General features: G+C 70.8%; 451 protein-coding genes, 2 pseudogenes and 3 riboswitches (2 of these 456 cut by a window edge). Of the genes and pseudogenes, 258 read left to right on the top strand and 195 right to left on the bottom strand.

Going from position 1 to position 450,592, the window contains the following annotated elements:
• Window positions 1-389 carry the 5' portion of an LLM class F420-dependent oxidoreductase gene (locus LOZ83_RS15925; protein ID WP_236791410.1) on the bottom strand. The gene continues 487 nt to the left of window position 1, outside the view, so only the first 389 of its 876 coding nucleotides appear in the window; its start codon is at window positions 387-389; its stop codon lies beyond the left edge, outside the window.
• Between the two features lie 139 nt (window positions 390-528).
• On the bottom strand, window positions 529-1,488 hold the full coding sequence (locus tag LOZ83_RS15920; protein WP_236791409.1) for an alpha/beta hydrolase: 960 nt from the start codon (window positions 1,486-1,488) through the stop codon (window positions 529-531).
• 107 nt (window positions 1,489-1,595) lie between these two features.
• Here LOZ83_RS15920 and LOZ83_RS15915 point away from each other — a divergent pair, with 107 nt between their 5' ends.
• The gene (locus tag LOZ83_RS15915) at window positions 1,596-2,642 is read left to right on the top strand and encodes a helix-turn-helix domain-containing protein (RefSeq protein WP_236791407.1); all 1,047 of its coding nucleotides are present in this window, start codon (window positions 1,596-1,598) and stop codon (window positions 2,640-2,642) included.
• 15 nt (window positions 2,643-2,657) lie between these two features.
• On the opposite strand, the pseudogene LOZ83_RS15910 reads toward LOZ83_RS15915, so the two are convergent.
• A pseudogene (locus tag LOZ83_RS15910) lies at window positions 2,658-3,473 on the bottom strand (family 16 glycosylhydrolase); the annotation flags it as partial.
• Between the two features lie 345 nt (window positions 3,474-3,818).
• Here LOZ83_RS15910 and LOZ83_RS15905 point away from each other — a divergent pair.
• From LOZ83_RS15905 to LOZ83_RS15890, 4 genes are all read left to right on the top strand, one after another.
• Window positions 3,819-4,577 (top strand): sulfite exporter TauE/SafE family protein, encoded by a 759-nt coding sequence (locus tag LOZ83_RS15905; protein WP_236791403.1) that lies wholly within the window; start codon window positions 3,819-3,821, stop codon window positions 4,575-4,577.
• A 93-nt stretch (window positions 4,578-4,670) separates the two neighbouring features.
• Window positions 4,671-6,929: a xanthine dehydrogenase family protein molybdopterin-binding subunit gene (locus LOZ83_RS15900; protein ID WP_236791402.1), complete on the top strand. Its 2,259-nt coding sequence runs from the start codon at window positions 4,671-4,673 to the stop codon at window positions 6,927-6,929.
• The gene (locus LOZ83_RS15895; RefSeq protein WP_236791401.1) at window positions 6,926-7,396 is read left to right on the top strand and encodes a (2Fe-2S)-binding protein; all 471 of its coding nucleotides are present in this window, start codon (window positions 6,926-6,928) and stop codon (window positions 7,394-7,396) included. Before LOZ83_RS15900 ends, LOZ83_RS15895 begins: the two co-directional genes overlap by 4 nt.
• Window positions 7,393-8,205 carry a xanthine dehydrogenase family protein subunit M gene (locus LOZ83_RS15890; protein WP_236791400.1) on the top strand — a complete coding sequence of 271 codons (813 nt, stop codon included), beginning with the start codon at window positions 7,393-7,395 and terminating at the stop codon, window positions 8,203-8,205. The genes LOZ83_RS15895 and LOZ83_RS15890 overlap by 4 nt, the downstream gene beginning before the upstream one ends.
• A gap of 8 nt (window positions 8,206-8,213) precedes the next feature.
• Here LOZ83_RS15890 and LOZ83_RS15885 read toward each other — a convergent pair whose 3' ends face one another.
• Both LOZ83_RS15885 and LOZ83_RS15880 read right to left on the bottom strand, forming a co-directional pair.
• A complete protein-coding gene (locus LOZ83_RS15885) occupies window positions 8,214-8,372 on the bottom strand; it encodes a hypothetical protein (RefSeq protein ID WP_236791399.1) in 159 nt (52 codons plus the stop codon).
• A 223-nt stretch (window positions 8,373-8,595) separates the two neighbouring features.
• On the bottom strand, window positions 8,596-9,153 hold the full coding sequence (locus LOZ83_RS15880) for a YceI family protein (RefSeq protein ID WP_236791397.1): 558 nt from the start codon (window positions 9,151-9,153) through the stop codon (window positions 8,596-8,598).
• A gap of 87 nt (window positions 9,154-9,240) precedes the next feature.
• On the opposite strand from LOZ83_RS15880, the gene LOZ83_RS15875 reads away from it, so the two are divergent.
• Window positions 9,241-9,699, top strand: coding sequence for a MarR family winged helix-turn-helix transcriptional regulator (locus LOZ83_RS15875; RefSeq protein WP_236791396.1), 459 nt, complete (start codon window positions 9,241-9,243; stop codon window positions 9,697-9,699).
• Between the two features lie 59 nt (window positions 9,700-9,758).
• Window positions 9,759-10,172 (top strand): hypothetical protein, encoded by a 414-nt coding sequence (locus LOZ83_RS15870; protein ID WP_236791395.1) that lies wholly within the window; start codon window positions 9,759-9,761, stop codon window positions 10,170-10,172.
• On the opposite strand, the gene LOZ83_RS15865 is transcribed toward LOZ83_RS15870, so the two are convergent.
• The gene (locus LOZ83_RS15865; RefSeq protein WP_236791394.1) at window positions 10,165-10,992 is read right to left on the bottom strand and encodes an oxygenase MpaB family protein; all 828 of its coding nucleotides are present in this window, start codon (window positions 10,990-10,992) and stop codon (window positions 10,165-10,167) included. The genes LOZ83_RS15870 and LOZ83_RS15865 overlap by 8 nt on opposite strands.
• The gene (locus tag LOZ83_RS15860) at window positions 10,989-11,336 is read right to left on the bottom strand and encodes a helix-turn-helix transcriptional regulator (RefSeq protein ID WP_236791392.1); all 348 of its coding nucleotides are present in this window, start codon (window positions 11,334-11,336) and stop codon (window positions 10,989-10,991) included. The genes LOZ83_RS15865 and LOZ83_RS15860 overlap by 4 nt, the downstream gene beginning before the upstream one ends.
• Window positions 11,337-11,373: 37 nt before the next feature.
• On the opposite strand from LOZ83_RS15860, the gene LOZ83_RS15855 reads away from it, so the two are divergent.
• A complete protein-coding gene (locus tag LOZ83_RS15855) occupies window positions 11,374-12,297 on the top strand; it encodes a cation diffusion facilitator family transporter (protein WP_236791390.1) in 924 nt (307 codons plus the stop codon).
• On the opposite strand, the gene LOZ83_RS15850 is transcribed toward LOZ83_RS15855, so the two are convergent.
• From LOZ83_RS15850 to LOZ83_RS15810, 9 genes are all read right to left on the bottom strand, one after another.
• A complete protein-coding gene (locus LOZ83_RS15850) occupies window positions 12,298-12,918 on the bottom strand; it encodes an L-threonylcarbamoyladenylate synthase (RefSeq protein ID WP_236791388.1) in 621 nt (206 codons plus the stop codon).
• 9 nt (window positions 12,919-12,927) lie between these two features.
• Window positions 12,928-13,299 carry a GntR family transcriptional regulator gene (locus LOZ83_RS15845; protein ID WP_236791386.1) on the bottom strand — a complete coding sequence of 124 codons (372 nt, stop codon included), beginning with the start codon at window positions 13,297-13,299 and terminating at the stop codon, window positions 12,928-12,930.
• Window positions 13,296-14,009, bottom strand: coding sequence for a hypothetical protein (locus tag LOZ83_RS15840; RefSeq protein WP_236791380.1), 714 nt, complete (start codon window positions 14,007-14,009; stop codon window positions 13,296-13,298). Before LOZ83_RS15840 ends, LOZ83_RS15845 begins: the two co-directional genes overlap by 4 nt.
• Window positions 14,010-14,182: 173 nt before the next feature.
• Window positions 14,183-16,408, bottom strand: a complete 2,226-nt coding sequence (locus LOZ83_RS15835) for a tetratricopeptide repeat protein (protein ID WP_236791379.1) — start codon at window positions 16,406-16,408, stop codon at window positions 14,183-14,185.
• Between the two features lie 44 nt (window positions 16,409-16,452).
• A complete protein-coding gene (locus LOZ83_RS15830) occupies window positions 16,453-17,022 on the bottom strand; it encodes a histidine phosphatase family protein (RefSeq protein WP_236791377.1) in 570 nt (189 codons plus the stop codon).
• Window positions 17,022-17,420 carry a VOC family protein gene (locus LOZ83_RS15825; protein WP_236791374.1) on the bottom strand — a complete coding sequence of 133 codons (399 nt, stop codon included), beginning with the start codon at window positions 17,418-17,420 and terminating at the stop codon, window positions 17,022-17,024. The genes LOZ83_RS15830 and LOZ83_RS15825 overlap by 1 nt, the downstream gene beginning before the upstream one ends.
• Before the next feature lie 26 nt (window positions 17,421-17,446).
• Window positions 17,447-18,184: a phosphosulfolactate synthase gene (locus tag LOZ83_RS15820; RefSeq protein WP_236791372.1), complete on the bottom strand. Its 738-nt coding sequence runs from the start codon at window positions 18,182-18,184 to the stop codon at window positions 17,447-17,449.
• Complete coding sequence (locus LOZ83_RS15815; RefSeq protein WP_236791370.1) at window positions 18,181-19,335, bottom strand: acyltransferase; 1,155 nt, start codon at window positions 19,333-19,335, stop codon at window positions 18,181-18,183. Before LOZ83_RS15815 ends, LOZ83_RS15820 begins: the two co-directional genes overlap by 4 nt.
• Window positions 19,332-20,819, bottom strand: a complete 1,488-nt coding sequence (locus tag LOZ83_RS15810) for a class I adenylate-forming enzyme family protein (protein WP_236791368.1) — start codon at window positions 20,817-20,819, stop codon at window positions 19,332-19,334. The genes LOZ83_RS15815 and LOZ83_RS15810 overlap by 4 nt, the downstream gene beginning before the upstream one ends.
• Window positions 20,820-21,082: 263 nt before the next feature.
• Here LOZ83_RS15810 and LOZ83_RS15805 point away from each other — a divergent pair, with 263 nt between their 5' ends.
• Complete coding sequence (locus LOZ83_RS15805) at window positions 21,083-21,931, top strand: PHB depolymerase family esterase (RefSeq protein WP_236791366.1); 849 nt, start codon at window positions 21,083-21,085, stop codon at window positions 21,929-21,931.
• Between the two features lie 124 nt (window positions 21,932-22,055).
• On the opposite strand, the gene LOZ83_RS15800 is transcribed toward LOZ83_RS15805, so the two are convergent.
• Window positions 22,056-23,000, bottom strand: coding sequence for a ribose-phosphate pyrophosphokinase (locus tag LOZ83_RS15800; protein WP_236791364.1), 945 nt, complete (start codon window positions 22,998-23,000; stop codon window positions 22,056-22,058).
• A 43-nt stretch (window positions 23,001-23,043) separates the two neighbouring features.
• Here LOZ83_RS15800 and LOZ83_RS15795 point away from each other — a divergent pair, with 43 nt between their 5' ends.
• From LOZ83_RS15795 to LOZ83_RS15785, 3 genes are all read left to right on the top strand, one after another.
• On the top strand, window positions 23,044-23,817 hold the full coding sequence (locus LOZ83_RS15795; RefSeq protein WP_236791362.1) for a rhomboid family intramembrane serine protease: 774 nt from the start codon (window positions 23,044-23,046) through the stop codon (window positions 23,815-23,817).
• A 56-nt stretch (window positions 23,818-23,873) separates the two neighbouring features.
• Window positions 23,874-24,539 (top strand): FadR/GntR family transcriptional regulator, encoded by a 666-nt coding sequence (locus LOZ83_RS15790; protein ID WP_236791360.1) that lies wholly within the window; start codon window positions 23,874-23,876, stop codon window positions 24,537-24,539.
• Window positions 24,540-24,830: 291 nt separating this feature from the next.
• Complete coding sequence (locus LOZ83_RS15785; protein ID WP_236791358.1) at window positions 24,831-25,751, top strand: dihydrodipicolinate synthase family protein; 921 nt, start codon at window positions 24,831-24,833, stop codon at window positions 25,749-25,751.
• Window positions 25,752-25,766: 15 nt separating this feature from the next.
• Here LOZ83_RS15785 and LOZ83_RS15780 read toward each other — a convergent pair whose 3' ends face one another.
• The 4 genes from LOZ83_RS15780 to LOZ83_RS15765 all read right to left on the bottom strand — a co-directional run bounded on the left by LOZ83_RS15780 (window position 25,767) and on the right by LOZ83_RS15765 (window position 29,960).
• Entirely contained in the window at window positions 25,767-26,138 is a 372-nt protein-coding gene (locus LOZ83_RS15780) for a group 1 truncated hemoglobin (RefSeq protein WP_236791356.1), read from the bottom strand.
• A complete protein-coding gene (locus tag LOZ83_RS15775) occupies window positions 26,135-26,767 on the bottom strand; it encodes a DivIVA domain-containing protein (RefSeq protein ID WP_236791354.1) in 633 nt (210 codons plus the stop codon). Before LOZ83_RS15775 ends, LOZ83_RS15780 begins: the two co-directional genes overlap by 4 nt.
• An 11-nt stretch (window positions 26,768-26,778) precedes the next feature.
• A complete protein-coding gene (locus tag LOZ83_RS15770) occupies window positions 26,779-27,927 on the bottom strand; it encodes a globin domain-containing protein (protein ID WP_236791352.1) in 1,149 nt (382 codons plus the stop codon).
• Between the two features lie 254 nt (window positions 27,928-28,181).
• Window positions 28,182-29,960, bottom strand: coding sequence for a gamma-glutamyltransferase family protein (locus LOZ83_RS15765; protein WP_236791350.1), 1,779 nt, complete (start codon window positions 29,958-29,960; stop codon window positions 28,182-28,184).
• A 71-nt stretch (window positions 29,961-30,031) separates the two neighbouring features.
• On the opposite strand from LOZ83_RS15765, the gene LOZ83_RS15760 reads away from it, so the two are divergent.
• The 5 genes from LOZ83_RS15760 (at window position 30,032) to LOZ83_RS15740 (ending at window position 35,794) form a co-directional block, all read left to right on the top strand.
• A complete protein-coding gene (locus LOZ83_RS15760; protein ID WP_236791348.1) occupies window positions 30,032-30,919 on the top strand; it encodes a LysR family transcriptional regulator in 888 nt (295 codons plus the stop codon).
• A 229-nt stretch (window positions 30,920-31,148) separates the two neighbouring features.
• Window positions 31,149-32,270, top strand: coding sequence for a sugar ABC transporter substrate-binding protein (locus LOZ83_RS15755; protein ID WP_236791346.1), 1,122 nt, complete (start codon window positions 31,149-31,151; stop codon window positions 32,268-32,270).
• Between the two features lie 82 nt (window positions 32,271-32,352).
• A complete protein-coding gene (locus LOZ83_RS15750) occupies window positions 32,353-33,126 on the top strand; it encodes an ATP-binding cassette domain-containing protein (protein ID WP_236791344.1) in 774 nt (257 codons plus the stop codon).
• Window positions 33,127-33,140: 14 nt separating this feature from the next.
• Complete coding sequence (locus tag LOZ83_RS15745) at window positions 33,141-34,568, top strand: sugar ABC transporter permease (protein ID WP_236791342.1); 1,428 nt, start codon at window positions 33,141-33,143, stop codon at window positions 34,566-34,568.
• Between the two features lie 47 nt (window positions 34,569-34,615).
• A complete protein-coding gene (locus tag LOZ83_RS15740) occupies window positions 34,616-35,794 on the top strand; it encodes an ROK family transcriptional regulator (protein ID WP_236791334.1) in 1,179 nt (392 codons plus the stop codon).
• Window positions 35,795-35,947: 153 nt separating this feature from the next.
• Here the strand turns inward: LOZ83_RS15740 and LOZ83_RS15735 are convergent, their stop codons facing one another.
• The 3 genes from LOZ83_RS15735 to LOZ83_RS15725 all read right to left on the bottom strand — a co-directional run bounded on the left by LOZ83_RS15735 (window position 35,948) and on the right by LOZ83_RS15725 (window position 38,264).
• On the bottom strand, window positions 35,948-36,481 hold the full coding sequence (locus LOZ83_RS15735; RefSeq protein WP_236791332.1) for a hypothetical protein: 534 nt from the start codon (window positions 36,479-36,481) through the stop codon (window positions 35,948-35,950).
• A gap of 121 nt (window positions 36,482-36,602) precedes the next feature.
• Window positions 36,603-37,043 (bottom strand): hypothetical protein, encoded by a 441-nt coding sequence (locus tag LOZ83_RS15730; RefSeq protein WP_236791331.1) that lies wholly within the window; start codon window positions 37,041-37,043, stop codon window positions 36,603-36,605.
• 63 nt (window positions 37,044-37,106) lie between these two features.
• Window positions 37,107-38,264 carry a S1C family serine protease gene (locus LOZ83_RS15725; RefSeq protein ID WP_236791330.1) on the bottom strand — a complete coding sequence of 386 codons (1,158 nt, stop codon included), beginning with the start codon at window positions 38,262-38,264 and terminating at the stop codon, window positions 37,107-37,109.
• 259 nt (window positions 38,265-38,523) lie between these two features.
• Here LOZ83_RS15725 and LOZ83_RS15720 point away from each other — a divergent pair, with 259 nt between their 5' ends.
• Window positions 38,524-39,870 carry a ferric reductase-like transmembrane domain-containing protein gene (locus LOZ83_RS15720; RefSeq protein WP_236791329.1) on the top strand — a complete coding sequence of 449 codons (1,347 nt, stop codon included), beginning with the start codon at window positions 38,524-38,526 and terminating at the stop codon, window positions 39,868-39,870.
• Window positions 39,871-39,889: 19 nt separating this feature from the next.
• Here the strand turns inward: LOZ83_RS15720 and LOZ83_RS15715 are convergent, their stop codons facing one another.
• The gene (locus tag LOZ83_RS15715) at window positions 39,890-40,975 is read right to left on the bottom strand and encodes an FAD-dependent monooxygenase (protein ID WP_236791328.1); all 1,086 of its coding nucleotides are present in this window, start codon (window positions 40,973-40,975) and stop codon (window positions 39,890-39,892) included.
• A gap of 75 nt (window positions 40,976-41,050) precedes the next feature.
• Between LOZ83_RS15715 and LOZ83_RS15710 the strand changes: the two genes are divergently transcribed.
• Both LOZ83_RS15710 and LOZ83_RS15705 read left to right on the top strand, forming a co-directional pair.
• Complete coding sequence (locus tag LOZ83_RS15710) at window positions 41,051-41,668, top strand: TetR/AcrR family transcriptional regulator (RefSeq protein ID WP_236791327.1); 618 nt, start codon at window positions 41,051-41,053, stop codon at window positions 41,666-41,668.
• Window positions 41,665-41,994 (top strand): YnfA family protein, encoded by a 330-nt coding sequence (locus LOZ83_RS15705; RefSeq protein WP_236791326.1) that lies wholly within the window; start codon window positions 41,665-41,667, stop codon window positions 41,992-41,994. The genes LOZ83_RS15710 and LOZ83_RS15705 overlap by 4 nt, the downstream gene beginning before the upstream one ends.
• Here LOZ83_RS15705 and LOZ83_RS15700 read toward each other — a convergent pair.
• From LOZ83_RS15700 to LOZ83_RS15660, 9 genes are all read right to left on the bottom strand, one after another.
• Window positions 41,991-43,223: a styrene monooxygenase/indole monooxygenase family protein gene (locus tag LOZ83_RS15700; protein WP_236791325.1), complete on the bottom strand. Its 1,233-nt coding sequence runs from the start codon at window positions 43,221-43,223 to the stop codon at window positions 41,991-41,993. The two genes, LOZ83_RS15705 and LOZ83_RS15700, sit on opposite strands and share 4 nt — an antisense overlap.
• A gap of 30 nt (window positions 43,224-43,253) precedes the next feature.
• Complete coding sequence (locus LOZ83_RS15695) at window positions 43,254-44,501, bottom strand: styrene monooxygenase/indole monooxygenase family protein (RefSeq protein ID WP_236791324.1); 1,248 nt, start codon at window positions 44,499-44,501, stop codon at window positions 43,254-43,256.
• Window positions 44,494-45,108 carry an ATP/GTP-binding protein gene (locus LOZ83_RS15690; RefSeq protein WP_236791323.1) on the bottom strand — a complete coding sequence of 205 codons (615 nt, stop codon included), beginning with the start codon at window positions 45,106-45,108 and terminating at the stop codon, window positions 44,494-44,496. The genes LOZ83_RS15695 and LOZ83_RS15690 overlap by 8 nt, the downstream gene beginning before the upstream one ends.
• The gene (locus LOZ83_RS15685) at window positions 45,083-45,463 is read right to left on the bottom strand and encodes a DUF742 domain-containing protein (protein WP_236791322.1); all 381 of its coding nucleotides are present in this window, start codon (window positions 45,461-45,463) and stop codon (window positions 45,083-45,085) included. Before LOZ83_RS15685 ends, LOZ83_RS15690 begins: the two co-directional genes overlap by 26 nt.
• A 33-nt stretch (window positions 45,464-45,496) precedes the next feature.
• Entirely contained in the window at window positions 45,497-45,934 is a 438-nt protein-coding gene (locus LOZ83_RS15680; protein ID WP_236791321.1) for a roadblock/LC7 domain-containing protein, read from the bottom strand.
• Complete coding sequence (locus LOZ83_RS15675; RefSeq protein ID WP_236791320.1) at window positions 45,934-47,166, bottom strand: sensor histidine kinase KdpD; 1,233 nt, start codon at window positions 47,164-47,166, stop codon at window positions 45,934-45,936. Before LOZ83_RS15675 ends, LOZ83_RS15680 begins: the two co-directional genes overlap by 1 nt.
• A gap of 147 nt (window positions 47,167-47,313) precedes the next feature.
• Window positions 47,314-48,099, bottom strand: coding sequence for a collagen binding domain-containing protein (locus LOZ83_RS15670; RefSeq protein WP_236791319.1), 786 nt, complete (start codon window positions 48,097-48,099; stop codon window positions 47,314-47,316).
• Window positions 48,096-50,561: an MFS transporter gene (locus tag LOZ83_RS15665; RefSeq protein WP_236792099.1), complete on the bottom strand. Its 2,466-nt coding sequence runs from the start codon at window positions 50,559-50,561 to the stop codon at window positions 48,096-48,098. Before LOZ83_RS15665 ends, LOZ83_RS15670 begins: the two co-directional genes overlap by 4 nt.
• 263 nt (window positions 50,562-50,824) lie before the next feature.
• On the bottom strand, window positions 50,825-51,256 hold the full coding sequence (locus LOZ83_RS15660; protein ID WP_236791318.1) for a MarR family winged helix-turn-helix transcriptional regulator: 432 nt from the start codon (window positions 51,254-51,256) through the stop codon (window positions 50,825-50,827).
• 69 nt (window positions 51,257-51,325) lie between these two features.
• Here LOZ83_RS15660 and LOZ83_RS15655 point away from each other — a divergent pair, with 69 nt between their 5' ends.
• Together LOZ83_RS15655 and LOZ83_RS15650 are read left to right on the top strand one after the other, a co-directional pair.
• The gene (locus LOZ83_RS15655) at window positions 51,326-52,195 is read left to right on the top strand and encodes an amidohydrolase family protein (protein WP_236792098.1); all 870 of its coding nucleotides are present in this window, start codon (window positions 51,326-51,328) and stop codon (window positions 52,193-52,195) included.
• Entirely contained in the window at window positions 52,192-53,679 is a 1,488-nt protein-coding gene (locus LOZ83_RS15650) for an AMP-binding protein (RefSeq protein WP_236791317.1), read from the top strand. Before LOZ83_RS15655 ends, LOZ83_RS15650 begins: the two co-directional genes overlap by 4 nt.
• Here LOZ83_RS15650 and LOZ83_RS15645 read toward each other — a convergent pair.
• On the bottom strand, window positions 53,676-54,299 hold the full coding sequence (locus LOZ83_RS15645; protein WP_236791316.1) for an alpha/beta hydrolase: 624 nt from the start codon (window positions 54,297-54,299) through the stop codon (window positions 53,676-53,678). The genes LOZ83_RS15650 and LOZ83_RS15645 overlap by 4 nt on opposite strands.
• 146 nt (window positions 54,300-54,445) lie before the next feature.
• Between LOZ83_RS15645 and LOZ83_RS15640 the strand changes: the two genes are divergently transcribed.
• Window positions 54,446-55,723 (top strand): isocitrate lyase/phosphoenolpyruvate mutase family protein, encoded by a 1,278-nt coding sequence (locus LOZ83_RS15640; protein ID WP_236791315.1) that lies wholly within the window; start codon window positions 54,446-54,448, stop codon window positions 55,721-55,723.
• A gap of 121 nt (window positions 55,724-55,844) precedes the next feature.
• Window positions 55,845-55,994: a hypothetical protein gene (locus LOZ83_RS40745; RefSeq protein ID WP_374202676.1), complete on the top strand. Its 150-nt coding sequence runs from the start codon at window positions 55,845-55,847 to the stop codon at window positions 55,992-55,994.
• On the opposite strand, the gene LOZ83_RS15635 is transcribed toward LOZ83_RS40745, so the two are convergent.
• Window positions 55,963-56,751 carry a DUF1932 domain-containing protein gene (locus LOZ83_RS15635; RefSeq protein ID WP_236791314.1) on the bottom strand — a complete coding sequence of 263 codons (789 nt, stop codon included), beginning with the start codon at window positions 56,749-56,751 and terminating at the stop codon, window positions 55,963-55,965. The genes LOZ83_RS40745 and LOZ83_RS15635 overlap by 32 nt on opposite strands.
• Before the next feature lie 105 nt (window positions 56,752-56,856).
• Here LOZ83_RS15635 and LOZ83_RS15630 point away from each other — a divergent pair, with 105 nt between their 5' ends.
• Both LOZ83_RS15630 and LOZ83_RS15625 read left to right on the top strand, forming a co-directional pair.
• On the top strand, window positions 56,857-57,123 hold the full coding sequence (locus LOZ83_RS15630) for an HPr family phosphocarrier protein (protein ID WP_236791313.1): 267 nt from the start codon (window positions 56,857-56,859) through the stop codon (window positions 57,121-57,123).
• Window positions 57,124-57,176: 53 nt separating this feature from the next.
• Complete coding sequence (locus LOZ83_RS15625) at window positions 57,177-57,650, top strand: VOC family protein (protein WP_236791312.1); 474 nt, start codon at window positions 57,177-57,179, stop codon at window positions 57,648-57,650.
• A 203-nt stretch (window positions 57,651-57,853) separates the two neighbouring features.
• On the opposite strand, the gene LOZ83_RS15620 is transcribed toward LOZ83_RS15625, so the two are convergent.
• Window positions 57,854-58,594, bottom strand: coding sequence for an IclR family transcriptional regulator (locus tag LOZ83_RS15620; protein WP_236791311.1), 741 nt, complete (start codon window positions 58,592-58,594; stop codon window positions 57,854-57,856).
• A gap of 93 nt (window positions 58,595-58,687) precedes the next feature.
• Here LOZ83_RS15620 and LOZ83_RS15615 point away from each other — a divergent pair, with 93 nt between their 5' ends.
• Window positions 58,688-59,599: a sugar kinase gene (locus LOZ83_RS15615; RefSeq protein WP_236791310.1), complete on the top strand. Its 912-nt coding sequence runs from the start codon at window positions 58,688-58,690 to the stop codon at window positions 59,597-59,599.
• 56 nt (window positions 59,600-59,655) lie between these two features.
• Window positions 59,656-60,126 (top strand): GyrI-like domain-containing protein, encoded by a 471-nt coding sequence (locus LOZ83_RS15610; protein ID WP_236791309.1) that lies wholly within the window; start codon window positions 59,656-59,658, stop codon window positions 60,124-60,126.
• 1 nt (window position 60,127) lies between these two features.
• On the opposite strand, the gene LOZ83_RS15605 is transcribed toward LOZ83_RS15610, so the two are convergent.
• Window positions 60,128-61,351: an amidohydrolase gene (locus LOZ83_RS15605; RefSeq protein WP_236791308.1), complete on the bottom strand. Its 1,224-nt coding sequence runs from the start codon at window positions 61,349-61,351 to the stop codon at window positions 60,128-60,130.
• A 179-nt stretch (window positions 61,352-61,530) separates the two neighbouring features.
• Complete coding sequence (locus tag LOZ83_RS15600; protein ID WP_236791307.1) at window positions 61,531-61,692, bottom strand: hypothetical protein; 162 nt, start codon at window positions 61,690-61,692, stop codon at window positions 61,531-61,533.
• Between the two features lie 212 nt (window positions 61,693-61,904).
• Between LOZ83_RS15600 and LOZ83_RS15595 the strand changes: the two genes are divergently transcribed.
• The 6 genes from LOZ83_RS15595 (at window position 61,905) to LOZ83_RS15570 (ending at window position 68,851) form a co-directional block, all read left to right on the top strand.
• Window positions 61,905-62,111 carry a hypothetical protein gene (locus LOZ83_RS15595; RefSeq protein ID WP_236791306.1) on the top strand — a complete coding sequence of 69 codons (207 nt, stop codon included), beginning with the start codon at window positions 61,905-61,907 and terminating at the stop codon, window positions 62,109-62,111.
• An 88-nt stretch (window positions 62,112-62,199) separates the two neighbouring features.
• Window positions 62,200-62,685 carry a glutathione peroxidase gene (locus tag LOZ83_RS15590; protein ID WP_236791305.1) on the top strand — a complete coding sequence of 162 codons (486 nt, stop codon included), beginning with the start codon at window positions 62,200-62,202 and terminating at the stop codon, window positions 62,683-62,685.
• Between the two features lie 118 nt (window positions 62,686-62,803).
• A complete protein-coding gene (locus LOZ83_RS15585; protein WP_236791304.1) occupies window positions 62,804-63,088 on the top strand; it encodes a hypothetical protein in 285 nt (94 codons plus the stop codon).
• 6 nt (window positions 63,089-63,094) lie between these two features.
• Entirely contained in the window at window positions 63,095-63,460 is a 366-nt protein-coding gene (locus tag LOZ83_RS15580) for a hypothetical protein (RefSeq protein WP_236791303.1), read from the top strand.
• A gap of 33 nt (window positions 63,461-63,493) precedes the next feature.
• On the top strand, window positions 63,494-67,975 hold the full coding sequence (locus LOZ83_RS15575) for a protein kinase (protein ID WP_236791302.1): 4,482 nt from the start codon (window positions 63,494-63,496) through the stop codon (window positions 67,973-67,975).
• A gap of 75 nt (window positions 67,976-68,050) precedes the next feature.
• Window positions 68,051-68,851 carry a hypothetical protein gene (locus LOZ83_RS15570; protein ID WP_236791301.1) on the top strand — a complete coding sequence of 267 codons (801 nt, stop codon included), beginning with the start codon at window positions 68,051-68,053 and terminating at the stop codon, window positions 68,849-68,851.
• Here the strand turns inward: LOZ83_RS15570 and LOZ83_RS15565 are convergent.
• The 3 genes from LOZ83_RS15565 to LOZ83_RS15555 form a co-directional block, all read right to left on the bottom strand.
• Window positions 68,846-69,256 carry a hypothetical protein gene (locus LOZ83_RS15565; protein WP_236791300.1) on the bottom strand — a complete coding sequence of 137 codons (411 nt, stop codon included), beginning with the start codon at window positions 69,254-69,256 and terminating at the stop codon, window positions 68,846-68,848. The genes LOZ83_RS15570 and LOZ83_RS15565 overlap by 6 nt on opposite strands.
• Before the next feature lie 62 nt (window positions 69,257-69,318).
• Window positions 69,319-69,918, bottom strand: a complete 600-nt coding sequence (locus LOZ83_RS15560) for a DUF1707 domain-containing protein (protein ID WP_236791299.1) — start codon at window positions 69,916-69,918, stop codon at window positions 69,319-69,321.
• Window positions 69,919-69,959: 41 nt separating this feature from the next.
• Complete coding sequence (locus LOZ83_RS15555; RefSeq protein ID WP_236791298.1) at window positions 69,960-70,499, bottom strand: MarR family winged helix-turn-helix transcriptional regulator; 540 nt, start codon at window positions 70,497-70,499, stop codon at window positions 69,960-69,962.
• 107 nt (window positions 70,500-70,606) lie between these two features.
• Between LOZ83_RS15555 and LOZ83_RS15550 the strand changes: the two genes are divergently transcribed.
• From LOZ83_RS15550 to LOZ83_RS15540, 3 genes are all read left to right on the top strand, one after another.
• The gene (locus LOZ83_RS15550; protein WP_236792097.1) at window positions 70,607-71,569 is read left to right on the top strand and encodes an MBL fold metallo-hydrolase; all 963 of its coding nucleotides are present in this window, start codon (window positions 70,607-70,609) and stop codon (window positions 71,567-71,569) included.
• Entirely contained in the window at window positions 71,566-73,152 is a 1,587-nt protein-coding gene (locus LOZ83_RS15545) for an FAD-dependent monooxygenase (protein WP_236791297.1), read from the top strand. The genes LOZ83_RS15550 and LOZ83_RS15545 overlap by 4 nt, the downstream gene beginning before the upstream one ends.
• Before the next feature lie 249 nt (window positions 73,153-73,401).
• The gene (locus LOZ83_RS15540; RefSeq protein ID WP_236791296.1) at window positions 73,402-75,252 is read left to right on the top strand and encodes a Na+/H+ antiporter; all 1,851 of its coding nucleotides are present in this window, start codon (window positions 73,402-73,404) and stop codon (window positions 75,250-75,252) included.
• 125 nt (window positions 75,253-75,377) lie between these two features.
• Here the strand turns inward: LOZ83_RS15540 and LOZ83_RS15535 are convergent, their stop codons facing one another.
• Window positions 75,378-76,166, bottom strand: a complete 789-nt coding sequence (locus LOZ83_RS15535) for a metalloregulator ArsR/SmtB family transcription factor (protein ID WP_236792096.1) — start codon at window positions 76,164-76,166, stop codon at window positions 75,378-75,380.
• Between the two features lie 119 nt (window positions 76,167-76,285).
• Here LOZ83_RS15535 and LOZ83_RS15530 point away from each other — a divergent pair, with 119 nt between their 5' ends.
• The 8 genes from LOZ83_RS15530 to LOZ83_RS15495 all read left to right on the top strand — a co-directional run bounded on the left by LOZ83_RS15530 (window position 76,286) and on the right by LOZ83_RS15495 (window position 85,690).
• Window positions 76,286-76,672, top strand: coding sequence for a hypothetical protein (locus tag LOZ83_RS15530; protein ID WP_236791295.1), 387 nt, complete (start codon window positions 76,286-76,288; stop codon window positions 76,670-76,672).
• Window positions 76,669-77,004 (top strand): AarF/UbiB family protein, encoded by a 336-nt coding sequence (locus LOZ83_RS15525; RefSeq protein ID WP_236791294.1) that lies wholly within the window; start codon window positions 76,669-76,671, stop codon window positions 77,002-77,004. The genes LOZ83_RS15530 and LOZ83_RS15525 overlap by 4 nt, the downstream gene beginning before the upstream one ends.
• Window positions 77,005-77,017: 13 nt before the next feature.
• Window positions 77,018-78,124 carry an AarF/UbiB family protein gene (locus LOZ83_RS15520; RefSeq protein ID WP_236791293.1) on the top strand — a complete coding sequence of 369 codons (1,107 nt, stop codon included), beginning with the start codon at window positions 77,018-77,020 and terminating at the stop codon, window positions 78,122-78,124.
• A 25-nt stretch (window positions 78,125-78,149) separates the two neighbouring features.
• On the top strand, window positions 78,150-79,967 hold the full coding sequence (locus LOZ83_RS15515) for an intein-containing Rv2578c family radical SAM protein (protein WP_236791292.1): 1,818 nt from the start codon (window positions 78,150-78,152) through the stop codon (window positions 79,965-79,967).
• A gap of 272 nt (window positions 79,968-80,239) precedes the next feature.
• On the top strand, window positions 80,240-82,012 hold the full coding sequence (aspS, locus tag LOZ83_RS15510; RefSeq protein ID WP_236791291.1) for an aspartate--tRNA ligase: 1,773 nt from the start codon (window positions 80,240-80,242) through the stop codon (window positions 82,010-82,012).
• Between the two features lie 181 nt (window positions 82,013-82,193).
• Window positions 82,194-83,354 (top strand): phosphotransferase, encoded by a 1,161-nt coding sequence (locus tag LOZ83_RS15505; protein ID WP_236791290.1) that lies wholly within the window; start codon window positions 82,194-82,196, stop codon window positions 83,352-83,354.
• 101 nt (window positions 83,355-83,455) lie between these two features.
• Complete coding sequence (locus LOZ83_RS15500; RefSeq protein ID WP_236791289.1) at window positions 83,456-84,292, top strand: SGNH/GDSL hydrolase family protein; 837 nt, start codon at window positions 83,456-83,458, stop codon at window positions 84,290-84,292.
• 33 nt (window positions 84,293-84,325) lie between these two features.
• Window positions 84,326-85,690 (top strand): replication-associated recombination protein A, encoded by a 1,365-nt coding sequence (locus LOZ83_RS15495; RefSeq protein WP_236791288.1) that lies wholly within the window; start codon window positions 84,326-84,328, stop codon window positions 85,688-85,690.
• Between the two features lie 4 nt (window positions 85,691-85,694).
• Here LOZ83_RS15495 and LOZ83_RS15490 read toward each other — a convergent pair whose 3' ends face one another.
• Both LOZ83_RS15490 and LOZ83_RS15485 read right to left on the bottom strand, forming a co-directional pair.
• Entirely contained in the window at window positions 85,695-86,711 is a 1,017-nt protein-coding gene (locus LOZ83_RS15490) for an S-adenosylmethionine:tRNA ribosyltransferase-isomerase (protein WP_236791287.1), read from the bottom strand.
• Window positions 86,708-87,385 carry an SDR family oxidoreductase gene (locus tag LOZ83_RS15485; protein ID WP_236791286.1) on the bottom strand — a complete coding sequence of 226 codons (678 nt, stop codon included), beginning with the start codon at window positions 87,383-87,385 and terminating at the stop codon, window positions 86,708-86,710. Before LOZ83_RS15485 ends, LOZ83_RS15490 begins: the two co-directional genes overlap by 4 nt.
• A 72-nt stretch (window positions 87,386-87,457) precedes the next feature.
• Between LOZ83_RS15485 and LOZ83_RS15480 the strand changes: the two genes are divergently transcribed.
• The 9 genes from LOZ83_RS15480 (at window position 87,458) to LOZ83_RS15440 (ending at window position 96,255) form a co-directional block, all read left to right on the top strand.
• Window positions 87,458-88,321 carry an NAD(P)-dependent oxidoreductase gene (locus LOZ83_RS15480; protein WP_236791285.1) on the top strand — a complete coding sequence of 288 codons (864 nt, stop codon included), beginning with the start codon at window positions 87,458-87,460 and terminating at the stop codon, window positions 88,319-88,321.
• Window positions 88,322-88,378: 57 nt separating this feature from the next.
• Complete coding sequence (locus LOZ83_RS15475) at window positions 88,379-88,789, top strand: DUF948 domain-containing protein (protein WP_236791284.1); 411 nt, start codon at window positions 88,379-88,381, stop codon at window positions 88,787-88,789.
• Window positions 88,786-89,097, top strand: coding sequence for a hypothetical protein (locus tag LOZ83_RS15470; protein WP_236791283.1), 312 nt, complete (start codon window positions 88,786-88,788; stop codon window positions 89,095-89,097). The genes LOZ83_RS15475 and LOZ83_RS15470 overlap by 4 nt, the downstream gene beginning before the upstream one ends.
• A 62-nt stretch (window positions 89,098-89,159) precedes the next feature.
• Complete coding sequence (alaS, locus tag LOZ83_RS15465; protein WP_236791282.1) at window positions 89,160-91,820, top strand: alanine--tRNA ligase; 2,661 nt, start codon at window positions 89,160-89,162, stop codon at window positions 91,818-91,820.
• Window positions 91,817-92,308, top strand: coding sequence for a Holliday junction resolvase RuvX (ruvX, locus tag LOZ83_RS15460; RefSeq protein ID WP_236791281.1), 492 nt, complete (start codon window positions 91,817-91,819; stop codon window positions 92,306-92,308). The genes alaS and ruvX overlap by 4 nt, the downstream gene beginning before the upstream one ends.
• Window positions 92,305-93,843, top strand: a complete 1,539-nt coding sequence (mltG, locus tag LOZ83_RS15455) for an endolytic transglycosylase MltG (RefSeq protein WP_236791280.1) — start codon at window positions 92,305-92,307, stop codon at window positions 93,841-93,843. The genes ruvX and mltG overlap by 4 nt, the downstream gene beginning before the upstream one ends.
• Window positions 93,844-93,850: 7 nt before the next feature.
• Entirely contained in the window at window positions 93,851-94,681 is an 831-nt protein-coding gene (locus tag LOZ83_RS15450) for a shikimate dehydrogenase (protein ID WP_236792095.1), read from the top strand.
• Window positions 94,682-94,716: 35 nt separating this feature from the next.
• On the top strand, window positions 94,717-95,289 hold the full coding sequence (locus LOZ83_RS15445) for a GrpB family protein (protein WP_236791279.1): 573 nt from the start codon (window positions 94,717-94,719) through the stop codon (window positions 95,287-95,289).
• A gap of 18 nt (window positions 95,290-95,307) precedes the next feature.
• A complete protein-coding gene (locus LOZ83_RS15440) occupies window positions 95,308-96,255 on the top strand; it encodes a D-2-hydroxyacid dehydrogenase family protein (RefSeq protein WP_236791278.1) in 948 nt (315 codons plus the stop codon).
• On the opposite strand, the gene LOZ83_RS15435 is transcribed toward LOZ83_RS15440, so the two are convergent.
• The 4 genes from LOZ83_RS15435 to LOZ83_RS15420 form a co-directional block, all read right to left on the bottom strand.
• Window positions 96,248-97,042, bottom strand: coding sequence for a trypsin-like serine protease (locus tag LOZ83_RS15435; RefSeq protein WP_236791277.1), 795 nt, complete (start codon window positions 97,040-97,042; stop codon window positions 96,248-96,250). The genes LOZ83_RS15440 and LOZ83_RS15435 overlap by 8 nt on opposite strands.
• Window positions 97,043-97,171: 129 nt before the next feature.
• Complete coding sequence (locus LOZ83_RS15430; RefSeq protein WP_236791276.1) at window positions 97,172-97,987, bottom strand: serine hydrolase; 816 nt, start codon at window positions 97,985-97,987, stop codon at window positions 97,172-97,174.
• A 60-nt stretch (window positions 97,988-98,047) separates the two neighbouring features.
• The gene (locus LOZ83_RS15425) at window positions 98,048-99,271 is read right to left on the bottom strand and encodes a PTS transporter subunit EIIC (protein ID WP_236791275.1); all 1,224 of its coding nucleotides are present in this window, start codon (window positions 99,269-99,271) and stop codon (window positions 98,048-98,050) included.
• Window positions 99,268-100,035: a GntR family transcriptional regulator gene (locus LOZ83_RS15420; protein WP_236791274.1), complete on the bottom strand. Its 768-nt coding sequence runs from the start codon at window positions 100,033-100,035 to the stop codon at window positions 99,268-99,270. The genes LOZ83_RS15425 and LOZ83_RS15420 overlap by 4 nt, the downstream gene beginning before the upstream one ends.
• Window positions 100,036-100,203: 168 nt before the next feature.
• On the opposite strand from LOZ83_RS15420, the gene LOZ83_RS15415 reads away from it, so the two are divergent.
• Entirely contained in the window at window positions 100,204-100,440 is a 237-nt protein-coding gene (locus tag LOZ83_RS15415) for a glucose PTS transporter subunit EIIB (protein WP_236791273.1), read from the top strand.
• Window positions 100,437-100,901, top strand: a complete 465-nt coding sequence (locus tag LOZ83_RS15410; protein ID WP_308190220.1) for a PTS glucose transporter subunit IIA — start codon at window positions 100,437-100,439, stop codon at window positions 100,899-100,901. The genes LOZ83_RS15415 and LOZ83_RS15410 overlap by 4 nt, the downstream gene beginning before the upstream one ends.
• Window positions 100,902-100,964: 63 nt before the next feature.
• Here the strand turns inward: LOZ83_RS15410 and LOZ83_RS15405 are convergent, their stop codons facing one another.
• Window positions 100,965-101,414: a ubiquinol-cytochrome c reductase iron-sulfur subunit gene (locus LOZ83_RS15405; protein WP_236791272.1), complete on the bottom strand. Its 450-nt coding sequence runs from the start codon at window positions 101,412-101,414 to the stop codon at window positions 100,965-100,967.
• A gap of 103 nt (window positions 101,415-101,517) precedes the next feature.
• Here LOZ83_RS15405 and LOZ83_RS15400 point away from each other — a divergent pair, with 103 nt between their 5' ends.
• The 12 genes from LOZ83_RS15400 to LOZ83_RS15350 all read left to right on the top strand — a co-directional run bounded on the left by LOZ83_RS15400 (window position 101,518) and on the right by LOZ83_RS15350 (window position 110,750).
• The gene (locus LOZ83_RS15400; RefSeq protein ID WP_236791271.1) at window positions 101,518-101,910 is read left to right on the top strand and encodes a hypothetical protein; all 393 of its coding nucleotides are present in this window, start codon (window positions 101,518-101,520) and stop codon (window positions 101,908-101,910) included.
• Window positions 101,907-102,419, top strand: coding sequence for a sigma-70 family RNA polymerase sigma factor (locus LOZ83_RS15395; RefSeq protein ID WP_236791270.1), 513 nt, complete (start codon window positions 101,907-101,909; stop codon window positions 102,417-102,419). Before LOZ83_RS15400 ends, LOZ83_RS15395 begins: the two co-directional genes overlap by 4 nt.
• A complete protein-coding gene (locus LOZ83_RS15390) occupies window positions 102,416-103,051 on the top strand; it encodes an anti-sigma factor (RefSeq protein WP_236791269.1) in 636 nt (211 codons plus the stop codon). Before LOZ83_RS15395 ends, LOZ83_RS15390 begins: the two co-directional genes overlap by 4 nt.
• A gap of 206 nt (window positions 103,052-103,257) precedes the next feature.
• Complete coding sequence (locus LOZ83_RS15385; protein ID WP_236791268.1) at window positions 103,258-103,851, top strand: A24 family peptidase; 594 nt, start codon at window positions 103,258-103,260, stop codon at window positions 103,849-103,851.
• Window positions 103,852-104,050: 199 nt separating this feature from the next.
• The gene (locus LOZ83_RS39800) at window positions 104,051-104,176 is read left to right on the top strand and encodes a hypothetical protein (protein ID WP_255823895.1); all 126 of its coding nucleotides are present in this window, start codon (window positions 104,051-104,053) and stop codon (window positions 104,174-104,176) included.
• Window positions 104,177-104,195: 19 nt separating this feature from the next.
• The gene (locus LOZ83_RS15380; protein WP_236791267.1) at window positions 104,196-104,339 is read left to right on the top strand and encodes a hypothetical protein; all 144 of its coding nucleotides are present in this window, start codon (window positions 104,196-104,198) and stop codon (window positions 104,337-104,339) included.
• A gap of 221 nt (window positions 104,340-104,560) precedes the next feature.
• Window positions 104,561-105,748 carry a chorismate synthase gene (gene aroC, locus LOZ83_RS15375; protein WP_236791266.1) on the top strand — a complete coding sequence of 396 codons (1,188 nt, stop codon included), beginning with the start codon at window positions 104,561-104,563 and terminating at the stop codon, window positions 105,746-105,748.
• Window positions 105,745-106,269, top strand: a complete 525-nt coding sequence (locus LOZ83_RS15370; protein WP_236791265.1) for a shikimate kinase — start codon at window positions 105,745-105,747, stop codon at window positions 106,267-106,269. The genes aroC and LOZ83_RS15370 overlap by 4 nt, the downstream gene beginning before the upstream one ends.
• Window positions 106,266-107,375, top strand: coding sequence for a 3-dehydroquinate synthase (aroB, locus tag LOZ83_RS15365; protein ID WP_236791264.1), 1,110 nt, complete (start codon window positions 106,266-106,268; stop codon window positions 107,373-107,375). Before LOZ83_RS15370 ends, aroB begins: the two co-directional genes overlap by 4 nt.
• Window positions 107,372-107,803: a type II 3-dehydroquinate dehydratase gene (gene aroQ / locus LOZ83_RS15360; protein ID WP_236791263.1), complete on the top strand. Its 432-nt coding sequence runs from the start codon at window positions 107,372-107,374 to the stop codon at window positions 107,801-107,803. Before aroB ends, aroQ begins: the two co-directional genes overlap by 4 nt.
• A gap of 483 nt (window positions 107,804-108,286) precedes the next feature.
• Complete coding sequence (locus tag LOZ83_RS15355) at window positions 108,287-109,207, top strand: GNAT family N-acetyltransferase (protein ID WP_236791262.1); 921 nt, start codon at window positions 108,287-108,289, stop codon at window positions 109,205-109,207.
• A gap of 43 nt (window positions 109,208-109,250) precedes the next feature.
• Window positions 109,251-110,750 (top strand): beta-xylosidase, encoded by a 1,500-nt coding sequence (locus LOZ83_RS15350; protein ID WP_236791261.1) that lies wholly within the window; start codon window positions 109,251-109,253, stop codon window positions 110,748-110,750.
• Between the two features lie 3 nt (window positions 110,751-110,753).
• On the opposite strand, the gene LOZ83_RS15345 is transcribed toward LOZ83_RS15350, so the two are convergent.
• The gene (locus LOZ83_RS15345) at window positions 110,754-111,215 is read right to left on the bottom strand and encodes a B-4DMT family transporter (RefSeq protein ID WP_236791260.1); all 462 of its coding nucleotides are present in this window, start codon (window positions 111,213-111,215) and stop codon (window positions 110,754-110,756) included.
• A gap of 38 nt (window positions 111,216-111,253) precedes the next feature.
• Here LOZ83_RS15345 and LOZ83_RS15340 point away from each other — a divergent pair, with 38 nt between their 5' ends.
• The 3 genes from LOZ83_RS15340 to nusB are packed head-to-tail and all read left to right on the top strand — an operon-like array spanning window position 111,254 to window position 113,388.
• Window positions 111,254-112,336: a Xaa-Pro peptidase family protein gene (locus LOZ83_RS15340; protein WP_236791259.1), complete on the top strand. Its 1,083-nt coding sequence runs from the start codon at window positions 111,254-111,256 to the stop codon at window positions 112,334-112,336.
• Between the two features lie 42 nt (window positions 112,337-112,378).
• Window positions 112,379-112,942, top strand: coding sequence for an elongation factor P (efp, locus tag LOZ83_RS15335; RefSeq protein WP_236791258.1), 564 nt, complete (start codon window positions 112,379-112,381; stop codon window positions 112,940-112,942).
• Entirely contained in the window at window positions 112,939-113,388 is a 450-nt protein-coding gene (gene nusB, locus LOZ83_RS15330; RefSeq protein WP_236791257.1) for a transcription antitermination factor NusB, read from the top strand. Before efp ends, nusB begins: the two co-directional genes overlap by 4 nt.
• A 147-nt stretch (window positions 113,389-113,535) precedes the next feature.
• Here nusB and LOZ83_RS15325 read toward each other — a convergent pair whose 3' ends face one another.
• Window positions 113,536-114,024 carry a transcriptional regulator gene (locus LOZ83_RS15325; RefSeq protein ID WP_020422358.1) on the bottom strand — a complete coding sequence of 163 codons (489 nt, stop codon included), beginning with the start codon at window positions 114,022-114,024 and terminating at the stop codon, window positions 113,536-113,538.
• Between the two features lie 243 nt (window positions 114,025-114,267).
• Between LOZ83_RS15325 and pyrR the strand changes: the two genes are divergently transcribed.
• From pyrR to LOZ83_RS15255, 14 genes are all read left to right on the top strand, one after another.
• Window positions 114,268-114,858 (top strand): bifunctional pyr operon transcriptional regulator/uracil phosphoribosyltransferase PyrR, encoded by a 591-nt coding sequence (gene pyrR / locus LOZ83_RS15320; RefSeq protein ID WP_236791256.1) that lies wholly within the window; start codon window positions 114,268-114,270, stop codon window positions 114,856-114,858.
• Entirely contained in the window at window positions 114,855-115,784 is a 930-nt protein-coding gene (locus tag LOZ83_RS15315; RefSeq protein WP_236791255.1) for an aspartate carbamoyltransferase catalytic subunit, read from the top strand. Before pyrR ends, LOZ83_RS15315 begins: the two co-directional genes overlap by 4 nt.
• Window positions 115,781-117,073 carry a dihydroorotase gene (locus tag LOZ83_RS15310; RefSeq protein WP_236791254.1) on the top strand — a complete coding sequence of 431 codons (1,293 nt, stop codon included), beginning with the start codon at window positions 115,781-115,783 and terminating at the stop codon, window positions 117,071-117,073. Before LOZ83_RS15315 ends, LOZ83_RS15310 begins: the two co-directional genes overlap by 4 nt.
• Window positions 117,073-117,573 (top strand): transporter, encoded by a 501-nt coding sequence (locus LOZ83_RS15305; RefSeq protein WP_236791253.1) that lies wholly within the window; start codon window positions 117,073-117,075, stop codon window positions 117,571-117,573. Before LOZ83_RS15310 ends, LOZ83_RS15305 begins: the two co-directional genes overlap by 1 nt.
• Window positions 117,570-118,685: a glutamine-hydrolyzing carbamoyl-phosphate synthase small subunit gene (gene carA, locus LOZ83_RS15300; RefSeq protein WP_236791252.1), complete on the top strand. Its 1,116-nt coding sequence runs from the start codon at window positions 117,570-117,572 to the stop codon at window positions 118,683-118,685. The genes LOZ83_RS15305 and carA overlap by 4 nt, the downstream gene beginning before the upstream one ends.
• Window positions 118,685-122,014, top strand: coding sequence for a carbamoyl-phosphate synthase large subunit (gene carB / locus LOZ83_RS15295; protein ID WP_236791251.1), 3,330 nt, complete (start codon window positions 118,685-118,687; stop codon window positions 122,012-122,014). The genes carA and carB overlap by 1 nt, the downstream gene beginning before the upstream one ends.
• Window positions 122,011-122,871, top strand: a complete 861-nt coding sequence (gene pyrF / locus LOZ83_RS15290) for an orotidine-5'-phosphate decarboxylase (RefSeq protein ID WP_236791250.1) — start codon at window positions 122,011-122,013, stop codon at window positions 122,869-122,871. Before carB ends, pyrF begins: the two co-directional genes overlap by 4 nt.
• A gap of 179 nt (window positions 122,872-123,050) precedes the next feature.
• On the top strand, window positions 123,051-123,368 hold the full coding sequence (gene mihF / locus LOZ83_RS15285; protein WP_236791249.1) for an integration host factor, actinobacterial type: 318 nt from the start codon (window positions 123,051-123,053) through the stop codon (window positions 123,366-123,368).
• Window positions 123,365-124,009: a guanylate kinase gene (gene gmk, locus LOZ83_RS15280; protein ID WP_236791248.1), complete on the top strand. Its 645-nt coding sequence runs from the start codon at window positions 123,365-123,367 to the stop codon at window positions 124,007-124,009. Before mihF ends, gmk begins: the two co-directional genes overlap by 4 nt.
• Window positions 124,010-124,049: 40 nt before the next feature.
• Window positions 124,050-124,322: a DNA-directed RNA polymerase subunit omega gene (rpoZ, locus tag LOZ83_RS15275; RefSeq protein ID WP_236791247.1), complete on the top strand. Its 273-nt coding sequence runs from the start codon at window positions 124,050-124,052 to the stop codon at window positions 124,320-124,322.
• Window positions 124,315-125,538, top strand: coding sequence for a bifunctional phosphopantothenoylcysteine decarboxylase/phosphopantothenate--cysteine ligase CoaBC (coaBC, locus tag LOZ83_RS15270; protein ID WP_236791246.1), 1,224 nt, complete (start codon window positions 124,315-124,317; stop codon window positions 125,536-125,538). Before rpoZ ends, coaBC begins: the two co-directional genes overlap by 8 nt.
• Before the next feature lie 59 nt (window positions 125,539-125,597).
• The gene (gene metK, locus LOZ83_RS15265; protein ID WP_236792093.1) at window positions 125,598-126,800 is read left to right on the top strand and encodes a methionine adenosyltransferase; all 1,203 of its coding nucleotides are present in this window, start codon (window positions 125,598-125,600) and stop codon (window positions 126,798-126,800) included.
• The gene (locus LOZ83_RS15260; protein ID WP_374202667.1) at window positions 126,793-128,847 is read left to right on the top strand and encodes a primosomal protein N'; all 2,055 of its coding nucleotides are present in this window, start codon (window positions 126,793-126,795) and stop codon (window positions 128,845-128,847) included. The genes metK and LOZ83_RS15260 overlap by 8 nt, the downstream gene beginning before the upstream one ends.
• Before the next feature lie 23 nt (window positions 128,848-128,870).
• Entirely contained in the window at window positions 128,871-129,038 is a 168-nt protein-coding gene (locus LOZ83_RS15255) for a hypothetical protein (protein ID WP_236791245.1), read from the top strand.
• 275 nt (window positions 129,039-129,313) lie between these two features.
• On the opposite strand, the gene LOZ83_RS39795 is transcribed toward LOZ83_RS15255, so the two are convergent.
• Together LOZ83_RS39795 and LOZ83_RS15250 are read right to left on the bottom strand one after the other, a co-directional pair.
• Entirely contained in the window at window positions 129,314-129,439 is a 126-nt protein-coding gene (locus LOZ83_RS39795) for a hypothetical protein (RefSeq protein WP_255823894.1), read from the bottom strand.
• Between the two features lie 32 nt (window positions 129,440-129,471).
• Window positions 129,472-130,314: a helix-turn-helix transcriptional regulator gene (locus tag LOZ83_RS15250; protein WP_236791244.1), complete on the bottom strand. Its 843-nt coding sequence runs from the start codon at window positions 130,312-130,314 to the stop codon at window positions 129,472-129,474.
• Window positions 130,315-130,442: 128 nt separating this feature from the next.
• Between LOZ83_RS15250 and fmt the strand changes: the two genes are divergently transcribed.
• The 9 genes from fmt to LOZ83_RS15205 are packed head-to-tail and all read left to right on the top strand — an operon-like array spanning window position 130,443 to window position 137,726.
• Window positions 130,443-131,369 carry a methionyl-tRNA formyltransferase gene (gene fmt / locus LOZ83_RS15245; RefSeq protein WP_236791243.1) on the top strand — a complete coding sequence of 309 codons (927 nt, stop codon included), beginning with the start codon at window positions 130,443-130,445 and terminating at the stop codon, window positions 131,367-131,369.
• Window positions 131,370-131,418: 49 nt separating this feature from the next.
• On the top strand, window positions 131,419-132,840 hold the full coding sequence (locus tag LOZ83_RS15240; RefSeq protein ID WP_236791242.1) for an RsmB/NOP family class I SAM-dependent RNA methyltransferase: 1,422 nt from the start codon (window positions 131,419-131,421) through the stop codon (window positions 132,838-132,840).
• Window positions 132,837-133,331 (top strand): flavoprotein, encoded by a 495-nt coding sequence (locus LOZ83_RS15235; RefSeq protein ID WP_236791241.1) that lies wholly within the window; start codon window positions 132,837-132,839, stop codon window positions 133,329-133,331. Before LOZ83_RS15240 ends, LOZ83_RS15235 begins: the two co-directional genes overlap by 4 nt.
• Before the next feature lie 19 nt (window positions 133,332-133,350).
• Window positions 133,351-134,046, top strand: coding sequence for a ribulose-phosphate 3-epimerase (gene rpe, locus LOZ83_RS15230; protein ID WP_236791240.1), 696 nt, complete (start codon window positions 133,351-133,353; stop codon window positions 134,044-134,046).
• A gap of 15 nt (window positions 134,047-134,061) precedes the next feature.
• A complete protein-coding gene (locus LOZ83_RS15225) occupies window positions 134,062-134,694 on the top strand; it encodes a riboflavin synthase (protein WP_236791239.1) in 633 nt (210 codons plus the stop codon).
• A 35-nt stretch (window positions 134,695-134,729) separates the two neighbouring features.
• The gene (locus LOZ83_RS15220) at window positions 134,730-136,001 is read left to right on the top strand and encodes a bifunctional 3,4-dihydroxy-2-butanone-4-phosphate synthase/GTP cyclohydrolase II (RefSeq protein WP_308190241.1); all 1,272 of its coding nucleotides are present in this window, start codon (window positions 134,730-134,732) and stop codon (window positions 135,999-136,001) included.
• Window positions 135,998-136,504: a 6,7-dimethyl-8-ribityllumazine synthase gene (gene ribH, locus LOZ83_RS15215; protein WP_236791238.1), complete on the top strand. Its 507-nt coding sequence runs from the start codon at window positions 135,998-136,000 to the stop codon at window positions 136,502-136,504. Before LOZ83_RS15220 ends, ribH begins: the two co-directional genes overlap by 4 nt.
• Window positions 136,505-136,509: 5 nt before the next feature.
• Window positions 136,510-136,962 (top strand): PH domain-containing protein, encoded by a 453-nt coding sequence (locus LOZ83_RS15210; protein ID WP_236792090.1) that lies wholly within the window; start codon window positions 136,510-136,512, stop codon window positions 136,960-136,962.
• Window positions 136,959-137,726 (top strand): SDR family NAD(P)-dependent oxidoreductase, encoded by a 768-nt coding sequence (locus LOZ83_RS15205; protein WP_236791237.1) that lies wholly within the window; start codon window positions 136,959-136,961, stop codon window positions 137,724-137,726. The genes LOZ83_RS15210 and LOZ83_RS15205 overlap by 4 nt, the downstream gene beginning before the upstream one ends.
• Here the strand turns inward: LOZ83_RS15205 and LOZ83_RS15200 are convergent.
• Window positions 137,723-138,496 carry an exodeoxyribonuclease III gene (locus LOZ83_RS15200; protein ID WP_236791236.1) on the bottom strand — a complete coding sequence of 258 codons (774 nt, stop codon included), beginning with the start codon at window positions 138,494-138,496 and terminating at the stop codon, window positions 137,723-137,725. The genes LOZ83_RS15205 and LOZ83_RS15200 overlap by 4 nt on opposite strands.
• Before the next feature lie 72 nt (window positions 138,497-138,568).
• Between LOZ83_RS15200 and uvrC the strand changes: the two genes are divergently transcribed.
• From uvrC to LOZ83_RS15175, 5 genes are all read left to right on the top strand, one after another.
• Window positions 138,569-140,506, top strand: coding sequence for an excinuclease ABC subunit UvrC (gene uvrC / locus LOZ83_RS15195; protein ID WP_236791235.1), 1,938 nt, complete (start codon window positions 138,569-138,571; stop codon window positions 140,504-140,506).
• A complete protein-coding gene (gene rapZ, locus LOZ83_RS15190) occupies window positions 140,503-141,402 on the top strand; it encodes an RNase adapter RapZ (RefSeq protein WP_236791234.1) in 900 nt (299 codons plus the stop codon). Before uvrC ends, rapZ begins: the two co-directional genes overlap by 4 nt.
• 14 nt (window positions 141,403-141,416) lie before the next feature.
• The gene (gene yvcK / locus LOZ83_RS15185; RefSeq protein WP_236792089.1) at window positions 141,417-142,424 is read left to right on the top strand and encodes a uridine diphosphate-N-acetylglucosamine-binding protein YvcK; all 1,008 of its coding nucleotides are present in this window, start codon (window positions 141,417-141,419) and stop codon (window positions 142,422-142,424) included.
• Window positions 142,415-143,407 carry a DNA-binding protein WhiA gene (gene whiA, locus LOZ83_RS15180; RefSeq protein WP_236791233.1) on the top strand — a complete coding sequence of 331 codons (993 nt, stop codon included), beginning with the start codon at window positions 142,415-142,417 and terminating at the stop codon, window positions 143,405-143,407. The genes yvcK and whiA overlap by 10 nt, the downstream gene beginning before the upstream one ends.
• Before the next feature lie 171 nt (window positions 143,408-143,578).
• On the top strand, window positions 143,579-144,595 hold the full coding sequence (locus LOZ83_RS15175) for a glucosyl-3-phosphoglycerate synthase (protein ID WP_236791232.1): 1,017 nt from the start codon (window positions 143,579-143,581) through the stop codon (window positions 144,593-144,595).
• 193 nt (window positions 144,596-144,788) lie between these two features.
• Here the strand turns inward: LOZ83_RS15175 and LOZ83_RS15170 are convergent, their stop codons facing one another.
• Together LOZ83_RS15170 and LOZ83_RS15165 are read right to left on the bottom strand one after the other, a co-directional pair.
• Complete coding sequence (locus LOZ83_RS15170) at window positions 144,789-145,496, bottom strand: 2OG-Fe(II) oxygenase (protein WP_236791231.1); 708 nt, start codon at window positions 145,494-145,496, stop codon at window positions 144,789-144,791.
• A gap of 43 nt (window positions 145,497-145,539) precedes the next feature.
• Window positions 145,540-145,977 carry a PPOX class F420-dependent oxidoreductase gene (locus tag LOZ83_RS15165; RefSeq protein ID WP_236791230.1) on the bottom strand — a complete coding sequence of 146 codons (438 nt, stop codon included), beginning with the start codon at window positions 145,975-145,977 and terminating at the stop codon, window positions 145,540-145,542.
• A 35-nt stretch (window positions 145,978-146,012) separates the two neighbouring features.
• On the opposite strand from LOZ83_RS15165, the gene LOZ83_RS15160 reads away from it, so the two are divergent.
• Genes LOZ83_RS15160 through LOZ83_RS15145 form a run of 4 tightly spaced genes read left to right on the top strand, consistent with a single transcriptional unit; the run spans window position 146,013 to window position 154,036 of the window.
• On the top strand, window positions 146,013-147,476 hold the full coding sequence (locus LOZ83_RS15160) for a hypothetical protein (RefSeq protein ID WP_236791229.1): 1,464 nt from the start codon (window positions 146,013-146,015) through the stop codon (window positions 147,474-147,476).
• A complete protein-coding gene (locus LOZ83_RS15155) occupies window positions 147,473-148,264 on the top strand; it encodes a hypothetical protein (RefSeq protein ID WP_236791228.1) in 792 nt (263 codons plus the stop codon). The genes LOZ83_RS15160 and LOZ83_RS15155 overlap by 4 nt, the downstream gene beginning before the upstream one ends.
• Before the next feature lie 8 nt (window positions 148,265-148,272).
• Entirely contained in the window at window positions 148,273-152,700 is a 4,428-nt protein-coding gene (locus tag LOZ83_RS15150) for a hypothetical protein (RefSeq protein WP_236791227.1), read from the top strand.
• A gap of 49 nt (window positions 152,701-152,749) precedes the next feature.
• Window positions 152,750-154,036 (top strand): S8 family serine peptidase, encoded by a 1,287-nt coding sequence (locus LOZ83_RS15145; protein ID WP_236791226.1) that lies wholly within the window; start codon window positions 152,750-152,752, stop codon window positions 154,034-154,036.
• Window positions 154,037-154,041: 5 nt separating this feature from the next.
• Here LOZ83_RS15145 and LOZ83_RS15140 read toward each other — a convergent pair whose 3' ends face one another.
• Window positions 154,042-154,686 carry a LysE family translocator gene (locus LOZ83_RS15140; protein WP_236791225.1) on the bottom strand — a complete coding sequence of 215 codons (645 nt, stop codon included), beginning with the start codon at window positions 154,684-154,686 and terminating at the stop codon, window positions 154,042-154,044.
• 72 nt (window positions 154,687-154,758) lie between these two features.
• Here LOZ83_RS15140 and LOZ83_RS15135 point away from each other — a divergent pair, with 72 nt between their 5' ends.
• From LOZ83_RS15135 to LOZ83_RS15110, 6 genes are all read left to right on the top strand, one after another.
• Window positions 154,759-155,925 (top strand): winged helix DNA-binding domain-containing protein, encoded by a 1,167-nt coding sequence (locus LOZ83_RS15135; protein ID WP_236791224.1) that lies wholly within the window; start codon window positions 154,759-154,761, stop codon window positions 155,923-155,925.
• 142 nt (window positions 155,926-156,067) lie between these two features.
• Window positions 156,068-157,072 carry a type I glyceraldehyde-3-phosphate dehydrogenase gene (gene gap, locus LOZ83_RS15130; protein WP_236791223.1) on the top strand — a complete coding sequence of 335 codons (1,005 nt, stop codon included), beginning with the start codon at window positions 156,068-156,070 and terminating at the stop codon, window positions 157,070-157,072.
• Window positions 157,073-157,076: 4 nt separating this feature from the next.
• Complete coding sequence (pgk, locus tag LOZ83_RS15125) at window positions 157,077-158,276, top strand: phosphoglycerate kinase (RefSeq protein WP_236791222.1); 1,200 nt, start codon at window positions 157,077-157,079, stop codon at window positions 158,274-158,276.
• A complete protein-coding gene (gene tpiA, locus LOZ83_RS15120; RefSeq protein ID WP_236791221.1) occupies window positions 158,276-159,064 on the top strand; it encodes a triose-phosphate isomerase in 789 nt (262 codons plus the stop codon). The genes pgk and tpiA overlap by 1 nt, the downstream gene beginning before the upstream one ends.
• 126 nt (window positions 159,065-159,190) lie before the next feature.
• Window positions 159,191-159,421: a preprotein translocase subunit SecG gene (secG, locus tag LOZ83_RS15115; protein WP_236791220.1), complete on the top strand. Its 231-nt coding sequence runs from the start codon at window positions 159,191-159,193 to the stop codon at window positions 159,419-159,421.
• A 52-nt stretch (window positions 159,422-159,473) separates the two neighbouring features.
• On the top strand, window positions 159,474-159,815 hold the full coding sequence (locus LOZ83_RS15110; RefSeq protein WP_236791219.1) for an RNA polymerase-binding protein RbpA: 342 nt from the start codon (window positions 159,474-159,476) through the stop codon (window positions 159,813-159,815).
• 52 nt (window positions 159,816-159,867) lie between these two features.
• On the opposite strand, the gene LOZ83_RS15105 is transcribed toward LOZ83_RS15110, so the two are convergent.
• The 7 genes from LOZ83_RS15105 to tkt form a co-directional block, all read right to left on the bottom strand.
• Window positions 159,868-161,046, bottom strand: coding sequence for a histidine kinase (locus LOZ83_RS15105; RefSeq protein WP_236791218.1), 1,179 nt, complete (start codon window positions 161,044-161,046; stop codon window positions 159,868-159,870).
• Window positions 161,047-161,250: 204 nt separating this feature from the next.
• A complete protein-coding gene (gene pgl, locus LOZ83_RS15100; protein ID WP_236791217.1) occupies window positions 161,251-162,030 on the bottom strand; it encodes a 6-phosphogluconolactonase in 780 nt (259 codons plus the stop codon).
• A gap of 100 nt (window positions 162,031-162,130) precedes the next feature.
• Entirely contained in the window at window positions 162,131-163,126 is a 996-nt protein-coding gene (gene opcA / locus LOZ83_RS15095) for a glucose-6-phosphate dehydrogenase assembly protein OpcA (RefSeq protein WP_236791216.1), read from the bottom strand.
• Window positions 163,123-164,652 carry a glucose-6-phosphate dehydrogenase gene (zwf, locus tag LOZ83_RS15090; protein WP_236791215.1) on the bottom strand — a complete coding sequence of 510 codons (1,530 nt, stop codon included), beginning with the start codon at window positions 164,650-164,652 and terminating at the stop codon, window positions 163,123-163,125. Before zwf ends, opcA begins: the two co-directional genes overlap by 4 nt.
• On the bottom strand, window positions 164,649-166,268 hold the full coding sequence (locus LOZ83_RS15085) for a glucose-6-phosphate isomerase (protein WP_236791214.1): 1,620 nt from the start codon (window positions 166,266-166,268) through the stop codon (window positions 164,649-164,651). Before LOZ83_RS15085 ends, zwf begins: the two co-directional genes overlap by 4 nt.
• 1 nt (window position 166,269) lies before the next feature.
• Window positions 166,270-167,379 carry a transaldolase gene (gene tal, locus LOZ83_RS15080; RefSeq protein WP_236791213.1) on the bottom strand — a complete coding sequence of 370 codons (1,110 nt, stop codon included), beginning with the start codon at window positions 167,377-167,379 and terminating at the stop codon, window positions 166,270-166,272.
• A gap of 23 nt (window positions 167,380-167,402) precedes the next feature.
• The gene (tkt, locus tag LOZ83_RS15075) at window positions 167,403-169,505 is read right to left on the bottom strand and encodes a transketolase (protein WP_236791212.1); all 2,103 of its coding nucleotides are present in this window, start codon (window positions 169,503-169,505) and stop codon (window positions 167,403-167,405) included.
• A 289-nt stretch (window positions 169,506-169,794) separates the two neighbouring features.
• Here tkt and LOZ83_RS15070 point away from each other — a divergent pair, with 289 nt between their 5' ends.
• The 5 genes from LOZ83_RS15070 to LOZ83_RS15050 all read left to right on the top strand — a co-directional run bounded on the left by LOZ83_RS15070 (window position 169,795) and on the right by LOZ83_RS15050 (window position 175,929).
• On the top strand, window positions 169,795-170,775 hold the full coding sequence (locus tag LOZ83_RS15070) for a heme o synthase (RefSeq protein ID WP_236791211.1): 981 nt from the start codon (window positions 169,795-169,797) through the stop codon (window positions 170,773-170,775).
• 163 nt (window positions 170,776-170,938) lie between these two features.
• A complete protein-coding gene (locus tag LOZ83_RS15065; RefSeq protein WP_236791210.1) occupies window positions 170,939-173,239 on the top strand; it encodes an ATP-binding domain-containing protein in 2,301 nt (766 codons plus the stop codon).
• 31 nt (window positions 173,240-173,270) lie between these two features.
• Window positions 173,271-173,855 (top strand): FKBP-type peptidyl-prolyl cis-trans isomerase, encoded by a 585-nt coding sequence (locus LOZ83_RS15060; RefSeq protein WP_236791209.1) that lies wholly within the window; start codon window positions 173,271-173,273, stop codon window positions 173,853-173,855.
• Window position 173,856: 1 nt separating this feature from the next.
• A complete protein-coding gene (locus tag LOZ83_RS15055; RefSeq protein WP_236791208.1) occupies window positions 173,857-174,618 on the top strand; it encodes an SDR family oxidoreductase in 762 nt (253 codons plus the stop codon).
• Between the two features lie 45 nt (window positions 174,619-174,663).
• Window positions 174,664-175,929, top strand: a complete 1,266-nt coding sequence (locus LOZ83_RS15050) for a wax ester/triacylglycerol synthase domain-containing protein (protein ID WP_236791207.1) — start codon at window positions 174,664-174,666, stop codon at window positions 175,927-175,929.
• On the opposite strand, the gene LOZ83_RS15045 is transcribed toward LOZ83_RS15050, so the two are convergent.
• Window positions 175,926-177,140 carry a CdaR family transcriptional regulator gene (locus tag LOZ83_RS15045; RefSeq protein WP_236791206.1) on the bottom strand — a complete coding sequence of 405 codons (1,215 nt, stop codon included), beginning with the start codon at window positions 177,138-177,140 and terminating at the stop codon, window positions 175,926-175,928. The two genes, LOZ83_RS15050 and LOZ83_RS15045, sit on opposite strands and share 4 nt — an antisense overlap.
• Before the next feature lie 133 nt (window positions 177,141-177,273).
• Between LOZ83_RS15045 and hpnC the strand changes: the two genes are divergently transcribed.
• Genes hpnC through hpnH form a run of 7 tightly spaced genes read left to right on the top strand, consistent with a single transcriptional unit; the run spans window position 177,274 to window position 185,833 of the window.
• Window positions 177,274-178,164: a squalene synthase HpnC gene (gene hpnC, locus LOZ83_RS15040; RefSeq protein ID WP_236791205.1), complete on the top strand. Its 891-nt coding sequence runs from the start codon at window positions 177,274-177,276 to the stop codon at window positions 178,162-178,164.
• Window positions 178,161-179,018: a squalene/phytoene synthase family protein gene (locus LOZ83_RS15035; RefSeq protein WP_236791204.1), complete on the top strand. Its 858-nt coding sequence runs from the start codon at window positions 178,161-178,163 to the stop codon at window positions 179,016-179,018. Before hpnC ends, LOZ83_RS15035 begins: the two co-directional genes overlap by 4 nt.
• Complete coding sequence (gene hpnE, locus LOZ83_RS15030; protein WP_236791203.1) at window positions 179,015-180,376, top strand: hydroxysqualene dehydroxylase HpnE; 1,362 nt, start codon at window positions 179,015-179,017, stop codon at window positions 180,374-180,376. Before LOZ83_RS15035 ends, hpnE begins: the two co-directional genes overlap by 4 nt.
• The gene (locus tag LOZ83_RS15025) at window positions 180,376-181,386 is read left to right on the top strand and encodes a polyprenyl synthetase family protein (RefSeq protein WP_236791202.1); all 1,011 of its coding nucleotides are present in this window, start codon (window positions 180,376-180,378) and stop codon (window positions 181,384-181,386) included. The genes hpnE and LOZ83_RS15025 overlap by 1 nt, the downstream gene beginning before the upstream one ends.
• Window positions 181,386-183,359, top strand: coding sequence for a squalene--hopene cyclase (gene shc / locus LOZ83_RS15020; RefSeq protein ID WP_236791201.1), 1,974 nt, complete (start codon window positions 181,386-181,388; stop codon window positions 183,357-183,359). The genes LOZ83_RS15025 and shc overlap by 1 nt, the downstream gene beginning before the upstream one ends.
• Window positions 183,356-184,825, top strand: coding sequence for a 4-hydroxy-3-methylbut-2-enyl diphosphate reductase (gene ispH, locus LOZ83_RS15015; protein WP_236791200.1), 1,470 nt, complete (start codon window positions 183,356-183,358; stop codon window positions 184,823-184,825). The genes shc and ispH overlap by 4 nt, the downstream gene beginning before the upstream one ends.
• Window positions 184,826-184,828: 3 nt before the next feature.
• Window positions 184,829-185,833, top strand: coding sequence for an adenosyl-hopene transferase HpnH (gene hpnH, locus LOZ83_RS15010; protein ID WP_236791199.1), 1,005 nt, complete (start codon window positions 184,829-184,831; stop codon window positions 185,831-185,833).
• Between the two features lie 51 nt (window positions 185,834-185,884).
• Here hpnH and LOZ83_RS15005 read toward each other — a convergent pair whose 3' ends face one another.
• Entirely contained in the window at window positions 185,885-186,856 is a 972-nt protein-coding gene (locus tag LOZ83_RS15005; RefSeq protein ID WP_236791198.1) for a quinone oxidoreductase, read from the bottom strand.
• Window positions 186,857-186,896: 40 nt separating this feature from the next.
• On the opposite strand from LOZ83_RS15005, the gene LOZ83_RS15000 reads away from it, so the two are divergent.
• Together LOZ83_RS15000 and LOZ83_RS14995 are read left to right on the top strand one after the other, a co-directional pair.
• A complete protein-coding gene (locus LOZ83_RS15000) occupies window positions 186,897-187,220 on the top strand; it encodes a hypothetical protein (RefSeq protein ID WP_236791197.1) in 324 nt (107 codons plus the stop codon).
• Window positions 187,221-187,240: 20 nt separating this feature from the next.
• A complete protein-coding gene (locus tag LOZ83_RS14995; RefSeq protein WP_236791196.1) occupies window positions 187,241-188,113 on the top strand; it encodes a cyclase family protein in 873 nt (290 codons plus the stop codon).
• Between the two features lie 222 nt (window positions 188,114-188,335).
• Here LOZ83_RS14995 and LOZ83_RS14990 read toward each other — a convergent pair whose 3' ends face one another.
• The 6 genes from LOZ83_RS14990 to mptB all read right to left on the bottom strand — a co-directional run bounded on the left by LOZ83_RS14990 (window position 188,336) and on the right by mptB (window position 194,329).
• Window positions 188,336-188,746, bottom strand: coding sequence for a hypothetical protein (locus LOZ83_RS14990; RefSeq protein ID WP_236791195.1), 411 nt, complete (start codon window positions 188,744-188,746; stop codon window positions 188,336-188,338).
• Window positions 188,747-188,776: 30 nt separating this feature from the next.
• The gene (locus LOZ83_RS14985) at window positions 188,777-189,712 is read right to left on the bottom strand and encodes an acyl-CoA desaturase (RefSeq protein WP_236791194.1); all 936 of its coding nucleotides are present in this window, start codon (window positions 189,710-189,712) and stop codon (window positions 188,777-188,779) included.
• Window positions 189,713-189,848: 136 nt separating this feature from the next.
• Window positions 189,849-190,823, bottom strand: coding sequence for a heme A synthase (locus LOZ83_RS14980; protein ID WP_236791193.1), 975 nt, complete (start codon window positions 190,821-190,823; stop codon window positions 189,849-189,851).
• Window positions 190,824-190,871: 48 nt separating this feature from the next.
• Window positions 190,872-191,657: an ABC transporter permease gene (locus LOZ83_RS14975; RefSeq protein ID WP_236791192.1), complete on the bottom strand. Its 786-nt coding sequence runs from the start codon at window positions 191,655-191,657 to the stop codon at window positions 190,872-190,874.
• A complete protein-coding gene (locus tag LOZ83_RS14970) occupies window positions 191,654-192,580 on the bottom strand; it encodes an ABC transporter ATP-binding protein (RefSeq protein ID WP_236791191.1) in 927 nt (308 codons plus the stop codon). The genes LOZ83_RS14975 and LOZ83_RS14970 overlap by 4 nt, the downstream gene beginning before the upstream one ends.
• 138 nt (window positions 192,581-192,718) lie before the next feature.
• Entirely contained in the window at window positions 192,719-194,329 is a 1,611-nt protein-coding gene (mptB, locus tag LOZ83_RS14965) for a polyprenol phosphomannose-dependent alpha 1,6 mannosyltransferase MptB (RefSeq protein ID WP_374202666.1), read from the bottom strand.
• Between the two features lie 163 nt (window positions 194,330-194,492).
• Between mptB and LOZ83_RS14960 the strand changes: the two genes are divergently transcribed.
• The 8 genes from LOZ83_RS14960 to LOZ83_RS14925 all read left to right on the top strand — a co-directional run bounded on the left by LOZ83_RS14960 (window position 194,493) and on the right by LOZ83_RS14925 (window position 201,455).
• On the top strand, window positions 194,493-195,197 hold the full coding sequence (locus LOZ83_RS14960; RefSeq protein ID WP_236792087.1) for a metalloregulator ArsR/SmtB family transcription factor: 705 nt from the start codon (window positions 194,493-194,495) through the stop codon (window positions 195,195-195,197).
• Window positions 195,194-196,642, top strand: coding sequence for a Fe-S cluster assembly protein SufB (gene sufB, locus LOZ83_RS14955; RefSeq protein ID WP_236791190.1), 1,449 nt, complete (start codon window positions 195,194-195,196; stop codon window positions 196,640-196,642). The genes LOZ83_RS14960 and sufB overlap by 4 nt, the downstream gene beginning before the upstream one ends.
• 1 nt (window position 196,643) lies before the next feature.
• Window positions 196,644-197,807 carry a Fe-S cluster assembly protein SufD gene (gene sufD, locus LOZ83_RS14950; protein WP_236791189.1) on the top strand — a complete coding sequence of 388 codons (1,164 nt, stop codon included), beginning with the start codon at window positions 196,644-196,646 and terminating at the stop codon, window positions 197,805-197,807.
• 32 nt (window positions 197,808-197,839) lie between these two features.
• Entirely contained in the window at window positions 197,840-198,598 is a 759-nt protein-coding gene (sufC, locus tag LOZ83_RS14945; protein WP_236791188.1) for a Fe-S cluster assembly ATPase SufC, read from the top strand.
• 43 nt (window positions 198,599-198,641) lie between these two features.
• Complete coding sequence (locus tag LOZ83_RS14940) at window positions 198,642-199,934, top strand: cysteine desulfurase (protein ID WP_236791187.1); 1,293 nt, start codon at window positions 198,642-198,644, stop codon at window positions 199,932-199,934.
• A complete protein-coding gene (sufU, locus tag LOZ83_RS14935) occupies window positions 199,931-200,374 on the top strand; it encodes a Fe-S cluster assembly sulfur transfer protein SufU (protein ID WP_236791186.1) in 444 nt (147 codons plus the stop codon). Before LOZ83_RS14940 ends, sufU begins: the two co-directional genes overlap by 4 nt.
• Window positions 200,371-200,760, top strand: coding sequence for a metal-sulfur cluster assembly factor (locus LOZ83_RS14930; RefSeq protein WP_236791185.1), 390 nt, complete (start codon window positions 200,371-200,373; stop codon window positions 200,758-200,760). Before sufU ends, LOZ83_RS14930 begins: the two co-directional genes overlap by 4 nt.
• A gap of 170 nt (window positions 200,761-200,930) precedes the next feature.
• Window positions 200,931-201,455 carry a snapalysin family zinc-dependent metalloprotease gene (locus tag LOZ83_RS14925; protein WP_236791184.1) on the top strand — a complete coding sequence of 175 codons (525 nt, stop codon included), beginning with the start codon at window positions 200,931-200,933 and terminating at the stop codon, window positions 201,453-201,455.
• Window positions 201,456-201,517: 62 nt separating this feature from the next.
• On the opposite strand, the gene LOZ83_RS14920 is transcribed toward LOZ83_RS14925, so the two are convergent.
• Genes LOZ83_RS14920 through LOZ83_RS14910 form a run of 3 tightly spaced genes read right to left on the bottom strand, consistent with a single transcriptional unit; the run spans window position 201,518 to window position 203,986 of the window.
• A complete protein-coding gene (locus LOZ83_RS14920) occupies window positions 201,518-201,931 on the bottom strand; it encodes a PIN domain nuclease (protein ID WP_236791183.1) in 414 nt (137 codons plus the stop codon).
• The gene (locus LOZ83_RS14915) at window positions 201,922-202,116 is read right to left on the bottom strand and encodes a type II toxin-antitoxin system VapB family antitoxin (protein ID WP_236791182.1); all 195 of its coding nucleotides are present in this window, start codon (window positions 202,114-202,116) and stop codon (window positions 201,922-201,924) included. Before LOZ83_RS14915 ends, LOZ83_RS14920 begins: the two co-directional genes overlap by 10 nt.
• A 46-nt stretch (window positions 202,117-202,162) precedes the next feature.
• Window positions 202,163-203,986 (bottom strand): EAL domain-containing protein, encoded by a 1,824-nt coding sequence (locus tag LOZ83_RS14910; RefSeq protein WP_236791181.1) that lies wholly within the window; start codon window positions 203,984-203,986, stop codon window positions 202,163-202,165.
• Window positions 203,987-204,125: 139 nt separating this feature from the next.
• Between LOZ83_RS14910 and LOZ83_RS14905 the strand changes: the two genes are divergently transcribed.
• From LOZ83_RS14905 to LOZ83_RS14895, 4 genes and pseudogenes are all read left to right on the top strand, one after another.
• On the top strand, window positions 204,126-205,682 hold the full coding sequence (locus tag LOZ83_RS14905) for a deoxyguanosinetriphosphate triphosphohydrolase family protein (protein WP_236791180.1): 1,557 nt from the start codon (window positions 204,126-204,128) through the stop codon (window positions 205,680-205,682).
• A 159-nt stretch (window positions 205,683-205,841) separates the two neighbouring features.
• Window positions 205,842-206,390, top strand: a pseudogene (locus tag LOZ83_RS40740) (ATP-binding cassette domain-containing protein); the annotation flags it as partial.
• Window positions 206,391-206,465: 75 nt separating this feature from the next.
• Window positions 206,466-207,440 carry an ABC-F family ATP-binding cassette domain-containing protein gene (locus LOZ83_RS40735; RefSeq protein WP_374202675.1) on the top strand — a complete coding sequence of 325 codons (975 nt, stop codon included), beginning with the start codon at window positions 206,466-206,468 and terminating at the stop codon, window positions 207,438-207,440.
• Between the two features lie 249 nt (window positions 207,441-207,689).
• Entirely contained in the window at window positions 207,690-207,899 is a 210-nt protein-coding gene (locus LOZ83_RS14895) for a helix-turn-helix domain-containing protein (protein WP_005437638.1), read from the top strand.
• Here LOZ83_RS14895 and LOZ83_RS14890 read toward each other — a convergent pair.
• A complete protein-coding gene (locus tag LOZ83_RS14890; protein WP_236791178.1) occupies window positions 207,877-209,172 on the bottom strand; it encodes a glycosyltransferase 87 family protein in 1,296 nt (431 codons plus the stop codon). The genes LOZ83_RS14895 and LOZ83_RS14890 overlap by 23 nt on opposite strands.
• 122 nt (window positions 209,173-209,294) lie before the next feature.
• Between LOZ83_RS14890 and LOZ83_RS14885 the strand changes: the two genes are divergently transcribed.
• On the top strand, window positions 209,295-211,160 hold the full coding sequence (locus LOZ83_RS14885; RefSeq protein ID WP_236791177.1) for an ABC transporter ATP-binding protein: 1,866 nt from the start codon (window positions 209,295-209,297) through the stop codon (window positions 211,158-211,160).
• Here the strand turns inward: LOZ83_RS14885 and LOZ83_RS14880 are convergent.
• Entirely contained in the window at window positions 211,157-211,858 is a 702-nt protein-coding gene (locus tag LOZ83_RS14880) for a sugar isomerase domain-containing protein (protein WP_236791176.1), read from the bottom strand. The two genes, LOZ83_RS14885 and LOZ83_RS14880, sit on opposite strands and share 4 nt — an antisense overlap.
• Before the next feature lie 18 nt (window positions 211,859-211,876).
• Between LOZ83_RS14880 and LOZ83_RS14875 the strand changes: the two genes are divergently transcribed.
• From LOZ83_RS14875 to LOZ83_RS14865, 3 genes are all read left to right on the top strand, one after another.
• Complete coding sequence (locus LOZ83_RS14875) at window positions 211,877-212,566, top strand: alpha/beta hydrolase (RefSeq protein WP_236791175.1); 690 nt, start codon at window positions 211,877-211,879, stop codon at window positions 212,564-212,566.
• Window positions 212,567-212,666: 100 nt separating this feature from the next.
• Entirely contained in the window at window positions 212,667-213,857 is a 1,191-nt protein-coding gene (locus LOZ83_RS14870) for an LCP family protein (RefSeq protein WP_236791174.1), read from the top strand.
• A 47-nt stretch (window positions 213,858-213,904) separates the two neighbouring features.
• Window positions 213,905-214,441 (top strand): GNAT family N-acetyltransferase, encoded by a 537-nt coding sequence (locus tag LOZ83_RS14865; RefSeq protein WP_236791173.1) that lies wholly within the window; start codon window positions 213,905-213,907, stop codon window positions 214,439-214,441.
• 207 nt (window positions 214,442-214,648) lie between these two features.
• Here the strand turns inward: LOZ83_RS14865 and LOZ83_RS14860 are convergent, their stop codons facing one another.
• The 3 genes from LOZ83_RS14860 to LOZ83_RS14850 form a co-directional block, all read right to left on the bottom strand.
• Entirely contained in the window at window positions 214,649-216,496 is a 1,848-nt protein-coding gene (locus tag LOZ83_RS14860) for a diguanylate cyclase domain-containing protein (RefSeq protein WP_236791172.1), read from the bottom strand.
• Between the two features lie 228 nt (window positions 216,497-216,724).
• Window positions 216,725-218,149 carry a cytochrome P450 gene (locus LOZ83_RS14855; RefSeq protein ID WP_236791171.1) on the bottom strand — a complete coding sequence of 475 codons (1,425 nt, stop codon included), beginning with the start codon at window positions 218,147-218,149 and terminating at the stop codon, window positions 216,725-216,727.
• A gap of 70 nt (window positions 218,150-218,219) precedes the next feature.
• Window positions 218,220-219,038 carry an enoyl-CoA hydratase-related protein gene (locus tag LOZ83_RS14850; protein ID WP_236791170.1) on the bottom strand — a complete coding sequence of 273 codons (819 nt, stop codon included), beginning with the start codon at window positions 219,036-219,038 and terminating at the stop codon, window positions 218,220-218,222.
• Between the two features lie 94 nt (window positions 219,039-219,132).
• Here LOZ83_RS14850 and LOZ83_RS14845 point away from each other — a divergent pair, with 94 nt between their 5' ends.
• The 8 genes from LOZ83_RS14845 (at window position 219,133) to LOZ83_RS14810 (ending at window position 228,251) form a co-directional block, all read left to right on the top strand.
• Window positions 219,133-219,915, top strand: a complete 783-nt coding sequence (locus LOZ83_RS14845; RefSeq protein WP_236792086.1) for a TIGR03084 family metal-binding protein — start codon at window positions 219,133-219,135, stop codon at window positions 219,913-219,915.
• The gene (locus tag LOZ83_RS14840; RefSeq protein ID WP_236791169.1) at window positions 219,912-221,597 is read left to right on the top strand and encodes an acyclic terpene utilization AtuA family protein; all 1,686 of its coding nucleotides are present in this window, start codon (window positions 219,912-219,914) and stop codon (window positions 221,595-221,597) included. Before LOZ83_RS14845 ends, LOZ83_RS14840 begins: the two co-directional genes overlap by 4 nt.
• The gene (locus tag LOZ83_RS14835; RefSeq protein WP_236791168.1) at window positions 221,594-222,715 is read left to right on the top strand and encodes an acyl-CoA dehydrogenase family protein; all 1,122 of its coding nucleotides are present in this window, start codon (window positions 221,594-221,596) and stop codon (window positions 222,713-222,715) included. The genes LOZ83_RS14840 and LOZ83_RS14835 overlap by 4 nt, the downstream gene beginning before the upstream one ends.
• Window positions 222,712-224,310 carry an acyl-CoA carboxylase subunit beta gene (locus LOZ83_RS14830; protein WP_236791167.1) on the top strand — a complete coding sequence of 533 codons (1,599 nt, stop codon included), beginning with the start codon at window positions 222,712-222,714 and terminating at the stop codon, window positions 224,308-224,310. Before LOZ83_RS14835 ends, LOZ83_RS14830 begins: the two co-directional genes overlap by 4 nt.
• A gap of 5 nt (window positions 224,311-224,315) precedes the next feature.
• Window positions 224,316-226,181, top strand: coding sequence for a biotin carboxylase N-terminal domain-containing protein (locus LOZ83_RS14825; protein WP_236791166.1), 1,866 nt, complete (start codon window positions 224,316-224,318; stop codon window positions 226,179-226,181).
• Entirely contained in the window at window positions 226,178-227,335 is a 1,158-nt protein-coding gene (locus tag LOZ83_RS14820; RefSeq protein ID WP_236791165.1) for an acyl-CoA dehydrogenase family protein, read from the top strand. The genes LOZ83_RS14825 and LOZ83_RS14820 overlap by 4 nt, the downstream gene beginning before the upstream one ends.
• Window positions 227,335-227,955: a TetR/AcrR family transcriptional regulator gene (locus LOZ83_RS14815; protein ID WP_236791164.1), complete on the top strand. Its 621-nt coding sequence runs from the start codon at window positions 227,335-227,337 to the stop codon at window positions 227,953-227,955. Before LOZ83_RS14820 ends, LOZ83_RS14815 begins: the two co-directional genes overlap by 1 nt.
• Before the next feature lie 95 nt (window positions 227,956-228,050).
• Window positions 228,051-228,251, top strand: coding sequence for a hypothetical protein (locus tag LOZ83_RS14810; protein WP_236792085.1), 201 nt, complete (start codon window positions 228,051-228,053; stop codon window positions 228,249-228,251).
• 3 nt (window positions 228,252-228,254) lie between these two features.
• On the opposite strand, the gene LOZ83_RS40410 is transcribed toward LOZ83_RS14810, so the two are convergent.
• The 3 genes from LOZ83_RS40410 to LOZ83_RS14795 form a co-directional block, all read right to left on the bottom strand.
• Entirely contained in the window at window positions 228,255-229,202 is a 948-nt protein-coding gene (locus LOZ83_RS40410; RefSeq protein ID WP_236791163.1) for an isopenicillin N synthase family oxygenase, read from the bottom strand.
• Between the two features lie 10 nt (window positions 229,203-229,212).
• Complete coding sequence (locus LOZ83_RS14800) at window positions 229,213-229,665, bottom strand: nucleoside deaminase (RefSeq protein WP_236791162.1); 453 nt, start codon at window positions 229,663-229,665, stop codon at window positions 229,213-229,215.
• A 252-nt stretch (window positions 229,666-229,917) separates the two neighbouring features.
• On the bottom strand, window positions 229,918-230,529 hold the full coding sequence (locus LOZ83_RS14795) for a TetR/AcrR family transcriptional regulator (RefSeq protein WP_236791161.1): 612 nt from the start codon (window positions 230,527-230,529) through the stop codon (window positions 229,918-229,920).
• Window positions 230,530-230,627: 98 nt separating this feature from the next.
• Between LOZ83_RS14795 and LOZ83_RS14790 the strand changes: the two genes are divergently transcribed.
• From LOZ83_RS14790 to LOZ83_RS14780, 3 genes are read left to right on the top strand one after another with little or no spacing between them, the layout of a single operon-like run.
• The gene (locus LOZ83_RS14790) at window positions 230,628-231,380 is read left to right on the top strand and encodes an SDR family oxidoreductase (protein WP_236791160.1); all 753 of its coding nucleotides are present in this window, start codon (window positions 230,628-230,630) and stop codon (window positions 231,378-231,380) included.
• Entirely contained in the window at window positions 231,377-232,144 is a 768-nt protein-coding gene (locus tag LOZ83_RS14785) for an SDR family oxidoreductase (protein ID WP_308190216.1), read from the top strand. Before LOZ83_RS14790 ends, LOZ83_RS14785 begins: the two co-directional genes overlap by 4 nt.
• Window positions 232,145-232,196: 52 nt before the next feature.
• Complete coding sequence (locus tag LOZ83_RS14780; RefSeq protein ID WP_236791159.1) at window positions 232,197-232,772, top strand: TetR/AcrR family transcriptional regulator; 576 nt, start codon at window positions 232,197-232,199, stop codon at window positions 232,770-232,772.
• Window positions 232,773-232,862: 90 nt separating this feature from the next.
• Here LOZ83_RS14780 and LOZ83_RS14775 read toward each other — a convergent pair whose 3' ends face one another.
• The 7 genes from LOZ83_RS14775 to LOZ83_RS14745 form a co-directional block, all read right to left on the bottom strand.
• A complete protein-coding gene (locus LOZ83_RS14775; RefSeq protein ID WP_236791158.1) occupies window positions 232,863-233,960 on the bottom strand; it encodes an acyl-CoA dehydrogenase family protein in 1,098 nt (365 codons plus the stop codon).
• Window positions 233,957-235,138 (bottom strand): acyl-CoA dehydrogenase family protein, encoded by a 1,182-nt coding sequence (locus LOZ83_RS14770; RefSeq protein ID WP_236791157.1) that lies wholly within the window; start codon window positions 235,136-235,138, stop codon window positions 233,957-233,959. The genes LOZ83_RS14775 and LOZ83_RS14770 overlap by 4 nt, the downstream gene beginning before the upstream one ends.
• Window positions 235,139-235,198: 60 nt before the next feature.
• Window positions 235,199-236,416, bottom strand: a complete 1,218-nt coding sequence (locus tag LOZ83_RS14765; protein WP_236791156.1) for an acyl-CoA dehydrogenase family protein — start codon at window positions 236,414-236,416, stop codon at window positions 235,199-235,201.
• Between the two features lie 2 nt (window positions 236,417-236,418).
• Entirely contained in the window at window positions 236,419-237,438 is a 1,020-nt protein-coding gene (locus LOZ83_RS14760) for a phosphotransferase family protein (protein ID WP_236791155.1), read from the bottom strand.
• 130 nt (window positions 237,439-237,568) lie between these two features.
• Window positions 237,569-238,021, bottom strand: coding sequence for a MaoC family dehydratase (locus tag LOZ83_RS14755; protein WP_236791154.1), 453 nt, complete (start codon window positions 238,019-238,021; stop codon window positions 237,569-237,571).
• 2 nt (window positions 238,022-238,023) lie between these two features.
• Complete coding sequence (fabG, locus tag LOZ83_RS14750) at window positions 238,024-238,785, bottom strand: 3-oxoacyl-ACP reductase FabG (RefSeq protein ID WP_236791153.1); 762 nt, start codon at window positions 238,783-238,785, stop codon at window positions 238,024-238,026.
• Between the two features lie 86 nt (window positions 238,786-238,871).
• On the bottom strand, window positions 238,872-239,486 hold the full coding sequence (locus tag LOZ83_RS14745) for a DUF998 domain-containing protein (protein ID WP_236791152.1): 615 nt from the start codon (window positions 239,484-239,486) through the stop codon (window positions 238,872-238,874).
• A gap of 114 nt (window positions 239,487-239,600) precedes the next feature.
• On the opposite strand from LOZ83_RS14745, the gene LOZ83_RS14740 reads away from it, so the two are divergent.
• Window positions 239,601-240,578 carry an aldo/keto reductase gene (locus tag LOZ83_RS14740; RefSeq protein WP_236791151.1) on the top strand — a complete coding sequence of 326 codons (978 nt, stop codon included), beginning with the start codon at window positions 239,601-239,603 and terminating at the stop codon, window positions 240,576-240,578.
• Window positions 240,579-240,581: 3 nt separating this feature from the next.
• On the opposite strand, the gene LOZ83_RS14735 is transcribed toward LOZ83_RS14740, so the two are convergent.
• Window positions 240,582-241,025 carry a MarR family winged helix-turn-helix transcriptional regulator gene (locus LOZ83_RS14735; RefSeq protein WP_236791150.1) on the bottom strand — a complete coding sequence of 148 codons (444 nt, stop codon included), beginning with the start codon at window positions 241,023-241,025 and terminating at the stop codon, window positions 240,582-240,584.
• A 48-nt stretch (window positions 241,026-241,073) separates the two neighbouring features.
• On the opposite strand from LOZ83_RS14735, the gene LOZ83_RS14730 reads away from it, so the two are divergent.
• On the top strand, window positions 241,074-241,466 hold the full coding sequence (locus tag LOZ83_RS14730; protein WP_374202663.1) for a DUF5313 family protein: 393 nt from the start codon (window positions 241,074-241,076) through the stop codon (window positions 241,464-241,466).
• A 125-nt stretch (window positions 241,467-241,591) separates the two neighbouring features.
• On the top strand, window positions 241,592-242,971 hold the full coding sequence (locus LOZ83_RS14725; protein WP_236791149.1) for a DUF4389 domain-containing protein: 1,380 nt from the start codon (window positions 241,592-241,594) through the stop codon (window positions 242,969-242,971).
• A 24-nt stretch (window positions 242,972-242,995) separates the two neighbouring features.
• Here the strand turns inward: LOZ83_RS14725 and LOZ83_RS14720 are convergent, their stop codons facing one another.
• Complete coding sequence (locus LOZ83_RS14720) at window positions 242,996-243,415, bottom strand: MarR family winged helix-turn-helix transcriptional regulator (RefSeq protein ID WP_236791148.1); 420 nt, start codon at window positions 243,413-243,415, stop codon at window positions 242,996-242,998.
• Window positions 243,416-243,490: 75 nt separating this feature from the next.
• Between LOZ83_RS14720 and LOZ83_RS14715 the strand changes: the two genes are divergently transcribed.
• A complete protein-coding gene (locus LOZ83_RS14715; RefSeq protein WP_236791147.1) occupies window positions 243,491-244,102 on the top strand; it encodes a maleylpyruvate isomerase family mycothiol-dependent enzyme in 612 nt (203 codons plus the stop codon).
• A gap of 36 nt (window positions 244,103-244,138) precedes the next feature.
• On the opposite strand, the gene LOZ83_RS14710 is transcribed toward LOZ83_RS14715, so the two are convergent.
• Window positions 244,139-244,723 (bottom strand): hypothetical protein, encoded by a 585-nt coding sequence (locus LOZ83_RS14710; RefSeq protein WP_236791146.1) that lies wholly within the window; start codon window positions 244,721-244,723, stop codon window positions 244,139-244,141.
• A gap of 183 nt (window positions 244,724-244,906) precedes the next feature.
• Between LOZ83_RS14710 and LOZ83_RS14705 the strand changes: the two genes are divergently transcribed.
• Window positions 244,907-245,497 carry a hypothetical protein gene (locus tag LOZ83_RS14705; RefSeq protein WP_236791145.1) on the top strand — a complete coding sequence of 197 codons (591 nt, stop codon included), beginning with the start codon at window positions 244,907-244,909 and terminating at the stop codon, window positions 245,495-245,497.
• On the opposite strand, the gene LOZ83_RS14700 is transcribed toward LOZ83_RS14705, so the two are convergent.
• A complete protein-coding gene (locus tag LOZ83_RS14700) occupies window positions 245,494-246,147 on the bottom strand; it encodes a response regulator transcription factor (RefSeq protein WP_236791144.1) in 654 nt (217 codons plus the stop codon). The two genes, LOZ83_RS14705 and LOZ83_RS14700, sit on opposite strands and share 4 nt — an antisense overlap.
• 92 nt (window positions 246,148-246,239) lie before the next feature.
• On the bottom strand, window positions 246,240-247,238 hold the full coding sequence (locus LOZ83_RS14695) for a zinc-binding alcohol dehydrogenase family protein (RefSeq protein ID WP_236792082.1): 999 nt from the start codon (window positions 247,236-247,238) through the stop codon (window positions 246,240-246,242).
• Between the two features lie 177 nt (window positions 247,239-247,415).
• Between LOZ83_RS14695 and LOZ83_RS14690 the strand changes: the two genes are divergently transcribed.
• Window positions 247,416-248,351 (top strand): nitroreductase family protein, encoded by a 936-nt coding sequence (locus LOZ83_RS14690; RefSeq protein WP_236791143.1) that lies wholly within the window; start codon window positions 247,416-247,418, stop codon window positions 248,349-248,351.
• Window positions 248,352-248,357: 6 nt separating this feature from the next.
• On the opposite strand, the gene LOZ83_RS14685 is transcribed toward LOZ83_RS14690, so the two are convergent.
• Window positions 248,358-250,091, bottom strand: coding sequence for a GAF domain-containing protein (locus LOZ83_RS14685; RefSeq protein WP_236791142.1), 1,734 nt, complete (start codon window positions 250,089-250,091; stop codon window positions 248,358-248,360).
• A 268-nt stretch (window positions 250,092-250,359) separates the two neighbouring features.
• Between LOZ83_RS14685 and LOZ83_RS14680 the strand changes: the two genes are divergently transcribed.
• The 3 genes from LOZ83_RS14680 (at window position 250,360) to LOZ83_RS14670 (ending at window position 253,919) form a co-directional block, all read left to right on the top strand.
• Window positions 250,360-251,019, top strand: coding sequence for a GAF and ANTAR domain-containing protein (locus LOZ83_RS14680; RefSeq protein ID WP_236791141.1), 660 nt, complete (start codon window positions 250,360-250,362; stop codon window positions 251,017-251,019).
• Window positions 251,020-251,301: 282 nt separating this feature from the next.
• Window positions 251,302-253,116, top strand: a complete 1,815-nt coding sequence (locus tag LOZ83_RS14675; protein WP_236791140.1) for a glycosyltransferase — start codon at window positions 251,302-251,304, stop codon at window positions 253,114-253,116.
• Window positions 253,117-253,127: 11 nt separating this feature from the next.
• Window positions 253,128-253,919: a TylF/MycF/NovP-related O-methyltransferase gene (locus LOZ83_RS14670; RefSeq protein WP_236791139.1), complete on the top strand. Its 792-nt coding sequence runs from the start codon at window positions 253,128-253,130 to the stop codon at window positions 253,917-253,919.
• 114 nt (window positions 253,920-254,033) lie between these two features.
• Here the strand turns inward: LOZ83_RS14670 and LOZ83_RS14665 are convergent, their stop codons facing one another.
• From LOZ83_RS14665 to LOZ83_RS14640, 6 genes are all read right to left on the bottom strand, one after another.
• The gene (locus LOZ83_RS14665; protein ID WP_236791138.1) at window positions 254,034-254,963 is read right to left on the bottom strand and encodes a DUF3048 domain-containing protein; all 930 of its coding nucleotides are present in this window, start codon (window positions 254,961-254,963) and stop codon (window positions 254,034-254,036) included.
• A gap of 45 nt (window positions 254,964-255,008) precedes the next feature.
• On the bottom strand, window positions 255,009-255,389 hold the full coding sequence (locus tag LOZ83_RS14660) for a hypothetical protein (RefSeq protein ID WP_236791137.1): 381 nt from the start codon (window positions 255,387-255,389) through the stop codon (window positions 255,009-255,011).
• A 149-nt stretch (window positions 255,390-255,538) separates the two neighbouring features.
• Window positions 255,539-256,528: a hypothetical protein gene (locus tag LOZ83_RS14655; protein WP_236791136.1), complete on the bottom strand. Its 990-nt coding sequence runs from the start codon at window positions 256,526-256,528 to the stop codon at window positions 255,539-255,541.
• 10 nt (window positions 256,529-256,538) lie between these two features.
• A complete protein-coding gene (locus tag LOZ83_RS14650) occupies window positions 256,539-257,660 on the bottom strand; it encodes a tetratricopeptide repeat protein (protein WP_236791135.1) in 1,122 nt (373 codons plus the stop codon).
• A complete protein-coding gene (locus tag LOZ83_RS14645) occupies window positions 257,657-258,940 on the bottom strand; it encodes a serine/threonine-protein kinase (protein ID WP_255824022.1) in 1,284 nt (427 codons plus the stop codon). The genes LOZ83_RS14650 and LOZ83_RS14645 overlap by 4 nt, the downstream gene beginning before the upstream one ends.
• Before the next feature lie 552 nt (window positions 258,941-259,492).
• Entirely contained in the window at window positions 259,493-259,864 is a 372-nt protein-coding gene (locus LOZ83_RS14640; protein WP_236791133.1) for a VOC family protein, read from the bottom strand.
• Between the two features lie 59 nt (window positions 259,865-259,923).
• Between LOZ83_RS14640 and LOZ83_RS14635 the strand changes: the two genes are divergently transcribed.
• Window positions 259,924-260,529, top strand: coding sequence for a winged helix-turn-helix transcriptional regulator (locus LOZ83_RS14635; RefSeq protein ID WP_236791132.1), 606 nt, complete (start codon window positions 259,924-259,926; stop codon window positions 260,527-260,529).
• On the opposite strand, the gene LOZ83_RS14630 is transcribed toward LOZ83_RS14635, so the two are convergent.
• The 4 genes from LOZ83_RS14630 to LOZ83_RS14615 form a co-directional block, all read right to left on the bottom strand.
• Window positions 260,483-261,130, bottom strand: a complete 648-nt coding sequence (locus LOZ83_RS14630; protein WP_236791130.1) for an FMN reductase — start codon at window positions 261,128-261,130, stop codon at window positions 260,483-260,485. The two genes, LOZ83_RS14635 and LOZ83_RS14630, sit on opposite strands and share 47 nt — an antisense overlap.
• Window positions 261,131-261,142: 12 nt before the next feature.
• On the bottom strand, window positions 261,143-262,222 hold the full coding sequence (locus LOZ83_RS14625) for an LLM class flavin-dependent oxidoreductase (RefSeq protein ID WP_236791129.1): 1,080 nt from the start codon (window positions 262,220-262,222) through the stop codon (window positions 261,143-261,145).
• Window positions 262,223-262,908: 686 nt separating this feature from the next.
• Window positions 262,909-265,122 (bottom strand): cation-translocating P-type ATPase, encoded by a 2,214-nt coding sequence (locus LOZ83_RS14620; protein ID WP_236791128.1) that lies wholly within the window; start codon window positions 265,120-265,122, stop codon window positions 262,909-262,911.
• 3 nt (window positions 265,123-265,125) lie between these two features.
• Complete coding sequence (locus tag LOZ83_RS14615) at window positions 265,126-266,064, bottom strand: hypothetical protein (RefSeq protein ID WP_236791126.1); 939 nt, start codon at window positions 266,062-266,064, stop codon at window positions 265,126-265,128.
• Window positions 266,065-266,173: 109 nt separating this feature from the next.
• Between LOZ83_RS14615 and LOZ83_RS14610 the strand changes: the two genes are divergently transcribed.
• From LOZ83_RS14610 to LOZ83_RS14600, 3 genes are all read left to right on the top strand, one after another.
• Window positions 266,174-267,040 (top strand): SAM-dependent methyltransferase, encoded by an 867-nt coding sequence (locus LOZ83_RS14610; protein WP_236791124.1) that lies wholly within the window; start codon window positions 266,174-266,176, stop codon window positions 267,038-267,040.
• A gap of 51 nt (window positions 267,041-267,091) precedes the next feature.
• Window positions 267,092-267,454 (top strand): RNA-binding S4 domain-containing protein, encoded by a 363-nt coding sequence (locus LOZ83_RS14605; protein WP_236791123.1) that lies wholly within the window; start codon window positions 267,092-267,094, stop codon window positions 267,452-267,454.
• Between the two features lie 75 nt (window positions 267,455-267,529).
• The gene (locus LOZ83_RS14600) at window positions 267,530-268,273 is read left to right on the top strand and encodes a three-helix bundle dimerization domain-containing protein (protein WP_236791121.1); all 744 of its coding nucleotides are present in this window, start codon (window positions 267,530-267,532) and stop codon (window positions 268,271-268,273) included.
• Here the strand turns inward: LOZ83_RS14600 and LOZ83_RS14595 are convergent, their stop codons facing one another.
• Both LOZ83_RS14595 and LOZ83_RS14590 read right to left on the bottom strand, forming a co-directional pair.
• Window positions 268,274-269,260: an aldehyde reductase gene (locus tag LOZ83_RS14595; protein ID WP_236791120.1), complete on the bottom strand. Its 987-nt coding sequence runs from the start codon at window positions 269,258-269,260 to the stop codon at window positions 268,274-268,276.
• Window positions 269,261-269,279: 19 nt separating this feature from the next.
• Entirely contained in the window at window positions 269,280-269,714 is a 435-nt protein-coding gene (locus LOZ83_RS14590; RefSeq protein WP_236791119.1) for a MerR family transcriptional regulator, read from the bottom strand.
• A 60-nt stretch (window positions 269,715-269,774) separates the two neighbouring features.
• Between LOZ83_RS14590 and LOZ83_RS14585 the strand changes: the two genes are divergently transcribed.
• On the top strand, window positions 269,775-270,551 hold the full coding sequence (locus LOZ83_RS14585; protein ID WP_236791117.1) for a lipase: 777 nt from the start codon (window positions 269,775-269,777) through the stop codon (window positions 270,549-270,551).
• Here LOZ83_RS14585 and LOZ83_RS14580 read toward each other — a convergent pair.
• Genes LOZ83_RS14580 through LOZ83_RS14570 form a run of 3 tightly spaced genes read right to left on the bottom strand, consistent with a single transcriptional unit; the run spans window position 270,541 to window position 273,406 of the window.
• On the bottom strand, window positions 270,541-271,380 hold the full coding sequence (locus LOZ83_RS14580; protein WP_236791116.1) for an ABC transporter permease: 840 nt from the start codon (window positions 271,378-271,380) through the stop codon (window positions 270,541-270,543). The two genes, LOZ83_RS14585 and LOZ83_RS14580, sit on opposite strands and share 11 nt — an antisense overlap.
• Window positions 271,377-272,288 (bottom strand): ABC transporter ATP-binding protein, encoded by a 912-nt coding sequence (locus LOZ83_RS14575; protein WP_236791115.1) that lies wholly within the window; start codon window positions 272,286-272,288, stop codon window positions 271,377-271,379. The genes LOZ83_RS14580 and LOZ83_RS14575 overlap by 4 nt, the downstream gene beginning before the upstream one ends.
• Window positions 272,285-273,406, bottom strand: coding sequence for a hypothetical protein (locus tag LOZ83_RS14570; protein ID WP_236791113.1), 1,122 nt, complete (start codon window positions 273,404-273,406; stop codon window positions 272,285-272,287). The genes LOZ83_RS14575 and LOZ83_RS14570 overlap by 4 nt, the downstream gene beginning before the upstream one ends.
• 121 nt (window positions 273,407-273,527) lie before the next feature.
• Between LOZ83_RS14570 and LOZ83_RS14565 the strand changes: the two genes are divergently transcribed.
• Window positions 273,528-274,547 (top strand): ester cyclase, encoded by a 1,020-nt coding sequence (locus tag LOZ83_RS14565; RefSeq protein ID WP_236791112.1) that lies wholly within the window; start codon window positions 273,528-273,530, stop codon window positions 274,545-274,547.
• Here LOZ83_RS14565 and LOZ83_RS14560 read toward each other — a convergent pair.
• Window positions 274,540-276,057 (bottom strand): MFS transporter, encoded by a 1,518-nt coding sequence (locus tag LOZ83_RS14560; protein WP_236791111.1) that lies wholly within the window; start codon window positions 276,055-276,057, stop codon window positions 274,540-274,542. The two genes, LOZ83_RS14565 and LOZ83_RS14560, sit on opposite strands and share 8 nt — an antisense overlap.
• Before the next feature lie 87 nt (window positions 276,058-276,144).
• Here LOZ83_RS14560 and LOZ83_RS14555 point away from each other — a divergent pair, with 87 nt between their 5' ends.
• Entirely contained in the window at window positions 276,145-276,741 is a 597-nt protein-coding gene (locus tag LOZ83_RS14555; RefSeq protein WP_236791110.1) for a TetR/AcrR family transcriptional regulator, read from the top strand.
• A 124-nt stretch (window positions 276,742-276,865) separates the two neighbouring features.
• Here the strand turns inward: LOZ83_RS14555 and LOZ83_RS14550 are convergent, their stop codons facing one another.
• Genes LOZ83_RS14550 through LOZ83_RS14520 form a run of 7 tightly spaced genes read right to left on the bottom strand, consistent with a single transcriptional unit; the run spans window position 276,866 to window position 284,601 of the window.
• A complete protein-coding gene (locus LOZ83_RS14550) occupies window positions 276,866-277,888 on the bottom strand; it encodes an Lrp/AsnC family transcriptional regulator (protein ID WP_236791109.1) in 1,023 nt (340 codons plus the stop codon).
• Complete coding sequence (locus LOZ83_RS14545) at window positions 277,885-278,736, bottom strand: alpha/beta fold hydrolase (RefSeq protein WP_236791108.1); 852 nt, start codon at window positions 278,734-278,736, stop codon at window positions 277,885-277,887. The genes LOZ83_RS14550 and LOZ83_RS14545 overlap by 4 nt, the downstream gene beginning before the upstream one ends.
• A 14-nt stretch (window positions 278,737-278,750) precedes the next feature.
• Entirely contained in the window at window positions 278,751-279,914 is a 1,164-nt protein-coding gene (locus LOZ83_RS14540) for a Xaa-Pro peptidase family protein (protein WP_236791106.1), read from the bottom strand.
• A complete protein-coding gene (locus tag LOZ83_RS14535; RefSeq protein ID WP_236791104.1) occupies window positions 279,911-280,807 on the bottom strand; it encodes an ABC transporter permease in 897 nt (298 codons plus the stop codon). Before LOZ83_RS14535 ends, LOZ83_RS14540 begins: the two co-directional genes overlap by 4 nt.
• The gene (locus LOZ83_RS14530; RefSeq protein WP_236791102.1) at window positions 280,804-281,772 is read right to left on the bottom strand and encodes an ABC transporter permease; all 969 of its coding nucleotides are present in this window, start codon (window positions 281,770-281,772) and stop codon (window positions 280,804-280,806) included. The genes LOZ83_RS14535 and LOZ83_RS14530 overlap by 4 nt, the downstream gene beginning before the upstream one ends.
• A gap of 13 nt (window positions 281,773-281,785) precedes the next feature.
• Window positions 281,786-283,393, bottom strand: coding sequence for an ABC transporter substrate-binding protein (locus tag LOZ83_RS14525; RefSeq protein WP_236791101.1), 1,608 nt, complete (start codon window positions 283,391-283,393; stop codon window positions 281,786-281,788).
• The gene (locus LOZ83_RS14520; protein ID WP_236791099.1) at window positions 283,393-284,601 is read right to left on the bottom strand and encodes a dipeptidase; all 1,209 of its coding nucleotides are present in this window, start codon (window positions 284,599-284,601) and stop codon (window positions 283,393-283,395) included. Before LOZ83_RS14520 ends, LOZ83_RS14525 begins: the two co-directional genes overlap by 1 nt.
• A 141-nt stretch (window positions 284,602-284,742) precedes the next feature.
• Here LOZ83_RS14520 and LOZ83_RS14515 point away from each other — a divergent pair, with 141 nt between their 5' ends.
• From LOZ83_RS14515 to LOZ83_RS14505, 3 genes are all read left to right on the top strand, one after another.
• Window positions 284,743-285,726 carry an ABC transporter ATP-binding protein gene (locus tag LOZ83_RS14515; RefSeq protein ID WP_236791097.1) on the top strand — a complete coding sequence of 328 codons (984 nt, stop codon included), beginning with the start codon at window positions 284,743-284,745 and terminating at the stop codon, window positions 285,724-285,726.
• Complete coding sequence (locus LOZ83_RS14510) at window positions 285,710-286,720, top strand: dipeptide ABC transporter ATP-binding protein (RefSeq protein ID WP_308190215.1); 1,011 nt, start codon at window positions 285,710-285,712, stop codon at window positions 286,718-286,720. The genes LOZ83_RS14515 and LOZ83_RS14510 overlap by 17 nt, the downstream gene beginning before the upstream one ends.
• Window positions 286,721-286,822: 102 nt before the next feature.
• Entirely contained in the window at window positions 286,823-287,692 is an 870-nt protein-coding gene (locus LOZ83_RS14505) for a trypsin-like serine protease (RefSeq protein WP_236791096.1), read from the top strand.
• Here the strand turns inward: LOZ83_RS14505 and LOZ83_RS14500 are convergent.
• Window positions 287,682-288,797, bottom strand: coding sequence for a mandelate racemase/muconate lactonizing enzyme family protein (locus tag LOZ83_RS14500; RefSeq protein WP_236791094.1), 1,116 nt, complete (start codon window positions 288,795-288,797; stop codon window positions 287,682-287,684). The two genes, LOZ83_RS14505 and LOZ83_RS14500, sit on opposite strands and share 11 nt — an antisense overlap.
• A gap of 138 nt (window positions 288,798-288,935) precedes the next feature.
• On the opposite strand from LOZ83_RS14500, the gene LOZ83_RS14495 reads away from it, so the two are divergent.
• Together LOZ83_RS14495 and LOZ83_RS14490 are read left to right on the top strand one after the other, a co-directional pair.
• Complete coding sequence (locus LOZ83_RS14495; protein ID WP_236791093.1) at window positions 288,936-289,862, top strand: 5-dehydro-4-deoxyglucarate dehydratase; 927 nt, start codon at window positions 288,936-288,938, stop codon at window positions 289,860-289,862.
• A gap of 32 nt (window positions 289,863-289,894) precedes the next feature.
• Window positions 289,895-291,283 carry a sugar porter family MFS transporter gene (locus tag LOZ83_RS14490; protein ID WP_236791092.1) on the top strand — a complete coding sequence of 463 codons (1,389 nt, stop codon included), beginning with the start codon at window positions 289,895-289,897 and terminating at the stop codon, window positions 291,281-291,283.
• A 12-nt stretch (window positions 291,284-291,295) separates the two neighbouring features.
• Here LOZ83_RS14490 and LOZ83_RS14485 read toward each other — a convergent pair whose 3' ends face one another.
• Complete coding sequence (locus LOZ83_RS14485; RefSeq protein ID WP_236791090.1) at window positions 291,296-291,544, bottom strand: SHOCT domain-containing protein; 249 nt, start codon at window positions 291,542-291,544, stop codon at window positions 291,296-291,298.
• A gap of 16 nt (window positions 291,545-291,560) precedes the next feature.
• Entirely contained in the window at window positions 291,561-292,169 is a 609-nt protein-coding gene (locus LOZ83_RS14480; protein ID WP_236791089.1) for a class I SAM-dependent methyltransferase, read from the bottom strand.
• A 112-nt stretch (window positions 292,170-292,281) separates the two neighbouring features.
• On the opposite strand from LOZ83_RS14480, the gene LOZ83_RS14475 reads away from it, so the two are divergent.
• On the top strand, window positions 292,282-292,635 hold the full coding sequence (locus LOZ83_RS14475; RefSeq protein WP_236791088.1) for a spore germination protein GerW family protein: 354 nt from the start codon (window positions 292,282-292,284) through the stop codon (window positions 292,633-292,635).
• 121 nt (window positions 292,636-292,756) lie between these two features.
• Here the strand turns inward: LOZ83_RS14475 and LOZ83_RS14470 are convergent, their stop codons facing one another.
• The 3 genes from LOZ83_RS14470 to LOZ83_RS14460 all read right to left on the bottom strand — a co-directional run bounded on the left by LOZ83_RS14470 (window position 292,757) and on the right by LOZ83_RS14460 (window position 295,039).
• Window positions 292,757-293,383, bottom strand: coding sequence for a VOC family protein (locus LOZ83_RS14470; RefSeq protein ID WP_236791087.1), 627 nt, complete (start codon window positions 293,381-293,383; stop codon window positions 292,757-292,759).
• Window positions 293,384-293,386: 3 nt separating this feature from the next.
• Entirely contained in the window at window positions 293,387-293,803 is a 417-nt protein-coding gene (locus LOZ83_RS14465) for a DUF6542 domain-containing protein (protein WP_236791086.1), read from the bottom strand.
• Window positions 293,804-294,208: 405 nt separating this feature from the next.
• Window positions 294,209-295,039 (bottom strand): helix-turn-helix transcriptional regulator, encoded by an 831-nt coding sequence (locus LOZ83_RS14460; RefSeq protein ID WP_236791085.1) that lies wholly within the window; start codon window positions 295,037-295,039, stop codon window positions 294,209-294,211.
• An 86-nt stretch (window positions 295,040-295,125) separates the two neighbouring features.
• Between LOZ83_RS14460 and LOZ83_RS14455 the strand changes: the two genes are divergently transcribed.
• Entirely contained in the window at window positions 295,126-295,875 is a 750-nt protein-coding gene (locus tag LOZ83_RS14455) for an SDR family NAD(P)-dependent oxidoreductase (RefSeq protein ID WP_236791084.1), read from the top strand.
• 4 nt (window positions 295,876-295,879) lie between these two features.
• On the opposite strand, the gene LOZ83_RS14450 is transcribed toward LOZ83_RS14455, so the two are convergent.
• The gene (locus LOZ83_RS14450; protein WP_236791082.1) at window positions 295,880-296,506 is read right to left on the bottom strand and encodes a TetR/AcrR family transcriptional regulator; all 627 of its coding nucleotides are present in this window, start codon (window positions 296,504-296,506) and stop codon (window positions 295,880-295,882) included.
• 80 nt (window positions 296,507-296,586) lie between these two features.
• On the opposite strand from LOZ83_RS14450, the gene LOZ83_RS14445 reads away from it, so the two are divergent.
• Entirely contained in the window at window positions 296,587-297,387 is an 801-nt protein-coding gene (locus LOZ83_RS14445) for an alpha/beta fold hydrolase (protein ID WP_236791081.1), read from the top strand.
• Complete coding sequence (locus LOZ83_RS14440; RefSeq protein WP_236791080.1) at window positions 297,384-297,833, top strand: YdeI/OmpD-associated family protein; 450 nt, start codon at window positions 297,384-297,386, stop codon at window positions 297,831-297,833. Before LOZ83_RS14445 ends, LOZ83_RS14440 begins: the two co-directional genes overlap by 4 nt.
• Before the next feature lie 12 nt (window positions 297,834-297,845).
• On the opposite strand, the gene LOZ83_RS14435 is transcribed toward LOZ83_RS14440, so the two are convergent.
• Genes LOZ83_RS14435 through LOZ83_RS14420 form a run of 4 tightly spaced genes read right to left on the bottom strand, consistent with a single transcriptional unit; the run spans window position 297,846 to window position 300,745 of the window.
• Complete coding sequence (locus LOZ83_RS14435; RefSeq protein ID WP_236791079.1) at window positions 297,846-298,604, bottom strand: SDR family NAD(P)-dependent oxidoreductase; 759 nt, start codon at window positions 298,602-298,604, stop codon at window positions 297,846-297,848.
• An 11-nt stretch (window positions 298,605-298,615) separates the two neighbouring features.
• Complete coding sequence (locus LOZ83_RS14430; RefSeq protein WP_236791077.1) at window positions 298,616-299,563, bottom strand: 3-keto-5-aminohexanoate cleavage protein; 948 nt, start codon at window positions 299,561-299,563, stop codon at window positions 298,616-298,618.
• 60 nt (window positions 299,564-299,623) lie between these two features.
• Entirely contained in the window at window positions 299,624-300,145 is a 522-nt protein-coding gene (locus tag LOZ83_RS14425; protein ID WP_236791075.1) for a pyridoxamine 5'-phosphate oxidase family protein, read from the bottom strand.
• A gap of 30 nt (window positions 300,146-300,175) precedes the next feature.
• Window positions 300,176-300,745: a TetR/AcrR family transcriptional regulator gene (locus LOZ83_RS14420; RefSeq protein ID WP_236791073.1), complete on the bottom strand. Its 570-nt coding sequence runs from the start codon at window positions 300,743-300,745 to the stop codon at window positions 300,176-300,178.
• Window positions 300,746-300,839: 94 nt separating this feature from the next.
• Between LOZ83_RS14420 and LOZ83_RS14415 the strand changes: the two genes are divergently transcribed.
• Window positions 300,840-301,763: an NmrA/HSCARG family protein gene (locus LOZ83_RS14415; protein WP_236791071.1), complete on the top strand. Its 924-nt coding sequence runs from the start codon at window positions 300,840-300,842 to the stop codon at window positions 301,761-301,763.
• Between the two features lie 12 nt (window positions 301,764-301,775).
• On the opposite strand, the gene LOZ83_RS14410 is transcribed toward LOZ83_RS14415, so the two are convergent.
• On the bottom strand, window positions 301,776-302,936 hold the full coding sequence (locus LOZ83_RS14410; RefSeq protein WP_236791070.1) for a YbfB/YjiJ family MFS transporter: 1,161 nt from the start codon (window positions 302,934-302,936) through the stop codon (window positions 301,776-301,778).
• Window positions 302,937-303,072: 136 nt separating this feature from the next.
• On the opposite strand from LOZ83_RS14410, the gene LOZ83_RS14405 reads away from it, so the two are divergent.
• The gene (locus LOZ83_RS14405) at window positions 303,073-304,011 is read left to right on the top strand and encodes a LysR family transcriptional regulator (RefSeq protein ID WP_236791069.1); all 939 of its coding nucleotides are present in this window, start codon (window positions 303,073-303,075) and stop codon (window positions 304,009-304,011) included.
• Here the strand turns inward: LOZ83_RS14405 and LOZ83_RS14400 are convergent, their stop codons facing one another.
• The 6 genes from LOZ83_RS14400 to LOZ83_RS14375 form a co-directional block, all read right to left on the bottom strand.
• Window positions 304,012-305,691, bottom strand: a complete 1,680-nt coding sequence (locus tag LOZ83_RS14400; RefSeq protein WP_236791068.1) for a class I adenylate-forming enzyme family protein — start codon at window positions 305,689-305,691, stop codon at window positions 304,012-304,014. It lies immediately after the preceding gene.
• Window positions 305,688-306,164 (bottom strand): type II toxin-antitoxin system RatA family toxin, encoded by a 477-nt coding sequence (locus LOZ83_RS14395; protein ID WP_236791067.1) that lies wholly within the window; start codon window positions 306,162-306,164, stop codon window positions 305,688-305,690. Before LOZ83_RS14395 ends, LOZ83_RS14400 begins: the two co-directional genes overlap by 4 nt.
• The gene (locus tag LOZ83_RS14390) at window positions 306,161-307,405 is read right to left on the bottom strand and encodes an aspartate aminotransferase family protein (RefSeq protein ID WP_236791066.1); all 1,245 of its coding nucleotides are present in this window, start codon (window positions 307,403-307,405) and stop codon (window positions 306,161-306,163) included. The genes LOZ83_RS14395 and LOZ83_RS14390 overlap by 4 nt, the downstream gene beginning before the upstream one ends.
• Window positions 307,402-308,430 carry an SDR family oxidoreductase gene (locus LOZ83_RS14385; protein ID WP_236791065.1) on the bottom strand — a complete coding sequence of 343 codons (1,029 nt, stop codon included), beginning with the start codon at window positions 308,428-308,430 and terminating at the stop codon, window positions 307,402-307,404. Before LOZ83_RS14385 ends, LOZ83_RS14390 begins: the two co-directional genes overlap by 4 nt.
• A 25-nt stretch (window positions 308,431-308,455) precedes the next feature.
• A complete protein-coding gene (locus LOZ83_RS14380) occupies window positions 308,456-309,577 on the bottom strand; it encodes an acyl-CoA dehydrogenase family protein (protein WP_236791064.1) in 1,122 nt (373 codons plus the stop codon).
• Window positions 309,578-309,672: 95 nt separating this feature from the next.
• Window positions 309,673-310,290 carry a class I SAM-dependent methyltransferase gene (locus LOZ83_RS14375; RefSeq protein ID WP_236791063.1) on the bottom strand — a complete coding sequence of 206 codons (618 nt, stop codon included), beginning with the start codon at window positions 310,288-310,290 and terminating at the stop codon, window positions 309,673-309,675.
• Between the two features lie 82 nt (window positions 310,291-310,372).
• On the opposite strand from LOZ83_RS14375, the gene LOZ83_RS14370 reads away from it, so the two are divergent.
• The 3 genes from LOZ83_RS14370 to LOZ83_RS14360 are packed head-to-tail and all read left to right on the top strand — an operon-like array spanning window position 310,373 to window position 313,550.
• Entirely contained in the window at window positions 310,373-311,536 is a 1,164-nt protein-coding gene (locus LOZ83_RS14370) for a CoA transferase (protein WP_236791061.1), read from the top strand.
• Window positions 311,533-312,897, top strand: coding sequence for an amidohydrolase family protein (locus LOZ83_RS14365; RefSeq protein WP_236791060.1), 1,365 nt, complete (start codon window positions 311,533-311,535; stop codon window positions 312,895-312,897). The genes LOZ83_RS14370 and LOZ83_RS14365 overlap by 4 nt, the downstream gene beginning before the upstream one ends.
• A gap of 17 nt (window positions 312,898-312,914) precedes the next feature.
• On the top strand, window positions 312,915-313,550 hold the full coding sequence (locus LOZ83_RS14360) for a methyltransferase domain-containing protein (protein ID WP_236791058.1): 636 nt from the start codon (window positions 312,915-312,917) through the stop codon (window positions 313,548-313,550).
• A gap of 1 nt (window position 313,551) precedes the next feature.
• Here LOZ83_RS14360 and LOZ83_RS40405 read toward each other — a convergent pair whose 3' ends face one another.
• A complete protein-coding gene (locus tag LOZ83_RS40405) occupies window positions 313,552-314,583 on the bottom strand; it encodes a GAF and ANTAR domain-containing protein (RefSeq protein ID WP_236791057.1) in 1,032 nt (343 codons plus the stop codon).
• A 220-nt stretch (window positions 314,584-314,803) separates the two neighbouring features.
• On the opposite strand from LOZ83_RS40405, the gene LOZ83_RS14350 reads away from it, so the two are divergent.
• Both LOZ83_RS14350 and LOZ83_RS14345 read left to right on the top strand, forming a co-directional pair.
• Complete coding sequence (locus tag LOZ83_RS14350; RefSeq protein WP_236791056.1) at window positions 314,804-315,151, top strand: anti-sigma factor antagonist; 348 nt, start codon at window positions 314,804-314,806, stop codon at window positions 315,149-315,151.
• Between the two features lie 64 nt (window positions 315,152-315,215).
• Window positions 315,216-315,548, top strand: coding sequence for a plasmid stabilization protein (locus LOZ83_RS14345; RefSeq protein WP_236791055.1), 333 nt, complete (start codon window positions 315,216-315,218; stop codon window positions 315,546-315,548).
• Window positions 315,549-315,553: 5 nt separating this feature from the next.
• On the opposite strand, the gene LOZ83_RS14340 is transcribed toward LOZ83_RS14345, so the two are convergent.
• Together LOZ83_RS14340 and LOZ83_RS14335 are read right to left on the bottom strand one after the other, a co-directional pair.
• Complete coding sequence (locus tag LOZ83_RS14340) at window positions 315,554-316,231, bottom strand: YoaK family protein (RefSeq protein ID WP_236791054.1); 678 nt, start codon at window positions 316,229-316,231, stop codon at window positions 315,554-315,556.
• A gap of 5 nt (window positions 316,232-316,236) precedes the next feature.
• The gene (locus LOZ83_RS14335) at window positions 316,237-316,866 is read right to left on the bottom strand and encodes a hypothetical protein (RefSeq protein ID WP_236791053.1); all 630 of its coding nucleotides are present in this window, start codon (window positions 316,864-316,866) and stop codon (window positions 316,237-316,239) included.
• Window positions 316,867-316,927: 61 nt separating this feature from the next.
• Here LOZ83_RS14335 and LOZ83_RS14330 point away from each other — a divergent pair, with 61 nt between their 5' ends.
• The 6 genes from LOZ83_RS14330 (at window position 316,928) to LOZ83_RS14305 (ending at window position 322,891) form a co-directional block, all read left to right on the top strand.
• A complete protein-coding gene (locus LOZ83_RS14330; protein WP_236791052.1) occupies window positions 316,928-317,557 on the top strand; it encodes a hypothetical protein in 630 nt (209 codons plus the stop codon).
• Between the two features lie 2 nt (window positions 317,558-317,559).
• Window positions 317,560-318,030: a hypothetical protein gene (locus tag LOZ83_RS14325; RefSeq protein WP_236791051.1), complete on the top strand. Its 471-nt coding sequence runs from the start codon at window positions 317,560-317,562 to the stop codon at window positions 318,028-318,030.
• 98 nt (window positions 318,031-318,128) lie between these two features.
• On the top strand, window positions 318,129-319,232 hold the full coding sequence (locus tag LOZ83_RS14320) for a serine/threonine-protein kinase (protein WP_236791050.1): 1,104 nt from the start codon (window positions 318,129-318,131) through the stop codon (window positions 319,230-319,232).
• 79 nt (window positions 319,233-319,311) lie between these two features.
• The gene (locus tag LOZ83_RS14315) at window positions 319,312-320,118 is read left to right on the top strand and encodes a hypothetical protein (protein WP_236791048.1); all 807 of its coding nucleotides are present in this window, start codon (window positions 319,312-319,314) and stop codon (window positions 320,116-320,118) included.
• A complete protein-coding gene (locus LOZ83_RS14310) occupies window positions 320,115-321,263 on the top strand; it encodes a hypothetical protein (RefSeq protein WP_236791047.1) in 1,149 nt (382 codons plus the stop codon). Before LOZ83_RS14315 ends, LOZ83_RS14310 begins: the two co-directional genes overlap by 4 nt.
• A complete protein-coding gene (locus LOZ83_RS14305) occupies window positions 321,260-322,891 on the top strand; it encodes a VWA domain-containing protein (protein ID WP_236791046.1) in 1,632 nt (543 codons plus the stop codon). Before LOZ83_RS14310 ends, LOZ83_RS14305 begins: the two co-directional genes overlap by 4 nt.
• A 56-nt stretch (window positions 322,892-322,947) precedes the next feature.
• Here LOZ83_RS14305 and LOZ83_RS14300 read toward each other — a convergent pair whose 3' ends face one another.
• Window positions 322,948-323,529 carry a PadR family transcriptional regulator gene (locus LOZ83_RS14300; protein ID WP_236791042.1) on the bottom strand — a complete coding sequence of 194 codons (582 nt, stop codon included), beginning with the start codon at window positions 323,527-323,529 and terminating at the stop codon, window positions 322,948-322,950.
• 71 nt (window positions 323,530-323,600) lie between these two features.
• On the opposite strand from LOZ83_RS14300, the gene LOZ83_RS14295 reads away from it, so the two are divergent.
• The 9 genes from LOZ83_RS14295 (at window position 323,601) to LOZ83_RS14255 (ending at window position 333,439) form a co-directional block, all read left to right on the top strand.
• Complete coding sequence (locus tag LOZ83_RS14295; protein WP_236791041.1) at window positions 323,601-324,590, top strand: ABC transporter substrate-binding protein; 990 nt, start codon at window positions 323,601-323,603, stop codon at window positions 324,588-324,590.
• Between the two features lie 5 nt (window positions 324,591-324,595).
• Window positions 324,596-325,300 carry a class II aldolase/adducin family protein gene (locus LOZ83_RS14290; protein WP_236791040.1) on the top strand — a complete coding sequence of 235 codons (705 nt, stop codon included), beginning with the start codon at window positions 324,596-324,598 and terminating at the stop codon, window positions 325,298-325,300.
• Between the two features lie 69 nt (window positions 325,301-325,369).
• On the top strand, window positions 325,370-326,206 hold the full coding sequence (locus LOZ83_RS14285; protein ID WP_236791039.1) for an NAD(P)-dependent oxidoreductase: 837 nt from the start codon (window positions 325,370-325,372) through the stop codon (window positions 326,204-326,206).
• 76 nt (window positions 326,207-326,282) lie between these two features.
• Entirely contained in the window at window positions 326,283-326,903 is a 621-nt protein-coding gene (locus LOZ83_RS14280) for a cupin domain-containing protein (RefSeq protein ID WP_236791038.1), read from the top strand.
• Between the two features lie 110 nt (window positions 326,904-327,013).
• Window positions 327,014-328,120, top strand: a complete 1,107-nt coding sequence (locus LOZ83_RS14275; protein ID WP_236791037.1) for an ABC transporter substrate-binding protein — start codon at window positions 327,014-327,016, stop codon at window positions 328,118-328,120.
• Window positions 328,121-328,145: 25 nt separating this feature from the next.
• Window positions 328,146-329,273 carry an ABC transporter substrate-binding protein gene (locus LOZ83_RS14270; RefSeq protein ID WP_236791035.1) on the top strand — a complete coding sequence of 376 codons (1,128 nt, stop codon included), beginning with the start codon at window positions 328,146-328,148 and terminating at the stop codon, window positions 329,271-329,273.
• An 11-nt stretch (window positions 329,274-329,284) separates the two neighbouring features.
• Window positions 329,285-331,042 (top strand): iron ABC transporter permease, encoded by a 1,758-nt coding sequence (locus LOZ83_RS14265; RefSeq protein WP_236791033.1) that lies wholly within the window; start codon window positions 329,285-329,287, stop codon window positions 331,040-331,042.
• Between the two features lie 14 nt (window positions 331,043-331,056).
• On the top strand, window positions 331,057-332,181 hold the full coding sequence (locus tag LOZ83_RS14260; protein ID WP_236791032.1) for an ABC transporter ATP-binding protein: 1,125 nt from the start codon (window positions 331,057-331,059) through the stop codon (window positions 332,179-332,181).
• A gap of 1 nt (window position 332,182) precedes the next feature.
• Window positions 332,183-333,439 carry an MFS transporter gene (locus LOZ83_RS14255; RefSeq protein WP_236791030.1) on the top strand — a complete coding sequence of 419 codons (1,257 nt, stop codon included), beginning with the start codon at window positions 332,183-332,185 and terminating at the stop codon, window positions 333,437-333,439.
• Here LOZ83_RS14255 and LOZ83_RS14250 read toward each other — a convergent pair.
• From LOZ83_RS14250 to LOZ83_RS14220, 7 genes are all read right to left on the bottom strand, one after another.
• The gene (locus tag LOZ83_RS14250) at window positions 333,376-334,335 is read right to left on the bottom strand and encodes an AAA family ATPase (protein ID WP_236791028.1); all 960 of its coding nucleotides are present in this window, start codon (window positions 334,333-334,335) and stop codon (window positions 333,376-333,378) included. The two genes, LOZ83_RS14255 and LOZ83_RS14250, sit on opposite strands and share 64 nt — an antisense overlap.
• Window positions 334,332-335,399 (bottom strand): cupin domain-containing protein, encoded by a 1,068-nt coding sequence (locus tag LOZ83_RS14245; RefSeq protein ID WP_236791027.1) that lies wholly within the window; start codon window positions 335,397-335,399, stop codon window positions 334,332-334,334. Before LOZ83_RS14245 ends, LOZ83_RS14250 begins: the two co-directional genes overlap by 4 nt.
• Before the next feature lie 12 nt (window positions 335,400-335,411).
• The gene (locus LOZ83_RS14240; protein ID WP_236791025.1) at window positions 335,412-336,404 is read right to left on the bottom strand and encodes a cupin domain-containing protein; all 993 of its coding nucleotides are present in this window, start codon (window positions 336,402-336,404) and stop codon (window positions 335,412-335,414) included.
• A 50-nt stretch (window positions 336,405-336,454) separates the two neighbouring features.
• The gene (locus tag LOZ83_RS14235; protein WP_236791023.1) at window positions 336,455-337,417 is read right to left on the bottom strand and encodes an ABC transporter substrate-binding protein; all 963 of its coding nucleotides are present in this window, start codon (window positions 337,415-337,417) and stop codon (window positions 336,455-336,457) included.
• Window positions 337,418-337,445: 28 nt separating this feature from the next.
• Window positions 337,446-338,273, bottom strand: a complete 828-nt coding sequence (locus LOZ83_RS14230; RefSeq protein ID WP_236791021.1) for an ABC transporter permease — start codon at window positions 338,271-338,273, stop codon at window positions 337,446-337,448.
• Window positions 338,274-339,089, bottom strand: coding sequence for an ABC transporter ATP-binding protein (locus tag LOZ83_RS14225; protein WP_236791020.1), 816 nt, complete (start codon window positions 339,087-339,089; stop codon window positions 338,274-338,276).
• Window positions 339,090-339,217: 128 nt separating this feature from the next.
• Window positions 339,218-339,976, bottom strand: coding sequence for a 2,3-diphosphoglycerate-dependent phosphoglycerate mutase (locus LOZ83_RS14220; protein ID WP_236791018.1), 759 nt, complete (start codon window positions 339,974-339,976; stop codon window positions 339,218-339,220).
• Window positions 339,977-340,102: 126 nt separating this feature from the next.
• On the opposite strand from LOZ83_RS14220, the gene LOZ83_RS14215 reads away from it, so the two are divergent.
• The 6 genes from LOZ83_RS14215 (at window position 340,103) to LOZ83_RS14190 (ending at window position 345,169) form a co-directional block, all read left to right on the top strand.
• Entirely contained in the window at window positions 340,103-340,417 is a 315-nt protein-coding gene (locus LOZ83_RS14215) for a 2Fe-2S iron-sulfur cluster-binding protein (protein WP_236792080.1), read from the top strand.
• On the top strand, window positions 340,414-341,646 hold the full coding sequence (locus LOZ83_RS14210; RefSeq protein ID WP_236791016.1) for an FAD-dependent oxidoreductase: 1,233 nt from the start codon (window positions 340,414-340,416) through the stop codon (window positions 341,644-341,646). Before LOZ83_RS14215 ends, LOZ83_RS14210 begins: the two co-directional genes overlap by 4 nt.
• A 69-nt stretch (window positions 341,647-341,715) precedes the next feature.
• Entirely contained in the window at window positions 341,716-343,002 is a 1,287-nt protein-coding gene (locus LOZ83_RS14205) for an aromatic ring-hydroxylating dioxygenase subunit alpha (protein ID WP_236791015.1), read from the top strand.
• A complete protein-coding gene (locus tag LOZ83_RS14200) occupies window positions 342,999-343,496 on the top strand; it encodes a hypothetical protein (protein ID WP_236791014.1) in 498 nt (165 codons plus the stop codon). Before LOZ83_RS14205 ends, LOZ83_RS14200 begins: the two co-directional genes overlap by 4 nt.
• Window positions 343,497-343,505: 9 nt before the next feature.
• Window positions 343,506-344,327 (top strand): 3-methyl-2-oxobutanoate hydroxymethyltransferase, encoded by an 822-nt coding sequence (locus LOZ83_RS14195; protein WP_236791013.1) that lies wholly within the window; start codon window positions 343,506-343,508, stop codon window positions 344,325-344,327.
• Window positions 344,324-345,169, top strand: a complete 846-nt coding sequence (locus tag LOZ83_RS14190; RefSeq protein WP_236791012.1) for an alpha/beta fold hydrolase — start codon at window positions 344,324-344,326, stop codon at window positions 345,167-345,169. The genes LOZ83_RS14195 and LOZ83_RS14190 overlap by 4 nt, the downstream gene beginning before the upstream one ends.
• A gap of 5 nt (window positions 345,170-345,174) precedes the next feature.
• On the opposite strand, the gene LOZ83_RS14185 is transcribed toward LOZ83_RS14190, so the two are convergent.
• Both LOZ83_RS14185 and LOZ83_RS14180 read right to left on the bottom strand, forming a co-directional pair.
• On the bottom strand, window positions 345,175-345,627 hold the full coding sequence (locus tag LOZ83_RS14185) for an RpiB/LacA/LacB family sugar-phosphate isomerase (RefSeq protein ID WP_236791010.1): 453 nt from the start codon (window positions 345,625-345,627) through the stop codon (window positions 345,175-345,177).
• An 11-nt stretch (window positions 345,628-345,638) separates the two neighbouring features.
• The gene (locus LOZ83_RS14180) at window positions 345,639-346,562 is read right to left on the bottom strand and encodes a hypothetical protein (RefSeq protein WP_236791008.1); all 924 of its coding nucleotides are present in this window, start codon (window positions 346,560-346,562) and stop codon (window positions 345,639-345,641) included.
• Between the two features lie 46 nt (window positions 346,563-346,608).
• On the opposite strand from LOZ83_RS14180, the gene LOZ83_RS14175 reads away from it, so the two are divergent.
• From LOZ83_RS14175 to LOZ83_RS14165, 3 genes are read left to right on the top strand one after another with little or no spacing between them, the layout of a single operon-like run.
• Complete coding sequence (locus LOZ83_RS14175; RefSeq protein WP_236791006.1) at window positions 346,609-347,715, top strand: zinc-binding dehydrogenase; 1,107 nt, start codon at window positions 346,609-346,611, stop codon at window positions 347,713-347,715.
• 1 nt (window position 347,716) lies between these two features.
• A complete protein-coding gene (locus tag LOZ83_RS14170) occupies window positions 347,717-348,397 on the top strand; it encodes a 4-carboxy-4-hydroxy-2-oxoadipate aldolase/oxaloacetate decarboxylase (protein WP_236791004.1) in 681 nt (226 codons plus the stop codon).
• Window positions 348,394-349,392, top strand: a complete 999-nt coding sequence (locus LOZ83_RS14165) for an amidohydrolase family protein (RefSeq protein ID WP_236791002.1) — start codon at window positions 348,394-348,396, stop codon at window positions 349,390-349,392. The genes LOZ83_RS14170 and LOZ83_RS14165 overlap by 4 nt, the downstream gene beginning before the upstream one ends.
• Before the next feature lies 1 nt (window position 349,393).
• Here LOZ83_RS14165 and LOZ83_RS14160 read toward each other — a convergent pair whose 3' ends face one another.
• A complete protein-coding gene (locus LOZ83_RS14160) occupies window positions 349,394-350,164 on the bottom strand; it encodes a FadR/GntR family transcriptional regulator (RefSeq protein ID WP_236791001.1) in 771 nt (256 codons plus the stop codon).
• A gap of 145 nt (window positions 350,165-350,309) precedes the next feature.
• Here LOZ83_RS14160 and LOZ83_RS14155 point away from each other — a divergent pair, with 145 nt between their 5' ends.
• The 12 genes from LOZ83_RS14155 (at window position 350,310) to metE (ending at window position 361,477) form a co-directional block, all read left to right on the top strand.
• Window positions 350,310-350,930 carry a TetR/AcrR family transcriptional regulator gene (locus LOZ83_RS14155; protein ID WP_236791000.1) on the top strand — a complete coding sequence of 207 codons (621 nt, stop codon included), beginning with the start codon at window positions 350,310-350,312 and terminating at the stop codon, window positions 350,928-350,930.
• A 4-nt stretch (window positions 350,931-350,934) separates the two neighbouring features.
• Window positions 350,935-351,735, top strand: a complete 801-nt coding sequence (locus LOZ83_RS14150) for a maleylpyruvate isomerase family mycothiol-dependent enzyme (protein WP_236790999.1) — start codon at window positions 350,935-350,937, stop codon at window positions 351,733-351,735.
• Window positions 351,736-351,771: 36 nt separating this feature from the next.
• Entirely contained in the window at window positions 351,772-352,266 is a 495-nt protein-coding gene (locus tag LOZ83_RS14145; RefSeq protein WP_236790998.1) for a hypothetical protein, read from the top strand.
• 251 nt (window positions 352,267-352,517) lie between these two features.
• Window positions 352,518-353,033: a TlpA disulfide reductase family protein gene (locus tag LOZ83_RS14140; RefSeq protein ID WP_236790997.1), complete on the top strand. Its 516-nt coding sequence runs from the start codon at window positions 352,518-352,520 to the stop codon at window positions 353,031-353,033.
• 50 nt (window positions 353,034-353,083) lie between these two features.
• Window positions 353,084-353,677: a helix-turn-helix domain-containing protein gene (locus LOZ83_RS14130; protein WP_308190240.1), complete on the top strand. Its 594-nt coding sequence runs from the start codon at window positions 353,084-353,086 to the stop codon at window positions 353,675-353,677.
• A gap of 63 nt (window positions 353,678-353,740) precedes the next feature.
• Complete coding sequence (locus LOZ83_RS14125) at window positions 353,741-355,171, top strand: MDR family MFS transporter (RefSeq protein ID WP_236790995.1); 1,431 nt, start codon at window positions 353,741-353,743, stop codon at window positions 355,169-355,171.
• Between the two features lie 90 nt (window positions 355,172-355,261).
• Complete coding sequence (locus tag LOZ83_RS14120; protein ID WP_236790994.1) at window positions 355,262-356,395, top strand: hypothetical protein; 1,134 nt, start codon at window positions 355,262-355,264, stop codon at window positions 356,393-356,395.
• 289 nt (window positions 356,396-356,684) lie between these two features.
• Window positions 356,685-356,885, top strand: a complete 201-nt coding sequence (locus LOZ83_RS14115) for a hypothetical protein (RefSeq protein ID WP_236790993.1) — start codon at window positions 356,685-356,687, stop codon at window positions 356,883-356,885.
• Between the two features lie 34 nt (window positions 356,886-356,919).
• A riboswitch (adenosylcobalamin (AdoCbl) riboswitch) is annotated at window positions 356,920-357,007 on the top strand.
• Window positions 357,008-357,055: 48 nt separating this feature from the next.
• Window positions 357,056-357,265 carry a CbtB-domain containing protein gene (locus tag LOZ83_RS14110; RefSeq protein WP_236790992.1) on the top strand — a complete coding sequence of 70 codons (210 nt, stop codon included), beginning with the start codon at window positions 357,056-357,058 and terminating at the stop codon, window positions 357,263-357,265.
• 20 nt (window positions 357,266-357,285) lie between these two features.
• Window positions 357,286-358,125: a CbtA family protein gene (locus LOZ83_RS14105; RefSeq protein ID WP_236790991.1), complete on the top strand. Its 840-nt coding sequence runs from the start codon at window positions 357,286-357,288 to the stop codon at window positions 358,123-358,125.
• Window positions 358,122-358,856 carry a (2Fe-2S)-binding protein gene (locus tag LOZ83_RS14100; RefSeq protein ID WP_236790990.1) on the top strand — a complete coding sequence of 245 codons (735 nt, stop codon included), beginning with the start codon at window positions 358,122-358,124 and terminating at the stop codon, window positions 358,854-358,856. The genes LOZ83_RS14105 and LOZ83_RS14100 overlap by 4 nt, the downstream gene beginning before the upstream one ends.
• Window positions 358,857-358,876: 20 nt before the next feature.
• Window positions 358,877-359,091, top strand: a riboswitch (cobalamin riboswitch).
• A 124-nt stretch (window positions 359,092-359,215) separates the two neighbouring features.
• Entirely contained in the window at window positions 359,216-361,477 is a 2,262-nt protein-coding gene (metE, locus tag LOZ83_RS14095) for a 5-methyltetrahydropteroyltriglutamate--homocysteine S-methyltransferase (protein WP_236790988.1), read from the top strand.
• A gap of 43 nt (window positions 361,478-361,520) precedes the next feature.
• Here the strand turns inward: metE and LOZ83_RS14090 are convergent, their stop codons facing one another.
• The 3 genes from LOZ83_RS14090 to LOZ83_RS14080 all read right to left on the bottom strand — a co-directional run bounded on the left by LOZ83_RS14090 (window position 361,521) and on the right by LOZ83_RS14080 (window position 366,228).
• On the bottom strand, window positions 361,521-362,543 hold the full coding sequence (locus tag LOZ83_RS14090; protein WP_308190214.1) for a ribonucleotide-diphosphate reductase subunit beta: 1,023 nt from the start codon (window positions 362,541-362,543) through the stop codon (window positions 361,521-361,523).
• Window positions 362,540-365,260 carry a ribonucleoside-diphosphate reductase subunit alpha gene (locus tag LOZ83_RS14085; protein WP_236790987.1) on the bottom strand — a complete coding sequence of 907 codons (2,721 nt, stop codon included), beginning with the start codon at window positions 365,258-365,260 and terminating at the stop codon, window positions 362,540-362,542. Before LOZ83_RS14085 ends, LOZ83_RS14090 begins: the two co-directional genes overlap by 4 nt.
• Window positions 365,261-365,342: 82 nt before the next feature.
• Window positions 365,343-365,556: riboswitch (cobalamin riboswitch) on the bottom strand.
• Between the two features lie 57 nt (window positions 365,557-365,613).
• Window positions 365,614-366,228 (bottom strand): TetR/AcrR family transcriptional regulator, encoded by a 615-nt coding sequence (locus LOZ83_RS14080; protein WP_236790986.1) that lies wholly within the window; start codon window positions 366,226-366,228, stop codon window positions 365,614-365,616.
• Between the two features lie 176 nt (window positions 366,229-366,404).
• Here LOZ83_RS14080 and LOZ83_RS14075 point away from each other — a divergent pair, with 176 nt between their 5' ends.
• Complete coding sequence (locus tag LOZ83_RS14075; protein WP_236790984.1) at window positions 366,405-367,256, top strand: sterol desaturase family protein; 852 nt, start codon at window positions 366,405-366,407, stop codon at window positions 367,254-367,256.
• Here LOZ83_RS14075 and LOZ83_RS14070 read toward each other — a convergent pair.
• The 3 genes from LOZ83_RS14070 to LOZ83_RS14060 all read right to left on the bottom strand — a co-directional run bounded on the left by LOZ83_RS14070 (window position 367,250) and on the right by LOZ83_RS14060 (window position 370,418).
• Complete coding sequence (locus tag LOZ83_RS14070) at window positions 367,250-368,872, bottom strand: thiamine pyrophosphate-binding protein (protein WP_236792078.1); 1,623 nt, start codon at window positions 368,870-368,872, stop codon at window positions 367,250-367,252. The two genes, LOZ83_RS14075 and LOZ83_RS14070, sit on opposite strands and share 7 nt — an antisense overlap.
• A 2-nt stretch (window positions 368,873-368,874) precedes the next feature.
• The gene (locus tag LOZ83_RS14065; RefSeq protein WP_236790982.1) at window positions 368,875-369,648 is read right to left on the bottom strand and encodes a cyclase family protein; all 774 of its coding nucleotides are present in this window, start codon (window positions 369,646-369,648) and stop codon (window positions 368,875-368,877) included.
• Between the two features lie 86 nt (window positions 369,649-369,734).
• Window positions 369,735-370,418, bottom strand: coding sequence for a DUF899 family protein (locus LOZ83_RS14060; protein ID WP_236790981.1), 684 nt, complete (start codon window positions 370,416-370,418; stop codon window positions 369,735-369,737).
• Between the two features lie 280 nt (window positions 370,419-370,698).
• On the opposite strand from LOZ83_RS14060, the gene LOZ83_RS14055 reads away from it, so the two are divergent.
• The 13 genes from LOZ83_RS14055 (at window position 370,699) to LOZ83_RS13995 (ending at window position 381,667) form a co-directional block, all read left to right on the top strand.
• The gene (locus LOZ83_RS14055; protein WP_236790979.1) at window positions 370,699-371,454 is read left to right on the top strand and encodes an ABC transporter ATP-binding protein; all 756 of its coding nucleotides are present in this window, start codon (window positions 370,699-370,701) and stop codon (window positions 371,452-371,454) included.
• A complete protein-coding gene (locus LOZ83_RS14050; RefSeq protein ID WP_236790978.1) occupies window positions 371,441-372,151 on the top strand; it encodes an ABC transporter ATP-binding protein in 711 nt (236 codons plus the stop codon). Before LOZ83_RS14055 ends, LOZ83_RS14050 begins: the two co-directional genes overlap by 14 nt.
• Window positions 372,152-372,155: 4 nt before the next feature.
• Window positions 372,156-373,037: a branched-chain amino acid ABC transporter permease gene (locus LOZ83_RS14045; RefSeq protein ID WP_236790976.1), complete on the top strand. Its 882-nt coding sequence runs from the start codon at window positions 372,156-372,158 to the stop codon at window positions 373,035-373,037.
• A complete protein-coding gene (locus LOZ83_RS14040) occupies window positions 373,037-374,056 on the top strand; it encodes a branched-chain amino acid ABC transporter permease (RefSeq protein ID WP_236790975.1) in 1,020 nt (339 codons plus the stop codon). The genes LOZ83_RS14045 and LOZ83_RS14040 overlap by 1 nt, the downstream gene beginning before the upstream one ends.
• Complete coding sequence (locus LOZ83_RS14035; protein ID WP_236790974.1) at window positions 374,053-375,291, top strand: ABC transporter substrate-binding protein; 1,239 nt, start codon at window positions 374,053-374,055, stop codon at window positions 375,289-375,291. Before LOZ83_RS14040 ends, LOZ83_RS14035 begins: the two co-directional genes overlap by 4 nt.
• Before the next feature lie 74 nt (window positions 375,292-375,365).
• Window positions 375,366-376,574 carry a cytochrome P450 gene (locus tag LOZ83_RS14030; protein ID WP_236790973.1) on the top strand — a complete coding sequence of 403 codons (1,209 nt, stop codon included), beginning with the start codon at window positions 375,366-375,368 and terminating at the stop codon, window positions 376,572-376,574.
• A 111-nt stretch (window positions 376,575-376,685) separates the two neighbouring features.
• Window positions 376,686-377,168 (top strand): hypothetical protein, encoded by a 483-nt coding sequence (locus LOZ83_RS14025; RefSeq protein WP_236790971.1) that lies wholly within the window; start codon window positions 376,686-376,688, stop codon window positions 377,166-377,168.
• 4 nt (window positions 377,169-377,172) lie between these two features.
• Window positions 377,173-378,303, top strand: coding sequence for a PPE domain-containing protein (locus LOZ83_RS14020; protein ID WP_236790970.1), 1,131 nt, complete (start codon window positions 377,173-377,175; stop codon window positions 378,301-378,303).
• A gap of 15 nt (window positions 378,304-378,318) precedes the next feature.
• Window positions 378,319-379,131, top strand: coding sequence for an ESX secretion-associated protein EspG (locus tag LOZ83_RS14015; RefSeq protein ID WP_236790969.1), 813 nt, complete (start codon window positions 378,319-378,321; stop codon window positions 379,129-379,131).
• Window positions 379,128-379,883: a transglycosylase SLT domain-containing protein gene (locus LOZ83_RS14010; RefSeq protein ID WP_236790968.1), complete on the top strand. Its 756-nt coding sequence runs from the start codon at window positions 379,128-379,130 to the stop codon at window positions 379,881-379,883. Before LOZ83_RS14015 ends, LOZ83_RS14010 begins: the two co-directional genes overlap by 4 nt.
• A 13-nt stretch (window positions 379,884-379,896) precedes the next feature.
• Complete coding sequence (locus LOZ83_RS14005; protein ID WP_236790967.1) at window positions 379,897-380,967, top strand: CHAP domain-containing protein; 1,071 nt, start codon at window positions 379,897-379,899, stop codon at window positions 380,965-380,967.
• Window positions 380,964-381,257, top strand: a complete 294-nt coding sequence (locus LOZ83_RS14000) for a YbaB/EbfC family nucleoid-associated protein (protein ID WP_236790966.1) — start codon at window positions 380,964-380,966, stop codon at window positions 381,255-381,257. The genes LOZ83_RS14005 and LOZ83_RS14000 overlap by 4 nt, the downstream gene beginning before the upstream one ends.
• Window positions 381,257-381,667, top strand: coding sequence for a hypothetical protein (locus LOZ83_RS13995; protein WP_236790965.1), 411 nt, complete (start codon window positions 381,257-381,259; stop codon window positions 381,665-381,667). The genes LOZ83_RS14000 and LOZ83_RS13995 overlap by 1 nt, the downstream gene beginning before the upstream one ends.
• Before the next feature lie 13 nt (window positions 381,668-381,680).
• Here LOZ83_RS13995 and LOZ83_RS13990 read toward each other — a convergent pair whose 3' ends face one another.
• Both LOZ83_RS13990 and LOZ83_RS13985 read right to left on the bottom strand, forming a co-directional pair.
• Complete coding sequence (locus LOZ83_RS13990; protein WP_236790964.1) at window positions 381,681-382,214, bottom strand: hypothetical protein; 534 nt, start codon at window positions 382,212-382,214, stop codon at window positions 381,681-381,683.
• Window positions 382,215-382,283: 69 nt separating this feature from the next.
• Complete coding sequence (locus LOZ83_RS13985) at window positions 382,284-382,742, bottom strand: PPOX class F420-dependent oxidoreductase (protein WP_236790963.1); 459 nt, start codon at window positions 382,740-382,742, stop codon at window positions 382,284-382,286.
• A gap of 88 nt (window positions 382,743-382,830) precedes the next feature.
• Here LOZ83_RS13985 and LOZ83_RS13980 point away from each other — a divergent pair, with 88 nt between their 5' ends.
• The 3 genes from LOZ83_RS13980 (at window position 382,831) to LOZ83_RS13970 (ending at window position 385,681) form a co-directional block, all read left to right on the top strand.
• Complete coding sequence (locus tag LOZ83_RS13980) at window positions 382,831-383,820, top strand: RNA polymerase subunit sigma-70 (protein WP_236790962.1); 990 nt, start codon at window positions 382,831-382,833, stop codon at window positions 383,818-383,820.
• 84 nt (window positions 383,821-383,904) lie between these two features.
• Complete coding sequence (locus tag LOZ83_RS13975; protein ID WP_236790961.1) at window positions 383,905-385,395, top strand: aldehyde dehydrogenase family protein; 1,491 nt, start codon at window positions 383,905-383,907, stop codon at window positions 385,393-385,395.
• A gap of 85 nt (window positions 385,396-385,480) precedes the next feature.
• On the top strand, window positions 385,481-385,681 hold the full coding sequence (locus LOZ83_RS13970; RefSeq protein WP_236790960.1) for a hypothetical protein: 201 nt from the start codon (window positions 385,481-385,483) through the stop codon (window positions 385,679-385,681).
• 5 nt (window positions 385,682-385,686) lie between these two features.
• Here LOZ83_RS13970 and LOZ83_RS13965 read toward each other — a convergent pair whose 3' ends face one another.
• The gene (locus LOZ83_RS13965; protein ID WP_236790959.1) at window positions 385,687-388,182 is read right to left on the bottom strand and encodes a LuxR C-terminal-related transcriptional regulator; all 2,496 of its coding nucleotides are present in this window, start codon (window positions 388,180-388,182) and stop codon (window positions 385,687-385,689) included.
• A 215-nt stretch (window positions 388,183-388,397) separates the two neighbouring features.
• On the opposite strand from LOZ83_RS13965, the gene LOZ83_RS13960 reads away from it, so the two are divergent.
• Window positions 388,398-389,573: an IniB N-terminal domain-containing protein gene (locus LOZ83_RS13960; RefSeq protein WP_236790958.1), complete on the top strand. Its 1,176-nt coding sequence runs from the start codon at window positions 388,398-388,400 to the stop codon at window positions 389,571-389,573.
• A gap of 136 nt (window positions 389,574-389,709) precedes the next feature.
• Window positions 389,710-390,255, top strand: a complete 546-nt coding sequence (locus LOZ83_RS13955; protein ID WP_236790957.1) for a hypothetical protein — start codon at window positions 389,710-389,712, stop codon at window positions 390,253-390,255.
• Window positions 390,256-390,276: 21 nt separating this feature from the next.
• Here LOZ83_RS13955 and LOZ83_RS13950 read toward each other — a convergent pair whose 3' ends face one another.
• Complete coding sequence (locus LOZ83_RS13950) at window positions 390,277-390,513, bottom strand: hypothetical protein (RefSeq protein ID WP_236790956.1); 237 nt, start codon at window positions 390,511-390,513, stop codon at window positions 390,277-390,279.
• Window positions 390,514-390,801: 288 nt separating this feature from the next.
• On the opposite strand from LOZ83_RS13950, the gene LOZ83_RS13945 reads away from it, so the two are divergent.
• Window positions 390,802-394,224, top strand: coding sequence for a phosphodiester glycosidase family protein (locus LOZ83_RS13945; RefSeq protein WP_236790955.1), 3,423 nt, complete (start codon window positions 390,802-390,804; stop codon window positions 394,222-394,224).
• On the opposite strand, the gene LOZ83_RS13940 is transcribed toward LOZ83_RS13945, so the two are convergent.
• From LOZ83_RS13940 to LOZ83_RS13895, 10 genes are all read right to left on the bottom strand, one after another.
• Complete coding sequence (locus LOZ83_RS13940; protein WP_236790954.1) at window positions 394,219-394,440, bottom strand: 4-oxalocrotonate tautomerase family protein; 222 nt, start codon at window positions 394,438-394,440, stop codon at window positions 394,219-394,221. The two genes, LOZ83_RS13945 and LOZ83_RS13940, sit on opposite strands and share 6 nt — an antisense overlap.
• A 24-nt stretch (window positions 394,441-394,464) precedes the next feature.
• A complete protein-coding gene (locus LOZ83_RS13935; RefSeq protein WP_236790953.1) occupies window positions 394,465-395,229 on the bottom strand; it encodes an SDR family oxidoreductase in 765 nt (254 codons plus the stop codon).
• Window positions 395,230-395,307: 78 nt separating this feature from the next.
• A complete protein-coding gene (locus LOZ83_RS13930; RefSeq protein WP_236790952.1) occupies window positions 395,308-397,404 on the bottom strand; it encodes a hypothetical protein in 2,097 nt (698 codons plus the stop codon).
• A gap of 5 nt (window positions 397,405-397,409) precedes the next feature.
• Entirely contained in the window at window positions 397,410-399,485 is a 2,076-nt protein-coding gene (locus tag LOZ83_RS13925; protein WP_236790951.1) for a hypothetical protein, read from the bottom strand.
• A gap of 27 nt (window positions 399,486-399,512) precedes the next feature.
• Window positions 399,513-400,748, bottom strand: coding sequence for a hemopexin repeat-containing protein (locus LOZ83_RS13920; protein WP_236790950.1), 1,236 nt, complete (start codon window positions 400,746-400,748; stop codon window positions 399,513-399,515).
• Between the two features lie 5 nt (window positions 400,749-400,753).
• Window positions 400,754-401,413 carry a hypothetical protein gene (locus LOZ83_RS13915; RefSeq protein WP_236790949.1) on the bottom strand — a complete coding sequence of 220 codons (660 nt, stop codon included), beginning with the start codon at window positions 401,411-401,413 and terminating at the stop codon, window positions 400,754-400,756.
• A gap of 2 nt (window positions 401,414-401,415) precedes the next feature.
• Complete coding sequence (locus LOZ83_RS13910) at window positions 401,416-402,192, bottom strand: hypothetical protein (RefSeq protein ID WP_236790948.1); 777 nt, start codon at window positions 402,190-402,192, stop codon at window positions 401,416-401,418.
• A 98-nt stretch (window positions 402,193-402,290) separates the two neighbouring features.
• Entirely contained in the window at window positions 402,291-402,767 is a 477-nt protein-coding gene (locus LOZ83_RS13905; protein WP_236790947.1) for a hypothetical protein, read from the bottom strand.
• Between the two features lie 17 nt (window positions 402,768-402,784).
• On the bottom strand, window positions 402,785-403,339 hold the full coding sequence (locus LOZ83_RS13900) for an RNA polymerase sigma factor (RefSeq protein WP_236790946.1): 555 nt from the start codon (window positions 403,337-403,339) through the stop codon (window positions 402,785-402,787).
• 7 nt (window positions 403,340-403,346) lie between these two features.
• Window positions 403,347-404,501 carry a S8/S53 family peptidase gene (locus LOZ83_RS13895; protein WP_236790945.1) on the bottom strand — a complete coding sequence of 385 codons (1,155 nt, stop codon included), beginning with the start codon at window positions 404,499-404,501 and terminating at the stop codon, window positions 403,347-403,349.
• 79 nt (window positions 404,502-404,580) lie between these two features.
• Here LOZ83_RS13895 and LOZ83_RS40400 point away from each other — a divergent pair, with 79 nt between their 5' ends.
• Window positions 404,581-407,205, top strand: coding sequence for a CHAT domain-containing tetratricopeptide repeat protein (locus tag LOZ83_RS40400; protein ID WP_236790944.1), 2,625 nt, complete (start codon window positions 404,581-404,583; stop codon window positions 407,203-407,205).
• An 11-nt stretch (window positions 407,206-407,216) separates the two neighbouring features.
• On the opposite strand, the gene LOZ83_RS13885 is transcribed toward LOZ83_RS40400, so the two are convergent.
• Window positions 407,217-407,831 carry a dihydrofolate reductase family protein gene (locus tag LOZ83_RS13885; protein WP_236790943.1) on the bottom strand — a complete coding sequence of 205 codons (615 nt, stop codon included), beginning with the start codon at window positions 407,829-407,831 and terminating at the stop codon, window positions 407,217-407,219.
• Window positions 407,832-407,957: 126 nt separating this feature from the next.
• Between LOZ83_RS13885 and LOZ83_RS13880 the strand changes: the two genes are divergently transcribed.
• Window positions 407,958-408,281 (top strand): CU044_2847 family protein, encoded by a 324-nt coding sequence (locus LOZ83_RS13880; protein WP_236790942.1) that lies wholly within the window; start codon window positions 407,958-407,960, stop codon window positions 408,279-408,281.
• On the opposite strand, the gene LOZ83_RS13875 is transcribed toward LOZ83_RS13880, so the two are convergent.
• The 3 genes from LOZ83_RS13875 to LOZ83_RS13865 are packed head-to-tail and all read right to left on the bottom strand — an operon-like array spanning window position 408,282 to window position 411,594.
• Window positions 408,282-409,445 carry a hypothetical protein gene (locus LOZ83_RS13875; protein ID WP_236790941.1) on the bottom strand — a complete coding sequence of 388 codons (1,164 nt, stop codon included), beginning with the start codon at window positions 409,443-409,445 and terminating at the stop codon, window positions 408,282-408,284.
• Between the two features lie 19 nt (window positions 409,446-409,464).
• The gene (locus LOZ83_RS13870; RefSeq protein WP_236790940.1) at window positions 409,465-410,982 is read right to left on the bottom strand and encodes a trypsin-like peptidase domain-containing protein; all 1,518 of its coding nucleotides are present in this window, start codon (window positions 410,980-410,982) and stop codon (window positions 409,465-409,467) included.
• 9 nt (window positions 410,983-410,991) lie between these two features.
• Window positions 410,992-411,594 (bottom strand): hypothetical protein, encoded by a 603-nt coding sequence (locus LOZ83_RS13865; protein WP_236790939.1) that lies wholly within the window; start codon window positions 411,592-411,594, stop codon window positions 410,992-410,994.
• 128 nt (window positions 411,595-411,722) lie between these two features.
• Here LOZ83_RS13865 and LOZ83_RS13860 point away from each other — a divergent pair, with 128 nt between their 5' ends.
• Window positions 411,723-412,829, top strand: coding sequence for a pyridoxal phosphate-dependent aminotransferase (locus LOZ83_RS13860; RefSeq protein WP_236790938.1), 1,107 nt, complete (start codon window positions 411,723-411,725; stop codon window positions 412,827-412,829).
• Here LOZ83_RS13860 and LOZ83_RS13855 read toward each other — a convergent pair.
• Complete coding sequence (locus tag LOZ83_RS13855; protein ID WP_236790937.1) at window positions 412,826-413,545, bottom strand: GntR family transcriptional regulator; 720 nt, start codon at window positions 413,543-413,545, stop codon at window positions 412,826-412,828. The genes LOZ83_RS13860 and LOZ83_RS13855 overlap by 4 nt on opposite strands.
• Before the next feature lie 160 nt (window positions 413,546-413,705).
• Between LOZ83_RS13855 and LOZ83_RS13850 the strand changes: the two genes are divergently transcribed.
• The 4 genes from LOZ83_RS13850 to LOZ83_RS13835 are packed head-to-tail and all read left to right on the top strand — an operon-like array spanning window position 413,706 to window position 419,382.
• On the top strand, window positions 413,706-415,769 hold the full coding sequence (locus tag LOZ83_RS13850; protein ID WP_236790936.1) for a hydantoinase/oxoprolinase family protein: 2,064 nt from the start codon (window positions 413,706-413,708) through the stop codon (window positions 415,767-415,769).
• Window positions 415,766-417,481 (top strand): hydantoinase B/oxoprolinase family protein, encoded by a 1,716-nt coding sequence (locus LOZ83_RS13845; protein WP_236790935.1) that lies wholly within the window; start codon window positions 415,766-415,768, stop codon window positions 417,479-417,481. Before LOZ83_RS13850 ends, LOZ83_RS13845 begins: the two co-directional genes overlap by 4 nt.
• Before the next feature lie 30 nt (window positions 417,482-417,511).
• Window positions 417,512-418,843 carry an MFS transporter gene (locus tag LOZ83_RS13840; protein ID WP_236790934.1) on the top strand — a complete coding sequence of 444 codons (1,332 nt, stop codon included), beginning with the start codon at window positions 417,512-417,514 and terminating at the stop codon, window positions 418,841-418,843.
• Window positions 418,840-419,382, top strand: coding sequence for a cysteine hydrolase family protein (locus LOZ83_RS13835; protein WP_236790933.1), 543 nt, complete (start codon window positions 418,840-418,842; stop codon window positions 419,380-419,382). The genes LOZ83_RS13840 and LOZ83_RS13835 overlap by 4 nt, the downstream gene beginning before the upstream one ends.
• Window positions 419,383-419,386: 4 nt before the next feature.
• On the opposite strand, the gene LOZ83_RS13830 is transcribed toward LOZ83_RS13835, so the two are convergent.
• A complete protein-coding gene (locus LOZ83_RS13830) occupies window positions 419,387-422,848 on the bottom strand; it encodes an indolepyruvate ferredoxin oxidoreductase family protein (protein WP_236790932.1) in 3,462 nt (1,153 codons plus the stop codon).
• A 36-nt stretch (window positions 422,849-422,884) separates the two neighbouring features.
• Complete coding sequence (locus LOZ83_RS13825) at window positions 422,885-423,964, bottom strand: Glu/Leu/Phe/Val dehydrogenase dimerization domain-containing protein (RefSeq protein ID WP_308190213.1); 1,080 nt, start codon at window positions 423,962-423,964, stop codon at window positions 422,885-422,887.
• 157 nt (window positions 423,965-424,121) lie between these two features.
• Here LOZ83_RS13825 and LOZ83_RS13820 point away from each other — a divergent pair, with 157 nt between their 5' ends.
• Window positions 424,122-424,625 (top strand): Lrp/AsnC family transcriptional regulator, encoded by a 504-nt coding sequence (locus tag LOZ83_RS13820; protein ID WP_236790931.1) that lies wholly within the window; start codon window positions 424,122-424,124, stop codon window positions 424,623-424,625.
• Window positions 424,626-424,629: 4 nt separating this feature from the next.
• Here LOZ83_RS13820 and LOZ83_RS13815 read toward each other — a convergent pair whose 3' ends face one another.
• The 5 genes from LOZ83_RS13815 to LOZ83_RS13795 all read right to left on the bottom strand — a co-directional run bounded on the left by LOZ83_RS13815 (window position 424,630) and on the right by LOZ83_RS13795 (window position 431,233).
• Window positions 424,630-426,042, bottom strand: a complete 1,413-nt coding sequence (locus LOZ83_RS13815) for a DUF2252 domain-containing protein (RefSeq protein WP_236790930.1) — start codon at window positions 426,040-426,042, stop codon at window positions 424,630-424,632.
• Window positions 426,039-428,702 (bottom strand): HAD-IC family P-type ATPase, encoded by a 2,664-nt coding sequence (locus tag LOZ83_RS13810; RefSeq protein ID WP_236790929.1) that lies wholly within the window; start codon window positions 428,700-428,702, stop codon window positions 426,039-426,041. The genes LOZ83_RS13815 and LOZ83_RS13810 overlap by 4 nt, the downstream gene beginning before the upstream one ends.
• A 21-nt stretch (window positions 428,703-428,723) precedes the next feature.
• Window positions 428,724-429,683, bottom strand: coding sequence for a polyphosphate kinase 2 family protein (locus tag LOZ83_RS13805; protein WP_236790928.1), 960 nt, complete (start codon window positions 429,681-429,683; stop codon window positions 428,724-428,726).
• A 41-nt stretch (window positions 429,684-429,724) separates the two neighbouring features.
• Entirely contained in the window at window positions 429,725-430,078 is a 354-nt protein-coding gene (locus LOZ83_RS13800; RefSeq protein WP_236790927.1) for a carboxymuconolactone decarboxylase family protein, read from the bottom strand.
• A 66-nt stretch (window positions 430,079-430,144) separates the two neighbouring features.
• A complete protein-coding gene (locus tag LOZ83_RS13795; protein ID WP_236790926.1) occupies window positions 430,145-431,233 on the bottom strand; it encodes an AI-2E family transporter in 1,089 nt (362 codons plus the stop codon).
• 178 nt (window positions 431,234-431,411) lie between these two features.
• On the opposite strand from LOZ83_RS13795, the gene LOZ83_RS13790 reads away from it, so the two are divergent.
• From LOZ83_RS13790 to LOZ83_RS13775, 4 genes are read left to right on the top strand one after another with little or no spacing between them, the layout of a single operon-like run.
• Window positions 431,412-431,807 (top strand): hypothetical protein, encoded by a 396-nt coding sequence (locus tag LOZ83_RS13790; protein ID WP_236790925.1) that lies wholly within the window; start codon window positions 431,412-431,414, stop codon window positions 431,805-431,807.
• A complete protein-coding gene (locus LOZ83_RS13785; RefSeq protein ID WP_236790924.1) occupies window positions 431,804-432,283 on the top strand; it encodes a DUF308 domain-containing protein in 480 nt (159 codons plus the stop codon). The genes LOZ83_RS13790 and LOZ83_RS13785 overlap by 4 nt, the downstream gene beginning before the upstream one ends.
• A complete protein-coding gene (locus LOZ83_RS13780; protein ID WP_236790923.1) occupies window positions 432,280-433,134 on the top strand; it encodes a YhjD/YihY/BrkB family envelope integrity protein in 855 nt (284 codons plus the stop codon). The genes LOZ83_RS13785 and LOZ83_RS13780 overlap by 4 nt, the downstream gene beginning before the upstream one ends.
• The gene (locus tag LOZ83_RS13775; protein ID WP_236790922.1) at window positions 433,131-433,370 is read left to right on the top strand and encodes a LapA family protein; all 240 of its coding nucleotides are present in this window, start codon (window positions 433,131-433,133) and stop codon (window positions 433,368-433,370) included. Before LOZ83_RS13780 ends, LOZ83_RS13775 begins: the two co-directional genes overlap by 4 nt.
• A 5-nt stretch (window positions 433,371-433,375) precedes the next feature.
• Here the strand turns inward: LOZ83_RS13775 and LOZ83_RS13770 are convergent, their stop codons facing one another.
• The 4 genes from LOZ83_RS13770 to LOZ83_RS13755 form a co-directional block, all read right to left on the bottom strand.
• A complete protein-coding gene (locus tag LOZ83_RS13770; RefSeq protein ID WP_236790921.1) occupies window positions 433,376-435,199 on the bottom strand; it encodes a glycoside hydrolase family 15 protein in 1,824 nt (607 codons plus the stop codon).
• A gap of 127 nt (window positions 435,200-435,326) precedes the next feature.
• Window positions 435,327-435,902, bottom strand: coding sequence for a potassium channel family protein (locus tag LOZ83_RS13765; protein WP_236790920.1), 576 nt, complete (start codon window positions 435,900-435,902; stop codon window positions 435,327-435,329).
• Between the two features lie 12 nt (window positions 435,903-435,914).
• On the bottom strand, window positions 435,915-436,328 hold the full coding sequence (locus tag LOZ83_RS13760; protein ID WP_236790919.1) for an SHOCT domain-containing protein: 414 nt from the start codon (window positions 436,326-436,328) through the stop codon (window positions 435,915-435,917).
• Between the two features lie 27 nt (window positions 436,329-436,355).
• Complete coding sequence (locus LOZ83_RS13755; RefSeq protein WP_236790918.1) at window positions 436,356-436,790, bottom strand: archease; 435 nt, start codon at window positions 436,788-436,790, stop codon at window positions 436,356-436,358.
• Window positions 436,791-436,905: 115 nt separating this feature from the next.
• On the opposite strand from LOZ83_RS13755, the gene LOZ83_RS13750 reads away from it, so the two are divergent.
• On the top strand, window positions 436,906-437,490 hold the full coding sequence (locus tag LOZ83_RS13750; RefSeq protein ID WP_236790917.1) for an HdeD family acid-resistance protein: 585 nt from the start codon (window positions 436,906-436,908) through the stop codon (window positions 437,488-437,490).
• A gap of 9 nt (window positions 437,491-437,499) precedes the next feature.
• Here the strand turns inward: LOZ83_RS13750 and LOZ83_RS40395 are convergent, their stop codons facing one another.
• Together LOZ83_RS40395 and LOZ83_RS13740 are read right to left on the bottom strand one after the other, a co-directional pair.
• Window positions 437,500-440,052 (bottom strand): LuxR C-terminal-related transcriptional regulator, encoded by a 2,553-nt coding sequence (locus tag LOZ83_RS40395; protein WP_236790916.1) that lies wholly within the window; start codon window positions 440,050-440,052, stop codon window positions 437,500-437,502.
• Window positions 440,053-440,170: 118 nt separating this feature from the next.
• Window positions 440,171-442,765: a LuxR C-terminal-related transcriptional regulator gene (locus tag LOZ83_RS13740; protein ID WP_236790915.1), complete on the bottom strand. Its 2,595-nt coding sequence runs from the start codon at window positions 442,763-442,765 to the stop codon at window positions 440,171-440,173.
• 179 nt (window positions 442,766-442,944) lie between these two features.
• Here LOZ83_RS13740 and LOZ83_RS13735 point away from each other — a divergent pair, with 179 nt between their 5' ends.
• Together LOZ83_RS13735 and LOZ83_RS13730 are read left to right on the top strand one after the other, a co-directional pair.
• Window positions 442,945-443,178: a hypothetical protein gene (locus LOZ83_RS13735; RefSeq protein WP_236790914.1), complete on the top strand. Its 234-nt coding sequence runs from the start codon at window positions 442,945-442,947 to the stop codon at window positions 443,176-443,178.
• A 16-nt stretch (window positions 443,179-443,194) separates the two neighbouring features.
• On the top strand, window positions 443,195-444,541 hold the full coding sequence (locus LOZ83_RS13730; RefSeq protein WP_236790913.1) for a hypothetical protein: 1,347 nt from the start codon (window positions 443,195-443,197) through the stop codon (window positions 444,539-444,541).
• On the opposite strand, the gene LOZ83_RS13725 is transcribed toward LOZ83_RS13730, so the two are convergent.
• Genes LOZ83_RS13725 through LOZ83_RS13715 form a run of 3 tightly spaced genes read right to left on the bottom strand, consistent with a single transcriptional unit; the run spans window position 444,488 to window position 445,954 of the window.
• A complete protein-coding gene (locus tag LOZ83_RS13725; RefSeq protein WP_236790912.1) occupies window positions 444,488-444,964 on the bottom strand; it encodes a hypothetical protein in 477 nt (158 codons plus the stop codon). The genes LOZ83_RS13730 and LOZ83_RS13725 overlap by 54 nt on opposite strands.
• On the bottom strand, window positions 444,964-445,524 hold the full coding sequence (locus LOZ83_RS13720; RefSeq protein WP_236790911.1) for an RDD family protein: 561 nt from the start codon (window positions 445,522-445,524) through the stop codon (window positions 444,964-444,966). The genes LOZ83_RS13725 and LOZ83_RS13720 overlap by 1 nt, the downstream gene beginning before the upstream one ends.
• A complete protein-coding gene (locus tag LOZ83_RS13715; protein ID WP_236790910.1) occupies window positions 445,505-445,954 on the bottom strand; it encodes a hypothetical protein in 450 nt (149 codons plus the stop codon). Before LOZ83_RS13715 ends, LOZ83_RS13720 begins: the two co-directional genes overlap by 20 nt.
• Window positions 445,955-446,079: 125 nt before the next feature.
• Here LOZ83_RS13715 and LOZ83_RS13710 point away from each other — a divergent pair, with 125 nt between their 5' ends.
• A complete protein-coding gene (locus LOZ83_RS13710) occupies window positions 446,080-447,438 on the top strand; it encodes a diacylglycerol kinase family protein (protein WP_236790909.1) in 1,359 nt (452 codons plus the stop codon).
• A gap of 7 nt (window positions 447,439-447,445) precedes the next feature.
• Here the strand turns inward: LOZ83_RS13710 and LOZ83_RS13705 are convergent, their stop codons facing one another.
• On the bottom strand, window positions 447,446-447,952 hold the full coding sequence (locus tag LOZ83_RS13705; RefSeq protein WP_236790908.1) for a DUF1269 domain-containing protein: 507 nt from the start codon (window positions 447,950-447,952) through the stop codon (window positions 447,446-447,448).
• A gap of 116 nt (window positions 447,953-448,068) precedes the next feature.
• On the opposite strand from LOZ83_RS13705, the gene LOZ83_RS13700 reads away from it, so the two are divergent.
• The 3 genes from LOZ83_RS13700 (at window position 448,069) to LOZ83_RS13690 (ending at window position 449,548) form a co-directional block, all read left to right on the top strand.
• A complete protein-coding gene (locus tag LOZ83_RS13700) occupies window positions 448,069-448,482 on the top strand; it encodes a hypothetical protein (RefSeq protein WP_236790907.1) in 414 nt (137 codons plus the stop codon).
• A 170-nt stretch (window positions 448,483-448,652) separates the two neighbouring features.
• Entirely contained in the window at window positions 448,653-449,036 is a 384-nt protein-coding gene (locus tag LOZ83_RS13695; RefSeq protein WP_236792076.1) for a hypothetical protein, read from the top strand.
• The gene (locus LOZ83_RS13690; protein WP_236790906.1) at window positions 449,033-449,548 is read left to right on the top strand and encodes a hypothetical protein; all 516 of its coding nucleotides are present in this window, start codon (window positions 449,033-449,035) and stop codon (window positions 449,546-449,548) included. The genes LOZ83_RS13695 and LOZ83_RS13690 overlap by 4 nt, the downstream gene beginning before the upstream one ends.
• A 203-nt stretch (window positions 449,549-449,751) precedes the next feature.
• Here LOZ83_RS13690 and LOZ83_RS13685 read toward each other — a convergent pair whose 3' ends face one another.
• Window positions 449,752-450,288, bottom strand: a complete 537-nt coding sequence (locus tag LOZ83_RS13685) for a hypothetical protein (protein ID WP_236790905.1) — start codon at window positions 450,286-450,288, stop codon at window positions 449,752-449,754.
• A 146-nt stretch (window positions 450,289-450,434) separates the two neighbouring features.
• On the opposite strand from LOZ83_RS13685, the gene LOZ83_RS13680 reads away from it, so the two are divergent.
• Window positions 450,435-450,592: the 5' portion of a protein kinase gene (locus LOZ83_RS13680; protein WP_236790904.1), read on the top strand. It continues 2,056 nt past the right edge of the window; the window shows 158 of its 2,214 coding nt (coding positions 1-158); the start codon lies at window positions 450,435-450,437; its stop codon lies beyond the right edge, outside the window.

Genomic DNA, 450,592 nt, shown 5'->3' with positions numbered 1-450,592 from the left:
ACACCGTGGTCGGTCAGCTCGTCGGTGTTCCAGCCGAAGCCGACGCCGAGCGTCACCCGGCCGCCGGAGAGGTGGTCCAGTGACGCGATGGTCTTGGCGAGGGTGATCGGGTCGTGCTCGACGGGCAGCGCGACGGCGGTCGAGAGCCGGATCCGTTCGGTGACCGACGCGGCGGTCGCGAGCGCGACCCACGGGTCGAGGGTGCGCAGGTACCGGTCGTCGGGCAGGGTGGCGTCGCCGGTCTGCGGATGCGCTGCCTCGCGCTTGACCGGGATGTGCGTGTGCTCGGGCACGCTGAACGAGTGGAACCCCGCGTCCTCGGCGGCTTTGGCGGCTACGGCCGGCGAGATCCCGCGATCACTGGTGAACAGCACGATGCCATGGCGCATACCTCAGATTAGAACACGTTCTATCGGTGGCGCGCCAGCCCCTCGCCCGCGCGCTCGAAGCGGCGGGCGGGGGCTGAGGTGCGACGTGGCAAAGATGGTCCTCAATAGACAGAGCACTTCGGACTATCCATTGTGGAACTTACTTGGTGTCCACCCGAAGCCCTCGGCGCAGGCCGTCGAGCTCGTCGGCCAGCATCCGCTTCGACACCGCGGCGGCCTCGACCAGCGAAGAACCGTGGAAGGTCCCGGGATAGTGGTGCAGTTCGGTGTTCACCCCGGCCTGCATCAGCCGCTGCGCGTAGGCGATGCCTTCGTCGCGCAGCGGGTCGAACTGGGAGGTCACCACGAATGTGGGCGGCAGTCCCGAGAGGTCCTCGGCCCGGGCGGGAGCGGCGTACGGCGAGACGTCCGGGCCGCCCGGCTCGGTGCCGAGATAGCTGGTCCAGCTGAAGATCGCGTTGGGCCGGTTCCAGATCGGAGTGTCGACGTAGGCACGCATCGAAGGCGTGTCCAGCCGGTCGTCCAGCTCCGGAATGCCGAGGTACTGGAACGAAAGCGCGGGGCCACCGCGGTCACGGGCCAGCAGGGCCACGGCCGCGGCGAGGCCACCGCCGGCGCTGTCACCCGCGACGCCGAGGCGCGCCGGGTCGATACCGAGTTCAGCCGCCTTCGCCGCGACCCAGGTCAGCGCCGCGTAGCAGTCTTCGACCGGTGCGGGGAACGGATGCTCCGGGGCCAGGCGGTAGTCCACCGAGACGATCACCACCCCGAGCTGGTCGACCAGCCTGAGCAGCCCGGTGTGGAACGTGTCCAGATCGCCGACGATGAAGCCGCCGCCGTGAATGTAGAGGAGTCCGGGTACCACGCCGTCACGATTCGCTGGTGCGTAGACGCGGACCGGCACGTCGGGTGCGCCCGAGGGACCGGGCACGGTCGTATCACGGATATCGAGCGGGTTCACCGGTTCGTAGGCCGGGGCGACGTTCTTCACGTCCTCCATCGACGCGCGCGCCGCGAGGACCGAGTCGCGGTCGGAGAAGGTCATCTTCGGCAGCATGTCCAGCCAGGGCACGAGTTCGGGATCGATCGCGTAGGTCATAGCTTTGATCATGGGCGCTTCGCCGGTTCGGCGGCCACCGCCAGCCGCCGGGGATCGGGGGTCGGCATGCCGCCATCTGGCGGCCCGTTCTGCGTATCGTTGCGGCTATGAAGGGCCTGCTACTGAGGCTGTCCGGACTCGACGCCGATGCCGAGAACGCGGTTCGGGTGATCGGGTTCTTCGACAGCCTGATCACCGGCCGGGTCAGCCTGGACACCTTGGTGCGCAGCACAGCCCAGCTCGCCGGGTGCCCCGTGGGTCTGGCCGCACCCGTCCGCGGGCTGGCCCTGCGTGCGGAGCCCGACGGCGCTCTCGGCGCGTCCAGTCCCATCCCCGCCGGCGCGGCCACGCGTGAACTCGAGGGCGGGATGATCGCGTGGGTCGCTCGTGCCGGCGAGCCGCCGCCGCTGGACGACATGCTGCTGGAACGGTTCGCGATCGCCACCGCCATCCTGCTCGAACACAGCGACGTCCCGCTGCCCGAACTCGGCGATCCGGCCCTGGTCGAACTCGTTCTCTCCGAGGGGGTCGGCACCGCCGAGCGTTCGCGGGCCCTGCACCTGCTCGGGCTCGACGCCGCCGCCCGACTTCGCGTGCTCGCGGTGACCGGCCCCGGCGAGTTCGACGGCCGCGCCGCCATGCTCGGTTCGGTGCGGGCGGTGTTGAGCGCCGGCGACCTGCCCGGCGCGGTGCCGGCCGGCACCCGGCTGGCCGTCGGCCCCCGGCTTCCCGCCATCGAGGCGGACCGGTCGTGGCGCGCCGCCGGGGTGGCCCTGCGGTTCACCGCGGACAGCGAACCGGTGGTGTGGTGGGAGCGGCTGGGCGGTCTCGCGGCGATGGCCGACCGGCTCGGACCGGACGAGCTGTCCGAGATCGCCGACGTCGGAGCGCTGGACCGGCTGGCGGCCGGGCCGCACGGCGAGGGCACGATCGCGGTCCTCGCCGCGCTGTGCGCGACCGGGTCCGCGCGCAAGGCGGCCGCCGCCCTGCATCGTCACCACAGCACCCTGCCCGCCCGGCTCGCCCACGCCGAGTCGGCACTCGGTTTCGAGGTCGATTCACCGAGCGGCCGGTTCCGCCTGCACCTGGCGCTGATGCTGCGCAGGCTGCGCGACAACACCGATCCAGCGTCCAACGCCCCGACGGCGCACTGACGCGGCGGCTCAGGCCGTCACGTGCACGTAGTCGATCACCAGCTGCTGCGGGAACTGGGTGCCGCCGTCCGGGCCGCCCGGCCAGTCACCGCCCACCGCGAGGTTGAGGATGATGAAGAACGGGTGGTCGAACACCCAGCGGTTACCGTTCAGGTCGGCGGGAGTCCTTGTCTGGTAAAGGTTTCCGTCGACATACCACTTGATGCTGTCGGGCGCCCAGTCGACCGCGTAGGTGTGGAAGTCGTCGGAGAAGTTCGGGCCGCTGTAGGGGGCGCCGATACCGCCCGCACCCGAGTAGCCGGGGCCGTGGATGGTGCCGTGCACGGTCGTCGGCTCCTTGCCGATGTTCTCCATGAAGTCGATCTCGCCGCAGTTCGGCCAGCCATTGCTGCCGATGTCCTCGCCCAGCGCCCAGAACGCCGGCCACATGCCCTGCCCGCGCGGGAGTTTCATGCGGGCCTCGAAGTGGCCGTAGGTCTGGGTGAACTTGCCCGCGGTGTTGAGCCGGGCCGAGGTGTAGGTGCAGGGGCCGTACCAGCAGTCGTGCCCGCCCTCTTGGCGCGCGGTGATCACCAGGTTGCCATTGCCGTCGAGCGCGGCGTTCTGGTTGCCCGGGGTGTACCACTCCAGCTCGTGGTTGTTGACGTTGTCGCCGGTCTCGTTCGTCCACTTGGATCCGTCGACGGCGGCGCCGGCCGGGCCGTCGAAGTCGTCGCTGAACACCGTGGCGGCGCTGGCGTTGCCGGGCGCCACGAGCACGGCGGCCACGGCGAGCGCGGGCACGCCCAGCCGCAGCAGACGGGACAGGCGGGTAGTGGTCTTCATCGACATCACTGCCTCTCGTTCCGCTTGTTTGTTGTGCGCGGAAACAAAAGTATGGAGCCAGTGGTCCAGACCTTCAACAGACTTAGGTAGGTATTTTCCCACAATCGTTGCTTTCGGGAGCGCCGTGTGTCATGCGCGGCAACGCGCGAGTGTCGAACTCGCCGTCGCCAGTGTCCGACTCGCTGTCCCGAGCGTCGGACTCGCGCCCCGGCCCCAGCCCCGGCGAGTCCGACGCTCAGGACGGTGAGTCCGACGGCCGGGGCGCCGAGTTCGACGGGCAGGGGTGGCGTGGGCCACTGTGGGGCCGCCTGTCGGGGGCGCTGCCAGGGCCGGTGCTGATAATCGATCAACGTGACCCTGACCCTGCCGGCGCTGGCGTTCCTGTTCGTCGCCGGCGTCGGGGCGGGGCTCACCGGGTCGATCGCCGGGCTCGCGTCCCTCGTGTCCTATCCCGCGCTCCTCGCCGTCGGGCTGCCGCCGCTGACGGCGAACATCACCAACACCATCGCGCTCCTCGGCACGACCGCCGGCGCGGCGGCCGGCTCGCGGCCGGAACTGGACGGGCAGTGGAGCCGGCTCAAGGTGCTGTGCGCGATCACCGCGGCCGGCGGCGCGCTCGGTGCCGCGCTCCTGCTGTACACCCCGCCCGGCGTTTTCACCATCGTCGTCCCGTTTCTGATCGCAGGTGCGTCGATTCTCCTGTTCCTCGGTCCGCATTTGCGGAAAAGCGCGGGACCGGCACACGGAATCGGCCCGGCTTCGGGCGTCGCCGCATTCGGAGTGGCGATCTACGGCGGTTATTTCGGCGCCGCCGCCGGGGTTCTGATGCTGGCGCTGCTCTCGACGGTCTGGGCGCAATCGCTGGCCCGGTCCAACGCCGCCAAGAACATCGCGACGGGCGCCGCCAATTTCATCGCCGCCGTCGTGTTCGCCTTCACCGGCAAGGCTTACTGGCCCGCGGTTGTCGCGCTGTGCCTGGGATCCGTGCTCGGCTCGTGGATCGGGCCGTCGATCGTGCGCCGGGTGCCCGCCACCCCGCTGCGGATCGTGATCGGGCTCGCCGGGCTCGGTCTCGCGGGCACACTTGCCTATCAGGCCTTTGCCGTGTGACGAGTATTCCGCCCCGGCCGGGACAAAAGTCGCCGGGGGTATGTTGGGTCCGGCGGCATGATCTTCCCGGTACCCACCATTGGAGGCCCAGAGTTGAGCATCGTCGGTACCAGGGTGGTCCGGATCGAGGACCAGAAGCTGATCACCACCGGCGGCACGTATGTCGACGATCTCCGCGAACCCGCGCTCACCGGCGCCGTGCACGCGATGTTCGTGCGCAGCCCCATCGCGCACGCCCGCATCGCCTCGATCGACACCGCCGAGGCACTCGCCGCGCCCGGGGTGGTCGGCGTGTACACCGCCGCGGACCTCGACCTGGCGCCGCGCAAGGCGGGACCGGTCGTCGAGCCGTGGCTCGCCGCCGACGTCGTGCGGTACGTCGGCGAGCCGGTCGCGCTCGTGCTGACCGAGCACCGCTACCAGCTCGCCGACGCGGCCGAGCTGGTCGACGTCGACTACGACCCGGTCGACGTGGTCGCGAGCATCGACGCCGCGCTGTCGGACGAGACGCTGCTGTACCCCGGCAAGGGCACGAATGTCATGCAGGTCAACGGAACCGCCGAGTTTCCCGCCGACAGCTTCGACGGCTGCGAGGTCGTGGTCACGCAGACGATCGTGAACCAGCGCGTCGCGCCCGCGCCGCTCGAAGTCCGCGGCGCCGCGTGCGCGTGGGGCGAGGACGGCCGGCTGACCGCCTGGCTGTCCACCCAGAACGCACAGCTGGCCCGCGGCGCGGTCGCCAAGGGACTGGGGGTCGGCGAAGAGCAGGTCCGCGTGATCACACCGGACGTCGGCGGCGGTTTCGGCGCGAAGATCGGCTCCGACCCCGAACCGGTCGTGCTCGGCTGGGCGGCGAAGCGCGCGGGGCGGCCGGTGCGCTGGACGGAGACCCGCAGCGAGAACCTCACCAGCATGACGCACGGCCGCGCGCAGCAGAACACGGTGACCATCGGCGGCCGCCGCGACGGCACCGTCGAGGTCTTCCGGCTCGACGTGGTGCAGGACGCGGGCGCGTACCCGCGGGCGCTGTTCCTTCCCACCCTCACCGAGCTGATGGCCTCGGGCGTCTACCACTTCCCGAAGATCGAGACGCGCAGCCGCGGGCTCGTCACCAACACCACGCCGATCGCGGCCTACCGCGGCGCGGGCCGGCCCGAGGCGACCGCCGCGATCGAGCGCGCGATGGACCTCTACGCCACCGAGATCGGGCTGGACCCGGCGGAGTTCCGCAAGGTCAACTTCATCCGGCCCGAGGAGTTCCCGTACAAGACGAAATCGGGCGCGAACTACGACAGCGGCGAGTACGCCCAGGCGCTGGACAAGGTGCTCGACGCCGCGGACTACGCCGGCTTGCGCGCCGAGCAGAAACGCCGTCGCGAGGCGGGTGACCCGGTGGCGCTCGGCCTCGGTATCGCCAGCTACGTCGAGATCACCGGCGGTGACAGCGGTGGTGAGAGCGGCCGCGTGGACATCAACCCGGACGGCACCGTCACCGCGTACACCGGCAGCTCGCCGCACGGCCAAGGGCTCGATACGTCGCTCGCGATGCTGCTGTCGGATCAGCTCGGCATCCCGATGGACCGGATCACCATCAAACACGGCGACACCGACGAGGTGCCCAAGGCGATCGGCACGTTCGGCTCGCGTTCCCTGCAGCTGGGCGGTTCCGCGGTGCGCCAGGCCGCGGAGCAGGTGATCGCGAGCGCCCGCGAGATCGCCGCGGACCTGCTCGAAGCCTCGCCCGAGGACCTCGAGCTGAACGCCGGCGAGGGCGCCTGGCAGGTGAAGGGCGCGCCCGCGAGCGGCAGCATCGACTGGGTGCGGGTGGCGGCGCGAGCCGGGGAAGGCGCGCTGTCGGCGGACGTGTGGTTCGGCGAGGGCACCCCGACGTTCCCGTTCGGGGCGCATCTGGCGGTGGTCGAAGTGGACACCGAGACCGGGAAGGTCGTGGTGCGGCGGATCATCGCCGCGGACGACGCCGGGCCGGTGATCAACCCGCTGGTGTTCCGCGGGCAGCGGCACGGCGGGCTCGGCCAGGGGATCGCGCAGGCGCTGCTGGAGATCATGGCTTACGATCCGGACGGCAACCCGACCACGGCCACGCTGGCCGACTACTCGTTCATCACCGCGACCGAGCTGCCCGATTTCGAGCTGGTCGACTCGGCCACGCCGACGACGCGGAATCCCTTGGGTGTCAAGGGAATCGGCGAGGCGGCGACGATCGGCTCGACGCCCGCGGTGCACAACGCGGTGGTCGACGCGCTGGCGCATCTCGGGGTGCGCCACCTGGACATGCCCACCACCCCGCAGCGGGTGTGGGAGGCGATCTCTGTGAAAGGTGAAGCGAAGTGAAGGTCTCCATCGAGGTCAACGGCAACGCGGTGACCGAGGAGGTCGAAGACCGCACGCTGCTGGTGCACTACCTGCGCGAGAACGCCGGGCTGACCGGCACCAACATCGGCTGTGACACCACGTCCTGCGGCGCCTGCACGGTGCTGCTGGACGGCGAGTCGGTGAAATCGTGCACGGTGCTGGCCGCGCAGGCGGACGGGCACAAGGTCACCACGGTCGAAGGGCTGCGCGGCGAGGACGGCGACCTGCACCCGGTGCAGCGGGCGTTCCGTGAGCAGCACGGGCTGCAGTGCGGGTTCTGCACGCCGGGCATGATCATGGCGTCGGTGTCTTTGCTGGCGCACAATCCCAAGCCAACCCGGGACGAGGTGCGTGAGGGCCTGGAAGGGAACCTGTGCCGCTGCACGGGTTACCACAACATCGTCAGCGCCGTGATCGACGCTTCGGGACAGGAGGTCGGCCAGTGATCCCGGCCGCGTTCAGCTACCGCCGTGTGTCCACTGTGGATGAAGCGCTGAGTGTCCTCGGCGAGCACGGTGACGACGCGAAGGTGCTCGCCGGCGGGCATTCGCTGCTGCCGCTGATGAAGCTCCGCTTCGCCACGCCCGAGATCGTCGTCGACGTCGCGCCGATCGACGAGCTGCGGTACGTGCGCGTCGACGGCGACGCGGTCGCGATCGGCGCCCTGTCGCGTTACCACGATCTGCACCACGACGAGGTCCTGCGGGAGCACGCGCCGCTGCTGGCGCAGGTGGCCGGTGCGATCGGGGACCAGCAGGTGCGCCACCGCGGCACCATCGGCGGTTCGCTCGCACACGCCGACGCGGCGGCCGACCTGCCGGCGGCGCTGCTCGCGTCCGGCGGCACGCTGGTGGTGCGTGGGCCCGGCGGGCAGCGGGAGATCGCGGCAGGGGAGTTCTTCCTCGGCCCGTTCACCACGCCGCTGGAACCGGACGAGCTGATCACGGAGGTCCGGGTGCCGGTGGCGACCGGGATCGGCTGGGGTTTCGAGAAGTTCAACCGGCGCTCGATCGACTGGGCCATCGTGGGTGTCGCGGTGCAGGGACAGGCGGTGGGCCTGATCAACATGGGCGGCACCCCGGTCCGCGCGACAGCCACCGAGGAGGCGCTCGCCGCGGGCGCGTCCATCGCCGACGCGGCGGCACTGGCCGCCGAAGGCGCCAGCCCGCTCAGCGAACCGCACGCGAGCGCCGAGTACCGCGCGCACCTGGCGCGGGTGCTGACCGCCCGCGCGCTCACCGCGGCGGCCGCCTGAGGCCGGCGCTACCGGCAGGTGGCCGGGTGGTCCGTGTCGTGCCGGAACCAGAGCGCCGGCACGGTCCGGCCGTCGGGCAGTAGGTGGGTGTCCGGCCCGGTCGTGGCGATGAACCCGCTGGAGGTCAGCGCGCCGCTGCTGGCCGTGTTCGTCGTCTCGACGCACACGGCGCCCGCGACCCGACCGCTGGCGCGGTCGATAGCGACCAGAAACCGGAGGCTGGCGCAAGATCGGCGCCGACCTCGGTCAGCGTGCCAGGTGCGCAGCGTGGCCACCGCCGGGCGATGACGTCGCTGGCCCCAGCGGTGGCGATGACCATGTCGCTTCGCCCTCACATCAACGGGCAGCCTCAGCGCATTTCCTGCCGACCGGCACCGCATCCCTGGTGGCTCAGGCGTTCTTGATCGCCGAGACCTCGAACTCCAGGGTCACCTTGTCGCTCACCAGTACGCCGCCGGTTTCGAGGGTGGCGTTCCAGGTGATGCCGAAGTCCTTGCGGTTGATCACCGTCGAGCCCTCGAAGCCGACGCGCGTGTTGCCGAACGGGTCCTGCGCCGTGCCCTCGTAGCTGAACGGGATCGTGAGGTTCTTGGTCACGCCCTTGATCGTCAGGTCGCCGGTCACGTCGAACGAGTCGTCGCCGGTCTGCTCGATCCCCGTCGTGGCGAAGGTGATCTCCGGGTACTCGTCCATCTGCAGGAAGTCGTTGCTGCGCAGGTGACCGTCACGGTCGGCGTTGCGGGTGTCGATGCTGTGCGTCTTGATCGTCACCGTCGCGCCGGACTTCTCCGGGCTGTCCCCGTCGACCTGCACGCTGCCCTCGAACTCGTTGAACGAGCCGCGCACCTTGGTCACCATCGCGTGCCGGGCGACGAACCCGATCCGGGTGTGCGCCGGGTCCAGGGTGTAGGTGCCGGTCAGGTCGCTGTACTTCGCCGGAGCTGTCATCAGGGTTCCTCCTAGGTTGGCTCTTACATGCCGTCAAGCGTAGCCAACTAAGGTGACGTGTCAACTATTCCGGCTATACTCGATGGCGTGACTCGATGGCTGACCGACCGCGAACAGCGCGCCTGGCGCGGCTACATCTCCATGCAGGCCCAGCTGAGCGCTCAGCTGTCCAAGCAGCTGCAGGCGGAATCGGACCTCTCGCATTCGGACTTCGCGGTGCTCGTGCAGCTCACCGACGTGCCCGACGGGCGGGTCCGGGTGTTCGAGCTGGCCGGCGCGCTGCAGTGGGAGAAGAGCCGCCTGTCCCACCACCTGGCGCGGATGCAGAAGCGCGATCTGGTGGCGCGCGAGGAGTGCCCGTCGGACGCGCGCGGGGCGTTCATCGTGCTCACGCCGGCCGGCCGGGCCGCGATCGAGGAGGCCGCGCCACGCCATGTGGAGACCGTGCGGCGCCTCGTGTTCGACGTGCTGACCCCCGCGCAGGTCGAGGCGCTGACCGCGATTTCCGAGCAGGTACTGGCAAAGCTCGCCGGCGAGGCCGCTTGACGTTTGCCCGCGGGCGGAGTGGGTAGCCGTGCCGATGGCATGACGACGAGGAGCCGGCCATGACGCTCGAACGACCCTGCGGTGAGCACATCGTGTGGAGACGGGTGACCGGTTTCGCCGAGCTGCGCCGGCTGCGCGACGCCGTCTGCGACCTGCTGTTCGACTGCGCCGCCGACACCGTCGCGAGCCTGCTGCGGTTCCTCGACGACGTGTGCGCCCCGGGCTTTCCCGTCGAAGTGTGCCTGGTGCGGGGGAGCGACCCGCACTACTTCCGCGTCGACGTCGACGGCGCGGACCTGGCGGCACCCGGTCGTCCCGGCTTCATGGACGGCAACGAGGCCGGCTGGGGCGTTCTCCACCGCGAGGACGGCATGAGCGTGTGGGCGTACGTGACGATCCCGGTGCCGGGCCGGGCGGTCGCCCCGTGGTCGCGGCTCGGAGTTTCCCTGCCGCCCAACCCGATGCTCAACTGAGGCCCTTGCGCCGCCGGTACCACACGTTCAGCCGCGCCACCGCACGCATGTGCACGGTCCGCAGTGGCGGCGGGACCAGCGTCGCGAACAGCCGTACCGCGCGGCGAAATCGCCGGAAACGCCGTTCCTGCAAGGGAGTCCAGTCGAGCCCGAGCCGTTCGCGCAACCGCGGCGGCAGGGTGGCGGCGATCAGGAACAGCTGCAGCCGGGCCTGCCGTTCGCGCAGCCACGGCCACGTGGAGTCCGGCAGCCAGCGGACCGGTTTGGGTACCGTGTGGATGGTCCGCAGCAGCGTGTCGATCGTCCTGTTCGGACCGAAACTATCGACCATCTTGTCGTAGTAGCAACGGAAAGCGGGCCAGTCGGGCGGCAGGTGCTGGTCCTCGACGCCGAGCATCAGGCCGACCTCGCGCATCTGCGCGTAGTACTGGTCGAGCTCGTCCGGGCGCATCCCGCGGCCGAACAGTTCTTGCGCGTCCACCGCGACCTGAACGAGCGTCGCGTGCACCCAGGCGTAGGCGCGCGGGTCGAGCGCGGAGTAGCGGCGGCCGTCCTCGCCCACACCGGTGAACCGGCGGTGCAGCTCCCACAGGCGGCGCGCCTCGAACTTCGCGCCGTCGGGCCCGCCGTAGACGTAGATCGAGAGCGACGCGCCCGTGCGCATCAGCCGGGTCCACGGATCCTCGGTGTAATCGGAGTGATCCCGCACCCCGGCGGCCACCACGGGATGCGCGACCTGCAGCACGAGCACCTGCCCGGCGAGCACGACCGCCCGGAAATCGCCGAAGTACCGCCACGCCGGCGTGCCGCGCGTGATCACCCTTCCATCTTGGCACTGTCCGGCCGGCCGCTGAGGTGGTGGGGGATGCCGTGCACGGTGTGCCCGGCGAACTCCAGCGCCTGCGCGACCAGTTCGGTCAGGTGGTCGCTGCTGATCCGGTAGAGCATCCGGCGGCCGTCGCGCCGCGCGCGGACCAGGCCGGCGAAGCGCAACCGGGCCAGGTGCTGGGAGACCGACGAACGGGACGCGCTGACCTGGGCGGTCAGCGTGCTCACGTCCTGCTCCTCGACGAGCAGCCGGAGCAGGTGCAGGCGGGTCGGGTCGGCCAGGTGTCCGAGCACCTCCGCCGCGACCGTCAGTCTTTCGTCGTCATGTGCGCGCATCCTTGCATAATGTGCCTGAGCAGTACATTCTGGCAACATGCACGGGCACGGTCATGGTCATTCGAGCGCGGAACGGGTCGACGAGGCACTGGAGACCAGCAGGCGTGGACTGCGGACGCTGGGCGGCTCGTTCGCCGTGCTGTCCGCGACCGCGGTGGCGCAGCTGGCGCTCGTGCTCGTCACCGGTTCGGTCGCGTTGCTGGGCGACACGATCCACAACTTCGCCGACGCGCTGACGGCCGTGCCCATCGGGTTCGCGTTCGTGCTGGGCCGCCGGGCCGCGACGCGGCGTTACACCTACGGGATGGGGCGGGCGGAGGACCTCGCGGGCGTCGCGGTCGTGCTGGTCGTCTTCGGCTCCGCGGTGTTCGCCGGGTACGAGGCGGTGCTGCGACTCATCGCGCCGCGCCCGGTGGGGCATCTGTGGGTCGTGGCGCTGGCCGGCGTCCTCGGCTTCATCGGCAACGAACTGGTGGCGCGGTGGCGGATCCGGGTCGGCCGGCGGATCGGCTCGGCGGCACTCGTCGCGGACGGCGTGCACGCCCGCACCGACGGCTTCACGTCACTGGCGGTGGTGCTCGGCGCGGGCGGCGTCGCGCTCGGCTTTCCCGCCGCCGACCCGATCATCGGCCTGGTCATCGCGGGCGCCATCCTGTTCGCGCTGCGTGACGCGGCCCGCGAGGTGTTCCGGCGGCTGATGGACGCGGTCGACCCGGCGTCGGTCGACCTGGCCGAGCACGCGGCGGCGCGGGTGCCGGGGGTGGTCGGCGCCGGGTCCGTGCGGATGCGGTGGATCGGGCACAGCCTGCGCGCGGAGCTCTCGGTGACGGTCGACGCGGGGCTCACGGTGACCGACGCCCACCGCATCGCGCACGAGGTGGAGCACCAGCTGGTCCACACCATCCCGCGGCTGACCGCGGCGATCGTGCACACCGAACCCGCCCTCGTGCCCCATCCCTGACTATTCGAACCGGGACGGGTCACCGGCACCGCGGCGGACGATCTCCGGTTCGTCCTCGGAGAAGTCGACCACGGTCGTCGGTTCGGTGCCGCAGTCGCCGGAGTCGATCACCGCGTCCAGCACGTGGTCCAGCTCGTCCTTGATCTCCCAGCCCTGGGTGAGCGGCTCCTCGCGGTCCGGCAGCAGCAGCGTGCTCGACAACATCGGCTCGCCGAGGTCCGCCAGCAGCGCCTGCGCGACGACGTGGTCGGGGATACGCACGCCGACGGTCTTCTTCTTCGGGTGCAGCAGCCGGCGCGGCACTTCCTTCGTGGCGGGCAGGATGAACGTGTAGCTGCCCGGGGTGGACGCCTTGATCGCGCGGAACACGGCGTTGTTCACGTGCACGAACTGGCCCAGCTGCGCGAAATCCCGGCACACCAGGGTGAAATGGTGCCGGTCGTCGAGGTGGCGGATCGCGCGGATTCGGTCGATGCCGTCCTTGTTGCCGAGCTGGCAGCCGAGCGCGAAGCACGAGTCGGTCGGGTAGGCGATCAGCCCGCCTTCCCGGACGATCCCGACGACCTGGTCGATCGAGCGCCGTTGCGGGTTGTCCGGATGCACATCGAAGTACTTCGCCATGCCGGGAGCTTAGGGTGAGCCGTAGATCTCCCGCACGACGGCCACGGCCGTGTCCTCGCCGGCGCCGAGTTCCTTGGCGGCCGTGACGAACTCCGCCGCCGCGGCGCGCAGCAGGGCCTCCGGATCGCGCCGCGCGGCGGAATCGGCGACGACGGTGCCACGCGCGCGGGCGGTGGTGACCCAGCCCGCCGTCTCCAGTTCCCGGTACACGCGGGCGATCGTGCCCGAGGCGAGCCCGAGATCGCGCGCGAGCTGGCGGATCGGCGGCAGGCGATCGCCCGGGGCGAGCGAGCCCCGGGCGATCAGCCGGATGATCTGGTCCTGCACCTGGCGCCACGGGGCGAGCCCGCTCCCGGCGTCGACGACGACCCGGAGCGTCATCTCGCCTCGGCCGCGACGCGCGGGTTCGGGCTCACCACCGCGATGCAGGCGGCGACACTGAGCACGAACAGCAGCATCGATGGCACGTCACCGATGCGCACCGTCGCGCCGGGCACGATGATCGCGAGCCCGGTGGCGACCCGCGCGCTGCGCGCCCGCAGCACGAGATCGACCGCGGCGTCCCCGGCAGCGGGCCGGCGCAGCGCGATCGCGACGACCGCCGCGACGATGGCCGCGCAGCCGATCGTGATGCCGAGCTGTGCCCACTCCCGCGCGAGAATGGTCCGGACCACACCGCCCGCGACGGAGAGCGCCAGCAACACCAGCGCCCAGGCGGGTACCAGATCGGTGACAACGCGGTGGGAGAGCATGGCTTCCCGTCGCCTGCGCGCCGGTGGGCGCCACGCCAGCAGTTCGCCGAGCAGGCCGCCCAGGAACACGGTCCACACGATGACCGCCGTGTCCGTGCCCTTGCCGACGCCGGCCGCCTCGCCCAGTAGTGGGATGACGAAGAACAGCCACGGATACCAGAACCTGCGGCGCTTCAGGTAAAGCACGGCTTCGTCGACGTCCACTTCGGACGGTTCGGTGACGCCCCAGCGGCGGAGCAGCCGTCGCCCGTGCTTGGCGTTCGGCCACAGCACGACGAGGACGACCAGTCCGAACAGGCCGGTGAGCACGGCTACGGCCAGCACGTTGTCGAGCGGCATCGCGGCCACCTCCTTGTATCAAGTCTATGATACAAGGAGGGCGGGCGGCAAGTGGGCGCGGCTCGTATGTCTACTTCGGACGGTCGGGACGGTAGGACTCCCTGTCGCGAACGTCGGACTCGGCGTCGTGAGTGTCGGACTCGCTGTCGTGAGTGTCGGACTCGCGGGTCGGGTCAGTCGCGGGATTCCAGGTTTTCCAGGGCCTGTTTGGCGAGTTCGTCGCCGCGGTCGGCGGCCCGCTGGTACCAGGCGCGGCCCTCGTCGAGGTTGCCGCGCCGCCAGTGCAGCGCGCCGAGGTTCACCTCCGCCTGCAGGTGCCCGGCCCGCAACGCGCGGTAGTACCAGTTTTCCGCCTCGTCGAACTCGCCGCGCTCCTGCAGCGCGGCGCCGAGGTTCAGCATCGCCTCGGGCAGGCCGTGCGTCGCGGACAGCCGGTACCAGTCCTCGGCGTCGCCGGCGCGGCCCCGCTGTTCCAGCAGCACCGCCAGCCCGAACTCCGCCACCTTCCCGTTCTCCCCGGTCGCGGCCCGCCGGAACCAGCTCTCGGCCGCGTCGAGATCGCCCTGGTTCCACAGGTTCCGCGCGAGATCGAGCGCGGTCTCGCCGTCCCCGATCTCCGCGGCCAGCCTCCGCAGCGCGTCGACGTCCGGCCGGTGCGGCTCCTGCTCGCCGGTCTGCGACAGCAGCCCCATCAACCGCACCGCGGCCGGGTCCCCCGAGAGCGCGACCCGGCGCAGCAGGTCGGCGCCGCGCTTGCGGTCACCGTGCAGCAGCTCCAGCACGGCCTCCTTGCGCAGCCCGTTCGGATCGCCCGCCGCCGCGGCGTGCTGGTACGCCGCCCGCGCCTCGTCGATCCGGCCCGTCTGCGCGAAGAGACCACCGAGATTGGTCATGCCCGTGGTGTCCCCGGCCTCGGCCGCGCGCTGGTACCACAGCTGCGCCGTCGTGACGTCCCGCAGCCCTTCCGCCATTGTGCCCAGGTTGGACATCGCCCAGCTGTTGCCGGCCTCCGCCGCCCGCAGGAACCACTGCTGCGCGCTCACCTCGTCGCCGCTCACCTGCGCGGCCCAGCCCAGGTTGAACAGCGCGAACTGGTCGCCCGAGCGCGCGAGCTGCGTCCACAGCGTGGTGGCGTCGGCCATCCGCTCGAACCGGACGGCGGCGCGCGCGATCCGGAACCGCTGGTCGGCGGTGAGCAGGTTCGTGCTCAGCAGGCCCTGCCACACCGCCTCCGGCACCTCGCCCGAGGCGGAGTCGACGAGATAACCGAATGCCAGGTAGCGGTTCGACCCGGCCGGGATGAGGCACGGGCTCGCGCCGCGCACGGGCTGCACGGCCCAGCCCAGCGCGCTCGCCAGGTCCGTCTCGCCGGTCGCGGCGCGGAAGCGGTCGGACAGGTAGCTGTTGTGCAGCGAGACCAGCCAGTCCAGCGGCACCGGGTCCAGGTATCCGGCGCGCCGTAGATCGACGGCCGCGCTGACCAGCGCCGCCCCGGCCTCGTTCTCCCCGGAGTGCCAGCGCTGCAGCGCGTCCGGGCCCGCGGCGATGTGCTCGGCCAGCCCGGCGTCCTCGACGATCGCGCCCGCGATCCGCGGATCGTTGCGGTACCGGTGCGCCGCCGCGGTTTCGGTGCGATCCAGCCGCCGGTCCAGCTGGATCGGCGAGATCCGGGTGAGCACGCGCCGACCCTGCCCGCCGGCGCCGTCGGAGTCGATGCCGAGGTCCGCGCGGGCGCGGGTGCGCAGGGTCGCGAGCACGACACTGTCCGAGCGCATGGCCGGGTTCAACGCCTTGAGCAGGTTGTCGTCGAGGCTGTCGGTGGTCAGGTAGCGCTCGAGATCGTCCAGCCACAGCACGGTTTTCGGCGGCGGGTTGCGCGCCACCTCGCGCAGCGCCGTCTCGTCCTCCGGCGCTACCACGGCTTCCCAGCCGAGCCGGGAAGCGTTGCGCAGCAAGGCCTCGTACGCGGTGCGCGTCTTACCGGCGGCCGCGTCGCCCTGGACCAGGACCAGGCCGCCACGGGTGAGCGCGCGGTCGAGCGCCGCGTCCGCGGTGCGCGGCACGTACGGGGGCATCGGCGCGCCACCGGGCAGGGGCCACGCGGGGCGCACGCCGAGCCGGATCGGGTCGAGGTCGGTGATCCGCAGGGCGGGCACTGCGCAGGCGGCGGCAGGTGCCGATCGCGCCGGCGCCTGCGGTTCGGTGCGTGATTCCCGCCGTGGCCGGAACGCGAGCAGTACGAGCAGCACGGTCGCGGCGGCGGCCAGCACCTCCAGCGGCCAGCCCAGCGCGCCGGGCAGCATGCCCTGGCTCGTGAGCACCCCGGCCACGACGGCGACCGCGGCCGCCACCGCCGCGCCTGTCAGGCTTCCCGCTTTGCTTCCCGTCTCGAACGACATCGCGGGTTACCTTTCCATAACCCGCCCGGCGACAGGATGACTGTTCAGCAACAGCCCTGGCGGTCCAGTGTGGTCACCGTCGCATTGCCGACCTCGACCCGCGGTACGGGCTCGCGCAGCCGCGGGTCGGCGCTGGTGGTGGCCACCCGGACCGGCCCGCCGTGCGCGACCAGGATCAGCTCGCCGTCCCGCTTCGCGTACTCGTCGAGCGTGGCGTGGATACGTTCGTAGAGATCGGTGATGCTCTCGCCGCCGCGGGGCCGGCGCCACGGCTCACGCCACAGCCGGTCGATCTCGTCCTGCACGACGCCGCCGTCGAGCGGATCGGCGAACCGCTTTCCTTCCAGGAAACCGAGATTCTGTTCGCGCAGCCGCGGATCCTCCCGCACGGGCAGGCCGAGCGCGGCGGCGATGACCTCCGCCGTCTGCCGGGCGCGGGGCAGGTCACTGCTGAAGATCGCGCCGGCGGCGCGTTCGGCGAGCGCGGCCGCGGCGCGTGCGGCCTGGTCGAGCCCGCGCGGGGTGAGGGCACCCGCCTCGGGGGACTGGCCCTGCACACGGCCGGCGAGGTTCCACTCGCTTTCGCCGTGCCGCACCAGATGCAGCAGCCCCATCAGTACTGCAGCCGCGGGTCGTCGTAGTTCTTGAACTCGATGACGTTGTTCGACGGGTCGGCGAGCGCGATCGTGCGGTGCTGCTCGGCGGTGCCCTCGAAGCGCACGGTGGGCCCGGCGAGCGTGCGCAGTTTGCGGTGCTCCACCAGCCGCACCAGCCGGTCGAAGTCCTCGGCGCGGGCGAAGCTCACCCCGAAATGCCGCGGGTACATCACGGCCTCGGCCGGGACGTCGTCGGACAGGTGGCAGACCAGCTGGTCACCGAAGAAGTCGAAGGTGACGCGGTCGGCGTAGCGGCGGGCCATCTTCGCACCGAGCCCGAAGACGTAGAACTCGACCGCCTCGTCGAGATCCCGGGCCGGGACCGCGAAGTGAGCGGCGTCGTGCATGTCGCGCATGGATGTTACTCCTTTGTGGACAGTAGTCAGGCGAAGGAAACGGTCTGGGACAAGGTCATCTGCAGCAGGGTGTCGCCGCGCAGCCCGCGGCGCAGGGTCTCCACGCCGACCAGGTCCGCCGCGGCGATGTTGCCGAGGTTGACGTCCGGCCCGATCGCGCGGATCAGCTCGACCTGCAAATCCTTGGTGGGCGCCTCGAACAGCAACTGCGCCGCATCGACCCGGTCGAGCACGGCCTCCAGCACGTCGTCGCGCAGGTGCCCGTCCGGGCGGGCCATCCCGCTGCGGCCGCTTTCGCGGGTCTCGGTGATCACCAGCTCGGCGCCGGCGTCGAGATCTTCCTGGATCGCGCCGGCCCAGTCGGCGGGGGTGAGCATCGCCGAACGTTCGGCGTCCTTGTAGCCGACCTCCGCGAGCACCGGCCGGTACCGCGACATCTGCTTCACGTACTCGGCCTTGCCCGGCTGGTCGAGCGGGATCGTGCCGTTGGACACCTCGATGTGCGTGGCGCCGGTGCGCTGCACGAGCGTGAGGTAGTCGTCGAGCCGGCCCTGCACGAGGTACCACTCGAACAGCGTGCCGCCGAAGTAGAAGCCGATCCCGGCCTCGCGCAGCACGGCGATCTTGCGGTCGAGGTCGCGGGTCACCAGCGCGGTGCCCCAGCCGAACTTGACCACCGTGACGTACTCGCCGTGGCTGGCGATCACGTCGGTGAACAGTCCGGTCGGCAGGCCCGGGTCGATCATCATGGTGGTCCGGCTCATCGGGCTCCTCCTGTGTTGGCGAGCGCGAGGTCTTCGCGCGGGGGTGCGGGAAGGGGCCGGGCGCGCCGCGACCACGCCCGGCCGGTGAGCGCGAGGCTCACCGGGGTGCGCCGGATGGCCGCGGTGACCAGCCCGGACACGAGATAGGTCAGTGGCAGGACCACGACCACGAGGACGAGCACCACGGTGTCCGGCACGGCCTGCACGGCGTCGACGAGGCCGATGGCGGTGGCGCCGAGTACAACGCCTTGCAGGACAAGGGGATGCAGCAGGTAGACGCCGAACGAAGCGTCCGAAGTGGCCAGCACGACCTTCTCGCCGACCCGGCCGCGCTCCTGCCAGATCAGGCCCAGTGCGAGGAAGGTCCACGCGATGGCGGCGCTCTCCAGGACCACCATCGGCTGGAACACCATGCTCGCCTGCAGCGGCGGCTGGCCGGAACCCCACAGCTGCACGAGGTAGACCACGATCGCTAGCGCCACGACGCTCGCCGCGCCACCGAACACCAGCCGCAGGTGCTGCCGCGTCCAGGCGACGAGCGCGTCCTTGTGCCAGGCCGCGATCGCCCCGGCCAGGACGTAGCCGGTGTAGCTGGGCAGCAGCGCGTCCGGCGCGTGCAGCCAGCCCGCCAGGGGGCCGAGGTCCCACGCGTGCTGCACGGCGTAGGCGAACGCCAGCTGGAACAATGCCGCGAGCGCCAAGAGCGCCCCGTGCCAGCGTTCGGTCGCCCGCAGCAGCATCCGGATCAGCGGGAACACCAGGTAGATCTGCATCGACACGAGCAGGAAGTAGAGGTGGTAGCGCGCGGTGCCGGTGAGCAGCTGCTGCACGAACGCCTCGCCGAAGTACGGGGCGCCGTTGGCGAAGAAATAGAGCACCGTCCACACCAGATACGGCACCACGACGAACAGGTACCGCCGCTGCCAGAACTTCGGCCAGCGCACCTTCTTGCGGCCGGTGCTGTAGGTCAGCACGAACGCGGTGAGCAGGAAGAACACCTCGCGGCTGACGTGGAAGACCATGCCGAGCGCGCCGTCCAGCACGGTCGGCGCCACCGGGGCGAGCGCCAGCACGTGGGTGCCGATGACCAGCCCGACCGTCAGGACCCGGACCAGATCGACGTAGTACAGATGTTCGCCGCGTTTCGTCACTGGCTGCCCGCCAGCTCGGACCGCAGGGCCCGGCGCAGCACCTTGCCCGTCGGGCCGACCGGCAGCGCGTCGGTGACCTCGACCACCGTCGGCCGCTTGTACCGGGTCAGTCTCTGCTCGCACCAGGCGAGCAGCGCGGTCTCGAGCTCCTCGCGGTCGGCGCGGTGGGTGGTGACGAACGCGACCGGGACCTGCCCGAGCCGCTCGTGCGGCGCGCCGACGACGGCGACCGCCACCACGCCGGGGTGCGCGAGCAGGACGTTCTCCACCTCCTGCGGGTAGATCTTTTCGCCACCGCGGTTGATCACGTCGTCAACGCGGCCGGCCAGCCGCAGGAACCCGGCCTCGTCGCGGATGCCGACGTCACCGGTGCGCAGCCAGCCGTCCGCGGCGCGTGCGGGGCGGGTCCGCTCGGGTCCGTGGGCGTCGAGCTCGAGGTACTCGGCGACGATCTCGGGCCCCCGCAACAGGACTTCACCTTCCTCGCCGGGCGCGGTCTCGCGGCCGTCCGGGCCGGCGACGATCAGGTCCACCTCGACCGGCAGGCCCACCGAACCGGTCCGGCGCGCGCTCGGGTCAAGGGGGTTCGCGGTGATCTGGCCGGCGGCCTCGGACATGCCATAGGTCTCCAGCACGCCCAGCCCGGTGCGCTCGGTGAAGGCCCGCGCGGTCGCGGGCGGCAGCGGCGCCGAGGCCGAGCGCGCGAACCGGATCCGGTCCACGACATGCGCGGGCGGCGCCGGGAGCCGGGCGAGCGAGGCGAGGATCGCGGGGACGGCGTTGAGCCAGGTGGGGGAGTGCCGCTCGACCCGCGCCCAGTACTCGCCGGCCTCGAACCGGCGGTCGACGACCAGCTCGGCCCCGCTCGCGACTGTCGCCAGCAGGCCCATGACCTGTGCGTTGACGTGGAACAGCGGCAGCGGGGTGTAGCCGCGCTCGCCGGGGCCGAACCCGTGGTGCCGGGCGACCCGCCGCGCGGCGTGCATCAGCTGCCCTTCGCTGAGCGGGATCCCCTTGGGTCGCCCGGTCGTGCCGGAGCTGGTCAGCAGCACGGCGGGCCGCAGCGCCGCGTCGTCGCTGGGGCGGTGAGCCGTGGTGGCCGACCAGATCCGCCGCGGGCCCGCGAGATCCACCAGCACGGTGTCCCGTTCCGGGGCGATGACCGGGTCGTCCTGGTCGGTGGCGAGCACGTCGATCCGCAGCCGGGCCAGCACGTCGGTCAGCTCGGACTCCGTCAGCCGGGGGTCGACCGGCGCCGCGGTCACCCCCGCGGACAGGCAGCCGAGGTAGGCCGCGGTGAACGTCAGCGGGTCGGCGATGACCAGGCCCACCCGGCTGCCGGGCGGGATCTCGTGACGCCACCGCTCGGCGTGCTCGGCGACGGCGCGCCAGGTCAGTGCCCGTTCGTCGGCACCGGAGAGGAACGCCGGCGCCCCGGGGCGCTCGTGCGCCCGGGTGGACAGAAACCGGGACACAATCGCCATAGAACCCTCCACGCGCTTTTCGCCGAACTCGTACCGAGTCTGGACAGCATTCCTATGCGGGCGCTGGCAGCCTGATGAGAGACACCTGAGAAGACTTCAGTCGTTCACATCGGCTTTCCGGACCCGCCAGGCACAATGTCCGCATGAACTTGTGGGGCCACCGGCACATTTCGCGAGCAACTGGACAAATAAGACGGTCGCTCGCGGTGGCCGGTGCCGTAATCACATTAGCGGCTTGCTCCGCGCCAGCCGTCAACGAGTCCGTGGTCCCGCAGGGACATTCGACGCCGGCCTCGCGAGCAGCGACGACAGGCACCACGACGGTGCAGCGGCAGCTGACCGTGGACGGGATGAAGCGGACGTACCTCGCAGTCGGGCCTTCCGTGCGGCACAAGGGACTTCCGCTGCTGATCGTGATGCACGGCCGGGGCATCAGCGCGCAGCTGGAGTCCGTCCGCACCGGGTTCCTGCCCTATGCCGAGCGCGGGCAGGCGAACATCGTCTATCCACTGGGGATCGCCGAGTCCTGGAATGCCGGACACGGTTGTTGCGGGGCGGCGGTCAAAGAGGGTGTGCACGACACGCAGTTCCTGACCGACGTGGCCGCGGACGCGTCCCGGTATTTCGAAAGCGACGTTCGCCGGATTTATCTCGTCGGTTACAGCAATGGGGCGAAATTGTCCTTCGAGGAGGTTTGCGCGCATCCTGGCACTTTCGCCGGGCTCGCGACCTATGGGGCGGTTCCGCTCGCGGCCTGTGCCGGTGGCAAACCGCTCTCGGCGCTGATGGCCAGTGGCACCAACGATCCGGTGGTGCGCAGCGAGCACTTCTCGCCGACCGCGACGATCGCGCTGGATCAGGCGGTGACCGGGTGGCAGGCCCGGAACGGCTGCCACGGCCCGGGAAAGGTGACGCATATCGGGCCGGCGACGCTCACGTCGTGGACCGGCTGCCGGGGCGGCACCGAACTGTCCTCGGCCGTCTACTCAGGACTGACGCATTTCTGGCCCACCGCCATCCGCCCCACCGCCCCCTACACGACCTACGTCGGCGAGGACGCCGCCGCCGCGACGATCATGTGGAACTTCCTGAGCCGCCAGCACCTCACCTAGCGCGTGTTGGCCCGCCACGTCGCCGTGTTGGCCCCCTGCGTCGCCGTGTTGGCCCGCTGCGTCGGTGAGTTGGCGCCGTGCGCGGCAAACACGCCGACCGGAGCGGCAAACACGCCGGTGGTCGTCACTGCGCGTCGAAGAGGGCGCTGACGGACTCGCCGTTGTGGATCCGGCGCATCGCCTCCGCCATTGCGGGCGCGATCGAGAGCACGGTGAGCTTCGGCGCGTCCGGCTCCGGGTGCACCGGGACCGTGTTCGTGCAGACGATCTCCAGCACGTCCGGCTGGTCGCCGATGCGCTTGAGCGCGCCGCCCGCGAACAGCCCGTGCGTGCAGGCGACCCGGATCGAGTTCACGCCCAGCTCCCGCAGCCGCGCCAGCAGCTCCAGCACCGTGCTGCCCCGGGCGATCTCGTCGTCGAGCACGATCACGTCCCGGCCCGCCACGTCGCCGATGATCGAGGAGATCTCCACCCTGTCATCGGCGAACCGTTCCTTCGCCCCGGCCGCGACCGGCACCCCCAGCAGCCGTGCGAAATGCGCGGCGGGCTTGGCGTTGCCGAGGTCGGGGGAGACGACCGTGGTGTTGCTGAGGTCGTAGCGGCGGAAGTGCCCGGCGAGCTCCCGCAGCGCGTGCAGATGGTCGACCGGCACGCTGAAGAACCCGTGCACCTGCGGCGAATGCAGCGTCATCGTCAGCACCCGGTTCGCGCCCGCGGTCACCAGCAGGTCCGCGACGAGGCGGCCGCCGATGGAGATCCGCGGCGCGTCCTTCTTGTCCGAACGGGCATACGCGTAGTGCGGCATGACCACGGTGGTGCGGGCCGCGGACGCGCCGCGCGCGGCGTCTAGCATCAGCAGCAGCTCGACCAGGTTCTCCTGCACCGGTGTGACGAGCGGCTGGATGAGGAACACGTCGCGCTCGCGGCAGTTGGCCTGCAACTGCACCTCGAGGCAGTCGTTCGCGAAGCGGGTCACGCGCACCGGTTCGAGTTCGACGCCGAGCTGGGCACAGATCTCCGCCGCGAGTTCCGGGTGGGCACTGCCGCTGAAGACGGCGATCTCGCGCACGCCCGGAATGCTACCGCTGGTCCGGGTGCGGTATCAGTTGAGCGTGATTCCCATTCACGACGTCAACCCGCTGCGCCGCACGCCGTGGCTCACCTACGCGCTCGTCGTGGCGAACGTCGTGGTGTTCCTGCTGATGCCGTCCGCGGCGCACACCTTGACCGGCAACCCGAACCTGGCGCAGCTGTGCGATCTGCAGGCGTTCGTCGAGCGGTGGGGTGCCGTGCCGCGCGAGCTGCTGACCAACACCGCGCCGGCGCTCGTGCCGACGGGCCGCGCGGTGGTGGGCCCGCAGGGCACCGGCTGTCTGCTCGCCCCGCCCGGCTACGGCAAGACGCCGGTGCTGTCGGTGTTCACGTCGATGTTCCTGCACTCGAGCTGGACGCACCTGATCGGCAACATGCTGTTCCTCGCGATCTTCGGCAACAACATCGAGGATCGTTTGGGGCGCCTGCGTTTCCTGCTGTTCTACCTGGTGTGCGGGTACGCGGCGGCCTACGGCTTCGCGCTCACCGACCCGTCGTCGACGCAGCCGCTGGTTGGAGCGTCCGGCGCGATCGCCGGGGTGCTCGGCGCGTACATCGTGGTCTATCCGCGGGCCCGGGTGTGGGGGCTCATCCCGGTGCTGTTCTTCTTGCCGCTGCGGGTACCGGCGTGGCTGATGCTCGGCATGTGGTTCATCCTGCAGGCCTTCTACGCGTTCGGTTACGGCACGGCCGAGGCGGGTGCGGTCGCCTACGCCGCACACGTCGCCGGGTTCGTCGTCGGCGCCCTGCTGGGCTTCACCCTGCGGCGGCGGCCACGTCGCGGACCTTCGTAGGACGTTGGACGTCGTATGATGTGCCGGTACGCTCACACGTCGAAGCGAGGGCAAGGGTGCGGGTTACACGAGGTCAGGAGCTGGTCGGGGAGATCATCGAGCTGATCGACCGGCGGCAGCTGCGGGCGGGTGACCCGTTGCCGACCGAGCCGCGGCTGATGGAGGAGTTCGGCGTCGCCCGGAACTCGGTGCGGGAGGCGCTGCGGACCTTGCAGGCGCTGGGCATCGTGGAGATCCGGCACGGGTACGGCACGTTCGTCGGGGAGGCGAGCATGGCCGCGCTCAGCCCGTCGCTGCTGTTCCGGACGCGCGCCCGGTCGCGGGACGACTTGCGTGGGCTCAGCGATCTGCTCGAGGTTCGGCAGGTCCTGGAGACCGCGCTGACCCGCAAGGCCGTGGGGAACGGGAAACTCCTGCAGGCGCTGGGGGAATGCGTGGACAAGATGGCCGACCCCGAGACGGCGCCCGCCGCCGACCGGCGGTTCCACGAGCTGATCGGCGAGGCCGCCGGGAACGAGCTGGCGCTGGAGCTGATCCGCCTGTTCTGGGACGTCTACCAGCAGACCGAGTCGCTGATCGGCACCCCGGCCTCGCCGCCGGCCAGCCTGATGGACAAGCACCAGCGCATCCTGGAAGCCATCGCAGCCGGCAACGGCGAACTGGTCGGCGAAGCGGTGAGCGAGCACTTCGACGAGATCCGCAAGCGCATCGCCGCCCGCTGAAGCCGGGGGCGCGGCCGCCCGGATGCTCGGACGGTGGTGCCCGGGCGCTGGTGCTCGCCAAGCCCGGCCGCCGGTGCTCGGGCACGGGTGCTCGCTAAGGCCTGGGCCCGGTTCACTGCAGTGTCGCCGCGCGCCCGGGCGCCTGCCCGGCCGCTGGTGCTCGCCAAGACGGGGCCGGGCGCCATCGCCCGACGCGGTGCGAGCGCGAGTTGACCGCCTGTGCGACCGCGGCCTACCCAAAGGACATAGGACGTCCAACGTCCTATGTCATCCGTCGAGATCGGAGCTGGTATGCCTGCCCCCGTGCTGGACCGCGGTGTCGTGCCGCCCGTGTGCACGCCGCTCACGCCGGGGCGCGAGCTCGATGTGCCATCGCTGGAGCGGTTGACCGGGTTCCTGCTCGACGCGGGCGTGCACGGCCTGTTCGTCACCGGCTCGACGGGTGAAGTCGCCTATCTGACCGACGACGTCCGTTACCGCGCGCTGGAGGTCGTCTCGGGCGTCGCCGCCGGGCAGGTGCCGGTGCTGGCCGGCATCATCGACACCACGACGCCGCGCGTGATCGCGCATGCCCGCGCGGCGCAAACCCATGGGGCGCAAGCACTTGTGGCGACCGTCCCGTTCTACGCGCCGACCTCACCCGTCGAGTTCCCGGCGCATTTCCGCGCGATCCGGGCCGCGGCCGACATTCCGCTGATCGGGTACGACATCCCCGGCTCGGTACACACCAAGCTCCCGGCGGAGGTCGTCGCGGAGCTGGCCGCCGACGGCACGCTCGACGGCATCAAGGACTCCAGCGGAGACCTCGACGGATTCCGCCGCGTGCTGGAACTCGCCGACACCCCAGGCTTTCGCGTGTTCACCGGCTCCGAGACGATGGCCGATGTCGCGATGTTCCTCGGTTCGCACGGCCTCGTCCCGGGCCTCGCCAACGTCGACCCGCACGGCTACGTCCGGCTCTACGAGGCCGCCCGCCGCGGCGACTGGGTGGCGGCGGCCACCGAGCAGCGCCGCCTGCGTGAGCTGTTCCGGATGATCACCGTCGGCGGCACCCGGATCGGCCCGTCCGCCTCCGCCATCGGCGCCCTCAAGTATTCGTTGGTGGCACGGGGAATTCTCGCCAGCGGCACGACGAGCCTGCCGATGGCGCCGCTCGACGACGCAGAGCAGGCCGGCGTGCGCGACCATCTCGCGCGCGCCGGCCTGCTCTGACGGACCCCTGGACCGCTAACCCCGCGGCACCGCGGGGGACACGATGTCGCCGGCCAGTGGGGCGACCGCGGCGATGATCTGGTCCACGAGTTCCTTCGGCACCCCGGCTTCCAGCAGCGAGACGGTCAGCAGCGTGGCCACCCGGTCGAACTGCGGCTGCCCGATCCCGCGACCCCGGTGCGCCTCCCGCATGTTCAGCCCCGTGTACTGGTCTGGACCACCCAGGGCACCGGCGAAGAACTCGACCTGCTTGCCCTTCAACCGGTTCATGTTGGCACCGGCGAAGAACGGCGCCAGCTCGGCGTCCGCGAGGACCCGGGTGTAGAAGTCCTCGACGACCGCGCTGAGGGCCTCCTGGCCGCCGATCCGGTCGTAGATACTGGTCACGGGCGTCTCCGATCTCGTTGCGTGAAGTGCTCGGGCAGCTGCGCGAGCTTGTCGACTTCCTGGGCGAACGCGTCCGACGCCGCGTGCAGCTGGACCTGTACCGCGTGGCAGAACGCGCGCAGCCACGCCAGCCTGCGTTCCATCTCCTCGACTTCCGCGGTATGCCGCTCGTCGGGCGAGGCGTGCTGCGCTCGCGCCACCTCCTGCGCCGCGATCTCGGCCCGCTGCTCGGCGTCCGACAGCAGCGCGACCGCCTGCCGGCGGGCATCGCCGGTCAGCCGGCGGCACTGCGCCTCCGCCTGCGCGATGTACGCCTCGGCCTGCAACTGCGCCTCGGACAACAGGTTCACGGCTTCCACGTTCACCGTTCTGGGCAGCAGCACCGGGTCCACGTTCTCGCCGTGGCTGCGGTACCAGTCACGCAGCCGGTCGACCTCCGCGCGCAGCCGGGCGTTCTCCGCTTCGCCCGCGGCGATCTCCTCGGCGAGCCGGTGCTGGAACAGTTCGACCTCGTCGGGGTCGACCCCGCGACGGCCCAGCGGGGTCCTGCTGAACGTGATGCTGCGGATCCGCTCCGGGGTGAGCACCCGCCGGACCGCCGAATGTCGGTCACCTGCCTGCAAAGTCATGCTGGGAGTCCCTATCCCCTCTTCAGGAGGCCGATCCCGGCCTCCGTCGGATCCTGGTAGCCGGTGAAGTCCTCGCAATGGACGCGCTCGGCGTCCACACCGGCCGCATGGAACAGTTCCTGGGTCCCCGCCACCATTGCCGGCGAACCGCACACGTAGATCTCCCGACCCGGCCACGGCCCGTAGCGCGCGGCGATTTCCCCGGCCAGGCCCCGGACTCCGGGGAACCGCGGGTCGTCGGACACGACCGGGGTCACGCGCAGGCTCGGCAGCGCCCGGTCGAGCGCCTGCAGCGCGGGCGAGTCGTAGAAGTCCCGCGCCGTGCGCGCGCCGAGGAACAGCTGTGCGTTGCGCGGCACGGGTTCCTGGGCGATCTGGCTGAGCAGCGCCTTCATCGGCGCGAATCCGGTGCCGCCCGAGACCAGCACGACGTCGTTGCCGTGGTCGAGCGTGAGCCGCGAGCCGACCGGGGCGCCGAGCCGTAGCACGTCGCCCGCGGTCACCGCCTGCACCAGTGCCGAACTGACCGCACCGCCGTCGACCATCCGGACGTGCAGTTCGAGGAGGTGGTCGTCGCGCGGTGGCGTGGCGGGGGAGTAGTACCGCCAGACTCGGGGCCGCAGCTCGGTTTCCACCGCGATGCTCTGTCCCGGCAGCCATTTCAGCGGCTGGTCGGTACGCAAGGTCAGCACGGCGATGTCGAGGGTGCGCCGTTCGTGCCGCAGCACCTCGGCGTTCCACCACGGCGGCGAGCTCTGCTCGTCTTCGCCGGCGGCGGCCGTCATCACGTCGGCGACCAGTTTGTAGGCGGCGCCCCAGTCCGCGGCCAGGTCCGGTGTCCAGTCGTCGTGCAGGAAATGCTCCAGCGTGGCGAGTAGTGCCTGCCCGACCGCCGGGTAATGCTCGGCGGTGACCGCGAACTTGCGGTGGTCACGGCCCAGTTGCTGCAGGAACGGGACGGCGCTGTCGAGGTCGTCGACGTTCGACACCACCGTGCCCAGTGCGCGGACGAGCTTGTCCCGCTGGGCCGACATGCCCGCCGGAAACATCTCCCGCAGCTGGGGGTGGGTCAGGAACAGCGTCGAATAGAAGAACAACGGCACTCCGCCACCGAAATCCGTGACTTTGTGCCAACTGGTGCGCAGCCGAGCGGTATCCACCGTCGTACTTGTTTCCCTTCTAGGGCCCCTCGGTTCGGCTCGGTCGCGCAGAAGCGTAAGGGGTCGGCAATTTGCATTCAAGGGTTTGCCGGGTTCCGGCAACAAGTTTCGACACCGGTTGCCGGTGCCGCCAGAAGGTAACGGGGAACCTACTTCTCAGTATTTTCAACGATGGCGCGGACGGCATGTATCGGAAATCACACAAAAAACAGTGGGCCGGCTATACCGGCCCACTGTCGCGAATGGACTGTCGCTTATCGCCCGGCGGCATATCCCTGCATTCCGCGCGGGTTGGCCGCAGCCGAGAGCACTCCGGTCTCCGGGTCGCGTGCCACGGCGCACAAACGCCCTTCGGACCACGGTTCCCCGACGGTCACGTCGTGCCCGCGGGCCTTCAACGCGGCGATGACGTCGTCGCCGATCCGCGACTCCACGCTGACGGCGCCGGGGGTCATCGCGCGCGGATAGAACGAGCCCGGAAAACTCTCGGTGTGCCAGTTCGGCGCGTCGATCGCGCCCTGCAGGTCCAGACCATTCCGCACTTTTTCGCGCAGTGTGACAGCCAGGAAGAAATGGGTGCTCCACTGGTCCTGCTGGTCGCCGCCGGGCGTGCCGAAAGCCATCACCGGCACACCGTCGCGCAACGCCAGCGAGGGGCTGAGCGTGGTGCGCGGACGCTTGCCCGGCGCGAGCGAGTTCGGCAGGCCGGGGTCGAGCCACGCCATCTGCAGCCGGGTGCCGAGCGGGAAGCCCAGACCGGGGATGGCCGGGTTCGAATGCAGCCAGCCGCCACTCGGCGTCGCCGCGATCATGTTGCCCCACCGGTCGACCACGTCGACGTGGCAGGTGTCGCCGCGGGTGGCGCCGTTCTTCGCGACCGTCGGCTCGCCCGCGCCCGCCGGAGTCGCGATCGTGTCGCCGGCGATGACGCGCTCGGCATGCTTGCTCAGCCGGGGTTCCCGGCCGTCGGGGCGGCCGGGACGCAGTTCGCGCGACGCGTGCTCGCCGATGAGCGCGCGGCGAGAATCGTTGTACCCAGCGGAAAGCAGGGTCTCCAGTGAGACGTCCGCGCTGTCGCCGTACCACGCTTCGCGGTCGGCCATCACGAGTTTCGTGCCCTCGATGAGCGTGTGGTAGTAGTCCGGTGTCGCGTAGTCGAGTTCGCCGGGCAGCAGGGCGAGTTGTTGCAGGAACGCCGGACCTTGGCTCCACAGCCCGGGTTTCGCGATGGTCCAGCCGTTCCGGGTGTACGTCGCCGGGTCCTCATAGGACGCTTCGAACGAGGCGAGATCCTGCCCGGTCAGGGTTCCGGCGTGGCGCTCGCCGGAAGTGTCCATTGTGGCCTGTGCCGCGTGTGCCGCGATCGCCTCGGCGATGAAGCCCTCGCGCCAGACCTTCCGGGCGGCGTCGATCCGCGCCTCCCGGCTCGGGCCGGTGGCTTCCGCGAGCAGGCGGCGCCACGTCGCGGCCAGCGCGGTGTTCTTGAGCAGCGCACCCGGCGCGGGCGACTTTCCGTCGCGCAGGTAGATCTCCGCCGAACTGGTCCACTCGGTCTCGAACAGCTCGCGCACCGTCTCGACCGTGGCACCGATGCGCTCGACCGCGGGATGGCCGTTCTCGGCGTAGCCGATGGCGTACTTCAGGACCTCGTCGAGGGATTTCGTGCCGTGGTCGCGCAGCAGGAGCAGCCACGCGTCGAACGCGCCGGGCACCGCGGCGGCCAGCGGCCCGGTGCCGGGCACGAGAGCCAGCCCGAGCGAGGTGTAGTGCTCGATCGTGGCCCCGGCCGGGGCCGGTCCCTGTCCACAAAGGACCTTCGGCGCGGCACCGGCGGGCGCGATGATCATCGGCACTTCGCCGGCCGGCCCGTTGAGATGCGGCTCCACCACGTGCAGCACGAACGCGGCGGCGACGGCCGCGTCATAAGCGTTCCCGTCGTCTTCGAGCACGGCCATCGCGGCGGCCGAAGCGAGCCAGTGGGTGGACGACACCATGCCGAAGGTGCCCTGCAAGGTGGGCCGCGTCTGGAACATCCTCGCAGTGTCCCGCGCGGCCCGGGCCGGCGTCCAAGACATGTGGGACACCATTCCGATAGCGTCAGGCTATGGAACGCCGGCAGCTGGAGTACTTCGTCGCGGTTGTCGAGCACGGCGGATTCACCCATGCGGCCCAGGCGTTGCGGGTGGCCCAGCCGTCTTTGTCCCGCGCGATCGCGAAGCTCGAACGGGAGCTGGGCGTCGCGCTCTTCCACCGGGTGGGCCGCAACGCCGTGCTGTCCAGCGCGGGGGAGCAACTGGCCGACCGGGCCCGGCTGGTGTTGCGGGATCTCGAGGCCCTGCGGGCCGCGGCGCGGGCGGCCGGCGACGGGCCGGTCGGCCGGGTCGACGTCGCGGCGACCTCGTCCTCGGCACTCGAACCGGTGATCAGCATCATCGCCGAACTGAGTGAAAAACATCCGGGCGTGCTGGTCAGTACCTCGCCCGCGCTGTCGGCGGCCGAAGTGGTGGCGATGGTCGTGCAGGGCCGGTGCGAGGTCGGCGTGTGCGGCAGCGCCGAGCGCCCGGCCGGGCAAGGGCTCATCGCGCATCACCTGCGGGACGAGGAATTCCTCGTCGTCGCGCCGCCCGGCACCGAGATCGGCACGGGCGACACCGTCACCCGGGAAGACCTGAAGGGCATGCGGTTCGTCGTGCCGACACCGGCGACCGCCGTGCGCGCCCTGTTCGACCGGCTCGCGGAGACGGTCGACGACGTGACCATCGCGGCCGAGGTGGGGGACCGCGGCGTGGTGCTGCCCATGGTGTTGCGCGGGATCGGCGCCGGGCTGATGCCGGACGGCTGGAGCGAGCTGGCCCGCCGGGCGGGCGCCCGGGTGTACCGCTTCGCACCGCCCGAGCGGCTTCCGCAGTGGCTGGTGCACCGGTCGGGGCCGATCACCGCGGCGACGCGGGCCTTCGTCGACACGACCCTGTCCCGGCCGCGCCTCGGGTAGGCCTCGGACGTGTTACGAGGATGTGAACAGGTCTCGCGTATCAGACTCGGGGCGAGGAAGCTGAGGCGGACGAACGGGTAGGTGTCACGCATACGGGTTGTTACCAGAACGTGAACTGCCCCAAGAGGCTGAATCGGTCCGGAAACCTACCGTTAGGCCATCCGGGGAAGTATGTTGTCGTACACAACATTCAAATGTTGCCGACCACAACATTTCCCTAGGGGACGCAATGAAGCGGAGTAAGACTCTCGCCCTCCTGGCCGCCGGCACCGGCGTGGCCCTGGCCCTGACGGCCTGTGGCGCCAACAGTTCGGGCGGTTCGAGCAGCGGTGACCAGGGCGGTTCGAGCAGCGGCGGCCCGAAGGTTGGCGTCATCCTCCCGGAGACCGCCACCTCCGCGCGCTGGGCCGGTTTCGACCAGCCGATGCTGCAGGCGGCGCTCACCAAGGCGGGCATGAGCCCGATCATCGAGAACGCGCAGGGTGACAACCAGAAGTTCTCGCAGTACGCCGACAGCATGCTCAGCCAGGGCGTCAAGGTGCTGATCATCGCCGCGCCGAGCGGTGACGTCGGCGCCACGGTCGAGCAGAAGGCCGCTCAGCAGGGCGTCCCGGTCATCGACTACGACCGGCTCAACCTGGGCGGCAGCGCCAAGTACTACGTCAGCTTCGACAACGTCAACGTCGGCAGGCTGCAGGGCACCGCGCTCAAGGACGCGCTGGCCAGTAAGCCGGGCGGGCAGGTCATCGAGATCGAGGGCTCGCCGACCGACAACAACGCGACCCTGTTCCACAACGGGCAGGAAGAGATCGTCAAGCCGCTGTACGACTCGGGCGCGCTGAAGCTCGTCGCCAGCCAGGCCATCGACGGCTGGGACAACCAGAAGGGCGGCAACACCTTCGAGCAGCTGCTGTCGGCCAACGGCGGCAAGGTGGACGGCGTGCTGGCGGCCAACGACGGTCTCGCCGGCGCGATCATCACCGTGCTGCAGAAGAACGGTCTTGCCGGCAAGGTCCCGGTGACCGGCCAGGACGCGAGCGCCGCGGGCCTGAAGGCCATCCTCCAGGGTGTCCAGTACTCGACCGTGTTCAAGCCGATCCAGCAGGAGGCCGACGCTGCCGCGCAGCTGGCCGCCGCGCTGATCAAGGGCGACACCGCCGGTGCGGACGCGATCGCGAAGGACTCTTCTCAGGACCCGAAGAACAACCGTACGGTCAAGTCGGTGCTGCTGCAGCCGCAGTCGGTGACCAAGCAGAACGTGAAGATCGTGGTCGACCAGGGTTACGTCAAGGCCAGCGAGATCTGCACGGACGACGCCGCCGCGGTGTGCACCCAGCTGGGTATTTCCTGACCCTCGCGTCAGCCGTGGGGAAGTACCGCTCGCGGGCGGTGCTTCCCCACAGTGGCGCCCCCGACGATGTGGAGGTACCGCGGTGAACGAGCCGATCCTCGAACTGCGCGGTGTGAACAAGAGTTTCGGCCCGGTCCACGTGCTGCACGACGTGGACCTCACGGTGCGCCCGGGGGAGGTGACGGCACTCGTCGGCGACAACGGCGCCGGCAAGTCGACCCTCGTCAAGGCCATCGCGGGCATCCATGGCACCGACAGCGGTGAAGTGCTGTTCAACGGCAAGCCCGTGCACATCCACAACCCGCGTGAGGCCGCGGCGCTCGGCATCGAGGTCGTGTACCAGGATCTCGCGCTCGCCGACAATCTGGATATCGTGCAGAACATGTTCCTGGGCCGCGAGCGCGTGAAGAACGGCCTGCTCGACGAGGCCTCGATGGAACTCGACGCACGCAAGACGCTGGCTTCGCTGTCCGTGCGCACCGTCAAGTCCGTGCGCACGCCGGTGTCGTCCCTGTCCGGTGGGCAGCGGCAGACCGTGGCGATCGCGAAGGCCGTGCTGTGGAACAGCAAGGTGGTGCTGCTCGACGAGCCCACCGCCGCGCTCGGGGTGGCGCAGACCCGCCAGGTGCTCGACCTGGTGCGGCGGCTGGCCGAGCAGGGCCTGGGCGTCGTGCTGATCAGCCACAACATGAACGACGTGTTCGAGGTCGCCGACCGCATCGCGGTGCTCTATCTCGGGCGGCTGGCCGCCGATGTCGCGACCAAGGACGTCACCAACAACCAGGTGGTCGAGCTGATCACCGCCGGCCGGTCGGGCGAGCTCGGCCTGGCCCGGCCCGAAGTCGCGGCCGTGTAGGCGAGGAAAGCGAAATGACTGAGACACCCATCAAGCCTTCCGACCCGGATTCCTCGGCCATCGCCGACTTCGGGATCGACACCACCTCGCGCAGCACGTCCGAAGCGGTCGGTGACTACTTCCGGCGGCTGCGCGGCGGCGAGCTCGGCGCGGTGCCGGCGCTGCTCGGCCTGCTCTTGCTGGTGATCGTGTTCACCAGCCTCTCCGACTCGTTCCTGACACTCAACAACATCGCGAACCTGTTCGCCCAGGGCGGCGGTCAGACGATCATCGCGATGGGCATCGTGCCGGTGCTGCTGCTCGGCGAGATCGACCTGTCGGCGGGTACCGCGTCCGGCGTGGCCGCTTCGGTGCTCGCGCTGCACCTCACCCAGCACGGCAACCTGCTCGGCGCCATGGGGACGACCGTCTTCTACGGCTTCGTCCTCGGTGCCGTGATCGCGATCGCGCTGTGCGTGTGGATGCGGATCTGGATCGGCGCGGCGCTGTCCGCGATCGCGCTGCTGATCCTGCTGATCGGCTTCGCCGCGAACCCGTGGGTCGAGATCCTGCTCGCGATCACGATCGGCACGGTGATCGGCAGCCTCACCGGCGCGCTGGTGTCGAAGATCGGCATCCCGTCGTTCGTGGTGACACTGGCGCTGTTCATCGCGTGGTACGGCGTCGTGCTCGCGCTCGTCGGCGAAGGCGGCACGATCCCGATCCGGGACAGCAAGGTACTGTTCGACGTGGCCAACGGCAACCTCGGTATCATCGCCAGCTGGGTGCTGTTCATCGTGGCCGGCGGCGGATACGCGATCGTGGTGCTGTTCCGGCACTTCTCCAGGCTGCGCAACGGGCTGGTCGCGCAGCCGACCACGCTGATCGCGATCAAGGTCGGCGCCGTCGTGGTGCTGGGCGCGGTCGCGACGTACCTGTTCACCATCAACCGCTCGCCCAACCCCGCCCTGACCACGATCGAGGGCATCCCGTGGGTGGTGCCGATCATCCTGGTGCTGCTGATCGTCGGCACGTTCGTGCTCGACCGCACCCGGTACGGCCGGCACGTGTACGCCGTCGGTGGCAACAAGGAAGCCGCCCGGCGGGCCGGGGTGAAGGTCGACAAGATCCGGATGAGCGTGTTCGTGATCTGCTCGTCGATCGCCGCGATCGGGGCCATCGTGTACAGCTCGAAGGTCGGTTCGGTGGACGGCAACGCCGGTAACGGCAACACCCTGCTGTTCGCCGTCGGTGCGGCGGTCATCGGTGGCACGTCGCTGTTCGGTGGCCGCGGCCGGATGCGGGACGCGGTCATCGGTGGTCTCGTCCTCGCGACCGTCCAGAATGGACTCGGGTTGCTCGGCTACCAGGCGGACACGGTCAACATCATCACGGGTCTGGTGCTGCTGGTCGCGGCGGCCGTCGACGCCTTGTCGCGCAGGCGCGCCGCAGCCGCGCGCTGAGGCGGCGTGGCGACGGCGAAGGAGAAACTGCAGCAGGGGCGCGATAGGTGACGACAACATCGACTTCCGGGACTCGCCCGGACGACGTTCGTCGCCACAACCGGGCGGCCCTGCTGCGCCGCCTCCACGTGGACGGCCCGTCCACCCGGGCCAGCCTCGCGACCGCGCTGGGGCTCAACCGCAGCACGATCAAGGCGTTGGTGGACGGGCTCGCCGAGGACGGCGTCGTCGAGGAACGGGTGCCGGCCCAGCGCAGCGGGGCCGGCCGCCCGTCGCTGCTGGTGCTGCCGCAGCCGCAGGCCGCGGTGGTGCTGGCGATCGACATCCGGGTGGAGCGGGCCGCGATGGCGCTGGTCGGCATCGGCGGGCAGATCCTCGGGCGGGACAGCTGGCGGGTCCGCGGCGGGCACGGCGAGCCGACCGAGGTGTTCACGAAGATCATGGACTACGTCGGGCCGCTGGTCGCGGAGCAGGAGGTCGGCCCGGTCGCGATCGGCGTCTCCGTGCCCGGCGTGGTGCGGCACTCGGACGGCTATGTGCACGAGGCGCCGAATCTCCATTGGACGGACGTGCCGCTGGGCGGCTGGCTTTCGCACGCGCTGAAGCTGCCCGTGCACATGGGAAACGACGCCGAACTCGGGGCGCTGGCCGAACATCTGCGTGGTGCGGCGCGAAGGCACGACGACGTGGTGTACATCAGCGCGGACGTCGGCGTCGGCGGCGGGGTGATCTCCAACGGGCTGTCCATGCGCGGGGCGGGCGGGCACCATATCGGCGAGGTCGGCCACATGGTCGTCAAACCCGGTGGGCGGCCGTGCTACTGCGGATCGCGCGGCTGCTGGGAAACCGAGATCGGGGAGCGCGCGCTGTGCCGTGCGCTGGGTATCGACGAGGACTCGCCGGTCGGCGCGATCGTCGCCGAGCTGCGTGCGCTCGGCGAGGCCGGGGACGAGGCGCTCGCGCGGCTCGACGAGTTCGTCGAATGGCTCGCGCTCGGGCTCGGGAACGTGGTGAACCTGCTGTGCCCGCAACTGGTCGTGCTCGGCGACCTGTTCAGCGCGCTGCCCGCGCCGGTCGTCGGCAAGGTCGAACAGATCGTGCGGGAACGAAGCCTCGTCAGCCGGGCGCTCGGCGGTACTCGCGTGTGCACGTCCGCGCTGGGCACGGACGCGAAGTTGCTCGGTGCCGCGGAACTGGCCTTCGAAACGGTCCTGTCGGACTGGTGACCGCGCGGCGCGCCAACTCACCGACGAGAGCGGCAAACACGCCGACGTGGCAAGCAAACTCACCGACACAGCATGCAAACACGCCGTCGTGAGCGTCGGACTCGCCCTCGCGAGTGTTGGACTCGGCGTCGTGAGTGTCGGACTCGCGCGCGGCTAAGCGCTGCCCGGGACGCCTACCTGGTCCGGGACGGCGTGGCCGAGGCCGCGTAGCCACTCGTCGGGCGGGTCCGGCCACCACCGGCCGGACGGCAGGCGGGAGAGCACGTCGGCGACCGCGCCCGCGCTGGCCCGCGCGGGGATGACCCGGTTCGGCGATATCCCGGCGAGCACGCCGAGCCACCAGTGTTTCTCCGTCGCCGGCAAGGATTCCGGCTCCAGCACGACGTAGTAGTCGGGCAGCTGCACAGTTCCGCGGCGCAGCCCCGCCAGCGTCGTTTCGACCGCGACCTCGAGCGTCCCCGGCGTGTCGGTCCGGTCGAAGAAACCCGTCCACGCGGCGGCGACGCCACTGAGCGGGTCGGCGTCGTGCACGACGTACGCGGCATGGGACTGCGCGATCAGCGCACGCGCGGATTCCTCGTCCTGCCCGGCGGCGGCGCGCACGTTCGCGAGCCCGTCGAGGCGGGACACGACCTTGTCGGCGGCGGTGCCCGCGACGATCACCACGGTGCTGTTGGGCCTTGGCACGAGGCCAGTTTACTGATCCGGCCAAAAGCAGGCGGCCCCCGAGCGGCGCGGAACCGTTGCTACGTAAGCCGGACAGCCGTGACTGTGGTCGGATCAGTAACGAACGGCGCAGTATGCCGGGTCAGCCACCGGCCCGGTACGGCAGTTCGACCCGGTCGTGGTGGCCGGGCCAGCTGAGCTCCAGCGACCAGCAACCCGGCGCCGGCAGGTCGACGTTCGACGGGCCGGGGCCGTCCGGGACCTCGCGGGTCGTGGTGAGCCCGGAACCGGCCAGTGTCGCGTCGATCTTCAGCGGGCCCGCACTGTCCGATTTGGACACCCAGAGGATCTTGTTGCTGCCGGTGGGCGGAGGTGGGACCTGAAGCGAATCGGTGAACAGGACGCCGAGGATCTCGCCTTGCGCGCCGAGCGCGTACCGCACCTGCTGGTCCGGCGGGGAGAAGCCGGCGCGGGCCCAGTCCGGCAGCGCGCCCTGGTTCACCGCGCAGGCCGCCGGCTTTTCCGGGCCCGGCGGCGCGCAGCCCGCGAGAACGAGCAGGCACACCACCCATGCCGTGCGCATGAAACCTCCCCAGGAGTGCCTTCGAGCGTAGCTCGCGGCGGCACCCCTGGGGAGAGACTTTCGCTAGCCGACAGGGCCTTCGACGAGAGTGGCGGTGGCGGACTGCTGCTGCCCGGTCTGGTCGAGCCAGCTGAGGGTGACCTTGTCGCCGGGGTGGAAGCCGTCCATCAGGTTGGTGAGCGTGGTGGCCGAGTCGATCGTCTGGTCGTTGATCCCGGTCAGCACATCTCCGGCCGACAGGCCCGCTTGCGCCGCCGGCGCACCGGAAACCACCTGCTGCACGACGGCGCCCTGCCCGGAGTCGGCGACCGAGACGCCGAGGAACGCCGAGCTGCCGATGTGCACGGTCGAGGACGACGACTTCGCCTCGATCTGCTTGGCGATGGTCACCGCCTGGTTGATCGGGATCGCGTACCCGGTGGCCTCGGCGCTCTGGCTCTGCCGCTGGCCGCCGCGGCCGTGCCCGAACTGGTATCCGGTGGACGCCGCGGTGTTCATGCCGATCACCTGGCCGCCCGAGTTCGCGAGCGCGCCGCCCGAGTCACCGGACTGGATGTTCGCGTTGACCTGGATGAGCCCGTCGAGCTGTTCGGAGCTGCCGCTCGACTCGTCGCTCGCGGTGATCGACTGGCCCAGCGCGGTCACGGTGCCCGGTGCGACGCTCGGCGCGCCGCCGGTGCCACCGGCGTTGCCGATACCGACGACCGCGTCCCCGACGGCGACCTGGTCGGAGTTCGCGGTGCTCACGGTGGACAGGCCCGAGGCCTTCTCCAGCTGCAGCACGGCGACGTCCTGGGTGCGGTCGTAGCCGACGACGGACGCCTTGTAGGTCTTGCCGTTGCCGATGTCGGTGACCGAGATGCTGGTGGCGCCTTCGACGACGTGGTTGTTGGTGAGCACCTCGCCGTTCGGCGTCAGCACCATGCCGGTGCCCGCGGCCTGGGCGTTCTGGTAGCCCAGCGTCGTGTTGACGTCGACGAGCCCGGGCGAGACCTTCGCGGCGACGGCGTTCGCGTCGAGGGACTGGGTCGTGTTCTGCTGGCTGGAGTTCCCCTGCTGGCCGAAGCCCAGCGACCGCATCGATGGTGACCGGTGCAGGCCGCCGACCAGGAACGCGGTCGCGACGAGCGCGGCGAGAGCCACCGCGGCCAGCACGAGCCCGAGGGTGCGCAGCGGGCCGGGCTGGTTCCGCGGCTGCGGGGGCGGCGGGTAGTAGCTCATGGGACCAGTGAACGCCCGCGGGCTGAGAGGCGGCTGCGCCGCAACCATGAAAACCCTGAGAGAAGGTCGGCGGTTTCCTGAACTCGCCGCGGCGGGCAGCCGTGTAACCCGAGACGAACAGTCGTGAAGCCGCACCAGAGGAGACCCGGCCATGGAGCCTCCAACGCAGCATCACCCTACCGGCACCCGTTTTCCCCGACACGACCCGCCCGCGGCGGCGCACCGGCCTGCCTGGCCGCCCCAGACTTCGGGCGGTCCCGTGACCACCATCGCCGACGAGACCACCACCCGGCGGCCGGCGCGCCGCATCGCGCGCCGCACGCTGGCGGCGATCGCGGTCGCCAACCTGCTGCTGATCAACTTCCTGTACGCCCTGTCCCTGCCCGGCTCCGACCCGCTCGTCGACATCGGACGGTTCTGCGCCGTCAACGCCACGTGCGTGCTGGCGCTGCAACTCGTGCTCGTGGCGCGGATCCCGTGGCTGGACCACCGCATCGGCACCGACCGGCTCACCTCGTGGCACCGCGTGAGCGGGATGACCCTGGTCACGCTCCTCGTCACGCACGGCGTGTTCATCACCCTCGGCTACGCGCACGTCAGCGGCAAGCCGTTGCTGACCGAGGTGCTCGAAATGGAGACCACGGTCGACGGGGTGCTGTTCGGCACGCTCGCGGTGGTGCTGCTGGTGCTCGTCGCGTTCGTCTCGGCGCGGTTCGCCCGCCGCCGGCTGCCCTACCAGGTCTGGCACGTCATCCACCTCGGCACCTACGCCGCTGTCGTGCTCGGGTTCCTGCACGCGAGCCTGCTCGGCACCACGTTCGCCCGGTCCGCCGCGACCGGTATCTACCTGGACATCCTGTGGTTCGGCTCGCTCGCGGCGCTCCTGACTGGCCGGCTCCTGCTGCCGATGGCGCGCAATCTGCGGCACCGGCTGCGGGTTGTGGACGTGCGGTTCGAGTCGCCCGACGTGGTGTCGGTGCTGATGACCGGTCGCGACTTGCGGCGGCTGCGGGCCCGCGCCGGGCAGTTCTTCCTGTGGCGGTTCGCCGCGCCGGGGCTGCGCTGGCAGGCGCATCCGTACTCGCTTTCCGCCGCCCCGCACGGGAACGAGCTGCGGATCACCGTGAAAGCGGTGGGGGAGAGCAGTGCGCGCTTGCGTGCCCTCCGGCCGGGCACCCGGGTCTACTTCGAGGGGCCCTACGGTGCCTTCACCGGGTTGAACCGCCTGAAGGACGCCGCGTTGCTGATCGCGGGTGGCGTCGGGGTCACCCCGATCCGGGCGCTGCTGGAGGAGTTGCGCGGGCATGCCGTCGTGCTCTACCGCGCCCGGTCCACCGCGGACGCCGTGCTCATCCAGGAACTGGACGCGCTCGCCAAGCGTCGTGGTGCGGTGCTGTACCTGCTGACCGGTCCGTCGGCCGCGCCGACCCCGCGTGGTCCGGTGCTGGGCCCGGCCAACATCGCCGCGCTGGTGCCGGACGTGCGCAGCCGGGACGTCTTCGTCTGCGGCCCCGGCCGGATGACCGCCACCGTGCTGCGCACGATGGACGCCCTCGGCGTGCCGGCGGAGCAGGTCCACTCGGAACGGTTCGGCTTCGCCACCTGAGGGCGCGCGCCGAGGTGTGTCAGAGGCCGCCGGGCCAGAGGCGGGCCGCGGCGTTGCGGGTGGCCAGGCCGAGGCGAGTCTTCGGGACCAGCATCGCCGCGGCGCGGTTGATGGCGCGTTGTTTCGGCATCACCCGGGTCCGGTGGACGGCTTCGTAGCGGGCGAAGCCGCTACCGTCGGCCAACGCCTCGGCTAGGGTATGCGCGCCGGCGATCGCGAGGCTCGAGCCGTCGCCCAGGAGCGAGACGCACGACGCGGCATCGCCGACCAGTGCGACGCGGCCCCGTGACCAGCTGGGCAGGTCGACCACGCTGACCGAGTCGAAGTACAGGTCCTTCGTGTCCTCGAGTCGCTCGAGCAGGTCCGGCACCCGCCAGCCCAGACCCGCGTAGGCGTCGGTGACGATTCGCTTGTGCTGCACGATGTCCCGGTTGTCGAAGTCTACAATGGACGAACGGAAGATGAACGCCACCAGCGCTTCCTCGCGCGACGGGTGGATCGAGACCAGCCGGCCCGGCGTATTGGACACCAGCAGGTCCCGCGGGTGGTCGGTCGGCTCCCCGAGCGGGAACGTGGCGACGTGGATACCGATCGGCCGGACGAACTCCCGCTCGGGCCCGAAAGCCAGGCGCCGCACCACGGAGTGCAGCCCGTCCGCGCCGATCACCACGTCGAACCGGCGCGGTCGCGCGTTGTCGAAGGTGACGTCCACGCCGTGCTCGTCCTGCTCCAGCGCGGTGATCGTGTCGTCGAACAGGAACTCGGCGTCGTCCCGCGCCGCCTCGTACAACACGGTGGCGAGATCGGCGCGCGGCACCTCGACCTCGTTCCCTGTGGTGGCAGGCGTTTTCAGGGTGGTCACCGGCCGGCCCGCCCCGTCGAGCACCACCATCCTCGTCGTCCGCGTGGCCACTTCGCGCAGCCGCGGCACCACACCCATCGCCTCGGTCACGGGCACGGCCGGGCCACGCACGTCGACGGGGTTCCCGCTGGAGCGCCGGCCCGCGGACCGTTCCACCACGGTGGGCCGGAACCCGTTGCGCGCCAACCAGTACGCCAGCGTCGGGCCGGCCACGCCGGCTCCGGAGATCAGGACGTTTCGCATGCCTCCACGATAACCGCAGTCGCTGCAAACTTGCAATGACTGCTGATTTGCGCTGAGTGTCGTAGGATCTCCGGCATGTCCCTCCGCGCGCGCAAACGGGCCCGCACCCGCCAGGCCCTGCTCGACGCGGCGACCGAGCTGTTCGAGCGCCAGGGCTACGACGAGACGACCATCGCCGACATCGCCGCCGCGGCCGAGATCGGCAGCCGGACGTTCTTCAGTTACTTCGCCAGCAAGGAAGAACTGCTGTTCCCCGAATCCGACGCCCGGGTACAGGCGACCCTCGACGCGATCGCCACCCGGGCGCCCGGCGAGGGCCCGGCCGAGGTGCTGCTGCGCGCGCTGCGGACGGTCGGGGAGCGCAGCGACGAGATGGTCGGCCCGACGGCGGCGCTGCGGACCCGGCTGTTCCAGACCGTGCCCGCGGTGCGCGGGCGCGCCCTCCAGGTCCAGCTCGACGCCCAGCGCGAGATCGCCCGCCGGCTCGCCGAGGCGTTTCCCGATCAGCTCGACGAGCTGGGTGCAGGGGCGCTCACCGGGGCCTTCGTCGGCGCCATCAACGGTGCGCTCCAGGTACTTCTCGACCGCACCGACGAAGCCGCCACTCCCGCCGACCGGCACCAGGCCATCCGGACCGCCACCGATGTCGCGCTCGCCCCGTGGCGGCACGATCCAAAGGCGGACCACAAGTGACCGTGGTGCGCTCGATCGCCCTTTTCGTGCTCGCGGCGATCTTCGAAATCGGCGGGGCCTGGCTCGTGTGGCAGGGCGTCCGCGAGCACCGCGGCTGGGTGTGGATCGGCGGGGGAGTGATCGCGCTCGGGATCTACGGGTTCGTCGCCACCCTCCAGCCCGACGCGCATTTCGGCCGGATCCTCGCCGCATACGGCGGCGTGTTCGTCGCCGGATCGCTGCTGTGGGGCGTGGTCGCCGACGGCTACCGGCCCGACCGGTTCGACGTGCTCGGCGCGCTGATCTGCCTGGCAGGGGTCGGCGTGATCATGTACGCGCCGCGCTAGGCGACGCTTTCGAGATACGCCTCGGCCTTCTCGGGCTCGAAGAACCACTCCGCCATGTCGGGCGGGTTGTTGAAGCCGTTCGCGAACCGGTTCGCGACCTTCTGGTTGGTCTGCGCGAAACCGAGGATCTTCTGGATGTGCTCGGGCGGCGGCATCAGCATCGTGTTGGTCAGCCGCACCACGTGCCGCGCGTAGTCCCAGTAGGTGTCGAAAGTGGACTGCATCCACTCCCGGTCGAACGGCTTCTCCCCGTGCTCCAGGATGCTGGTGAGGTACACCTCGGCGCATTTCGCCGCGTTGTTCGCGCCCTGGCCGCTCACCGGATCGTTCGCCACCACCACGTCCGCCATGCCGAGCACGAGACCGCCCGAGGGCAGCTCACCCACCGGATGCCGCACCACCGGCGGGTACCCGCCGATGAGCACGCCCTTGGCGTCGGTGATCTCCGCGTTGCGGTACCGCTCGTACTCCCACGGCAGATACTGCTTGAACAGCTCCAGATGCCGCCGGAACTGCTCGTGCGCGGGCGGCCGGTCGGCGAACGCGTCCAGCGGACCGCCGGGAATGCCTGACACGTAAAGGATCTGGCACGGCCCGGACAGGGTGTAACCGGGAATCGAGATGTGCTCGCCGATGCCCGGCACCAGGTTCACCCACACGTCGACGTTGCCCGGGGTCTCCGGCCGCGCCTCGGTACCGTGCACATAGGACACCGACAATGCCCGTTGTGGCTTGGTGAAAGGGGATCGGGACGCGTCCCGGTCGAACAGCTGCACCAGTTCGCCCTTACCGGCCGCCACGATCACCAGGTCGTACATGTGCGCCAGCGAGTTCAGGTCGGCGGTGGTCACCCCGTGGATGATCACGTTGCCGCCGCGCTCCTCCAGCAGCTCCAGCCACACCGGCATCTTCACCCGCTGGTCGATCGACTGCGCCGTGCCGGCCTCCCACGCGCCCAGCCAGTTCAGCGCGCGCTCGCCGTCCGGGCCGGGCATCGACACGCCCTGGCCGCCGGCCGCGGGCGCCACGTCGTCCCACAGGTTCAGCCCGTGCTTGCGTTCGATGGCCAGCGCGTCGGCGAACATGCACTGCGTGGAGGTGACCCAGCCACCGCGGATCTCATCGGGCGTCTTGGCCGACATGAGCGTGACGTCGTAGTCGTGGTCCCGCAACGTCAGGGCCAGCTGGAGCCCCGACTGTCCCGCACCGATGATCAGGATCCTGCGCATGTGAAAGCCCTTTCCCCAGACCGGATGATCTTACCCAGCGGGCGGCGTCGCCCCCACACCGGCGAGGTATCTCTCGGCCTTCGCCGGGTCGAGAAACCAGTGCTGGTAATCGGTCGGGTCGGAGAAGCCGTTCACGAACCTGCGCGCCACCGTCTCGTTCTGTTGTGCCGCACCGAGAATCTGCAGGACATGCGGTGGTGGCGGCTGCAGCAGCGCGTTGGTCCACATCGTGGCGTGCTGCGCGTCCTCCCAGTACCTGTCGAACGTCGCCTGCATCCAGGCGCGGTCGAACGGCTTGTCCCCGTTCGCGAGGATACTGTCCAAATAGGACGCGGCGCATTTGGAGGCGTTGTTCGAGCCCTGGCCGGTGATCGGGTCGTTGGCCACCACGACGTCGGCCATGCCGAGCACGACCGCGCCCGAGGGCAGCTCGCCCACCGGATGCCGCACCACCGGGGTGTACCCGCCGGCGAGGGTGGCCTTGTCGTCGGTCAGCTCGGCGTCCCGGCTGCGCTCGTACTCCCACGGGAAATACTGCCGCATCAACGACAGCATCCGGTCGAAATGCTCCTGCGGCCCCGGCCGGTCGGCGAACGCGTCCAGCGGACCGCCGGGAATCCCTTCGTAGAACACGATGTCGCAGTCCCCGTCGAGGGTGCGGCCGGGGATCATGAACAACTCGCCGACACCGGGGTTGATGTTGAACCGCACGCCGGGCGAGTCCGGGTGCTCCGGCCGCGGCCCGACACCGTGGGCGTACACCACGGACAGCGCCCGTTGTGGCTTCGTATAAGGGGATCGCGACGGGTCGCGGTCGAACAGCTGGACCAGTTCGCCCTTGCCGGCCGCCACGATCACCAGGTCGTAGTGCTCGGGCAGCGCGTCGAGATCGCTGGTGGTGACCCCGTGGATGATGACCTTGCCGCCGCGGTCCTCCAGCAGTTCCAGCCAGCCCGCCATCTTGATCCGCTGGTCCACCGACTGCGCCGGGTTGTCGAGCCGGCCGAACCAGTCCATCACCCGGGCGCCGCCGGGCCCGGCGATCGACACCCCGAGCCCTTCGATGTTCACGGTGTCGCGTTCCCACAGGTTGAGCCCGTGCTCGCGTTCGTGCTGCAGCGCCAGGTGGAACATCGCCTGGGTGGACATGACCTGGCCGCGCCGGATCTCGTCCGGGGTGCGCGCCGACATCACGGTGACGTCGAAGTCGTGCTCCCGTAGCGTGAGCGCCAGCTGCAAACCGGACTGGCCGGCACCCACGATCAGGACCTTAGGCATGCGCGCGAACCCTCCCGGAGTCCGAGACCTCGGCGAGGGACAACGTGTAGGACACCAGCTCCTGCAAGGCCGTCACCGCGGACGCGGGCCGGCGCGCGTCGCACGTGATGAGCGGGATCTCCGGGCGCAGCGCGAGCGCGTCCCGGACCTCGTCGAGGTCGTGCGTCAGCTCGCCGTCGAACAGGTTGACCGCCACCACGAACGGCAGCTCCGAGTCGTTCTCGAAGTAGTTGATGGCGGCGAAGGACTGGTCCAGCCGGCTGGTGTCGACGAGCACGATGGCGCCGAGCGCGCCCCGTGACAGGTCGTCCCACAGGAACCAGAACCGGGGCTGGCCGGGCGTGCCGAACAGGTACAGCATCAGGTCCGGGTACAGCGAGATCCGGCCGAAGTCCATCGCGACGGTCGTCGTGGTCTTGGTCCCGTTCGGCGGCAGGTCGTCGACGCCCTCGCTCGCCTCGGTCATCCAGGCTTCGGTGTTGATCGGGGGGATCTCGGACACCGACCCGACGAGCGTCGTCTTCCCGACCCCGAACCCGCCCGCCACGACGATCTTCGCGGAGATCGTGAGCTGGCCGGGATCAGACGGGGAGCCGCTTGAGTCCATTGAGGATCCTCTCGAGCACGTGCCGGTCGTGGTGGTACGCGTGTGCGGTGGGGTGGATGAAGATCGCGCCCTGGGCCGCCAGATCGCTGACGAGCACCCGCACCACGCCCAGCGGGATGGACAGCAGGGACGACAGCTCCGCTATCGACGCCTGCGAGCGGGCGTGTTCGTAGAGCGCCTTCGACTCGGGCATCAGCTTGTCCGACAGCGCCGGATCGTAGCGCGGCACCGAGATCAGCGTCTCCACCAGCAGCTGGTGCCGGCCGCGGGTCCGCCCGCCGGTCAGCGTGTACGGGCGGATCCGTTTGCTGCGCGGCTTCTTCACCGCCTGGCCCCGCCCCGCATCCTGGGACATCGTGATCACATCCTTGTTCCGGCCGTACCGGGTTTATCCGAGCGGGCGGCGGGCGGTGAGCACGCGGCGCAGGTCCGCACGCACCTCGGGGGTGAGTGCGTGGCCCGCGCCCGTGACGAACTTGGTCATCTCGTAGGCGACGACCTTCATGTCGCATTCGGGGCCGGTCAGCACCGCCAGTCCCGCCCCGTTGTCGATGCCCATGAACAGGAAGTAGCCCCGCGAGAGCCGGATGATGATCTGCTCGCAGGCGCCCTTGTCGAACAGGGTCGCGCTGTTGGTGGCGAGGCTGAGCAGGCCGCTGGCGATGGCGGCGAGCTGCTCGCTCTCCGTGGTGTCCATCGCGTCCGACCCGGCGAGCGGGAACCCGTCGGAGGACATGATCAGGGCGTGGCTGACGCCGTGCACCTGCTGGACGAAGTCGTTGATCAGCCAGGTGAAGTCCTGGCCCTGCCGGTGGTCGCTCGCCACTACCGCTGTCCCTCGTCTGCGTCCGGTTCGTGCTTGTCCTGCTGGTCTTCCCGGGCGGCCCGCTCCCCGTCGGTGAACGCGCCGAGGTCGGCCAGCAGCTGATCGTGCCCGGCCTGCCGGTCGGCCTCGGTCTCGGGCGGCGGAGGCGCCGCGGGGGGCCGGGTCCCGTTGGGCGCCTTGATGCTCTGCGAGACCCGCCGCGGCAGGCCACTGGCGGTGGTGCCGCCGATGACCGGTTCCGTCATCGGGCGGGGCCGTGGCGTGGGGCGCGCCGGCGCGTCGGCGTTCACGGTGCGCTTCGGCAGCCCGGCGGAGACCAGGCGGGCGGGCGGTTCGGGAGCGAGCGAGCTGGCGCCGTCGCTGCCGGAGGCCGGGAAGACGACCGTCTGCGCGCCGGACCAGCCGGCCTCGGACAGCTCGCTGACGACCGAGGCGGGCAGCAGCACCGAGGCGATGGTGCCGTGCGGGACGCGGCGGTCCAGCCAGACCTTCAGCTCGTGGCGGTCGGCGAGCCGGCGCACCACGGCGAGCCCCATGTGCCGCACCGCCGAATCGTCGAGCACGGGCGCGTTGTCGAGGCGGTCGTTGAGCTCGCGCATGCGGTCCGGCGGCAGCCCGATGCCCTCGTCCTCGATCCGCACCAGCACGCTGCCGCGCTCGGTCAGGTGCGCGCTGACCCGCACCGGGGCGGTGGGCGGCGAGGACTTCGTCGCGTTGTCGAGCAGTTCGGCCACGAGGCGGCCCAGGTCCTCGGCGGCGAACCCGGCCACGCCGAGCGACACCACCCGGCCGATCGTGACGCGCGAGTAGTGGTCGATCGAAGACATGGCCGCGCGGATCACGTCGACGAGCGACGACGTCTCCGGCGGGGAGTCGCTGGCGTCGCGCCCGGCGAGCACGCGCAGGTTCTCGGCGTTGCGGCGCAACCGGGTCGCCAGGTGGTCGAGGTGGTAGAGCTCGGCGAGCCGGTCGGTGTTCTCCTCCCTCGCCTCCATCTCCTCCAGCTGCGACAGTAGCGAGTCGACGAGGTTGAGGTCGCGCAGCGCGACGTTGGCGCAGACCGCGGCCAGTGTTTCGCCGCTGGCAAGGGGTTCCGCGCGTTCCGGCGCGCTCTCCAGCACCAGCTTCGGGCGTGGTGGCGGTGGATTGCCGAGGAACTGCGCGGCCGCTTCACGCGAGCGGTCCAGCAGTGCGCGTGATCGGTTGAGCAGTTCCCGAGCCCGCGTAACCATCTACTCCCACTACCTTCTCATCGCCGACCGCTGAATCCCTGCCCCGGTTGCATCATGCAATCAGAGACTGACCGCCGTGTCCAGCGTGTGACAATTTCTCTACTCAGCGTGTGCGTCAGAATTACTTACAGCACGCGGAGTAAGCGCTTACACCAACTGCACGTCGTGCCGCGTCCATCCGCCGTCTTCGACGCGGACGACCGCGCGGGACGGGGAGTAACTCGTGGCCACCACGGTATAGGCGCCGGGATCGAGATCATGGAAGGTGTACCGGCCGGCCTCGTCGGCGAACGTGGTACGGACGACGTGACCGCCGTCGTCGAGCAGGGTCACGGTGACGGTGGGTCGCGGATCGTCGGGCACGCGCACCGAGCCGCGGATCACCGCGCCGTCCGCGAGCTCCACATCTTGTTGTGCCGTCCCGGTTTCCGCGGTCGTGACGGCGACCGCCGCCGGCCGGTAGCCGGACGCGCCCGCCGCGAGCACGTACGTGCCCGGCGGGAGCGAGGTGAACGCGTACTCACCGCTGGGCCCGGAAAGCCGGGAGTCGACGACGTCCCCGCGCGCGTCGGTGAGGGTGACGGCGGCGTCCATGATCGGCACCCCGGTCGTCGCCGCGCGGACCACCCCGCGCAGCCCGCCCGAGCCGCGCAGCGTGATCTCCAGCCGGACCGGCGAGCCGCCGACCGCCACCGTCGTGGCACCGGGCTGGTGCGCGGGCGCGGACGTGATCAGCACGTACGCGCCCGCATTCGGTGCCACCAGGCGGAAATGGCCGGTGTCGTCGGTCGCGGTGCGGCCGCTCTGGCGGCCACCCGCGTCGACGAGGGTGACCGCGGCGCCGGGGACGGGGGCACTGGCGGTGTCGTAGACACGGCCGGAGACCTCGACGCCCTGGCGGTCCTGCTGCCGGTTCTGCTGGGGGATCGTCATGACGCCGCGTCCGCCCGGGTGCCGGTCTCGAGGTCGACGTCCACGTCCGCGGACTCACCGGTGGTGAGGTCGACCTGGCGCACCGCCGGTTCGTACAAGCTCGTCACGACCGTGTACTCGCCGGGCTCCAGATCGCGCAGCTCGTACCGCCCGTCCGTATCCGTCAGCGCGGTCGCGACCGGGTGGCCCTGGCCGTCGTTGACCGTCACGGTCGCGTTCGCCACGCCCTGGCCGTCCGGGCCGCTGACCGTGCCGTGCAGGATGCCGAACGCCTCGACGAGCAGTTCCACCTCGGCGGGATCGGCCGCGCCGGCGAGCACGGTGACCGCGTGCGGGCGGTGGTTGTCGACGTTCGCGGTGATCGTGACCTCGCCCGCGGGCAGCCCGGCGAGCAGGAACTTCCCGTCGTGCGCGGTGGTGGTCTGGCCGACCACCTGGCCGGTCGGGTCGGTGGCGAGCACTGTCGTCTCCTCGATCCCGCCGCCGCCGGAGCGCCGCACGGTGCCGGCGACGACCCCGCCGCCGAGGATCACGAAGTCGTGCACCGCGCCGAGCCCGTTGACGGTGACCGAGGCCGCGGCGGGCTGGAACCCGGGCGCGGTCACGATCAGCGTGTAGGTGCCGGGAGTGACCCCGTCGAGCGCGTAGCCGCCCGTCTCGTCCGCGCGGGCGCGGCCGACCTGCATCCCGTCCACCCCGGTCACGGTGATCACCGCACCGTGCACGCCGGTCCCGGCGGGCGTGCGCAGCCGGCCGCTGATCTCCCCGGGACGGCCCGGTCCCCGCACCGGCACCGGGGTTTCGGCCACCAGCTCACCGGATTCGCTCGCGAGCTCCGCGCCCACGGACTCCCGCGGCACGCCGAGCGCGGGCTTGGGCTTGCCGACGAACCAGGACAGCACCGCGGCGATGACGCAGACGATGATCGCGAACCAGAACGCCGTGGTCAGGCCGTCGGAGAACGGCCCGGAGATCAGGTTCGGGAAGAAGCTGCGGCCGGTGAGGAACGACGCGTTGTCGGCGGGCAGCTGGTTCAGGACCGGGCCCAGCAGCTGCTGGATCGGGTTGTAGCCGAGGAAGGCCGCGAACAGCACGCCGACCGGGGGCAGGTGCGCGATCCCGTTGGCCGCGTCCGCGGGCACGCCGTGCGCGGTCAGGCCCGTCGACAGCGCGGTGGGCAGGTGGTCGGCGAGACCGGCGATCATCAGGCTGAAGAAGAAGCCGATCGACAGCACCATCGCCGAGTTCTGGAAGGTGGCGGTCATCCCGGCGCCCGCGCCGCGCGCGTTCGCGGGCAGGCTGTTCATGATGTCGGCCCGGTTCGGCGAGGCGAACAGGCCCATGCCGAGCCCGTTGACCAGCAGGATCAGCGCGAAGGCCCAGTAGTCGAAGTTGACCGGCAGGATCTCCAGCAGCAGGAAGCTCACCGCGGTCGCGAGCATGCCGACCGTCGCCAGCATACGGCCGCCGATCCGATCCGTGATCACGCCGGAAATCGGTGCGGCGACAAGGAATCCGACGGTCATCGGCAGCATGTAGATGCCGGCCCACAGCGGGGTCTGCTCGAAGCTGTACCCGTGCTGCGGCAGCCAGATGCCCTGCAGCCAGATGATCAGGATGAACTGCAGGCCACCGCGGCCGAGCGAGGCCAGGAGGTTCGCCGCGTTGCCGAAGGTGAACGCGCGGATCTTGAACAGCGACAGGTTGAACAGCGGGTTCGCGACCCTGGTCTCGATGAACCCGAAGATGCCCAGCACGATCAGGCCGCCGATGATGCAGGTCAGCACGAGCGGGCTGGTCCAGCCCATGGTGTGCGTGCCGTAGGGCTGGATGCCGTAGGTGATGCCGACGAGGACGGCGATCAGGCCCACCGCGAAGGTGATGTTGCCCCACCAGTCCATCTTCGCCCGGAAGCGCTCGCTGGTGTCGTGCAGCTTGAGGTACGCCCAGATCGTGCCGAACACGCCGAACGGGACCGAGACCAGGAAGACCAGGCGCCAGTCGACCGGGCCGAGCAGGCCGCCGATGACGAGACCGAGGAACGAGCCGGCGATCGCGGCGACACCGTTGATGCCGAGCGCGAGACCGCGCTGCTTGACCGGGAACGCGTCGGTGAGGATCGCGCTCGAGTTGGCCATCAGGAACGCGCCGCCGATGCCCTGCACGATCCGCCAGCCGATCAGCCACATCGCGGCGCTACTGCCGTCCATCCAGGTCACGGCGAGCAGGACCGAGGAGATCGCGAACACGGCGAAGCCGAGGTTGTACATCCGCACCCGGCCGAACATGTCGCCGAGCCGGCCGAAGCCCACCACCAGCACGGCGGTGACGACCAGGAAGCCCATGATCATCCACAGCAGGTAGCTGGTGTTGCCGGGTTCCAGCGGGTTGATGTGGATGCCGCGGAAGATGTCCGGCAGCGCGATCAGCACGATCGAGGAGTTGATCGTGGCCATCAGCATGCCGAGCGTGGTGTTCGACAACGCGATCCATTTGTATCGCGGACCCAGCTCTTCGATCGACCAGGTTCGCTTGTGCCGGTGGTTTCCCACCGGGCCGTCCACCGTCTGCTGGGCAGACCGCACAGCTATCACTCCAACCAGGAAAGCTCACGTCGCCGTTGACTACGCGGAAGAAAAATTAGTTGACCTATGCTAACTGATTTTCCCCCGAAGAGGCGACCAGGGCCACCGATTGAGATGACGTGATCCCGATCGCAGCGGGCTCAGCGCCCGATCCGGCGCAGCAGCTCCACGAGGGTCGCGCGCTCGTGCGGGTCCAGCGGCGCGAGCGCGTCGTCGTGCACCTTGGCGGCCAGCGCGCTCGCCTTGTCGAACGTCTTCCGGCCGTCCGCGGTCAGCACCACCAGGCGGGTGCGCCGGTCGCCGGGATGCGGGTCGCGGCGCACGAGACCGGCCCGCTGCAGGTCGTCCACGAGCGCGACGACGGCACTCGGGTCGATGCCCAGCAGCTCGCCCAGTTCGCGCTGGGACAGCCCGCCGTGCTGGGCGGCGGCCATCAGCACCGTGTAGTGCCTGCTGCGCAGGCCGAACGGCTCGAGCGCGCGGTTCATCCCGCGGATGGCCCGGCCGCCCGCGCGCGCCAGCAGGAAGCCCGCGTCGTCGTCGAGCGTGGGCCGGGTGCCGTTCTTCGTCATGGTGCCAGCAAACCATATGACGGAAACAATGATTGACAACCATAACGATTGATGAGTACACCTTTCGGCATGGACATCCGGCGACTGGACGCGATCGACGTGCACGTCCACATCGAGACCGATGAGCACGGGCACCTGTCGCTGCCCGGCGACTTCCTCGAGGCGGCTTCGCAACACTTCGGCGCCGACACGAAACGGCCCACCCTGGACGAGATCGCCGCGTACTACCGGGAACGCCGGATCGGCGCGGTCGTGTTCACCGTGGACATCGAGTACTTCACCGGACATCCGGCGCTCTCGAACGAGGAAATCGCCGAAGGGGCGGCGAAACACTCCGACGTGCTGATCCCGTTCGCCAGCATCGACCCGCACAAAGGGAGGGTCGGCGCGCGGCAGTTGCGGCGGCTGATCGAGCATCACGGCGTGCGCGGGCTGAAGTTCCACCCGAGCATCCAGGACTTCGGGCCCGATGACGGCACCGCGGACCCGTTGCTCGAAGTCGCGCAGGAGCACGGGATCCCGGCGTTGTTCCACACCGGGCAGACCGGGATCGGCGCGAACATGCCGGGCGGCGGCGGAGTGCGGCTGTCGCTGTCGAACCCGATGCTGCTCGACGACGTGGCCATGAAGTTCCCGGACCTGACGATCATCATGGCGCACCCGTCGTTCCCGTGGCAGGACGAGGCACTGGCCGTCGCGACGCACAAGCCGAACGTCCACATCGACCTGTCGGGCTGGTCACCCAAGTACTTCCCGCCGCAGCTGGTGCGGTACGCGAACTCGCTGTTGCAGGACAAGGTGCTGTTCGGCTCGGACTACCCGCTGATCACCCCGGACCGGTGGCTGGCCGACTTCGCGAAGCTCGACCTGAAACCGCAGGTGCGGCCGAAGATCCTGAAGGACAACGCGGTGCGCGTGCTGAAGCTGGACCAGCCGTGATCCACCGCAGCCCGCTGCCCGACATCGAGATCCCGGACCTGACGCTCACCGAGTACGTGATCGACGGCGCGGCGTGCTTCGGTGACAAACCCGCTCTCGTCGATGCCGCGACGGGGGAGACCATCACCTACGCGGAGCTGCGGTCGTCGGTGTACACGATCGCCGCCGGACTCGACGTGGGGCCCGGTGACGTGGTCGGGCTGATGAGCCACAACCAGCCGCGGTGGGCGGTCGCCGCGCATGCCGTGATCGCGACCGGGGCCGCGGTCACCCCGGTCAACCCGATGTTCACCGCCGCCGAAGTGCGCGGGCAACTCACCGCGGCGAAGGCGAAACTGCTGATCAGCGCCGACGAATCGATGGACAAGGCCCGCGAGGCGTTCGACCGCGTCATCCCGATCGGTGAGTTGCCCACCGGCGGCGACCCGCCCAGTCCGCGTCTCGACCCAGCGACGACCGACGCGGTGCTGCCGTTTTCCAGTGGTACCACCGGAACCGCGAAAGGCGTCCGGCTCACCCACCGCAACCTGGTCGCGAACCTCGCGCAGCACCGCGTCGGCTGGCGGATCGGCCCGGACGACGTGCAGGCCGCCGTGCTGCCGTTCTTCCACATCTACGGGTACACGATCGTGCTCAACTCGGGTCTCGCCGCCGGCGCCACCGTCGTCACGATGCCGCGTTTCGAACTCGGCACCTATCTGCGCGCGCTGGCCGAGCATCGGGTGACGAGGGTGTATTTCGCGCCACCCATGGTGCTCAGGCTCGCGACAGCGTCCGAAGTGGACGATTACGACCTGTCGTCGCTGCGGTATGCCCTGTGCGGGGCCGCGCCGCTGGACGTCGAGACGACCGAGCGTGCGGAGAAACGCCTCGGCTGCCTGATCCGCCAGGGCTACGGCATGACCGAGGCGAGCCCCGGCACGCACCAGGTGTACGACGACGCGTTCCCCACGACCCCGGCGGGCAGCGTCGGCCGGCTGGCCCCGAACACCGAGGCGCGGCTGGTGAAACCGGGCACCGACGAGGATGTCGCCGAGGGCGAAACGGGTGAGCTGCTCATCCGCGGGCCGCAGGTGATGGCGGGCTACCTGAACGATCCGGCGGCGACGGCGGCGACGATCACCGGCGGCTGGCTGCACACCGGCGATCTCGTCCGGGTCGGCGCCGACGGGGTGTTCTGGATCGTCGACCGGCTCAAGGAGCTGATCAAGTACAAGGGCTACCAGGTGGCGCCGGCGGAGCTGGAATCGGTGCTGCTGACCCATCCGGCGGTGCTCGACGCGGCCGTCGTCGGCGTGCCGCATGCCGAAGGCGGTGAGGCCCCGAAGGCGTTCGTGGTGACCTCGCGGCCGGTCGGCGCCGGTGAGCTGATGACGTTCGTCGCGGACCGGGTCGCACCGTACAAGAAGATCCGGTTCGTCGAGTTCATCGCGGAGATCCCCAAGTCTCCCACCGGAAAGATCCTGCGGCGGCTGTTGCGCTAGCTGCTCAGCAGGCGGCGGACCTCGGCGATCTCGTCATCGTTCACGAGGTGCTCGCGGTCGTCGTAGACGCGGAAGGTCACGTCGGCGTCCATGGCGCGGAACAGCGCGGCCGTTTCCTCGACGCGCGACAGCGGCACCCACTCGTCGTACTGGCTGGTGCCGAGGAAGACCGGCATTCCGGCGAGGGAACCGTTGGGGGAGCGGGGATCCGGGCCGATGAAGCCACCGGTGAGCAGTGCCGCGCCCGCGTACCGGCGCGGGCTGCGCGCGAGGAACTCCGAGAGCAGGCAGGCGCCCTGCGAGAAGCCGACGAGGAACGTGCGGTCGGCCGGCACCCCCGCGCTGGCGATGCGGCCGACCATCACGGTCATGGCTTCCAGCGCCTGGTCGAGTCGCGGCTGGTTGTCGGGCAGGGGCTTCAGGAATCCTTGCGGGTACCAGGTGTTGCCGGCGGCTGCGGGGAGCAGGTAGGCGAGCCCGGGCAGCGCGACCCGGTCCAGGACGGCCTTCATGTAGTCCGGTGTCTGGCCGCGCCCGTGCACGACGAGCGCGGCCGTGCGCGCCCCCGCGAGCGCCGCCCCCGCCCGCACGGGTGGCTGATCGAGATGGGGATTGCTCATGCGGGTGATCGTAGTGTCGGCCGCCGCCGACACGTCCCGCTTCTACCGTCGACACATGAGCGTTTTCCTGGACCCGCCGCCCGCACCGCCCACGGACACGGCCGGCACGTTCGCGTGGCTGCGCGCGTCGGTCGCGCGGTTCAGCGGTGGCCAGACGCATGCCCGGCGCCCGCCGGCTCGTCGAGGACCAGCTCGCCGTGGTCGACCCCGCAGCGCTCCGGGCCGCGATCGCGCGCCGGCCCGTCGAGCCGGATTTCGAGCGGCGGGCGCCGGTGGCGGTGCTCGCTTCCGCGCTCGGTGCGCGGGACGACGTGGTGGACGCGGTGATCACCGTCGCGCAGGGATACCTGACCGGGGACGCACCGCCGGGCGCGGACGAAGCGGTGGCGCTGCTGGCCCGGCAGTGGGGCACCGACGAGGCGGCGGCGAACCGGATCGGGCTACTGGTCCAGACCTGTGAGGCGACGGGCGCGCTGATCCGGGCCGCCGCGGACCGGCCGCTTTCGCAGGCGCTGGCCGAGGATCCGCCGGTGCGGGCGACCCGTCGTGTCCAGGACGGCCGGGTGGTGACGGTCGATCTGACCGGGCATCCGTTCGGCCTGGGGCCGCACGCCTGTCCTGGCCGGTCGGTGGCGCTCGCGCTCGCCGAGGGCGCGGTCCGGGCGCTTCGCCGGGAGCGGTTCGCCGCGCTGCACCGGCCGTTGCTGCTGCCGAACGCCTGGGATCACGCGTCCGCCGCCGCGCTCGTCGCGGCGGGGTTCCCGGCGATCGGCACGACAAGCCTCGGCGTCGCCGCGTCCGCCGGGCTGCCGGACGGCACGGGCGCGACCCGTGCGGAGACGGTGGCGCTCGCCCGGCGGCTGGCGGCGCTGCCGTGCCTGCTGACCGTCGACATCGAAGCGGGGTTCAGCGAGGATCCCGCAGAAGTGGCTGTGCTGTGCGAGGAACTGGCTTCGCTCGGGGTGGCCGGCGTGAACATCGAGGACGGCATGGGCGACGTCCGGCACCGGCGGGAGATCATCGCGGCGGCCGCGGCGAGCGGCCTGTTCGTCAACGCGCGTACCGACACGCACTGGCTGCGGCCGCCCGGTGTCGACCTGGACCGGGAAGCGCTTTCCCGAAGTGAGTCCTATGTGGACGCCGGTGCCGACGGGGTGTTCGTGCCGGGCCTGACGGACGAGAAGGTCATCGCCGACCTGGTGGCGGCGGTCGAGGTGCCGGTGAACATCCTGTACTCGCCCGCGGGCCCGGACTTCCCGCGCCTCGCTTCGCTCGGTGTGGGCCGCGTCAGCTGCGGCTCGCTGCTGTTCCGCGCCGCCGTCGACGCCGCCGTCCGGACCGCCCGCGCCGTCGCCACCGGCGCCCCGGTCCCGGCAGACATCACCGGCTACGCGGAAGTCACCAGCTGGGGCCGCCCCGCCTGACCGCCGTGTTTGCCCACTGCGTCGCCGTGTTGGCCGCCCGCGTCAGCGTGTTTGCCCCTCCCGTCGGTGACTTTGCTCCCCGTGTCGGCGTGTTGGCCGCTCGCGTCGGTGACTTTGCCGCCTGCGAAGCCAACTCACCGACGCAGCGGGCCAACTCACCGACGCAGCGGGCCAACTCAGCGACGTGGCGGGCCAACTCAGCGACGTGGCGGGCCAACTCACCGACGTGGCGGGCCAACTCACTGACGTGGCGGGCCAACACGCCGGGTGAGCTGGGCGAGTGCGGCGGCGAGGTCGTCACCGGCGTCGCGGGGGAGACGTCGGTAGACCTCGGCGGCGGCCGCGCCGAAGCCGTCCGGCAGGCCGGTCGCGGCGAAGGTGCGCCCGATCTCGTCCAGTTCGAACGCCCAGCGCCAGCCGCGTTCCAGGCCCAGTCGGCCCGCCTGCTCCGACCGGGCCGGCAGTTCGGGCTGGCTGAGCTGCCACTCCTCGACGAGCGCGTCCTCCACACCGAGGGATCGCGCGGCCGCGCGCACCGCGAGGAGCATCGCCGTGGTGCCCTTCGTCCAGGCGGCGTACACCATCTTGAGCGCGGAAGCGTCTGGCGCCGGGCGAGCGTCTAGGTGGGTGCCCTCGAACAGCGCCGCGACCGTGTCCGCCTCCGCACCCGACAGGTACAGGCGCGTCGTGCCCGGCCGGTGCGGGGGCGGGCCGACGATGCCGCCGTCCACGAACCGGGGCACCAGCCCGGCTATCCGGGCGGCGGTCTCGGGGCTGATCGCGTTCAGGTCCGCGTACAGCCCGTCATAGTCCTGGAACGCCTCCGCCGTCGCGACCGCGGCGTGCGGCGGGCACACCGACAGCACCACTGAGCATTCGCTCTTGAGCCGTGCCAGCGAACCGAGGTCGGTGAGCCCTTCGGCGCGGCGCCGGGTGTCCTCGCTACGCCCCTCCGACGCCCACGCCACGTCGCCGGGCAGGTGCGCGATCGCCGCACCCATGTCGCCGGGATGCACGATGCCGATCATGGCTCCAGACCATACCTGTGCCGCACGCGGGCAACTATGGTCTAGACCTTTCCAGGGTGGTCGGGTATCGTCGGGGAAATTCCCTGGATCTTTCGAGGAGTCGTCATGCTGGAACGCCGGGTGATCGTCGGTTCGAAGGTGGGCTTGCACGCCCGCCCGGCAGCCCTGTTCGTCAAGGCCGCCGCCGCGGCACCGGTGCCGGTGACGATCGGCGTCGGCGACGGGGAGCCGGTCGACGCGCGGAGCCTGCTGTCGGTGATGGGGCTCGGTGCCCGTGGCGGGGACGAGGTCGTGCTGCGCGCGGACGGGCCCGAGGCGGAAGCCGCGCTGGCCGAGCTCGCCACCGTGATCGCCGCGGACCACGACGGCTGAGCGCCGCGCTGGTACCATCCTGTTGAAGATTCAAATTCAACGGGAGGTGCGTCGTGGAGGTCAAGGAGCTCGGGCACGTGGTGCTCTACGTGCGCGACATCGAACGCTCCGCCCACTTCTACCGGGACGTGCTCGGCTGGCGGCAGATCCTGCCCGCCGGCGGTTCGGCCGGCCGGCTCGGCCGCCAGCAGGCCGCCGCGTTCAACGCGCCGTCCGGCCGCACACATCACGAGCTGCTGCTGATCGAGGTCGGCGAGGACGCCGCCGCCCAGCCGGCGGGGCGCCACGTCGGGCTGTACCACTTCGGCCTCAAGATCGGCACCAGCGACGACGAGCTGCGCGAGGCGCTGGCGAAGCTCGAACAGACCGGCACGCCGGTGCTGGGCATGAGCGATCACACCGCGACGCACAGCCTCTACATCGCCGACCCCGACGGCAACGAGATCGAGCTGTACGTCGACGTTCCCGGCGTGGACTGGGAAAACCCGGCGGCCATCGGCTCGCCGACGAAACCGCTGAGCCTCTAGCTCGTGCTTCACCGCGGCGGCCCCGCGAGGCTGCCCGCCAGGGGTCTGGCCGAACGGGGCGTTCGGCGCCCGAGCACCGACTCCGAAACTACTGAGCCTCTAGCTCCTGCTTCACGGCGGCGGCCCCGCGAGGCTGCTGCCCTGAGGGTTCTGGCCGAACGGCGCGTTCGGCGCCCAGCACCGACTCCGAAACCGCTGAGCCTCTAGCCGTAGGACGGCGCCAACAGAGCAGCCGCCGCTTGCAGGTGTGGCACATAGGTCAGTAGCTGATCAGCTGACATCTGAAATATCAGTGTCGAGATGCTCACCCCGCCGACCGGGGCACCGGCGCGGTCCAGCAGCGGCGCGGCCAGGCAGCGGACCGTTTCCTCGTTCTCCTCGTCGTCGATCGCGAAGCCGCGCGCACGGACCTCCGCTAGTTCGGCTTCGAGGACAGCTGTGTCGGTCAAGGTGCGGGCGGTCCGAGCGGGCAAACCGGTCCCGGCGAGCAGCGCCTGCCGCTCCGCCGGCTCGAGGTGGGCGAGGATCGCCTTCCCGATCGCCGTGCTGTGCAAGGAAATCCGGCCGCCGACGCGCGAAGCCATCCGGTACGGCCGGTCGCTGTCAAGCTTCTGCACGTAGACCGCCTGGCTGCCGCTGCGCAGCGCCACGTGCACGGTGTGACCCGTCTGGTCGCGCAGCCGCCGCAGCGCCGGCTCGTCGTCGTGCCCCGTCGAGAACAGCGCCGACAACGCGTACGCGCGCGGCCCGAGGCCATACGTCCCATCGCCGCCGGTCACCGCGTACCCGGCCTCGACCAGACCCTGCAGGATCCGGTGCGTGCTGGGCTTGGTCACCCCGGACTCCCGCGCGATCCGGCCCAGCCGGTGCGGTCCGCCGGGCGCGCCCACTGCTTCGAGTACCCGCAGCGCCCGCAGCGCGCTGCCCTCCGCACTGACCGGCATTGACGCTCCTTCGCGGCGCGATCTAGGCTGCCATTCGGCTCAGCAAAATACTATTCCGTTCTCCGGAACGGCAAGACCCACGAGGTACCGAACTTGACGACCCGCGTGCTCGCCATCGGCGAGTGCATGATCGAGCTGACGCACACCGGCGATCGCACGCTGTCCCTCGGCTACGCGGGAGACACCTTCAACACGGCGGTCTACCTCGCGCGGCTGACCTCACCGGACGACGTCGAGGTCGGGTACCTGACCCGGCTCGGTGACGACGAGTACAGCACCGGCATCCTCGCCGCGATGCGCGCCGAAGGCCTGGACACGAAGCCGGCCGACCGCATCCCCGGCGCCCGGCCCGGCCTCTACCTGGTGCGCACCGACGACCACGGCGAGCGGAGTTTCACCTACTACCGCTCGGAATCCCCGGCCCGCAGGCTGTTCGACCACGACCACCACCCGGACCTGTCCGGTTACGACGTGCTGTATCTGTCCGCGATCACGCTGCAACTGCTGAGCGACTCGGCCCGCGAGAGTCTCCGGACCGAGCTGGCCGCTGCTCGCGCCCGCGGCGCGCACGTCGTGTTCGACAGCAACTACCGCGCGGCGGGCTGGGAAACCGTGGCCGTGGCGCGCGAAGCGGTTCGGCGGATCTGGGAGCTGACCAGCATCGCGCTGCCCACGTTCTCCGACGAGCGCGCGCTGTTCGGCGACGCCACGCCCGCGGCGACGCGGGAACGCCTGGCCGGACTGGGAATTCCGGACATCGCGGTCAAGGACGGCGGCAACGGCTGCCTCCTCGCCGATGGCACGGCCGTGCCCGCCGAACCGGTCGAGTCCACAGTGGACACCACCGCGGCCGGCGACGCCTTCAACGCGGGCTATCTCGCGGCGCGCCTCGGTGGCGCGGACCCGGCTGAGGCGGCGCGAGCCGGGCACGCGATCGCCGCGAAGGTGATCGCCCAGCCCGGCGCGATCATCACCGATCCGGCGCTGCCGCCCCGCGGCCGATGAGTTTCCGGCGCCCGGCGGGTCTACCGTGATGCCACCCGCCGACCTGGGAGAGACGCATGCCTGAACACGAACCGGAACTGGTGAACCTCGCTCCGTCGACGACGGCGGTGGTCCGTGGCGAGGTGCCGATCGCCGGTCTGCGGGACTTCTTCGATGTCTCGTTCGGCGCGCTGGGCAAGACCCTCGCCGCGCAGGGAGTCACGATGCTGGGCCCCGCCTTCGGCCTGTATCGCGGGGCTTCCGGTGAGACGCTCGATCTCGAAGTCGGGTTCGCCACGGACCGCGTCGTCCAGCCCGAAGGCGACGTCGTCGCCGGCACGCTGCCCGGCGGAGCGGTCGCGCGCCTGACCCACTCCGGTTCGTTCGACGGTCTCCAAGCCGGCTGGCAGCGGCTGGAGACGTGGATCCGGGAGCAGGGGCTGTCCCCGCAGGCGCTGCGGTGGGAGTCCTACGTCACGAAGCCCGCACCCGACATGGACCCGCGCGACCTGCGGACCGAGCTCTGCTGGCCGGTGGATCCCCGGTAATTCAGCGGATCAGCGCCGCCAGCACGTCGACGGCCACCGGCAGCGCCGACTCGTCCACGTCGAAGTACGGGTTGTGGTGCGGTGCCGGGTTCCCGCCGCCGACCACGATGTACGTGGCGAGCCCGCCGGCGCGCTGGACGGCTTCCGCGAACAGGCTCGCGTCGTCGCTGCCGCCCATCTCGTGCAGCCGGACCGTCTCGTGCCCGGACGCGGCGGCCAGCACCGCGTCGAGCAGCTCGTCGTCGCAGGTCAGCGACGTCGAACCGCCGGTCTCTTCGATGTCCACCGTCACCCCCTGCGCCAGGGCGGCGCCGCGCAGCACCTGCTTGACCCGCTCGGTCAGCTCCGCGTTGACGGCGCCGTCGCGGGAGCGGGCCTCGCAGGTCAGCTCCGCCAGCGCGGGTACGATGTTGACGTTCCCGCCGGCGTGCAGCGTGCCGACGTTGACCCGGGTGTCGGCGGTGGAAAACCGTGGCAGACCGTGGATTCCGAGTACCGCCGTGGCCGCCGCGAGCAACGCGTTGCGGCCGTCCTGCGGTGCCGCGGCCGCGTGCGAGGCGACGCCGGTGAACCGGGCGCGCATCTTGGTGGTCGCGAAGATGCCGGTGATCCCGGCCGCGACCGTGCCGGCCGGCAGATCCAGTCCCAGATGCACGGCGGCGAACCGGTCCACGCCCTCGACCACGTCCGCGCCGAGCATCGCCCGCGCACCGCGGCCGCCCTCCTCGGCGGGTTGGAACAGGAACCGGACGGTGCCCGGGAAGTCACGGTCCGAGAGCCGTTCCGCGAGTCCGAGGCCGATCGCGACGTGCCCGTCGTGCCCGCACGCGTGCATGAACCCCTCGTAGGCCGAGCGGAATCCCTGCGCGGCCGGAAAATGCGTGGCCCCGGCCGCTTCGGTGACCGGCAGCGCGTCCATGTCGAAGCGCAGCGCCCAGGTCGGCCCGGGCCGCGAGCCTTCGAGATCGGCGACGATCGCCGTGCCCTCCCGGGCGAGCGTGGCCACGTCCCCGGCATCGGCGCCGCTGTGAATCGCCAGGTCGGCGAACCTCTCCAGGGTCGCGTCGTCCGGGTAGGCCGGAATGCCGCCGAGCGCGAGCGCGCCCGTCCGGATCCGGACCGGCAGCTTCCGCAGGTGCGACAGGACGAGGGCGGCGGTGCGCAGCTCGCAGAACGCGGGCTCGGGGTGTGAGTGCACGTCGCGGCGCAGCGTGACCAGATCCACGGGTCTCCTTCCGGGCGAACCTGCCGGTCTCCGTCACGCATGCTCGCACGCCGTGCGCGCGTGTTGGCCCGCCGCGCGGGTGACTTGGCGCCGCACGCGGCCAACTCACCGACGTGGCGGGCCAACTCACCGACGTGGGCGGCCAACTCACCGACGTGGCGGGCCAACACGCCGTGGGGTCAGCCGTGGTCGTGCTCGTCGTCCTCGGGTACCGCGAGCCGTTGGTCGAGGACGTCGGCCGGGTCGGCCTCGGTGGGCAGGTCGGGTTCGCCCGCCTCGTCGTCCGGGTCCTGGTGCTGTTCCAGCACGTCGGCGAGTGGTTTCTCGTCGGATCCGGTCATGGTCGCGCTCCTTCGCTCAGCTCGGTGACGGCCTGCCGGACGGATCGAGCACCAGCGCGATCGGCCCGGCGAGGGTACCTTCGGTGACGACGGCGGGGCCGCCGGCACGCATCGGGTCAGGGGAATGGTTCACGCCCGCTCCTGTCGCCGGCGTCGGGTTACCCCGGACGATCCGCCGTTACACAGGTTCGGGACCTGAGGAGGGGAAACGCATGCGAGACAACGGTTTCGCGCCCACAACGGCGCCGCACGACATCCTCGACGACACGCCGGCGGTGCTGGACCAGCGGCGCCGCGCGGTGCGCGCCGTGGCCTCGGCGGCCGCGAACGCGGACGACTGCGTGCTGCTGCTGGAGGCGCTCGGGCTCAAGCCCACCGAGGGGATGGCGACCGTTCCGGGGCCGCGCAGCGCGGACTGAATGTGTCATCGGTCACGTCCAAAAGGGGAATGGTCGCAGGTGGGGCAGGTTGTTCTTGTCGGCTGATCATCTGACGAAGGACGGACCCATGGCACTCGGCGACATCTCGTTACGCACCCTCGGCGGCGAAGCGGCGACCCTCGACGGCCTCGGCCGCAAGGCGCTGCTCGTGGTCAACGTGGCCTCGAAATGCGGGCTGACCCCGCAGTACGCCGGGCTGGAGCGGCTGCAGGAACTCTACGGGGACAAGGGGTTCTCGGTCGCGGGGTTCCCGTGCAACCAGTTCATGGGGCAGGAGCCGGGCACCGCGGAGGAGATCGCCGAGTTCTGCTCGGCGACGTACGGCGTCACGTTCCCGATGTTCGAGAAGATCGACGTGAACGGTGACGACCGGCACCCGCTCTACGCCGAGCTGGTGCAGACCCCGGACGCCGAGGGCAAGGCCGGCGACATCCAGTGGAACTTCGAGAAGTTCCTGGTCAGCGGGGACGGTAAGGTCCTGGCGCGGTTCCGGCCGCGCACCGAGCCGGAGGCCCCGGAGGTCGTCGAGGCGATCGAAGCCGCGCTGGCCTGAGCCTGCCCGAAGCGGGCCGCGGCTGCCACCCCGGTCGCGGCCCGGAACGTTCCGCTTACGCGCGTGCGCACCCCCGCGCGAACATCCTCCTGTCGCTCTGCACGGCTGGAGGAATGTCATGGAGCAACGGGATGTGGGCCGGGGGATCATGGTCTCGCTCGCCCTCGCGGCCGGGGTGCTGGTCGTGGCGACCGGGCTGCCGTATCGACGCGAAGATCACTGCCACCGAGACCTCGATGGCCGGCGCCGCGCCGCGCCGCCACCGCGTCCACAGTGGACACTCTCGACACCGGGCGGTCACGGCGCCGACCCTGCCCGGGACAGCATTCTCGCCGCCCAGCGTGGGGACGACGTCGCTCTCGACGCGGCGCTCGACAAGGTCCTCGACCACTGCGGGCGGTGATCTCCCATGCACACGGCCAGATTCGCGAGCGGCTACCCGGGCTTCCTCCCGTCGCAGCCACCATCGGCACCTCCCACCCCACGCCGGGGCTCGCGGACCACGGCGGCCGCGCTGATCATCGCCGCGGGCCGCGACGAGAAGGACGCCGCGGCACGCCTGGACGACCGGCGCAGCCAGCTCTCCGAAGCCACGGCCAAGGTCGCTTCGGCCGACACCGAACGGCGGCAGGCCGAGCAGCGCAACAGCGGGCTGGAAGCCGAGAACGCCGACCTCTCCCGGTGCGTCACAGCGATGCGGCACTACCTCTGGGACGGCCTGTCCGACACGGAACGGCCCGCCGCCGTGCACACGGTTCTCCTGGCGTGTCAGTAACCGTAGGCTTGCCGCACCTGACTGGGAGGGTTCATGACCGACACGGTCTCCGTCGACGCCGCACCCGAGTTGTTCGGACCGTATCGGATCGAGGAGCTGCTCGGCCGCGGTGGGATGGGGGAGGTGCACCGCGCCTACGACACCGTGCACGAGCGGTACGTGGCGCTCAAGCGCCTGCCGCTGCTGGCGGGCGCCGAGTTCGAGAGCCGGTTCCGCCGCGAGGCCAAGATCGTGGCGCAGCTGCGGCATCCGCATGTGGTGCCGATCCACGCGCACGGCGAGATCGACGGCCGGCTCTACCTGGACATGCGGCTGATCGACGGCCCGGATCTCAAGGCGCGGCTCGCGGACGGTCCCCTCGACCCGGTGCGGACCGTCGAGATCCTGTCCCAGGTCGCCGCCGCTCTCGACGCCGCGCACGCGCGCAGCGTGCTGCACCGCGACATCAAGCCCGGCAACATCCTGCTGGACGCCGACGGCACCGCGTACCTGGCCGACTTCGGCATCGCCCGGCTCTACGCGCCCGACGTCACGCGGCTGACCGAGACCGGTGACTACGTCGGCACGCTCGACTACATGGCGCCGGAACGCCTTACCCACGGCGACATCGGGCCCGAGTCGGACGTGTACTCGCTGGCGTGCGTGCTGTTCCAGTGCCTGACCGGCCGGGTTCCCTTCCCTGCCATGGATTCCCTGGGCAAGCTGACGGCGCAGCTCAACGACCCGCCACCGGCGGCGTCGCTGTTCGACCGGCGGATCCCGCCCGCGATGGACCTCGTCGTGCAGACCGGGATGGCGAAGGACCCGCGCCGCCGGTACCCGAGCGCGGGCGAGCTGATGGCGGCCGCGGCCGCCGTCACCGCGGAGGCGCCGACGAGCGTGGCGTTCGACGTGCCGCAGCCCAGCGATCCAGGGCAGTCCTACTTCGTGCGGCTGCTCGCGGCGGTCGGCGACGAGCAGCGCACCGAGCCGCCGCTGGACGAGACCCGCGACCCCGACGACACCGACGTGCACCACCGGGACCGCTGCCCGTACCCGGGACTGCAGAGTTTCGGCGCGGGGGACAGCGACTGGTTCTTCGGCCGTGAACAAGCGGTGCGGGATCTGCTCGCCCGCCTTTCCCGGCAGCGCGCCGATTCCGGACCGCTGCTGGTGGTCGGCGCCTCGGGCGCGGGCAAGTCGTCACTCCTGCACGCGGGACTGCTCGCCGCGCACGCCCGCGCCGGCGGTCCGGCGCCGCGGCTCGCGATGACGCCGGGCGAGCACCCGATCGCCACCCTCGCCGCACGGCTGGCCCCGTTGACGCTGACCGACCCGGGACAGCTGGCGCGACGGCTGCGCGAGCACCCCGCGACGCTCGGCGAGTTGTGCCGCGCCGCGGTCACCAGCGCAGGCTCGCCGATGGTCATCGCGGTCGACCAGACCGAGGAACTGTTCACCCAGTGCGAGGACGCCGGGGAGCGCGAGGCGTTCGCCGCCGCGCTGGCCAGTGCCTGGCCCGCCCGGGTCGTGCTGGCCGTGCGCGCCGACTTCGTCGAGCACTGCATCACCTTGCCCGCGCTCAAGAAATCCCTGCAGGCGCCGTACGTGCTCGGGCCGATGACCGCCGACGAGCTGGCGCGCGTGATCACCAGGCCCGCGGTGGCGGCCGGCCTCGTGCTCGAACCCGGGCTCGTCGACCGGCTGATCACCGACGTCGGTGCCGGCGACGATCCCGGCGCGCTGCCGCGGCTCGCCCACGCGCTGCGCGAGACCTGGCACAACCGGGAAGGCAACCGGCTGACTCTGGCGGGATACCAGCGCACGGGCGGGGTGGACCGGGCGGTCGCGCTGACCGCCGACGGCGTGTACACCCGGCTCGGCGAGTACGACCGGCACGCGCTGCGCGCCGCGCTGCTGCGGATGGTCACCCTGCTCGACGGCGGCGGTATCGCGCGGCGCCGCGCGCATCGCGCCGACGTGCCGAACCGGGTGCTGGAAAGCCTTGTGGCGGCACGGCTCGTGACGATCGACCGCGATCATGTCCAGCTGTCGCACGACGCGTTGCTGACTGCGTGGCCGCGGCTGCGGGAATGGGTCGCCGAGGACCGCGAAGGGCTGCTCGTGCGCCAGCGGCTCGGCGAGGCCGTCACCGGGTGGCGGGCGAGCGGCCGGGACCGGGCCGACCTCTACCGCGGCGCGCGGCTGGCCGCGGCGACGGACTGGGCCACCGGACGGACCGATCTCACCCCGGACGAGCGGGCGTTCCTGCAGGCGAGCGACCGCGAGCGGCGGCGCCGCACCCGGCGGCTGCAGGGCGCCGTCGCGGGGCTGGCCACGCTCCTGGTCGCGGCGCTGGTCGCCGGGGTGGTCGCGGTGATCGCCCGCAACGACGCCGAAGCCGAGCGCGTCGCCACACTGTCGCGGCAGCTGGCGGCGGAGTCCGTCGCCGAGGCGGAGGTGGACCCGGTGGACGCCATGCACAAGGCGGTGCAGGCCTGGCGGGCCGCCCAGACCACCGAGGCGCGGGGCGCGCTGCTGTCCGGGCCGCTGATCACGTACCCGTCTTCGTTCCCGTCCGGGCTGGCCAACGCGTACTCGGTCGACGTCAACCCGGACGGCACGCTGATCGCGATCGGCTCCGGCGACGGGAAGATCGTGCTGTGGGACGTCAAGGCCGGCAAGGCACTGGACACCCCCATCACCGGCGCGGGCTCGATCTTCTCGGTCAAGTTCTCCCCGGACGGCACCCTGCTCGCCACCTCGTCGCTGGCCGGCACCGTCAAGGACAGCGGGGTGCGGATCTGGGAGGTGCCCAGCGGCCGGCCAGTCGCCCAGTTGGCCGGCATCCTGCCCGCGATCGGCGTGGTCGCCTGGCGCCCGGACGGCAAGGCCGTGGCGGCCACGTCCGTCCAGTCCGACGGGACGAACGGGATCGACGAATGGGATCCGTTCACCGGCAAGCTGATCCGCACCGTGGCCGGCGGTATCGCCGACGCGTCAGGGCTGGCCTACAGCGAGAGTGGCGACCGGATCGCCGTGGGCCGCGGGCACGGCAGCGTCGAACTGTGGGACCCGGCGACGGGCACCCTGGTGGCTCGGCACACCGATCACGGCGACAACGCGCGCGAGCGCGGCCCAGGCGGCATCGTGCCGGTCCAGGTGACGTTCTCCGGGAAGCTGCTGGCCAGCGCGAGCGTCGACGACAACCTGATCCGGTTGTGGGACGCGAAGACCGGCGCGCCGGTGCGGGCGTTCCCGGACACCCAGCGCTCCGGCGGGCCGTCGGCGCTCGCGTTCACCCCGGACGGCCAGACCCTGTACACCAACAGTGATCTCAACGCGATCTCTGTGTGGGACCCGGCCAACGGCGGCTATGTCGGCAGCCTGAGCCAGGGCCCGCGCGGCGGTACCACGGTCGGGCATTCGGTCGTCGCGATCGCCGTGTCCCACGACGGCCGCACCCGGGTGGCGGCCAACAGCGACGGCACGATCATGCGCTGGCGGAGCAACACGAACTGGTACTCCGCGCCCCGCGCCTCGGTGATGACGCTGGCGTTCCGGCCCGACGGCAACGCGATCTCCGCCGGGGACTCCGCTGGCGGGCTCTACACCTGGGACACCACGAGCGGCCTGCTGCTGGCCCAGTCCGACGAGCCCGGCGGCGGGGTGTTCGGGATCCAGTACACGCCCGACGGCACCATGATCACCGGCACCGGCGACGACACCTTCACCGCGCGGTCGGACACGTTCGCGCTCGCCCAGCCGCGTACGGTCCGCCTGAACGACCGCGATTTCATCGGCCGGGGCGCGATGGCGGTGTCGCCGGACGGCAAGTGGCTCGCGGCGGTGGACCAGGCGCCGGTCGAGACCACCCAGCAGCAGTACCAGATCCACATCTGGGACGCGGCCACGCTGACCGGTGAGAAGGTCCTCGACCTCGGCCCGCAGTGGCCCGTCGATCTCACGTTCTCCCCGGACAGCGGCCGGTTGCTCGCGCTCACCAACGCGGCCGGCACCGGGCTGGCCGGCAGCGACCCGGACGGCGCGACGGCCTCGACCATGATCACCTGGGACGCCCCCGGCTTCGGCGGCGAACGGCGGGTCCCGCTCGGCACCGACACGCTCAACACCATCGTCTACACCCCGGACGGCCGGACGGTGGTCACCGCCGGCACCCCCGGCACCGTGCAGGTCCGCGACGCCGCCACCGGTCAGGTAACGGCCGAGTTCGGCCGGCAGCCCTCCACCGTGCGGCGGCTGGCGATCTCCCCGGACGGCCGCACCCTCGCGTCGGCGACCACCGAGGACTCCGCGATCCGGCTGTGGGACCTGGGCACGCGGCAACTGGTCGCCACCCTGAACGGCCATATCGCGCCGCTCAACGATCTCGTGTTCTCCCCGGACGGCAGCAAGCTCGCCAGCGGCGGGACGGACACCGCGGTCGGGGTGTGGCGGCTGGACCCGCTCGCCGCCCTGCGCGAGGTGTGCGCGAGCCTCGCCGACGCGGATGCCGACGAACCCGGGTGTGAATGACGCCGTTTCGCGGCTGGTGCCCGATATGCCGTTCCTGCTAGACACTGACTACCGGAAGTCAGGTGTGGGGGCGGGATGCTGCAGGTCACGGTGCGCGGGAACGAGCTGCACCCGGTGCGGGTCGTCTCCGGTGAGCGGTTGGTGTTCGGCCGTGACCCGCACGGCGGTCCGCCGCGGCCGGGCGAGATCGCGTTGCGGCTGCCGGGTTGCGCGCGGCACGTGTCGGGTGTACTCGCCGAACTCGCCGTCGGCGAGGAGGCCGCGCTGCTGCGCTGGCTCGGCGCGGGGGAGGGGCGGCTGTCCAGCCTGCTCGACGCGCCGGGCGGGGCGCGGCGGGTGACGCTGGTGCGCGGGATGGCGGCGATGCTCGACCCCGGCAAGAACGAACTCGCCGTGCTCGCCGGAAAACAGGTCGGTGACGAGCTGTTCACCGACCTGCAGCTGACTTTCGTGGTCGCCGTGGGAGCTGCCGGCACCGCGATCCCGCCGGCGGGCCGCCGCGATACCGAACACAAGCCGCATATCCGCAAGGGACAGCTGGCGCGGTATTCGAAGGAGTGGTACGTCGCGATCGCGCTGGCCGAACCGTGGCTGGCCGGCGACGACGACTCGCCGTTTCCCCCGACGAACCGCCGGATCTACGAACGGGTGCTCCAGTGGCGCGCCGGCGACGCGTGGAATCTGGCGCACTCGCAACGGGTGGACGACGCGATCAAGATCATCGCGCGGATCGCGTTCGGCGAGCTGGCCGACCCCTACGGCGAGGCGCGCCGGGGCCGGATCCAGAACCCGCGGTTCGCGGTGGGCAAACGGATCGCGGAGTACCGCCTGGTCACCTCGGACGATCTCGCCGAGGTGCACCGCGGCCGGTCATGACCGCGCCCGGTACCACTCGCGGACGTCGTCGCGCAGCAGGACGCCGATGACGATCACCGCGATCAGGATCCCGATGAACCCGGCGACCGCGCCGTTGACGATGTTGACCACGCCGCTGACGATCGCGATCCCCTCGATGCCGATGATCACCGGCCGCGCCCACGGCCGCGGGCGCACCGTGAGCACGCCGCAGACCAGCAGCACCACCGCCAGCACGAGCGAGAGGTAGCCGAAGAAGGAGAAGGCCCCGGTCCCGTCGGCGGACCTGCCGTGCCGGGCGTCGTCGTCGAGCTGGTCGATCAGCAGCCAGCCGAGGAAGCCGTTCGCGAGGACCTGGATGCCCAGCACGACGAGGACGCCGACCAGCCGGCCCGGCATGGTCACCCGGTTTTTCTGTGTCATCATCGGTCCAGGATTTCCGAGCCGGACCGGATACGGCAGCGGAACATTCCGGTTGACAGACCGTCCTAAGTGGACCCGAGCAGGCCGCGGACGACCTCGGCGCGCGTCGTGCGGAACCGGTACTCGATGCGGCCCGAGCGGTCGGGGTGGAACGCGCCGGCGTCGACCGCGATGCACAGCCGCCCCGGCTTGTCCACGGACAGCATGATCGCTGCGCGCAGCGGATGCCCGAGCGGGACGTCCACCCGCTTGGCGCCGCCGCCCCACGCGAGCAGCCGCCGGCCGGTCACCGCCACGGCGCCGGACATCGAGCTGCGCTCCCAGCCGGAATAGCCGCCCGGCTCGCGGTAGCCGCGGTAGGTGATCGAGCCGCGCACGCCTTCGTCGATGACCAGCAGGCCTTCCGTGACGAGGGTGGCCCGCAGGCCGGCGGGCAGGTAGCCGGGGTCGCCCCCGCGGGCGGCCATCGCCGGGTTCGCCCGCGGGGGCAGATCCGCGAACAGGGCGCGCAGCTCACCCCAAGTGCGGGCCTCGACGGCGGCCCGCACCCGCTCTTCGCACTCGCCGATTTCCAGGCGCCCCAAGGCAAGATGGTCGCCGAGGAGCTTGACGGCGGCCTCCCGTTCCGGGGCGCCGATCCGCAGATCATCCGCCGGATCCCGCACAGGCTCAATCGTAGCCGCCTGTTAGGTGATCAAAGTATTGATCAGAATCGGCGCTTGGCTTCGTTCGCCGCGGAGCTGGTGGTGAGCTTCTCCAGCAGTCCGATGAGGATGGTCTGCTCAGGTTTGGACAACGCGTCGGCCCACGCCCGCTCGCGCTCGTTGTGCGCTTCGTAGGCGCTGATGATCGCCTCGTGGCCGGCGCCGGTGAGCGCCAGCTGCACCGCGCGGCGGTCGTGCTCGGACTGTGTGCGGGTGACCAGCCCGTCCCGCTCGAGGGTGTTCACGAGCGCGGACACCGCCGCCCGGCTCATCCCGGAAAGCTGCGCGACCCGCTTGGCTTCCAGCGGCCCGGCCAGCCACAGCACGAACAACACCCGGAAGCCGCCCCAGCTCCAGCCGCGCGGCCGGTGCACCGTCGACTCCCAGTCGTAGACCAGCGCGCTGGTCAGCCGGTGCAGGGTCAGCCCGAGCCGCATCGCGCCCGCGTCCACCTTCGGCAGCTCGGCCGTCGTCTTGGCGATCGCGTAGTCCACGAAGCTCAGATAGTCGAGGTCGTCGGTGGCGATCCGGTCCGGTGGCATTGAGTCAGCTTAGGGGGCCGGCCGGTCGGTGTGTGTCGTAGCCTTCCGTTGTGACGTGACCTGCGTTACGGTCGAATAGTCAAATCCTTTATCGCTCGGAGGTGGGTATCGTGGCCAAGGCTTTCGCGTCCTCGGCGGATCTGGGGGAGAAGGAGCAGACCCTGGAGGTGCTCGGCGACGGCGTGTACGCGCTGACCGCGGAGGGCGACCCGAACATCGGCGCGATCGAGGGCGAGGATTTCCTCGTCTGCTTCGAGGCCCTCGCCACCCCGGTCGCGGCCCGCGAGTGGCTGGCGAAACTGCGCGAGCACACCGAGAAACCCGTGCGCTACCTGGTTTTGTCGCACTACCACGCGGTGCGGGTGCTGGGCGCGTCCGCGTTCGACGCCGAGGTGATCGTGGCGCACGAGAACACCCGCGCGCTGGTCGCCGAGCGCGGCAAGGAGGACTGGGCGAGCGAGTTCGGCCGGATGCCGCGGCTGGCCAAGGCCGCCGACTCGGTGCCCGGCCTGACCTGGCCCACCCTCACCTTCTCCGACCGGCTGACCATCGACCTCGGCGGTGACCGGGGCGATCTCGTGCTGCAGTACTGCGGGCGCGGGCACACCGAAGGCGACATCGTGGCGTGGCTGCCGCGGCAGAAGATCCTCTACGCCGGGGATCTCGTCGAGGCCGAGGCCGCGCTCTACACCGGTGACGCCTTCCACCGCGACTGGTCGTCGTCCACTTTGGACGGTGTGCAGGCGCTGGGCGCGGAGGCGCTGATCGGCGGGCGCGGCGCGGTCAGCCACGGCCGCGACGCCGTCGACGCCGCGATCGAGCAGACGCGCGACTTCCTGCGCGTGATGATCCGCGAGGTCGGTGCCGTGCGGGAAGCCGGGGGGACGCTCAAGGAGGCGTTCGAGCGCACGCATGCCGCGCTCGCCCCGCGGTACGGGAAGTGGCCGATCTTCGAGCATTGCCTGCCCTTCGACGTGTCGCGGCTGTGGGACGAGCTCGGCGGGATCGAGCGGCCGGTGATCTGGACGGCCGAGCGGGACCGCGAAGTGTGGGACCAGCTGCAGTCGTGAGCATCGTCGTCGTCATCGGCAACGGGCCGGTCGGGCAGACGACGGCGTTGTTGCTCGCGCGCTGGGGCGTGCCGGTGGTGTTGCTGGACGGGCGCGCCGAACGGGATCTGGTCGGCTCGAAGGCCATCTGCCAGCAACGTGACGTGCTCGACGTGTGGGAGTCGGTCGGCGCCGGGCGGCGGATCGCGGACGAGGGTGTCACGTGGACGACCGCGCGCACGTTCCACCGCGACGAGGAGCTGTTCGCCTACACCCTCGGCGACGCGGGCTGGTCGGCGTTCCCGCCGTTCGTCAACATCTCGCAGGCGCGCACGGAAGAGATCCTCGACGAGCGGATCGCCGGGTCGCCGCTGATCGACGTGCGCTGGGGGCACCGGGTCGTCGGTCTGGCACAGGATTCCGGCGGCGTGACCGTGCGATGCGAAGGCGGGCAGGAGATCCGTGCCGCGTATGCCGTCGCGTGTGCCGGTGCGCGCGGGGACGACATCCGGCGGATGCTCGGGGTCTCCTTCGACGGGCATTCCTTCGACGACCGGTTCCTGATCTGCGACATCCGCGCGGACCTGCCGGGCTGGGCGCACGAGCGGCGGTTCCATTTCGACCCGTCGTGGAACCCGGGCCGCCAGGTGCTCATCCACCCGTGCCCGGACTCGACGTTCCGCATCGACTGGCAGGTGCCCGGCGACTACGACCTCGCCGCGGAAGAGACGAGCGGAGCGCTCGACGCCCGGATCCGGGCGATCATCGGGGGCGCGCCGTACGAGATCGTGTGGAAGTCGGTGTACCGCTTCCAGTCCCGGGTGGCGGACCGGATGCGGGCCGGGCGGGTGCTGCTCGCCGGTGACTGCGCGCACCTGGTGGCCCCGTTCGGCGCGCGTGGCCTCAACTCGGGCGTCGGCGACGCGGAGAACGCGGCCTGGAAGCTCGCGTGCGTGCTGCGCGGCGAGGCGGGCGAAGAACTGCTGGAGTCCTATCACTGCGAACGGCACGCGGCGGCCGTCGAGAACCTCGAGGTCACCACCGCGACGATGAACTTTCTGGTGCCACAGAACGAAGAACAGCGCTCGACGCGGCTGCGTGTGCTGGCCGGCGCGGCAGGTGACCCGGCGGTGCGGGCGCACGTCGACTCGGGGCGGCTGGCGGAGCCGTTCTGGTACGTCACGTCGCCGCTGACCACCCCCGACCCGGCGCGGCCCTTCGCCGGCCGGCCTCCGCGCGGCAGTGTGCCGGCGGCCGGCCCGGGCATCCTGGTGCCGGACGTCCCGGTGTCCACTGTGGACCGTTCGCGGCTGCGGGAGCTGGCCAGGGATGGCTTCCTGGTGCTGGCCGCTGGGGCCGCCGACGCGGCGGCCCTGCCGGTGCTGGCCGCGCCGGGTGCCGAGGCGACGGCCCTGCCGGTGCCGGTCGTCCGGCTGGCCGAAATCGACCCGTCCGGCGTGCTCGCGGAAGCGCTCGGCGCGCGGCCGGGGGAGCTGTGGCTGCTCCGCCCGGACGCCTACGTCGCCGCCGTGGTCACCGACCGCGCCGCCCTGGAGGCAGCCCTGCACCGAGCACTCGGCCGGGCCCCCGTCCCGCACCCCTGACCTCGCCCCCGCCGGCGTGTTCGCCCCCCACGCGGGCGTGTTTGCCCGCCACGTCCCTGACTTTGCCGCGTGCGGGGCCAACTCACCGACGCGGCGGGCCAACACGCCGACGTGGCGGGCGGGCCTCGCGGCGAGGGACCTTCCCCCGTGCTGGCGGGTGGATATCATGGACGTCCGCCTGCGCACCACTTGCCACGGAGGCCACCGAGGCCACGGAGGCCTTTTCCTCCCCGACCCCTGAAAAGGCCGATGCTCATAGCCACCGACATCCTCAGCCTCGTCGTGACGGTCCTGGTGGTCACCGGGATCGCCCGCCGGCTCGACTGGTCGCCGCCGCTGTGCCTGGTCGTCGTCGGCGTCGGCGCGTCGTTCATCCCGGGTGTGCCCAGCTTCGAGCTCAACCCCGAGCTGGTCCTGGTCGGCCTGCTGCCACCACTCCTGTACTCGACCGCCATCCGCACCTCGCTGGTCGACATCCGCGTCAACCGCACCCCGATCGCGCTCCTGTCGGTCGGGCTCGTCGCGTTCACCACCGTCGCCGTCGGCTTCGCGACCTGGGCCGTCGTGCCCGGGCTGCCGCTGGCCGCCGGGTTCGCGCTCGGCGCCGTCGTCGCGCCACCGGACGCGGTCGCCGCCAGCGCCATCGCCCGCCGCGTCGGCATGCCCCGCCAGGTCGTGCGCATCCTCGAAGGGGAAAGCCTGCTCAACGACGCGGCCGCGCTGGTCGCGCTGCGCACCGCGATCGCCGCCATCGCCGGCTCGGTCGCGATGTGGGAGGTCGGGCTGGACTTCCTGCTGGCCGCGGTCGGCGGCGCGGCCGTCGGGCTGGCCATCGGCTGGGGCGCGGTGGCGCTGCGCAAGCGGTTGCGCGACCCGGTCCTCGACACCGCCTGGACGTTCGTGGTGCCGTTCGTCGCGTACCTGCCGGCCGAGGCGATCCACGGTTCCGGGGTGCTCGCGGTGGTGATCTCCGGGCTGATCCTCGGCCAGCAGAGCCCGCGCCTGCTGTCCGGGCCGTCCCGGCTCGCGGGCCGGATCAACTGGCGCACCATCCAGTTCCTGCTGGAGAACCTGGTGTTCCTGCTGATCGGCCTGCAGCTGCGGCGGATCCTCGCCGAGGTCGCCGACAGCAGCCTGTCCGGCTGGACGATCGCCGGCATCTGTGCCGCGGTGCTCGCGGTGACGATCGTCAGCCGCATCGTGTGGGTGTTCGCCGCCGCGACCCGGTGGATCCTGCCCGCGTGGGCGCTGCCGTGGCGGTACTCGGCGGCGGTCGCCTGGGCCGGGATCCGCGGCGTGGTCACGCTCGCCGCCGCGTTCGTGCTGCCCACCACCACGCCCGAACGCGGGGTGCTGGTGCTCGCCGCGTTCGTCGTCGTCGCCGGCACCCTGCTGCTGCAGGGCATGACGCTGCCGGGCCTGGTGCGCCGGCTCGACCTGCCCGCGCCGGACCCGGGCGAGGACGCCCTGCAGAAGGCCGCGCTGCTGCACGAGATGACCCAGGCGGGGCTCGCCCGCCTCAAGCAGGAGCAGACGGCCGAGGACCCACCCGAGGTGATCGCCCGGCTCGAGGACAAGCAGGCCTACCGCTCGGACTCCGCGTGGGAACGGCTCGGCGCGGGCAGCAGCGTGGCCGAGACGCCGAGCGCCGCGTACCGGCGGTTGCGCGCGGAGATGCTCGAGGCCGAGCGGGAAGTGCTACTCGCCGCGCGCGACAACGCCACCGTCGACGACGAGGTCCTGCGCAGCGTGCTCGACGGCATGGACATCGAGGAGTCCCTGCTGGCTCCCCGCGAGGCCGACCTGGTCGCCGACGGGCGCGAACTGCGCACCCCGGCCGCCACCGCCGGTTCGTGCGCGCATCTCACGAACCCGGGGACGGCGACCTCGGACGAGACCGGCTGTGTCGACTGCCTGCGCGAGGGCACCACATGGGTGCACCTGCGGCTGTGCCTGACCTGCGGGCACGTCGCCTGCTGCGACTCGTCCCCGCGCCGGCACGCCACCGAGCACTACCACGAGACCCAGCACCCGGTGATCCGCAGCTACGAGCCGGGCGAGGACTGGCGCTGGTGCTACATCGACCGCGTCATCGGCTGACGCGGCAAGCCAACTCACCGACGCGGCAAGCCAACTCACCGACGTGACGGGCAAACTCACCCGCGTGACGGGCAAACTCACCCGCGTGACGGGCAAACACGCCCGCGCGGCGGGCAAACACGCGGTCAGCCGCGTGGGAGGACGTCGCCGGTTTCCAGCAAGGTCTTCAGGCTCGACAGGACCGCCGGCCAGCCGCCGCTGAGCGCCTTGAACATCTCGGTCTCGGTGTCGAACCCGTCGTGGCGGACGGTCAGCTTCACGGTCTCCCCGGCGGGTTCCAGCTCGAACGTCACCTTCGACCGCTTCTCCTTGCGCAGCTCCGCCAGCTTCTCCGCGCTCCAGCCGAACATCTCCGCGTGCACCGGCTGGTAGGTGTGCCAGCTGTAGGACAGCAGCCGCGGCGGGTCGGCGGCGAGCACGACCTGGTCGAGGTCCTCGAACTCGCCGTCGCCCTCGCGCCACAGGATCGGTGAGCCCGGCTGCCAGTCGGACTTGAGCTGCGCGCCCCAGTAGCGCTGCGTGAACTCGGGTTCGGTCAGCGCCCGCCAGAGCTGCTCCGGCGTGGTGCGGATGTAGCTGACGTAGAAGAACTCGGTGCGGCTCATCGGTTTTTCCTCCAGCGTTCGTTTCAGTCCGGCGAGCGCGTGCGCGTGCCCGCGGTGGTAGGAGCTGATCCAGCGTTCGGCGATCTCGTTGACCGGCTCGGCGTTGAGGTAGTGCAACTTCTCCCGGCCCCGCCGCTCGGTCGCGACCAGCCGGGCCGCTTCGAGCACCGCCAGGTGCTTCGTGACGGCCTGCCGCGTCATGTCCAGGCCCGCGCACAGCTCGCTCAGGCTCTGGCCGTTCCGCTCGTTGAGGCTGTCCAGCAGGCGCCGCCGGCTCGGGTCGGCGAGCGCCCGGAACACCGCGTCCAGCTCACTCACAGGCAACTCCTCGGTTGCATATCCAGACATTAGGCAACCATCGGGTTGCCTGTCAAGGGCCTGTGATCCAATGGCGTCCGCAGCGAAGGCATGGCGTCGGGGGAGCGTTGATGGACTTTCTGTTCGGGCTGGTGACCGCCCTGTTCGCGGTGCTGTTCGTCGTCCTGCTCGCCGGGCTGGCACGGCGCATCCCCGGCGTCCCGGTCGGCTGGCTGCGCACGATCGTGTTCGCCGTCGTGGTGGTCAGCGCCGGCTCGTCGCTGCTGACGTTCGTGGCGAGCCGGGCCGGTCTGATCTCCGGCACCCAGGTGGTGGTCAACCCGGCCACCGCGGTCCTCGTGACCGTGCTGACCGTGGCGTGGATGTTCGTGCTCGGGCTCGCCGCGCTGGTGATCCTGGAGCTGGTGCTGCCGACGGGCAGCGTGCCCAGCCCGCTGGCGCTGCTGGCCGGTGGCGGCGGCAACGCCGGCGCGCCCGCCGCTACACCAAGATCGTGACGATCGCGGCCCGCCACGGGCTGGGCCGGTTCGTGCGGGCCGGGGCGCGGCTGGGCCGGCCGTCCGGGGAGGGCCTGGCGGACACCGCGGTCGCGCTGCGGCGCGCGCTGGAGGACGCGGGCGTCGCCTTCGTGAAGCTGGGCCAGATGCTGTCCACCCGCCGCGACCTGCTGCCCGCCGCGCTGGTGGACGAGCTGACCAAGCTGCAGACCCAGGCGCAGCCGGCGCCCTGGACCGAGATCGAGCCCGCGATCGCCGCCGCGCTGGGCCGCCCGATCGACGAGGTCTTCCGTTCGGTCGAGCCGGAACCCCTGGCGGCCGGACGGGCGTGAGGTGGTGCTCAAGGTGCAGCGGCCGAGCGCGCGCCGGCAGATCACCGCCGACCTGGACAACACCCGCGCGGTGGCCGCGACGCTGGCCGGCGACGAGCGGCTCGAGGTGCCGGAGACGTTCGCCGAGCTGTCCGGCCCGACGCTGCTGGTGATGGCGAAGCTCGACGGCGTGCCCGTCGCGGCCGCGGCCGGCCTGCTGGACACGTTCACCCGCGCCGAACGCGACGAGCTGGCGGGCGAGATCCTCGGCTCGGTACTGCGGCAGATCATGGTGACCGGGGTCTTCCACGCCGACCTGCACCCCGGCAACCTGCTGGTGCGCCCGGACCGGACGGTCGGGCTGCTGGACTTCGGTTCGGTGGGGCGGCTGGACCGGCCGGCGCGATCCGCGCTCGGGCTGCTGCTCTTCTCGATCGACCGCGAGGACCCGATCGCGGCCACCGGCGCGCTGGTCGAACTGCTCGGCCGCCCCGAGGCACTCGAGCAGCGGGCGCTGGAGCGGTCGATCGGCGAGCTGATGGTCCGCTACCGCGGTGGCGCCGGGAGTGGTGGCAGCGCGGGCATGTTCGGCGCGCTGTTCAAGCTCGTGCTCACCCACGGGTTCGCGGTGCCCCCGCAGGTGGCGGCGGCGTTCCGGGCGATCGGCGCGGTGGAAGGCACGCTCACCCTGCTCAGCCCCGGCTTCGACCTGCTGGCCGGGGCGCGCTCGGGCGGCGGTGAGGTGCTGCACGCGGTGGCGCGCCCGGAGAACGTCCGGCAGGCCCTGGAGGGGCAGCTGGCCGGGCTGCTGCCGGTCCTGCAACGGCTGCCGCAGCGGATCGGCAAGATCGCCGAGGATCTGGAGCAGGGCCGGTTCACCGTGCGGGTGCGGCCGCTGGCCGATCGCCGGGACCGCGATTTCGTCACCGACACGGCGCACCAGGTGATGGCGACGGTGCTGGCGGCGGCCGCCACCATCGGCGCGATCATGCTGCTGACCGCGGGCACCGGCCCGATGCTCACGCCCAGCCTGCGGCTGTACGAGTTCCTCGGCTACGCGTTGCTGTTCGTGGGTTTCGTGCTCGGCCTGCGCGTGCTGGTGCGGATCTTCTTCCGGCTGCCGGGCAAGCTTGACAGATAGTCGAACAAGTGTTCGACTGACCGGTATGCGATGGGACGGTCAACGCGCGGACGGCGGCACGCAGCAGGCTCTGCTGGGGCTGGACGGGCTGGTGCGCTCGGTGCGGTCGCCCGAGTTCGCCGGTGTCACGTTCCACGAGGTGCGCGCCCGCTCGGTGCTCAACCGGGTACCGGGCGAGTCGCGCATGGCGTTCAACTGGACCGTCAACCCGTACCGCGGCTGCAGCCACTCCTGCGTCTACTGCCTGGCCGGGGAAACCCCGATCCTGCTCGGTGACGGCCGCACGAAAGCGCTTTCCGAGCTGGCCGCCGGCGACGAGATCTACGGCACCGGCGCGGGCCGGTACGTGAAGACGAAGGTCCTCGCGCACTGGCGGACCGTGAAGCCCGCGTACCGCGTCCGGCTCGCGGACGGCACCGAGCTGGTCGCCAGCGGTGACCACAGATTCCTTGCCGCACAAGGCTGGACGTATGTCACCGACCTCGTTCCCGGCGACCGGCTGACCGGCACCGGCCGGTTCGCGTCCCCGCCGCCCGAGACCCCCGGGTACCGCGCTGGATACCTGCACGGGATGGGGCGCCGCCTCGCGCTCGGGCAGGCCGGGGCGCTCGACCGCACGGCGCGCTACCTCGCCGACGCGCCCGAGGTCACCGAACACGACGACGACTGGAGAAAGGGCTTTCTCGCCGGGGTCTTCGACGCGGACGGCGGCTGCGTGCACGGTGCGGTACGGGTGGCGAGCGCGAACCCGGCGGTGATCGACGCGGTTTCGCTGGCGCTCAAGCATTTCGGGTTCCCTTTCGACCTCGCCGACGCCGGCTCGGGCGTGCGGGTCGTCCGGCTCGACGGCGGTCTCGCCGAACAGCTGCGGTTCCTGCACACGACCGGTCCGGCGACGGCGCACAAGCTGTCCCTGGACGGGCTGTCGGTCGAGGGCGGCGAGGCCGTGGTCTCGGTGGAACCGGCAGGCACGCGGGAGCTGTACGACATCACCACCGGCACCGGCGACTTCATCGCGAACGGCGTCGTCAGCCACAACTGCTTCGCCCGCAACACGCACACGTACCTGGAGTTCGACGCGGGGCACGACTTCGACACCCAGGTGGTCGTGAAGATCAACGCGCCCGAGGTGCTGGCCGCGCAGCTGCGCCGCCCGAGCTGGCAGCGTGAGCACGTGGCGATGGGCACGAACACCGATCCGTACCAGCGCGCGGAAGGCCGTTACCAGCTGATGCCCGGCATCATCCGGGCGCTCGCCGGGTCCGGCACGCCGTTCTCGATCCTCACCAAGGGCACCACGATGAGCCGCGACCTCCCGCTCCTGCGGCAGGTCGCGAACGAGGTCGACGTCAGTGTCGCGGTCTCGATCGCGTTGCTGGACCGGGATCTGCACCGCAGCGTCGAGCCCGGCACGCCGAGCCCGCAGGCACGGCTCGAGCTGGTCCGCCGGGTGCGCGACGCGGGGCTGCGGTGCGGGGTGCTGATCGCGCCGATCCTGCCCGGGCTGACCGATTCGACCGAACAGCTCGACGACCTCATCGCCGCGATCGCCGACGCCGGGGCGACCAGCGCGACCCCGCTCGCGCTGCACCTGCGGCCGGGCGCGCGCGAGTGGTACGCGCAATGGCTCGCGCGGGAGCATCCCGGGCTGGTGCCGCGCTACCGCGAGCTCTACGGCCGGGGCAGCTACGTCGGCGGCCGGTACCAGCGGCTGCTCGCCGCCCGCGTCGGCCCGCTCCTGCGGCGGCACGGCTTCGGCCGCGACGAGGAGCCGCCCCGCGCCATCCCGGAGCCACGCGAGCCGGACCCCGCGCCGCGGCCGGAGCAGATGAAGCTGCTGTAGAAACCTGGTGGCGCCGCCCCCGGGGGTGTTCGTTAGCCTTGACGAGCAGCGATTCCGCTCGGTTGTGCTTTTCAGGCGGCGGAGCCGCCTGCTGTGGGCCGTCAGCTCGCACCGCCGCGGGTTCTGACGTGGTTCCTGGCGAGGACAGCTCCGACGTGGTGAATTGGCATTCATGAGGAGGAGATCCCGGAGCCAGGGGCCGCGTCAGGTTCCGCTACCCGCACCGCCACGCAAGCCGCACCTCGAGTATTTCTTCAAGGAGAGCAACCGCAGTGCTTCGCACCCACGACGCCGGCACCCTGCGTGCCGGGCACGCCGGCCAGATCGTCACGCTCACCGGGTGGGTCGCCCGGCGGCGCGATCACGGCGGGGTGATCTTCATCGACCTGCGGGACGCGAGCGGTGTCGCCCAGGTCGTGTTCCGCGAAGGCGAGATGGCCGAGCGCGGCCACCAGCTGCGCTCGGAGTACTGCGTGAAGGTCACCGGTGAGGTGAGCAAGCGCCCCGGCGGCAACGAGAACACCGAGATCCCCACCGGGGAGATCGAGGTCCTCGCCACCGAGCTGGAGGTGCTTTCCGAGGCCGCGGTGCTGCCGTTCCCGATCGACGACCGGGTCGACGTCGGCGAGGAGGTACGGCTCAAGTACCGCTACCTCGACCTGCGCCGCAGCGGGCCCGCGTTCGCGATGCGCCTGCGCAGCGACGTCAACCGGGTCGCCCGCGAGGTGCTGCACCAGCAGGACTTCGTCGAGATCGAGACCCCGACGCTGACCCGCTCCACCCCCGAAGGCGCGCGCGACTTCGTGGTGCCTGCCCGCCTCAAGCCCGGCTCCTGGTACGCGCTGCCGCAGTCGCCGCAGCTGTTCAAGCAGCTGCTCATGGTCGGCGGCATGGAGCGGTACTTCCAGATCGCGCGCTGCTACCGCGACGAGGACTTCCGCGCCGACCGCCAGCCCGAGTTCACGCAGCTCGACATCGAGATGAGCTTCGTCGAGCAGGACGACGTGATCAAGATCGGCGAGGACGTCGTCGCCGCGCTGTGGAAGCTGATCGGGCACGAGGTGCCGCGCCCGATCACGCGGATGACCTACGCCGACGCGATGTCCCGCTACGGCACGGACAAGCCGGACCTGCGTTTCGGCCTGGAGATCACCGAGCTGACCGACTACTTCGCCGACACCCCGTTCCGGGTGTTCCAGGCCCCTTACGTCGGCGCCGTGGTGATGCCGGGCGGCGGCTCCCAGCCGCGCCGCCAGCTCGACGCCTGGCAGGAATGGGCCAAGCAGCGCGGCGCGAAGGGCCTGGCGTACGTGCTGATCGCCGAGGACGGCACGCTGTCCGGCCCGGTCGCGAAGAACATCTCCGACGCCGAGCGCGAGGAGCTGGCCGAGAAGGTCGGCGCCAAGCCCGGTGACTGCGTGTTCTTCGCCGCCGGATCGCCCAGCGGCGCCCGCGCGCTGCTCGGTGCCGCGCGCGTCGAGATCGGCCACCGGCTCGAGCTGATCGACGAGGACGAGTGGTCGTTCGTGTGGGTCGTGGACGCGCCGCTGTTCGCGGCGGTCGAGGAGATCGGCGACGACGTCGCGGTCGGTTCCGGCAAATGGACCGCCGTGCACCACGCGTTCACGTCGCCGACCCCGGAGTGGATCGACAAGTTCGAGGCCGACCCGGGCCGCGCGCTCGCCTACGCCTACGACATCGTCTGCAACGGCAACGAGATCGGCGGCGGCTCCATCCGTATCCACCGCGCCGACGTGCAGAAACGCGTCTTCGAGGTGATGGGCCTGTCCGACGAGGACGCGCAGGAGAAGTTCGGCTTCCTGCTCGACGCGTTCCAGTTCGGCGCGCCGCCGCACGGCGGGATCGCCTTCGGCTGGGACCGCATCGTGATGCTGCTCGCCGGCGCGGAGTCGCTGCGCGAGGTGATCGCGTTCCCGAAGACCGGCGGCGGCTACGACCCGCTGACCGCCGCTCCCGCGCCGATCACCGCCCAGCAGCGCAAGGAAGCGGGCATCGACGCGAAACCCGCGGCGCCCAAGGCGTGAGACACGGGCCGTGACCGGTGACCGGCACGGTCGTTGCAGTCGGTGACACCCGATGCGCCGCAGTGGTGGTAGTGCCCTGCGCCGTCGGGATCAACGCGGCGCGTCCAGCCGGGCCACCGCGCTCCGCCCGCGGAATTTCGTGGTGGAGAAGGGGACAACGCCACTAGTAGGGTCGAAGACGATGACCGTGGACACTTCTGAAGAAGGCACCGCAGGCACGGCGGCGGCCGAGGATCCGGCTGTCGCGGCCGCGGTCTTGGCCGGTGAGGTGGTGCTCGCGCACCGCTTCGGCAGCGCCATCTCCCTCGTCGACCCGGTGCACCTGCCGGGCAGCGGGCCGGCGACGGTGGTCCGCGCCAGAATCCCGGCGTCGCCCTTCGGGCTGCCCCGGACCGTGGTGATCAAGCACTATCCGGACGCGGCCCCCGAGGGCGCGCCGGATCCGTTCGCCCAGGAAGCCGTGAGCTACCAGCTGTTCACCGCGCTGCAGCCGGAAGAACGGATGTGCCCCGAACTGCTCGCGCACGACGGCGCGCAGCGGGTGCTGGTGATCGACGATCTCGGGAAAGCCCCGACGCTGCACGACAAACTGATGGGCAAGGACGCGCGCGCGGCCGAGCGTTCGCTGCTGTCGTGGGCCCGCTCGCTGGGCCGGATGCACGCGACGACGGCCGGGCGCGAGGCGGACTTCGACGCGCTGCTGCGCCGCGTCGGCGGCCCGGTCAAGCACGAGGACAGCACCCCGCCCACCGCGATCGCCCAGCTGCCCGGGTTGATCGAGGAGCACATCGGGGTGTCCACCCCGGACTCCGTGCGCCGCTACGCCGAGGCCGCGTGCGTGCGCGCGAGGTCGCTGGCGTACCGCGCGTTCAGCCCGGTGGACCTGAGCCCCGACAACAATCTCGTCACCAGCGGCGGGGTCCGGTTCCTGGATTTCGAACGCGGCCGGGTGCGCAACGCGCTCATCGACGCTGCGCACCTGCGGGTGCCGTTCGCTTCGTGTAGCGAGCCGCTCGCGCTGCCGGCCGGGATGAGCGAGGCGATGGTCGCCGCCTGGCGGTCCGAAGTGGTCGGTGTCTGGCCGGGACTGTCCGACAACGACGTGCTGTTCGCGCACCTGCTGGACCACCAGCTGATGCTGGTCTGGGTGAGCACCTGGACCGTCCTCGCGGGCCGTGGCCAGAAGCCCGCCGCGCTGGTCACGTGGTGGCGCAACCTCGACGCCGAAGCGGCGCGGCTGGGCGAGCACGAGCTCGCCGAACACGCCCGCGCGGTCGCCGCGGGCCTCGACAAACGCTACGGGCCGGGCCTCGCGCTGCCGCTGTACCCAGCATTTCGGTAAGAGGTCTTGACCTCGTTACCCAGTGCTCACCACGGGTGAGTCTGCGTGACCGATGGTCTGTAGGCGTGACCGCGCTGAGCGAACAGCTTCCCCCAGCAGAAATGACGCCCCGACGGGTGCGGCGACTGGCCGTACTCGGCGATTCCACCGCCGTGGGGCTCGGTGATCCCGTGCCCGGCCGCGGCTGGCGAGGCGTCGGCCCCTTCGTGGGGCGCGCCCTGGGCATCGCGCCTGAGGGCTACCTCAACACCTCCTTCACCGGGGCCCGGATGAAGTCCGTGCGCTACGAGCAGCTGCCCGCGGCGCTCGCGCACCGGCCGGACGTGGCGCTGGTGATCGTCGGCATGAACGACACCCTGCGTTCCGATTTCGACGCGCCCGACATGGCGGCGGATCTCGACCACATCATGAGCACGCTGGGCGCGATCGGCACCGTGGTCGTGCCGGTGCGGTTCCACGACCACGGCAAGGTCTTCCGGCTGCCCGCGCCGCTCTACCGCGCGCTGAGGGGCCGGATCGACGAGCTGAACGCCGGGATCGACAACGTGGTGCACCACCACGGCATGCCGTGCCTGGACCTCGACGCCATGCCGGGCGCGTACGACCTGGCGGCGTGGGCCGTCGACCGGCTGCACCCCTCGGAGCTGGGGCACCGGATGCTGGCCCTGGGCCTGAGCGAGCGGATCGCGGAGGCGGGTATCGAGATCGTCGAGCCGGTGAGCCTGGAGTGCTCGGGCGGGATCCAGCCGACCACCGCGCAGCACGTGGCGTGGCTGCTGGTGAAGGGCCTGCCGTGGCTGTGGCGGCGTAGCACCGACCTGTTCCCGTTCATCGCGAAGATCCTCGCGGCGTCGGCGATGGAGTCCTACGTCGCCTGGCGTGACGGCACCGAGATCGCGGGCCCGGAGCCGCAGCCGAGCGCACTGCAGATCCGCTGAACAACTGTCGTACCTCCCGGTTACCGTGGTGGGGTGCAGCAGGACGAACTCTTCACCGTGAACCCGGACCTCGAACGGCCCGACCCGGTGGAAGCGCCGCGCGAGCCGGTCATCCCGGCCGGGTCGCCGCTCGCGGTCCGGATGCGGCCACGCACCCTCGACGAGGTGGTGGGGCAGCAGCACCTGCTGCGTGAAGGCGCCCCGCTGCGGCGGCTCGTCGAGGGCGCGGCCCCGGCGTCGGTGCTGCTCTACGGCCCGCCGGGCACCGGCAAGACGACGCTGGCGAACCTCGTGTCCACCGTGACCGGGCGCCGCTTCGTCGCGCTGTCGGCGCTGTCGGCCGGGGTCAAGGAAGTGCGCGGCGTCATCGAAGAAGCACGGCGCCGCCGGATGTACAACAGCGAGAACACGGTGCTGTTCATCGACGAGGTGCACCGGTTTTCCAAGACGCAGCAGGACGCGCTGCTCGGCGCGGTCGAGGACCGGACGGTGCTGCTGGTCGCGGCCACCACGGAGAACCCGTCGTTCTCGGTCGTCTCGCCGCTGCTGTCCCGTTCGCTGGTACTGCAACTGCGGCCGCTGACCGACGACGACGTGCGCGAGCTGATTCAGCGCGCGCTGGCCGACGAGCGCGGCCTGGCCGGTGAGCTGGAGCTGACCGAAGAGGCGCGGGAACACCTGGTGCGCCTGGCTTCCGGGGACGCGCGCCGCGCGCTCACCGCGCTCGAAGCGGCCGCCGACGCCGCCGCGGCCACCGAGCACCAGACGATCGGCCTGGCCACCGTCGAGTCCACAGTGGACAAAGCCGCGGTGCGGTACGACCGGGACGGCGATCAGCACTACGACGTGATCAGCGCGTTCATCAAGTCCATCCGCGGGTCCGATGTGGACGCCGCGCTGCACTACCTGGCGCGGATGATCGAGGCGGGGGAGGACCCGCGGTTCCTCGCCCGCCGGCTCGTCGTGCACGCCAGCGAGGACGTTGGCCTCGCCGACCCGACGGCGCTGCAGGCCGCGGTCGCCGCCGCGCACGCCGTGCAGTTCATCGGCATGCCGGAGGGGCGGCTCGCGCTGGCCCAGGCGACGATTCACCTTGCCACCGCACCGAAGTCCAACGCGGTGGTGATGAGCATCGACAGCGCGCTCGCCGACGTCCGCGCCGGCCGGATCGGCACCGTGCCGCCGCACCTGCGCGACGGGCACTACGCGGGCGCGGCCAAACTGGGCAACGCGCAGGGCTATCGGTACCCCCATGACGTGCCCGAAGGTGTTCTGCCGCAACAGTATCCGCCGGACGAGCTGGTCGGGCGCGACTACTACGAGCCCACCCAGCGCGGTGCGGAGCGCACGCTCGCCGACCGGGTGCCGAAGCTGCGCCGCACGGTGCGCGGGGAGTGACGGTTCACGGCAGGAACACTGTCGAGTCTCCGAATTCGTGCCATAGATAACGCTGCCGCACCGCGGCCTCGTAGGCCGCCTCGACGAGAGGACGCCCCGCGACCGCTTCCAGCAGCAGAAGATGGCTGGCTTCCGGCGCGTGCAGACCCGTGACCAGCCCGCCGACCACCCGGGCCGGGCGGTCCGGGCCGAGCACCAGCTCGGTCCAGCCACTCGCCGCCCGCATCGACCCGTCCGGTCCCGCGGCGCTTTCCAGCGCCCGGACGACGGTGGTGCCGACCGCGACCACCCGCTGCCCGGCCGCGCGCACGACGTCGACCAGGCGCGCGGTGGCCGCCGGCACGGCGAACCGTTCCGCGGTCGGCGGTTCGTGCAGTTCCGGGCTCGACACCCCGGCGTGCAGCACGATGGGCGCGACGATGACGCCGCGAGCCATCAGCCGCACCAGCAACGGTTCGGTGAACGGCCGCCCGGCGCTGGCCATCTCCGCGCTGCCCGGCTCGGTCGCGTACACGGTTTGGTAGTCCCGCAACGGAAAACGGCCCGCGAGGTAGCCGTAGCCGATCGGGCGGCCGTACCGCGGCAGGTAGCTCCGCGCGGACACCCGCGGGGAGGCGGCGGCGCGCCAGAGCCGGGCCGACAGGTGATGCCCGAGCAGCGTCAGGGTGACGTCGCCGGGCAGGCGCAGCTGATCGCCGGGACGCAGCGACAGGTCCGGACCGCTCGCGTCGGACAGCCGCACCTCGACCACCCAATCGCCGTCGTCCAGCGCGGTCGAGACATGCACCGGTGCCGGTTTTCCGTTGTCCCGCAGGGCATCCAGCGCGGCGGGCAGGGTCGCCGAGGTGTTCACGACGACGAGATCGCCGGGTTCGAGCAGCTCCGGCAGATCGTGGAACCGCCGGTGCTGGACCACCCCCGGCCGCGCGACCAGCAGCCGCACCCCGTCGCGGGGCAGACCCCGGCGTTCCGGCGGGCGCCCGGCCTCGCTGTCCGGCGGCAGCGTGAACGGGATCGTCATGCCGGCACCCCGGCGGCCTGGTAGCGGCCGCTCGCCAGCTCGCCCTCGACGAGCCGCAGCAGCGCGGGCACCACCGTCTCCGGATCGGGCCGGTCGGAGATGTCCTCGCCGGGGAACGCCTGCTGGTGCAGGTCGGTGTTCATGCCGCCGGGATCGAACGCGTAGACCCGCAGCTGGGGCTCCTCGGCCGCGAGGATCGCGGTGAGCTGGTCCAATGCGGCCTTCGACGAGCCGTAGCCGCCCCAGCCCTCGTACGGCTCGACGGCCGCGTCCGAGCTGATGTCGATGATCCGGCCGTGGCGGCGGCGCAGACCCGGTAGCAGCAGCTGGATCAGGGCCAGCGGAGCGAGCGTGTTGACCGCGTATACGCGCTGCAGTTCGGCGAGCGGGTAGGCGGCCAGCGCGGGCTGCGGGCTCGGCCCGAGCGCGCTCGCGTTGTTGACGAGGAGGTCCACGTCGCCTGCAGCGGCGAGGATTTCCTCGCGGTGCCCGGGATCCGTCACGTCGCCGGGCACGCAGCGCACCCCGGTCCCGGCGAGGGCGTCCCGCAACCGGTCGCCGTCGCGCGCGTCCGCGACGACCTGCCAGCCCCGCTTCGCCAGTTCCCTGGCCAGGGCGAGCCCGAGCCCGCGGGAGGCACCGGTGACGACCGCGGTCTTCGTGTCAGTGTCCATGCCGCCAGCATGAAACCTCGACTTAACTGGAGGTCAAGTTTGGCCGGTTCGCCGAGAGGGAACAACGGGGCCATGACCGACACCACTGTCGCCGTGCTCGGCACCGGGATCATGGGCGCGCCGATGGCCGCGAACCTCGCCGCGGCCGGGCTGACCGTCCGCGCCTGGAACCGCACCCGTGCCAAGGCGGAGCCGCTCGCCGGGAAGGGCGTGGAGATCGCGGACACGCCCGCGGGCGCGGCGGCGGGCGCGGACTTCGTGCTCACCATGCTCGACGACGGCAGTTCCGTGCGGGAGGTCGTCGAGGACGTGCTCCGGCCCGGTGCGGTGTGGCTCCAGACGAGCACCGTGGGCATCGAATGGACGGCCACGCTTGCCGCGCTCGCGGAGAAGGCGGGCGTCCCGTTCGTCGACGCGCCCGTGCTCGGCACGAAGCAGCCCGCGGAACAGGGCGAGCTCGTCGTCCTCGCGTCCGGTCCGGAAGGCCTCCGGGAAAAGTGCGCGCCGGTGTTCGGCGCGATCGGCGGCCGCACCCTGTGGCTCGGCCCGGCGGGCGCCGGCAGCAGGCTCAAGCTCGTCGCGAACGCGTGGGTGCTCGCGCTCACCAACGCGACCGCCGAGAGCGTGGCGCTCGCCGGAGAACTGGGCGTGGACCCGAAGCTCTTCCTGGACGTGATCAGTGGCGGCGCGCTCGACGTGCCCTACGCCCACCTGAAGGGCGGCGCGATGATCTCCGGCGAGTACCCGCTGAGCTTCGCGACCCGCCACGCCGCGAAGGACGCACGGCTCGTCCTCGCCGCCGGCGGCGAAGGTCTCGACCTGGGCGGAGTCCGCGCCGCGCTCGCGCATCTCGACGCCGCGCAGGACGCGGGACACGCCGACGAAGACATGGCGGCCGTCTACTACGGCCTGCGCGTGGGGTTGCCCGGCCGGTAGCGGCGGCGCACGGTAGCCTGACCGGCATTCGAGCCGCGCCACTTCGAGGAGGACCCCGTGTCGGCAGGGCAGATCGCCGCGCTCATCGCCGCCGGTGCATTCGTGCTGCTGGTGATACTGCTCGCGATCCCGTTGATCAAGCTCGGCCGCACCCTGGACGAGGCGACCGTGGCCATCCGCAAGGCGCACGAGAACTCCGACCCGATCCTGATCGGGGCCAACGACACGATCACCCACGTCAACACCCAGCTCGAGCGGGTCGACGGGATCACCGCCAACGCACAGGCGGTCACGGGCAACGTGTCGGCGCTCTCCTCGGTGTTCACCGCGACGCTGGGCAGCCCGCTGGTCAAGACCGCCGCGTTCTCTTACGGCGTCAGCAAGGCCATCCGCGCGCGCCGCAAGGCCAAGGAGAACGCGGAAGGGCGGCACACCCGCGGCGGTCGCAAGGGGAGCAGCAAGTCATGAAGCGGCTATTCTGGCTGGGGGTGGGTGTCGTGGCCGGGGTCGCGGTCACCCGCAAGGCGGGCCAGGCGGCCCGCCAGGCCACACCGGCCGGACTGGCGGAGAACCTCGGCGACGCGGCACGGGAGCTGGCGGGCGCCATCGGTTCGTTCGGCGCCGACGTCCGGGCCGGTATGAGCGAGCGTGAGCGGGAGTTGCGGGACATGGTGGACGAGCGGTCGGGCGTGCCTTCGGCGCGGCCCGGCGCGAGCACGGCCGGGCGGCACGCCACCCGGCCCCGCCCGGCGCGAGCGCGCCGGGCGGAGAGCTGAGTTCTTCGCGCGCTCTTCGCCGCCGCCGTCCGCCCCCTGCCCGCACAGCCAAGGAAGACCCAGTGGAAACACACGAGATCAGCAAGCGATTCCTCGAACACTTCGAGCGCAACGGCCATACCCGCGTACCCAGCGCGTCGCTCATCCTGGACGACCCGACGCTGCTGTTCGTCAACGCCGGCATGGTCCAGTTCAAGCCGTACTTCCTCGGTGAGGTCCCGCCGCCGTACCCGCGCGCCACGAGCATCCAGAAGTGCGTGCGCACCGGCGACATCGACGAGGTCGGCAAGACCACCCGGCACAACACGTTCTTCCAGATGGCCGGGAACTTCTCCTTCGGCGACTACTTCAAGGAGTCCGCGATCTCCTTCGCCTGGGACTTCATCACGAAGTCGCAGGCCGACGGCGGGCTCGGCCTCGACCCGGGCCGCATCTGGGCGACGGTCTACGAGCACGACGCGGAGACGACCGCGTTGTGGCGCAAGGCCACCGACATCCCGGAGAGCCGCCTGCAGCTGCGCGGCGCCGACGACAACTACTGGGACATGGGCGTGCCGGGTCCCGGCGGCCCCTGCTCGGAGATCTACTACGACCGCGGCCCGGAGCACGGCCGCGAGGGCGGTCCCGCCATGGACGAGGACCGCTACCTGGAGATCTGGAACCTCGTCTTCATGCAGGAGATCCGGGGTGAGGTGAGCCCGAAGAAGGGCGGCCCCGTCCTCGGCCCGCTGCCGAAGAAGAACATCGACACCGGCATGGGCATCGAGCGGGTGGCGTACTTGCTGCAGGGCGTGGACAACGTCTACGAGACCGACCTGGTGCGCCCGGTGATCGCGAAGGCCGAGGAGTTCTCCGGCCGCCGCTACGGCACCGACCACACCGACGACGTGCGCTTCCGCGTCATCGCCGACCACGCGCGCTCCGGCGTGATGCTGATCGGCGACGGCGTCACCCCGGGCAACGAGGCGCGCGGCTACGTGCTGCGCCGCCTGCTGCGCCGGATCGTCCGCTCGATGCGCCTGCTGGGCGTGCACGAGCCCGTGCTGCCCGGGTTCGCCGCGGTGGTGCGCGACGCGATGTCGCCGTCGTACCCGGAGATCGCGCGCGACTTCGACCGGATCAGCGACGTGATGCGCGTCGAGGAGGAGGCGTTCCTCGCCACCCTCACCAGTGGCTCGCGGATCTTCGACCTCGCCGCCGAGGAGACGAAGGCGGGTGGCAGCAACATCCTGGCCGGGGACAAGGCCTTCCAGCTGCACGACACCTACGGCTTCCCGATCGACCTGACCCTCGAGATGGCTTCGGAGCAGGGCATCGAGGTCGACGAGGACGGGTTCCGCACCCTGATGGAGGAGCAGCGCCAGCGCGCGAAGGCGGACGCGGCGGCCCGCAAGAAGGGCCACGGCGACCTGTCGGTGTACCGGGATCTGCTGGAGCGCCACGGCGAGACCGATTTCCTCGGCTACACCGACCTGCAGGCCACCTCGAAGGTCATCGGCCTGCTGAAGGACGGCCAGGGCGTGCGTAGCGTCCGCGCGGGCGACAAGGCCGAGCTGATCCTCGACCGCACGCCGTTCTACGCCGAGAGCGGCGGCCAGGTCGCCGACACCGGCGTGCTCGTCGGCGACGGCGGCGAGGCGAAGGTCCTCGATGTGCAGAAGGTCGTGCCCGGCCTGTTCGTGCACCGGGTCGAGGTGACCGAGGGCGAGATCGGGCTGGACACCGAAGTGACCGGTTCGGTCGACGGTGCCCGCCGCGGCTCGATCGAGCGGTCGCACTCGGCGACCCACCTCGTGCACGCGGCGGTCCGCGGCGCGTACGGCCGCCGGGCGGCACAGGCCGGTTCGCTCAACTCGCCCGGCCGGATGCGCTTCGACTTCACCACACCCGGCCCGGTGTCGGCCGACGTGCTGACCGAGGTCGAGGAGGAGGTCAACGACTACCTCCAGTCCGACGTCGAGGTGCGCAGCTACGTCACGACCAAGGACAAGGCGCTCGAACTCGGCGCGATCGCGCTGTTCGGCGAGAAGTACGGCAACGACGTGCGGGTGGTCGACATGGGCGACTACTCGCGCGAGCTGTGCGGTGGCACGCACGTCGGCCGGATCGGTGAGCTGGGCCTGGTCAAGCTCGTCGGCGACTCCTCGATCGGCTCGGGCGTGCACCGGGTGGAGGCGCTGGTGGGCACCGACGCGCTCCGGCACGTGCGCAAGGAGCAGCTGCTGGTCTCGCAGCTGGCGGGCACGCTGAAGGTGCCCACGGCCGAGCTGCCCGCGCGCGTCGAGGACGTGCTCACCCGGCTGCGCAACGCGGAGAAGGAGATCGAGCAGCTCAAGACTCAGCAGGTGCTGGGCTCGGCGGGCTCGCTGGCGGACTCCGCCCGCGAAACCGGTGGCGTGCTGCTGGTGGCGGAAAAGGTGGACGGCGAGATCGACGGCGGCGGGCTGCGGTCGCTGGCGACCGAGGTGCGGGGCCGGCTCGGCTCGCGCCCCGCGATCGTCGCGCTTTTCGCGCCACAGGAGGGAAAGCTGAGCTTCGTCGTGGCCACCAACGCCGAGGCGCGCGACAAGGGCTTCGCGGCGGGGAAGCTGGTGCCCTCGTTCGCGCCGGAGATCGGCGGCCGCGGCGGCGGCAAGCCGGACATGGCGCAGGGCGGTGGCACCGACCCGGCTGGTATCGAGCGGGCGATCGCCGCGCTGCGGGACACGGTCGCCGCGGGGTGACCACACCGAAAGCCGACCGGCCCGGGGAGTTCGATCCCGGGGCCGGTCGTCGTCTTGCGGTCGATGTCGGCTCCGTCCGGGTCGGTGTGGCGCTGAGCGATCCCGCCCCCGTCCTGGCGACCCCACTCGTTACCCTGTCGCGTGATGCGCACGACGACAGCGATCTCACTCAGCTGGCCCGGCTCGTTTCCGAGCACGAGGTGGTGGAGGTGATCGTGGGACTGCCCAGAACCCTCGCGGACCGCCACGGCTCCGCCGCCGAGATTTCCGTTGCCTATGCCGGAAAACTTGCCGGCCTGGTGGCCCCGGTGCCGGTGAGATTGGCCGACGAACGCTTGACCACGGTCAGCGCGGCACGCATGCTGTCGCAGCGCGGCGTCAAGGGACGCAAGCAGCGCGCGGTGGTGGACCAGGCCGCCGCGGTCGAGATCCTGCAGGGCTGGCTGGATGGCCGGGCCGCCTACCTGGCTCGGGAGGGCCGATCGTGAGCCGAGAGCTTCCGCCGCCTGGTGGCCGACGGCGGCGCCCGGACGGCACCCCGCCGCCACCGCCGCCCCGCCAGCAGCCACGGCACCGGCGCGCCATGCCGCCGGAACAGCCCCCGCCGCCGCCCGGCCGGCCCCGGCCGCTGCGGCCCGACCACGGGCTGGACCTGTTCGACGAGCGTTCGATGCCGCCCCGGCCGGTGCCACCGCAGCACCAGCCGCAGCCGCCGCGCGCGCGCCGCCCGCCCGAGATCCCGCCGGACGAGCGCCCGACCGAGGTCATCCCGGTCGAGGACATCGAGTACTACGAAGACGACTACGCCGACGAGGACGAGTACGCGGACGACTTTCCCGACGAGGAAAAGGCCGAGCCCGAGTACATCGAGCCCGAGGACGGCGGCGACGAGCCGCCCCGGCGCCGCAGCGTGGGCGGCCGGCTCATCCGCTGGGTCGCCGCGCTCGCGGTGATCGCGGTCATCGGCGGCGGCGCCTGGTACGGCATCCAGCAGATCTTCGGCTACGACGACTACCCGGGCACCGGGGACGCCGACGTGGTCATCGAGATCGGCCAGGGCGACTCGACCAACGCGATCGGCGCCGAGCTCACCACCGCCGGCGTGGTCGCGAGCGGCAAGGCCTTCGTGAAGGCCAGCTCGGACAACCAGAAGGTGCTGAGCCTGCAGCCCGGCTACTACGCGATGAAGACCAAGATGTCCGGCGCCGCCGCGGTCGCGAAGCTGACGTCGCCCGATGCCCGGGTCGGCGTGCTCCAGGTCCGCGCGGGCACCCAGCTCGACGATGTCACCCAGCCCGACGGCACGGTCACGCCCGGCGTGTTCTCGTTGCTGTCCAAGGCTTCCTGCGCGCAGCTGAACGGCCAGAGCACCTGCGTGTCCGTCGACGACCTGCGCAAGCTCGCCGCGAGCGCGGACCTCAAGGCGATGGGCGTGCCGGACTGGGCGGCGGGCGACGCGGCCAAGAGTACCGACAGCCGCCGCATCGAGGGCCTGGTCGCGCCCGGCGTGTACGACGTCAAGCCCGGCTGGAAGGCCGACGAGCTGCTCGGGTACGTGCTCAAGAGCTCGGCGACCAAGATCCAGGCCGCGAGCCTCGCCGCGTCCACCACGGTGAACGGGCAGAACCCGTACCAGGTGCTGGTGATCGCGTCGCTGATCGAACGCGAGGGCGTCAACCAGGACTTCGAGAAGATCTCGCGGGTGATCTACAACCGGCTCGCCACGAACATGCGGCTGCAGCTGGACTCCACGGTGAACTACCTGCTGGACAAGCCGGTCGTGACGACGACGGACGCCGACCGCACCCGGCCCGGCCCGTACAACACCTACCTGAACGCGGGTCTGCCGCCCACCCCGATCGGCTCGCCCAGCTCGGACGCCATCAAGGCGGCGCTGCAGCCCGCGGACGGGAACTGGGTGTTCTTCGTCAAGTGCGAGAAGAACGGGTTGTCCTGCTTCGCCTCGACGGCCGCCGAGCACCAGCAGAACATCACGCTCGCGAAGCAGCGCGGTGCCTACTAAGGCCGCCATCCTCGGCAAACCGGTGGCGCACTCGCTGTCGCCGGTGCTGCACGGGGCCGCCTACCGGGCGCTCGGCCTGGTGGACTGGACCTATGAGCGGGTCGAGATGGACGCGGACGGGTTGCCGGGGTTCGTCGCCTCGCTGGGCCCCGAGTGGGCTGGGCTGTCGGTGACCATGCCGGGTAAGCGGGCCGCGCTCGAGTTCGCCACGGACTCGAGCCCCCGCGCGGTCGCGGCGGGGGCGGCGAACACCTTGGTGCGCAAGGATTCCGGCTGGTTCGCCGACTGCACGGACATCGACGGGATCATCGGCGCGTTGCGTTTCGCGGGCGGGTTCGCGGCGCCGGCCGGGTCGACGGGGGTGATCCTCGGCGGTGGCGGCACGGCGTCCGCGGCCGTGGTGGCCTTCGCTGGGCTGGGCGTCACCCTGGCCCGGCTGGTCGTGCGGGATCCGTTGCGAGCCAAGGAAACCGTCGACGCGGCGCGGCGGGCCGGGGTCGAGACCGACGTGCTCACCTGGGGCGAGGTGGACTTCGCGAAGCTGGTCTCGGACGCGTCGGTGCTGGTGAGCACCGTGCCGTCGGCGGCGGTCGCGCCGATCGCCGGCGAGCTGGCCGCGGCCGGCTGTGTCCTCGACGCCATCTACCACCCGTGGCCCACCCCGCTGGCCGACGCGGTCGCCGCCCGCGGCGGGCGGATCGCGACCGGGCTGGACATGTTGCTGCATCAGGCTTTCGGCCAGGTGGAGCAGTTCACCGGCCGCCCGGCGCCGCGCGAGGCGATGCGGGACGCGCTGCGGACGGCGACGGAAAACGTGTTGCCGCTGCCGGTGGCCTGAGTTACGTTGGCGGACTGCCTTCAGGAAGGACAGTCATGCCCAAAACTGGTGAGGCCTACTCCGACGACGAGATCCACGACTCCTGGGTGACCGAGCCGCCGGTGCTCAACAGCACCGTCACACTGGCCGAGTACGACCCGGAATGGCCGCGGCTCTACGAGCGCGAGGCCGCCCGGATCCGCTCGATCCTGGGGGACCGCGTCGTCCTGCTGGAGCACATCGGTTCCACCTCGGTGCCCGGCCTGTGCGCCAAGCCGATCATCGACGTCCTGCTCGTCGTCCCCGATTCCAGTGACGAGCCCGTGTATGTCCCGGCGCTCGAAGCCGCGGGCTACCGGCTGGTGATCCGCGAACCGCACTGGAACGAGCACCGGTGCTTCAAGGGCCCGGACACGAACGTCAACCTGCACGTCTATTCGCCCGGTTGTGAGGAGATCGACCGGTACCTGACGTTCCGGGAACGCCTGCGCGGCAACGACTCCGACCGCGACCTGTACGCCCGCACGAAGCGCGAGCTGGCGTCGCGCACCTGGAAGTACATCCAGCACTACGCCGACGCGAAGAACGACGTCGTCGCCGACATCCTCAGGCGGTCGCCCCGGGGCTGAGCGGGTACCGTCGGGCGGGTGAAGATCGCGATCCTCGACGACTATCAGAACGTGGCACTGGATCTCGCCGACTGGAAGTCCCTCGGCGCCGAGATCGAGGTGTTCACCTCGCACATCGCCGACCCGGACGACCTGGTGGCCCGGCTCGCCGGGGCCGAGGTCGTCGTCGCGATGCGCGAGCGCACCCGCTTCCCCGCGGACGTGCTCGCCCGGCTGACCGACCTGAAACTGCTGGTCAGCACCGGCCAGCGCAACGCGGCGATCGACCTGAAGGCCACCGAGCGGCACGGGATCCTGGTGTGCGGCACCGGTTACCTGTCGCATCCGACGGCCGAGCACACCTGGGCGCTCATCCTCGCCGCGGCGCGTCACCTCGACGTGGAGCTGCCCGCGATGCGCGCGGGCGGCTGGCAGAGCACGGTCGGCATCCCGCTGCACGGGCGCACGCTCGGCCTGCTGGGGCTGGGCCGGCTCGGTTCGCGGGTGGCGAAGGTCGGGCAGGCTTTCGGGATGGAAACCATTGCCTGGAGCCAGAACCTGACCGCCGAACGCGCCGCCGAGCACGATGTCGCGGCCGTGTCGAAGGAAGAGCTGTTCGCCCGCGCCGACGTGCTGTCGGTACATCTCGTTCTCAGCAAGCGCACCCGTGGTCTCGTCGGTGCCGCCGAGCTGGCGCTGATGAAGCCGGACGCGCTGCTCGTGAACACCTCGCGCGGCCCCATCGTCGACGAGGCCGCGCTGGTGGAAGCGTTGCGCGACAAGAAGATCGGCGGGGCGGCGCTCGACGTGTTCGACGCCGAGCCGCTGCCCGCCGGCCATCCGTTGCGCACCTTGGACAACGCGGTGCTCACGCCGCACCTGGGCTACGTCACCCAGGACGTGTACGAGATCTTCTTCCGCGACGCGGTCGAGGACATCGCCGCCTACCAGGCGGGCAGCCCGGTGCGGGTGATGAGCCTTACCTGATCACCGTCCCGCCGGAGCTGATCCGGGCCTTGATGTTGTCCGAGAACGACTGCACCTCGCCGTAGACACCGGGGAAGCCGGGCTCGGCACAGCCCTGGCCCCAGCTGACGATGCCGACCTCGATCCAGTTGCCCGACGCGTCCGATTTCACCATCGGGCCGCCCGAGTCACCCTGGCAGGTGTCCACGCCGCCCTGGGCGTAGCCGGCGCACAGCTCGTAGGCCGGCTGCAGGTCGCTGCCGTAGGACTGCTGGCACGACGAGTCGGACACGAACGGCACGGTCGCGTACTTCAGGTACCGGGACTGGCCGCCGCCCTCGGTGGTCGAGCCCCAGCCCATGATCGTGAAGTTCCCGGTGTTGAGCGAGGTCTGGCCCTGGCCGGCGATCGTCAGCAGGGGCGCCGACGGGGCCGACGCCAGCTCGATCAGCGCCCAGTCCTGCGCGCCGGTGCTGGCGTACTGCGGGCTGCGGTAGACGTAGGCCGACCGGATCGACTGGCCGCCGCTGCCCTGCAGATCCACCTTGCCGGTGGTGGCGGTGATGCTCGAGTTGGTGCCGGTGCCGTTGACACAGTGCGCGGCCGTGAGCACCACCTTCGACGCGACCAGCGCGCCGCCGCAGCCCATCGAGAGCCGGACCATCCACGGGAACTGGCCCTGGGCCGCGTTCTGGCCGCCCACGACGAACGGCTGGGCCGCGTCCGCCGTGCCGGTGGCCACCGTGGCCAGTGCCGTCGCTAGTACGCCGAGGCCCACCAGGGCGCGGCGCAACCGGGAAAACCGCATGACGAAAGACCTCCGCAGGGGTGAGGGAATCGCGCGCTGAAAAGCAACGCTGCGAAAGAAAAACTATCGGCCCGCGAAGTGTGTCCGGACCCGACGAAAGTCGTGAAAAAGAAAATGACCCCGAACGGGTCAAGCCTTTAGTTCGGTGAGCACGGCGTCGGTGAACGGCGGCCAGACCTCACCCGCCCACGGGCCGAAGGCACGGTCGGTGAGCGCGACACAGGCCACCCGCGCGTCCGGATCCACCCACAGAAATGTGCCGGACTGACCGAAATGCCCGAACGTTCGCGGGGAGCTGTGCGCTCCGGTCCAATGTGGACTCTTCGAGTCGCGGATCTCGAAGCCGAGTCCCCAGTCGTTGGGCTTCTGATGACCGAACCCGGGCAGCACCCCGTTCAGTCCGGGAAACGCGACCTCGGTCGCGGCGGCGAGCGTGCCCGCGTCGAGCAGCGTCGGCCGCTGCAGTTCCGCGGCGAACGCGATCAGGTCGCGCACGCAGGACACCGCACCGGCGGCGGGGGAGCCGTCGAGCTTCGTCGCACCCATGCCCAGCGGGACGAACAGCGCTTCGGACTGGTACTCGGCGAACGCGATGCCGGAATGCTCGGTCAGCGCGTCGGCCAGTTCTTCGAACCCGGCGTTGGAGTAGAGCCGCCGCGTGCCCGGCTCCGCCATCTGGCGATGTTCGTTGAACGCGAGGCCGGAGGTGTGCGCGAGCAGGTGCCGGATCGTCGAGCCCGCGGGACCGGCCGGGGTGTCCAGCTCGACGACGCCCTCTTCGATCGCGATATGCGTGGTGTACGCGGTGAGCAACTTGGTCACCGACGCGAGCCGGAACTGCCGGTTCTCGTCGCCGTGGCGCCCCAGCACCGCGCCGTCCGCCGCGATCACGGCCGCCGCCGCGTTGTCCACCGGCCACTGTTCGATCCCGCGCACGCTGTCCACGCGCCCACCCTACGACGAGGGGCCCGGCGCGGATCCCGCACCGGGCCCCTCGAAGGGAGGTCAGACGTTCGTCGTGTCGGTCACCTCCACGCCTTCCTCCTCACGACCCGGGGTGCGCAGGTTCCACTTCGTGATCACCCACCGGAACGCGAAGTAGTAGATGACCGCGAACACCAGTCCGATGGGTATCAGCAACCAGGCCTTGGCCGCGGCCGGTGCTCCCGCGTTGAGGGCGAAGTCGATCGCACCAGCCGAGAACGAGAACCCGAGATGGATGCCGAGCGCGTTGCAGACCGCCAGCGAGACGCCGGTGAGGACCGCGTGCATGAGGTACAGCGGCCACGCCACGAACATGAACGCGAACTCGATCGGCTCGGTGACACCGGTCAGGAACGAGGTCAGCGCGGCCGCGATCATGATGCCACCGACCACCTTCTTCTGCTCCGGCCGGGCGGTCTGCCAGATCGCCAGCGCCGCCGCGGGCAGCGCGAACATGAAGATCGGGAAGAAGCCCGTGGTGAACGCCCCCGCGTGCGGGTCGCCGTTGAAGAAGTTGGTGATGTCGCCGCCCTTGAAGATGAACCAGACCGGCACGTTGATCAGCTGGTGCAGGCCGATCGGCAGGAGCAGGCGGTTGAGCACGCCGTAGATGCCGCCACCGATGATCGGCGCGTCGGTCACCGCGTTGCCCAGGTGCTGGATGGCGGAGTCGATCGGCGGGAAGATCAGGCCGAAGATGACGCCGAGGATGAGCAGCGCGAGCGAGTTGATGATCGGCACGAACCGGCGGCCACCGAAGAACGCCAGGTACGGCGGCAGCTTGACGCGGTGGAACCGCTGCCACAGCACCGCGGTGACGAGGCCGACGATCACGCCGCCCAGCACGCTGTAGGGCCACTTGATCGGCTGCAGGTACCAGCCTTCCTTGAAGCCCTCCATGTCGCTGATCGGCGCGAACACCTGCACGACCTTGTTGAACACGACGAAGCCGACGACGGCCGCGACCCCGGTCGAGCCGTCGCCGCGGCGGGCGAACCCGACCGCGATGCCGACCGCGAACAGCAGCGGCAGCCAGTCGAACAGCCCACCGCCGGCGGCGGCGAGTACGGCGGCGACCTTCTTCGTCGCGTCCCAGCGGCCGAGCAGGTCGTCCTGCCCGAGCCGCAGCAGCAGGCCTGCGGCGGGCAGGGTGGCGATGGGCAGCATCAGGCTGCGGCCGAAGCGCTGCAGCCCGGCGACGCCCCTGCCCCTGCCCGTTGTTCCTTCGGCGGTGGTGGTACTCACGGCATACCTCCGTTATCGGCGGGGAGTGTCGGGTCCAGTTGCATGCTCACCTGGTAGCGGTCGCCCCGGTACCAGGAGGTGATGTCCTCGACCGGCTCTCCCCGGGTGGTGGAGATCCGGCGGAAGACCAGGAGCGGGTCGCCGGTGCGGATGCCGAGCAGCCGCGCCGTCTCCCGGTCCGCCGCTTCGGCCCAGACGGTCTGCCGGGCGTGTTCGAAGCGGAGGTCGTAGTGCTGTGCGACCTGCTCGTACAGGGACTTGGTGAGGTCCTTGTCGAGCAGCCCGGGCAGTGGCCCGGGGTGGTACCAGCCCCGCTCGAGGGCGAGCGGGACCCCGTCGGCCAGGCGCAGCCGGGCGAGCCGGTAGGCCGGCTGCCCGTCGGCGAGGCCGAGCGCGCCCGCGTGCGGTGACGGCGGGATCTCCACCGACTTCGCGAGCACTTCGGTGGTGGGCACGAGGCCGCGCCGCCGCATGTCGGTGGTGAACGACATGAGGTAGAGCTGCAGCTCCATCCGCCGCGCCGCGGTGAAGGTGCCCTTGCCCCGTGCCCTGGTCAGCAGGCCTTCCTCGACCAGCCTCCCGATGGCGGACCGCACCGTCAGCCGGGACACGGCATATCGCTGCGCGAGCTCCCGTTCCGACGGGATCGGGGAGCCCGGCGGGAGCTCTCCTTCGATCGAGCGGCGCAGGATCTCGCGCAGCTGGGCGTGTTTCGGCGTGGGGCCGTCCACCACTTGCCCGGCGGCGACATCGGGTGCCACCATGCCGCCACCTCCGTTTGTTTCGGGTTCATTGCCGGGCTCGCACCCGGCGCCGAAGATTGGTACGTTCCGGTCTAGACCATTTCTTGATGGGGCAGAATGCTCCGAACAGCGTTGAGGTGTCAACCGCCGTTACGGGAACGTGTTCGGACAAGGGAGAAGGAGGCCGCCGTGGCCGATGAAAGGCCGGAAAAGATTCTCGCCGCGCTCGGTGGCGCCGGGAACATCATCGACATCGAGGGCTGCATCACGCGGCTGCGGTGCGAGCTGCAGGACGGCTCCGTCGTGGACGAGGCGGCGCTGAAGAAGGCCGGCGCGCACGGGGTCATGAAGATGGGCTCGGTGGTCCAGGTCGTGGTGGGCCCGGAGGCCGACACGATCGCCGAGGACATCCAGGACCTGCTGTGAGCGAGCTTGCGACCACGGTCGTGACGAGCCCCGTCGCGGGCCGGGCGGTGCCGATGAGCGAAGTGCCCGATCCCGTGTTCGCGCAGGCGATGGTCGGGCCGGGCGTGGCCGTGGAACCGGCGGGCGGGGAGCAGGAGGCGGTGGCGCCGGTCGACGGCACCGTCGTCACGCTGCACCCGCACGCGTTCGTCGTGGCGGGCGCCGACGGCCGGGGTGTGCTGGTGCACCTGGGCATTGACACGGTCAAGCAGAAGGGCGAGGGCTTCACCCTGCACGTGGTGAAGGGCGAGTCGGTGCGGGCGGGGCAGCCGCTGATCCGGTGGAACCCGGACGCGGTGCGCGCCGCCGGTTACTCACCCGTGGTGCCGGTGGTCGCGCTCGACGCCCCGGCGGAAGGACTGTCGGAGCTGCGCATCGACGGTGACGTCACCACCGGCGAGCAACTGTTCGTATGGAGCTGACCCCGAGTCCGGCATTCGGCCCGCCGGGTTCGACGCCCGGCGGGCCGAATGCCGCGCGGGAACTTAGGCGGTCACGACATTGGTGCCGTCGACCTTCACCGGGATCGACGGCAGCGGCTGCTCGGCCGGGCCCTTCTTCACTGCGCCCGTGAGCGCGTTGAACACGGAACCGTGACACGGGCAGTGCAGCTCGTTGCCCGCCGGGGCGACCGTGCAGCCCTGGTGGGTACAGATGGCGCTGAAGCAGGCCGCGGTGCTGTCGGTCGGCCGCGCCAGGATCGCGGGCTGCCCGCTCACGGTGACGGACTTGCACTTCCCGACCTCGACCTCGGAGAGGGTGCCGACGGCGGTGCCGGCCGGGCCGGCGGGTGCGACGGTGTCACCGGTGCCGGAGTTGGACGACGATCCCGAGCCGGTGCCACAGGCTGCGAGCGCGACAGCGCCGGCGGCGGCACCGGCCACGGCGACTCCGGTGGTCAGGACGGTACGACGGGTGGCTGTTTCGGCAGTCATGCTCCTGATCACGAAATGACACCGGCCCCGGTTCAATGAACCCGGGCGAGGTGTCTTTCGTGGAAACGGTTGTACGTTTTTTTGTCGAGGAGAGGGGCGGGGCATGGTGGCATGGGTGCTGCGGATCCTGGTGGTCCTGGGCCTGCTCGGGTCGGCGTGGGTGCACTACGACCTCTACGCCAACGAGGGTTTCTCCGATATCCCCACGATCGGGCCGCTGTTCCTGGTGAACGTGGTGGCCGGGGTGGCGCTCGCGGTCGCGGTGCTGGTGTGGCACCACTGGCTGCCGGTGCTGGGCGCGATCGGCTTCGGCGCGGTCACGCTGGTGGCGTACCTGCTCTCCCTGACTCCCGGTGGTTTGTTCGGCGTGCACGAGCAGTTCGTGATGGCGTCCGAGGTGTGGGGTGTGGTCACCGAGGCGGGTTGCGTCGTGTTCGGCATCGCACTGCTGTTCGTGCGTGCGAGGTCTGGGGCGAGGGCGGTTGCCAAGGTATGAAAGAGGCCGCGGAAGACCAGTTGATGCGCGCGCTGCACGAAGATCACGCGGCCGCGCTCTGGTCCTACGCGTTGCGGCTGACCGGTGGCGACCACACCCGGGCCGAGGATCTGGTGCAGGAGACCCTGTTGCGCGCGTGGAAGCACCCGCGGGTCCTGGACCAGTCGCAGGGATCAGCAAGGGCGTGGTTGTTCACGGTGGCGCGGCGGATCGCGATCGACGGGTGGCGTTCGGCGGCCGCCCGGTCCGAGGTGATGACCGACGCGCCACCCGAACTCGCCATGCCCGACGACACGGACCGCGCGTTGCAGGGCTGGCTCGTCGCGGAGGCGCTGGGGGAGCTGTCCACGGCTCACCGTGAGGTGCTCGGGCTGTGCTATTTCCAGGGCTACTCGGTCGCGGACGCGGCCAAGACCCTCGGTATCGCGCCCGGCACGGTGAAGTCGCGGACGCACTATGCGTTGCGGGCGCTCAGGCTCGCGTTGGAGGAGAGGGGGGTGACGCAGTGAGCAGGCCGGCGGACGAGTTCGAGACCTATGACGCGGCGTACGTCCTCGGTGCCCTGTCTCCCGAGGACCGGGCCGCCTACGAGGCACATCTGAAGGAGTGTCCCGACTGCGCGCGGGCTGTGCAGGAACTGGCCGGACTGCCGGGGTTGCTGTCGCAGGTGGGGCCAGAGATGGTGGAAACGGCCGAGCCACCAGGTGGCCTGCTGCCCTCGATGCTGAGCTCGGTGCGCAAGATCCGCCGCCGGCGCACGTTCACCACGACGGGTGTCGGTGCGGTGGCCGCCGTGGCGGTGGCGCTCGCGGTGCTGCTGCCCCAGGGTGCCGGCGGTGTCACCGGGACAGCGATGACGCCGCTGATCGCCGCACCGGTCCAGGCGACGGCAGCGGTGGCGCGGGTCTCCGGTGGGTCCAGAGTGGACATGTCGTGCGAGTACCAGGGCGCGAAGTACGGTGCGGACTACCGATTGGTCGCGATCCGGCCGGACGGCACCGAGGAGGACCTCGCGACCTGGGCGGCGGATCCCAACCACACGGCCAAGATCACCCTCGACACGTCGATCTCGCCGGAGAACATCCAGTCGCTGGAGATCCGGTCCGCGTCCGGCACGGCACTGCTGCGCTGGCAACCCTGACCGCGGAAGTGCACGACTGGGCCAGTCGTGAAATTCGTTCTTGCGACGGAGAGCCCGCGTGGTGAAGGCTCGAACTCGTGATCGAATCAATCCGCACCATCGTCCCCGCCGCTGCTGATCTGTTCCCTTGTGTAACAACGACTCTGGTCCCTTTCGCTTCCTTATTCGCTTACACACCAACAATTCTCTACCTCGCGACTGGAACTGTGGTCGCCGTACTGGCTTTGGCCGCGTCCGTCGCGCTCGCCCGGGCACGTGCACCGGCGCCCGTACCGCGAGCCCCGGTGGTCGCGCTAGCCGCGGTGCTCGGCGTCGTCACGGCGTGGCGCTGGCTCGGTGGCGGCTGGCCTTCGTGGTGGCTGCCGGTCCCGGTGTTGATCGCGGCACTGGGTGTCCCGCTGGCGGCTGCGGATCTCCGGTACCGCCGCCTACCCGACGTGCTCACCTTGCCCGCGTACCCGATCCTCGGCGTGGCCCTATGCGTCGCGGCGGTGAGTGGTCCGGGCCTCGGCCTGATGCTGCGTGCCCTCGCCACCGCTGCCGCGTTCGGTGGCCTGCACCTGCTGGCGCACGCCCTGTCGCGACGCTCACTCGGCGCGGGAGACGTCAAACTGGCCGGTGCGCTCGGTGCCGTACTCGGCGCGGTGAGCTGGACGGCGCCGGTCATCGCGGCGGTGTTCGCGGCCCTGACCACCGCGGTCCTGGCCGTGCTGCGTCGCTGGGAGCACGGTGTGCCGCACGGTCCGGGGTTGCTGCTGGCCACGTGGTTGGCGGTGCTGCTGCCGAAGTTGGGTACTTGATGGAAACAGGCATGGCCGCTTGAGCCGGCCGGCGCCGACGTTCGCGGCCTTGACCACCGCAGTCGTGGCCCTGTTGCGCCGCTGGGAGCGTGGGGTGCCGCACGGCCCCGGGTTCCTGTTGGCGATCTGGCTGGCAGCGCTGCTGCCCGAGATGAGCAGTTGAGGGAAACAGGCCTGGGCGCTTGAGCTGGACGCACCGGTGTTCGCGGCCCTGGCCACGGCGGTCCTGGCCGTGTTACGCCGCTGGGGGCGGGGTGTGCGGCACGGCGCGGGGTTGCTGCTGGCCACCTGGCTGGCAGCGCTGCTGCCGACGATGGGTCCTTGAGGGAAACAGATATGGGCGCTTGAGCCGGACGGCGCTGGTGTTCGCGGCCCTGAGCACCGCGGTCCTGGCGGTGCTGCACCGCTGGGAGCAGGGTGTGCCGCACCGGCCGGGGTTGCTACTGGCGACCTGGTTGGCGGCGTTGCTGCCGAAGGTGAGCACTTGAGGGAAACAGGCGTCGGCGCGGTGAGCTGGACGGCGCCGGTGTTCACCGCCCTGACCACCGCGGGTCTTGGCCGTGCTGCGCCGCTGGGAGCGCGGTGTGCCGCACGGCCCCGGGTTGCTGCTGGCCACCTGCCTGGCAGCGCTGCCGCCCAAGATGAGCACTTGACAGAAACAGGCATGGGCGCTTGAGCCGGACGGCGCGAGCCATGACAGGATCGTGAGGTGTTGCGCTGGATAACCGCAGGTGAATCGCACGGGCCCGCGCTGGCGGCCGTGCTGGAAGGGATGGTGGCCGGAGTCGGGGTCACCACCGCCGAAGTGGGCGAGCAGCTTGCCCGGCGGCGGCTCGGATTCGGCCGGAGCCCGCGGATGGGGTTCGAGACCGACCACATCGAGTTCCTCGGCGGTGTCCGGCACGGCCTCACCCAGGGTGGTCCGATCGCGGTCCACATCGAGAACGCCGAATGGCCCAAGTGGGACAAGGTGATGGCCGCCGACCCGGTTGACCCGGCCGAGCTGGAAGGCGTCGCCCGCAACGAGCCGCTGACCCGCCCGCGTCCCGGCCACGCCGACCTGCCCGGCATGCAGAAGTACGGCTTCACCGAGGCCCGCCCGGTCCTCGAGCGGGCGAGTGCGCGGGAGACCGCGTCCCGCACCGCGCTGGGCACGGTGGCGCGCGCCTTCCTCCGTCAGCTGCTGGGCGCGGAGATCATCAGCCACGTGATCTCCATCGGCGGTGCCGAGGCGCCCGCCGGCCCGCTGCCCGGTCCCGGTGACCTCGCGGCGATCGACGAAAGTCCGGTCCGGGCGTTCGGGCAACAGGCCACCGACGCGATGGTCGCCGAGGTCGACGCGGTGCGGAAGGCGGGGGACACGGTCGGCGGCGTCATCGAGGTGATCGCCTACGGCCTGCCGCCGGGCCTCGGCTCGCACGTGCACTGGGACCGGCGGCTCGACGCCCGCCTCGCCGGCGCGCTGATGGGCGTCCAGGCGATGAAGGGCGTCGAGATCGGTGACGGCTTCACCACGGCACACCGCTGGGGCAGCCAGGCCCACGACGAGATCGACCGCGGCTCCGGCCCGGTCGGCGTGACCCGCCGCTCGAACCGCGCGGGCGGGCTCGAAGGCGGCATCACCAACGGCGAGCCGGTGCGGGTGCGGGTCGCGATGAAGCCCATCTCGACCGTGCCCAAAGCACTGTCCACTGTGGACGTCGCGACGGGTGAGCCCGCGGTCGCGATCCACCAGCGGTCGGACGTTTGCGCCGTGCCGCGGGCCGGGGTCGTGCTGGAGTCGGTCGTCGCGCTGGTCCTCGCCGACGCGGCGCTGGAGAAGTTCGGCGGTGACTCGCTCGCCGAGAGCAGGCGCAACGCCGAGGCGTACCTCAAGGCGCTGGAGGAACGGTGGTGAGGCCCCGCATCGTGATCGCCGGGCCGCCGGGGTCCGGTAAGAGCACGGTGGGACCGTTGCTGGCCAAGGAGTTCGGTGTGTCCTTCCGCGACAGCGACGATGACATCGTCGCGCGCGCGGGCCGGTCGATCACCGACATCTTCGCCACCGACGGCGAACCCGCGTTCCGCGAGCTCGAAGCGGAGGTCATCGCCGAGGCCCTGCGTGAGCACGATGGCGTGCTGTCGGTGGGCGGCGGCGCGGTACTGACGCCGGTGACCCAGGAGCGGCTGCGCGGGCACCACGTGGTGTTCCTGAACGTCGGCTTCGCCACTGGTGTCCAGCGTGTCGGGCTGTCCACGGCACGGCCGCTGCTGGCCGGTGTCAACCCGCGCGCCACCTACCGCTCCCTGCTGGAGGCGCGGCTGCCGGTCTACCGGTCGGTGGCGACCCTCGAGGTCGACACCGACCACCGCACCCCCGAACAGATCGTGGCCGTCATCGCCACCCAGCTGACCGACGAACTGGAGAAGACGCAGTGACCGAGCCGGTGCGGATCCAGGTGAACACCGCCCGCCCCTACGAGGTCGTGCTGGGCCGTGGCTTGCTGGGCGAGCTCACCGAGATCCTGCGGGACGCATCCAAGATCGCCCTGTTCCACCCGCCGACCCTGACCACCACCGCCGACGCGATCCGCGAGGAGCTCAACGAAGCCGGCCTCGACGCCCACCGGGTCGAGATTCCCGACGCCGAGGACGGCAAGGCGCTCTCGGTGGCCGCGTTCTGCTGGGAGGTGCTCGGCCGCATCGGGCTCGACCGGCGTGGCATGGTCGTCGGGCTCGGCGGCGGCGCCGTGACCGACCTCGCCGGGTTCGTCGCCGGCACCTGGATGCGCGGGGTCCGCCTGGTCAACGTGCCCACCACGCTGCTCGGCATGGTCGACGCGGCGGTCGGCGGCAAGACCGGGATCAACACCGACGCCGGCAAGAACCTCGTCGGCGTCTTCCACGAGCCCACCGCGGTACTCGCCGACCTCGGCACGCTGGAAACGTTGCCCCCCAACGAACTCGTCGCCGGGATGGCCGAGGTCGTCAAGGCCGGGTTCATCGCCGACCCGGCGATCCTCGACCTCGTCGAGGCCGATCCGGCGGCGGCGGTCGACGCCCAGGGCGAGGTCCTCGGCGAGCTGGTGCGCCGGTCGATCCAGGTCAAGGCAGACGTGGTCGCGGCCGACCTGCGCGAGTCCGACCTGAGGGAGATCCTCAATTACGGGCACACTCTCGGCCACGCCATCGAGCGGCGCGAGCGCTACCGCTGGCGGCACGGCGCCGCGGTCAGCGTCGGTCTGGTGTTCGCCGCCGAGCTGGCCCGCCTCACCGGCCGCCTCGACGACGCGACCGCCGAACGCCACGCCGCGGTGCTGAAGCAGCTCGGCCTGCCCACGAGCTACGACCCGGACGCCCTGCCGCAGCTGCTGGAAACCATGCGTGGCGACAAGAAGACCCGCGCGGGCGTGCTGCGGTTCGTGGTGCTGGACGGCCTCGCCAAACCGGGGCGGCTCGAAGGGCCGGACCCGGCGCTGCTCGCCGCCGCCTACTCGGCCGTCGCCGCCGAAAAGCCCAGCCAGGGCGGGAGTGTGCTGCTGTGAAGGTGTTCGTGCTCAACGGCCCCAACCTCGGGCGCCTCGGCAAGCGCGAGCCCGCGGTGTACGGCTCGACCACCCACGCCGACCTCGCCGAGCTGTGCGTCAAGACCGGCAGCGAGCTCGGGCTGGAGGTCGAGGTGCGGCAGACCGACCACGAGGGCGAAATGGTCGGCTGGCTACACGAAGCGGCCGACGGCGGCTACCCGGTCGTGCTCAACGCCGGGGCGTGGACGCACTACTCGATCGCCGTGCGTGATGCCGCCGCGCAGCTCACCGCGCCGCTCATCGAGCTGCACATCTCGAACGTGCACAAGCGCGAGGAGTTCCGCCACCACAGCGTCCTGTCGGACATCGCGACGGCCGTCATCGCCGGCCTGGGCGTGCCCGGCTACCCCCTGGCGCTGCGCTGGCTCGCCGACAACGCCCGCTGACCCGCGTTCCCTGCGCAGTGGGGCCACACACAGGAAAGTGAGCACGGTGACCGTCCCTGTCGTGTGCGCGCCCCGGCTCGCGCTGCGCGGTCTCGAAGGCTTGGACACCGGCGCGTTCCCTGCGCTGTGCCGCCACGCGAAGAAAAGCGAGCACGGTGACCGTCCCGGTCCTGTGTGCGCCCCGGCTTGCGCTGCGCGGGCTGGAAGGCTTGGACACCGGCGCGGTCCCTGCGCTTTGCCGCCGTACAAAGGAAAGCGAGCACAGTGACCGTCCCCGGTCGTGCGTACGCTCCGGCTTACGCTGCGCGGTCTCGAAGGCTTGGACACCGGCGCGTTCCCTGAGGTTCGCCGCCGCACGAAGAAAAGCGAGCACGGTGACCGTCCCGGTCCTGTGTGCGCCCCGGCTTGCGCTGCGCGGGCTGGAAAGCTTGGACACCGGCGCGTTGCCTCCGCTTTGCCGCCGCACACAGGAAAGCGAGCACAGTGACCGTCCCCGTCGTGCGTACGGCCCGGCTCACGCTGCGCGGCCTCGAAAGCTCCGACACCGGTGCGATCCTGCGCGTCTTCGCTGATCCCGCGCTGAGCCGGTACCTCGCGGCCGACCTCAGCGACCCCAGCCACTGCCGCGCGATGATCGAGCGCCGCCTCGCCTACCGCGGGCCGGAAGGGTTGGGGCACTGGGTGATCGAGCGCGACGGCACCGTCATCGGGCTGGCGCACCTGCGCCCGTCCGACGAGCTGCCCGCCGGGACCGCGGAGATCGGCTACTACCTCGACCCCGCGCACGGCGGCCAGGGCCTTGCCACCGAAGCCGCCGCGGCGCTGCTCGACCACGGACTCGTGACCGTCGGCGTGTCCGCCGTCTGGGCGCTCATTCACGAGTCCAATATGGACAGCCTGAAACTGGCCCGGCGACTGGGTTTCCGCGACATCGGGCTCGAACACCACTACGGCGCACCGCACCGGGTGCACATCGCGCTCCCGCGCCCGCACGGCCACCTCCACCACGTCGAGCTGTGGGTGCCGGACCTCCCGCGAGCCGAAGCCAGCTTCGGCTGGCTGCTCGCCGAGCTGGGCTGGCGCGAGTACCAGCGCTGGCCCGACGGGGTCAGCTGGAAGCTCGGCGCGGGCTACGTCGTCGTCGAACGGTCGCCCGCCCTCACCGCCACCGGCCACGACCGGTGCCGTCCCGGGCTCAACCACCTCGCGCTGCACGTCGAATCCGAACGCCGCGTCGACGAACTCGCCGAAGCCGCCGGCGGGCACGGCTGGCAGCCCCTGTTCGCCGACAGATACCCGCACGCCGGTGGCCCTGGGCACTACGCGGCGTATCTGGAGAACGAGGACGGCTTCGAGATCGAACTCGTCGCTCTCCGGCATGCTGTCACCCCACCGGGGGAATGACTCTCCTACACTGATGCAGCCATCAGAGAGGGGTCACCAGTACATGCGCGGGTTCCGTCATCGGCTGAGTGCTGCGCTCCTGGCGATCGTGCTCGGCACGACCGCCGTCGCCTGCAGCCCGGGAAGCGCGCAAACCCAGGCCGAGGGCCCGGACGGGCAACTCGGTGGGGGCAGACCCGCCCCGCCGCCCTCGAACGTCACCCTCAGCACCGCCGCCGGCCGGGAAAGCGCGGGTGTCGTCGCCGCGGGCGGGCCGGGCGCGCCGTACAACTATGGCCCGACGGTCATCGTCGAGAACGGCAAGATCCGCGTCTGGTGGTGCAGCCAGTACCCGACCGCGGGGCCGCCCGGCGACGACATCCTCTACGGCGAGTCGGCCTCGCTCGACGGCCCGTTCACCGCCCCCGGCGGTGGCGCCCCGCCCGCCGTGCTTTCGGGTGATCCGGGGCAGTTCGACGGGGTGCACACCTGCGACCCCTCGGTGATCCGGGTCGACGGAACCTACTACCTCTACTACACCGGCGCCGCGGGCGATCACGCGCTCGGCAACGCGATCGGGCTCGCCACCAGCACCGACGGCTTCACCTGGACGCGCTCGAACACCCCGATCGTCGGTCCCTCGCACGACGTGCACCGCGAAAACCTCTACGGCACCGGCCAGCCTGCCGCCGTCTACCTCGACGGCTGGTTCTACCTGATGTTCACCGACACCACAGGCAAGGGCGCCGGCTGGAACGGGGCCGGCCAGTTCGTCCTGCGCGCCAAGGACCCGATGTTCGCGACCGGCGTGGAATCCTTGGGGGACAAGGGTTTCGCCGCCGTCGCGAGTACCGCCGCGCCGCGCACGACGTCCGTCGTGGACGCGTTCAGCGCTGATCTGGAGTGGGTCGACGCGCTCGGCGCGTTCGCCATCGCGCACGAGACCCAGGACGGCACCACCATCACCTTCTGGAACCGTGACTTCACTGCGCATCCCTACCGTGCCGTGGTGATCCCCGGTCCCTGGCAGGAAGGCCCCGGTCTCGTCCGGCGGCCCGACGGGCACGCGCTCGCCGCGCCGGGTGACCCGTGCGGCCGTATCCCGTTCGACGTGCTGCGCGCGACCAGGATCGGCGAGGCGAACGCGCCCACCGACCTGCGGCACTACGGCCTCGACGTGGTCGGCATCCAGGGTTGCGCCGACCAGCAGCGCACCCTCGGCGTGCTCGACGGGTTCGCGATGCCCTCGCCGGTCCGCACCATCGATCTCGTGGTGGCGGGCAAGGTCGTGCGCATCGACCGCCGCTCGGTCGCCGAACAGCTCGCGACCAAGGTGCTGGACCAGCGGATCGACGCACTCGACGGGGTGCCGGTGTCCGCGCACCTGAGTTCCGGTGCCCGGGCGCTCCAAGCGCCGGGGCTGGGCCTCGGTTTCGTGCTCGACGACGGGAAGCTGTGGCCGGTGCGCCCGCAGTCCGTCGCGTCGCTCAACGGTTCCGCGGTCGAGTTCGTCAGCGCGGCGCAGTGGCGGTCCTACCCGCAGGCCGCGGCACTCGGGAAGTAAGCCCTACTTCGCGCGGGGCGCCGGCGACGGCACCCGCCGCCGGGGCCTGGGGGAGGGCTTCTCCTTCGCCGGCGCGGGTGTGCCGAGGCGGGCACCGACGAACAGGCCGAGTCCCGCCGGCACCAGGACCAGCAGCGCGGCGAACGCGGCACCACCGGTGAGCGCCGGCCCCAGCTCCGAAGTGCCGGCCTGGTCGACGAAGATCCCGCGGCCGATGACGTACAGCACGCCGGAGCCCAGGCCCGCGAACAGCGCCGCGATCACCCAGGTGCGGCCGGCGTCCTCGCGGCGGAGCCACGCGTCGACCGCGCCCCACAGCGCGGCCGCGCCCACCAGCAGGGCGATCGTCGCGATCTTCGCGGTGAGCAGGCCGGTCGGATCGAACACCGTCGCCTTCGCCAGTGCGGTGTCCGCGGCGCCGTGCAGCACCGCCATCACGAGTCCGCGCGTCAACCAGGGCCGCATCGTGCCACTGTAAGCCAACCCGCCAGTAAGGTGACCATGTGGCCGACTCTCCGTTCGCAACCCGGCGTCGTTCGCTGCGGGCCCTGGTCCGCGCGGCCGGTGCCGACGCGCTGCTGGTGACGAACCTGCTGAACATCCGTTACCTCACCGGTTTCACCGGCTCGAACGCGGCGCTGCTGCTCGACGCCGAGGGCGACGAGCGCACCCTGTTCTGCACCGACGGCCGCTACGTCACGCAGTCCCAGGAGGAAGTGCCGGACCTCGAACTCGTCAACGACCGGGCCAGCGCCGCCGCGCTCGCCAAGCGCGCGAAGGGACGCACCGGTTTCGAGAGCCAGCACGTCAGCGTCGAGCAGTACGAGACGCTGCACGCGCTCGCCGAGGACGCTGAACTGGCGCGCACGCCCGGCCTGGTCGAACGGCTGCGGCTGATCAAGGACGAGCACGAGATCGGCGCGCTGCGCAAGGCGTGCGCCGCCGCCGACGCCGCGCTCGCGCAGCTCATCGAGCGCGGCGGGATCCGGCCCGGCCGCACCGAGCGCGAGGTCGCGCGTGAGCTGGAGAACCTGATGCTCGACCACGGTTCCGCGGCCCGGTCGTTCGAGTCGATCGTCGCGGCGGGGCCGAACTCGGCGATCCCGCACCACCGGCCCACCGGCGCCGTCCTCGCCACCGGCGACTTCCTCAAGCTGGACTTCGGCGCCACCGTCGAGGGCTACCACTCCGACATGACCCGCACCCTCGTGCTCGGCAAGGCCGCCGGCTGGCAGCGCGAGCTGTACGACCTGGTCAGCCAGGCGCAGACCGAGGGCAGCGCGGCGGTGCGGCCGGGCGCTGTGACGAAGGACGTGGACAAAGCCGCGCGCGGGGTGATCGAACGGGCCGGCCACGGCGACGAGTTCTCGCACGGGCTCGGGCACGGCGTGGGACTCGAGATTCACGAGGCACCCAGCCTGGCGAAGAAGGGCGACGGTACACTTGCCGCTGGTATGACGGTCACCGTCGAGCCAGGGGTATACCTCGCCGGCCGCGGTGGTGTGCGCATCGAGGACACGCTGGTCGTGCGGGACACGGTTCCCGAACTCCTCACCCTGAGCGGCAAGGACCTCGTGGTCGTCTGACGATCGCGAACACGAACGAACAACAGGAGAACTGGACTACCCGTGGCCACCACCAACGACCTCAAGAACGGCCTGGTGCTCAACCTCGACGGACAGCTGTGGTCCGTGGTGAGCTTCCAGCACGTCAAGCCGGGCAAGGGCGGCGCGTTCGTGCGCACCACCCTCAAGCACGTGCTCACCGGCAAGGTGGTGGACAAGACGTTCAACGCCGGCACCAAGGTGGAAACCGCCACGGTCGACCGCCGGAACATGACGTACCTCTACAACGACGGCACGGACTTCGTGTTCATGGACGGCGAGACGTTCGACCAGATCACCGTCCCGCGGGTGACCGTCGGCGACGCCGCGAACTACCTGCTGGAGAACAGCGAGGTGCAGGTCGCGACGCACGAGAACGAGCCGCTGTACGTCGAGCTGCCCACCTCGGTCGAGCTGCTCATCCAGCACACCGACCCCGGCCTGCAGGGCGACCGGTCCACCGGCGGCACCAAGCCCGCCACGCTGGAGACCGGTGCCGAGATCCAGGTCCCGCTGTTCCTGAGCACCGGCGAGAAGGTCAAGGTCGACACCCGCGACGGGCGTTACCTCGGCCGGGTCTCGTCTTGAACCAGCCGGTATCCCAGCGCGGCGGCTCGCAGGGCCGCCGCGCTTTGCGCAGGCGCGCCGTGGAGATGCTGTACGAGGCCGCGCAGCGTGCCGCCGATCCGGTGCAGCTGCTGGCCGACCGCGTCGGCTCGACGGTGGTGGACCCGATCGGGGACTACACGATCTCGCTCGTCGAGGGCGTCACGGCGCATCGCGAGCGCATCGACGAGCTGCTCGCGGAGCACGCGCAGGGCTGGACGCTCGACCGGATGCCGCCGGTGGACCTGGCGGTGCTGCGGGTCGGCGTCTACGAGCTGCTGTGGTCGCCGGACGTGCCCGACCCCGTCGCCATCGACGAGGCTGTCGGGCTGGCGAAGGAGCTGTCCACCGACGATTCCCCCAGGTTCGTCAACGGCGTGCTCGGCCGCATCGGCAACATCGCCGACCGCCTGCGCGCGGTGCTGTAGAGGCGGGGCTGCCCGGAAACCGGCGCCGCGGGGGTCCAGGGGGCTTGCCCCTTGGCGGGGGTCTGGGGGTTCGACCCCCAGAGGACACAACTGAGCGCGCCCGGTCCACGCTTTCCGTGGACACACCTCACCCAGCTTGCGGCGCGCTCAGTCTTCTTTGGCCGGCCTGGCTTCGGGCGGGAGCACGCCCCAGTCGATGAGCTGCTCGGTGAGCTCACCCGGGGTCATGTCGTAGATGATCGCCAGGGAGCGCAGGTCCTCGGTGCGGATGGAGAGCACCTTGCCGTTGTAGTCGCCGCGCTGGCTCTGGATGGTCGCGGCGTACCGCGCCAGTGGCCCGACCTTCTCCGCCGGCAGCTGCTGCAGGCGTTCCAGGTTGATCACGATCTTGGTGGCCGGTTCGGCGCCGGACGGGACACGGCCCTCAGGCAGCAGCTCGACGACCGGCACCCCGTAGAAGTCGGCCAGCTCGGCCAGCTTCTGCACGGTCACCGCGCGGTCTCCGCGCTCGTACGACCCGACGACGACCGCCTTCCAGCGGCCCCCGGACTTCTGCTCGACCCCGTGCAGGGAAAGGCCCTGCTGCTGGCGGATACCGCGGAGCTTGGCCCCGAGCGCCTTGGCGTAATCGCCCATCTGGTTGTTCTCCGTTTCCTCGCCCAGCCGGTCGGGCGGACCGTCCCGGGACTGCCGCACTGAATACTCAGAGTAATGGTTACGCATTGTCGTCACCAGGTCAAGCAATTGCTGCCCCGGGAGGGGTGCATACCACCCGCTCAGCCGCCCGGCACCGCCTGTTATTGTCAAGCAGATTTCCTGGCCAAGCAGGGAGTCGACATCCTTTAAGGCCCGTCCCGTGAGGCGGGGAAGGAGTCTGCCGTGGCGTCACGCCCTCGTGGCGCGGCGGAGCCGGACGGCGAGCGGGAACTGCTCTCCTCTGGCGACGTCGCGCGCACCATCGCCCGAATGGCCCATCAGGTCATCGAGAAGACCGCATTGGGTGCCGAATCGGGTGATCTGCCCGTGTTACTCGGGATCCCCACCCGCGGCACCCCGCTGGCCGACCGGCTGGCCGCGCGGATCGCCGAGTTCGCCGGTGTCGCGCCGCCGACCGGCGCCCTGGACATCACGCTCTACCGCGACGATCTGCGCCGCCGCCCGCCGCGTCCGCTCGCCTCGACCCAGCTGCCCGTCACCGGTATCGACGACCGGGTGGTGATCCTGGTCGACGACGTGCTGTTCTCCGGCCGCACCGTGCGCGCCGCCCTCGACGCCCTGCGCGATCACGGCCGCCCCCGCTCGGTGCAACTGGCGGTGCTGGTGGACCGGGGGCACCGCGAGTTCCCGATCCGGGCCGACTACGTGGGCAAGAACGTGCCCACCTCCCGTGCGGAAGAGGTGCACGTGCTGGTGTCCGAAGTGGACGGACGGGATGCCGTGGTGCTGCGGGGAAAGGGGGAAAGCGTATGAAGCACCTGCTGGCCACCGACGGGCTGGAGCCCGCGCTCGCCACCGCGGTGCTCGACACCGCCGACGAGCTGAAGCGGACGCTGCTCGGCCGCGAGGTGCGCAAGCTGCCGACGCTGCGCGGCCGCACCGTGATCACGCTGTTCTACGAGAACTCCACTCGCACCCGGGTCTCGTTCGAGATCGCGGGGAAGTGGATGAGCGCCGACGTGATCAACGTGTCGTCGAGCGCGTCGTCGGTGAGCAAGGGCGAGTCGCTGCGCGACACCGCGCTGACGCTCGCCGCGGCGGGCGCGGACTGTGTGATCATCCGGCACCCGGCCTCGGGTGCCGCCCAGCGGCTCGCGGGCTGGCTCGACGAGGCGGGCACCGCGGTCGTCAACGCCGGGGACGGGATGCACGAGCACCCGACGCAGGCGCTGCTCGACGCGGCGACCCTGCGGGAACGGCTCGGGACGCTGGACGGCCGCCGGGTCGCGATCGTCGGCGACGTGCTGCACAGCCGGGTCGCGCGCTCGAACATCCACCTGCTGACCGCGCTCGGCGCCGAGGTGGTGCTGGTCGCGCCGCCGACACTGCTGCCGCCCGGGGTCGAGGCGCTGCCGGTGACGGTCTCGCACGAACTGGACGCGGAGCTGCCGGGAGTGGACGCGGTGATGATGCTGCGGGTGCAGGCGGAGCGGATGCACGGCGGGTTCTTTCCGTCGGCACGCGAGTACTCGATCGCCTACGGGCTCAGCGAGCAGCGGCTGAAGATGCTGCCCGAGCATGCCGTGGTGCTGCACCCGGGGCCGATGCTACGCGGGATGGAGATCGCCTCGGCGGTGGCCGACGCGCCGTCGTCGGCGATCACCGAACAGGTCCGCAACGGGGTGCACGTGCGGATGGCCGTGCTGTACCACCTGCTGGCGGGGGAGGACGAGAAGTGAGTGTGCTGATCAGGGGTGCCCGGCTCTACGGCGAGGGCGATCCGGTCGACGTCCTGGTCGCCGATGGGCTCATCAGCGCCATCGGCTCGGTCGAGCCGCCCGAGGACGCCGAGGTGATCGACGCCGCGGGCCAGGTGCTGCTGCCCGGTTTCGTCGACCTGCACACCCACCTGCGCGAACCCGGCCGCGAGGACGCCGAGACGATCGAAACCGGCTCGGCCGCCGCGGCGCTCGGCGGGTACACCGCCGTATTCGCCATGGCCAACACCGATCCGGTCGCCGACAACGCGGTGGTCGTCGAGCACGTGTGGCGGCGCGGCCGCGAGACCGGGCTGGTCGACGTACACCCGGTCGGCGCGGTGACGGTCGGCCTGAACGGCGAGAAGCTCGCCGAGCTGGGGACGATGGCCAAGTCCGCGGCCGGGGTGCGGATGTTCTCCGACGACGGGCACTGCGTGGCCGACCCGCTGATCATGCGGCGCGCGCTGGAGTACTCGACGGCGCTGAACGCGGTGATCGCGCAGCACGCCGAGGAGCCCCGGCTCACCGTCGGGGCGCAGGCACACGAAGGCGAGATCGCGTCGCGGCTCGGGTACGCGGGCTGGCCCGCCTCGGCCGAGGAGTCGATCGTCGCGCGGGACTGCCTGCTGGCCCAGCACGCCGGGGCCCGGCTGCACGTCTGTCACGTCTCCACGGCGGGCACCGTCGACGTGCTGCGCTGGGCGAAGAACAGGCAGGGCCCGGGGTTCATTTCCGCCGAGGTCACGCCGCATCACCTGCTGCTCACCGACGAGCGGCTGGCCACCTACGACCCGGTCAACAAAGTCAACCCGCCGCTGCGCACGGGCGGGGACGCGGCACGGCTGCGCGCCGCGCTGGCCGAGGGCGTCATCGACTGCGTCGCCACCGACCACGCGCCGCATCCGGTGCAGGACAAGGACTGCGAGTGGGCGGCCGCGAAGCCCGGCATGCTCGGGCTGCAGACCGCACTGTCGGTGGTCACCGAAACCATGGTCGCCACGGGCCTGCTCGACTGGCGCGGGGTGGCCCGCGTGATGAGCGAGCGGCCGGCGGAGATCGCGGGGCTGCCCGATCAGGGCCGCCCGCTGGTCACCGGCGAGCCCGCGAACCTGGTGCTGGTCGACCCGGACGCCGCCTGGACGGTCCGGGGCGCGGAGCTCGCGAGCCTCGCGGCCAACACCCCGTATGAGGGGATGCGGCTGCCGGGCGTGGTGACACTCACGCTGCTGCGCGGGCGTATCACCGCGCGTGAAGGGAAGATTGGGTAATGGAACGCTTCATCTTGGTCCTCGTCGTGCTGGTCTTCTTCCTGCTCGCCGTGTGGGGCATGCGGCTGGGCTGGCGGCGAAGGGCACGATCGCAGAGCGTTCTCGTGCCGCCGTTCCCGCCGGTGCCCGACGAACCGGGCGAGCCGGACCTGACGGCGACGGGCCTCTACGTCAGCACCACCACCGCGGACGACTGGCAGAACCGGATCGTCACCCGCGGCACGGGCCTGCGCGGCCGGGCGGTGCTGCGCAGCTACTCCGGCGGGGTCGAGGTCGACCGCGCGGGCGCGCCCGGGTTCTGGATCCCGCGGGACGCGATCACCGAGGTCCGCCGCGGCAGCGCGATCGCCGGGAAGGTGATGGGCACCGACAGCCTGCTGATCATCCGGTGGCGCCTCGGCGAGGTGGAACTGGACACGGGGTTCCGCGGGGACGACCACGGTGACTATCCACAGTGGATCGAAGGCCTGAGCAGTGAGATCAAGGGAGGGGCCCAGTGAGGACGCCAGCCGCGCTGGTCTTGGAGGACGGCCGGGTGTTCCGTGGCTCCGCGTACGGGGCGCCGGGCCGGTCGCTGGGCGAGGCGGTGTTCTGCACCGGGATGACCGGTTACCAGGAGACGCTGACCGATCCGTCCTACTGCGGGCAGATCGTGGTGCAGACGGCGCCGCAGATCGGCAACACCGGGTGGAACGACGAGGACGACGAGTCGGCCCGGATCTGGGTGCGCGGCTACGTGGTGCGCGACCCGGCACGGACCCCGTCGAACTGGCGCTCGCGCCGTTCGCTGGACGAAGAGCTTGTGCGGCAAGGGATCGTCGGGGTGTCCGGAGTGGACACCCGGACGCTGACCCGGCACCTGCGCGAGCGCGGCGCGATGCGGTCCGGGGTGTTCTCCGGCGACGCGCTGGCCGATGTGGACTCGATGGTGAACGAGGTGCTGGCGAGCCCGCCCATGAAGGGCGCGGACCTGGCCGGCGAGGTCACCACCGCTCAGCCGTACGTGGTCGCGGCGCAGGGGGAGCGGCGGTTCCGGGTGGCGGCGCTGGATCTGGGCATCAAGGCCAACACCCCGCGGCAGCTGAGCCGCCGCGGGATCGAGGTGCACGTGCTGCCCGCGGCGAGCACGATCGACGACCTGCTGGCGGTCGAGCCGGACGGGGTGTTCCTGTCCAACGGCCCGGGCGACCCGGAGACCCAGGCGCACGCGATCGCGCTGACCGGCGAGACGCTGCGCCGCGAGATCCCGCTGTTCGGCATCTGCTTCGGCAACCAGATCCTCGGCCGCGCGCTGGGGCTGGAGACCTACAAGATGCGCTACGGGCACCGCGGCATCAACATCCCGGTCATCGACACCGACACCGGGAAGGTCGCGATCACCGCGCAGAACCACGGGTTCGCCCTGGAAGGCGAGCCGGGCCAGATCTTCGACTCGCCCTTCGGCGCCGCGAAGATCAGCCACTACTGCCCGAACGACGGCACCGTCGAGGGCGTGCGCTGCGCCGACGTGCCCGCGTTCTCGGTGCAGTACCACCCCGAAGCGGCGGCCGGCCCGCACGACGCGGCGCCGCTGTTCGACGAATTCGTGCAACTGATGGAGAAAGCCAGCTGATGCCGAAACGGACAGACATCGAGCACGTGCTCGTCATCGGGTCCGGCCCGATCGTGATCGGGCAGGCCGCCGAGTTCGACTACTCCGGCACCCAGGCCTGCCGGGTGCTGCGGGAGGAGGGCCTGCGGGTCAGCCTCGTCAACTCGAACCCGGCGACGATCATGACCGACCCGGAGTTCGCCGACGCCACCTACATCGAGCCGGTCACCGCGGACTTCGTGGAGAAGGTCATCGCGGCCGAACGGCCGGACGCGGTGCTCGCGACCCTCGGCGGGCAGACCGCGCTCAACACGGCCGTCGCCCTGCACGAGCGCGGTGTGCTGGAGAAGTACGGCGTCGAGCTGATCGGTGCCGACATCGACGCGATTCAGCGCGGTGAGGACCGGCAGAAGTTCAAGGACATCGTCCGCGAAATCGGCGCCGAGGTGCCGCGCAGCAAGGTCTGCCATTCGATGGACGAGGTGCGCGAGACCGTCGCCGACCTCGGGCTGCCGGTCGTGATCCGGCCGTCGTTCACCATGGGCGGGCTCGGTTCCGGGATGGCGCACACGCCCGACGAGCTGGAGCGGCTCGCGTCGGTCGGGTTGGCCGAATCGCCGGTGACCGAGGTGCTCATCGAGGAGAGCGTGCTCGGCTGGAAGGAGTACGAGCTCGAGCTGATGCGCGACCGCCACGACAACGTGGTGGTGATCTGCTCGATCGAGAACATCGACGCGATGGGCGTGCACACCGGCGACTCGGTGACCGTCGCCCCGGCGATGACCTTGACCGACCGCGAGTACCAGCACATGCGTGACGTCGGGATCGCCGTGCTGCGCGCGGTCGGCGTGGACACCGGCGGCTGCAACATCCAGTTCGCGATCGACCCGCGCGACGGGCGGATGGTCGTGATCGAGATGAACCCGCGGGTGTCCCGTTCGTCCGCGCTCGCGTCGAAGGCCACCGGCTTCCCGATCGCCAAGATCGCCGCGAAGCTCGCCATCGGCTACACCCTCGACGAGATCCCGAACGACATCACCGGCGAGACCCCGGCGTCGTTCGAGCCGAGCCTGGACTACGTCGTGGTGAAGGTGCCGCGGTTCGCCTTCGAGAAGTTCCCCGGCGCGGACCCGCAGCTGACCACCACGATGAAGAGTGTCGGCGAGGCGATGGCGCTGGGCCGCAGCTTCCCCGAGGCGCTGGGCAAGGCGATGCGGTCCATCGACACGAAGGCCGCCGGGTTCTGGACCCGCCCCGATCCGGACGACGCGACGCTCGAGAACACCCTAGACGCGCTGCGCACCCCCCACGACGGCCGCTTGTACGCGGTCGAGCGCGCGCTGCGGCTCGGTGCGACGTATCAGCAGGTGCACGAGGCCAGCGGGCTGGACCCGTGGTTCATCGACCAGATCGCCCTCATCGGCGAGGTCGGTGCCCAGGTGCGCGACGCTCCGGTGCTCGACGCCGACCTGCTGCGCGAAGCGAAGCGAACCGGCCTGTCCGACCAGCAGATCGCCGCGCTGCGGCCGGAGCTGGCCGGCGAGGACGGGGTGCGCACGCTGCGGCACCGGCTGCACGTCCGCCCGGTGTTCAAGACGGTCGACACCTGCGCGGCCGAGTTCGCCGCGAAGACGCCGTACCACTACTCCGCCTACGAATCGGACGCCGACGCCGCCGAATCGGAGGTCACGCCGCAGCGCGAGAAGCCGAAGGTGCTCATCCTCGGGTCCGGGCCCAACCGGATCGGCCAGGGCATCGAGTTCGACTACTCGTGCGTGCACGCGGCGATCGCGCTGCGCGAGGCCGGGTTCGAGGCCGTCATGGTCAACTGCAACCCGGAGACGGTGTCCACCGACTACGACACCTCCGACCGCCTCTACTTCGAGCCGCTGACCTTCGAGGACGTGCTCGAAGTCGTCTACTCCGAGCAGACCTCGGGCACCGTGGCCGGGGTGATCGTGCAGCTGGGCGGGCAGACCCCGCTGGGGCTGGCCAAACGCCTCGCCGATGCCGGGGTGCCCATCGTCGGCACCCCGCCGGAGGCCATCCACCTGGCCGAGGAGCGTGGCGCGTTCGGCGAGGTGCTGGGCGACGCCGGGCTGCCCGCACCCAAGTACGGCACCGCGACCTCCTTCGAGGGCGCCAAGCGGATCGCCGACGAGATCGGCTACCCGGTGCTCGTCCGCCCGTCCTATGTACTGGGCGGCCGCGGCATGGAGATCGTGTACGACGAGCAGTCACTGGCCGGCTACATCCAGCGCGCCACCGAGGTCACGCCCGAGCACCCGGTGCTGGTGGACCGCTTCCTCGACGACGCCATCGAGATCGACGTCGACGCGCTCTTCGACGGCGAAGAGCTGTACCTGGGCGGAGTGATGGAGCACATCGAGGAGGCCGGCATCCACTCCGGCGACTCCTCGTGCGCCCTGCCCCCCATCACCCTCGGCCGCCACGACGTGGAGACCGTGCGCGTCTCCACCGAGGCGATCGCCCGCGGCGTCGGCGTGCGTGGCCTGCTCAACGTCCAGTACGCGCTCAAGGACGACGTGCTCTACGTCCTCGAAGCCAACCCCCGGGCCTCCCGCACGGTGCCGTTCGTGTCCAAGGCGACCGGCGTGCAGCTGGCCAAGGCGGCCGCGCTGATCATGACCGGCTCGACGATCAAGGACCTGCGCACGCGCGGCCTGCTGCCCGCCGAGGGCGACGGCGGGCACCTGCCCGCGGACTCGCCGGTCGCGGTCAAGGAGGCCGTGCTGCCCTTCCACCGCTTCCGCACCCCGGAAGGCAAGGGGGTGGACTCGCTGCTCGGGCCGGAGATGAAATCGACGGGCGAGGTGATGGGCGTGGACACCTCGTTCGGCGAGGCGTTCGCGAAGTCGCAGGCCGCTGCCTACGGGTCGCTGCCCACCAAGGGCAAGGTGTTCGTGTCGGTGGCCAACCGGGACAAGCGGGCGCTGGTGTTCCCGGTCAAGCGGCTGGCCGACCTGGGTTTCGAGATCCTCGCGACGTCCGGCACCGCCGAGGTGCTCCGGCGCAACGGCATCGCCTGCACCGAGGTGCGCAAGCACAGCGAGGATGCTGCTGACACCTCGATCCCGCCCGGCCCGAACATCGTCGACGTGATCCTGGCGGGCGGGGTGAACATGGTCATCAACACCCCGTACGGCAACAGCGGGCCCCGGATCGACGGCTACGAGATCCGCACCGCCGCGGTGTCGCGCGACATCCCGTGCATCACCACCGTGCAGGGCGCGGCGGCCGCGGTGCACGGCATCGAGGCGCTCATCAGGGGTGAGATCGGGGTCCGCTCCCTGCAGGATCTGCAGGCCTCGCTGCGGGCGCGGTCATGACCGCACGGGCAGTCCCGGGAAACGGTCAGGCATCGTTGACTGCTCCGTTCGGGCGAAGGTTGGCGGGCAAAATCCGGGAACGGGGCGCGTTGTGCGCCGGAATCGACCCGCATCCAGGGCTTCTCGACGCCTGGGACCTGCCCCGGAATGTGTCCGGACTGGAAAAGTTCGCGCTTGCCGCGACGGACGTGCTTGCGCCCGAAACGGCCGTGATCAAGCCCCAATCGGCGTTTTTCGAGGCGTACGGAGCCCCGGGGATCGCCGTCCTGGAGCGGGTGATCGCCCACGCCCAGGACGCCGGCGCGCTCGTCCTGCTGGACGTCAAACGCGGCGACATCGGCTCCACCATGGGCGCGTACGCCGCCGCGTATCTGAACGGTCACAGCCCGCTCGCGGCCGACGCGGTGACGATCTCGCCGTATCTCGGGTTCGGCTCGCTCGCCCCCGCGATCGAGACCGCGCGCGCCGAGGGCCGGGGCGTGTTCGTGCTCGCCCGGACCTCCAATCCGGAGGCCGCGGCGGTGCAGAACGCGTTGCTGCCCAACGGAAAGACTGTAGCGCAGTCCATAGTGGACGAGGCCGCGGCGGTGAACGAGGGCGTGCCCGTGCTCGGCGACGCCGGGGTGGTCGTCGGGGCCACCGTCACCCCCGGCGAGCTGGACCTGAGCGCCCTGAACGGGCCCGTCCTGGCGCCCGGTTTCGGCGCCCAGGGAGCCACCGTGAGCGATCTGCGGGCGCTGTTCGGCGAAGGGCTCCCGGGTGTGCTCCCGGCATCGTCGAGGGACCTCCTGCGCCGTGGACCGGATCCCGCGGCGCTGCGCGCGGCGGTACGCGAGATCCAGTCGTCCATTACGTGAGCGGTGGCCCGGCGGCCGGACCGGAGAGTGTTTCCGGAACCGGGGACGGCAGCCCGCGGGAGGGTTAATATCAGGCCCCGGACCGGGAACTGACCGGCCACCCCCGCATTGTGGCGGGTACCCGGGGGTGGGTACCGTCGCGTCACCCACCCGGAATTTTGAGTACTACGGAGGAAAACGTGGCACTTCCCCAGCTGACCGAGGAACAGCGCAAGGCAGCGCTGGAGAAGGCCGCTGCCGCCCGTCGTGCCCGTGCCGAGCTCAAGGAACGCCTCAAGCGGGGCGGTACCACTCTCACCGACGTGCTCAAGCAGGCGGACGAGGACGAGGTTCTCGGCAAGATGAAGGTGTCCGCCCTGCTCGAGGCCCTCCCCGGCGTCGGCAAGAAGCGTGCTCAGCAGACGATGGAACGCCTGGAGATCGCGCCGAGCCGGCGGCTCCGCGGCCTTGGTGACCGGCAGCGCAAGGCGCTGCTGGCCGAGTTCAACGGCGAGTGAGCGACACACACGACGACCACGTGGCAGCGGCCGGTCCGACCGGCCGTGCGACGCACGGTGAGCCGGCTCCGGGGCAGCGTCCCAGGCGCCGGCTCACCGTCGTCTCGGGTCCTTCCGGGGTGGGTAAGTCCAGCGTCGTCAGCGAGTTGCGGCGGATGGACCCGGACATCTACTTCAGTGTCTCCGTCACCACCCGCCGGCCCCGGCCGGGCGAGGTCGACGGGGCGCACTACCACTTCATCGACCGGCCCATGTTCGACAAGATGGTCGGGGCCGGTGAGCTGCTGGAACACGCCGAGTTCGCCGGCAACTGCTACGGCACCCCCCGGTTGCCCGTCGAACGGGCGCTGGCGGACGGCAGGCCCGCGGTGCTCGAGATCGAGCTGCAGGGCGCCCGCCAGATCCGCGAGGCGATGCCCGGCGCCCGGCTGGTGATGCTGATGCCGCCGTCCTGGGACGAGCTGGTCGGCCGGCTCACCGGCCGCGGCACCGAAGAGGAGGAGGCCGTGCGGGCCCGCCTCGCCGAGGCCGAGCGCGAACTGGCCGCGGCGGGGGAGTTCGAAGCGCGGGTCGTCAACGCCGACGTGCGAGAAGCCGCACGGCAGTTGTTAGACTTGATGAACAGTGACCTTTCGAACTGACTTCGAAAGCCTGACTTCTCATGATTCGGGAGCAACACGAGTGACCTCAGCGCTGGGTACCCATGGTGAAGAGCTCGAAGGCATCACCAACCCGCCGATCGACGACCTGCTGGCCAAGGTCAGCTCCAAGTACGCACTGGTGATCTACGCCGCCAAGCGGGCCCGCCAGATCAACGACTACTACGCCCAGCTCGGCGAGGGCCTGCTCGAGTACGTCGGCCCGCTGGTCGAGCCGGGCCCGCGCGAGAAGCCGCTGTCGATCGCGCTGCGCGAGATCCACGGCAGCCTGCTCGAGCACACCGAAGGTGAGTGACAAGCCCCGGGTCGTCCTGGGCGTGGGCGGCGGCATCGCCGCCTACAAGGCCTGTGAGGTGCTGCGCGGCCTCACCGAGTCGGGCCACGACGTGCGCGTCGTGCCCACCGAGGCGGCGCTGAACTTCGTCGGCGCGGCCACGTTCGAAGCGCTGTCCGGGCATCCGGTGCACACGGGCGTGTTCACCGAGGTGCCCGAGGTGCAGCACGTGCGCGTGGGCAAGGAGGCCGAGCTGGTCCTGGTGGTCCCCGCGACCGCCGACCTGCTCGCCCGTGCCGCGCACGGCCTCGCCGGTGACCTGCTGACGAACACGCTGCTCACCGCGCGCTGCCCGGTCGCGTTCTTCCCGGCGATGCACACCGAGATGTGGGAGCACCCGGCCACCCGGGACAACGTCGCGCTGCTGCGTTCCCGCGGCGCCGTCGTCGCCGAGCCCGCGGCGGGCCGGCTGACCGGCGCCGACACCGGCAAGGGGCGCCTGGCCGACCCGGCCGAGATCGTCGACCTCGCCCGCCTGCTGCTCGCGGTGCCGGGCGCGCTGCCGCGCGATCTCGAAGGGCGGCGCGTCGTGGTCTCCGCGGGCGGCACCCGTGAACCGCTGGATCCCGTGCGCTACCTGGGCAACAGGTCGTCGGGCAAGCAGGGCTACGCGCTGGCCCGGGTCGCCGCGCAGCGGGGTGCCCAGGTGACGCTCGTCGCCGGGCACACGGCCGACCTGCCCGCTCCGGCCGGGACCGACCTCCGCCACGTCTCGACCGCCGAGGAGATGCGGGTCGCGGTGCGCGAGGCCGCCGAGACCGCGGACGTCGTGGTGATGGCCGCCGCCGTGGCCGACTTCCGGCCGGCGACGCGCGCTGATCACAAGATAAAGAAATCCGATGACCGGCCCGATCCCGCGGTCACCCTGGAACGCAACGCGGACATCCTCGCCGAGCTGGTCGCGCACCGGAAACCGGGGCAGGCGATCGTCGGGTTCGCCGCCGAAACCGGCGATGAGCAGGGCAGCGTGCTCGACCACGCGCGCGCCAAGCTCAAGCGCAAGGGATGCGATCTGCTGGTCGTCAACGCCGTCGGGGACGGCAGGGCGTTCGAGGTGGAGGACAACGCCGGCTGGCTGCTGTCCGCCGATGGCACCGAACGCCCGATTCCGCTCGGGTCGAAATCACAGCTGGCGGCCACCCTGTGGGACGCGGTGGCAGACTTCATCGAGGAGTAGCGGCCCGCCTGGTTAGGCTGGACCCGGTTGTCCTCGAACGATGGGATGTGACGAGCACCGTGACCGACTCGACCCGCAGGTTGTTCACGTCGGAATCCGTGACCGAAGGTCATCCGGACAAGATCTGCGACGCGATCAGTGACTCGGTGCTCGACGCGCTGCTGTCGAAGGACCCGCGGAGCCGGGTCGCGGTGGAGACGATGATCACCACGGGGCAGGTGCACGTCGCCGGTGAAGTGACCACCGACGCGTACGCGGACATCCCGACGATCGTGCGGGAGAAGATCCTCGACATCGGCTACGACTCCTCGGCCAAGGGGTTCGACGGCAACTCGTGCGGCGTGAACGTCGCGATCGGGTCGCAGTCGCCGGACATCGCACAGGGCGTGAACACCGCGTACGAGTCGCGGCTGGAGAGCGCGCTGGACGAACTGGACCGGCAGGGTGCGGGCGATCAGGGGCTGATGTTCGGCTACGCGTGCAGTGACACGCCCGAGCTGATGCCGTTGCCGATCGCGCTGGCGCACCGGCTCTCGCAGCGGCTGACCCAGGTCCGCAAGGACGGGGTGCTGCCGTACCTGCGCCCGGACGGCAAAACGCAGGTGACCATCGAGTACGCCGGCGAGCAGGCCGTGCGGCTGGACACCGTCGTCGTTTCCAGCCAGCACGCCGACGGCATCGACCTGGACTCGATGCTCGGCGTCGACATCCGCGAGCAGGTCGTGGCGCCGGAACTCGGCAAGCTGGAGCTGGACAGCACCGACGTGCGGCTGCTGGTGAACCCCACCGGCCGGTTCGTGGTCGGCGGCCCGATGGGTGACGCCGGGCTGACCGGTCGCAAGATCATCGTGGACACCTACGGCGGGATGGCCCGCCACGGCGGCGGCGCGTTCTCCGGCAAGGACCCGTCGAAGGTGGACCGCTCGGCGGCGTACGCGATGCGCTGGGTCGCCAAGAACGTGGTGGCCGCCGGGCTGGCGTCGCGGGTCGAGGTGCAGGTCGCGTACGCGATCGGCAAGGCCTCGCCGGTCGGGCTGTTCGTGGAGACGTTCGGCACCGAGACCGTCGACCCGTCGAAGATCCAGGGCGCGATCACCCAGGTGTTCGACCTGCGCCCGGCCGCGATCATCCGCGACCTCGACCTGCTGCGCCCGATCTACGCGCAGACCTCGGCGTACGGGCATTTCGGCCGCCCCGAGCTGAGCCTGCCGTGGGAGTCGACCGACCGCGTCGACGCGCTGCGCAGCGCCGCCGGTGCCTGAGGGCACCGAAACTGCCGCCCTCTGGGATCTGCCGCGCGCGGGGAAACCGGCCAAGGGCAAACCGAAAGCCGCACGCAAGGGACAGCAGCAGCCGGCCGCGGCCGATCCGATCGCCCGGATCGTCGTGGACGTGCAGCTGGCGCACCTGGACCGCACGTTCGACTACCAGGTACCGGAGAAGTTCGACGCGGACGCCGTGCCCGGTGCCCGGGTGCGCGTCCGGTTCGCCGGGCAGCTGGTCGACGGGTTCCTGATCGAGCGGGCCGGCACCACCGAGCACACCGGGCGACTGGCGTTCCTGGAACGCGTCACGTCCGCCGAGCCGGTGCTCGGCCCGCGGCTCGCGGCGCTCGCGCGCACCGTGGCCGAACGCTACGGCGGCACCCTGATCGACGTGCTGCGGCTGGCGATCCCGCCGCGGCACGCCAAGGCCGAGGCCGAGCCGCCGCGTCCGCGGGCCTCGGTGTCCGTCGCTGTGGGCGACGCGGGCTGGGCGCGCTACCAGCGGGGTGCGGCGTTCCTCGAAGCCTTGCGCGGGAACCGGCAGGCGCATGCCGTGTGGCAGGCGCTGCCGGGGGAGGACTGGCCGGCGCGGCTGGCCGAGGCGGCGGTAGTGGTGGCCGCCGGGGGCCGCGGCGCGGTGCTCGTCGTGCCGGACCAGCGTGACCTCGCGCGCGTGCACGGGGCGTGCGTGGCGCTCGCCGGGAACGACGCGGTGGTCGCGCTGTCCGCCGATCTCGGGCCCGCCGAGCGGTACCGGCGGTGGCTCGCCGTGTCGCGGGGTTCGGCGCCGATCGTGGTCGGCACGCGCGCCACGATGTTCGCGCCGGTCGCCGACCCCGGGCTGTTCGTGGTCTGGGACGACGGCGACGATCTGCACGTCGACCCGCATATGCCGTACCCGCAGGTGCGGGATGTGCTGACGCTGCGGGCACACGCGGACAAGGCGTCGCTCGTGATCGCCGGGTTCGCGCGGACCGCCGAGGCCCAGCTGCTCGTCGAGTCGGGCTGGGCGCACGCCGTGGTCCCGTCGCGGGAGGACCTGCGGAAGGCCGCGCCGCGGGTGACGCCTGTGGGCGAGGACTTCGACGTCGCGCGGGACGAGGCCGCGCGGGTGGCGCGGCTGCCCGCGGTTGCGTTCGAGGCGGCGCGGCAGGCGCTGTCCGCCGAGGCGCCGGTGCTCGTACAGGTGCCGCGGCGGGGGTACGTGCCGGCGCTGGCGTGTGCGCAGTGCCGGACGCCCGCGCACTGCCGCCGGTGCGCCGGCCCGTTGGCGCTGAGCGACGGGCAGCCGCCGCACTGCCGGTGGTGCGGTGCCCCGGAAGGCAATTTCCGTTGTCCCAGTTGCGGTTCCGTGCGGCTGCGGGCCGTGGTCGTCGGCTCGAAGCGGACGGCCGAGGAGCTGGGGCGCGCGTTCCCCGGGGTCGCGGTGCGGACGTCGGGGGCGCAGGAGGTGCTGGCGACCGTGCCCGCGCGGCCCGCGCTGGTGGTGTGCACGCCCGGGGCGGAGCCGGTCGCCGAGGACGGGTACGGCGCCGCGCTGCTGCTCGATGGCTGGGCGCTGCTCGGGCGGCAGGACCTGCGGGCCGCGGAAGAGACCCTGCGCCGCTGGATGGCGGCCGCCGCGCTGGTGCGCCCGTCGTCGGCGGGAGGCCGGATCGTGGTCGGCGCCGACGCGTCGCTGACCGCGGTGCAGGCGCTCGTGCGGTGGGACCCGGCCTGGCACGCCGAGCGCGAACTGGCCGAGCGGCGGGAGCTGGGCTTCCCGCCCGCGGTGCGGATGGCGAGCCTGGAAGGCACCCCTTCGGCGGTCGCGGCGTTGCTGGCGGAGCTGGCGCTGCCCCCCTCCGGCGAGATCCTCGGCCCGGTGCCGCTGGGCTCGGTGGACGACGAGGGCCGCGCCGACCGCGAGCGGGCCTTGGTACGCGTACCCCGGTCCGACGGCCGCGCCCTCGCCTCAGCGCTCGCCGCCGCCCAGGCCCAGCGGGTGGCACGCAAAGAACCCGACCCGGTGCGGATGCAGCTGGACCCACTGGAGCTGATCTAGCCTTCCCGGCGGGAAGGGAGCCGATGAAATCTCTCGGTTGGCTCGGCAGCGGCGCGGCGTGGCTCGTCGGAATCTCCTTTTTCGGTCTCGGTGTCATCGGGTGCGTGGCGGGATTCTTCGGGCTTCGTCGTCGCCACAAGCCGCAATGGCGCGACCTCGAGGATGGCGGCCTGATGAGCCTGGCGGTGTAACCGTTTTCTTCACGATCGCATGCTGCGCACTCCGGTGAGAATGCGAGAACTCAGCCGGGAGCTGTCCATCAGGACCAGCTCTGCGGAGCCCATGAACTTCGCTGCGGCATCCGAGCAGAGAGCTTCGACGGTGCAGCTCGGGGTGGCCGGGTGCGTCGTGCCCTGCAACTTCTGGAGATACAGAAATCCTCGGGACGTGCCCGGTTCGCCGGGGTCGGCTGGAGGGCGAGATTCGGTCATGCCGTGATCAGATCCGGCCGGGTGATCGCTCGTCCTTACGAGAAAACCGGATCATGGACTGCGGCGTTCCTGACCAGCTCTTCGCTGTTTTCGACGTTGTTCACCGTGCTGCCGCCTTCGATGCTGGGCGGTTTCTTGTTGTTCCTGCCGTTCTTGCTCATTCCGCTGATCCACCGTGTCCGGACGCGGGTCCTTAACCGGCCGGGAAGCGTTCGTGGCCCAGGACTGCCAGCAGTTGCAGCTTCTCGTATCCCTCCGAGCGCGGGGGAGCGGTGAGCACCAGCAGTGCCTGCGACTGGTCCTCGGTGAACAGGGCCTGGCAGTCCAGCTCGATCGGGCCCAGCTGCGGGTGGATGAGCGTCTTGTGGTCCTCGAACCGACGCGCCACTTCCTGCCGCGCCCACAGGTCGGCGAACTCCGTGCTCGCCTTTTCGAGCGCCCGCACGAGCTCGCCGGCGCGCGACCGCGGGCCCATCGAGCCGTAGGCGGCGCGCAGGTTCGCGACCATGGCGCGGCCTTGCCGGGCGTGGTCGTCCTCGGGGTAGTGCCGCCGCGCGTCCGGCTGGGTGAACCACCGGTAGATCCCGCTGCGGGCGAGACCGGTGTACCCCGACTCGTCGCCGAAGAGTGCCTCCGCCAGCCGGTTCTGCACCAGCGTCTCGTCCAGCGAGGAAATGATCAGCGCGGGCGTGTCGCAAAGCCTGTCCAGCACACGCAACAACGGGGGCGCCACATGCGGCGCGCCCGACACCGCCGACGGGGCGTTCCGCCCGGCCATCCGGAACAGGTAGTCCCGCTCGCTGTTCGTCAGCCGCAGCGCCCTCGCCAGCGCCGCCAGCAGGTGCTCACTCGGCTGTGGGCCACGCTGCTGTTCGAGCCGCGTGTAGTAGTCGGTCGACATCGCGGCCAGCGCCGCGACCTCGTCCCGCCGCAGCCCCGGAGCCCGCCGCCGCGCGCCAGCCGGGAGCCCGACGTCCGCGGGTTGCAGCGCGTCGCGGCGGGTGCGCAGGAAAGAAGCCAATGCCGAACGGTCCACGAATCCAGTATGGGCGATCCCCGGGCGCGAACCAGGGATCGCCGGTCCCCCTTCGGGAGTAGTGGCCGGCGTCGCACCATAGACTGGTCGGCGATGTTCTCCCAGTTCGAAGTCTCCGGGGTGGCGTGATGCGTCTCGTGTTCGCCGGTACGCCGGAGCCCGCGGTGCCGTCCCTGCGCGCGCTCATCGACTCGCCCCGTCACGACGTCGTCGCCGTCGTGACGCGGCCTGACGCGCCTGCCGGGCGCGGCCGTAAGCTGCTGCGTTCGCCCGTCGGCGCGCTCGCGGACGAGCACGGAATCGAGGTGCTCACCCCCGAGAAGGCCGGGGCGCCCGAGTTCCTCGACCGCCTGCGCGAGCTCGCGCCCGACGCCTGCCCGGTCGTCGCCTACGGTGCCCTGCTGCCGCAGCGCACCCTCGACATCCCGCGGCTGGGCTGGGTCAACCTCCACTTCTCGCTGCTGCCCGCCTGGCGCGGCGCCGCCCCCGTGCAGGCCGCGATCCGCGCCGGCGACGAGATCACCGGCGCCTCGACGTTCCGCATCGTCAAGGAGCTCGACGCCGGGCCGGTCTACGGTGTGGTGACCGAGAAGATCGGCGCCACCGACACCGCCGGGGGACTACTGGAGCGGCTTTCCGTGTCCGGCGCGCGCCTTCTGGTGTCCACAATGGACGGTATCGAGGACGGCACGGTGGGGGCCGTCGAGCAGCCGGACGACGGACTCAGCTACGCGCCCAAGGTCACCGTCGAGGACGCGCGCGTGTCCTTCGCCGACCCGGCCGTGGCGCTCGATCGCCGGATCCGGGCCGTGACACCGGAACCGGGCGCGTGGGCGGAGTTCCGCGGCGAGCGCTTCAAGCTCGGCCCGGTGACCCCGACCGGCGAGAACGGGCTGGCGCCGGGGGAGCTGCGCGCCGAGCGCAAGCGGGTGCTCGCGGGCACCGCGACCCAGGCCGTGCAGCTGGGCGAGGTGCAGGCGCAGGGCAAGAAACGGATGGCGGCCACCGACTGGGCGCGCGGAACGAGGATCGACCGAGGAGAGCGCCTGTCATGACTGCTGGAGGCCCGACCTGTGGCAACCACCGCAGGGGAGGGTGTCGCGCATGAGCCCCGAACGCCGCCCGTCGCGGCCGCAGCGCGGGCGGCCCGCCCCGCGCAAGGAGGGGCCGCGCCGGCCGCCGCCGTATGAGGACCCGGCCCGCCGCGCCGCCTTCGAGGTGCTGCGCGCGGTCCGCGAACGCGACGCGTATGCCAACCTGGTGCTGCCGGAGATGCTGCGCCAGCGCAGGCTCACCGGCCGCGACGCCGCGCTGGCCACGGAACTTGCCTACGGCACCAGCCGTGCCCAGGGCCTGCTCGACGCGGTCATCACCGCCTGCCTCGACCGCCCGCTGTCCACAGTGGACGGTGTGGTGCTGGACTGCCTGCGGCTCGGTGCCTACCAGCTGCTGCGCACCCGGATCCCGGAGCACGCCGCGGTCGACGCGATGGTGAACATGGCCCGCCTCGAGGGCGGATCGCATGTCGCCGGTTTCGTGAACGCCGTGCTGCGCAAGGTGTCCGAAAAGGACGAAGCCGCGTGGCTCAATGAGATCGCCCCCGACCCGGGCACCGACCCGATCGGCAACCTCGCGCTGCGCACGGCGCACCCGCGCTGGATCGCACGGTCCTTCGCGGAAGCGCTGGGGGACAAGGGACCCGAACTGGAAGCGGCGCTCAAGGCCGACGACACCCGGCCCGAGGTGCACCTCGTCGCCCGGCCCGGCGAGATCAGCGCCGACGAGCTGGCCGCGGTCTCCGGCGGCGAGGTCGCGCCGTACTCGCCCTACGGCGTGCATCTGCCCGCGGGCACCGGCGACCCGGGCGACCTGGAGCCGGTGCGCGACAAGATCGCCGCGGTCCAGGACGAGGGCAGCCAGCTGTGCGCCGTCGCCCTCACCCGGGTGCCGCTCGAAGGCGGCGACGAGCGCTGGCTCGATCTCTGTGCAGGCCCCGGTGGGAAGGCCGCGTTGCTGGGCGCGCTCGGCGAAATCTCCGGCGCCCGCGTCGACGCCGTCGAGCAGGCTCCCCATCGCGCCAAGCTGGTCGAGCAGGCCACCGAGGGCCTGCCCGTCACCGTGCACGTCGCGGACGGGCGCGAACCCGGCCTCGAACCCGGCTTCGACCGCGTGCTCGTGGACGCGCCGTGCAGCGGCCTCGGCTCGCTGCGCCGCCGTCCCGAGTCCCGCTGGCGGCGCCAGCCTTCCGACGTCGCGGACCTGACGAAGCTGCAGAGCCAGCTGCTCGCGTCCGCGCTGGACCTGGTGCGCCCCGGCGGTGTCGTGGCGTACGTCGTGTGCTCGCCGCATCTCGCCGAGACCGAGGGTGTGGTGAACGACGCGGCGCGCCGCAGCAAGGCCGAGATCGTCGACGCCCGCGAGTTCTTCCCCGGCGTGCCGCAGCTCGGCGACGGGCCGTACGTGCAGCTGTGGCCGCACCGGCACGGCACCGACGCCATGTTCTGCGCGGTCCTGCGCCGCCGGTGAGGGTGCTCGGCCTGGTCGCCGCGTCGTGCGGCGGCCTCGACACGCGGTTCCGCACCGAACTCGCGGAGCCCGCCGCCGCGCGAGGCTGGCGGCTGGCCATCACGCTCACCCCGACCGCCGCGCGCTGGCTCGAGCACTCCGGCGAGCGGGAGAAGCTGCAGGCGCTGACCGATCTGGCCGTGCGGAGCGAGTCGCGGCTGCCGGGGCAGCCGCGCCCGCATCCGGACCCGGACGTGTTCCTGTTCGCGCCCGCGAGCGCGAACTCGGTCGCGAAGCTCGCCCTCGGCATCGCCGACAACCAGGCGCTGACCGTGCTCGGCGATGTCCTCGGCGACCCGCGGGTGCGGATCGCGGTGCGCTATCAGACCCAGCCCACCCGGTTCCGGCACCCGGCGTGGCGGGCTCATCTCGCCGCGCTGACCTCGGCCGGGGTGGACGTGTCTCAGCTGGCGGAACCGTGGTCGACGGCACTGACAGCATTGCCGGATTGACCTTCTACACTGCGTAATCGTGGCCCACCGACCTCTCATCGCGCCGAGTATCCTGTCCGCCGACTTCGCCCGGCTGGGCGAGGAGATCCACGCCGTCGCGGGCGGCGGCGAAATCGGGGCCGACACCCGCGCCGACTGGGTGCACGTCGACGTGATGGACGCGCATTTCGTGCCCAACCTGACCCTGGGCCTGCCGGTCGTGCAGTCGTTGCTGAAGGCCACCGACCTGCCGCTGGACTGCCACCTGATGATCGAGGACCCGGACCGCTGGGCGATCGGGTACGCCGAGGCGGGCGCGTACAACGTCACCGTGCACGCCGAGGCCGCGAAGGACCCGGTGAAGATCGCGAAGGACCTGCGCGCCGCCGGGGCGAAGGCCGGGCTGTCGGTCAAGCCGGGCACCCCGCTGGAAGACCACCTCGACGCGCTCAAGCACTACGACACGCTGCTGGTGATGTCCGTCGAACCCGGGTTCGGCGGGCAGTCGTTCATCGCCGAGGTCCTCGGCAAGGTCCGCGACGCGCGGCGGCTGGTCGACACCGGGCACCTGAACGTGCTGGTGGAGATCGACGGCGGGATCAACGCCGACACCATCGAACAGGCCGCCGAGGCCGGGGTCGACTGCTTCGTCGCGGGCTCCGCCGTCTACAGCGCGGCCGACCCGGGCAAGGCCGTCGCCGCGCTGCGCGACCTCGCCGCCAACGCACAGCACTGAATTAGAGGAGGCGCGGTGTTCACCGGCATTGTCGAGGAACTCGGCGAGATCACCGGGGTCGAGGAGCTGCCCAACGCGGCCCGGCTCACCGTGCGCGGCCCGGTGGTCACGGGAGACGCGAAGCACGGCGACTCGATCGCGGTGAGCGGGGTGTGCCTGACCGTCGTCGAGGTGTCCGGCGCCGAGTTCACCGTGGACGTCGTGCACGAGACGCTGCGGCGCTCGCGCCTGGCGAAGATCGCCACCGGCGACCGGGTCAACCTGGAGCGGGCGACCGCGGTCGGGGACCGGCTCGGCGGGCACATCATGCAGGGCCACGTCGACGGCACCGGCGTGTTCGTGGCCAGGGACGACGAGGGGCTCACCCGGTTCACGCTGCCCGCGCACCTGGCGCGTTACGTCGTCGAGAAGGGCTCGATCGCGGTCGACGGGATCTCGCTCACCGTGGCGAGTGTGACGAACGACGAGTTCACGGTGGCCTTGATCCCGACCACACTGGAGTTGACAACGCTGGGCCGCGCGGAGCCGGGTGACCTGGTCAACCTCGAGGTGGACGTCGTCGCGAAGTACGTCGAGAAGCTGGCCACGGCGCACCTGCCGGGTCTCGCGGCGCACAATGGAGCGGGTGCCTTAGAGGAGGACGCGTGAGTTCCGTGAATTCAGGGACACCGTGTGGTGCGGAGGTGCCGGTGGACACCGCCGGCATCCAGCGGGCGATCGCGGACATGGCCGCCGGTCGTCCGGTGATCGTGGTCGACGACGAGGAACGCGAGAACGAGGGTGACCTCATCTTCGCCGCCGAGAAGGCCACGCCGGAGCTGCTGGCCTTCATGGTCCGCTACACGTCGGGCTATGTGTGCGTCTCGCTCACCGAGGAGGACTGCGCCCGGCTCGACCTGCCGCCGATGTACCACACGAACCAGGACGTGCGCGGCACCGCGTACACCGTGACCGTGGACGCCGCGGAGGGCATCAGCACCGGTATCTCGGCCGCCGACCGTTCGCACACCATCCGGCTGCTGGCCGACCCCAAGGCGCAGCCGACCGACTTCCGCCGCCCCGGGCACGTCGTTCCGTTGCGCGCCAAGGAAGGCGGCGTGCTGCGGCGGCCGGGGCACACGGAGGCGTCGGTGGACCTGGCGCGGCTGGCGGGCCTGCAGCCGGCGGGCGTGCTGTGCGAGATCGTGTCCCAGAAGGACGAAGGGGACATGGCGCGGCGCGACGAGCTGGAGGTGTTCGCCGCCGACCACGATCTGCAGATCATCTCGATCGCGGACCTGATCGCCTACCGCCGCCGCCACGAGAAGCAGGTCGAACGGGTCGCCGAGGCCCGGATCCCGCTGGCGGCCGGGACTTTCCGCGCGGTCGGGTACGACAGCCTGCTCGACGGGATCGAGCACATCGCGTTCGTCTACGGCGAGCTCGGCGACGGCGAGGACATGCTGGTCCGGGTGCACTCCGAATGCCTGACCGGTGACGTGTTCGGGTCGCTGCGCTGCGACTGCGGGCCCCAGCTGGACGCGGCGCTGCAGGCGATCGCCGACGAGGGCCGCGGTGTCGTCCTCTACATCCGCGGGCACGAGGGCCGCGGTATCGGCCTGCTGCACAAGCTGCAGGCCTACCAGCTGCAGGATCTCGGCGCGGACACGGTCGACGCGAACCTCGCGCTCGGCGTCCCGGCCGACGCGCGCGACTACGGCACCGGCGCGCAGATCCTGTGCGACCTGGGTGTGCGCTCGATGCGGCTGCTGACGAACAACCCGGCGAAGCGGATCGGCCTGGAGGGTTACGGGCTGAAGGTGACCGGCCGGGTGCCGCTGCCGATCTCGCCGAACCCGGAGAACGTCCGGTACCTGCGTACCAAGCGTGACCGGATGGGGCACGAGCTGGCCAACCTGGAGGAGCTCGACCAGATCACGGCCGACGTGCGGAACGGGAACGGGGAGCAGCCGTGAGCGGCGAGGGACGGCCGGACGTCGAGCTGGACCTGAGCAACTGCGAGGGCCTCAAGCTCGCGATCGTCGCGACCCGCTGGCACGCCACCATCACCGACGCCCTGCTGGAGCGCGCGATCGCGACGGCGACCGAGGCGAAGCTCAAGGAGGAGCCGACGGTCGTGCGCGTCGCCGGCGCCGTGGAGCTGCCCGTGGTGGCGCAGGCGCTGGCCCGCGACCACGACGCGGTCGTCGCGCTCGGCGTGGTCATCCGTGGTGGCACGCCGCATTTCGAATACGTCTGCGACGCGGTGACCGCTGGGCTGACCAGGGTCGCGCTCGACGAGGGCACCCCGATCGGCAACGGGGTGCTCACCTGCGAGACCGAGCAGCAGGCGCTGGACCGCGCCGGGCTGCCGGGCTCGGCCGAGGACAAGGGCCGCGACGCGACGCAAGCCGCGCTGGACACCGCGCGCGTGCTGCGCTCGCTGCGGCAGCCGTGGACGGAGAAAGGGTTCGCGTGAGCACCATGACCGCCGAGGACGTCGTCGTCATCCGGCCGCACCGGGCCACCTGGGTGTCGGTGGTGATGGCGGTGTTCCTCGTCGCCGCGTTCTCGGTGGTCGCGGCGCTGCTGCGGGGATCCAACACGGGCGCGATCTTCGAGGTGTCCGACCAGATCGCGATGGTGGGCATCGGGATCGTGCTGGCGGGCGGCGCGCTGCTGTTCGCGACGCCGCGGGTGCGGGCCGACGCCGAGGGCATCGAGGTCCGCAACGTCATCTTCCTGACCCGGCGCTACAACTGGCTCGAGGTCCTGTCGGTCAGCTTCCCCGACGGCACCTCGTTCGCGCGGCTCGAACTGCCGGAGGACGAGTACACCGGCGTCGTCGCGATCCAGGCTGTGGACCGCGACCGCGCCGTCGAGGCCGTCCGTGCGCTGCGGCGGCTGCACAAGGCGGCCTGGGCTCAGCAGCCGTGACCGCGTTCCCCGCGGACCGCACCGCCATCGTCACCGGTGGCGCGTCGCCGCGGGGGATCGGCCGGGTCACGGCCGACCGGCTCGCCGCCGGCGGCTGGCAGGTGGCGGTGCTGGACATCGACGCGGCGGGGGCCGGCGAGGTCGCCCGCTCGCTGACGAAAACCCATGGGGTGCAAGCGATCGGCGTCGGCGTGGATCTCGCGCGGCCGGACGAGATCGAGGCTGCGGTGGACCGGGTCGAGGCCGAGTTGCCGCAGATCGTCGGGCTGGCCAACATCGCCGGGGTCGCTTCGCCGGTCCCGTTCTTCGAACTCGATCTGCCGGAGTGGGACCGGGTGTTCGCGATCGACATCCGCGGGCTTTTCGTGCTGACACAACGGGTCGCGCGCACGATGGTGACGAACGGGGTCGGCCGGGTGGTCAGCGTGTCGTCGGTGTCGGCGCAGCGGGGCGGCGGCACGTACAGCCGGGTCTCCTACTCGGCGGCGAAGGCGGCCGTGCTCGGGTTCACGCGCGCGCTCGCGCGGGAGATCGGCGAGCACGGGGTGACCGTCAACGCCGTGTCACCCGGGCCGATCGACACCGACATCATGGGCGGGACGCTGAGCGACGGGCGCAAGCGCGAGCTGGTGCGTGACCTGCCGGTCGGCCGGGTCGGCACACCCGCCGACGTCGCCGCGCTCATCGCGTTCCTGCTGGGCGAGGACGCGGGGTTCATCACCGGCGCGACCTACAACGTCGACGGCGGGTTGCACATCTTCTAGACCGTCAGGTCCACCACGACGGGTGCGTGGTCGGACGGGCTCTTGCCCTTGCGCGCTTCGCGGTCCACGTACGCGTCGCTGACGGCGCCGGCGAAAGGGCCGTTGCCGTACACGAGATCGATGCGCATACCGTTGTTGTTGGGGAACGCCAGCTGCCGGTAGTCCCAGTAGGTGTAGGGCTTGTCGTACTTGAGCGCGCGGGGCACGACGTCGCGCAAACCCGCTTCCCGCAACGCTTCCAGCGCCTTGCGCTCGGGTTCGGTCACGTGTGTCGAGTCGGCGAACAGGCTGATGTCCCACACGTCGTCGTCGGCCGGGGCGATGTTGAAGTCGCCCAGCAGCGCGAACGGCCGGTCCGCCGACTCCGCGACCACCGTCGCGCGCAGGGCGTCGAGCCAGCGCAGCTTGTACTCGTAGTGCGGGTGGCCGGGTTCGCGGCCGTTGGGCACGTACACCGACCACAGCCGGACGCCGCCGCAGGTCGCGCCGATCGCGCGCGGCTCGGCGGCGTCCTCGTAGGTGGGCTCGCCGACCAGCCCGCGCCGCACGTCGTCGAGACCGGCCCGGGACAGGATCGCCACACCGTTCCAGCGCCCGGTCCCGTAGGCCGCGACGTCGTAACCGAGCCCGGCCACCTCGGGCGGGAAGCCTTCGGTGGTCGTCTTCAGCTCCTGCAGGCACACCACGTCCGGTTTCGCGGACTCCAGCCAGGCGAGCAACCGGGGTAGCCGCGCGGTGACCGAGTTGACGTTCCAGGTGGCGAGGCGCATACCGGTGAGAATCCCATACCGCGACGGCCGGGGGTGCGCCGGAGTGTCGGCCCCTGGCCATAGGCTTGGTGTGTGGCTGACCCGTCGACCTACCGTCCCGCGCCGGGGAGCATTCCCGACCAGCCCGGCGTGTACAAGTTCCGTGACGCGACCAAGCGGGTCATCTACGTCGGCAAGGCCAAGAGCCTGCGCAGCAGGCTGAACTCCTACTTCGCCGATCTCGCCGGGCTACACCCGCGCACCCGCCAGATGGTGACCACCGCCGCGAGCGTCGAGTGGACGGTCGTCGGCACCGAGGTCGAGGCGCTGCAGCTCGAGTACAACTGGATCAAGGAGTTCGACCCCCGCTTCAACGTCCGCTACCGCGACGACAAGACGTACCCGGTGCTCGCGGTGACGATGAACGAGGAGTTCCCCCGCCTGCACGTCTACCGCGGCCCCCGCAAGAAGGGCGTTCGCTACTTCGGGCCGTACGCGCACGCGTGGGCGATCCGCGAGACGCTCGACCTGCTGCTACGCGTCTTCCCGGCCCGCACCTGCTCCGGCGGTGTGTTCCGGCGGCACACCCAGATCGGCCGGCCCTGCCTGCTCGGCTACATCGACAAGTGCTCGGCGCCGTGCGTCGGCAAGGTGACCGCCGGCGAGCACCGGTCGATCGTCGAGGACTTCTGCGATTTTCTCGCCGGCCGCACCGACCTGATGGTGCGCAGGCTGGAAAAGGAGATGGCCCAGGCGGCCGAGGAGCTGGAGTTCGAGCGGGCGGCCCGCCTCCGCGACGACCTGGGCGCGCTGCGCCGCGCGATGGAGAAGCAGGCCGTGGTGCTCGGCGACGGCACCGACGCGGACGTCGTCGCGTTCGCGCACGACGAGCTGGAAACCGCCGTCCAGGTGTTCCACGTCCGTGGCGGCCGGGTGCGCGGCCAGCGCGGCTGGGTGATCGACAAGGTCGAGGAGATGGGCGTCCGCGATCTGGTGGACCAGTTCCTCAGCCAGTTCTACGGCGAGCAGGCGGAACTGGCCGAGCAGACCGCCGACTACGGCACACCGGTGCCGCGCGAGGTGCTCGTGCCGGAACTGCCCACTGACGCCGAAGCGCTCACCGAGTGGTTGTCGGGCCTGCGCGGCTCGCGGGTGCAGCTGCGGGTGCCGCAGCGAGGGGACAAGCGCGCGCTTGCCGAAACCGTGCAGCGCAACGCGGAAGAGGCCTTCCAGCAACACAAACTGCGCCGCGCGGGCGACCTCACGGCCCGCTCGGCCGCGCTCTCCGAGCTGCAGGAGCAGCTCGCGCTGGACACCGCCCCGCTGCGCATCGAGTGCATCGACATCAGCCACATCCAGGGCAGCGACGTCGTCGCGTCGCTGGTGGTGTTCGAGGACGGCGTGGCCCGCAAGTCCGAGTACCGCCGGTTCGCGTTGCGTGAGGCGGCGACCGAGGGCGACGTGGCGTCCATCGCGGAGGTCGTGCGGCGCCGTTTTCACCGCTACCTCAAGGAAACGGAGAACGCGGACAGCGAGACCAAGCCCGGTATCGACCCGGAGACGGGGCGCCCGCGCAAGTTCGCGTATCCGCCGAACCTGCTCGTCGTCGACGGCGCCGGCCCGCAGGCGACGGCCGCCGCGGATGTGCTCGCGGACCTGGGCATCACCGATATCGCGGTGATCGGGCTGGCCAAACGCCTGGAGGAGGTGTGGCTGCCGGCCGACCCGGACCCGGTGATCCTGCCGCGCACCTCCGAGTCGCTGTACCTGCTCCAGCGGGTGCGGGACGAGGCGCACCGCTTCGCGATCCGCTACCACCGGGAGAAGCGCTCGAAGCGCGTGCAGGTGTCCGCTTTGGACGGTGTGCCGGGGCTGGGCCAGACCCGCCGGGCCGCGCTGATCAAGCACTTCGGTTCGGTGAAGAAGCTCCGGGAGGCCCGGGTGGAGGACATCGCACAGGTGCCCGGGGTGGGGAGGCGCACCGCGGAAGCCGTGGTCGCGGCGTTACGAACAGGGGAGAGGGAGTCATGACGGGAAACGAGGGTCATCCGGACGGGCATCCGTCCGGGATCGAGGTCGCGGTCGTCACCGGGTTGTCCGGGGCTGGCCGGTCGACCGCCGCGAAGTGCCTGGAGGATCTGGGCTGGTTCGTGGTGGACAACCTGCCGCCGGAGCTGATCTCGACCATGGTCGAGCTCGGCGTGCAGGCCAGGGGAGCGGTGACGAAGGTGGCCGTCGTGATGGACGTGCGCTCCCGCGCGTTCACCGACGACCTGGCCTCGGTGATCAAGGACCTCGACGCGCGCGGGTACAAGCCGCGCGTGCTGTTCCTCGAAGCCACCGACGCGGTGCTGGTGCGCCGGTTCGAGTCGGTGCGGCGCGGGCATCCGCTGCAGGGCGACGGACGGCTCGCCGACGGGATCACCGCCGAGCGCGCGCTTTTGGCTCCACTGCGCGAAGAAGCCGACCTCGTGCTGGAGACCTCCGCGCTGTCGGTGCACGACCTGCGCGCCAAGATCGAGGACGCGTTCGGCACCGAGTCCGCCACCCAGACCCGGGTCACGGTGCTGTCCTTCGGCTACAAGTACGGCCTGCCGATGGACGCGGATCTCGTGATGGACGTGCGGTTCCTGCCGAACCCGTTCTGGATCCCGGAACTGCGCGACCACACCGGGCTGGACTCCGAGGTGCGCAACTACGTGCTGTCGCAGGAAGGTGCCGAAGAATTCCTCGACCGCTACCACCAGTTGCTGCGGCTGATCGGGGCCGGCTACAAGCGGGAGGGAAAGCGCTATCTCACCCTCGCCGTCGGCTGCACCGGCGGAAAGCACCGCAGTGTCGCGCTTTCCGAGGAGCTGGCCCGGTTGTTGTCCAATGAGGACGGTATGGCGGTGAAGGTGATCCACCGGGATCTGGGTCGCGAGTGACCCAGGATCGGCATCTGCGCGCGGTCGCGCTCGGCGGCGGCCACGGGTTGCAGGCGACACTGACCGCGTTGCGGCGGGTCACCACGGACATCACGGCCGTGGTGACGGTCGCCGACGACGGCGGCTCGTCCGGGCGGCTGCGCCGGGAGCTCGGCCTGCTGCCGCCGGGCGATCTGCGCCAGGCGCTGGCGGCGCTCGCCGACGCGGAGAACGGCGAGTCGCTGTGGGCGGAGGTGTTCCAGCACCGCTTCGGCGGCAACGGCGCGCTCACCGGGCATGCCGTCGGAAACCTCGTGCTGGCCGGGCTTTTCGAGGTGCTTCACGATCCGGTGGTGGCGCTCGACGAGGCACGGAAGCTGCTCGGCGTGTCCGGCCGGGTACTGCCGATGTCCCCGGAGCCACTGGAGATCGAGGCCGAGGTGACCGGACTGGTCACCGGTCTCACCGACGACGACGAGCCGCGCGTGATCCGCGGTCAGGTCGCGGTCGCCAGCACCCCGGGGCGGGTGCGGCGGATCGAGCTGCGCACCCCGCAACGGCCCGGCGGAGTGCCGGTCGCGTGCGCCGAAGCGGTGGACGCCGTGCTCGCCGCGGACGTGGTGTTCCTCGGTCCGGGCTCGTGGTTCACCAGCGTGCTGCCGCACCTTCTGGTGCCCGGGCTGCACGACGCATTGGTCCGGACCACGGCGGTGAAGGTGCTGATCCTCAACCTGGTCCCCCAGCCGGGGGAGACAGCGGGTTTCTCCCCCGAGCGGCATCTCGACGTACTCTTCGAACACGCTCCCGGACTGCGGGTGGACGTGGTGATCGCGGACCGCGCGTCGGTCCCGGATCCCGCGCGCCTGCGGGACGCGGCGGCGGAGCTGGGGGCGCGGGCGTTGCTCGCGGACGTGGCAGACCCGAACGTGCGGGGTTTGCACGATCCGGATGCGCTCGCGGCGTGTGTGCGAGAGGCTCTCGGTCACCGCTCCGTGGCGGGAGACCGGGACGGTGGAGAAAGCAGGGAGGGGCCATGGCGATGACCGCTGCGGTGAAGGACGAGTTGAGCCGGTTGCAGATCACCAAGATCGGGCCGCGGCGGGCGGAGGTCGCGTCGATGCTGCGGTTCGCGGGTGGGTTGCACATCGTGGGGGGCAAGGTCGTGGTGGAGGCCGAGCTCGACACCGGTTCGGTCGCGCGGCGGCTGCGCAAGGAGATCCACGAGCTGTACGGGCACCAGTCGGACGTGCATGTGCTCTCGGCGAGCGGCCTGCGCAAGACCACCCGGTACCTGGTGCGCGTCGTCAAGGACGGCGAGGGCCTGGCGCGCCAGACGGGGCTCATCGACAACCGCGGCCGCCCCGTGCGCGGGCTGCCGGCCGCGGTCGTCTCCGGCAACGTCGCCGACGCGGAAGCCGCGTGGCGTGGTGCTTTCCTGGCGCACGGATCGTTGACCGAGCCCGGCCGCTCGTCGTCGCTGGAGGTCACCTGTCCCGGTCCCGAGGCCGCGCTCGCGCTCGTCGGCGCCGCCCGCCGGCTCGGCATCCAGGCGAAGTCGCGCGAGGTCCGGGGAGCGGACCGGGTCGTGGTGCGCGACGGCGACGCGATCGGCGCGCTGCTGACGCGGCTCGGCGCGCATTCGAGCGTGCTGCAGTGGGAGGAGCGCCGGATGCGCCGCGAGGTGCGGGCGACGGCGAACCGGCTGGCGAACTTCGACGACGCGAACCTCCGCCGCTCGGCGCGGGCCGCCGTCGCGGCCGCCGCGCGGGTCGAGCGCGCGCTGGATATCCTCGGCGACACCGCGCCCGACCACCTGCTGGCCGCCGGCAAGCTGCGGCTGTCCAACCGCCAGGCGTCGCTGGAGGAGCTGGGGCAGCTGTCCGATCCGCCGATGACGAAGGACGCCGTGGCCGGCCGGATCCGCCGCCTGCTGGCGATGGCGGACAAGCGCGCGAAGGACCTCGACATCCCCGACACCGAGTCCGCCGTCACCGCGGAGATGCTGGAAGAGGACGAGGACGCCTGACCCCGTGGCCACCCGGTGAACCCCTGAGCTGGAGGATGTACCTCGGGTGTTACCGGCGGCCCCCAGGTGATCGGGAGTCGTAACGTAGCGGTTTCATGGCGGCATGGTTGGCGAAACCCGGTGAACCGACGCTGGATCTCGGCTACGTTCGGTTCGGGGAAGGGGATACTCGTGCGGTTCAACAGCGCGAACGAGAAGGCGGAACTGAAGGTGTCCGCCGATGTGGGCAGCTGGCTCCCCCGGCGCAGCAGCCATACCGCCGACTGGCGGCCAGCGGATCTCCTCGCGGCCAAGGGTGGCACGACCGTCAGCGTCGTCATCCCGGCGCGGGACGAGGAGGCGACGGTCGGGGACATCGTCCGCACCATCCGCCGGGACCTGGTGGACGGGATCCCGCTGGTCGACGAGGTGCTCGTGGTGGACTCGCGGTCGCAGGACGCGACCGCGCGGGTGGCCGCCGAGGCCGGGGCGTCCGTCGTGGCGCAGGACTCGGTGCTGCCGATGCTGCCGGGCATGGCGGGCAAGGGGGAGGCGCTCTGGAAGGGGCTCGCCGCCACCAGCGGTGACATCGTCGTCTTCGTCGACGGCGATCTGTACGACTTCACCAGCGACTACGTCAGCGGCCTGCTCGGCCCGCTGCTGACCGACGAGTCGGTGGCCTACGTCAAGGGCTTCTACCACCGGCCGCTGGTCGGCGCGAACGGTACCGACGCGGAGGGCGGTGGCCGGGTGACCGAGCTGGTCGCGCGGCCGCTGCTGAACATGTACTGGCCCGAGCTCGCCGGGTTCGTGCAGCCGCTGGCCGGTGAGTACGCGGGGCGCCGGGAGGTGCTGGAGAGCATCCCGTTCGTGGTCAACTACGGGGTCGAGGTCGGGCACCTGATCGACATCCTGCAGGAGCACGGGCTGGACGCGCTCGCGCAGGTCGACCTCGGCAAGCGGACCCACCGGCACCAGAGCACCCAGGCGCTGGGCCGGATGTCGGGGCAGATCATGCAGACCCTGTTCGACCGGCTGGCGCACTACGGGCGCCTGGTCTCGGCCCAGCCCCCGGCGACGCTGCTCGCACAGTTCCGCCGCGGCGAGTCCGGCCACGGCGTCGAGCGGGAGATGGTGCTGACCGACGTGTCGTGCCACCAGCGCCCGCCCCTCGCCGAGTTCCTCGCCGAGAGCCGGGAGATCGCCTAGAGAGTGTTGTGAAACGGCTTGCGTTGCTGCGCGGGTGGCGGAACCTGAGGCGGCCCCTGGCTCCGGGATCGCCTCCTCATGAATGTCCAATTCACCACGTCGGCGCTGTCCTCGCCAGGAACCACCTCAGAACCCGCGGCGGCGCGAGTTGGCGGCCCACAGCAAGCGGCTCCGCCACTTGGAAAAACAGAACCTAGCTCGCGTCGTGGAACACCAGGCCTAGGGTGTGCCGGCGGCCCGACCGCACGGTGCTGACGCCGTGCCGCACCGGCGCCGCGGAATGGCCGCGGACCGAGCGCACCGGGCGGTCGCGGGTGGTGAAGATCAGTGCGTGCCCCTGCCGCAGCAGGGTCGCCGTGCCGCGGGACTGGGCGCGCGGGCGCTGCTCGACCAGCAGGAACTCGCCACCGGTGTGGTCGGTGCCCGGTTCGTCGAGCCCGAACACGACCTGCAGCGGGAACACCAGGTCCCCGTACAGGTCGCGGTGCAACGCGTTCCAGTCGCCGGCGCCGTAGCGCAGCAGGATCGGCGTCGGCCGCACCTGCCCGGCGGCGTGGCACCGGGCCAGCCAGTCCTCCAGGTCGTCCGGCCACGGCGCCGGGCGACTCAGCTTCCGCGCCCAGTCCCGGGCGATCGGCAGCAGGTGCGGGTAGAACGCCGCGCGCAGCTCGGCGACCGGCTCGGGCAGCGGGTACGCGAAGTAGCGGTACTGCCCGGCGCCGAACCGGAACCGGGCCATGTCGATCGTCGAGCGGAACTGGGCGACGTCGTCGTAGCGGGCCGAAAGCTCGCGGCATTCGGCGGGCGTGAGCAGGGGTGGCGTCAGCGCGCACCCGTACTCGTTCACCTCGGCCACGAGCGCGGCCCAGTCCAGTTCGTCGACGCGTTCGGTGAGCTTCACCCCACCAGTCTGGGTACCGCGAGGGCCCGGGTGCTGGCGGAAATCAGTCGGCGATGCCGGCGAACGCGAGTACCTTCGTGATCTTCGCCCGCACCAGGTACTCCTCCGGTACGGCATTGCGCTTGCCGAACGCCTCGCCCTGGTCCTCGCCCATGTAGCGGGCGCCGAGCCTGGTCGCCCACAGCAGCATCTCGTCGAGATCGGTGTGCAGCGACGCCACCGCGGTGAACTGCACGTACGCGTACGGCGGCCGCTGGTCGTCGACGATGAGCGACACCCGCGGCTCCCGCCGCAGTGTCCTGCCCTTGAGGGAGTTCACGCCCGTGTTGAAGATCAGCTCGTCGCCGTCGGGGGTCTCGTTCAGCACGAACCAGATCGGCGTCACGTGCGGCGACCCGTCGGCCCGCACGATGGCGAGCTTGCCCGTCCGCGTTCCCTCGCTGGCGAACGCCCACCACTCTTCCCGGCTCATGTCACGCATGGCGCCCAAAATACAAGCGGCTACTCTGGTGCGCTGTGCGTGATGCGGATCTGATCAGCGGAGGCCTGGCTGACGAGGGCCTGGCCCGTCGGCTGAAGGCGCTCGCCTGCACCGCGCCGCTGCACGACCTCGACGCCCGCAAGGCGAAGCTGGACTGGGCCGACGCGACGGTCTACCAGATGGCGGAGATCGCGCTGCACACGATCGACCAGGTCACCATCGCGATGGACTTCGACACCGGCGCCGGCCACGAGGACGTCGTGCGCCGCCTGCAGCCGTTCATCGCCGCGCAGGCGCCCGGCCGCGGCGCGGAGGAGCACCTGCGGGTGGCGCGCTGGGTGCTGGACAACCTGATCAACGTCGGTACCGCCGACCGCGGGTTCCGCCGCGTCTACGGCAGCGTCGACGAGAGCGGGGCGTACCGCCGCCGCGCGTTCGACTTCAAGCTGCTGGTGGAGCTGGCCGCGCCCGACGGCGAGGTGTACCTGCGCTCGAGCGACGAGGCGATCAACGTGCTGGTCGGCGCGCTGGACACGGACGTCGAGTCGGCGCACATCGCCGCCGAGGTCAAGCTCGAGAACCTGATCAGCCGCGGCCGGCTCGCCGACGCGAAGCTCGCCGCCGAGCAGGCCCGCTACCGGACCGTGCAGTACGGCGAGACGTTGCGCGCCAAGCTCGACGCGACCCGCCGGGACGTGCGCGCCGTCGACTGGGCCGACGAGATGCCCGAACTGCTCGACTCCGCGTTGTCCCACATCGAGGCGCGGTTCCGGGCGGAGAACGCGATCCTGCGCAACATCACGCGCGCCCGCGACGAAGCCGAGGACCCCGACCACAAGCGGCGCGCGGCCGAGCTGGTCGACATCGTCGCCGACTGCATCAGCCGGCACACCCAGCTGCAGTCCCGGCTGCAGGCCGCGGGCGCGACCTTCCGCGCCGAGCAGGACCGCCAGCAGTTCTCCGGCCCGCCGCGGCGCGCCACGCTCGACCTGTTCGGGCAGCTGCTGGTGCCGAGCCTGGAACTGCCGATCGCGGACGCGGTCGCCCCGGTCGAGGACTTCTTCCACGCGGTCGCCGGGGTCGAGGTGCCGACCGTGCCGTCGCTGTCCTCACTGGTTTCGCTGCTGCTGCGCCCGGCGCCCGAACGCGACAAGCTCGTCGGCGAAGTGCCGGAACCGGAGCTCGTCCCGGCCGAGCAGACCGACTACTACAGTGACGAGCAGTGGCGGCGCGCGGACGAGCTGCTGGACCTGCCCGAGGTGCCGCGGCGGCTGTCCGGGCTGCTGGCCGAGGCGCGGGAAGCCGACCCGCGGCTGGCGCGCCTGGTCGCGCTGCGGGCGCTGCACTCGTACAGTCCGGAGATCGGCGCGGCCGTCCGGCAGGGGGACGATCGCACGCTGCTCGCCGTGGACGACGGCACGCCGCTGGAGGACGACGACTTCGGCGGCGCGGACCTGTTGCTCACCACGGCACGTATCGAGCGCGAGGGGGTCGCATGAGCACCACCGCGGACGTGGAGTCGGCGGCCCGGCTGATTTCCTTCGGCATGCGGCCGAAGCAGCTGCCCGGTCGCGACGTCGTCTACGCGGATCTGGTCCGCCGCTACGGCGAAGACAGCGCTTTCAAACAGCTCACCAACTCGGTCGCCGCCGGGCTCGGGCTGATGGTGCTCGACGTCAGCACCCAGGCCGGGGCCGTCCTCGCGGCCACCGACGAGTCCGTGTTCGAGATCAAGATGGACTCCTACGCGCGGCAGAGCAAGATCCGCGAGCGCCGCGACACCGAGAAGGTGCTGCACGGCCTGGTCCATCTGGCGACGGCCGCGCTCGGCTACCCGCGTCCGGACGACCTGGCGAACGACACCTACATCGGCCGGGTCAGTGTCGAGCAGGTCGACGGCGTGGTCCGGGAGGCCTGCCGGATCCTGGACGAGCGGGCGGCGAAGGCCGAGCAGAACAACGATCCGCTGGCGGGCGCGCCGGAGCTGGAACAGGCCTGGCGGGCCTACGCGCGCCGCCCCGCCGCGGCGGCGACGAAGGACGGGCGCCTCGCGTCCGACACCACCCGCGGCATGGTATCGCGCGCGCTGCGGTTCCTTGCGGACCAAGGGTTTCTGGTGCAGGTCAGCGGCGAGCAGGGGGGTACCTACCGGACCACGCCGCGATACCAGATCCAGGTGCGCGAGCTGGCGGCCGACAGCGCCTTCGAGGAACTGCTGGAACTGGGCGTGGTCGCGGTGGGAGACGCGGCCGGGTCCCTGCGTCCGTCCATTTCGGACACTTTGTAGGGGGACGGTTGTACGAGCTTTCCAGGGTGCGCCTGCACTCGGTCGGTCCGGCGGGCGCGCGCTACCAGGACGTGGTGCTGGACTTCTCCGGCGTCGGCCCGCTGGTCAAGGCGCCGTCGCAGGACGCGCTGTTCACCGCCGGGATCCACTCCGCCGAGCAGGGCCTGCCGCGGCGGCCGTCGCCGGCGAGCGTGCTGTTCCTGGAGAACGGCGGCGGCAAGTCGGTGCTGATCAAGCTGATCTTCTCGGTGATGCTGCCCGGGCGCCGCCAGGTGGTCGGCACGACGAACACCCGGGTGCTGGAGAAGTTCGTCGCCGCCAAGGATGTTTCGCATGTCGTGCTGGAATGGCAGCACACCGAGACCGGGCAGCGGATCATCACCGGCAAGGTGTCCGAATGGCGCGGGCACGTGGTGTCGGGCGACCCCGCGAACCTGATCGACTCGTGGTTCTGCTTCCGGCCCAGCGCGGCCACCGGCCTGGAGACACTGCCGTTCACCGAGGACGGCCGGCTGCTCACCATGTCCGGCTTCCAGGAACGGCTCGACGCGGCGCACCAGGCCGAGCCCGAGCTGGAGCTGTCCTGGACGCGCCGCCACCACGAGTGGACCGAGCGGCTCGACACGCTCGGCCTGGACACCGAACTGTTCCGCTACCAGCGCGCGATGAACGCCGGTGAGGGCGAGGCGGCGGACGCGTTCGCCTTCACCTCCGACGAGGCGTTCGTCGACTTCCTGCTCAAGGCCGTCATCCCCGAGGACGATCCGCGCGATCTCGCCGACGTGGTCCAGACCTATGCGCACAACCTCGGCCAGCGCGGCGAGCTGATGTCCGAACGGGACTTCGTCGCCGGGGCACTGGACCTGCTGGGCCCACTGTCCGAAGAGGAATCGTTCGCGGCCGCGTCCCGCAAGCTCGCGGCGGCCGCGCGGTCCGACGCGCGGGCGTTCGCCGGGGCCGTGCTGGCCCGTCACCGGCTGGAGTCCGACCGTCAGTCCGGGCTCGCCACGTTCGTCGAAGAGACCCGCGACGCTGAGAAACTCGCCGAGGGCGATCACCGCCGCCTGTCCGCCGTCGCGACGGAGCTGCGGCGCGTCGTCGCGGAGCTGCGCTTGGCCGACGCGACCGCTGACAAGCAGCGCGTCGACGAAGAGCTCGCGCACGCCCGCGCGACCGCCGAGGCCTGGCGGGAGACCGGCACGGTGCTCGCGCATGTCAACGCCGTCCGCAAGGCCGCCGACATCCGCGACCTCGTCGGGGAGCGGGAGCAGACCGCGAAACCCGCGCTGGAAGCCAAGAACGCCGCCGCGAACGCGCTCGCCCGTGGGCTCCTCGCGCTCGCTGGTGAGGCCGGGGAGCAAGCCGAGGCGGCCGAGGAGCGCGCCACGGCCGCGCGTGCGGAGGCGGCGAAAGCGCAGGACCAGCGCGACGAAGCGACCACGACCGCGGCGAAGCACCGGGCCGAGGAGGCCCAGCTGGCCACCCGGATCGAGGAGGTCCGGGCCCAGGTGCGCCAAGCCGTGCGTGCGGGCCTGCTCAGTGACGGCACGCGGGTCGCCGAGGCCGCCCAAGAAGCCCGCACCCGCGGCGAGCACGCGGCCGGGGAACTGGTCTCGCGAGAGGCCGAGCTGGAACGCGTCGCGGAAGAGTTCGCCGAGGCGCAGCAAGCCGTGCACACCGCGCAACAACGGGCGTCCACCGCGCAGGGGCGTGCGGACCGGGCGGCGGGCGAGCTCGCCAAGGCGCACCGCCGCACCGACGCCCTCGCCGCGCACCCCCGGTTGCTGGAACTGCTCGGTGGCGAGAACGTGCAACTGGAGACGGACACGCCCGCGCTGCTGAAACGGTTGCGGGAAGCACGATCCGCCGCCGAGCGACAGCAGACCTCGTTGCGGATGGAGGAGTCGGTCGACGAGCGCGCACTGGCGGCGCTGGGCGACGGCGGCCTGCTGCCCGCGCCACCCGAGGTGCAGGCGGCGCTCGACGTGCTGGAGCGGGCCGGGATCACCGCGTGGTCGGGCTGGCGTTATCTGTCCACAATGGACGCGAAACAGCGGGAACGGGTACTGGCCGAACTGCCGCACCTGGTCTCCGGTGTGCTGATCAACGACCCGGCCCAGCTCGGCCGGGCACGGACGGCGCTGGCGGACGCGAAACTGTTGCCCAGCACCGTTCTTCCGGTTGGTACGACCGAAGCGGTCAAGGCACGGGGAGCCGCGCCGGGCGTCGAGTTCCTGGTGCCGCCGAACCCGGCGATGTACGACGAGGAGGCCGCCGACACCGAACGGCAGGCCATCCTCGCCCGGCATTCCCGCCGCCAGAAACAGCTGGAGGCCCTGGCCACCGCCATCGGCGACGACGCCGCGCTCGAATGGAAGCTCACCACATGGCGCGAGGACTACCCGGCCGGAGCGCTCGGCACGCTCGCCGAAGAAGCCGAGACCGCGGCCGGCGAGCAGGCCGAAGCCCACGACGTGGTCGTTGCGGCAGAACGGAATCTCGCCGACCTCACCGCCCGCCGGGCGAGGCTGCGTGAGGCCGTCCCGCTGCTGCGGACGCAGGCGCGCACCGAGGAGGACCGCGCCCGCGAGCTCGGCGAGCTGGCCGAACGGGTCGCCCGGATTCCACAGTGGACGGACGAGGTCGAGCGGGCGCGGGAGATCGTCGTGCGCGCGGAGACCGAAACCGGGCAGGCGAGCGCCAGGGCCGCACGGGCCCGCGAGGTGGCCGCGGAAGAACAGCGCACCGCCGACGGTCACCGGCGCACGGTCAGCAGTGCCCGCGCCGAACTCGCCGAAGTGCCGGGTGGCGGCTCGGTGTCCGAAAAGGACGCCGTGCCCGCCGAACCGGTCGACGCGCTGCGGCGGGCCTTCGCCTCCGCGAGCGACGCATACGCGAAGGTCGAGGTCGGCAGCGATCTGCGGGCCGAACTGGAGCAGGCCGAATCGGCGGAGTCCGCCGCGCGGGCCGCCCTGGAACTGCTCGACCCCGCGGTGCGCGAGCAGGCGTCCCGGTTGCTGGAGACGCCCGACGGTTCCGATGCCGCGACCCGCGCGGCCGCGCAGGCGCGCACGGGGCGGGCGGTCGCGGCACTGGAAACCGAGCACAGCGAAGCGATCGGCGCGGTCGCGACCTGCAAGGCGGAGCTCGACCAGCTGCCGAAACAGGGCGTCCCGCTGGAAACCCGCCCGCGCGACGCGGAGCACGGCCGGGAGCTGATCGACGAGGCCGCCGAGGAGGCCGGCGCTGCCGCCCGCGCGTGGGAAGAGGCGCAGGCCCGGCGCGCCGAGGCCGAGCGTGCCGCCGAAACCGCGAACACGTCCGCGACGGGATTCCGGCTGCTCGCCGAATCCATGGCGCATCTCGCGCCCGAGGGCGAGCCGGAAAGCGTTTTCGACGGCGACGTCGACGCGGCGCAAGGTCGTTACCGCAAGCTGACGTCCACGCTCACCGAAGCCGAGGCAGGCGTCGACCAGGCCGAGAAACGGGTGCGCGCGGCGGCCGACGCCCTCGCCCACTACGCGACGGACAAGCGGTTCGAGAAGCTGACCAGCCCGGTGCGCCAGCAGATCATCTCGGTGCGCCGCGACAGCCTGCCGGCGAGCGCGGCCGAATGGGCCGTGGCGCTCCGTCCCCGGCTGCGCACCCTTACCGACGACCTCGCCCAGATCGACCGGCACCGGTCCGGGATCGTCGCGCGGCTGCAGGGCATGGTCGAGGGCGCGCTGCGGATGCTCCGGTCCGCGCAACGGCTTTCCCGGCTGCCCGACGGCCTCGGCGACTGGTCCGGGCAGGAGTTCCTGCGCATCCGGTTCGCCGACCCGGAGGACCCCGAGCTGTCCGAGGCGCTCGGCCAGGTCGTCGACGAGGCGGCCGCCGGGAAGACGAGCGACGGCCGCGACGTCAAGCGCGACGGGATGTCGCTGGTGCTGCGCGGGGTGCGGGCCGCGGTGCCCAAGGGGTTCCGGGTGGACATGCTCAAACCGGACTCCGTGCTGCGCACCGAACGGCAGCGGGTGTCGGAGATCCGGGACGTGTTCTCCGGCGGCCAGCAGCTGACGGCCGCGATCATCCTGTACTGCACGCTGGCCGCGCTGCGCGCCAACAACCGCGGCAAGATGCGCAACCGGCACTCCGGGGTGCTGTTCCTGGACAACCCGATCGGGCGGGCTTCGGCCGGGTACCTGCTGGAGCTGCAGCGCGTGGTCGCCGAGGCGCTGGGCGTGCAGCTGATCTACACCACGGGCCTGTTCGACGCGGGCGCGCTGTCGGAGTTCCCGCTGATCGTGCGCCTGCGCAACGACGCGGACCTGCGCGCCGGGCGCAAGTACCTGTCCGTCGACGCGACGATCCGCACCCATCTCGACGAGCTCACCGAACCGGACGGCACGTCGCATCTTTCGGCGACCCGCCTGTTCACGAAGTCGGGGGAGTAGCCCCGTTCGCGCTGCGGAACCGGTCATGATCAGCTAGCTTCCGGCGGCGATGCCTCTTGCCAAGCCACTCGCCGTCCTGTCCGCAGCAGTGCTGATCGTCGCGTTGTGCGCTTCGCCCGCGTCGGCCGTCCCGAAGTTCGAACCGGTGTGCGGGGGAGCGCTCGCCCGGCTCGGCTGTCAGCTCGAAAGGCTCACCGGCGCCCGGGACGACCAGCCGGTGGGCTGGGGCGCGCGTGATCTGGAGCTGTCGCACGAGATCCCGGTGCGCGCGCCGCACGCGGGCACAGTCGCGGTCGTCAACGTGGGCGCCTATCCGACGCTGGAGTCCGATCTCGCGGTCTACCGCGCGCGGTACGGGCTGCCGCCGTGCACGAGCGCCACCGGGTGCTTCCGCCAGCTCGACTACCACGGCGGCCCGCCGGTCGCACCGGCGACGGACCCCGACGGGATCGGGATCGACGAGTCGATCGCGCTGGAGTCCGCATTGGACGTGGACATGGCCTCGGCCGCCTGCCCGGACTGCAAGATCGTCGAAATCCAGCTGCCGCAATCGGTTCTGCCGGCCAACGGTCCAAACGGGACGGTCGACTACCACGGTTACGCCACCGCGTTCGGCACCGCGGTGCGGACCGCGATCGCCCAGGGTGCGAGCGCGGTGAGCCTCAGCTACGGCCTGCCCGGCGACGACGGGATGATGCACGGACCGATCGCGCAGCAGCTCGCACGGCGCGGCGTCCCGATCGTCGCCGCCAGCGGGGACGAGGGGTTCGAGGCGACCGAATACCTGTGGCCGCAGGCCTTGCCGACGGTGACCTCGGCTGGCGGGACCGAACTGGTCGAGCAGGACGGCCGCTACAGCGAGGGCGCCTGGAGCGACGCCGGTTCGAGCTGCGCGCCGGGGGTCCTGCCGGCGGCGGGCCAGTCCGCCCTGGTGAGCGCCGCGTGCACCGGCGCCCGGACCGGTGCGGACGTGTCCGCGGTCGCCGCCGATCTCGCGATCTACACGACCTACAGCCCGCAGTCACACCAGCCCTCCGGCTGGACGGTGGTCGCCGGCACCAGCGCGTCCGCGCCGTTCATCGCCGGCGTGTACGCCGCGAGCGGTTCGCTTTCCGGGGTGCTGGGCCCGAACCTGCTGTACCAGCTGAACCCGGTGTCGTTCCAGGACGTCACCTCGGGCACCAGCGGCACCATCAGCGACGGCCGGTGCGTGCCGCCGAACGCCCCCGACCTGAAGCAGACCTTCGACGTCCGGCTGTGCGCCGCCGGCCCCGGCTGGGACGGTCCCACCGGACTGGGCAGCCCCCACGGCCTGTTCTCGTTCCCGTCGTCGTGACTCGCCTAGTCCTTGCGGCCGGTCAGCGCGATCCCGGCGCCCAGCCCGATCATCACCAGCCCACCGGTCCCGCCGACGAGCTCGAGCCGCCGGGGTGAGCGGGCGAACCAGTCCCGCGCCGCGCCGGCCGTGAGCGCCCAGAGGCTGTCGGACAGCACGGCGATCACCGGCAGGCAGACCCCCAGCAGCAGGATCTGCGCCGGTACCTGCCCGGCCGGGTAGTCGACGAACTGCGGCAGCACGGCGGCCAGGAACACGATCGACTTCGGGTTGGCGAAACCCACCACGAACCCGTCGCGCAGGACCTTCAGCGTCCGGCCGGGCGTGGTGCGGACCGCGGACGCGAGCGCCTCGCTCAGCCTCCGGCGGTGCCGGAATGCCTGCACGCCGAGGTAGATCAGGTACGCCGCGCCCGCGAGCTTGATCACCGTGAACACCGTCGCCGAGCCCCGCACCAGCACCCCCAGCCCGAACGCCACGGCCACCACCTGCAGGTACACCCCGGCAGCGTTCCCGGCGACCGTCAGCAGCGCGTCGCGCCGCCCGACGGTGAGCGCGCGGCTGATCGTGAACAGCACGCTCGGCCCCGGCACGACGACCATCACGAACACCAGCGCGGCGAACGCCGCGAAATGCCCCGGAGAGATCATAGGACCGAATCTAGCTGGGGGAGCACCGCACGCGAACCGGTTTTGTCGGCCGTGCGTGATAGGACAACGGGCGTGACGAGACGGATCGGAATCGCCGAGCGGCGGGCGCGACTGATGGCGCGCCACCTGCTGAGCACGCCCAGCGACAGCGTCGAGCAGGTCGCGGAGAGCCTCGTGGCGTTGCACGCCACCGATCCCGCGACGGTGCACCTGTCCACCGCGGTCCGCCTCCGCGAGCCGGGCACCGCCGAGCAGGCGCTGTACGAGGACCGCACGGTGCTGCGCATGCTGGGGATGCGCCGCACGATGTTCGTCGTCCCGGCCGCCCTCGTCCCCGTCGTGCAGGCCGCGTGCGCCGAGGAAATCGCGCGCAAGCAACGGAAACTGCTCATCCAGCACCTCGCCACCGCCGGCCTGGACGTCGACCTCGGCCCGTGGCTCGCCGAGGTCGAGGAGGGCGCGTACGCCGCGCTGGCCGCCCGCGGCACCGCGCAGGCGCAGCAGATCGCCGACGGCGAGCCGCGGCTGCGCACTGAAATCGTGATGGCACAAGGGAAGCCGTACGAGGCGCGCGGCTACATCACCAACCGCGTGCTGTTCCTGCTCGCCGCGCAGGGCCGGATCGTCCGCGGCCGCCCGCGCGGTTCGTGGCTGTCCACCCAGTACGCCTGGGCGACCGCGGATTCCTGGCTGGACAACGGAATTCCCGCCCTCGACCCGGACGCCGCGCGGGTGGGGCTCGCGCGCCGCTGGCTGCGGGCGTTCGGGCCCGCCCCGGTCGAGGACCTCAAATGGTGGACCGGCTGGACCGCGGGGCAGACCAAGAAGGCTCTCGCCGCGATCGGCCCGGCCGAGGTCGACCTGGACGGCACGCCCGGCATCGTGCTTGCCGACGACCTGGACCCGGTGGAGGAGCCGGAGCCCGCCGCGGCGTTCCTGCCCGCGCTCGACCCGACCCCGATGGGCTGGGTGCGCCGCGACTGGTACCTCGGTGAGCACCAGGCCCCGCTGTTCGACCGGACCGGCAACATCGGGCCGACCGTGTGGTGGGCGGGCCGGATCGTCGGCGGCTGGGCGCAGCACGCCGACGGCAACATTGCATACCGTATGCTGGAAGACGTGGGCGCTGACGCGACGGCCGCGATCGAGCGGGCGGCGGACCGGTTACGCACATGGCTCGGTGATGTCCGGGTTGTCCCGAAATTCCGGACCCCGCTGGAGAAAGAGCTGGTCTCTTGATCGATTTCGGGATCGATTTACCAAGGTGGCCTTGCCCACCCCGGTCCGTGTGGGTACCCGCAGGCCAGCACGCTAGGGTGACCTTTGAAACCGACGATGTGCAGCCCGGTCACGGGGCCGGGTCGAACCGAGGAGACGGACAGTGACTGTTCGCGTAGGCGTGAACGGCTTCGGCCGGATCGGCCGCAACTTCTTCCGCGCGGTGCAGGCCGCCGGGCACGACATCGAGGTGGTCGCGTTCAACGACCTCGGCGATGTCGAGACCATGGCGCAGCTGCTCAAGTTCGACAGCATCCTGGGCCGCTACCCCGACGAGGTCACGGTCGGCGAGGACGGCATCGTCGTCGGCGGCAAGACCATCAAGGCGCTCGCCGAGCGCGACCCGGCCAACCTGCCCTGGGGCGAGCTGGGTGTGGACGTCGTCGTCGAGTCGACCGGCTTCTTCACCAACGCCGACGCCGCGAAGGCGCACATCGCGGGCGGGGCCAAGAAGGTCATCATCTCCGCGCCGGCCAAGGGCGAGGACCTGACCGTCGTGCTGGGCGCCAACGACCACCTCTACGACGGCACGCAGACGATCATCTCCAACGCGTCCTGCACCACCAACTGCCTCGCCCCGCTGGCCAAGGTCCTCAATGACGCCTTCGGCATCGAAAAGGGCCTGATGACCACCATCCACGCCTACACGCAGGACCAGAACCTGCAGGACGGCCCGCACAAGGACAAGCGCCGTGCCCGCGCCGCCGCGCTGAACGTGGTGCCCACCTCGACCGGCGCCGCGAAGGCGATCGGCCTGGTGCTGCCGGAGCTCAACGGCAAGCTCGACGGCTACTCGCTGCGGGTCCCGGTGCCCACCGGCTCGATCACCGACCTCACCGTCAACCTGAAGAAGAAGGCGACGGTCGAAGAGATCAACACCGCGTACAAGGCCGCCGCCGAGGGCGCGCTCAAGGGCATCCTGCGCTACAGCGAGGACCCGATCGTCTCCTCCGACATCGTCAACGACCCGGCCTCGTGCATCTACGACGCGCCGATCACCAAGGTCATCGACGAGCAGGTCAAGGTCTACGGCTGGTACGACAACGAGTGGGGCTACTCCAACCGCCTCGCGGACCTGGTCAAGCTCGTCGGCTCGAAGCTCTCCTGAGGCCATGACTGTCAAGACACTCGAAGACCTGCTCACCGACGGCGTCTCGGGCCGCCGGGTGCTGGTCCGGTCGGATCTGAACGTCCCGCTCGACGGCACGACCATCACCGACGACGGCCGGGTGCGCGCCGCGCTGCCGACCATCAAGCGCCTGGCCGACGCCGGCGCGAAGGTGGTCGTCGCGGCGCACCTGGGCCGCCCGAAGGGTGAGCCCGACCCGGCGTACTCCCTGCGGCCGGTCGCCGCCCGGCTTGGCGAGCTGCTCGGTACCGCCGTGCCGCTGGCCGGTGATGTAGTCGGCGCGCAGGCGAAAGCGCTCACCGGGGCACAGGCCGGCGGCTCGGTCGTGATGCTGGAGAACGTGCGGTTCGACCCGCGCGAGACCAGCAAGGACGACACCGAGCGCGCCGCGCTGGCCGCGGAGTTCGCGGAACTCGCGGACGTGTTCGTCTCCGACGGGTTCGGCGTCGTGCACCGCAAGCAGGCCTCGGTCTACGACGTGGCCCGCGTGCTGCCCGCGTACGCGGGTGGCCTGGTGCTCGCCGAGCTCGAGGTGCTGAGCAGGCTGACCGGCGACCCGCAGCGGCCGTACGTGGTGGTGCTCGGCGGGTCGAAGGTGTCGGACAAGCTCGCCGTCATCGAGGCGCTGCTGCCGAAGGTCGACACGCTGCTCATCGGCGGCGGGATGGCCTTCACGTTCCTCGCCGCGCAGGGCCACGGCGTCGGGAAGTCCTTGCTGGAGCAGGACTTCGTCGAGACCGCGCGCAAGCTGCTGGACGCGCATGCGGACAAGATCGTGGTGCCGGCGGACGTCGTGGTGGCCGAGGAGTTCGCCGCCGACGCCGCCACCGACACGGTCACCGCGGACGCGATCCCGGACGGCTGGATGGGCCTGGACATCGGCCCCCGCACGGTCGAGGCCTTCGCGGCCGCGGTCCGGGCGGCGAAGACGGTGTTCTGGAACGGCCCCGCCGGGGTGTTCGAGCTGGCGCCGTTCGCGGCCGGCACGCGCGGGGTCGCGCGGGCGATCGCGGACAGCTCGGCGTTCAGCGTGGTCGGAGGCGGCGACTCCGCCGCCGCCGTGCGGGTGCTCGGGCTGCCGGAGGAGGAGTTCTCGCACATCTCCACCGGTGGTGGCGCCTCGCTGGAGTACCTCGAGGGCAAGGAACTGCCCGGCGTCGCGGTGCTGGGGGAGGGTGCCTGATGGCGCGCAAGGTCCTGATCGCCGGCAACTGGAAGATGAACCTCAACCACCTCGAGGCCATCGCGCTGGTGCAGAAGATCGCGTTCTCCCTGCCGGAGAAGTACTACGCCAAGGTGGACGTCGCGCTGCTGCCGCCGTTCACCGACATCCGCACCGTGCAGACCCTCGTCGACGGCGACAAGCTGCTGATGACCTACGGCGCGCAGGACCTGTCGCCGTACGACTCGGGCGCCTACACCGGGGACATCTCGGGGCCGATGCTCGCCAAGCTCGGCTGCACGTACGTCGTGGTCGGGCACTCCGAGCGGCGCGAGTACCACCACGAGGACGACGAGATCGTCAACAAGAAGGTCCGCGCGGCGATCAAGCACGGCCTGCACCCGATCGTCTGCGTCGGCGAAAGCCTCGAGGTGCGGGAGGCGGGCGGGCATGTCGACCACGGCTGTGCCCAGCTCATCGCGGCGCTCAAGGGCCTCAAGGCCGAGCAGGTCAAGGAGCACGTGGTCGTCGCGTACGAGCCGATCTGGGCGATCGGCACCGGCCGGGTCGCGAGCCCCGCGGACGCCGAAGAGGTGTGCAAGGGCCTGCGGGCGACCCTCGCCGAGAAATACGGCGCCCAGGTCGCGGAAGAGGTCCGAGTGCTCTATGGCGGCTCCGCGAAGTCGGGGAACATCGGGGAGCTGGTCGCGTGCGAGAACATCGACGGCGGGCTGGTCGGCGGGGCGAGCCTGCAGGCCGACGAGTTCACCAAGCTCTGCGCGCTGGCCGCCGGGGGTCCGCTGCCGTGACGGCGGCGGTCGCCGAGTAGTCTGTCAACCTCAGACTGTCACACGACCAGGGAACACCTTTCTGGTGACGTACGATCGGGCCGACCGCCCGTCGGGTCGTACGCACCCGGAGACACAGAGGACGATATGAAGCTGTTCCTGCAAATCCTGTTGATCGCGTCCAGCGCGCTGCTGGTCGTCGCGGTTCTGCTGCACCGCGGGCGTGGCGGCGGCTTGTCCTCGCTGTTCGGCGGTGGGATGCAGTCGAGTCTCGCGGGGTCGAGCGTGGCCGAGAAGAACCTCGACCGCATCACCCTGCTGCTCGGCGCCGTCTGGTTGATCAGCATCGTGGGTCTGGGCCTGCTGCTGAAGGTCTGAGTGCACGGGCGTGCCTATGGGGGGTGCGCCGCCTATCCACCTGTGAGGATTCATGGTTGGCGGTAACGCGATTCGAGGCACCAGGGTCGGTGCCGGTCCATCCGGTGAGTCCGAGCGCGGCGAGTCCGCGCCACGCCGCCGGGTTTCCTATTGGTGTGCCAACGGGCACGAGTCGCGTCCGTCGTTTTCGATGGACGCCGACGTCCCGGACGAGTGGGACTGCCCGCGCTGCGGGCTTCCCGGCGGTCAGGACGAGAAGAACCCGCCGGCCGCACCGCGGACCGAACCGTACAAGACCCACCTGGCGTACGTGAAGGAGAGGCGCAGCGACGCCGACGGTGAGGCCATCCTCGCCGAGGCGCTCGAACGGCTGCGTCAGCGTCGCCAAATCTGACGAAGCACGTCACTGGGGGCCGGGTCAGGGGAACCGGCCCCCATCAGCGTTTTCAGGATTTGACCGGGTAGGTGGCGCGGACCTGGAAGCCGCCGTCCTCGGTCGGGGTCGTCTCGAAGCTGCCGCCGAGCAGGCGTGCCCGCTCGGCCAGGCCCGTCAGGCCGTGCCCGCCCGAGGGTAGCGGCGTCACCGGCCGGCTCGGGCTGTCGTTGCGCACCTCGATGTTCAGCGCGTCGCCGGCACCGAGGATCAGCACCGTCGCGGCCGCGCCCGGCGCGTGCTTGCGCACGTTCGTGAGGCACTCCTGCACCGTCCGGTACGCCGCCGCGGACACCTTCGCCGGCAACTGCTCGGGCACGCTGTCCACGGTCAGCCGCACCGGCACCTCGCAGTCGCGCAGCAGCTGGTCCAGCTCGCCGATCCCGGGCTGCGGGCCGTCGTCACCCGCACCGGAACGCAGCACCCCGACCAGCGAGCGGAGCTCTTCCAGCGTCCGGGTCGACAGCTCCCGGATGACTTGCGCGGTCTGCTGCGCGTTCTTCCCGTCGCTCACCGAGAGCACCCCGGCCTGCATCGCGATCAGCGTGATGTCGTGGGAGACGACGTCGTGCATCTCGCGGGCCAGCCGGGCCCGCTCCTCGGCCCGCACCTTGTCGGCGTGCAGCCGCTGCTCACGGTCACGGCTCGCGGCCAGCTCGACCAGCTTCTGCGACAGCTGCGCGCGAGCCCCGATGAGCAGCCCGATCGCGATCGGCATCCCGGCGACGAGCACCCCGTAGATGCCGTCCAGCACATGCTCGCGCCAGCTCAGCTCCGCGAAGTCCGACAGCGGCCACTGGATGAACCGGCAGGCCCACACCAGCGCCGCGCCCACCCACACCTGCCAGTGCGTCTGCTTGCGGGTCGCCAGCATGCCGAGCGCGATCATCGCGGCCAGCTGTGACCAGCCGGTCAGGAAGCCCGGCACGGTGCCGAGCACGGTGACGAACGGCAGCCAGCGCCGTGCCGCGAGCATCAGGCAGGCGAGCCCGGACAGGTAGATCGAGTACGGCGGCGCCTTGTCCGGGATGACCAGCCAGACGTCGAGCGCGGCCAGCAGGATGGCGGCGCCGTCGACGGCAAGCGGTAGCCAGGTATGGCGCCTGGTCAGTATTTCCCACCGCGCGCCGTGTCGCCGGTGCGCGCTCGCACCACCGACCGGAATACCGATGGAGAGTCCCTCAGTGCTCATGTGATCGGCCCTCACTCGTCTCATGAACTTGACGGTGAGATGTGCGAAAGAGCTCGTTGGGACGCAAGAATGTGAATAAATGTGCGGATGCTAACGCCCAAGGGTGACTTGGCGGTGAATTTCACGCACCGTCACGGATTCCCGGGGTTCCGGTGCCGCTCCGAAGGGCCTTGGTGTAGACCATTGGCCCGTCGGAGCGGCCGGTCACGCCGTGGGCGGCTGGTACACGTGGGACAGTTTCGCCGCCGCGGCCCGGTCGACCAGCCAGAGGGTGCGGCGCTCCCCGCGCGCGCCAGCGACGGGAAGCTGGACCTCGCCGGCGCCGGACAACGCCAGCGCCACCGCGTCCGCCTTCGCCTCGCCGGTGGTCAGCAGCCACACGTCGTGGGAACGGCGGATCGCGGGCAGGGTCAGCGAGATCCGGGTCGGCGGCGGCTTCGGGCAGTTGCGCACCGCCACCACCGAACGCTCCGTCTCGTGGACCGCCGGCGACTCGGGGAAGACCGACGCGGTGTGCCCCTCGCCGCCGAGACCGAGCAGCGTGATGTCGAAGGCCGGCACGTCACCGTGGTCCTCCGGCAGCGCGTTCTCCGCGAGCACCCGGGCATAGCCGGCCGCGGCCGCGTCGACGTCGTCCCCGAACTCGCCGTCCGAGGGGGCCATCGCGTGCACCCGCTTCGGGTCGACGGGCACGTGGTCCAGCAGCGCCGCGCGGGCCTGCTTCTCGTTGCGCTCGCCGTCGCTCGCGGGCACGAACCGGTCGTCGCCCCAGTACAGGTCCAGCCGCGACCAGTCCACCGCGTCGCGCGCGGGGGAGCGGTGCAGCTGCTCCAGCACCGCGATCCCGGTGCTGCCGCCGGTGAGCACCAGCGAGGCCGTGCCCTTCGCCGCCTGCAGGTCCACCAGCCTGGTCACCAGGCGGGCGGCGACGGCCGCGGCGAGCAGCTCCGGGTTCGCGTAGACGACGACCTCGGTCTTGCTCATGAACGTCCTCGCTTCCCTCGTTCCTCGGTCCGCGACGACGCCCATGAGACACGAGTGCGCTGTGTCGACTTGAGCGACTCCTCCCTCCGGTCGTCGCCGCTCATGACGCCGCCTTGGCCTTCTTGCCGCTCTTCGGCTTGGCCGCGTCCTTCTCGGACTTCGCCGCGGCCTTGGGCGTGCCCGCGGCGAGCCGGTCGAGTCCGTGCATCGCGGCCTCGTACACCTCGTCCGGGTCGAGCCGCCGCAGCTCCTCGATCAGGCAGTCCTTGGTGTTGCGGCGATGCAGCGCGATCCGCCGGGTCGGCTGGCCGGGCTGGCTCAGCGTGCCGACCTTGCCGTCCGGCCGGTGCAGCTCGATCATCCCGGAACGCCGCTCCAGCTGGACCGACACCATGCCCTGGGCATTGGGTACCTTGATCCGCTTCACCGGGATCTTCAGGTACTCGGCCAGCCAGCCGGCCAGCAGCTCGGTGGACGGCGAGTCCGCCTCGCCGGTGACCGTGGCCGCGGTGATCGCCTCGTACGGCGGCAGGTCGAGCGCGGCGACGAGCTGGGCGCGCCAGTTCGTCAGCCGGGTCCAGGCCAGGTCCGTGTCACCGGCGGTGTAGGCCTTGCGCCGCGTCTGCAGCGCGCGGATCGGGTTGCGCTCGGCGGCCGAGTCGGTGATCCGGCGCTGCGCGAGCAGGCCGATCGGGTCCTCCGCCGGCGACTTGGGGCCCGCGCTGGGCCACCAGGTCACGATGGGCGCGTCCGGCAGCAGCAGCGGGACGACCGCGCTCTGGCCCTGCGAGGCCAGCGGCCCGTACAGCCGCAGCACGATGACCTCGCTCGCACCGGCGTCGCCGCCGATCCGGATCTGGCCGTCGATCCGGGCCGCCGCCGTGCGGGAACCCCGCGCGACGACGATGACCCGGCACGGGTGCTCCCGGCTGGCCTCGTTCGCCGCGTCGATGTGCTCCTCGAGGTGCTCGCCGTCGTCGTCGACGATCACCAGCGTCAGCACCCGGCCCAGGGCCACGGCGCCGCCGCGCTCCCGGAGCTCGACGAGCTTGCGGTTGACCTGGGAGGTCGTGGTCGAGGGCAGGTCGATGATCACGGACGCCTCCAGTTCCGGCCCGAACGCTCGAGCACTTCATCGGCCGAGGCGGGACCCCAGCTCCCCGGCGGGTACGTCTCGGGCGAGCCCTCCTTGGCCCAGTGCTCCAGGACCGGGTCGAGGATCTGCCAGGACAACTCGACCTCCTCGTTCACCGGGAACAGCGACGGCTCGCCGAGCAGCACGTCCAGGATGAGCCGCTCGTAGGCCTCGGGGGAGGACTCGGTGAACGCGTGCCCGTACCCGAAGTCCATCGTGACGTCGCGGACCTCCATGGTCGTGCCCGGCACCTTCGAGCCGAACCGCATGGTCACACCCTCGTCCGGCTGCACCCGGATCACCAGCGCGTTCTGCCCCAGCTCCTCGGTCGAGGTGCGGTCGAACGGCAGGTGCGGGGCGCGCTTGAACATCACCGCGATCTCGGTGACGCGGCGGCCCAGCCGCTTGCCGGTGCGCAGGTAGAACGGCACCCCCGCCCAGCGGCGGTTCTGCACCTCCAGCGTCACCGCGGCGTAGGTCTCGGTGGTCGAGTCCTTCGCGAACCCGGCCTCCTGCAGCAGGCCCGGCACCTTCTTGCCGCCCTGCCAGCCGCCCGCGTACTGGCCGCGCGCGGTGGTCTGGTCCAGCGGCTCCGGTGCCCTGGTCGCCGACAGCACCTTGATCTTCTCCGTGCGCAGCGCCCGCGGCTCGAACGAGAGCGGCTCCTCCATCGCGGTGAAGGCCAGCAGCTGCAGCAGGTGGTTCTGGATCACGTCGCGGGCCGCGCCGATGCCGTCGTAGTAGCCCGCGCGGCCACCGAGCCCGATGTCCTCGGCCATGGTGATCTGCACGTGGTCGACGTAGTTCGCGTTCCAGATCGGCTCGAACAGCTGGTTGGCGAAGCGCAGCGCCAGGATGTTCTGCACCGTCTCCTTGCCGAGGTAGTGGTCGATGCGGAACACCGACTCCTCGGGGAAGACGTCGTTGACGATCGCGTTGAGCTCCTTGGCGCTGGCCAGGTCGTGCCCGAACGGCTTCTCGATCACGACCCGGCGCCACGACTGCGCGTCGCCCTGGGCCAGCCCCGAACGCGCCAGCTGCTTGGTCACCACCGGGAACGCGCTCGGCGGGATCGACAGGTAGAACGCCGTGTTGCCACCAGTGCCGCGTTCCGCGTCGAGCTGGTGGACGGTTTCGGCGAGCCGGTCGAACGCGTCGTCGTCGTCGAAACTGCCCTGCACGAACCGGATGCCCTCGGCGAGCCGGTGCCACACCGACTCCCGGAACGGCGTCCGCGCGTGCTCGGCGACCGCGTCGTGCACCAGCTGCGAGAAGTCCTCGTTCTCCCAGTCCCGCCGGGCGAACCCGACGAGCGAAAAGCCCGCGGGCAGCAGGCCGCGGTTGGCGAGGTCGTAGATCGCGGGCATCAGCTTCTTGCGGGACAGGTCACCGGTGACACCGAAGATCACCATGCTGGACGGGCCCGCGATCCTTGGCAGCCGCTTGTCCCGTGGATCCCGCAGCGGGTTGGTCCACTGCTCGTTCATAGCGCGACCTCCTGGATGGCGCGAACGAGTTGAGCCAGGCCGGCGGCCCGGTCGGTGAGGTGCAGGCGCAGCACCGGGCGACCGTGCTCGGCGAGCACCTGGCCGTCACCCAGCGCCTGGGCGTGCTGCAGCTTGCCCAGCGTGTACGGCCTGTCCGGCACCGCCAGATCGGTCTCGGCGTCGCCGGTGATCTGCAGGAAGATGCCGTTCTGGTGGCCGCCCTTGTGGTACTGGCCGGTCGAGTGCAGGAACCGCGGGCCCCAGCCGAAGGTGGTCTGCAGCCCGGTGCGCTTGGCGAGCTCGGGGCGCAGCAGCGCCGCCGAGGCGTCGTCGAGCCGGTCGAGGTACGCCTGCACCGCGAGGTAGCCGTGTTCCGGTGCCGTCGCGAAGAACGAGCGCAGCACGTCAGTCAGACTTCCCGCGGTGTCAACACCTTGCGGCGCGAAGACCTGGACGTCACCGTCCACAGTGGACGGCGATTCGCTGCCTTCGAGCGCCGTCGGGTTGTCGAGCAGGGCGCGGGCGGCCTTCTTCGCGGCCTCGACGTCGGGCTGGTCGAACGGGTTGATCTCCAGCAGCCGCCCCGCGATCGCGGTCGCGAACTCCCACAGCAGGAACTGCGCGCCCAGCGGACCGGCGGTCGCGATCTTCGCGCTGCCCGTGGCCGGCCCGATCGCGACCGGTGTCGCGTCGGAACCCGCGTCGGCGAATCCGGCCGCCTCCGGTCCTTCGACCGCGACCGGCAGCAGCCCGGTGCCGAGCTTGCCGGTGGACTCGGCGATCAGCTGCTCCGCCCAGTCCGGGAAACCCTGAATCCCGGAACCGGTGTCGGCCAGCACGACCTTCTCGGCGCCATCGGCGTGCGCCGCGGCCCAGGCCGCGCCGAGGAGCACCGCGGGGTTGTCCGCGCTGTCCTCGCCGAGCACCGTCGCCGCGGCGGCGGCCTGATCGAGCAGCCGGGCGACGTCGGCGCCGGCGAGCCCGGCCGGGACGAGCCCGAACGCGGTCAGCGCCGAGTAGCGCCCGCCGACATGCGGGTCGGCGAGGAACACCTTGCGGTAGCCCTCACCCGCCGCCAGCTCCGACAGCGGCGAGCCGGGGTCGGTGACCACGACGATGCGCCGCGCGGCGTCGATCCCGGCCTCGGTGAAGGCCTTCGCGAAGATCCGGCGGTGGCTGTCGGTCTCGACCGTGCCGCCGGACTTCGACGACACCACGAGGACCGTGCGCTGCAGGTCCCCGGCGAGTGCGTCGGCGACCTGGCCCGGGTCGGTGGTGTCCAGCACGATCAGCGGCGCGCCCTCGGTGCCGGTGATGACCTCCGGCGCGAGCGACGAGCCGCCCATACCGGCGAGCACCACCCGGTCCACGCCCTCGGCGCGCAGTTCCTCGCGCAGCGACTCGATCTCGCCGATCAGCGGGCGCGAGCTGCGGTGCAGCGTGGTCCAGGACAGCCGGATCGAAGCCTCGGGCTCGGCGTCCGGGCCCCACAGCGTGGGGTCCTGGGCGGCGAGCTTCGAGGCGACCTGGTCGGCGACCAGCTTGTCGATCAGCGGTGCGGCCTTGGCCGCCAGCTCGCCGTCGACGAGAGAGACGGTGGTCTCTTCCCCTGCCATGTCAGGCCTTCGCCTTCCCGAGCTGGCCCTCGACCGTGTCGAGCAGCTCCTGCCAGGACTTCTCGAACTTCTCGACACCCTCGTCCTCGAGCGTGCGGAACACGTCCGGGACGTCGATGCCGACGGCGGAGAGCTGGTCGAACACCGCCTGCGCCTGCGCGCCGGTGCCGGTGACCTTGTCGCCGTCGATCTCGCCGTGGTCGGCGACGGCGTGCAGCGTCTTCTCCGGCATGGTGTTCACCACGTTCGCGACCACGAGCTGGTCGACGTAGCGGGTGTCGGAGTACGACGGGTCCTTCGCGCCGGTGGAAGCCCACAGCGGCCGCTGCGGGTTGGCCCCGTCCGCCTTCAGCGCGGCCCAGCGCTCGCCGGCGAACAGCTCCTCGTACGCGGCGTACGCGAGCCGCGCGTTGGCGATCGCGGCCTCGCCGCGCAGCGCCTTCGCCTCGTCGGTGCCCAGCGCGTCGAGCCGCTTGTCGACCTCGGTGTCCACCCGGGACACGAAGAACGACGCCACGGACTCGATCTGGCGCAGGTCGTGCCCGTTGGCCTTGGCCTGCTCCAGGCCCGTGAAGTAGGCGTCGATCACGTCGCGGTAGCGCTCGACGGAGAAGATCAGCGTGACGTTGACGCTGATGCCCTCGGCGAGCGTGCGGGTGATGGCCGGCAGGCCCTCCGCGGTGGCCGGGATCTTCACGAAGATGTTCGGCCTGTCCACGGTCTTCCACAGGTCCTGGGCCTCGGCCACGGTCTTGTCCGTGTCCTTCGCCAGGCCCGGGTCGACCTCGATGGACACCCGGCCGTCGGTGCCGCCCGAGGAGCGGTAGACGTCGCGGAACAGGTCCGCGGCGTTGCGCACGTCGGTGGTGGTCAGCTCGCGCACGGTGGCCGCCAGGTCGGCGCCCCGGGCGGCGAGCTCACGGACCTGCTCGTCGTAGGCCGCGCCGTTGGACAGCGCGTTGGCGAAGATGGTCGGGTTCGTGGTGACCCCGACGACGTGCTGGTCACGGATCAGCCCGGCGAGGTTGCCGGAGTTGAGCCGCTCACGCGACAGGTCGTCGAGCCAGATCGAGACTCCGGCTTCGGCGAGCTGGGCAAGTCGGTCACTCATGACGTTCATCCCCTTGTGGTAGGTCAGGACTGCTTGGTCTTGGCGAGCGAGCTGCGCGCGGCGTCGACCACGGCGTCGGCGGTGAACCCGAACTCGCGGAACAGGGTCTTGTAGTCGGCCGAGGCACCGTAGTGCTCGATCGACACGATTTCCCCGGAGTCACCGACATAGCGGTACCAAGGCTGCGCGATGCCGGCCTCGACCGCCACCCGCGCCTTGACCCCGGACGGGAGCACGGACTCCCGGTAGGCCTCGTCCTGCGCCTCGAACCACTCGAAACACGGCATCGAGACCACCCGGGTTCGAACCCCTTCCGCCTCCAGGACCTTGCGGGCCTCGACGGCCAGCTGGACCTCGGAACCGGTGCCGATCAGCACGACCTCGGGCGCACCCTCGGACGCGTCGGCGAGCACGTAGCCGCCCTTGGCGACCGCGTCGATCGAGCTGCCCTCGAGCACCGGCACGTTCTGCCGGGTCAGCGCGAACCCGGACGGGTGGTGCTTGTCGTCCAGCGCGGCCTTCCAGGCACCGGCGGTCTCGTTGGCGTCCGCCGGGCGGACCATGTTCAGGCCCGGGATGGCGCGCAGCGCCGCGAGATGCTCGATCGGCTGGTGCGTCGGGCCGTCCTCGCCGAGGCCGATCGAGTCGTGCGTCCACACGTAGATGACCGGCAGGTGCATCAGCGCGGCCAGCCGCACCGGCGGGCGCATGTAGTCGGAGAAGGTGAAGAAGGTGGCGCCGTAGGGCCGGGTGCCACCGTGCAGCGCGATGCCGTTGAGGATCGAGCCCATCGCGTGCTCGCGGACACCGAAGTGCAGCGTGCGGCCGTAGGGGTTGGCCTGCCACATGCCGGTGGAGGCCTTCTCCGGGCCGAACGAGTCGGCGCCCTTCATGGTGGAGTTGTTGCTCTCGGCCAGGTCGGCCGAACCGCCCCACAGTTCCGGCAGCACGTCCGCCAGCGCGGAGAGCACCGCACCGGACGCCTTGCGGGTCGCGACACCCTTCTCGTCGGGCTCCCACGTCGGCAGCTTCTCGGCCCAGCCCTCGGGCAGGGTCCGGGTGGACATCCGGTCCGCCAGGGCCTTGCGCTCGGGGTTCGCCGCGGCCCACGCGTCGAACTTCTCCTGCCATTCGGCGCGCCACTGCTTGCCGCGGTCGCCCGCCTTGCGGGTGCTCGCGAGCACCTCGTCCTCGATCTGGAAGTTCTTCTCCGGGTCGAAGCCCAGGATCCGCTTGACCCCGGCGACCTCTTCCGCGCCGAGCGCGGCACCGTGCGCCTTGCCGGTGTTCATCTTGGTGGGCGCGGGATAGCCGATGATGGTGCGCAGCAGGACGAACGACGGGCGCGGGTCGGCCTTGGCGTTCGCGATCGCCTCCTGGATGGCGACCACGTCCTCGCCGCCCTCGACGGTCTGCACGTGCCAGCCGTAGGCCTCGTACCGGGCCGCGGTGTCCTCGGACAGCGCGATGTTCGTGTCGTCCTCGATGGAGATCTTGTTGTCGTCGTAGAAGACGATGAGGTTGCCCAGCTCCTGGCGGCCCGCGATGGACGAGGCCTCGGAGGTGACGCCCTCCTCGATGTCACCGTCGGAGGCGATCACGTAGACGTGGTGGTCGAAGATGCTCTCGCCGGGCGCCGGCTCCGGGTCGAGCAGGCCGCGCTCGCGGCGCGCCGCCATCGCCATGCCGACCGCGTTGGCCAGGCCCTGGCCGAGCGGGCCGGTGGTGACCTCGACGCCCTTGGTGTGCCGGTATTCGGGGTGGCCGGGGGTCTTCGAGTCCCACCTGCGCAGCTGCTCGAGGTCTTCCATCTCCAGGCCGTAGCCGGCCAGGTAGAGCTGGATGTACAGGGTGAGGCTGGAGTGCCCGGCGGAGAGGACGAACCGGTCGCGCGCCGGCCACTCCGGATCGGCCGGGTCGTGCCGCATCTCACGCTGGAACAGCGTGTACGCCAGCGGGGCCAGGCTCATCGCGGTGCCGGGGTGGCCACTGCCACAGTTCTCGACGGCGTCCGCGGCGAGCACGCGGATCGTGTCCACGGCGCGGGTGTCGAGATCGGTCCAATCGGCGGGTACGTTCCGCCGGAGCAGAGGGTTGTTCTCGCTGATAGAGGCGGTTTCGGACACTGAACTCGAACTCCCGATGCTCGTCGTTGGTCGGTTTCCACGCCCGGCGCGCGCACACGCGCGGGCACCCACTCGTCTCAATCGATCCCGAAGAGACAATATTCCTGGTTGGGGGCCATGCGCACGAGCTGAGGCAGGCCTTCCGAGGGCAGCCTAGTAGGTCGGCTACCCGGCCGCCCGGACCCCGACACTCCCACCCGCCAGCCGTTGATCGAGAACTCGTGGTTACGATCAGTTGCGGTGTCACGCCTGGCGTTCGGCACCGCCCGAAACTGACTCAGGGAGCGAAATGTCGTTGGTGAACGCTGCGCACGGACGCAGTGGCCGCACCAGCGCCGACCACCCCGGGGCCGAACCGCCCGCAGGCGGGCTGCGACGGCTCCGTGCCCGCGTGGCCGCCTACGTCGCGCTGACCAAGCCGCAGGTCATCGAGCTGCTGCTGGTTACCACCATCCCCGCGATGTTCCTCGCGGCCCGCACCATCCCGTCGCCGTGGCTGATCCTGGCCACGCTCGTCGGCGGGACGATGGCGGCCGGCAGCGCCAACACGCTCAACTGCGTGATCGACGCCGACATCGACAAGGTGATGAACCGCACCAAGCGCCGCCCGCTCGTGCGCGACTCGGTGCCGCGGCGCAACGCGCTCGTGTTCGGCCTCGTCCTCGGCGTGGCTTCGTTCGTGATGCTGTACTTCACGGTGAATTTGCTCGCAGCCGTGCTCGCGATCGCGACGATCCTGTTCTACATCTTCGTGTACACGCTCGGTCTCAAGCGCCGCACCGCGCAGAACGTGGTGTGGGGTGGCGCCGCCGGCTGCATGCCGGTGGTGATCGGCTGGGCCGCGGTGACCGGCACGGTGCAGTGGCCGGCGTTCGTGATGTTCGGCGTGATCTTCTTCTGGACCCCGCCGCACACCTGGGCGCTGGGCATGAAGTACCGCGAGGACTACAAGCGGGCCGGGGTGCCGATGCTGCCCGTGGTGGCCACGCCGGAGCACGTGGCGCGGCAGATCGTCATCTACTCGTGGGTGATGGTCGGCTGGACGCTGCTGCTGCTGCCCGTGACGAGCTGGCTGTACGCGGGGTTCGCGGTGCTGGCGGGTGCGTGGTTCCTGTTCTACGCCCACCGCCTGCGGCGGCAGGTGGCGCGCGGCGTCGAGACGAAGCCGATGGCGCTGTTCCACCGGTCCAACACATATCTGATGGTGGTGTTCGTCGCGCTCGCCGTCGACTCCGCGATCGGCCTGCCCACCCTCGGCCTGCCCTTCTAGCTCGCCGGCGAGTCCGACGCTCGCGACAGCGAGTTCGACGTTGGGGACAGCGAGTTCGACGGTCGCGGCGGGGAAACCCGGGGGCGGGGAATTCCCGGACGGGTAGGGTCGTTGGTCTTCCCACACTGACCATCCACTCCACCGAGCGAAGGCGGGTTTGCCCTTGTCCGCGTCCCCGGAACGGGAACCAGACAGCACCGGAGACCTGGCGGGCGAGCAGAACTACGTGTCGCTGCTCTACCGCAAGCTCGACGCCGAACGGGAGTCCGCCCAGCGGCGGCTCACCGGGGCGCTCGCGCAGACCGGCGGCACCCCGCAGGCGCGCACCGAGCGGGATGTCGCGACCACCACGTACTCCGAGCGTCTCGCGCAGCTGAGCTCCGTCGAACAGGGCTTGTGCTTCGGGCGCCTCGATTTCCACGCCGGCGAGGCTGTCTACGTCGGCAGGCTCGGCCTGTTCGACGAGGACGGTGACTACGAGCCGCTGCTGCTGGACTGGCGCGCCCCCGCGGCCCGGCCGTTCTATCTCGCCACCGCCGCGTCACCGGAAGGCGTGCGCCGCCGCCGGCACATCCGGACGCTGAGCCGCCGCGTCGTCGCGCTCGACGACGAGATCCTCGACCTGCGGACCGCCGACCAGGGCAAGAACCAGGCCGACCTCGGGCTCGCCGGCGAGGCCGCGCTGCTCGCCGCGCTCGAACGCCGCCGCACGGGTGAGATGAGCGACATCGTCGCCACCATCCAGGGCGAGCAGGACCGCATCATCCGTGATGAGCTGAGCGGTGTGCTCGTCGTGCAAGGCGGGCCCGGCACCGGCAAGACCGCCGTCGCCCTGCACCGCGCGGCCTACCTGCTCTACACCTACCGCCAGCAGCTCGCGACCCGCGGCGTCCTCGTCGTCGGGCCGAACAGCACGTTCCTGCGCTACATCGGCCAGGTGCTGCCGTCACTCGGCGAGACCGGCGTGCTGCTTTCCACCGTGGGACAGCTGTTCCCGGGCATCCGCGCGATCGGTGAGGACAGCCGCGAGGCCGCGGAGATCAAGGGCCGCCAGGTCATGGTCGACGTGCTCGCCGAGGCCGTCGCGGACCGCGAGCAGATCCCCGAGGACGTCCTCGAGGTCGAGTTCGACGACAGTGTCTTCACCCTGGACCGCGAGACCTGCGAACGTGCCCGCGCCAAGGCACGCGGCACGCTGCGCCCGCACAATCTCGCCCGCCGCGCGTTCGTCGAGCAGCTGCTGGACGCGCTCGCCGAGCAGGCGACCGCACGGTTCGAGGTGGATCTGTTCACCGGGGTGCCGGAAATCGCGGTGGAGGAAGGTGAAACCGCCGACGCCGAGGTCCTCGACGCCGGGGACCGCGCCGACATTCGCGCGGAGCTGGCCGCCTCGGAAAAGGTGCACGAGGCGCTGAACTCGTTGTGGCCCAGGCTGACCCCGCAGCGCCTGCTGCGTGACCTGCTGACCTCACCGGAGCGCCTGGCGTCCGCGGCGGGGGACCGGCTGACCGGGACCGAGCGCGCTTTCCTGGTGCGCACGGCGAAATCCCGCTGGACCCCGGCAGACGTGCCGCTGCTCGACGAACTGGCCGAGCTGCTCGGCGAGGACGACAGCGAAGAGCGTGCCGAACGCGAGCGGCGGGAGCGCGAAGAGCGCGCGTATGCCGAAGGCGTGCTGCACGTTCTCGAACAGGACGAGGAGATCCTCGACGAGGAGATCCTGCGGGTCCGGGACATCCTCGACGCCGAGCTGTTCGCCGAACGCCAGCAGCGGCGCAGCGAGCTGACCGCCGCCGAGCGGGCGGCCGCCGACCGCCGGTGGACGTTCGGGCACCTGATCGTCGACGAGGCGCAGGAGCTGTCCCCGATGGACTGGCGGCTGCTGATGCGCCGCTGCCCGAGCCGGTCGATGACGCTCGTCGGCGACGTCGCGCAGACCGGCGCGCCCGCGGGAGCGTCTTCGTGGGCCGAGATGCTGAGCCCGTACGTGGGGGACCGGTGGCGGCTGCGCGAGCTGACCGTGAACTACCGCACCCCGGCCGAGATCATGGACCTCGCGGCGGGCGCGCTGGCCGAGGTCGACCCGTCGTTGCGGGCGCCGGATTCGGTGCGGGAGAGCGGAATCCCGCCGTGGCAGCGCCCGCTGGCGGAGACCTCGCTCCGCTCCGCCGTGGACGACGAGCTGCGCGCGGCCGACGGCGGCACCGTCGCCGTGCTCTGCCCGGCCGCCCGGTTCGCCCGCCTGCGCGCGGAACTTCCCGAGGACGACCGGCTTTCGCTGCTGACCGTCGAGGAGGCCAAGGGCCTGGAGTTCGACGGTGTGCTGGTGGTCGCGCCGGAGGAGATCGTCGCCGGTTCCCCGCGTGGCTGGAACGATCTCTACGTCGCGCTCACCCGGGCCACCCGCCGCCTCGGCGTCGTCTACACCGAGGCGCGGCTGGAACCACTCGTGGGTGCCGGATAAGGACTGGTCAGCCCCGGATATGGTGTGCCCCATGCGTAACGCTGGCATCATCGTGCTCGGGGTGGCCGCCGTGCTCAGCCTCGCCGCCTGTGCGCCCCACCAGGAGCCGTCCACCGTCCCGCCCGGTGCCGGGCCGACCTATCCCGCGCCCAACCCGGCGGGCGTCTCGGTGTCGGCCACCGCGGCGCCGACGACGCAGCAGCTCAAGCCGTGTACCGCGGACGACGTCAAGGTCACCGGCAAGTTCGGTAGCAAGCCGACCGTCACCATCCCGGACACCTGCGCCGCGCCGTCGACGCTGCTGAGCAAGGACCTGGAGCCGGGCACCGGCGCGGCCGCGAAGAACGGCAGCCAGCTGCAGCTCAACTACGACCTGTACACCTGGTCGGACAAGGTGGACCAGGAGAACTCGTTCGCGACCGGCGCGTTCCCGCTGACCCTCGGCCAGGGCACCGTGATCCAGGGCTGGGACGAGGGCCTGGTCGGCATCAAGCAGGGCGGCCGCCGGCTGCTGATCATCCCGCCGGACAAGGGTTACGGCGCCAGCGGCAACCAGTCGATCAAGCCGAACGAGACGCTCGTGTTCGTCGTGGACGCGGTCAGCGTCACCGGCTGACATGCGGCCGCGGGGCACGGTCGCGGTGGTCACCGGCGCGTCGTCCGGGATCGGCGCCGCCACCGCGCTCGCACTGCACGAGGCGGGTGCCCGGCTCGTCCTGCACGGCCGCGACACCGAACGGCTCGCGGCGCTGGCCGAGCGCACCGGCGGCGCGGTGGTGACCGGCGATCTCGCCGATATCACGGCGATTCCCGCGCTGGCGGAGGAGATCCTCGGCCGGTTCGGCGAGGTGGACGTCCTGGTCAACAACGCCGGTATCGGCTGGGCCGGGCCGTTCGGCGAGATGACGGCCGCCGACGTGCGCCGGGTGATCGACGTGAACCTGACCGCGCCGATCGAGCTGACCCGGGCGCTGCTGCCGGCGTTGCGCACCCGCCCGGCCGCGCGCGTGGTTTTCGTCACCTCCATCGCGGGCCGGACGGCGGTGGCCGGCGAATCGGTCTATTCGTCGGTGAAGGCCGGGGTGGACGCGTTCGCGGACAGCCTCCGGTTCGAGCTCGCCGGCACGGCCGTGAAGATCGGCGTCGTGGTGCCCGGCGTGGTCGACACCGAGTTCTTCGCGCGTCGTGGCCGGGCCTACGACCGCAAGTCACCGAAGCCGATCCCGGCGGAACGGGTCGCGGCCGCGGTCGTGCGCGCGGTCCGCGACGACCGCGCGGACCAGTACGTTCCCCGCTGGCTGCGGCTGCCCGTCGTCATCCGCGGCGTGCTGCCGGGTGTGTACCGCACGCTGGCGACCCGCTTCGGCGGCTCGGGCTGAGCGTGGTGCTGTCCCGCCGCCCGCGCTGGTGCCATGATCGCGGATGTGGCGAGACCAGAAACGGACCGCATCCCGGCGTCGGACGCATTCTTCCTGCACGTCGAAACTCCCGAGGCACCGCAGCACGTCGGCGGCCTGATCATGCTGGACACCTCGCGGGCCGGTGCGCTGCCGACGCACGAGATGGCCCGGGCCGCGATCGAGGCGGCGAACCCGCCGGAGTTCTTCAAACGCCTCGCCCCGACGACCCGCTGGCGGCGCTGGCGCTGGATCGAGCAGCGGGAAATCGACTGGGACTGGCATGTGCCGGTGTTCGACCTGTCCCGCGACGGCCGGCCGGGCGGGATGAGCGCGCTGCACCGGCTGGTCGCCGACCTGGCCGGGCAGCAGCTGCCGCGGGACCGCCCGCTGTGGCGGTTCTGCGTGGTCACCGGCGTCGAGGAGAACGTCGCCGCGCTGGTCTCCCAGGTGCACCACTCGGTCGCCGACGGGATCGGCACCATCAACCTGATGCTGCAGATCTTCCGGTCCCCGGACATGTCCGCGGCGATCGGTGAGGTCAAGCAGCCGAGCCGGCTCCAGCGCCTCGCCGGTGGCGTCGCCGGGATCGCGCAGCTGGCGACCGACTCGCGCCCGCAGGCGCGGCTGGCGGTGTCGAACAGCGCCGCGCGCGAGTACGGCACGCTCAAGCTGGACCTGGAGTGGATGCGGGACCTGGCGCGGCGGCGCGGGGTCCGGGTCACCGACCTGCTGCTGTCCGGCAGCGCGGCCGCCTTCCGCCGGCTGGCGAAGGGGCCGCTGCCGCGGAAGCTGCTGGTCTCCGTGCCGCTGCTGGCGGCCGAGCCGCGGGCGGGCATGGCGGGCAACGTGACCGCCGCGGTGATGGTCGAGGTGCCGCTGGGGGAGATGGCCGAGGCGGACCGGCTCGCGGCTGTCGCCAGGGCGAGCACCCGGCTGCGCACCGGCACCCGCGCGATCGCGTCCCGGTTCGTGCAGCACTCGGTGGCGAACCTGATGCCGCCGTGGTTCCACTCCTGGTTCGCGCGCACGGTCTACGGCGGGCGGATCTTCAACGGCACCGTGTCGAACATGCCGGGCGCGTCGTGGCAGACGTACTTCAGCGACGACTACCCGCTGAGCACCGCGTACCCGATCATCCCGATCGCACCGGGCACGCCGTTCGTGGTCGGGGTGCTCGGCTGGTACGGCTCGTTCTCGATGAGCGTGGCCACCGACCCGGCGTTCGTCGACGACGCCGAGGCCTTCCTCAAGGAGTTCCGGAAAGTCCTGGACGAGCTGGGCGACGTCTAGTTCTGTTCCGGCAGGCCCCAAGCCAGCGCCAACGTGAGGCGGCGGCGGTTGTCCGGGTCGTCGAGGCTGTCGCCGAACAGCTCGCGCAGCTGGCTGAGCCGGTAGCGGACGGTCTGCGGGTGGATGTGCAGCTCCTCGGCGACCGCGCGCCGGTCGCCGAGGTGGCGCAGCCACGACGCGAGCGTCTCGCACAGCCGCTGCCGCGTCACCGGCCCCAGCTCGTCGAGCGGGGCGAGGCAGCGCGCCCGGAACGCGTCGAGCAGCCGCGGATCGCGGTGCACGATGATCGAGTCCAGGTGCTCGTCGACGAACACCGGGTCGTCGGCCAGCACGTTGGTGCGCCGCAGCTGCGCCGCCGCCTCCGCGACGCGCATGCTCGCCGGCAGGTTCTCCAGCGTCACCGCGTGCCCGACGACCGCGCCCGCGCCCCGCAGGGCGGTGCTGAGCCGCTCGCGGCGCCCGGGGCCGGCCGGATCGGGCACGATCGCGCACACCAGCCGCTGCCGCCGGACGTGCAGGCACGACTGGTCGAGCCGGGCCAGCAGCGCGGCGCCGACCGGGTTGTCGGGCTCGACGAGGATCACCGAGGCCTCGCGCGGCAGTGGCCAGTCGATCCGGGCGGCGGCCGCGCGGATCGCGCCCGAATCGGACCGGTCGGACAGGAGCATGTTCCCCAGCTCGTCGCGCAGCCGTTCCCGCGCCGCCGCGGCCTCGGACTGTTCGAGCACGTAACCGCGGGCGGACGCGGACGAAAGCTGGTCGATGAAGATGAACACCGCTTCGGCGAGGGAGGCGAACACGTCGGACGGCACGCCTACTTCGAGTGCGACCTCGGCCACGTGGTGCCAGGCCACCCTGGCGCCGATCTGGTAGGCCGACAGCAGGCTCGTCAGGTCCCGGCCCTGCTGCCACTGGGCGCGGCCGATCTCCTCGAACAGCGGCTGCTCGGTCAGTTGCTCGGGCGGCTGGTCGGACACCCCGGGCAGTTCGGCGATGTCCCACTTGGCCATCTTCATCAGCCGGTGCAGGAACATCGTGGCGGACACGAGCACCTCATCGCGTTCGGTCACGATGAAATCGGCGTAGTCGGGCCAGTCGTGGCTCAGCAGCCGGGTGACGTCGTCCAGCATCTGGGGCAGCCGGTCGGCGGTCGCGGCGGCGAGTTCCTCGAGCTTCGACTCCGCGGGATCCGCTCGTCTGCCTGCTGCCACCGGATACCTCCACCCTTACGTCGTAGGCCGTCGTTCGATCGGGTTAAGACTGTCCGCTCGTGATAACCCAGCCTTCCCGGAATTTGTTTCCCGTGCGAAGAAGCCCGGCCCTCTCAAGATGGATTATGGGCCGATGAAGTCAGCACCGACAGGTTCCGACACGGTCGGCGCATCCAGCATTACACCCGGGGTCACGACAACCGACTCGGTGCTGGCCGACAAGAAACGCGCGGAAAACTTCCCGGTAGCACTCCGGATACTGCCGAACGCGCTCCGGCGTGATCTCGGCGCGTTGTACGACGTCGCGCGCGTGATCGACGATCTCGGCGACGAGTCCGAAGGAGACCGGACCGCGGCTTTGCTGCGTTTTCGTGAAGATCTTTCCCGGGCCTGGGAAGGCAATCCCGAGGAGCCGGTGCTGCGGCGCCTGGTGCCCGCCATCCGCGCCCGCGGTCTGGACAAGGAACCGTTCGACCGGCTCGTCCAGGCCAATCTGCAGGATCAGCAGGTCACCCGCTACGCGACCCAGGCGGAGCTGCACCAGTACTGCACGCTCTCGGCCGATCCGGTGGGCCGGATCGTGCTGCGGATCTTCGGCGTCCGCTCGGCCGAGGCGCAGCGGTTGTCGGATCTGGTCTGCACCGCGCTCCAGCTCATCGAGCACTGCCAGGACGTGGCCGAGGACAAGCGCGCCGGCCGGATCTACCTGCCGCAAGAGGATCTGGCGAGGTTCGGCGTGGCAGAGGCCGATCTGGACGCGGCTCGGGCAAACTCCGCGGTGCGACGAGCCGTGGCCGCCCAGACGGGCAAAGCACTCGATCAGCTGACCGAAGGTGCGCCCCTGCTGGGGCTCCTGAAAGGTTGGGCGCGCCTGGCCATCGCCGGTTACATCGCCGGTGGCCTGGCGACCGCCGACGCGCTCCGCCGCGCGGACTGGGATGTGCTCTCCGTGACACCCCGACCGCGCAAGCGGGACGTGCTCATCCATCTGTCGAAGCTGCTGCTGCGGGGAGGCCGCCGTTGACCGATATCGAAGCCGCGTACGCCGAATGTGAACGGATCACGAAGACCGAGGCGCGGAACTTCTACTACGGCATCCGGCTGCTGACCAGCCGCCGCCGGGCGGCGCTGTGCGCGGTCTACGCGCTCGCGCGCCGGGTCGACGACATCGGCGACGGGGACCTGCCGATCGAGCAGAAGGCCGACCAGCTCGACGGTGTCCGCAAGTCGCTGGCCGAACTGGACTCCACGACCGACCCGGTGCTGGTCGCGGTCGCGGACGCGGCGAAGCACTACCCGATCCCGCTGGGTGCGTTCGACGAGCTGCTCGACGGGGTGTGGATGGACATCGAGGGCCGCGAGTACCGGACGTTCGACGACCTGGCCGGCTACTGCCGCTGCGTGGCGGGCTCGATCGGGCGGTTGTGCCTCGGTGTGTTCGGCAGCAAGCCGCATCCGGAGGCCGCGCAGTACGCCGACGCGCTCGGCATCGCGTTGCAGCAGACCAACATCCTGCGCGATATCCGCGAGGACCTGATGAACGGCCGAATCTACCTGCCGCAGGAGGATCTCGACGCGTTCGAGGTGAAGCTGGAGCTCGACGAGCAGGGCCGGCTGAAGGACACCGGCGGTGGGCTGACCGCGCTCATCCGGCACAGCGCGGCCCGCGCCCGCGAGTGGTATGCCGACGGGCTGCGGCTGGCGCCGCTGCTGGAATGGCGCAGCAAGGCGTCCTGCCTTGCCATGGCGGGGATCTACCGCCAGCTGCTGGAACGCATCAACGACCAGCCTTCCCTCGTGTTCGATCGCCGGCTTTCGTTGTCCGGCCGGGAGAAGCTGGGAGTGGCGGCGCGCGCGTTGTCGGGACGGCTCTCGTGACGTCCCGGGTCGCGGTGATCGGGGGTGGCCTCGCCGGCATCACCGCGGCGTTGCGCTGCGCCGACGCCGGACTGGACGTGACGCTGCTGGAGTCCAAGGGCCACCTCGGCGGGCTCACCCATTCGTTCCGCCGGGGCGAGCTGGACGTGGACAACGGGCAGCACGTGTTCCTGCGCTGCTGTACGTCCTATGTGGACCTGCTGGGCCGGCTGCGCGTGCTGGACAAGGTGCACCTGCAGGACCGGCTCGCCATCCAGGTCCGCTCGCCGCGGCTGCCGCGGCCGGTGTGGCTGCGGCGCAACGGGCTGCCCGCGCCGCTGCACCTGGCCGACTCGGTGCTGAAGTACCGGCCGCTGCCGCTGGCGGACCGGCTGAAGTTCGCCGGCGCCGCGCTCGCGTTGCGCGGGGTCGACCGGGACTCGGCGGAAACCGACGCGCAGTCCTTCGCGGACTGGCTGTCCCGGCACGGGCAGAGCGAGCAGGCGATCACGAAGCTGTGGGACCTGGTCGGCATCGCGACGCTCAACGCGTACGCGACCGGCGCGTCGCTTTCCCTTGCCGCCACGGTGTTCCAGCTCGGCCTGCTCACCGACGCCGCCGCGGCCGACATCGGCTGGTCCAAGGTTCCATTGGGCCAGTTGCACGGCGAGCCGGCCAAGGCGCGGCTGACCGAGGCGGGCGCGCAGGTTCTGCTGGACACCAAGGTCACCGGACTGTCCCGTGTGGACGGTGGCTGGCGAGTTGGCGCCGGGGACGCGGAGTTCACCGCCGACCAGGTGGTGCTCGCCGTGCCGCCGGACGTCGCGCGGCGACTGCTGCCCGCGGGCGCCGTCGAACTGCCCGAGCGCTGGGCGGAGCGGCTCGGCAGCTCGCCGATCGTCAACGTGCACGTGGTGTTCGACCGGCAGGTGATGAGCGAACCGTTCTTCGCCGCCGTCGACTCGCCCGTGCAGTGGGTGTTCGACCGCACCGGGCAGTCCGGTGTGGACAGTGGTCAGTACGTGGCGGTCTCGATGTCCGCCGCCGACGACCTCATCGACGTCCCGGTGCGGGACATCCGCGAGCGGATGCTCCCCGCGCTGCGGCAGGTGCTGCCCGGGGCCGCGGGTGCACAGGTGCGTGACTTCTTCGTCACCCGCGAACGGCACGCCACCTTCCGCCCGGCGCCGGGCACCGCGGCGCTGCGCCCGGAGGCCGTGACCGCGGCCGACGGGCTCGTGCTGGCCGGCGCGTGGACGGCGACCGGCTGGCCCGCGACCATGGAGGGCGCCGTGCGCAGCGGAGACGCGGCGGCCCGCGCCCTGGTCGGTGCCACATCCCGAACGGACTCGCTTTCCTTGAGGAGTAAGGACATCTGATGACCGCGGTGCTCGACTCACTGCAACAGGGCCGGAAAGCGATCATGCCCGCGATGCGCGCGGCGCTCGACCGGCTCGACCCCGCCAGCCGCTCCATCTCCTACTACCACCTGGGCTGGACCGACCTCGACGGCAACCCGACCGAGGGTGGCGGCAAGGCCGTCCGGCCCGCACTCGCGCTGCTGTCGGCCGAAGCGGCCGGCGCGGAGTCCGCGGTGGGCCTTCCCGGCGCGGTCGCGGTGGAGCTGGTGCACAACTTCTCGCTGCTGCACGACGATCTGATGGACGGCGACACCGAGCGCCGCCACCGGCCGACCGTGTGGGCGGTGCGCGGTGCGGCGAGCGCGATCCTCACCGGCGACGCGATGCTCTCGCTCGCCCACGAGGTGCTGCTCGACGGCGACGGGCCGTGCGCGCTCGCCGCGGCCCGGCTGCTCGCGGACGCCACCAACGAGCTGATCCGCGGCCAGGTCCTCGACGTCGCGTTCGAACGGCGCAACGACGTCGGCCTCGACGAATGCCTCGACATGGCCGCCGGCAAGACCGGCGCGCTGCTGTCCGCGAGCACCGCGATCGGCGCAGTGCTCGCCGGCGCGCCGAAGCAGACGGTGGACGCGCTCGCGGGTTTCGGCGCGGACCTCGGCCTGGCGTTCCAGCTCGTCGACGACGTGCTCGGGATCTGGGGCGAGACCGCGGTGACCGGCAAGCCGGTGTTCTCCGACCTGCTGGCGCGCAAGAAGAGCCTGCCGGTGACCTACGTGATCACGCACGGCGGGGCGCTGGGCCGTGAGCTGGCGGACTGGCTCGCGCGCACCGAGGCGCCGGGGGAGGAGTCGGTGCGCCGCGCCGCCGAGCTGATCGAGCAGGCCGGCGGGCGCAAGTGGGCGCTCGACGAGGCCTACCGCCGGATGGCCGCGGGTCGCCAGAAGCTCGAAGCCGCCCGGATTCCAGACCGGCCGCGCGAAGAGCTGCTCTCGCTCGCTGAGTTCATCGTCACGAGGGAAGCCTGATGACGCAGACCGTGCGGAGCCCGGCGGACCTGGTGCGCCCGGCCGAGGCGCTCGCGCGCGCGGTCGGGCACCTGAAGGGCTTGCAGGAGAACGCCGGCTGGTGGAAGGGCGAGCTCGAAACCAACGTCACGATGGACGCCGAGGACCTGCTGCTGCGCGAGTTCCTCGGCATCCGCACCGCGGCCGAGACCGCGGAGGCCGCCCGCTGGATCCGTTCCCAGCAAAGGGAAGACGGCACCTGGGCGACGTTCTACGGCGGTCCCGGCGAGCTGTCCACGACGATCGAGGCATGGGTCGCGCTGCGGCTGGCCGGTGACGCCCCGGAGGCGCCGCACATGCGGGCCGCGCAGGAGTGGGTGCGGGCGAACGGCGGGCTGGAGGGCAGCCGGGTGTTCACCCGGATCTGGCTCGCGCTGTTCGGCCTGTGGTCCTGGGACGAGCTGCCGAACATGCCACCGGAGCTGATCTTCCTGCCGTCGTGGTTCCCGCTCAACGTGTACGACTGGGGTTGCTGGGCGCGCCAGACCGTGGTGCCGCTGACGGTCGTGGGCACGCTGAAACCCGTGCGCCCCTTGCCGTTCGGCATCGACGAGCTGCGCACCGGCGCCCGGCAGCGCAAGAACTTCAAGCCGTGGACATGGTCCGGCGCCTTCCAGTACCTGGACAAGGCACTGCACACCTACTCGAAGCTGCCGGTCAAACCGATGCGCGGCTGGGCCATGCGCCAGGCCGCGGAATGGATCCTGGCCCGCCAGGAGTCGGACGGCTCGTGGGGCGGCATCCAGCCGCCGTGGGTGTATTCGCTGCTGGCCCTGCATCTGCTGGGCTACTCCTTCGACCACCCGGCGATGAAGGCCGGGCTCGAGGGCCTCGACGGGTTCATCGTCCGCGAACAGACCCCGGACGGCTGGGTGCGGCGGCTCGAAGCCTGCCAGTCCCCGGTCTGGGACACCGCGCTCGCGCTGACCGCACTGCACGACGCCGGCCTGCCCGCCGATGATCCGGCGCTGGTGAAGGCCGCGGACTGGTTGCTGGGCGAGGAAATCCGGGTCACCGGTGACTGGGCCGTGAAGCGCCCGTCGACCCCGCCCGGCGGCTGGGCGTTCGAGTTCGCCAACGACATCTATCCCGACACCGACGACACCGCCGAGATCGTGCTCGCCCTGCGGCGCACCGCGGTCCCGGACCGGCCGCGGCTGAAGGAGGCCATCGGGCGCGCGATCACGTGGCTGCAGGGCATGCAGTCCGGGGACGGCGGGTGGGGCGCGTTCGACGCGGACAACACCCGCGAGCTGACCACGAAGCTGCCGTTCTGCGATTTCGGCGCGGTCATCGACCCGCCGTCGGCCGACGTGACCGCGCATGTGGTGGAAATGCTCGCGGCGGAAGGGCTTTCGGGCACCACCGAGTGCCGTCGCGGGGTGCGCTGGCTGCTGGATGCCCAGGAGGACAACGGATCCTGGTTCGGCCGGTGGGGCGCCAACCACCTGTACGGCACCGGGGCCGCGGTGCCGGCGCTGGTCGCGGCCGGGGTCTCGCCGGCGGACCCGGTGATCCGCCGCGCGGTGGCCTGGCTCGCGCAGGTGCAGAACCCGGACGGCGGGTGGGGCGAGGACCTGCGCTCCTACCGGGACCCGGCGTGGATCGGCAAGGGCGACTCGACGGCTTCGCAGACCGCGTGGGCGCTGCTGGCGCTGCTCGCCGCGGGGGAGCGCGAATCGTCCACTGTGGAGCGTGGGGTGCGCTGGCTGGCCGAAACCCAGCGGCCCGACGGGACTTGGGACGAGCCGCAGTTCACCGGCACCGGGTTCCCCGGCGACTTCTACATCAACTATCACCTGTACCGGCTGGTGTTCCCGGTGTCGGCGCTCGGGCGCTACCTGGAGGCGGACCTGAGCGAAAACGGCGGAGCCCCGCTCCGGTCCGCCGACCGGGCGCGGGCGTCCCGCAGGTCACCGGCGGGAGCCCGATGACCGGCGTCGTCTGTGCGCCCATGCACCTGGAAGCCGCCGCCGTGCGGGTGCCGGGGGCCCGTGTGCTGCACACCGGGATGGGCCCGCGGCGGACCGCCGAGTCGGTCGAGCGGCTCGGCGACACCCCGTTGGTCGTGGCGGGGATCGGCGGCGCGGTCACCGATGGCGTCCGGCCCGGGGACCTGGTGGTGGCCACCGAGATCGACGGGCCGGACGGCCCGGTGCCGCTGAAGTCCGCGCCGCTGCTCGCGGCGGGGCTGCGGCGGCTCGGCCTGACCGTCCACACCGGACCGGTCGCGTCGTCGGACTCGCTCGTCGACGGCACCGAGCGGGGCCGGTTCGCCGAGCGGGGCGCGCTCGCGGTGGACATGGAGTCCGCGCAGTTCGCCGCGGCGGCCGGGCCGGTCGCGGTGGTCCGGGCCATTGTGGACACTCCTGACCGTCCACTGTGGCGTCCCGGCACGGTGCGGCGTGGCATCACCGGGTTGCGTTCGCTGCGGATGGCCGCGCCGGCGTTGCGGGAATGGTGTGCCGCCGCGGAAAAGGGTGAGGTCCTGCTCGCCAGCCCGCGCTCGTTCTGTGCCGGGGTGGACCGGGCGATCGAGATCGTCGAGCGCGCGCTCGAACGGTACGGCGCCCCGGTCTACGTCCGGCGGCAGATCGTGCACAACGCACATGTCGTGCGGCGGCTGGAAAAGCTGGGCGCGGTGTTCGTGCAGGAGGTCTCGGAAGTACCTGCTGGTGCCACGACCGTGCTCGCCGCGCACGGCGTCGCACCGGCGGTGCGCCAGGCCGCGGCGGCGAAGGCCCTGCGGGTGATCGACGCGACGTGCCCGCTGGTCACCAAGGTGCACAACGAAGTGCGGCGGTACTCCTCGCGCGGTGACACGGTGCTGCTGATCGGGCATGCCGACCACGAAGAGGTGGAAGGCACCGTCGGTGAGGCGCCGGGCCAGGTGATCGTGGTGGAGGACGCGTCGGCGGCCGCGCAGGTGCGGGTCGCCGACCCGGAGAAGGTCGCCTACGCGATGCAGACGACGCTCGCCGTCGACGAGGCCGAGGAGATCGCTTCCGTGCTGCGGGAGCGGTTTCCGGTGATGGCCGCGCCGCGGCGGGACGACATCTGTTATGCCACCACGAACCGGCAGCGTGCCGTGCGGGCGGTCGCCGAGCACGCCGACGTGGTGCTCGTGATCGGTTCGGCGAACTCGTCGAACTCGAAGCGGCTGGTGGAGGTGGCGCGGCGGCACGGGGCCCCCGCGCACCTGATCGATGATGTGTCCGAAGTGGACATGCGCTGGCTCGCCGGCGCGCGGCGGATCGGGATCACCGCGGGCGCTTCCGCGCCGCCGCAACTGGTGGAGGAACTGACCCAATGCCTGGCCGGGCTCGGCCGTACCTCGGTACGGGACAGTCAGGTGGCCGATGAAGACGTCCGATTCACATTACCTCGGGAGGTGGGGTAGATCATGGCTATGCCGTTACGGCAGTCCATCCGGCTGGGAGCGTACCTGGCGAAGCAGAAGCTGCAGCGCAAGGAGAAGTACGCCGTCCTGGTCGAGCTGGAACCGCTGTTCGCGTGCAACCTCAAGTGCGGTGGCTGCGGCAAGATCCAGCAGCCGGCCCATCTGCTCAAGCAGCGGATGCCGGTGCAGCAGGCGGTCGGCGCGATCGAGGAGAGCGGCGCGCCGATGGTGTCCATCGCCGGCGGTGAACCGCTGATGCACCCGCAGATCGACGAGATCACCCGGATCCTGCTCGAGCGCGGCAAGATCGTGTTCCTGTGCACGAACGCGCTGCTGCTGGAGAAGCACATCCACAAGTTCAAGCCGCACCGCAACTTCGCGTGGATGGTGCACATCGACGGCCTCGAGGAGAAGCACGACGCCTCGGTGCGCAAGGAGGGCGGGTTCCAGGCCGCCGTCGACGCGATCCGGATGGCCAAGGAGAAGGGCTTCCGGGTGATGACGAACACGACGTTCTTCAACACCGACACCCCGCAGGACGTCATCGACGTGCTGGACTACCTCAACGACGAGGTCGGCGTGGACAACATGCAGCTCTCGCCGGGCTACGCGTACGAGAAGGCGCCCGACCAGGAGCACTTCCTCGGCGTGCAGCAGACGCGTGAGCTGTTCTCGAAGGCGTTCGCGGACGGGCGCCGCAAGAAGTGGCGGCTCAACCACTCGCCGCTGTTCCTCGACTTCATCGAGGGCAAGAAGGACTTCGAGTGCACGCCGTGGGGCATCCCGTCCTATTCCCTGCTCGGCTGGCAGCGTCCGTGTTACCTGCTCGACGACGGCTACGCCAAGACGTGGCGTGAACTGATCGAGGAGACCGACTGGGACAAGTTCGGCCGGGGCAAGGACCCGCGCTGCGCCAACTGCATGGCGCACTGCGGTTACGAGCCCACCGCCGTCATCGCGACCACGAGCTCGCTCAAGGAGACGATCCGGGCCGCGGTCGGCATGTGATCCGCTGACGAGAATGCCGGGTGGCCTTTGTGGACCACCCGGCATTTTTCATTACGGGATCAGGAGAATCTTGCCCGAGGTGCGCCGGGCGTGCAGATCCTCGTGTGCCTGGCCGGCTTCGGCGAGCGGGTACCGGTGCCCGATCCGGATTTTCAGCGAACCGTCCACAACGGACTGGAACACTTCGCTCGCGCGCCAGGTCAGCTCCTCGCGCGTGCGGTGGTAGTGCACGCCGGTCGGGCGCGTCAGGAACACCGAGCCGGCGCGGCTCAGCGCCATCGGGTCGACCGGCGGCACGGGTCCGCTCGACGCGCCGAACAGGACCAGCGTGCCGCGCACCCGCAGGCTCGCCAGGCTGCCGTCGAACGTGTTCTTGCCGACGCCGTCGTAGACCACCGCGACACCCTCGCCGCCGGTCAGTTTCCTTGTCTCCTCGGCGAAATCCACCTGGTCGTACCGGATCACGTCGTCCGCGCCGGCTTCGCGCGCGAGCTTCGCCTTCTCCTCGGTCGACACCGTGCCGATCACGCGGTCGCCGTGCGCCTTGATCAGCTGGGTCAGCAGCAGGCCGGTGCCGCCCGCCGCCGCGTGCACCAGGACGTCGTCGCCCGCTTTGACCTCGTACGTCGAGCGGGTCAGGTAGTGCGCGGTGCCTCCCTGCAACAGCACCGCCGCGGCGACCTCGTCGGACACCCCGTCCGGCACCGGCACCGCGACCCGTGCGCGCACCCGCACCTGCGTCGCGTAGCTGCCGTGCTGGCTCTGCCACGCGACGCGGTCGCCGGGCTTGAATTCCGTCACACCCTCGCCGACCGCGGCGACGGTACCGGCGCCCTCCTGGCCCAGCGACACCGGCAGTTCGAGGGGATAGAGCCCGCTGCGGTGGTAGGTGTCGATGTAGTTGACGCCCGCGGCCGCCACGTCGACGAGCAGCTCGCCCGGTCCCGGGTCGCCGACCTCGACCTCGGCGAGCTCCATGACCTCGGGGCCGCCGGTCCGCCGGATCCGCACTGCTGTGGGCATCTGTCCTCCTGCCGGTCGGTGATCTCGCCTCTACCTTAGAATGCTGGACGTGGCCGAACCGACCGAGCAGATCCCCGCACCGACCGCGCGAGCGCTGGCGTCGGCGCGCCGGTTCGTCGCCGAGCACGGCACGCCGGCGAAGGCCGTGGTGGAGAACATCGGCCGGGCGGGCGCGCGGGTCGTGCTCGTCGGCGCGGACGGGGCGCTGGGCGACGTGATCGTGCCCGGCCCGGAGACCGGTGCGGCGCTCGTCGAAGCGGTCGAGGACCTCGAACCGGCCGAATGGGACGCGGCAACGGTGGGCGCGGTGAAGATCGGCGCCGGGCACCGGCACCGGATGGCGGGCCCGGCCGGCCGCCGCTGACCCTGAGTACTGTCGCGATCATGAGCGACGAGTTGCCGGGCAACTGGGGCCGGTGGGGCGGCGGCGACGAGCTGGGCACGCTGAACCTGATCACGGACGAGGTTCGCGCGCGGGCCGCGCAGGAGGTGCGCACCGGCCGCTCGGTCTCGCTGGCCGTGCCGATCCAGCCGGCGCCGATGTTCAGCGGCCCGTTCGCGCCGCAGGCGGCCGAGGTGTCGCCGGTCCAGCAGATCATGCAGTACACCGGAAACCCGGCGAGGGCGACCGCGGAGGTCATGGTCGTCACCAACCACCACACGCTGTCGACGCACGTCGACGCGTTGTCGCATCAGATGGTGGGTGACCAGGTCTATCCCGGGCGCCCGCTGGACGAGGCGGTCTCGATGGGCGGCGTCCGGCACGGGTCGACCACCGCGTTCGCCGCGGGGATCGTCACCAGGGGAGTCCTGCTCGATCTCGCCGTGGACGGCCCGGTGCCGGTGGACCACCCGATCACGTCCGAGGATCTGGAGGCGGCGGAGAAACGGCAGGGCGTGCGGGTCGAGTCCGGTGACGCGCTGGTCGCCCGGTTCGACTGGGTGGCCACGCGCTACCGCGGCAACCCGATGCCCGGCATGACCCTCGACGCGGTGCGCTGGATGCACGACCGCGGGGTGTCGGTGTACGCCGGGGATCTCGCGGACGCCCACCCGCCGCTGCGCCCCGGCACCCCGTCCCCGATGCACGGCGTCGCCCTCCCGCGGCTGGGCATGCCCCTCGTCGACGGCGTGGATGCCGACGACCTGGCCACCGTCTGCGCCGAACTCGGCCGCTACAGCTTCCTGTTGATCATCGCGCCACCGCGCATCCACGGGTTGACGGGCGTACCCGTCAACCCGGTCGCGCTCTTCTGACGGGATGCGGCCGAGGGCTCATCGCCGCGTAGGCGTCCAGCGCCATCGGAACCGCCGCGGCCACGATGGCGCTCCACGGCCGCCGCGATCAGTGGATCCTGCTCCAGCCGGGCCGCGTCGACGGGGCCGACCTTCGCCAATGTCGCACAGGCGCGGTCGATGGCGTCGAGTTTGTTGCGGACGACCTCGTCGTCCAACGCGCGAGGGCTCATCGTTCCGCCATCAGCTGGAGATCCAGTCGGCGAAGCCACCGCGTTTCCATCGCAATGGTGATCGCCGCGATCTGCGCGTTCGCGAAAACCCCTGGCGAGGCTTCGTACAGGACCACGCAGCTGGGCGACAGGGCCGCGCGCGGGCCACCGGTCCCGCCCGTCCGAGGTCCATCAGGTCCACACCATCGAATCGGGTCGCGTCGAGGAGGTCGTTCGTCAACGCGACCACGTCGGACTGAGCGCCGGGCCGTGCGCGGAACGCGAGGTCGAGATCCCGGGCCGGTCGCAGTGGCTCGGGATCCACCGCGCTGCCGTGCACGACGAGCAGGTCCAGGCCATGCCGGGCACAGAGCTGAGCGAGTTCTCCCGTCGCCGCCATCGCGCGGAGACCGTCAAGGGCGTCGTAAGGGCTCGCTGTCATCGCGAGCAAGCATACGACGCCCACCCATACTCAGGCCGCCGTGACGCGCTTCGCGGCCAGGCGGTCCGCCTTGGGCCAGCGGACGTCGCGGGCCCAGCGGAGCTTCTCGAAGAACCAAATCACCCGCGCCGAGACGTCGACCTGGCCGCGCAGCACGCCGTGCCGGGCGCAGGTCGGGTCGGCGTGGTGCGAGTTGTGCCACGACTCACCCATCGACAGCACCGCCAGCGGCCAGAAGTTCGCGGCCTTGTCGCGGCTCGCGAACGGGCGGTCGCCGACCATGTGGCAGATCGAGTTCACCGACCAGGTCACGTGGTGCAGGAACGCGATACGCACCAGCCCGGCCCAGAAGAACGCGGTCACCGCGCCCCACCACGACCAGCTCAGCAGCCCGCCGAGCGCCGCGGGCAGCACCAGGCTGAGCGTGATCCACAGCCAGAAGAAGCGGTTCACCACGCGCAGGTCGTTGTCGGCCACCAGATCCGGGGCGAACCGGTCGTAGTTGGTGACCTCACGCTGGAACATCCAGCCCATGTGCGCGTGCCAGAACCCGCGCATCAACGCCACCGGCGAGGTGCCGAACAGCCACGGCGAGTGCGGGTCGCCCTCGCGGTCGGCGAACGCGTGGTGCCGGCGGTGGCTCGCCACCCAGAAGATCACCGAGCCCTGCACGGCCATGCTGCCGGCGATCGCCAGCGCGACCCGCAGCGGCCGGGCCGCCTTGAACGCGCCGTGCGTGAAGTAGCGGTGGTACCCCACGGTCACCCCGAGCGTCCCCAGCACGTAGAACACCGCCGCCAGCGTCAGGTCGATCCAGTTCAGCCCCCAGCCCCAGGCCAGCGGCAACGCGGCGATCAGTGCGGCGAACGGGACCAGCAGGAACGTCTTGAGCACGATCATCTGGCCGGTACCCCGGCTGTGCGAGATCAGCGGTTTCGCGCCGGTCTGGATATCGGTGGCACTCATGCGTGCGGTGACCTCACTCCGGTTCCTGGGCGGAAAGCGGAAAATCCGCCCCTGCTGCCGCCGAGCCTAGTGTCCGGTTCTAGCGAACGGGCCGCCGAGGCATTACGGCAGGGTGACCTCTGGTAGTCGAGTCGTCTCACCCGGCAGCCGTCAGTTCGCCGGCCTGTTCCGGGGAGTTCGCCCGCGGCACGGGAGCACCCCGATCACGGGCACCGCACCATAGCGCGGCCGTCGAGATGATGACCAGTGCCGAACCGAGTACGTGCAACGAAACGAGCGCCTCCGGCACCCCCAGCGCGTACTGCACGAGCCCGAGGATGCCCTGCGCGACCGCGACCAGCCAGACGAGGCCGTACCGCCGCCACAGTCGTTTCGGCGCACCCGCGCGCAACAGGGTCAGGCCGACCACGGCGAGCACCAGTAGGTAGACCACGAGCAGTCCACTGTGGACGCGGGCGAGCGTCTCGATCGGCGCGTCGAGCCGGTGGGTTTCCGGGTCGCCACCGTGCGGGCCGGCGCCGGTGACCGTGGTCCCGGCGACGAGGACCGCCCACATCGCGACGGTGAGAACCACCAGCAGCGTGCGCGCGAGCGGCGGCACGAGCCAGCGCGGCGGCTCGTCGCCTTCGACGAAACCGTGCAGCAGCAGGACGGCCAGCCAGACCAGGGGAGTGGAGACGAGGAAATGGATCGCGACCGTCCACCACTCGAGCTTCGCCAGCACCGTCATCCCGCCGACGACGGCCTGCAGCACGACCCCGCCCGGCATCGTCCAGGCCAGCGCGAGGAGCCGCTTGCGGGGGTGGTCGACGTGCACGCGCCAGGCCGTGATCACCGCGATCGCGGCGACGGCGATGACGACGCCGGTGAGTAGCCGGTTGCTGAACTCGATCCACTGCGTGACCGCGTGCAGCTCGTCGTGCGACACCGGGACCATGCTGCCCGGCTGGCACTGTGGCCAGGTGGCGCAGCCGAGGCCGGAGCCGGTGACCCGCACGACCGACCCGGTGACGCCGATGCCCGCCTGCGCGACGACCGCGGCGATCCCCACGGCCTTCTGCACACTGCGCGAGGGATAGGGCAGCCGGGCGACGAGCGAGTTCAGAGACACGAGCCGAGAATAGGCGCGGGACTTAGGTCCCGTGGACAAGGGGCCGCCTCAGGTGAGCCGGGTCGTGCGGGTCGCGATACCGCCCGCGACCAGCCCCCAGCCGATGAGCACGACGACCGGTTTCCAGGCGAGTGTCCCGTTGACCAGCGCCTCACGCAGGCCTTCGGCCAGCGCGCCCGAGGGCAGCAGTTCCACGACGGCCGCGGCGCCAGCTGGCATCGCGGTCGGCGCGAGCAGGATCCCGCCCGCGAGCAGCAGCACGAACCACACGATGTTCGCCAGCGCCAGTACCGCCTCGGCGCGCAGCGAACCGCCGAGCAGCACGCCCAGCGCGCCGAAGCTCAACGTGCCCAGCACGAGCAGCAGCACCGCTTCGGCGAGCCCGGCGCCGGACGGCGACCAGCCGAGGATCGTGGCGACCAGGCCCAGCACCACGACCTGCAGCAGCACCACGACGAGCGCGGCCACGATCCGCCCGGCCACCAGCAGCCAGCGCGGCAGCGCCGTCGCGGACAACCGCTTGAGCACCCCGTAGCGCCGGTCGAAGCCGAGCGCGATGGCCTGCCCGGTGAACGCGGACGACATCACGGCGAGCGCGAAGATCCGCGGCGTCACCCAGTCCACTTTGGACACCGAGCCGAGGTCGCCGGAGGGCAGGATGTCCAGCAGCGTCAGGCCGATCAGCAGCGCGAGCGGGATCAGCAGGGTCAGCAGGATCTGCTCGCCGTGCCGCAGCGTCAGGCTCGTCTCGACCTTCGCGTGCTGCAGCAGCATCCGGCCCCGGCGCCCGGCGCCCGGCTTCGGCGTGAACGTCCCCGGTTCGAACGTCGTCATGAGCGCAGCTCCCGCCCGGTCAGGTCCAGGAAGACCTCTTCCAGGTCCCGCCTGCCGACGTGCAGCTCCTCGGCGAGCACACCCTGCTGCGCGCACCACGAGGTCACCGTGGAGATGACCTGCGGGTCGACGAGCCCGAGCACCTGGTAGCCGCCCGGGCTGGGCTCGTGCACCTTGTAGCCCTCGGGCAGCGCGGCCGAGAGCAGCTCGGTGTCGAGCCCGGGGCGGGCCTTGAACCGCAGCTGCGCGGCCTCGCCCTCCTCGGCGGTGAGCGCGGCCGGCGTGCCCTCCGCGATGACCTTGCCGTGGTCGACGATCACGACGTCGTCGGCCAGCGCTTCGGCCTCCTCCATCAGGTGCGTGGTCAGCAGGACGCTCACGCCGTCGGCGCGCAGCGCGCCCAGCAGGTCCCAGACCAGGCGCCGGGCCTGCGGGTCCATGCCGGCGGTCGGCTCGTCGAGGAACACCAGCTCGGGGCGGCCGACGAGCGCGCAGGCGAGCGACAGGCGCTGCTGCTGGCCGCCGGAGAGCCGTTTGAACGGGGTGCGCCTGGCGCCCGACAGGCCGAGAATCTTCAGCAGCCACAACGGATCCAGCGGCTCGGCGGCGCAGGAGGCGACGAGCCGGAGCATCTCCTCGGCCCGCACCCCGGGATACGCGCCGCCGCCCTGGGGCATCACCCCGATCCGCGGCCGCAGCGCCGCGCCCTCACGCCGCGGATCCAGGCCGAGCACCCGGACCCGCCCCGCGTCCGGGTGCAGGAAGCCTTCGCAGATCTCGACGGTGGTGGTCTTGCCGGCGCCGTTGGGGCCGAGCAGGGCGAGCAGCCGGCCCCGGTCCATCTTCAGGTCCAGCTCGTCGACCGCGGTGGTCGCACCGAAGCGCTTCACCAGACCGCTGATCTCGACGGCAGGAGTGCTCACAACCCGCAAGACTACGACTCCTAGCAGGGAAGGGTTCTGATGGGCTTGCGTTGCGGTGCGGGTGGCGGCCCCTGAGAACCCGCGGCGGTGCGAGCTGACAGCGCGGCGCAAGCGGCTCCGCCGCTTATGAAACAGAACCTAGGCAACCGGCCTCGCGTCCCGCCGGAGGAGGATCGGCGCGTAGCGCCGGACCACCAGCAGGGCGAGGACGACCACGACGACGCCGGCCGCGTAGGCCTGCGGGATGACGTAGGCGCGGCCGCCGAAGGTGCTGCCCGTGGGCGGGTACAGCAGGCAGATCACGGCGCTGACTATGGTCGCCGCGTTCCGGAAGCGCGACGTGCCCGCGGACGCGGCGAGCGGGATCACCGCCCACAGCAGGTACCACGGTTGCAGCGAGATCATCAGCAGGGCCGTGACCCCGAGCGAAACCCCGAGCCCGATCATCGGCCGGTAGCGCCAGCGGAAGCAGTCCCACAGGAACTTGATGGTGATCAGGCCGCTGACGATGTAGCCGACCGTGCCGAGGATCGACACCAGCGAGGCGGTGTGGTTGCCGAGACCGAGCGCGATGCCCAGCACCCCGCCCAGCTGCGCCAGCTCCGTGACCGGCGACGTCCAGCTCCACACCGTGCCCGCGGTGCCGAAGAACGCGCCCACCCAGCCGAAACCGAGCCCGGTGCCCAGGCACACCGCGACCGTGACGACGGCGGCCACGGCGAACATCAGCAGTGCCGCGCGCACCAGGTCGATGATCCGCCCGTGCCAGCGCCGGGCGATCATCACGCCGAAGAAACCCAGTGCCCACAACGCGTTGAACTTCACCATCGCGCCCAGCGTGATCACCGCGGCGCCGAGGATGATGAACGGCAGCTCGCCCCGGGCCAGCGGGGGAACGGTGTCACCGGCGACGCGTACCGGCAGCTTGCGCACGCCCAGCTCGAGGCCGGCCATCATGAGCCCGATGCCCAGCGCGTCGTTGTGCGCGCCCGCGACGAGGTGGAACAGCACGAGCGGGTTGGCGGCGCCGAGCCACAGCGCGGTCGCGGGCTCGACCCCGAACCGCCGGGCCAGCCGCGGCAGCGCCCAGATGATCAGCACCACGCCGACGAGCGCCAGCGCGCGCTGCAACAAGACCCCGACGACCACGTTCTCGCCGACCAGGCCCGCGATCCAGCTGCCCAGCCGGAGGAACAGCGGCCCGTACGGGGCCGGGGTGTCCCGCCAGATGTTGGGCACGCCGCTGGTCAGCGGGTCGCCGACGCCCAGCGCCTGCGCCGGGCCCAGCGCGTACGGGTCCATCCCGCGGTGCACGATCTCGCTCTGCGCGAGGTAGCTGTAGACGTCGCGGGAGAACATCGGCGGGACGAACATCAGCGGCACCAGCCACATCACGAGCGTCCGGATGACCTGCGCGCTGGTCAGCACGCGTTCGCGGCCGGGGCGGGCGAAGCGGCCCAGCATCAGCCAGCCGACGATGAGCATCAGGATGCCGGTGAAGGCGAGGGCGAGCGAGACGGTCGGGATCCGCGGGAACAGGCGCAGGACCGGCAGATCCTGCACCGGGTTGAGCACCGGCGCGGCCCCGGCGCCGAGCGAGCCGATCGCGAGGAACAGCGCACCGATCGTGCCGAAACGGCGGGTCACGTCGAGTGCCCGCAGCTCCTCTTTCTCCAGCGGCGCGGCCCCCGGCGTGCCCACCGGCGACGCGGCAGGCCGCTGCCCGGTGTCCGGCTCGCCAACTACCACGGCTAGAGAGTAGCGACGCAGGGAAACAAGGTTGTGAAGACGGTTCAAGGTGACCCCGGTCACTGGCGGATGATCTGTCTTTGCCTCCTGGCGGGAAATACGACACACTTATGTTGTGAAAAACAGCGACGCACCTCAGGGGCCCACCGCTCCCGGTGTCGTCGTGCCTGCCCAGGCGCTGTCGGTGTTGTCTTCGGAGGGCCGGACCCGGCACGAGCTGGCCCGGCTGCTGCTGGAAGAAGGCCCGGTGACCGCGGTCGTGGTCGCGGACCGGCTGGGCATCAGCCCCACGGCGGTACGGCGTCACCTCGACGCCATGCTGGCCGACGGCGAGGCCGAGACCAGGGACGCGCCCCGGCGCGGCCCGCGTGGGCGCGGCCGTCCGGCCAAGCTCTTCCTGCTCACCGAAGCGGGACGGGCCCGGTTCGGGCACGCCTACGACGACCTCGCGGTGTCCGCGATCCGGTTCCTCGCCGAGCACGCGGGCGACGACGCGGTGCGCGCGTTCGCGCGGCGCCGGGTCGCCTCACTGGTCGGGCCGCACGAGGCCGCGGTGACCGAGCCGGACGACCCGGCCCGGCGCGCCGAGGCCCTGGCGGCCGCGCTGACCAGGGAGGGTTACGCTGCGTCGACCCGCCAGGTCGGCAGCGGTGAACAGCTGTGCCAGCACCACTGCCCGGTCGCCCACGTCGCAGCTGAGTTCCCGCAGCTGTGCGAGGCGGAGACCGAGGCATTCGCCGAGCTGCTCGGTACCCACGTGCAGCGCCTGGCGACCATCGCACGCGGTGACTCCGTGTGCACGACACACGTCCCGGCGGAAAGCCCGCAGGGACACCGAGCACGAACTCCGGATGGAGGAAGCGCATGACTGCCGCTGCCGAGCAGCGCAACACCACCACCGCACCGCTGAGCCAGGAAGAGACCATCTCGTCGCTGGGCAACTACGCCTTCGGCTGGTCCGACTCCGACGCTGCGGGTGCGAGTGCCCGGCGCGGGCTGAACGAGGATGTCGTCACCGACATCTCCGGCAAGAAGTCCGAGCCGGAGTGGATGCGCGACGCGCGACTGAAGGCGCTGAAGCTCTTCGAGCGCAAGCCGATGCCGAGCTGGGGCGCCGACCTGTCGGGTATCGATTTCGACAACATCAAGTACTTCGTCCGCTCGACCGAGAAGCAGGCCGAGAGCTGGGACGATCTGCCCGACGACATCAAGACCACCTACGACAAGCTCGGCATCCCGGAGGCGGAGAAGCAGCGCCTCATCGCGGGTGTCGCCGCGCAGTACGAGTCCGAGGTCGTCTACCACCAGATCCGTGAGGACCTGGAGGCGCAGGGCGTGCTGTTCCTCGACACCGACACGGCGCTCAAGGAGCACCCGGAGATCTTCCGCGAGCACTTCGGCTCGGTGATTCCCGCCGGGGACAACAAGTTCTCCGCGCTGAACACCGCGGTGTGGTCGGGCGGCTCGTTCATCTACGTGCCGCCGGGCGTGCACGTGGACATCCCGCTGCAGGCCTACTTCCGGATCAACACCGAGAACATGGGCCAGTTCGAGCGGACCCTGATCATCGTCGACGAGAACGCCTACGTGCACTACGTCGAGGGCTGCACCGCGCCGATCTACAAGTCGGACTCGCTGCACTCCGCGGTCGTGGAGATCATCGTGAAGAAGGGCGGCCGCTGCCGTTACACGACGATCCAGAACTGGTCGAACAACGTCTACAACCTGGTCACCAAGCGCGCCAAGTGCGAAGAGGGCGCGACGATGGAGTGGATCGACGGCAACATCGGCTCCAAGGTGACCATGAAGTACCCGTCGGTCTTCCTGATGGGCGAGCACGCCAAGGGCGAGGTGCTGTCGGTCGCGTTCGCGGGCGAGGGCCAGCACCAGGACGCGGGCGCGAAGATGGAGCACCTGGCGCCGCACACCTCCTCGACGATCGTGTCGAAGTCGGTGGCGCGCGGCGGCGGCCGCACCTCCTACCGCGGCCTGGTCAAGGTCGCGAAGCGGGCGCACCACTCGCGCTCGACGGTGAAGTGCGACGCGCTGCTGGTGGACAACATCTCGCGCTCGGACACCTACCCCTACGTCGACATCCGCAACGACGACGTGTCCATGGGGCACGAGGCGACGGTGTCGAAGGTGAGCGAGGACCAGCTGTTCTACCTGATGTCGCGCGGCCTCACCGAGGACGAGGCGATGGCGATGGTGGTCCGCGGGTTCGTCGAGCCCATCGCGCGCGAGCTGCCGATGGAGTACGCGCTCGAGCTCAACCGCCTGATCGAACTGCAGATGGAAGGAGCCGTCGGCTGACATGACGGTGGCTGAAAACACCGCCGCGGCAGCAGAAGCGGTCGTCCCCGCGACTTCTCGTGCCGAGCGTTTCACCGGGTTTGACGTCGAGGCCTTCGAGGTCCCCGGCGGCCGCGAGGAGAACTGGCGGTTCACCCCGATGAAGCGGCTGCGCGGGCTGCACGACGGCACCGCGGTCGCCAACGCCGAGATCAAGGTCGACGCCGACGCCGCGCCGGAGGTGCGCGTCGAGACCGTCGGCCGCGAGGACGCCCGCCTCGGCGAGGCGGGCGAGCCCAGTGACCGGATCGCCGCGCAGGCGTACTCGTCGTTCACCGCGGCGACCGTGCTGACCGTGCCCGCCGAGCTGCGCGCGTCGAAGCCGAGCGTGCTGCGGCTGACCGGTCCCGGCGAGGGCAACGTCGCGTACGGGCATGTGCAGGTGCGCGCCGAGGCCTACGCCGAGGCGGCGATCGTGCTCGACCACGTCGGCTCCGGCACCTACGCGGACAACATCGAGTTCGTGCTCGGCGAGGGCGCGAAGCTGACCGTGGTCAGCGTTCAGGACTGGGCCGACGACGCGGTGCACGTGTCCGAGCAGCACCTGAAGCTCGGCAAGGACGCGACGCTCCGGCACATCGTGGTGACCCTCGGCGGTGACCTGGTGCGGATCTCGCCGACCGCCACGTTCGCGGCCTCCGGTGGCGACGTGGAGCTGCTGGGCCTGTCCTTCGCGGACGCGGGCCAGCACCAGGAGCACCGGCTGTTCGTCGACCACGCCGTGCTGAACTGCAAGTCGCACGTGATGTACAAGAGCGCGCTGCAGGGCGAGGGCGCGCACGCCGTGTGGATCGGCGACGTGCTGATCCGCGCCGCGGCCGAGGGCACCGACACCTACGAGCTCAACCGGAACCTCGTGCTCACCCAGGGCGCCCGGGCGGACTCGGTGCCGAACCTCGAGATCGAGACCGGCGAGATCATCGGTGCCGGGCATGCCAGCGCGACGGGAAGATTCGACGACGAACAGTTGTTCTACCTGCAGTCGCGTGGGATCGAGGAGGAGTCCGCGCGGCGGCTGGTGGTCCGCGGGTTCTTCCACGAGATCCTGATGAAGATCGACATCCCGGAGGTGCGCGAGCGCCTGCGGGACGCGATCGAGACCGAACTCGAAGCCGTCGGCAGCTGACCCTCCCACCGCAGAAAGACGAAAGAAATCTCATGGCCACACTGGAAATCAAGGATCTGCGCGCCGGCGTCACGACCGACGAGGGCCGCAAGGAGATCCTCAAGGGCGTCAACCTGACGATCCGCTCCGGCGAGACACACGCGATCATGGGCCCCAACGGCTCGGGCAAGTCCACGCTGTCGTACGCGATCGCCGGGCACCCCAAGTACGAGGTGACCTCCGGAGAGGTGCTGCTGGACGGCGAGAGCGTGCTGGACATGACGGTAGATGAACGGGCTCGTGCTGGATTGTTTCTCGCGATGCAGTACCCGGTCGAGGTGCCGGGCGTGTCGATGTCGAACTTCCTGCGCACCGCGGCGACCGCCGTGCGCGGCGAGGCGCCGAAGGTCCGGCAGTGGGTCAAGGAAGTCAAGGACGAGATGACCAAGCTGGAGATCCCGGCCGAGTTCGCCGAGCGCAGCGTCAACGAGGGCTTCTCCGGCGGTGAGAAGAAGCGCCACGAGATCCTGCAGCTGGCGCTGCTCAAGCCGAAGATCGCGATCCTGGACGAGACCGACTCGGGCCTCGACGTCGACGCGCTGCGGATCGTGTCCGAGGGCGTCAACGCCTACAAGGACTCCGGTGACGCCGGCGTCATGCTGATCACCCACTACACCCGGATCCTGCGCCACATCACGCCGGACTTCGTGCATGTCTTCGCGGACGGGCGGATCGTCGAATCGGGCGGCAAGGCGCTGGCGGACGAGCTGGAGGAGAACGGCTACGTCAAGTACGTGGGTACCACGGTCTGAGCTTTTCCGAACCCGAACTGACACCAGGAAGGAGTTGGCGCGGATGACCACCACCACAGCGGCCAACACGCCGTTGGATGTCGCCGCCGTGCGCGCCGACTTCCCCATCCTCTCGCGCACCGTCCGCGACGGGAAACCCTTGGTGTACCTGGATTCCGGTGCGACGTCGCAGCGGCCGAGGCAGGTCCTCGACGCCGAGCGGAAGTTCCTGGAGACCTCCAACGCGGCAGTGCACCGCGGGGCGCACCAGCTGGCCGAGGAGGCCACCGACGCCTACGAGTACGCCCGGGCGCGCACGGCCGAGTTCGTCGGCGCGGACGCGGGGGAGCTGGTGTTCACCAAGAACGCCACCGAGGGACTCAACCTGGTGGCGTACTCGATGAGCAACGCCGCCACCGAGCCGGACCCGGCCGCCAAGCGGTTCGTCGTCGGCCCGGGTGACGAGATCGTCATCACCGCGATGGAGCACCACGCGAACCTCGTGCCGTGGCAGCAGTTGTGCCAGCGCACCGGGGCGACGCTGCGCTGGTTCGACCTGACCGAGGACTTCCGGCTCGATCTGTCCAATCTGGACGAGCTGGTGAACGAGCGCACCAAGGTGGTCGCGTTCGTGCACCAGTCGAACGTGCTGGGCACGATCAACCCGGTCGAGCCGATCGTGGCGCGGGCCAAGGAGGTCGGCGCGCTGACCGTGCTGGACGCGTGCCAGTCGGTGCCGCACCTCCCGGTGGACTTCCACGCGCTGGGCGTCGACTTCGCCGTGTTCTCCGGGCACAAGATGCTCGCGCCGTCCGGCATCGGTGTCCTTTATGGACGCAGGGAGCTGCTCGAGGCGATGCCGCCGTTCCTGACCGGCGGGTCGATGATCGAGCTGGTCACGCTGGAGCACACCACGTTCGCGCCGCCGCCGCAGAAGTTCGAGGCGGGCGTGCCGATGACCTCGCAGGCCGTCGGGCTGGGTGCCGCGGTGGACTACCTCAGCGCGATCGGCATGGACAAGGTCGCCGAGCACGAGCACCTGCTCGCCGAAGCGGCGATCGCCGGGATCTCGAAGATCGAGGGCGTGCGGCTGATCGGCCCGTCCGAGACGAAGGACCGCGGCGCGACGGTGTCGTTCGTGATCGACGGTGTGCACCCGCACGACGCCGGGCAGGTACTGGACAGCCTCGGCATCGCGGTGCGGGTCGGGCACCACTGCGCGTGGCCGCTGCACCGGGTGTGCCAGGTGCCGGCCACCGTCCGCGCCACGTTCTACCTGTACAACACACTGTCCGAAGTGGACGCACTGGTCGACGGCGTCCGTGAGGCGCAGAAGTTCTTCGGGGTGGGTGCGTGAATCTCGAGAGCATGTACCAGGACATCATCCTGGACCACTACAAGCACCCGCACGGCCGCGGCCTGCGGGAGCCGTTCGACGCCGAGTCGTTCCAGGTCAACCCGACCTGCGGCGACGAGGTCACGCTGCGGCTGAAGCTCGACGGCGAGACCGTCGCGGACGTGTCGTACGAGGGGCAGGGCTGTTCGATCAGCCAGGCCTCGGCGTCGGTGCTGACCGACCTGGTGGTCGGGAAGCCCGTGGGTGAGGCGCTCAAGACGATGGACACGTTCGTCGAGCTGATGCAGGGGCGGGGCCAGGTGGAGCCGGACGAGGACGTGCTGGAGGACGCGGTCGCGTTCGCCGGGGTGGCCAAGTACCCGGCGCGTGTGAAGTGTGCTTTGCTGGGCTGGATGGCCTTCAAGGACGCGCTCGTCAAGACAGAGGGAGCGACGGCATGAGCGAGGAAACTCAGACCCGCGAAGGCCGCACGGCGGCGGACCTGCCCGAGCAGGCGCAGCCGGCGGATCTGGCGAAGATCGAGGACATCGAAGAGGCCATGCGCGACGTGGTCGACCCGGAACTCGGCATCAACGTGGTCGACCTCGGGCTCGTTTACGATATCCGCGTCGAGCCGGACAACGTCGCGACCCTGGACATGACGCTGACGTCGGCGGCCTGCCCGCTGACCGACGTGATCGAGGACCAGACGGCGTCGGTGCTCGTCGGCAATGCGGGTGTGGTCAAGGACTTCCGTATCAACTGGGTGTGGATGCCGCCGTGGGGCCCGGAGAAGATCACCGAGGACGGCCGCGAGCAGCTGCGCGCTTTGGGTTTCACCGTCTGATTTCCGTGAGCTGACAACCCCTTCGCGGCTTTTTCGCCGCGGAGGGGTTTTTCGTGCTTAGGTATTGTATAACGCCCTATACGGCAGCTTCGTACTTTCGTTGGTACTAAAGGAAAGCGCGCCCCTCTACCTTTGCTGGTTAATAACCGACTGCAAGGAGGGTGAGGGGCATGATTGTCAGGCGGGTACTCGCGGGGGCGTTGGTGGCGGTCCTTCCGGCCGGGATCCAGCTGCTGGGCGCGACGGCGAACGCGGCCGAGGTGACCACGCTGTACTACAGCTCGGCGGGCGCGGCGGACTACCTCGCGCAGATCGACCAGGCGGCCGCGAACTGGAACGCCGCGGTGACCGACGTGCGGCTCGTCGAAGGCGGCTCCGCGACGATCGTGTTCCACGAGACCGACGACGGCCAGGGCTCGTACACGAACACCGATGGGCACGGGCACGGCGACATCTACCTCGACAAGCAGCAGGTCGAGGAGGGCTTCGCACCGACCAGGATCGCGGCGCACGAGCTGGGCCACAACCTTGGCCTGCCGGACGACTACCCGGGCCCATGCTCGGAGATCATGTCCGGCCACGGCCCAGGCACCTCATGCACGAACGCGGTCCCCGACGCGGCGGAGGCCGCCAAGGTCCAGCAGAACTGGGCGAACGGCTTCGCGGCCGCGGCGCCCAGGCAGATCGCCCACTGACGAACTCGGCGTCCTGAATGTCGAATTCGGTGTCGTGAGCGTGGGACTCGCAGGGTTGGGGATCAGTCGATCGAACCGCGTTCGACCACCCAGCGAGCCGGCTGCCCGGTGGCTTCCGCGATCAGGTCGAAATCCCGGTCGTAGTGCAGCACCGTGAGCTCAGCCCGCTCGGCCACTGCCGCGATGAGGAGATCCGGCACCTTGCGGCCCTTGAACCCGAGGCCGGCGAGCGCGCGTTGCACTCGGCGGGCTTGCTCGAAATCGTGCTGCCCGGTCTCGACGAGTTCGAAGAATCCGGCAGCACGATGGATGTCGTCCCATTCCCGTGCGTTCCGCGCCGAGAATCCCAGCTCCAGATCGGACATCGAGCAGCGCGCCAGCTGACGCTGCTCCAGGAGTGGAGCTACGACCTCGCGTACTTCCTTGCGAGCGAGTCGCGTCAGAACGCTCGTGTCGACCAGATACGTCAGCGCCATGCTTGCTGTCGGTCGTCGAACTGGACCGCGGCCAGCGTGTCGATCGCGGCCTCGAACTCCGCATGGGTAGGACTGTTCGCGGCGAGCCGCAGGGCGGCGTTGACGGTGTCCTTGATGGTGCTCGTGCCCAGCTTGGACCGCGCGGCCTCCAAGCTCTCGTCATCCACGTCGATCAAGCGCTTCATAGCGGCCAGTATATATGGTCGCCGATGCGTATATACCGGCCGGGAGCTAGGCGGTGTGGTTCAGGGCCGGCCGGTGCTCCACGGTGCGCTGGTCCGTGGGGCGCTGCTCGGGCGGGCGTTGCTCGTGCGTGGGGCGGTGGTGCTCCGGCGGCCGGGGCTCCACAGGGCGCCGTTCGGGTGCGCCGCGCGGCGACTGCTGGGGCGGCTGACGGCGGCCACGCAGGATCTCGACGCGGTCGGTGTCCGGGCGGCCCAGCACCCAGCTCGACCCCGGCACGGCCTTCGCCCGCTTCTTCAGCGGGGCCAGGCGACGCGAAGCCTCCCGGTAGGACGAGATCGTCGACGTGGCGCACACCAGCGTCGCCAGCGACACGGTGACCGGCATGCCCTCGGCCGACCACGGGGTGTCCAGCAGCGCCCCCGCGATCGTGGCGATCTCGTCGACGTCGCAGGCGATCAGGAAGTCGTCCCCGCCGACATGACTCACCGTCGTCCTGCGCAGCCGCGTCGACAGGTCGGTCAGCGTCCGCCCGAGCGCCCGGATGAGATCGTCGCCGGCGGCGAACCCCGCGTTGTCGTTGACCAGCTTGAACGAGTCGACGTCCAGCCACGCCGTGACGAACGGCTCGCGCGCCGCGACCCGGCGGTCGATGTCGCGGGCGACCGTCTCGCTGCCGGGCAGCCGGGTCAGCGGGTTGAGCGCCGCGGCCTCTTCGACCTTCGCCTCCGCGACCCCGCGCACGATCTCGGTCACCAGCACCACACCGATGCACCGCCCGCGCTCGTCGACCACCACGACGTCGTCGCCGGTGCGGCCCCAGTCGGCGTCGGTGACCAGCTCCAGCAGTTCCAGCGCACCCGCGTCGGCGGTGATCACGTGCGGGGTGTCCGCGAGCCGCGCGGCCGCGCGCCGGGCGTGCAGCGCGTGCCCGTACGGCCCCGTGACCGCGACCAGGAACCGGTTCCGGTCGATCGACCATTGTGGACGGTTGAGCTCGTCGACGCCGACGATCCCGGTCGGCTCCTCGCCGGCCGCGAGCGCGGTGCGCACGTCGTCGCAGGTGGCCGTCTCGGGCAGGGTGCTCGCCGGGCGCATGAAGTCGCCGACCCGCGGCGCGGCGAGCGGCCCCGGCGAGATCGGCTCGCCGGGCTCGGGCGTGGCGAGCGTGAGTAGCTGAGACCAGTTGACCCCGTCGGCGGCCGGAGCGAACAGGTTCCCCTGTGCGATCCGGACCCCCAGTTGGCGGACGGCGGTCAGCTGGGCCTCGGTCTCGATGCCGGTGGCGACGAGACGGGTGTTCGTGCGCGCCGTGTAGTGCAGCAGTGACTCCACGACGGCGACCGACGCGGCGTCACCGGGCAGCCCGCGCAGCACCGTGCGGTCGAGCTTCAGCACGTCCACGGGCGCGGCGGTGAGCAGCGCGAACGGCAGGTCGGCGCGGCCGAGACCGTCGAGGGCGAGCCGGAAGCCGAGTTCACCGAGCCGGTGCAGGCCGGCGAGCAGCTGCTCCGGCCAGACCTGCGCGAACGGCGGCCCGATCTCCAGCATCACCTCGCGCGGCCGGCGGCGGACCTGGGCGAGCGCGTCGAGCAGCGGGTCGAACGCGGCCTCCGGCGCGGCGGCGGTGGGCGCGGTCAGGTTGAGGTGCAGCGGCAGCAACGTCTCCTGGTCGGCCTCCGCACGGACCGCCTCGGCGGCGAGCGCGACGTCGACCTCCGCGAGCCGGTGCTCACGATGGGCCTTGTCGAGCAACTCGTGCACCGAACCCTTCCCGGGGCGGGCGAGGGCTTCGAGCGCGACGACACCGCCGGTGTGCAGGCTGTACAACGGCTGGAAGGCGAACCGGACGGCATTCGGGGATGCGCGCACGAGCCGATACTCGCCGGTCAGATAGCGTTTCTCCAGAGTTGTCGACTGATGTTCACCGAGGTGTCCCCGGAGTGAGCCGGAACGGCCGGGTCGGTGGGCACTTTCTCACCATTCGGGACAACGGCTACGGTGTGGACCCATGGACCGCGATCTCCGGACCCAGCGGCGGGATGACGCGGCCGAAGCCGCCTGGTCGGATCTGGCGGGCAACCCGTTCCGCGCCGACCGCGACCGGATCGTCGCATCCCCCTTCTTCGCGCGGCTGGGCGGGGTCACCCAGGTCGTCAGCGCCGCCGGATCCGGGCTGCTGCACAACCGGCTCACGCACAGCCTCAAGGTCGCGCAGGTCGCGCGCGCGATCTGCGACCGGCTCTCGGCCGCGCCCGAGGCAGCCGGGCTGATCGGCAAGTTCGGCGGGCTCGACCCGGACGTCGCCGAGGCCGCCGCGCTCGCGCACGATCTGGGCCACCCGCCGTTCGGGCATCTCGGCGAGCAGGTGCTCGACCGCGTCGCGCGGCACCGGTTCGGGCTCGCCGACGGGTTCGAGGGCAACGCGCAGACCTTCCGCATCCTCACCACCACCGACGTGCGCGGCCCGTCCGCGGTCGGCCTCGATCTCACCGCGGCGGTGCGCGCGGCGGTGCTGAAGTACCCGTGGGCGCGGCTGCACCGGCCCGACCCACATCCCTCGAAGATGCCCAACCCGCCCCGCGGCGCCACCGAACCGGCCGACGCGCCGGGCACCGGTTCGGGCAAGTTTTCCGCCTACAGCACGGAACTCGACGATGTCGCGCAGGCTCGCGAGCCGTACGCCGGGCTGATCGAGCCGTGGCAGCAGACGATCGAGGCGTCGGTGATGGACACCGCGGACGACATCGCCTACGCGATCCACGACATCACCGACTTCCACCGGATCGGCGTGCTGCAGTACGCGCCGGTCGCCACCGAACTCGGACAGTGGCTCGCCCACGCGCTCGAACTGGCCGGAATGGACAGTGCGACGCTGACCGCGCAAACCCGGCTGCCGGGCCGCTCGCTGGAACTGCTGCGCCGCCGGATGCACGTGCGCGACTCGTGGATCGTCGACGACGACGCGTTCGCCGACGCCGTCGCGCGGGTGCGCACCCAGCTCGTCGACGGCCTGCTGGCCAGCGGCTTCGACGGCTCGATCGAGGCCGAGCAGGCCACCGCCGGGTTCTCCGCGCGCTGGACCACCCGGCTGGTCGGCGGCATGGTCGTGCTGGAATCGCCCACCACCCGGTCCGGGCACGTCACGCTCCGGCCGCCGCAGTGGCACGAGGTGGCCGTGCTCAAGTTCGTGCACCGGCGGTTCGTCCTGCTGCGCCCGGAGCTGGCGTTGCACCAGCGCGGCCAGGCGAGCCTGATCACCATGCTCGTCGACGCCCTCGACGCCTGGCTCGGCGACCGGGACGAGGAGTCGCGGCTGCCCAGGCGGCTGCACGACCTGGTCGAGCTGGCGCACGCGGAGTTCAGCCGGCTCGCGGCCGAGGCGCCGGAGCTGCTCGTCGGCGCGACCGGCGAGCGGATCACCGGCGAGGATGCCGTGCGCGGCCTCGCCCGCGGCCGCGCGGTGATCGACTTCGTGTCCTCGCTGACCGACCGGCAGGCGGTGTCGCTGCTCGACGCGCTGTCGGGCCGGTCCTCGCAGCCGTGGTCGGACTCGTTCGTGCTGTGAGCAAGTCGGGGAAAATCGCTCGCCCCTGATCGCTACACTGGATTCATGGGGTTCCGGGAAATTCTCAGGGAGTAGCGCCGCGCGCTCGGTTCTGCCTGTCCTCGTCCACCCCCGTACCCGGGAGTTCCCTTGATCACGGCCACCGGCCTCGAGCTGCGCGCCGGCTCGCGCATCCTGCTCGCCGGCACCACCCTCCGGATCCAGCCCGGCGACCGCATCGGCCTCGTCGGCCGCAACGGCGCCGGTAAGACCACCACGCTCAAAGTGCTGGCCGGGGAAGGCCAGCCCTACGCCGGCGACCTCCGCCACGGCAGCGAAATCGGCTACCTGCCACAGGATCCGCGTGAGGGCGACCTGTCGGTCAGCGCGAAGGACCGGGTGCTCTCGGCGCGCGGGCTCGACGCTTTGCTGCGGGACATGGAAAAAGCGCAGACCGCGATGTCCGAACTGGTCGACGACGACGCGCGGGACAAGGCGATCCGCAAGTACGGCCGCCTCGAAGAAAGGTTCTCGTCGCTCGGCGGGTACGCCGCGGAGAGCGACGCCGCGCGAATCTGTGCGAATCTGGGCCTGGCCGAACGGGTTCTCGCGCAGCCACTGCGCACTTTGTCCGGTGGGCAGCGCCGCCGGGTCGAACTCGCGCGCATTCTGTTCGCCGCTTCGGATGTCGGCGCCTCCGGCCGCTCGGACACGATCCTGCTGCTGGACGAGCCGACCAACCACCTCGACGCCGACTCGATCAACTGGCTGCGCGGTTTCCTCAAGTCGCACGACGGCGGGCTCGTGGTGATCAGCCACGACGTCGACCTGCTCGACGAGGTGGTCAACAAGGTCTGGTTCCTCGACGCGACGCGCGGCGAGCTGGACCACTACAACATGAACTGGAAGCGCTACCTCGAGGCGCGCGCGACCGACGAGAAGCGCCGCCGCCGCGAGCGCGCGAACGCGGAGAAGAAGGCGTCGGCCCTGCAGCAGCAGGCCGCGAAGCTCGGTGCCAAGGCCACGAAGGCCGTCGCGGCGAAGAACATGGCGCGGCGTGCCGAGCAGATGCTGGCGAACCTGGACGAGACGCGGCACGCGGACAAGGTCGCGCACATCAAGTTCCCCGCGCCGGCGCCGTGCGGGCGCACCCCGCTCACCGCCGAGGAACTGTCCAAATCGTACGGTTCGCTGGAGATCTTCACCGGGGTCGACCTCGCCATCGATCGTGGCTCCAAGGTTGTCGTGCTGGGCCTCAACGGCGCGGGCAAGACGACCCTGCTGCGGCTGCTGGGCGGGATGGAGAAGCCGGACACCGGCGGCGTCGTGCCCGGGCACGGGCTGCGCCTGGGTTACTACGCGCAGGAGCACGAGACGCTGGACCACGACGCGAGCGTGTGGGAGAACATCCGCCACCTCGCCCCGGACACCGGCGCCCAGGAACTGCGCAACCTGCTCGGCTCGTTCCTGTTCACCGGCGAGCAGCTCGACCAGACCGCCGGGACGCTGTCCGGTGGTGAGAAGACACGGCTGGCGCTCGCGGGCCTGGTGTCCAGCGCGGCGAACGTACTGCTGCTCGACGAGCCCACCAACAACCTCGACCCGGCCAGCCGTGAGCAGGTGCTGCAGGCGCTGCGCAGCTACACCGGTGCCGTCGTGCTCGTGACCCACGACCCCGGCGCGGTCGAGGCGCTCGAGCCGGAGCGGGTGATCCTCTTGCCCGACGGAACCGAAGATCACTGGTCAGCCGATTACCTGGAACTCGTCCAGCTCGCGTGATCGTCACCGACCGTCGCCGCCGATAGGAGAGCACTCCGGGTGGTGAACGGTCGCCAACAATAAGACCTTCCGGTGAATACGGGTCACAGGGTGTTTAGTTGTCGTAGGCAACCACACTGAATTGGCCCAATATCGGCCGTTTCCGAGGATTTTTTCGCTGGCCGCCTGGCATTCCGCGTCCCGGTGTTCGATCATTGCCTGTGCAGGGCCGCCAGGGCCCGCGAGACGGTCGTAGGAAGGCGGAAAGACGTGGCTGACCTCAAGAAGGGCGCGCGGATCACCGGCAACACACGCGACAAGCTGGCCGCTGACCTGAAGAAGAAATACGAGAAGGGTGCCAGTATTCGGGCCCTCGCGGAGTCGACCGGACGCTCGTACGGTTTTGTACACCGCGTGCTTTCCGAATCGGGTGTGCAGTTGCGCGGTCGCGGCGGCGCTACTCGGGTGAAGAAGAAGTAGTACTACCAATAGTGTTCCGGCCTTCCGCGCGGCGGAAACACAGCATCGCGCCGAGGAGCACGAGCGGGTACACCAGATACCCGTAGCGCGTGGCCGGCGTGAGCAGAGTGAACGCCCCGAGGCCCGCCGCGGTCCGCAGCATCGCGTCGGATCCGGTCACGGGCGGCCGGCGCAGCAGCCAGATCAGGATCGCGATCGCGGCCGCGCCCAGGAGCACGAACGCGAGGACACGTCCCGCCGTCCCGGTGCTCGCGATGAGGTAGCCGGGCAGCGGGCTGGCGGCCGGCGAGGTCACCACCCCGAGACCCGCCGGGAAGCGGATCACGTGCTCGATGAACGCCGCCGGATCGACCAGGAGCGCCGGCACGGTGAACAGCGCCCCGGCCACGATCAGGGTGCCGAGGAACCGGGCGAGCGCGCGGCCGCCGAGCCGGGTGAACGTCAGCACCGCCACGACGACCACGGCCGGTGCGACGATCAGCTTCGCGCTGACCACGGCGGCGAGCACGATCGCGGACGCGACCGGCCGATCGCGTGCGGCCAGCGCGCCCGCGACCAGGAGCAGCCCGACGATCGCGAGGTCCGGTCCGGCGACCGACCAGGTCAGCGCGGTCAGCGGGCAGGCGACGGCCAGCTGGATCGCGCGCACGGGCACCCGCGGGTTGCCCATGAGCCGCAGCGTCAGCCAGACGCAGACGCAGGCGGTCAGCCCGAACATCAGCCGCGCGTCGGTGAGCGCGTCGGCCACCGGGCTGCCGCCGAACAGGGCGCGCGGCAGGCCGAACAACGTCATCACCGGACCGTAGGGCGTGTAGTCGTTCACCTCGGGCGCGCGGCCGAGCGCGGTGACGTCCACATAGGGCGTTCCGTTGTGCAGCAACAAACTCGCGGACCGTTCGATCACCCACACCTCGGGCTGCGCGGCCCACGAGTACGGGGTGATCAGCCAGTCGACCCCGGTCAGCCGCCGCACCACGAGCACCGCCAGCGGCACCAGCATCGCGAACACGAAGATCGCGGCGAGCCCGAGGCGCCGCGAGTTCCACAGGCCGGGCCGGCGAGGCTGCGTCCACAGCCACACCGTGTGCGCGGCGGCGAGCCCGTAGCCGATCGCGGCGAGCCCGCCCCACACGCGGAACCCGTAGAACTCCGAGCCGATCGCGCTCGCCACGGCGTAGGCGAGGCAGCCGAGGTAGAAGACCAGGTCCACCGCGAGCGGCGGGATCGCGGGCCGGGTGCGGGCGCGCGGTGCGCCCAGCGCTTCGACACCCATGACCAGCAAGATTACAGGCAGCTGAAATTCGCCGGTCTTCTCGGGAAGCTTGTGTCAGAGTGGCGCGTTGTCCTGGTCATCTGTGACCGATAGTTGAAGTATTGTAGAGATTTGGGGTAGCGGTGGACAACACCTGGTCATTGCTGAGCTCGGCGATGCGCCGCGGCGACGCACCGCGCGGGCTCACGCCCGGCACCGTCGCCCGGGTCGCGCGGTTCGCCCGTCCGTACTGGCGGAATCTCGCGATCTTCCTCGTGCTGACGATCGTCTCCGCGGTGATCGCGGTGAGCACGCCGCTGCTCGCGGGCAGGGTCGTCGACACGATCGTCGGCGGGCGCGGGGCCGGTCTGGTGATCATGCTGGCGGTGCTCGTGGCCGTGCTCGCCCTCGCCGACGCCGGGTTCGGGCTGATCGAGCGCTGGCAGTCCGCGCGCATCGGCGAGGGGCTCATCCTCGACCTGCGCCGCGCGGTGTTCGAGCACGTGCAGCGGATGCCGATCGCGTTCTTCACCCGGACCCGCACCGGCGCGCTGGTCAGCCGGCTGAACAACGACGTGATCGGCGCGCAGCGCACGTTCACCGCGACACTGTCGGGGCTGGTCACCAACGTCATCCAGCTCGTGCTCTCGCTCGTGGTGATGCTGACCCTGTCCTGGCAGGTCACCGTGCTCGCGCTGGTGCTGCTGCCGGTGTTCGTGCTGCCCGCGCGCCGGATCGGCCGCCGGATGGCCGATCTGCAGCGCGAGTCCGCGCAGCTGAACGCGGGCATGACCACGCAGATGACCGAACGCTTCTCGGCGCCCGGCGCGACGCTGGTGAAGCTGTTCGGGCGGCCGCGTGAGGAGGCCGCGGAGTTCGGTGCGCGCGCCGGACGGGTCCGCGACATCGGGGTGCGCACAGCCATGCTGACCCGCTGGTTCATGACGAGCCTGACCCTGGTCTCGTCGCTCGCGCTGGCGCTGGTCTACGGCCTCGGCGGCTGGCTCGCGATCCGCGGGCAGCTGGAGCCCGGCACGGTCGTCGCGCTGGCCCTGCTGCTGACCAGGCTGTACAGCCCGCTCACGGCGCTGGCGAACGTGCGCGTCGACGTGATGACCGCGCTCGTTTCGTTCGAACGCGTCTTCGAGGTGCTCGACCTGAAGCCGATGATCACCGAGAAGCCGGACGCGCGCACCGTGCCGGCGGGCGGGGTGCGCGTGGAGTTCGACGACGTGCGGTTCGGCTACCCCGCGGCGGACCGGTTCTCCCTCGCGTCACTGGAGGATGTGTCCACATTGGACAACCGGGGTGGCGAGGAGGTGCTGCACGGGATCAGCTTCCGCGCCGAGGCCGGGCAGATGGTGGCGCTGGTGGGGTCCTCGGGTGCCGGGAAGTCGACCATCGCGGCGCTGCTGCCGCGGCTGTACGACGCCGACTCGGGCGCGATCCGGCTGTCCGATGTGGACGTCCGGGACCTCGGCTTCGCGTCGATCCGGGAGACCGTCGGCGTGGTGACGCAGGACGGGCACCTGTTCCACGACACGATCCGCGCGAACCTCGAGTACGCCCGGCCGGGCGCCGACGAGGACGACCTGTGGGATGCGCTGGAACGCGCGCGGCTCGCCGAGTTGGTCCAGACCTTGCCCGACGGGCTGGACACCGTGGTGGGGGAGCGCGGCTACCGGCTCTCGGGCGGGGAACGGCAGCGGCTGACGATCGCGCGTCTGCTGCTCGCGCGGCCGCGGGTGATCGTGCTCGACGAGGCGACCGCGCACCTGGACTCGGCGTCCGAGGCCGCCGTCGGCGAGGCGCTCACGCACGCACTCGCCGGACGGACGGCGCTCGTCATCGCGCACCGGCTCTCCACCGTGCGCGCCGCAGACCAGATCCTCGTCGTCGAGGGCGGCGAGATCGTGGAACGCGGCACGCACGAACAGCTGCTCGCCGCCGACGGCCGCTACGCCGAGCTGTACCACACCCAGTTCGCCGAAGAGCCCACCGCGGCTTAGGAAAGGGCGGGGATCCGGGGCTGGTAGCGGGCCAGCAGCGACTTGTTGGACTCGTCCCCGCCCGCGACGTTGGAGCTGCGCCACAGCGGCGCGTCCTCGACGAGCGTGACCACCCGGGCGAGGATCTCGTTCCACAGGAACGCGTTGAGGATCGTCGACAGCGCGGCGGTGCGCGGCGCCTCGGCCGGGAAGCTGGAGTCGCCGGGGCGGACGCCGGTGTCGAGCACGAGGTCGGCCTCGTCGATGAGTGTGCTGTCGCCCCGCCGCGGGGCGGACGCCACCGATTGCCGGGAGCTGATCGCGATCACCGGCGTCCCCGCGGCGCGGGCGCCCTGCGCGAGTTCCACCGGGTAGCGGTTCACGCCGGAGGTGGAGAAGGCGACGAGCACGTCATCCGGGCCGGGCGGGCTGGCGGCGAGCACTTCGGCGGCCAGGCCGCTGCGGCGTTCGGTCGCCGTGCTCGACTGCGCGCCGTGCAGCGGCAGCAATTGCGGGTGGTAGAGCGGATACACGTTGGCCAGGCCGCCGGCGCGGTAGAACGTCTCCGCCACGGCGGCCAGCGAGTGGCCCGCGCCCGCGGTGTAGACGAGCCCATCCGCCCGCAGCGTCTTGGCCACCAGTTCGGCCGCCTGCGCGACCTGTTCGGCATTGTCCTTCTCGGCGGTACGCACCGCCTCAGTCACCAGATCAGCGATCACCCGGGCACACTATCGGGAATGAGCCGTGTTCTCGATCCCTTGCCAGGGCTACGAACCTGGCCGGCCAGTGGTCCGGTCCGCGCGGTGGCGCTGGTGCTGCACGGCGGCGCCGAGCACGGGCTGTCCGCGGTCCGCCCGTGGAACCTGGCCTACCTGCGCATGGTCCCGCTGGCCCGCGCGGTCGCCGCCGCGACGGCCCGGCACGGGGTCGAGGTCCGGCTGCTGCGCGACCGGGTCCGCGGCTGGAACGACCCCGAGCAGCACCCGGTTTCCGACGCGCGCTGGGCGCTGGCGCGGATCCACGCGGAACGCCCGAAGGTGCCGGTGTTCCTCATCGGGCACTCGATGGGCGGCCGGGTCGCGCTGCGCGTCGCCGACGACCCGGCTGTCGCGGCGGTGTGCGCGCTCGCGCCGTGGACCCCGCGCGGCGAGCCGGTCGAGCCGGTGAAGGAACGCCGCGTGCTCATCGCGCACGGCACACTGGACCGGACCACGAACCCCGCGGAGTCCCACGCCTACGCCGAGCGAGCCCGCGCCGTCGCTAGCCGGCTCGTCCGGTTCGAACTGATGTCCGAGTCGCACGCCATGCTGCTGCGCCCGCTCGCCTGGGACCGCCTGGTGCGCGACTTCACGCTGGACGCCCTCGGTGTGACCCCGATGCCGGTTTGGTCCCGAGTGCCCGACCAGCGGTTACGCGTGCCGTTGTAGGACGGGCAGAACCCGATCGGGGAGTCGGACGTCCTCTCCGTGAAGGTTTGCGGTTCACTAGGGAACCGTCAAGCCGAGATCGGGGACGGGTGAGAGACGCATGAGCTATGGCGGCGACTACGGCGGCGGCTACCCGCCACAGCGGCCACGAGGTCCACGACAGCATCAGCGCGCGCAGATGATGCCGCTGCCCGGCCAGGAGCGGCAGCGCCCCGCGACGCGGCAGATGCCCCGGCCTCCGGCGGGCGGCGGGTTCGAGCAGCCCCCAGGACAGCCGCCGGGGCAGTCACCCTTCGAGGACCAGCAGCCCCAGCAGCCGCCGCGCCGCCGCAAGCGCCGGTTCGGTCCCGGCAAGATCCTGCTGACGCTGGTGGTCCTGTTCGTGGTGTTCCTCGCGGGCGTGTGGATCTACCTGGACAGCTCCATCAACCGGGTATCGGCGCTCGCGGACTACGCCGGCCGTCCCGCCGCCGCGTCGGGCACGAACTGGCTGATCGTCGGCTCGGACAGTCGCGACGGGCTCACCCCGGAGCAGGAACAGCAGCTGGCCACCGGCGACAGCGCGGCGGCCGGTGGCGGTTCCCGGACCGACACGATCATGATCGCGCACCTGACCGACAACAGCACGAAGCCGACGCTGCTGAGCCTGCCGCGCGACTCGCAGGTCGCCATCCCGGGCCACGGCCGCGGCAAGATCAACTCGGCGTTCTCGATCGGCGGGCCCCAGCTGCTCGTCAAGACGGTCGAGCAGGCGACCGGGCTGCGCATGGACCACTACGCCGAGATCGGCTTCGGCGGGTTCGCGAACGTGGTGGACGCGATCGGCGGCGTGGACATGTGCATCGACAAGCCGATGCACGACGACTACACCAACATCTCGATCCCGGCGGGCTGCCAGACCCTCGACGGGGCACACGCGCTGGGCTTCGTCCGGATGCGGCACAGCGACGCGACCCCGCGGTCGGATCTCGACCGGGTGGAGAACCAGCGGAAGTTCATCGGCGCGCTGGTCAGCCAGATCGCGACCGCGGGCACGATTCTCAACCCGTTCCACTTCTTCCCGCTGCTCTCGTCCGCGCCGGGCGCGCTGAGCATGGACGAGGGCGACCACCTGCAGAACCTGATCGGGATGGCGTGGGCGATGCGCGGCATCTCCAGTGGCGGCGTGGTCACCACGACCGTGCCGGTCACCTCGGCGTCGGCGGAGAACTGGGACAAGACGAAGTCCAAGCAGCTCTTCGACGCGCTGCGCGGGGACACCCAGATCCCGGATTCCGCCATCATGAACTGAGCTAAACCTGGTGCGCGCGGCGGGTGCCGTCGGGCAGCATGGGGCGGATGGAACCCGCATCCGAGCTGTCCGACGGTGAAGTGCGGCTGCGCCGCTGGCGGATCGACGACGCGGCGGCGGTGTTCCGCGCCGTCAACGACTCGCTCGATCACCTGGCGCCGTTCATGCCGTGGGCGGTCGACGGATACAGCGAGGCCGACGCCGTCGACTTCGTGGCCACCAGCGAGCGCGAGTGGCGTGACGGGGAGGCTTTCTCGTACGCCATCGTCAGCGCCGACGACGAGATCCTGGGCTCCATCGGCCTGATGACCCGGATCGGCGGTGGCGGCCTGGAGATCGGCTACTGGCTCGGAAAGCCTTACACCGGGCGGGGTCTGGCGACCGGGGCGACCGCGCTGCTGGTCGCGGAGGCGTTCCGGATCGGCGCGAACCGCGTCGAGATCCGGCACGACGAGGCGAACGAGCGCAGCGGTCTGGTCCCCGCACGGCTGGGCTTCACCCGCGTCGGCAGCGCGCCCGCGGAGTTGCCAGGTGGCACCGCGAGCACCGGCACCCACGTCCGCTGGCGCCTGCCGGCCCCGTGACCCGGGCGCCGTGTTTGCCCGCCGCGTTGGCGTGTTTGCCCGCCACGTCGCTGACTTTGCTCGCCAGGGCGGTGACTTTGCTCCCCGCGCGCCGAGAGGGGCCAACTCTGCGCCGTGAACGGCCGACTCGCCGACGCAGCGGGCAAACTCACCGACGCCGACGGCCAACTCACCGACGTGGGGAGCAAACACGCCGGAGGTGGCGGGTCACGCCTGGTGGCTGGCGATCAGCTCGTCGACCTGGTCGTCGGTGGCCGAGGTGGCGATGAACGGGCCGCGGGCGGCGAGGACGCCGTGCGCCCGCAACCGTTCCGCGTGCTCGTCGCTGACCACGCCCTCGGACCCGATCCGCAGCTTCAGCTCGCGGGCCCGGGTGATCAGCTGGTCCAGGTGCCGCGCGGCGACCTCGTCCTCGCCGTCGGCGAGCGAGTCCACCACCGCGCCGGTGAGGATCACGTGCTGCACGTTCAGCTCGTGCTGCGGGATCAGCTCCAGATCCGCCGAACCGCTGACCGTCAGCACCAGCTTCGCCCCGAGATCGGCCAGCACCGCCAGCGATTCCACCACTTCGCCACGCGGGTCGAGCAGCGATTCGCTGTCGGTGCACAGGCGCAGCGTCGCCGCGGGCAGCGCACGCCGGTCGAGCTGTTCCTTGACCAGCCGCACCAGATCGGGGTCGATCGCAAGGCGCCGCGGTAGTCGAACGCAAACCTCAGGGGCGGCGTCCCCGTAACGCTCCCGCCACCGGGCCGCGGCGGCGAGCGACTGCGTGAGCAGCCACCGGCCCAGCTGCGGTGTCATCCCGGTCGTGTCGGCCAGCGGATAGAACTCGTCCGAGTCCAGCTCGCCCTGTTCGCGGTGATGCCAGCGCAGTCCGGCGTTGACCGCGGCGAGCTCGCTGTGGTCGCTGAGCTTCACGGTCGGCTGGTAGATCAGGGAGAACTCGCCGTTCTCCAGCGCGCCCGCGATCTCGGCGCCGAGCCGGTAACGGGCGCGGTCGCGCGCGTCGAGCTCCGGGTCGAACAGCATCCACTGCGCCTTGCCGGCTTCCTTCGCCCGGTGCAGGGCGATTTCGGCGGCGCGCTGCAGGTCCTCGGGCCCGCCGTCGGCGACGTCGCGGACCACGATGCCGGCGCTCGCGCTGACCCCGATGCCCAGGTCGTTGAGATAGATCGGCTCGCCCAGATCGTCGAGCGCGCGCTCGACGAGGGTGATCACGTCGCGTGCGTTCAGCCTGCCGCGCAACAGGATGCCGAACCCGTCCCCGGACAGCCGCGCCACCAGCGCCTCCGGTCCGGCGAAGACGTCCTTAAGCTTACGGGCGATGCCGCGCAGCACCTTGTCGCCGGCCCCGGCGCCGAGCCCGTCGTTGATCACCTTGAACCCGTCGATGTCCAGGTACACCAAGGCGATCTGGTCGCGTGCGGCGGGGCTGAGCGCGGCTTCGAGCATCGTGTTGAAGCGGGATCCGTTGGACAGTCCGGTGAGTGCGTCGTGCACGCTCTGGTGCCGCAGGGTTTCCTGCAGCGAGTGCACCTCGTTCGCGTCGAGCACCATCAGCACCGGGTACACCGAGCCGAGCCGGTCGCCGGGCAGTGCCGCGAGCGTGATGTCGGCCCAGGTGCCGGCGTCGTCGGCGTGCGCGAGCTGGACGCGCTCGCGGTGGTGCTCGACGTCGGTCTCCTCCAGCTCGTCGAGCCCGGCCCGCAGGCGCTCGGCGTCCCGGCGCGAGAAGCCCAGGTCGGTGATGTGGTAGCCGCGCAGGTCTTCCGGCTTGTGCCCGAGGAACGCGCCGAGCGCGGTGTTCGCCTCGACGATCTCGCCGGTCGGGTCGGCCAGCGCGATGCCCATCGGTGAGGCGGCGTAGAGCGCGCTGAACCGCCGGATGGCGGCCTCGCGCCCCGCGTCCACCTTCGCCACCGCGTCCCGGACGATCCCGTGGACCAGGTCTTCGAGGGTGTCGGCGGAAAGCCCTACCCCATCCGTGTCGGCCAGTTGCGCCGCCCACCGCTGGACGACCTCGGCCAATCCTGGCGCCCCACCAGGTTCCGGCACGCTTCACCTCTTGTTGAGTGGACAAAAGCCAGGTCAGCCATGACAGGGGCGCTCGCGTGCCCCCGCCGGTCCGGTGCCTGCCCGGAGTCATGTCACGCCATCATCTCGAACTGACACTGTCTACCGGCTGAACGAGTGATGATCAGTGTAAACGCGATCACTTTTCGTGAGGATTCGCCCCGACGTGCCAGGGCGCGTCCTGCCGCGGCTCGCCCGTTTCCGCGCCGGTCATCTGCTCCGGGTAAGACGCACGGGGAGCCCGTCGACGGGTACCGGGAGGGACACGTAGTCCCAGCGCAGCCGGTAGCCCTCGGGCACGGACCACCGGTACGCGCGCAGCATCTCGTGCAGCAGCGCCTTGACCTCGAACGTCCCGAAGTGCAGCCCGATGCACTTGTGCGCGCCGCCGCCGAAGGGCATCCACGCGTACCGGTGGGACTTGTCCTCCCGCCGGCCTTCGGCGAACCGCTCCGGGTCGAAGGCGCGCGGGTCGGTCCAGTGCGCGGGGGAGTAGTGGTTGGTGTTCGGCGCGATGCTGACCAGCGAGCCGGCCGGAACATGGCGGCCGAGCACCGCCACGTCGCGGACGGCCTGGCGGGGGAGCGAGGGCACCGGCGCGGTCAGCCGGAGCGACTCCTTGATCACCAGGTCCAGCGTCTCCAGCCCGTCCAGCGCGGCGAGGTCCGGCGGATCGTCGCCGAGCGCACGCGACTCCTCGCGGGCCCGCTCCTGCCATTCCGGGTGCTTGGCCAGGTGGTAGGCGGCGGCCGTGCTGGTGATCGTGGTGGTGTCGTGCGCGGCCATCATCAGGAAGATCATGTGGTTGACGACGTCGGCGTCGCTGAACCGCTCGCCGTCCTCGCCGGTGGCGTGGCACAGCGCCGAGAACAGGTCGTCGCCGGGGGCGCCGCGTTTCGCGGGCAGGTACTCGGCGAAGTAGCGCTCCAGCGTGCGCCGCCCGGCGAGTCCGGCGGCCCAGCGCCCGCCCGGCACCGGGGCCCGAACGATGGCGGTCGGCGCCCGCACGGAGTCGACGAACGCCCGGCTGATCCGCTTCGCGTCGGCACCGCTGGGCATGTCCATGAACACGTGCGTGGCGACGTCGAGGGTCAGGCGTTTCAGCGTCCAGTACAGCCGTGGCGTCGAGTCGCCCCACCGTGCGACGCCGTCGCGCAGGACGGGGGCGAACTGCCGCGCGTACCCGGCGAGCCGGTCGCGGGTGAACGCCTCCTGCATGATCCGCCGGTGCAGGTGGTGCTCTTCGAAGTCGAGCAGCATCAGGCCGCGGTGGAAGAACCGTTCGATGAAGAACTTCCAGCCCTCCTGTGAGAAGGCCTTGTCCCTGTTCACCAGGGCGACCTGGGTGGCCTCGGGCCCGGACAGCACCACGATCCGCTGGCCGAACGACCCCATCCACGACACCGGGCCGTAGGTTTCGTACTGGTGCAGCGCGAAGTCGACGCCGAACCGCATAGAGTCGAGCGTGTGCCCGATGAGCGGGGCGCCCGCGTCGCCGAGCACCGGCTCGAGGCCGCTGCCCGGCGGTGGGGCGGCGAGTTCGCGGACCGGCCACCGCTTCCCGAGCCACCGCCGGTCCACGGATCCGGGCAGCGGGATCGCGGTGAGAGGCGGGATCCGGTCGCGGATGCTCATGAGGCCCCCTCCTCGCAGCGCCTGGGTTTTCAGGTTCCCGCCGCGCGCCCGAGGTTGGCAAGCCCCGTTGTCAGTCCAGCCACGGCAGGTACGGCGGCAGGTCGCGGCTCACCTGGAGCGGGAAGTCCGGCGGCCGCTTCTCGAAGAACGACCGCACGCCCTCGATCGCGTCGGCGTGCCGTGGCAACCCGGCGATGAGCTTCGACTCCAGCTCGAAATCGGGTGCCGCGGCGCCCGCCATCCGGTACAGCAGTTGCCGCGTGACCGCGACCGACACCGGTGCCGCCCGGGCGGCGATCTCGCGTGCCAGCTCGTAAGCCTTGTCCAGCAACACTTCCGGCTCGTGCACCTGCTGCACCAGGCCCGCGGCCTTCGCCTCCCGCGCGTCGAAGACCCGGCCGCTGACCATCCAGTCCAGTGCCGTGCCGAGCCCGACGAGCCGGGGGAGGAACCACGACGAGCCGCCCTCCGGGAAGATGCCGCGCCGCCCGAACACGAACCCGAAGCGGGCGTCGGTCGCGGCGAGCCGATAGTCGGCGGCGAGCGTGATCGTGATCCCGGCGCCGACCGCGGCCCCGCGGATCGCCGTGATCACCGGCTTGTTCATCTGGTAGACGCGTTTCGAGCAGCGGCCGGCGGGCTCCTGCCACGCACCGTCGCCCGCGTCGAAGTCGAACCCGCCCTGAGAAAGGTCCGCGCCGACACAGAAGTTGTCGCCTTCGGCGGTGAAGACGACCGCCCGGACGTTCTCGTCGGTGTCCGCCCGGTCGAAGGCGTCCGCCAGCTCGTCGGCCATCCGCATCGTGTACCCGTTGCGGGCTTCCGGCCTGTTCAGGCTGACCGTGGCGATGCGGTCCTCGACGGTGTAGACGATCTCGGCGTACTCCACGGCTGTCTCCTTCGACAAGCAAAACAATCAAGCGCGCTTGATTTTTCCAGGCCGCGATGCCACGCTCACAGCAGGCGTGAGGGAGGCGAACGTGGTGGTCGATCTGCGACCGATCCTGGGCGATCTGGCGGCCGAAAGCCAGGCGCTCGACGATATCGTGGCCGGCGCGGACTGGGCCACGCCCACCCCGGCCGAGGGCTGGACGATCGCCCACCAGATCGCGCATCTGGCGTGGACCGACGCGAAGTCGCTGATCGCCGTGCGCACCCCGGACGAGTTCCAGGCGGAGATCAAGGAGGCGCTCGCCACCGGCGAGAACTACGTCGACGCGGCCGCCAGGGAAGGGGCCGGGACCCCGCGGGACGAACTGCTCGCGCAGTGGCGCGCCGGCCGGGAAGCGCTCGCCGAGGCGTTGCTGGAAGCCCCGCCGGGCACCAAGTTCCCGTGGTACGGGCCGCCGATGAGCGCGGCGTCGATGGTGACCGCGCGCGTGATGGAAACCTGGGCGCACTCGCAGGATGTGCACGACGCGCTCGGCCTCCGGCACGAGCCGGCCGGCAGTCTCCGGCACATCGCGCGGCTCGGCGTGCGCACGCGTGACTTCGCCTATGCCGTGAACTCGCTCGCCGCGCCCACCGAGGAGTTCCGGGTGGAGCTGCGCATGCCGGATGGCGAGGTGCTGACGTTCGGGCCGGAGGACGCCGGGCAGCGCGTCACGGGCAGCGCGCTCGACTTCTGTTTCGTGGTCACGCAACGGCGAAATCTCGCGGACACCGACCTTGAGGCCACGGGCGGGGACGCAGAGGAATGGCTGCGGATAGCCCAGGCCTTCGCCGGGCCCGCGGGCGGCGGCCGGAAGGCGGGGCAGTTCGGGTGAGTCTGCGCGTCGGCAACGCTTCGGGTTTCTACGGCGACCGGTTCTCCGCCGTCCGGGAGATGCTGACCGGTGGCTCGCTCGACTACCTCACCGGGGACTACCTGGCCGAGCTGACCATGCTGATCCTCGGGCGTGACCGGCTCAAGGACGCGAACCGGGGCTACGCCAAGACGTTCCTGCGCCAGCTCGAAGAAAACCTGGGCCTGGCCAGGGAAAAAGGCGTCAAGATCGTGACGAACGCGGGCGGGCTGAACCCGGCCGGGCTCGCGGACGCCATTCGCGAGCTAGCGGACAAGCTCGGCCTCGAGGTCGCTGTCGCGCATGTCGAAGGGGACGACCTGGTGACCCGCGCCGACGAGCTCAAGCTCGGGGAACCCTTGACGGCCAACGCTTATCTCGGCGCGTGGGGCATCGTCGAATGCCTGAACGCGGACGCCGACGTGGTGGTGACCGGACGCGTCACCGACGCCTCGCTCGTGGTCGGGCCCGCCGCCGCGCACTACGGCTGGGGCCGCGAGGACTACGACGCGCTGGCGGGCGCGGTCGTCGCCGGGCACGTCGTCGAATGCGGCGCGCAGGCCACCGGCGGCAACTACGCGTTCTTCACCGAACACGACCTCGGCACGCCCGGCTTCCCGATCGCCGAGATCGAGGCCGACGGGTCGAGCGTGATCACCAAGCACCCGGGCAGCGGGGGAGCGGTGACCGTCGGGACGGTCACCGCGCAGCTGCTGTACGAGATCACCGGCGCGCGCTACGCCGGGCCGGACGTGACAGCCCGCTTCGATTCCGTTGCCCTGCAAGAAGATGGCCCGGACCGGGTGCGGATCACCGGCGCCCGCGGCGAAGCGCCACCGCCCACGCTGAAGGTCGCGCTCAACCGGCTCGGCGGGTTCCGCAACGAGACCACGTTCGTGCTGACCGGGCTCGACATCGATGCGAAAGCGGCGCTCGTCCGGCGGCAGCTGGAGGCTTCGCTGGCGGCCGACCCGCCCGCCGAGATCCGGTGGACCCTCGCTCGCACGGACCGCGAGGACGCCGATACCGAAGAGCGGGCGAGTGCGCTGCTGCACTGTGCGGTGAAGGACGCGAACCCGAAGATCGCCGGCCGCGCGTTCAGCGGCGCCGCCATCGAGCTGGCACTGGCGAGTTATCCCGGATTCCACGTCACCGCACCACCTTCCGACGCATCCCCGTACGGCGCGTACACCGCGTCCTTTGTGGACTCCGTGCTGGTACCGCATGTCGCGGTACTGCCGGACGGCTCGCGGGTGGATATCGCGCCCGCCGCCGAGGCGACGGAACTGTTCGATGTGGACGATCCGGAACTGCCGGAACCGTTGGCGGGACCTGCGAAACGGGCGCCGCTGGGTTCCGTCGTGGGCGCGCGGAGCGGGGACAAGGGCGGTGACGCCAACCTCGGCGTCTGGGCCCGGTCGGACGAGGCGTGGCGCTGGCTCGCGCATTTCCTGACCGTCGAAGAGTTCCAGCGTCTGCTGCCGGAGACCGCGTCGCTACCAGTGCGCCGCCATGTGCTGCCCAACTTGCGTGCGCTCAACTTCGTGGTGACCGGGCTCCTCGGCGAGGGCGTCGCGTCGGCTGCCCGGTTCGACCCGCAGGCCAAGGCGTTCGGCGAATGGCTGCGCGCCCGCTTCGCCGACATCCCCGAGGTTCTGCTGTGAACGAGTTGCGGAAGCTGGTGCGGCGCTTCGTCGAGCACGAGGTGCTGCCGCATCTCGACGAGTGGGAGCGCGCCGGCGAGCTGCCGCGCGAACTGCATCGCAAGGCCGGGGAGATCGGCCTGCTCGGGGTTTCGTTCCCGGAAGCCGCGGGCGGTGGTGGCGGTACCTTCCTCGACGCGATCACCGTGACCGAGGAGATCCTCTACGCGGGCGGGTCCGGCGGGCTGGTCGCGTCCTTGCTGACCAACGGGATCGCGCTGCGGCATATCGTCGCCGCCGGGGACGAGCGCCAGATCGACCGCTGGGTGCGGCCCACCCTCGACGGGGAACTGATCGGGTCGCTCGCCATCACCGAACCCGGCGGCGGCTCGGACGTCGCCGGAATCCGCACCACGGCCCGCCGTGAAGACGACCACTACATCGTCAACGGCGCCAAGACGTTCATCACGTCAGGCTGCCGGGCGGACTTCGTCACCACCGCCGTCCGCACCGGCGAGCCGGGCGCGCACGGCATCTCGCTGCTGGTCGTCGAGCGCGGCACACCGGGCTTCACCGTGACCCGCGGCCTGGAGAAGATGGGCTGGCACTGCTCGGACACCGCCGAACTGTCCTATGTAGACGCGCGCGTCCCCGTCGAGAACCTCGTGGGCCCGGAGAAGAGCGGGTTCGTCCAGATCGCCACCCAGTTCGTCACCGAGCGTGTCTCGCTCGCCGTCCAGGCTTACGCGACCGCGCAGCGCGCCCTCGACCTCACGCTCGACTGGTGCCGCCTGCGTGAGACGTTCGGGCGGCCCCTGATCTCGCGTCAGGTCGTACAGCACAAACTTGTCGACATGGCACGGCGGACCGACCTCGCCCGGGTCTACACCCGACACGTCGCCGAACGGTACGTCGCAGGCGAGGACGTCATCGCCGAGGCGTGCTTCGCCAAGAACAGCGCGGTCGAGGCGGCCGAGTGGGTGGTGAACGAGGCGGTCCAGCTGCACGGCGGACTGGGGTACATGCGGGAGTCCGAAGTGGAGCGTCACTACCGCGACGTGCGCATCCTCGGCATCGGCGGCGGCACCAACGAGATCCTCACCGGACTGGCCGCGAAACGATTGGGGTACACGGCTTGAGCGTCATCCGATCCACAGTGGACTCCACGGGTGCGGAGTTCGCGGCCAACCGCGAGGCGATGCTGGCCAAGCTCGCCGACCTGGCGGCCGAGCACGCCAAGGCCATCGCCGGCGGCGGCGAGAAGTACGTCGAACGGCACCGCAAGCGCGGCAAACTCCTTGCCCGCGAACGGATCGAGCTGCTGCTCGACGAGGACTCGCCGTTCCTGGAGCTGTCCCCGCTCGCCGCGTGGGGCACCGACTACCACGTCGGCGGCAGCGTCGTCACGGGCATCGGCACCGTCGAGGGCGTCGAGTGCATGATCGTCGCCAACGACCCCACGGTGAAGGGCGGCGCGAGCAACCCGTCCAGCCTCAAGAAAGGCTTACGGGCGGCCGAGATCGCGGCCGAGAACCGGCTGCCGACGATCAACCTCGTCGAGTCCGGCGGCGCCGACCTGCCCACCCAGAAGGAGATCTTCATCCCGGGCGGGCGGACCTTCCGGAACCTGACCAACGCCTCCGCCGAGCGGATCCCCACGGTCGCGCTCGTGTTCGGGAACTCCACCGCGGGCGGCGCGTACCTGCCCGGCATGTCCGACTACGTGGTGATGGTCAAGGAACGGGCGAAGGTGTTCCTCGGCGGGCCGCCGCTGGTGAAGATGGCCACCGGTGAGGAGTCCGACGACGAATCCCTGGGCGGCGCGGAAATGCACGCCCGCACCTCGGGTCTCGCGGACTATCTCGCGCTCGACGAGCACGACGCGATCCGGCTCGGCCGCAGCATCGTCAAGCGGCTCAACTGGCACAAGCTCGGCCCCGGCCCGAAATCGGCGTACGACGAACCGGTGCACGACCCCGGGGACCTCGTCGGCATCGTGCCCGGTGATCTCAAGGTGCCGTTCGATCCGCGCGAGGTGATCGCCCGGATCGTCGACGGCTCCGACTTCGACGAGTTCAAACCCTTGTACGGCAGCAGTTTGGTGACCGGCTGGGCGAGCCTGCACGGCTATCCGGTCGGCATCCTCGCCAACGCGCGAGGCGTGCTGTTCAGTGAGGAGTCGCAGAAGGCCACCCAGTTCATCCAGTTGGCCAACCAGACCGACACCCCGCTGATCTTCCTGCACAACACCACCGGTTACATGGTGGGCAAGGAATACGAGCAGGCCGGCATCATCAAGCACGGCGCGATGATGATCAACGCGGTGTCCAACTCGAAGGTGCCGCACCTGTCCGTGCTGATGGGCGCGTCCTACGGCGCCGGGCATTACGGCATGTGCGGGCGCGCCTACGGGCCGCGGTTCCTCTACGCGTGGCCGAGCGCGAAGTCCGCGGTGATGGGCCCGCAGCAGCTGGCCGGGGTGCTCTCGATCGTCGCGCGGGCCGCGACCGAGAACCGCGGCCAGGTCTACGACGAGGACGGCGACAAGGCGATGCGGGCGATGGTGGAACAGCAGATCGAGGCCGAGTCGATGCCGATGTTCCTGTCCGGCATGCTCTACGACGACGGCATCATCGACCCCCGCGACACCAGGACCGTGCTCGGGATGAGCCTGTCCGCCATCCACAATGGACCTATCAGGGGCGCCGAGGGCTTCGGCGTCTTCCGGATGTGAGGACGATGATCCACACGATTCTGGTCGCGAACCGGGGCGAGATCGCCCGGCGGGTGTTCCGCACCTGCGCCGAACTGGGCATCGGCCGCGCGGCCGTGTTCTCCGACGCGGACGCCGGCGCCCCGCACGTCCACGAATCCGATGCCGCGGTCCGCCTGCCCGGCGACGCGCCCTCGGACACCTACCTGCGCGCAGATCTTCTTGTGGCGGCGGCGAAAGCGACCGGCGCCGACGCCATGCACCCCGGTTATGGCTTCCTGTCGGAGAACGCCGGGTTCGCCCACGCGGTGCTCGACGCCGGGCTCACCTGGATCGGACCGCCACCGGCGGCGATCGAGGTGATGGGGTCCAAAGTGGAGTCCAAACGAATCATGGCCGCCGCAGGTGCGCCGGTACTGTCCGAACTGGACCCCGCGACGGTGACCGAGGCTGATCTTCCCCTGCTGGTCAAGGCTTCCGCCGGAGGCGGCGGCCGCGGCATGCGGATCGTACGGGAGCTGAGCGAGCTGGCCGACGCGGTGGAAAGCGCTCGCGCCGAAGCGGCTTCGGCGTTCGGCGATCCGACCGTGTTCTGCGAGCGCTACCTCGAAACCGGACGCCACATCGAGGTCCAGGTGCTCGCCGACACCCACGGCACGGTTTGGGCAGTGGGGGAGCGCGAGTGCTCGATCCAGCGGCGGCACCAGAAGGTCATCGAAGAGGCACCATCACCCCTCGTCGACGACGCGATGCGCGCCGAGTTGTTCCACGCAGCCCGCAAGGCCGCGAGCGCGATCGACTACGTCGGCGCCGGCACGGTCGAATTCCTCGCCACCAACGACGGGAAGTTCTTCTTCCTGGAGATGAACACCCGCCTGCAGGTCGAGCACCCGGTGACCGAACTGGTCACGGGGCTGGACCTGGTGGCGCTGCAGATCCGGATCGCCGAGGGCGACCGGCTGCCCGCTGATCCTCCACAGTGGACCGGACACGCGATCGAGGTCCGGCTCTACGCGGAGGATCCCGCCACGGACTGGCAGCCGCAGACCGGCACCCTGCACCACTTCTCCGTGTCCGGTGAGGTGCGTGTGGACAGTGGCGTCGCAGACGGTTCGGTGATCGGCGTGCACTACGACCCGATGCTGGCCAAGGTCATCGCCTGGGCACCCAGCCGGGCCGAAGCGGCACGCAAGCTCGCGACGGCATTGGAAGGCGCGAAGATCCACGGCGTGCGCACCAACCGCGACCTACTCGTGAACGTCTTGCGGCATCCCGAATTCGTCGCCGGGAACATCGACACGGCGTTCTTCGACCGGCACGGCCTCGCCACGTTGTCGAAACCCCTGGGTGACGAACAACTCGCCGCCACGGCCGCCGCCTTCGCCGGTGCCGCCGCGAACCGGACGAGGTTCCCCAGCGGCTGGCGCAACGTCCCCTCGCAACCGCAGTGCAAGCGGTACACAGTGGACGATCGCGAGTACACAGTGGCGTATCGCGAAGGCAAGGCCGGTGACATCACGCTCGTCTCCGCCACGCCGGAGCGGGTCGTGCTCGACGTCGCGGGCGTGCGCCGGACCTTCGAGGTGGCAACGTATCCGGGCCTGGTGTGCGTCGGGCCGGTCACGCTGAAACCCGTCCCGCGCTTCACCGAGCCCGGTACGGCCTTGGCCGCGGGCTCGCTCGTGGCGCCGATGCCGGGCACGGTCCTGCGGATCGCCGTCGCCGCGGGCGACCCGGTCGCGGCGGGGGATCCCTTGCTGTGGCTGGAAGCCATGAAGATGGAACACAAGATCACCGCACCGGCCGACGGGATCGTCACCGACCTGCCGGTGTCCACCGGTCAGCAGGTCGATATGGGCGCCGTGCTGGCCGTCGTGAAGGAGCAGCAATGAGTTACACCGAATCCGAAGAGCGGCAAGCGCTGCGCAAGGCGGTCGGCGAGCTGGGCCGCAGCTACGGCCACGAGTACTACACGAAGCTCGCCCGCAGCGGCGGGCACACCAGCGACCTGTGGAACGAAGCCGGGCGGCTCGGCTATCTCGGCGTCGCTGTGCCCGAGGAGTACGGCGGCGGGGGAGCCGGGATCGGGGATCTCGCCGCGGTGTGCGAGGAGCTCTGCGCCGCGGGCACGCCGATGCTGCTGATGGTGGTGTCCCCGGCGATCTGCGCGACCGTCATCGCCCGGTTCGGCACCGACGCGCAGAAAACCGCGTGGCTGCCCTGTTTCGCGACCGGCGAGCTGCGGATGTCCTTCGCCATCACCGAGCCCGACGCGGGCTCGAACTCGCACCGGCTCACCACCACCGCCCGCCGCGACGGCGCAGACTGGGTCCTCAATGGACGGAAGGTGTTCATTTCGGGCGTCGACGAAGCCGAGGCCGTGCTCGTCGTCGGCCGCACCGAGGATGCGAAGACGGGCAAGCTCAAGCCCGCGCTGTTCATCGTGCCGACGAACGCCCCGGGCTTCGAATACCGGCAGATCGAGATGGACCTCGTCTCGGCCGACAAGCAGTTCGGGCTGTTCCTCGACGACGTCCGGCTGCCCTACGACGCGCTCGTCGGGTCCGAGGACGCGGCGCTCGCGCAGCTGTTCGCGGGGCTCAACCCCGAGCGCATCATGGCCGCGTCGTTCTCCACCGGCATCGCGCGCTACGCACTGGACAAAGGCGTCGAGTACGCCAAGCAGCGCAACGTCTGGGGCGCGCCGATCGGCAGCCATCAGGGGCTCGCGCACCCGCTGGCGCAGGTCAAGATCGAGCTGGAGCTCGCGAGGCTGATGACGCAGAAGGCCGCCGCGCGCTACGACGCGGGCGATGACTTCGGCGCGGGCGAGGCGGCCAACATGGCGAAGTACGCGGGGGCCGAGGTCGCGATCAAGTCCGTCGACACCGCGATCCAGGTGCATGGCGGCAACGGGCTCGCCAGCGAGTACGGCCTGGGCACGCTGCTCGGCGCGGTCCGCGTCGGCCGCATCGCGCCGGTGAGCCGCGAGATGGTGCTGAACTTCGTCGCGCAGCATTCGCTCGGCCTGCCGAAGTCCTACTAGTGAGCACTCCCGCGCGCGAACCGCAGCAGGAACGCAGCCGCACCACGCGACGGCGGCTGATCGACGCGGCCGTCGAATGCCTCGGCGAGCTCGGCTGGAGCGGCACCACGGTCGCGGTCATCGCGCAGCGCGCCGGGGTGTCGCGGGGCGCCGCGCAACATCATTTCCGGACCCGTGAGGACCTCGTGACCGCCGCGATCGAGTATCTCGGCGAGGTGCAGGTCGAGACGTTACGTTCGCGCGCCGGGGAGCTGCCGGCGGGGGAGTCGCGGCTCGAAGCCGCCGTCGACATGCTGCTCAACCTCTACACCGGGCCGATGTTCCGGGCCGCGCTCCAGCTGTGGGTCACGGCCTCGACCGACGAATCGTTACGGTCCGTAGTGGCGCCGCTGGAGGCCCGCGTCGGCCGCGAGGCGCACCGGGTGGCGGTGGAGCTGCTGGGCGTCGACGAGCGGCAGCCGGGGGTGCGGGAGCTGGTCCAGGCCACCCTCGACCTGGCCCGCGGACTCGGTTTGGCGAACCTGCTGACCGACGACGAACGCCGCCGGACGAAGATCGTCCACCAGTGGGCGAGTGTCCTCGGTGTGTCGATACCACAAGTTTCCGGTCTCGCGCGCTAACACTAATGGAGCAACGTGCGATAACCGAGTGCACAGACTTTGAGCCAAAGGGGTTGAGTTCCGTGGAAGGCGATCTGAATCATCGCGCGCTGGCCATGCTGCGCGCGGTGGCCGAGGGGCGCGCGATGATGTCCAGCAGTTGTGAACCGGATCTGTTCATCGACGGCGTGTCGTGCTGTGACCAGATGACGGCGCACGCGCTCGCGCACGGCGGCTACGTGCACGCCGCCGCGGACGGCACCGCCGAGCTGACCGCCGCCGGCCGCGCCGCCCTGAAGATCACGATCGCCGCCTGAGCGTCAGCCGACGGTGATGGCGTCGAGCTTTTCGCGCAGGTACTCCGAAGCGATCACGGGCGGATAGCTCGTCCGGCCCAGCGGCGGCCCGAGCGAGTCGATCCGGGCGTCGTGATCGGTTTCGTAGAAGAAGATCAGCGACACCAGGTCCTCCTCCGGCGCGCCCGCCTGCGGCGGCAGCACGCGGTGCCGGGTCGAACGCCAGCGGTCACCGGTCCAGCGAGCCATCAGATCCCCGATGTTGATGGTGAACGCGGCCGGGTCGAACGGAGCGTCCTCCCACTCGCCTTCGCCGGTATAGACCTGCAGCCCGCCGAGCCCGGCCTCGCGGTCCAGCACGGTGACGGTGCCGAAGTCCGTGTGCGGGCCGATGCGGAACTGGCCCGCCGCCGGCTCGCCGACCCGGGTCATCGGCGGATACCAGTTGATGTTGAACGTGTACGTCGGACGGCTCGTGTGCCGGGTGAAATGCGCCGGGTCGAGGTCCAGGGCGGCGGCGAAGATCGTGAGCAGCTCGTCGGACAGGGACCGCATGCGCGCCAGGTACTCGCGTGCCGCCGCGGCCAGTTCGGGCACCTCGGCGGGGAAGACGTTGGGCTGGAACCAGAACTCGTCGATCTCGGGTATGCCGACGCCCGCCTCGGCGCCGACAGAGTAGGACTCCTTGAGATCCGGCGGGGTTTCGGTGCCCTCGGCGTACCCGTTGGCCTCCACCCCTGGCGGCAGCCAGCCGCGGCCGCCGACCGTGACCGCGTACCGGGCCTTGGTCTCCTCGGGCAGCGCGAAGAACGCACGTGACAGTGCGCGGGTCTTCGCGCGCAGCTCGTCGGGCACGCCGTGCCCGGTGATCAGCAGGAAGCCGGAGTCCCGCAGCGCCGCGTCGACGCGCCTCGCGACGCCCGCCCGGTCGGTGCCGCTGAACCAGGGAGCCAGGTCGACGAGCGGAACCACGCGATGCCTCCTACGCGGATGTGCCGATGTCTTCGAACCACAGGTCCGGGTGCTCGTCGATGAACTCCGTCATCAGCGTGACGCAGTCCGGGTCGTCGAGCAGCGTGATCGTGACCCCGTGTTCGGCGAGCCACTCGTGGCCGCCGGTGAAGGTGCGGGACTCGCCGATGATCACGCGCGGGATGGTGAACTGCCGCACCAGCCCGCTGCAGTACCAGCACGGCGAGAGCGTGGTCACCATGATCGTGTCCCGGTAGTGCGGCCGCCGCCCGGCGTTGCGGAACGCCGTGGTCTCCGCGTGCAGCGACGGGTCGCCGTCCTGCACGCGGCGGTTGTGGCCGCGGCCGAGCAGTTCGCCGTCCACAGTGAACAGTGCCGCGCCGATCGGCACCCCGCCCTCGGACTTGCCGAGGACGGCCTCCTCGCGGGCGACGGCGAGCAGCCCGGCCGGGTCGAGTTCCATCGGCCCAGCCTAAACGGACGTCGCCGGACTCACGGTCCCGAGTGTCGAACTCACTGTCCCCAGTGTCCGACTCGCGGTCGCGAGCGTCGGACTCGCGGGGGTGCCGGCGAGTCGGACGTTCAGGACGGTGAGTCCGACGCCGGGGACAGCGAGTTCTACGTTCGCGGCAGGAGCTCGCCGGGCCCGGCGGAGCTGACCAACCGCTTAGTATGTTGTACGGTGATGCTCGTGCCGAGGAAGTCTCATCGATACTCAGACGCGGGCGCCGACCATGCGCAGCGCCAGTTCGCCGTACTCGCGGCCGAGCGCCTTCGGCGTCTTCCCGATCCGGTCGCTGTACCAGCGGGCCACGTCCACGCCGAGCGACAGCAGGGCGCGCGCGGCGGTCTTCACGTCGGTCACGGTGAACTCGCCCTGCTCGATACCCTCGGCGATGACGTCCCGCACCAGATGCTCGATGCGCCGCCGCAGGCCGGTGACCACCGCGTACTCCTGCTCCGGCAGCGCCTGCAGCTCGTACTGCACGACCCGCGCCACGGTGTGCCGGCGCGCGTGCCAGGCCACGAAGTCCTCGATGATCTTGCGCAGCCGCTCGGGCGGGCTCCCGGCCTGGCTGATGACGCTCTCCACCAGCGTGAGGGTCTGCTCGTGCCCGTTGCGGCTGATCGCGAACAGCAGCGCGGCCTTCGACGGGAAGTGCACGTACAGCGCGGCCGGGCTCATCCCGGCGGCCGCCGCGATGTCCCGGGTGGTGGTCGCGTGGTAGCCCCGGTCGGCGAAGGACTCGACCGCGGCCAGCATCAGCCGGCGGGCGGCGTCGGGCTGCACCTCGGGCCACAGTTCGGCGGACAGCGACACGGTCACCGTTCGATTCTTTCAGGGACCGCTCCGGTGCGGCGGTCCGGTTCTGACCAGTGTAAGCGGGCGCTTAGCAGCGGCCCGGATCGGACAGGAGAACACCAGTGAACTCGCTCAAGGACCGCGTCGCGATCGTGACCGGCGCCAGCCGCGGTATCGGCCTCGCCATCGCCCGCGAGCTGGTCGAACGCGGCGCGAAGGTCTGCATCACCGCCCGCAAACCGGAGCCGCTCGCCGAGGCCGTGGCCGATCTGGGCGGTCCCGACGCCGCGATCGGCATCCCCGGCAAGGCCGACGACCCCGAGCACCAGCGGGAGGCGGTCGCCAAGACGATCGAGACCTTCGGCCGGCTCGACATGCTCGTCAACAACACCGGTATCAACCCGGTCCACGGCCCGATCATCGACACCGATCCCGGTGCCGCCGCGAAGATCCTCGGCGTCAACGTGCTCGCCCCGCTGGCGTGGATCCGGCACGCCCGTGAGGCGTGGATGGGTGAGCACGGCGGTTCGGTCGTCAACGTCGCGTCCACCGCCGGCCTGCGCATCTCGCCCGGGATCGGCATGTACGGGGTGAGCAAGGCGGCGCTGATCCGGCTGACCATGGAGCTCGGCGCCGAGCTGGGCCCGACGATCCGGGTCAACGCCGTCGCGCCCGCCGTGGTGAAGACGAAGTTCGCGACCGCGCTGTACGAGGGCCGCGAAGAGGAGGTCATCTCGCGCTACCCGCTCGGGCGGCTCGGCGTGCCCGAGGACGTGGCCGGTGCCGTCGCGTTCCTGCTGTCGGACGAGTCGGGCTGGGTGACCGGCCAGACGATCACTCTCGACGGCGGCTCCACCCTGAGCGGCGGGCTGTGAACCTCGGCGGCGCGGGCGTCGTCATCACCGGGGGCGGCGGCGGGATCGGCCGCGCGATGGCGCTGCGGTTCGCCGCCGAGGGCGCGCGGATCTTCGTCGCGGACCTGGACGGCGATGCCGCCGCTCGCGTCGCCGAAGAGGTCGGCGGCAGCTCGCTCGCGGTCGACGTCGCCGCCGACGTCGACCGGCTGATCACCACGGCCAGGGCGGAACTGGGCGCGATCGACATGTTCTGCGCCAACGCCGGGATCGCGCCGCACGGCACCGAGGCCACGCCCGAGGACGTGTGGGCGCAGGCGTGGGACGTGAATGTGATGTCGCACGTCCGCGCGGCGAAACTGCTGCTGCCCGAGTGGCTCGAACGAGGCCGGGGGCACTTCCTCGCCACGGTGTCCGCCGCCGGGCTGCTGACCATCCTCGGCTCGGCGCCGTACGCGGTCACCAAGCACGGCGCGCTCGCGTTCGCCGAGTGGCTCAGCGCGACCTACCGGCACCGCGGCATCACCGTGCAGGCGGTCTGCCCGCAGGGGGTGCGCACGAACATGCTCGCGAGCACCGGCCCCAGCGGCCAGCTCGTCATGGGCGCGTCCGCGATCGAACCGGAGGAGGTCGCGGACACGGTCATGGAAGCGCTCGCCGATGGCCGGTTCCTGGTGCTGCCGCATCCCGAGGTCGCGGGCTACTACGCGAGGCGGGCCACCGAGACCGACCGGTGGCTGGGCGGGATGAACAAGCTGCAGCGGAAGATCGAGCAGCAGGGGTAACGCCATCACCGAGGTGCGGCCGCGCCCTGTACCGGCCGGTAAACTGCCGCGTATGGTCGAGGATTCGGTGCCGGGCCGCTTGCTCGCGGCGGCGACGAAACTCTTCGCGCAGAAGGGGTTCGACCGGACCTCGGTGCAGGAGATCGTCGCCGCCGCCGGCGTCACCAAAGGCGCCATGTACCACTACTTCGACTCCAAGGACGACCTGCTGTCCGAGGTCTACGGCCGCGTGCTGCGGCTGCAGACCGAACAGCTGGAGAAGGTCGCCGTCACCGAGGCGCCGATCGCCGACCGGCTGCGCCGCGCCGCGGTCGACGTCGTGGTCAGCACCATCGGGAACCTCGACGACATGACCATCTACTTGCAGTCGATGCACCAGCTCAACGCGGAGACCAGCAAGTCCGTCCGGGCCGAGCGGCGCCGCTATCACGAGCGATTCCGGGGGCTGATCGAGGAAGGCCAGCGCGACGGCGTGTTCCGCGCCGACAAGCCGGCCGACATCGTCGTCGACTTCTACTTCGGCGCGGTGCACCACCTCGGCGCGTGGTATCGCACCACCGGCCGCCTGTCCGCCCGCCAGGTCGGCGAGCACTACGCCGACCTCCTCCTGGCCTCCCTCCGCCCCTGACGCCGTGTTTGCCCGCCACGTCGGTGAGTTTGCGCCGCAGGAGGCCAACTCACCGACGTGAGCGGCAAACACGCGCGCGGGAGGGGCGCGTCAGGCGGGGAGGTTGGCCAGGTGTGCGAGGGTGGCGCGGTGGCGGCCCGGGGTGCCGAGGGCGAGCTGGTCGCTCTTGGCGCGCTTGAGGTACAGGTGCGCCGGGTGTTCCCAGGTCATGCCGATCCCGCCGTGCATCTGGACCGCCTCCTCCGCGGCGTGCACCGCGACCGACGCGCACGACGACTGGGCCACCGCGACCGCGATCCCGGCGTCATCGCCGCCGGTGGCCAGCGTGTCCGCGGCGTTGCGCGCCGCCGCGCGGGCCATCGCCAGCTCCAGATACAAATCCGCGAGCCGGTGCTTGAGCGCCTGGAACGAGCCGACCGGGCGGCCGAACTGGTAGCGCTGCTTGAGGTAGGCCACCGTCTCGTCGAGACACCACTGCGCCACCCCGAGCTGTTCGGACGCGAGCAGCCCGGCACCTTCCAGCAGTGCCCGCTCGAGCGCCGCCGTGGCCCGGTCCGGGCCCGCGACCAGCCGCCCCGGCGTGCCGTCCAGCGTGACGTCGGCGAGCCGCCGGGTCAGGTCGAGCGACGTCGCCTCGGTCACCGTCGCGCCTTCGACGGCGTACAGCGCATGCCCCTGCTCCGTCACGGCGGGCACGATGAGCACGTCCGCGACGGACGCGTCCGCCACCAGCCCGATCCGTCCATTGAGGACACCGCCGTCCGCCTTCACCGCGGACGGGAATTCCGCGCCCGGCCACAGGGTGAGCGGCACCGCCAGTACCCCGATCGCCTCGCCGGTGGCGAGCCTGCGCAGGACCTGGTCGGACTCGTCCGTGCCGCATGCCAGCAAAGCCGACGTCGCGAGCACCGCGCTCCCGAGGAACGGCACCGGCACGACCGCCCGGCCCAGTTCCTCCAGCACCACGGCGACCTCCCGCGCCGACGCGCCCTGGCCGCCCAGTTCCTCGGGCACGGACAGCCCCGCGAGACCCAGTTCGCCGGCGAGGGTGCGCCACAGCTTCAGGTCGTACGGCTCTTCGCTCTCGGTCCGCGCGAGCACCGACGCGGCGGATGCCTTGTCGGCGAACAGGTCCCGCACACTCGACCGGAGATCCTCTTCGACCTCTGAGTACAGCAGATCACTCACCGCGGCAGGTCCTTCCAGGCGACGTCCTTGTCCACACGGGGTTCCGACGGCAGGCCGAGCACCCGCTCGGCGATGATGTTGCGCAGCACCTCGGAAGTACCGCCTTCGATCGAGTTGCCCTTCGCTCGCAGGTAGCGGTATCCGGGGCCGCGGCCGAGCATGTCGACCCGCTCGGGCCGGGTCATCGTCCAGTCGTCGTAGCGCAACCCGTCCGCGCCGGCGAGCTCGATTTCGAGCCCGGTCATCTCCTGCTGCAGCCGGGCGAACGCGAGTTTCATCGCCGAGCCCTCCGGGCCGGGCGCGCCGACCGCGAGCTGCTGGCGCAGCCGGGAAGCGGCCAGCCGCGCGGTTTCCGCGTCGGCCCACAGCCGCACCAGCCGCTCGTGCAGGTCCGGGGTGCGCAGTTCAGGGTGCTCACGCCACGTCTTCGCGAGGATGCCGATGAGCCCGCCCTCGCGCGGGGACGCCTGGCCGCCGATCGCGACGCGCTCGTTCATCAGCGTGGTCTGCGCGACCTTCCAGCCCTCACCGACCGCGCCGAGCCGGTTGGCGTCCGGCACCCGCACGCCTTCCAGGAACACCTCGTTGAACTCGGCCTCACCGGTCAGCTGCCGCAGCGGCCGCACGTCCACCCCGGGCGCGGTCATGTCGCACACGAAGTACGTCATGCCCTGGTGCTTGGGCACGTCCGGATCGGTACGGGTGACCAGGATCGCGAACCGGGCGAGATGCGCGACCGAGGTCCAGACCTTCTGCCCGGTGACCACCCACTCGTCACCGTCGCGGACCGCGCGGGTGCCCAGTGCGGCGAGGTCGGAGCCAGCGCCCGGTTCGGAGAACAGCTGGCACCACACCTCCTCGCCGGTCCACAGTGGACGCAGATAGCGCTTTCGCTGCTCCTCGGTACCGAACCGCAGGATCGTCGGCGCCGCCATGCCGAGCCCGATACCGATCCGGCGCGGGTTGTTGTCCGGCGCGCCGGCTGCGGCGAACTCACCGTCCACAACGGACTGCAGTTCGCGTGCCGCGTCCAGCCCGCCGAGTCCGGCGGGGTAGTGCACCCACGCCAGGCCGGCGTCGAAGCGCGCCCGCAGGAACTCGAGCCGGTCGGTGGTCTTCGGATCGTGCGCGGCGAGGAACTCGCCCACCCGCGCACGCAGGTCTTCCGCGGTCGTCATCGAGTCTCCTGATTCTTGCGGGCCACGCTCATCGAGTCTCCTGATTCTTGCGGGCCACGCTCATCGAGTCTCCTTGTACTTCTTCAGCTCCCGGTGTGCCAGCGAGCGTTTGTGCACCTCGTCCGGCCCGTCGGCGAACCGCAGGGTGCGGATGCCGGCCCACATCTCGGCGAGCGGGAAGTCCTGGGAGACCCCGCCGCCGCCGTGGGCCTGGATCGCCTTGTCCAGAATCCATTCCACAGTGGACGGAGTCGCGATCTTGATCGCCTGGATCTCGGTGTGCGCGCCGCGGTTGCCGACGGTGTCCATCAGCCAGGCGGTCTTGAGCACGAGCATCCGCAGCTGCTCGACCCGCACCCGCGACTCGGCGATCCAGTCCTGCACCACGCCCTGGTCGGCGATCGGCTTGCCGAACGCGGTGCGGCCCAGCGCCCGCCGGCACATCAGTTCGATCGCGCGCTCGGCCGTGCCGATCGAGCGCATGCAGTGGTGGATCCGGCCCGGCCCGAGCCGGGCCTGCGCGATGGCGAACCCGGCGCCCTCCTCGACGAGGAGGTTCTCCGCGGGCACCCGGACATCCTCGAAGATCACCTCGGCGTGCCCGCCATGGGAACTGTCGTCGTAGCCGAACACCTTCATCCCGCGCTCGGCGGTCAGACCCGGCGTGTCGCGGGGGACCAGCACCATGCTCTGCTGCCGGTGCGGCTCGGCCTCGGGATCGGTCTTGCCCATCACGATGAAGATCGCGCAGTGCGGGTTCATCGCGCCGGTGATGAACCACTTGCGGCCGTTGATGACGTACTCGTCGCCGTCGCGGACGATGCTGGTGGCGATGTTGCGCGCGTCCGACGACGCGACATCCGGCTCGGTCATCGCGAACGCCGAGCGGATTTCCCCGTCCAGCAACGGTTCCAGCCACTGCTTGCGCTGCTGCTCGGTGCCGAACCCGGCCAGCACCTCCATGTTCCCGGTGTCCGGGGCGGCACAGTTGAGCGCGTACGGCGCGAGGTGCGGGCTGCGGCCGGTGATCTCGGCCAGCGGCGCGTACTGCAGGTTGGTCAGTCCGGCACCGTGCTCACCGGGCAGGAACAGGTTCCACAGACCGCGTTCGCGGGCCGCGGCCTTGAGATCGGCGATCACCGGCGGCGGCGCCCACGGGTGCTCGCGTTGCGCGAGCTGCTCCTCGAAGACCGGTTCGGCGGGGTAGATGTGGGAGTCCATGAAGTCCGAGAGCTTCGCGGAAAGCTCCTCGGTGCGCGCGTCGAATGCGAAGTCCATCCTCAGTCCTTGAGTGTTTCGGCGCCGAGCGCCACGAGTGGAGCGACCAGGTCGCCGATGTGGTCGAAACCCGCGCCGACGGTCTGGCCCTGGCTGAAGCGGTAGTAGATCCCTTCGAGGATCACGGCGAGTTTGAAGAACGCGAAGCCGACGTACCAGTTGAGCGCGGAGATGTCGCGGCCCGACCGCTCGGCGTAGCGCGCGATCACCTCGTCGGTGCCGGGGTAGCCCGGCGCGAGGCTGACGTTCGACACGAAACCGACGTCCTGCTTGCCGAGCTCGGCGTAGGCGACCATCAGCGCGAGGTCGGTGAGCGGGTCGCCGAGCGTGGACATCTCCCAGTCCAGCACCGCGGTGATCCGGTCGCCGGTGCCGACGAGCACGTTATCCAGGCGGTAATCGCCGTGCACGATCGTCGCCGCGCCCGACTCCGGCAGGTGCCGGCCGAGGCGCTCGCGCAGCCGGTCCATGCCCTCGATGTCCCGGCTGCGCGAGCTGTCCAGCTGCTTGCCCCAGCGCCGCAGCTGGCGTTCGAGAAACCCTTGCGGCCGCCCGAAATCGCCGAGCCCGACCTCGTCCGGGACCACCGCGTGCAGGTCGACGAGCGTGTCCAGGAGGGTGTCCGCGAGCGCCGCCGTCCGCTGTGCGCTGAAGGCTTCGAGATCCTTCGCGAACCGGTACGCCTTGCCCGCCACGAACTCCATCACGTAGAACGGCGCGCCGATCACCCCGGTGTCCTGGCACAGGGTGAGCGTCGCCGGCACCGGCACCTTCGTGTCCCGCAGCGCGCTGACCACCCGGTGCTCCCGCGCCATGTCGTGCGCGGTCGGCAGGACGTGTCCCAGCGGCGGGCGGCGCACCACCCAGCGGGACTCGCCGTCGCCGACGAAGTAGGTGAGGTTCGACCGGCCACCGGGCACCACCTCCGCCGTCAGCTCGCCCTTGACCAGGCCGGGGACCTGCTCGTCGAGATGGGCGCGCAACCGGCTCAGGTCGAGTCCCGGTGGGTCTTCCTTGGTCACGAACGGCCTCCTCGTCCTCAGTACCGACCAGTCGGTATGTTCTCGTCCCGGAGGAGCGTAGCCGAACGCGTCTTCCGGCCGGTGGATCCGGCCGGAAGACGCGTTCGGCCCGCGTGCACCGGCGGGTCCGTCAGGCGAGCAGGCGCCCGACGAATTCGGCCACACAAGCCGGTTTCTGCTCACCCTCGATCTCGATCGTCCACCGGATGACGGTCTGCTTCCCGCCCGGCACATCGGTGATCTCGATCAGCTCGGCCGTGCCGCGCACCCGCGCGCCGACCTTGACCGGCTGCGGGAACCGCACCTTGTTCAGGCCGTAGTTGATGCCCATCGCCAGGCCCTCGACCCGGTAGGTCTCCGAGCCGAGCCGCGGCAACAGCGACAGGGTCAGGAAACCGTGTGCGATCGGGCCGCCGAACGGGCCCTGCTTCGCCTTCTCGACGTCGACGTGGATCCACTGGTGATCCCCGGTCGCGTCGGCGAACGTGTTGACCTGCTCCTGGGTGACGGTGTGCCACTCGCTGGTGCCGAGCTGCTCACCCTTGGCGGCGGCGAACTCGCCGAGGCTGGAGAAGACGCGCATGATCAGTCCCTCGGTCCGCCGGCGACGTAGATGACCTGCCCGGAGACGAACCCGGCGCCCTCGCTGACCAGGAACGAGACGGTGTGCGCGATGTCGTCGGGCGTGCCGACGCGCTGCACCGGGATCTGGCTCGCCGCACCGGCCTTGAAGTCCTCGAACGAGACGCCGAGCCGGTCGGCCGTCGCCGCGGTCATGTCGGTGGCGATGAACCCCGGCGCGATCGCGTTCGCGGTGACGTTGAACTTGCCCAGCTCGATCGCGAGGGTCTTGGTGAAGCCCTGCATCCCGGCCTTGGCGGCGGAGTAGTTGACCTGGCCGCGGTTGCCGAGCGCCGAGGTGCTCGACAGGTTGACGATGCGGCCCCACTTCTGGGCGGTCATGTGCCGCTGCACCGCGCGCGTCATCAGGAACGAGCCGCGCAGGTGCACGCCCAGCACGGCGTCCCAGTCGTCCTCGGTCATCTTGAAGATCAGGTTGTCCCGCGTGATACCGGCGTTGTTGATCAGCACGGTCGGCGGGCCGAGTTCGTCGGCCACCTTCGCCACGGCCGCCTCGACCTGGTCGGCGTCCCGGACGTCCAGGCTGGTGCCGAACGCCTTGCCGCCGTCGGCCGTGATGTCCTCGGCGCCCTGCTTGACGGCAGCCTCGTCCAGATCCAGCAGGCCCACGGCGAACCCGTCGCCGGCCAGCCGCCGGGCGACCGCGGCACCGATACCCCGGCCGGCGCCGGTGACGATCGCGACACGGGAGTGCGATTCCGTCACGTGCCTTCCTCCTCCGCATTGAGAACTAAGCGAGCGCTTAGAAAACTACCGGTAACCGTCGGCGGCCGGTAGGGATGTAACTCAAGTCACCCGGCAGAGCGTAGTAGCGGGACCGCCAGGGTCGCGACCGCGAGCAGCTCGGTCAGCGCCATCAGCCGCTGCACGAGACCGAGCGGCACGAACCGCCACCACGGCCCGCCGCCCGCGAGCATCACGAGGACACCGGTGAGGATCAGCCCGAACCAGCCGAGCGAGGCCAGCGCCAGCACCCGCGCGGCCCAGCGCCAGCCGGTCTCGCCGGGGAACGCCGCGCTGGTCGCGATCAGGATGCCGACCGGCAGCACAGTGAACCCGATGAGGCTCGCGATGTTGTGCACCGTGCCGCCGGTGCTCGGCCCGACGGACCAGTCGGTCTTCGGGAACACGACGATCACCAGCAGGCTCACCGTCCACACCGCACCCGCGACGAGCGCGGCCGACGGCATCGTGTTGCGCAGCGCGTGCAGGGTGAACAGCAGCGCCGAACCGGCCGCGATGAGCACGAGGGCCAGGTTGAAGATCCACTTGTTGGTGCTGAGGCCGTACTCGCTGATCGTCCGGCGCAGCGGGTTGATCTGGGCGGTGCCCGGCAGGAACTGCAGGAGGAGGACCAGTAGCGCCCCGGCGACGATCGCACCGGCACCGAGCACACCCGCTGTCACTCGGCCGATGTTACGGACGGTCAGCTGAGAAGTGGATGTCCGCCACTACGCGCCGGCCCCTCGCCCGACCGCCACCCCTCATCGAGACGCTTCGCGCCGCAGTAATCTCCAAATATGGAACAACGGGTGCTGGGCCGGACGGGCCGTGCGGTGTCGGTGGTCGGGCTGGGAACGTGGCAGCTGGGCGCGGACTGGGGCGAGGTGAGCGTCGAGGACGCGCACGCCGTGCTCGACGCGGCGGTCGAGTCGGGTGTGAACTTCTTCGACACCGCGGATGTCTACGGCGACGGCCGGAGCGAGCAGGTGATCGCCGGGTACCTGAAGGGCCGCACCGACGTCTTCGTCGCCACGAAGATGGGCCGCCGGGCGAGCCTCGACCCGGCGAACTACACCCTGGACAACTTCCGGGCGTGGACCGACCGGTCCCGCGCGAACCTCGGCGTCGACACGCTGGACCTGGTCCAGCTGCACTGCCCGCCGACGCCGGTCTACTCCTCGGACGCGATCTACGACGCGCTCGACACACTGGTCGCGGAGAAGCGGATCGCCGCGTACGGGGTGAGCGTCGAGACCTGCGACGAGGCGCTGACCGCGATCGCGCGGCCCGGCGTCGCGAGCGTGCAGATCATCCTGAACCCGTTGCGCCTCAAGCCTTTGGAGCGCGTGCTGCCCGCGGCGGCCGAGGCCGGGGTCGGCATCATCGCGCGGGTGCCGCTCGCGTCGGGCCTGCTGTCCGGACGGTACACAAAGGACACCGTGTTCGCGGCGAACGACCACCGCACGTTCAACCGGCACGGCGAGGCTTTCGACCAGGGTGAGACGTTCTCGGGCGTGGACTACGCGACCGGTGTCGAGGCGGCGGCGGAGTTCGCCGCGCTGGCGCCGGAGGGGGCGACCTCCGCGCAGACGGCGTTGCGGTGGATCATCCAGCAGCCCGGCGTCACGTCGGTGATCCCGGGCGCGCGCTCACCCGAGCAGGCGCGCGCGAACGCGGCCGCGGCCGGGCTCGCGCCGTTGCCGTCCGGCACGCTCGACGCCGTGAAGTCCTTGTACGACCGGCGAATCCGCGCGCAGGTGCACCACCGCTGGTAGCGCTCAGGCCGTGGCCGCCAGGACGCGGCCGAGGGCGGCGTGCAGCTGTTCGAGCTCGGCGAGGTCCATGCCGAGCTCCTCGACCACGCGGTACGGGATTTTTTCCGCTTCCTTGCGGAACTCGCGGCCGGCTTCGGTGAGCTCGACGGTCAGCGCGCGCTCATCGGACCGGCTGCGCTCGCGGGTCAGGTAGCCGAGCACTTCCAAGCGCTTGAGCAGTGGCGAGAGCGTCGCGGGATCGTGACGCAGCGTCTCGCACAGGTCCTTCACCGTGCGGGGAGCCTTGTCCCACAAGGCAAGCAGGACCAGATACTGCGGGTGCGTGAGGCCGTACGGCTTGAGCAGCGGGCGGTAGATCGCGATCACGCTGCGCGAGGCCAGCGAGAGCGCGAAGCACACCTGTCGGTCCAGGGCGAGCGGATCCGGCCCGAGGTCGATCGTCGTCATCGTCACTCCAATGGTTAGTGTGCTAAATATTAGTCTACTATCGTCAGCGTGAGACAACGACCGAACCCGGCCCAGTGGGTCTGGTACGCCCTCGGCGGCCGCCTGCCCGACCGGTGCCGCGAATGGGTTCTGCACGACACGACCTCGACGACCTGGGTCTGGCGGCACACCGCCCGCACCACGGTGCTCATCGGGCCGCTGATGCTGGTGTGGCTGCTGCTGCCCGGCCCGCTGCTGCTGCGGCTGGCGCTGGTGCTGATGGCGGGGCTGGTCGGCTACTTCTACTCCTTCGTCTACATGGAGGAAGCGGCCGAGAACCGGCTGGCGAAGCACGGTTATCCGCGTGGCACCGGCAAACGTGTCCGCGCCGAGGCACACGCCGAAGAGGACGAGGCGATCCGTCAGCGCTACATCGCCCAGTACCGCACCCCGCACGAGTAGGCGATCAGGGCGGAAGTCCTTACGTACCGGTGACCTTCGTGCCTGGTCCCGTCCGCGCGCGGCGCGCACGGTCGGGGAGACCCGGTCACCTGGCCGGGCACGACCAGGCGAAGGAGGCGGTCGGGATGAGCACACCCGCGCCCTATCCGGTACGTGTCGAGGCCTCGCTCGATCCCGCGCTGTCCCGCTGGCTGTGGCTGGTGAAGTGGCTTCTCGTCATCCCGCACTACGTCGTGCTCGCGTTCCTGTGGCTGGCGTTCGGGATCCTGACCATCGTCGCGTTCTTCGCGATCCTGATCACCGGCCGGTACCCGCGGTCGATCTTCGACTTCAACGTCGGGGTGCTGCGCTGGAGCTGGCGCGTGCACTACTACGCCTACGCGGCGCTGGGCACCGACCAGTACCCGCCGTTCACCCTCGCCGACATCCCGGAGTACCCGGCGCGACTGCAGGTCGACTATCCCGAACACCTCTCGCGCGGGCTGGTGCTGGTGAAATGGTGGCTGCTGGCGATCCCGCAGTACATCATCGTCGGGCTGTTCGTCGGCGGCGGCATCTGGTACGCGTGGGGCGACCGCACCGGGAACTTCGACTGGGCGGCCGGCGGCCTGGTCGGCATCCTCGTCTTCGTCGCGGGCGTCATCCTGCTGTTCACCGGCTCCTATCCCCGGCCGGTCTTCGACTTCGTGCTCGGCATGGACCGCTGGGTGGTGCGGGTCGCCGCGTACGCCGCGCTGATGACCGATGCCTACCCGCCGTTCCGGATGGACCTCGGTGGCCGTGACCCCGCCGGGCCGCTGCCCGGACATCCCGCCGCGGACGAGCCGGGGCCCCGACACCAGTGGACCGGCGGCCGGATCACCTCCGTCGTCGCGGGCGCGGTGCTGGCGCTGATCTCGATGGGCCTGCTCACCGGCGGCGCGACGGTGCTGTGGGCTGACCGCTCCGACCGGGACGCGGACGGCTTCCTCACCGCCTCGAACACGTTCTCCACCAGCGGTTACGCGCTGACCACCGAGCCGGTGGTGCTGACCGGCGCGGTGCCGCCGGCGAACGTCGTCGGGGACGTGCGCGTCCGGGCGGAGTCGCTCGATCCGGCGCAGGCGGTGTTCCTGGGCATCGCACCGTCGGCGAGTGTCGACCGCTACCTGGCCGGGGTGAGCTACGCGACCGTGAACGACGTGTCCTCGCGCGTCCAGACCGTCCACAGTGGAATTCAACCGCCGGCCCCGCCGCAGGACGCCGGTATCTGGACGGCGCAGGCCGCGGGCACCGGCACCCAGACGGTGTCCTGGCCGATGCGCTCGGGTGACTGGACGGTCGTCGTGATGCACGCGAACGGCGCGCCCGGGCTGGACGTGCGGGCCGAGGTCGGCGCGACCGCGCCGGCACTGGGCCAGATCGCGGGCGGCTTCCTGGCGGCCGGAGTCGTGGTGCTCGCCGGTGGTGTCGCGTTGATCGCCGTCCCCATCCATCGCGCGTCGCGGCAGCCACAACTCCAGTGAACCGTCCAGTGTGGACGATTCCGGTCAGCGGTACGGATCCGTGATCTCGCACAGCTTTTGCAGGGTTTCCCGCAGCTGCGCCATTTTCCGCTTGCCGACGTGTTGTTCCCACTCCGCTTCGATGCGCTCGATCTCGGCGGTGCCGACCGGCACCGCCTCCCGGGCCTTGTCGGTCAGCCGTACCAGCCGTGCCCGCCCGTCCGTCGGGTCCGGCACGCGCTGCACCAGGCCCGCCTTTTCCAGCTGGTCGACGAGAAAACCCGCGGTCTGCTTGGTCACCTGCGCCGCCTCGGCGAGCTCGGTCAGCCGGCTGCCGTGCTCGGCGACCCGCTGCAGCACCCGCGCCTGCGAGACCGTGACGTCGAAGCCCGCCGCGTCGATGGCGTCGAGCACCCGGTTCTCCAGGTGGCGGTACGGGATGTAGAGCAGCAGTCCGATGTTCACCGGCGCTCCTTGACTATGGTCAGAGACACTGATTAAAGTAGTCAGGACATCGTACCAAATCCAGGCGAGGTCTCCATGGATCACAACGAAAAATGGGCAGCCGTCGACGCCGAACGTGGCCGGGTGGCCGATCTCCTGGACCAGCTGTCGGACGCCGAGTGGGCGTCGCCGTCGCTGTGCGAAAACTGGACGGTGCTCGACGTCGCGGCCCATCTCACGGCCGGCCCGCACTTCACCGCCGGCGCGGTGGTGAAGGCGATGATCAAGGCCCGGGGCAGCTTCAATCGGATGGTCTATGCGAGCGCGAAGGAGCTGGCGGCGAGCCGGTCCCGGGACGAGCTGATCGGGCTGATCCGGGACGCGGTCGGCTCCCGGCGGCTCGCGCCGGGCCAGAGTCTCGACAACGCGCTGATGGACGTCCACGTGCACGCACAGGACATCGCCATCCCGCTGGGCCGCCGGCACCCGATGCCCGCCGGTGCGGCGGTCGCGTCCGCGGAACACCTGTGGGACCTCGGTTTTCCCTTCCACGCCCGCCGAAAATGGGCGGGACACCGCTTCGTCGCGACGGACGCGGACTGGACCGCGGGCGAGGGCAAGGAGATCACCGGCCCCATCGAGGCGGTCGTGATGCTGCTGGCCGGCCGGACGGCGACGGTGTCCCGGCTGACCGGGATCGCCCGGTGATCGGGATCGCGGTGACCAGGATCGCGCGGTGACCGTTCAGTTGCGCGCGTAGCGGCGACCGCCGGTGGCCTCGTCGTTGACGGCGTGCAGCAGCTGCCGGGCGACCGTCCGCGCGGCGGGTTTGATGCTGTGCCAATGCAGTTCGGCCCACCGCCGGGACACCGGGTCGGCCACGCACATCCGCGTCTCGAAGGTCAGCAGGCTCTGCCGCCGCTGGTAGGGGAGCACCGCGAAGGACAGCGCGATCGTGCCCGACCGGGGCCGCTGATAGTGCGCGAACCCGTCCGCGGTGATCTCGTGCCAGATCGGCAGCGGCGTCCAGAACCGGCCCGCCGCGCCGAACGCGATCTCGCGGCCGGGTCGTTCGCCGAGTGACACCCACGGCGCGCCGCGCAGGATCTCTTCGAACGCCGGGCCCTGCTGGCGCGGCCGGGCCGGGACCACCCGCGTCCGGGTGAGCACCCGCAGCGTCGGGGATTCCGGGTTCCCGCCGCGCAGGTGCTCCACCGCGGCGAAGGTGACCGCGGCCGGCGCCTCGATCACCAGATGTTCGGTCAATACGAACTGGCGGTCCGGCGCGAACTTGTCCAGCAGGGTCCGCTCGCCGTGGTCGGAGGACACGTGCGGCCACCTCGTCTCCCTCTCGGTGGTCCGAGCGTTCCGCACCGGGGGAGGGCCGCACAGGGTACAAGGTCCCGGACCGCGGATGGGGTCTTTCGCTGTGCCGGCGGGGACTCTCGGCCCTTAGTGGTCCATGCCGCCGTTTGCGAGATTGATCGGGGGGATGGAGGGAGGTGCGTCCGGATGGACGGCAAGTCGGTTTGGATCGCACGCCAGGTGCGCTGGCTCCGCTCGCGGCACAGTCCGCTCGCGACGCGGTGGGACCGGATCGAAGTGCTCGCGGCGGCCTTCGCGATCCTGCTGTCGCTGGCGATGCTGCCGGCCGCGCTGGCCGTCGGCGGACAGGTCTACACCGGTGCGGCGCGCCAGGCCGCCGCCGAACAGGCGAGCCGCACCGAGACCACGGCGGTGGTGCTGGCCGACACGACCGAGACGACGAGCGTCCGGATGACCGGTTCGGACGTTCCGGTGCGGGCCGCCTGGCGGTTGCCGGACGGGAGCGAGCGCACCGGGGACATCTACGTCACCGCCGGCACGGACGCGGGCACGCGGACCGACATCTGGATCGACCGGGCGGGCGACCCGGTGCCCGCACCACTGACGCGGGCGGGGGCGCTCGGCGCGGCGTGCGGGGTCACGGTGCTGGCCTGGGCGGGCATGCTGGGCGTGCTGGCGCTGGCGTTCTGGGGCACGCGGCGGATGCTGGACCGGCGGCGCGGCAACGACATCGCGGGCGAATGGCGGCAGCTGAGCCGCGACCTGAAGCGGTTCTAGCGGGATTCGCCGGCAGGTCGCCGTTCGTGCAACTTCGTCGCGAGCACGGCGGCCTGCGTGCGGCGTTCGAGGCCGAGCTTCGTGAGCAGCCGGGAGACGTAGTTCTTCACAGTTTTTTCCGCGAGGAACATACGTTCGGCGATCTGGCGGTTCGTCAGGCCTTCGCCGATCAGGTCGAGCAGCATGCGTTCCTGTTGGGTGAGTTCGGACAACGGTCCTTCATGGGTCGCGTCGGCGCGCAGCTTCGCCATAAGCGTTGCGGCGGCGCGGTTATCCAGTAGCGAGCGGCCGGAACCGACCTCGTGCACGGCCGAGATCAGTTGCAGGCCTTGGATGTCCTTGATGACGTAGCCGCCGGCGCCGGCGAGGATGGCGTTGAGCATGGCTTCTTCGTCGGTGTAGGAGGTGAGCATCAGGATGTTCAGCTCGGGTACCCGCGAGCGCAGTTCCCGGCAGAGTTCGACGCCGTTGCCGTCGGGCAGCCGCACGTCCAGCAGCGCCACGTCGGGCCGCAATGCGGGAATCCGGGCGAGTGCGTGTGCGGCGGTGGCTGCTTCGCCGATGACGGTCAGTCCGGGGTCCGCTTCCAGCAACCCGGCCACTCCACGTCGGACGACTTCATGGTCGTCCACCAGAAACACCGTGATCAAGGTTCACACCTTTCGTCCTCGGCCCAGAGGCTAAGGGGTCAGGGGGCCCTGGCGACGGGTCGTTAGGTCCCCACAGCTGAGGACCAAGGTCATCACGGCGTCAGCACGGCGGCGCCGGTGACCCGGTCGGCCGCGAGATCCGCGAGCGCCCGGTCGGCGTCATCGAGCGCGTACGGCGTGGTCACCACGTGCAGCCGGTGCTCGGCGGCGAACGCGAGAAAGTCCCGCGCGTCCTGGCGGGTGTTCGCGGTGACACTGCGCAGCTGGCGCTCGGAGAACAGGTGCTCCTGGTAGTTCAGCGACGGGATGTCGCTCAGGTGGATCCCGGCGATCGCGAGCGTGCCGCCGCGGTCGAGGGCCGCGAGCGCGGGCGGCACCAGCTCACCCGCGGGCGCGAACAGGATCGCCGAGTCGAGTGGTTCGGGCGGCGGGTCCGCGGCGTCGCCCGCCGACGCCGCGCCGAGCTCCAGCGCCAGCCGCCGCGCTTCCGCGCTGCGGGTCAGCACGTGCACGGTCGCGCCCTGGGCGAGCGCGACCTGCGCGGCGAGATGCGCGCTGGCCCCGAACCCGTAGATGCCGAGCCGCGCGTGCGCGGGCAGCCAGGCCCGCCGCAGCGCGCGGAAGCCGATGATCCCCGCACACAGCAGGGGCGCGAGCTCGACATCCGAGTACCCGTCAGGCAGCCGGTGCGCGTAAGCCGCGGGCACGGTCGTGTAGTCGGCGTACCCGCCATCGGCGTCCCAGCCGGTGTAAACCGAGTAGGGACAAAGGTTTTCCGCGCCGGACCGGCAGTACCGGCACTCCCCGCAGGTGCCGCGCAGCCAGGCCACCCCGACCCGGTCGCCCTCCGCGAACTCCGCGGCCCCGGAGCCGACACCGGCGACCTCGCCGACCACCTCGTGCCCGGGCACCACGCCCGGCCGGTGCACCGGCAGGTCCCCCTCCAGCACGTGCAGGTCGGTCCGGCACACCCCGCAGGCCAGCACGCGCACCAGCAGTTCGCCGGGGCGGGGGATCGGCACGGGTTCGCGGTGCCGCTCGAACTTGCGGGCAGCGGGCGGCCCGGGCCGCTCCACGCGCCAGGCCCGCATGTCGGTCATGCCCCCAGCCTCAGCGCTCGCCGGCCAGGGGACCAGGGCCGAACGGCCCTGATCGGGATGGCATCCGGGCACCCAAAGCCCCTCGCCGTGAGGCCGGTCGACTCTACTCGCGGCCGCGCGCCGGCAGGAAACCTGGTCAGCAGACGAAAGCGGAAGGGGGTGGCGGCCATGACATGGTCGGCGACCGAGGTGGGGGTTCTGGCGCGCGCCGCCGAGCGGGCACCGTCAGTGCACAACACCCGGCCTTGGGCGTTGGAGATGCGCGTGGACGGGGTGGACCTGTTCGAACGGCCCGAGGCGTGGCTGCCCCGGCACGATCCCGGCGGCCGTGACCGGACGATCTCGTGCGGCGCGGCGCTGGCCAACCTGCGTCTCGCGGTCAGGGCACTGGGCTGGGATGTGAAGGTTTCCCTGTTCCCGCAACCGGTTCGCGCCGACCTGGTGGCCCGGATCGTGGCCACCGAACACGGTGAGCCGAGCGAGTCCGAGGTGGTCCGGTACACCGCGATCTTCCGGCGGCGCAGCTACCGCGCGCCGTTCGGGCTGCACCCGGTGCCCGCCACGGAAGTCCGGGAACTGATCCGCGCCGACGTCACCGAGGGCACCGGCGTTCACGCGCTGCGCTGGTCCGACGCGCCGCCGCTCGCCGAACTGCTCGGCTACACGGCCTCGATGCTGCGCGGCGACCGTGCCTACCAGCGCGAGCTGCAGGCGTGGTCCGACCAGTTCCGCGAGCCGCTGCCGGACGAGCCGACCCTGCCGTGGGGCGGGCTGGTACGGCCACAGACGCGGGTGCCCGATGTGCTCACCCTGACCGAGCGGCTGCGCGAAGAGTGCCTGCTGGTCGTGCTCACCGACGATGACAGCCGCCGCGATCACCTGCTCGCCGGGGTGGCGCTGCAGGAGGTCTGGCTGACCGCGGTCGCGCGCGGGCTCGCCGGGTCGGTGCTGACCCAGCCGCTGCAGCTGCCCGAGGTCCGGGCCGGCCTGATCGAGCGGCTCGGGCTGCCGGGCCACCCGCAGGCGATCCTGCGCCTCGGCTATCCCGTGACCGCGCCCCCCATCGCCGCGCGCGCCGCGCGGACCACCGGCGCGCCTTCGTGAGTGGCGCTAGGAGACCGGCGCGCTCCAGACGATCCGGGTGCCGCCGGCCTCGGGCGCCTCGATGCGGAACGAGCCGCCGGCTTCGTCGGCGCGGGTGGCGAGATTGTGCAGCCCGCTGCGTGCGACGGGCTCCGGCATGCCCTGGCCGTCGTCGGTGACATCGATGACGAGGTCGTCGCCGACGGAGATGGTGACCGTGAGAGTGTTCGCCCGGGAGTGCCGGACCGCGTTGGTCACCGCCTCCCGCACGACCGCCTCGGCGTGCTCGGCCAGTGGCGCGGACACGACGCCGAGCGGTCCGGAGACCCGGACGGTGGACTGCATGCCCGAGTTCGCGGTGACCTCCGCGATGATCTCGTGTAGCCGCTTGCGCAGCTGCGTGGTGCCTGGCAGCCCGCCGTGCAGGTCGAAGATCGCGGTCCGGATCTCGGCCACGATGTTCTGCACGTCCTCGACCGCGTCGGTCAGCCGGCGCTGGATGTCGGGGGAGCGGGTGCGCAGCCGGGTGCTCTGCAGCGCGAGACCGTGCGCGAACAGCCGCTGGATGACGTGGTCGTGCAGGTCGCGGGCGATCCGGTCGCGGTCGGCGAGCACCTCGAGCTGGTAGAGCCGCCGCTGGTCGTCGGCCAGTTGCAGGGCTAGCGCGGCCTGGTCGGCGAAGGACGCCGCGAGCGGCACCTGCCAGGTACCGAACCGCTCCCCGCCCGCCCGGCGCAACGCGACCAGCACCCCCGACACGGTGTCGGCGGACGCCCGCAGCGGCAGCACCATCGCCGGCCCGAACTCCTCCGGGATGTCGGTCGTGACATTCCACCGCAGCCGGTCGGTCAGTACCGGCGACGCGTCGCGGAAAGCCTCGCCGCAGCTGGACTCCGCGACCGTGATCAGCTTGCCCCGCAGGCCGGCCGGGTCCAGGCCCTCGCACACCGTGACGACCAGGTTCTCGACCTCCGGCGTCGGCAGCTCCGGGTCCTCCGGCTGGGCGACCAGCGTGTAGTCCGCGCCGGTCAGCACCGTCGTGCGGTGCGCGATGAGATCGAGCACCTCCTCCGGCCGGGCGGGGGACAGCAGCTCGGCGCGGATCTCGCTGGTCGCCTCCTGCCAGCGCTGCCGCATCTGCGACTCCTCGTACAGGCGCGCGTTCTCGACGGCGATGCCGGCGGCCGCGGCCAGCGCCTGCACCACGACCTCGTCGTCCTCGGTGAACGGCTGCCCGCCGGACTTCTCGGTGAGGTAGAGGTTTCCGAAGACCTGCCCGCGCACCAGCACCGGGACGCCGAGGAAGCTGCGCATCGGCGGGTGGTTCGCCGGGAACCCCGAGGAGGCCGGGTGCCGGGCGAGATCGCTGAGCCGGATGGGCTTCGGCTGGTCGATCAGCAGGCCGAGCAGGCCGTGCCCCTCGGGCAGGTGCCCGATGCGCGTGCGGGTGTCCTCGTCGATGCCCTCGTAGACGAACTCGGCGAGCCCGACCCCGTCCGCGTTCAGCACGCCGAGCGCGCCGTAGCGGCAGTCCACCAGGTCGATCGCGGCGTGCACGATGCGCCGCAGGGTCGCGTCGAGCTCCAATCCGCCCGCCACCGCCAGCATCGCCTCGAGCAGGCCGTCCATCTGGTCGCGGGCGCCGACGAGCTGCTCGACGCTTTCCTGGACCTCGACCAGCAGCTCCCGCAGCCGTAGCTGGGACAAGGTGCCACGCAGGGACGGCGTCCCCTCGCCGGAACCACGGTCTTGGTGCGCCATGGGGCAAGCTTGGCACCGGTGGTCCCGTTTCTCCAGGGTGACAACCACTCACGGCCTAAGGGCCTTTTTGCTCTATCGGCCCCATGCCCATGGTCGCGAGCATGAACCGGATGTCGGGCGAAGGCCTGTCCTGCACCCGCCCGGCGCGCCACCGGGAATGGACGATCGAGTGGATCGTGACCGCGCGATGCGGGTCTGGGCCACGGTGTCGCTGTGCGCGCGGACGCGGCGCGAGCGGCTGGCCCCCCGGCACGCGTGTCTTGCTTGTGTGACAGCGTTTTCCCTCAGCGGTGTGGCGCTGGTGCTGGCGAGTGAAGTCGACACGATGGAGCCGGTGTACGTGACCGGTGACCGCGCCAGGGTACTGACCGAGCTGCAGCTGACCCTCGGCGACGGGCCGGGCCGCGACGCGCTGGACTCGGGCGCGCCGGTGCTGGCGGCGGATCTCACGTCGGACGCCAGCGCGCGCCGGTGGCCCATGTTCGCGCCCGAAGCGGCGCGGCGGGGGACACGGAGCATGTACAGCGTGCCGCTCGCGCTGGGCGCGCTGAAGGTCGGCGTGCTCGACCTGTACCGCGACACCCCCGGCGAGCCCGACATCGAGGAGCTCATGGATGCGGTCGTGTACGCGGACGCCGCGCTGCTGCTGGTACTCGACGAGCTCGGCGGCATCCCGACCGCGACCGAGGCCGGGGAGCAGGGCGCCGACCGGCCCGCGCTGTGGCACTCCGAGGTGCACCAGGCGGCCGGGATCCTCTCGGTGCAGCTCGGCGTGCCGGTGCTGGACGCGCTGGTCCGCCTGCGCGCGCACGCCTTCCGTAACGAGGAGCCGCTGACCGCGGTGGCGCGCGCGGTCGTCGAGCGGCGGCTGCGGTTCGACCACAGCACCAACGGTTTCCGCCGGCAGGGGCGAGGGAGTGCGCCCTGACCGCGGACGGGGGAGCGCTCGCCGCGCCATCCGATCTCAGCTGATTTGCCCGATTCGGGCAACCAGCGGGCTGACCTCGGCATCTTCCCGGCACCACACCACCGGACCAGGTGTAACCCACCAGTTCGACATGCCGGGCGGCGCGGATGCTGGCACGCTATTGGGCACCGGACGCGAGGGGGCATCGCACGACTCCGGTGCCGACGAGCATGGCCCGGTCGCGGTCCCCAACCTGCGGACTGCCGGACGCCGGGCCCGCAGGGGAGTGTGAGTGTGAAAGCCATGACTGGAAGAGCCCGGTCCGCCCGGTTGGTGCAGCGGACGTTCTTCGCGCCACCACGGGATCTCGAGCCCGAAGAGCTTTACTACGAGACCGAACTGGGGTCGGCGGTCGCCGAGCGGCCGCGCGTTCGCGTCGAGCCGAACGCCCGGGTCGGCACGAACACCTACTTCGGCCGGTTCCCGGCGAGCTACTGGCAGCGCTGGACCACCGCCGAGCAGGTCGGCGTGCGGGTCAGGGCCGAGGGCACGGGCCGGATCCGGCTGCTGGCCTCGGACAGTGCCGGGCTGACCAGGGCGGTGGACAGTGTCCGGGTGGACGCGCCCGGCGCGCAGACGTGCGAGTTGCACGCCCGGCTGAACCAGTTCGCCGACGGCGGGGCGCTCTGGCTCGAGTTCAGCACCACCGACGCCGGGCCGCTGACCGCCGGCGATGTGCGCTGGGAGGTCACGGCCCCGGCCGCGGAACGCGGCGCGGCGATCGCGATCTGCACCTACAACCGCGCCGACGACTGCGTGGCGACCCTGGGGATCCTGGCCGCCGACCGGGAATGCGTGGCCGCGCTGGACGCGGTGTACGTCGTGGACCAGGGCAGTGACGCGGTCTCGTCGCGCCCGGGGTTCGCCGCGGCGCGGGAGGAGCTGGGCGAGGCGCTGCACTACATCCGCCAGCCCAACCTCGGTGGTGCCGGCGGGTTCACCCGTGGGCTGTGCGAGGCGACCGCGGGCGAGCCGGAGAGCTGGCCGTACGTGCTGCTGATGGACGACGACATCGTGCCCGAGCCGGACACGGTGCTGCGGATGCTGGCCTTCGCCGCGCACGCCGCGCGGCCCACGATCGTCGGCGGGCAGATGCTGCAGCTGCTGCATCCCGACCGGCTGCACGTCGGCGCGGAGCGCACCGATCTCGCCCACCTTCGGGCCGGGCGGGCCGTGACCGAAGCGGTCCACGACGCGGACATGACCAAGTCCCGGCAGGAGATCCGGGTCGACGCCGAGTACAACGCGTGGTGGTCGTGCGTGATCCCGCCCGAGGTGCTCGGCGGCGTCGGCTACCCGCTGCCGATGTTCTTCCAGTGGGACGACATCGAGTACGGGCTGCGGGCCCGCGCCGCCGGCTTCCCGACCGTCACCCTCGCGGGGGCCGGCGTGTGGCACGCGGACTTCTCGTGGAAGGACTGGGACGACTGGTCGCGCTACTTCAGCCTCCGCAACGCGCTCGTGGTCAGCGCGCTGCACGGCGAGTTCGACATCAAGGGCACCGCGTGGTTCCTGTTCGGTGAGCTGTGGCGGTACCTGACCTCGATGCGGTACGGCCTGGCGCGCACGCTGATCGCCGCGGTCGAGGACTTCCTGCGCGGCCCGGAGGTGCTCGGGGACGGCGGGGTGCAGGCGGTCGCGACGATCCGCAAGCTGCGCGCCGAGTACCCGGAAACCGTGGTGCATCCGCTGTGCGGGGCGCCCGTGCTGCCGGTCGCGGTGCCCGAGCCGACCCCGTCGAAGCCGAGCCTGGTGCTCACCAAGCGGGCGGTGTACCAGCTGCTGGGCCGCACCCGGGGAGCCGCCACGATCGCCGCCCGGCACAACCGGTGGTGGCACGTTTCCTTGTACGACAAGGCGGTCGTGACCGACCCGGCGCAGAACGGGGTGCGGCTGCGCGAGCGGGACCCGGCGGTGCTGCGCGCGCTGGCCACGCACGGCACCGGGGTGATCGCGCGGTTCCTGCGGGAGGGGCGGCACGCCGGCCGCCGGTACCGGGACGCGATGCCCGAGCTCACCAGCCGGTCCAACTGGTCACGGCTGTTCGAAACGGATTGAGGGGACTTCTTATGTTGGAGCGGCTGCGCGAGGGCCTGCGGACCAGGCTCGCCCGGGTCGTCGACGAGAGCGCCGACCGGCACTACGCCCGGCTCGAAGCCCTGGTCGACGAGCTGCGGCGGGACCTGCGTGACGAATCGGCGCGGCTCGCCGACCTGGTGCGGGAGGTCGAGTTCCGCTCGCGGCGCGACATCTACGCGGCGGGGGAGCGCGCCGCGGTCGCGAGTGCCGACCGGTTCGTCCGGCAGCACCTGCCCAGGGTGGCGAGCTTCCCGCACCCGATGGAAACGTTGCAGCACAGCCTTTCCTTCACCCCGGACGAGGGCATGGTGTGCGAGTTCGGCGTGTTCAGCGGCACCTCGCTCAAGGCGATCGCGGCGGCGCTGCCGGGGCGCGAGATCTACGGGTTCGACTCGTTCCAGGGGCTGCCCGAGGCGTGGCGGACCAACATCCCGGCGGGCGCGTTCCACCGGCGCGGTGAGCTGCCCGAGGTCGACGGGGCGGAGCTGGTGGTCGGCTGGTTCGCCGACACCGTGCCGGAGTTCGCCGCCACCCATCCGGGTCCGGTGGCGTTCCTGCACCTGGACGCCGACCTGTATTCGTCGACCGTGACCGTGCTCGACCACCTCGGGGACCGGCTGCGCCCGGGCAGCGTGGTGCTGTTCGACGAGTACTTCAACTACCCGGGCTGGGAGGAGCACGAGCACCAGGCGTGGCAGGAGTTCGTCGCCCGCACGGGCATCACGTTCGAGTACCTCTGCTACACGTCCAACAACGAGCAGCTCGCCCTCCGCATCACCTGAGTGCCGAACTCGCTGTCCTGAGTGTCGGACTCGCCGGGCTCCCCGCGAGTCCGACACTCGAGACGCCGAGTCGTACGTTCGGGACGGCGAGTTCTACGTTCGGGACGCCGAGTGCTACGCCGGGATGAGCAGGACCCAGACCTGGCCGGGGGACGCGGGGAGCGGCGCGCCGCTGTCGGTCGTGAAGGTGGTGCCCGCGTCCGCCGAGGGGCGGGACCAGGTGCCGTGGAACGACTGCCCGTCGCGCAACATCGTCGCCTCGCCGGTGCCGGTCGTATGCACGAGCGGTGAAGCGCCGTTGCCGCCGAGTGCGCTGGTCGTCGTGGTCACCCGCTGCAGGATCACCGTCGACGCGGTCAGCTGCCCGGACTCGGTGGAGGTGAACGGGGTGCCGTCCATCGAGATCCGCCAGCGCCCGTCAGCCCAGTGGAACGCGAAGGAGGCCGCGCCGACAGCCGCCGTCTGATCGGTCGCCGGGGTCCCGCCGGCGGGCGCCGCGCCGCGCGGCAGCACCGCGTCGGGCAGGGCGCCGTCGCTCGTCGGCAGCGCGGCCGCGTGCGCGTACAAGTTGTGCGGCGCCGCCTTGCCGGGCTGGCGGAAGTAGGCGGCCGGAACGTCGTCCGGCGAGGCATTGACGACGCGCGCGGACAGCGGCGGCGTGTGCAGCGCCTGCACGACCTCCGGTGCCGCGCCGGAGTACGCGAACACCGGATGCCGGTACTGGGCGAGCAGGTCGAAGTCCGTCTCCCGGGCACTGCGCACGGGACCGACCACGTCCGGCCGGTTAGCCGTGAACACGGCCGCCGCGCGGGTCAGCCCGCCCTCGACGGGCTCCACGTAGAGCACGTCGGCCGAGCCGAGCCCGGTCGCGGGCCGCGCCTCGTCCACGTTGTCGATCTTCACCACCAGCACCGGGCCGGTGGACCCGGCCTGCTCGGGCGGGGCCGCCGCCGGCCCGCCCCGCAGCGCGAGGACCGCCACGACCGCCGCGGCGACCAGCACGACGACGACCGCGACCACCCAGATCACCTGCTTACGGCGCACAATTGTCCATTGTGGACCGTGGGGTAGAGCCCCGCAAGCCGCCGTTCAGACCTCTTCCGCGCCGGTCAGCCGGGCGATCACGACGCGCAGGCCCGCGTCGAAGTCTTCGGGCACCGTGGTGCGGGGCAGCGGGTCCGGGCGGTCGGCCGCGACGAGCGGGCGGGCGAGCCCGATCCCGGTCACCGTCCAGCCGCCGGGTGCGTGCAGGTTCCGCTGGGTGACGGTGATCGCGACGGTGCGGCCGATCGCGCGGCGGACCAGCTCCCGGTCCCGGCCGGCCGGGACCAGCAGGTCACCCTCGTCGAGCACGAAACACGTCAGCGGTACCGGATCTTGCCCGTCGATCGACGCGAGGACGGGCCGGTAGCGCGCGGGGGCGCGGATCAGCCGGACGCATTCGCCGTGCGACAGGGTCCTCGTCGGCACGCCGCTCCTCGATAACGAGTCCACAAAGGACGGTCAGGATCGGGACCGGGCAGGTCCTTCACCAGGTTCGCGAGAAACTTAGTCCCTCACTCCGCGGCCCGCTACCTCGGTGGGGTAATCACCGCCATCCCGGCGCGGGCGGGGGAACCTCAGTCGAGGGCTCCCCCCGGCCCCGGGAAGATCAAACCGGGTGTGCCGGACGGGGTGGCCGTGGCGCGACTGCGGGTCCGGGCGAGGTCGCACAGCCGGTCGAACACGGGGCCGAGCCACGCGGCGAGCTGCCGGCGGGTGTTCGACGGGGTGTCGAGCACACCCCGCAGCATGAACAACCCGGTGACGGCGGGTACCTGGGCAGCCCACGCGAGTTGCCGCGCGCGAAGCACGTCCGCGCGTTCGTCCCAGTCGAAGGGCTGGAACGGTCCGGTGTCGGTGGTCGTGAGGTACTCGCGGAGCTGGGCGACCAGCCGGGCGTCCAGGCCCGGGCTCGCCGCCGCCAGACACGAGCCCACCGGCTCGGTCGAAGCCAGTGCCAGCAACAGATCCGGGGTCACGAACGCCCGCCCGGACGCCCGGCACGCTTCGTAGGGGTGGCTGAGCACCTCCCGCAGCCCGGCCGACAGCGGTACCAGCCTCGACAGGCCGTCGTGCATGCTCACCGCGGCGAGGTTGGCGCCCAGCTGTTCCAGCCTGGCCAGGACGACCTGCCCGAACAGCGGATTGTCCGGCCTGCCCGCGACGCGGGTGAGTTCCTCGGGAATGAGCCGGAGCGTGCGCGCGACGACGGTGTCGAACGGCACCGGGAAGGTTTCGGGATCCAGCCCGAGCTCCCGGGCGTGACGCCGCCACCGCGCCAGGGTTGGCGCGTCGGGCGACTCCGTCGTGATCAACGACGGGATGTCGGCCGGAGCCACGTCCGCGACCAGGCGTTCCAGCAGGCCCAGCGTGTGCTCCAGCTCCGCACGACCGACGCCGTCGTCTTCCATCTCGTACACGGCACGCCACAACGCGCCACGGCACACGTCTTCCAGCGCCCGGCTGTCACGCTCGCCCAGCGCCAGGTCGGTCAGCTTGCGCCGGGCCGGGCCGGCGAGCTCTTTGGCGAGCGAGCCGGCGAGCTTGGTCACCACGAGTTCCATCACGTTTCCGCACCTACCCCCAGCCGATGGTCCTGGCTCGCGCTTCGAGAGCCTCGGCCCGGTCGACGTCGCCGAGTTCGCGGTGGCACTGGGCGAGCAGCGCCATGGCGTCGGCCTGGTGGGGATCGATACCCAGCGAGCGCTCGAACGACTCCGCCGCATCGCCGAACCGGCCGGACCTCAGCCGGAGCTCACCCAGCAGCCGCCACCAGTCCGCGCCGGCCGGCCACAGCCGGACTCCCCGGCTGATCACCTCCTCCGCCTCGGCGTCGGAGCCGTGCTGGAGAAGCATTCTGCCCAGGAGCGCCATCGTCTCTTCCTTGACCGGGTTCTCGGCGACCCGTGCCCGCAGGCCGGCGAGCACCTCGTCGTGGCGACCCTCGTAGAGCAGCACCAGGTAGTCGTCATCGTCGGGGGAGTACGTCAGCGAAAGGGAGTTCACCGCCCCCAGTTCCTGCCGCAGTCTGATGATCAGACGATCGACCACCGGGGGAGTCTCGTCCGCGTATCCGCGACTTCCGGGGGCGGCGACCTGTCGCAACGCCACGAGGAAAGCTCCGTCCGGCGAGACCAATCCGCGCCGGTACCCCTCGACGCGGAGATGCCGCACGGCCATGTTGTCCGGCTCGAGTTCGCTGAACCCGAGCTCCGCTCCCATCGAGCGGACCCGCCTCGCCTGCTTCGCGTCCGCCGCATCGACGATCACGACACACATCTGGCCGGAAAGGTCCGTCACCCGCTTCCCGAGCTTGTCGAGCGCCAGCGCTTCGAGGCGGTCGAGCCGCTTGTCGTGGCGCACCGCGGTCGGTGCGGACACCCCGCACCACCGGCAGCTCAGGTCCTTGCCGACGTCCCGGTTGGTCAGCACATGTCCGCCGCAGCCGGGGCAGCGGGTGAAGTAGAACGGCGTCGACCGCATCGTCGCCATGGGCAGGCGGGCCCGGATCTGACCGGTGGCCTCCGCGAAACCCCACTCGAACTTGTCGGCGTAGTCGGGCAGGTCGAGGCCGTAGAAGAAGTCCAGCGAGAAGGCCTGCGCCTCGACGTAGAACCGGGTGTTCATGAACGGCATCGTCGGCAGCAGCCGGCCCGCGTCCGCCTGTTTCCCGGGCCTCGGCAGTTTCGGGAACCTCATACGCCTCCTCTCGGGTCGTGCCGTGCGAGGCGGCTCGCCATGCGGAGTCGCCGGTCCAGCTCCTCGTCGCCGACCTGCCGGCGGATCACGTCGTTCAGCGCGGCGAACTCCTCGGTCCGGCCGAGCCGGAGATTGCAGGCCTGATAGCGGACAAACCATTCCGCCGAGGACGAACCCTGATCGTGTGCGGCCGTCAACGCCGCGAACGCGGTGTCCCAGTCACCGAGGTGGTCCATGCACACCGCGGCGAGCATGATCTGGAGCCGGGGTTCCTGCGGCGCCACGCCGAGCGCGCGGTGGTACGCCGTGAATGCGGCGCCGAAATCGCCGAGCGCCTCGCGGGCCTGCCCGATGCCCGCCCACAGCTGCCAGAGGTCCGGCTGCTCCGCCGCCGCGCGGACCAGATGAGGCAACGCCTCTCGTGGCCGGTCGTCATCGAGGTAGACGGTGGCCAGGTTGACCGCGAGTTCCGCGTGCTGCCGCGGCGTCGCCCGCACCATCAGCCGGATGAACAGCTCGGCCGCCTCCTGGTGGCGGCCGAGCCGGTTGAGGGAAAGGGCGTACTCGCTCCGGCACTTGACGCTGTCCTCGGCGGATAGTCCCGCGGCCAGTGCCGCGTCGAACTCGGCCAGCGCCTCGGTGTCCCTCCCGAGCGACGACAGCACACTGCCGCGCGACATCAGCAAAACCGGGGTGCGGTCCGCCGGCGGCACTCGGTCGATCTCCGCCAGCGCGAGTTCGAACTCGCCCATCCTGGCGAGGCTCCGCACGAGCAGATTGCTGAGCACCGCGGACCGTCCGGCGTCCAGCAGCTGTCCGACGCCGGCGCTCCACCGCGTGATCCGATCGGTGAGTTCCGGCCGGTGCGAGGCGCCCACCGCCCGCACGAGTCGTTCTACAGCCTCAAAATCCGCGGGTCGCTCAGCCGGGTCGACCTGGAGGCAACGCGGTGCCAACGCCAGCAGGTCGCGTTCCAGGCCGTCCTCGGTCTGTGGCACCGCGATCGCCCCCGACCGCTGGGCGGACCGCCACTCCTGCCTGGTGTCGGCGAGATGCGGCGTCCTGCCGGTCAGCAGTTCGTACAGGATCGTGCCGAAGGCGTAGACGTCCGCCGCTGGCGTCGAGGGGTGGTCCCAGCATTCCGGCGCGCGGTAGGCCCAGGTGCTGTCCAACTCGACGGCTGTCCTGTCGGCGATCCCTTTGGCGAGGCCGAAGTCGGTGATGTACACCCAGTCCTTGAACACCAGCAGGTTCTCGGGTTTCAGGTCGCCGTGGACCAGACCAGGGATCCTCGCGGTTCGCGAGCATCATGCCCGTCGCGGTCTGCAGTGCCACCGACAGCGCGTCCTCGGCCCCGAGTGGACCGTTTAGGAGCCGATCGCGGACAGACGGACCGGTTTCGCCCGCGGGAATGAACGGCATCCACACAAAGGGCCGGCCGTCGATGTCGTCGATGCCGACCGCCGGCAGGATATGCGCCTCGCCCGATAGGCGGGTCCACACCACCGCTTCCCGGACAAACGCTCGACGCACCTCGCGGTCGAAGAAGAAGCGCTGCTGGAAGGTCTTGAGGGCCATCCGCGGTTCCGGTGAATCGCCGTCACCGCACAGGAAAACCTCGCCCATGCCACCGCGGACCACCCCGTGCACCGGCAACCCGTTGCCCAGCATGGCAATCGGCCGTGCCGGGCCACTCGTTTCCGGCGCGGCAAAGAGATTTCCCGGCGTGTCAGAGTTCACGTGCCCCCAGCCTCCGACAAATCAGCTAGGCCCGGATGGTAGCACGCGATCACAGTCCGTAAGGCCGTATAACGACCTATACGGCGCGGGTCTCAGGCGGGGCCAGCCAGGCCGACCAGATGTCCTTCGGGGTCCGTGAAATGCGCGACGACGAGGGCTCCACCCGGAACCCGCGACGGCCCCATTGTCGAAGTCCCGCCGAGGTTTTCGGCCTTGCGTAAGGCTGCTGCCACGTCGGGGACGCCGACGTAGAACAGGACGCGGCCGGGATAGTCCGCACCGCCGCCGACTCCGCCCGGGATGCCTCCGGTGTTGCCGATGAAACCGTAGTTCCCGGCTTCGGAGACTTCCGGTGCGACGGGGCCGGAAGTGTCGAACTCCCAGCCGAACAGGGCGCCGTAGTACTCGCGCAGGGCCGCGGGATCGGTGCCGATGATCTCGAAATGCACGACTGCCTGTGTCATGGCGCGCACGTTACCGCTCGTGGTTGTTAAAAACAACTGTTCAGCGCTAGGCTCGGGGCATGCCGACGAGCCGGAGCTATCAGGACGCCTGTGGGATCGCGCGCGCGCTCGACGTCGTGGGGGAGCGGTGGGCGCTGCTGGTCGTGCGCGAGCTGCTGTTCGGGCCGCAGCGGTTTTCCGTGCTGCGCAAGGCACTTGCGGGCGTCAGCTCGAACCTGCTGACCGACCGGCTGCGCGAACTGGAGGCACGCGGCGTGCTGCGGCGCCGGTCCGCGGGCGACTACGAGCTGACCGAATGGGGGCGGCGGCTGGAGCCGATCATGCTCGCGCTGGGCGAGTGGGGCCTGCGCGTTCCGCTGCCGCCCGAGCCGGCGATCACCGCGACGTCGGTGCTGATCTTCCTGCGGGGCATGGCGCACGCCGAGTCGGCCGCGACCTACCGGATGGAGCTCGGCGACCGGGTCTGGACCATTCGCACGGAAGCCGGCCAGGTCCACGTCGAGTCCGGCGAACCCGCCGCCGCGGACGCCTCGGTCCGCACGGATCCTTTGACGTTGAACGAGATCCTGACCGACCCGGCCGCATTCGATGCCGCCGTCGCGGACGGGCGGCTGGCCGTCACCGGGAACCAGCGGCGTTTCCGCCGTTTGGTGTCGCCGCGCTGACGCCGAGCAGGTCCGCGAAGTCCGGGACGGCGGTGAACGGGTCCGCCGGACGCTCGCGCCCGGCCGCGAGGATCTTCGCGGCCAGCTCACGTCCGGCGCGTTCGATGCGCTGGGGCAACGGGTTCACGCTGTCGCCTTCGCCTGCCCAGTCGTCCGTCGCGGCGAAGACCGCAGTGGTGACGACGTCGGCGTGCAGGTACGTGAAGAGCGGGCGCACGGCGTAGTCCAGCGCGAGGGAATGCCGCGCGGTGCCGCCCGTCGCGCCGAGCAGCACCGGCATCCCGGTGAGCGAGCCCCTGTCCAGAATGTCCACAAAGGACTTGAACAGACCCGAGTAGGATGCGGTGAAGATCGGTGTCACCGCGATGATCCCGTTGGCATTGGTGATTTCGCCCAGCGCGCCAGGCAGCTGGCCGGCCGGGAAGCCGGTCACCAGCGCGTTGGTGATGTCGTGCGCGAGGTCGCGCAGCTCGATCGTCTCGACGGTGGCCGTCGTGCCTTCGGTTTCCAGCGCGGCCACGGTCGCCTGGCTCAGCCGGTCGGCGAGCAGGCGGGTGGACGACGGCTGGTTCAGCCCGGCGGACACGCTCACGATCTTCATGGTTTCCTCTCGTTACGAGGCGAGCGCGGCGACGCGGTCGGCGTGGCTCGGCGGGTCGGCCGGCACGCCCTCGGGGCGCTTGGCCTCCATTTCCTTGCGCAGCACCGGAACGACCTCCTCGGCCAGGATGTCGATCTGCTCCAGCACCGTCTTGAGCGGCAAGCCGGCGTGGTCGATCAGGAACAGCTGGCGCTGGTAGTCGCCGACGTCCTCGCGCATGCTCGCGTAGCGGTCGATGACCTGCTGCGGGCTGCCGACGGTCAGCGGCGTGCTCGCGGTGAAATCCTCCATCGACGGGCCGTGGCCGTAAACGGGCGCGTTGTCGAAGTAGGGGCGGAACTCGTTCCACGCGTCCTGGGAGTTCTTACGGATGAACGCCTGCCCGCCGAGGCCGACGATGGCCTGGTCGGCGCGGCCGTGCTCGTAGTGCTCGAAGCGCTGCCGGTAGAACTCGACCATCTGCCTGGTGTGCGACATCGGCCAGAAGATGTTGTTGTGGAAGAAACCGTCGCCGTAGTAGGCGGCCTGCTCGGCGATCTCGGGGCTGCGGATCGAGCCGTGCCACACGAACGGCGGCACCCCGTCGAGCGGGCGCGGGACCGAGGTGAACCCGTGCAGCGGGGTGCGGAGCTTGCCCTCCCAGTCGACCACGTCTTCATCCCAGAGACGGCGCAGCAGTGCGTAGTTCTCGATGGCGAGCGGGATACCCTGGCGGATGTCCTTGCCGAACCACGGGTAGACCGGGCCGGTGTTGCCGCGGCCCATCATCAGGTCCATCCGGCCGTTCGAGAGGATCTGCAGCATGGCGTAGTCCTCGGCGATCTTGACCGGGTCGTTGGTCGTGATCAGCGTGGTCGAGGTGGACAGGATGATGTTCCTGGTCGACGCCGCGAGGTAGCCCAGCAGCGTGGTGGGCGAGGACGCGACAAACGGCGGGTTGTGATGCTCGCCGGTCGCGAACACGTCCAGCCCGGCCTCGTCGGCGTGCTGGGCGATGGTGATCATGGACCGGACGCGCTCGGTGTCGTCCGGGGTCTCGCCGGTGGTGGGGTCGGTCGTCACGTCGCTGACGCTGAACACTCCGAACTGCATGGTGGCCTTCCTGCTCTGTGCCCGCTGTACCTGGTCGGTGGTCCGTGGCCGGTCGCTGCCCGCTGATCCTGGTCGGTAGCTGCTCCGACCTGGGGTCGGTACCTGGTCTGATTCCTGCTCTGTGCCTGGCCGGTGGCCGGTCTGTTGGTGGTCCCCGGTTCCTCTCGGGTAAACGTCTCGCGCGGAAGAATATTTCCCGCGAGACTTTAGCGGGTAAGCCTCGTCACCGCGAGCCTCGCCGCCTGCAGGGCGGAGGTCCCGCGAGGCTCGCCGCCCGCAGGCGGCGGTGCCACTGCCGTGGAGGTCCCGTTCACCACGGAGGCCCCAGATGTCGAAACCGGTCGCCTCGCGCCCCGGTGTTCGCTCCCCGCGCGCGTGTTTGCGCCCCACGTCGGTGAGTTTGCGCCCCACGTCGGTGAGTTTGCTTCTCGCGTCGGTGAGTTTGCTCCCGGCGTCGGTGGGTTTGCTTCCGGCGCGGTGAAGCCCGCGCGGCGGGCCAATTCACCGCCGTGGCGGGCAAACTCACCGACGCCACCGGCCAACTCACCGACGTGGTGGGCAAACACGCCCGCAGGAGGGGCCAATACGCCCGCGTGATCGGCAAACACGCGCGCGTGAGGACCAACACGCGCCGCGGGGGACGACTAAGCCCGCGGAGGGGCGAACGCGCGCCACGCGGGGGTGGGTTAGTGGAAGCGGCGGAGGCGGAGGCTGTTGCCGACCACGAAGACCGATGAGAAGGCCATCGCGGCGCCGGCGATCATGGGGTTGAGCAGGCCCAGGGCGGCGAGCGGCAGGGCGGCCAGGTTGTAGGCGAAAGCCCAGAACAGGTTGCCCTTGATGGTGGCCAGGGTGCGCCGCGACAAGCGGATCGCGTCGGCCGAGGTGCGCAGGTCGCCGCCCACCAGGGTCAGGTCGGCGGCCTCGATCGCGGCGTCCGTGCCGGTGCCCATGGCCACCCCGAGGTCCGCCCGCGCGAGCGCGGCCGCGTCGTTGACCCCATCGCCGACCATCGCCACCACCCGGCCCTCCTTCTGCAGCCGCGCCACGACATCGACCTTGTCCCGCGGCATGACCTCCGCGATCACGTCCTCGATGCCCACCTCGGCGGCCACCGCGCGCGCCGCGGCCTCGTTGTCGCCGGTCAACAGCACGGGCGTCAGGCCGAGCCCGCGCAGCCGGCGGATCGCCTCCGCCGACGTCGGTTTGACCGTGTCGGCGACGACCAGCACCGCACGCGCGACCCCGTCCCAGGCGACGACGACCGGCGTGCGGCCCCGGCTCTCGGCCGTGGTCTGCGCCGCCCGCAACGCCGCGTCGAGGTGCACGCCCCAGTCTTCCAGGAACGCGACCCGGCCGACCAGAACTGCTTTGCCCTCAACGATTCCCGCGACGCCCAGCCCCTCGGTGCCGCGGAACTCCGTCACCGCGGGAAGGTCCCCGGCCGCCCGCGCGGCACCGGCGATCGCTTGCGCGATCGGATGTCCGGACGCCTCCTCGACCGCCCCGGCCAGCCGCAGCGCCTCGGCCCGCTCGATCCCGCTCACGTGCACGTCGAGCAGGCTCATCCGGCCGGTCGTGACGGTACCGGTCTTGTCCAGCACCACGGTGTCCACGCGTCGCGTCGACTCCAGCACCTCCGGGCCCTTGATCAGGATGCCCAGCTGCGCGCCGCGCCCGGTGCCGACCAGCAGCGCGGTCGGCGTCGCGAGCCCGAGGGCACAGGGGCAGGCGATGATCAGCACGGCGACCGCGGCGGTGAAGGCCGCCGTGGCACCGGCCCCCGCGCCGAGCCAGAACGAGAGCGTCCCGGCCGCCAGCGCGATCACGACGGGCACGAACACCCCGGCGATCCGGTCGGCGAGCCGCTGCGCGGAGGCCTTCCCGTTCTGCGCCTCCTCGACCAGCTTCGCCATCTGCGCGAGCTGGGTGTCTGCGCCGACCCGACTCGCCCGCACGACGAGGCGCCCGCCGACGTTGACGGTCGCGCCGGTGACACTGTCCCCGGCGGTGACCTCGACCGGAACGGACTCGCCGGTCAGCATGCTCGCGTCGACCGCCGAACCGCCCTCGGTGACGACACCGTCGGTGGCGATCTTCTCCCCGGGCCGCACTACGAAGAGGTCTCCGGCGCGCAGCTGCTCGATGCCGACGCGCTCCTCCCGCCCGTCCCGCAGCACGGACACGTCCTTCGCGCCCAGCTCCAGCAGCGCCCGCAGCGCCGCGCCGGACCGGCGCTTGGCGCGGGCCTCGAAATAGCGGCCGGCGAGGATGAACGTGGTGACCCCGGCGGCGACCTCCAGGTACAGGTTGTCGCTGCCCGAGGACCGTTCGATGGTCAGTTCGAACCCGTGCCGCATCCCCGGAACACCCGCCGTACCAAGGAAAAGCGCGTACAGCGACCACAGGAACGCGGCGCCGACCCCGAGCGAGATCAACGTGTCCATGGTGGCCGCGCCGTGGCGCAGGTTCGTCCACGCGGCCCGGTGGAACGGCCACGCCGCCCACGTCACGACCGGTGTGGCGAGGGTGAGCGACGCCCACTGCCAGTTCGTGAACTGCAGTGCCGGCACCATCGCCAGCACGATCACCGGGACCGCGAGCACCGCGGCGGCGATCAGGCGCTGCCGCAGCGGCCTGGTCGGGTCCTCGGGCTCCGCGGACGGTGCCGCGGCGGCGGGCAGGGACGCCTGGTAACCAGCGGCCTCGACGACCCCGACCAGATCCTCGGCGGTGACGTCACCGGTGTAGTCGACGCTCGCCTTTTCGGTGGCGTAGTTGACGGTCGCGGTGACACCGTCCACTTTGTTCAGTTTCCGCTCGATCCGCGACGCGCACGACGCGCAGGTCATCCCGCCGATCGCGAGCTCGATCCGCTGGGGCTTTTCGATCGTGGTCATGAGTCAGCCACCATGCCCGTGCGGCTCGGCGTCATGCGGGATCGCCGCGCCTGTGGTGTCCACAGTGAACTCGGCGGTGCGCACCTTTCCGTTCACCTGGAAGTCGAAGAACAACCGGTAGCGGCCGGCGCTGGGTACGTGCGTCGAGAACTCCACCTGCGGCCCGGACGGGGTCACGCCGTCGCCCGGGCCGCCCATCGGGTGCACGTGCAGGTACGCCAGATCGGCTTCGCGCAAGGAAACCAGGTGCCCGTACGCGCCGAGGTAGGGCTGCAGGTCGGTCACCGGCTTGCCGTCGCGGGTGACGGTGGCTGTCACCGGGGAGTCCGCACCCGGAGCGAGCGCACCGTCCAAAGTAACCTCATAACCGTCCACAACGGACTTCCTGCTGGGCGCCGGGCTTTCCGGGCTGAACTCACCGGCCGCCTGGAGGTCCGTGCCCAAGGTGGTGGCCGGACCGCCGTGCGGGACGAAGTCGGCGAGCAGGCGGTAGGTGCCCGCGGCCGGCAGGGCGACGTCGAGCGACCAGGTCCCGTCCGGCGCCAGCGCGGGGTGCAGGTGCTGGTAGTGCACGCCGTCGCGGCGGACGAGGATCAGGTGCAGCTGCTTCTCGTGCGACACGTCGAAAGTGGTGACGGCGCGCTCGTCCGCGCCGAGGACCTGGAATCGCAGCGGTACGGCCGTGCCGACCGGGAGCTGGCTGTCCTGCACCACCAGGCGGTACCCGCTCCGCGACGAGGCCAGGCCGGCCGGGACGTCGTCGGACGCCGGGGCCGCCATGGCGCCCATGTCGTGCCCGCCGGGCGGCGCGCCCACGTCGTGCTCGGCGGCCGGCGGGGTGGCGGTGTCCACGGGACCGATCGCGGCGCCCGCCGTCCACGCCCCGCCGACGACCGCGCACAGCGCGAGCCCGTAGATGCCGATCGTGGTGGCTGTTCGCATTCGAGATCTCCTCCTCGGACCGGATATCTCTCTTAATACACTAGGGGGGTATCCCATGACAAGTACCACTGGGGGGTATATCGGAGCCGGGGTGGGCTACCGTGATCGGATGACCCGACGGCCACCGAAGGCGCGGACGGCGTTCGGCCCGATGTTCGTGACGGCGATCGAGCAGTACACGCCGCCTGAGCACCGGATCGTCGACGACCCGCTGGCCGCGCGCATGCTCCCCGCGACCATGCGATTCCTGGCCCGCGCCGGGCGATGGCGCCCGCTGCGGGAGTGGCTCGAGGCCGCGTCCGACCGCAAGGCGCTCGGTGTCTGGGGTGGCGTGCTCTGCCGCAAGCGGTACGCCCGGGACCGGGTCGGACAGGCGCTCGCCGGCGGCATCGGCCAGCTGGTGATCCTCGGCGCGGGACTGGACACCATCGCCTACGGGTGGGAGGTGCCCGTGTTCGAGGTGGACCTGCCGGAGAACATCGACTACAAGCGCGACCGCCTGCGCGCCATCTTCGGTGACGTACCCGACGGCGTGCGCCTGGTGCCGGTGAATTTCGACCATTTCACGCTGGAGGAATCCCTTACCGCCCAAGGGTTTCGCGCCGATCTGCCGACGATGTTCGTCTGGGAGGCCGTCACCCAATACCTGACCGCCGGCGGTTTTCGTGGCACGCTCTCCTGCCTGGCGAAGGCGGCGCCCGGCAGCCGGCTGGTCTTCACCTTCGTGCGGCGGGAGTTCCTGGAGGGCAAGGAGTTCTACGGCGCCAAGTCGCTGTACCGGGACTTCGTGGCGCCCCGCCGGGTCTGGCACGTCGGCCTGGAACCGTCCGAAGTGGACGGGCTGCTGCGGGAGTACGGCTGGGCCGAACGGGAACAGGCCGGACCGGCCGAGTACGCCGAGCGCTACCTGAAACCCGCCGGGCGCGACCTGCCCGCGAGCGAGATCGAACGCTTCGTCCGCGCCGAACGAACCTGACGCGCCGCGACGCCGGCAAAGCGTTTCCCTCGCGTGCAAGGATGGGGCGATATGGAGTCGACACGGGTGGATCGCTGGTTGTGGGCGGTCCGGCTGACCAAGACCCGCCCCGACGCCGCCGCGGCGTGCCGGGGCGGTCACGTGCGCGTCAACGACCGCCCCGCCAAGCCCGCGACCACGGTGTCGCCCGGTGACGAGGTGCGCGCCCGTGTCGGCGACAAGACACGGGTGGTGGAGGTGGTGCGGGTGATCCAGAAACGGGTCGGCGCGGCCGACGCCGCCACCTGCTTCATCGACCGCACCCCGGCCCCGCCGCCGGAAGCCGTGGTGCCGGTCGCCCGCCGCGAGCGCGGGGCCGGCCGCCCGACGAAGCGGGAACGCCGTGTGCTCGACAGGTTTCGCGGCCGGCCCTAGGACTTTAGGCTCTGTGGATACGTCCGCGGGCGGGGGAGAGTGAAACCCGCGACCGAGGATGGACGGGTGATGGCCATGGACACCGCGGAGGCCGCGCACGGCAAGCACGTCGACGAGATGATCGAGCGGCTCGAGGCCCGCCTCCGGGCGGAACAGGACCAGGTCTCGCCGACGGTCCTGCACGACTGGATCGAGCATGCCCGTGCCCGGTTCGCCCAGGCCCGGATCGTGTCGTTCGTGCCGATCTTCGTCGAGCGGCTCGTGCGTGCGCAGCTGCAGATGGAGAGCAGCGCGGAGAACCTCGCGAAGCGGTTGCTGGCCGACGACATGCCGCGCCGCTGGGTGCACACCCAGGCCGTCGCGCACCGCGCCGGGACGATCGCCCCGCGGCTCGTGCCCGGCGAGGGAAAGTTCCTGGTCGCGTCCGCGTGGCTGCACGATATCGGCTACGGCACCGAGGTGGCGGACACCGGCTTCCACCAGCTGGACGGCGCGCGCTACCTGACCCGGCGGGGCTGGCCGGACCGGATCTGCGCCCTGGTCGCGCACCACGCCGGCGCCGACGCGGTCGCCCGGCTCAACGGGTTCGCCGAGCAGCTGGCCGCCTACGAGGACGAGCGGACCCCGGTGCGGGACGCGCTCTGGTACTGCGACATGACCACGAGCCCCGACGGCGAACCGGTGTCCTTCGGCGACCGGATCGCCGACATCAAGGCCCGCCGCGGGCCCGACGACCCGGCGGTGCGGGCCCTCGCCGTCAACGAGCAAGAGCGCGCCGCCGCCGTGCGCCGCACCGAGGAACTGCTGGCCGCGAGCTGATCAGTCCGCCAGCGCGAGCAGGCTGTCGGCGGTGTCCACAATGGTCTCCTCGACCGTGCGGGGTGACCAGCCGAGCACGGTCCGCGCCTTCGTGGTGTCGATGACCGGGATCCACCCCAGCCGGCGCGCCGCCTCCCGCAACGCCGGGTTGGTCCTGGCGCCTTCACGCACCTGCTCCGCCGTCAACTCGGCGGGCAGTTGGGTGATCCGGTCGCCGAGCATCCGGGCGATCTGCAGGAAGCTGACCGATTTCCCGCTGGTGGCCAGGAAACGCTGCCCGGCGGCCGCGGGATGGGTCATCGCCAGCACGTGCAGATCGGCGGTGTCGCGGACGTCCACCACGCCGAAGTAGGTCGGGGTCACGGTCGGCATCGCCCCGGTGAGCATGGCCTTGACCAGTCGCACCGAGGACGACAGGTGCCCGTCGAGGACGGGACCGAAGATGCCGGTCGGGTTGATCACCGTCAGCTCGGGCCCGCCGTTTTCGCGGACGTGGTCCCAGGCCGCTCGTTCGGCGATCGGCTTCGAGCGGATGTAGGCGGTGTTGGGGTCGGCCGGGTCGGTCCAGTCGTCCTCGGTGTAGGACTCGCGCGGGGTGGCGCTGTAGCCGACCGCGGCGAACGACGAGGTCAGCACGACCCGCCGGACGCCGGCTTCGCGTGCGGCGGCCAGCACCCGCAGCGTTCCTTCGCGGGCGGGGCGGATGACCTCGTCGTCGTTCGCGGGCGCCTCGGCGGGGAATGGCGAAGCGAGGTGCAGCACGTAGTCCGCGCCCTTCAGGGCCGCGGCCCAGCCGTCGTCGGCGGACAGGTCGGCCGCGACCACTTCGAGCTCATCTGAACCCACTGCGGCCCGCACCTGTGCGGCGCGGTCGAGCGAACGGACGGTGGTGCGGACGCGGTAGCCGTCGCGCAGCAGCCGCAGGATGGTGTGCCCGGCCAGGTACCCGGTGCCGCCGGTGACGACGACCAGTGTGTTCTCGGTCATTTCAGTCCTTTGTGGATAGTCAGATCCGGTCGATGAGCCCGACCAGGCGGGGAATCACGTCCTGCTCCGTCTCGGCGTCGCCGCGTTCGCGGGCGTCCCACAGCTGTGCCTTGAGCCGCAGGTAATCCAGCCGCAGCCGCATCAGGTCGAGCTGTGCGGAGAGCCGGTCGGCCTGCTCGGTGAACAGCTCCCGCTGCTCGGCGGCGGCGTCGTTGCCGCGGGTCAGCACGTCGAGGTAGCGGCGCAGGCCGTCGACCCGCATGCCGGCCGAGCGCAGGCAGGCGAGCGACGAGATCGTGTCCACGGCCGCCGCGTCGTACCGCCGGTGCCCGCTGCCCGGATCGCGCGGTACGGGCCCGATCAGCCCGATCTGTTCGTAGTAGCGCAGCGTCGGCTCGCTCAGCCCGCTGCGCCGCGAGACCTCCTGGATCGTGAACCCCGTCGTCGTCGCCATGACACCAGCATGCGGAACTTCAAGCGCTTGAAGTCAAGCCGGCCGGGCCATCATGGACGAGTGCGTGCTCCTGACTGGTGGCGCGGGATCAGCCCGCGCCGGCGCCTGCTGCTGACTTCGGTCGTGCTCGTCGTGGTCGTGGTCGCCGCGGTGTTCGTGGCCACCGCGAGCCGGGGCACCGCGACCAGGACGCGGGACGAACCGGGCGCGGTGCTGCTCGTGCCCGGCTACGGCGGTGCGAAAGGCGCGCTCGACCAGCTCGCGACGAGGATCCGGCAGGACACCGGGCGCGACGCCGAAGTGCTGACCTTGGTGGGCGACGGGACCGGCGATCTCGAGGCCCAGGCCGAGGTGCTGGCCGGCGCGGCCGAGCAGGCGTACCAGCGTGGCGCGCCCTCGGTCGACGTGATCGGTTACTCGGCCGGCGGCGTCGTGGCGCGGTTGTGGGTCGCACAGGGCGGACAGCCGCGCCGGGTCGTGACGCTCGGCGCGCCCATGCACGGCACCCAGCTCGCCGCCGCGGGTGGGTTGCTCGTTTCCGGCGCGTGCCCGCTGGCGTGTCAGCAGCTGGCGCCCGGCAGCGCGTTGCTGCGGCAGCTGCCGCCGATCCCGCCGGGCCTGCCGTGGCTGTCGATCTGGACCGACCGCGACGAGGTGGTGACCCCGCCGGACTCCGCCCGGCTCGACGGCGCGGTCAACGTGCCGCTGCAGCAGGCGTGCCCGGGAAACCAGGCGGCGCACGGAGATCTGCCCACCGACCCCGAGGCGCAGGCGCTCGTCGTGCGGGCGCTGGGCACGGCGCCGCTGGCCGCGCCGGCGGAGTGCGTCAGCTCGTGATGTCGCGTGTCGCGAAGTTCGCCCACGCCGCGCCGAAGAACACCACGATGTACCCGGCCTGCAGCAGCAGCCCGTGGTCGATGTTGCGCCACAGCACGGGATCCCGGAAGAAGTCGATCCAGGAAAGCCAGTAGTGCGTCGGCAGGTACGGCTTGACCGCGGCGGCCGCGTCCAGGGTTTCCAGCACCGAACTGGTGATCAGCACGGCGAGCCCGCCGAGCGCCGCACCGAGCGCCGAGTCGGTGAGCGTGGACAGGAACACCGTGATCGCCGCGAACCCCAGCATCGACAGCACGATGTAGCCGACCGCGCCGAGCAGCCGCAGCCCGAGCGAGGACGAGCTGAGCGGCGCGCCGGACAGCGACACCACGCCACCCTGGGCGGGGATGCCGGGGATGACCTCGCTGCCGCCGGTGCCGAACAGCAGCACGCCGATCACCAGCGACGTCAGCACCACGATCACGATCGCCGCGGTGACGTACACGGCGACCGCGATCAGCTTCGCCACCAGCAGCCGCGTCCGCCCGACCGGCCGGACCAGCAGGTACCGCAGGGTTCCGCCGGACGCCTCGCCCGCGATCGAGTCCCCGGCGACGACCGCGACGGCGATCGGCAGGAACAGCGGCAGCACCAGGGCCAGCGCGGCGGCGGGGTAGAGCTTGCCGTCGTTCACCACCGCGGACAGGAACGCGCCGCCCTGTCCCGGCGGCGGCGCGAAGTCCGCGGTCGCCAGGAACACCGCGACGATCGCGGGCAGCAGGCACAGCAGCCCGACGCTCACCCACATTCGCGGGCGCAGCACCAGTTTCCGTAGTTCCACCGCGATCATTCGGGGCCTCCGAACCGGTCCGAGCCGGGGCCGGTGGCCGCCAGCACGACCTGTTCCAGCGTCCGCCGTTCGGCGTCGATGGACCGCACCCGCACCCCGGCCCCGACGAGCAGCGCGTTCAGCGCGGCGGGGTCGTCGTGCCGGATCACCAGCCGGTCGCCGTCGCGGGCCTCGATCTGGCCGTCGAGGACGGAGGCGGCCACCGCCGGGTCGGGCGTGCCGACGAGCACCCGCCCGGTCGCCGCGCGCAACGCCTCGAGATCGTCCTCGAGCACCAGGCGGCCGCGGTCGACGACACCGACCCTCGTGCCCAGCTGCTCGACCTCGGCCAGCAGGTGACTCGACAGGAACACGGTCGTCCCGTCCTGGTTCAGCTCGATGAGCAGCTCCCGGATTTCCTTGATGCCCTGCGGATCCAGCCCGTTCGTCGGCTCGTCGAGGATCAGCAGCCGCGGTCGCCGCAGCAGGGCCGCGGCGAGCCCGAGCCGCTGCCGCATGCCCAGCGAGTACGCCTTCACCGGCCGCTGGTCGACATGCGCCAGCCCGACCCGCTCCAGTGCCTCGCCGACCCGTTTGCGCCGCGTCCGCCGCCCGCCACCGGGTCCGGCGGCGTCGAGCAGCGTGAGGTTGCGCCGCCCGGACAGATGCCCGTACGCGCCCGGCCCCTCGACCAGCGCGCCGACGTCCGGCAGCACTTCGGCGACCCGTTTGGGAATCGGCCGGCCCAGCACCTCGATCTCGCCGCTCGTCGCGTACACGAGCCCGAGCAGCATCCGCACGAGCGTCGTCTTGCCGGAGCCGTTCGGGCCGAGGAAGCCGTAGCGGTCGCCCTCGCGGACGCTCAGATCGACGGCGTCGACCGCCACGATGCGGCCGAACCGCTTGGTCAGCGCGTGTGTGGTGATCATGGGCCGCCCCGGCGCAGCTGGGAGAGCTGGTCGGCGGCCGCGCGCAGCACCTGGTGCCCGACCAGCCCGGCGAGCAGGAAGCCGCGCCGCATCCCGGGCGGGCGCACGACGGCGAGCGACAGCGGCGTGATCGACAGGAACACTCCCTCGCCGTTGGCCAGGGTTTCCGTCGCGCCACCCGCCTGCCCGGCCGCGTCCGCGGCATCGCGGGCGAGGTTGGGCGGGACCGCGACGACGACGAACGTCGCGAGACCGGAGCCGTACAGCGCCGCACCCTGCACGCCCCCGAAGTTGGTGGTGCGCACCGGGCGGCCGCCGAGCGTCGCGGGCAGCCGGACGCGGCCGAGCGCGCCGAGCGCGTCCGAGATGTCCGGGGCGTTGGTCACGGTGAAACCGCTGCCCGGCGCCGGTTTCGGCGCGGTGACCACGGGTGCGGTCTGGTCGACGTCCTCGAACTCCGCGACCAGGCCCGGCGCGTTCTGTCCGCGCGCGGTCACCTCGACGCGCACCGGCAGGCCCGTGCCGGGATCCGCCCAGATGTCGGCCTGCCCGATCGTGGTGTCCGGGTCGGCGGGCACGAGCCGCAGTCCGGACGCCGCGATCCCGGCGACCCGTCGCGCGGGCAGCGTCGTCACGGGATCGGCGGGCGCGGACCGGAGGATCCACCGCGCCAGTTCCGGCGGGACCAGATCACTCGCCCGGGGGAGCCGCACCGTGGACTGCCCGGTCAGCTCGGTGAGCGTGTTCGTGCCGTAGTCCCAGGTGTATTCGCCTTCGGGGAGACGGTAGATGTCGTGCTCGCCGGCGGCGGAGAGCACGGCGACGCGGTAGCGGTCGGGGCCCGCGTACCAGGTGTGCGTGCTCGTCGTGGTGGTGAACAGCGCCGACACGTCGGCGAGATTCGGCAGCTCGGGCAGCGCGAGTGAGCCGGTGCTGTGCGCATACCCCTGGTACGGCCGGGTTTCCGAGCCCAGCACCAGCGCGCGCAGCTGCGCGGCGGCGATGGACTGCCCGGCCGGGCGCACCGCGGCGACGATTGCGGGCACGGCGACGAGCAGTACCGCGACCACGGCCACCACCGCCCACCGGCGCCGCTTCGCCTGCCGCACAACTGACATAAGTCTCTTTGTACGCCAGGAAAGTTCAAGGACACGAAAAGTCCTTTGGGCTCTACCGCTCCGGGTTCGCGGGCGCGCACGGTCGGGTTGGTCTGTTCGGCCCAACGGAGGAGGAGAGCCAATGTACGCACGGATGAACCTGCTGATCGGCGATCCGGCGCGGATCGACGACCTCACGAGGTACCTCGAGGAGACGGTGCGCCCCCATGTCGAGGCCCAGCCGGGCTGCCGCGGCATGGCGATCCTCACCGACGCCGAGCTGGGCCAGACACTGGTCGGTTCCTACTGGGACACCGCGGAAGCGCTGGCGACCAGCGAGCAGGCTGTGCAGACCTCGCGCAAGGAAGCGGTGGAGATGACCGCCGGCGCGGTCACGGTCGACGAGTACGAGGTGCCGGTGTTCCTGCGCCTGAGCCATCCGCGGCGCGGCGCGGGCATCCGGATCGCCATGATCGAGGGCACGCCCGGGCAGCTCGACGAGACCGTGCGGGTGTTCCGCGAGCGCGGCCTGCCCGTGCTGCGCACCATGCGCGGCCTGTGCAGCGCCCAGGTGCTCACCGACCGCGACAGCGGCCGCTGCCTCATCATCACCGCTTACGACGACAAGAACACGCTGCGGGCGAGCCGCGCCGATGTCGCGCGGATGCGCGCCGACGCACTCGCGACCACCCAGGGCGTCGTCCGGTCGGTGCAGGAGTTCACGCTGGTGTCGAGCACGGTGCGCGCGGACGACGCGGCCGGTCTCACGCGGCGTGAGGTCGAACGCTGGAACGCGCACGACCGTGCGGGCTGGCAAAGCCTGTACGACCCGCGGCAGTTCGAGGTGGTGGCGCCCGGCGGGGTGCGGCTGAGCGGGGCGGAAGGCCTGGACGCGTTCTGGGACACCTGGAACGAAGCCTTCCCCGACAGCCAGATCATCGTGACCGCGATCCACGAGGACGCCACCTGGGGTGTGCTCGAGGCGCGGTTCACCGGCACGCACACCGGCGTCCTGCGCGGTCCCGCCGGCGAGATCCCGCCCACGGGCCGGACGCTCGACGCCCGGTTCTGCAACATCAACCGGATGTCCGACGGCAGGATCATGGATATCCACCTGTACTTCGACCAGGTGGACCTGATGACCCAGCTCGGCCTCAGCTGAGCCGGTCCTCGTCCGGCCGGCGCCGCCGGATGCACGCGATGACGACGGTGCCGGCCGCGACGATGACGGCGAGCGCGAGCAAGCTGAACCACATGCCCTGCGCGAAGGCGGCGCGGGCGGTTGCCACGAGGCCCGGGTCGTACCGCTGCGCGACGGCGAGCGCACCCGCGAGTGAGCCCTCCGCGGCGTCACGCAGCGGACCCGGCAGTGCCGCGACCGCCGGGCGGACGGAATCGGTGTAGGTGGCGGAAAGGATGCTGCCGGCGAGCGCGATGCCCAGTGCCGCACCGACTTCGCGGGTCGCGTCGTTGACCGCGGACGCGACGCCGTACTTGTCCGGCGGCACGTTGTCGATGATCGCGCTGGTGGCGGCCGGCGCGGTCAGCCCGAGCCCACCGCCGAGCACGAACACCGCGACCGCGAGCGCCGGATAGCCGCTGTGCGGGCCGAGCCGGCCGAGCAGCACGATCCCGGCGGCGACGATGACGAGTCCGGCGCAGGTCAGCGTGCGGAGCCCGAGCCTGCGGGCCAGGGGAGCGGACGCCATCGACAGCGGCAGCAGCGAAACCCCGATCGGCCACAGCACCAGACCGGAGGTCAGCGGGTCGTAGCCGCGCACCAGCTGCAGGTACTGCGCCAGCGAGAACAGCGCGCCGAACGCCGCGGTGAACTGCAGCGTGACCGACAGCGCGCCGACACCGAACGCGCGGTTGGCGAACAGCCGGATGTCCAGCAGCGGCTCGGGATGCCGCGACTCGAACCAGGCGAACACCGCGCCGAGCACGATCCCGGCGGCGAGGGAGCAGAGCACGACGGCGTTGCCCCAGCCGAGATCGGCCGCGCGCAGGATCCCGAACACCAGCGCGCCCACCGCCAGCGCGCTCAGCAGCGCACCGGCGATGTCGAACGGGCGCGGGCGCGCTTCGCGCGAGGTCGGCACGGTGCACGCGGCGACGGCGAGGACCGCGGCCAGCACCGCCGGGGCGAGGAACACCGAATGCCACGAGAAATGCCGCAGCAGCAACCCGGCGACGATCAGGCCCAGCAGCCCGCCGACCCCGGCCACCGCCGCCCACAGGCCGATCGCGCTGCCGCGGCGGCCCGGCGGAAAGCTCGCGTTGATGATCGACAGGGTGGCCGGCATGATCAGCGCCGCGCCGAGCCCGGTCACCGCCCGCGACGCGACGAGCCATCCCGCCGAACCGGTGACCAGCGGTGCGGCGCAACTGAGCGCGAACACCACCAGCCCGATGATCAGCACGCCCCGGCGGCCGTAGCGGTCGCCCAGCGCACCGGCCGGCAGCACCAGCGCGGCCAGCACGAGGGTGTACACGTCGACGATCCAGGTCTGCTGCGCCTGGCTGACCCCGGTGTCCGCGGCGAGCGCGGGCAGCGCCGTGTTGACGATCGTGACCATGCCGATGACCAGGCCCACCGCGGCGCACATGACCGCGACCGCCCAGGCCCGGCGGCCCGCCGACAGCTGCTCGTCCAGGGGCAGGGTCCGCATGGCACCTCGCTTCAAGCGGGAAACGAAACCGGCAGTATCGTAGCAGTACTGCCGGTTCTGGAGCGGTGTCATGGCACAATCCCGCCGATGACCGGTGTCGAGCGACGAGACCCGCGGCTGGACCGCTCACGGGCGGCGATCCTGACCGCGGCCGTCGAGCTGCTGTCCGACGGCGGTATCAACCGGGTCACCATCGAGGCGGTCACGGCGCGCAGCGGGGTCGCGCGATCCACGCTGTACCGCCATTTCGCGAACAGCACGGAACTGCTGGCAGCGGCGTTCCAGGAACTGCTCCCGCCACTGGAGGCGCCCGACCCGGGCGGGAGCCCGCGCGAGCGGCTGCTGCGGCTGGTGCGGGATCAGGCCGGGCAGATCGCGCAGGCGCCCACGATGGCGGCGGTGATCTGGATGACCGCGAGCGGCCTGTCCGGCGAGCGGCCCGCCGACGCGGGGGAACGCACCCGGCTGGACGCGCTGCGGCGGCACATCGTCGACCGCTACCGCGAGCCATTCCACCCCGTGCTCGCGGACTGTCTCGCGGGCCGGCCGCGGCAGGCCGACATCGACCTGGCCGCGGCCCAGCTGATCGGCCCGCTGCTGTTCAACGCGCTCATCACCCGGCGCCCCAACGACACCGCGTTCTGCACCCGGCTGGTCGACGACTTCCTGACCACCCACGGCTGACACGACACAGCCACGTCGGACGTCGGACTCGCGCGTGTGAAGGTCGGACTCGCCGTCTGGAGCGTCGGACTCGCCGGCGCCGCCCGCGAGTCCGACGTTCGAGACACCGAGTTCGACGCAGACGTCAGTCGGAGATGAGGTGGCTCAGGGTGGTGAGCTCGTCCGTGGTGGCGCGGTATTCGGCCAGCTGGGCGCGCCACCACGGGGTCTCGGCGAAGCCGCGTTTGAGTGTCAGCAGCTCGACCGAGGCGCTCCAGCCGACGACACCTTCGAGCTTCGCGAGCGTCGACGTGGTGAACTCGAACAGCCCCCGCGTCGAGTCGGCGATCACCTCGCACAGCAGCGAGTTCCCGTCGAGCGTGGCGCCGAGGTACCGCACCGACCGGTGCCGGGTGAGCGCCGCGGCCACCGTGTCGAGCTTCGCCGGGGCGACGCTCACCATCAGCAGCGTCTCGGCCTCCAGGCCCAGCGCCGCCGCCGGCACGATCGTCGACACCGTCGCGCAGCCGTCGGCGAGCATCCGCTCGAACCGGCGCCGCACCGTGCTTTCGTTGAGCCCCAACGCCTCCGCGACCGTCTTGAAGCTCGCCCTGCCGTCGTCGCGCAGCTGGTCGAGGATCGCCCAGTCGACTTCGTCCAGATGCTCCGGCGCGCACATCCGCGGCTCCGGCTCGGTGAACGGCGCGTCGTCGAGCAACTGCCGGCTCCACTGGTGCGACATCTTGTACACGTGCAGCACGAGATCGCTGTACCACCGCTCGATGCCGTCGACCTGTTGCAGCTCCAGCATCGTCCTCGGGTACCGGGTCGGGCCAGCGTGGACCGCGACCTCCAGCACGATGTCGTACGGGCCGGTGACCAGCGCCGCCCACCGTACCTCGTCGCGGGCCACCAATTTTTCGACCACATCGAGCTGGGTGCCGGGCTTGCAGCCGATCCGTACGACGAATGTCTCCACCGCGCCGGTGCTGCCGTACGCGGGCATCACCGCGACCCGCAGCACGCGGTCGGCGATCAGCTGCTGCACCCGCCGGGACACGGTCGGCACCGACGTGTCGCAGCGGGCGGCGATGGCGGTCCAGCTCGCGCGGCCGTCCTGTTGCAGGGCGACCACGATGCGGCGGCTGAGCTCGTCGAGCGGTTTCATACGTGCGGTGACGCCTCCGGAAGCTCGGCCAGGAACCCACGAACGGTACTGGTCCAGGCGTCGGCTTCCTCGATCTGGGGGGAGTGCCCGGACTTCTCGAACACCACCAGCCGCGAGCCGGGGATCAGCGCGGCGATCTTCTCGCTGCATTCGACCGGTGTGATCCAGTCGGTGCGCCCGACGGTGATCAGCGCCGGGCAGGTGACCGACGGCAGTTTCGCCTTGAGGTCGTAGGCCGGGAGGTTGTGCGAGAACGCGTAGTTGTGCGCCTGATACCGGTACGGGGTTTCCGCGACCTTCCGCTCAACCGCGGCCGGATCGTAGTGATAGTCGTACAGCGGCAGGATCTCGCGCCAGCAGTCACGCAGGTCGTCGTCGTCCCGCACGGCGCCCGCGAAGATGCGGTCGAGCTTCTCCCGGTCGATCTTCACGCGCGCCGACGCGAGCGCGTTCGCCAGCGCCTTCTCCTCGTGCGAGTTGTCCGGCGACGTGTCGCGCAGGACGAGTGCGCGCACCCGGTCCGGATACCGGGTCGTGTACTCCATGGCCATGAATCCACCGTAGGAGCCGCCGGCCATGATCACCTGGTCCGCGCCGATCCACTCGCGCAGCCCGTCGATGTCCGCGGCCCACTGCTCGTGGCTGAACGTGCCGTTGCCCTCGCTCTCGCCGGAACCACGCGCGTCGAACACCACGACCCGGTAGGCGTCCGCGAGCCGGCCGAAGCTCGCTTTCGGCTCCGCTCGCGAGCCCAGGCCGGGCGCGCCGTGGTGCGTGATGAGCACGGGCGCGCCCTCCGGGCCGAGTACCTCGACGGCCAGCCGGTTGCCGTTGATCTCGACGAACACTGGTTCTCCTTTGCTCAGGCGGAAATCGTGCAGTCGGCGAGACCGCGCGGGAACGAGGTGAGCGGCCGGGCGCCGGTCTCGGTGACGAGCATGCTGTCCGAAATGCGGTACCCGGCGTGCCCGCGGACGTAGATCCCCGGCTCGTTGGACACGATCATGCCGGGCTCGAGCACGGTCGGGTCGCCGTCCTCCAGCCACGGCGGTTCGTGCATGCCGAGCCCGATGCCGTGACCCTGCCGGTGGCGCAGGTACTCGCCGAACCCGGCCTGGCGGATGACTTCGAGACACGTCGCGTTCACGGCACGGCATTCCGCGCCGGGCCGGATCGCGTCACCACCGATCTCCTGCGCGAGCCGGATGGCTTCGTGGAATCGTCGCTGCTCAACGGTCGGTTCGCCGAGCACGAACGTCCGCTCGCCCTCGACGAACCGGCCGCCGACCGCGCAGCCGAGCGACAGCATGAACGTGTCCCCGGGCCGCAGCCGGTAGCCCGACGGCAGCCCGTGCGGATAGGCGGAATTCGCCCCCGCGTAGACGAGCCCGCCGGCGAGCGGTGACACCACGACGACGTCGGTGTGCTCGGCGTACATGGTGCCGGTGCCGGTCCGGGTGACGTGCGCCGCCAGCTCCGCTTCGCTCGGCAGCTCCCCGCCGGACGCGACCAGCTCCACACCCGCGGTCAGCATCACGTCGGTGATCCGCGCCGCCTCCTGGTGCAGCGCGATCTCCTCGGGTGTCTTGACATACCGGGCCACGGTCACCACATCGGTCGGCGTGAGGTCCACAGTGGACAGTGCGGCGGCCGCAGCGGCCAGGCGCTGATGGGACATCGTCAGCCCATGTCCGGCCCGCTTCCGCTTCGCGCCGACGGCGTCGGCGAGCGCGGAAAACGGCGGCACCACCCCGGGATACTCCGGATACGAGACGAGTTCGGCCGCGGCGTGCTGGGCCTCCGCGTGCTCGCGCTCCAGTTCCGGCACGAGCAGCACGCAACTATCGGCGTCGAGCCAGACCGCCACCGGCCGCTCGCACGGATGATGGAAGAACCCGGTGAGATAGGCGACGTCCTCGGGATCGTCGGTGAGCACCGCGTCGAGCCCGGCCTCGGCCGCCTTCGCCCGGACACGATCCTGGACGGCCGCGAAGAACGACGCGTCCAGTCGTTGTGAAAAACTCATACCCTGCTCCGTTTGCGGTTGCGGGCGTCGTTGTAGGTGGTGGACAGCAGGGTCGAGGCGAGGACGAGCAGGAAGATCGCCAGTGACGGGAACAGTGGCAGCCACCAGGCGGTGGACATCGCGCCCGCCTGTTGTGCCTCGTACAGGATGCGGCCCCACGACCACGCGTTCGGATCGCCGAGCCCGAGGAACGCGAGGCTTGCTGCGGTCAGCACCGCGCGCGAGGACGTGATCACCACCGACACCAGGATCAGCGGCGACACCGCGGGGATCACATGCCGCGTGATGATCCACACCGGCGAGCTCGTCATCAGCCGGGCGGCGTCCACATAGGGCAGTCGTACCACCGAAAGTGCCTGCGAGCGCACGACTCGCGTCACCTCCGGCCACGAGAAAGCGGCGATCACCAGGATGATCGTCATCGTGCTCGGCCCGACCAGCGCGGCCACCATGATCATCAGCGGCAGGATCGGCAGGGACAGGAACAGGTCGACGACCACGCTGATCACCGCGTCGATCCGGCGGAAATACGCGCCGACGACGGCGAGCAGCGTGCCGAACACGATCGCGATCAGCGACGACGCGGCGGCGACCAGCAAGCTCTGCTGGGCACCCCACACCACCTCGGCGTACACGTCGAGCCCGAGGCTGTCGGTGCCGAACCAGTGCGCGCCCGACGGGGGAGCGAGCACCACGTCGCCGTACCCGGTGGGGTAGTGGGCCAGCAGCGGCGCGGCGATCGCCATGACGACGAGCAGCACCAGCACCACGAGCGCGCTGATGCCCAGCGGTTCCCGGCGGAACGTCCGCCACGTGGTGCGCGCCGGCCGCGGTGTTTCGTCCACAGTGGACTCGGCCGTGGTCGTCTCGGGGACGACTTCGGACATGGTCATGCGGCCGCCTTCACCCGGGGATCGAGCACGCCGTAGATGATGTCGGTGATCATGTTGACCACCACGACCACCGCGGCGAGTAGCAGGAAAGCTCCTTGCAGGACAGGGAAGTCGAGCCGCACGACCGCCTCGTAGATGCCGCGCCCGATGCCCGGGTAGGCGTACACGGTCTCGATCAGGATCACCCCGCCGACCAGGTACAGGCACACCTGCAGGCCGACGAGCGTGGTGGTGGGCAGCAAAGCGTTGCGCAGCGCGTGTTTCCACAGCACCCGCCGCCCCGGCACTCCATTCGCCCGAGCCAGCGTCACGTAATCCTCGCCCAGCGCGTCGATCAGCGTCGACCGCATCGTCAGCACGTACTGGCCGAGCTGCACCAGCACGAGTGACAGGCACGGCAGCACCGCGTGCGAGATCACGCTGAGGTACCACTGTCCACCGTAGACACCCTCGCCGTACGCGCCGCCGATCGGGAACAACCCGAGCCGCAGCCCGAACACGTACAGCAGCAGGATGCCCACGCTCGGCACGAACAGCGACTGGCCGGTGACCGCGACGAGCTGGACGAACCGGTCCGCCAGGCCACCGGACTTCGCCGCCGCCAGCACCCCCAGCGGGATGCCGACGAGCACGGTGACCACGAGCGAGGACGCCACCAGCAGCAGCGTCCACGGCAGCCGTTCCAGCAGCGCGTCGGACACGCTGATGCCCTGGCTGAACGAGACGCCGAGGTTTCCCTGCACCAGCTGGCCGAGATACTTGACGTACTGCACCGGCAGCGACTGGTCCAGACCGTACTCGGCGAGGATGGCCGCCCGGGTGCCGGCGGTCATGTTCGGGCTCGCGATCGCCAGCGCCGGGTCACCCGGCAGCAGGCGCAGCAGCAGGAACGTGACCGTGACCGCGAACCAGATCGTGAGCACGCCCCGGCCGAGCCGTTTGAGCACGAACAATGCCAGTGACATCCGGGCGCTCCCCTCAGCCCGCCTTGGTCGCCGACGCGACCGAGACCGGGTTGACGATGGACAGCAGCTCACTCGGCTTGACCGCGAACCCGCTCCACGCCGACCGGTAGGCCACGTACAGGTTCTGGGTGTACATGATGTTGTCGTACACGTTGTCCCGCACCAGCTTCGCCGCGTCCCGCATGATCGGGATCTGGTCGGGCTGCTGGAAGGTCACCCGGGCCTTGTCGATCAGCGCGTTCAGCGCGGGATCGTCCACATAGGAGTAGTTGATCGCGCCGCCGGGCAGGTACGCCAGCGACATGTTGGTCGCCGGGTCGTCCATGATGGCGAAGTTGCCGGCGTAGATGTCGAAGTCGCCCTTGTCGGTCATCGCGAGATAGGTGTTGCGCTCGATGCCCTGCAACTGGATCGTGACGCCCGCCTTCGCGGCGCCGTCCTTGACGATCGTCGCCCACTGCGTCGTCACCGGGTCCTGCAGCGAGTAGATCAGCCGGAACGACAACGGGAAGTTCCCGTTCCCGTCGGGCTTGTACCCGGCCTGGGTCAGCAGCTGCCGCGACAGGTCCGGGTTGTACTCGTACTCGGTGACGGACTTGTCGTAGTAGGCCGACAGCACCGGCATCAGCTGGCTCGACCCGGTCGACACCGCCTGGCCCTGCAGCACCACCCGGCGGATCGCGTCGTAGTCCACCGCGTGCGCGAGCGCGAGGCGAACGTCCTTTTTGGCCAGATCCGGTTTCGTCATGTTGTAGGTCATGTGCGAGTACCCGAGCCCGGGGACTTCGGCGACCTTGATGTCCGGCGTGCTCTGCAACTGCTTGACCTGCGCGGGCGGCAGCGAGTTCGCGATCACGTCGACGTCGCCGTTCTTCAGCGCCAGGATCTCGGTGTTCACGTCCGGGTAGACGCGGTACACCACCTCGGCCGCCTTGCCCTTGCCGCCGGGCACCAGCGGGTAGTTGTCCACCCGCTTCATGGTGTAGCTCTGTCCACGTTGGACACTCGTGAGCACGTACGGGCCGGCGCTGACCCAGCCGCCCTTGCTGCCGTCGTTGGCGAACTTCGCCACCGACCCGGCGGGCTCGAACACGTGCTGCGGCACCACGTTGCCCCAGAAACCCACTTCGGGGATCAGCGAGGCGTCCGGGTGCGACAGCTTCACCTCGACCCGGGTGTCCGACACCGCGGTCGCCGAGTCGAAGTTCGCCAGCTGCCCGTACAGCGTGCCCGCGGGCTTGTCCTTCTTGACCGCGTTGAGCGTGTAGGCCACGTCCTTCGCCGTCAGCGGCTGCCCGTCGGACCAGGTCAGGCCCGGCTTGATCTCGTAGAACCCGGTGGTGTCGTTGACATAGCCCCACTTTTCGGCCAGCTCCGGGCCCTTCGACCCGTCGGGCTGGATCGAGAGCAGGTGCGGGTACATCAGGTTCGTGATCCAGTAGTCGCTGCGGCTGTTGCCGATCAGCGGGTTGTAGTTGACCACGTCGGTGGTGGTCGCGATGGTCAGCGTCGCGTCGCTGACAGCGCTTTCACCGGCTGGTGGCCCGCTGGGCGCGCACGCCGCGGTGAACAGCACCGCGACGGCCGCCGCGCCCGCGAGCGCGGTTCGGGGACGGAACATCAGACCCAGACCTCCTTGAGGACCCGTAACGTGTTCCCCCCGACGACCATGCGGATCTCGTCGTCGCTGTAGCCGTGGGCGACGAGCCAGCCGATGATGTTGTAGAAGCCTTCCGCGGGGTTCTCCAGGCCGTCGACGTACTCGACCTTTTCGAACTCGACCCCGCCGTGTGCCTGCCCGAGCGACAGGTTCGCCGCGAACGCGTTGTGCAGCCCCACATGGTCGCCGAACAGCGTGTCGGGCCCGAAGCTGACGTGCTCGATACCGACCAGGTCCACGCAGAAGGTGAAGTGGTCCATCACGGATTCGATCGAGTGCAGCGGGTGTGCCTTCGACAACGTGGTGTGCGGCGCGGCCTCGATCCCGATCACACCGCCGCGCTCGGCGCAGGCCTTGATCGTCTCGTCGTCCTTCATCCGGTTCGTGGGCCACACCGTGCGGGAGCCCGCGTGCGTGATGAACACCGGCGTCGTGGACTTGCGGATCACGTCGAGCCCGGTGCGGTCGCCGCTGTGCGAGATGTCGATCGCGATGCCGAGCTTGTTCATCCGCTCGACCGCGCGGTCGCCGAGGAACGTCAGCCCGCCGTCGCCGCGCTCCTTGAGCCCGCTGCCCAGCAGGTTCGCCTCGGAATAGGCGATGCCCATCTGCCGCACGCCGAACCCGTACAGCACGTCGAGCCGGTCGATCTCGTTCTCGATCGGCGTCGCCGCTTCCAGCGCGAAGATGTGCGCGACGCGCCCGGTTTCCTGGGCCAGCTCGATATCGGCGAGGCTCTCGGCCTTGAGCACGAAATCCTGGTGCGCGAGGTCGGCCATCCGCACGCCGAGATCGAACAGCACGTCCTGGTACTTCCAGCCGGCGTCGGAGCTGATGCAGCAGGTGCCGTCCATGCCGTTGTCGAACACGGCGGTCAGGCCCGAGCGCGAGAGCCCTTCGTAGCCGGTGGGCTCGCGGCCCTGCTTGATGTGCTCGCGCAGGTTACCCATGTCGTCGGGGAAGACCTGCACGTGCTCGTGCAGCGAGATCACCGTTTCTTCGGCGAGCAGCCGCCGGGTGCGCTCGGTCTGCTCGGCGGACAGCTCGAGGCCCTGATACGCCGGGACGCGGCCGATCTGCTTGGCGTAGGCGATTTCCCGGTAGTCCTTGCCGGCTTCGAGGTAGTCGTAGGCGGTGTAGCCGGTGTAGCGGGGAGCGGGATCCAACACGGACGTCTCCTTGACTCTCTCCAGCGAATGTCGCAGAGTCTCATCAATATCCGGCAATGATGTCAACTGTTTCGTTCAATCCAGGCGAGAATGATCGAAACGTGAAACATACCGGCAACACGCAGAGGTCAGGATGATGTCGTGGAAACCTTGACCCGGCCCGCGCTGCGAGTCCGCGGGCTTTCGGTGTCGTTCGGCGAGATCCCCGCCGTGCGGCACGTCGACCTGGAGGTACCGCGGGGCGAGCTGGTGGCCCTGCTCGGCGAGTCCGGTTCCGGCAAGTCGGTGACGGCACGCGCCGTCGTCGGGCTGGCCGGTGCCGGCGCGCGGGTCTCGGCCGACGAGATCCTGCTCGGCGACACGGATCTGCGGGCGGCGAGCCCGCGGGAATTCGAGACGTTGCGCGGCGCGCGCATGAGCCTGGTGCTGCAGGACGCCTTGTCGGCGCTCAATCCGGTGCTGACGATCGGCGACCAGCTCGGCGAGCTGTTCCGTGTCCACAATGGAGCGTCACGGCGGGTCGCCCGCGAACGGGCGGCCGAACTGCTCGGGCTGGTCGGCATTCCCGCGCCGCGCAGCCGGATCGGCGACTACCCGCACCAGTTCTCCGGCGGGATGCGGCAGCGGATCCTGATCGCGATGGCGATCGCGCTGGAACCGGAGCTGCTGATCGCGGACGAGCCGACCACCGCGCTCGACGTCACCGTGCAGGCGCAGATCCTGGAACTGCTGGCGTCGCTGCGGGAACAGCTCGACATGGGCGTCCTGCTGATCACCCACGACCTGGCGGTGGTGAGCGAGGTCGCGGACCGGCTCGCCGTGATGTACGCGGGCCGGATCGTCGAAGCCGGGGACGCCGGCACCGTGCTCGCGCATCCGGCGCATCCCTACACCGAAGCGCTGCTGCGATCGGTGCCGCGGCTGGCGCAGCGCGGCGGCGACCTGTTCACGATCCCCGGCTCACCACCGAATCCGAGCGTCGTGCCCGATGGCTGCCCGTTCCATCCCCGCTGCCATCGGGCCGTCGAAGTGTGCGCGACCGTGCGGCCGGAACCCCTCGCGAGCGGCGGCCGGACCGTCGCCTGCCACCAGTCGGAGGTGATGCTCGGTGTCCACAGTGGTTGAAACGGGCGTCGTGCTCGAAGCGTCGGAACTCGTGCGGAACTACCCGGCGGGCTCGATGCTGCGCCGCCGGCACGTCTCGGCGGTCGACGGGGTGAGCCTTTCCTTGCGGCGGGGGGAGGTGCTCGGCGTCGTCGGCGAGTCCGGCTGTGGAAAGTCCACGCTGGCCAGAATGCTGGTGGGACTGGAGAAACCGGACGCGGGGCGGCTGGTCTACCGCGGCCAGGACGTCACCGCGGGCCGTGCCCGGGATCGCCGCCGGCTGCGCGACGGGGTGCAGATGATCTTCCAGGATCCTTACGCCTCACTGGATCCGCGGATGACAGTGCTGGACGTCATCGCCGAACCCCTTGCCGCCACGGGAACCGGCACCCGTGCGACCCGGCGAGACCGGGTCGCGGAGCTGCTTTCGCTGGTCGGCCTGTCGACCGAGATGATGGCGCGCTACCCGCACCAGTTCTCCGGCGGCCAGCGCCAGCGGATCGGTATCGCCCGCGCCCTCGCACTGGATCCCGACGTGCTGATCTGCGACGAGCCGGTGTCCGCGCTGGACGTCTCGGTGCAGGCACAGGTGATCAACCTGCTGGCCGGGCTGCGCGCGCGGCTCGGCGTGGCGGTGGTGTTCATCGCGCACGATCTGTCCGTGGTGCGGCATCTGGCGGACCGGGTGGCCGTGATGTACCTCGGCCGGATCGCCGAACTCGGTGTCACCGCGGAGATCTACGACAACCCCGCGCACCCGTACACCCAAGCCCTGCTGTCCGCGGTGCCGTCACCGGACCGCGCGGACCGGGGACGGCTCGCCCGGCGGCGAACCCTCGCCGGCGAACCACCGTCCCCTTTGGACCCACCGGCGGGCTGCCGGTTCCACACCCGGTGCTGGCTCGCGCGGGAGGACTGCCGCACCGAAATCCCGCGGTTGCGAGAAATCGGGCACGAGGGACGGCAGAGTGCTTGTCACCACGCAGAGTTGGTTATCGGACAGAGTACCGGCTGAAGTGGCGTCCCAGAGGGCGGCCGACTAGTCCGAATGCGCTACCGAGAGTAGTTATTATCACTCGGACGAACCAACAGGGGGCTCTCGGCCGTCCTACTAGACGTGAGGAAGAGGACGCGCCGCTTCGCCTGGCATTGCATGCTCGCGCTCGCCATCACGGTGGGCGCCGGAGCGGCGTATGCCGTGACGCACCAGGGCGAAGCCGCCGCCGAGCGGGCGCAACCCGGAACGCATCCAGCCGAACCGGTCGTTGTCAAGGACCAGCCGAGCACTTTCGCGCCGTCGACCACCACGACGCCACCCCGGCCGAACGTCATCCTGCCCTTCAACGCCAAGCTCACCTCGCAGAGCATCCCGGTCCCGGGCGGCGGGGTCCGCAGCGGCGGCTGCAGCGGCTCGCTGATCGATCCCCTCTGGGTCATCACGGCCGGGCACTGCTTCCACGACGTCAACGGGGTCCGCGTCGGCGGCTCGCCGCCGTACGACATGACCGTGGTGATCGGCAAGAACAAGGACAGCGATCCGGGTGGCACCACGGTGCACGTCGTCGACGTGCGCCAATCGCCGGTCAACGATCTCGCGGTGGTGAAGCTCAGCGCGCCGGTCACCGGGATCGTCCCGCTGACGATCGTGGAGACCAGGCCGCCGAAGGGCCAGCGCGTCGACTTCGCCGGCTGGGGCTCGGTGTCGGCCACCGTCGTCGCCCCGTCCGACCACATGAAGCGGGGCACGTTCACCATCTCGAAGGTCGACCAGTACACGCTCGACGCGGTGCCGGTCGTGGCCCGCACCGTAGAGAACAGCCCGTGTCACGACGATTCGGGCGCGCCGTTCTTCACCACGGACGACAACGTGACCGGCCGGCTGATCGCGATCGAGGACTCCGGGCCGGAATGCCCGCAGCCGGGAACCGAGACGCTGGCGCGGGTCGATGCCGTGGCGGACTGGATCCACCAGCAGCTCAGAAGCTGACCTGCTCGGTCGTCCACGCGGCGGCTTGCTCGCTCAGCGACAGGCCGAGCCCGGGCCGGCCGGGCACCAGCATCCGCCCGTCCCGCACTTCGAGCCGTTCCTCGAACAATGGTTCGAGCCAGTCGAAATGCTCGACCCAGGTCGTGCCCGGGTAGGCCGCGGCGAGGTGCAGATGCAGTTCCATCGCGAAATGCGGGGCGAGTGACAGTCCATTGTGGTCGGCCAGCGCCATGATCCGCAGGAACGGCGTGATCCCGCCGACGCGGGGAGCGTCGGGCTGCACGAAATCCGAAGCGCCCTGGCGGATCAGGTTCCAGTGCTCGGCGGCGCTGGTGAGCATCTCGCCGGTCGCGATCGGGGTGTCGAGCGCTGCGGCGAGCGCGGCATGGCCTGCTGCATCGTAGGCGTCGAGCGGCTCCTCGATCCAGGTCAGCTCGAACTGTTCGAGCTTGCGGCCCAGCCGCAGCGCGGTCGGCCGGTCCCACTGCTGGTTCGCGTCGACCATCAGCGGGACCTCGTCGCCGAGATGCGCGCGCACGACCGCGACCCGCTCCAGGTCGGCCTTGGCATCGGGCTGGCCCACCTTGATCTTGATACCGCCGATGCCGCTTTCCAGTGCGGCGTCGGCGTTCTTCAGGATCTCTTCCAGCGGTGCCGAGAGGAACCCGCCGGAGGTGTTGTAGCAGCTGACCGCGTCGCGGTGCGCGCCGAGGAGCTTGGCCAGCGGCAGGTCCGCGCGGCGGGCCTTGAGATCCCACAGCGCGACGTCGAACGCCGCGATCGCCTGGGTGGCGAGCCCGCTGCGGCCGACCGACGCGCCCGCCCACGCCAGCTTGTCCCACAGGCGCGCGATGTCGCTCGGGTCCTCGCCGAGCAGGTTCGGCGCGATCTCCTTGGCGTGCGCGAAAAGCCCGGGCCCGCCGGCGCGTTTCGCATAGCTGAAGCCGAGTCCCTCGCGACCGCCCTCGCTGTGCACGCGGGCGAACAGGATGGCGACCTCGGTCAGCGGTTTCTGGCGCCCGGTAAGGACTTTCGCGTCGCTGACCGGGGTGGCCAGCGGTAGGCGGACGAGGGAGAGGGACAGTCCGCTGATCCGGTCGGGCATCGTGCTCCTCGGCGTTGACTTGTGACCGCCGTCATACTAACCTGAAACAGGTTCGCATCCATGAACCGGTCCATGCAAGAGGTATGAGTTCGTATATGTGAATAGCGAGCTCACTGGCGAGAAAACGGACTGAAGCCGATGGCGCTGCCCGGGCTGGATGGCCTGCTCGCGTTTCCCCTCACCCCGTTCACCGAGGACCTCGCCCTGAACCTCGACGGCTTCCGGGAGAACGTGGACGGCCACGTCGCCGCCGGCGCCGGCGCGCTGTTCGTCGCGTGCGGCACCGGGGAGTTCAGCTCGCTCGCACCGGACGAGCACGCCGCGGTCCTGCGCACGGCACGCGAAGTCGTCGCCGGCCGGGTCCCGGTCTGGGTGGGTGCCGGTGGGGGAGCGGCGGCGGCCCGGCTGGGGGTGGCCGCCGCCGAGGCCGGCGGCGCCGACGGGGTGCTGCTCATGCCGCCGTACCTGGTTTCCGGCCCGCCGGGCGGATTGCTGGACTACGTGCGCTTCGCGATCGGCGACACGTCGATCCCGGTGATCGTCTACCACCGCTCGCCGGGCGTGTTCACCGCCGCGACCGCACTGTCCTTGGTAGACATCCCGTCGGTGGCCGGGCTCAAGGACGGCTTCGGGGACGTGGACCTGATGACCCGGATCGTCACCACGATTCGCGCGGCCTCACCGGATTTCCTGTTCTTCAACGGCTTGCCGACCGCGGAGGTGTCGGCGCGGGCGTACTCGGCGATCGGCGTCGCGCGGTACTCCTCGGCCGTGCACTGCTTCGCGCCGGAGATCGCCCACCGCTTCCACCGCGCGCTCGGCGAGAACGACCACGCCGTGATGGACGCCCTGCTCGAAGGCTTCTACCTGCCGCTCGTGGCACTGCGCGACGAGACACCCGGCTTCGCGGTGTCGCTGGTGAAGGCCGCGGCCCGGTTGCGTGGCACCAAGGCCGGTCCGGTCCGGCCACCGCTCGCGGAGCCCTCACCCGCGCAACTCGACCGGCTGGCGAACATCGTCGACCACGGCCTCACGGTGCTCGGCGGCCTCGATCCCCATCGGTAGCTCCCCGCACGACAGAGAAAGGCGACTCGGCAATGACGCGGACAGCGCCCCCACGGCGGACCATCGGCAGAACCACGCTGTACTTCTTCGGAGCGCTAGGCGGCATCCTGTTCGGCTACGACCTCGGGGTGATCTCCGGGGTCCTGCCGTTCATCGGCAAGGTCTGGTCGTTGTCGGCCTGGGACAAGGGAATCATCACCGCCAGCATCTCGGTCGGCGCGGTGATCGGGGCGATCTTCTCGCCCCGGGTCAACGAGTGGCTCGGCCGCCGCCGCACGATCATGATCGCCGCGGTGATCGTGGTGATCGGCACCCTCGGCGCCACGTTCGCGCCGACCTTCGAGCTCCTCGTGCTCGCGCGGCTGGTGATTGGCGTCGGCATCGGGTTCTCCTCGTCCACCGTGCCGACCTACCTTTCGGAGCTGGCGCCGGCGAGGCTGCGCGGCGCGATGGGCGCGCTCAACCAGATCTTCATCGTGCTCGGCATCCTGATCGCGTTCCTGGTCAGCTACGGGCTCGGGTCCTCGTCGAACTGGCGGGCGATGTTCGCCGGCGCGATCGTGCCGGCGGTGATCCTGTTCTTCGGGCTGATCGCGCTGCCGGAAACCCCGCGGTGGCTGCTCAAGAACGGCCGCGAGGACGAAGCGCGGTCGGTGCTGATCGCCTCGCACGGCACCGCCGACGTCGACGGGGAACTCGGCAACATCCGCGAGGTCGTCCGGCTCGACACCATGCGGAAGGGGCGGATCCGCGACCTGTGGGCGCCGTGGGTGCGGCCGATGCTGATCGTCGCGCTGCTGCTCGCGATCGGCCAGCAGTTCAGCGGCGTCAACGCGGTGAACGCCTACTTCCCGACGATGCTGATCAGCCTCGGCTTCGCCACCCAGGCCGCGCTGCTGTCCGGCGTGCTGCTGGGCGTGACGAAGTTCCTGTTCACCGCGTGGGTGGTGTTCGTCGTCGACCGGTGGGGCCGCAAACCGTTGCTGCTGATCGGCAACGTGATCATGGTGCTGACCCTCGTCGCCGCCGGGCTCACCGTGCTGACGGTGCACGACACCGGCACGCTCGGCGTGCTGATGCTGATCACGATGGTGCTCTACCTGGTCGGTTACGAACTCGGCTGGGGCGCCGTGGTGTGGGTGATGATGGCCGAGGTGTTCCCGCTGCGCGAGCGCGCGGCCGGGATGGGTGTCGCGAGCGTCGTGCTGTGGGCGGCGACCGGTGTGGTGACCGCGGTGTTCCCGATCATGTCCGACCCGAAGAACCTCGGCATCGGCGGCTCGATGTTCGTCTTCGCCGCGATCAACGTCGTGCTGTTCGTGCTCACCAAGTGGCTCGTGCCGGAGACGAAGGGGCGCAGCCTCGAACAGATCGAGCTGGACCTGCGCGCCCGCACCTTGCTGCGCAGCGCGAAGGTCTGACGGCGCGGGGCCTTACAGCCGGTCGGTGGCGTCCGGCCGGTGCAGGGTGTCCAGCGCGCGGCGGTACGCGTCCTCGCTGATCTCGCCGCGCGCGAACCGCTCCGCGAGCAGCTGCTCCGGCGTCGGGCGCGGACCGAAGTGCCGCGGCCCGCGGCGCAGATACCGGGTCAGTACCACGATTCCGATGATCACCACCAGCCAGAACAGCAGGGGCGTCAGCCCGAATCCCCAGCCGCCGAAACCGTGCCCGTGCCAGAACATGTCCGCGTTCCTCTCGTCAGGTGCTGCGTGCGGTGCCGATGATGTGCGCGACCGGCGGGTGCAGGGCCTGTGGCCGGAACCCGAACCGGTCGGCGTCGACGGTGAAACCCGCGCGGCGCAGCGCGTTCCCGGTGTCCCGGTTGGGATGGCAGCCACCGGCGACTCGGGTCCACAGCGGGGTGACGAGGTCCTCCAGCGCGCCGAACACCGGGTTGCCGCTGCGGATGTGCTCGTAGAAGCGCAGTTCCCCGCCCGGGCGCAGCACCCGCCGCGCCTCGGCCAGCGCGGTGGCCGGGTCAGGAACCGAACACAGCACGAGCGAGTACACGGCGGCGTCGAACTCGCCGTCCGCGCCGGGCAGGTGATCGGCTTCGCCGCCGACCACGTGGACCGGCACCCGCGCCTGGCGTGCGGCGTGCTCGGCATGGCGGCGCAGCAAGGGATCGGGTTCGACGGCCAGCACTTCGGCGACCGACACCGGATAGTGCGCGAAGTTCCGGCCGTTGCCCGCGCCGACTTCGATCACCCGGCCGGACAGGCCCGCGAGCATCCGTGCCCGGTGCTCGGCGCCGCCGCGCCGGTCGGACACCTCGCTCAGCCGTATGTAGGCTTCCGCGAACCCCACACCGTCAGCGTGCCGGACAGCCCCGGTGCGGGCATCAGGGAGATCCCCTGATTCGCGCGGCGGTGACCTTCGGCTCTGGCCGCGCGGCGCGCCATTCGCCACGGTGGTCTGCATGAAGTTCACTGAACTTGCGACAACCGTACGAGACGCGATCTCCGTTCGCCGCGTGTTCGCCGATCCCATCGAGCGCGACGGGGTGGTGCTGGTTCCCGCGGCCGTCGTGTCCGGCGGCGCCGGTGGCGGCAACGGGCAGGACGAGAAGGGCCAGGAAGGCGAAGGCGGCGGTTTCGGAGTCGGTGCCCGCCCGGTCGGCGCGTACCTGATCAACGGCGACCGGGTGGGCTGGCTGCCCGCGGTGGACGTGAACCGCCTCGTGATGACGGTCGGCGTGGTGGCGATCGCCTACCTGGTCACGCGCGCCCAGATCGTCCGGGCGCGCGCGAAGGTCCTGCGGTCCGCCGACTAACCGTCCTTTGTGGACTGGATCCGGTTTCCTGAGCGGCGGAGCCGCTCGCCGTGGGCCGTCACCTCGCACCGCCTCAGGTTCCGCTGCCCGCACCGCTACGCAAGCCAATTCACAACACTCTCTAAGGGTCGCGGCCCTGCCAGGTGGTGACGCAGGCTTCGTTGCCCTCGGCGTCGGCCAGCACCCAGAACGCGGGCGCCTCGGCGTCCGAGCGCAGGGTGCCGCCGGCGTCGAGCGCTGCCCGGATGCGCTCCGTTGCTTCGTCGTGCGGCACCGAGATGTCGAGGTGGATGCGGTTGCGCTGCGGGCGCGGCGCGTCCATCTGCTGGAACCATACAGCCGGGCCCCGGCCGTGCGGATCGAGCAGCGCACCACCCGGCGTCTCGTCCACGTAACCGAGTGCCGACTTCCAGAACGGCCGGATCGCCGGGATGTCGAGCGCGTCGATCGCGATCTCCAGCAGCTGCACCGGGCCGGGCTCGGTGACCAGGCCGGACTCGCGCACGGCCGCCGAGATCCGGGCGGCCAGCCCGACACCGCCGGCGGTCCTGGCTTCGGGCAGGGTCAGGACCACGCGGTCCGGCCGGAGATCCGCCCAGAGCATTCCGTCGTCCTCGAGCCGGGCCACCAGCCGCGCACCCTCGGCGAGCGACGGCACGCGCACCGTGCTGCACAGGGCGCCCAGGACCAGGCGCCAGCCGAGGTCACCGACAGCGTCGGATGTCTGTTGCCGGGTCAGCTCTGTCATGGGTCAGGCCGCCGCGGCGCGCCGGTTCAGCACGAGCCGGGTCACGCCCAGCACCACGACGAGCGCGGTGGTCCCCACGATCGCCGGGAAATGCGCAATCACCGGCCGCGCGGTGGCGAGCAGCTGCACCGTCGTGTCGGGGTCGCGCGGGGTGAAGGCCAGCACCACGACCAGGATCGCGATGATCGGCACCAGCGGTGTGGACAGCATCACCAGCAGCACGCCCCGGCGGCGCACCGTGAGCACCGTGGTCACGCAGCCGAGCACGAACACCGTCGACACGAGCAGCCCGATGCCACCGTAGAGCCGCAGATCCAGCCAGCCCGCCGCGATCGACAGGGCGAGTGTCGCGACCAGCGCCGCCGTCGCGGGCAGCCCACCTCGGTCGAGGTCACGTGCCGTCGTCGGGTCGGCTGTCATGCTGGTCCTCTCAGCCCGGTGCGGATCCCCGATTCTCCCGGGCCGGGCCCGGTGCTGTCGAGCCCGGGGGCGCTTTTCCGCCGCATGTCCATAATGGACCGGCCGAGCCCGGGCACGGCCGCGAGGCGTCGACCAGCCGCGATGCCGATCCGGCTTCGCGCGCGGCCGCGCCGCTGGACAGTCCGCTGGTTGCCCGCACCGAGCGTCATGGCCAGGCCGTGCGCTACTCCGTGGACGGCCGGTCTTCACGCCCGGGCGGGAACAGAACAAGGTCCCCGGCGTGCATATGGCGGCGACGCGATGGCCGGGAGCGGTCGCACCCGCCGGGCTGGACGGCTGCCGTGCGCCGGCGGCCGGCCTTCACCGGTGTGCGGGTACCCGAGCAGGCGGCCGCCGAGACGCCGGTCAGGTGAACTGTTGCAGGCCGATCACCGACAGCAGTTGCAGGGCGTCGTGCGCCGGCGTGCCGGGTTCGGCGGTCAGCAGCACCACATGCTGGTCGCGTTCGGGGATGACGAGGATGTCGCAGGTCAGCTCGATCCGGCCGAGCTGCGGGTGGTCGATGGTCTTGAGCAGGTGCCGCCGGTCGGAGACCTCGCCGCTGGGCCACAGCGCCGCGAACTCGGGGCTGTGGCGCAGGAGGTCACGGATGAGCCCCTGGGTCGCGGGGTCGTCGGGGTAGCGCGCGGCGGCGGCCCGCAGGTGTCCGGCGGCGAACTGGCCGAAGTCACCGTCGCCCGTCATGCCGTAGTGCCCGCGGACGGGGTCCAGGAAATACCGTCGGATCATGTTGCGCTCCCGGCGTGGCTGCGCCGAGAAGTCCTCCAGCAGCGCGGCCGCGAGCGGGTTCCACGCCAGGATGTCGTACTTCGCGTCGAGCACGAGCGCCGCGGTGTGCGGCAGCCGCTCGATGAGATCCAGGATCCGGTCCGGCACGTCGGGGGAGGGCCCCGGCGGTTCGGCCTGCTGGCCGCCGAGCGTGTACAGGAGGTCCCGTTCGGCGTCGTTCAGGCGCAGCGCCCGGCCGAGCGCGGCCAGCACATGCCGCGACGGTTGCGGCCCGCGGGCCTGCTCCAGCCGGGTGTAGTACTGCGTCGAGATGTGCGCCAGCTGAGCCACTTCCTCACGGCGCAGGCCCGGTGTGCGGCGGGGCCCCGCCGCCGGCAGCCCCACCGTCGCCGGGGTCAGCCGCTCGCGGTGCAGCCGCAGGAACCGGCCGAGCTCGTGTTTGTCCACTCATCCAGGATGACCCAGGCCCGGCGGTTCAGCCAGGTATCGCCAGGGCCTGCCACCGGACACCCGCTCCGCCGCACGCTGGGGTCATGACACAGAACAACGGAATCCTGTCCGGCAAGATCGCGCTGGTCACCGGGGCCAGCCGTGGGATCGGGGCCGCCGCGGCTCGCGTGTTCGCCCGCGAAGGTGCGACGGTTGTCCTGGCCGCCCGCACCGAAAACGCCCTGAAAGCCGTCGCCGAGGACATCCCCGGCGCGTCCTACGTGGTCACCGATCTCGCGGACCTGACCAGTATCGAGCACGCCGTGCAGACGGTCGTCGAGCGGCACGGGCGGCTCGACGTCGCGTTCAACAACGCCGGGGTCAACGGTCCGCCGCACCCCATCGCGGATTTCCCCGAGGACGACTTCGACCGCATCATGCGGGTCAACCTCAAGGGCGTCTTCTACGCCGTGTCGGCCGAGGTGAAGGCCATGACCGAAGGCGGCGCGATCGTCAACACCAGCAGCGTGGGCAGCCTGCACGCCAACCCGGCCCTGCCGGCGTACGGGGCGGCCAAACGCGGCGTCAACAGCCTCACCGAATCGGCGGCCGTGACATACGCGCCGGCCGGGATCCGGGTCAACGCGATCGCCCCGGGCCTGGTGCTCACCGAGATGGTCGAGGAGTGGAACGACCACGACCCGGGCGTGATCGACCGCATCACCGGGGGCATCCCGCTCGGCCGGCCCGGCGCACCGGAGGAGATCGGCGAGGCGGCCGCGTGGCTGCTCAGCGACCGCGCGTCGTTCGTGACGGGCGTGGTACTGCCGGTCACCGGCGGCGCGGCGGTCTGAGGGGTCAGCGAGGCCGGTACGCGGCGAGGAAGACGCGGACCCCGGCGTCGGCCGAGCGCTCGAGATCGGCCTTCGCCACCGGTTCCGGCTGCCCGTAGAACAACGCCTTGTCCAGCAGCCGGCCCAGGACCAGGAACGCGAAGTGCTCGGCGGCGACGGAGGCGTCGTCGACCTTCAGCACGCCGCGCCCGGCCAGCTGCGCGAAGCAGTCCGCCAGCCGGTTGAGCGTGCGTTCGGGGGCCCGTTCGTAGTAGGCGCGGCTGAGCGCGGGCAGCCGCCGGGCCTCGCTGATGACCAGCCGCCGAAGCTGCACCACCCGCGGCTGCAGGACCGCCGCGACATAGCCGCGGGCCAGCTCGCCGAGTTCCTTCTCGACGTCTTCGGTCTCGGTGAGCGCTTGGATCTCCGTCGCGAACGGCTCGGCGACGTCGGCGAGCGTGCCGAGCACGATGTCGCTGAACAGCTTTTCCTTGTCCACGAAGTGCTTGTAGACCGTCTGCTTGGACACCGCGGCCGCCGCGGCGACCTCGTCCATGCTCGTGTCCGTGTAGCCCTTGCTCAGGAAGAGCGCGGTGGCGGCCCCGACGATCGCCTGGCGCTTGCGGCCCGACCGGCTCGTGTCCTCGGGCATCGAGGCCTCCCAACGAATAGTACTGGACGGTCTAGTACTCGAAATAGTACCGTGCTGGCAACACTCGTTGGGAGGGGACCATGACAACTGTGACTTCCCGCGATGGCACGGCCATCGCGTACGAAAGATCCGGCGCGGGACCGGCCGTCGTCCTGGTGGACGGCGCGTTGTGCTACCGGGCGTCCGGCCCGAGCCGGCCACTCGCGGAACAGCTGAAGAGCGACTTCACCGTCTACACCTACGACCGCCGGGGCCGCGGCGAGAGCGGCAACACCTTGCCGTACGCCGTCGAGCGCGAAGTCGAAGACCTCGAAGCCGTCATCGAAGAGGCCGGTGGCACCGCTTACGTGTACGGGATTTCCTCGGGCGCGGGGCTCGCGCTCGAGGCGGCGTCGCGGATCCCCGGCATCACCAAACTGGCCGTGTACGAACCGCCGTTCATCGTCGACGACAGCCGTGAGCCGCTGCCGGAGGGCAATCCCGCCCGGGTCGAGGCGGCGGTGGCCGCGGGACGGCGCACCGAGGCGGTCAAGATGTTCATGCGGCAGGTCGGGGTGCCGGGCTTCATGCTCGCCGTGATGCCGGTGTTTCCCGTGTGGGCCAAGCTGAAAGGCGTCGCGCACACGATCCCGTACGACCTCACGATCATGGACGAGGGGCAGCACGGCCACCCGCTGCCCGCCGGGAAGTACGAGTCGGTCAAGATCCCGGCGCTGGCCGCCGCGGGCGGCAAGAGTCCACAGTGGATGCTCAACTCCGTGCGGGCGGTGGCGGCCGCGCTGCCCGATTCCCGGCACCAGGTGCTGCCTGGCCAGAACCACATGGTGAAACCGCAGGCGATCGCGCCCGTGCTGACCCGGTTCCTGCGGGAGGAGCCGTGAGATTCACCGCCGAACTGCAACAGAACGGCAAGACCGCGACCGGGATCCCGGTGCCCGACGACGTCGTCGCCGCGCTCGGCGGCAAGCGCCCGGCGGTACGCGTCACGATCAACGGGTACGGCTACCGCAGCAGCGTCGGATCGATGGGCGGGCAGTTCATGCTGCCCGTCAGTGCCGAACACCGCAAAGGCGCCGGGATCGCCGCCGGCGACCAGGTGGACGTCGAACTGGAACTCGACACCGAACCGCGTGAGGTGACCGTGCCGCCCGATCTCGCCGAAGCGCTCGCCGCGGACGAGACGGCCGGGAAGTTCTTCGAATCCCTGTCCTACAGCCACAAGCGCGCCTACACGTTGTGGATCGAAGACGCGAAGAAGCCCGAAACGCGGCAGCGGCGGATCACCCAGGCGGCCGGGATGCTGCGCGAGGGCCGCCGCCGGAGCTAGGCGGCTGCGCGGCTAGGCGGTGAAGCCACCGTCCACCGGGAGCACGGCACCGCTGATGTGACTCGCGCGGTCGCTCAGCAGCCAGGCGGCGGCATTGCCCACCTCGGCCGGCGTGCCGGCCTTGCGCAGCGGGACGGCGTTGATCCGGCGCTCGACAGCTGCCGGATCGTCCAGCCGCCACTGCTTCAGCATCGGAGATTCGGTGGGGCCGGGGGCGAGCACGTTGACCCGGATGCCGAGCGGTCCGAAGTCGTGCGCCGCGGTGCGGGTCAGGCCGATGACAGCGTGCTTCGACGCCTGGTACGCGCCGAGCCCCGTGCTGCCGCGGATCCCGCCGATGCTGCTCGTGTTGACGATCGAACCGCCGTCCATCGCGCGGACCTCCTCGCGCAGGCACAGCCAGGTTCCCTTGACGTTCACCGCCATCAGCCGGTCGAAGTCCACTTCGGACACTTCGTCCAGGCGGCCGTACTGGTTGATGCCCGCGTTGTTGAACGCGCCGTCGAGCCGGCCGAACCGGGCGACCGTGTCGCCGACGAACCGCGCGACATCGGCCGCGACGCTGACATCGCCGGCGGTGTAGGCGACGTCGTGCCCATCCCCGGCGAGCTTCTCGGTGAGCGCCGCGAGCGTGTCCGCCGAACGCGCGGCCAGCATGACCGAAGCGCCTTCCTCGGCGAAGATCCGCGCGGCATCCGCCCCGATCCCGGTGCTGGCACCGACGACGAGCACGACTTTGCCGGCAAGTAGCCCGGATGCGTTGTCGGACAAGGGTTTTCCTCTCAGTTGCGGGTGTTCGCGGCGCCCTTGAGGGCCAGCATCCGCCGGACGTCGTCCGGGGTCGCGAGCGGCCGGCCCAGGTCGGCGAGGATCTCCCGGATCTTGCCCACCTGTTGCGCGTTGCTCTTCGCCAGCTCGCCCCGGCCGATGTAGAGGCCGTCCTCCAGCCCGACCCGCACGTGTCCGCCCAGCCAGGCGCTGTGCGTGCAGAACAACATCTGGTTGCGCCCGCCGGCGAACGCGGAGAAGTGGTACTCGTCGCCGAACAGCTTGTCCGCGATCGTCACCATGTGCGTGAGGTTGGCGTGGTCGGCGCCGATCCCGCCGAGCACCCCGAAAACGCCCTGGATGAGGAACGGCGGCTTGGCGAGCCCGCGCTCGGCGAAATGGGCGAGCGTGTACAGGTGCCCGATGTCGTAGCACTCGTACTCGAACCTCGTGCCGCCCCGCTCGCCCAGCTCGCGCAAGGCGTACTCGATCTGGTCGAACGAGTTGATGAACGGGTGGCTGTAAGTGTTCTCCAGATACGGCTTCTCCCACGCGTGCTTCCAGTGGGTCACCTTGTCCGCGATACCGGAGAAGACGAAGTTCATCGACCCCATGTTGAGCGACGCCAGCTCGGGGCTGAACCGGGTCGCCGCGGCGAGCCGCTCCTCGATCGTCATCGACGACGCCCCGCCGGTCGTGATGTTGATGACCGCGTCGCACTGTTCGGCGATCGGCGGGATGATCTCCTCGAAGACGGCCGGTTCGAAGGCCGGGCGGCCGTCGGGATGCCGGGCGTGCAGGTGGATGACGGCGGCCCCGGCCTCCGCCGCGGCCAGCGACTCCGCGACGATTTCCTGGGGGCTCAACGGAAGATGGTCGCTCTGCGACGGCACGTGGACCGAGCCGGTCACGGCGGTACTGATGATCACGCGATCGGCGGCGATCACGGGCTCCTCCATCATGTCCGGATGACGAAATCGAAGTTCAACATACGGACAATGGAGGGGGCCTGTCTACCAGGTTCAGCGTTCGAACCGCCACCGGGTGCCGCCGTGCGGCTCGGCGGTGGCGACACCGACCACGGTGTGGAAGGTGAAGCGGTAGACGAACCAGGGCGGCGGCCCGGCGCTCGGGGCACTGAACGGCGCGGTCAGCCCACCGTTGCCGACCTCGGCCGGCCAGCCGCCATCGCGGTATCCGGCGGCGACCTGTTCGAGGGTCGCCGGATCGGTTTCCCGCTCCGCGGACCCGTCGAGCACGAGGTCGATCCCCGGCAGCCGCACGGAGATCGTGCAGCGCGGGTTGACCGCCAGATCGCGGGCCTTGCGGGCGTCGGGGTTGCTGGTGAAGAACAGGGAGCCGTCACGCCATTGCGCGCCGACCCCGGCGGCGTGCGGTGTGCCGTCCGGCCGGCAGGTGCCGAGGAACCACGTGACGTCGGCCGTCGGGTCGCCGGCCAGCGCGTCGTGGGCTCGGCTCCACTCGAGTGCGGGGGAGCCGTAGCGGTCCAGGTTCTTGGTTTCGGAAGGTGTCGGATCAGTCATGACCGGACAGACCACCGGCGGTCCCCGAACTCATCGGTCAGCCGGGCTCACTCCCGCCATGGCCAGCCGGAACAGCCGGTCTGCCTGGGCGGCGGGGTCGGGGTAGTGCTCGGTGGTCAGTGCGATGCCGACGATCAGCGCGATCAGGTCCGCGACCGTGACGCCTTTCGCCACCGCGCCATCCTGGGCGGCGCGGCGCAGCAGGGGGCTGCCCGCCTCTTCGAGTGCCGCCGAGCACTGGTTCTCGCGCGCCGGGTCGGGCCCGGTGCCGTCGTAGGCCAGCGCGGGTGCCAGGCCCCGGGCGGAGACGCAGTAGGTCACGACCTCCCCCAGCCATTCCAGGAGCGCGCTCCGGCTGTCCCCCTGGCCGTCCAGTTCGCGGGCGCGCCCGCACAGGGCGTCGATCCGTTTGCGGGAGACGGCCTCCAGCAGGGCGCGGCGGGTGGGGAAGTGCCGGCGCACGGTCGCCGAGCCGACGCCCGCCGTGCGGGCGATCTGTTCCAGCGAGGCGCCGGCGCCGTGGACGGCGACCTCCTCCTCGGCCACGGCGAGGATCAGTGCGTAGTTGCGCCGGGCGTCCGCGCGGTGGTGCTCGGGCATGACATGACCTCCAGGTTTGCCAAGTGGCGGGCCCCGCCATATTCTACCGGCAGAGAAACGGCGGGACCCGCCATTTACGAACCGGAGGAGCAGCATGTCCACAGCGTCCGCACCCGTCCTGGTCATCGGGGCCACCGGCAGGCAGGGCGGCGCCACCGCCCGCGCCCTGCTCGCGGCGGGCGTTCCCGTCCGGGCCCTGGTACGCGACCCGGGCACCGACCGGGCGAAAGCCGTCGAGGCGCTCGGCGCCGAACTGGTCACCGGCGATCTGGACGACCGCGATTCCGTGATCCGGGCCGCCAAGGGTGCCCGCGCCGTGTTCTCGGTGCAGATGCCCGCCCTGACCGCGGACGGCTTCGACTTCGACGGGGAGGTGACCCAGGGCATCAACGCCATCGAGGCCGCGCTCGCCGCCGGGGTGCCGCAGTTCGTGCACACCTCGGTCTCCGGCGCCGGCCAGCACACCGGGTTTCCCGGCTTCGCGGAAGGCCACTGGCCCGCGGCGGAGCGCACCCTGGGCGCCAAGAGCGTGATCCAGGACCGGCTCCGCGCGGCCGGCTTCCCGCACTGGACGCTGCTCAAGCCCGGCTTCTTCATGGACAACTTCCGCCCGGCCATGCGGTTCCTGTTCCCGCGCGGCGTCGAGGGCGGCCTCGTGACCATCCTGAACCCCGACACCGGGCTTTCCCTGGTCGCAGTGGACGACATCGGCAGCGCGGCGGCCGCCGCCATCACCGCGCCGGAGAAGTTCGACGGGGTCGAGCTGGAGCTGGCGAGCGACTACCTGTCGATGACCGAGATCGCCGAGGTCCTCGCCCGCGCCCTGGGCACGCGCCTGTCCGCGCCGGACATGACCGAGGAGCAGGCCCTGGCCGCCGGGATGACGGGGATGGGTGCCACGCACGCGTGGATGAACCAGGCCGGCCAGCTGGCCCGCCCGCAGGACGCGAGTGATCTCGGCATCCCGCTCACCAGCTTCGACACCTGGGCACAGGAACACCTGCGGCCCGCGGCCTGACCGGCGGCGCGGTCAGCCGGCGCACTCCGGCATCCGGTGCGGGAACCCGATCCGCAGCAGGCCCGCCGCTCCCGCGGCCGCGAGCACGATCAGCGCGCCCAGCACGAGCGCCTGGTGGTAGCCGTGCCGCAGCAGCGGCGCGGCGACCAGCGGTCCGAGGATCTGGCCGAGGGAGTAGCCCGCCGTCAGCAGGGCGACCGCACGCGGCACCCGGAGGTGTGTGCCGGCCGCGAGCGCGAGGTTGCTGACGCCGAGGAACGTGGCGCCGAACAGGAACGCCGCGATCAGGGCGGCCGTGGCACCACCGGCCAGCGCGGGCAGCGCGATGCCCGCCGCCTGCGCCAGCAGCGCCGCCAGTAGCAGGTCCGGCCGGGTCCAGCGCCGTCCGAGCCGGGCCCACAGCACCGACGAGGGCACGGCGGCCAGGCCGACCAGGATCCACGCGGCGCCGCCGAGCCAGCCGGGCGAGCTCTGCCCGATGGCGGCGACCAGGAACGTGCCGGCGATGATGTAGCCGATGCCTTCGAGGGTGTAGCTGGCGAACAGCGTGCCGAACCAGCGGTGGGTGCGCGGCCGGATCGCTTGCGCCGCAACGGCTTCTGGGGTGGCTTCGGGACGCAGCCGCCAGGCGAGGGAGGCGAACGCGGCGCACAGCACCGCCGTCGCCCACCAGGCCAGGCGCCAGTCGCCGATGGTCCGGACCAGGAGCACGAGGACGCCGGACAGCGCGATTCCGCCGCCGACCCCGCTGAAACTCCAGCCCGGCAGGTGATCGCGCAGGTGGCTGAGGATCGAGCCGACGGCGAACACGAAGATCGCGCCGCTGGCGAAACCGGCGAGCAGGCGCAGCGCGGACCAGCCGGAAACGCTGGTGGTGAACGGCATCGCGGCGAGGGTCGCGGTCAGCAGGACCAGCGAACCACGGTGCACCAGCGCCGAGCGGCCCAGCGCGGGCGCGACCATGCCGACCAGCGCGCCGGCGAGGTTGCCGGCGTAGTTCGCGGTGGCCAGCGTCGCCCCCGCCGCGGGAGCCAGCCCGGCCTGCGCGGTCATCAGCGGAAGGATCGGGGTGTAGACGAACCGTCCGATGCCCATCGCGGCCGCGAGTGCCGCGGCGCCCCGCACGGCGTGCCACCGGCCGGACCGGAGTTCCTTGTCCGGTAACGAGATCATGTGTCCAGCGAAACCGGGCGCGCGCACCGCGTCCACGACCTGTCGCCGACCGCTGGTAAGCGCCGCTTCGCGTCGCAGGTAGGGCGGACACGAGCAGCCGGGGGTGTCGCCCAGGCAACACCTAAGCTCAACCGATATGGAACTACGGCAGCTCCGGTACTTCGTCGCGGTCGCCCACGAGCTCCACTTCGGCCGCGCCGCCGGGCGGCTGCACATCTCCGGACCCGCGCTCTCCCAGCAGATCCTTGCACTGGAACGGGATCTGGACGCACAGCTGTTCATCCGCGACCGCCGTGGTGTCGAGCTGACCGAAGCCGGCCGGTCCCTGCTGACCGACGCGCGCCAGATCCTCGCGCTCGCGGACGACGCCGCCCAGCGGGCCCGCGCCACCGCCACGGAGACGAGCCCGCTGCGGCTGGGCTACGTCAGCTGGCTGCCCGACAACGTGCAAGCCCTGGTCGCGCCCGCGGCGGCGGTGCGCGTCGACGACTGGATCCTGCCGTCCCACGCCCAGGCCGACCGGGTCGCCGAGGGCAGCCTGGACCTCGCGCTGGCCTGGATCGGGGCGCGCGACGCCGCGGACCGCGGCCTGGTGGCGCACCTGGTCCGGGCGGAGCCGCTGCCCGCGGTCCTGCCCGCGATGACGTCCACGGATCCGGTGGCGGCCAGGGAACTGACCGTGCTGGTGGACGCCGACGAGTCGGCCTGGTCGTCGTGGAACCGGTTCGCGATCGAGTTCGCCGAGGACGCGGGCGCGCGGATCGCGAAGATCCAGGATGGCGGCGTCACCGGCGAGGCGTTCTTCGCCCATGTGCGGCGGATCAACGCGCCAGTTCTGGCGTCACCCAAACGGCATACCGCGGTGACCCCGCCCGGCCTGGGCCACCGCCCGGTCGGCGATCCCGTTCCTTTGTGGACTTGGTCGCTGCTGCACCGCACCGGTGACGACCGCGCGAACGTCCGGCACGTGGCGGACGCACTGGTCGCCTACGCCCGCGGCCGCCGGTGGACCAGCGCCCCGGCGACCCGCTGGTGGCTGCCCGCCGGCGACCCGCATCGCGGCGCGCTGGACTGATCAGGTCCAGCGGCCGATCCCGATCGGACGGGTGCCGGAGAAAAGCTGTTCCCGCAGCGCGACCCGGCGGATCTTCCAGGTAGCCGTGCGCGGGAATTCGGCCCAGCGCACCTGGACCGGGTCGGCCAGCTCCGGGAGATCGGCGACGGCGGCCTTCCATTCGATAGGGTCGAGCGGCAGGTCGTCGGTGGTGCTGAGCACGGGCACCGGTTTCATGCCCTCGACGGCGAGGATGACCACTTCGGTCGTCTGCGGGAGCCGGTCCAGCAGCACGTCTTCGAGCTCGATCGCGCTGGCGCCGGGGATCCGGTCGATCTCGCGGTCCACGAGGCGGACCGCGCCGAACCGGTTGATCACGCCGAGATCGCCCGTGTTCCACCACCAGCCGTCGCGTTTGAGATCGTGCCGGTCCTGTTCCCCGACGTAGGCGAGGGAACGGCCGGGCTGCGCGATCTCGATCAGCCCGACCTGCCCGCGCGGCACCTCCTTGCCGGTGTCCGGGTCCACGGCGCGGATCTTGCCGAGGAACGGCACCGGCCAGCCGAGCACCTGGGTCGGCGGCGGCCGGTGCCCGACGCGGCGCACCGACGAACGCAGGTACGGCCGGATGACGATGGCCCCGGCCTCGCTCTGGCTCCACGACTGCATCCACAGCGGCACGCGCCGGTCGGTGGCGTCGAGGAAGGTCCGGATGGTGCGGGTGTGGATGGCGTCGAAGGAGTTGATGTACACCCGGACATTGCGGAACGGGCGGGCTTCGTCGCGCGCGAGACTTTCCCACGACAGATAGATGTTCGGCAGTGTCTCGACCACGGTGGGCGCGTTGTCCACGAGCAACTGCTTCAGCCCCGGTGATTGCGGCTCGGACAGCATCAGCATCCGCGGCGTCACGGTCACCATGGCCGCCAGCGCGGTCGCCATCCGCTGGTGGCAGAACGGGTCGCAGTAGGCCATCGTGTCGCTGGGGCGCAGCGCGACCAGCGGCCACCGCTCGGCCTCGACGAGCGCCAGCGAGTGGATCGACTGCGCGGAATGCATGACCAGCTTCGGGATGCCGGTCGTGCCGGAGGTGTGGGTGATCACCATGGGTTCCTCGGGCTCCCGCGGGTGGACCGGGGCGGAGCCCGCGCCGCGCAGGTCGTCCAGCGCGGTGACGTCGGGGCGGCCGTCGTTGCCGTCGACCGCGATGGTGCGAGTGGTAAGCGTGGCAAGGGTTTCCGGGTCCAGCTCGCACGACGCCAGCTGGGCCTGGTCGGTGATCAGGAACGGCCGTTCGAGCCGGGTCAGCAGCGCGCGGGCGAACTCGGGAGTGTGGGTCCAGGCGAGCATGGCCGGGATCGCGCCCAGCCGCGCGGCGGCGCAGCCGAGGATGGCGACGTCGAGGTGGTTGGACTTCAGGATCGCGACCCGGTCCCACGGCCGGACGCCCGCCTCGTACAGCCAGCTGGCGGCCTGATCGACCAGCGTGGCCCACCCCGCATAGTCCCGGTCGGTGGGGCCGGCCGGGTCGATGTCAGCCGGGCGGTCGATGATCACCCGCTGGCCGCCGGCGCGTTCGGCGGCGACGTGCCAGCTCTCGCCCATCCGCGCGGTCGCCGGCACCCGGGAGAACGGGGTGATCGCCCGGCGGAACCGGGTCGGCGCGTACTGGCTCAGGAAGGCCGGTTCGGACGTGGTCATGAGGGGATCTCCTGTGGTTGCCGATCGGGGCCGGGGAAGATGATGTGCTCGCCGAGCAGGCCGCGCAGGACGGCTTGCGTGTGCTCCCGCAGCGCTCGTTCGGCGATCGGGTCGATGATGGCGGCGAGGCTGGGCATGCCGAGATCGAACTCGGCGACGAAGACCACCGTGGCGTCCTCGCCGGTCTGCGTGACCCGCCAGCTCCCGTCGAACCGCTCGAAGTCACCGTCGATCTGCTCGAACACGATGTGCAGCGCGTCCGCGTCGATCTGGTCGCGCTCGCGCCAGCGGAGGATGCCGTTGCGGAAGTTCACCGACCAGGTGGAGGTCACCAGATCCCCGTCGGTGCGGTCGATGCTCACCTCGCGGACCGCGTCGGTGTAGTCGGCGTAGCGGGGGAAATCACTGATCCGTTCGAACAGGACGGCCGCGTTCCCTTGTGGGACAAGGGCTTCCAGCCGGACGCTTCTCATCTCTGGTGATCCTTCCCGACGACACTGGCGGTGGTGGCGAAAGCCGTCAGCAACCGGTCCACATCGGACTCCGTGAGCACGGCCGGTGGCGTCAGCCGGATGACGCGGTGGGCGTTGAGCGAGTGGTTGACCAGCACCCGCTGGTTGATCAGTTCGAGCACGAAGTCCCCGGCGACGTGTTCGTCGGCCAGTTCGATCCCGATCAGCAGCCCGGCGCCGCGGACTTCGACCGTCAATTGTGGACAGTGCTCGTCGAGTATCCGGCCCAGCGCGGGCAGCAAACGGCGGCCCAGGCGCGCGGCGCGCTCCACCAGACCTTCGTCCCGGATGGTCGCGACGGTGGCCGCCGCCGCGGCCATCGCCACCGGCGCGGCCGCGAACGTCGAGCTGTGCAGGAACGGATCCTTGTTGAACGGCGCGTAAACCTCGTCGGTGGCCAGCACGGCCGCAACGGGAATCACGCCGCCGCTGAGGTTCTTGCCGGCCAGCAGCATGTCCGGCGCCACGCCGTCGCGCTCGGCTCCCCACCAATGACCGAGGCGGCCGAGCCCGGTCTGGATCTCGTCGAGCACCAGCAGGGCACCGTGGGCGCGGCACAAGCCGGCGACTTCCCGGAGGTACCCCGGCGGCGGGAACACGACGCCGCCCTCGCCCTGCACGGGTTCCACGAAAACGCACGCCCGGCCCGGCGCAGCGGCCAGCACCGCGCCGAGGGCGGCCGCGTCGCCGTAGGGCACGTGGCACACGTCCGGGAGCAGCGGCCGGAACGGATCCTGGTAGAGGCCGTTCGCGGTCAGGCTCAGCGCACCCGCGGTCTTCCCGTGGAACCCGTTCACCATCGACACCAACCGGGTTTTCCCGTGCGCGCGGGCGAGTTTGATCGCGGTCTCGGTCGCCTCCGCGCCGGAATTCACGAAATGCACCCGCGGCAGCCCCGCCGGGGCGACCGAGACGAGCGCCTCGGCGGCGGTGGCCGCGGCCGGTTCCAGCAGCAGCCGCGTGGCCAGCGGGTGGGTGCGGATCTGCGCCACCACCGCGTCGACGACGCGGGGATGGCAGTGCCCCACAAGGAAAACCCCGTAGCCGCCGCAGTCCAGGTACTCCACGCCGTCCGCGTCGTACACGCGGCTCCCGGCCGAGCGGACCTCCATCGCGCCACCGGTCACCGTCGCCAGGCGCACCCGGCCGACGCTCAGGTGCCGGCGGTAGACGTCCGGAACGTGGCGCTGATCGAGCGTCATGCGGCGCTCTCCCCGGACCGGCCCCAGCCCATCGCACCGATCAGATGGCCGATCGACCGGTCGAACGCGCACGCCAGCACGGGCGTCTCGATGGGCCGGCAGCCCGGGATCTCCGCCAGCGTCGCCGGAAACGCCGTGGCACCGGCGACCAGCGCGGTCATCGCGAGCATGTCCTCGAACCGGCGGCGCGTCACCGGCGGCAGATGCTCCAGGAACGCGGGCCGGACGAGCCGGTCGACCATCTCCGGGTCCACCAGCCGCGGCGCGCGCACGTCGAGCCCGGCGCGGTCGCCCGCCGCCACGATCAGCTCGACCACCCGGCCGGCGGTCAGCGCTGCTTCCCCCGCGGTGATCCAGTGTTCGGCCCCGCGCACGTCGTGCTTCACCACCGCGGCGACCGCGTCGGCGAGCACGTCCTGCGGCACCAGGTCCACCCGGTCGTCCGGCCGCAAAGGCAGCAGCGGCAACGTCTTTCGCACGATCGCGGCGGCAAGCAGGTACAGGGCCTGGAACTTCGCGATGGCGCCGGTGGCGGAATCGCCGATCACCACCGACGGCCGCAGGATCGTGCCCGGTATCCCGCTGTCGCGGACGAGTTGTTCGGCGGCGCGTTTGGACGCCAGGTAGTCCCGCGGATCGGCGGTGCCGTCCCCGATGTCGGCGCGGCTCGCCTCGCTCCGGGCGACGAACGCGCTGCTGACGTAGTGCAGCGTCGCTCCCGCGTCGGCGGCGAATTCGAGCAGGCGCGCCGTGCCGGTCACGTTGAGCTCCCGAGTCGGGTCGGCACCGGCGCTGAAGTCCGTGGTCGCCGCGCAGTGCACGACCACGTCGACCTCGCGCGCCAGGTTCCGGTACGTGCAGGAGTCCAATCCCAGGCCCGGGATCGTCAGGTCCCCCAGCACGATCTCGGCCGCTTCGGGCTTGTTCCGGTGGACCAGGCAGATGACCCGGTGCCGCGCCAGGCGGGGGAGCAGGGCGGCACCGACCACACCGCTGGCGCCGGTCAGCAGGATCGTGCGCTTCACAGGTCTCCTCGAAAGTGCTGGGGGATCAGGACACGCGCAGTGGGCTTCCGCTGTAGTAGTCGCACAGTGGCTGAGCCATCGGCGCCCGGGCCGGCGGATGGAAGGCCAGCGCCGCGGCGGCCGACGCGAGGTAGGCCACGTCGCCGGAACCGAGGTACGCCATGCCACCCAGCGCTTCGACGCAGCGGCCGGCGGCGCGGCCGATCGCGTCCTGGGTCGCGTAGCGGCACACCAGCGCCTGCGCGAACGCCGCCTCACCCCGCAGCTCGGCCGACATCCCGCGGGCCACGCCCTCGACCGCGGCCATCGCGCCCTCGACCTCGACGAGCACCCCGGCGCGCACGCTCGCGTCGGCCTTCGGCGTGGCGAGCACCCGTTCCACCAGCGCGCTCGCCGCCCCCAGATAGGCCGCCGACATCAACAGCTCGAACCAGAGAAACCCGGTGGTCTGCAGGTCATCGAGCGGCCGCGCGGCGGTGGCTTCGGTGCGGACCACGAGGTCCGGCGGTACCTCGACGTCGTCGAGCACCACCTCGTCGCTCTGCGCGCCGGCGAGCACGAAACTGTCCCAGAACGGCTTGACCGTCAGTCCGGGCGTGTCCTTGGGGATGAGCGCGATGGCCAGCCGGCCATCGGCCAGCGCGACCGACGCGGTGAGCAGATCCATCGACCGGGCCAGGCTGCACGGCCGTTTCGATCCATTGAGGACGATCCGGCCGTCGCGCTCCTGCGCGCGCATCGTCGGGGCCAGGATCGCCTGCCCCGTGCGGCCTTCGGCGAACCCGGACGCCACCAGCAGCCCGCTGCGCGCGATGGCCTCCAGCAGCATCCACTCGAACCCGGCGCTGTGCTCGCTCGTCTCGACGAGGCTGGCGATGGAGAAGTGGTGCATCGTGGTGGCCACGGCCAGTGACGGCGACCGAGCGCCGATCGCCCGCTGCACCCGCACCGCCCGCAGCGGGTCCACCCCGAGCCCGGCATGCTCTCGCGGCACGAGCAGCCCCGGCCCGCCGTGTTCGCGGAACAGTTCCGGCCCGGGGCTCTCCCGCCCTTCCAGTGTGGACAGTGGGAGGCCGGCCAGTCGTTCGTCCAGGCCGGGCAGCAGTTCGTCGAGGGTCTGCCGTTCGCGGTGCAGAAAGCGCGTCACATCCCCTCCCGATCGCCCGGTCGCCGTTGACGCTAGGCGGGCACCCGCGGGTGCCCGGTCGCGATCGGAGAAACGAATATGGCGATACTCTCCGGCTATTTCGCCGCACCGGTCTTGCGCGCCGCGCCGACGAACAGGAACCCGCCGACGCGCCGCTGCAGCCGGCCGGTGCCGTGCAGGCCGTGCCGCGCCAGTTCCTCCGCGAATTCGGCCGCCTCGAAGCGGTTTTCCCGCGGATGCACGGTGAGCGTGCGCATCGCCCAGGTGTCCAGCATCCAGCGGGGCACCTCTTCGAACAGCAGCAGCCCGCCCGGCCGCAGGGTACGCGCGATCTCGGCGACCCCGGTCTGCCAGTCCGGCGCGTGGTGGATGATCCCGAAGTCGACGACCGTGTCGAAGGTGGCGTCCGGCTGCTCGATCTCGCACACGTCGCCGACCGACAGCGACACCGCCCCGTCCGGGCGGCTGTGCAGGCGCCGCTGGGCCAGCTCGACCATCGACGAGTCCAGGTCGAACGCCGTGACCTGGCCGGCGTCGAGCCGGTCCAGCAGCACCTCGACCCCGACCCCGCGGCCACACCCGACTTCGAGCACGTGCTGCCCGGACAGCGTGCCGCCGGCCAGCCGCCGGAACCAGGATGCCTCGCGGTGATGCTGGTGCGCGGCCCGGATGGGGTTGTTCATCGCGGCCCGCTCGAATGCGTTGAGTTTCATGGCGCCGGTCTTACCAGCGCACCGGAACGGGTGCGTTCACACGCCGTTCACGATCGCCGGCAACCCCGTAACATCCCAGGACATGTCGGCCGAACCCGATCCGGTCGCGGACTGGGTGCGCAGTGGCGTCGTGGCGCTGACCGGGCCGGCGACCGGACCACCGTTGGTCCCGCCGGGGCGGGCGGCGACGTTCGCCCGGGAGGTCGCCGCGCGGTGCTCGCTGCCCGTCGACGGCGCGCTGCTGCTGTCCGAACGGGCGGCCTTCACCGGGCACCACCGTCGCGGGGCGGTTTCGGTGGGCGGCAGCTGCCGGATCCTGCCGGCGGCCGACGGCTGGGCGGCCATGTCCTGTGCCCGGCCGGACGATCCGCTGCTGTTCGGCGCGCTGGTCGGCGCGGAGTTGCCCGCTGATCCGTGGCCCGCGATCGCCCACTGGGTCGCCGAACACACCGGGGACGAGCTGGTCGAGGCAGCGACCCCGCTCGGGCTCGCCGCCGGGCCGATCCGTGTCCCGGCCGAGCGCCCGTGTTCGCCCCGGCCGGACCGGACGCGGTCGGTCGCGGGGTTGCTGGTGGTGGATTTCAGCTCGCTGTGGGCGGGCCCGTTGTGCGCGCACCTGCTCGGTCTCCTCGGCGCGAATGTCGTCAAGGTCGAGACGCCGCAACGGCCGGACGGCGCGCGCCGCGGCGAACCCGAGTTCTATCGGCTGCTGCACGCCGGGCACCGGTCGGTCGTGCTGGACCCGGAGACCGCCTCCGGACGCCGCGCACTGGCGCGGCTCGTCGAGACGGCGGACATCGTGATCGAAGCGTCTCGTCCGCGTGCGCTGGCGAGGTTCGGCCTCGACGCCCTGGCCGCCGCTGAGGCGGGCACGATCTGGGTGTCGATCACCGCGTACGGGCGGAAGTCGGACCGCGTCGGCTTCGGCGACGACGTCGCCGCCGCGAACGGTCTGGTCGCGCGCGGCGAGGACGGCACACCGTACTTCTGTGGCGACGCGATCGCGGACCCGCTCACCGGGCTGGTCGCGACGGAACTGGCCCGGACCGCCCCGGACGACGGCCAGGGTGTGTTGTACGACGTGGCCATGGCCGACGTCGTCGCGTCCACTTTGGACCCGGCGCTGCCCGGCTCTCCGCTCGTCGAAGGAACACCGGCCGCTCCGCGCCGCCGCACCGTCGCCGGAACGGCACCCGCCAGTGGCGCGCACACCGCGGAAGTGTTGCGGGAACTGGGAATCTCATGACCGGGCTGCTGATCCGCGACGCCGAACTCGAGGGCGAACGCCGGGCCGACGTCCGGATCGGCGACGGCACCATCACCGAGATCGCCCCTGCGCTCGACCGGCGGCCCGGTGAGCCGGTGCTCGACGCGGGGGGCGGGGCGCTGCTGCCCGGGCTCTGCGACCACCACCTGCACCTGTACGCGATCGCCGCCAGGGCCCGGTCCGTCCTTTGTGGACCGCCCCGGGTCCGGACCGCCGAGGGGCTGCGTGCCGCGCTGGCGGCCGCGGTCGCCGACGAGCACGGCTGGATCCGCGGGATCGGCTACCACGAGTCGGTGGCCGGGCCGCTCGACGCCGGCATCCTCGATCGCCTGCACCCCGCGCGTCCGGTCCGGATCCAGCACCGCAGCGGTGCGTTGTGGATGGTCAACGGAGCGGGCGCGACGGCGCTCGGGCTCGCCGCGGGCGATCATCCGGGCATCGAACGTGACGAGCACGGCGTACCGACCGGGCGGTTGTGGCGCGCGGACGACTGGCTGCGCGCGCATCTGCCCGCCGCCTGGCCACCCGATCTCACCGCGACCGGGACCCGGCTCGCGCGGCTCGGGATCACCGCCGTCACCGACGCCACCCCCGACCTCGACCCGGCCGCGGTCGCCGCCCTCACCGGTGATGCGCTGCCCCAGCGCGTGCTGCTGCTCGGGGCACCGCTCGGCCACCCCGCGGCGGGCCCGTACAAGATCGTCCTCGCCGACTCGGACCTGCCGGAGTACGACGCGCTGACCGCGAAGATCCGCGCCGCACACGGCGAAAACCGGGCGGTGGCAGTGCATTGCGTGACCCGGGAGGCACTCGCGCTGCTGCTCGCGGCCCTCGACGAGACCGGCACCCGGGCCGGCGACCGGATCGAGCACGCCGCCCTCGTCCCCGCCGAACTGCTGTCCCGGATCGCGGAGCTGGGCCTGCGCATCGTCACCCAGCCCGGCTTCCTGGCCGATCGCGGCGATGACTACCTGCGCGACATCCCCGCCGCCGAGCACCCCGACCTGTACCGCCTGCGGTCGCTCGTCGCGGCCGGGATCCGTTGCACAGCCTCGAGCGACGCCCCGTACGGCCCGCTCGACCCGTGGGCCGTCATGCACGCGGCCGCGCATCGCGAGACACCCGCCGGTCGCACCGTCGGCGCGGCGGAACGGATCGACGTCGGCCGGGCACTGGCGGGATATCTCAGTGACCCCACCGATCCCGGCGGCCCGCCGAGACGGGTCGCCCTCGGCACGATCGCCGACCTGGTCCTGCTGCGGGCGCCACTGGCCACCGCGGTGCGGAAGCCATCGGCGGAACTGGTGCGTGCGACCTTCATCGGCGGCGTGCCACGATGACCGGGGAGGGGACGACCATGTGTGAGGATCCATTCGGCGGCCGGCGGCCGACCAGTCACGAGCGGATGACCGGGTTGCCCTGGGACGCGTCCTACCAGCACGAACCCGCGCCCTGGGACACCGGCCGCCCCCAGCCGGCCGTCGTGCGCCTGGCGTCGACCGGCGGGCTCACCGGAACGGTCCTCGACGCGGGCTGCGGGACCGGCGAGAACACGCTGCACATCGCGTCGCTAGGCCTGCCCGTGCTGGGCGTCGACGTGGCCGGGACGGCGGTGGCGATGGCCCGCGAGAAGGCGGCCGAGCGCGGGAGCGAGGCCGAGTTCGCGGTGGCCGACGCGCTCCACCTGGACTGTCTGGGGCGCACGTTCGACACGATCCTGGACTGCGCGCTGTTCCACACCTTCGACGCCGACGAGCAACCCGTCTACACCGCGAGCCTGGCGTCGGTGATCAAGCAGGGCGGAACCGTGTACGTGGTGTGCTTCAGCGACCAAGGTCCGGACACCGGCCCGCATCCCGTCACGCAGGCCGCGCTGAGGGCGGCGTTCGGCGAGGGATGGGATGTCGTGTCCATCGAACCGGAGCGGGTACAGACGCGATTCCACGACGAGAACGGCGCACCGGCCTGGTTCGCGACCGTCGAACGACGCTAGCTCACGGGGGATCCAGCTCGCCGTGCCGGACGGCGATCGTGCGGGCGATGTCGACCAGTTTCAGGTTGAGCGCCTGCGAGGTGCGGCGCAGCAGGTCGAACGCCTCGTCGGCGGTGATGGCCTGCCGGTTCATCAGGATGCCCTTGGCCTGGCCGATGACGTCGCGGGTGCTGATCGCCTCGCGCAGCTGCGCCTCCTGCAGATCGGCGAGCTCGGCGGTGTGGGTGTGCGCCAGCGCCAGTGAGGCGTGGGTGGCCAGCAGCAGCGCGACATGCCGGTCGGTGTCGGTCAGGCCGTGCGCGTCGCGGGAGTAGATGTTGAGCGCGCCCGAAAGCCGGCCGGTCCCCGCGGCCTGGAGCAGTTCGGTGGCCAGGATCGAACCGTAGCCGTGCCCGGCGGCGGCCGCGGCGAACTCCGGCCAGCGTTTCTCGGCCGCCAGGTCTTCGCTGAGCACATAGCCCGGGCCGTCCGGGAGGGCGGCGTCCACGCAGGGTCCCTTGCCGGTCCGGTACTGCCACTGGTCGAGCTCGGCGGCGATCTCGTCGGTCTCGACCGGGGTGGTGAACTCGCCGCCGGGGGTCCGCAGGGTGACGCTGATCAGGTCGGCGCCGGGTACGACGATCCCGGCCGCCTTCACGATCTGCTCGAGGGCCGCGGCGACCGTGGTCTCGCCGAGCAGGGTGCGGGTCAGCGACTCGAGCTGGTCCAGCAGGCCCGTGGCGTCGGCGGGCTCGCCGTCGTGGGTCAGCGCGCGCTCCAGATCGGCGAACAGGGGCAGCGCGCCGGCGTTGCCCAGGGTTTGCGCCCCCGCGCCGGTCGGGTCCACCACGACATGGCAGCGAACACCCTCGCCGGTCCGGGCGCGGGCGAACTCGTGCACGGAGCGTGCGGCCGCGGCGGTGAGCGGTTCCAGCCCGCGCAGGTCGAGGACGACCAGTTCGGGCAGGGCGCCGGTGGCCACCGGCAGTTCGTCGGGAGCACCGGAAAGCCGGAGGACCAGCGCCCGGTGCAGGGTCGTGTGGTTGTCGGTCACACTTCTGGGTACCCCGGTCGATGGCGGCCAATCATCCTGTCCATTGTCCTCAGTGGACAGACGCCGGTTCTCCGTGACGAGATGCCCGGGGCTTGCTTATCGTCGTGAAATCGCTAGTGTTCGGGAGGTACTCAGGTTGAGCCAGCAGCCTGCCACCCACGAGCGACGCGTCGTCGTCGCATGGGAGGGCACCATGACCTGCTCACCTGAGGTTCCCCCCTTGCCCAGCGACCTGCTGCGCATTCACCGCGAACTAACCCAGGGCGCCGTCCTGCTGCGCGTCGCGGGCGATGTGGACCTGTCCACCGCCGGGCAGCTTTCCGACGAGCTGCGCACCGCGCGGCAGTTCGTCGTGCCGCCCGCGCCGGTGATCGCCGACCTGGACGAAGTGGAGTTTCTCGGCTCGGCGGGTTTGCTCGTGCTGCTCCGGGAAAGCGAGGCCTGCCAGCAGCGCGGGGTCTCGCTGCGGATCGTGAGTTCGTCGCGGGCGGTGCTGCGCTCGATCAGCACGGCAGGCCTGGCCGAGGCGCTGCCGGTGGCGCCGACGGTGCGGGAGGCCCTGGCGTAGGCCCGTTTGCCCGCGCGGGATCCGGGTAGCCAACGGGTCGTAGTGTCGCGGAAAGGAGGTCACCATGCCGCAGCAGGCGTGGAACACCAAACGGGAACGGCAGTACGAACACGTCCGGGACAGCCAGCGGGAACGTGGCGCGAACGAGGGACGCGCCGAGGAGATCGCGGCCCGCGTGGTGAACAAGAACCGGGCGCAGAGCGGCGAGTCCCGGCAGGCGAGCAAGACCTCGACGCAGGACGTCTCGCCACAGCACCGGGGCGGCAAGCGGTCCGGCCACCGGCAGGGGCCGGGCGGGCCGACCAAGGACCAGCTGTACAACGAGGCGAAGCGGCGCGGGATCACCGGCCGCTCGAAGATGACGAAGAAGCAGCTGCAGCAGGCGCTCGGCCGCTGAGGCGTTCAGCCACGAGCGCCTGTCGTGAAGGCCGCCGCGACGGCGGCCACGAGCACCGCCGCGATGCCGAGAACCGCTGACGGGGACCATTCGAGCAGGGCGGCACCGGCCGCGGCCCCGGCGAGCATCGCGGCGACGGAGGCGAGCCGACGCCGCGTCTTCGCGCCGGGGCCGCCCGCGAGTGCGTTGTCGGCGGCGAGGCCGGTCAGGGTGAGCGTCAGCACGGTGGTGGTCAGGTCGGCCACGCCGAGGTGGCGGACGGTACTGTTCTGCAGCCCGAGCGCGGCGGCGAGCACGGCGATCGTGAGGTAGCTGCCGCCGCCGGTGAAGGGCAGCACGCCGGCGCCGGTGAGTACGGCGACCAGGGCGATGATGACCGCCTCCACCGTGAACGCGCTGGCCAGCCAGAAAGCGGGGCGGCGGGCGGCGAACGTGTGCGCGGCGCGGCCGCCGGCGAGTGCGCCCAGGACGAACCCGGCGATCGCCACGAGGGACGCGAGCGCGGACAGGCCGGAGTGCGGGTTGGCGCTGAAGCCCAGGAACACGACGTTCCCGGTCATGTTGGCCACGAAGACGTGATTGAGCCGCAGGTAGCTGACGGCGTCGACGAGCCCGGTCACGCCGGTCAGGACCAGCAGCACGCCCACCGTCAGCCGGGTGCCCAGGGGAGACTGAACGGCCATCGAGATCACTCCTTACGGGCGCGGCGGATCGCGGCGGCAGAGATCAGATACAGCACGCACGCGTTGAGCAGATGCCACAGGAAATGCGTGCCCGCGGGAAACCACGCGCACACCTGTTCGTCCACGGTGCGCAGGGTCAGCGAAAGTCCGAAAAGGACACCCGCCACCGCGAACCGCGCCCCGTACGGCCGGTGCGTCGCCGCGAGTACGGCGGCGAGGCCGAACAGGCCGATCAACGGCGGTAGGTAGCTCGCTCCCGAAAACCCCGCGAACGCCGCCGTCACCGCCACCGTGAACACCAGGAACACCGGCGCCGCCAGCCACGCCCGGCCCCAGCGCACACCGAAGAACACATGGGTGAACACGACCACGTAGTACAGCACGAACACCAGGATCGCGCCGGTGTCCGCCGCCCCGGCCCAGCGCGTCGCGAGCGTGTGGAACGCCGAACTGGCCACGAAGATCAGGCCCAGCAGCACGGCGAGCCAGCGTGCCCACGGGCGGCGGCCGGCCTGCCACCACACGGCGACCGCGGCGGCGAGGAACGCGAGGTTGGTGACCGCGTTGAGGGGCTCGGCCCACAGGCCCGGCCCCATCCGCTCACAGTAGGAGTCCACGTACTGGCCCCAGTTCACGCATCCGGTTTAGCACACCGATCCGGGAGGGTTCCCGGGCCGCACTGCCTAGCGTGAGGTCGTGACCAGAACCCACGCCAAGCGGATCCGTCCGATGTGGCTCTGTGGCTCGCTCGCGGTGGTGCTCCTCGCGACCGCCTGCGACGTCCCGCAGGAGTCCGAAGCCAGCAAACAGGCGCAGGACAACAACGAGCGGATGCAGTCACAGGTGTATGTCCAGCACAACAACGTCGAGTTCCAAAACTACAACGACCGGCAGAAGGTCGCCGACGACCCGGCGACGATCCTCTGGTGCACCGCCTATCCGACGAACCCGAACGCGCGGCCGGTGACGGTGCCGATCCGGGGCAAGCTGACCTCCAGCGACAAGCGCCCGTACGCGACCACGACGGCGCGCAGCGGTGCGACCGACTCCGTCTACTCACCCGAGATCCCCGGCCCTGACGGGATGTACGGCTCGTCGGTGCCCTACCGGTACGGGTTCACGCCGGCCGGGGTGTACGTCGACTTCACCGATCTCCAGACGGTCTGCACCACCGAGCCGACCGTCTACCAGAGCCAGCAGACCGAACTCGTGCTGCGCACCGACCAGCCGCTCTCCGACGCGTCGGCGAAGGCGCGAACGGCGCTGCAGGCCGGAAATCCGGGCGAGGCCGCGCGCATCCTCGAACAGGCCACGGGAGGCCACTGACCATGGACAGCGACGAAACCCGGGCCCTGCGCCCATTTTCCCGGGAGAATCGGCCGTGGTGGGGGCTCAGCGCACGCTGGGCCGCCACCATCGCGGGCTGTGTCGTGGCGGTCGCGGTGCTGGTGACCGTGCTCGGGCTCGCGCTCGGCTGGTTCAAGGCCGCGACCGACGTGGTGTCGCCGGAGAACGTCAAGGCCCAGTACCACGACGCCTACACCAACTACGAGGCGCTGCGCGCCACGGCGGGCAATGTGTGCTCTGCCGAAGCCGCGGTCGCCGCCGAGCCCGACCCCTCGGCGCGCTCCCAGCGGGTGTCGCAGGTGCAGGCGTACCAACAGAACTACCGCCGGATCGCGGCGAACTACGACGCCGCCTACGACGACGCGTTCCGCGCGAAACACGTCGGTCCCGGGGACCTGCCGGCGAAGGCACCGGATCTCGAATCGGCGTTGCGCGACGCCGGATGCCGGTGAAAGTGGCCCGAAGAAAGGAGTACCGTCCTCACCTGCGGGACCCCCGACGTACCATTTCGTCAGTTGAAACGACGGCCTGGCTGCGCTCGAGGTGATTGGTGACCAACCGAATCGGTCCATACATCCTGATCAGGCTGATCGGCCGGGGCGGCATGGGCGAGGTGTGGCTGGCCGAAGACAGCCGGGGGCGGCACCGGCGGGTCGCGCTGAAACTGCTGACCACCCAGGCGCTGGCGGATCCGGAGCTGGCCGAGCGTTTCCGCCGGGAATGCACGATAGCGGGAGAAATTCATCATCCGCACGTGCTGCCGGTTTACGAATGGTCGATCGACGAACCGCCGTATATCGCGATGCCTTATGTGAACGGCACCGATTTGGCCACCGTAATAATGAACGACGGAAAACTGTCACCTGAACGAACGGTGAACATCATCGAACAGGTCGCGTCCGCTTTGGACGCGGCCCACCGGCGGGGGCTGCGGCACCGGGATGTCAAGCCCTCCAACATCATGCTCGAACCCGGCGCCCGCACCGATCACGCGTGGCTGTTCGACTGGGGTATCGCGCAACCGATCGACGTCACCGGGGCGCCGCCGGTGACCCGGGTCGGCAGCCTCGTCGGCACCCCCGCCTACATCGCGCCGGAACGGCTCGACAGCAAGCAGAGCGCCGACCACCGCGCCGACGTCTACTCGCTGGCGATCGTGCTGTACGAGTGCCTGTCCGGCACGAAACCGTTCACCGGCGAGGAGATGGCGGTGCTGTCCGCGCAACTGTGCGACGACCCGAAACCGCTACCGGACAGCGTACTGCCGGGCCTGCGGGAGGTGGTCGCCAAGGGCCTGCTGAAGGATCCCGACGAGCGCTACCAGACCGCGGGCGAAATGGGTGCGGAGGCCCGGGCGGCGCTCGACGCCGCGATGGGCCTGACCCCGCCCGTCCCACCGCCGCCTCCACCGCCACCCCCTCCTCCGCCTCCTCCGCCGGTCGGGTCGCGGTGGCCTCGCGGGGGAATCGCCGGGACCGCCGCCGCGGGGGTCGTGGCCGCGGTCGTGTTGTGGGCGGCCGGACTGGTCGACGCCGCGATGCTGGGCTGGATGGCGCCGCTGCTCGGGCTGGCCGGCGGAGCGGTCGCGGCGGGCGTGCGCGGCCCGCGGGACCCCGACCCACCAGCCCCCGGTGCCCCGACCCGGGGCAGCTGACCGGGAGGGTTCCCGCCCCGCGCTGCCTAGCCTCGACCTGATGTCATTCGCGCCTGAAGGAGACCGGGTTCACCCAGCCATGACGACACAGGGAATGTATCCGCTCGACCCGCTGACCCCCAGCCTGCTGCGGCAGGAGCCGCTGTTCGACGGCGCGCCCGCGCCCGCCGGGACGCTGTTCGTACTGGGGGAGTCCGGGGGCTACGCCGCCGCCCCCGTCGAAGGCCGGTCGCTGGTGCTGGGCCGCAACTCGCCGGACGTGCACGTCACCGTCGGCTCGCTCGACTGGTACGTCAGCCGCGAGCACGCCACGGTGCGTTGCGTGCGGGAAGGCGCCGGGGTCAGCTGGCTGCTGCGCAACGGCGGCCGGCTGCCGATCCGGATCCCGGACGTGGTCGCCGTGCTCCAGCAACACGAAGCGACGCTGCCGCCGGGCTACACCCCGCTCTACATCCAGGGCACCCACCTGCACGTGGTCGAGGTCCTGGTCAGCGCGGGCCAGCGGCCGGGCGGCCCGGTGCGGCCCGAGACCGGCACGCGCGAGCTCGGGCTGCCCGTCACCGACCGCGAGCGGCTGGTGCTCGTCGCGCTCCTCCGGTACGTTCTCGCCCGCGCGGACAACGCGCATCCGTTGTCCTGGAAGGAAACCAGCCGGGTGCTCAACGAGGTTCCCGGCCAGCGGGGCTGGACCGAACGGAAGGCCGAGAACGTGGTCGACGGGATCCGGCACAAGCTGACCGGGCTCGGCATCGCCGGCCTCACCACCGACACCGCCGCACCCGAGGCCATCAAGGGGAACCTGATGCGAGCCCTGCTCGACTCCGCCACACTCGTGCCACCGGACCTGCGGCTGCTTCAGTCCACAGTGGAGGGTGCGGACTCGTGATCCCGCCACAGCAACAGCGCCGCCGGTGGCCACTCGCCCGGGTGGTGCTGCTGGTCATCGGCGTCGTCGCCATCTTCGTCGCCACCTATGTGATCGTCGGCCACAACTGGGGCTCGCCGGGTTCCGCCGCCGCGTGCGAGACTGGCGAGCCGATGGTGACCGCGCGCGGGATCATCGGCTCGGAGAAGGAGCAGTACTTCGCCGATCCGCGGGTCGTGCAACGCCTGGCGTGTGCGGGCCTGACCGTCAGCACCGACTCGCGCGGCTCGCGGGAGATGCTCGACGCGTTGCGGCGCCCGGGCAACGGATACGATTTCGCGTTCCCGTCGAGCACCGCGACCGCGGACAAGATCTCCAGCGATCTGCACGTCCCCGACCGGATTCCGCTGTTCTCCTCGCCGATGGCGGTCGCCACGTTCAAGCCGATCGTCGACGTGCTCACCCGGGCCGGCATGATCCAGACCGCGGCCGACGGCAGCCAGGTGCTCGACATCGCCGCGCTGCTCGACGCCGCCCGCAAGGGCGTGACGTGGAACCAGTTGCCGGGCAACACCGAGTACCCGGTGCGCAAGACCGTGCTGCTGTCCACAACGGACCCGCAGGACTCCAACTCGGCGATCATGTACCTCTCGATCGCCTCGCAGGTGTCCAACCACGACGCGGTGGTGACGACACCCGAACAGGTCCAGGCGGTGCTGCCGGACCTGTGCCGGCTGGTGTTCGACCAGGGCACCAAGCCGGAGACCAGCCAGGTGCTGTTCAACTCCTACCTCGTCGACGGTATGGGACGGATTCCGATGGCGCTCATCTACGAGGCGCAGTACATCACCCACGCGCCGGGGCAACAGCCGGCGCTGCCGCCGGACAGCGTGCTGCTGTTCCCCCGGCCGACTGTCTACTCGCGACACACGCTCATCCCGCTGACCGACGCGGGCCGCCGGGTGGGGGAGGCGCTGCGCGACGACCCGGAGCTGGTGCGGCTCGCCGCCGAGCACGGCTTCCGCCCCGAACACCCGACCACGGACACGGTGAGCACCCGCAAGCCGCCGCTCGACGTGGTCGAGCCGCCGTCGTTCGAGGCCTTGGAGACCATGCTCGACGCGCTGGAACCGACCCCGGAGAACGCGCGGCGGTGCGCGAAATGAGCCGGCTCAGACGGTTCGGCATCGTCGCGCTGGCGATCGTGCTGGCGCTGGCCGGATGCACCAGCGGCGGCGGTGACAACCCGCAGCCGACCCCATCGCGGATCCAGCCCGGCCCGCCGACGACGTTACGGGTGCTCGCGGGCAGCGAACTCGCCGACATGCAGCCGATCCTCGACGAGGCGGCGAAGGCGACCGGGGTTACCGTGCAGCTGACCTACACCGGCAGTCTCGACGGCGCGCAGACCGTCGCGAACGGTCAGGCGGACGGAAAGTACGACGCCGTCTGGTTCTCTTCCCTGCGGTACATGGAAACCATCCCGGAGGCGAAGCAGCGGCTGGCCGGGTCGGCGCGGATCATGGGCTCGCCGGTGGTCATCGGCGTGCGGGAGTCGGTCGCGAAACGCCTTGGCTGGGATCACAATCCGGTCACCTGGTCCGATATCCAGGCGGCCGCGCGGAACGGGCAGTTCACGTTCGCGATGACCGATCCCTCGGTGTCGAACACGGGCTTCTCCGCGCTGGTCGCGGTGGCATCCGCTTTGGACGGTTCGGGCCGGGCACTCGACAGCGCCGCGATCGACCGGGTTTCCCCCGCGCTCAAGGACTTCTTCGCCGGGCAGCGGCTGACCGCGGGCTCGTCGGACTGGCTCACCGACGCGTTCCTGCGCCGGGACAAGGGCACCGATCCCGGCCCGCCGCTGGACGGGCTGATCAACTACGAGTCGTCCCTGCTGGAGATCAACCGGGCGCACAAGACGAGCGAGCCGCTCGTGCTCGTGTACCCGCGCGACGGCGTGGTGAGCGCGGACTATCCGCTGACCCTGCTGGCCGCCGCGAACGACACGGCGCGGGCGGCGCAGCAGCGGCTCGCGGACTACCTGCGCACACCGGACGTGCAGAAGTCCATTGTGGACAAGACCGCACGGCGGCCGGCCATCCCCGGTGTCCCGTCACCGCCGGAGGCGCCGTCCGGGCTGGTCGAAATCCCGTTCCCGGACACCAGGATCGCGATCGACGCGCTGCTGAACACGTTCTTCGACCGGATCCGCCGCCCGGCCCGCACCGTCTACGTGCTCGACGTGTCCGGCTCGATGGCCGGGCCGAGGCTGGCCTCGCTGCAGCAGGCGCTGACGGACCTGACCGGGGTGAACACGTCGCTTTCGGGGCAGTACTGCCGGTTCCGCGGCCGCGAGGAGGTGGAGCTGCTGCCGTTCAGCAGCACGCCGGGCCAGCCGAAGTCCTTCACCGTCGACGAGCAGAACCCGCAACCGGCGCGCGACGCGATCCGTGGCGCGGTGCAGGGACTGCGGGCGGCCGGCGACACGGCGGTCTACGACAGCCTGGTCAAGTCCTACGATCTGCTCGCCGGTGCGACCGACCAGGACCACTTCCTGAGCATCGTGCTGATGACCGACGGCGAGAACAACCGGGGCCGCACGCTCGCCGACTTCCAGGCTTTCGTCGCCGCGCGCGGGGCTTCGTCGCCGGTGCGGGTCTTCCCGATCATCTTCGGCGAAGCGGCCGCGCAGGAGATGCAGACCATCGCGACCGTGACCGGCGGGCAGGTGTGGGACGCGCGTAATGGTGATCTGGCAACGGCTTTCTGCCAGATCCGCGGCTACCAGTAGGCTGGCCCAGCGGCGCAGCGCGACTGTTCACCTTCGCAGCCAGGACCCGACCCGGGTCAGCCGGTCAGCTTGCCGAGCAGGTCCAGACCACGGTCCGCCCAGGCGATCTCCGTGCGGGCCCGGGCGGCGAGGCCTTCGTAGACGTGCACCTTGTACGCGACGATGGCTTCGTGGTCGCCTTCCGGCGCGTGGTCGAGGCGGCGTCGCATCAGCTCGGTCTCGTGACCCCGCAACTGCGCGATATGCCGCTCCCAGCGCCGGACCTGGTCTTCGTGGTGTGCCCGGTGCTGTTCGAAGTGCCGCCGCACGGTCTCCGGTTCGGCGTACTCGAAGTACGTCGCCTTGAGGTAGGCGGCGTCCCGTACCCGCGACGGCGGTTCGACCTCCGACACCCAGCGGCGCAGCTCCCGGCCGCCGTCGCCGGTCAACCGGTACGCGCGCTTGACCGCCTTGGTGCCGCGCGGCTGCTCGTCGGCGACGACCAGGTCGTCGGCTTCGAGCCGGCGAAGCTCGGTGTAGATCTGCGGATGCGAGGCGTGCCAGACCCGGTCGGCCGACTGGTCGAACTGTTTCGCCAGCTCGTATCCGGTCATCGGGCCCGCGTCGAGCAACGCGAGCAGGGCGTGACGCAACGACACCGTGCCTCCAATATGTATGTACTTACGTAAATGTTGACATAGCTGTCGGCACGCGGCTAGCTTCGGCCGCCGTGAACCGTCTTCGGCTTTCCTTCGCCTGCTGGAACTACGACCGGGTTCGCGCGCTGCAGGACGGGCGCGTCCGGCCCGAGGGGATCGACCTCACCTTCCTGTCACTGCCCGTCGAAGAGACCTTCTACCGGCAACTGCGGTACCGGGAGTTCGACGTCAGCGAGATGAGCCTGTCGTCGTACCTGCTGACCCTGGACCGGGACGACCGGGAATTCGTGGCGCTGCCCGTGTTCCCCTCGCGGCTGTTCCGGCACCAGTCGATCTACATCAACACCGATAGCGGGATCCGGCGGGCGGAGGACCTCGCCGGAAAGCGGGTCGGGATGCCGGAGTACCAGCTGACGGCTTGCGTGTGGCAGCGCGGGATCCTCGCCGAGGACCACTCGGTGCCGGTGGCTTCCGTGCGGTACTTCACCGGCGGCATCGAGGAACCCGGGCGGCCGGAGAAGATCGCGCTGAACCTGCCGGACTCGATCAGCGTCACGCCGATCGGCCCGGACCAGACGTTGTCGGCGATGCTCGCGGACGGTGAACTGGACGCGATCTACAGCGCGACCGAGCCGTCGGTGTTCGGCCGGGTGCCGCACGTGCGCCGGTTGTTCGAGGATTTCGTGGCCGTGGAGAAGGACTACTACCGGCGGACGAAGATCTTCCCGATCATGCACACCGTCGTGATCCGCCGCGCGGTGTACGAGCGGGATCCGTGGATCGCGCGCTCATTGGTGAAGGCGTTCACCGAGTCGCTGCGACTGGCGTACGAGGATCTCAAGCACCGCAACGCGTTGAAGGTGATGCTACCGTGGCTGCCGCAGCATCTGGACGAGACGCTGGACGCACTCGGCGAGGGCTACTGGGACTACGGGCTCGAACCCAACCGCCACGTGCTGGAGAAATTCGCGCAGTACTCCCACAACCAGGGCCTGGCGTCGCGGGTCTGGTCGCCGGAAGAAATCGTGCTGGCTTCCGCAGCGGACGGGTTCAAGCTGTGACCACAATGGACAGTCTCAAGCAGACGGTGTCAGATGCGTGCCGGATCCTCGCCGCACACGGTGTGGTGGAAGGGATCCTCGGCCACGTCAGCGTCCGGACAAGCGAGTCGGAGCTGCTCGTGCGCACCCGTGGCCCGCGGGAGCGGGGCCTGAGCCATACGACGGCCGAGGACATCCGGATGGTCGGCCTCGACGGGCAGGGCGCGGAGCTGGGGGAGTGGCGGGTGCCCAACGAACTCCCGATCCACACCGAGGTGCTGCGCGCGCGGCCCGACGTCGGCGCGGTGGTGCACGCGCATCCGCCGGCGCTGCTGGTGTGCGGCCTCGCGGAGCTGCCGTTGCGCCCGGTCTACGGCGCGTACGACATCCCCGGCATGCGGCTCGCGGCCGGTGGGGTGCCGGTCTATCCGCGCGCGGTGCTGATCCGGCGGCGCGACCTCGCGCAGGAGATGCTCGCCTCGATGGGTGACCGGCCGGTATGCCTGCTGCGCGGCCACGGGCTGACCGTCACCGGTGCGACGGTGGAGGAAGCCGTGCTGCGCACGCTCGCGCTGGAGAAGCTGGCCCGCGTGACGATTCAGCTGCATCAGGTCGGCGCCGATGTCGCGGCGGTTTCCGATGAAGACCAGGTGGAACTGCCTGATCTGGGCTCGGCCTTCAACACCGATACCCAGTGGCGCGCGCTGCTCGCCGAGCTGCCGGAGGAATAAAGTCCTTCCCTTCGAGGACTAATGGTAATACCATCAGGACACCGAAGATCGCGTCGACGAGGAGTGATCGTGGTGGGCGATGGTCAGGAATCCCCGGAGACGGTGGGTGTCATCGGCCTGGGTGCGATGGGCCTGCCGATCGCCGGTCATCTCGCCCGCGCGGGGTTCACGGTCACCGTTCACGATCTCGACGCCGGACGGTGCCGGGTGGCCGAGAGCGCGGGCTGCGTGGTCGCCGCCGGCGCCGCCGAAGTCGCCGCGAGCGCGAGCGTCGTGCTCGTGATCGTGCCGACCGACGCGGATGTGCGGGCCGTGTGCCTGGACGAGATCGGCGCCGGAAAGCGCGGCACCGTCGTCGTGTGCAGTTCCGTGCATCCCGCGACGATGCGCGAAATCGAGACACGGCTCGCGCCGGGGACCGTGCTCGATGCCGCGCTGACCGGGGGAGTGCGTGCCGCGGAACTGGGCACGGTCAACCTGCTCGTCGGCGGCGGCGAGGACGTGCTCGGCGAGGTCCGGCCCGTACTCGAACCGTGGTGCGCGACGATTCACCACCTCGGTCCGCTCGGCGCGGGCCAGATCGCCAAGAGTGTCAACAATCTCGTGCACTGGGCGCAGATCTGCGCGATCGAGGAGGCGCTCGATCTCGCCCGGCGGCACGGCCTGTCGGTACCCGCGGTCCGGGCCGCGCTGACCGACGGGCCGGTGGACAGCCGCACCCTCCGCGAGCTCGAACGGATGCGGCTGACCTGGTGGGCGAAGGATCTCGACACCGTCGATGAGCTGGCCCGGGAAGCCGGCCGGGACGTGCCCGTCGCGCGGCTGTGCCGGACCCGGATGCCCGGGATCACGGTCGCCGCACTGGCCGAACTGTTGCGGGCGGAAGCGGACGTCACGGTCATGTAACAAAAGGTATAAGGTCAGACCGTCAGACCTACGCTGTGTGCTGTCACACACAGCGTCATCACGAAGGGATGCAGTCGTGCGAGACGAATACCAGCGGGGTGTGCTCTCCAGTGAGAAGCGCAACCGGGACGCGTCGGAGATCGCCGCCCGCGACGAGTTCAATCGCCAGCACCCGCCGATCAAAGGCCTTGTGGTGCCCCACGATCTGCGCAAGATGGACCTGCCGGAGCGGAAATGGCGCAACAACCGCGGGCAGTGGTTCGATCTCGCCGACTACGAGGTGCTCAACGCGCACCTTGCCGAGCTCAAGCCGGGCAGTGCTTCGGTACGCCACCGGCACACCACCGAGGCCTATCTCTACATCGTCAAGGGCCACGGCTACTCGCTGATCAATTACGACGACGAACCCATCGAGGCCGTCGAGTGGTCCGAGGGCACCCTGTTCGCCCCGCCGCGCTGGGCCTGGCACCAGCATTTCAACCTCGACGAGTCGGACACCTCGCGGTATCTCGCGATCCAGGACACCGGGCTGCTGCGCACCATGCGGCTGCACAACATCGAGCGGCACGGCGTGCAGCTGTCCCCCGAGGAGGCGCGGCCGCTGCTGGAGTCCGCGATCGCCAACGGAACCGTGCACGGCGGCGATCACGGCGCGAGCACGATCGTCGAACCGCTGACCGACCCGGGCAAGGCCTGATCTCTCGCCCCGAATTGACCTGCCGCGGGGAAGTGCGTCCCCGCTTCCCCGCGGCATTCCCTGCCGGGCGCGGTAGTCCGGCGGTCCCCGCCACTCCCAGGGAGAGCTCGATGACGCGCGTTCCCCAGTTCGTTCCGTTGCTGGCCACCATTTTCGTGCTCGCCGCCTGCTCTTCGGGAGCGGCCGACGGCCCGGTTTCAGCGGGGCAGGGCGCTCATTCCGACGCCTACGCCGCCTACGCGAACCTCAGCGGCCCCGACCGCACCGCCCGGCTGCTGGCCGACGCGAAGTCCGAGGGCGGCGAGGTCGACGTCTACACCTCCAACACCGACATCCAGGATCTCGTCGACGGGTTCCAGGCCGCGTACCCCGGCGTCAAGGTCAACGCGTTTCGCGCGAACTCGGAAACGGTGCTGCAGCGCGTACTGCAGGAGTCGAGTGCCCGCAAGGTCGGCAACGACATCGTCGACACCAACGATTCCGAGCTGGACGTGCTGAGCTCGCAGAACGTGCTCACCGCCTACAACGGTCCCGAGAAACAGAATCTGCGGCCGGACGCGATCTTCGACAACTGGCAGGCGGAGCGGTTCAACGCGTTCGTCGTCGGCTGGAACACCTCGCTCGTGCCGGCCGGTCAGGCGCCGAAGACCTTCACGGATCTCGCCGATCCACAGTGGAAAGGCAAGGTGGCGCTCGAAGTCGGCGACTGGGACTGGTACGCGGCGATGCACACCTACCTCACCGACGTGAAGCATCAGCCCGCGGCCGAGGTCGACCGGGTGTTCCAGCAGGTCGTGGCGAACGCCAAGGTGACCAAGGGACACACCGTGCAGGGCGAGCTGCTCTCCGCCGGGCAGTTCGCGGTGGCCGCGTCGGTGTACAGCCACACGGTCGACAACGCGGCGGCCAAGGGCGCGCCGGTCGCCTGGCAGCCCGGCGCGGACCCGGTGATCCTGCGGCCCAACGGGCTCGGGCTGATGGCGCAGCCACGCCACCCGGCCGCGGCGATGCTGTGGGCGGACTGGGTGCTCGGCCCCGGGCAGCAGGTGATCGCGAAGTCCCACCGCATCCCCGCGGCGAAGCAGGTGCCCGGTTTCGTGAACCCCGTCGCCGGCGGAACCGCGGTCTACCAGGTGCCGCAGTCGGTCATCCAAGCGTCCGGCACCTGGACCAAGAACTACGACGATCTCCTGCGTGGCGCGCCTCAGGCCAAATGACGGCCCCAATCGAAGGGAACGGTCAATGAGGACTCAACCGCTCGGACTGCTCGCGGGCGCGGCCGCCGTGGCGCTGCTGGCCACCGCGTGCAGCGGTGGCGCCGGCGACACCGGAAACCTCGCCGCGGCCGGTGGCGGCAGCTCGGCCGCCGACCAGGTCTACGCCCAGCTCGCCGGGCTGCCCAAGAACCAGCAGCGGGCCAAAGCCCTGGAACTGGCGAAAACCGAGGGCTCGCTGTCGATCTACACGTCGATGACGCAGGATGTCTCCGACGCGGTCAGCAAGAAGTTCCAGGACGAGTTCGGCATCAAGGTTCAGGTGTTCCGCGCGAACTCCGAGACCGTGCTGCAGCGCGCGACCCAGGAAGCGCAGGCGAACCGCCTTGGCGCCGACGTCGTCGAAACGGACTTCCTCGAAATGGCCGCGCTTTCCCAGGCCGATCGCCTGGCCGACTACACCGGGGCGGCGCTCGACAAGGTCCAGTCCACCGGGAAGTTTCCGCATTGGACGGCCGACCGGTTCAACCTCTTCCTGCCCGCCTGGAACACCAACCTGATCAAGCCCGGCGACGAGCCACGCAGCTGGGAGGACCTGGCCGACCCCAAGTACAAGGGCAAGGTCACGCTCGAAGTGTCCGACAGCGACTGGTACGAGAACCTCACCAAATACTGGCTCGAGCACGGCAAGACGCAGCAGGAGGTGGACAGCCTCTGGCGGCGGATCGTCGGCAATGCCAAGGCGGGCAAGGGTCACACCACGATGATGCAGCTGCTCGGCGCCGGCCAGACCCCGCTGGACGGGATGAACTACACCTACATCACCGAGCGGGCCAAGCAGGACGGCGCGCCCGTCGCCTACCGGCTGCCCGACGGCACGAACCCGCTGCCGGCCTTCGCTCGGCCGCAGGGCGTCGGCATGTTCAAGGCCGCGCAGCATCCCGCGGCGGCCTGGCTGTTCTACGACTGGCTGCTGTCCGAAGGGCAGCAGGTGATGGTGGACCTGCACCTGACCCCGTCCACCACGGTGCCGGGTGACCGGAGTTTCCAGGGCATCAACCTCGTGCCGTTCGATGTGGACACGCTGACCAAGGACAGCTCGACCTGGCAGAAGAAGTACGACGAGCAGCTGCGCGGCGTCGCGCCGGCGAACTAGGAGGCACGCGAATGGCCGTCACCGCCCCGCCCGCTCCGGCGCCGGCGTCGCCCGGCGCGCTCGGCCGGCTGGCCGCCCGGGCCCGCGGGCTGCTCACCCCGCAGATCCTGATCACCGGCGCGGCGATCGTGATCGTCGGGTATCTCGCCATCGTGCCGCTGTACTACCTGCTGCACGACACGTTCACCGGCAGCGCCGGCGTCACGTTCAACGCGTTCGCCCGGGCCTACGGCGGCACCTCGCAGTCCGGCGAGATGATGCTGAACTCGCTGGAGTTCGCGTTCGGGTCGGCGGTGCTGGCACTCGTGACCGGCACCGCGCTGGCCTACGTCCAGGTGCGCACCGACGTCCCGTTCAAGGGCCTGCTGTTCGCCGCGTCCATGGTGCCGCTGATCGTGCCGGGCATCCTGTACGCGGCGGCGTGGATCTTCCTCGGTGACCCGGACATCGGGCTGGTCAACACCTTGCTGTTCCGGCCGGTGTTCGGGGCCAGCCCGATGAACGTGTTCAGTGTGCCCGGGATGATCTGGGTGCAGGGCCTGCATCTGGCCCCGGTCGCGTTCCTGTTGATGGTGGCCGCGTTCCGGGCGATGGACCCGTCGCTGGAGGAGTCGGCGGCGATGTCGGGCGCCTCCCGGCTCGCGATCCTGCGCCGGGTCACGCTCCCGCTGCTGCGCCCCGCGCTGATCTCCGCCGCGCTGCTGATGTTCGTGCAGTCGCTGGAAAGTTTCGAGGTACCGGGCCTGCTCGGCCTGCAGAACGGCATCTACGTGTTCACCAGCCGGATCTACTTCGTACTGCGGGCCTACCCGATCGACTACGGCGCGGCCGGTGCGCTCGCGATCGGCCTGCTCGTCATCGCGGCGGCCGGTGTGCTGCTGGCGGGTTACCTGCAGCGCAACGCCCGCGGGTTTCAAACCGTGAGCGGCAAGGCGTTCCGCCCGCAGCCGATCCGGCTCGGCCGGGCGCGCGGCTGGGTCGGCGGGGGCGTGCTCCTGTACTTCGCGGTGACGGTGATCCTGCCGGTCGGGGTGCTCGTCTACGCGTCGCTGCTGAAGTTCTACGCCGCGCCATCGGCGCAGACGATCAAGACGATGACCCTGGACAACTACCGGGCCGTGCTGGACATGCCGCTCGCGAGCACGGCGCTGAAGAACTCGTTCATCCTCGGCATCGGCGCGGCGACCATCGTGATGCTGCTCGCCGCCGTGGTGTCCTGGGTGGTGGTGCGCACCCGGCTGCCCGGCCGCCGCGCGCTGGACCTGCTCGCGTTCACACCGATCGTGATTCCCGGGCTGGTGCTGGGACTCGCACTGTCCTTTGTGTACCTGCGGCTGCCGGTGCCGATCTACGGCACGCTGCTGATCCTGCTGATCTCCTACTGCACCCGGTATCTGCCCTACGGCATGCGGTACGCGTCGTCGGCGATGACGCAGATGTCGAAGGAGCTGGAGGAGTCGGCGACGGTGTTCGGCGCGTCGTGGCTGCAGACCTTCCGGCGGGTGCTCGTGCCGCTGGCCTCCAGCGGCATCCTGGCGGGCTGGGTCTACATCCTCGTGGTGTCGTTCCGGGAGCTCTCCAGCACGATCCTGCTCTACAGCCCGGGCACCGAGGTGCTGTCGGTGCTGATCTGGGAGCAGTTCGAGAACGGCCAGTTCACCACGCTCGCCGCGCTCGGCGTGTGCATGGTGACGATCCTCGTCGTGCTCGTCTTCGTCGCCCAACGGCTCGGCGCGCGGGTCGGGCTGCAATCCGACTCCGCCAGGTAGTGAAGGGACCCGACATGTTGGTCGTGGAAAACCTCGTGAAGAGCTACGGCGCGGCGTCGCCGCGGCGCGGTGGCAAGGACGGGCGCGTGCACGCGGTCGCCGGCGCGAACTTCGACGTCGGCGAGGGCGAGATGTTCACCCTGCTCGGGCCGTCCGGCTGTGGGAAGACCACCACGCTGCGCTCGATCGCGGGGCTGGAGCACCCGGACAGCGGCCGGATCACGCTGGGCGAGCGGGTGCTGTTCGACGCGGGCGCGAAGGTCAACGTGCCGGCGAACCGGCGGGAACTGGGCATGGTGTTCCAGTCCTACGCGATCTGGCCGCATATGAGCGTGTTCAAGAACGTGTCGTTCCCGCTGGACGTGCTGCCCCGCGGGCGGCGGCCGCGGCGGCGCGAGATCAGCGAGCGGGTCGAGCGGGTGCTGGAGGTGACCGAGCTGTCGGACTACGCCTCGCGGCCCGCCACGAAGCTCTCCGGTGGCCAGCAGCAGCGGCTCGCCCTGGCGAGGGCGCTGGTGATCCAGCCGGATCTGATGTTGCTCGACGAGCCACTGTCCAATTTGGACGCCAAGTTGCGGGAGAACATGCGGTTCGAGCTCAAACGCCTGCAGCGCGAGCTGGGGCTGACCGCCGTGTACGTCACCCACGACCAGTCCGAGGCGCTGGTGATGTCCAGCCGGATCGCGGTGATGAACAAGGGGAACATCGAGCAGGTCGGCAAGCCGAGGGCGATCTACACCAGCCCGGCGAGCAAGTTCGTCGCCGAGTTCATCGGCACCTCCAACTTCGTCAACGGGATCGTGGCCGCCGGTGCCGGCGGCGAGGTCACGGTCGACACCGTCGAAGGGCGGATCGTGTGTCGTGGCGCCGAAACCCGGCCGGCGGTCGGCACGGACGTGCTGCTGTCGATCCGGCCGGAGTGCATCGACCTGGAGACCGGTGCCGGGCGCGGCGGGGTCAACGAGTGGTCGGGCCAGGTGCTCACCAGGGCGTTCCTCGGCGACGCGATCGACCACGTCATCGGCGTCGGGAAGCTGGAGATCAGGACCCGGTCGAACCCGACGCTGTCCATCGAGCCCGGCACGCGCGTGCGCCTCTCGGTCGACCCGGGCAAGGTCACCCTGGTCCCGGTCAGCTGACGTGCGGCTGCCCGAGGTATTGCGCAACAAGGATTTCGACCTCTACTGGGCGGGGGTGATCCTCAGCCAGATCGGCACCCGTGGCGCGGTCGCGGCGAACCTGTTCCAGGTCTATGTGCTGACCGGGTCGACCGCGCAGGTGGGTCTCGTCGGTCTGGCGCAGGTGGTGGCGCTGGTCGTGCTGTCCCCGCTCGGCGGGGTGGTCGCCGACCGGATGGACCGGCGGCGGCTGCTGCAGTGGACGCAGGGGATCGCGCTCGTGGTGTCGGCCGCGCTGGCCGCGGTGACGATCGCCGGGATCGCGACGGCGTGGATGGTCGTCGTGTCCGCGCTGCTGGCGACCGCCGCCGCGACGTTCGACCAGCCCGCGCGGCAGGCGCTGATCCCCGCGCTGGTGCCGAAGGACCGGCTGGTCGACGCGTTCGCGCTGCTGAACCCGTCGCGGGAGCTGGCGGTGCTGGTCGGTCCCGCGCTGGCGGGCGTGTTCATCGCGGCGTGGGGCGCGGGCTCGGTGTACGTGTTCGACGCGGTCACCTACGCCGCGCTCGTCGGGACCCTGATGATGATCAGGACGCCGCCGCTGATTCCCGACAAACCGCATGCGGGCGTGTGGGAAAGCCTGCGTGAGGGCACGGCTTATGTGGTGCGGCGACCGCTCATCTGGCAGCTGATGGCGCTCGACCTGAGCGCGACGATCTTCGGCGCGTACCGGGTTCTGTTGCCTGCGTTGACGTTGGATGTGCTGCACGCAGGGGCGACGGGGTACGGCTTGATGTCCGCGGCGCCGTCGGCAGGGGCTCTGCTGGGTTCGGCGCTGGTGTTCAAGCTGGTGCGGTCGCGGCGTTCGGGGGTCATCGCGCTGGTCTCGACCGCGATCTACGGCCTGGTGATCGTCGGTTTCGTGCACATGACTTCGTTCGGCCCGGCGCTGGTGCTGGCCGCGTTGCTGGGCGTGGCCGACGCGCTGGCGACGACGGTCCGCCACGCCGCGGTCCAGGTCGAGACCCCGGATGGCCTGCGCGGCCGGGTGTCGGCGATCTACCAGATGGCCTCGCGCGGCGGCCCGGCCTTGGGCGACACGGTAATCGGCGCCGCGGCGAGCGCGCTCGGCCCGGTGGCCGCCCTGACGATCGGCGGCCTCGTGCCGGTCGCGGCGTCGCTGGTGAGCTGGGTGGCCGGGCCGACCGTGCGGAACTACAGCTTGACCGACCCGGATGCGGACGAGGAGCCGGACGAGGACAGGGCCGCCGCGGCGTGAAAGCCGTTGCCTGCCAAGGAAGCCGCGGCGATCCGGGCGGCGGCGACGAGGTCCGCACCGGTCAAGCGGCCCGGGTCCGCCGCTACCTCGTCGCGGACGACGAGTGCGCCGAGCACCGCCTTGCGGATCCGGCGGCCGTCGAGGCCGCGCAGCAGCCTCGCGGCGTCCGTGAGAGACGCCGTGTCCTCCGCCGTCGCCGCGGCCTCCGGCCATACCGCCACGATCTCCGCCAGTGAGTGTTCCACGATCCGCCGCACCGTCCGGTCGTCGGGCAGGTCCAGATGCGCGATCACATCCGCCCGCGACACGAACGCGTCGTCGACCGCCGACGGGAAATTCGTCGTGGTCACCACGATCGTGCGCGGGCAGGACTCGCGCAGCGCGTCCACCCCGGCCAGTACGGCGTCCGTCGCCCGGTGCACGTCCACCGGGTTCGTGTCGAACGACGCCGAACCACGCCGCACCGCGAAGGACTCGACCTCGTCCACCAGCACGATCAGGTGCGGCCGCCGCGCGGCCAGCTCCGGCAGCGTCTCGTGGAACAGCGTCGCCACCGCCCGCTGGCTCTCCCCGAGCAGGTCGCTCGGAAAAGCGTGCGGATCCAGTTCGACGAACGTCGTCGCGCCCACGTCGGACACCCCCAGCGCGGCCTTCTGCGCGAGCCCCTGCGCCAGCGTGGTCTTCCCGGTGCCGGGCGGCCCGGACAGCAGGACGAGCCCGTGCGGCGGCCCGGCCAGCTGCGCGAGCCGCCGGCCGTGCCGCAGCACGAGCACACAGTGCCGCAGGATGCGGTCCTTCAGGTCACCGGGCACGAACACCGAGTCCCACGGACCCTCGTGGTGATCGGCCGGCAGGGCGTGCAGGCCCGCGACACCGGGCGGCAACCGTGGTGTCACGGCCAGGTCGGCCGGGTCATCGCCGGCCAGTCCACTGTGGACGGATCACCGGCCTGCGCGTCGCGGATGTGCTCCGGCGGCTCCTCGAACAGCACGAGGGGATCGCACAGCACCCGCATGGTCTCCAGCAGCGAGTCGAACATGTGGATCCGGACGACCTTCGCCGTGTGCTCCGGATCGTCGTTGATGTGCTGGTGCCACAGGAAATGGTCGACGACGATGATGTCGCCCTTCTGCCACGGGTACGTCTCGCCGCCCTCGGGCTCGGGGCCGAGATAGCTGTGCCCCTTGCCTTCCACGACGTACAGCCACGCCTCGCCGGGGTGGCGGTGCATCGACTGCCCGCGGCCGGGCGCGATCTCGAACATCGCCATCGTGATCCCGGAGGCCTGGTAGCCGATCGCGCGGTCGAGCAGGAACGTGGTGCGGGTCCCGCGCGGGGTGTTGACCAGTTCCAGGTCGTCCCAGCTGGTGTGCAGCCGGCCGGACCGCCGGGCGTCCTGATCCCGTGCCAGCCGGCGCAAACGCCGCGCGTACGGGTCGTCGCCGTCGACACCGGGGGAGTACCCGGGACGCCCCGGTAGCTCCGCGACGGGCGTGTGCCCGGCGTCTTCGAGGATCGCCATGCCCATCGTTTCCAGCATCGGCTGGCTGGAGAAGCTCAGATACCGCGCGGTGACGCCGTTTTCGTTGCCACTGCGGTGCCAGGCCCACGCCGGCACGTGCAGCGAGTCGCCCGGGCCCCAGTCGATCCGCTGCCCGTCGATCTCCGTCCAGCCCCGGCCCGCGACGGCGAACAGCATCGCGTCCCAGGAATGCCGGTGCAGCGTGCTGGTGACACCCTGGTCGAGTTCGTGCACCAGCGCGTCCATCGACCGGGTCGGCCGGTCGCCGTCCGCACCCGCGAACACGCCCGTGCGGAGGCCACGCGCGGTCGGCAGCAACGGCACGTCGGTGCCGTGCACAACGGTCTGCCGGTACCGCCGCCAGTCTTCGAGGAACTGCGCTCGCCGCTTTTTCTGGACGTGGTAATGGGAAACGGCTGTGGTGGTGTGGGTCGCCATGCGGTTTCCCTTTCAGTGCGCGGCGGCGGGCTCGAAGAAGTGCACGGTGTCGTAGCCGAGGTGCTTGAACACCCGGTTCTGCGCCGAAAGCAGCCGCAGCGGGGTGCCGTCGGCGGCGAACAGCTGGCAGATGTGGTTCTGCGGCACGTAAAGCGTGTCGCCCTTGGTGAGTTCGTAACGCTTGGGTTCGAGCGCGACGCGGGCGTAGTACTTCTCCGCGATCTCGGCCTCGACTTCCCACTGCAGCGCGTATCCGCCACCGTCGAGGACGTAGAGCACCTCGTCGGCCATCTTCCAGTACTTGCCGGACCGCCCGCCCGCGGGGATGTCCAGCTCGAACGCATCGACGCTGAAGATGCGCGCGTCGGTGCGCGCCGGCGAGGACAGCACGCGCACCCGCCCCAGCGGGGTGTCCTCCCAGGCCGTGTCGGCCGGGGAGATCACCTTCTTGCGGTCGAGCACGCCGGGGGTCCAGATCCGCGACCAGTCCTCGCGCGGGCCGAACTCGTCCGGCCGCTCGATCGGGCCGGACCGGCCCTGCTGGATCAGGCCCATGAACATCCAGGTGCACTTGGCTTTCACCACGAGCGCGAGCGCGCGCTCGTCGTAGGGGTTGAAGTGCCGGTGTACGGAATCGGTGTGCACGAACACCAGGTCGTCCTTGGCCCAGTCGTAGCGCTGGTCGTCGTGGATCTCGTAGCCGCGGCCTTCGAGGATGTAGAACGCGGCCTCGTTCTGGTGGCCGTGCCCGTGGTTGCTCGACCGCGGCGGCAGCTCCACGAAGTGGACCTGGATGGTCTGGGTGAGGAAGTCGGGGTCGCCGGGGCCGATCCGCCACCAGGTGCGGGACTTCTCGCTGTCGCCGGAATGCGCCACCTTCGCGTCGTCGACGACGACCGAGTCGTCGCGCACGCGGGCGGCGGCGAGCTGCTGCTGCCGGAACTCTCCCAGGCCGTAGGTTTCCGAGGTCAGGCCACGGACGAACACGCGCCCCTTGCTACCCATGAATCCTCCCAAGTCGCGACCTAATGGTAAGACCATTTTATCATTTAAACCTAGCGTGCGACGAACGAGGTGTCGACGATTTTGCTCAGGTCCAAATCGGACACTCCGGGTGTCTTGCCGAGCGCGTCCTTCGACGTCTGCAGCTGGGCCACGGACGGCGTGGGCACGTCGGGCAGCACCTCCTGCGCGTAGTAGCGCCAGGTCTCCTGCAACGCCTTCTGGTCGTCGACCTTCAGGTGGTCCCCGAGTTCCTTGACCGAGTACGCCTCGTCGGTCTTCTCCCGGGTGATGGCCTCCTGCAGGGCCGCCATGAATCGCTTGATCTGGTCGCCGTGGCCCGAGACGTACGACTTCATCGCGGCGATGCCGACGTTCGAGGTCGGGATGTTCTGCTTCGCCAGGTCGAGCAGCACGTGATACCCGGCGGCCTCGATCTGCGCCGACGCGGGCGGATGCGACAGCGCCGCGTCGATACTGCCGGCGACCAGCGCGTTGTTGAGGTTGGTGACCGAGCCCAGGGTGATCAGCTGCACGTCGCCGGGGGAGAGGCCGAGCTGTTTGAGCGCGGACAGCGTCGCGACGTAGAGCGACCCGCTGAGGCTCGTGATCCCGATGCGTTTGCCCTTCAGGCCCGCGCCATCCGGGACCTTGGCGTAGAGCTCGTACGGGAAGACGGGCGTCAGGGCGGCGAGATAGCTGACGTCGGCGCCGGATCCCGCACCGGACACGATTTCCGACGCGCCGATCGAGGCCAGCTGGGTCTGTCCCGAGACGAGCGCGGGAAAACCGTCCGATCCGCTCAGGCTCGTCAGCTTGACGTCGAGTCCCTGCTTGGCGAACAGCCCGGAATCGACGGCGATCCACAGCGGCAGCTCGTCGGCGACCACCTGGCTGTAGCTGACGGTGAGCGTGTTGGCGTCGCCGCCCGAACCACCGCCGGGCGCGCAGGCCGCGAGCAGGCAGGTGGCCGCCGCGACGGCGAGCATTCTCGTACGCGACTTGGCTGTGAACATCGTTGTTCCTCCCGGCCGGTGTCGGCCTTCAGTGCGTGGGGTGGCGCCAGGAGTCGAAATGCCGTTCGACCCGGCGGAGAAGCGCGTTGAGCAGGACCCCGGTCAGGGCGAAGATGAACAGCCCGGCGAACACGACCGAGGTCTGGAACTGCTGGCCCGCGTTGTTCATCATCATCCCGACGCCGGACTGGGCGCCGCTGAGCTCGGCGACGAACACGCCGATCAGTGCCTGCCCGACGGCCAGCCGCAGGCCGCTCAGCACGAACGGGACGGTGGCCGGCAACGCGATGGTGCGGAAGATCTGCAGGTCCCGGCCGCCGAAACAGCGGGCCACCCGCACGATCGCGGGGTCGAGGCTCTGCATCCCGGTGGCCGTGTTGATCAGGATCGGGAACACGGCCATCAGGAAGACGATCGCGGTCTTCGACGTGCTGCCGATGCCGAGCCAGATGATCAGCAGTGGGGTCAGTGCGATCCGCGGTGTGGCGTAAAGGAAAGTGATGAACGGGTTGAACACATAGGACAGTCGCCGGTACCACCCGATGAGGATCCCGAGCGGCAGCCCCACCACGGCGGCGAGCAGCAGGCCGAACAACAGCTCGCTGCCGCTGGTGCCGAGGTCGGTCCAGATCTCGTTGGTACTGAACAGATGCTCGAACGCGGTGAGCACGTCGCCGGGCCCGGGCAGCACGATCGCGGGCCGCAGGCGCAGCACCGCGATGATCTCCCAGAGGGCCAGCGCCACCAGGACCGCGATGGTGCCGTAGACGTATTTCGCGCTCGGCCGGTAGCGCCGTTTCGGGGCGGGTTTCGTTGTGCCTGCCGAAGGTGCCTGCACATCAGTGGTCAGAGCCATCTAGCGGGAACCTCCGTTCGCGACCGGCGTGGCCGCGCCGTAGAGCGCGTCGGAGATTTCGTCGACGAGCGCGAGGAATTCGGGCAGCCGCCGGATTCGCTGTTCCCGCGGGCGCGGCAACGGGATCGGCACCTCCCGGATGATGCGGCCCGGCCGTGGACTGAACACGCACACGCGGTCGGCGAGGAACGCCGCCTCGGTGATGTCGTGCGTGACGAACAGGGCGGTCACGTCGCGGGCGGCGCAGATCCGCAGCAATTCGCTCTGCATCACCTCGCGGGTCTGCGCGTCGATCGACGCGAACGGCTCGTCGAGCAGCAGCAGTTCCGGCTCGACGGCGAGCGCCCTGGCCAGGTTGACCCGCTGCTGCATGCCGCCGGACAGCTGCCCGGGATGCTGGTTCGCCACCCCGGCCAGCCCGACGAGTTCCAGCAGTTCCCTGGCCCGGTCCCGCGCCTGCGCCCGTTTCATCGACTTGGCCAGTTCCAGGCCGTACGTGACGTTGTCCAGCACGGTCCGCCACGGCAGCAGGCTCGCGTGCTGGAACACCATCGCGCGATCGGGCCCCGGCCCCGGGATGTCCCGCCCGTCGAGGGTGAGGCTGCCGGCACTGACCGGCAGGAAACCGGCCACGGCATTGAGAAACGTCGTCTTGCCGCAGCCGGAAGGGCCGACGATGCAGACGAAGTCGCCGCGGGAAACCGTGAGATCGACGCCCTCGACGGCGGGATCGCGGGCATGGCCCGAGTCGCGGTATTCGATGCACACCCCGGCCGCTTCCAGATGCGCGGACCCGGTCGCTCGACGATGAGGCATGGCCGGAGTCTAAGGGTCTGCTGTCAGACCATGCAATGCCCGCGTCGGCGAATCCGCGCCGGGAAAAGCGAAATACATCGAGGGAATTCGGCGGATACCGCCCGAAACGCGATGCGGTCGCGCCGCGATCATGGCCGGCCCTGCGCGAGCACCTCGGCCACGCCTTCGGCCGCCAGTGCGGGATCGAGATACCTGCCGCCGCGCACGAGCGGGCGGAGGTCGTGGTCCAGCTCGTAGTGCAACGGCACGCCGGTCGGGATGTTCAGCTCCGTGACCTCCTCGGGCGTGAGCCCGTCGAGGTGCATGCACAGGGCGCGCAGGGAGTTGCCGTGTGCCACCACGAGTGGCACGCGGCCCGCGGCGAGATCGGGCACGATCGATTCCTGCCAGTACGGCACCAGCCGTACTCGCACATCGGCGAGGGACTCGCTGCCGGGCAGTTCCCCGGCGGGCACCGCCGAGTACCGCGGATCGAACCGGGGATGGTCCGGGTCGTCGGCCGCCAGCGCGGGTGGGGCGTGCTCGTAGGACCGCCGCCACCGGGCGAACGCCTCGTCGCCGAACTCGGCGCGGATGTCCTTGCGGGACCGGCCCTGCAGGCGGCCGTAGTGCCGCTCGTTGAGCCGCCAGCTGCGCCGGATGTGCAGCGGTGACCCGAGCGTGGCCATCGCGAGGACGGCCGTCTCGACGGCCCGGGACAACAGCGACGTGTGCACGACGCCAGGCACCAGATCCTGTGCGGCGAGGAGTTTTCCGGCGTGCGCGGCCTCGTGGCGGCCGCGGTCGGTGAGGGCGAAGTCGAGCCAGCCCCCGAACCGGTCGCCGGCGTTGGCGGTGCTCTGCCCGTGGCGAAGGAGCACGAGTGCCCGGGAGTCCTTCGGCGACATCGATCACTTCCTTGCGTGGCGGCCTAATGGTAACACCATAGGGGAGTCTAGCCCGGCGAGCTTCATTGAAGGTATAATGGACTAACCAATGGCGGGCCGGAGCGAGCGGAGGGCGCCTTGCCGAAAGTGGTCTACGTTTCCCCCGACGGCGAACGGCATGTCGTCGACGCGGTGGCCGGCGAGTCGGCCATGGCGACCGCGGTGCGGCACGGCGTCCCCGGCATCGTGGGCGAATGCGGTGGCAACGCCAGCTGCGCCACCTGTCACGTCTACGTCCGCGACGATCTGCTGGCGCGGCTCGGTGAACCCGGGGACCTGGAAGAGGATCTGCTCGATCTCGCGGTCACCGAGCGCCGCACCGGCAGCCGGCTGTCCTGCCAGATCGAGCTGACCGAGGAGCTCGACGGCCTGACCGTCGACATCCCGCCGGTGCAGCCGTGAGCGGCGGGACGCTGATCGTCGGCGCGAGCCAGGCCGGGGTGCAGGTGGCGGTTTCGCTGCGCGAAGGCGGCGACACCGGGCCCATCACCATGATCGGCGCCGAGACGCATCCGCCGTACCAGCGGCCGCCGTTGTCGAAGGCTTTCCTGGCGGGCACAGCGGATCTCGCGTCGCTGGCGTTCCGCACCCCGGCGTTCTACGCGGACCGGGATATCACGGTGCTCAGCGGAGAACGGGTCGAACAGCTGCGGCTGCGCCCGGGCTCCGCGATCACCGACCGCGGTCGCTCGCTGCCGTTCGACCGGCTCGCGCTGACCGTGGGGGCCCGGGCGCGGCGGCTCGCGGTGCCGGGCGCGGACCTCGACGGCGTGTGCTACTTGCGCGACCTCGACGACGCCGTTTCCCTGCGAGAGCGCCTGGCGTCGGTCGGGAACGTGGTCGTCGTCGGCGGCGGGTTCATCGGCCTGGAAGCGGCCGCCGTCGCCCGCTCGCTCGGCAAGACCGTCACCGTCATCGAGGTCGCGGACCGGTTGATGGCGCGGGTCGTCTCGCCGGTGGTGTCCGAGTGCTACCGGCAGGCGCATCTGCGGCGCGGCACCGGAATCCGGCTGGGCGTGGGCGTGGCCGGGTTCGCCGCGGAAGAGGGCCTCGTGCGTGCGGTGGAGCTGTCCGACGGCACCCGGCTGCCCGCCGATCTGGTGCTCGCCGGGGTCGGCATCGAGCCGAGGACGGAGCTGGCCGCACAGCTGGGCCTCGACTGTGACGGCGGCATCGTGGTCGACGAGTTCGCGCGCACGAGCGAGCCCGGCGTGGTCGCCGCCGGGGACTGCACGGTGTCGCCGGACCCGGCGACCGGTCGGCGCCGGGTGCGGCTCGAATCGGTGCAGCACGCCATCGGCCAGGCCAAGGTGGCGGCCGCGTCCCTGCTGGGGCGCCCGGAAAGCTACCGCGCCGTGCCGTGGTTCTGGTCCGACCAGTACGACCTCAAGCTGCAGATCGCCGGACTCGGTGCGGGGCACGACGACCACGTGGTCCGCGGCGACCCGTCGAGCGAGCGGTTCTCCGTGCTGTACTACCGGGACGGCGCGCTGGTGGCGGTCGACGCGGTGAACAACGCGGCCGACTATCTGGCCGTGCGCAAGGCACTCGCGCAGGGCGTGTCGATCGCGCCGGAGCGCGCGCTGGACACCGCGGTGCCGCTGAAGACGCTCGTCTCACGCAGCGGCTGACGCTGGCCAACTAGGGTCCAATGGTCTTACTATTAGTTCGCTGTTGGGTGTGGCGACGAGAGGTGGACGGTGCTTAAACAGGAGATCAACGAGCTGCTGACGCGGACCGGGCCGGGCACACCGATGGGCAACCTGTTCCGCCAGTACTGGATCCCGGCGATGCTCGCGGAGGAACTGCCCGAGAACGACAGCCCGCCGGTCCGGCTGAAGCTGCTGTCCGAGCGTCTCATCGCCTTCCGCGACTCCGACGGCCGGTACGGCCTGATCGACGAGTTCTGCGCGCATCGCGGGGTCTCGCTGTGGTTCGGCCGCAACGAGGAGTCGGGCCTGCGGTGTGCCTACCACGGCTGGAAGTACGACGTGACCGGGCAATGCGTCGAGGTACCGTCCGAACCGGACAACAGCAACTTCTGCGCCAACGTCAAGCTGACCGCGTACCCGCTGGTGAAGATCGGTGACGTGCTGTGGACCTACCTGGGGGACCCGGCGAAGAAGCCACCGCTGCCGGAGTTCGAGTTCGCGCAGGTGCCCGCCGAGCAGACGTACACGTCCAAGCGGTGGCAGGAATGCAACTGGCTGCAGGCGTTCGAAGGCGGCATCGACTCGAGCCACGTGACGTTCCTGCACTCCGGCGGCCTCCGGTCCGACCCGTTGTTCAAGGGCGCCAAGGGCAACGAGTACAACATGAAGGATCTCAAGCCGTTCTTCGAGGTCGCCGAGTCCGACGGTGGGCTGTTCGTCGGCGCCCGGCGCAACGCCGACGACGGCAAGTACTACTGGCGCATCACGCCGTGGGTGCTGCCGAGCTTCACGATGGTCCCGCCGCGCGGCGATCACCCGTTGCACGGCCATTTCTGGATCCCGATCGACGACCACAACTGCTGGGCCTACTCGTTCGACTACCACCCGGTGCGGGCGCTGACGGCGACCGAGGTACAGGCGATGCGCGACGGGCACGGGGTGCACAGCGATAACATTCCCGGCACCTACCGGCCGAAGGCGAACAAGGACAACGACTACCTGATGGACCGGGATTCCCAGCGCGCCAACGAGAACTACTCGGGTGTTCGGGGCATCGCGATGCAGGACGCGTCGCTGCAGGAGAGCATGGGCCCGATCGTCGACCGTCGCAAGGAACGGCTCGTGTCGGCGGACACCGGCATCATCAAGGCGCGGCAGAAGCTGCGCAAGGCCGCGCTCGCGCTGGCCGAGGACGGCACCACGCCGCCCGGGGTCGACCCGGCGCACCACCGGGTCCGCTCGGCCGCGGTCGTGCTGCCGCGGGAGGACTCGTTCATCGAGGCCAGCCGTGACGCGCTGACCGCGACGCCCGGCGTCCCGCAGAGCACGGTGTGAGCACCCGGATGCGGCAGATCCTGCTCAACAGCTGCGCGATGGCGGCGTCGGCCGAGGAGGCCCGGTTCCGCATCGACGCGCCGATTCGCGGCCGCGAAGGCGCCCGGGTCATCGCCCTGGATCAGGCGGCGAACGAGGTCGTCCGCCGGGTCGCCGGGCAGCCGTGGCACGCCGCCCGGTTCTTCACGCTCCCGGCGCATTCGGGGAACGGGAACGGCTCGCTCACGCTGTGCACCCTCGACGGCGTGTCGTCCGGGCTCGCCGAGCAGCTCGCGGCGGCCGATGTGGTGGTGATGATCGCGACCGGCGCGGGCGACGCACACGCGGCCGCGGCGATCGGAAATGCTTGCGCGGTCAGGGGAATCATGACCGCGGGGCTGATCATCGGCGACGGGCGGGAGGCGCTGGGCGCGCTGCGGCCGTACGCCCGCGTGCTCATGGTGACCCACGACGAGACCGACGTGACCGAGGTGCTCACCGCGCTGCGCGCGTGAAAGGCTGGCATGGAAGAGAAACTGACGCTGCCCGGGTTGCGGGCGATGAAGGACGAGGGCCGCAAGATCGTCGGCCTGGTCGTGTGGGACTACCAGCTGGCCCGGATCGCCGACCGCGCCGGCGTGGACCTGGTGTCGGTGGGGGACACCGTCGGCAAGAACCTCTGGGGCCAGCCGAACCCGCTGGCGGTGACGATGGACCAGATGATCACCGTGTGCCAGGCGGTCCGCCGTGGGGTACGGCGGGCCCTGGTCAGCTGTGACTTCCCGTTCGGGCCGTTGCAGGAAGGCCCGGACGCGGCGGTGCGGGCCGCGATCCGCCTGGTGAAGGAGGCCGGCGTGGATCTGGTGAAGCTCGACGGGGCGGCCGACTACCCGGAAGCGGTCGCCGCCGTCGATCGTGCCGGGATTCCGGTCTTCGCGCAGTTCGGGCTCACCCCGCAGACCGCGTTGCGCCACGGCGTCGCCTACCGCGCGACGCCGGAGCCGGGCACGGAAGTCCCGGCGGAGCTGACCGAGGAGCTTGTCGCACGAGCGAAGCGGCTTGAGGCGGCCGGTGCGGCGCTCCTGAACTTCACCAACTCCGGTCCGGTCGCGGGCCCCGAGGTGGCGCGCGCGGTATCGATCCCCGTGCTCGGCGGGCACGGTGGCGGGCCGTGGCTGGACGGCCGGATGCGCCTCGCGAGCGCCGCGATCGGGTACGACGCGGACGAGCTGGACCACCCGCACGAGACCTACGCCAACGTCGCGCGCATCGCCCACGACGCGATCTCCGGGTATGCCACGGATGTCCGGGCGGCGCGGCAGATCAAGGGCGGCCTCCGATCGTGAGCCTGGCCATTGTGGACGGTATCAGCACCCGGTACGAAGTGGACGGTTCCGGCCCGCCGCTGCTGATGTGCTCGCCGGGCGGATTCAACGCGAAACTCGAGAACTGGCGCACCCACGGCATCTACCGCCGCACGAACCTGCTGGCGCATCTCGCCGAACGCTTCACCTGCATCAGGTTCGACCGGCGGGAGGCCGGGTCGTCTGGCGGCCGTCTCGAACGCGTCACATGGGCCGACTATGCCCGGCAGGCGTTGGGGCTGCTCGACCACCTGGGCATCGAGCGCGCGAACCTGATCGGCGGCTGCGTCGGCTGCTCGGTGGTCGCGCAGTTCGCGGTGTCGTATCCCGGACGGGTGTCCCGCATGGTCCTGTTCTCCCCGGCGGGTGGGGTGAAATACCGGATGACGCAACACGACCGGTTCGCGCGGCACCTGGCTTTCGTGCGGGAGAACGGACTTCAGGGTGTCATCGAGCTCGCACTGAGCGGTGACAGCGATTTCTCGAAGGACCCGAGGGTGGGCCCGTGGGTGACGGTCATCCGCACCGACCCGGAGTTCGCCAAGGCCTACGCGGACGGGGACGCCGAACGGTACCGGGTCCTCGTCACGGGCATGGCGCGGACGTTGTTCGACCGCGACACGGTGCCCGGCCCCGAACCGGAAGACCTGCTGCGACTGGACATTCCGGCGTTGATCGTGCCGGGGGAGGACACCTCACACGCCCCGTCCGCCGCCCGCTATCTCCAGGAATGCCTGCCGCTGGCCGAATACTGGGATGTCCCGGTCGCCGCGCAGACCGAAACGACAGCGCCGGCGAAGGTGTTGGAGTTTCTCGGCGGATGACGAGGTCAGATCCGCTCGCCTCGTTCCAGCGCCATGATCTGCTCGACGCGCCGCTGGTGGCGGCCGCCCCGGAACTCCATGCCGAGCCACTTGTCCAGGATTTCTTCGGCGAGCCCGGGTTCCACGACCTTCGCGCCGATGACGAGCACGTTGGCGTCGTTGTTCCCCCGGGCGATCTCGGCGAGGAAAACCGAGTCGCACAACGCCGCCCGGATGCCGCGGATCTTGTTGCAGGCGATCGCCTCGCCGCTCCCGCTGCCGCCGACGACGAGCCCGAACCGCGCGTGCCCGCCGGTGACCTGCTCGCACACGTCGGCGCACAGCGGCGGGTAGTCCACCACCTCGGTCTCGCTGTGCGAGCCGCGGTCGTCGACCTCGTGGCCGCGATCGGTCAGCCACGCGGTCAGGCGGGTCTTCAGTGAGACTCCATTGTGGTCGGCGGCGATGGCGAACCGCATGGCGTGTCCTTTCAGGCCGTGAGGTCGAGGGTTTTCGCCGCGAACAGGGACTCCAGCGGCGGCCGCTCGCCGAGGATGTGCTGGCGGACGGCGTGATCGATGAGTTCCTCGATCATCGGCCGGTTCGGCTCGATCCCGTACGGCAGCGGATCCGAACCGGTCTCGGCCAGCACCCGCTGGTATCGCCGATCGGTGGCGCCCGCCTCGGTGAGCGTGGGAAGCGTTGCCACGTAACGGTTCTTGGCTTCGGCGAACGCGTCGAACACGGCCACCGCGATACCCGGGTCGTCGTCCAAGATCTCGTCCTTCACGACCACCAGATGGTTGATCGGGTAGTGACCGCGCGAGCGCAACGCCGCGAAGCCCGCCTCGTCCGGGTCGGGGATCAGAGGGCCGACGTCCGGGCGGTCGAGACCGGCACCGATCACGGCGGGCAGATCCGCGAGATTTTCCTCCGGTGGCAGCGAAACGACATTGGCCGGCGGCCGGTACTCCGCGACATGCTCGTCACCGGACCGACCCCAGATGACGGCATCGAGGTCCACGTCGTACTCCTGCGCCAGGATGCCGCGCGCCCATACGCCGGTGGTCACCGTGTAGCCGCGGTTGACCCCGACGCGGCGCCCTTCGAGATCCTTGGGATGAGCGATGCCCGCACCGGTATTGACCTGGATCGCGCGGTGGTGGAAGTCGCGTACGAGGAAGACCGGCAGTGCGGTGAAGCGCTTTCCGTGTGCCTTGGCGGCGAGGTACGTCGTGAACGCCATCTCGCAGACGTCGAACTCCAGCTCGCGGACCATCCGGCGGAAAGCCTGGACCAGCACGGGAACTTCCTCGAAGTCGAACGCCAGGCCGGCCGGGGTGACCGTGCCGTCCTTGAGTGCCGCGTTGTTGCCCTGGGTCCGGGTCACCGTCTTGAGCCGTCGTTGCCCCATGATCGGTATGATAGCATAACATCAGACCATTAAGGGAGGCTGCGACGTGGCAGAGCAGGTGCTGACCGCGGTGCGAACGGGTCCCGGCCGGACCGAGTTCCGCGAATACCCGATGCCCGACATCCCCGAGGACGGCGCGCTGCTGAAGGTTGAGGTCGCCGGCATCTGCGGCACCGACGTGAAGATGTACGCGAAGCCGATGATCGAGGGGCCCGTCATCATGGGCCACGAGAACGTCGGGGTGATCGCGAAGGCGGGCCGCGAGTTCGCCGCGCGGCAGGGTTTCGCCGAGGGCGACCGGGTGTTCGTCGAGCACTACGTGCCGTGCCACCGCTGCGAATGGTGCCATCTGGGGGAGTACCGGCACTGCGAAGCCACCGACTGGCGCACCAACGCGGACGCGCGCCGGTACGGCTACACCTCGGCGGACAACCCGTACCACCTGTGGGGCGGGTTCGCGCAATACCTGTACCTGCCCTGGAATGCGGTGCTGCACCGGGTGCCCGACAGTGTTTCGCCGGAGCTGGCAGGAATCGTGACCCCGCTGTCCAACGGTATCGAGTGGACACTGTTCGACGGCGGGGTCGGCTACGACTCGACGGTGCTGATCCAAGGGCCGGGTCAGCAAGGGCTCGCCCAGACGGTCGCCGCGAAGCAGGCCGGTGCCTCGCTGATCATCGTGACCGGCACCGCGCGCGATGCCGCCCGCCTCGCGCTGGCCAAGACACTCGGCGCTGATCACGTGATCGACATCAACGCCGAGGACCCGCTCGACCGCGTCCGCGAGATCACCGGCGGCAAGGGGGTCGACGTGGTGCTCGACTGCACCGCGGGCGCGGGCACCGCCCCGGTGCTGCTCGGCATCGCCGCGCTCAAACGCCGCGCGGGCACACTCGTGATCCAGGGCGAGCTGGCGGCCTTCCCGGATTTCCCGGTCAAGACGGTCACCGAGAAGGCGATCACGATCAAGAGCGCCCGGGGGCACAGCTACCGGTCGTGCGAGCTGGCCGTGGCACAGCTGGAATCCCGGCGGTTCCCGCTGGAACTGCTGACCACGCATGCCTTCGGCCTGAACGATGTGGACAAGGCGATCCGGTCGGTCGGCGGCGAGGGCGACGGGGTCGTCCACGTGTCCCTGCTGCCCTGGAGCTGACATGGGAATCGTCGTGCGGAACATTGATCGGGCCGGGCAGGCCGAAACCGACGCACTGGGTAAGTACGGCGTCGCCACGATCCATGAGGCACAGGGACGCACCGGCCTGCTCGCGGCGACCATCTCGCCGATCTGGCCGGGCGCGCACATCTCCGGCAGCGCGGTGACCGTCAGCGTGCCGCCCGCCGACAACTGGATGATCCATGTGGCGCTGGAAGAATGCCAGCCGGGCGACGTCCTCGTGGTCGCGCCGACGTCACCGTCCGACGCCGGGTACTTCGGGGATCTCCTTGCCACGTCGGCGAAAGCGCGCGGCGTGCGCGGTCTCGTGATCGATGCGGGTTGCCGCGATATCGCGCAGTTGCGGGCGATGGCGTTCCCGGTGTGGGCCACGTGTGTGTCGGCCACCGGCACGGTGAAGGAGACGCTCGGCAGCGTCAACGTCCCCGTTGTGTGCGCGGGCCGCGTGGTCAATCCGGCTGATGTGATCGTGGCCGACGACGACGGCGTGGTCGTGGTCCCGCGCGAGAAAGCCGGTGAGGTGCTGACCGCCGCCGAGGCGCGAGAGGCACGCGAGGCCACGACGCGCGAGCGGTACGCGGCCGGTGAGCTGAGCCTCGACGTGCACGGAATGCGGGACCGGCTGGCGGCAAAGGGCCTTCGCTACGTGGAGCAAGCGTGATCATCGACTGCCACGGCCACTACACGACAACCCCCAAGGCGCATCAGGAGTTCCGCGACGCCCAGCTCGCCGGGCTCGATCCCGCGGCGCCCGCGATCAGTGACGACGAGATCCGCGAGAGCATCGAGCCCCACCAATTGCGCGTGCTGCGCGAGCGCGGCGGGGACCTGATGGTGTTCTCGCCCAAGGCATCCGGCATGGAACACCACGTCGCCGACCCGGCGGTCGCACGCGTGTGGGCGCGAGCCTGCAACGATCTCGTGCACCGGGTGACCGGCCTTTTCCCGGAACATTTCGCCGCTGTCTGCCAGCTGCCCCAGACACCGGGCGGCACGCTGGCGGACTCGATCGCCGAACTCCGGCGCTGTGTCGAGCAACTGGGGTTCGTCGGGCTGAACCTCAATCCCGACCCGTCCGGCGGGCACTGGACCGCGAAGCCGATCACCGACGAGTACTGGTTCCCGTTGTACGAAACGATGATCGAGCTCGACGTGCCCGCCATGATCCACGTCTCGGCCTCGTGCAACCCGAACTTCCACGCGCTCGGCGCGCACTACCTCAACGCCGACACCACGGTGTTCATGCAGCTGATCCAGGGTGATCTGTTCGGCCGGTTTCCCGGGCTGCGGTTCGTCATCCCGCACGGCGGCGGCGCCGTGCCGTACCACTGGGGCCGTTATCGCGGGCTGGCCGAACGGCTCGGCCGCCCGCCGGTGGACGAGCACGTGATGAAGAACGTCTTCTTCGACACGTGCGTCTACCACCAGCCGGGAATCGACTTGCTGGCGAAGGTGATCGACCCGCGCAACATCCTGTTCGCGTCGGAGATGATCGGCGCGGTGCGCGGCGCCGACCCGGCGACCGGGATCGACTGGGACGACACCAAGCGGTATCTCGACGCGCTGAACCTGCCGGACGCGACGGCCCGGCAGATCTTCGAGGGCAACGCCCGGCGGGTCTATCCGCGGCTCGGCGCGCGCCTGGCCGGGCAGTGACTCACTTGCGGCCTTTCTTGGCGGCCGTGGACTTCTTCACGCGGGCGGCGGTGCGCGCCAGGTGCTTGGACATCACGGCCTCCGCGGCGGCGACGTCACGCTTGCGGACGGCCATCACGAACCGCCGGTGCTCCTGCGTGCCGAGCACGCCGACCTTCGGGTCCTCGTCCTGCGCCTGCTGCAGCGACATCACCATCGGCCCGTGGAAGGACTGCGCGAGCATCTCGATCGCCGCGTTGTGGCTGGCGCGCGCGACCCGGACGTGGAACTCGGCGGACAGGGACACCGGGTACGTGCCCTCGGCGAGTGCCGCCTCGGCGCGGTCGCAGATCTCCAGCAGGTCGGCGATGTCCTGGTCGTCGGCGCGCTCGCAGACCAGCGGCACGTACCCCATCTCGAAGACCCGCCGCGCCTCGGTCACCTCGGCGGCACTGAGGCCCGACAAGGTGAGCAGGTCGGTGATCCCTTCCCCGACCCGCTCGCTCGTCGGCGCGGTCACGAACGCGCCGCCGTGCGCGCCCACCCGGATGGTGACCAGGCCGTTCGCCTCGAGTCCCCGCAGGGCTTCGCGGACGGTCACCCTGCTGACGCCGAACCGTTCGCCCAGCTCGCGTTCCGAGGGCAGCCGGTCGCCCGCGCTGAGCATGCCGTCCCGGATGAGCAGCCGGATCTGGTCCACGATCAGCCCGGAGACCCGGCCCATCGTCACCCGGCTGTACATGTCGTCCGGGTTGGCGGCAGGCTTGGCGGGCGTGGTTTCTCGCGACGTCATGGACCAATCATAAGACCACCGGACTGGTCTCCGCGCGACCCGCCGTCACCCGGCTCGCCGAAGAGAGCGGAAACACCCCTTGTGTCGCGTGCGGCGTGGCTATAACCTCTAGCTTGGCTATAGGTTATAGCTGAGGGGCGGGGGAATGACGAACGTCGAGCGGCGCCGGCGGGTGGACACGCGGCGGGAGATCCTGGACGCGGCCGTCGAGGTGATGGCCGAGCGCGGGGTCGCCGGGCTCAGCCTGTCCGAGGTGGCCCGCCGGATCGGCATCCGGCAGCCGTCGCTCTACAAGCACTTCGCATCCCTGCACGCGGTGTACGACGAACTGTTCCGCGAGGGGGCGGAGCAGCAACGGGATGCGGTGGGCGCGGCGGTGCGGGCGAGTGCGCCCGGACTGCCCGCCCTCGCCGCCGCGATCGAGGCGATGGGGCGGCTCGCGATGGCGAACCCGGTGGTCGCACAGTTGTTGTCGTGGCGGCCCGTGCCGGAGTTCGCCCCGTCCGCGGCGGCGTTCCGGCCCAGCGTCGAGATGGTCGGGATCGTGCGGGCGACCCTGAAGGACGCGGTCGCCGCCGGCGAGCTCCACCCCACGGCGGACTCCGACGAGGGCGTCGCGCTCGTCTCGATCCTGGTGTCCGGCGCGCTGACCCAGCAGTTGGCCAACGAGCCCGGTGCCCGCTACGAGGACGGCCGGTTCAGTTCACTGCTGCCGCAGGCTTTTGCGATGTTCGTCCAGTACTTCGCGCCGGAAGAGGAGGAGTAGAGCCATGCCCGAGACCCGGGCGCCCGAGGCGCTTGCGATCGCACGGCCGACGCCGGGGGAGGCCGCCGTCGAGGGCCTGGCCGAGGTCGACGCGCTCAACGCGTTGCTCGCCGGCCTTTCCGACGACGAGTGGGAGCTGCCGACCGCCAGCGCGGGCTGGATCGTGCGTGACCTGGTCGCGCACCTGGCCGGTCAGCACGTCGAGTCGGCCCGGCCGTGGACGATCCCCGGCAAGCTGCGGCAGGCGCGCCGCCGGTTCCCCGGCCGTACGGCGCTGGACGCGCACAATGCCTTGCAGATCCTCGAATACGGCGACCGGACACCCGAAGAGCTCCGGCGGTTGCTCGTGCGCTTCGGGCCGAAGGCGGTGCGGGCGCGGCGGCGCTCCCCGGGGTTCATCCGCCGGCGCAGCGTCGCGCGGTTCTTCCCCGAAGAACCGTTGCCGGACCTGAGCTTCGCGTACCTGTTCGACGTACTGTCCAATCGGGACACCTGGATGCACCGGCTCGAAATCGCGCGCGCCACGAACCGGCCGTTCGTCACCGGCGAGCACGACCGTGGCGTCGTCGCGCAGGTGGTGTCCGACCTCGCCCGGAGCTGGTCCGGACCATCGATCACCTTGGCGCTGACCGGGCCGGCCGGGGGACGATGGGCGCTGGGCGCCACCGGATCGGTCGCGCTCGTCCGGATCGGGACCCTCGACTACCTCTGGCGTCTGTCGGGGCGCGGCAGCCCACCCGCGCTCGACATCGCCGGCGATCCCGCTGTCGCCGGCGCCGTTTTGGACGCCCGCGTCGAATTCTGACCTACCATCGAGCGGGACCGTTCTGCTGGGGGCACGATGACAATACCGACACCGGTTCGGCTGCTCGGTGAACTGATCGCGAACGCGCTGGCCATCGGGATCGGCGGCGGGCTCGGCTGGTGCCTGTTCGCTCTGTACGAGAAGGTCAACGGCGTGCTCGGCATCATCGTGGGCATCGCCGTGCTGGCCTGGCTGCGCATCCTCGTCGGCCGCTACCGATTCGAGGGCCGCAAGGAACGGGCCGATCTGGACCGGGCCTGGCACAGCTGGATGATGTCGCCGCTCGGCCCCGAGAATGCCGGAGTTCCCGGCTATGTCTACGAACTACGAGACCGGGCGCACCGGTTCGAGTTCCTGACGGGCTGCCTCGCGTGCTGCTACGTCGGTGTCGTCGCCGGGATCGTGACGAACGTTTTCCTGAACATCCACGATCCGTGGTGGATCGGCCTGCTCCTCGGCCTCGCGGCGGGCATCGTCAGCCTGTGGGCCAGACAGGCGCCGCCGCAGGGCGTCATCTTCCCGGGCCGCTGACCTGGTTCAGTACACCGAGCGCGGCAGGTCGAGGACCTCGGGCCCGGCCGGTGCCCGCGGCGCGTTGTGGGTCACGGGTTACGGCAAGACATCGCAACACGTATTGCGCTCCAGCCAACGCCCGCGCAATGCGCCGATTGGCGTCCGAATACGACCGTTCGCTGTAGTACGATTAGGCACATGTCGGTCCGGGACACTTCACTATTACGGCGCTCCGCACTGCTTGGCTGCTTGGCTGCCTGACTGCCGTGATGGGTATGGCCGCTGGCTGTGCCACCGGTAATAACGCACCGGTGCAAGACGGAAATGGACCGAAGTTCTATGATCCAGCTCTGCGCGTCGAGATCGAGGACGTTTCCGGTAGTGAGGTAATCAATGAGGACAAGACAATCTCGGTCGCGGAATTCAGGGGAAAGGTTGTTGTTCTCAACATGTGGGGCTCCTGGTGCCCGCCGTGTCGTGTCGAGACCTATGAGTTGAACAAGCTGGCAGACGATACTAAAAGTGAACTCGTTCAAGTGGTCGGTATTGACGTCAGGGACGATCGTGCGCGGGCGGCAGATTTTATTTACAACTTTCAGCTGAATTATCCGTCAATATTTGATCCCGCGGGCCGGGTTGGACTTTCCCTCCCCGGGATTCCCCTGATAGCACCCCCGACGACCGTAGTTATCGACAAAGAACAGCGTGTCGCAGCGGTGTTCCTTGGGCAGATTCTCGCGTCCGACGTGATGCCTGCCGTTCAGCGCGTGCTCGCCGAGCTTTGACCTGCACCAACATGCATGGACGCTCAGAGTGGGCAGTGAACAGTGTCTAGATTCGAAGCAGGACCTGGGTCGGACACGGCCTCCGGTGCGACCTCGATCTGCTCGAAGCGCTCGCGTCACCGGAGGCCCAGCGCACCGGGGGACTCGGCGTCGCCGCCATCGCCCGGCTCGCCGGGCGCGAGAAAAGCCAGGTGTCGCGGGCACTTCAGGCGCTCGCCGAGGAGGGCGTCGTCGAGCGCGACCCGGACACGCGCGAGTGGCGGCTGTTCTCACTCGTCGCGCGCACGGCCGAAGACGGTCTCGTGCGCGCGGCGGAACCGGTGCTGCGTCGGCCGATCTGGAGGAGACCAGCCACCTGTGCCTGCTGCGCGATGAGGAGGTCCTCACGGTCGGTCTCGGCGCATTCGTTCCGCGTGCACGGCTGGGAAGGCCGCAGCATACGTCCGCCGGGCGTGTGCTGCTGCTCGACGCCACGCCCGACGAGCTCTACAACGGCCTGGTCGGCGTTTCCGCGCCCGTACGGGATTTTCGCGGCCGGATGGTGGCACCAGCCGGCCACCCGGCTCGGCGACCGGCTGCAGACGGCCGGTCAGGTGACCGCGCCCGCCGCGCCCGCCGCGCCCGCCGAACTCGGCTGGCGATGAGTTCTGGCGGCCGCGGCGGTCTCTACCCGTGACCCGTCACGAGGAACCCAGCGAGGTGCTGTCATGTCCACCCTGATCCAGAATCGACCGGCCGCGCGGGCCGCCCGCACGCCGATGGTCGTGCGGTTGCTGGTGCTCGCGACATTCGTGGTGATCCTCAACGAGACCATCATGATCAACGCGATCCCGCGGCTGATGGACTCGCTGCACATCACCGAGCAGTCCGCGCAGTGGGTGTCCACCGCGTTCATGCTCACCATGGCCGCCGTCATTCCGGTCACCGGCTGGTTCCTGCAGCGGGTCACCACCCGGGCCGCGTTCGCGACCGCGATGGGCGTGTTCCTCGCGGGCACCGCCCTCGCGGCCGTCGCGCCGTCGTTCGAGATGCTGCTGATCGGCCGCATCGTGCAGGCCTCCGGCACGGCGGTGATGATGCCGCTGCTGATGACCACCCTGATGACCGTCGTGCCCGAAAGCGACCGCGGCCGGGTGATGGGCACCGTGACCCTGGCGATGTCGGTGGCGCCGGCGCTCGGGCCCGCGGTGTCCGGGCTGATCCTGCAGGCCGGTTCCTGGCGGCTGCTGTTCGTGGTCGTGCTGCCGATCGCGGGCGTGGTGACCCTCGTCGGGCTGCGCCTGGTGCGCAACGTCGGCGAGCCGCGGGTCGGCACGATCGACTGGCCGAGCGTGACGCTGGCGGCGCTCGGCTTCGGCGGCGTCGTGTACGGCTTGAGCATGTTCGGCGGCAGCGGCGAGATCGGCCTGGGCATCGGGATCGTCGCCGGCGGGCTGCTGGCCATCGTGGTGTTCGTGTTCCGCCAGTTCCGGCTGCAGCGCACCGGGACGCCGCTGCTGGACCTGCGCACGCTGCGGCACCGGACCTACGTGCTGTCCCTGGCGGCGATGTCGATCGGGTTCCTCGCGATGCTCGGCTCGATGATCCTGCTCCCGCTCTACCTGCAGCATCTGCGCGGGCTCAGTCCACTGCAGACCGGCCTGCTGGTCATGCCGGGCGGGCTGGCGATGGGCCTGCTCGGGCCGAGCGTGGGCAAGGCGTTCGACCGGTTCGGCAGCCGGCCGCTGGTGCTGCCCGGCTCGATCGGCATCGCGCTCGCCCTCGCCGGGTTCACCCAGGTGTCCACGACGATGCCGTACTGGCAGGTGCTCGCGCTGCACACCCTGCTGATGGTGAGCCTCGCGGCGGCGTTCACCCCGCTGTTCACCCTCGGCATGGGCGCGCTCCCGCCGCACCTGTACTCGCACGGCAGTTCGATCTTGGGGACGCTGCAACAGGTCGCCGCGGCTTTCGGCACCGCGCTCGTGGTGACCGTGATGTCCGCGCGCGCCAGTCATCTGCTCGCCGGTGGTGTCGCCGCGGTCCCCGCGCAGGTCAGCGGGATCAAGCTGGCCTTCGCCGTTGCGACGGCACTGGCCCTGGTGATGATCTTCGTCGCGGCGAAACTGCCGCGCCGGGTGCCGCCGGCCGAGTCCTGAGTGGAACTAGGGCGAGGCGGTCACCCAGACGAATTAATCACCCGCTATGCTCGCCAGCCTCGACCACGCGAACTTCACAAGGATAACTACATGGAAACCGAGAGCGACAAGCAGGTTGCTTCAACGGATGTCCTGAGCAGCGCGGCGCACGCCGCCCGCCTGGTCATGTTGAAGACCCTCGACGAGAAGGTCCGGTACGCCTGCGAGGCCCTGGACCAACCGTCGACATCGGACGTACTGGCTTTCCTGTTGACCTACGGTGTGGTGACCAACCCCAAGCGCGAACGCGCCAAGGTGGCCGCTGAGGTCACCAAGTGGCGTCAGGAACGCGGTCTCGGCGACACCGGGGACCTGCCCCGGCTGTCGATGGAGATGCTGACCGAACTGGACGCCCGCCGCGCCGCCGAGAAGAACGCGGCGGCCACCCGGACCGTGCCGGCCAAGGAGCAGGCGAGCGCCCCGGCCGAAAAGACTGTGCAGACCAAGCCGGCTCCCGCCGTCAAGACCAAGCGGACGACGCCGGAAGGCTCGCGGGGCTTCTACCTCGTGGCGTTCATGTCGCTGCTGGTGTCGGTGGACACCTCGTGGCGGTTCTTCGGCGAGAAGCTCGGGATCACCAGCATCCCCGAGCGGGCCGCCATGTTCGCGGTCGTCGAGGTCGCCCTGATCGCCTGCGGGTTCGCCATGCGCGCCGGGATCCGCAGCGAGCACGGGAAACCCGGTCCCGCCCGGCTGATCCTGTGGGCGCTGTGCGCGGCGTCCGGCTACATGGCCTTCGACCTGGCCGGCCCGGTTTCCGGCCTGGCGCGGGTCACGCTGGGCCCGGTGCTCGGTGTGGTCATGCTGCACCTGGCGCTCGGTATCGAGCTGCGGCACGCGCGCACCCGGGTCACGATGTGGACCAGGGTCAGCCGTGAGCTCAAGGAGCGGTTCCTGTCCCGGCTCGGCCTGGGTGACGACGAGCGCGACGCGCTGGCCCGCACCCGCGACCGGGCGGCCCGGCGCGCCGCGCACCTGGCTCGCGCGTCCTGGTTCACCCCGTTCCGCAAGGTGCGCCTGGGCAAGGAACTGCGCAAGGCGAACGTCGCCCACGACGACCGGATGCGGTCGCGGCTGATGGCGGAGCTGGCGGCCGTCCAGCACGCCGACGAACTGCGGCGGCTGGACCTGGCGTCCCCGTGGTCGGACTCGCTCGCGCACACCCTGAAGTACCTGAAGCACTAGTCCCTTCCTGGTTCGTCCCCGCCGGCTGCGTGCCGCCACGATCCTTTGTGGACGGTGCGCAGCCGGATCTCTGTCCGGGGTCACCGTGGTGCGCGGACCGAATCGTGCCCAGATCCGGCCCCGTGGTCGAGGCCGGATCTGGGCGCCCCCGCGCGCGGCGTGAGCAGTCCATATTGGACGGTCTTGCTCGGGGTGGGTCTAGCGTGCGTGGCCGTCTGCGGGCGGTGCCGTTCCTGTTCCGCGATCTGTCGCTGCGTTTCGCGGCGGGCGTCGCGGCGGGGCAGCTTGCATGGCCTGCTCGCGCATCCTGATCCACCGCTCGATCCACCGCGACGTCACGGCCGCGGACGTGGAGATGTTCGTCAGCCCGTGGACTGCCCGGGTGTACCAGCTGACCGGGCCCGAAGCACATCCACCAGCCGCCGAAGCACAACCCGACACCGCCGCGCGTGTGCTGATCACCACGCCCACCCACGTTTCGGGCGATTGACGCGGCGTGGGCGCCCGGCTTACTGTTTCCGTACTGACGGTTTCGGGAAGCCGGTGGAATTCCGGCACGGTCGCGCCACTGTGAGCCCGCTGCGGCGGGTGAGTCAGGTCGAGAAGCCGTCACAACGCTCCACACGACAGGGGACGCACGATCCCTCCAGGAGGCTTGTGATGACTGCCATTCCCGCTGATTCGTCCACACCGGTGGTGCTGCCGGTTTCGAAGGCGGTCCTGTGGCTTGCCGGCACGACCGTGCTGGCGCTCATTCTGTACTACTTCATCGGCATCGACCAGGGCGCCACCTCGGTGTTCGGCAACGACATGCACGTCCACGAGTTCGTGCACGACGCGCGCCATTTCCTCGGCTTCCCCTGCCACTGAGCGCGGGGAGACAACCGAACATGGAGAAGAAACTCGTCCTGTGGGGCCTCGTCTCGGGCGCTCTCGCCGGACTGCTGGCGTTCGTGTTCGCGCGGATCTTCGCCGAGCCCCAGATCCAGGCCGCGATCGACTACGAAACCGGGCGGGACGCCGCGCAGGAGGCGTTGAACCAGGCCGCCGGGATCGCGCCGGAGCCCGCGGAGTCCGAGCTGTTCAGCCGGGCCATCCAGGCGAACCTCGGCATCGGGCTGGGCATGGTCCTCTTCGGTGTCGCGATGGGCGCGCTGTTCGCGGTGGTGTACACGGTGTGCCTCGGCCGGGTCGGCACGGTGCGCCCGCGCACGCTCGCGATGCTGGTCGCGGGCGCGGGATTGCTCGCGATCTACCTGACCCCGTTCGTGAAGTACCCGGCGAACCCGCCGTCGATCGGCCATCCGGACACCATCGGCGACCGCGGCGGGCTGTACCTGATCATGGTCCTCGGTTCGATCGTGTTCCTCGTCGCCGCGGTGTGGCTGGGCCGCCGGCTCGCCCCGAACCTGGGCAACTGGAACGCGAGCCTCGTCGCGGGCGCGGCTTTCGTTGTGGCGAGCGGGATCCTGATGGCGATCCTGCCACCGCTCGGGCACCTGTCCGCCAATGTCGCCGAGTACGGGATGCAGAACACCGAGACCCCGCAGCCGCTGACGGATCCGGCCGGGCACATCGTGTTCCCGGGCTTCCCCGCGGACTCCCTGTTCGAGTTCCGGCTCTACTCGGTCGGCGCGCAGATCATCCTGTGGGGTGCGCTCGGGCTGGTGTTCGGCCCGCTCGCCGAACGCGTGCTCCGGCGCGGCCGCGCGCTGGCGGCGACCGGGTGAACACGGACCCGGGCCGGCTGGCGGATCTCGCCGCGCTCGGGCCGTACTTCGCGGTGAACCACCATCCGGCCGGGATGGTGGTTCGTTCGCCGTGGCGGACCTTCGAAGCACTGGTCACCGATCCGGATGTGCTGCGGGAACGCGTGGGCGCGATCCGGCACGGGCTCGCCGCGATGGGCGGGCTGCCGGACGACGCGGTCGAGCAGCGGGTGGCGGCGTCAGTGACCCAGCTCGGCGTGGCAGCGCGCCTGCTGTCGCCCGCGTTGGCTGCCGCGGTGGGCAGCGGGATCGTGCTCGACCTCGCGCCGGGGGAGACGTGGTGGCAGCCGGTGCCCGGCGGGCCGATCCCGGTGTCGATCTCGTTGCCCCAGCCCGTGAATCCCGTGCCCGACCCGGCGGATCTGTTGGCAGAGCGGGTCTTCGGCGGACCGATCCGGGCGCTCGTCGAAGCGTTCGCGCACATGTCGGTGTCGCGCCGGATCTTGTGGGGCAATGTGGCGTCCGCCGTGCACGGTGCCGCCACGATGCTCGACCGCGCGCGTCCGGAGTGGACAGTGCGGACGCGGGCGCTGACCGCCGCGCTGAGGGAGCGGAAACCGTTGGCCGGTACCGGAAACGTGGACGCGCACGGCCGGTTCCGGCGGCACAGCTGCTGCCTGATCTACCGCGCCGCCCCGGACCGGTCGGGCCCGGTCTGCGGCGACTGCGTGCTCGCCCCGGAGCGGTCCTGACAGAGCCCGCGCGGTGGGCTACGCTCGGAAATGCTGGTGGTTCATCCCGTTCTCGGACGGGGTGAGGCAAGAGGGAACCCGGTGCGAGTCCGGGACTGCCCCGCAGCGGTGAGTGGGAACGACCGCCGTCAACAGCACTGGGCACGGGTGTGCCCGGGAAGCGACGGCCAGTAGGTCTGCCGGGAACGGTGGGTGCCCGCGAGTCCGAAGACCTGCCACCGGCCCGTGCGCCTCCCGGCGTGCGGAACGCTTCGGGCCTCGTGGGAAGGCCGGCGCGAACGCGGCACCCCTGTCGTTTTCCCGCCTGCTCTCGCGCGGGCTCGTGGTGTGGACCAGCGAGCTCGCGAGGAGAGAGCCGGATGAACCACCCGTTGCCCCCGATCGGATCGACCGTGCTGGGGTATCCCCGGATCGGCCCGCACCGGGAACTCAAGCGTGCCACCGAGAACTACTGGGCCGGGCGGACCGGCCCCGCCGAGCTCGAAGGCACAGCCCGCGAGCTGCGGGCGCGGACCTGGGCCGAACTGGCCGGTGCCGGGCTCGGCTCGGTGCCGGGTAACACGTTCTCCTACTACGACCAGATGCTCGACACCGCGGTCCTCTTCGGTGCGGTGCCGCTCCGCTTCCGCGAACTCGGACTGTCCGAATTGGACACCTACTTCGCGATGGCGCGCGGCTGCGAAGGGGTGGCGCCGCTGGAGTTGACGAAGTGGTTCGACACCAACTACCACTACCTGGTGCCGGAGCTGGCGCCGGACACCCGGTTCACGCTCGCCGGGGACAAGCCGGTGGCCGAGTACCGCGAGGCCGCGGCGCAGGGCGTGGTCACCCGGCCGGTGGTGATCGGCCCGCTGACATTTCTGTTGCAGGCCAAGGCCGCGGCCGGAGCATCCAAGGGCTTCACGCCGCTGGATCTGCTCGACCCATTGCTGGACGCCTACGCCGAATTGCTCGCGCGGCTGGCGGACGCGGGCGCCGCCTGGGTGCAGCTGGACGAACCCGCCTTCGTCGCCGACCGCACCGACGCCGAGTTGGCCGCGCTGGCCCGCGCGTACGAGCGTTTGGGTTCGCTGATCAACCGGCCCGGTCTGCTCGTGGCGGGCTATTTCGGCGACTTCGGGCGCGCCCTGCCGGTGCTCGCGAACACGCCGGTGGAGGCCGTCGCGGTCGACCTCGTCGCCGGTTCGAGCGCCGCCATCCCTGCGGTCACCGCCTTGCGCGACAAGACCGTGGTGGCGGGTGTGGTGGACGGCCGTAACGTCTGGCGCACCGACTTGGCTGCCGCCGCGTCGACGTGCGCGAGCCTGCTCGGTTCCGTGGGCTCGCTCGCGGTATCCACGTCGTGCTCGCTGCTGCACGTCCCGTATGACCTGGACGCGGAGACCACCCTTCCGGCCGCGCTGCGGGAGCGGCTGGCGTTCGCCCGGCAGAAGGTCGCCGAAGTGGTGCTCCTCGGCCGCGCGTTGAGCAGCGGCGACACAGATCAGCTTCATCGCACCGCGGGCACCGCGGAACGCCGCAACGATCATGTGCGTGGCCGGATCGCCGCGCTGCGCCCGGCCCACCGCCACCGCGCGCCCTATGCCGAACGTGCTGCCGCGCAACAGGAACGGCTCGCACTGCCGCCGCTGGCGACCACGACCATCGGCTCGTTCCCGCAGACCGGCGACGTGCGGCGGGCCCGCGCGGATCTGCGGGCCGGGCGGATCGACGAGGCCACCTACACCGACCGGATGCGCGCGGAGATCCGGCGGGTCATCGAGCTGCAGGAGGACATCGGGCTCGACGTGCTGGTGCACGGTGAGCCCGAACGCAACGACATGGTGCAGTACTTCGCCGAGCAGCTCGACGGGTTCGCCGCCACCGAGCACGGCTGGGTGCAGTCCTACGGCACCCGCTGCGTCCGCCCGCCGATCCTGCACAGTGACGTGTCTCGGCCCAGACCGATGACGCTGGACTGGACCACCTACGCGCAGGGGCTGACGAGCAAACCAGTCAAGGGCATGCTCACCGGGCCCGTCACGATCCTGGCGTGGTCGTTCGTGCGGGACGACCAGCCGCTGGGGATGACCGCCGATCAGGTGGCGCTCGCCCTGCGGGACGAGGTGCACGACCTGGAGGCCGCCGGGATCCGCATCGTGCAGGTCGACGAACCCGCCCTGCGGGAGCTGCTGCCGCTGCGCGCCGAGGAGCGGAAGTCCTATGTGGACTGGGCTGTCGGCGCGTTCCGGCTCGCCACGTCCGGGGCTGCCACCGCGACCCAGATCCACACGCATCTGTGCTACTCGGAGTTCGGTGACGTGATCGAGGCGATCGACGGGCTGGACGCCGACGTCACCACTATCGAGGCCGCCCGCTCACACATGGAAGTCCTCGCCGACCTGCGCGCCATCGGGTTCGCGCGCGGCGTCGGACCCGGTGTCTACGACATCCACTCACCACGGGTGCCCGACGTCGCCGAACTGACCGCCCTGCTCTCCGCGGCGGCCACCGCGGTGCCACCGGAACGGCTGTGGGCCAACCCGGACTGCGGCCTGAAAACCCGCGGCTACGCCGAAGTCGAACCCGCACTGCGCAACACCGTCGAAGCGGTGCACGCGGTCCGGGCACGACTGCGCTGAGACCGGTTGCCGCCCCCTTTCGCGGGGCGGCAACCACCGCGGTTCAGTCCCAGTCGAGCGAGCCGCCGGTCTGGTACTCGGTGACCCGGGTCTCGAAGAAGTTCTTCTCCTTCTTCAGATCCATCGCCTCCGACATCCACGGGAACGGGTTCTCGGTTTCGCCGAAGATCGGGACCAGGCCGATCTGCTGGGCGCGCCGGTCGGTGATGAAGTGCATGTACTGTTCGCACAGTTCCGCCGACAGGCCCAGCATCCCGCGCGGCATCGTGTCGCGGGCATAGGCGACCTCGAGGGCGCACGCCTCGGTGAGCATGCCGCGCACCTCCGCCTGGAACTCCGGGCTCCACAGGTGCGGGTTCTCGATCTTGATCTGGTTGATGCAGTCGATCCCGAAGTTCAGGTGGATCGACTCGTCACGCAGGATGTACTGGTACTGCTCGGCGATGCCGACCATCTTGTTGCGCCGGCCCAGCGACAGGATCTGCGCGAACCCGGTGTAGAACCACATCCCCTCGAACACGACGTAGAACGCGACGAGATCACGCAGGAAGTCCTGATCGTCTTCGCCGGTTTCCAGGCCGCGCGTGTACTTCAGCGCCCACGCGTCCTTCGCGGTGATCGAGGGCACCTCGCGGTACATGTTGAACAGCTCGCCCTCGACCAGGCCCAGGCTTTCGCAGATGTACTGGAAGGTGTGCGTGTGCACGGCTTCCTCGAACGCCTGGCGCAGCAGGTACTGCCGGCATTCGGGATTGGTGATCCGCTGGTACACGGCGAGCACGATGTTGTTGGCCACCAGGGATTCCGCGGTCGCGAAGAAACCGAGGTTGCGTTTGAGCATGGTCCGCTCGTCGTCGGTGAGCCCGCCGGGGGACTTCCACAGCGCGAGGTCGGCCTGCATCGCGACCTCGGTCGGCATCCAGTGGTTGCTGCACCCGGCGAGGTACTTTTCCCATGCCCAGTGGTATTTCAACGGCAGCAGCTGGTTCACGTCGGCGCGCGCGTTGAGCATCGCCTTGTCGTCCACACTGACCCGGGCGGCGCCCTGGTCGATCACGCTGGTCACTGGCAGGCCTCACAGTCGGGGTCGTCGATACGGCAGGCGATGGGTTCCGGCGCGACGGGGGCGATCGGCACGACGGCGTTGAGCTTGCCGTCGGTGCCCCGCAGCGTGCTCTTCTCCACGCTGGTCGCGGCCCGGGCCCGCAGGTAATAGGTGGTCTTCAGGCCCTTGTGCCAGGCGTGCCGGTAGAGCTGGTCGAGCTTGCGGCCACTCGGCGCGTCGAGGTACAGGTTGAGCGACTGGGCCTGGTCGATCCACTTCTGCCGGCGCGACGCCGCCTCCACCAGCCAGCGCGGTTCGATCTCGAACGCGGTGGCGTACAAGGACTTCAGGTCGTCCGGCACCCGGTCGATCTGCCCGAGGCTGCCGTCGAAGTACTTCAGGTCGCTCACCATGACCTCGTCCCACAAGCCGCGCGCCTTCAGCTCGCGCACCAGATGCGGGTTGACCACGGTGAAGTCACCGGACATGTTCGACTTGACGAACAGGTTCTGGAACTGCGGCTCGATGGACTGGCCGACGCCGCAGATGTTGGAGATCGTCGCGGTCGGCGCGATCGCCAGCACGTTGGAGTTGCGCATCCCGGTGGTGCGCACTCGCTGCCGCAGCACCGGCCAGTCCAAAGTGGACGAGTAGTCGACGTCGAGGTCGTCGTCACGACGGGCCTCGGCGAGCAGGCGCAGCGAGTCGATCGGCAGGATTCCCTTGCTCCACAGCGATCCCTCGTACGACTCGTACACCCCGCGTTCGGCCGCCAGCTCCACCGACGCCGAGATCGCGTGGTAGCTGACGTGCTCCATACTGCGGTCGGCGAACTCCACCGCCGCCTCGGACGCCACCGGCATGCCCAGCTCGAACAGCGCGTCCTGGAACCCCATCACCCCCAGCCCGACCGGGCGGTGCCGCAGGTTGGACCGCCGCGCCTCGGGAATCGTGTAGAAGTTGATGTCGATCACGTTGTCGAGCATCCGCACCGCGGTCCTGACGGTGCGCGTGAGCCGTTCGGTGTCCAGGCCGCCGGCGCTGACATGCTTGTACAGGTTGACCGAGCCGAGGTTGCACACCGCGACCTCGTCGGCGCGGGTGTTGAGGGTGATCTCGGTGCACAGGTTCGACGAGTGCACCACACCGGCGTGCTGCTGCGGCGAACGCAGGTTGCACGGATCCTTGAAGGTGATCCACGGGTGGCCGGTCTCGAACAGCATGGTGAGCATCCGCCGCCACAGCTCGACCGCCCGCACCCGGCGGAACACCTTGATCTCGCCCCGGTCGGCCGCGGCTTCGTAACGGCGGTAGGCCTCGGCGAACGCGGTGCCGTAGAGATCGTGCAGATCCGGCGTCTCGTCGGGAGAGAACAGCGTCCACTGCGCGTCTGCCTCGACCCGGCGCAGGAACTCGTCCGGCACCCAGTTCGCGGTGTTCATGTCGTGCGTGCGGCGCCGGTCGTCACCGGTGTTCTTGCGCAGGTCGAGGAACTCCTCGACGTCGATATGCCAGGTCTCCAGGTACGCACACGCCGCGCCCTTGCGTTTTCCGCCTTGGTTCACCGCGACCGCGGTGTCGTTGGCGATCTTGAGGAACGGCACGACGCCCTGTGACTCGCCGTTGGTGCCCTTGATGTGGGCGCCGAGACCGCGGACCGGGGTCCAGTCGTTGCCGAGCCCACCGGAGTACTTCGCCAGCAGCGCGTTGTTCTTGTACGCCTGGAAGATCGAGTCGAGGTCATCGTCCACAGTGGTCAGGAAGCACGAGGACAGCTGCGGCCGGGTGGTACCCGCATTGAACAGCGTTGGCGTGGACGCCATGAACTGGTGCGTCGAGAGCAGATCGTAGAACTCGATGGCACGAGATTCCCTGTCCTCCTCCCGGATCGCGAGGCCCATCGCGACCCGCAGGAAGAACGCCTGCGGCAGCTCGAAACGCGTCCGGTCGTGGTGCAGGAAGTACCGGTCGTACAGCGTCTGCAGGCCCAGGAAACCGAAGTCGAGGTCCCGTTCCGGCCGGATCGCCGCCGTCACGCGGTCCAGGTCGAACGTCGCCAGCTCCGGGTCGACCTGCTCCAGTTCGATCGCGCGAGCGAGATACCGGCGGAAGTAGCCGGCGTAGTCCAGCTCGTCCTGGCCGGCCTGCCGCGGCTCACCCGCGAGATAGGACAACGCCTCGCCGCGCAGCTTGTCCAGCAACAGGCGCGCGGTCACATACGAGTAGTTCGGTTCCCGCTCGACCAGCGTGCGCGCGGCCATGATCAGCGCCGCGGCCAGCTCGTCGGCGCTGATCCCGTCGTACAGGTTGCGCCGGGCCTCGGTCAGCACCGGTTCCGCCGACACGTCGTCGATCCCCGCCACGGCCTCCGCGACGACCCGCTCGACGCGGGCCCAATCCACGTGCGCCGACGCGTCACGTTCCGCCGGCTTTTCGCGGGCCTTGGCCCGTTCCTCCCGGTAGAGCACGTAGGCACGCGCGACCTTGTGGTGACCGCCGCGCATCAACGCCAGCTCGACCAGATCCTGGATCTGCTCGATCTGCACCGCCTCGGCATGGGCATGCCACCGCAGCGACGTCTCCACCTCACCGGTCAGCTGGCCGACCACGTGGTGGATCCGCGACGACGCGGCCGCGCCATCGCCTTCCACAGCAAGGAATGCCTTGCCCAGCGCCACCGAGATCTTGCCGGCATCGAACGGCGACACGCTGCCGTCGCGCCGGACAACCCGAAGCACCACAGTATTTTGGGCAGCAGAAACAGCCACTTGGGGCGTCAAGACTCTCTCCTCGCGAGCTCGCACTGAACCCGCGCGCCGGGATGGCGCGCGGACCGGTGGCAGGTCTTCGGACTCGCGGGCACCCGCCGTATCGGGCGGACCTACTGGCCGTCGCTTCCCAGACACCCGGGTCCAGTGCTTCGTTGACGGCGGTCGTTCCCACTCACCGCTGCGGGGCAGTCCCGGACTCGCACCGGGTTCCCTCTTGCCTCACCTCGTCGCACGCGAGGTGAACCACCAGCACGAGAGACACTACATGTTGTGGCTTACCAGATGAGGTACCCCATAGGATGTGGGCGTGTCGGGCCTCTTCAGCGACCACCGATGCTGAAGATGGCTGTGATGATGCGCTGCCAGCGGGCGGTCAGCTGCTCGGCCGTCTCGTCCGGATGGGCGATTGCCCAGCCGACCACCGCGTCGACGATCGCCGTCCAGACGGTGGCAAGCGCGTCGATGTCTCGCGCGTCGTGATCACCGAGGGCGCCGAGGAAGCCGGTGACCCCGGTGGTGGCGAAGTCGTTGAGCTGACGGCGATAGCGGTCGACGAGCGCGCCGGCGTCGCCGGTCCGTGGCGCGGTGGGGTCGTAGAACACCCGCCACGCGGACCGCTCGGGGCCCAGCGCCTCGAAGATGCCGTTGAGGACGTTGATCGGGGCGGAAAACGTGTCGCTGCCGTCCATCTCGGCGTGGATGCGGGCGATCAGCGGCTCGGCGATCCGGCGGAAGCACGCGACATACAGGTGTTCCTTGGTGTCGAAGTGCTGATACACCAACGCTTTCGAGATGCCGGCCGCACGCGCGATCGACGCCATCGAGGCGCCGGCGAACCCGTGTTCGGCGAATTCGCGGGTCGCGGCCGTGACGATCTCCTGCCGCCGGTCGGCATGGGCCATCCCCTTGGTGCCGAGTCCCGCGACCGTTGACATGGCACCGAACTTACCCTACGGTCACTTCACGCGAAGTGACCGCAGTGTTACCAATCCGGCCGAAAGTAGGCGGACACGGTCCGCAGCCGACCTGCTCGTCGACACCGTTTCCGCCGTGGCTGCCGTCGGATTGGTAACGAACGGCAGAGTATATCGTGCAGTGGGAAGGACCGGCCGTGTCACTGTGGGACCAACTGAACGAGCCGGTCACTTATGCGATCCCGTTCTTCGTCGCCGCGCTCGTGGTCGAGGTGCTGTCACTGCGCGAGCACGGCGCGGACCGGGCGGGCTACGAAAAGACTGATGCGCGCAACAGTCTCCTGTCCGGCGCCGGCTCGCTGATCTTCAGCGGTGGCGCGCGGGTGCTGGCCCTGTTCGGATACGCGGTGCTGTATGTGGTTTCGCCGTTCAAGCTCGACCCGCACAACTGGCTGGTCTGGGTCGGTGTGGTGATCGGCGTCGACCTGCTCTGGTACGGCTACCACCGGATCTCCCACCGAGTGCGGCTGGTCTGGGCCGCCCATCAGGTGCACCACAACAGCCGTTACTTCAACTATTCCACCGCGCTGCGGCAGAAGTGGAACCCGTGGTTCGAGATCGTGGCCTGGACTCCGTTGCCGCTGCTCGGGGTGCCGCCGTGGATGGTGTTCACCGGGTTCTCGGTCAACCTGATCTACCAGTTCTGGGTGCACACCGAGACGATCGGGAAGCTGCCGCGCTGGTTCGAGTTCGTGTTCAACACGCCATCGCATCACCGCGTGCACCACGCGAGCGATCCCGAGTACCTGGACAAGAACTTCGGCGGCATCCTGATCATCTGGGACCGGATGTTCGGCAGTTTCCGGGAAGAGACGTTCCGGCCGACCTACGGTCTGACCAAGAACATCGGCAGCACCAACGTGCTGACGCTGCAGTACTACGAGTTCGGCGCGCTGTGGCGGGATCTCCGTGGCGCACGCCGGTTCCGGGACGGCCTGCGCTACGTCTTCGGCCCGCCTGGCTGGGAGCCGGAACCGGCTCCTCAGTGAGCGTGGAAGGCCTCCGCGAGCCACCATGAGCCGCCGTCGTCGGTGATCTTCGCGTCGATCACCAGCGGGGCGCTCCGCGGGCCGCCGAGCCAGTCCACAATGGACGCCAGGTCGCCCGCGGTGCGCACCGTGAGGCCGGTGCACCCGAAACCCCTTGCGATGGCGGCAATGTCGGTGGGCGGGAACCGGACAGTCGTGTGGTCGCCGGTGAAGTGGTGCACCTCCGCTCCGTAGGCGGCGTCGTTGTAGACGACCACCACGAGCGGCAGGCCCAGCCGCACGGCGGTTTCCAGTTCGGCGGCGGCCATGTGGAACCCGCCGTCGCCGAGTGCCGCGACCGGCAGCCGGTCCGGCCGGGCGATCGCGGCGCCGATCGCGGTGGCCAGGCCGAGGCCGATGGACTGGAAGGCCTGCGTGAAGCAGAACCCGAACTCGTCCGGCACGCGCAGGTAAGCACTCGGATATCCCATGAAGTTCCCCGAATCCACCGAAACCACGCGCTCGGCGGGCAGGATCCGGTCCAGCTCCGCGGACAGCGTGCGCGGGTCGATCAACTCGGCTGTCGACTCGTCGGTGTAGTCGGCGGTGGACCAGCGGGCGCGCGCGGCGATCCGGCCACGGAGCCCGGAGGAGCGGTAGCCGGGCGTCACCCGCTGGCCCAGTTCGGCGAGGACCAGGCGGGCGGTAACAGCCGCGTCACCGACCACGCCGACGTCGATCGGGCGGTGCGCGCCGAGGGCGCTCGATTCCAGATCCACCTGCGCGAGCCTTGCGGTGGAGCCGATCAGCTTGCCCTGCCGGGTCGTCCACGGGTTGAGCGCGCAGCCCCAACCGACGACGAGATCCGCGCCCTGGATCAGTTCCGCGGCCAGCGGCGACGCGAAACCGCCGGAAATGCCCAGCGCCCAAGGGTCTTCGTGGAACAGCCCGTGCGCCACCGCCGACGTGGCCAGCAGCGCACCGCACGCGTCGGCGAGGGCGCGGATCTCGGCGGCGGCTCCGCGCCCGCCCCGGCCCGCGATGAACACCGGCCGCTCGGCGGCGGACACCAGTTCGGCCAGCTCTGTGATCGCGCCGGGATCGGGCCGCATCGCCGGGGGATTGTCCAGTGGCGCAACGGTTTCCGGGGTGGGCACCGTCATCGACTGCGCGTCGAGTGGAAGGTTGAGCACGACGGTGCGGCGTTCGTGCAGCGCGGTCCGGTACGCGCGGACGGTGTCGGCCACCGCGGTCTCCGGACTGTGCACCCGCTCGGGAATCGCGCCCACCGAGCGGGCCAATCCGTCCTGGTCGATGGTGAAGTTGTTCAGGGGATCGGCGGTGTCCGCGGTCAGCACGAGCAGCGGGGTGCGGCTCTTGGCCGCCTCGCCGATACCCGTGACGGCGTTGGTCAATCCGCAGCCCTGGTGGGTCGACACGATCGCGACCCGGCCGCTCATCCGGGCGCAGGCGTCCGCCGCGGTGGCCGCGCCGCCCTCGTGGCGGGTCGCGTAGAACGGGACGCCACCGGCCCGCAATGCGTTGGTGACGTGGAAGTTCCCGCTGCCCACGACCGCGAACACCGGGCCCGCGCCCAACTCCGCCAGTACCCGGCCCACCGCCTCGGCGACGAGCATGCTCACCTCTCCACGAGCGCGTACACCCGGGCCGGGCTGCCCGAACCGCCGACGATCGGCAGCGGCGAGACCACCAGCATTGTGCCGGTGGCGGGCAGCCGCGCGAGGTTCTGCAACTGGGTCAGCCCGCACTTCCCGGCGCCCAGCAACCGGTCGTGGCACGGGAACATCGGCTCCAGCTCGCCCGCGCGCCCGGCATCGGTGCCCACGGTCTCCACCCCGAACCCGGCGATCGGCGCCTCTTCGGCCAGCCACCGCGCGCATTCCGGCGAAACCCCGGGCGTGTGGGACGCGCCCTCGCTGACATTGAGGAAGCTGTCCTGATCGGCCGAACGCGCGTCCCAGCCGGTGCGGTAGAGCAGCCAGCCGCCGTCCGGCAGCGACCCGTGCTCGTCCTCCCACTCGCGGATGTCCTCTATCCCCAGCAGGAAATCGGGATTCCCGGCGACCTTGGCCGAGGCGTCGAGCACGACCGCGGGCGCGATCAGGGTGCTCAGCGGGATCTGGTCCACATTGTGCCCGTCCTTTCCGGACACCCAGTGACTGGGCGCGTCAACGTGGGTGCCGACATGCTCGCCGGTGTGGATGTCGTTCCAGTACCAGCGCGGGCCGCGCTCGTCGTAGCGGCTGATCTCCTCCAGGCGGAAGCTCGCGGTGTTCGCGAACGGCGGCGGCAGCTGCAGCACGGGCGTGCTCGCCGAGAGCGGCGCCGTCAGGTCGACGACCTCGACATCGCGGGTCTGCAACGCGGACAGCAGGTCGGTCAGCACGGGCACGGGAACCTCCTGGGGTCGGGCAGGCGCCACACACCCTCCCATACCCGTTTCGCCCGCCAGTGAAGATCGCGGCAGGTGGGCCCCGGTCAGGCCTCGCCGTAGCGGGCCGCGACGTCCTCGGAGCTGACCCACCGGCTGTAGGTCGGTGACTGCGGCCAGCCCTCGGGCGAGTCCTGCCACTCCTCCTGCCGTCCGTAGGGCAACAGGTCGACCAGCGCGAAGGTGTGGGTGAGCTGCTCGGTGCCGCGGCCGTTGGTGTGCCACGTGCGGTACACCTTGTCGCCGTCGCGCAGGAACACGTTCACCGCGAACCCCTCGCCGGGCGGCGCGCCCACGTCGGCGCCGAAGGGGCTGTTCGCGGTCGAGTACCACGGCATCTTGTTGCCGACCCGCCGCTTGTACTCGAGTGCCTCGTCGATCGGTCCCTGCGTCACGATGACGTACCGGGCGTCGTAGTTGTCCAGGAACTCCAGCCGGGTGAACTGCGCGGTGAATCCCGTGCAGCCGGGGCACTGCCATTTCTCACCGGGGAACCACATGTGGTTGTAGACGATCAGCTGCGATTTGCCGTCGAAGACGTCGGCCAGCCGGACCGGGCCGTCCTCGCCGTCCAGGATGTACTCGGGCAGCTCGACCATCGGCAGCCGGCGGCGCTGCGCGGCGATCGCGTCGAGCTCCCGGGTCGCGGCCTTCTCCCGGACCCGCAGCGCTTCGAGCTCACGCTGCCAGGTCGCGGCGTCGACGACGGGCGGTAATGCGTTACTGCTCATGAGACCCTCACTGGTCGCGGTTCACGGGTGGTCACAGTAGAGACCCCGGCCCGCCGTGAAACTCATCGGCGCCCGGCAAGATCGCCTGAAATACCACGGCTTTCGCGGGGCGTCGAGGCGGGAAAGCCACTTTTCCATCGGACGGAAGATCACCGGAACCGCCCGTCCGCGCGCCCTAGACTGCCGACGGCATTGGCGGACCGCGAAGGAGCGGGATGGGCCCGGGTGCGGTGACGACGAGGCGAGGTGCGCGGTGGCCGCTCGCCTGAGTCTTCGCGGCGTGAGCCTGCATTTCGGCGGCGTGATGGTGCTCCAGGACGTCACTTTCGATGTCGAGCCGGGAGTCATCCTCGGGCTCGTCGGCCCGAACGGTGCCGGGAAGACTTCGCTGTTCAACTGCATCAGCGGGCACTACCAGCCGGTCGCGGGCTCGATCACGGTCGACGACGCCGAGGTCGCCGGCACCACCCCGGCCAGGCTCGCCCGGCTCGGGATCGCCCGCACCTTCCAGCATCCCGCCCTCCAGCTCGACGCGACCGTGCTGCAGAACGTGTTGCTCGGCGGGCACACCCGGCTGCCGGGCGGACCGGTGTCGTGGTCGCTGCGGTTGCCGCGGATCGCCCGCGCCGAGCGCGAGATCCGCGCGGAGGCACAGGAACTGCTCGACCGCGCGCACCTGGGCTGGGCGGCCGGGCGCCGCGCCGAAGAGCTGTCGCACGGCCTGCACAAGGGAATCGAGCTGTGCCGGGCGCTGCTGGCCAAACCCGCGCTGCTGCTGCTCGACGAACCCGCGGCCGGGCTCTCGCACGGCGAGGTCGAGCAGCTCGTCGACACCATCCGCCGGGTGCGCGCCGAGGCGGACATCACCGTCGTCATCGTCGAGCACCACATGGGCTTCATCTCCGCGCTCACCGACCGGGTCGTCGTGCTCGATCACGGCCGCAAGCTGATGGAGGGCACCGCCGCCGAGGCGCAGTCCGACCCGCGCGTCATCGAGGCCTACCTCGGGAAGGACGCCGCGGATGACGCTGCTTGAGCTGTCCGGGGTGACCGCGTCGTACGGCCCGGTGCGGGTACTGGACGACGTCTCGCTGACCGTGCCGGACGGTGGCGCCGTCGGCATCCTCGGCGCGAACGGCGCCGGGAAGACGACGACACTGCGCGCGATCAGCGGCACGGTCCGCACCACCGGCCGGATCACCTTCGACGGGCGGGAAATCCGCGGCCTGCGCCCGGACCGGGTGGCGGCACTGGGCATCGCGCACGTGCCGGAGGGCCGCGGCACGCTCGCGCAACTGACCGTGCGGGACAACCTGCGCGTCGGCGCGTACCGGCGCAAGGACCGCAAGGCGATCGCGGCCGACCTGGACTACTGCCTCACCCTGTTCCCGCAGCTGAAGGACCGCCTGACCGCGCACGGCGCGGCGCTGTCCGGGGGAGAGCAGCAGATGCTCGCCGTCGCCCGCGCGTTCATGGCCAGGCCCCGGCTGCTGCTGCTCGACGAGGCGTCCCTCGGCCTCGCGCCGAGTACCGCGAAGGCCGTGTTCGACGCGATCGGCCGGCTGCGCCGGGAATCCGGCATCGCCATGGTCGTCGTCGAGCAGAACGCCAACCTCGCGTTCACCCTCGTCGACACCGCGACCGTGCTCGAAACGGGCCGCACCGTGCTGACCGGTCCCGCATCCGAGCTGAAGGGCGTGGACGAGATCCGGCGCGCCTACCTGGGGGGCTGAGACGGTGGGAACGTTCATCCAGCTCGTGATCGACGGGCTCTCGACCGGCTCCATCTATGGCGCGCTGGCGCTCGCGATCGTGCTCGTGAACCAGGCGACCGGACTGATCAACTTCGCGCAGGGCGGCCTGGCCGTGCTGTCGGCCTACATCGCGTACAGCTTCCTGGGGGCGGGAGTGCCGCTGCTGCCGGCGATCCTGCTCGCGGTGGTCGCGTCGTTCTTCATCGGGGCGGGCGTCGAGCGGGTACTCATCCGCCGGTTCGAGCGCGGCGAACCCGATACGGCGATCGTCGTGACGATCGGGCTGCTGACGCTGGTCACCGGTGTCTGCGCCTGGGTGTGGAGCTACAACAACCTCCAGTTCCCCTCGCCGTTCCCGCTCACCGGCGTGAAGATCTTCGGCGCGGTCGTCAGCGTCCGCTCGCTCGGCACGACGATCACGATCATCGTGATCATGCTGTTGCTGCAGTTGCTGTTCCTGCGCACGAAACTCGGGCTCGCGCTGCGCGCGGTCTCCGACAACCCGGCGTCCGCGGCGTTCTCCGGCCTGCCCGTCGGCGGGCTGCTGATGGTCGGCTGGGGGCTCGCCGCCGCGCTCGGCGCGATCGCCGGCTCACTCGTCGCCCCGCAGCTGACGCTGACCCCGGGGATGCTGGACAACGCGCTGGTGTACGCGCTCGCCGCGGTCATCCTCGGCGGCTTGAACAGCCCGGTCGGCGCCGTGGTCGCCGCCTGGCTGATCGGTGTACTGGAGAACCTCGCGGCCGTGTATGTGCCGTTCATCGGGCATGACCTGAAGATCGCGGTGCCGTTCGTGCTGATCTTCGTCATCCTCGTCATCCGTCCCCAAGGCCTGTTCGGGCGGAAGGTCGTGGCACGGGTCTGATGAGCACGGTGCTTCGGAACAGGTGGGTGCGGCTCGGGCTGGTGCTCGCGGTCGCGATCGTGCTGATCGCGGCCCCGCTGCTGCTGCCGGTGTTCGCCAACCAGACCGTGACCCGCATCGGGGTGTACGCGGTGGCGATGCTGGGGCTCAACATCGTGATGGGCTACACCGGCCAGGTCAATCTCGGGCAGATCTTCTTCGTCGGGCTGGGCGCGTACGTCGCCGCCTACGGTGTCACGCACGACTGGAACATCGTGCTGGTGTTCCTGGCGTCGTGCCTCATCCCGGGCGTCGTCGGGCTGGCCGTCGCGCTGGCCGCCGCCCGGCTCGGTGGCCTCGCGATCGCGATGGTCACCATCGCGCTGCCGATCGTCGGGGTCCCACTCGCCAAGCGGCTGGCCGGACTGACCGGGGGTTCGCAGGGCGTCTCGGCGCGGTTCTCCGGCGCGCCGGACTGGTCCGGCCTCTACGACGACCAGTGGCAGTTCTACATCATGGTGCTCGTGACCGCGCTGTCGTTCCTCTTGGCGCGCAACCTCGTCCGCGGCAAGTTCGGCCGTGCCCTCTCAGCGGTGCGCAAGAACGAGGCGGTCGCCGCGTCGGCGGGCGTTTCCCCTTACCGCTACAAGGTTCTCGCCTTCACGGTCGCGTCGATCTTCGGCGGGATCAGCGGTTTCCTCTATCTGGCCGCCGTGCAGTACACGTCGCCGGAGACGATGAGCTTCGGCCACTCGATCGAACTGGTGGCCGCGATGGTGGTCGGCGGCGCGGGAAGCATCACCGGCGCGCTGATCGGCGGCGCGTACTACGTGTTCATCCCGCAGTTCACGAACTCGATCGATCCGAACCTCACCGCGGTCGGCCAGGGCGTGATCCTGCTGGTGGTGCTCTTCGTGCTGCCGGGCGGACTGGTGAGCCTCCCGCGCGTGCTCCGGCGGCTCGGCTCGCGACGGGGAACCGTTGTCGCACAACGGCAACAGGTGCGGCAGGAGCAGACAGAAAGGCAGGGCCAGGCATGAACATCCGAAAACGTTTCGTCGGCGTCGTGGCGATGGTGTCGATCGTCGCGCTGGCCGCGGCGGGCTGCGGCCGCGGCGGCACGCGCGGCGAGTCCGCCAGCACCGGTATCACCGACACCTCGATCAAACTCGGGATCACGACCCCGCTGTCCGGCCCCACGGCCGGTCCCGGTACCTGCACGGTCGCCGGTGTCACGGCGTATTTCGGCGCCGTCAACGCGGCGGGGGGCGTCAAGTTCGGCGACGGCAAGACCCGCAAGGTGGAGATCAAGAGCTACGACGACGCCTACGACCCGCAGCGGGCGCTGGCGAACTTCCAGCAGATGGTCGCCGACGGGATGTTCGCCGCCACGGCCGGGCTCGGCACGCCGACCAACCGCGCGTTCCGGGAAGCGGCGATCGACGAGAAGGTGCCGCAGGTGCTCGTGATGACCGGCGACCCATTGTTCAGCAGCCGCAAGGACAGCCCGTGGCAGCTCGGCTTCGTGCCGATCTACCAGAACGAGGGCGCCGCGTTCGGCAAGCTGCTCGCCGCGTCGGGCGCCCCGCACAAGGTCGCGGTGCTGGCGCAGAACGACGACTACGGCAAGGGGTACGTCGACGGGTTCAAGCAGGGGATCGCCGGTGCCGCCAACGTCCAGATCGTGAAGGAGCTGAGCTACGAGGCCACCGACACGTCGGTCGACGCGCAGCTGACCGAGCTGGCGGGCAGCGGGGCGGACGTCTTCTTCAACGCGATGTCGATCACGCCGCTCGCGATCGCGGCGCTGCAGAAGGCACAACAGGTCGGCTGGCACCCGAGCTGGTTCCTCCCGTCGAACACCTCGAGCCCGGGCGCGATCCTGCAGCCCGGCGGCGCGGCGGCGTACCCGGGGATCTACTCGGTGGCGTTCTCGAAGACACCGCAGAGCCCGGAGTTCGCCAAGGACGCCGACGTCACGAAGTTCCTGTCGGACCTGAAGACCTACGCGAACTACCCGGACCTGCCGGCGTTCCCGCACTGCGCGTGGAGCTACATCGTGGGCGCCACCCTGGAGCAGGCGTTCCAGAAGATGACCGACCCGACACGCGACGGTTTCATGACCGCGCTGCGCGGTATTTCGGGCTTCCGGGCGCCGCTGATGCTGGCGGGCACGTCGGTCGACACGACGGTGGACGGCCAGCCGGCGGTGTCGACGGTCGTGGTGCAGAAGTACAACGGAAAGGGTTACGCCACGGTGACGAACTTCGGGTGACCGCGGGCAGCGCCAGCCATTCGATTGTCGCATCGGCATGATCGCCGCCGCCGGTCCGTGTTTTCGTGTCGGGTATGACCATGCCGTTGCCCCGGTTGCCCTTCGCGCGGCCGAACGTACTCGACCTCGCGCCGCTGTATGCCGTGTTGCGGCGCGAGGCTCCGCTGACGAAGGTGCGGACGCCGGCCGGTGACCCCGCCTGGCTGGTGACGGCTTTCGAGGAGACGCGGGAGATCTTCGCCGACCGCCGGTTCGGGCTGTCGCATCCCGAACCGGAGCGGGCGGCCAAGATCTCCCGGGCGGCGATGTTCGCCGGGCCGCTGGGTTCGTTCGAGGACGAGCGGCGCCGGCACGAGCGGATGCGGCGGCTGCTGGCGCCCGCGTTCACGCCCGGCCGGATGCGCGCGCTGGCGGACCGGATCCAGGAGCTGACCGACCGCTGCCTCGACGACCTGCAGGCCGCCCACGACGCGGCGCCGGGCGAACCCGTCAATCTGCACGAGCTGCTCGCGTTTCCGTTGCCGGTACTGGTGATCTGCGAACTGCTCGGCGTGCCCGCCGCGGACCGGGACCATTTCCGGGGGCTGTCCGACCGGATCAGCATGCTCGACGGCGGCGCCGACGCGCAGGCGGCGATGGCGGAACTGAACGCGTACATGGCTCGCCTGGCCGAGGTGAAGCGTCAGCACCCGGGCGCTGACGTCGTGTCGGATCTCGTTGCGGCGCAAGCGGAAGATCCCACCTTCGGCGACGACGAGGTGGCGTTCCTCGCCAGCATCCTGCTGTTCGCCGGGCACGAGACGACGACCACCAGGATCGATCTCGGGGTGCTGTTCCTGCTGACCGACCCGAGCCGCCGGGACGCGTTCACCGCTGACCCCGGGAACCGGGTGCGGGCGACCGTCGAGGAGATCGTCCGGATGGCCGCACCGGGCGGCGTCGGCCAGCCGCGGTACGCGCACGAGGACGTCCAGATCGGCGGGGTCACCATCGCGCGCGGCGACGCCGTGCTCATCGCCAGCACCGCCGCCAATCGCGACGGTGCGATCTTCGCCGATCCCGACGAGTTCGACCCGGACCGCGCGCCCACCGGCCACCTCGGTTTCGGTCACGGGGCCCACTTCTGCCTCGGCGCCAACCTGGCGCGCGCCGAGCTGCGGACGGTGTTCGTGGCGCTGTTCAGCCGGTTCCCGGACCTGCGTCTCGCCGTTGACGTGGAGAAGCTGGAAAGCCGCTCGAACCGGTTCACCGGCGGCGTGGACGACGTTCCCGTGCTTTGGTGACGCCGGCGAACTCGCTGCACGAAATTGCCGAACTTCATGTGACACCCGGTCCCTTGTTGTCATACTGGTCCGGCCTCGGCGCCGAAGCGCGCCGGGCCGGAAGGGGCCGGCATGGACGCGCATCGCTTGCGGGACAAAGCGGACGCCAGGCGGCTGCTCCAGGAAGCGCACCGCGAGGCGGCCCGGCACCACCCCGGCAAGGTGCTCAAGGCCGATGAGGTGCGCGAACCGTCCGGCGCCGGCACGGCGGAGCTGGTCGGCGACGGCGGCCGCATCGAGCTGGACCCGGGTGAGATCGCAGCCGCGGACGCCGAACTGCGGCGGCGCTCCGACGAGCTGTCCCAGCTGCTGGCGCAGGCCCAGGATCTCGAAGCGCCGCTACGCGACGGCACCGGCCCGGTGTCGGGCCACCTGCGCAAGGCGTTCGGGCAGCGCGGTTCGGCCGACACCGGAGTCCAGGCGGTGCTGCGGAGCTACCTCGACGAACTCGGCGCGCTGCGCGACGCGATCCGCCAGGCCGCGGCCGGGCACGCGGAAAACGACGCGAACGCCAAGGACATCATGGCCACGCTGAACGGCGAGCTGGGGGAATGACCTGATGGCGGCCGGCGATCTTCCGTACAACACACACCGCAAACACCGCTACTACGGCGATGATCACCCGATGTCCGCGAAGCAGCGCGCGCGGATCCGGCGGCTGGACCGCATCCAGCGGGCCAACCAGCGCGACGCCTCCTTCGGCAAGATCAACTGGGCGGCCTACGAACACCGGCAGCTCTGGGACATGATCCACACCGCCGACCCGGCCGCGCTCGGGAGCGCGGCGCACAGCTGGGCGGCGCTCGCGGTCCAGGTCGATTCGGCTACCGCCGAGGTGCACAAGACCGTCCAGAAGCTCCTGCTGTCCTGGCGCGGGGATTCGGCCGTGCAGGCGGCGAGTTCCGCGTCGAAGCTGACCGCGTGGGCGGCCGAAGCGAGCGCGGGCGTGCGCGAGGTCGGCGACGGCCTGGATACCTACACGAACGCGATCGTCAACGCGCGCAACCACATGCCGGAACCCGTGTACTACTCGGCCGAACGCCACTTCCGCGAAGGCTACGACGTCAAGGCGAGCGGCCCGGACGCGGCGGTGCTCGCCGACCAGTTGCTCGACGATCACCTGCCGACCCAGCGCGAGACCGACCGGGCCAAGGCCGAAGCCGTCCGGGTCATGGACCGGTACGAGGCGGCGAGCAAAGGCGTGCACGACAAGTTGCCGTCGTTCACGGACGCGCCCGAGGTGGTCACCGGAGATCAACCCGGCTGGGGCGTCGAACCACCCGCGGCGCAAGCGCCAGGCGGCAGCGGTGACAGCCACGACGGCACGTCCGCTTCGGCGGCGACGGGTGTCCCGGCGACCGGCGGTTTCGGTTCCGGCGCAAGCGGTTTCGGTGCCGGGGCAGGCTCGGTGCCGGGCGTGAGCGGCGGTGCGGGCGGCGCTGGTCTGGGCGCCGGGAGCAGTGTCGGCAGCGGTGCCCTGCCCACCGGCCCGGCCGGTCCCGGTGGTGCGGCCGCGGCGGCTGCCGCGGGTGCCCGGGGCGGTGGCGGCGCCGGGATGATGATGCCGCCCGGTGCGGCCGGCCGGCAGGGCGAAGACGCGGGTGAGCACCACAACCGCTACGCCACCGACAGTGGTCTGGACCTTCTTGACGATCTGCCGCCGGCGTACCCGCCGGTGCTCGGCGAGTGAGCGGGGGGAGCCGCGGTGGCACGCCGGATGACCGGGGTGGACGGAGTGGTCCTGTCCCACCTGGAGTTCGATCTACTGTGGACGGACCTCGAGCCGGGTGAACCGCCGTACCCGCTGTCGGTCCCGTCGCACGGCCGCACCATGGCCGAGCGGGACGAGCTGGGCGGGCAGGTGTTCGAGAGCCTCGACGCGGCCGGCCTCATCGTGGCCGAGACGGTCGCCGCCGAACTGGTGGCGCAGCTGAGCCTCCTCGGAAACCCCGTGCTGTCGCTGGACGCGCTGCTGATCGGTGACGTGTCGCTGCGGCTGCTGGCCGCGGCCGGGCGCCGGGAAGCCGTGCTCGCCGTGCTCGACCACACCGAACTGGCCCTGCGGCCGATCGCCCCAGCGGACCTCGTCCCGATCGTCGCCGACATCATCGGTGACGCCGCGCCCGGCCCCGGGCAACCGGTCCGGCTGACCCGCGCCGCGTTCTCCGCGGCGGTGGACGCGTTCGCCACCAAGGGCCACTCGGGGTTCGAGTGGGCGCTGGCCCAGGCGAACGTCGCCGGGCGCGAACTCCGTGCGCTGTCGGCACTGGTGGAGGCGCCGCGGATCCGGTCGGGCCAGGTCGCCGCGAACGGGCCGGGCGGCCGGTCGCCGGTGCTGGCCTGGTTCGACACCGAGGCCGGCCGGTACGCGGCGACGGTCCAGCCGGCCGCGGGGGAGAACTGGGTGACCGTCACGCCCGCCGACGGGGCGTGGCTCGCGGCGCGGATGGCCGGGCTGATCGACCGCGTGCGCGATGAGACGAGAGGAGCAGGAACCATCATGGAGGTGAACCGATGAGCAGGCTGACCGCCGAGCAGATCGCACAGCACGCCTACCGCGCCGGGTTTCGCGGTCAGGCGCTCACCACGGCGGTGGCCGTGGCGCTCGCCGAGTCCAGCGGAAACGCAGGCGCGCACAATGGAACCCCGCCGGACAACTCCTACGGGCTGTGGCAGGTCAACATGATCGGCGACCTGGGACCGACGCGGCGGAAGGAGTTCGATCTGGACTCGAACAAGGAACTGTTCGATCCGGATCACAACGCCAAGGCGGCCTACGCGATCTCCGGTCACGGGAAGTCGTTCGAGCCGTGGTCGACCTACACCAACGGCGCGTACAAGAAGCATCTGGCCGCCGCGCGCAAGGCCGCGGAGGACGTCACCAAGCATCACGGCAAGAGTCCCGTCAAGCACGAGCACAAACCCGCACATCACAAGGGAAACGGCTTCAAGGCGGACCCGGAGCAGTTCCGCGGCTACGCGAAGAAGGCCGACGACGTCGCCGCGAAACTGCGGGAGATCGGTACTCGGACCGTGCGGAAGGTGACCGGTATCGCCAAGGACAGCTTCGGCCAGGTCGGTGCGGAGACGGGATTCGCCGACGCGCTGGGGGATTTCAGCCGCTCGCTGGAAGCCCAGGTCAAGACCACGGCGACCGGCGCGCGGAACCTCGGCGAGCTGACGACGAAGGCGGGACACAGCTACCAGGCGCAGGACGACACCGCGATGCACGAGATCGCCGGCGCCGATATCTCGAGCGTGCTGGGCTGAACGGGGGAGGACCATGGACACGGCAGGTATCGCCACGCTGTTCGCGGGCGAACTCAAGACACACCACGGAAAGCTGGCAGGCCGGGCCGGCGATTCGCAGACCGCGCAGAACGCGCTGCACTCGGCCGCGTCGGCGATGATGGAACAGCACGACACCCAGCGCAAGGCGGCCCAGTCCCTGTTGACGCACTGGGAAAGCACCGCCGCGACGAGCTTCGAAGGCAAGTCCGCGAAGTTCGGTGACGACGTCACCACCACGGCCGAGGCGAGCGCGCGCGGCGCGAAGATCGTCGCCGAGGTCACCGACGCGCTCGCCGCCCGGCACAGCGCGACCGGCTCGCTCGTCGACGAGTTCGTCAACCGGGCCGAGCGCCTGCTCAAAGCCGCACTGTCGGGCTCGGGCTCGCCGGGCGCGCTGCTGAAGGTGATCGGGGAGATCACCGACCTGGTGGGTGGGTATATCAAGGAATCCTCCGGGCATCTCAAGAGCGCGCGCGAGGAGATGGAAGAGGCGGCGCGCAAACTCCGTGCGCTGGAAAAGGATCTGAACGCCGACGGGGTCGGCGACCCCGGCAAGGCGCACCACAAACCGGTCGAGCCGAAGCCGCCGCACGAGGTCCACAAAGGACACAAGCCGGCCACGAAGCCGAGCCACTCGGCGAAGGTCGACAAGATCCTGGCCGACGCCCGCAAGAACCTCGGCTACCACGAAGGGCCGAACAACCGGAACAAATGGGGCCCGACCGGTCAGCCATGGTGCGCGTACTTCGCCACCTCGATGTGGCGCGACGCGGGGGTGAACATCCCGAAGTACGGCTTCACCGGCGACGTCCACAAGTGGGGCGAGCGGAACCACTGCGCCTACGACCGCGGCGACATCGCGAAGCAGGCCCGGCCCGGCGACACGATCCTGTTCGGCACCGGCCCGACGTGGGCGGGCAGCGAGCACATCGGGATCATCGAGAAGGTCGACGGGAACAAGATCACCACGATCGAGGGCAACTCCAGCGACCAGGTCATGCGGCACACCTACGTGCTGCCGCGGGACGCGCACCGGTTCTACGGCGGGGTGCATCCGAAATGACGATCACGGCGAACGCGCGGCAGGACGGGGTTTCGGTCGAGGTCGCGCCCGGCGGCGCGCTTCGTTCGATCGAGCTGACCCCGGAAGCGCTGCGGGCAGGGGGCACGCGGCTGGCTCGCACCATTCTCGCGGTCGTGGACGAAGCGACCGCGCGGGCCAACCAGCGTGCCAAGCACGAAATGGCCGTCGATGGGCTGACCGAGGCCGACGCCGCCGTGCTGGGGCTGGCCCAGGACGCCGCGCTGACCGAGGCGGCCGAGGGGACCACGCCGGAACGCTGGAGGGTCTGATGGAAGACGAGCGCACTATCGACGAGCTGATCGAGATCGCCGAGCAGATCCCGGACCGGCTCGGGCTGGCCGCCGGGATCGCGGATGTCCGTGGCCGGGCACGTAGCGAGCACGTCGCCGTTTCTGTTGACGTGCAAGGAAAACTGGTCGAGCTGGAGATCGCCGAGCAGGGGATCGAACTCGGCCCGGAGGCGCTCGCCGCGGAGATCCGGCGACTGAGCGTGGAAGCCGGCAACGCGGTCCTGCGCGAGGGTTTGCGTGCCGTGCGGGCCGGGTGCGTGCCCGCGGTCGCCGACGCGATCGAAGAGTACCTCGCCCTCGACGAGCCCCAGCCGGCTGAGGCGCCACCCACGCGGCGCCCGGCGCCGTCCACGGATGAGGAGGAGTTCTTCACGCTCAAGCGCGCCTGACGCGGGAGGCCGCTCAGCGGAGTGTGCCGCGCTGGATCACGCCGTCCTCCACCGTGTAGGAACCGGTGTACGTGTGGGCGCGGCCGTCGGATTCCTGTGCGACCACGACGACGCTGACCACGTTTCCGTTGGTCCCGGTGATCGTCAGGTCGTCGTGGACGGTGTTCGCGAACCCGCTCGCGAAGCTGGTGTAGGAGCGGGAGAGGTTCCGGCCGCCCAGATCCCAGGCCGTCTGGTAGTCCCCGCCGTTGATCGCCGCGTAGAAGTTTTGCACGACCGTCGCGGGGTCCGCCGGAGCCGTCGTGGGCGTGGAGGACGACTCCGGCGGCGTTGTCGAACTGTCCGATGTGGAGGGAGGCGCCGGGCTGAACGTCGTGGTGGGCAGGGGAGCGCGCACCCCTACGGGTGCTCCGGCGATGCTGTGCTTCGGCGGCTGCAGGAACAAGAACACGACGACGCCCACCGCCGCGAGCACCGCGACGACGGCGAGTATCGCCAGCGCCACGGAGCCGGCCGATCGCCGGGGAACCGGGTTGCCGTCAGCCACTGTTGTTCACTGTCATTTCGAGCCTTCCCTGGTGGCGACACCCCGTAGTCGGCGCCGGGAATGAAGGCGTTACCCCTGCCCGACGTAAACCGGCGGGGCGTAGACGCGGGCCGGCCGCAGGCGGACGATCAGCCGGTGCGCGCCGGGTTCGGGTGGCGGGGTCGCGCCGTTCATGTGCAGGTCGTACATCACCTGGTGGAAGCCACCATCGGGATCGTCCATCAGCTCGACGGCGCCCGAGATGACCGCGTACGTGAACTCCGCGCCGCCCGGCAGGCTGTGCACCAGCAGGCTCACTCGCGGATCGCGTCGCATGTTCAGCGTCTTGCGGCGGCCCTCGATGGTACTGAACAGGACGTCGCCGCCGTCCGGTTTGACGAGGATCACCGAGCTCTGCGGTGAGCCGTCCGGGTTGGTGGTCGACAGGATCGACAGGTGCGGCCCGGCGAAAATCCGGGCGGCGCTCTGCCGCGCGGCCTCGCCGGGGCGGCCCAGCGGATAGGGATCGAGGAAGGTTTGATCAGTCATGCCCGTACCGACTCGGCCGCCGGCCCCGAAGAATCGGCCGCGGACCGATTCTTTTCGGCGGGCCGGCGAGTCAGCATGTGACGTGGCCATGAGTGAGGCGAAGACCGACCAGTTCGAGGCGGCGACCGCGCCCTACCGCAGGGAGCTGTTCGCGCACTGTTACCGGATGACCGGCTCGGCCGGCGACGCCGAGGACCTCGTCCAGGACACCTACCTGCGGGCCTGGCAGGCGTTCGGCCGGTTCGAGCACCGGTCGTCGGTGCGCACCTGGCTGTACCGGATCGCCACCAACGTCTGCCTCAGCGCACTCGACCGCGCCCGGCGGCGTCCGCTGCCGTCCGGGATCGCGCCACCGTCGAACGACCCCCAGGCGCCCGCCGCACCCGCGCCGGCGGGGGTGAGCTGGCTGGAGCCGGTCCCGGATCGCCTGGTCGTCGACGAGCTGTCCGACCCCGCCGAGGTGGTGGCCGCCCGGCACCGCGTCCGCCTCGCCCTGGTGGCGGCGTTGCAACTGCTGCCACCCCGCCAGCGGGCCGCCGTGTTGCTCTGCGAGGCGCTCGACCTGCCCGCCGCCAAAGCGGCCGAGGTGCTGGACGTGTCGGTGGCCGCGGTGAAGAGCCTGCTGCAGCGCGGCCGGGCTCGTCTTGCGGCGGCCGCGCCCAGCGACGCCGATATCGCCGAGCCGACGGATGAGGGCGCCCGCCGGGTGCTCGATCGCTATCTGGCCGCGTTCGAACAGTCCGATGTCGCCGCCATCCAGCGCCTGCTCGCGGACGAGGCCACGCTCGAGATGACCGGGACCACGACCTGGTTCTCCGGCAAGGCCACCTGCCTGCCGTTCATCGCCAGCCAGGCCATCGGCCGGCCGGGGGACTGGGCGATGCTTCCCTTGCGGGCCAACGGACAACTGGCCGCGGCGGCCTACCACCGTGCCCCCGACGGGACCTACCGCCCGTTCGCGATCGTCGTCCTGGCCACCACCCGGTCGCACCTCACCCGCATCACCCTGTTCAGCGATCCAGCGCTCTTCGGCCGCTTCGAGCTACCGAGTCGGGTAAGTGCGGGTCCGGAGGCATAGACAATCCGCGGATGCGGTGTTGTGATGGATAACACACCGAATGTGCGGAAACAAGCCGCGGGTCTGTGATCGAGGAGGTCAACGATGACCCTTGCCGTCGACGAGAGCCGGGTAGGCGAACTCGTCAAATCGCTCAGCCGGAAAATGCTGATCAACGGAGAGTGGGTGGACGCCGCGGACGGGCGGACGTTCGACACCCTCAATCCCGCCACCGAAGAACCGCTGGCGGCGGTCGCCCAGGGGGACAAGGAAGACGCGGACCGGGCGGTGCGCGCCGCGCGTGCCGCGTTCGACGAGAACGCGCCGTGGCGGCGGATGCCGCACGGTGCGCGTGGCCGGATCCTGCACCGCCTCGGCGACCTGATCCTGGAGCACCTGGACGACTTCGCGCTGCTGGAATCGCTGGACAACGGCAAGCCGTACGCGGTGGCCAAGGCCGCCGACGTGCCGCTGGCCGCGGACCTGTTCCACTACATGTCCGGCTGGGCCACCAAGACCGAGGGCGCCACCATCCCCGTGTCGGGCCTGGATCCCGCGCAGTACCTGGGTTTCACCCTGCGCGAGCCGGTCGGGGTGTGCGCGCAGATCATCCCGTGGAACTTCCCGCTGCTGATGGCCGCGTGGAAGCTCGGCCCGGCGCTGGCCGCCGGCAACACGACGATACTCAAGCCCGCCGAGCAGACCCCGTTGTCGGCGCTGCTGCTGGGTGAACTGGCGATGCAGGCCGGGGTTCCGGCCGGGGTGCTGAACATCGTCACCGGGTTCGGCGAGGCCGGCGCCGCACTGGCCGCGCATCCCGATGTGGACAAGGTCGCGTTCACCGGATCGACCGAGGTCGGCCGCGAGATCGTGCAGGCCGCGTCCGGCAACCTGAAGAAGGTCAGCCTGGAACTGGGCGGGAAGTCGCCGAACGTGGTGTACGCGGACGCCGACCTGGACAAGGCGATCGCCGGTTCGGCGCACGCGATCTTCTTCAACCAGGGCGAGTGCTGCGTCGCCGGGTCCCGGCTCTACGTCGAGGAACCCGTCTACGAAGAGGTGGTCGCCGGCATCACCGAACAGGCCAGGTCGATCAAGGTCGGCGACGGGCTGGACCCGGAGACCTCGATGGGCCCGCTGGTGTCGCAGGAACAGTTCGACCGGGTCACCGGCTACATCCGCTCCGGCCGCGACGACGGCGCCACGATCTTCGGCGGCGACCGGGTCGGCGACCGCGGGTACTTCGTCGCGCCGACCGTGCTCACCGGCACCCGGGAGGACATGACCGCGGTGCGGGAGGAGATCTTCGGCCCGGTGGTGGCGGCGGCGCCGTTCCACGCCGAGACCGATGTGCTGCCCACCGCGAACAACACCAACTACGGGCTGGGTGCGGGCGTGTTCACGCGTGACATCGGCAAGGCGTACCGGACCGCGCGGCGGCTGCGCGCGGGCACGGTGTGGGTGAACACCTGGAACGTGTTCGACGCCTCGCTGCCCTTCGGCGGCTACAAGGAATCCGGCTGGGGCCGGGAGATGGGCGCCGCGGTGTTCAATAACTACCTGGAGACCAAGACGGTTTTAACCGACCTGGGGTGATGGGCGCGGGGGGTGGTTCCCGGTGCCCGGCACCCACCCCACTGCCGTATTCCCCCCGGGTGATCAGAACTGCCAAACTCCGGCCATGTCCGTGTTGTCGGTACCCGTAGTGGCCGATTTCGTGGCGCGCGTGCGGCTCGCGCTCGCCAACCACGCTCGGAAAGTTCGGTGCGAGTACGCCGGTCTCCCGGCCGGTACCAGCACGGTGCTGGTACCGACCCGGCACGGCGACATCGCCTGCACCATCTATTCGCCGCCGGCGGCATTGGCGGACGCACCGATGTAGGTGGCTCAGGACGCCGGTCTGGCGCCGACCAGGACGCGCAGCTGTTCCAGCAGGTCGTCGCGGGACTCACAGCCGAACCGCTGCCGCATCCGGGCCACGTGGTACTCGACGGTCTTCGCCGAGATGAACAGGCGCTGGCCGATTTCCTTGTAGGTGTGGCCGGCCACCACCAGTTCGGCCACCTCCCGCTCCCGGTCGCTGAGCCTGGCCGCCCGCGGCGCCTTGTCCCGGCCAGCCGCTTCGGCGTCCTGCCGCGCCGCGTTGCCCTGCAGGACGCGGGCGCAGTCCAGCAGGCGCAGCATTCCCTTGCGATCGGTGGTGCGGATCGCGGCCTGCCCGGCGAGCCGCGGTCCGTCCCAGCGCAGCCCGGCATCGTGCAGGCCGCGCGCCGCCGCTTCCACCTCCGCGGGGTCGATGTCGCCCGTCAGGACCTTGAGCCAGCACCGGGAAGCCGTTGCCAGCACTGCGAAGTACGGGTGCGGGCCGGCCATCGCGGCCAGCGCGGCGACCTGGGTTTCGGCCGCGTCCAGCTGCTCACCGGCGATCGCGGCGTGCATCCGGTTCCACCGGAACGTGGCCTCCCACAACGGCGGGTTGCCCAGCTGGCCGAGCAGGACCTCGGCTTCGGCCAGCTGCGGGGCGAGCCGGCCGGGTGTGCCGAGCCGGGCCGCGGCCACGGTCAGCTCTCCCAGTGGTAGTAAGGAAAACAGGTCGACGGGATGCCGGAGGGCGACTTCCCAGGCCTGCTCACAAGCGTTCCGCAGGGTAGCGAGATCGCTTTCCCGGCGGGCGATCCCGACCCGCACCGCCGAGGCCGTCAGCGCGTCGCGAAGCTCCAGCTCCTGACCGGCCTCGGCCAGTTTCGTCCGCGCGGTGCCGACGTCTCCGCGCAGCATCGCGCCCCACGCCTGCAGCAGCCGGTGCCGGGGGACGGCGAGCGTTCCGCCCGTCGCCGCGCCGATCGCCCGCTCCAGCACCAGGTCGGCGACCACGAACTCACCGGAATGCAGGGCCACCAGCGCGGCCAGTGCGGCGGGGGTGTCGGGCAGCAGTTCCGTGCGCCCCACCGGTTCGAGCATCGACGACGCGCGGGTGAGGGTGGCGAGCGCGGTCGCGGCACTGTCCTTCACGGACTGGTGGACACCCCGCGCCATCTGGGTGGCGGCACTGGTCGCCAGCACCGGCGGACCGCTCTGGCGGTGCTCGGCGAGCAGCAGTTCGGCGTCCTTCACCTGGCCGGTTCCGATCAGGCCGATCACCGCGAACGCCGCTCCCGAAGGCGATCCGGACCACCGGTGCAGCTCGGTACTGGGCGCGAGCAGGCCGCGGTGTGCCAGCGCGGCGCCCGCGACATTGGCGGCGTGCGCCCGGTCCGTCTCGTCCGTTCCGGCCAGCACGCCGTCGGCCAGCCGCAGCGCGGTGTCGAAGTCGCCACTGCGGGCTGCCGCCCCCGCCCGGCGGCCGGCCAGTGGGGTGGCGGGCGCGCCGGCGGCGATGGCGGCGGCATAGAGTTCCGCCGCCAATTCCGGCGACTCGGCGAGCGCCTCGTCGCCGGCCTGCTCGAACCCTGCGCCGAGGCCGACCACACCGGTGCCCAGGAGCGGCCGGACGAGGGCGAGCACCGGGCCGCCCCGTCGTTGCTGCGCCTCGATGAGCTGCCGCTGCACGGGGAGTGTGCGCTCGGCCGGGCTGAGCGTGGTGATGGCCTGCCGGGCGATGGGCAGCAGCGCACCGCCGCGGTCGAGCATCCCGGTCGCGCGGGCACCGTCGGTCAGTTCGGACGCGGTGTCCACGTCGAGTTCGAGCAACGCGGTAAGTGTCTCGGCGTGCAGCCCCGATGCGACCGCCTTGCCGAGCAGGAGCCGGTGGACGCCGGGATCGAGCCCGTCGAGGTCGGGCTGGAAGCGCGCGATGGCCGCTTCGGGCACCGGGAAGGGGACTTCCGCGCGGGTGCCACGGAGTGCGAGCAGGACACGATCGACGTATCGCGGCACACCGCCGGTGTACTCGTCGAGCAGGTCGACTAGACCCGCTGGCGGTTCCGAGCCGAGCACCGCGGTGGCCCGCTGCGCGATGGCGCTGTGGACCAATGGCCGCAGCAGTACCGCCTGCTCCAGGACGCCGGTCAGTTCCGTCAGCGGGGACGATCGCGGCCACGGCCGGTAGGCGGCGACCAGCCGGGTCTCGTCGTCCATCGCCAGCTCGACCAGCTGTTCCACCTGGTCGTGGGGGAGCCGGTGCGCGTCGTCGACCAGAACGGCGGCTTGGCGGCGCCGGGCCGTGTCGGCCAGCGCTTCGCGCAGGCCCAGCACCGGCACGCCGGCGTGCTGGAAGAGGCGGCGCAACTCGCCGAGTAGCGCGGTCTTGCCGTACCCGCCGGGAGCGATGATCGCGGCGCGGACAGGGGCGAGCGGATCGGCCTCGACGGCACTCGTCAGCCGCCGGGCCTCGTCCGTCGCGATGAGCTGGTGCGCCGTTCCCGGACCACGCGGGTAGGACATGGTCGTGGTAACCCCCCGTCACCGATCGGTTAGCCCTAGTGCCCCTAGTCGGTGGGCCATCCGGTCCCCTAGTGGCATCGCCCGGAGACTCGGAGTGATCCCCGATGACGCTGAGACACTACCGGGTCTAGCCTCTCCGGCGAGGCGAGGTCTCTTGATCTTGTCCGAACTGCTCGTCAAGTGGCTATTCCGAGGGAAGAAGAACTATGGGCCCGGTGCAGACACTGCACGAATTCGTACTGAACCTCCTGAGCGACCCGCAGGCTCTGGCGGACTTCGACGCCAACCCGCAGGGTGTGCTGAACGCCGTCGGGCTGGCCGACGTGACCCCGGCGGACGTTTCCGACGTCCTCCCGCTGGTCATGGACACCGCACCGGTCTCGGTGACCGGAGCGCTGGGCTCCTTCGCCGCCAACGGTGACGTCGCGAGCACGCTGGACAACGTCGTGGTCACCGCCAGCTCGGCCGCTTCCCCCGTGGTGAGCGAGGTTTCGCACGTCGCCGCGGGCGCGCTGAGCGGCCTGCCGAACCTGAGTGGCGTGTTCGAGGCCACCAGCAACCTGGCCGGCGCGACCGGTGTGAACACCGTCGCCGACGGTGCGCTGCACACCGCCTCCGGGCTGGTGCACGAGGTCGCCGGTGCCGTCGACGGCGTGCCGCTGGTCGGCCCGCTGGTCGACGCCGAGGACATCGACCTGGCGAACACCGCCGGCGCTGTGCACGAGCACGTGTCCGACGGCAAGCTCGTCGGTTCCATCGTCGACGCCGCCACGAACCACCTCGGCGACGCCCTGCTGACGCACACCGCGATCGACACCGTGAGCGCGCTGCCGGGTGTCGGTGCCCCGCTCGGTGACCTGGCCACCCAGGTCCAGCTCCAGGGCGGTGCCGTACTCGGCATCGGCAACGAGACCCTGGGTTCGACCCCGACCGGCGTGCACAGCGGCCAGCTCCTGGCGGAGGCCTTCAACGGCGGCGAGTTCGGCGCGGCCGGCGACCTGTCCGACACGCTGGACCACGCTTCGGCCATCGTGCCGGCCGCCCCGGCCCTGCCCGCGCTCCCGGCGCTGCCGGCCCTCCCGGCCGTTGCCGCGCTTCCGGCCGTGCCGGCCGTGCCGGCCGTGTCGGCGCTCCCGGCCGTCCCGGTCGCGCACGACGCCGTCACCTCGGTGACCAGCACCGCCGCCGGTGTCACGTCGCACCTGCCCGTCGCGGGCCCAGTCGTCGACCACACCCTGGGCGCACTCGGCGACTCGCACGTCGCCGACCTGCACCAGGGCGTCGGCACGGTCGACAGCCACGTCACCTCGGTCGTCAGCCACGCGGCGGACAACCTCGACCTGCAGCACGGCACGGACAACCCGCTCGACCACCTGGGCCTCGGCCTCTGAGTGTGCCCCACAAACAGGTCCGGGCTTCCTGTGGTTTTGGGGGCCCGGGCCTGCTTTTTTCTGGGCTGGTCAAGACATGACGAAGGCCATCTCCCGGCGCCTTCCCGATCCGGCGGGCAGGCGCCATCCTGATGGTATGGACGTGAGTTTCGCCGAAGACCACATCGTGTTCGCGCGGTACGAGTTTCCCGGCGCGACGGTGCACCCGGCCGGGGTCCTCACGCTCGCGCGGATCCGGGACGCCGACCCCAAGGCGTGGCCGCCCGAGATCCGGACCACGCTCGGTGAAACCCTGTTCGTCCCGCGCGCGCAAGAACCCGAACTCGAAGAGTTCTGCCGGCGCAACGACGTCACCACGAAACGCCGGCCCTGGATCTGGTCGGACCTGCTCGAGCCGTTCCTCGACACCTGGTTCGATCCCGACGACGAGCGCGCCACCGACGAGCGGCTGCACAAAGCCGGGCTGTCCCAGGAGGAAATCACCGAGATCCGGCAGCGGCTCACCCCGCTCATGCGGGCCTACAACTTCGACAGCATGCTCTGGGAATGGGTCGACCTGGGCCTGTTCGACCTCCTCAATGCCGCCACCGGACCCCTCGTCAACCCCGCTCTGCAAGCGACGCTCGGCGACCCCGCGGCCTTCTACACCTGGGCGATGGCCATCGCCGAGCGGAGCCGCTGAACGCCGCACAAGCCGCCCGCGTCAGAGCCGGATCGCGTCGCTGTAGACCAATCGGCCGCCGCCGGCGTACTGCTCCTGTTCGCTGATGACGAACCGGAACGGCGCGAGCAGGCGGGGCTTCGGCAGCCGGACCACGCCGGTCCACGAGGTGGTGCCGTCGGGCCGGGTCGAGGCGGTCAATCGCTGCCCCTCCGCCGGGCCGGCAGTGGTCCAGTCCAAACCGCCCGAGGTGAGCGCCGACGAGGTCTGGAGGACCACCGAAACCGAGTTCGGTACGGCCCGGACGGCACCAGCCCCGCCACCCCGAAGAGCACGTCGAGATCGGGCCGGTCCGGCCGCACCGCGCCACCGGGCAGCCACGCGGCGGCCAGCCCGCACGCGACTCCCGTGAGCGTGACCAGGCGAATCATCCGAACCCCCAGCGGTCGTGTGGATCGTGCCCGCTTCTGACGATCAAGCCGGCCGCCGCGTTCCGCCCGCGGCCGGACGTCTGGTCTCATCCTGCCGTTCATCTTCCGGTCGACCGTGGCCCATAGCTTCCCGACCGTGAGCGACGAAACCGCGCCGGGAATCACGCGCCGGGGCCTGATCGCAGGCGCTGTCGCCGCGGCCGGGCTGGCCTCGATCGGTGGCACCGCGACCGCTGATCCCCGGATCGCGGCCGCACCGGCCGGGCGCCCTCCGAGCGGCAGCGGATACCAGGTACCGGTATATCAGACGACCGTTCCCGGCGAGTCGATCGAGGCGAGCCGGGCCGACCATCCCGTGGCGCCGGGGATCGCGCTCACTTCGTTCGACACCTTCGGCCGCACCGGCTGGCTGCGGGTGCACGTGCTGAACGCCGACCTGGGCAACGACGCGGTCGGGGTGGACCTGGTCGCGGGCGAGGTGAGCGGCGCGCGGCCGCTGGCCTCGGCGGCCGGGGCGCAGCACGCGGTCGCGGCCGTGAACGGGGACTACTTCGACATCACCGAGACCGACGCCGCCGAGGGCCCGGAGATCCAGAACGGCCAGGTGCGCAAGGGCACGAACCGGCCGTCGACGGTCGCGGCGGTGGGGGCCGACCGGGTCGCCCGGCTCGCGGATCTCACGATCACCGGTGTGGTCACGATCGCCGGCACGCAGCGTCCGCTCGCCGCGCTCAATTCCGCCTCCGTGCCCGCGGACGGCATCGCGGTGTTCACCTCACTGTGGGGGCCGGGGGAGCGCACGTTCATCCAGGATCCGGGTCCCTACACCGAACTCGTCGTCGCGGGCGGCCAAGTCAACGCGGTCAATGCGCAGATCACCGGCACCGCGGTACCGGCCGGCGGACTGATCGTGCTCGGTCGCGGCGCGGCGGCCACCCAGCTCGCCGCCGCGCGGCCGGGGGACCCGGTCACGGTCACGTACAAACCGCTCACCGACGCGACTTCTCCGCTCAGGATGGCGCTCGGCAGCGGCGCCGTGCTGGTCCGGAACGGCACCGCGATCGACTTTCCGCCGGACGCGGGCAACGACGCGCTCAAGCCGCGCACGGCCATCGGCTGGCTGGACGGCGGGCATCGGCTGCTGCTGGTCGCGGTCGACGGGTCGGCGAACTTCTCCGCCGGGCTCGGCTTCGACGAGATGGCGCGGCTTCTGGTGCGCCTCGGCGCCACCGAGGCGTTCATGCTGGACGGCGGGGGCTCCACCGAGATCGTCGCCCGGCGGCCCGGAGACGCCGCGGCCGGTGTGGTGAACACGCCCTCGGATGGCAGCGAGCGCCCGATTCCCAATGGTGTCGGGCTTTTCGGGCCGAAGGGGTCCGGTGTGCTCCGCGGATTGGATGTGCGTCCGGGGGCTGACCGGGTGGTGCCGGGACTCACGCTGGATCTCGCGGTCGCCGGGTATGACGAGACATGGGCGCCGGTCGATATCGGCAGGCGCCCGGTTTCGTGGTCGGCCGAGCCGGGATCGCTGGGCACGGCGCGGGATGGCGTTTTCCGCGCCAGGCAGCCGGGATCGGGAAAGGTGCGCGCCCGTTCCGGCGCCGCGACCGGCGAGCACGAGCTGCGTGTGGTCGGCGAATTGGACCGGTTGGCCTTCACTCAGCGGTCGGTCACGATCGAGCCCGGCGCCACGGCGAGTGTCCGGCTCAGTGGCTCCGACGCGGACGGGTTCGACGCGACGGTGGCGCCCCGCGATGTGACCCTGGACTATGACAAGAACGTCGTCACGGTGACACCCGCCGCCGACGGCAGTTTCACCATCACCGGTGACGGTGGCGCGGGCGGCAAGGCCACCACCATCACAGCGACGGTCCGGGGACTGACGGCCAGGTTGCCGGTGACGGTGGGCCTGGTCGACGTGCCGCTGGCCGAATTCGAGCCCGCCGAGAACTGGACCGCGGCGTCCGCCCGGGGCACCGCGTCGGTCGCCTTCGTCGCGGCGCCGGACCGGCCCGGCGCCACTGTGGACAATCACGCCCTCCGGCTGACCTACGATTTCACCGGGCAGCCCAGCACATCCGCGGCCTATGCGGTGACCAGTCCGATCACGCTGCCCGCCGGGGCGAAGAAGCTCGCGTTGTGGGTCAACGGCGACGGCCGGAATCACTGGCTCCGCGCGATGGTGTCCTCACAGGGCACCACCAACGTGCCGTTCACGTTCGCCACCGTCGTCGACTGGACCGGCTGGCGTCGCGTCATCGGCGATATCCCCGCCGGCTTTTCGGACCCCATAACGCTTTCGCGGGTCTACATCGCGGAAACCTCGCAGACCAACAAGAACGCGGGGCAGCTGGACTTCGACGGGCTCGCCGCACAGGTCGGGCAGCAACCCGACCAGACTGAGCCGCCACAGCCCGATCCCTATGTCGTAGAGCAGGGTGGGCTCGGCGGCGGCCGCTGGACCTTCGCGGTGCTGTCCGATCTGCACGTCAGCGCGGCCGCCGGACCGGATTCGTTCTCCGGCCGGCAGGCGGCGATCGCACTGGACCAGGCCGTCGCGAGCAAACCAGATTTCCTGCTGATCAACGGCGATTTCGTGGACAACAACACGCCCGCCGACTTCGATCTCGCCAACGGCTTGCTGCGCGATCACGTGCCGAGTGGCCTGCCGGTCTACTGGACACCGGGCAACCACGAGGCCGGCCTGTCGGCGACCGGTGGGCTCGAAACGTTCCTCGCCGCGACGGGCCGGCCGAGCCGGCAGGTGTTCGACCACAAGGGAACCCGGTTCATCCTGCTGGACTCCCACACCGGTGACATGCGCACCTCGGACTGGGACCAGGTTCCCCTGCTGCAGTCGGAACTGGCGAAGGCCGCGCGGGACCGCTCAGTGACCGGTGTCGTGGTGTCGTTCCACCATCCACTGAAGGATCCGTCCGGCGCCGGCGCTTCGCAGCTGTCCGATCAGCTCGAAGCCGCCTTGTTCACCCGCTGGCTGGCGGATTTCCGGGAGAGCTCGGGAAAGCCGATCGCGCTGTTCACCGGGCACGCCCACACCGCGGCGGTCACCCGTGCCGACGGCGTCCTGGAGATCACCACTCCCGCCGTCGGGAAGACGCCGTACAGTTCGCCCGACCAGGGTGGGTTCTTCGGCTGGATGAACGTCGGCGTCGACCCGCGGCCGGGCCGGGTGCGGGCGGGTCAGCCCAGCCCCGAGACCCGGGATTGGCTGCAGGCCGAGAGCAGGCCACTGATCGACGGGATCGAGTTGGCGGCGCCCGATACCGTCAGGATCGGCGCTCCCGCAACGGTTTCCGCGACGGGTGTGACGAGCGAGTTCGGCCTGAGGTTCCCGCTGCGCTTCCCGGCCAGCGTCACCTGGGGCGGCGGTCCCGGGCTCGTGATCGCGAATGCCGGTGATGCTCAGCGAAACCCGAAGGTCCTGGGCGTCCTCGATCCGGAAACCGGGACGCTGACGGCATTGCGTCCGGGCACCGTCTCCGTCACGGTCACTTCGGGCGGTCTCACCACGTCGAAGACCGTGACGCTCGCTTCATGATCCGGCGGTTTCAGTGCCCTGGAGCACCGCGAGGGTGAGGACCTGGTCGCCGATTCCCCAGCCGCCGTCGGCCAGTTCTTCGACGAGGACCATGGTGTTGCGGCGGGACTCCTCGCCGAAGATCTCGGCGAGCAGGTCGGTGGTGCGGTGGATGATCGTCGCCTTCTGCTCCGGGGTCAGCAGGCCGGCGGGCGCCTTGAAGTTGGCGAAGGGCACGGTGTTCTCCTTTGTGGACGGTCGTTACTTGCCGTGCGGGTCGGCCGCGTTGAGGGTGTCGACGACGCGGTCGTAGTCACCGCGTGCCTCGCCGTAGCGCAGGAACTTGACGCGCTCGACCTGGATTTCCTTCGCGTCGGGCTGGGATTCCAGCAGCGCGACGGTTTCGGTGATGAACGCGTCCAGCGGCATCGCCACGTCGCTGGTTTCCTGGCCGGGCAGCAGCGCGGTGCGGACGGACGGCGGCACCAGCTCGGTGACCTTCACCGTGGTGCCGGCGAGCTGCAGCCGGATCGACTCGCTGAGCATGTGGATCGCGGCCTTGGAGGCGTTGTAGCTCGGCGTGGCGCTCAGCGGCGCGAACGCCAGGCCCGAGGAAACCGTCATGATCGTGGCGTCGGGCCGCGCCCGCAGGTGTTCGATGAACGCCGCGATGAGGCGGATCGGCCCGAGCACATTGGTGGTGATGATGGACTCGGCCGAAGCGAGGAACGACGCGGGGTCGCGCCAGTCCTCGACGCGCATGATGCCTGCCATCGCGATCAGGACGTTCAGCTCGGGGTGCCGGGCCAGCACCTGCTTGGCGGCGGACTCGATGCTGGCGGCGTCCGCGGTGTCGAGTTCGACGGTGTCGATACCGGGGTGCTCGGCGGCGATCTCCCGCAGCAGTCCGGCCCGGCGGCCACCGACGATCACGGTGTTCCCCTTGGCCCGCAGCTCCAGTGCGAGGGCGAGCCCGATGCCGCTGGTCGCCCCGGGGATGAAGATGGTGTTCCCGGAAATGTTCATGCTCCGAGTCTCTGCCACCCGCGCGGTGCGGTGCAGAGATCGGTTATCGGGGGATCCGTTGTCCCCCGATAACGTTCGTCAGGCGCCGACCAGCTGGGAGAGCCGGACGACCGCGCCGGTCGAGAGGTCGACGACCGCGGGGCCCGGGGCCGGGCGGGTGCCGCCGTCGATGCCCGTGAAGCTCACCGAGACGGCGACCTTCCGGTCGAACGTCGAGCGGTCCGCGACCAGCGGCTGCACCAAGGTGACCTCCAGCGCCGGCGTGTCGGCCGGCAGGATCGCCCGCGCGACCTCGATCCCCGACACGGCGAACCTGAGTTCCGCGCTGACGACCCCCACCGCGCGCAGGTCGACGTCCCGCCGGACCAGGACCACGGTGTGCAGGTTCTCCAAATAGACGTTGCGCACCACTAGCTGAGCGGGATCGGCCGGATCGAGCCGCGCTTCGGCCACCGCGTCCGCGGCGGGTACTGCGAGCGCGGCCTCGCCGTGGGCGGGCACGCGCACCGGCGGGTCCAGCGGGATCCGTTCCCCGAAGCCGCCCAGCACGGCCCGCGTCCGCAGCCCCGTCACCGTCGCCGCCGTGTCGGCGTCGTTGCGCAGCCCGGTCGCGGTGGTCCGGACCGGTCCGTCCGGGTACGGACCCGCGAGGTCGGCGACATCCAGGTGCAGCGTGGTGGCGAGGGCGAGCCGGGGATCACCGGTCTCAAAGGCGACCTGCGCGACCGCGTCCCCGCCGCGCAGCTGGCTGACGATCACCACCGCGTCCTCGTAGTCCACCCGCAGCGCGACGCGCACCGCGTCGTCGTCCAGCACCGCCCGCGGCGCACCACTGAGCGTGCTGGACCGGACGCTCACCCCGGTCGACCCCACCGTCGGCGACGTCGGCAGCAGGACCCGCACATCGCGCCCGCCTTCCTCGGCGCGAAGCTGGACCTGGAGTTCGGCGAGCTCGGCCACGGTCAGGTCCGGGACGCAGCGGGCCTGCAGCAGGCACGGCAACCCGGCGTCGACCGTCGCGTCGAACAGCTGCAGCCACTCGAACTCGGGCCGGCCGGTGGGGTGGCGGCCCACGCGGTAGTGCGCGGGCACCACGAGATACGTGGCCGGCTGCTGGAGCGATTCCCACACCGTGTAGCGGTGTTCGCGGTCCAGCCGCGGCGCCGGCGCGAACCGCTGGGCCGGCGCGCGGCCGAGCTGGAAGGCCTCCTGGCACCCGACCACCTCGGGCGCCGCCCCCGGCTCCACGTCCTGCAGGTACAGCTCCGGGTGGTCCCGGCACGGCACGAGCAGCGGCACGCGCTGCTGCCGGGACACCGTCACGCCCAGGTCGGCCACCGGCGGCGAGGGGTGCAGGGGCGGGAACGTCAGCGGGTGCTCCTGCTCATCGGGTGGCAGATCCAGCAGGCCCGGCACGACGAACTCCTGCTCCAGGACCGGTGACGCGACCTCGGCCACGTCGGCGGACCGGAGCACGATCTGCCCGCTGATATCGGGAAGCGTGATCTGGGATGTGCTCACCTCACCCCACTCCGGATGCTCTTCCGGCACCGGGTGTTCTTCCCGCGGCGGCTCTTCCCACGGCCACCCCCGCGCGGGCACCAGCACCGCGAGGTCGAGCGCGTCGTGGTCGATCTCCACTCCCTCCAGCACGTCGCCGGCCCACGCGACCGCGGTCTGCCGGACGGCCGTGAACGACGTTTCGACCACCAGCCCCGCGCCGTCGCCGGGCTGGAACCCCGGCGCGCTGAGCGCCCCGTACGCCGCGCGGGCCACCGCCCCGCGGATCTCCGCGCGGCAGTGCACGAGGCCGTCCCGTTCCGTCGCCTCGGCCGGCAGTTCGGTCGCCGTCGGAGCGCCGGTTTCCGCGTCCACGAACGGGATCCGCAGGCGCACGGCCAAACTCGTCCGCTCGACCGGCCGCGCGTCCGGCGGGTCCGGCGGCGGGAAACGCAACACGGTCGTCACGGTGGCGGCGATCGCGGGCGACCCGTCGTCGTCGTGACCGGTGACCCGGAACAGGAACCGGAACGTGCCCTCCGCCGCCGGTACCGCCTCGGGGGCGGGCGCCCACCACGGCGCGCCCAGCTGCGAATCGGGCAGCAGGGCCGCGCCGTGGTCGGCGTCCTCGATGCGAGGGCCCGGCTCGTCGGCCGGAAATCCTGGCGTGTTCATGGAAATCAGGCCGGCCCGACGACGGTGACGCCCGGATCGGTCTTCAGTGGCACGCTCGCGTTGAGCACGCCGGCCCCCTCGGCGTCCTGCCACGGACCGATCCACTCGTCGCCGTGCGCGAACAGGGTGCCCTTGATGATGACGCGGATCCGGTAGCGGTACGCGGGCGGTTTCCCCGGCTGTCCGGTGTAGAGCGCGAACCGCCGCTCCTTGTCCTGGTCGTCCAGCGTGAACACGAACTTGGCGACCGGCCGTTCGGCGCCGTCCGGTCCGTTGCCCGCGGCCTGCACATGCACCTCCACGACCTGGTTCTTCTCGTCGAGGACGCTGTTCAGCGCGATGGGGGAGAGCGCGAGCACACCGGCGTTGTCGGCGCGCACCGCGACGTCGAGGGAGTCGGTGAGCGTGCCGAACTCACCCGGGTCGAGGTCGACTTCGTTGGCCTCGATGAAGATCCGGGTGAACTTGTCGTCGAACGCGGAGGGCGATTCCTTGAACTGGATGGTGCGGCGGACGAACACACGGTCCGGTCGCCACCCCTCGGGCGCGTTGTGCACCTCTTCGGCCTTCTTCTGCGTCTGCCGGGCGAAGAACACCTCGTTCGAGGACCCGTTGGCGTAGACCAGAACGCTCGAGTTGTCCGGCTTCTCGACGGTGGTCTCGGCGACCTCGGCGCCGTCCCCCTGCACGCCGGACGCGTCCACCTCGGCGGGATGCTCCGGCGGCGTGAACTCGTGCTGTGCCCAGGCGATCTTGCCGTCGACGTCGGGATAACCGATCTGCACGGACGCGGAACTGACGGGGTCGCCGGTGATGCCGCGCGCCGGATCGGGCCACTGCACGACCGGCCGGCACACCGTGGTGATCTTGCGGTCCCAGTTGTCGAGGTAGAGGTTGCGCAGGTAGCGGTCGCGCAGCTCGGGATGCGCGGTCAGCAGGTCGGCGATGCCGTCGACGTTGCCGCCCATGGTGCTGGGCTGCGCGTACACCTCGTCCACGTTGAAGGTGAACGAGTTCGCGATCTCCACCTTGTCCCGCCGGAAGTTGAGGCTGAAGCCACCGCCGAACCCCCAGCCGAAAATGCTCAGCAGGCCGCCCGGTTTCGGCGGCGCCGGGTCGGCCACCTCGGGCATCGGCTGGAAGATCACCTGCTTCGCCTGGTCCAGCCACATCCCGACCAGCAGGTCGATGTACTTCTCGACCATCGCCTCCTTGTTGTCCGCCCCGGGGATCGTGCGGTCCATCTCCAGGTCTATTTCGATGTCGCCGTTGATCCGCAGGGTGTTCCAGGTCGCCTTCAGATCGGCGCTGCTGAACCAGAACTGCGCGCCCGCCTGGGCCGTGAAGTGCTCGAACACGCGGTCCCAATGCGCGGTCATGTGCAGCCGGGTGATCGGCGCCCACAACGGCAGCGTCAGGTCGGCGTTGACCGCGACGGGCACCTGGGTGGACAGCAGCCCCTGTTCCACCGTGGCCGCCGCCAGGGTGCCGAGGTTGACGATGAACGGGTGCTCGGCCGTCGGCACCAGGCTGCCGGAGCCGCCGCCCTGGGCGTTGACGAAGAACGGGTCGCCGGGCTTGCCGCCGCCGAGGCCGTCCACGTCGGTGATCATCAGCCGCAGCGTCGACGCGCGGATCGGCACCGGCCGCAGGTCCGCGGGCGTGGCGCGTTCCGCCATCCCGGGCAGTACCTGCGAAAACCTGTCCTGCGAGCCCTGCTGTTTCAGTTCGAGGATCTGCTTGTGGGCGGCCGTGAGGATGCCGTCCGGCGGCTTGCCCGTCATCGCGAAGCTCAGGATCCCGCCCGAGGTCTCGCGTGAGGTTCCCGGCGGCACCGCGAGGTTGGTCTGGCCGTCCTGGACGCCGAGGTAGTGCAGGAAGCTGAGCTTGAAGTCGCCGTTCTGCTTGCGCGCCAGGCGCATCTCGTTCGGCATCCAGTAGAAGACCGGCGCCTTGCCCTCGGCCTGCAGCTGGTCGTTGTGCTTGTCGGGGAAGAAAACGAGCGAGTATTCCACGCCCGCCTCGTTGAGAGTCAGGGTTTCGAACCCGCCGGCCATGATCGGCCCTGCCGCGTTCACCATCGGTGGCTCCTTGCTGTGCTGCGACCGTCAGAGGACGGCCGGGTAGTAGATGAGTGCCGGGTCGAGTCCGCGCGCCGCGACCGCGGCCGCGTTCTGGAACAGCGTGCGGTTGGCCTTGTTGCGTGGCGCGACACCCAGGTTGCCGTCCTCGCTCAGGTGGGACTGGTCCGCCGCTTTGAGCCAGTCGCCGGAGTTGGCCGCCGCCGTGAAATCCGGCCAGCGGGTGGGAAAGAAGGCTCCCGCCCAGGCGATGCTGTGGGCGCCGAGCCGAGCGTCGGCGGGCCAGTCCGCCCAGCCGGGGAAGAACGCGGCGAGCCGGGTCTCGTTCAGGTCGAAACGCTGGTGGACCAGCTCGTCGATCGCCGACTCGGGCAGCTCCAGGGTGTGGATCCGTTTCGCCGCACCGGCCCCCGCGTGCGCCAGGCCCGGGGTGTCCTTGATCAGATGCCATTCCGCGACGATCTCTTCGCGGGTGGCGGGCTCACGCGTGTCCTTGTGCACGAACGGCAGCGCCGCCGCCTCCTCCGGCGAGTCGACCAGGTTCCCGATGCCCGTCGTCACCAGTCCCTTGATGTCCTGGTACAAAAAGGACAGCCGGGCTTCGAAGGGTTCGCTGAACCGCGGGAAGAACTCCCGTACCGACAGCGAGGATCCGGCCGGCCCTGGCGCCGCCAGTGGGCCGATCGGCAGGCCCTTCCAGTCCGAAATGGACCTCGGGTAGCCCTCCACGACGGCGCCGCTGTCGGGATCGTGCCGGGCGTACTGGTCGCCGGAGAAGAAGTACGGATTGCCACTCGGCCACCACAGCGCCGTTTCGATCCCCGAGGTGAACGCGCCAGGCCAGTCCTCGGCGATGGAGCGTGCCTCTGGGTCGATCGCACCGGTCTCGGCGTCGAACCGCTGGTACAGCTCACCGCGGAAGAAGTACGCGTTTCCGCTGCCCCACAACACCGCCGCGTCGATACCGGACTCGAACAAGCCCGGCCACCGCTCGGCGATCGAGCGCGGTCCGTCCAGCACCGCATTGTTCTCGATGTCATAGGACAGGCACTGGCCGGCCTTGAAGAAGAACACGGACCCGTCGCTCCACGGCATGGCCGCGTCGATATCGGACTCGAACAGCCCGGGCCATTGGGCCGCGATCGACAGCGGATAGCCGTCGTCGATACCGTCCTTCTCCACGTCGTACCGGATGTAGCGGTCGCCGGTGAAGAAGTACGCCTTCTCCCCGGACGGCGCCACGAAGCCACACAGCTTTTCCATGGCGCTCAAGCCTTCCCGGCCGGGTCGCCGGCCACGGTCCCCACGTGCCGGAAGGAATCCGAGCCGACGATCACACCGTTCGTGTCGCTGATCGTCTGCAGTACACCGGTGTTGAGCCGCGGCGCCGTCATGTACTGGCCGAACACGACCACGAGGTACTCGATCCGGCCCTCGACAGCGGTGTCGTCGCGGGTCCAGAACGCGGCGATCGAGTTGTTCACGCGGGTCCTGAACCGCACCTCCGCCAGCAGTGCGGCGTCCAGCGGCGCCTCGAAGTCCTCGGGGATCAGGCGCAGCGAGCGATGCACGGTGATCATGATCAGGCCGGTGGTGGCAGAGTTACGCACGGGTTCCAGCGCGGCCTCCTCGTCCGCGCTGCCGCGCAGCGAGCGGTGCCAGGGTTCGGCCGTGTGCGCGCCGAGCGGCTCGATCGCCTTGCGCATCCCGAAAAACCCGCTGTCGCCGGGCCGGTCCGAGTACACGAGGCACCGGTAGCCGGGCGGGAAGTCCTCGCCGGTCCGGCGGTAGAGGGCGCGCGTGAACACCCCGCCCGCGGGGTAGCCGTCACCGGCACCCGGCAGCACTTCTTCGACCATCGCCTTTTCGAAGTCGGTGTCCACTGTGGAGGGATGCAACCGGATGTCGCACACCGAAAGGGTTTTCATGGTCAGGACTCCGTTCCGGTCACGCCGATCTGCATGTGGAGGTGGTTCTTGTGGGCCTCGCGGCCGTGGGCCGTGCCCGGCGCGGTCGCGGGGTGGTCGGGGTGCATGATGAAACTGCGGTCGCCGATGGCGGTGGCGGTGTCCGCCCCGTCGGGACCGTCGGTGCGGTCCTGCCATTCCGAGGCGACGAATTCGTAGACGGAGCGCCAGAAATCGCGCACGAACGGGTCCACGTCCTCGTCGTCCAGCCGGTAGGACGTGGCCGAGCCGGTGTCGGACGGCCAGTCCCCGCCGGGCGTGGCCTTCGTGGAGACCGTGCCCCAGTCGTCGTTGACGGTGAGCGTCCATTCCTCGCCGTCGTCGGCGACCGCCTTGATCCCCATGAAGTCGACGGCGCGGCCCTGCCCGTGGCAGTCGGTGCGCGGGCTGCCGGACCGGTCGACACCACCGCCGGAGATGCCGAGGTGGTACAGCTCGACCGCGTTGTAGGTGTCCTTAAGCCACTGGCACAGCCGCACCAGGGCGAGGGCGTTGCGCGGGTCGAGCCGGTCGGGCGCGCCGCCACCGCTCGGTCTGCCGATCCGGGCGCTGCCCGAGGCCCAGTAACGGATGACGACGCCGGCGACATTGCCCGCCTCGGCGTCGCTGCCGTTCCAGCCGTCCAGGCTCACCCCGGCCGGGCTGCCTTCCCCCTCCAACCGGATCACGTCGCCCGACTGCAGGTCGAGCAGTTCGGCGTAGGCGTCTTCCTTGCTCATGGCGCGTGCGGGATCGCTCACGGTTCCTCCTCCAGATTTGTGCCAGCACAGACCGGAGGAGCGAAGAGACCCGGTGATACAACGAATTCCGGAAAGGACGCCGCCGCGTCCGGTGTGGACTACCGGCGCGCGGCGATCCAGCCGGTCAGCACGGCCGCACCGGCCGCCGTCCGCACGTGCAGCCGGAACCGGCCCGCCGGCACCGGCCGGATCACGAACCAGCCGACGTCGTCGACCGGCACCTCGGCGCCGGGCCCGTCCTCGCCGCGGACCAGCACCGTGCCGGACTGTGCCGGCACCAGCTGGCCCCGGACGGCGTCGGGATGGATTTCGACCTCGACGGACAGGTTCCCGGCCGTGAAACCGAGCGCGCGCGGCCCGGGACTGTCCGGCCCGCCGCGCAGGCCCGCGGGTTCCACCTCCGCGAGCGACGAATCAGAGGACAGCTCGGCCAACTCGGCATCGGCGGTCCGCCAAGCGAAAGCGGCCCGCCCGGCGCGGAGGAAGGACTCCGGCGCCTGCGCGTCACGCATGGCCGCGCCCAGCTCCGCAACGAAGCGGTCGTCGTCGCTCCACCACGTCGGCTCGTCCGTCATGCCGTCCCTTTCTGCCGTCACGCGGGCGCGAAGGCGGCCAGCACCGGGCTGCGGCGCAGCCGGTCCAGGCAGCGCCGCCGGTTGGGCCCGATGGCGCCGACCGGGAGGCCGAGCGCCGCCGCGATCTCCAGGTACGGCACCGGGGGCTCGGCGAAGAGCAGGCCGAGCAGCTCCCGGCAGCGGACCGGGAGCTCCGCGAAGGCGGTGCGCAGCGCGTGCCGCCGCTCCGCGACCAGCAGGTCACCGTCCAGCCCCAGTGGGCCGCTGTCGGGTTCGGGATCGTCCACAGCCACCGTTCGCTTCCTGATTCGCAGTGCCTGCAGGCATTCGCGCTGGGCGACGCGCGCCAGCCAGCCCGCCAGCGCGGCCGGTTCCTGCAGCGTCGCCAGGTGCTCGACCAGGCGCAGCCAGACACTGCCCGCGATGTCGTCCGCGTCGCTGCCGCCCAGCCCGTACCGGCGGCACACCGACCAGATCAGCGGGGCGTACCGCTCGACGATGCCGTCCCACGCCTTGTCATCGCCGTCCCGGGCACGGAGCACCAGGTCCACCACCCCGGGATCATCACGCATGGTCACATCATCGCGCTTCGGCGAACGGTCGCACCAGAGTCCCTTCGGCCAGCAGGCCCGCCAATGCCTGCCGGGGTGTCACCGAACCGGGGACCGTACGCGCGGCGACCGCGCCGGAGACCGTGGCGGCCGCGAACGACGTACCGCTCCACCGGGCCAGTCCGTCGAAACGCACGTCCCCGGTGCTGGTCCGGACTTCGCCCGTGAGGTAGGAGCCGACGACGCCCACGCCGGGCGCGGTGCAGCTGACCCAGGACAGTTTCGGGCTGAACGACGCGGTGGTCCCGTCGTCCTCCGCCGCGCCGATCGCGATCACCGGCGGGATCGCCGCGGGCCAGGAACCGGAGCGGGCGGTGCGGCCACCGGCGAGCTGCGCGAAATCGCCGTGGTTGCCCGCCGCCGCGATCACGAGCACCCGGTCGCCGAGCCGTTCGATCGCGCGGGTCATCACCAGTGGCGGCCCGTCGAGCGTGTAGCAGCCGAGCGACAGGTTCAGGATGTCCAGCTGGCCGGTCGTGACCAGCCGCAGGATCGCCCGGGCGATGTCCCAGGAATCAGCCCGCCCCGTTTCGGGATCGAGCGCGCCTTCGGTGGTGACCTCGGCTGCGGGCGCCTGCCGGCGGATGAGGCTCGCGACGAACTCACCGTGCCCGGCGCGGTAGGGGAGCGGGTTGTCCGGCGTGCCGGGCCGCACCGGCGGGACCGGGGTGTCGACCAGGCCGACGTGCACGCCCTTCCCGGCGTCCGCGGCGATCATGGACACGTCCGGCAGCTGGGAGGCGTCGACGGGCTGCGGATCCGCACCGGCCATCGGCTTGTGCCCGCTGGAGCCGACTTCGCCCAGCGCCATGGGTTTGTGACCGTCGCCGATCACGGCCTCCACCACCCGGTTGCGGCCCATCGGCGGGATGAAGCCGTCCCGCCGGGCGGCCGCCTGCTGCCGCAGCACGGCCAGCACGTCGCCCACCTCGAGGTCGCTCCCGTCGGCTTCGGTGAGATCGCGCAGCCGGGCGAGCCCGAGCAGCTCGTCCTGGTCGCCGGGGCCGGGCGCGGAGTGCTTGACCCCCAGCTCGTCGAGCAGGTCCAGCACGAACCCGAGCTGCCCCAGATCGACGACGAGTTGGTCACTGTGGTGCAAAGCGGGCCCCACTTGGATCAGCATGGGAACAGTGTCCTTTCCCGGACGGGTCCTGTACTCGCCCGAACTAGGTATTTCTGGGACGGAAGCACGAGGACCCGCCGTGATACAGCCCGCGCCCCACGACCCGGTACTGGCCGACGCGCTCGCCGCGCAGGCGGCGGTCGACCGCGACCCCGGCTCCGGGCTGCCGCTGGCGGAACGGGCCGCGCGCCGCGCCGCCCGTGCGACCCATCCGGCGGCGGCCGCCACCGCCGAACGCGCGTGGGGACATGCGCTGCTGCACGTCGGCGAGCTCGGCGCCGCCGCCCGGCATCTGAGGCGGGCCATGACCTGGGGTGCTCGGGCGGGCTCGCCCGAGCTGACCGCGCAGGCCCGGCACAAGCTCGCGTTCGCCGTCCTTCAGCTCGGCCGGCCGCAGGCCGCGCTGCGCGAGATCGACGCCGCCCTGCCTGACCTGCACGGCGTCGAGGCGGCCAGGGCCCGCGCGCAACGGGGCATCGTGCTGCATGTGATCGGCCGGCTCGACGACGCGCTGGCCGAGTTCGACGTGGCGCTGCGGGCGCTGCGGCGGTATCGGGACCTGCTGGGCGTGCAGCGGATGCTGATCAACCGGGCCCTCGTGCACTCCGACCGCCACGCGTTCACCGCCGCCGAACGCGATCTGGTCGAAGCCGAGACCCTGGCCCGGCAGCTGGGCCGTCCGCTGACCATCGGCCTGATCGCCAACAACCTCGGCCTGATGGAGACGCTGCGCGGGGACGTGCCGGCCGCGCTGCGCCACCTCGGCCGGGCGGAGGAGATCATCGCCGCGCACGGCGCCCAGCTGGGCACCTTGCACCAGGACCGGGCCGAGCTGCTGCTGTCGGTGGGCCTGGCCGCCGAGGCCGAGGTCGCCGCCGCGCAGGCGATCCAGTCCTACCGGCGGGAAAACCGGTCGCTGAAGGTGCCCGAGGTGCAGCTCCTGTTGGTGCAGGCCGGACTGCTGGCCGGCGATCCGGACGCGGCACTACGTCACGCTCGTACGGCGCTGCGACGGCTCCGCGCCCAGGGCAGGCCCGAGTGGACCGAGCTGGCGCGGCTCTCCGTGCTCCGCGCCCAGCAAGCGAGCGGCGGCCGCCCCCGTGTCCCGGCGGCGATCATCGACACGATGGTGGCGACGCTGGACTCGACGGGCTGGCCGGGCGCGGCGCTGGACGCCCTGATCGTCGCCGCCGAGCTGAGCGGACCGCGCACCGACCGCGGCGGCGGGTATCTCGAACAGGCGGCGGCCCGGACCAGGGGACCTGCGCTGGTCCGGGCCCGCGGCTGGTACGCGCGGGCCCTGCGACGGCAGGCGGCCGGCGACCTCCGTGGCGCGCTGACGGCCACCCGCACCGGCCTGCGGATCCTCGACGAGTACGGCGCCGGCCTCGGTGCCACCGACCTGCGCGTGCACGCCGCCGCGCATCGGGCCGACCTGGCCGCGCTCGGGCTGACGATGGCGTTCCGCACCGGCCGCACCGACAAGGCGCTGGAGTGGTCGGAACGAGCACGGGCCAGCCAGTTGCCGGTCACGCCGGTCCGCCCGCCCGACGACCCGGAGCTGACGGCGCTGTTGGCCCAGTTGCGCGCCGTGACGCGAGACCTGGCCGACCGGGTCTCCGCGCCCGCGCCGTTGCTGGCCCGGCAGGCGGCGCTCGAACGGAAGATCCGGGACCGCAGCCGGTACCTCGGCGGCCAAGCCGACGGCGCGTCGCCGGCCCCCGTGACGCCCGGTGAGCTGCACGCCGCGCTCGGGCCGTGGGCCTTGGTGGAATACGTGCGGCACGACGGCGAGTTGCACGCGCTGACCGTGGTCGACGGCTGTGTGCGCAGCCACCGGCTCGCGACGGTGGCCGAAGCGGCGGATCTGGTCGAGCGGCTGACCTTCGCGCTGCGCAGGTCGGCCGGGACCGCGGTGGTGCGCGAGGCGGCCGCTGGGTTGCTTCGGGCGGCCGCCGCGAGGCTCGACGGGCTGCTGCTCAGGCCACTCGCCGAAGTGGCCGACCGCCCGCTCGTGGTGGTGCCCACCGGGCCGTTGCACAGCCTGCCGTGGTCCGTGCTCCCGGCCTGCCGGGGGAGGCCCATCACCCTCGCCCCATCCGCGACGCTCTGGCACGCGGCCCGCCACCGCGCGCCGGACGTGGGCGAAGGCCCGGTGGCGGCGGTCGCGGGTCCCCGGCTGCGTGCCGCGGCCAGCGAGGCGGAGCAGGTCGCGGCGATCCACGGTGGCGTCGCGCTCACCGGTGCGGAGGCCTCGGTCGACGCGGTCCGTGGCGTGCTGACGGACGCGAGGCTGGTGCATCTCGCCGCGCACGGCCACCTGTCCGCCGAAAACCCGTTGTTCTCCGCCATCGCGCTCGCGGACGGTCCGCTGATGATCCACGACGTGGAGCGGCTGCCGCGGGTCCCGCACACCCTGGTGCTCGCCGCGTGCGACAGCGGCCGCCCCGTCGTGCATACCGGCGACGAGCTGATGGGCCTCGCGGTGGCGTTCCTCGCACGTGGGACGGCGCAGCTGATCGCCTCCGTGCTGCAGATCCCCGATGCGACAACAGCTCCGGTCATGACGGCGTTCCACAAAGGACTAGCCGCCGGCCGCTCCCCGGCGACCGCACTCGCCGAAGTCCAGCAGTCGGCAGGCGACGAAACCGCAGCGGCGGGTTTCGTCTGCATCGGTGCGGGCACGCAGCCGCTGTTCCCGTGAGGCCGACGCCGTCACGCCCCGGCGGCCCTGACGACCTCGTACGTCACATGCGTAGCCCGGGGTGATTCGGTGACTTCCCGCTGCACCAGGGGCACCGCCCCGGCGAGGTCGAACAGGCGGGTCCCGCCGCCGAGGAGGACGGGGGACAGGTGGATGCGCAGCTCGTCGACGAGGCCCGCCGCCAGGGTCTGGTCGATGACGTTCGCGCCGCCCATGACCACGACGTCCTTGCCGCCCGCGGACGCGCGGGCCCGGTCGACGGCGGCCGCCACGCCGCCGGTCACGAACCGGAACCTCGACACGAGCCGCACGTGCGCGGGCGGTTCGTGGGTGACCACGTAGCACGGCGGCGCGGCCGACTGGTTCTGGTCGTGCCCGTACCCGACATCGTCGTTCCAGCCGTTCGGGCCGTCCACGATGTCGTACAGCCGCCGCCCCATCACCACGGCTCCGGTCTGCTCGAAACTGTTCGCCAGCACCGTTTCGTCGGCCGGGGAGCGCGGCTCCTCCAGCACCCACGCGTGAATCGCCTCGCCGCCCACACCGAGGCCGTGCTCCTGGTCCACCCCGGTCGCGGTGACGTAGCCGTCCAGCGACATCGAGATGTCCGCGATCACCTTGCTCATGCCCGCTCCCTCCAGAGTCCGTCGCCCGGATAGACCCGCCCGGCGCGCAGAACTCATCGACGGTGCCTGCCCGCCGAGCGGCGGTGGGTGCGTAGATTGTCCGCAGTCGAGGAGGGGAGCTGTGCTGTGGCAGGACGTCTGGAGCCGATGCGGTTCGGTGGGGTCGACGTGCTCGTGGAGACGGTGACGGTACCGGGTTCGGAACCGACATCGAGGTTGAGCGACGCGGGCGCCCGAGCGGTGGATCTGCTCGACACGGCGCAGGAGGTCATCGTGAACACGGCGCGCTCCACCGCGGAGATGTTCGGCCGGCTGGGAAACGCGGTCTCCCCGGACAAGCTGGAGATCGAGTTCGGGCTCGGCTTCTCGGCGAAGGGCAACATCATCGTCGCGGGCGGTTCCCTCGACGCGACGGTCAAGGTCAAACTCACCTACGAGACCGGCGCCTGATCAGTGCGGGGCGGACAGCGCCAGAACGTGGTCGGCGACCACGTCGCGCCGTCCGTCCTCGGCCCGGTACAGGGTGCCGGTACGGCAATAGGTCACGTCCGCCTGCGCCGGTAGCGGGCCGATGCAGTCGGGGACGGCGAGTTCCATCCGGACGGACCCGCTGATCTCCCGGGCCGACGTCACGCCCTCGCCCGCGTCGGGCGCCCAGCGGTTGCCGTCCAGCCGCCACACCGCGGACGGCCGGGCGGGCACCTGCTTGTCGTTCTCGGCCCGCCGGCTGTTGTCACACGTCCACGACGACATCGTGGCCCGCAGCCGGCCGTCGCGTCCCCACCACAGGTCGTGGACCTCGATCCCGCCCTGCGTGCCTCGCACGTACCCGGGCGGATAGGCCGCGGACAGGTCGGTCTTGCCCGGGTGCCCCTTGTCATCGATGAGGTAGACCGGGAAGTCCTCGACGCACTCGCCCGGGTCGGGGCGGAACGCCACCGCGAACACGCCGTCGCCGCTGGGACCCGCTGTCGCCACCGGGTAGTCGTTCGACTCGAACCGGCCCACCAGGGTGCCCTCGGGGTTCCCGATCCGCACCAGTTCCAGCCGCTGGAAGTAGGTGTTGCGCTGACCCGAAATGCCCTGCCGGGTCAACAGCCTGCCGCCACCGGAGGTGAGGAACCCCCGCAGGAACGAGCTGTCGCCGACCGGCGGGAGTTCGACCGGCGTGCGGTGCGCGGGGTCGTTGAGGTCGAGTGTGGTGAAGGCGTCCCCGGCCGTGAGCAGCAGCGACGATCCGCCCGCGGCGGCCAGGTCGTCGCAGCGGGGGCACGGGACGCGGTGCTGCTCCCCGCTCCGCACGTCGACCCAGATCAGTTCGGTCTGCTGAGGGTCCTCCTGCCGGATCTGCGTGTCCGAGAGGAGCGCGACGCGATTGCCGTCGTCGGTCCACACCACCTTGTTCCACAGTGGATCGGCGAGGTCGAAGATCCGGTTGACCCGGCTGACGATCGTGCGGTCCCGCATGACGACCAGTTCGCGCTCGGTCGTGTACGCGTAGCTGCCGTCCACAGTGGACGAACCCGCGAAGGGTTTCGCCACCACGACCACCGTGATCGCGGTCGCGAGCAACACGACCGCGGCCACCAGCACGAGCAGTGTCCTGATCCGCACGCCGATCCTTCCTTGTCAGTTACCCGGCCCGCACCCACTCCCGGCCCTCTTCGAGCCGGTAGGCCTGGCGGTACCCCGAAAGCGGCTGGCCGGCCACGGCGGGCGGTGCCATCGCGCTGACCACGAACGGCTTGCCCGCGTCCGTGATGTCCTGGGTGAACGATCCCGCGGCGGTCGCGACCACGAGCTGCAGGCCGAAGGTGCAGGACCTGGTGCTGGTGAACGCGCCGACGGTGATCGTCTCGACCTCGCCCGGCGCGAGCGTGACCGTCTTGCGGTCGAAGAAGTGGTCGCCGGTGGGGAAGAGACCGCGCCCGCTCGTATAGGCCATCTCCTGTGCGGACGGGTCGCTCTCGTCGAGGTCGAAGCCGATCGTGATGTTGTCGCCGGTGCCCTGGCTGTAGCCCTGGAAGTAGGTGCCGTCGAACGGTGGCCCGCATTGCTTGACCGCCTTCAGATCCACGATCCGGACCGTTTCGGAAGTGTTGCCGCGCAGGGTGATCGTGGTCAGCCCGGAGCCGAGGGCGGCGCCGCCGCGTTCGCCGTACCAGCTCCACCAGTCCCGCGTGCTGGGCGAGACCTCCTGGTTGAACCGCGCCAGCTCGGCGGGGCTCATGACCAGCGGCTCGGGCAACACAAAGCTCCCGTCACCCGCGTTGCTGCGCAACGCCGTGACGTTCTCGACGAGGACCGGCGGCGTGGCCGGGTCCGCGGGCACCGGGCTGGCGTTCGCCGAGGACCGGACCGGCGTGCTCGGTGCGGCCACGTCGCCGCCCGGCCTGAGGACGACCAGGGTGACGGCGACCGCGATCACGATGGCGGCCACCACCGCGAGCAGCGCGGTCAGCGGTTTCACCCGGGCGCCCCCGGGTAACGCGGCGGTGCGCGGCAGGTCGAGCAGCTCGCCGAGTTCGTCCCACTCGACCGGCTGCGCGTCGGGCTCCGATCGCAGATCCTCAAGCAGGCTCCGGAGATCTTCGGTCCGCGCGACCCACACCGTGCCGGCCAGCCACCCGTCGGCGCTGTTGTAACGGGCGGACACGACGCCCACCACCCGGTCGTCGGCGACCCGCCGGACGGGCGCACCACTCATGCCCAGCACGACGTCCCGGGACGAGAACCGGCCGAGCGCCACTTCGCCGTCGCGGGTGGTGCCGCCGGCCCAGGTGCCCGGAGCGTCGAGGTACCGATAGTCGCGGTCCCCGTCTTCCACCCGGCTCACCCCGGTGACGACGACCTCGGTGTTCAACGGCACGCCGTCGCTCGCGAGCCAGCGGCGCACGTGATCGGGCAGCGGGACATTTCCTTGCAACAGGGCCAGATCGTGCACCTCGTCGACCCGCACCACCCGCACGTCGCCGCGTGCTCCGGAGCCGTCAAGGGCCTCCACCGCCAGTCCCGGCCCCGGCAGCTCGGCGATCACGTGCCGGGCGGTCACCAGCAGCCCCGGCGCGATCTGGAAGCAGGTGCCCGCCACCTCGCCGCCGGGCGTGACGATGCGGCCCAGGTAACCCTGGACGCGGGTGTTCTCGGTCATGGCCTTTCCTTACGGCGTACCGGCGAAGTAAGCCGTGGCGACGGCGATCGGGGCCGGTGCGGGGAACTGGTCGCCCTCGTTCCCGAGCGCTCCGATGTGGACCTGCCACACCGGACCCGACCGGTCCGCGACGCTTTCCGGCTGATCCTGGCTCACCAGCACGTATTCGGCCTCGCCACGGTCGCATGAGTACGCGCCGACCCAGCCGTCGGCCCGGCTGCCCCACGAGCCTCCGTTGCGCAGCCGGCAGCGGGCGCCGTCCGCGAGCACGAGCCCCCACGGGTCCGGCACCGGCTTCGGCGTCACGGCGCCGATCTCCTCGTCGGACGTCATCCGGTGGAGCTTCTTCTCCCACGGATCGGTGCCGCACAACAAGGTCACGCGGTCGCTGTCGACCCAGCACACGTCGGCGCCCGACGCGGTGGGGTAGCACGACACCAGTCCCTCTCCGCCGGCCGCGCTGGCCATGCACCCGTCGACGAACCCGTCCGAAGCCTCGACCTCGTAGCCCGGTATCGGATTGCCGAGCTTGTCCACCGCCACCACCGTGACCACCTCGGTCGCGGTCGGGTTTTCCGGCTGTGAACACGCCACGGCACCAGCGATGGTCACGAGGAGGACGCCGAACAGGGCAAATGATCGAGAACGGACCACGACATAACGGTCGCACGCCGTCAGCAGCCCGTTACGACCGGGTTTCTGATATCTTAACCTCAGCGATTGAGATATTAGGAGGCGCGATGGAGCGGGTGGCAGCACTGGACTTGGCCGATCGCGCGCGGGCGCGGTCCGTGGTGCCCATGCCCGGCGTGCCCGCGCTGGCCATGCCCGGGCACGTGCTCGAAGCGGTTCGCCAGGCGGCGACCCAGGTGCTACCCCGGCAGTCGAGGGGCTGGCCCGAACTGCGGCGGGTCGTGGCGGACCACCTGCGCGCGGAGTCCGGCCTGGAGGTCGACCCGGAACGCGAGTTGCTGGTGACCCACGGCGCCCAGCACGGGATGAACGTCGTCCTGCGCGCGCTGCTCGCGCCAGGCGACGAGGTGCTCGTGCCCGCTCCGACGTACTTCTTCGACGGCATGGTGCGGATGGCGGGCGCCCGCCCGGTGTACGTCCGGAGCCGGGCGGCGCGGCGCTGGGCGACGGACCTCGACGCCCTCGCTGCCGCGGTCACACCCGCGACCCGGGCCATCTTGTTGTGCAACCCCAACAATCCGACGGGGCACACGCCGGCGCGCGACGAGTTGTCGGCGATTCTGGCGCTGGCCGCCCAGCACGGGTTGCTGGTGCTGGCGGACGAATCCTACGCCCGGTATGTCCACAGTGGACCAGGGTACACGCCGCAGCAGTCCTTGCGGGACGAGTGGCCCGAACTCGTGACGGTGACCAGCCTGAGCAAGAACTACGCGTTCACGCAATGGCGGGTGGGCTACGTGCATGCGCCGCCGCGTTTGCTGGATCGCGTGCACCGGGCCTTCGAATGGGACGCGATCAACGTCGGCGATGTACCCCAGGCGGCGGCCTGCGCCGTGATCACCGGACCGCAGGACTGGCTGGACGTGGTCTTCGCGACCTTCCGCCGCCGCCGCGATCTGCTGTGCGCGGCGATCGAGGCGGCGGGACTGCCTGTTGTGCGTCCCGACTCGGGCATCTTCGTGTTCCCGGACTTCTCAGCGCTCGATGCGCGCGGGCGGGATCTCGAAGATGTCCTGCTGCGACACGGGATAACAGGGATCGCCGGTGACGCGTTCCAGGGACCGGCCGCGCACGCTCGCCTGCTCTACGGCGGTACCGAGGCCGACCTAGCGCAGGTCGGCCACCGCCTGGCGACTCTGGTGCGGGAGCGTTAGGGCGCGGCGATTTCCGCGTGGATGATCGAGCGGCTCGCGGCCAGCGCGCCGACGATCTCGCGCCGCGCGGACCCGGTTCGCTGCCGCATCGCCTGGCGGGCGGCGTCGGGGTCGCGGGCGGTGATGCCGTCGACGATGGCCTGCCGCTCGCGGATCCGTCCGGGCGGCATCGACGGATCCAGCTTGATGCCCAGCCGGAAGATCCGCTCGATCTCGTCGAGCACGCCGACCGAGGCGGCCGCGAGACGGCCGTTCCCGCACCCGTTCGCGATGATCGACTCGAACTCGTAGTTGGCCCGGAACCGCTCTTCGAACCGCGGGCCGCCGAGCTGGTCTTCGTCCGTGTCGACGGCCAGTTCGGCGAGTCGCTTGGCGTCCGGTTCGGACAGTCCTCGTTCGGCGCACAAGGCGGCGGCTTCGGACTGCAGCAGGGATCGCATGTCGCACAGGTCGGTCGCGTCCCCGAGCGTCACTGGGGAAACCACATATCCGGCCCGGGGGAGCGGCCGCACCAGGCTGTCGCGGTGCAGCCGCGCGAGCGCCTCGCGGACCGGGGTCTTGCTCAGCCCGAAGGACTTCGCGACCTCCTGTTCGGTGAAGCTCGCGCCCGGTGGCCGGACCATTTCGATGATCTCCCGCTTGAGCCGCCGGTAGGCGTTCTCCATCAGGCTGGACGCCGGCGGGTGTTCGCGGATCAGGTCGGGCTCGTAGCGCACCGGTGCTCCCCTCGGACCAGGCTGTTGCCCGAACGGTACACCTGGCGCCCCCGTGTGGTCGTACATGACGACGATATAAAAGATCTCAATTCAGTCTTGCTAATATCTCAACAACTCCTTACCGTGCTCCAAGATGCTGGACACGGCGAAGGAGATTCGAGTGCTTCCCAGTTCCGATCCTCGTTCTGGCTGGCGCGTCGGCGCCGACATCGGGGGGACGTTCACCGACGTGATCGCGCTCGGCCCGGCCGGGCAGGTGGTGCCGATGAAGGTCCTGTCGACCCCGCCCGACTACGGCACGGGCGTCGTCACCGCCACGACGAGCGTGCTCGAAACTGCCGAGGCCGCACCGGCCGAGGTGGTCGCGATGCTGCACGGCACGACGGTCGCCACCAACGCGATCCTCGAAATGAACGGCGCGCGCACCGCGGTCGTCACCACCCGCGGTTTCCGGGACGTGCTGGAGCTGGGCCGGCTGCGCCGCCCGGTGCTGTACGACCTGTCGTGGGTCAAACCGGTGCCGCTCGCCCGGCGCCGGCACCGCCATGAGCTGGCCCAGCGCATCACCGCCGACGGGCGGCTGGACCCGCCCGCGGACGCCGGTGAGGTCCGGGCGCTGGCCGCCCGATTGCGGGCGGACGGGATCGAAGCCGTGGCGGTATGCCTGCTGAACTCCTACGTCCGCGCGGACGAGGAGCGGCGGGTCGCCGAGCTGCTGCGTGCGGAGCTGCCGGGGGTGTACGTGACCGCGTCGGTGGACATTTCCCCGCAACCGCAGGAGTTCGAGCGCACCAGCACCGCGACCGTCAACGCCTACGTCGGTCCCACGGTGCACGGCTACCTCACCCGCCTCGAAGCGGGCCTGCGCGCGGAGGGGGTGCACGCGCCTCTGCTGGTCATGCAGTCGAGTGGAGGTCTGCTCGACGCGGCTTCGGTGGCACACCGGCCCGTGCAGATCATCGAGTCCGGCCCGGCGGCCGGGGTCACCGCGGCCCGGCAACTCGCGCGTGTGCTGGACCTGCCCGCGGTGGTCGCGTTCGACATGGGCGGCACCACGGCGAAAGCGTCCCTGATCGAGCACGGCGAGCCGTTCGTGTCGGCGGACTACGAGGTCGGCGGCGGCATGAACGTGGCGCGGGGACTGGGTTCCGGCGCCGGTTACCCCGTGCGGACCCCGTCGGTCGACATCGCGGAGGTCGGGTCCGGTGGGGGCAGCATCATCGCGCTCGACCCGGCCGGCGGGCTGCACGTCGGCCCGGCCAGCGCCGGGTCCCGGCCTGGTCCCGCGTGCTACGGGCAGGGCGGGGAGCTGCCCACGCTGACCGATGCCAACGTGACGCTCGGGTATCTCAGTCCCGAATCGCTCGCCGGCGGGCGCGTCGCGATCCATCCCGACCTGGCGGTCAAAGCCCTGTCGCCGGTAGCCGAACAGCTCGGTCGCGACGTTCCCGACACGGCACGGGGCGCGTACGAGGTCGCGGTGTCCAGCATGACGACGGCCGTCAAGGCGGTCACGAGCGAACGCGGCCGCGATCCGCGTGACTCCGTCATGGTCGCTTTCGGCGGCGCGGGCCCGCTCTACGCCGCGGAACTGGCCAAGGAACTCGGTATCGCGACGGTGCTGGTGCCCGTCCACCCCGGCCTGTTCAGCAGTCTCGGTCTCCTCGTCGCCGACACCGAACTGCAGGAGGTCGCGCCCTATCGCGCGGATCGGGCTCTCGGCGACGAGTTCGCCGTGCTCACCGCCAAGGTGTCGGCGGAACTGGGGGAGGACGCCGTCATCGAGCGGATGCTCGACATGCGGTACCGCGGCCAGCGTTTCGAGCTGCGGATCCGGCTGGACAGCGGCGAGCTGACCGAGGAGCTGCTGGCCGCGGCCCGGGCCCGGTTCCACGCCGAGCACGAGCGCACCTACGGCCGCGCCGGCGACGACGAGCTCGTCGAGCTGGTCAATCTGCGGGTGCGTGGCACACTGCCCAGCCCGGTGTCCATTGAGGACGTACTCCGGCTGCCACCCGACACCGTCCGGCCGCCGGCGGCCCGCGAATGCCGTTTCACCGCAACGGTTTCCACGCCGGTCGTCCGGCGCGGAGATCTCGGTCAAGATCCCATCGCCGGGCCGATGATCGTCGAGGACATGGACGCCACCACGCTCGTGCCGCCCGGGGCGCTGGTGCACCGGGACCGGTTCCACAACATCGTCATCACCTGGAGTGCCGCATGATCCGCGACGCCGTGACGTTCGAGGTCTTCCGCAATGCCATCACCGGTGTCGCCGACGAGATGGCCATCACGATCGTGCGCACCGCGCATTCGCAGATCGTCGCGTCCAGTATGGACTTCTCCGCGGCGCTGTGCGACGCCCGCGGCCGGGTCATCGCGCAGGCCAACACCTGTCCGGTGCACCTCGGGTCCATTCCGGACGCGATGGCGGCGATCCTCGCCGAATTCGGTGCCGCGATCCGGCCCGGGGACGTCTATCTGCTCAACGATCCCTCGCTGGGCGGGATGCACCTGCCGGACATCTTCGCGGTCGCCCCGGTGTTCGCCGGTGAGGACCTGCTGGGCTTCGCCGTGACCGTGGTGAACCACGCGGACGTCGGCGGCTGGGTCGCGGGCTCGATGGCCGTGCAGTCGACGAGCATCTTCGCCGAGGGCGTGCAGATCCCGCCGTCGCGCCTGGTCGACGCGGGGCGGATGAACGAACCCTTCCTGCGCCTGATCCTGCGCAATGTCCGGGAACCCGACCTGCTGCGCGGGGACCTCGAATCCCAGCTCGCCGCATGCCACGCCGGGGCCGAAGGGCTGCGCGCGCTCGCCACTCGGCACGGCGTCGACGGCCTGGCCGCCCTCGGTGAGGAACTGCTCGACCATTCCGAAACGCTCCTGCGCGCCGCGCTCGCCGACGCGGTTCCCGGCAGCTACGAGTTCACCGACCACATCGACGACGACGGCCTCGGTTCGGGCCCGATTCCCTTCCACGTCAAGGTCACGCTGTCCGGCGCCGGGATCGAACTCGACTTCACCGGCTCGTCGCCGCAGGTCGCTTCCGCGCTCAATGCCACGGCCTCGTTCACCCGGTCCGCTTCGTACGCGGCTGTGCAGGGCGCGCTCGGGGTCGACATCCCCGCCAACAGTGGCTTCTACCGGCCGTTCCGGTTCGTCATCCCGGAAGCGTCCATCCTCAATGGACAGCGCCCGGCCGCGCGGGGTGCCCGGGGCCTGGTGGCGTACCGGATCATCGACACCGTACTCGGGGCGCTCGCCCCGGTGTTCCCGGACCGGGTACCGGCCGCGGGCGACGGCGGTCCCGACTCGGTCGCCATCGGGGTCACCGGTTCCGACGGGAAATCGGTGGTGCTGTGGGACGTCCTGTGCGGGGCCTGGGGCGCCCGGCCCGATCGCGACGGTGTGGACGGGATCAGCCCGCTGGGCGCCAACCTGGCCAACACCCCGGTCGAGGAACTGGAACGGTCCGGGCACGTCCGCGTCGACGGCTACGGCTACCTGCCGGACACGGGCGGCGCCGGCCGCTTCCGCGGCGGCCTCGCCACCTTCCGCGACCTGACCGTCCTCGCCGCCGAGGCGAGCGTGCAGATCAGGTCCGACCGGCGCAGGTTCCTGCCCTACGGGCTGGCCGGGGGAGCGCAGGGCACCCCATCGCTCAACCTGCTCGACCGCGGTGATCCCGGCGAGCGGATCCTCGACTCCAAGCCACATCTGGTGATGACTTCCGGCACCCGGCACCGGCACGTGACCGCCGGGGGCGGCGGCCACGGTGACCCGTTCACCCGCGACCCGGAACGGGTCCGCGAAGACGTGCTCGACGGGAAGGTCACCCACGAGGGAGCCGCCCGGGACTACGGCGTCGCCGTCACCGCCGGCGGCGCGATCGACCCCGGCGCCACCGGCGCCTTGCGCGGGACGGCCCGCTGACGAATCCTCTTGTCCAGAAAGGACAGCGTCATGAGCTCCACTCTCGGCACCACACCGGGCACCGTGCCCGGCCGCACCTGGCGCAAGATCGGCACCCGGATCATCCCGCTGATCGGCGTCGCCTACGTGATGAGCTACATCGACCGGGCCAACCTCGGCTACGTCGCCGCGCCGATGTCGCGCGACCTGCATCTCGACAGCGGGCAGGTCGGCCTGGCCGCGGGCCTGTTCTTCGCCGGCTACATCATCATCGAGGTGCCCAGCAACCTCGCGCTGCGGCGGTTCGGGGCACGCAAGTGGATCACCCGGATCATGCTCACCTGGGGCCTGGTCACCGGCGCCACCGCCGCCGTCAACTCGGCCGGCACGCTCTATCTCGCGCGGCTGCTGCTCGGGTTCGCCGAGGCGGGCCTGGCCGCCGGGATCCTGCTCTATCTGACCTACTGGTTCCCCCGCCGCCAGCGGCAGTGGGCGCTGACGGCGTTCTTCCTGATGATCCCGGTGTCCTCGATCGTCGGCTCCCCGCTGGCGGCCGCACTGCTCACGTGGAGCCAGAGCCTGTTCGGGATCGCCGGCTGGCGCTCGCTGTTCCTCGTCGAAGGCGGGCTGACGGTCGTGATCGGGATCCTGATCTTCGTGTTCCTGCCCGACCGGCCGGGCGAGGCGCGCTGGCTCGGCGACGAGGAAAAGGCCGCGCTGGAGCGGACACTGGCCGCGGAGGCGGCGGAACAGCGTGGCCACGGTGCGCTCACCGGGATTCGCCAGGCGCTGACCAGCGGCCGGGTGTGGGCGCTCGCGGTGTGCTTCTTCGCGATCGTGTTCGGCCTCTACCCGCTGGCGTTCTTCCTGCCGACCATGATCACCTCGATCACGCACGGCATCGGTGGCGCGGCCGACGTCAGCAGTGTCCTGCTGTCGGCGATTCCGTACGTCGTGGCAGCGCTCGCGATGCTCGTCTGGTCGCGGTTCGCGGGCCGGTGGACGGCGGTGGTCGCCACCGGCGTCCCGATGGCCGTGGGCGCGGCCGGGCTGCTGCTGGCCACCTTCGCCGCCAGCGGACTCGTGTTCATCCTGGCCGTCTGCCTCAGCGTGGCCGGGATCTACACCGCGATGCCGCAGTTCTGGCGGATCCCGGCGATCGGCCTGACCGGGACAGCGGCCGCGTCCGGGATCGCCCTGATCAACTCGGTCAGCAACCTGAGCGGTTTCGTCGGCCCGTACTTCACCGGCGCGATCAGGACCGCCACCGGCAGCTTCACCTATGCGCTGCTGGCGATCGCGGTCATCATGGTGGCCGGGATCGTCGTCCTGCTGACGGCGGGCCGGCGGATGGAACGCCTCGACGGGAAACTGGGTTCATGACAACCGCACTCATCGTCGGCGATATCCAGCGGGGCATCACGAGCCGGTACGAGTTCGCGCGGCAGGTCGTCGCACCCCTGACCGAACTGCTGCCCCGGGCGCGCGCCACTGGGGCGCTCGTCGTGTTCGTGCACACCGCTTTCCGGGTGAACCGGGCGGACCTGCCGCCCGCCAATCCGGTGTTCGCGGGCTTTTTCGAAGCGGGGGATGGCTTTCACGAGGGCTCGCCCGGGGTCGAACTGGACCTGCCGGCGCACGATGACGACGTGGTCGTGCTCAAACGCCGGACGAGCGCCTTCGCCGGGACGGACCTGGACCTCGTGCTCCGGGCGCGTGGCGTCGACTCGGTGGCCGTCACCGGCGTGGCGACGAGCGCGATGGTGGCCGCGACCTGTTATGACGCCGCCGATCGCGGCTACGGAGTCTCGGTCCTCGCCGACTGCTGCGCCGATGGCGACCCCACGGTGCACGACTTCCTTGTGGAGAAGGTCTTCCCGAGCCGCGCGTTCGAGATCCGATCCAGCGCGAACTGGCCATGACCGGTCATCCCAGCGGTCCGACGTCGATGCCTTCGGCGGCAAGGCTTTCGCGGTACGCGGCGACATTGGCGAGCTTGACACCTTCGTAGCCGCGGACGGTGTCGGGCAGGCTCGCGATCCGGACGGCGCGGTCGTAGCCGTCGGGGGAGAGGCCCTCGGTGAGGCCGGTGACGACCTCGCGATAGTGCGCGAGCAGGGCACGCTCGACCCGCCGGACGTGGGCGTAGCCGAACACGTCGAACGGGGTCCCGCGCAGCCCCTTCAACGTGGCCAGCATGCGCAGCGCCCGGTGGGATCGAGGGCCGAAGGCCACCTTCTTCTTCCGTCCCAATGCGCGGAGAATCGGCGGGTGGAGCTGGAAGGTCACCCGGCCGCTACCGGGGACCTCGGCCGTGGCCGCGTCGGCGAAACCGGGGGCGGTGAGCAGTCGGGCGACCTCGTACTCGTCCTTGTAGGCCGTGAGTTTGTGGAGGTAGCGCGCGACAGCCTCGCTGAAGCGGGTCTCCGAGGTGACCGCGCGCTCGGCGTCCCACACGCGCTGCACGAACCGGATGTAGTTCTCGGCCGTCGGCATGTTCTGGAACCCGACGAGTTCGGAAGCCCGAAGCTCCACGAGACGGCGGACCTCGCCGTCGAGGGTGGACCCGGCCAAGGCCGGCAGCGGGATGACCTTCTTCGCCCGTTCCCGTGGTGCGACCGCGGCCGCGAAGGCATCCGGTGCCGCGACCGCGGCCCGGCCCCAGCGGAACGCCGCGACATTGGCGGACACGGCGACCCCGTTGATGCCGATCGCCTCCTCGATGGCGTCGGCCGGAATCCGCAACGCGCCGCTCTGGTACGCGGCGCCGACGACGAGGAAGTTGGCGCCCGCGTTGTTCCCGAACAGCGTCTGCGCGGCGGCGAGGGCATCGAGTGTGTGCAGTTCGGCGGTGACGGATGCCAGGCGCTCGACGAGTTCCTCCGCCGCCGGATAGGCGACGGCCGGGTCGTACACCATGTCGCCCGTCGGTGTCTCGCTGGTCGAGGCGATGGCGACGGTCGTTGTAGGACTGGCGTACGCCAGGTTCCGCGGCTCGGCGGCGGTCAGCAGGTCGAACGCGAGGACGCAGTCCGAAGCGCCCGGCGAGACCCGGTTCGAGGGTTCGAGATCCTTGGCGGAGAAGCGAAGGTGACCGGTGACCGGGCCGGCCTTCTGGCTCAGCCCGGTCTGGTCGAGGGTCTCGACGTCGTAGCCGGCCAGCAGGGTGGCGGTCGCGAGCACCTGGTTGACGGTGACGATCCCGGTGCCGCCGATACCGGCGAGGAACACGTCCTGGGTCTCGGACGGCCCAGCCGACGCGGGAGCCGGGACCTTCGGCGGTTCGGGGATCTCGTGACGGGCCCGCTGGGCGCCGGGGTCGATCTCGACGGTGACGAAGGACGGGCAATCGCCGTCGAGGCAGCTGTAGTCGGTGTTGCAGGAGGTCTGGTCGATCCGGGTCTTGCGGCCGAACTCGGTGTCCACCGGCTGGACCGACAAGCAGTTGCTCTTCCTGCCGCAGTCGCCGCAGCCCTCGCAGACGGCTTCGTTGATCACGACCCTGGTCGGGCGCGCCGGCAGCGTTCCACGCTTGCGTTGCCGCCGGGCGTCGGCGGCGCAGTGCTGGTCGTAGATGAGGACGGTGACCCCGGGAGTGTCGCGCAGCCGGCGCTGCGCCTCGTCGAGCCGGTCCCGGTGCCACAGCAGCGTGCCCTTGGCGAGCTTGCGGCGCCGGTGCCGGCCCGGCTCGTCGGCGCAGATGATGATCTGGCCGACGCCCTCACTGGTGAGCTTGTGGGTCAGCGCCTCGACGCCCAGCGCCCCCTCGGCGTCCTGGGCGCCGGTCATCGCGACGACTTCGTTGTAGAGCAGCTTGTAGGTGATGTTGACCCCGGCGGCGACGCACGCCTGCACGGCGAGCTGACCGGAGTGGAAGTACGTGCCGTCACCCACGTTCTGGAAGATGTGGGGGACATCGGTGAACGGCGCCTGGCCGATCCACTGTGTCCCTTCGCCGCCCATCTGCGTGATCCCGATGACCGACGAGGCTTCCCGTGCTTCGAGCGTCACCATGGTGTGGCAGCCGATGCCGCCCCCGCCGAGGGAACCTTCGGGGAGCACGGTCGACCTGTTGTGTGGGCATCCGCTGCAGAAATAGGGCGCGCGTGACGTGCTCAACAGGGGGAGCGGGATCGGGCCGGACGCCGGGGCGGCCAGCGGAAGCCGGTCGCCGAGGACCCGGCGCAGTGGCCCCGCCAATCGCCCAGGGGTCAGTTCGCCGTCATGCGGCACGAGCGGCCGGCCGTGGGCGTCCTTCTTGCCGAGGACGCGGGGTGTGTGGGCGGTCCCGTAGAGCGCGTCCCGGACGTTGGTCTCCAGGAACGCGGTCTTGTCCTCCACCACGAGGATTTCCTCGAGTCCCGCGGCGAATTCCACGACGGCGGCCGGATCCACGGGATGGATCAGGCCCATCCGCATGACCCGGACGCCGGACGGCGCGAGCTGGACGTCATCGACACCGAGGTCGACGAGGCTCTGGCGCAGCGCGTCATAGGTGCTACCGGAGGCGATCAGCCCGACGGTCGCCGCGGGCGGATCGACCTCGACCGGATTGAGGTCGTTGGCCGCCGCGTAGGCCAGGACGGTGGCGGTGCGCGGGCCGTACAAATCCGCCTCCGCCGACTGGATGTGGCCCGGGGCGAGGTCGACGACGCGCTGCCGGTAGGTCCAGGGCCGTCCTTCCCACACGGTCTCGGGAGTCGTGGTCCGGACGCGGGAAACGGTGTCGTCCACGGCCCACGCGCCGTCCGCCACATCGGCGACGATCTTCAGCGCGACCACACAGCCCGACGCCCGGGACATCGCGATCCCGTGCAGGCCCAGGGTGACGATCTCGGCCGCGGTGCGCGGGAACAGCACCGGGATACCGAGCGCCGCCAGGGACCGTTCGCTCACCGCGGGAACCGTGGACGACTTGCTGCCCGGGTCGTCGCCGACGAGCAGCAGCGCACCGCCGTTCGGGTTGGTGCCGAACAGGTTCGCGTGCCGTAACGCGTCGGTGGCCCGGTCCAGACCAGGCCCCTTGCCGTACCAGATACCGACGACGCCGTCGTAGCGCGAGGTACCGGCGGGCAGGTCCGTCTGAGAACCCCAGACCGAGGTGGCCGCGAGTTCCTCGTTGAGGCCGGGCACGAAGGTCACGTCGTTCGCGGCGAGGGTGTCGGGCATCCCGTCGAGCAACCGGTCCACACCCGCCAGCGGACTGCCCTGGTATCCCGACACGAAGCAGGCCGTCCGCCGTCCGTTCCGGCGGTCCAGCTCGTGCTGCTCGACGAGCAACCGGGCGATCGCCTGGATACCGGTCAGCAGCACGGGCGGGGCACCGGCGCGGTACCGGTCGTTCAGGTCGTACGCGGTGGCCGCGTGGTCCCGCAGAGTGTCAGTCATTGCCGTCTTCCTGTTCCGGGTGCGGCGAACGGATGGTCAGCGCGCTGCCCGCGCGAGGCGTTGCCGGGCCATCGCGTCGGCCACCGCGGCGGTGGTGACACCGGTCTGCCCGGCCTGCACGATGACGTCGGTGACGGAGGTGCTGATCGCTTCGATGTCCGCCCGGACGTCCTGTGGTGACTTGCCGAGCCGTTCGCCGTTGGCCTGGATGAGCCCGCCCGCGTTGGCAATGTAGTCGGGAACCCACACCACGCCGCGGTCGGCCAGGGTCGCCGCGACGGTCCGGTCCTGCAGCTGGTTGTTCGCGGCGCCGCAGACCACGGACGCCCGCAGAGCGTTCGCCGAAGCGGGTGTGAGCGTGCTCCCCAATGCGCACGGGGCGTAGACGTCGATCGGGTCCTCGATGACCGCCGAGGAGACCCGCACGCTGTCATAAGCGGCGCGGATACGCTGCAGCGCTCCGTCCGCCGGGTCGGTGACGACGACCTGCGCACCGGCAGCGGTGAGCAGGCCGATGAGGTGATACCCGACCTTGCCCGCACCTTCCACCCCGACCGTCCGCCCGGCCAGCCCGGTGGTACCCCACTGCACGGCGGCGGCCGCCCGCATCGCCTGGAACACGCCATACGCGGTGGACCAGCCGGTGTCGCCGGACCCGCCGGCCTGCTCGGTGCGGCCGACCACATGCCGCGTCGCCGTGCCGACTTCGTCCATGTCCTCGGCCGTCGTTCCCAGGTCGGCCGCGGTGATGTAGCGGCCGGCGAGCGAGTCGACGAACCTGCCGTAGGCGTGCAACAGCTCCGGCGTCTTGCGCACCAGCGGATCGCCGATGATCACGCACTTCCCGCCGCCCAGCGGCAATCCGACGGCGGCCGCCTTGTAGGTCATGCCCTCCGACAGCCGGAGCACGTCGGCGAGCGCGGCCTGCTCGGACCGGTACGGATAGAAACGGGTGCCACCCAGGGCCGGGCCCAGCCCGGTGTGGTGGATCCCGATGATCGCGCGCAGCCCCGACCGCTCGTCCTGGCAGAAGATCACTTGCTCGTGCGTCGTGCCCAGGGCGGCCTGGCGATCGAAGACGCCGGCGTCGGCGTCGAGGACGGTCTGCGCGGTCACGAGGACTCCTCCAGCGGTCGAGGGTGGCGTGTCCCACAGGCGTGGGTCACACTGCTGAGGTAACTCTCGATACGCGGGAAGAATCGGTCAACATGTCCGTCCAGAACTATGCAGAGTGCCAAGATGACGCGCGTCTCGGGCCGAAGGAGTGACCGATATGACAACATTCGACCGGCTCGACGCGGAGATCATCGGACGGCTCGAGCGCAACGGGCGGATCGGTGTCGCCCAGCTGGCGAGCGACCTCGGAGTCAGCCGCAACACGATCCAGGCGCGGATGACCAGGCTGGAGGAATCCGGTGTGCTGCGCGGTTTCCGGCCGGAACTGGACCTGTCCGCGATCGGCCTGCCGGTTCAGGCGCACATCAGCCTGGAAGTCGATCAGCGCATGCTGAGCGAGACCATCGAACGGCTCCACGACGTGCCGGAGGTCCTCGAAGCGCGCACCCAGGCCGGCCGGGAGGACCTCGTGGTCCTCGTGGCCGCCCACTCGGTCGGCGACATCCAGCGGATCGCCCTGGACCTGGTGAACGTCGCCGGGGTCAAACACACCGACACGACGCTGATCATCAACACGGTCATCCCTTACCGCGTATGGCCGCTGCTGGACCGGCACACCTCGACCAAGGGCTGGGGCCGCTCCACCCCGCCGCCACGGTGACGACCTAGATGCCCTCAACCGCTTGGAGGCGGCCGGAGGCGATCGCGGCGGAGAAGGCGCGGTAGTCGTGTTCGGTCTGGTCGGCGTAGGCCCGGGAGAACGTGCCGATCGCCTTGTCGAAGGCGTCGCTGGTGCCGAGGTAGGCCGCGATGGCGACCGGGTCACCGGACCGGGCGTGCGCGCGGGCCAGTGTCCAGCCGCAGATCCGCGCGTACAGCGACATCCCGAACGGCACCATGTTCTCGATGATCGCCGAGCCCTTCATGTCGCGCAGCTGGCGCCAGTAGTAGTGCCGGTTGACGTCGAGGCCGGTGGTCCAGCCGAGGAAGATGTCGCTCGCGGCCTGCATCATCCGCTGGCCCCGCACGACGCGCTCGCCGTGCCGCGGGTAGCGGCTGGGCGGCAGGTGGTCCTCCAGTACCGAGGCCATCGCCTCCTTGATCTGCAGGAACAGCGGGTCGTCGGCGTCGCGCCCCTGCAGCAGCACGATGAACGCGCGGGTGCCGACGCTGCCGACGCCCACCACCTTCCGTGCGGTGTCGACGATCCGGAACCGGTCCAGCAGCTGGCGCCGGTCGTCGGGCAGGGTTTCGCGGTAGGCCTTGAACTGCTCGTTCACCACGGCGGTCACCGTCTCCGGGCCGAACCCGTAGAGCGCCTTCAGTTCCCGCTCCGGGACGATCAGCGGCGGCTTGCTGACGATCCGGTAGCGCCCGTCGACGAGTTCGCCGAGCTTCGCCAGCGCCTGCGTGCTGTCCCGCGTGCGGGCCTTCGCGGCCGTCTTCGTCGCGGTCTTTTCCGCGGCCTTGAACTCTTTCCGGACCTTCTTGTCCTTTGTGGACTCCTCGCCCTCGACCGCGTTCCGCAGTTCGGACTCGTCGAGCCGGGCGTACCAGACGTCCATCGTGCGCATCCGCGCGAACTCGGCCATCGCCTCCCGGTACGCCGCGGCGGACTCGACGGCCACCGCGAGCGCGTCGGCGTGGCTGAACTCGTTGTTCCGCCCCGCGATCAGGAAGCTCGCCGCCATCCGCTTCACGTCGTACTCGAACGGGCCCGGCAGGGTCTCGTCGAAGTCGTTGAGGTCGAACAGAAGTGTCCGCTCGGGTGAGGCGAACAGGCCGAAGTTCGACAGGTGCGCGTCCCCGCACAGCTGCGCGTCCAGCCCGGACACCGGGGTGCCCGCGAGATCGGACGCCATGATCTTCGCCGTCCCGCGGTAGAAGGTGAAGGGGGACACCAGCATCCGCCCGTGCCGCACCGGAACCAGGTCCGGTTCGCGGGTGGCGTCCTGTGCCTCCAGCAGCGACACCGGGTCCGGCCGGTCCGGGGGTGCTTCCCAGATTCCGTGTGCTGCCAGCGGAGTCGCGTTGGCAGCCGCCCGCCCGCGGGCGAGGCGCTCGTCCAGTTGTGTCATGATCGCTCCCTGGCGACGAACTTGCCGAATTCCCACACCACGAGCAGCGCCACGGCCGGCACCACCGCCCAGCCGAACTGCAGCGCGGTGAGATGTGTCGTGCCGAGCAGGCGCTGGAACGCGTCCATCTGGGTCACCAGCACGGCGAGCACGAACTCCCCGAACAGCGCCCAGTTCATCTGCCTGCTGTCGAAGGTGCTCGTGGTCAGTACCGTCGCGGTCTCGCTCCGGCACTCCAGCGCGGCGACGATGAGGCACAGTGCGAACGAGGTGAACGCGATCGAGTTCGCGACCCGCGGATCGCCGAACCGCGCCTGCCCCAAGGCCAGCAGCCCGAGCAGGGCGGCGGCGATGGCGAGCCCGGCCAGGCCGACGGTCACCAGCACACCGGTGGTGAGCACCGACTGCCCGCGCGGCCGCGGCACCCGCGCCATCAGCCCGGGGCTCTCCCGGTCGAACCCGAGCGCGAACCCGAACGCCGCGTTGACGATGAAGTGGATCCACAGCACCTGCGCCGGGTTGAACGGCTCGCCCGCCGCGATGCCGAACACCGCCGCGCCGAGGAAGGTCAGCACGAACACGACGAGCAGGATGAGCACGAACCGGATGTACTTCGTGAGGTTGTCGTAGATCTTGCGGCCCTGCTCGACGGCGAACACGATGGTGGCGAAGTTGTCGTCGGACAGGATCATCCGGCCGGCGTTCTTGGCGACCTCGGTCCCGCTGCCCATCGCGATGCCGATGTCCGCGGCCTTGATGGCCGGGGCGTCGTTGACGCCGTCACCGGTCATCGCGACGACCTGCCCCTTCTGCTTCAGGGTTTCGGCGAGCAGGACCTTGTGCTCGGGCGCCACCCGGCCGAGCACGCCGATGCCGTCGACCCGGGCCAGACGCTCGTTTTCGGGCAGTGCGGCGAAATCCGTGCCGAGCACGGCTTCGCCGGAGATCCCGAGCTGCCGGGCGATCGCCGCGCCGGTGATCACGTCGTCCCCGGTGATCATGCGCACCCGGATGTGGGCGGCGTGCGCCGCGGCCACCGCGTCGCGTGAGGAGGCGCGCGGCGGGTCGACCATGCCGACCATGCTCGTCATCGTCAGCCCGGTGACATACCGCAGCAGGTCGCCGTCGGCGTCGAACTGGGCCGGGTCCAGGTCGCGGATCGCCGCGGCCATCACCCGCCGTCCGGCGGTCTCCATGCGTTCCAGATGTTCCCGTGCGCCGGCCGGCACGGACGCGGTGCGCGAGAGCACCGCCGGCGCGGCGCCCTTGACGAAGCACCGGACGACCGGGCGGCCCGCACTGTCCACTGTGGAGTTGAACGTCGCCATCAGTTTGTAGGACGGGTCGAACGGGAGGGTGGCCAGCCGGGGGCACGCCGCGCGCGTCGCGTCGATGTCGAGCCCCGCCTTGTGCCCGAGCACCAGCAGCGCCCCCTCGGTGGGATCGCCCACCACGTGACCGTTCTCGATCTTGGCGTCGTTCGCCACGAGATAGGGCAGGATCGCGTGCTCGATCGTCGGCTCGCGACCCGCCGTGTGCCGCACCGTGCCTTCGAGTTCGTACCCGCTGCCGGACACGGTGTACCGGTCGGTCGCGTCCACCACCTCGACCGCGGTCATCTGGTTCATCGTCAGCGTGCCGGTCTTGTCGGAATTGATGGCCGAGGTGAACCCCAGCGTCTCGACCGACGGCAGGTCCTTGACGATCGCGTGGCGCTTGGCCAGATCGACCCCGCCGAGCGACAGGATCGTCTGCGTCACCGTCGGCAGCGCCTCCGGGATCGCCGCGATGGCAAGGGAAACCGCGCTGACGAACAACGCGTCCCAGGCCTGGCCCCGGTTGTGCCCGAGTACGAACATCACGATCATGGTGAGCCCGGCCGCGGCGGCGATCCACAGCGTCAGCCGGTCGAGCTCGCGGGTTAGCGGGGACTGCTCGCGCGCGGTCTCCGACAGCATTCCGGAGATCTTCCCCAGCTCCGTGGCAGCGCCGGTCGCGGTCACCACGAGGACGCCGCTGCCGTGGGTGACCGGGGTGTTCATGAACGCCATGTCGGTCTGGTCGCCGGGCCCGAGCCCGGGCTGCGGCAGCGCGTCGCTGTCCTTGGCCGCCGGGACGCTTTCGCCCGTCAGCGAGGACTCGTCGATCTGCAGCGCGCTCGCCTCGAGGATCCGCCCGTCCGCGGGCACCTGGTCACCCGCGCTCAGGAGCACGATGTCGCCGACGACGAGTTGCTCGGCGGGCACGACCGACTCGGTCCCGCCGCGCCGGACCCGCGCCGTCGCCTTCATCATCGACTTGAGCGCGTTCATCGCGCTTTCCGCCTTGCCCTCCTGGCGAAGCCCGACGACGGCGTTGAGCACGGTCAGGCACACCAGCAGGATCGCGGTGGTCCACTGGCCGATCAGCAGCGACACGATGGCGGCGGCGAGCAGGATGAGCTGCATGTAACTGCGGTACTGGGCGAGAAAACGCCGCCAGGCCGGGCTCGGCCGCTCCTCCGGGAGCGCGTTGGGACCGTTCGCGCTGAGCAGTTCGGCCGCGGCCGCCGGCGACAGGCCGGCGGCCGGGTCGACGCCGAGGGCGCGCGTGGTCTCCGCCGGTGTCCGCGAGTACCACGTCCCGGCGTGCACGGCCCGCCGTTCGGCCTGCTCGGTCATGCTGCGCCTCCGATCTGCCGGCTAGCCCGCCCGCTTGTGCGCCGCGATCTTCTTCTCGTAGGGATCGGCGGCGGCGCCCTTGGGTGCTTCCTTTTCGAGGCGTTTGCGGACGTCGAGCAGGTCCGCCCGGGCCTCCGCGCTGACCGTCGGGTACTGCGGGTCGATGTCGATCAGGGTGTGCACCATGATCGCCGCGGCGCAGATCCGGGCGAACCACTTGCGGTCGGCCGGGATCACGTACCACGGCGCCCACGACGTACTGGTCCCTGAGAGCATCTCCGAGAACGCGACCTGGTAGTCGTCCCAGTATTCGCGTTCGCGGACGTCGGCGGCGGAGAACTTCCAGTTGCGGTCGGGCACGTCGATCCGTTTGAGGAACCGGATCCGCTGTTCCTCCTTGGACAGGTTGAGGAACAGCTTCACGACGTGGAACCCGTTGTCGGTCAGGTACCGCTCCCAGTCGTTGATCTCGCGGTAGCGCCGCTCCCACACGTCCTTGCCCTTGGCCTCCGGCGGCAGCTTCTGCCGGACGAGGTGTTCGGGATGCACGCGCACCACGAGCACCTCCTCGTAGTGGGAGCGGTTGAAGATGCCGATCTCGCCGCGTTCGGGCAGCCGGCAGGCGTAGCGCCACAGGTAGTCGTGGTCGAGCTCCTCGGTGGAGGGCACCTTGAAGTTGTGCACCTGCACGCCCTGCGGATTGACCCCGCTCATCACGTGCCGGATCGTGCCGTCCTTACCGCCGGCGTCGAGCGCCTGCAGGCACATCAGCACTCCGTGTGAGTTCTGCGCGGCGAGGCGGCGCTGGTACTCGGCGAGCAAGCTGATCCCGGTCCGCAGCAGCTCCCGGCCATCCTTCTTCTTCAGGAAGTCGGCCTTGTAGCGGGGGTCGAAATCCTTGCCCAGCTTGACTTTCGCCCCCGGCCGCACCCGCAGCGGCGCGATGAACTCCGCGATCCGCTTCGCCGTCACCTCGTTCATCGCCGGCCCCTTCCTCACCCGCATCGGACAACCTGACGATGTTAGGTCGCTTCGACGGCGCTCGCCATCTCGAGCGCGCGCAACAGGTTGCCCGCCGCGGCGGAAACCCGCGCGCTGCCGACGACCGGAGCGATGGCGACGAGCACGTCCTGCGCCTGTTCGAGCGTCAGATCCGTGCCCTGCCCGAGCGCCAGGGTCATCAGGTACGACACCGGCGCGGCGTCCATCGCGACGAGCGCGGCGAGGCGGACCAGGACGTAGGTGTCCGGGTCCAGTTCGGAACGTTCCATCGAGTCGAGGTTCATCTCGACGAGGCTCTCCAATACGGGCGCCTCGCCGCGGGCGAGCCCGTTCAGTGGTGAGCCTGCCGCCTGCTGTTCGGTCGGGGTCGTCATCGTGCTTCTCCTTCGGTAGCCGGACGCGAACGGCCCCACCGTCGCCACGCCGTGCCCGGCGGGACATCACCCGCGCCGGGCGAACGGCGCTCCCGTGCGCCGCGGTCGCCGGTCCGGGGCGCCGATGAACGCATTGGCCCAGCGCGCCCGTGGGTCGACGTCCACCAGCAGCGCCTTGACCAGCAAGGTCGCCGGAATGGCGAGGATCGCGCCGAGCGGGCCCAATAGCCACGCCCAGAACACCAATGCCACGAACGTCGCGAGAGCGGACAATCCGACCGCGTCGCCGACGAACCGCGGCTGGATGAGCGACTGCAGCACGAAGTTCAGCACCCCGTAGACCGCGATCACGAGCAGGAGCTCCTTCGGCCCGCCGATCAGCAGCGCCAGCAGTGCGGGCGGGGCGACGCCGATGATGAAGCCGATGTTCGGGATGTAGTTCGTGACGAACGACAGCAGTCCCCAGGTGACGGCGAGCGGGATACCGATGATCGCGAGCGCGACCGCGTCGAGCACCGCCACGATGAGCCCGAACACGGTGGTCACCACGAGATAGCGGCGGGTGCCGCGGACGAACGTGCGCAACGCGGCGCCGATCGCCGGGCGCTCCGCCGCGACGTCGGCGATCCGCTGTGCCACGCGGCCGTAGTCGGCGCTGAGGAACAACAACAACGCGAGCAGGAAGACCACACTGGACACGGCACTGGCCACCGCACCGAGCAGTTGCGTCAGTGCCGTGGTCAGCTTGCCGTAGTCCAGCGAGCCGGCGACGGCCTGGATCTGGTCGTGTCCCACGCCGAGGCGGCCCAGCGCCGAGGTCATCGAACCGGCGGTCTCGTTCGCCTTGGCCGCGTATTGGGGGAGCAGTTCGGCGAGCCGGGCCACCGACAGGAAGATCCCGAACGAGAGCACCAGCAGCACGCCGTAGACGAGGACCACCAGGACCACGGTGGTCAGCCAGCCGGGCCAGCCCTTGCGCCGCAACCAGTTCTGCACCGGCGACACGGCGATCACGATGACCAGCGCCAGCAGCGTCGGCGCGATCAGCCAGGCGACGAGGCGGATGCCGGCCACGACCACCACCGTCGCGGCGACGCCGAGCAGGACGGCGAGCCCGCGCGGCAGCCCGGCGGGAGACTGCCGGTGAGTCCTCATCCCGCGAAGCTAACGACGCCCCGGCCGGCCAGGCTCACCTGCGACGGGCGAGTCACCATGGCCGGTTCCGGGCCACGGCCGGTCGTCGCACCGTGACCATCGTCGTGGATAGCCGTTCGCCTGCTCCTCACCCGGCGGAGGCGAAGAGCGGGGACCGCCCGGCGGTGAGAGTGAACGCATGACCGAGCGGCTTGCGACGGAAAAGGGCACCGGCTGGGTGGCGTTCGCCGGCGTGGTCGCCGTGCTGATCGGCGTGTTCAACGCCGTCGTCGGCACGGTGGCCCTGCTGGAGGGCAGCTACTACGTGAGCACCCGGCAGGGCCCGCTGCTGTTCGACCTGACGGTCTGGGGCTGGCTGCACATCGGGGCCGGCCTGCTCATCGGCGCCGCCGGGCTGGCGCTGTTCTTCGGCGCGGGCTGGGCGCGGGTGGTGATCGTGCTGCTCGCGGGGTTCAACGCGCTGGCCCAGCTCGCGTTCGTGTCCGCGGCCCCGGTGTGGGGCACCCTCGTGATCGCCCTCGACGTGCTGGTGATCTGGGCGGTGATGACGCACGGGAACGAGCCGGCGTCATGAGCGGCTCACCGGGCGATGCCGCGATCCGGTTCGTGACCGGCCTTTCGGTGTTCCTGTTCGGCGTCGCGACCGCGCCGTGGGTCGCCGGGGCCGCCGTGCTCGCGCTGGCGACCGCGGCGACGGAACGCTGGCGGCCCAGCCGGGTAATGACCGTCGTGCCGTTCGCGGCCGCGATCGCCGCGTTGTGCCGGCCGTCGGTCACGCTCACCGTGCTGGAGCTGGCCGTGCCGTGGCTGCTGATGGCGGCCGGTGCGGTCCACCTCGTGCTGGCGCCGCGGCAGGCGGAGACGGGGGACCGGTGGTGGGGCCTCGCGGTGCTGGTGGGCCTCGCCGAGATCGACTTCGGCTCGTGGGCCCTCGGCGATTCCGCTCGCGCCGGCGCCGCCGTGGTGTTCTGGACGGCCGCGCTGCTGATGTCCCAGGCGGTCACCCAGATCGTGAGCATGGCGTCGGCGCCCTTGCGGGCAGTGAGATGATCGACGTGCGGGCGACCCTGCGCCGGTGCCAGGCCGGGATCGACGCCGGCGCGGCACGCTATCCGCCGGTCGCCGTGCTGGTCGAAATGGCGCGACGGGACCGGGCGATCTCCGGCCGCCTGCTCGCCGCGGCATTGGCGTTCCGGATCTTCGTGTGGCTACTGCCGTGCACCCTCCTCGTCGTCGCCGTGCTGGGGTTCATCGCCAAGGAAGCGGCCTTGCCGGATCTCGCCGAGCGGGCGCGATTGAGCCCGCTGACCCGCAGCCTGCTCGAACAGATCGGCGGGCAGGCCCAGCAGGGCCGGTACGTCGTGGGTGGCGTCGGCCTCGTTTCGCTGGCGTTCGCGAGTACCGCCCTCGGCCGGACCCTGGACGGTGTGCGCGGGCGGGCGATTCCCGGCCTGCCGCCCGGCAGTCGCCGGGCGGGCGTGGCACGAGCCGCGCGCTATGCCGGGATCCTGCTGACGATCGCGCTGACGGGCTTCCTCGGCCCGCTGATCCAGTCGGCGACGGACATCCCCACCGTCGTCGTCTCGGTGGTCACATTGGGGATCTTCATCGCACTGGGCATCGCTTTGCTGCGCACCGACCCGCTCACCCCGCGACGGGATCTCGTGCCCGGCGCGGTCCTGTTCGCGCTCGGGCTCGAAGTGCTGCGCCTGGTCGCCGCCTACTTCCTGCCGGCCAAGCTGACCCGCGCCTCCGAACTGTACGGCGCGCTCGGGGTCGCCGCGGCACTGCTGGTGTGGCTCACCCTGATGGCCCGGCTCGTCGTCCTCGGTCACCTGCTCAACGCGGTCCTGGTGGACCGCCACCACACGGCCGTCCCCTCCAGATTGGAATCGTCATGACCGAACCCGCACCGAAGACCGCCAAGAAGACGGCCAAGCGGACCAAGGTTCCCGCCAAGCTCATCGTGGCACTCGTCGTGCTGGCGATCGCGATCGTCTTCATCCTGCAGAACCGCCAGGTCACCAACATCTATCTGCTGACCGCGACCCTCTCCAGTCCGTTGTGGACGGCGCTGACGGGTGTGTTCGTGCTGGGCGGGATCGTCGGTTTCCTGTTGCGGCGCGGGCGATCCTGACCGGCTCAGCCCCCGTCCATGGCCCGGTCCAGCGCGACCGCCGCGTCGACCAGCGCCAGGTGGGTGAAGGCCTGCGGGAAGTTGCCGATCTGTTCCCCGGTCAGCGCGATCTCTTCGGAGTAGAGCCCGAGGTGGTTGGCGTAGGTGAGCATCTTCGCGAACGTCTGGCGCGCCTGCGCGAGCCGGCCCGCGCTGGCCAGTGCTTCGACGTAGTTGAAGGTGCACAGCGAGAACGTGCCTTCCGCGCCCCGCAACCCGTCCGGTGAGGCGGCCGGGTCGTACCGGTACATCAGGCTGTCGGTGACCAGCTCCTCGTCCATCGCGTCCAAAGTGGACAACCATTGCGGGTCCCGGCCCCCGATGAACCCGACCTTCGGCATCCGCAGCAACGCCGAGTCGAGCACGTCGGCCTGCTCGTGCTGGACGAACGCGTGCCGGCCCGGATGCCAGCCGCGGTCGAGGATCTGCCGGTAGATCCGGTCGCGCTCGCGCATCCAGCGCTCGACCGCCGCGGGCCGGCCGTGTTCGGCCGCGACCCGCAGCCCCCGGTCCAGCGCCACCCACGACATGAGGCGCCCGTAGGTGAACTGCCGGCGCCCGCCGCGGGTCTCCCAGATGCCCTCTTCCGGGCGTTGCCAGTTGGCGGCGACCCAGTCGAGCACGTCGGACACCGCCGCCCAGCCCTGGTGCGGTATCGCGAGCCCGGCCCGGTCCGCGGCGAAGAGGCTGTCCATCAGTTCCCCGTAGATGTCCAGCTGCAGCTGGCCCGCCGCGTCGTTGCCGACCCGCACCGGGTGTGAGCCGCGATAGCCCGACCAGTGCGGCAGTGGCTCCTCCTTGAGGTCCGCGGTGCCGTCGACGCGGTACATGATGTTCAGCGGCCCGGACGCGCCGTCCGCGGCCTCGCGGACCCGGTCGCCCACCCAGCGCCCGAACTGCTCGGCCTCCGCCACGAAGCCGAGCCCGAGCAGCGCGCCGACCGAGAACGACGCGTCCCGGATCCAGGTGTAGCGGTAGTCCCAGTTCCGCTCGCCACCGATCTGCTCGGGCAGCCCCATGGTCGGCGCCGCGACGATCCCGCCGGTGGGCGCGTAGGTCAGCAGCTTCAGGGTGATCGCGGACCGTTCGACCGCTTCCCGCCAGCGCCCCCGGTAGGTCGAGCCGGCGAGCCAGGTCCGCCAGAAGGCGATCGTATCGTCGAACAGCGCGTACACCTCGGCGGGCCGGATCTCCCGGGGCGGTCCGTCCGGATCGGACTCGAGCACGAGCCCGCGCACCTGCCCGGCGCTCAGTTCGACCGAGCCGCGCAGGTCCCCGTCGTGGATTTCGAACTCGCCCAGCCGCTCGTCTTCCGGGTCGCGAACCGCGTGCAGGGCGAGCGTCAGCCCGCCCGCGGCGAAGACGGCGCCGCCGCCGGTCACCTCCGTCCGATGCGCGAGGCGGCCGTAATCGAAGCGCGGCGCCACCTCGACGTCGAACCGGATGCGGCCCCGGGCGCATCTGAGCATCCGCACCAGCTGGTGCCGGGTCGTCTCGGTGGCACCGGCCAGTGGCATGAAGTCGACGACCTCGCCGACGCCGGCCGGGGTGAAGAACCGGGTGATCAATGCCGCGGAATCCGGGTAGTACATCTGCCGGGTCGTGACGCCCTCCCCGGCGGCGCGAATCCGGAAGTGCCCGCCACGGGCGTCGTCGAGCAGTGCGCCGAACACGCTCGGCGAATCGAATCGCGGGCAGCAGAACCAGTCGACGGATCCGCCGGTGGTGATCAGGGCCGCCGTCTGCAGGTCTCCGATCAGCCCGTGATCGGCGATCGCGGTCTCCATCACTGGTCCGCCTCCCCGGAATTCTCTCTCTTGGTCACGTTGTGCAAGGACGGTCCTGTTTGATCACGTACTTGTGCCCGGTTTGCGTCACGTTCCCCTGAGGTGCGGTCGGGCAGGGCTCGGCCTGATCTCACTTCTTCCTCCTGTTCAACGGCTTTCTCTGTCCGTTGTGGACTGATGACGGGTGGGCGTGCGGATGTTCACGGCCCCGCTGCACCGCCAGCACGATCACGCGCAGCACGAGCCCCACCACCAGCAGGTCGCCGATCATCTGCACGGTCACGAGGATCCGCGCCGCGGTGGTGACCGGCGTGATGTCACCGAAGCCGACGGTGGCGAACACCGTGACCACGAAGTAGAGCGAGTCCGTGCGCGAGAGCGTCGTGCTGAAGGTGCCCGGTGTGGCGCGCTCCAGGGCGTAATAGGTGTAGGCGAACGCGAGCAGGAACAGCGGGACCAGCAGGGCGAGCGCCTCCACCCCCTGCAGCGTCGGATAGGGGGCGCGCAGGATCGCCCGCACCTGCCACACCACCATCGCCGCGACCACGCCGAGCCCGCCGATCAGCAGCACCAGCGCACCACCGGGGCGGGCGGCCGCGGGAAGCACGTAGTAGGCGACGACGAGCACCACGACCGTGGTCAGCGGCCGCACCACACCCAGCAGCACGAACCGTCGCCGTCGCAGTGTTGCGTCGCGGCTGGCCATCGTGCGACGCGGTCATCGCGCCAGGGCGCGCGACTTCAGTGCCTGGTACTCGCCTTCGCTGATCGCTCCGTCGTCGAGCAGCTTCTTCGCCCTGGCGATCTCGCCCGCGGCACCGTCACCGCTGTCGGACGCCACGGACCGGACGTAGTCGTCGAACTGGGATTGCGCGGCCTCCGCCTGCGCCTGCTTGCGCGCGCCCATGTGCTTGCCCTCGGCGACGAGGTAGATGAGCACGCCGATGAACGGCAGCACGAGGACGAGCACGGTCCAGCCCGCCTTGCCCCAGCCGGAGATGTCCGAGCGCCGGAAGAGATCGCCGAAGATGACGATCAGGAGCCAGAACCAGATGACCCAGCCGAAGAAGACGAGCATCGTCCAGACCAGATTCAGGAAGGGATAGTTCGAGGTCGATTGCGCCAGCACCATGGTTTTCTCCTTGCCGGGCTTCGTTTTTCACATGTCGATCCGGACCGCGCAGCGCCAGCCGCCCGGCACCGCCTCGCAGCGCGGACGCCGCTGCGAGACAGCTTTCGGCAGGGCACCGGTGGGCAGGATCGAGCCGATGTCGGCCACGTCGCAGCGCAGCCGCAGCCCGGCCGGGTCCGGTACCGCTTCGATCGCCAGTGGGATCTCGTTCCGCTTGCGCATCCCCGCGATGACCGTCTCCATCGCGTGCACGAGGAGTTCCTCGTCCGTGGGGCCGCGCACGAGGAAGGTGGACAGCGACGTGGCCGGGAAGATCCGGGCCCGCACAAGGCTTCCGCACAATGCCTGCACGGCCTCGGCGATGCACGACTCCTTCGTCTTCGCCCAGGCGACGATGTGCAGGTCCGCGCTGTGGCCGGCACGGCGGGTGGCCGGCGGCGGGGACTTGGTCGGTGCGCTCACGGCGCCAGTGTTGGCCCGCGTGCGGGACGCCGGTACCACCTCTCGCGGGTGATTCGGGCGTGTGCGCCGCCGCGCGACCGTGGGTTCTTCCGCTGCACAGCGTGGAGGAGGGGCCATGACGGACAGCCCAATGCGGCGCGAGACGGCGCCGGTCACCGGATGGGCTGGCGGGCTCATCGGGTTCGGCACGGTCACCACGATCATCGGGGTCATCGTGCTGGTCTGGCCGGACGCCACGCTGAACGTGATCGCCGTGACGTTCGGTGTCTTCGCCGTGCTGGCCGGGCTGTTCCATCTCGGGGCGGCACTCGCCCCCGGCCACCAGGACGGCAGGCGGCGCCTGCTGCTGGCCCTGTTCGGCGTCATCTCGCTGATCAGCGGGATCGTGTTCCTCCGCCACCTGGCGGGCACCCTGACCCTGCTGATCCTCCTGCTGGGCCTGTTCTGGGTCGTCGACGGCGTGCTCGGCACCATCCGCGCGCTCACCTCGCCCGAGCGGCCGGGGCGCGGCTGGTCCATCACGGTCGGGATGCTGTCCGCCGCGGCCGGCATCGTCCTGCTGGTGTGGCCGGCGCCCAGCCTGCGCGTGCTGGTGTGGGTGCTGGGGCTCGAACTCGTCGTGGTCGGCGTGGTCACGTTCGGCGCGGGGATTCACCTGCGCAGGCGGGCGGCGGCACCCGCGCGTGCCGCGTTCACCTGAGAACGGCGCTCAGTTCAGCCCGCGCTCGCGTGCGGCGACCACCGCGGCCCGCCTGCTGTTGACCCCGAGCTTCGCGTAGATCGCCCGGACATGGGTCTTCACCGTGTTGATCGAGATGCTGAGATCGGACGCGACCTCGTCGAGCGGATCCGGTGAGGTCAGCCGGATCAGCACCGCCCGCTCGCGGCCGGTGAGCATCTCGTCCGCCCGCCTGCCGTCGAACGTGACCAGCCTGCGGCGGACCTGCGAGGCGAACGCGTCGCAGTCCGCGAACCCGCCGATCTGATCGGCGAGCAGGCTGCGGACCGACGGCTCGGCGTAGCCGAACGGCCGGATCAGCCCGCCCGGCCTGGCCAGCGCGAGCGCGGCGGCGAGCGCCTCACGTCCCTGTGTGCGCCGCCCGGTCGCGAGCGCCACCGCGGCCTCGATCAGCCGTACTTCGACGTTCGTCACCGACACCGCCGGCGGTATGTGGGTGTCCGAGAATGCCCGCACAATGGCGAGCGCCTCGGCGTACTCGCCGCCCGCGAGCCGGGCCCGTGCGGCCATCAATCGCAGCTCGGGAGTGTCGCCCAGGCGCAGGCCCGCCCAGGTCGCGACCTCCGCGGCGAGCGGGAACTGACCCAGCGACAGCGCGCATTGGTGTTCCAGCAAGGCCGCCGTCGCGATCAGCCACGGCATCACCGGCTGGTCGCCCAGTTCGTGCCGGGCGGCGTGCAGCCGGGCGAGGCTCGCGGCCGGATCGCCCCGGTCGAACAATGCGGTCCCCGCCACCATCCTGGCCGTGAAGCGGAGACCGGCCGGGGCGTCGTTTCCGATGCGCCGCACCGATTCCGTCGCGCCCACGGGATCCAATCGCGCGAGCCGGGCCATCCCGAGCATGGCGTGCCCGGCGGCGAGGAACGGCGAGTGCCGCCAGCCGCCCTCGTTCGCCAGCTCCATCGCCCCGGTGCAGATCCGTTCCATGGCAGGCAGATCGTGCCCCGCGGCGGCGAACGCCAGCGCGAGCCTGGTGTGCAGCAACAGGAAGTCCAGCCCCTCGAACCGGCACACCTCCTGCGCGCGCTCGAGCTCGGCCACACCCTCGGCGTGCCGGCCGGCGAACGTCAGCGAGACACCCCGGTCCAGTGCCGTCCAGGCGACGAGCCATGGCACGTCGTCGGGCGGCTCGGCGAACTCGCTCGCGGGAGCCAGCGCTCCCCGTCCCGACGCCAGCGCCTGTGCCGAGTGCACCAGGCGGCGCACCTGGGCGAGTACGGGCTCCGGCCGGTCCGGCCAGATCCCGCCGCAGCGCGCCAGATCCCGTTCGCTGGTAACGAGATCGCCTTTTTCCAGATGTGCCAGTGCCGAGAACAGCAGGAGCCAGGGATCCCGGGAGACGATCTCGCCGCCCGCCGCCGACAGCCCGTCGAGGACCAGCTGGGGCTCGCCGAGCACGAGCAGCTCGATCGCCTTGTCGTGCAGGAACTCCGCCACCGCGGCGCCGTCCCCGGTGAGCCGCGCGTACCGGAGCGCCTCCGTCGGCTGCCCTTCGGCGGCGAACCACCGCGCGAGGAACCGGTGGAGCCCGTGCACCAGCTGGGGATCGGTGCGGCGCAGATCCGCGTTCAGGTACGAGCGCAGCAGGGGATGGATGCGGTACCACCGCCGGTCCTCGCCGAACGCCGCGACGAGCGAGCTCTCGCGTTCGAGCTCGGCCAGCACATCGCCCGCCTTGCTGTCCCCGGCGAGCGCGCCGGCGAGCTCCGCCGTGACGGTCTCGCAGACGCTGAGCAACCGCAGCAGCCGCCGGCCCTGCGGGGGCAGGTCCGGCAGCACCTCGCCGGCCAGGAAGTCGGTGATCGTCCGGTCGTTGCTGAGGTATTCCTCGATGACGCCGCCCGGGTCGGGGATCCGGTACAGCGACCGGGCGGCCAGCCGCAGCCCGGCGATCCAGCCCTCGGTGAGCTCGGCGAGATTGTGCACCTGCTCGTCGGTCAGCTCGACCCCGGCGGTGCGCAGGACCGCCGGCACCTCGCTGGGCAGGAAGCGCAGTTCGGCGCTGCGCAGTTCGGCGAGCCGGCCCGCCACGCGCAGTCGTGCGAGTGGCAGCAACGGGTCCGTCCGCGCCGCGAGCACGATGTGCAGGTTGCGGGGCTGATGCCGGATGAGCGCGGCGAGCACGTCCGTCGCCTGCCCGCCGAGCAGCTCCTGCACGTCGTCGAGGATGAGGAACAGCCGGTCGGGCAAGGCGTCGATGGTGTCGATCAGCGCGGCCAGCAGCGTCTCCGCGTCGTCGCCGGCGGACGGGGCCATGGCGCGCGCGCCGGTGTGCTCGCGGATCGCGTACAGCAGCGTGGCGAGGAACCGGTCGGCGCCCTGGTCGCCGCTGTCCACGGCGACCCAGGCCTTGTCGGCGGTGCCGGTCGCCGCGATCCAGTCGGCCAGCAGCAGGGTCTTGCCGTACCCGGCCGGCGCGCTCAGGAGCATGACGTCCGTCGACTCCACGCCGCGGATGAGGCGGTCCAGCAGCCCGGGGCGCGCGACGTAGTACTGAGGCAGGCATGGCGGTACGAGTTTCACGCGCGGTATCCGGCTGCTCTGCCCGAGTTGACGTATACGCGTATAACCAGCCATTTAGGCAAACTATTGAGCCGGGCCGCGCTCTCCTAGGGGCGAAGGGCCCCTACTCAGCGTGTCGTTATCCCGTGCTGTCACCGTTCTCGGCGTCCAGCAGGCCTCGGCGCATCGCGACCGCGACCGCGTCCCGGCGCCGCCGCACGGACAGTTTCGCGTAGATCCCGCGCACATGTGTCTTGACGGTGTTCGGCGAAACGGTCAGGTCCTCGGCGATCTCGTCGATGGAGCGCAGGGTCGGCAGCAGGCGCAGCACACTCTGCTCGCGGTCGGTCAGCGGCGCGGGCAACGGCGGCGGGTCGAGCGACCGCCGCCGCTGCAGCAGCCGGACCGTGAAGCGATCGCGCTTACCCAGCCTGCCCAATTGGGCGGTGAGCTCGTCGGCGACCTGCGCCGGGGCGCACACCAGCGGGAACCACACGCCGGATCCCTCGCTCCAGGACAGCGCCTGCGCCAGCATCCGGTGTGCGCGCGCCCGTTCGCCGGTGCCCAGCATGGCCACCACGGCCACCACGGCCGCCTCGATGGCCGTCCACGACAACGTCGCCGGGACGTCGCCTTCGAACAGGGAACCGGCCATCGTGGCCGCCAGATCGTTGCGGCCCAGCGCCAGCTGCGCCCGCGCCCGCAGGAGCAGCAGTTCCGCGCGCTCCACGCCCATTTCCTGGGCCCAGTGCAGTACCTCCCTGGCCCGCTCACCCGCGCCGAGCAGCAGCGCGGCGCGCTGTTCGAGCACCGCGCACAGCGCCACATCCTCGGCCGGCGCGCGGCCGGTCAGCGACGCCCGCACCTCGTCCATCCGCCGCAGCCCGCTGCGCCACCGGCCGAGTTCGAACTCGGCCGCGCCCGCCAGCACCGCCGCCGCGGGGCCGGCGCCCGGTTGCCGCGCGGACCCGTCCCCGGGCACCAGCTCGATGCACGCGGGCAGGTCGGCGCGCAGGAAAGCGTGGTATGCCAGCAAAACCGAAGTGGCCGCGCCATCGACCGTGCCGCGCCGGCCCGGTGCCCGGTTCCGGTCGGCGACGGCGCGGGCGAACCCGGCCATCGCCCGGTAGTCGCCGCACCGCTCGGCGATCTGCCCGAGCGTGGTCAGGCACCGCGTCGTGACGTGGTCCTGCCCTTGGCGCCGCGCGGACACGAGCACCGCACCGATCCGCCGGCGGGCCTGGGGGAGGGCCTGCTCGCTCAGCAGCGCGCTCTCCCGCTGGACCGCCGCGAGCAGCTCGAGACCGGTGTCCTCGGCCAGCGTCAGGTCGATCCGCGCCCCGGCCTGGGTCAGTTCGTGCTGGTCCCGGGACAGCTGGGCCCGGCGGGCGAGCGTGACGTCACGCAGGACGGTCAGCACCGCCGGCGGCCGTAGCGGCCAGCGCGCGTGGACCCGGCCCAGCTGCAGGTCGGCGGCGGCGCTCTCGCCGCGTTCGAGGTTCAGCGCGGCCAGCACGAGGGTGAACAGCGGGTCCACGGTCGGGTCGTCGAGTGCGTCGAGGGCGTAGCGGAGGACCTGGTGCGCGCCCGAGACGAACAGCCGCGCCGCGTACCGTGCCAAGAGCTCGGCGATCCGTGCCTGCTCACCCGCGCGGACGGCCTGCACGAGCGCGCCGACGGGGCGGTCCTGCCCGGCGAAGTGGTTCGAGGCCAGCAGGTGCAGCCGGGACAGGCGCGCCGGATCCCGCCGGACGAGGTCGGCCAGCAGGTAGCTGCGCACCAGCGGCGACAGGCGCGACTCACCCTCCGCGGCAGGGCTCAGCAGCATGGCCTGTTCGCTGAGCTCACGCAGCAGGGCCGCGGCGTCCTCCCGGCCGGACAGCGCCCTGGCCAGCTCCGGGGTCAGCGACCGGCACACACTGATCGCCTGCAGGAACTCCCGCGTGCTCACGGGGAGCGGGGAGAGCACCTCGTCGGCCAGGTATTCCTGCAGCGTGCGGTCCTGCCCGGCGAGGAACCGCTCGATCCCGTCGTCGCGGCCCGCCGCCTCCGCCGCGAGCCGCAGGCCTACCGCCCAGCCCTGGGACGCCTCGGTCACGCGGTCGAGCAGGCTCGGCGGGACGGTCACCCCGGAGGCCGCGAACATCGCTTCGGCTTCCGCCGCGGTGAACCGGAGGTCGTCGGCGCGCAGCTCGGTCAGCTCGTCGGCGAGCCGGAACCGGGCCAGCGACAGCGGCGGGGCGCGGCGGCCCGACAGCACCAGCCGCAGCCCCGCTGGCCGGTGCCGCACCAGCTGGTGCAGGCCGTGCCACGGCCCGGGTTCGGTCAGCTCGTCGAGGTCGTCGAGGACCAGCACCATGGGTTCCCGCTGCTCGTCGAGGATGTCGACCACCGACGCGAGGAACGCGGGATCCTCACTGGGACTCTCGGGCACGGCCAGCGCGGTCAATGCGGCGCCCTGCGTCATGGCCGGATGCGCGCTCAGCGCGTCCAGCAGTGCGGACCAGAAGTACCGCTCGTCGTTGTCGTACCCGTCGACCACGACCCAGACCGCGCGCCCGTGATGGTTGCCGTGCGCCAGCCAGTCGGCGAGCAGCAGCGTCTTGCCGAACCCGGCCGGCGCGCTCACCACCGTGACCGGCCGCTCGGCCGAGGTGTCTAATGTGGACAGTAGGCGGGGGCGGGAAACGAGGTACGGCGGAGGTTCCGGTGCCGCCAGCTTCGTGGTGGGCACTCGCCTGCGGGTACCGGAAGTGCCGGACAGCCCCATCGAACCTCCCGCCTTTCCTTTCATTCTGCGGGCTTTCTCCTCGCGCAGCCACCGGAGGACACCATCTCACCCCGCGGGGGCGAGGAAATGCTCGCCACAGCTGCCACTGTGGAGTTTCGATCGATCGTCTCTGGAGTGAGGAAATGACCGGCGCGAACTACGAATTCCGGGTACGCGGGCGCCTTTCCAAGCCGCTGCGCGATGCCGTTGGTGAGCTCGGCGACGTGCAGGTGGAACAGGCCACACCGGAGACCCTCATCTACGGCCAGGTGGCCGACCAGGCACAACTTCGCGGAATACTGGCACTTTTGGACAATCTCGGCCTGCGAGTGGTTTCGATGCACCGGATTCCCGCGCTGCCCGAAAGACCCGAGTGAACCGCGGAGGCGCACCATGTCGGACACGGTCGAGGAGAGCACCGCCCCGTTGACCGCCGGCGAGCGAGCCGAGCTGACCCGGCTCCGCGCCGAGGTGCGGACGCTGCGCGAGGCCCCGCGCCGGCGCGGATTCTCCTGGAAGTCCTTCGGAGCCGCGGTGCTGATCACGCTCGGCTGTGTGCTCGCGCCGTTGTCACTGCTGACCGTCTGGGTGCACAACCAGGTCGCCGACACCGACCGGTTCGTCGCGACGGCGAGCCCGCTCATCCGGGAGCCGTCGATCCAGGCGGCGGTGACGGATCGGGTCAGCGACACGATCTTCGGCTATGTCGACGTCCAGGCATTGGCCACCGAAGGCGTGCAGGCGTTGTCCGCGCAAGGAGTGCCGCCCCGTGTCACCGACGCGTTGCAGGGCCTCACCGGCCCGCTGACCTCCAGCGTGCAGAACTTCGTGCACGACCGGGTCGCCGGCATCGTCGCCAGCCCGGCCGTCGCCCAGCTGTGGGACCAGACGATCCGGACCGTGCACGGTCAGATGGACCAGGTGCTCTCCGGCAACAGCCAGGCCGTGACGGTCTCCAATGGCCAGGTGATGCTCGACCTCGGCCCGTTCGTCAACGCGGCCAAGCAACAGCTCGTGGCCAACGGGTTCGGCCTGGCGGCGCGGGTGCCCGACGTCCATCCGACGATCGCGATCGCCAACGCCACCCAGCTGGAACGGGCGCAGAACGCGTACTCGCTGCTGGACACCGTCGCGACCTGGCTGCCGTGGGTCATGCTCGTGCTGCTGGCACTGGGGATCTACCTCGCCAGGCGGCACCGGCGCGCGCTGATCGGCGCCGCATTGGGCATCGCGCTGTCGATGCTCGTCGTCGCGGGCGCGCTGCTCATCGTGCGCAGCGTGCTGATCGGGGCGGTGCCGCCGAGAGCGACGATCGCGACCTCGGACGCGTACGACATCTTCGTGCGGTACCTGCGCATCGGGCTGCGGACGATCTTCGCCGTGGGCATCGTGGTCGCGCTCGGCGCGTTCCTCGCCGGGCCGTCGGTCACCGCCGTCGCCATCCGCCGGGGCACCGTGAACGGGATCGCGCGGCTGCGCCGCGCCGCCCCGCAGTCCGGGCCCGTCGGCGCCTGGGTCTACGCCCACCGCACCCTGCTGCGGGTCGCGCTGCTCGCGATCGCCGTGCTGGTGTTCCTGTTCCTGAGCCAGCCGAGCGGCATCGCGGTGCTCATCATCGCGCTGGTGCTGCTGTTCTGCCTCGCGGTGGTCCAGTTCCTGGCCCGGCCACCCGAGGAGCACCCGCCGTCAGCCGGGAGTGGTGCTCTGGCAGACGGTGACGGCGCCACGCAGGGCGGTTAGCGCCGCGTTCGCCGCGGCCCGCATGCTCGCGACGTCCGGGGGCCGCGCGGTCAGCGCGGTCTGCAGCTGCTGCAGCGCGGCCTCGGCGGCGTCGAGCTGAACGCCCGCCTGCGCGCCGGCCGCCTCGCGGGCCGAGTCGATCGAATCGGACAGGTCGCTCGCCGCCGTCCGCACCTGGTCACCGGTCGCCTGGCCGCCGATGAACTGGGTCACCACGGTCACCAGCGCCTGGCCATCGGAAACGAGGCTGGCGCACTCGGGGCTGACCTGTTTGGAGGTCGTGGCCGGGCTGGTCGGCGACGGGCTGGCCGGCGGCGGGGGGCCGGGCGTGCTCGGGGTGTTGCCGCCGGACGAGCAGCCGGCGGCCACGATCGCCGCGACGGCGAGCGCCGCGGTGCCGGACAGGATTCGCGGTGTGGTCATCATCGTCCCTCTCCGCCGGAAACCTCACCACGGTCGCGCGGGCCGGTCCCGCGAGCCTCACGCGGTTCGGGTGAGCTGGCCTGCCAGTCGTAGACCACGGCTGTGCGCAGCACTATGTCCTGCAGCGACCTGCGCTTCGGCCCGATGGCCCAGAGCAGCCCCGCCGGGAAGAAGACGCACGCCACGGCACGCAGCAGCGCGGGCGCCCACCGCGGCGGCCGGCCACGCCGGTCGAGCACGCGCACGCCGAACAGCTGGCCGCCGGCGGTCCGGCCGGTGACCGCCCAGCAGAGCGCGAAATAGCAGACCGCCACGCCGAGACCCGTCCCGAGGAGCACCGCCCGCGGCGGGGCGGGGAACCGGAACCCGACCGGGTCCAGCACGAACACCACGCCGGTGGCGCCGAGGTAGAGGCCGGCCAGAATCACCGCCAGCACCACGACGTCGACAACGACGGCGACCGTCCGGCTGACGATCCCGGCGTGGCGGCCCTGGTGTGTCCTGGCCTCGCGAGGGAGCGGGCTCTCCCACTGCGGCGGGTCAGCGAGCCCGCTTCCCACGCTCGTCCGCCGCCCTTCGCGGGCGCAGCACCGTGCCCGTCCAGCGCCCCACCGTGTCGTCGGCCGCCATCAGCCGGAGCCGGGCGTCGCGCACCGCGTCACCGGCGACCGACCCCGTCGAGACCCGGATCAGTTCCGGCAGGCCGATCTCGTCGATCACGTCCCGCACGATGCCGGCCAGATCCAGCCGATCCAGCACGTCCATCACCGCAACCGGCGCCACCGCACCGAAAACGCGCATCGCCGCCTGCCGGTCCCGGGCGCCGCGCTCGGCGAGCCGGCGCAGCGGAGCGGGCCAGTTTTCGGGGCGCGGCACCAGGTTCACGACCGGCGCCGCGGTCCGCAGGCAGATCCCGGCGACGGTCGTCGCCGCGCCGAGCGCGGCGTCGGCGGCCGCGAGCGCGGTCTGACGTGGCTCCGGGGGGACCATTCCGGTGACGATGCCGCGCCCGGCACCGGCGGTCCTCACCCGCCGCAGGTGTTCTTCAGTTCATCCCGGCCGGGCGAAGCCGCGGCACCGGGCGCCGCCGACGCTGACCGCGAGGAGGCGCCGCCATGACCGAACACACCACCCGGCCCTCGGCCGGCCGCCGGGTACTGGCCGCCGTCGCGCTGGTTTCGGCCGCCGCCGCGTTCGCGGTGGGTATCGCCGCGCTCGTGCGTAGTCCCCTGCAGGTCATCGCCGCGGTGCTGCTGACGGCGGTCGTGCTCGGCGCGGCGTGGGCCGCTCTGGTGAGCAAGGGAATCCGCCGCGTGCTCGCGATCGTCCTGGCCGTGCTCGCGATCGCGGGCACCTTCGCCTTGCCCGGTTTGCGGACCTACCTGTTGTTCGTGGTGCTGGCGGTTCTCTGCGCGCTGGCGGCCTGGGCGGCGCGGGTCGCGCTGGGGTCCGACCTCACCGGTCCCGCGGACACCCGTGACGTCCGGCCCGCCCGGCGCGGGGTGCTGCTGATGAACCCCTGGTCCGGCGGCGGCAAGGTCGAGCGGTTCCATCTCGCGGACGAGGCCAGGACGCGCGGTGTGATCCCGGTCGAGCTGTCCACCGACGACGATCTCCGCGAGCTGGCCGAGGGCGCGGTCGCGGGCGGCGCCGATGTGCTGGGCATGGCCGGGGGAGACGGGTCGCAGGCCATCGTCGCCGATGTGGCTTCGCGGCACGGCATCGCGTTCGTCTGCGTGCCCGCCGGCACCCGCAACCACTTCGCGCTCGACCTCGGGCTCGATCGCGAGAAGGTCGTCGTCGCGCTGGACGCCTTCGGGCAGGCCGTCGAGCGCCGCGTCGACCTGGCGAAGCTGGGCGATCGGGTGTTCGTGAACAACGCGTCGCTCGGCGTCTACGCCACCGTGGTGCAGTCGCCCCAGTACCGGGAAGCCAAGGCGGCGACGGTCGCGCAGCAGCTGCCCGACCTGCTCGGGCCGCAGGCCGAACGCCCGGACCTGCGGTTCACCGCCCAGGACGGCACGCCGCGGGGCTCCGCCGACGTCCTGCTGGTCTCCAACGGCGCCTACCGGCTCGATCACCTCGCCGGGTTCGGCACCCGCGAGCGGCTCGACTCGGGCGAGCTGGGCATCGTGACGGTCACGGTCGACCGGGCCCGGGACGTGCCGGCCCTCGTTTCTGCCGAGATGACCGGGCGGCTGTCCCGCTTCCCCGGCTACCAGTCCTGGCTCGCGCGGGATTTCGTGGTCGAGTCGGATCGCCCGCTGGTCGAGGTCGGCGTCGACGGCGAAGCCCTGCGGCTGCCGCCGCCACTACGGTTCCACTGCCTGCCCGGCGCGTTACGGGTCCGCGTGCCGCGCGGCACGCCCGGCGCCTCACCGGCGGCGGTTTCGCCCACCGGACCGAAGGCCGTCGCGACCGCGCTGCTCCTGGTGCTGGCCGGGCGGCCGGCCCGGAAGCAGCGGGTCGCGTGACGGCGGTTCAGACGGTGTGTGCCTCGGTCTCTTCGGAAAACGCCTCGCGCAGCCGGTCTTCCTGCTCGCGGGACAGGTTGGTCGTGATGAGCGTGGCGCCGGTCTGCTTGAACGGCTCCAGCACCCGGTCGGCCACGGCCTCGGTGGTCATCACGAACAGCGCCGACGTGCCGGGGACGACATGCGCGCGCACGCTGCGAATGAAGTCCTCGTCGATCCCGCCGTGCGCCATCGAACCGGCGAGTGCCCCGACCGCCGCGCCGACGGCCATGCCCAGCAGCGGGATGAAGAAGATCAACCCGAACAGGAAGCCCCAGAAGGTGCCGCCGAGCGCGCCGGTGCCGGTGAGCTTGCCGAGCTCCTTCGTCTTGGGCTTCTTCCTGCCTTCCGGCCAGGTGACGTACGCGGCGTCGCTGACCTTGATGAGCTGTTCCTTCTGCAGCCTCGTGAGCAGGCCGAGCGCTTGCTCCGCCCCGCCCGCCGAGTCGAACTTCCACACCGTCAAGGTGCCCATGCCTCAGCCTCCTCGTTTTTGGGGATTCGCCCGCACTCTCCGGCCGCGGCGCGCCGATGCCATCACCCGCGACGTGTGAGGACGCCGGACCGGCCCGGCGTGACGGTGTGCACGTGATGAGCGACAGTCAGGCGAAAGCGCATCCGACGGGCTGGACCGGCTGGGTCAGTTTCGGCGGCATCATGCTGGTGCTGCTGGGCCTGTTCCACGCGGTCGACGGCCTGGTCGCGCTGCTCGATGACAACTACTACGCGGTGGGCCCGTCCGGGATGGCGATCAACGTCAGCTACACCGTGTGGGGCTGGTTGCATCTCGGGCTCGGGATCCTCGCGTTCGTGGTCGGTATCGGCGTGCTGTCCGGGCGGGCGGTGGCGCAGGCGGCCGCGGCCGTCATCGCGGCGGCGAGTGCCCTGGTGCATCTCGTGTTCATCCCCGCCTACCCGTTCTGGTCGATCATCGTGATCGTGCTGGACGTGCTGATCATCTACGCGCTGCTGGTGCACGGACGGGAGATCACGCTCGAGGAATAGGGGTCTCACCCGGCATGGGCGAGGAGGGGCCGGAGCGGCTTGCCACACCATGGGCGCCAACCGAAGGAGGGACCATGACTCAACACGCACAGTCCCAGTCGGGATTCTCGGCGACCGCCTCGACCGGACCCGTCACGACACAACCCCAGGCCCAGACCGCGGGCCGGACGATGTGGGTGGGCTGGATCTGGTTCGGCGGCGCCATGATGATCCTGCTCGGCATGTTCAACGTGATCCAGGGCCTGGTCGCGTTGTTCAACAAGAACTACTACGTGGTGGGCCCGCAGGGCCTGCTGGTGTTCAACCTGACCGGGTGGGGCTGGATCCACCTGATCGTCGGCGCGCTCGCCGTGGTCGCGGGGATCTTCCTGTTCACCGGTGCCGCCTGGGCGCGGGTCGTGGCCGTGGTGCTGGCGGTCGTGAACGCCGTCGCGCAACTGGCGTTCCTGTCGGCGTACCCGGTGTGGTCGACGATCATCATCGCACTCGACGTGCTGGTCATCTGGGCCGTGATCGTGCACGGCAGGGAAGTCCGTTCCGCCGACACCTGGTGATCGCGGTCGAGCCGCCGCGTGACGCGGCGGCCAGGCGTGCCGGCCGCCGCCGCGCGGCCGGCATCTACGGCGTGATCGTGACCGCGGCGATCCTGGCCGCGGTGGGGAACCAGCTCTCCACCGCGGCGCTCGCGATCGCGGTCGTGGTCACGCTGTTCGTGTACTGGCTGGCCGAGGAGTACGCGGAGCTGCTGGGCGAGCAGGTGGCCGACGGGAAGCTGCCCGCCCTCCGGCGGATCGGCGCGGAGCTCGCGGTGACCTGGCCGATGGTCACCGCGTCCGTCGGACCACTGGCGGTCGCCCTGCTCGCCCGCCTGGCCGGCGCCTCGACCCTGACCGCGGCGAACGCGGGCCTCGCGACGGCTGTCGTCGTGCTCACGTGGCACGCCTGGTCCGCCGGCCGCGCCGCGCGGCTGAGTGGGTGGCCGCTGGTCGGACTCACGGGCACCGGTGCCGCGCTGGGGATCGTGATGATCGTGCTGAAGAACTTCGTGCTCCTGAACCTCCACTGAACGGCAGTCCGCTCGATCCACCCGGATGAGACATCTTTGGCCAAAAGTGTCACATCGGCCGGCCGGTTTTGCTAGCGTTCGCTCCGATCGTTCCTGGCTGACGTGGGGGGACCGGCCTGATGATGGTGCGTCCGACGGTGGCGGTGTCTTTCGTGAGCCCGGAGACCCCGGGCTCACGAAAGGGTCCATTGTGGATCAGGGACTCAGTCGGTGACGTACCACTGGCCGCCGCGGTACTCCAGTACGGCGTCGCCCAGATCGCTGTCGGTGAACTTGGCGGTGGCCTTCACCGCGCTGGCCGGGATCTCGACCTTCGTCGCACTGTCCTTTTTGACCTTCGCCTGGTCCACCGTGGCACCTTGCAGCGCCCGCTTCTGCGCCGGGGAGATCATCTGGAACGTCACCGGGAACGTCTGCTCGCACGGCCCGAAGCCCTCGTCCTCGGCCTTTTTCGCGGCCGGGGCGGCGATTTCGCAGGCCGTCGCGAGATCTTCCTTGCCCACCGCGTGCAGGAACGTCTCGTACCGCTCGATCGCGCCGGCGGACGCGGATTGCCGCGTGGACGTGGCTTGCGGTGTGGATGCCGGGGTCGAGGGCGGCGCGGCCGGGGTCGAGGACGGTGCCACGGAGATCGCGGAGGTCTCCGACGCCGCCGGAGCGGCCGAGTCACCTCCGCCCGAACATCCGGCGACCAGCAGGACGGCGCCCACGGCCAGGAAGGGCAAAGTGCGAATGGACATGGAATACCTTTCGAGTCAGGAAGAACCACCGGAGCATAAGCGACAGTGGTGCCGTGGCGGGGCGGAATCGGGAAGGTTCAGACGAAGAATGTGAAATCGCACTTTTCGGTGGCGCCGGCGCCCGGTTGGTGATCTGATGCTGTGCTGTGAACCAAAAGTGGCAGGTCCCGGGCTTCGCCGAGGTGGACGAACTGGGTGCCGGCGGATTCGGCCGGGTCGTGCTCGCCAAGCACGAGGAATCGGGACAGCTTGTCGCGATCAAGTACCTTCGCGGCGAATTCCTGAGTGAACCGTGGGTCGCCGA

It is taken from the genome of Amycolatopsis sp. GM8 (assembly GCF_021653975.1).
Lineage (GTDB): Bacteria > Actinomycetota > Actinomycetes > Mycobacteriales > Pseudonocardiaceae > Amycolatopsis_E.
Note: the sequence above shows the minus strand (reverse complement) of the source record. Positions and strands in the feature narration are given on the sequence as shown.

Bases quoted from the DNA above. Each gene is read 5' to 3' on its own strand.
- LOZ83_RS15920 (WP_236791409.1), bottom strand. From the start codon at position 1,488: ATGACCTACGCGATCGATCCCGAACTCGTGCCCTGGCTGGACATGCTG.
- LOZ83_RS15915 (WP_236791407.1), top strand. From the start codon at position 1,596: ATGAAGGGCCTGCTACTGAGGCTGTCCGGACTCGACGCCGATGCCGAG.
- LOZ83_RS15880 (WP_236791397.1), bottom strand. From the start codon at position 9,153: ATGACAGCTCCGGCGAAGTACAGCGACCTGACCGGCACCTACACCCTG.
- LOZ83_RS15870 (WP_236791395.1), top strand. From the start codon at position 9,759: ATGACGCTCGAACGACCCTGCGGTGAGCACATCGTGTGGAGACGGGTG.
- LOZ83_RS15860 (WP_236791392.1), bottom strand. From the start codon at position 11,336: ATGCGCGCACATGACGACGAAAGACTGACGGTCGCGGCGGAGGTGCTC.
- LOZ83_RS15855 (WP_236791390.1), top strand. From the start codon at position 11,374: ATGCACGGGCACGGTCATGGTCATTCGAGCGCGGAACGGGTCGACGAG.
- LOZ83_RS15850 (WP_236791388.1), bottom strand. From the start codon at position 12,918: ATGGCGAAGTACTTCGATGTGCATCCGGACAACCCGCAACGGCGCTCG.
- LOZ83_RS15845 (WP_236791386.1), bottom strand. From the start codon at position 13,299: ATGACGCTCCGGGTCGTCGTCGACGCCGGGAGCGGGCTCGCCCCGTGG.
- LOZ83_RS15840 (WP_236791380.1), bottom strand. From the start codon at position 14,009: ATGCCGCTCGACAACGTGCTGGCCGTAGCCGTGCTCACCGGCCTGTTC.
- LOZ83_RS15835 (WP_236791379.1), bottom strand. From the start codon at position 16,408: ATGTCGTTCGAGACGGGAAGCAAAGCGGGAAGCCTGACAGGCGCGGCG.
- LOZ83_RS15830 (WP_236791377.1), bottom strand. From the start codon at position 17,022: ATGGGGCTGCTGCATCTGGTGCGGCACGGCGAAAGCGAGTGGAACCTC.
- LOZ83_RS15825 (WP_236791374.1), bottom strand. From the start codon at position 17,420: ATGCGCGACATGCACGACGCCGCTCACTTCGCGGTCCCGGCCCGGGAT.
- LOZ83_RS15820 (WP_236791372.1), bottom strand. From the start codon at position 18,184: ATGAGCCGGACCACCATGATGATCGACCCGGGCCTGCCGACCGGACTG.
- LOZ83_RS15810 (WP_236791368.1), bottom strand. From the start codon at position 20,819: ATGGCGATTGTGTCCCGGTTTCTGTCCACCCGGGCGCACGAGCGCCCC.
- LOZ83_RS15785 (WP_236791358.1), top strand. From the start codon at position 24,831: ATGCCTGCCCCCGTGCTGGACCGCGGTGTCGTGCCGCCCGTGTGCACG.
- LOZ83_RS15775 (WP_236791354.1), bottom strand. From the start codon at position 26,767: ATGACTTTGCAGGCAGGTGACCGACATTCGGCGGTCCGGCGGGTGCTC.
- LOZ83_RS15765 (WP_236791350.1), bottom strand. From the start codon at position 29,960: ATGTTCCAGACGCGGCCCACCTTGCAGGGCACCTTCGGCATGGTGTCG.
- LOZ83_RS15760 (WP_236791348.1), top strand. From the start codon at position 30,032: ATGGAACGCCGGCAGCTGGAGTACTTCGTCGCGGTTGTCGAGCACGGC.
- LOZ83_RS15755 (WP_236791346.1), top strand. From the start codon at position 31,149: ATGAAGCGGAGTAAGACTCTCGCCCTCCTGGCCGCCGGCACCGGCGTG.
- LOZ83_RS15745 (WP_236791342.1), top strand. From the start codon at position 33,141: ATGACTGAGACACCCATCAAGCCTTCCGACCCGGATTCCTCGGCCATC.
- LOZ83_RS15730 (WP_236791331.1), bottom strand. From the start codon at position 37,043: ATGCGCACGGCATGGGTGGTGTGCCTGCTCGTTCTCGCGGGCTGCGCG.
- LOZ83_RS15725 (WP_236791330.1), bottom strand. From the start codon at position 38,264: ATGAGCTACTACCCGCCGCCCCCGCAGCCGCGGAACCAGCCCGGCCCG.
- LOZ83_RS15715 (WP_236791328.1), bottom strand. From the start codon at position 40,975: ATGCGAAACGTCCTGATCTCCGGAGCCGGCGTGGCCGGCCCGACGCTG.
- LOZ83_RS15710 (WP_236791327.1), top strand. From the start codon at position 41,051: ATGTCCCTCCGCGCGCGCAAACGGGCCCGCACCCGCCAGGCCCTGCTC.
- LOZ83_RS15700 (WP_236791325.1), bottom strand. From the start codon at position 43,223: ATGCGCAGGATCCTGATCATCGGTGCGGGACAGTCGGGGCTCCAGCTG.
- LOZ83_RS15695 (WP_236791324.1), bottom strand. From the start codon at position 44,501: ATGCCTAAGGTCCTGATCGTGGGTGCCGGCCAGTCCGGTTTGCAGCTG.
- LOZ83_RS15690 (WP_236791323.1), bottom strand. From the start codon at position 45,108: ATGGACTCAAGCGGCTCCCCGTCTGATCCCGGCCAGCTCACGATCTCC.
- LOZ83_RS15685 (WP_236791322.1), bottom strand. From the start codon at position 45,463: ATGTCCCAGGATGCGGGGCGGGGCCAGGCGGTGAAGAAGCCGCGCAGC.
- LOZ83_RS15675 (WP_236791320.1), bottom strand. From the start codon at position 47,166: ATGGTTACGCGGGCTCGGGAACTGCTCAACCGATCACGCGCACTGCTG.
- LOZ83_RS15670 (WP_236791319.1), bottom strand. From the start codon at position 48,099: ATGACGATCCCCCAGCAGAACCGGCAGCAGGACCGCCAGGGCGTCGAG.
- LOZ83_RS15665 (WP_236792099.1), bottom strand. From the start codon at position 50,561: ATGCTGATGGCCACGATCAACTCCTCGATCGTGCTGATCGCGCTGCCG.
- LOZ83_RS15660 (WP_236791318.1), bottom strand. From the start codon at position 51,256: ATGACGAAGAACGGCACCCGGCCCACGCTCGACGACGACGCGGGCTTC.
- LOZ83_RS15655 (WP_236792098.1), top strand. From the start codon at position 51,326: ATGGACATCCGGCGACTGGACGCGATCGACGTGCACGTCCACATCGAG.
- LOZ83_RS15645 (WP_236791316.1), bottom strand. From the start codon at position 54,299: ATGAGCAATCCCCATCTCGATCAGCCACCCGTGCGGGCGGGGGCGGCG.
- LOZ83_RS15635 (WP_236791314.1), bottom strand. From the start codon at position 56,751: ATGATCGGCATCGTGCATCCCGGCGACATGGGTGCGGCGATCGCGCAC.
- LOZ83_RS15630 (WP_236791313.1), top strand. From the start codon at position 56,857: ATGCTGGAACGCCGGGTGATCGTCGGTTCGAAGGTGGGCTTGCACGCC.
- LOZ83_RS15620 (WP_236791311.1), bottom strand. From the start codon at position 58,594: ATGCCGGTCAGTGCGGAGGGCAGCGCGCTGCGGGCGCTGCGGGTACTC.
- LOZ83_RS15610 (WP_236791309.1), top strand. From the start codon at position 59,656: ATGCCTGAACACGAACCGGAACTGGTGAACCTCGCTCCGTCGACGACG.
- LOZ83_RS15600 (WP_236791307.1), bottom strand. From the start codon at position 61,692: ATGACCGGATCCGACGAGAAACCACTCGCCGACGTGCTGGAACAGCAC.
- LOZ83_RS15595 (WP_236791306.1), top strand. From the start codon at position 61,905: ATGCGAGACAACGGTTTCGCGCCCACAACGGCGCCGCACGACATCCTC.
- LOZ83_RS15590 (WP_236791305.1), top strand. From the start codon at position 62,200: ATGGCACTCGGCGACATCTCGTTACGCACCCTCGGCGGCGAAGCGGCG.
- LOZ83_RS15585 (WP_236791304.1), top strand. From the start codon at position 62,804: ATGGAGCAACGGGATGTGGGCCGGGGGATCATGGTCTCGCTCGCCCTC.
- LOZ83_RS15580 (WP_236791303.1), top strand. From the start codon at position 63,095: ATGCACACGGCCAGATTCGCGAGCGGCTACCCGGGCTTCCTCCCGTCG.
- LOZ83_RS15575 (WP_236791302.1), top strand. From the start codon at position 63,494: ATGACCGACACGGTCTCCGTCGACGCCGCACCCGAGTTGTTCGGACCG.
- LOZ83_RS15570 (WP_236791301.1), top strand. From the start codon at position 68,051: ATGCTGCAGGTCACGGTGCGCGGGAACGAGCTGCACCCGGTGCGGGTC.
- LOZ83_RS15565 (WP_236791300.1), bottom strand. From the start codon at position 69,256: ATGATGACACAGAAAAACCGGGTGACCATGCCGGGCCGGCTGGTCGGC.
- LOZ83_RS15555 (WP_236791298.1), bottom strand. From the start codon at position 70,499: ATGCCACCGGACCGGATCGCCACCGACGACCTCGACTATCTGAGCTTC.
- LOZ83_RS15540 (WP_236791296.1), top strand. From the start codon at position 73,402: ATGCTCATAGCCACCGACATCCTCAGCCTCGTCGTGACGGTCCTGGTG.
- LOZ83_RS15530 (WP_236791295.1), top strand. From the start codon at position 76,286: ATGGACTTTCTGTTCGGGCTGGTGACCGCCCTGTTCGCGGTGCTGTTC.
- LOZ83_RS15515 (WP_236791292.1), top strand. From the start codon at position 78,150: ATGCGATGGGACGGTCAACGCGCGGACGGCGGCACGCAGCAGGCTCTG.
- LOZ83_RS15505 (WP_236791290.1), top strand. From the start codon at position 82,194: ATGACCGTGGACACTTCTGAAGAAGGCACCGCAGGCACGGCGGCGGCC.
- LOZ83_RS15500 (WP_236791289.1), top strand. From the start codon at position 83,456: ATGACGCCCCGACGGGTGCGGCGACTGGCCGTACTCGGCGATTCCACC.
- LOZ83_RS15490 (WP_236791287.1), bottom strand. From the start codon at position 86,711: ATGACGATCCCGTTCACGCTGCCGCCGGACAGCGAGGCCGGGCGCCCG.
- LOZ83_RS15485 (WP_236791286.1), bottom strand. From the start codon at position 87,385: ATGGACACTGACACGAAGACCGCGGTCGTCACCGGTGCCTCCCGCGGG.
- LOZ83_RS15480 (WP_236791285.1), top strand. From the start codon at position 87,458: ATGACCGACACCACTGTCGCCGTGCTCGGCACCGGGATCATGGGCGCG.
- LOZ83_RS15470 (WP_236791283.1), top strand. From the start codon at position 88,786: ATGAAGCGGCTATTCTGGCTGGGGGTGGGTGTCGTGGCCGGGGTCGCG.
- LOZ83_RS15445 (WP_236791279.1), top strand. From the start codon at position 94,717: ATGCCCAAAACTGGTGAGGCCTACTCCGACGACGAGATCCACGACTCC.
- LOZ83_RS15435 (WP_236791277.1), bottom strand. From the start codon at position 97,042: ATGCGGTTTTCCCGGTTGCGCCGCGCCCTGGTGGGCCTCGGCGTACTA.
- LOZ83_RS15420 (WP_236791274.1), bottom strand. From the start codon at position 100,035: ATGGTGGCACCCGATGTCGCCGCCGGGCAAGTGGTGGACGGCCCCACG.
- LOZ83_RS15405 (WP_236791272.1), bottom strand. From the start codon at position 101,414: ATGACTGCCGAAACAGCCACCCGTCGTACCGTCCTGACCACCGGAGTC.
- LOZ83_RS15400 (WP_236791271.1), top strand. From the start codon at position 101,518: ATGGTGGCATGGGTGCTGCGGATCCTGGTGGTCCTGGGCCTGCTCGGG.
- LOZ83_RS15395 (WP_236791270.1), top strand. From the start codon at position 101,907: ATGAAAGAGGCCGCGGAAGACCAGTTGATGCGCGCGCTGCACGAAGAT.
- LOZ83_RS15350 (WP_236791261.1), top strand. From the start codon at position 109,251: ATGCGCGGGTTCCGTCATCGGCTGAGTGCTGCGCTCCTGGCGATCGTG.
- LOZ83_RS15345 (WP_236791260.1), bottom strand. From the start codon at position 111,215: ATGCGGCCCTGGTTGACGCGCGGACTCGTGATGGCGGTGCTGCACGGC.
- LOZ83_RS15325 (WP_020422358.1), bottom strand. From the start codon at position 114,024: ATGGGCGATTACGCCAAGGCGCTCGGGGCCAAGCTCCGCGGTATCCGC.
- LOZ83_RS15315 (WP_236791255.1), top strand. From the start codon at position 114,855: ATGAAGCACCTGCTGGCCACCGACGGGCTGGAGCCCGCGCTCGCCACC.
- LOZ83_RS15305 (WP_236791253.1), top strand. From the start codon at position 117,073: ATGGAACGCTTCATCTTGGTCCTCGTCGTGCTGGTCTTCTTCCTGCTC.
- carB (WP_236791251.1), top strand. From the start codon at position 118,685: ATGCCGAAACGGACAGACATCGAGCACGTGCTCGTCATCGGGTCCGGC.
- pyrF (WP_236791250.1), top strand. From the start codon at position 122,011: ATGACCGCACGGGCAGTCCCGGGAAACGGTCAGGCATCGTTGACTGCT.
- LOZ83_RS15255 (WP_236791245.1), top strand. From the start codon at position 128,871: ATGAAATCTCTCGGTTGGCTCGGCAGCGGCGCGGCGTGGCTCGTCGGA.
- LOZ83_RS39795 (WP_255823894.1), bottom strand. From the start codon at position 129,439: ATGAGCAAGAACGGCAGGAACAACAAGAAACCGCCCAGCATCGAAGGC.
- fmt (WP_236791243.1), top strand. From the start codon at position 130,443: ATGCGTCTCGTGTTCGCCGGTACGCCGGAGCCCGCGGTGCCGTCCCTG.
- LOZ83_RS15240 (WP_236791242.1), top strand. From the start codon at position 131,419: ATGAGCCCCGAACGCCGCCCGTCGCGGCCGCAGCGCGGGCGGCCCGCC.
- LOZ83_RS15210 (WP_236792090.1), top strand. From the start codon at position 136,510: ATGACCGCCGAGGACGTCGTCGTCATCCGGCCGCACCGGGCCACCTGG.
- LOZ83_RS15200 (WP_236791236.1), bottom strand. From the start codon at position 138,496: ATGCGCCTCGCCACCTGGAACGTCAACTCGGTCACCGCGCGGCTACCC.
- rapZ (WP_236791234.1), top strand. From the start codon at position 140,503: ATGACGGGAAACGAGGGTCATCCGGACGGGCATCCGTCCGGGATCGAG.
- whiA (WP_236791233.1), top strand. From the start codon at position 142,415: ATGGCGATGACCGCTGCGGTGAAGGACGAGTTGAGCCGGTTGCAGATC.
- LOZ83_RS15165 (WP_236791230.1), bottom strand. From the start codon at position 145,977: ATGCGTGACATGAGCCGGGAAGAGTGGTGGGCGTTCGCCAGCGAGGGA.
- LOZ83_RS15155 (WP_236791228.1), top strand. From the start codon at position 147,473: ATGAGCACCACCGCGGACGTGGAGTCGGCGGCCCGGCTGATTTCCTTC.
- LOZ83_RS15145 (WP_236791226.1), top strand. From the start codon at position 152,750: ATGCCTCTTGCCAAGCCACTCGCCGTCCTGTCCGCAGCAGTGCTGATC.
- LOZ83_RS15140 (WP_236791225.1), bottom strand. From the start codon at position 154,686: ATGATCTCTCCGGGGCATTTCGCGGCGTTCGCCGCGCTGGTGTTCGTG.
- pgk (WP_236791222.1), top strand. From the start codon at position 157,077: ATGACTGTCAAGACACTCGAAGACCTGCTCACCGACGGCGTCTCGGGC.
- tpiA (WP_236791221.1), top strand. From the start codon at position 158,276: ATGGCGCGCAAGGTCCTGATCGCCGGCAACTGGAAGATGAACCTCAAC.
- secG (WP_236791220.1), top strand. From the start codon at position 159,191: ATGAAGCTGTTCCTGCAAATCCTGTTGATCGCGTCCAGCGCGCTGCTG.
- LOZ83_RS15110 (WP_236791219.1), top strand. From the start codon at position 159,474: ATGGTTGGCGGTAACGCGATTCGAGGCACCAGGGTCGGTGCCGGTCCA.
- LOZ83_RS15105 (WP_236791218.1), bottom strand. From the start codon at position 161,046: ATGAGCACTGAGGGACTCTCCATCGGTATTCCGGTCGGTGGTGCGAGC.
- pgl (WP_236791217.1), bottom strand. From the start codon at position 162,030: ATGAGCAAGACCGAGGTCGTCGTCTACGCGAACCCGGAGCTGCTCGCC.
- zwf (WP_236791215.1), bottom strand. From the start codon at position 164,652: ATGAACGAGCAGTGGACCAACCCGCTGCGGGATCCACGGGACAAGCGG.
- LOZ83_RS15085 (WP_236791214.1), bottom strand. From the start codon at position 166,268: ATGGCAGGGGAAGAGACCACCGTCTCTCTCGTCGACGGCGAGCTGGCG.
- tal (WP_236791213.1), bottom strand. From the start codon at position 167,379: ATGAGTGACCGACTTGCCCAGCTCGCCGAAGCCGGAGTCTCGATCTGG.
- LOZ83_RS15070 (WP_236791211.1), top strand. From the start codon at position 169,795: ATGTCGTTGGTGAACGCTGCGCACGGACGCAGTGGCCGCACCAGCGCC.
- LOZ83_RS15060 (WP_236791209.1), top strand. From the start codon at position 173,271: ATGCGTAACGCTGGCATCATCGTGCTCGGGGTGGCCGCCGTGCTCAGC.
- LOZ83_RS15055 (WP_236791208.1), top strand. From the start codon at position 173,857: ATGCGGCCGCGGGGCACGGTCGCGGTGGTCACCGGCGCGTCGTCCGGG.
- hpnC (WP_236791205.1), top strand. From the start codon at position 177,274: ATGAAGTCAGCACCGACAGGTTCCGACACGGTCGGCGCATCCAGCATT.
- LOZ83_RS15025 (WP_236791202.1), top strand. From the start codon at position 180,376: ATGACCGCGGTGCTCGACTCACTGCAACAGGGCCGGAAAGCGATCATG.
- shc (WP_236791201.1), top strand. From the start codon at position 181,386: ATGACGCAGACCGTGCGGAGCCCGGCGGACCTGGTGCGCCCGGCCGAG.
- ispH (WP_236791200.1), top strand. From the start codon at position 183,356: ATGACCGGCGTCGTCTGTGCGCCCATGCACCTGGAAGCCGCCGCCGTG.
- hpnH (WP_236791199.1), top strand. From the start codon at position 184,829: ATGGCTATGCCGTTACGGCAGTCCATCCGGCTGGGAGCGTACCTGGCG.
- LOZ83_RS15005 (WP_236791198.1), bottom strand. From the start codon at position 186,856: ATGCCCACAGCAGTGCGGATCCGGCGGACCGGCGGCCCCGAGGTCATG.
- LOZ83_RS15000 (WP_236791197.1), top strand. From the start codon at position 186,897: ATGCTGGACGTGGCCGAACCGACCGAGCAGATCCCCGCACCGACCGCG.
- LOZ83_RS14995 (WP_236791196.1), top strand. From the start codon at position 187,241: ATGAGCGACGAGTTGCCGGGCAACTGGGGCCGGTGGGGCGGCGGCGAC.
- LOZ83_RS14990 (WP_236791195.1), bottom strand. From the start codon at position 188,746: ATGACAGCGAGCCCTTACGACGCCCTTGACGGTCTCCGCGCGATGGCG.
- LOZ83_RS14985 (WP_236791194.1), bottom strand. From the start codon at position 189,712: ATGAGTGCCACCGATATCCAGACCGGCGCGAAACCGCTGATCTCGCAC.
- LOZ83_RS14975 (WP_236791192.1), bottom strand. From the start codon at position 191,657: ATGACGACGTTCGAACCGGGGACGTTCACGCCGAAGCCGGGCGCCGGG.
- sufB (WP_236791190.1), top strand. From the start codon at position 195,194: ATGACTGCCGCTGCCGAGCAGCGCAACACCACCACCGCACCGCTGAGC.
- sufD (WP_236791189.1), top strand. From the start codon at position 196,644: ATGACGGTGGCTGAAAACACCGCCGCGGCAGCAGAAGCGGTCGTCCCC.
- sufC (WP_236791188.1), top strand. From the start codon at position 197,840: ATGGCCACACTGGAAATCAAGGATCTGCGCGCCGGCGTCACGACCGAC.
- LOZ83_RS14940 (WP_236791187.1), top strand. From the start codon at position 198,642: ATGACCACCACCACAGCGGCCAACACGCCGTTGGATGTCGCCGCCGTG.
- LOZ83_RS14930 (WP_236791185.1), top strand. From the start codon at position 200,371: ATGAGCGAGGAAACTCAGACCCGCGAAGGCCGCACGGCGGCGGACCTG.
- LOZ83_RS14925 (WP_236791184.1), top strand. From the start codon at position 200,931: ATGATTGTCAGGCGGGTACTCGCGGGGGCGTTGGTGGCGGTCCTTCCG.
- LOZ83_RS14920 (WP_236791183.1), bottom strand. From the start codon at position 201,931: ATGGCGCTGACGTATCTGGTCGACACGAGCGTTCTGACGCGACTCGCT.
- LOZ83_RS14915 (WP_236791182.1), bottom strand. From the start codon at position 202,116: ATGAAGCGCTTGATCGACGTGGATGACGAGAGCTTGGAGGCCGCGCGG.
- LOZ83_RS14905 (WP_236791180.1), top strand. From the start codon at position 204,126: ATGGACCGCGATCTCCGGACCCAGCGGCGGGATGACGCGGCCGAAGCC.
- LOZ83_RS14890 (WP_236791178.1), bottom strand. From the start codon at position 209,172: ATGGGTGTCGAAGCGCTGGGCGCACCGCGCGCCCGCACCCGGCCCGCG.
- LOZ83_RS14875 (WP_236791175.1), top strand. From the start codon at position 211,877: ATGAGCCGTGTTCTCGATCCCTTGCCAGGGCTACGAACCTGGCCGGCC.
- LOZ83_RS14870 (WP_236791174.1), top strand. From the start codon at position 212,667: ATGAGCTATGGCGGCGACTACGGCGGCGGCTACCCGCCACAGCGGCCA.
- LOZ83_RS14865 (WP_236791173.1), top strand. From the start codon at position 213,905: ATGGAACCCGCATCCGAGCTGTCCGACGGTGAAGTGCGGCTGCGCCGC.
- LOZ83_RS14855 (WP_236791171.1), bottom strand. From the start codon at position 218,149: ATGAGCATCCGCGACCGGATCCCGCCTCTCACCGCGATCCCGCTGCCC.
- LOZ83_RS14825 (WP_236791166.1), top strand. From the start codon at position 224,316: ATGATCCACACGATTCTGGTCGCGAACCGGGGCGAGATCGCCCGGCGG.
- LOZ83_RS14820 (WP_236791165.1), top strand. From the start codon at position 226,178: ATGAGTTACACCGAATCCGAAGAGCGGCAAGCGCTGCGCAAGGCGGTC.
- LOZ83_RS14810 (WP_236792085.1), top strand. From the start codon at position 228,051: ATGCTGCGCGCGGTGGCCGAGGGGCGCGCGATGATGTCCAGCAGTTGT.
- LOZ83_RS14800 (WP_236791162.1), bottom strand. From the start codon at position 229,665: ATGGAACTCGACCCGGCCGGGCTGCTCGCCGTCGCCCGCGAGGAGGCC.
- LOZ83_RS14780 (WP_236791159.1), top strand. From the start codon at position 232,197: ATGGTCGAGGATTCGGTGCCGGGCCGCTTGCTCGCGGCGGCGACGAAA.
- LOZ83_RS14770 (WP_236791157.1), bottom strand. From the start codon at position 235,138: ATGACGACCGCGGAAGACCTGCGTGCGCGGGTGGGCGAGTTCCTCGCC.
- LOZ83_RS14765 (WP_236791156.1), bottom strand. From the start codon at position 236,416: ATGGACTTCGCATTCGACGCGCGCACCGAGGAGCTTTCCGCGAAGCTC.
- LOZ83_RS14755 (WP_236791154.1), bottom strand. From the start codon at position 238,021: ATGCGCGTCTTCTCCAGCCTCGGCGAGTTCGCCGCCGCCAAGGGTGAG.
- LOZ83_RS14740 (WP_236791151.1), top strand. From the start codon at position 239,601: ATGGAACAACGGGTGCTGGGCCGGACGGGCCGTGCGGTGTCGGTGGTC.
- LOZ83_RS14735 (WP_236791150.1), bottom strand. From the start codon at position 241,025: ATGACGACGATCGACCTCGGGCCGGATCCGCTCGCCCTGGACCGACAG.
- LOZ83_RS14725 (WP_236791149.1), top strand. From the start codon at position 241,592: ATGAGCACACCCGCGCCCTATCCGGTACGTGTCGAGGCCTCGCTCGAT.
- LOZ83_RS14715 (WP_236791147.1), top strand. From the start codon at position 243,491: ATGGATCACAACGAAAAATGGGCAGCCGTCGACGCCGAACGTGGCCGG.
- LOZ83_RS14705 (WP_236791145.1), top strand. From the start codon at position 244,907: ATGGACGGCAAGTCGGTTTGGATCGCACGCCAGGTGCGCTGGCTCCGC.
- LOZ83_RS14695 (WP_236792082.1), bottom strand. From the start codon at position 247,238: ATGCGGGCCTGGCGCGTGGAGCGGCCCGGGCCGCCCGCTGCCCGCAAG.
- LOZ83_RS14690 (WP_236791143.1), top strand. From the start codon at position 247,416: ATGACATGGTCGGCGACCGAGGTGGGGGTTCTGGCGCGCGCCGCCGAG.
- LOZ83_RS14685 (WP_236791142.1), bottom strand. From the start codon at position 250,091: ATGGCGCACCAAGACCGTGGTTCCGGCGAGGGGACGCCGTCCCTGCGT.
- LOZ83_RS14675 (WP_236791140.1), top strand. From the start codon at position 251,302: ATGACTGGAAGAGCCCGGTCCGCCCGGTTGGTGCAGCGGACGTTCTTC.
- LOZ83_RS14670 (WP_236791139.1), top strand. From the start codon at position 253,128: ATGTTGGAGCGGCTGCGCGAGGGCCTGCGGACCAGGCTCGCCCGGGTC.
- LOZ83_RS14650 (WP_236791135.1), bottom strand. From the start codon at position 257,660: ATGAGGTTCCCGAAACTGCCGAGGCCCGGGAAACAGGCGGACGCGGGC.
- LOZ83_RS14640 (WP_236791133.1), bottom strand. From the start codon at position 259,864: ATGACACAGGCAGTCGTGCATTTCGAGATCATCGGCACCGATCCCGCG.
- LOZ83_RS14635 (WP_236791132.1), top strand. From the start codon at position 259,924: ATGCCGACGAGCCGGAGCTATCAGGACGCCTGTGGGATCGCGCGCGCG.
- LOZ83_RS14630 (WP_236791130.1), bottom strand. From the start codon at position 261,130: ATGAAGATCGTGAGCGTGTCCGCCGGGCTGAACCAGCCGTCGTCCACC.
- LOZ83_RS14625 (WP_236791129.1), bottom strand. From the start codon at position 262,222: ATGCAGTTCGGAGTGTTCAGCGTCAGCGACGTGACGACCGACCCCACC.
- LOZ83_RS14620 (WP_236791128.1), bottom strand. From the start codon at position 265,122: ATGACCACGATCGAAAAGCCCCAGCGGATCGAGCTCGCGATCGGCGGG.
- LOZ83_RS14615 (WP_236791126.1), bottom strand. From the start codon at position 266,064: ATGCGAACAGCCACCACGATCGGCATCTACGGGCTCGCGCTGTGCGCG.
- LOZ83_RS14610 (WP_236791124.1), top strand. From the start codon at position 266,174: ATGACCCGACGGCCACCGAAGGCGCGGACGGCGTTCGGCCCGATGTTC.
- LOZ83_RS14605 (WP_236791123.1), top strand. From the start codon at position 267,092: ATGGAGTCGACACGGGTGGATCGCTGGTTGTGGGCGGTCCGGCTGACC.
- LOZ83_RS14600 (WP_236791121.1), top strand. From the start codon at position 267,530: ATGGACACCGCGGAGGCCGCGCACGGCAAGCACGTCGACGAGATGATC.
- LOZ83_RS14595 (WP_236791120.1), bottom strand. From the start codon at position 269,260: ATGACCGAGAACACACTGGTCGTCGTCACCGGCGGCACCGGGTACCTG.
- LOZ83_RS14590 (WP_236791119.1), bottom strand. From the start codon at position 269,714: ATGGCGACGACGACGGGGTTCACGATCCAGGAGGTCTCGCGGCGCAGC.
- LOZ83_RS14580 (WP_236791116.1), bottom strand. From the start codon at position 271,380: ATGATCGCGGTGGAACTACGGAAACTGGTGCTGCGCCCGCGAATGTGG.
- LOZ83_RS14575 (WP_236791115.1), bottom strand. From the start codon at position 272,288: ATGATCACCACACACGCGCTGACCAAGCGGTTCGGCCGCATCGTGGCG.
- LOZ83_RS14570 (WP_236791113.1), bottom strand. From the start codon at position 273,406: ATGTCAGTTGTGCGGCAGGCGAAGCGGCGCCGGTGGGCGGTGGTGGCC.
- LOZ83_RS14565 (WP_236791112.1), top strand. From the start codon at position 273,528: ATGTACGCACGGATGAACCTGCTGATCGGCGATCCGGCGCGGATCGAC.
- LOZ83_RS14560 (WP_236791111.1), bottom strand. From the start codon at position 276,057: ATGCGGACCCTGCCCCTGGACGAGCAGCTGTCGGCGGGCCGCCGGGCC.
- LOZ83_RS14555 (WP_236791110.1), top strand. From the start codon at position 276,145: ATGACCGGTGTCGAGCGACGAGACCCGCGGCTGGACCGCTCACGGGCG.
- LOZ83_RS14550 (WP_236791109.1), bottom strand. From the start codon at position 277,888: ATGAAACCGCTCGACGAGCTCAGCCGCCGCATCGTGGTCGCCCTGCAA.
- LOZ83_RS14540 (WP_236791106.1), bottom strand. From the start codon at position 279,914: ATGAGTTTTTCACAACGACTGGACGCGTCGTTCTTCGCGGCCGTCCAG.
- LOZ83_RS14535 (WP_236791104.1), bottom strand. From the start codon at position 280,807: ATGACCATGTCCGAAGTCGTCCCCGAGACGACCACGGCCGAGTCCACT.
- LOZ83_RS14530 (WP_236791102.1), bottom strand. From the start codon at position 281,772: ATGTCACTGGCATTGTTCGTGCTCAAACGGCTCGGCCGGGGCGTGCTC.
- LOZ83_RS14525 (WP_236791101.1), bottom strand. From the start codon at position 283,393: ATGTTCCGTCCCCGAACCGCGCTCGCGGGCGCGGCGGCCGTCGCGGTG.
- LOZ83_RS14500 (WP_236791094.1), bottom strand. From the start codon at position 288,797: ATGCCCGACCGGATCAGCGGACTGTCCCTCTCCCTCGTCCGCCTACCG.
- LOZ83_RS14495 (WP_236791093.1), top strand. From the start codon at position 288,936: ATGGCGCTGCCCGGGCTGGATGGCCTGCTCGCGTTTCCCCTCACCCCG.
- LOZ83_RS14490 (WP_236791092.1), top strand. From the start codon at position 289,895: ATGACGCGGACAGCGCCCCCACGGCGGACCATCGGCAGAACCACGCTG.
- LOZ83_RS14485 (WP_236791090.1), bottom strand. From the start codon at position 291,544: ATGTTCTGGCACGGGCACGGTTTCGGCGGCTGGGGATTCGGGCTGACG.
- LOZ83_RS14475 (WP_236791088.1), top strand. From the start codon at position 292,282: ATGAAGTTCACTGAACTTGCGACAACCGTACGAGACGCGATCTCCGTT.
- LOZ83_RS14470 (WP_236791087.1), bottom strand. From the start codon at position 293,383: ATGACAGAGCTGACCCGGCAACAGACATCCGACGCTGTCGGTGACCTC.
- LOZ83_RS14465 (WP_236791086.1), bottom strand. From the start codon at position 293,803: ATGACAGCCGACCCGACGACGGCACGTGACCTCGACCGAGGTGGGCTG.
- LOZ83_RS14455 (WP_236791084.1), top strand. From the start codon at position 295,126: ATGACACAGAACAACGGAATCCTGTCCGGCAAGATCGCGCTGGTCACC.
- LOZ83_RS14450 (WP_236791082.1), bottom strand. From the start codon at position 296,506: ATGCCCGAGGACACGAGCCGGTCGGGCCGCAAGCGCCAGGCGATCGTC.
- LOZ83_RS14445 (WP_236791081.1), top strand. From the start codon at position 296,587: ATGACAACTGTGACTTCCCGCGATGGCACGGCCATCGCGTACGAAAGA.
- LOZ83_RS14430 (WP_236791077.1), bottom strand. From the start codon at position 299,563: ATGATGGAGGAGCCCGTGATCGCCGCCGATCGCGTGATCATCAGTACC.
- LOZ83_RS14425 (WP_236791075.1), bottom strand. From the start codon at position 300,145: ATGACTGATCCGACACCTTCCGAAACCAAGAACCTGGACCGCTACGGC.
- LOZ83_RS14420 (WP_236791073.1), bottom strand. From the start codon at position 300,745: ATGCCCGAGCACCACCGCGCGGACGCCCGGCGCAACTACGCACTGATC.
- LOZ83_RS14415 (WP_236791071.1), top strand. From the start codon at position 300,840: ATGTCCACAGCGTCCGCACCCGTCCTGGTCATCGGGGCCACCGGCAGG.
- LOZ83_RS14410 (WP_236791070.1), bottom strand. From the start codon at position 302,936: ATGATCTCGTTACCGGACAAGGAACTCCGGTCCGGCCGGTGGCACGCC.
- LOZ83_RS14405 (WP_236791069.1), top strand. From the start codon at position 303,073: ATGGAACTACGGCAGCTCCGGTACTTCGTCGCGGTCGCCCACGAGCTC.
- LOZ83_RS14400 (WP_236791068.1), bottom strand. From the start codon at position 305,691: ATGACCACGTCCGAACCGGCCTTCCTGAGCCAGTACGCGCCGACCCGG.
- LOZ83_RS14395 (WP_236791067.1), bottom strand. From the start codon at position 306,164: ATGAGAAGCGTCCGGCTGGAAGCCCTTGTCCCACAAGGGAACGCGGCC.
- LOZ83_RS14390 (WP_236791066.1), bottom strand. From the start codon at position 307,405: ATGACGCTCGATCAGCGCCACGTTCCGGACGTCTACCGCCGGCACCTG.
- LOZ83_RS14375 (WP_236791063.1), bottom strand. From the start codon at position 310,290: ATGAAACTCAACGCATTCGAGCGGGCCGCGATGAACAACCCCATCCGG.
- LOZ83_RS14370 (WP_236791061.1), top strand. From the start codon at position 310,373: ATGTCGGCCGAACCCGATCCGGTCGCGGACTGGGTGCGCAGTGGCGTC.
- LOZ83_RS14365 (WP_236791060.1), top strand. From the start codon at position 311,533: ATGACCGGGCTGCTGATCCGCGACGCCGAACTCGAGGGCGAACGCCGG.
- LOZ83_RS14360 (WP_236791058.1), top strand. From the start codon at position 312,915: ATGTGTGAGGATCCATTCGGCGGCCGGCGGCCGACCAGTCACGAGCGG.
- LOZ83_RS14345 (WP_236791055.1), top strand. From the start codon at position 315,216: ATGCCGCAGCAGGCGTGGAACACCAAACGGGAACGGCAGTACGAACAC.
- LOZ83_RS14340 (WP_236791054.1), bottom strand. From the start codon at position 316,231: ATGGCCGTTCAGTCTCCCCTGGGCACCCGGCTGACGGTGGGCGTGCTG.
- LOZ83_RS14325 (WP_236791051.1), top strand. From the start codon at position 317,560: ATGGACAGCGACGAAACCCGGGCCCTGCGCCCATTTTCCCGGGAGAAT.
- LOZ83_RS14315 (WP_236791048.1), top strand. From the start codon at position 319,312: ATGACGACACAGGGAATGTATCCGCTCGACCCGCTGACCCCCAGCCTG.
- LOZ83_RS14305 (WP_236791046.1), top strand. From the start codon at position 321,260: ATGAGCCGGCTCAGACGGTTCGGCATCGTCGCGCTGGCGATCGTGCTG.
- LOZ83_RS14290 (WP_236791040.1), top strand. From the start codon at position 324,596: ATGGACAGTCTCAAGCAGACGGTGTCAGATGCGTGCCGGATCCTCGCC.
- LOZ83_RS14275 (WP_236791037.1), top strand. From the start codon at position 327,014: ATGACGCGCGTTCCCCAGTTCGTTCCGTTGCTGGCCACCATTTTCGTG.
- LOZ83_RS14270 (WP_236791035.1), top strand. From the start codon at position 328,146: ATGAGGACTCAACCGCTCGGACTGCTCGCGGGCGCGGCCGCCGTGGCG.
- LOZ83_RS14265 (WP_236791033.1), top strand. From the start codon at position 329,285: ATGGCCGTCACCGCCCCGCCCGCTCCGGCGCCGGCGTCGCCCGGCGCG.
- LOZ83_RS14260 (WP_236791032.1), top strand. From the start codon at position 331,057: ATGTTGGTCGTGGAAAACCTCGTGAAGAGCTACGGCGCGGCGTCGCCG.
- LOZ83_RS14245 (WP_236791027.1), bottom strand. From the start codon at position 335,399: ATGGCGACCCACACCACCACAGCCGTTTCCCATTACCACGTCCAGAAA.
- LOZ83_RS14240 (WP_236791025.1), bottom strand. From the start codon at position 336,404: ATGGGTAGCAAGGGGCGCGTGTTCGTCCGTGGCCTGACCTCGGAAACC.
- LOZ83_RS14235 (WP_236791023.1), bottom strand. From the start codon at position 337,417: ATGTTCACAGCCAAGTCGCGTACGAGAATGCTCGCCGTCGCGGCGGCC.
- LOZ83_RS14230 (WP_236791021.1), bottom strand. From the start codon at position 338,273: ATGGCTCTGACCACTGATGTGCAGGCACCTTCGGCAGGCACAACGAAA.
- LOZ83_RS14225 (WP_236791020.1), bottom strand. From the start codon at position 339,089: ATGCCTCATCGTCGAGCGACCGGGTCCGCGCATCTGGAAGCGGCCGGG.
- LOZ83_RS14220 (WP_236791018.1), bottom strand. From the start codon at position 339,976: ATGTCGCCGAAGGACTCCCGGGCACTCGTGCTCCTTCGCCACGGGCAG.
- LOZ83_RS14195 (WP_236791013.1), top strand. From the start codon at position 343,506: ATGGAAGAGAAACTGACGCTGCCCGGGTTGCGGGCGATGAAGGACGAG.
- LOZ83_RS14185 (WP_236791010.1), bottom strand. From the start codon at position 345,627: ATGCGGTTCGCCATCGCCGCCGACCACAATGGAGTCTCACTGAAGACC.
- LOZ83_RS14180 (WP_236791008.1), bottom strand. From the start codon at position 346,562: ATGGGGCAACGACGGCTCAAGACGGTGACCCGGACCCAGGGCAACAAC.
- LOZ83_RS14170 (WP_236791004.1), top strand. From the start codon at position 347,717: ATGGGAATCGTCGTGCGGAACATTGATCGGGCCGGGCAGGCCGAAACC.
- LOZ83_RS14160 (WP_236791001.1), bottom strand. From the start codon at position 350,164: ATGACGTCGCGAGAAACCACGCCCGCCAAGCCTGCCGCCAACCCGGAC.
- LOZ83_RS14155 (WP_236791000.1), top strand. From the start codon at position 350,310: ATGACGAACGTCGAGCGGCGCCGGCGGGTGGACACGCGGCGGGAGATC.
- LOZ83_RS14150 (WP_236790999.1), top strand. From the start codon at position 350,935: ATGCCCGAGACCCGGGCGCCCGAGGCGCTTGCGATCGCACGGCCGACG.
- LOZ83_RS14145 (WP_236790998.1), top strand. From the start codon at position 351,772: ATGACAATACCGACACCGGTTCGGCTGCTCGGTGAACTGATCGCGAAC.
- LOZ83_RS14140 (WP_236790997.1), top strand. From the start codon at position 352,518: ATGGGTATGGCCGCTGGCTGTGCCACCGGTAATAACGCACCGGTGCAA.
- LOZ83_RS14125 (WP_236790995.1), top strand. From the start codon at position 353,741: ATGTCCACCCTGATCCAGAATCGACCGGCCGCGCGGGCCGCCCGCACG.
- LOZ83_RS14120 (WP_236790994.1), top strand. From the start codon at position 355,262: ATGGAAACCGAGAGCGACAAGCAGGTTGCTTCAACGGATGTCCTGAGC.
- LOZ83_RS14115 (WP_236790993.1), top strand. From the start codon at position 356,685: ATGGCCTGCTCGCGCATCCTGATCCACCGCTCGATCCACCGCGACGTC.
- LOZ83_RS14110 (WP_236790992.1), top strand. From the start codon at position 357,056: ATGACTGCCATTCCCGCTGATTCGTCCACACCGGTGGTGCTGCCGGTT.
- LOZ83_RS14105 (WP_236790991.1), top strand. From the start codon at position 357,286: ATGGAGAAGAAACTCGTCCTGTGGGGCCTCGTCTCGGGCGCTCTCGCC.
- metE (WP_236790988.1), top strand. From the start codon at position 359,216: ATGAACCACCCGTTGCCCCCGATCGGATCGACCGTGCTGGGGTATCCC.
- LOZ83_RS14080 (WP_236790986.1), bottom strand. From the start codon at position 366,228: ATGTCAACGGTCGCGGGACTCGGCACCAAGGGGATGGCCCATGCCGAC.
- LOZ83_RS14070 (WP_236792078.1), bottom strand. From the start codon at position 368,872: ATGCTCGTCGCCGAGGCGGTGGGCCGGGTACTGGCGGAGTTGGGCGCG.
- LOZ83_RS14060 (WP_236790981.1), bottom strand. From the start codon at position 370,418: ATGAGCAGTAACGCATTACCGCCCGTCGTCGACGCCGCGACCTGGCAG.
- LOZ83_RS14050 (WP_236790978.1), top strand. From the start codon at position 371,441: ATGACGCTGCTTGAGCTGTCCGGGGTGACCGCGTCGTACGGCCCGGTG.
- LOZ83_RS14040 (WP_236790975.1), top strand. From the start codon at position 373,037: ATGAGCACGGTGCTTCGGAACAGGTGGGTGCGGCTCGGGCTGGTGCTC.
- LOZ83_RS14035 (WP_236790974.1), top strand. From the start codon at position 374,053: ATGAACATCCGAAAACGTTTCGTCGGCGTCGTGGCGATGGTGTCGATC.
- LOZ83_RS14030 (WP_236790973.1), top strand. From the start codon at position 375,366: ATGACCATGCCGTTGCCCCGGTTGCCCTTCGCGCGGCCGAACGTACTC.
- LOZ83_RS14025 (WP_236790971.1), top strand. From the start codon at position 376,686: ATGGACGCGCATCGCTTGCGGGACAAAGCGGACGCCAGGCGGCTGCTC.
- LOZ83_RS14020 (WP_236790970.1), top strand. From the start codon at position 377,173: ATGGCGGCCGGCGATCTTCCGTACAACACACACCGCAAACACCGCTAC.
- LOZ83_RS14010 (WP_236790968.1), top strand. From the start codon at position 379,128: ATGAGCAGGCTGACCGCCGAGCAGATCGCACAGCACGCCTACCGCGCC.
- LOZ83_RS14005 (WP_236790967.1), top strand. From the start codon at position 379,897: ATGGACACGGCAGGTATCGCCACGCTGTTCGCGGGCGAACTCAAGACA.
- LOZ83_RS14000 (WP_236790966.1), top strand. From the start codon at position 380,964: ATGACGATCACGGCGAACGCGCGGCAGGACGGGGTTTCGGTCGAGGTC.
- LOZ83_RS13995 (WP_236790965.1), top strand. From the start codon at position 381,257: ATGGAAGACGAGCGCACTATCGACGAGCTGATCGAGATCGCCGAGCAG.
- LOZ83_RS13985 (WP_236790963.1), bottom strand. From the start codon at position 382,742: ATGACTGATCAAACCTTCCTCGATCCCTATCCGCTGGGCCGCCCCGGC.
- LOZ83_RS13980 (WP_236790962.1), top strand. From the start codon at position 382,831: ATGAGTGAGGCGAAGACCGACCAGTTCGAGGCGGCGACCGCGCCCTAC.
- LOZ83_RS13975 (WP_236790961.1), top strand. From the start codon at position 383,905: ATGACCCTTGCCGTCGACGAGAGCCGGGTAGGCGAACTCGTCAAATCG.
- LOZ83_RS13970 (WP_236790960.1), top strand. From the start codon at position 385,481: ATGTCCGTGTTGTCGGTACCCGTAGTGGCCGATTTCGTGGCGCGCGTG.
- LOZ83_RS13965 (WP_236790959.1), bottom strand. From the start codon at position 388,182: ATGTCCTACCCGCGTGGTCCGGGAACGGCGCACCAGCTCATCGCGACG.
- LOZ83_RS13955 (WP_236790957.1), top strand. From the start codon at position 389,710: ATGGACGTGAGTTTCGCCGAAGACCACATCGTGTTCGCGCGGTACGAG.
- LOZ83_RS13935 (WP_236790953.1), bottom strand. From the start codon at position 395,229: ATGAACATTTCCGGGAACACCATCTTCATCCCCGGGGCGACCAGCGGC.
- LOZ83_RS13930 (WP_236790952.1), bottom strand. From the start codon at position 397,404: ATGAACACGCCAGGATTTCCGGCCGACGAGCCGGGCCCTCGCATCGAG.
- LOZ83_RS13925 (WP_236790951.1), bottom strand. From the start codon at position 399,485: ATGGTGAACGCGGCAGGGCCGATCATGGCCGGCGGGTTCGAAACCCTG.
- LOZ83_RS13920 (WP_236790950.1), bottom strand. From the start codon at position 400,748: ATGGAAAAGCTGTGTGGCTTCGTGGCGCCGTCCGGGGAGAAGGCGTAC.
- LOZ83_RS13915 (WP_236790949.1), bottom strand. From the start codon at position 401,413: ATGAAAACCCTTTCGGTGTGCGACATCCGGTTGCATCCCTCCACAGTG.
- LOZ83_RS13905 (WP_236790947.1), bottom strand. From the start codon at position 402,767: ATGACGGACGAGCCGACGTGGTGGAGCGACGACGACCGCTTCGTTGCG.
- LOZ83_RS13900 (WP_236790946.1), bottom strand. From the start codon at position 403,339: ATGCGTGATGATCCCGGGGTGGTGGACCTGGTGCTCCGTGCCCGGGAC.
- LOZ83_RS13895 (WP_236790945.1), bottom strand. From the start codon at position 404,501: ATGCTGATCCAAGTGGGGCCCGCTTTGCACCACAGTGACCAACTCGTC.
- LOZ83_RS13885 (WP_236790943.1), bottom strand. From the start codon at position 407,831: ATGAGCAAGGTGATCGCGGACATCTCGATGTCGCTGGACGGCTACGTC.
- LOZ83_RS13870 (WP_236790940.1), bottom strand. From the start codon at position 410,982: ATGACCGAGAACACCCGCGTCCAGGGTTACCTGGGCCGCATCGTCACG.
- LOZ83_RS13860 (WP_236790938.1), top strand. From the start codon at position 411,723: ATGGAGCGGGTGGCAGCACTGGACTTGGCCGATCGCGCGCGGGCGCGG.
- LOZ83_RS13845 (WP_236790935.1), top strand. From the start codon at position 415,766: ATGATCCGCGACGCCGTGACGTTCGAGGTCTTCCGCAATGCCATCACC.
- LOZ83_RS13840 (WP_236790934.1), top strand. From the start codon at position 417,512: ATGAGCTCCACTCTCGGCACCACACCGGGCACCGTGCCCGGCCGCACC.
- LOZ83_RS13835 (WP_236790933.1), top strand. From the start codon at position 418,840: ATGACAACCGCACTCATCGTCGGCGATATCCAGCGGGGCATCACGAGC.
- LOZ83_RS13830 (WP_236790932.1), bottom strand. From the start codon at position 422,848: ATGACTGACACTCTGCGGGACCACGCGGCCACCGCGTACGACCTGAAC.
- LOZ83_RS13820 (WP_236790931.1), top strand. From the start codon at position 424,122: ATGACAACATTCGACCGGCTCGACGCGGAGATCATCGGACGGCTCGAG.
- LOZ83_RS13815 (WP_236790930.1), bottom strand. From the start codon at position 426,042: ATGACACAACTGGACGAGCGCCTCGCCCGCGGGCGGGCGGCTGCCAAC.
- LOZ83_RS13810 (WP_236790929.1), bottom strand. From the start codon at position 428,702: ATGACCGAGCAGGCCGAACGGCGGGCCGTGCACGCCGGGACGTGGTAC.
- LOZ83_RS13805 (WP_236790928.1), bottom strand. From the start codon at position 429,683: ATGAACGAGGTGACGGCGAAGCGGATCGCGGAGTTCATCGCGCCGCTG.
- LOZ83_RS13800 (WP_236790927.1), bottom strand. From the start codon at position 430,078: ATGACGACCCCGACCGAACAGCAGGCGGCAGGCTCACCACTGAACGGG.
- LOZ83_RS13795 (WP_236790926.1), bottom strand. From the start codon at position 431,233: ATGAGGACTCACCGGCAGTCTCCCGCCGGGCTGCCGCGCGGGCTCGCC.
- LOZ83_RS13790 (WP_236790925.1), top strand. From the start codon at position 431,412: ATGACCGAGCGGCTTGCGACGGAAAAGGGCACCGGCTGGGTGGCGTTC.
- LOZ83_RS13785 (WP_236790924.1), top strand. From the start codon at position 431,804: ATGAGCGGCTCACCGGGCGATGCCGCGATCCGGTTCGTGACCGGCCTT.
- LOZ83_RS13780 (WP_236790923.1), top strand. From the start codon at position 432,280: ATGATCGACGTGCGGGCGACCCTGCGCCGGTGCCAGGCCGGGATCGAC.
- LOZ83_RS13775 (WP_236790922.1), top strand. From the start codon at position 433,131: ATGACCGAACCCGCACCGAAGACCGCCAAGAAGACGGCCAAGCGGACC.
- LOZ83_RS13765 (WP_236790920.1), bottom strand. From the start codon at position 435,902: ATGGCCAGCCGCGACGCAACACTGCGACGGCGACGGTTCGTGCTGCTG.
- LOZ83_RS13760 (WP_236790919.1), bottom strand. From the start codon at position 436,328: ATGGTGCTGGCGCAATCGACCTCGAACTATCCCTTCCTGAATCTGGTC.
- LOZ83_RS13750 (WP_236790917.1), top strand. From the start codon at position 436,906: ATGACGGACAGCCCAATGCGGCGCGAGACGGCGCCGGTCACCGGATGG.
- LOZ83_RS13735 (WP_236790914.1), top strand. From the start codon at position 442,945: ATGACCGGCGCGAACTACGAATTCCGGGTACGCGGGCGCCTTTCCAAG.
- LOZ83_RS13730 (WP_236790913.1), top strand. From the start codon at position 443,195: ATGTCGGACACGGTCGAGGAGAGCACCGCCCCGTTGACCGCCGGCGAG.
- LOZ83_RS13725 (WP_236790912.1), bottom strand. From the start codon at position 444,964: ATGACCACACCGCGAATCCTGTCCGGCACCGCGGCGCTCGCCGTCGCG.
- LOZ83_RS13715 (WP_236790910.1), bottom strand. From the start codon at position 445,954: ATGGTCCCCCCGGAGCCACGTCAGACCGCGCTCGCGGCCGCCGACGCC.
- LOZ83_RS13710 (WP_236790909.1), top strand. From the start codon at position 446,080: ATGACCGAACACACCACCCGGCCCTCGGCCGGCCGCCGGGTACTGGCC.
- LOZ83_RS13705 (WP_236790908.1), bottom strand. From the start codon at position 447,952: ATGGGCACCTTGACGGTGTGGAAGTTCGACTCGGCGGGCGGGGCGGAG.
- LOZ83_RS13700 (WP_236790907.1), top strand. From the start codon at position 448,069: ATGAGCGACAGTCAGGCGAAAGCGCATCCGACGGGCTGGACCGGCTGG.
- LOZ83_RS13695 (WP_236792076.1), top strand. From the start codon at position 448,653: ATGTGGGTGGGCTGGATCTGGTTCGGCGGCGCCATGATGATCCTGCTC.
- LOZ83_RS13685 (WP_236790905.1), bottom strand. From the start codon at position 450,288: ATGTCCATTCGCACTTTGCCCTTCCTGGCCGTGGGCGCCGTCCTGCTG.